The sequence below is a fragment of the uncultured Jannaschia sp. genome, from assembly GCF_947503795.1.
Classification (GTDB): Bacteria; Pseudomonadota; Alphaproteobacteria; order Rhodobacterales; family Rhodobacteraceae; genus Jannaschia.
On sequence record NZ_CANNEZ010000003.1, the window covers coordinates 53,953 to 498,435 of the forward strand.

At 68.7% G+C, this 444,483-nt stretch carries 424 protein-coding genes, 4 tRNA genes, 1 pseudogene and 1 riboswitch (1 of these 430 only partly in view); of the genes and pseudogenes, 208 read left to right on the forward strand and 221 right to left on the reverse strand.

The genetic code is table 11. The annotated features are described in order from the left end of the window. Positions 1-955, reverse strand: the 5' portion of a protein-coding gene (locus Q0833_RS15715; protein ID WP_298437120.1) for a flagellin. 311 nt of this gene lie to the left of the window's left edge; the window shows 955 of its 1,266 coding nt (coding positions 1-955); the start codon lies at positions 953-955; its stop codon lies beyond the left edge, outside the window. 269 nt (positions 956-1,224) lie between these two features. Between Q0833_RS15715 and Q0833_RS15720 the strand changes: the two genes are divergently transcribed. Both Q0833_RS15720 and Q0833_RS15725 read left to right on the forward strand, forming a co-directional pair. After that, entirely contained in the window at positions 1,225-3,282 is a 2,058-nt protein-coding gene (locus Q0833_RS15720; protein WP_298437123.1) for a hydantoinase/oxoprolinase family protein, read from the forward strand. Further along, entirely contained in the window at positions 3,279-4,901 is a 1,623-nt protein-coding gene (locus tag Q0833_RS15725; RefSeq protein WP_298437126.1) for a hydantoinase B/oxoprolinase family protein, read from the forward strand. The genes Q0833_RS15720 and Q0833_RS15725 overlap by 4 nt, the downstream gene beginning before the upstream one ends. On the opposite strand, the gene Q0833_RS15730 is transcribed toward Q0833_RS15725, so the two are convergent. Beyond that, the gene (locus tag Q0833_RS15730) at positions 4,898-5,362 is read right to left on the reverse strand and encodes an Lrp/AsnC ligand binding domain-containing protein (RefSeq protein ID WP_367274990.1); all 465 of its coding nucleotides are present in this window, start codon (positions 5,360-5,362) and stop codon (positions 4,898-4,900) included. The genes Q0833_RS15725 and Q0833_RS15730 overlap by 4 nt on opposite strands. 138 nt (positions 5,363-5,500) lie before the next feature. Between Q0833_RS15730 and Q0833_RS15735 the strand changes: the two genes are divergently transcribed. Next, positions 5,501-8,425 (forward strand): L-glutamate gamma-semialdehyde dehydrogenase, encoded by a 2,925-nt coding sequence (locus Q0833_RS15735; RefSeq protein WP_298437132.1) that lies wholly within the window; start codon positions 5,501-5,503, stop codon positions 8,423-8,425. A 263-nt stretch (positions 8,426-8,688) separates the two neighbouring features. Here Q0833_RS15735 and Q0833_RS15740 read toward each other — a convergent pair whose 3' ends face one another. The 14 genes from Q0833_RS15740 to Q0833_RS15805 form a co-directional block, all read right to left on the reverse strand. Next, positions 8,689-9,375, reverse strand: a complete 687-nt coding sequence (locus Q0833_RS15740; RefSeq protein WP_298437135.1) for an ABC transporter ATP-binding protein — start codon at positions 9,373-9,375, stop codon at positions 8,689-8,691. Then, on the reverse strand, positions 9,372-10,112 hold the full coding sequence (locus Q0833_RS15745) for an ABC transporter ATP-binding protein (RefSeq protein ID WP_298437138.1): 741 nt from the start codon (positions 10,110-10,112) through the stop codon (positions 9,372-9,374). The genes Q0833_RS15740 and Q0833_RS15745 overlap by 4 nt, the downstream gene beginning before the upstream one ends. Beyond that, positions 10,105-11,082 (reverse strand): branched-chain amino acid ABC transporter permease, encoded by a 978-nt coding sequence (locus tag Q0833_RS15750; RefSeq protein ID WP_298437141.1) that lies wholly within the window; start codon positions 11,080-11,082, stop codon positions 10,105-10,107. The genes Q0833_RS15745 and Q0833_RS15750 overlap by 8 nt, the downstream gene beginning before the upstream one ends. Next, positions 11,079-11,990 (reverse strand): branched-chain amino acid ABC transporter permease, encoded by a 912-nt coding sequence (locus tag Q0833_RS15755; RefSeq protein ID WP_298437144.1) that lies wholly within the window; start codon positions 11,988-11,990, stop codon positions 11,079-11,081. The genes Q0833_RS15750 and Q0833_RS15755 overlap by 4 nt, the downstream gene beginning before the upstream one ends. Next, entirely contained in the window at positions 11,987-12,601 is a 615-nt protein-coding gene (locus Q0833_RS15760; RefSeq protein ID WP_298437148.1) for a LysE family transporter, read from the reverse strand. The genes Q0833_RS15755 and Q0833_RS15760 overlap by 4 nt, the downstream gene beginning before the upstream one ends. Positions 12,602-12,653: 52 nt before the next feature. Beyond that, positions 12,654-13,787, reverse strand: coding sequence for an ABC transporter substrate-binding protein (locus tag Q0833_RS15765; RefSeq protein WP_298437151.1), 1,134 nt, complete (start codon positions 13,785-13,787; stop codon positions 12,654-12,656). A 28-nt stretch (positions 13,788-13,815) separates the two neighbouring features. Beyond that, a complete protein-coding gene (locus tag Q0833_RS15770; RefSeq protein WP_298437154.1) occupies positions 13,816-14,052 on the reverse strand; it encodes an Lrp/AsnC ligand binding domain-containing protein in 237 nt (78 codons plus the stop codon). A 58-nt stretch (positions 14,053-14,110) separates the two neighbouring features. Next, a complete protein-coding gene (locus Q0833_RS15775; protein WP_298437157.1) occupies positions 14,111-15,514 on the reverse strand; it encodes a mannose-1-phosphate guanylyltransferase/mannose-6-phosphate isomerase in 1,404 nt (467 codons plus the stop codon). Continuing rightward, the gene (locus Q0833_RS15780) at positions 15,511-16,401 is read right to left on the reverse strand and encodes an SMP-30/gluconolactonase/LRE family protein (protein ID WP_298437160.1); all 891 of its coding nucleotides are present in this window, start codon (positions 16,399-16,401) and stop codon (positions 15,511-15,513) included. Before Q0833_RS15780 ends, Q0833_RS15775 begins: the two co-directional genes overlap by 4 nt. Positions 16,402-16,507: 106 nt before the next feature. After that, positions 16,508-17,494 carry an ABC transporter ATP-binding protein gene (locus Q0833_RS15785; protein ID WP_298437163.1) on the reverse strand — a complete coding sequence of 329 codons (987 nt, stop codon included), beginning with the start codon at positions 17,492-17,494 and terminating at the stop codon, positions 16,508-16,510. After that, positions 17,491-18,474: an ABC transporter ATP-binding protein gene (locus Q0833_RS15790; RefSeq protein ID WP_298437167.1), complete on the reverse strand. Its 984-nt coding sequence runs from the start codon at positions 18,472-18,474 to the stop codon at positions 17,491-17,493. Before Q0833_RS15790 ends, Q0833_RS15785 begins: the two co-directional genes overlap by 4 nt. Continuing rightward, entirely contained in the window at positions 18,471-19,460 is a 990-nt protein-coding gene (locus Q0833_RS15795) for an ABC transporter permease (protein WP_298437170.1), read from the reverse strand. Before Q0833_RS15795 ends, Q0833_RS15790 begins: the two co-directional genes overlap by 4 nt. Beyond that, positions 19,457-20,434, reverse strand: coding sequence for an ABC transporter permease (locus tag Q0833_RS15800; RefSeq protein WP_298437173.1), 978 nt, complete (start codon positions 20,432-20,434; stop codon positions 19,457-19,459). The genes Q0833_RS15795 and Q0833_RS15800 overlap by 4 nt, the downstream gene beginning before the upstream one ends. A gap of 91 nt (positions 20,435-20,525) precedes the next feature. Continuing rightward, positions 20,526-22,076: an ABC transporter substrate-binding protein gene (locus Q0833_RS15805; protein WP_298437176.1), complete on the reverse strand. Its 1,551-nt coding sequence runs from the start codon at positions 22,074-22,076 to the stop codon at positions 20,526-20,528. A 97-nt stretch (positions 22,077-22,173) separates the two neighbouring features. Between Q0833_RS15805 and Q0833_RS15810 the strand changes: the two genes are divergently transcribed. Further along, positions 22,174-23,367 (forward strand): crosslink repair DNA glycosylase YcaQ family protein, encoded by a 1,194-nt coding sequence (locus Q0833_RS15810; RefSeq protein ID WP_298437180.1) that lies wholly within the window; start codon positions 22,174-22,176, stop codon positions 23,365-23,367. Positions 23,368-23,503: 136 nt separating this feature from the next. Here the strand turns inward: Q0833_RS15810 and Q0833_RS15815 are convergent, their stop codons facing one another. The 7 genes from Q0833_RS15815 to Q0833_RS15845 all read right to left on the reverse strand — a co-directional run bounded on the left by Q0833_RS15815 (position 23,504) and on the right by Q0833_RS15845 (position 31,430). Further along, positions 23,504-24,337, reverse strand: coding sequence for a class I SAM-dependent methyltransferase (locus Q0833_RS15815; protein ID WP_298437183.1), 834 nt, complete (start codon positions 24,335-24,337; stop codon positions 23,504-23,506). Positions 24,338-24,508: 171 nt separating this feature from the next. Continuing rightward, positions 24,509-26,083 (reverse strand): ABC transporter substrate-binding protein, encoded by a 1,575-nt coding sequence (locus Q0833_RS15820; RefSeq protein ID WP_298437186.1) that lies wholly within the window; start codon positions 26,081-26,083, stop codon positions 24,509-24,511. 83 nt (positions 26,084-26,166) lie between these two features. Beyond that, the gene (locus Q0833_RS15825) at positions 26,167-26,868 is read right to left on the reverse strand and encodes a cytochrome b561 domain-containing protein (protein ID WP_298437189.1); all 702 of its coding nucleotides are present in this window, start codon (positions 26,866-26,868) and stop codon (positions 26,167-26,169) included. Between the two features lie 220 nt (positions 26,869-27,088). Next, positions 27,089-27,949, reverse strand: coding sequence for a carbohydrate ABC transporter permease (locus tag Q0833_RS15830; protein WP_298437192.1), 861 nt, complete (start codon positions 27,947-27,949; stop codon positions 27,089-27,091). After that, entirely contained in the window at positions 27,946-28,863 is a 918-nt protein-coding gene (locus Q0833_RS15835) for a carbohydrate ABC transporter permease (RefSeq protein WP_298437195.1), read from the reverse strand. The genes Q0833_RS15830 and Q0833_RS15835 overlap by 4 nt, the downstream gene beginning before the upstream one ends. A 144-nt stretch (positions 28,864-29,007) precedes the next feature. After that, positions 29,008-30,339, reverse strand: a complete 1,332-nt coding sequence (locus Q0833_RS15840) for an extracellular solute-binding protein (RefSeq protein WP_298437198.1) — start codon at positions 30,337-30,339, stop codon at positions 29,008-29,010. A gap of 26 nt (positions 30,340-30,365) precedes the next feature. After that, positions 30,366-31,430 carry an ABC transporter ATP-binding protein gene (locus Q0833_RS15845; protein ID WP_298437201.1) on the reverse strand — a complete coding sequence of 355 codons (1,065 nt, stop codon included), beginning with the start codon at positions 31,428-31,430 and terminating at the stop codon, positions 30,366-30,368. A 125-nt stretch (positions 31,431-31,555) separates the two neighbouring features. Between Q0833_RS15845 and Q0833_RS15850 the strand changes: the two genes are divergently transcribed. From Q0833_RS15850 to Q0833_RS15885, 8 genes are all read left to right on the forward strand, one after another. Continuing rightward, the gene (locus tag Q0833_RS15850) at positions 31,556-32,575 is read left to right on the forward strand and encodes a LacI family DNA-binding transcriptional regulator (RefSeq protein WP_298437204.1); all 1,020 of its coding nucleotides are present in this window, start codon (positions 31,556-31,558) and stop codon (positions 32,573-32,575) included. Positions 32,576-32,677: 102 nt separating this feature from the next. After that, positions 32,678-33,880 (forward strand): 3-oxoadipyl-CoA thiolase, encoded by a 1,203-nt coding sequence (pcaF, locus tag Q0833_RS15855; RefSeq protein ID WP_298437207.1) that lies wholly within the window; start codon positions 32,678-32,680, stop codon positions 33,878-33,880. A 2-nt stretch (positions 33,881-33,882) separates the two neighbouring features. Beyond that, a complete protein-coding gene (gene paaA, locus Q0833_RS15860; protein ID WP_298437210.1) occupies positions 33,883-34,860 on the forward strand; it encodes a 1,2-phenylacetyl-CoA epoxidase subunit PaaA in 978 nt (325 codons plus the stop codon). Further along, on the forward strand, positions 34,857-35,330 hold the full coding sequence (locus Q0833_RS15865; protein ID WP_298437213.1) for a DUF3291 domain-containing protein: 474 nt from the start codon (positions 34,857-34,859) through the stop codon (positions 35,328-35,330). The genes paaA and Q0833_RS15865 overlap by 4 nt, the downstream gene beginning before the upstream one ends. Beyond that, positions 35,327-35,665, forward strand: a complete 339-nt coding sequence (gene paaB, locus Q0833_RS15870) for a 1,2-phenylacetyl-CoA epoxidase subunit PaaB (protein WP_298437216.1) — start codon at positions 35,327-35,329, stop codon at positions 35,663-35,665. The genes Q0833_RS15865 and paaB overlap by 4 nt, the downstream gene beginning before the upstream one ends. Further along, positions 35,662-36,417: a 1,2-phenylacetyl-CoA epoxidase subunit PaaC gene (gene paaC, locus Q0833_RS15875; protein ID WP_298437219.1), complete on the forward strand. Its 756-nt coding sequence runs from the start codon at positions 35,662-35,664 to the stop codon at positions 36,415-36,417. Before paaB ends, paaC begins: the two co-directional genes overlap by 4 nt. A 35-nt stretch (positions 36,418-36,452) precedes the next feature. Then, complete coding sequence (gene paaD, locus Q0833_RS15880; protein ID WP_298438342.1) at positions 36,453-36,941, forward strand: 1,2-phenylacetyl-CoA epoxidase subunit PaaD; 489 nt, start codon at positions 36,453-36,455, stop codon at positions 36,939-36,941. Next, the gene (locus Q0833_RS15885; RefSeq protein ID WP_298437222.1) at positions 36,941-37,996 is read left to right on the forward strand and encodes a 2Fe-2S iron-sulfur cluster-binding protein; all 1,056 of its coding nucleotides are present in this window, start codon (positions 36,941-36,943) and stop codon (positions 37,994-37,996) included. The genes paaD and Q0833_RS15885 overlap by 1 nt, the downstream gene beginning before the upstream one ends. Here Q0833_RS15885 and Q0833_RS15890 read toward each other — a convergent pair. The 3 genes from Q0833_RS15890 to paaI are packed head-to-tail and all read right to left on the reverse strand — an operon-like array spanning position 37,993 to position 40,279. Then, positions 37,993-38,577, reverse strand: a complete 585-nt coding sequence (locus Q0833_RS15890; RefSeq protein ID WP_298437225.1) for a TetR/AcrR family transcriptional regulator — start codon at positions 38,575-38,577, stop codon at positions 37,993-37,995. The two genes, Q0833_RS15885 and Q0833_RS15890, sit on opposite strands and share 4 nt — an antisense overlap. Continuing rightward, positions 38,577-39,851: a phenylacetate--CoA ligase PaaK gene (paaK, locus tag Q0833_RS15895; RefSeq protein ID WP_298437228.1), complete on the reverse strand. Its 1,275-nt coding sequence runs from the start codon at positions 39,849-39,851 to the stop codon at positions 38,577-38,579. Before paaK ends, Q0833_RS15890 begins: the two co-directional genes overlap by 1 nt. After that, entirely contained in the window at positions 39,848-40,279 is a 432-nt protein-coding gene (paaI, locus tag Q0833_RS15900) for a hydroxyphenylacetyl-CoA thioesterase PaaI (RefSeq protein ID WP_298438345.1), read from the reverse strand. The genes paaK and paaI overlap by 4 nt, the downstream gene beginning before the upstream one ends. A 91-nt stretch (positions 40,280-40,370) precedes the next feature. On the opposite strand from paaI, the gene paaZ reads away from it, so the two are divergent. Together paaZ and Q0833_RS15910 are read left to right on the forward strand one after the other, a co-directional pair. Further along, positions 40,371-42,392 (forward strand): phenylacetic acid degradation bifunctional protein PaaZ, encoded by a 2,022-nt coding sequence (paaZ, locus tag Q0833_RS15905; protein ID WP_298437231.1) that lies wholly within the window; start codon positions 40,371-40,373, stop codon positions 42,390-42,392. 9 nt (positions 42,393-42,401) lie between these two features. Beyond that, positions 42,402-43,145 (forward strand): PaaX family transcriptional regulator C-terminal domain-containing protein, encoded by a 744-nt coding sequence (locus tag Q0833_RS15910; RefSeq protein ID WP_298437233.1) that lies wholly within the window; start codon positions 42,402-42,404, stop codon positions 43,143-43,145. On the opposite strand, the gene Q0833_RS15915 is transcribed toward Q0833_RS15910, so the two are convergent. Further along, a complete protein-coding gene (locus Q0833_RS15915; RefSeq protein WP_298437235.1) occupies positions 43,127-44,161 on the reverse strand; it encodes an L-idonate 5-dehydrogenase in 1,035 nt (344 codons plus the stop codon). The genes Q0833_RS15910 and Q0833_RS15915 overlap by 19 nt on opposite strands. An 82-nt stretch (positions 44,162-44,243) precedes the next feature. Between Q0833_RS15915 and Q0833_RS15920 the strand changes: the two genes are divergently transcribed. Beyond that, positions 44,244-45,011 carry an SDR family oxidoreductase gene (locus tag Q0833_RS15920; RefSeq protein ID WP_298437238.1) on the forward strand — a complete coding sequence of 256 codons (768 nt, stop codon included), beginning with the start codon at positions 44,244-44,246 and terminating at the stop codon, positions 45,009-45,011. On the opposite strand, the gene Q0833_RS15925 is transcribed toward Q0833_RS15920, so the two are convergent. Then, positions 44,995-45,696, reverse strand: a complete 702-nt coding sequence (locus Q0833_RS15925) for a fumarylacetoacetate hydrolase family protein (protein ID WP_298437241.1) — start codon at positions 45,694-45,696, stop codon at positions 44,995-44,997. The two genes, Q0833_RS15920 and Q0833_RS15925, sit on opposite strands and share 17 nt — an antisense overlap. A gap of 78 nt (positions 45,697-45,774) precedes the next feature. Here Q0833_RS15925 and Q0833_RS15930 point away from each other — a divergent pair, with 78 nt between their 5' ends. Next, the gene (locus Q0833_RS15930; protein WP_298437244.1) at positions 45,775-48,279 is read left to right on the forward strand and encodes a glycosyltransferase; all 2,505 of its coding nucleotides are present in this window, start codon (positions 45,775-45,777) and stop codon (positions 48,277-48,279) included. Here Q0833_RS15930 and Q0833_RS15935 read toward each other — a convergent pair. Then, positions 48,276-49,088, reverse strand: a complete 813-nt coding sequence (locus tag Q0833_RS15935; protein ID WP_298437247.1) for an ABC transporter permease — start codon at positions 49,086-49,088, stop codon at positions 48,276-48,278. The two genes, Q0833_RS15930 and Q0833_RS15935, sit on opposite strands and share 4 nt — an antisense overlap. Positions 49,089-49,140: 52 nt before the next feature. Between Q0833_RS15935 and Q0833_RS15940 the strand changes: the two genes are divergently transcribed. Both Q0833_RS15940 and Q0833_RS15945 read left to right on the forward strand, forming a co-directional pair. Then, positions 49,141-50,388, forward strand: a complete 1,248-nt coding sequence (locus tag Q0833_RS15940) for a capsule biosynthesis protein (protein WP_298437250.1) — start codon at positions 49,141-49,143, stop codon at positions 50,386-50,388. Further along, on the forward strand, positions 50,385-51,044 hold the full coding sequence (locus Q0833_RS15945; RefSeq protein WP_298437253.1) for an ABC transporter ATP-binding protein: 660 nt from the start codon (positions 50,385-50,387) through the stop codon (positions 51,042-51,044). Before Q0833_RS15940 ends, Q0833_RS15945 begins: the two co-directional genes overlap by 4 nt. Here Q0833_RS15945 and Q0833_RS15950 read toward each other — a convergent pair. Then, positions 51,041-51,982, reverse strand: coding sequence for a hypothetical protein (locus Q0833_RS15950; protein ID WP_298437255.1), 942 nt, complete (start codon positions 51,980-51,982; stop codon positions 51,041-51,043). The two genes, Q0833_RS15945 and Q0833_RS15950, sit on opposite strands and share 4 nt — an antisense overlap. 35 nt (positions 51,983-52,017) lie before the next feature. Continuing rightward, positions 52,018-54,825 (reverse strand): calcium-binding protein, encoded by a 2,808-nt coding sequence (locus tag Q0833_RS15955; RefSeq protein WP_298437259.1) that lies wholly within the window; start codon positions 54,823-54,825, stop codon positions 52,018-52,020. A gap of 81 nt (positions 54,826-54,906) precedes the next feature. On the opposite strand from Q0833_RS15955, the gene Q0833_RS15960 reads away from it, so the two are divergent. Beyond that, complete coding sequence (locus Q0833_RS15960; RefSeq protein ID WP_298437262.1) at positions 54,907-55,956, forward strand: glycosyltransferase; 1,050 nt, start codon at positions 54,907-54,909, stop codon at positions 55,954-55,956. A gap of 481 nt (positions 55,957-56,437) precedes the next feature. Here Q0833_RS15960 and Q0833_RS15965 read toward each other — a convergent pair. From Q0833_RS15965 to Q0833_RS15995, 7 genes are all read right to left on the reverse strand, one after another. Further along, positions 56,438-56,514, reverse strand: a tRNA-Pro gene (locus tag Q0833_RS15965). A 71-nt stretch (positions 56,515-56,585) separates the two neighbouring features. Beyond that, positions 56,586-57,584: a DMT family transporter gene (locus tag Q0833_RS15970; RefSeq protein WP_298437265.1), complete on the reverse strand. Its 999-nt coding sequence runs from the start codon at positions 57,582-57,584 to the stop codon at positions 56,586-56,588. 103 nt (positions 57,585-57,687) lie between these two features. Next, the gene (leuB, locus tag Q0833_RS15975; RefSeq protein ID WP_298437268.1) at positions 57,688-58,788 is read right to left on the reverse strand and encodes a 3-isopropylmalate dehydrogenase; all 1,101 of its coding nucleotides are present in this window, start codon (positions 58,786-58,788) and stop codon (positions 57,688-57,690) included. Between the two features lie 56 nt (positions 58,789-58,844). Further along, entirely contained in the window at positions 58,845-59,825 is a 981-nt protein-coding gene (locus tag Q0833_RS15980) for an endonuclease/exonuclease/phosphatase family protein (RefSeq protein WP_298437271.1), read from the reverse strand. A gap of 17 nt (positions 59,826-59,842) precedes the next feature. After that, positions 59,843-60,637, reverse strand: a complete 795-nt coding sequence (locus Q0833_RS15985; protein WP_298437274.1) for a hypothetical protein — start codon at positions 60,635-60,637, stop codon at positions 59,843-59,845. Between the two features lie 296 nt (positions 60,638-60,933). Further along, positions 60,934-61,539: a 3-isopropylmalate dehydratase small subunit gene (leuD, locus tag Q0833_RS15990; protein ID WP_298437277.1), complete on the reverse strand. Its 606-nt coding sequence runs from the start codon at positions 61,537-61,539 to the stop codon at positions 60,934-60,936. Between the two features lie 28 nt (positions 61,540-61,567). After that, entirely contained in the window at positions 61,568-62,377 is an 810-nt protein-coding gene (locus Q0833_RS15995; protein WP_298437280.1) for a DUF4198 domain-containing protein, read from the reverse strand. Here Q0833_RS15995 and Q0833_RS16000 point away from each other — a divergent pair. Beyond that, complete coding sequence (locus tag Q0833_RS16000) at positions 62,376-63,551, forward strand: HupE/UreJ family protein (RefSeq protein WP_298437283.1); 1,176 nt, start codon at positions 62,376-62,378, stop codon at positions 63,549-63,551. The two genes, Q0833_RS15995 and Q0833_RS16000, sit on opposite strands and share 2 nt — an antisense overlap. Before the next feature lie 18 nt (positions 63,552-63,569). Here the strand turns inward: Q0833_RS16000 and Q0833_RS16005 are convergent, their stop codons facing one another. Beyond that, a complete protein-coding gene (locus tag Q0833_RS16005; RefSeq protein WP_298437286.1) occupies positions 63,570-64,535 on the reverse strand; it encodes a DNA topoisomerase IB in 966 nt (321 codons plus the stop codon). Positions 64,536-64,598: 63 nt separating this feature from the next. On the opposite strand from Q0833_RS16005, the gene Q0833_RS16010 reads away from it, so the two are divergent. The 4 genes from Q0833_RS16010 (at position 64,599) to Q0833_RS16025 (ending at position 69,278) form a co-directional block, all read left to right on the forward strand. Next, positions 64,599-66,395 carry an adenine deaminase gene (locus tag Q0833_RS16010; protein ID WP_298437289.1) on the forward strand — a complete coding sequence of 599 codons (1,797 nt, stop codon included), beginning with the start codon at positions 64,599-64,601 and terminating at the stop codon, positions 66,393-66,395. Next, the gene (locus Q0833_RS16015) at positions 66,392-67,873 is read left to right on the forward strand and encodes an AMP nucleosidase (protein WP_298437292.1); all 1,482 of its coding nucleotides are present in this window, start codon (positions 66,392-66,394) and stop codon (positions 67,871-67,873) included. The genes Q0833_RS16010 and Q0833_RS16015 overlap by 4 nt, the downstream gene beginning before the upstream one ends. Before the next feature lie 118 nt (positions 67,874-67,991). Next, the gene (locus tag Q0833_RS16020; RefSeq protein WP_298437295.1) at positions 67,992-68,282 is read left to right on the forward strand and encodes an HU family DNA-binding protein; all 291 of its coding nucleotides are present in this window, start codon (positions 67,992-67,994) and stop codon (positions 68,280-68,282) included. A 126-nt stretch (positions 68,283-68,408) separates the two neighbouring features. Continuing rightward, the gene (locus tag Q0833_RS16025; RefSeq protein WP_298437298.1) at positions 68,409-69,278 is read left to right on the forward strand and encodes a DMT family transporter; all 870 of its coding nucleotides are present in this window, start codon (positions 68,409-68,411) and stop codon (positions 69,276-69,278) included. On the opposite strand, the gene Q0833_RS16030 is transcribed toward Q0833_RS16025, so the two are convergent. From Q0833_RS16030 to Q0833_RS16045, 4 genes are all read right to left on the reverse strand, one after another. Continuing rightward, complete coding sequence (locus Q0833_RS16030; protein WP_298437301.1) at positions 69,275-70,159, reverse strand: hypothetical protein; 885 nt, start codon at positions 70,157-70,159, stop codon at positions 69,275-69,277. The genes Q0833_RS16025 and Q0833_RS16030 overlap by 4 nt on opposite strands. Before the next feature lie 75 nt (positions 70,160-70,234). Continuing rightward, on the reverse strand, positions 70,235-71,338 hold the full coding sequence (gene aroC / locus Q0833_RS16035) for a chorismate synthase (protein WP_298437304.1): 1,104 nt from the start codon (positions 71,336-71,338) through the stop codon (positions 70,235-70,237). A 118-nt stretch (positions 71,339-71,456) separates the two neighbouring features. After that, entirely contained in the window at positions 71,457-72,164 is a 708-nt protein-coding gene (locus Q0833_RS16040) for an NYN domain-containing protein (RefSeq protein WP_298437307.1), read from the reverse strand. A gap of 71 nt (positions 72,165-72,235) precedes the next feature. Next, positions 72,236-73,348, reverse strand: a complete 1,113-nt coding sequence (locus Q0833_RS16045; RefSeq protein ID WP_298437310.1) for an S-(hydroxymethyl)glutathione dehydrogenase/class III alcohol dehydrogenase — start codon at positions 73,346-73,348, stop codon at positions 72,236-72,238. A gap of 76 nt (positions 73,349-73,424) precedes the next feature. Here Q0833_RS16045 and Q0833_RS16050 point away from each other — a divergent pair, with 76 nt between their 5' ends. Continuing rightward, positions 73,425-73,673, forward strand: a complete 249-nt coding sequence (locus Q0833_RS16050; RefSeq protein WP_298437313.1) for an I78 family peptidase inhibitor — start codon at positions 73,425-73,427, stop codon at positions 73,671-73,673. Positions 73,674-73,682: 9 nt separating this feature from the next. Here Q0833_RS16050 and Q0833_RS16055 read toward each other — a convergent pair whose 3' ends face one another. After that, positions 73,683-75,182, reverse strand: a complete 1,500-nt coding sequence (locus tag Q0833_RS16055) for an FAD-dependent oxidoreductase (RefSeq protein ID WP_298437316.1) — start codon at positions 75,180-75,182, stop codon at positions 73,683-73,685. A 194-nt stretch (positions 75,183-75,376) separates the two neighbouring features. On the opposite strand from Q0833_RS16055, the gene rimP reads away from it, so the two are divergent. The 4 genes from rimP to infB are packed head-to-tail and all read left to right on the forward strand — an operon-like array spanning position 75,377 to position 80,845. Continuing rightward, entirely contained in the window at positions 75,377-75,961 is a 585-nt protein-coding gene (rimP, locus tag Q0833_RS16060) for a ribosome maturation factor RimP (RefSeq protein WP_298437319.1), read from the forward strand. 1 nt (position 75,962) lies between these two features. Next, a complete protein-coding gene (gene nusA, locus Q0833_RS16065; protein WP_298437322.1) occupies positions 75,963-77,735 on the forward strand; it encodes a transcription termination factor NusA in 1,773 nt (590 codons plus the stop codon). 15 nt (positions 77,736-77,750) lie between these two features. Further along, the gene (locus Q0833_RS16070; protein WP_298437323.1) at positions 77,751-78,383 is read left to right on the forward strand and encodes an RNA-binding protein; all 633 of its coding nucleotides are present in this window, start codon (positions 77,751-77,753) and stop codon (positions 78,381-78,383) included. Beyond that, positions 78,380-80,845 (forward strand): translation initiation factor IF-2, encoded by a 2,466-nt coding sequence (gene infB, locus Q0833_RS16075; RefSeq protein WP_298437326.1) that lies wholly within the window; start codon positions 78,380-78,382, stop codon positions 80,843-80,845. Before Q0833_RS16070 ends, infB begins: the two co-directional genes overlap by 4 nt. 57 nt (positions 80,846-80,902) lie before the next feature. On the opposite strand, the gene Q0833_RS16080 is transcribed toward infB, so the two are convergent. The 7 genes from Q0833_RS16080 to Q0833_RS16110 form a co-directional block, all read right to left on the reverse strand. Then, on the reverse strand, positions 80,903-81,445 hold the full coding sequence (locus tag Q0833_RS16080; protein ID WP_298437329.1) for a hypothetical protein: 543 nt from the start codon (positions 81,443-81,445) through the stop codon (positions 80,903-80,905). Between the two features lie 108 nt (positions 81,446-81,553). Next, the gene (locus tag Q0833_RS16085; protein WP_298437332.1) at positions 81,554-82,357 is read right to left on the reverse strand and encodes a cytochrome c1; all 804 of its coding nucleotides are present in this window, start codon (positions 82,355-82,357) and stop codon (positions 81,554-81,556) included. Between the two features lie 12 nt (positions 82,358-82,369). After that, complete coding sequence (locus tag Q0833_RS16090) at positions 82,370-83,740, reverse strand: cytochrome b N-terminal domain-containing protein (RefSeq protein ID WP_298437335.1); 1,371 nt, start codon at positions 83,738-83,740, stop codon at positions 82,370-82,372. Between the two features lie 13 nt (positions 83,741-83,753). Beyond that, a complete protein-coding gene (gene petA, locus Q0833_RS16095; RefSeq protein WP_298437338.1) occupies positions 83,754-84,317 on the reverse strand; it encodes a ubiquinol-cytochrome c reductase iron-sulfur subunit in 564 nt (187 codons plus the stop codon). Positions 84,318-84,460: 143 nt separating this feature from the next. After that, positions 84,461-84,904, reverse strand: coding sequence for a GNAT family N-acetyltransferase (locus Q0833_RS16100; RefSeq protein WP_298437341.1), 444 nt, complete (start codon positions 84,902-84,904; stop codon positions 84,461-84,463). Next, complete coding sequence (locus tag Q0833_RS16105; RefSeq protein WP_298437344.1) at positions 84,901-85,500, reverse strand: glutathione S-transferase; 600 nt, start codon at positions 85,498-85,500, stop codon at positions 84,901-84,903. The genes Q0833_RS16100 and Q0833_RS16105 overlap by 4 nt, the downstream gene beginning before the upstream one ends. A gap of 6 nt (positions 85,501-85,506) precedes the next feature. After that, entirely contained in the window at positions 85,507-86,124 is a 618-nt protein-coding gene (locus Q0833_RS16110; RefSeq protein WP_298437346.1) for an FMN-binding negative transcriptional regulator, read from the reverse strand. A 67-nt stretch (positions 86,125-86,191) separates the two neighbouring features. On the opposite strand from Q0833_RS16110, the gene Q0833_RS16115 reads away from it, so the two are divergent. Next, positions 86,192-87,109: a DMT family transporter gene (locus Q0833_RS16115; protein ID WP_298437348.1), complete on the forward strand. Its 918-nt coding sequence runs from the start codon at positions 86,192-86,194 to the stop codon at positions 87,107-87,109. Here the strand turns inward: Q0833_RS16115 and Q0833_RS16120 are convergent. From Q0833_RS16120 to dapF, 3 genes are all read right to left on the reverse strand, one after another. Continuing rightward, positions 87,106-87,612 (reverse strand): fasciclin domain-containing protein, encoded by a 507-nt coding sequence (locus Q0833_RS16120; protein ID WP_298437351.1) that lies wholly within the window; start codon positions 87,610-87,612, stop codon positions 87,106-87,108. The genes Q0833_RS16115 and Q0833_RS16120 overlap by 4 nt on opposite strands. A 143-nt stretch (positions 87,613-87,755) precedes the next feature. After that, positions 87,756-89,018, reverse strand: coding sequence for a tRNA (N(6)-L-threonylcarbamoyladenosine(37)-C(2))-methylthiotransferase MtaB (gene mtaB, locus Q0833_RS16125; protein ID WP_298437354.1), 1,263 nt, complete (start codon positions 89,016-89,018; stop codon positions 87,756-87,758). Beyond that, positions 89,011-89,820: a diaminopimelate epimerase gene (gene dapF, locus Q0833_RS16130; protein WP_298437357.1), complete on the reverse strand. Its 810-nt coding sequence runs from the start codon at positions 89,818-89,820 to the stop codon at positions 89,011-89,013. The genes mtaB and dapF overlap by 8 nt, the downstream gene beginning before the upstream one ends. A gap of 86 nt (positions 89,821-89,906) precedes the next feature. Between dapF and Q0833_RS16135 the strand changes: the two genes are divergently transcribed. Beyond that, positions 89,907-89,982 (forward strand) — tRNA-Lys (locus Q0833_RS16135). 20 nt (positions 89,983-90,002) lie between these two features. Here the strand turns inward: Q0833_RS16135 and Q0833_RS16140 are convergent. After that, the gene (locus tag Q0833_RS16140) at positions 90,003-90,602 is read right to left on the reverse strand and encodes a transglycosylase SLT domain-containing protein (protein ID WP_367274979.1); all 600 of its coding nucleotides are present in this window, start codon (positions 90,600-90,602) and stop codon (positions 90,003-90,005) included. Positions 90,603-90,739: 137 nt separating this feature from the next. On the opposite strand from Q0833_RS16140, the gene Q0833_RS16145 reads away from it, so the two are divergent. Next, positions 90,740-91,630 (forward strand): lysophospholipid acyltransferase family protein, encoded by an 891-nt coding sequence (locus Q0833_RS16145; protein ID WP_298437363.1) that lies wholly within the window; start codon positions 90,740-90,742, stop codon positions 91,628-91,630. A gap of 5 nt (positions 91,631-91,635) precedes the next feature. Further along, a complete protein-coding gene (locus Q0833_RS16150) occupies positions 91,636-93,036 on the forward strand; it encodes an L-serine ammonia-lyase (RefSeq protein WP_298437366.1) in 1,401 nt (466 codons plus the stop codon). Between the two features lie 95 nt (positions 93,037-93,131). On the opposite strand, the gene Q0833_RS16155 is transcribed toward Q0833_RS16150, so the two are convergent. From Q0833_RS16155 to Q0833_RS16165, 3 genes are all read right to left on the reverse strand, one after another. Beyond that, positions 93,132-94,688, reverse strand: coding sequence for a glycosyltransferase family 2 protein (locus Q0833_RS16155; RefSeq protein ID WP_298437369.1), 1,557 nt, complete (start codon positions 94,686-94,688; stop codon positions 93,132-93,134). Further along, a complete protein-coding gene (locus Q0833_RS16160) occupies positions 94,685-95,326 on the reverse strand; it encodes an FkbM family methyltransferase (RefSeq protein ID WP_298437372.1) in 642 nt (213 codons plus the stop codon). Before Q0833_RS16160 ends, Q0833_RS16155 begins: the two co-directional genes overlap by 4 nt. A gap of 62 nt (positions 95,327-95,388) precedes the next feature. Beyond that, on the reverse strand, positions 95,389-96,438 hold the full coding sequence (locus tag Q0833_RS16165) for a LacI family DNA-binding transcriptional regulator (protein WP_298437375.1): 1,050 nt from the start codon (positions 96,436-96,438) through the stop codon (positions 95,389-95,391). Between the two features lie 92 nt (positions 96,439-96,530). On the opposite strand from Q0833_RS16165, the gene Q0833_RS16170 reads away from it, so the two are divergent. From Q0833_RS16170 to urtE, 6 genes are all read left to right on the forward strand, one after another. Further along, positions 96,531-96,604, forward strand: a tRNA-Arg gene (locus Q0833_RS16170). A gap of 289 nt (positions 96,605-96,893) precedes the next feature. After that, positions 96,894-98,165 (forward strand): urea ABC transporter substrate-binding protein, encoded by a 1,272-nt coding sequence (gene urtA / locus Q0833_RS16175; RefSeq protein WP_298437378.1) that lies wholly within the window; start codon positions 96,894-96,896, stop codon positions 98,163-98,165. A 117-nt stretch (positions 98,166-98,282) separates the two neighbouring features. Next, positions 98,283-100,220 (forward strand): urea ABC transporter permease subunit UrtB, encoded by a 1,938-nt coding sequence (urtB, locus tag Q0833_RS16180; RefSeq protein WP_298437381.1) that lies wholly within the window; start codon positions 98,283-98,285, stop codon positions 100,218-100,220. Between the two features lie 56 nt (positions 100,221-100,276). After that, positions 100,277-101,482 carry an urea ABC transporter permease subunit UrtC gene (gene urtC, locus Q0833_RS16185; protein ID WP_298437384.1) on the forward strand — a complete coding sequence of 402 codons (1,206 nt, stop codon included), beginning with the start codon at positions 100,277-100,279 and terminating at the stop codon, positions 101,480-101,482. Further along, positions 101,479-102,231 carry an urea ABC transporter ATP-binding protein UrtD gene (urtD, locus tag Q0833_RS16190; RefSeq protein WP_298437387.1) on the forward strand — a complete coding sequence of 251 codons (753 nt, stop codon included), beginning with the start codon at positions 101,479-101,481 and terminating at the stop codon, positions 102,229-102,231. Before urtC ends, urtD begins: the two co-directional genes overlap by 4 nt. Next, a complete protein-coding gene (gene urtE / locus Q0833_RS16195) occupies positions 102,224-102,913 on the forward strand; it encodes an urea ABC transporter ATP-binding subunit UrtE (protein WP_298437390.1) in 690 nt (229 codons plus the stop codon). The genes urtD and urtE overlap by 8 nt, the downstream gene beginning before the upstream one ends. 8 nt (positions 102,914-102,921) lie before the next feature. Here urtE and Q0833_RS16200 read toward each other — a convergent pair whose 3' ends face one another. Continuing rightward, positions 102,922-103,947, reverse strand: a complete 1,026-nt coding sequence (locus Q0833_RS16200) for a substrate-binding domain-containing protein (protein ID WP_298437393.1) — start codon at positions 103,945-103,947, stop codon at positions 102,922-102,924. Between the two features lie 157 nt (positions 103,948-104,104). Here Q0833_RS16200 and Q0833_RS16205 point away from each other — a divergent pair, with 157 nt between their 5' ends. From Q0833_RS16205 to Q0833_RS16275, 15 genes and pseudogenes are all read left to right on the forward strand, one after another. Beyond that, entirely contained in the window at positions 104,105-104,299 is a 195-nt protein-coding gene (locus Q0833_RS16205) for a hypothetical protein (protein WP_298437396.1), read from the forward strand. A 30-nt stretch (positions 104,300-104,329) separates the two neighbouring features. Continuing rightward, on the forward strand, positions 104,330-105,478 hold the full coding sequence (locus Q0833_RS16210; protein WP_298437400.1) for a TRAP transporter substrate-binding protein: 1,149 nt from the start codon (positions 104,330-104,332) through the stop codon (positions 105,476-105,478). Positions 105,479-105,555: 77 nt separating this feature from the next. Continuing rightward, positions 105,556-106,071 carry a TRAP transporter small permease gene (locus Q0833_RS16215; protein WP_298437403.1) on the forward strand — a complete coding sequence of 172 codons (516 nt, stop codon included), beginning with the start codon at positions 105,556-105,558 and terminating at the stop codon, positions 106,069-106,071. A gap of 11 nt (positions 106,072-106,082) precedes the next feature. Next, a complete protein-coding gene (locus Q0833_RS16220) occupies positions 106,083-107,414 on the forward strand; it encodes a TRAP transporter large permease (RefSeq protein ID WP_298437406.1) in 1,332 nt (443 codons plus the stop codon). An 8-nt stretch (positions 107,415-107,422) separates the two neighbouring features. Next, complete coding sequence (gene hisD / locus Q0833_RS16225; RefSeq protein ID WP_298437409.1) at positions 107,423-108,730, forward strand: histidinol dehydrogenase; 1,308 nt, start codon at positions 107,423-107,425, stop codon at positions 108,728-108,730. A 1-nt stretch (position 108,731) separates the two neighbouring features. Beyond that, positions 108,732-109,487, forward strand: a complete 756-nt coding sequence (locus Q0833_RS16230; protein ID WP_298437412.1) for an SDR family oxidoreductase — start codon at positions 108,732-108,734, stop codon at positions 109,485-109,487. Between the two features lie 8 nt (positions 109,488-109,495). Continuing rightward, positions 109,496-110,479, forward strand: a complete 984-nt coding sequence (locus Q0833_RS16235; protein WP_298437416.1) for an alcohol dehydrogenase catalytic domain-containing protein — start codon at positions 109,496-109,498, stop codon at positions 110,477-110,479. Positions 110,480-110,536: 57 nt separating this feature from the next. Then, positions 110,537-113,198: pseudogene (locus tag Q0833_RS16240) on the forward strand (DUF2339 domain-containing protein). Positions 113,199-113,320: 122 nt separating this feature from the next. After that, positions 113,321-114,352, forward strand: coding sequence for a LacI family DNA-binding transcriptional regulator (locus Q0833_RS16245; RefSeq protein ID WP_298437421.1), 1,032 nt, complete (start codon positions 113,321-113,323; stop codon positions 114,350-114,352). Positions 114,353-114,479: 127 nt separating this feature from the next. Next, entirely contained in the window at positions 114,480-115,790 is a 1,311-nt protein-coding gene (locus Q0833_RS16250) for a sugar ABC transporter substrate-binding protein (RefSeq protein WP_298437424.1), read from the forward strand. Between the two features lie 134 nt (positions 115,791-115,924). Further along, complete coding sequence (locus Q0833_RS16255; protein WP_298437427.1) at positions 115,925-116,788, forward strand: carbohydrate ABC transporter permease; 864 nt, start codon at positions 115,925-115,927, stop codon at positions 116,786-116,788. Between the two features lie 12 nt (positions 116,789-116,800). Further along, positions 116,801-117,631 (forward strand): carbohydrate ABC transporter permease, encoded by an 831-nt coding sequence (locus Q0833_RS16260; RefSeq protein ID WP_298437430.1) that lies wholly within the window; start codon positions 116,801-116,803, stop codon positions 117,629-117,631. A 10-nt stretch (positions 117,632-117,641) separates the two neighbouring features. Then, positions 117,642-118,652, forward strand: a complete 1,011-nt coding sequence (locus Q0833_RS16265; protein WP_298437433.1) for an ABC transporter ATP-binding protein — start codon at positions 117,642-117,644, stop codon at positions 118,650-118,652. After that, positions 118,649-119,419, forward strand: coding sequence for an L-iditol 2-dehydrogenase (locus Q0833_RS16270; RefSeq protein WP_298437436.1), 771 nt, complete (start codon positions 118,649-118,651; stop codon positions 119,417-119,419). Before Q0833_RS16265 ends, Q0833_RS16270 begins: the two co-directional genes overlap by 4 nt. Then, entirely contained in the window at positions 119,407-120,885 is a 1,479-nt protein-coding gene (locus Q0833_RS16275) for a mannitol dehydrogenase family protein (RefSeq protein WP_298437439.1), read from the forward strand. Before Q0833_RS16270 ends, Q0833_RS16275 begins: the two co-directional genes overlap by 13 nt. A gap of 13 nt (positions 120,886-120,898) precedes the next feature. Here the strand turns inward: Q0833_RS16275 and Q0833_RS16280 are convergent, their stop codons facing one another. Next, the gene (locus tag Q0833_RS16280) at positions 120,899-122,131 is read right to left on the reverse strand and encodes an ROK family transcriptional regulator (protein WP_298437442.1); all 1,233 of its coding nucleotides are present in this window, start codon (positions 122,129-122,131) and stop codon (positions 120,899-120,901) included. 185 nt (positions 122,132-122,316) lie between these two features. Here Q0833_RS16280 and Q0833_RS16285 point away from each other — a divergent pair, with 185 nt between their 5' ends. The 4 genes from Q0833_RS16285 to Q0833_RS16300 all read left to right on the forward strand — a co-directional run bounded on the left by Q0833_RS16285 (position 122,317) and on the right by Q0833_RS16300 (position 125,822). Beyond that, positions 122,317-123,336, forward strand: coding sequence for a sugar ABC transporter substrate-binding protein (locus Q0833_RS16285; RefSeq protein ID WP_298437445.1), 1,020 nt, complete (start codon positions 122,317-122,319; stop codon positions 123,334-123,336). 70 nt (positions 123,337-123,406) lie between these two features. Beyond that, entirely contained in the window at positions 123,407-124,468 is a 1,062-nt protein-coding gene (locus Q0833_RS16290) for an ABC transporter permease (RefSeq protein WP_298437448.1), read from the forward strand. Further along, entirely contained in the window at positions 124,465-125,238 is a 774-nt protein-coding gene (locus Q0833_RS16295; RefSeq protein ID WP_298437451.1) for an ATP-binding cassette domain-containing protein, read from the forward strand. Before Q0833_RS16290 ends, Q0833_RS16295 begins: the two co-directional genes overlap by 4 nt. Further along, positions 125,235-125,822 (forward strand): AAA family ATPase, encoded by a 588-nt coding sequence (locus Q0833_RS16300; RefSeq protein WP_298437455.1) that lies wholly within the window; start codon positions 125,235-125,237, stop codon positions 125,820-125,822. Before Q0833_RS16295 ends, Q0833_RS16300 begins: the two co-directional genes overlap by 4 nt. On the opposite strand, the gene Q0833_RS16305 is transcribed toward Q0833_RS16300, so the two are convergent. Further along, positions 125,819-126,664, reverse strand: a complete 846-nt coding sequence (locus Q0833_RS16305) for an AraC family transcriptional regulator (RefSeq protein WP_298437458.1) — start codon at positions 126,662-126,664, stop codon at positions 125,819-125,821. The genes Q0833_RS16300 and Q0833_RS16305 overlap by 4 nt on opposite strands. Positions 126,665-126,795: 131 nt before the next feature. On the opposite strand from Q0833_RS16305, the gene Q0833_RS16310 reads away from it, so the two are divergent. The 7 genes from Q0833_RS16310 to Q0833_RS16340 all read left to right on the forward strand — a co-directional run bounded on the left by Q0833_RS16310 (position 126,796) and on the right by Q0833_RS16340 (position 137,012). Further along, positions 126,796-127,620 (forward strand): phytanoyl-CoA dioxygenase family protein, encoded by an 825-nt coding sequence (locus Q0833_RS16310; protein ID WP_298437461.1) that lies wholly within the window; start codon positions 126,796-126,798, stop codon positions 127,618-127,620. Then, the gene (locus Q0833_RS16315) at positions 127,620-128,297 is read left to right on the forward strand and encodes an MBL fold metallo-hydrolase (protein ID WP_298437464.1); all 678 of its coding nucleotides are present in this window, start codon (positions 127,620-127,622) and stop codon (positions 128,295-128,297) included. Before Q0833_RS16310 ends, Q0833_RS16315 begins: the two co-directional genes overlap by 1 nt. A gap of 21 nt (positions 128,298-128,318) precedes the next feature. Beyond that, positions 128,319-130,049, forward strand: a complete 1,731-nt coding sequence (locus Q0833_RS16320; RefSeq protein WP_298437466.1) for an ABC transporter substrate-binding protein — start codon at positions 128,319-128,321, stop codon at positions 130,047-130,049. A gap of 62 nt (positions 130,050-130,111) precedes the next feature. Beyond that, positions 130,112-131,122 (forward strand): ABC transporter permease, encoded by a 1,011-nt coding sequence (locus tag Q0833_RS16325; RefSeq protein WP_298437470.1) that lies wholly within the window; start codon positions 130,112-130,114, stop codon positions 131,120-131,122. A gap of 126 nt (positions 131,123-131,248) precedes the next feature. Further along, positions 131,249-132,211, forward strand: a complete 963-nt coding sequence (locus Q0833_RS16330; protein WP_298437473.1) for an ABC transporter permease — start codon at positions 131,249-131,251, stop codon at positions 132,209-132,211. Next, complete coding sequence (locus Q0833_RS16335; RefSeq protein WP_298437477.1) at positions 132,211-133,953, forward strand: ABC transporter ATP-binding protein; 1,743 nt, start codon at positions 132,211-132,213, stop codon at positions 133,951-133,953. Before Q0833_RS16330 ends, Q0833_RS16335 begins: the two co-directional genes overlap by 1 nt. 5 nt (positions 133,954-133,958) lie before the next feature. Next, positions 133,959-137,012, forward strand: coding sequence for a glycoside hydrolase family 38 C-terminal domain-containing protein (locus Q0833_RS16340; RefSeq protein ID WP_298437480.1), 3,054 nt, complete (start codon positions 133,959-133,961; stop codon positions 137,010-137,012). On the opposite strand, the gene Q0833_RS16345 is transcribed toward Q0833_RS16340, so the two are convergent. From Q0833_RS16345 to Q0833_RS16355, 3 genes are read right to left on the reverse strand one after another with little or no spacing between them, the layout of a single operon-like run. After that, positions 137,009-137,344, reverse strand: a complete 336-nt coding sequence (locus Q0833_RS16345) for a hypothetical protein (RefSeq protein WP_298437483.1) — start codon at positions 137,342-137,344, stop codon at positions 137,009-137,011. The two genes, Q0833_RS16340 and Q0833_RS16345, sit on opposite strands and share 4 nt — an antisense overlap. Before the next feature lie 17 nt (positions 137,345-137,361). Beyond that, the gene (locus tag Q0833_RS16350; protein WP_298437486.1) at positions 137,362-138,063 is read right to left on the reverse strand and encodes a hypothetical protein; all 702 of its coding nucleotides are present in this window, start codon (positions 138,061-138,063) and stop codon (positions 137,362-137,364) included. Further along, a complete protein-coding gene (locus Q0833_RS16355) occupies positions 138,035-138,313 on the reverse strand; it encodes a hypothetical protein (RefSeq protein WP_298437489.1) in 279 nt (92 codons plus the stop codon). Before Q0833_RS16355 ends, Q0833_RS16350 begins: the two co-directional genes overlap by 29 nt. Positions 138,314-138,470: 157 nt before the next feature. On the opposite strand from Q0833_RS16355, the gene Q0833_RS16360 reads away from it, so the two are divergent. From Q0833_RS16360 to Q0833_RS16370, 3 genes are all read left to right on the forward strand, one after another. Next, complete coding sequence (locus tag Q0833_RS16360) at positions 138,471-138,998, forward strand: hypothetical protein (RefSeq protein WP_298437492.1); 528 nt, start codon at positions 138,471-138,473, stop codon at positions 138,996-138,998. Between the two features lie 53 nt (positions 138,999-139,051). After that, positions 139,052-139,663, forward strand: a complete 612-nt coding sequence (locus Q0833_RS16365; protein ID WP_298438348.1) for a ribonuclease HII — start codon at positions 139,052-139,054, stop codon at positions 139,661-139,663. Between the two features lie 116 nt (positions 139,664-139,779). Then, positions 139,780-140,889, forward strand: coding sequence for a site-specific DNA-methyltransferase (locus tag Q0833_RS16370; RefSeq protein WP_298437495.1), 1,110 nt, complete (start codon positions 139,780-139,782; stop codon positions 140,887-140,889). Positions 140,890-140,977: 88 nt separating this feature from the next. Here Q0833_RS16370 and Q0833_RS16375 read toward each other — a convergent pair whose 3' ends face one another. The 3 genes from Q0833_RS16375 to Q0833_RS16385 all read right to left on the reverse strand — a co-directional run bounded on the left by Q0833_RS16375 (position 140,978) and on the right by Q0833_RS16385 (position 142,949). Next, positions 140,978-141,925 carry a pyridoxal-phosphate dependent enzyme gene (locus Q0833_RS16375; protein WP_298437497.1) on the reverse strand — a complete coding sequence of 316 codons (948 nt, stop codon included), beginning with the start codon at positions 141,923-141,925 and terminating at the stop codon, positions 140,978-140,980. A 103-nt stretch (positions 141,926-142,028) separates the two neighbouring features. Further along, entirely contained in the window at positions 142,029-142,211 is a 183-nt protein-coding gene (locus Q0833_RS16380) for a hypothetical protein (RefSeq protein ID WP_298437500.1), read from the reverse strand. Between the two features lie 150 nt (positions 142,212-142,361). Next, on the reverse strand, positions 142,362-142,949 hold the full coding sequence (locus Q0833_RS16385; RefSeq protein WP_298437503.1) for a L,D-transpeptidase: 588 nt from the start codon (positions 142,947-142,949) through the stop codon (positions 142,362-142,364). Positions 142,950-143,152: 203 nt separating this feature from the next. Here Q0833_RS16385 and Q0833_RS16390 point away from each other — a divergent pair, with 203 nt between their 5' ends. Further along, positions 143,153-143,662, forward strand: a complete 510-nt coding sequence (locus Q0833_RS16390) for a CAP domain-containing protein (RefSeq protein WP_298437505.1) — start codon at positions 143,153-143,155, stop codon at positions 143,660-143,662. Between the two features lie 8 nt (positions 143,663-143,670). Here Q0833_RS16390 and Q0833_RS16395 read toward each other — a convergent pair whose 3' ends face one another. The 9 genes from Q0833_RS16395 to Q0833_RS16435 form a co-directional block, all read right to left on the reverse strand. Continuing rightward, positions 143,671-144,168 (reverse strand): L,D-transpeptidase family protein, encoded by a 498-nt coding sequence (locus tag Q0833_RS16395; RefSeq protein WP_298437507.1) that lies wholly within the window; start codon positions 144,166-144,168, stop codon positions 143,671-143,673. Between the two features lie 79 nt (positions 144,169-144,247). Beyond that, positions 144,248-145,093 carry an SDR family oxidoreductase gene (locus tag Q0833_RS16400; RefSeq protein WP_298437510.1) on the reverse strand — a complete coding sequence of 282 codons (846 nt, stop codon included), beginning with the start codon at positions 145,091-145,093 and terminating at the stop codon, positions 144,248-144,250. After that, entirely contained in the window at positions 145,090-146,061 is a 972-nt protein-coding gene (gene queG / locus Q0833_RS16405) for a tRNA epoxyqueuosine(34) reductase QueG (RefSeq protein WP_298437513.1), read from the reverse strand. The genes Q0833_RS16400 and queG overlap by 4 nt, the downstream gene beginning before the upstream one ends. A 44-nt stretch (positions 146,062-146,105) precedes the next feature. Continuing rightward, positions 146,106-146,771 carry a glutathione S-transferase family protein gene (locus Q0833_RS16410; RefSeq protein ID WP_298437516.1) on the reverse strand — a complete coding sequence of 222 codons (666 nt, stop codon included), beginning with the start codon at positions 146,769-146,771 and terminating at the stop codon, positions 146,106-146,108. Between the two features lie 31 nt (positions 146,772-146,802). Next, positions 146,803-147,543 (reverse strand): monofunctional biosynthetic peptidoglycan transglycosylase, encoded by a 741-nt coding sequence (gene mtgA / locus Q0833_RS16415; protein ID WP_298437519.1) that lies wholly within the window; start codon positions 147,541-147,543, stop codon positions 146,803-146,805. A gap of 91 nt (positions 147,544-147,634) precedes the next feature. Beyond that, complete coding sequence (gltB, locus tag Q0833_RS16420; protein ID WP_298437522.1) at positions 147,635-152,170, reverse strand: glutamate synthase large subunit; 4,536 nt, start codon at positions 152,168-152,170, stop codon at positions 147,635-147,637. Beyond that, positions 152,167-152,628 carry a GFA family protein gene (locus tag Q0833_RS16425; protein ID WP_298437525.1) on the reverse strand — a complete coding sequence of 154 codons (462 nt, stop codon included), beginning with the start codon at positions 152,626-152,628 and terminating at the stop codon, positions 152,167-152,169. The genes gltB and Q0833_RS16425 overlap by 4 nt, the downstream gene beginning before the upstream one ends. Next, on the reverse strand, positions 152,625-153,335 hold the full coding sequence (locus tag Q0833_RS16430; RefSeq protein ID WP_298437528.1) for a hypothetical protein: 711 nt from the start codon (positions 153,333-153,335) through the stop codon (positions 152,625-152,627). The genes Q0833_RS16425 and Q0833_RS16430 overlap by 4 nt, the downstream gene beginning before the upstream one ends. A 60-nt stretch (positions 153,336-153,395) precedes the next feature. Beyond that, entirely contained in the window at positions 153,396-154,865 is a 1,470-nt protein-coding gene (locus tag Q0833_RS16435; protein WP_298437530.1) for an NAD(P)-dependent oxidoreductase, read from the reverse strand. A 206-nt stretch (positions 154,866-155,071) separates the two neighbouring features. Between Q0833_RS16435 and Q0833_RS16440 the strand changes: the two genes are divergently transcribed. Continuing rightward, positions 155,072-155,872 carry an undecaprenyl-diphosphate phosphatase gene (locus tag Q0833_RS16440; protein ID WP_298437532.1) on the forward strand — a complete coding sequence of 267 codons (801 nt, stop codon included), beginning with the start codon at positions 155,072-155,074 and terminating at the stop codon, positions 155,870-155,872. Here the strand turns inward: Q0833_RS16440 and Q0833_RS16445 are convergent. Both Q0833_RS16445 and Q0833_RS16450 read right to left on the reverse strand, forming a co-directional pair. Continuing rightward, entirely contained in the window at positions 155,863-157,251 is a 1,389-nt protein-coding gene (locus Q0833_RS16445; protein ID WP_298437535.1) for an MATE family efflux transporter, read from the reverse strand. The genes Q0833_RS16440 and Q0833_RS16445 overlap by 10 nt on opposite strands. Before the next feature lie 52 nt (positions 157,252-157,303). Then, positions 157,304-158,287, reverse strand: coding sequence for a complex I NDUFA9 subunit family protein (locus Q0833_RS16450; RefSeq protein WP_298437538.1), 984 nt, complete (start codon positions 158,285-158,287; stop codon positions 157,304-157,306). A gap of 126 nt (positions 158,288-158,413) precedes the next feature. Between Q0833_RS16450 and Q0833_RS16455 the strand changes: the two genes are divergently transcribed. The 8 genes from Q0833_RS16455 (at position 158,414) to Q0833_RS16490 (ending at position 162,661) form a co-directional block, all read left to right on the forward strand. Beyond that, positions 158,414-158,500 (forward strand) — tRNA-Leu (locus tag Q0833_RS16455). Between the two features lie 115 nt (positions 158,501-158,615). After that, a complete protein-coding gene (locus Q0833_RS16460) occupies positions 158,616-159,191 on the forward strand; it encodes a ribonuclease D (protein ID WP_298438351.1) in 576 nt (191 codons plus the stop codon). 13 nt (positions 159,192-159,204) lie between these two features. Further along, entirely contained in the window at positions 159,205-159,819 is a 615-nt protein-coding gene (gene lptC / locus Q0833_RS16465) for an LPS export ABC transporter periplasmic protein LptC (RefSeq protein WP_298437541.1), read from the forward strand. Positions 159,820-159,830: 11 nt separating this feature from the next. Continuing rightward, on the forward strand, positions 159,831-160,307 hold the full coding sequence (lptA, locus tag Q0833_RS16470) for a lipopolysaccharide transport periplasmic protein LptA (protein WP_298437544.1): 477 nt from the start codon (positions 159,831-159,833) through the stop codon (positions 160,305-160,307). Then, positions 160,304-161,053, forward strand: coding sequence for an LPS export ABC transporter ATP-binding protein (gene lptB, locus Q0833_RS16475; protein ID WP_298437547.1), 750 nt, complete (start codon positions 160,304-160,306; stop codon positions 161,051-161,053). The genes lptA and lptB overlap by 4 nt, the downstream gene beginning before the upstream one ends. A 193-nt stretch (positions 161,054-161,246) precedes the next feature. Beyond that, positions 161,247-161,816, forward strand: a complete 570-nt coding sequence (gene raiA / locus Q0833_RS16480) for a ribosome-associated translation inhibitor RaiA (protein WP_298437549.1) — start codon at positions 161,247-161,249, stop codon at positions 161,814-161,816. 46 nt (positions 161,817-161,862) lie between these two features. After that, positions 161,863-162,327: a PTS sugar transporter subunit IIA gene (locus tag Q0833_RS16485; RefSeq protein WP_298437552.1), complete on the forward strand. Its 465-nt coding sequence runs from the start codon at positions 161,863-161,865 to the stop codon at positions 162,325-162,327. Positions 162,328-162,394: 67 nt separating this feature from the next. Beyond that, entirely contained in the window at positions 162,395-162,661 is a 267-nt protein-coding gene (locus Q0833_RS16490) for a hypothetical protein (protein WP_298437554.1), read from the forward strand. 4 nt (positions 162,662-162,665) lie between these two features. On the opposite strand, the gene Q0833_RS16495 is transcribed toward Q0833_RS16490, so the two are convergent. The 6 genes from Q0833_RS16495 to cysQ form a co-directional block, all read right to left on the reverse strand. Continuing rightward, a complete protein-coding gene (locus tag Q0833_RS16495) occupies positions 162,666-164,042 on the reverse strand; it encodes a nodulation protein NodH (protein ID WP_298437557.1) in 1,377 nt (458 codons plus the stop codon). Further along, the gene (locus tag Q0833_RS16500) at positions 164,032-165,711 is read right to left on the reverse strand and encodes a beta-1,6-N-acetylglucosaminyltransferase (RefSeq protein WP_298437561.1); all 1,680 of its coding nucleotides are present in this window, start codon (positions 165,709-165,711) and stop codon (positions 164,032-164,034) included. The genes Q0833_RS16495 and Q0833_RS16500 overlap by 11 nt, the downstream gene beginning before the upstream one ends. After that, complete coding sequence (locus tag Q0833_RS16505) at positions 165,708-166,718, reverse strand: glycosyltransferase family 2 protein (protein WP_298437564.1); 1,011 nt, start codon at positions 166,716-166,718, stop codon at positions 165,708-165,710. Before Q0833_RS16505 ends, Q0833_RS16500 begins: the two co-directional genes overlap by 4 nt. Positions 166,719-166,854: 136 nt before the next feature. Next, on the reverse strand, positions 166,855-167,877 hold the full coding sequence (locus Q0833_RS16510; protein ID WP_298437569.1) for a glycosyltransferase family 2 protein: 1,023 nt from the start codon (positions 167,875-167,877) through the stop codon (positions 166,855-166,857). 7 nt (positions 167,878-167,884) lie between these two features. After that, complete coding sequence (gene galU, locus Q0833_RS16515) at positions 167,885-168,781, reverse strand: UTP--glucose-1-phosphate uridylyltransferase GalU (RefSeq protein WP_298437572.1); 897 nt, start codon at positions 168,779-168,781, stop codon at positions 167,885-167,887. Positions 168,782-168,842: 61 nt separating this feature from the next. Further along, on the reverse strand, positions 168,843-169,643 hold the full coding sequence (gene cysQ / locus Q0833_RS16520) for a 3'(2'),5'-bisphosphate nucleotidase CysQ (RefSeq protein WP_298437575.1): 801 nt from the start codon (positions 169,641-169,643) through the stop codon (positions 168,843-168,845). A gap of 107 nt (positions 169,644-169,750) precedes the next feature. Between cysQ and Q0833_RS16525 the strand changes: the two genes are divergently transcribed. Together Q0833_RS16525 and Q0833_RS16530 are read left to right on the forward strand one after the other, a co-directional pair. Next, on the forward strand, positions 169,751-170,572 hold the full coding sequence (locus Q0833_RS16525; protein WP_298437578.1) for an ABC transporter permease: 822 nt from the start codon (positions 169,751-169,753) through the stop codon (positions 170,570-170,572). After that, complete coding sequence (locus tag Q0833_RS16530) at positions 170,569-171,168, forward strand: SH3 domain-containing protein (RefSeq protein ID WP_298437581.1); 600 nt, start codon at positions 170,569-170,571, stop codon at positions 171,166-171,168. Before Q0833_RS16525 ends, Q0833_RS16530 begins: the two co-directional genes overlap by 4 nt. Before the next feature lie 26 nt (positions 171,169-171,194). On the opposite strand, the gene Q0833_RS16535 is transcribed toward Q0833_RS16530, so the two are convergent. Further along, positions 171,195-171,818 (reverse strand): alpha-ketoglutarate-dependent dioxygenase AlkB, encoded by a 624-nt coding sequence (locus Q0833_RS16535; protein WP_298437584.1) that lies wholly within the window; start codon positions 171,816-171,818, stop codon positions 171,195-171,197. Positions 171,819-171,975: 157 nt separating this feature from the next. Here Q0833_RS16535 and dnaK point away from each other — a divergent pair, with 157 nt between their 5' ends. Together dnaK and dnaJ are read left to right on the forward strand one after the other, a co-directional pair. After that, positions 171,976-173,895, forward strand: coding sequence for a molecular chaperone DnaK (gene dnaK, locus Q0833_RS16540; RefSeq protein ID WP_298437587.1), 1,920 nt, complete (start codon positions 171,976-171,978; stop codon positions 173,893-173,895). A 69-nt stretch (positions 173,896-173,964) separates the two neighbouring features. Then, positions 173,965-175,128 (forward strand): molecular chaperone DnaJ, encoded by a 1,164-nt coding sequence (gene dnaJ, locus Q0833_RS16545; RefSeq protein WP_298437590.1) that lies wholly within the window; start codon positions 173,965-173,967, stop codon positions 175,126-175,128. Between the two features lie 16 nt (positions 175,129-175,144). Here dnaJ and Q0833_RS16550 read toward each other — a convergent pair whose 3' ends face one another. Both Q0833_RS16550 and Q0833_RS16555 read right to left on the reverse strand, forming a co-directional pair. Then, complete coding sequence (locus tag Q0833_RS16550) at positions 175,145-175,768, reverse strand: exonuclease domain-containing protein (protein WP_298437593.1); 624 nt, start codon at positions 175,766-175,768, stop codon at positions 175,145-175,147. Positions 175,769-175,950: 182 nt separating this feature from the next. Next, the gene (locus Q0833_RS16555) at positions 175,951-178,212 is read right to left on the reverse strand and encodes an NADP-dependent malic enzyme (RefSeq protein ID WP_298437596.1); all 2,262 of its coding nucleotides are present in this window, start codon (positions 178,210-178,212) and stop codon (positions 175,951-175,953) included. A gap of 107 nt (positions 178,213-178,319) precedes the next feature. Here Q0833_RS16555 and Q0833_RS16560 point away from each other — a divergent pair, with 107 nt between their 5' ends. Both Q0833_RS16560 and mutS read left to right on the forward strand, forming a co-directional pair. Continuing rightward, positions 178,320-178,838: an inorganic diphosphatase gene (locus tag Q0833_RS16560; protein ID WP_298437599.1), complete on the forward strand. Its 519-nt coding sequence runs from the start codon at positions 178,320-178,322 to the stop codon at positions 178,836-178,838. Between the two features lie 57 nt (positions 178,839-178,895). Then, positions 178,896-181,493: a DNA mismatch repair protein MutS gene (gene mutS, locus Q0833_RS16565; protein ID WP_298437601.1), complete on the forward strand. Its 2,598-nt coding sequence runs from the start codon at positions 178,896-178,898 to the stop codon at positions 181,491-181,493. Positions 181,494-181,502: 9 nt separating this feature from the next. Here mutS and Q0833_RS16570 read toward each other — a convergent pair whose 3' ends face one another. Beyond that, positions 181,503-182,063 carry a nucleotide exchange factor GrpE gene (locus tag Q0833_RS16570; RefSeq protein WP_298437604.1) on the reverse strand — a complete coding sequence of 187 codons (561 nt, stop codon included), beginning with the start codon at positions 182,061-182,063 and terminating at the stop codon, positions 181,503-181,505. A gap of 5 nt (positions 182,064-182,068) precedes the next feature. Next, positions 182,069-183,136, reverse strand: coding sequence for a heat-inducible transcriptional repressor HrcA (gene hrcA / locus Q0833_RS16575; protein ID WP_298437606.1), 1,068 nt, complete (start codon positions 183,134-183,136; stop codon positions 182,069-182,071). A gap of 101 nt (positions 183,137-183,237) precedes the next feature. Between hrcA and rph the strand changes: the two genes are divergently transcribed. Genes rph through hemW form a run of 4 tightly spaced genes read left to right on the forward strand, consistent with a single transcriptional unit; the run spans position 183,238 to position 186,102 of the window. Beyond that, entirely contained in the window at positions 183,238-183,951 is a 714-nt protein-coding gene (rph, locus tag Q0833_RS16580) for a ribonuclease PH (protein WP_298437610.1), read from the forward strand. After that, complete coding sequence (gene rdgB, locus Q0833_RS16585; RefSeq protein ID WP_298437613.1) at positions 183,948-184,553, forward strand: RdgB/HAM1 family non-canonical purine NTP pyrophosphatase; 606 nt, start codon at positions 183,948-183,950, stop codon at positions 184,551-184,553. The genes rph and rdgB overlap by 4 nt, the downstream gene beginning before the upstream one ends. Continuing rightward, positions 184,550-184,933 carry a Rid family hydrolase gene (locus tag Q0833_RS16590; RefSeq protein ID WP_298437616.1) on the forward strand — a complete coding sequence of 128 codons (384 nt, stop codon included), beginning with the start codon at positions 184,550-184,552 and terminating at the stop codon, positions 184,931-184,933. The genes rdgB and Q0833_RS16590 overlap by 4 nt, the downstream gene beginning before the upstream one ends. Then, the gene (hemW, locus tag Q0833_RS16595) at positions 184,930-186,102 is read left to right on the forward strand and encodes a radical SAM family heme chaperone HemW (RefSeq protein ID WP_298437619.1); all 1,173 of its coding nucleotides are present in this window, start codon (positions 184,930-184,932) and stop codon (positions 186,100-186,102) included. Before Q0833_RS16590 ends, hemW begins: the two co-directional genes overlap by 4 nt. On the opposite strand, the gene Q0833_RS16600 is transcribed toward hemW, so the two are convergent. The 7 genes from Q0833_RS16600 to Q0833_RS16630 all read right to left on the reverse strand — a co-directional run bounded on the left by Q0833_RS16600 (position 186,064) and on the right by Q0833_RS16630 (position 193,391). Further along, positions 186,064-186,972 (reverse strand): ParB/RepB/Spo0J family partition protein, encoded by a 909-nt coding sequence (locus Q0833_RS16600; RefSeq protein WP_298437622.1) that lies wholly within the window; start codon positions 186,970-186,972, stop codon positions 186,064-186,066. The genes hemW and Q0833_RS16600 overlap by 39 nt on opposite strands. Next, the gene (locus Q0833_RS16605; protein WP_298438354.1) at positions 186,965-187,750 is read right to left on the reverse strand and encodes a ParA family protein; all 786 of its coding nucleotides are present in this window, start codon (positions 187,748-187,750) and stop codon (positions 186,965-186,967) included. The genes Q0833_RS16600 and Q0833_RS16605 overlap by 8 nt, the downstream gene beginning before the upstream one ends. 4 nt (positions 187,751-187,754) lie before the next feature. Next, the gene (gene rsmG, locus Q0833_RS16610; RefSeq protein WP_298437625.1) at positions 187,755-188,345 is read right to left on the reverse strand and encodes a 16S rRNA (guanine(527)-N(7))-methyltransferase RsmG; all 591 of its coding nucleotides are present in this window, start codon (positions 188,343-188,345) and stop codon (positions 187,755-187,757) included. Then, entirely contained in the window at positions 188,342-190,213 is a 1,872-nt protein-coding gene (gene mnmG / locus Q0833_RS16615) for a tRNA uridine-5-carboxymethylaminomethyl(34) synthesis enzyme MnmG (protein WP_298437628.1), read from the reverse strand. Before mnmG ends, rsmG begins: the two co-directional genes overlap by 4 nt. Then, a complete protein-coding gene (gene mnmE, locus Q0833_RS16620; protein ID WP_298437631.1) occupies positions 190,214-191,500 on the reverse strand; it encodes a tRNA uridine-5-carboxymethylaminomethyl(34) synthesis GTPase MnmE in 1,287 nt (428 codons plus the stop codon). 6 nt (positions 191,501-191,506) lie between these two features. Then, positions 191,507-192,823, reverse strand: coding sequence for a transcription termination factor Rho (gene rho, locus Q0833_RS16625; protein WP_298437634.1), 1,317 nt, complete (start codon positions 192,821-192,823; stop codon positions 191,507-191,509). Positions 192,824-192,959: 136 nt separating this feature from the next. After that, positions 192,960-193,391, reverse strand: a complete 432-nt coding sequence (locus tag Q0833_RS16630) for a CopD family protein (protein WP_298437637.1) — start codon at positions 193,389-193,391, stop codon at positions 192,960-192,962. Positions 193,392-193,787: 396 nt separating this feature from the next. Between Q0833_RS16630 and Q0833_RS16635 the strand changes: the two genes are divergently transcribed. The 4 genes from Q0833_RS16635 to dnaQ are packed head-to-tail and all read left to right on the forward strand — an operon-like array spanning position 193,788 to position 196,424. Continuing rightward, positions 193,788-194,369, forward strand: coding sequence for a nucleoside triphosphate pyrophosphatase (locus Q0833_RS16635; RefSeq protein WP_298437640.1), 582 nt, complete (start codon positions 193,788-193,790; stop codon positions 194,367-194,369). After that, entirely contained in the window at positions 194,366-195,181 is an 816-nt protein-coding gene (locus Q0833_RS16640; protein WP_298437643.1) for a shikimate dehydrogenase, read from the forward strand. The genes Q0833_RS16635 and Q0833_RS16640 overlap by 4 nt, the downstream gene beginning before the upstream one ends. Continuing rightward, positions 195,178-195,747, forward strand: a complete 570-nt coding sequence (gene coaE / locus Q0833_RS16645) for a dephospho-CoA kinase (protein WP_298437646.1) — start codon at positions 195,178-195,180, stop codon at positions 195,745-195,747. Before Q0833_RS16640 ends, coaE begins: the two co-directional genes overlap by 4 nt. Beyond that, positions 195,744-196,424: a DNA polymerase III subunit epsilon gene (gene dnaQ / locus Q0833_RS16650; protein WP_298437649.1), complete on the forward strand. Its 681-nt coding sequence runs from the start codon at positions 195,744-195,746 to the stop codon at positions 196,422-196,424. The genes coaE and dnaQ overlap by 4 nt, the downstream gene beginning before the upstream one ends. A gap of 1 nt (position 196,425) precedes the next feature. Here the strand turns inward: dnaQ and Q0833_RS16655 are convergent, their stop codons facing one another. From Q0833_RS16655 to Q0833_RS16695, 9 genes are all read right to left on the reverse strand, one after another. Further along, positions 196,426-197,094 (reverse strand): fumarate hydratase C-terminal domain-containing protein, encoded by a 669-nt coding sequence (locus Q0833_RS16655; RefSeq protein WP_298437652.1) that lies wholly within the window; start codon positions 197,092-197,094, stop codon positions 196,426-196,428. Beyond that, positions 197,091-198,188: a CaiB/BaiF CoA-transferase family protein gene (locus tag Q0833_RS16660; protein WP_298437655.1), complete on the reverse strand. Its 1,098-nt coding sequence runs from the start codon at positions 198,186-198,188 to the stop codon at positions 197,091-197,093. The genes Q0833_RS16655 and Q0833_RS16660 overlap by 4 nt, the downstream gene beginning before the upstream one ends. Beyond that, positions 198,185-199,156, reverse strand: a complete 972-nt coding sequence (locus tag Q0833_RS16665) for a fumarate hydratase (protein WP_298437658.1) — start codon at positions 199,154-199,156, stop codon at positions 198,185-198,187. The genes Q0833_RS16660 and Q0833_RS16665 overlap by 4 nt, the downstream gene beginning before the upstream one ends. Positions 199,157-199,159: 3 nt before the next feature. Further along, positions 199,160-200,206: an FAD-binding oxidoreductase gene (locus Q0833_RS16670; RefSeq protein WP_298437661.1), complete on the reverse strand. Its 1,047-nt coding sequence runs from the start codon at positions 200,204-200,206 to the stop codon at positions 199,160-199,162. Further along, positions 200,203-201,957 (reverse strand): FAD-binding protein, encoded by a 1,755-nt coding sequence (locus tag Q0833_RS16675; RefSeq protein WP_298437664.1) that lies wholly within the window; start codon positions 201,955-201,957, stop codon positions 200,203-200,205. Before Q0833_RS16675 ends, Q0833_RS16670 begins: the two co-directional genes overlap by 4 nt. 3 nt (positions 201,958-201,960) lie before the next feature. Further along, entirely contained in the window at positions 201,961-202,296 is a 336-nt protein-coding gene (gene sdhC, locus Q0833_RS16680; protein WP_298437666.1) for a succinate dehydrogenase, cytochrome b556 subunit, read from the reverse strand. Further along, positions 202,293-202,625: a succinate dehydrogenase gene (locus Q0833_RS16685; protein WP_298437669.1), complete on the reverse strand. Its 333-nt coding sequence runs from the start codon at positions 202,623-202,625 to the stop codon at positions 202,293-202,295. Before Q0833_RS16685 ends, sdhC begins: the two co-directional genes overlap by 4 nt. Then, positions 202,612-203,349, reverse strand: coding sequence for a 2Fe-2S iron-sulfur cluster-binding protein (locus Q0833_RS16690; RefSeq protein ID WP_298438358.1), 738 nt, complete (start codon positions 203,347-203,349; stop codon positions 202,612-202,614). The genes Q0833_RS16685 and Q0833_RS16690 overlap by 14 nt, the downstream gene beginning before the upstream one ends. Positions 203,350-203,448: 99 nt before the next feature. Beyond that, positions 203,449-204,627 carry an amidohydrolase gene (locus Q0833_RS16695; protein WP_298437671.1) on the reverse strand — a complete coding sequence of 393 codons (1,179 nt, stop codon included), beginning with the start codon at positions 204,625-204,627 and terminating at the stop codon, positions 203,449-203,451. A 105-nt stretch (positions 204,628-204,732) separates the two neighbouring features. Here Q0833_RS16695 and Q0833_RS16700 point away from each other — a divergent pair, with 105 nt between their 5' ends. The 6 genes from Q0833_RS16700 (at position 204,733) to Q0833_RS16725 (ending at position 210,199) form a co-directional block, all read left to right on the forward strand. Beyond that, a complete protein-coding gene (locus tag Q0833_RS16700) occupies positions 204,733-205,437 on the forward strand; it encodes an ABC transporter permease (protein ID WP_298437673.1) in 705 nt (234 codons plus the stop codon). Next, entirely contained in the window at positions 205,431-206,141 is a 711-nt protein-coding gene (locus Q0833_RS16705; protein ID WP_298437676.1) for an ATP-binding cassette domain-containing protein, read from the forward strand. Before Q0833_RS16700 ends, Q0833_RS16705 begins: the two co-directional genes overlap by 7 nt. Further along, the gene (locus tag Q0833_RS16710) at positions 206,138-206,926 is read left to right on the forward strand and encodes a substrate-binding domain-containing protein (protein WP_298437679.1); all 789 of its coding nucleotides are present in this window, start codon (positions 206,138-206,140) and stop codon (positions 206,924-206,926) included. The genes Q0833_RS16705 and Q0833_RS16710 overlap by 4 nt, the downstream gene beginning before the upstream one ends. Before the next feature lie 155 nt (positions 206,927-207,081). Continuing rightward, on the forward strand, positions 207,082-208,056 hold the full coding sequence (locus tag Q0833_RS16715) for an ABC transporter substrate-binding protein (protein ID WP_298437682.1): 975 nt from the start codon (positions 207,082-207,084) through the stop codon (positions 208,054-208,056). A 59-nt stretch (positions 208,057-208,115) separates the two neighbouring features. After that, a complete protein-coding gene (locus Q0833_RS16720) occupies positions 208,116-209,141 on the forward strand; it encodes a proline/glycine betaine ABC transporter permease (RefSeq protein ID WP_298437684.1) in 1,026 nt (341 codons plus the stop codon). Then, a complete protein-coding gene (locus Q0833_RS16725) occupies positions 209,138-210,199 on the forward strand; it encodes a glycine betaine/L-proline ABC transporter ATP-binding protein (RefSeq protein ID WP_298437687.1) in 1,062 nt (353 codons plus the stop codon). Before Q0833_RS16720 ends, Q0833_RS16725 begins: the two co-directional genes overlap by 4 nt. An 81-nt stretch (positions 210,200-210,280) precedes the next feature. Here Q0833_RS16725 and betA read toward each other — a convergent pair whose 3' ends face one another. From betA to Q0833_RS16750, 5 genes are all read right to left on the reverse strand, one after another. Then, on the reverse strand, positions 210,281-211,927 hold the full coding sequence (betA, locus tag Q0833_RS16730) for a choline dehydrogenase (RefSeq protein ID WP_298437690.1): 1,647 nt from the start codon (positions 211,925-211,927) through the stop codon (positions 210,281-210,283). Position 211,928: 1 nt separating this feature from the next. Then, positions 211,929-213,389 (reverse strand): betaine-aldehyde dehydrogenase, encoded by a 1,461-nt coding sequence (gene betB, locus Q0833_RS16735; protein WP_298437692.1) that lies wholly within the window; start codon positions 213,387-213,389, stop codon positions 211,929-211,931. A gap of 71 nt (positions 213,390-213,460) precedes the next feature. After that, positions 213,461-214,969, reverse strand: a complete 1,509-nt coding sequence (betC, locus tag Q0833_RS16740) for a choline-sulfatase (RefSeq protein WP_298437695.1) — start codon at positions 214,967-214,969, stop codon at positions 213,461-213,463. Continuing rightward, entirely contained in the window at positions 214,966-215,526 is a 561-nt protein-coding gene (gene betI, locus Q0833_RS16745) for a transcriptional regulator BetI (RefSeq protein WP_298437698.1), read from the reverse strand. Before betI ends, betC begins: the two co-directional genes overlap by 4 nt. A 51-nt stretch (positions 215,527-215,577) precedes the next feature. Continuing rightward, positions 215,578-216,462: a hydrogen peroxide-inducible genes activator gene (locus Q0833_RS16750; protein ID WP_298437701.1), complete on the reverse strand. Its 885-nt coding sequence runs from the start codon at positions 216,460-216,462 to the stop codon at positions 215,578-215,580. A 114-nt stretch (positions 216,463-216,576) separates the two neighbouring features. On the opposite strand from Q0833_RS16750, the gene katG reads away from it, so the two are divergent. After that, entirely contained in the window at positions 216,577-218,781 is a 2,205-nt protein-coding gene (katG, locus tag Q0833_RS16755) for a catalase/peroxidase HPI (protein ID WP_298438361.1), read from the forward strand. A 44-nt stretch (positions 218,782-218,825) separates the two neighbouring features. Here katG and Q0833_RS16760 read toward each other — a convergent pair whose 3' ends face one another. Beyond that, entirely contained in the window at positions 218,826-220,682 is a 1,857-nt protein-coding gene (locus tag Q0833_RS16760) for a nucleoside-diphosphate sugar epimerase/dehydratase (RefSeq protein ID WP_298437704.1), read from the reverse strand. A 162-nt stretch (positions 220,683-220,844) separates the two neighbouring features. Then, the gene (locus tag Q0833_RS16765) at positions 220,845-222,950 is read right to left on the reverse strand and encodes a polysaccharide biosynthesis tyrosine autokinase (RefSeq protein WP_298437707.1); all 2,106 of its coding nucleotides are present in this window, start codon (positions 222,948-222,950) and stop codon (positions 220,845-220,847) included. Positions 222,951-223,064: 114 nt separating this feature from the next. Between Q0833_RS16765 and Q0833_RS16770 the strand changes: the two genes are divergently transcribed. After that, complete coding sequence (locus tag Q0833_RS16770) at positions 223,065-223,844, forward strand: metallophosphoesterase (protein ID WP_298437711.1); 780 nt, start codon at positions 223,065-223,067, stop codon at positions 223,842-223,844. Between the two features lie 18 nt (positions 223,845-223,862). Here Q0833_RS16770 and Q0833_RS16775 read toward each other — a convergent pair whose 3' ends face one another. From Q0833_RS16775 to Q0833_RS16815, 9 genes are all read right to left on the reverse strand, one after another. Next, positions 223,863-225,212 (reverse strand): polysaccharide biosynthesis/export family protein, encoded by a 1,350-nt coding sequence (locus tag Q0833_RS16775; RefSeq protein WP_298437714.1) that lies wholly within the window; start codon positions 225,210-225,212, stop codon positions 223,863-223,865. 217 nt (positions 225,213-225,429) lie between these two features. Continuing rightward, positions 225,430-225,654: a hypothetical protein gene (locus Q0833_RS16780; protein ID WP_298437717.1), complete on the reverse strand. Its 225-nt coding sequence runs from the start codon at positions 225,652-225,654 to the stop codon at positions 225,430-225,432. Between the two features lie 92 nt (positions 225,655-225,746). Next, on the reverse strand, positions 225,747-226,394 hold the full coding sequence (locus Q0833_RS16785) for a YjbF family lipoprotein (RefSeq protein ID WP_298437719.1): 648 nt from the start codon (positions 226,392-226,394) through the stop codon (positions 225,747-225,749). Continuing rightward, positions 226,391-228,520, reverse strand: a complete 2,130-nt coding sequence (locus Q0833_RS16790) for a YjbH domain-containing protein (protein WP_298437722.1) — start codon at positions 228,518-228,520, stop codon at positions 226,391-226,393. Before Q0833_RS16790 ends, Q0833_RS16785 begins: the two co-directional genes overlap by 4 nt. Before the next feature lie 100 nt (positions 228,521-228,620). Next, positions 228,621-229,727 (reverse strand): NAD(P)/FAD-dependent oxidoreductase, encoded by a 1,107-nt coding sequence (locus Q0833_RS16795; protein WP_298437725.1) that lies wholly within the window; start codon positions 229,725-229,727, stop codon positions 228,621-228,623. After that, positions 229,724-231,295 carry a thiamine pyrophosphate-binding protein gene (locus tag Q0833_RS16800; protein ID WP_298437728.1) on the reverse strand — a complete coding sequence of 524 codons (1,572 nt, stop codon included), beginning with the start codon at positions 231,293-231,295 and terminating at the stop codon, positions 229,724-229,726. The genes Q0833_RS16795 and Q0833_RS16800 overlap by 4 nt, the downstream gene beginning before the upstream one ends. Further along, the gene (locus tag Q0833_RS16805; RefSeq protein ID WP_298437732.1) at positions 231,292-232,791 is read right to left on the reverse strand and encodes a tripartite tricarboxylate transporter permease; all 1,500 of its coding nucleotides are present in this window, start codon (positions 232,789-232,791) and stop codon (positions 231,292-231,294) included. Before Q0833_RS16805 ends, Q0833_RS16800 begins: the two co-directional genes overlap by 4 nt. Continuing rightward, complete coding sequence (locus Q0833_RS16810) at positions 232,788-233,255, reverse strand: tripartite tricarboxylate transporter TctB family protein (protein ID WP_298437735.1); 468 nt, start codon at positions 233,253-233,255, stop codon at positions 232,788-232,790. Before Q0833_RS16810 ends, Q0833_RS16805 begins: the two co-directional genes overlap by 4 nt. 93 nt (positions 233,256-233,348) lie before the next feature. Next, positions 233,349-234,326: a tripartite tricarboxylate transporter substrate binding protein gene (locus Q0833_RS16815; protein WP_298437738.1), complete on the reverse strand. Its 978-nt coding sequence runs from the start codon at positions 234,324-234,326 to the stop codon at positions 233,349-233,351. A 179-nt stretch (positions 234,327-234,505) separates the two neighbouring features. Between Q0833_RS16815 and Q0833_RS16820 the strand changes: the two genes are divergently transcribed. Both Q0833_RS16820 and Q0833_RS16825 read left to right on the forward strand, forming a co-directional pair. Continuing rightward, positions 234,506-235,402 carry a LysR substrate-binding domain-containing protein gene (locus Q0833_RS16820; protein ID WP_367274982.1) on the forward strand — a complete coding sequence of 299 codons (897 nt, stop codon included), beginning with the start codon at positions 234,506-234,508 and terminating at the stop codon, positions 235,400-235,402. Continuing rightward, the gene (locus tag Q0833_RS16825) at positions 235,392-236,135 is read left to right on the forward strand and encodes a sulfite exporter TauE/SafE family protein (RefSeq protein ID WP_298437745.1); all 744 of its coding nucleotides are present in this window, start codon (positions 235,392-235,394) and stop codon (positions 236,133-236,135) included. The genes Q0833_RS16820 and Q0833_RS16825 overlap by 11 nt, the downstream gene beginning before the upstream one ends. 19 nt (positions 236,136-236,154) lie before the next feature. Here Q0833_RS16825 and secB read toward each other — a convergent pair whose 3' ends face one another. After that, positions 236,155-236,679 carry a protein-export chaperone SecB gene (gene secB, locus Q0833_RS16830; protein WP_298437747.1) on the reverse strand — a complete coding sequence of 175 codons (525 nt, stop codon included), beginning with the start codon at positions 236,677-236,679 and terminating at the stop codon, positions 236,155-236,157. 86 nt (positions 236,680-236,765) lie between these two features. Beyond that, positions 236,766-237,260 carry an FxsA family protein gene (locus tag Q0833_RS16835; RefSeq protein ID WP_298437749.1) on the reverse strand — a complete coding sequence of 165 codons (495 nt, stop codon included), beginning with the start codon at positions 237,258-237,260 and terminating at the stop codon, positions 236,766-236,768. A 105-nt stretch (positions 237,261-237,365) separates the two neighbouring features. Here Q0833_RS16835 and Q0833_RS16840 point away from each other — a divergent pair, with 105 nt between their 5' ends. From Q0833_RS16840 to Q0833_RS16850, 3 genes are read left to right on the forward strand one after another with little or no spacing between them, the layout of a single operon-like run. Beyond that, on the forward strand, positions 237,366-238,028 hold the full coding sequence (locus Q0833_RS16840) for a Tim44/TimA family putative adaptor protein (RefSeq protein ID WP_298437752.1): 663 nt from the start codon (positions 237,366-237,368) through the stop codon (positions 238,026-238,028). 3 nt (positions 238,029-238,031) lie between these two features. Continuing rightward, positions 238,032-238,916, forward strand: coding sequence for an MltA domain-containing protein (locus Q0833_RS16845; protein ID WP_298437755.1), 885 nt, complete (start codon positions 238,032-238,034; stop codon positions 238,914-238,916). Beyond that, positions 238,913-239,497 carry a Smr/MutS family protein gene (locus Q0833_RS16850; protein ID WP_298437757.1) on the forward strand — a complete coding sequence of 195 codons (585 nt, stop codon included), beginning with the start codon at positions 238,913-238,915 and terminating at the stop codon, positions 239,495-239,497. Before Q0833_RS16845 ends, Q0833_RS16850 begins: the two co-directional genes overlap by 4 nt. Here Q0833_RS16850 and Q0833_RS16855 read toward each other — a convergent pair. Together Q0833_RS16855 and hslU are read right to left on the reverse strand one after the other, a co-directional pair. Continuing rightward, positions 239,465-240,721, reverse strand: coding sequence for an MFS transporter (locus Q0833_RS16855; protein WP_298437758.1), 1,257 nt, complete (start codon positions 240,719-240,721; stop codon positions 239,465-239,467). The two genes, Q0833_RS16850 and Q0833_RS16855, sit on opposite strands and share 33 nt — an antisense overlap. Next, entirely contained in the window at positions 240,718-242,016 is a 1,299-nt protein-coding gene (hslU, locus tag Q0833_RS16860) for an ATP-dependent protease ATPase subunit HslU (protein WP_298437760.1), read from the reverse strand. Before hslU ends, Q0833_RS16855 begins: the two co-directional genes overlap by 4 nt. 135 nt (positions 242,017-242,151) lie before the next feature. Here hslU and Q0833_RS16865 point away from each other — a divergent pair, with 135 nt between their 5' ends. After that, the gene (locus tag Q0833_RS16865) at positions 242,152-242,526 is read left to right on the forward strand and encodes a DM13 domain-containing protein (RefSeq protein WP_298437763.1); all 375 of its coding nucleotides are present in this window, start codon (positions 242,152-242,154) and stop codon (positions 242,524-242,526) included. A 31-nt stretch (positions 242,527-242,557) separates the two neighbouring features. Here the strand turns inward: Q0833_RS16865 and Q0833_RS16870 are convergent, their stop codons facing one another. From Q0833_RS16870 to Q0833_RS16935, 14 genes are all read right to left on the reverse strand, one after another. Continuing rightward, on the reverse strand, positions 242,558-243,775 hold the full coding sequence (locus Q0833_RS16870; RefSeq protein WP_298437767.1) for an acyl-CoA dehydrogenase: 1,218 nt from the start codon (positions 243,773-243,775) through the stop codon (positions 242,558-242,560). Between the two features lie 12 nt (positions 243,776-243,787). Next, on the reverse strand, positions 243,788-245,278 hold the full coding sequence (locus Q0833_RS16875) for a class I adenylate-forming enzyme family protein (protein ID WP_298437770.1): 1,491 nt from the start codon (positions 245,276-245,278) through the stop codon (positions 243,788-243,790). Beyond that, positions 245,275-246,270, reverse strand: coding sequence for a nitronate monooxygenase family protein (locus Q0833_RS16880; protein WP_298437775.1), 996 nt, complete (start codon positions 246,268-246,270; stop codon positions 245,275-245,277). Before Q0833_RS16880 ends, Q0833_RS16875 begins: the two co-directional genes overlap by 4 nt. Beyond that, complete coding sequence (locus tag Q0833_RS16885) at positions 246,267-247,046, reverse strand: oxepin-CoA hydrolase, alternative type (RefSeq protein ID WP_298437778.1); 780 nt, start codon at positions 247,044-247,046, stop codon at positions 246,267-246,269. Before Q0833_RS16885 ends, Q0833_RS16880 begins: the two co-directional genes overlap by 4 nt. Beyond that, positions 247,043-247,450, reverse strand: coding sequence for a PaaI family thioesterase (locus Q0833_RS16890; protein ID WP_298437781.1), 408 nt, complete (start codon positions 247,448-247,450; stop codon positions 247,043-247,045). The genes Q0833_RS16885 and Q0833_RS16890 overlap by 4 nt, the downstream gene beginning before the upstream one ends. A 1-nt stretch (position 247,451) precedes the next feature. Beyond that, entirely contained in the window at positions 247,452-248,525 is a 1,074-nt protein-coding gene (locus Q0833_RS16895) for an acyl-CoA dehydrogenase family protein (protein ID WP_298437784.1), read from the reverse strand. Between the two features lies 1 nt (position 248,526). Next, a complete protein-coding gene (locus Q0833_RS16900) occupies positions 248,527-249,720 on the reverse strand; it encodes an acyl-CoA dehydrogenase family protein (protein WP_298437787.1) in 1,194 nt (397 codons plus the stop codon). Continuing rightward, on the reverse strand, positions 249,717-250,907 hold the full coding sequence (locus Q0833_RS16905; RefSeq protein WP_298437790.1) for an acetyl-CoA C-acyltransferase: 1,191 nt from the start codon (positions 250,905-250,907) through the stop codon (positions 249,717-249,719). The genes Q0833_RS16900 and Q0833_RS16905 overlap by 4 nt, the downstream gene beginning before the upstream one ends. Then, positions 250,904-252,976 (reverse strand): 3-hydroxyacyl-CoA dehydrogenase NAD-binding domain-containing protein, encoded by a 2,073-nt coding sequence (locus Q0833_RS16910; protein ID WP_298437793.1) that lies wholly within the window; start codon positions 252,974-252,976, stop codon positions 250,904-250,906. The genes Q0833_RS16905 and Q0833_RS16910 overlap by 4 nt, the downstream gene beginning before the upstream one ends. Further along, the gene (locus tag Q0833_RS16915) at positions 252,973-253,797 is read right to left on the reverse strand and encodes an IclR family transcriptional regulator (protein WP_298437795.1); all 825 of its coding nucleotides are present in this window, start codon (positions 253,795-253,797) and stop codon (positions 252,973-252,975) included. The genes Q0833_RS16910 and Q0833_RS16915 overlap by 4 nt, the downstream gene beginning before the upstream one ends. Beyond that, positions 253,797-255,134 carry a TRAP transporter large permease gene (locus tag Q0833_RS16920; RefSeq protein ID WP_298437798.1) on the reverse strand — a complete coding sequence of 446 codons (1,338 nt, stop codon included), beginning with the start codon at positions 255,132-255,134 and terminating at the stop codon, positions 253,797-253,799. The genes Q0833_RS16915 and Q0833_RS16920 overlap by 1 nt, the downstream gene beginning before the upstream one ends. Further along, positions 255,134-255,655, reverse strand: a complete 522-nt coding sequence (locus Q0833_RS16925) for a TRAP transporter small permease (protein ID WP_298437801.1) — start codon at positions 255,653-255,655, stop codon at positions 255,134-255,136. Before Q0833_RS16925 ends, Q0833_RS16920 begins: the two co-directional genes overlap by 1 nt. 69 nt (positions 255,656-255,724) lie before the next feature. Further along, a complete protein-coding gene (locus Q0833_RS16930) occupies positions 255,725-256,765 on the reverse strand; it encodes a C4-dicarboxylate TRAP transporter substrate-binding protein (protein ID WP_298437802.1) in 1,041 nt (346 codons plus the stop codon). 99 nt (positions 256,766-256,864) lie between these two features. After that, entirely contained in the window at positions 256,865-258,739 is a 1,875-nt protein-coding gene (locus Q0833_RS16935) for a DEAD/DEAH box helicase (RefSeq protein WP_298437805.1), read from the reverse strand. A 180-nt stretch (positions 258,740-258,919) separates the two neighbouring features. Between Q0833_RS16935 and phnD the strand changes: the two genes are divergently transcribed. From phnD to Q0833_RS16960, 5 genes are all read left to right on the forward strand, one after another. Next, positions 258,920-259,888, forward strand: a complete 969-nt coding sequence (gene phnD, locus Q0833_RS16940; RefSeq protein WP_298437808.1) for a phosphate/phosphite/phosphonate ABC transporter substrate-binding protein — start codon at positions 258,920-258,922, stop codon at positions 259,886-259,888. Between the two features lie 71 nt (positions 259,889-259,959). Then, positions 259,960-260,748, forward strand: a complete 789-nt coding sequence (gene phnC / locus Q0833_RS16945) for a phosphonate ABC transporter ATP-binding protein (protein ID WP_298437811.1) — start codon at positions 259,960-259,962, stop codon at positions 260,746-260,748. Then, positions 260,745-261,569 carry a phosphonate ABC transporter, permease protein PhnE gene (gene phnE, locus Q0833_RS16950; RefSeq protein ID WP_298437814.1) on the forward strand — a complete coding sequence of 275 codons (825 nt, stop codon included), beginning with the start codon at positions 260,745-260,747 and terminating at the stop codon, positions 261,567-261,569. Before phnC ends, phnE (Q0833_RS16950) begins: the two co-directional genes overlap by 4 nt. Further along, positions 261,570-262,385, forward strand: coding sequence for a phosphonate ABC transporter, permease protein PhnE (gene phnE / locus Q0833_RS16955; RefSeq protein WP_298437817.1), 816 nt, complete (start codon positions 261,570-261,572; stop codon positions 262,383-262,385). Continuing rightward, positions 262,385-263,275, forward strand: a complete 891-nt coding sequence (locus tag Q0833_RS16960) for a TIGR01459 family HAD-type hydrolase (RefSeq protein ID WP_298437820.1) — start codon at positions 262,385-262,387, stop codon at positions 263,273-263,275. The genes phnE (Q0833_RS16955) and Q0833_RS16960 overlap by 1 nt, the downstream gene beginning before the upstream one ends. Here the strand turns inward: Q0833_RS16960 and Q0833_RS16965 are convergent. After that, positions 263,272-264,198 (reverse strand): 3-keto-5-aminohexanoate cleavage protein, encoded by a 927-nt coding sequence (locus Q0833_RS16965; protein WP_298437823.1) that lies wholly within the window; start codon positions 264,196-264,198, stop codon positions 263,272-263,274. The genes Q0833_RS16960 and Q0833_RS16965 overlap by 4 nt on opposite strands. A gap of 40 nt (positions 264,199-264,238) precedes the next feature. On the opposite strand from Q0833_RS16965, the gene Q0833_RS16970 reads away from it, so the two are divergent. Next, positions 264,239-265,009 (forward strand): SDR family oxidoreductase, encoded by a 771-nt coding sequence (locus Q0833_RS16970; RefSeq protein WP_298437826.1) that lies wholly within the window; start codon positions 264,239-264,241, stop codon positions 265,007-265,009. A gap of 6 nt (positions 265,010-265,015) precedes the next feature. Here the strand turns inward: Q0833_RS16970 and Q0833_RS16975 are convergent, their stop codons facing one another. Genes Q0833_RS16975 through Q0833_RS16985 form a run of 3 tightly spaced genes read right to left on the reverse strand, consistent with a single transcriptional unit; the run spans position 265,016 to position 266,285 of the window. Next, on the reverse strand, positions 265,016-265,399 hold the full coding sequence (locus Q0833_RS16975; protein WP_298437829.1) for a rhodanese-like domain-containing protein: 384 nt from the start codon (positions 265,397-265,399) through the stop codon (positions 265,016-265,018). 11 nt (positions 265,400-265,410) lie between these two features. Next, a complete protein-coding gene (locus tag Q0833_RS16980; RefSeq protein ID WP_298437832.1) occupies positions 265,411-265,830 on the reverse strand; it encodes a DUF6691 family protein in 420 nt (139 codons plus the stop codon). Next, positions 265,830-266,285 carry a YeeE/YedE thiosulfate transporter family protein gene (locus tag Q0833_RS16985; RefSeq protein WP_298437834.1) on the reverse strand — a complete coding sequence of 152 codons (456 nt, stop codon included), beginning with the start codon at positions 266,283-266,285 and terminating at the stop codon, positions 265,830-265,832. Before Q0833_RS16985 ends, Q0833_RS16980 begins: the two co-directional genes overlap by 1 nt. 122 nt (positions 266,286-266,407) lie before the next feature. Between Q0833_RS16985 and Q0833_RS16990 the strand changes: the two genes are divergently transcribed. Continuing rightward, complete coding sequence (locus tag Q0833_RS16990; protein ID WP_298437837.1) at positions 266,408-268,045, forward strand: thiamine pyrophosphate-binding protein; 1,638 nt, start codon at positions 266,408-266,410, stop codon at positions 268,043-268,045. On the opposite strand, the gene Q0833_RS16995 is transcribed toward Q0833_RS16990, so the two are convergent. Together Q0833_RS16995 and uraH are read right to left on the reverse strand one after the other, a co-directional pair. Beyond that, positions 268,042-269,289: a urate hydroxylase PuuD gene (locus Q0833_RS16995; RefSeq protein WP_298437842.1), complete on the reverse strand. Its 1,248-nt coding sequence runs from the start codon at positions 269,287-269,289 to the stop codon at positions 268,042-268,044. The two genes, Q0833_RS16990 and Q0833_RS16995, sit on opposite strands and share 4 nt — an antisense overlap. Position 269,290: 1 nt before the next feature. Next, the gene (gene uraH / locus Q0833_RS17000) at positions 269,291-269,641 is read right to left on the reverse strand and encodes a hydroxyisourate hydrolase (protein ID WP_298437845.1); all 351 of its coding nucleotides are present in this window, start codon (positions 269,639-269,641) and stop codon (positions 269,291-269,293) included. Between the two features lie 66 nt (positions 269,642-269,707). Between uraH and puuE the strand changes: the two genes are divergently transcribed. Further along, positions 269,708-271,108, forward strand: coding sequence for an allantoinase PuuE (puuE, locus tag Q0833_RS17005; protein ID WP_298437847.1), 1,401 nt, complete (start codon positions 269,708-269,710; stop codon positions 271,106-271,108). Further along, the gene (locus Q0833_RS17010; protein WP_298437850.1) at positions 271,105-271,587 is read left to right on the forward strand and encodes an ureidoglycolate lyase; all 483 of its coding nucleotides are present in this window, start codon (positions 271,105-271,107) and stop codon (positions 271,585-271,587) included. The genes puuE and Q0833_RS17010 overlap by 4 nt, the downstream gene beginning before the upstream one ends. Positions 271,588-271,596: 9 nt before the next feature. On the opposite strand, the gene Q0833_RS17015 is transcribed toward Q0833_RS17010, so the two are convergent. The 5 genes from Q0833_RS17015 to crtD are packed head-to-tail and all read right to left on the reverse strand — an operon-like array spanning position 271,597 to position 276,489. Further along, entirely contained in the window at positions 271,597-272,421 is an 825-nt protein-coding gene (locus Q0833_RS17015; RefSeq protein ID WP_298437853.1) for a bifunctional allantoicase/(S)-ureidoglycine aminohydrolase, read from the reverse strand. Positions 272,422-272,439: 18 nt separating this feature from the next. Beyond that, complete coding sequence (locus Q0833_RS17020) at positions 272,440-273,498, reverse strand: hypothetical protein (protein WP_298437856.1); 1,059 nt, start codon at positions 273,496-273,498, stop codon at positions 272,440-272,442. Then, the gene (gene hslV, locus Q0833_RS17025) at positions 273,495-274,046 is read right to left on the reverse strand and encodes an ATP-dependent protease subunit HslV (RefSeq protein WP_298437859.1); all 552 of its coding nucleotides are present in this window, start codon (positions 274,044-274,046) and stop codon (positions 273,495-273,497) included. Before hslV ends, Q0833_RS17020 begins: the two co-directional genes overlap by 4 nt. Positions 274,047-274,099: 53 nt before the next feature. Next, positions 274,100-274,945 (reverse strand): carotenoid 1,2-hydratase, encoded by an 846-nt coding sequence (gene crtC / locus Q0833_RS17030; RefSeq protein WP_298437862.1) that lies wholly within the window; start codon positions 274,943-274,945, stop codon positions 274,100-274,102. After that, entirely contained in the window at positions 274,942-276,489 is a 1,548-nt protein-coding gene (gene crtD / locus Q0833_RS17035) for a 1-hydroxycarotenoid 3,4-desaturase CrtD (protein ID WP_298437865.1), read from the reverse strand. Before crtD ends, crtC begins: the two co-directional genes overlap by 4 nt. A gap of 91 nt (positions 276,490-276,580) precedes the next feature. On the opposite strand from crtD, the gene Q0833_RS17040 reads away from it, so the two are divergent. The 12 genes from Q0833_RS17040 (at position 276,581) to pufC (ending at position 287,374) form a co-directional block, all read left to right on the forward strand. Next, positions 276,581-277,459 (forward strand): polyprenyl synthetase family protein, encoded by an 879-nt coding sequence (locus Q0833_RS17040; RefSeq protein ID WP_298437867.1) that lies wholly within the window; start codon positions 276,581-276,583, stop codon positions 277,457-277,459. Then, on the forward strand, positions 277,440-278,585 hold the full coding sequence (locus Q0833_RS17045; RefSeq protein WP_298437870.1) for a methyltransferase: 1,146 nt from the start codon (positions 277,440-277,442) through the stop codon (positions 278,583-278,585). The genes Q0833_RS17040 and Q0833_RS17045 overlap by 20 nt, the downstream gene beginning before the upstream one ends. Positions 278,586-278,682: 97 nt before the next feature. Continuing rightward, a complete protein-coding gene (bchC, locus tag Q0833_RS17050; RefSeq protein ID WP_298437873.1) occupies positions 278,683-279,618 on the forward strand; it encodes a chlorophyll synthesis pathway protein BchC in 936 nt (311 codons plus the stop codon). Then, positions 279,615-280,616 (forward strand): chlorophyllide a reductase iron protein subunit X, encoded by a 1,002-nt coding sequence (locus tag Q0833_RS17055; RefSeq protein ID WP_298437876.1) that lies wholly within the window; start codon positions 279,615-279,617, stop codon positions 280,614-280,616. Before bchC ends, Q0833_RS17055 begins: the two co-directional genes overlap by 4 nt. Then, the gene (gene bchY / locus Q0833_RS17060) at positions 280,609-282,117 is read left to right on the forward strand and encodes a chlorophyllide a reductase subunit Y (RefSeq protein WP_298437881.1); all 1,509 of its coding nucleotides are present in this window, start codon (positions 280,609-280,611) and stop codon (positions 282,115-282,117) included. The genes Q0833_RS17055 and bchY overlap by 8 nt, the downstream gene beginning before the upstream one ends. Continuing rightward, positions 282,117-283,592, forward strand: coding sequence for a chlorophyllide a reductase subunit Z (bchZ, locus tag Q0833_RS17065; protein WP_298437884.1), 1,476 nt, complete (start codon positions 282,117-282,119; stop codon positions 283,590-283,592). The genes bchY and bchZ overlap by 1 nt, the downstream gene beginning before the upstream one ends. Beyond that, complete coding sequence (gene pufQ / locus Q0833_RS17070; protein ID WP_298437888.1) at positions 283,585-283,806, forward strand: cytochrome PufQ; 222 nt, start codon at positions 283,585-283,587, stop codon at positions 283,804-283,806. Before bchZ ends, pufQ begins: the two co-directional genes overlap by 8 nt. A 190-nt stretch (positions 283,807-283,996) precedes the next feature. Next, positions 283,997-284,152 (forward strand): light-harvesting antenna LH1, beta subunit, encoded by a 156-nt coding sequence (pufB, locus tag Q0833_RS17075; RefSeq protein ID WP_298437891.1) that lies wholly within the window; start codon positions 283,997-283,999, stop codon positions 284,150-284,152. A 12-nt stretch (positions 284,153-284,164) separates the two neighbouring features. Beyond that, positions 284,165-284,335, forward strand: coding sequence for a light-harvesting antenna LH1, alpha subunit (gene pufA, locus Q0833_RS17080; RefSeq protein WP_298437894.1), 171 nt, complete (start codon positions 284,165-284,167; stop codon positions 284,333-284,335). A gap of 117 nt (positions 284,336-284,452) precedes the next feature. Then, positions 284,453-285,295 (forward strand): photosynthetic reaction center subunit L, encoded by an 843-nt coding sequence (pufL, locus tag Q0833_RS17085; protein WP_298437897.1) that lies wholly within the window; start codon positions 284,453-284,455, stop codon positions 285,293-285,295. Between the two features lie 10 nt (positions 285,296-285,305). Further along, the gene (gene pufM, locus Q0833_RS17090) at positions 285,306-286,274 is read left to right on the forward strand and encodes a photosynthetic reaction center subunit M (protein WP_298437900.1); all 969 of its coding nucleotides are present in this window, start codon (positions 285,306-285,308) and stop codon (positions 286,272-286,274) included. Then, complete coding sequence (gene pufC, locus Q0833_RS17095; protein ID WP_298437903.1) at positions 286,274-287,374, forward strand: photosynthetic reaction center cytochrome PufC; 1,101 nt, start codon at positions 286,274-286,276, stop codon at positions 287,372-287,374. Before pufM ends, pufC begins: the two co-directional genes overlap by 1 nt. A 265-nt stretch (positions 287,375-287,639) precedes the next feature. Here pufC and idi read toward each other — a convergent pair whose 3' ends face one another. From idi to Q0833_RS17125, 6 genes are all read right to left on the reverse strand, one after another. Continuing rightward, positions 287,640-288,170 carry an isopentenyl-diphosphate Delta-isomerase gene (gene idi, locus Q0833_RS17100; protein ID WP_298437906.1) on the reverse strand — a complete coding sequence of 177 codons (531 nt, stop codon included), beginning with the start codon at positions 288,168-288,170 and terminating at the stop codon, positions 287,640-287,642. Positions 288,171-288,173: 3 nt separating this feature from the next. Then, the gene (locus tag Q0833_RS17105) at positions 288,174-289,382 is read right to left on the reverse strand and encodes a geranylgeranyl diphosphate reductase (protein WP_298437909.1); all 1,209 of its coding nucleotides are present in this window, start codon (positions 289,380-289,382) and stop codon (positions 288,174-288,176) included. Between the two features lie 2 nt (positions 289,383-289,384). Then, positions 289,385-290,638: a BCD family MFS transporter gene (locus Q0833_RS17110; RefSeq protein WP_298437912.1), complete on the reverse strand. Its 1,254-nt coding sequence runs from the start codon at positions 290,636-290,638 to the stop codon at positions 289,385-289,387. A gap of 1 nt (position 290,639) precedes the next feature. Continuing rightward, complete coding sequence (chlG, locus tag Q0833_RS17115) at positions 290,640-291,542, reverse strand: chlorophyll synthase ChlG (protein WP_298437914.1); 903 nt, start codon at positions 291,540-291,542, stop codon at positions 290,640-290,642. Between the two features lie 88 nt (positions 291,543-291,630). Next, positions 291,631-293,016 carry a transcriptional regulator PpsR gene (gene ppsR, locus Q0833_RS17120; RefSeq protein WP_298437916.1) on the reverse strand — a complete coding sequence of 462 codons (1,386 nt, stop codon included), beginning with the start codon at positions 293,014-293,016 and terminating at the stop codon, positions 291,631-291,633. A 58-nt stretch (positions 293,017-293,074) separates the two neighbouring features. Continuing rightward, entirely contained in the window at positions 293,075-293,860 is a 786-nt protein-coding gene (locus tag Q0833_RS17125) for a hypothetical protein (protein WP_298437920.1), read from the reverse strand. 192 nt (positions 293,861-294,052) lie between these two features. Here Q0833_RS17125 and bchF point away from each other — a divergent pair, with 192 nt between their 5' ends. The 15 genes from bchF (at position 294,053) to Q0833_RS17200 (ending at position 309,755) form a co-directional block, all read left to right on the forward strand. Beyond that, entirely contained in the window at positions 294,053-294,532 is a 480-nt protein-coding gene (gene bchF, locus Q0833_RS17130; RefSeq protein WP_298437923.1) for a 2-vinyl bacteriochlorophyllide hydratase, read from the forward strand. Next, positions 294,529-295,809, forward strand: a complete 1,281-nt coding sequence (locus Q0833_RS17135) for a ferredoxin:protochlorophyllide reductase (ATP-dependent) subunit N (protein ID WP_298437926.1) — start codon at positions 294,529-294,531, stop codon at positions 295,807-295,809. Before bchF ends, Q0833_RS17135 begins: the two co-directional genes overlap by 4 nt. Beyond that, positions 295,806-297,323 carry a ferredoxin:protochlorophyllide reductase (ATP-dependent) subunit B gene (bchB, locus tag Q0833_RS17140; protein WP_298437929.1) on the forward strand — a complete coding sequence of 506 codons (1,518 nt, stop codon included), beginning with the start codon at positions 295,806-295,808 and terminating at the stop codon, positions 297,321-297,323. Before Q0833_RS17135 ends, bchB begins: the two co-directional genes overlap by 4 nt. Next, positions 297,313-300,825 carry a cobaltochelatase subunit CobN gene (locus tag Q0833_RS17145; protein WP_298437931.1) on the forward strand — a complete coding sequence of 1,171 codons (3,513 nt, stop codon included), beginning with the start codon at positions 297,313-297,315 and terminating at the stop codon, positions 300,823-300,825. The genes bchB and Q0833_RS17145 overlap by 11 nt, the downstream gene beginning before the upstream one ends. Before the next feature lie 9 nt (positions 300,826-300,834). Beyond that, positions 300,835-301,722, forward strand: coding sequence for a ferredoxin:protochlorophyllide reductase (ATP-dependent) iron-sulfur ATP-binding protein (gene bchL, locus Q0833_RS17150; protein WP_298437934.1), 888 nt, complete (start codon positions 300,835-300,837; stop codon positions 301,720-301,722). Next, the gene (bchM, locus tag Q0833_RS17155; RefSeq protein WP_298437937.1) at positions 301,723-302,397 is read left to right on the forward strand and encodes a magnesium protoporphyrin IX methyltransferase; all 675 of its coding nucleotides are present in this window, start codon (positions 301,723-301,725) and stop codon (positions 302,395-302,397) included. Further along, a complete protein-coding gene (locus Q0833_RS17160; protein ID WP_298437939.1) occupies positions 302,394-303,836 on the forward strand; it encodes a PucC family protein in 1,443 nt (480 codons plus the stop codon). Before bchM ends, Q0833_RS17160 begins: the two co-directional genes overlap by 4 nt. Before the next feature lie 16 nt (positions 303,837-303,852). Further along, complete coding sequence (gene puhA / locus Q0833_RS17165; RefSeq protein ID WP_298437942.1) at positions 303,853-304,611, forward strand: photosynthetic reaction center subunit H; 759 nt, start codon at positions 303,853-303,855, stop codon at positions 304,609-304,611. 35 nt (positions 304,612-304,646) lie between these two features. Further along, a complete protein-coding gene (gene puhB / locus Q0833_RS17170) occupies positions 304,647-305,303 on the forward strand; it encodes a photosynthetic complex putative assembly protein PuhB (RefSeq protein ID WP_298437945.1) in 657 nt (218 codons plus the stop codon). A 5-nt stretch (positions 305,304-305,308) separates the two neighbouring features. Continuing rightward, complete coding sequence (gene puhC / locus Q0833_RS17175; RefSeq protein WP_298437948.1) at positions 305,309-305,776, forward strand: photosynthetic complex assembly protein PuhC; 468 nt, start codon at positions 305,309-305,311, stop codon at positions 305,774-305,776. 20 nt (positions 305,777-305,796) lie between these two features. Then, entirely contained in the window at positions 305,797-306,093 is a 297-nt protein-coding gene (locus tag Q0833_RS17180) for a hypothetical protein (RefSeq protein ID WP_298437950.1), read from the forward strand. Continuing rightward, positions 306,090-307,214, forward strand: coding sequence for a magnesium-protoporphyrin IX monomethyl ester (oxidative) cyclase (acsF, locus tag Q0833_RS17185; RefSeq protein WP_298437954.1), 1,125 nt, complete (start codon positions 306,090-306,092; stop codon positions 307,212-307,214). The genes Q0833_RS17180 and acsF overlap by 4 nt, the downstream gene beginning before the upstream one ends. Beyond that, positions 307,214-308,005, forward strand: coding sequence for a putative photosynthetic complex assembly protein PuhE (puhE, locus tag Q0833_RS17190; protein ID WP_298437958.1), 792 nt, complete (start codon positions 307,214-307,216; stop codon positions 308,003-308,005). Before acsF ends, puhE begins: the two co-directional genes overlap by 1 nt. Further along, positions 307,992-309,206, forward strand: a complete 1,215-nt coding sequence (gene hemA, locus Q0833_RS17195; RefSeq protein WP_298437961.1) for a 5-aminolevulinate synthase — start codon at positions 307,992-307,994, stop codon at positions 309,204-309,206. The genes puhE and hemA overlap by 14 nt, the downstream gene beginning before the upstream one ends. 87 nt (positions 309,207-309,293) lie before the next feature. Further along, positions 309,294-309,755, forward strand: a complete 462-nt coding sequence (locus Q0833_RS17200) for a cytochrome C (protein WP_298437964.1) — start codon at positions 309,294-309,296, stop codon at positions 309,753-309,755. On the opposite strand, the gene bchO is transcribed toward Q0833_RS17200, so the two are convergent. Genes bchO through crtA form a run of 4 tightly spaced genes read right to left on the reverse strand, consistent with a single transcriptional unit; the run spans position 309,727 to position 313,956 of the window. Then, positions 309,727-310,602, reverse strand: coding sequence for an alpha/beta fold hydrolase BchO (bchO, locus tag Q0833_RS17205; protein ID WP_298437967.1), 876 nt, complete (start codon positions 310,600-310,602; stop codon positions 309,727-309,729). The two genes, Q0833_RS17200 and bchO, sit on opposite strands and share 29 nt — an antisense overlap. Further along, the gene (locus Q0833_RS17210) at positions 310,599-312,212 is read right to left on the reverse strand and encodes a magnesium chelatase subunit D (protein WP_298437969.1); all 1,614 of its coding nucleotides are present in this window, start codon (positions 312,210-312,212) and stop codon (positions 310,599-310,601) included. The genes bchO and Q0833_RS17210 overlap by 4 nt, the downstream gene beginning before the upstream one ends. Further along, positions 312,209-313,210, reverse strand: coding sequence for a magnesium chelatase ATPase subunit I (gene bchI / locus Q0833_RS17215; protein ID WP_298437971.1), 1,002 nt, complete (start codon positions 313,208-313,210; stop codon positions 312,209-312,211). The genes Q0833_RS17210 and bchI overlap by 4 nt, the downstream gene beginning before the upstream one ends. Continuing rightward, a complete protein-coding gene (gene crtA, locus Q0833_RS17220; protein WP_367274986.1) occupies positions 313,207-313,956 on the reverse strand; it encodes a spheroidene monooxygenase in 750 nt (249 codons plus the stop codon). Before crtA ends, bchI begins: the two co-directional genes overlap by 4 nt. 65 nt (positions 313,957-314,021) lie before the next feature. Here crtA and Q0833_RS17225 point away from each other — a divergent pair, with 65 nt between their 5' ends. The 3 genes from Q0833_RS17225 to Q0833_RS17235 are packed head-to-tail and all read left to right on the forward strand — an operon-like array spanning position 314,022 to position 317,080. Beyond that, positions 314,022-315,557, forward strand: coding sequence for a phytoene desaturase (locus Q0833_RS17225; protein WP_298437976.1), 1,536 nt, complete (start codon positions 314,022-314,024; stop codon positions 315,555-315,557). After that, positions 315,554-316,591 (forward strand): 15-cis-phytoene synthase, encoded by a 1,038-nt coding sequence (gene crtB / locus Q0833_RS17230; RefSeq protein ID WP_298437979.1) that lies wholly within the window; start codon positions 315,554-315,556, stop codon positions 316,589-316,591. Before Q0833_RS17225 ends, crtB begins: the two co-directional genes overlap by 4 nt. A 30-nt stretch (positions 316,592-316,621) precedes the next feature. Further along, entirely contained in the window at positions 316,622-317,080 is a 459-nt protein-coding gene (locus tag Q0833_RS17235; protein ID WP_298437982.1) for a TspO/MBR family protein, read from the forward strand. Here Q0833_RS17235 and Q0833_RS17240 read toward each other — a convergent pair. From Q0833_RS17240 to Q0833_RS17270, 7 genes are all read right to left on the reverse strand, one after another. After that, positions 317,071-317,766, reverse strand: a complete 696-nt coding sequence (locus Q0833_RS17240) for an ATP-binding cassette domain-containing protein (RefSeq protein ID WP_298437986.1) — start codon at positions 317,764-317,766, stop codon at positions 317,071-317,073. The genes Q0833_RS17235 and Q0833_RS17240 overlap by 10 nt on opposite strands. Further along, complete coding sequence (locus Q0833_RS17245) at positions 317,756-319,249, reverse strand: thiamine/thiamine pyrophosphate ABC transporter permease ThiP (protein WP_367274987.1); 1,494 nt, start codon at positions 319,247-319,249, stop codon at positions 317,756-317,758. The genes Q0833_RS17240 and Q0833_RS17245 overlap by 11 nt, the downstream gene beginning before the upstream one ends. Before the next feature lie 35 nt (positions 319,250-319,284). After that, positions 319,285-320,256, reverse strand: coding sequence for a thiamine ABC transporter substrate binding subunit (locus Q0833_RS17250; RefSeq protein ID WP_298437989.1), 972 nt, complete (start codon positions 320,254-320,256; stop codon positions 319,285-319,287). A gap of 30 nt (positions 320,257-320,286) precedes the next feature. After that, a riboswitch (TPP riboswitch) is annotated at positions 320,287-320,387 on the reverse strand. 113 nt (positions 320,388-320,500) lie between these two features. Then, on the reverse strand, positions 320,501-320,965 hold the full coding sequence (locus tag Q0833_RS17255) for a MarR family transcriptional regulator (RefSeq protein WP_298437992.1): 465 nt from the start codon (positions 320,963-320,965) through the stop codon (positions 320,501-320,503). Further along, positions 320,962-321,792 (reverse strand): carbon-nitrogen hydrolase family protein, encoded by an 831-nt coding sequence (locus Q0833_RS17260; protein ID WP_298437995.1) that lies wholly within the window; start codon positions 321,790-321,792, stop codon positions 320,962-320,964. Before Q0833_RS17260 ends, Q0833_RS17255 begins: the two co-directional genes overlap by 4 nt. Then, positions 321,789-322,049 (reverse strand): glutaredoxin 3, encoded by a 261-nt coding sequence (grxC, locus tag Q0833_RS17265; protein ID WP_298437998.1) that lies wholly within the window; start codon positions 322,047-322,049, stop codon positions 321,789-321,791. The genes Q0833_RS17260 and grxC overlap by 4 nt, the downstream gene beginning before the upstream one ends. Before the next feature lie 42 nt (positions 322,050-322,091). Continuing rightward, positions 322,092-322,814, reverse strand: coding sequence for a ComF family protein (locus Q0833_RS17270; RefSeq protein ID WP_298438001.1), 723 nt, complete (start codon positions 322,812-322,814; stop codon positions 322,092-322,094). Positions 322,815-322,852: 38 nt separating this feature from the next. Between Q0833_RS17270 and Q0833_RS17275 the strand changes: the two genes are divergently transcribed. Continuing rightward, positions 322,853-323,668: a methyltransferase domain-containing protein gene (locus Q0833_RS17275; protein WP_298438004.1), complete on the forward strand. Its 816-nt coding sequence runs from the start codon at positions 322,853-322,855 to the stop codon at positions 323,666-323,668. A gap of 5 nt (positions 323,669-323,673) precedes the next feature. Then, positions 323,674-324,720, forward strand: coding sequence for a ferrochelatase (gene hemH, locus Q0833_RS17280; protein ID WP_298438007.1), 1,047 nt, complete (start codon positions 323,674-323,676; stop codon positions 324,718-324,720). Between the two features lie 35 nt (positions 324,721-324,755). On the opposite strand, the gene Q0833_RS17285 is transcribed toward hemH, so the two are convergent. From Q0833_RS17285 to Q0833_RS17300, 4 genes are all read right to left on the reverse strand, one after another. Further along, positions 324,756-324,878: a hypothetical protein gene (locus Q0833_RS17285; RefSeq protein WP_298438011.1), complete on the reverse strand. Its 123-nt coding sequence runs from the start codon at positions 324,876-324,878 to the stop codon at positions 324,756-324,758. Between the two features lie 133 nt (positions 324,879-325,011). Next, positions 325,012-325,410: a (deoxy)nucleoside triphosphate pyrophosphohydrolase gene (locus Q0833_RS17290; RefSeq protein WP_298438014.1), complete on the reverse strand. Its 399-nt coding sequence runs from the start codon at positions 325,408-325,410 to the stop codon at positions 325,012-325,014. 5 nt (positions 325,411-325,415) lie between these two features. Then, on the reverse strand, positions 325,416-326,750 hold the full coding sequence (gene argJ, locus Q0833_RS17295; protein ID WP_298438017.1) for a bifunctional glutamate N-acetyltransferase/amino-acid acetyltransferase ArgJ: 1,335 nt from the start codon (positions 326,748-326,750) through the stop codon (positions 325,416-325,418). Between the two features lie 5 nt (positions 326,751-326,755). Next, positions 326,756-327,586 carry a peptidylprolyl isomerase gene (locus tag Q0833_RS17300; RefSeq protein WP_298438020.1) on the reverse strand — a complete coding sequence of 277 codons (831 nt, stop codon included), beginning with the start codon at positions 327,584-327,586 and terminating at the stop codon, positions 326,756-326,758. 178 nt (positions 327,587-327,764) lie between these two features. Here Q0833_RS17300 and secA point away from each other — a divergent pair, with 178 nt between their 5' ends. Together secA and Q0833_RS17310 are read left to right on the forward strand one after the other, a co-directional pair. After that, positions 327,765-330,476, forward strand: a complete 2,712-nt coding sequence (gene secA / locus Q0833_RS17305) for a preprotein translocase subunit SecA (protein WP_298438023.1) — start codon at positions 327,765-327,767, stop codon at positions 330,474-330,476. 110 nt (positions 330,477-330,586) lie between these two features. Beyond that, positions 330,587-331,621: a hypothetical protein gene (locus tag Q0833_RS17310; RefSeq protein ID WP_298438026.1), complete on the forward strand. Its 1,035-nt coding sequence runs from the start codon at positions 330,587-330,589 to the stop codon at positions 331,619-331,621. Between the two features lie 36 nt (positions 331,622-331,657). Here the strand turns inward: Q0833_RS17310 and leuC are convergent, their stop codons facing one another. Continuing rightward, positions 331,658-333,064 (reverse strand): 3-isopropylmalate dehydratase large subunit, encoded by a 1,407-nt coding sequence (gene leuC, locus Q0833_RS17315; protein ID WP_298438029.1) that lies wholly within the window; start codon positions 333,062-333,064, stop codon positions 331,658-331,660. Positions 333,065-333,433: 369 nt separating this feature from the next. Here leuC and Q0833_RS17320 point away from each other — a divergent pair, with 369 nt between their 5' ends. The 9 genes from Q0833_RS17320 to Q0833_RS17360 all read left to right on the forward strand — a co-directional run bounded on the left by Q0833_RS17320 (position 333,434) and on the right by Q0833_RS17360 (position 342,177). Further along, positions 333,434-334,699 (forward strand): mechanosensitive ion channel domain-containing protein, encoded by a 1,266-nt coding sequence (locus Q0833_RS17320; RefSeq protein ID WP_298438368.1) that lies wholly within the window; start codon positions 333,434-333,436, stop codon positions 334,697-334,699. Continuing rightward, positions 334,686-336,044, forward strand: a complete 1,359-nt coding sequence (locus Q0833_RS17325) for an amidase (protein WP_298438032.1) — start codon at positions 334,686-334,688, stop codon at positions 336,042-336,044. The genes Q0833_RS17320 and Q0833_RS17325 overlap by 14 nt, the downstream gene beginning before the upstream one ends. Positions 336,045-336,162: 118 nt before the next feature. Further along, positions 336,163-336,603, forward strand: a complete 441-nt coding sequence (gene rsfS, locus Q0833_RS17330) for a ribosome silencing factor (RefSeq protein WP_298438036.1) — start codon at positions 336,163-336,165, stop codon at positions 336,601-336,603. Further along, positions 336,604-337,068 (forward strand): 23S rRNA (pseudouridine(1915)-N(3))-methyltransferase RlmH, encoded by a 465-nt coding sequence (gene rlmH, locus Q0833_RS17335; RefSeq protein WP_298438039.1) that lies wholly within the window; start codon positions 336,604-336,606, stop codon positions 337,066-337,068. It abuts the gene before it with no gap. Between the two features lie 47 nt (positions 337,069-337,115). Continuing rightward, positions 337,116-338,627: a 2,3-bisphosphoglycerate-independent phosphoglycerate mutase gene (gene gpmI / locus Q0833_RS17340; RefSeq protein ID WP_298438042.1), complete on the forward strand. Its 1,512-nt coding sequence runs from the start codon at positions 337,116-337,118 to the stop codon at positions 338,625-338,627. Then, positions 338,627-339,730: a peptidoglycan DD-metalloendopeptidase family protein gene (locus Q0833_RS17345; protein ID WP_298438045.1), complete on the forward strand. Its 1,104-nt coding sequence runs from the start codon at positions 338,627-338,629 to the stop codon at positions 339,728-339,730. The genes gpmI and Q0833_RS17345 overlap by 1 nt, the downstream gene beginning before the upstream one ends. Positions 339,731-339,739: 9 nt before the next feature. Then, entirely contained in the window at positions 339,740-341,083 is a 1,344-nt protein-coding gene (locus Q0833_RS17350) for a S41 family peptidase (protein WP_298438048.1), read from the forward strand. Between the two features lie 40 nt (positions 341,084-341,123). Beyond that, a complete protein-coding gene (locus Q0833_RS17355) occupies positions 341,124-341,600 on the forward strand; it encodes an RNA pyrophosphohydrolase (protein WP_298438052.1) in 477 nt (158 codons plus the stop codon). A gap of 91 nt (positions 341,601-341,691) precedes the next feature. Next, entirely contained in the window at positions 341,692-342,177 is a 486-nt protein-coding gene (locus Q0833_RS17360; RefSeq protein ID WP_298438055.1) for a hypothetical protein, read from the forward strand. 3 nt (positions 342,178-342,180) lie between these two features. Here the strand turns inward: Q0833_RS17360 and ggt are convergent, their stop codons facing one another. Together ggt and Q0833_RS17370 are read right to left on the reverse strand one after the other, a co-directional pair. Further along, complete coding sequence (ggt, locus tag Q0833_RS17365; RefSeq protein ID WP_298438058.1) at positions 342,181-343,914, reverse strand: gamma-glutamyltransferase; 1,734 nt, start codon at positions 343,912-343,914, stop codon at positions 342,181-342,183. A 45-nt stretch (positions 343,915-343,959) separates the two neighbouring features. Next, on the reverse strand, positions 343,960-345,222 hold the full coding sequence (locus Q0833_RS17370) for an MFS transporter (protein ID WP_298438061.1): 1,263 nt from the start codon (positions 345,220-345,222) through the stop codon (positions 343,960-343,962). A 204-nt stretch (positions 345,223-345,426) separates the two neighbouring features. On the opposite strand from Q0833_RS17370, the gene Q0833_RS17375 reads away from it, so the two are divergent. From Q0833_RS17375 to Q0833_RS17395, 5 genes are read left to right on the forward strand one after another with little or no spacing between them, the layout of a single operon-like run. Next, positions 345,427-346,392 carry a BMP family protein gene (locus tag Q0833_RS17375; protein ID WP_298438371.1) on the forward strand — a complete coding sequence of 322 codons (966 nt, stop codon included), beginning with the start codon at positions 345,427-345,429 and terminating at the stop codon, positions 346,390-346,392. Position 346,393: 1 nt separating this feature from the next. Beyond that, a complete protein-coding gene (locus Q0833_RS17380; protein ID WP_298438064.1) occupies positions 346,394-347,929 on the forward strand; it encodes an ABC transporter ATP-binding protein in 1,536 nt (511 codons plus the stop codon). Beyond that, positions 347,919-348,968, forward strand: a complete 1,050-nt coding sequence (locus Q0833_RS17385) for an ABC transporter permease (protein WP_298438067.1) — start codon at positions 347,919-347,921, stop codon at positions 348,966-348,968. Before Q0833_RS17380 ends, Q0833_RS17385 begins: the two co-directional genes overlap by 11 nt. Next, positions 348,968-349,912, forward strand: a complete 945-nt coding sequence (locus Q0833_RS17390) for an ABC transporter permease (protein ID WP_298438374.1) — start codon at positions 348,968-348,970, stop codon at positions 349,910-349,912. The genes Q0833_RS17385 and Q0833_RS17390 overlap by 1 nt, the downstream gene beginning before the upstream one ends. Then, a complete protein-coding gene (locus tag Q0833_RS17395) occupies positions 349,912-351,189 on the forward strand; it encodes an amidohydrolase family protein (RefSeq protein WP_298438070.1) in 1,278 nt (425 codons plus the stop codon). Before Q0833_RS17390 ends, Q0833_RS17395 begins: the two co-directional genes overlap by 1 nt. Here Q0833_RS17395 and Q0833_RS17400 read toward each other — a convergent pair. Beyond that, positions 351,186-352,070, reverse strand: a complete 885-nt coding sequence (locus Q0833_RS17400) for a sugar kinase (protein WP_298438073.1) — start codon at positions 352,068-352,070, stop codon at positions 351,186-351,188. The two genes, Q0833_RS17395 and Q0833_RS17400, sit on opposite strands and share 4 nt — an antisense overlap. A gap of 80 nt (positions 352,071-352,150) precedes the next feature. On the opposite strand from Q0833_RS17400, the gene zapE reads away from it, so the two are divergent. Continuing rightward, entirely contained in the window at positions 352,151-353,194 is a 1,044-nt protein-coding gene (gene zapE, locus Q0833_RS17405) for a cell division protein ZapE (RefSeq protein ID WP_298438076.1), read from the forward strand. On the opposite strand, the gene Q0833_RS17410 is transcribed toward zapE, so the two are convergent. The 3 genes from Q0833_RS17410 to Q0833_RS17420 all read right to left on the reverse strand — a co-directional run bounded on the left by Q0833_RS17410 (position 353,191) and on the right by Q0833_RS17420 (position 355,109). Next, entirely contained in the window at positions 353,191-353,592 is a 402-nt protein-coding gene (locus tag Q0833_RS17410; protein ID WP_298438079.1) for a hypothetical protein, read from the reverse strand. The genes zapE and Q0833_RS17410 overlap by 4 nt on opposite strands. After that, entirely contained in the window at positions 353,589-354,107 is a 519-nt protein-coding gene (locus Q0833_RS17415) for a hypothetical protein (RefSeq protein WP_298438082.1), read from the reverse strand. Before Q0833_RS17415 ends, Q0833_RS17410 begins: the two co-directional genes overlap by 4 nt. A 96-nt stretch (positions 354,108-354,203) precedes the next feature. Next, entirely contained in the window at positions 354,204-355,109 is a 906-nt protein-coding gene (locus tag Q0833_RS17420; protein WP_298438084.1) for a LysR family transcriptional regulator, read from the reverse strand. Between the two features lie 217 nt (positions 355,110-355,326). Between Q0833_RS17420 and Q0833_RS17425 the strand changes: the two genes are divergently transcribed. Beyond that, the gene (locus Q0833_RS17425) at positions 355,327-356,562 is read left to right on the forward strand and encodes a GAF domain-containing sensor histidine kinase (RefSeq protein WP_298438087.1); all 1,236 of its coding nucleotides are present in this window, start codon (positions 355,327-355,329) and stop codon (positions 356,560-356,562) included. Positions 356,563-356,753: 191 nt separating this feature from the next. On the opposite strand, the gene Q0833_RS17430 is transcribed toward Q0833_RS17425, so the two are convergent. The 4 genes from Q0833_RS17430 to ilvD all read right to left on the reverse strand — a co-directional run bounded on the left by Q0833_RS17430 (position 356,754) and on the right by ilvD (position 361,772). Further along, positions 356,754-358,784, reverse strand: coding sequence for an NADPH-dependent 2,4-dienoyl-CoA reductase (locus Q0833_RS17430; RefSeq protein ID WP_298438090.1), 2,031 nt, complete (start codon positions 358,782-358,784; stop codon positions 356,754-356,756). Between the two features lie 70 nt (positions 358,785-358,854). Continuing rightward, on the reverse strand, positions 358,855-359,211 hold the full coding sequence (locus Q0833_RS17435; protein WP_298438093.1) for a hypothetical protein: 357 nt from the start codon (positions 359,209-359,211) through the stop codon (positions 358,855-358,857). A gap of 13 nt (positions 359,212-359,224) precedes the next feature. Further along, positions 359,225-360,007, reverse strand: coding sequence for a DUF6478 family protein (locus tag Q0833_RS17440; RefSeq protein ID WP_298438096.1), 783 nt, complete (start codon positions 360,005-360,007; stop codon positions 359,225-359,227). A 1-nt stretch (position 360,008) separates the two neighbouring features. Then, positions 360,009-361,772: a dihydroxy-acid dehydratase gene (ilvD, locus tag Q0833_RS17445; protein WP_298438099.1), complete on the reverse strand. Its 1,764-nt coding sequence runs from the start codon at positions 361,770-361,772 to the stop codon at positions 360,009-360,011. Positions 361,773-361,891: 119 nt separating this feature from the next. Here ilvD and Q0833_RS17450 point away from each other — a divergent pair, with 119 nt between their 5' ends. The 3 genes from Q0833_RS17450 (at position 361,892) to Q0833_RS17460 (ending at position 365,170) form a co-directional block, all read left to right on the forward strand. Then, positions 361,892-362,839 (forward strand): CPBP family intramembrane glutamic endopeptidase, encoded by a 948-nt coding sequence (locus Q0833_RS17450; protein WP_298438103.1) that lies wholly within the window; start codon positions 361,892-361,894, stop codon positions 362,837-362,839. A gap of 60 nt (positions 362,840-362,899) precedes the next feature. Continuing rightward, positions 362,900-363,841: an acetyl-CoA carboxylase, carboxyltransferase subunit beta gene (gene accD / locus Q0833_RS17455; RefSeq protein WP_298438106.1), complete on the forward strand. Its 942-nt coding sequence runs from the start codon at positions 362,900-362,902 to the stop codon at positions 363,839-363,841. A gap of 66 nt (positions 363,842-363,907) precedes the next feature. Beyond that, positions 363,908-365,170 (forward strand): folylpolyglutamate synthase/dihydrofolate synthase family protein, encoded by a 1,263-nt coding sequence (locus Q0833_RS17460; protein ID WP_298438109.1) that lies wholly within the window; start codon positions 363,908-363,910, stop codon positions 365,168-365,170. 2 nt (positions 365,171-365,172) lie between these two features. Here Q0833_RS17460 and Q0833_RS17465 read toward each other — a convergent pair whose 3' ends face one another. From Q0833_RS17465 to Q0833_RS17480, 4 genes are read right to left on the reverse strand one after another with little or no spacing between them, the layout of a single operon-like run. After that, a complete protein-coding gene (locus Q0833_RS17465; RefSeq protein ID WP_298438112.1) occupies positions 365,173-366,087 on the reverse strand; it encodes an OmpA family protein in 915 nt (304 codons plus the stop codon). After that, positions 366,084-366,653, reverse strand: a complete 570-nt coding sequence (locus Q0833_RS17470) for a peroxidase-related enzyme (RefSeq protein WP_298438114.1) — start codon at positions 366,651-366,653, stop codon at positions 366,084-366,086. Before Q0833_RS17470 ends, Q0833_RS17465 begins: the two co-directional genes overlap by 4 nt. Continuing rightward, complete coding sequence (locus Q0833_RS17475) at positions 366,650-367,378, reverse strand: GNAT family N-acetyltransferase (protein WP_298438118.1); 729 nt, start codon at positions 367,376-367,378, stop codon at positions 366,650-366,652. The genes Q0833_RS17470 and Q0833_RS17475 overlap by 4 nt, the downstream gene beginning before the upstream one ends. Beyond that, positions 367,375-368,097, reverse strand: a complete 723-nt coding sequence (locus Q0833_RS17480) for a molybdopterin-binding protein (RefSeq protein ID WP_298438121.1) — start codon at positions 368,095-368,097, stop codon at positions 367,375-367,377. Before Q0833_RS17480 ends, Q0833_RS17475 begins: the two co-directional genes overlap by 4 nt. A 39-nt stretch (positions 368,098-368,136) precedes the next feature. Between Q0833_RS17480 and sfsA the strand changes: the two genes are divergently transcribed. After that, entirely contained in the window at positions 368,137-368,844 is a 708-nt protein-coding gene (gene sfsA, locus Q0833_RS17485; RefSeq protein WP_298438124.1) for a DNA/RNA nuclease SfsA, read from the forward strand. A 32-nt stretch (positions 368,845-368,876) separates the two neighbouring features. Next, complete coding sequence (gene map, locus Q0833_RS17490) at positions 368,877-369,686, forward strand: type I methionyl aminopeptidase (protein ID WP_298438127.1); 810 nt, start codon at positions 368,877-368,879, stop codon at positions 369,684-369,686. A gap of 9 nt (positions 369,687-369,695) precedes the next feature. Here the strand turns inward: map and Q0833_RS17495 are convergent, their stop codons facing one another. The 4 genes from Q0833_RS17495 to Q0833_RS17510 are packed head-to-tail and all read right to left on the reverse strand — an operon-like array spanning position 369,696 to position 372,950. Then, complete coding sequence (locus tag Q0833_RS17495; RefSeq protein WP_298438130.1) at positions 369,696-370,595, reverse strand: NAD(P)-binding domain-containing protein; 900 nt, start codon at positions 370,593-370,595, stop codon at positions 369,696-369,698. Continuing rightward, complete coding sequence (locus tag Q0833_RS17500) at positions 370,592-371,212, reverse strand: HAD family phosphatase (RefSeq protein WP_298438133.1); 621 nt, start codon at positions 371,210-371,212, stop codon at positions 370,592-370,594. The genes Q0833_RS17495 and Q0833_RS17500 overlap by 4 nt, the downstream gene beginning before the upstream one ends. Next, positions 371,209-372,015, reverse strand: coding sequence for an S-formylglutathione hydrolase (fghA, locus tag Q0833_RS17505; RefSeq protein WP_298438136.1), 807 nt, complete (start codon positions 372,013-372,015; stop codon positions 371,209-371,211). Before fghA ends, Q0833_RS17500 begins: the two co-directional genes overlap by 4 nt. Next, positions 372,012-372,950, reverse strand: coding sequence for an AEC family transporter (locus tag Q0833_RS17510; protein ID WP_298438139.1), 939 nt, complete (start codon positions 372,948-372,950; stop codon positions 372,012-372,014). Before Q0833_RS17510 ends, fghA begins: the two co-directional genes overlap by 4 nt. Positions 372,951-373,125: 175 nt before the next feature. Here Q0833_RS17510 and Q0833_RS17515 point away from each other — a divergent pair, with 175 nt between their 5' ends. Together Q0833_RS17515 and Q0833_RS17520 are read left to right on the forward strand one after the other, a co-directional pair. Next, positions 373,126-373,425 (forward strand): hypothetical protein, encoded by a 300-nt coding sequence (locus tag Q0833_RS17515; protein WP_298438142.1) that lies wholly within the window; start codon positions 373,126-373,128, stop codon positions 373,423-373,425. 116 nt (positions 373,426-373,541) lie between these two features. Continuing rightward, the gene (locus Q0833_RS17520) at positions 373,542-374,156 is read left to right on the forward strand and encodes a TetR/AcrR family transcriptional regulator (RefSeq protein ID WP_298438144.1); all 615 of its coding nucleotides are present in this window, start codon (positions 373,542-373,544) and stop codon (positions 374,154-374,156) included. Between the two features lie 6 nt (positions 374,157-374,162). On the opposite strand, the gene ubiG is transcribed toward Q0833_RS17520, so the two are convergent. Then, entirely contained in the window at positions 374,163-374,903 is a 741-nt protein-coding gene (ubiG, locus tag Q0833_RS17525; RefSeq protein ID WP_298438147.1) for a bifunctional 2-polyprenyl-6-hydroxyphenol methylase/3-demethylubiquinol 3-O-methyltransferase UbiG, read from the reverse strand. Between the two features lie 64 nt (positions 374,904-374,967). On the opposite strand from ubiG, the gene pip reads away from it, so the two are divergent. The 9 genes from pip to Q0833_RS17570 are packed head-to-tail and all read left to right on the forward strand — an operon-like array spanning position 374,968 to position 383,562. Continuing rightward, on the forward strand, positions 374,968-375,945 hold the full coding sequence (pip, locus tag Q0833_RS17530) for a prolyl aminopeptidase (RefSeq protein WP_298438150.1): 978 nt from the start codon (positions 374,968-374,970) through the stop codon (positions 375,943-375,945). A gap of 57 nt (positions 375,946-376,002) precedes the next feature. After that, positions 376,003-376,560: a dTDP-4-dehydrorhamnose 3,5-epimerase gene (gene rfbC / locus Q0833_RS17535; protein ID WP_298438153.1), complete on the forward strand. Its 558-nt coding sequence runs from the start codon at positions 376,003-376,005 to the stop codon at positions 376,558-376,560. After that, on the forward strand, positions 376,557-377,597 hold the full coding sequence (rfbB, locus tag Q0833_RS17540; protein ID WP_298438156.1) for a dTDP-glucose 4,6-dehydratase: 1,041 nt from the start codon (positions 376,557-376,559) through the stop codon (positions 377,595-377,597). The genes rfbC and rfbB overlap by 4 nt, the downstream gene beginning before the upstream one ends. Then, positions 377,594-378,433, forward strand: coding sequence for a dTDP-4-dehydrorhamnose reductase (gene rfbD / locus Q0833_RS17545; protein ID WP_298438159.1), 840 nt, complete (start codon positions 377,594-377,596; stop codon positions 378,431-378,433). Before rfbB ends, rfbD begins: the two co-directional genes overlap by 4 nt. Continuing rightward, positions 378,430-379,305: a glucose-1-phosphate thymidylyltransferase RfbA gene (gene rfbA, locus Q0833_RS17550; RefSeq protein WP_298438163.1), complete on the forward strand. Its 876-nt coding sequence runs from the start codon at positions 378,430-378,432 to the stop codon at positions 379,303-379,305. The genes rfbD and rfbA overlap by 4 nt, the downstream gene beginning before the upstream one ends. Positions 379,306-379,344: 39 nt before the next feature. Continuing rightward, positions 379,345-380,328, forward strand: coding sequence for a membrane dipeptidase (locus Q0833_RS17555; protein ID WP_298438166.1), 984 nt, complete (start codon positions 379,345-379,347; stop codon positions 380,326-380,328). Then, entirely contained in the window at positions 380,325-381,938 is a 1,614-nt protein-coding gene (locus tag Q0833_RS17560; protein WP_367274989.1) for a hypothetical protein, read from the forward strand. Before Q0833_RS17555 ends, Q0833_RS17560 begins: the two co-directional genes overlap by 4 nt. Continuing rightward, on the forward strand, positions 381,917-382,546 hold the full coding sequence (locus tag Q0833_RS17565) for a DUF3726 domain-containing protein (protein ID WP_298438168.1): 630 nt from the start codon (positions 381,917-381,919) through the stop codon (positions 382,544-382,546). Before Q0833_RS17560 ends, Q0833_RS17565 begins: the two co-directional genes overlap by 22 nt. Before the next feature lie 11 nt (positions 382,547-382,557). Then, entirely contained in the window at positions 382,558-383,562 is a 1,005-nt protein-coding gene (locus tag Q0833_RS17570; RefSeq protein WP_298438172.1) for an Ldh family oxidoreductase, read from the forward strand. Here Q0833_RS17570 and Q0833_RS17575 read toward each other — a convergent pair. The 4 genes from Q0833_RS17575 to Q0833_RS17590 form a co-directional block, all read right to left on the reverse strand. Further along, positions 383,559-384,482, reverse strand: a complete 924-nt coding sequence (locus Q0833_RS17575; RefSeq protein WP_298438175.1) for a glycosyltransferase family 2 protein — start codon at positions 384,480-384,482, stop codon at positions 383,559-383,561. The two genes, Q0833_RS17570 and Q0833_RS17575, sit on opposite strands and share 4 nt — an antisense overlap. Then, positions 384,479-385,864, reverse strand: a complete 1,386-nt coding sequence (locus tag Q0833_RS17580; RefSeq protein ID WP_298438178.1) for an O-antigen ligase — start codon at positions 385,862-385,864, stop codon at positions 384,479-384,481. Before Q0833_RS17580 ends, Q0833_RS17575 begins: the two co-directional genes overlap by 4 nt. Further along, positions 385,864-387,702, reverse strand: coding sequence for a right-handed parallel beta-helix repeat-containing protein (locus Q0833_RS17585; protein ID WP_298438181.1), 1,839 nt, complete (start codon positions 387,700-387,702; stop codon positions 385,864-385,866). Before Q0833_RS17585 ends, Q0833_RS17580 begins: the two co-directional genes overlap by 1 nt. A 148-nt stretch (positions 387,703-387,850) precedes the next feature. Continuing rightward, positions 387,851-389,149 (reverse strand): oligosaccharide flippase family protein, encoded by a 1,299-nt coding sequence (locus Q0833_RS17590; protein WP_298438184.1) that lies wholly within the window; start codon positions 389,147-389,149, stop codon positions 387,851-387,853. Between the two features lie 89 nt (positions 389,150-389,238). On the opposite strand from Q0833_RS17590, the gene Q0833_RS17595 reads away from it, so the two are divergent. Then, positions 389,239-390,123: a glycosyltransferase family 2 protein gene (locus Q0833_RS17595; protein ID WP_298438186.1), complete on the forward strand. Its 885-nt coding sequence runs from the start codon at positions 389,239-389,241 to the stop codon at positions 390,121-390,123. On the opposite strand, the gene Q0833_RS17600 is transcribed toward Q0833_RS17595, so the two are convergent. The 3 genes from Q0833_RS17600 to Q0833_RS17610 are packed head-to-tail and all read right to left on the reverse strand — an operon-like array spanning position 390,099 to position 393,410. Next, on the reverse strand, positions 390,099-390,932 hold the full coding sequence (locus Q0833_RS17600) for a CpsD/CapB family tyrosine-protein kinase (RefSeq protein WP_298438189.1): 834 nt from the start codon (positions 390,930-390,932) through the stop codon (positions 390,099-390,101). The genes Q0833_RS17595 and Q0833_RS17600 overlap by 25 nt on opposite strands. A 26-nt stretch (positions 390,933-390,958) precedes the next feature. Beyond that, positions 390,959-392,509: a lipopolysaccharide biosynthesis protein gene (locus tag Q0833_RS17605; RefSeq protein WP_298438192.1), complete on the reverse strand. Its 1,551-nt coding sequence runs from the start codon at positions 392,507-392,509 to the stop codon at positions 390,959-390,961. Between the two features lie 4 nt (positions 392,510-392,513). Further along, the gene (locus Q0833_RS17610; RefSeq protein WP_298438195.1) at positions 392,514-393,410 is read right to left on the reverse strand and encodes an AAA family ATPase; all 897 of its coding nucleotides are present in this window, start codon (positions 393,408-393,410) and stop codon (positions 392,514-392,516) included. 352 nt (positions 393,411-393,762) lie between these two features. Here Q0833_RS17610 and Q0833_RS17615 point away from each other — a divergent pair, with 352 nt between their 5' ends. The 3 genes from Q0833_RS17615 to xrtD all read left to right on the forward strand — a co-directional run bounded on the left by Q0833_RS17615 (position 393,763) and on the right by xrtD (position 398,481). Continuing rightward, complete coding sequence (locus Q0833_RS17615) at positions 393,763-394,398, forward strand: sugar transferase (RefSeq protein WP_298438380.1); 636 nt, start codon at positions 393,763-393,765, stop codon at positions 394,396-394,398. 94 nt (positions 394,399-394,492) lie between these two features. After that, positions 394,493-396,925, forward strand: coding sequence for a tetratricopeptide repeat protein (locus Q0833_RS17620; RefSeq protein ID WP_298438198.1), 2,433 nt, complete (start codon positions 394,493-394,495; stop codon positions 396,923-396,925). Positions 396,926-396,930: 5 nt separating this feature from the next. Continuing rightward, on the forward strand, positions 396,931-398,481 hold the full coding sequence (gene xrtD, locus Q0833_RS17625; RefSeq protein ID WP_298438201.1) for a VPLPA-CTERM-specific exosortase XrtD: 1,551 nt from the start codon (positions 396,931-396,933) through the stop codon (positions 398,479-398,481). A gap of 3 nt (positions 398,482-398,484) precedes the next feature. Here the strand turns inward: xrtD and Q0833_RS17630 are convergent, their stop codons facing one another. Beyond that, positions 398,485-399,681, reverse strand: coding sequence for a glycosyltransferase family 4 protein (locus tag Q0833_RS17630; protein WP_298438206.1), 1,197 nt, complete (start codon positions 399,679-399,681; stop codon positions 398,485-398,487). A 194-nt stretch (positions 399,682-399,875) separates the two neighbouring features. Here Q0833_RS17630 and Q0833_RS17635 point away from each other — a divergent pair, with 194 nt between their 5' ends. From Q0833_RS17635 to Q0833_RS17660, 6 genes are all read left to right on the forward strand, one after another. Continuing rightward, positions 399,876-401,183: a UDP-glucose/GDP-mannose dehydrogenase family protein gene (locus tag Q0833_RS17635; protein ID WP_298438209.1), complete on the forward strand. Its 1,308-nt coding sequence runs from the start codon at positions 399,876-399,878 to the stop codon at positions 401,181-401,183. Then, positions 401,180-402,421 (forward strand): glycosyltransferase family 4 protein, encoded by a 1,242-nt coding sequence (locus Q0833_RS17640; RefSeq protein ID WP_298438212.1) that lies wholly within the window; start codon positions 401,180-401,182, stop codon positions 402,419-402,421. Before Q0833_RS17635 ends, Q0833_RS17640 begins: the two co-directional genes overlap by 4 nt. A gap of 44 nt (positions 402,422-402,465) precedes the next feature. Then, positions 402,466-403,410 (forward strand): SIS domain-containing protein, encoded by a 945-nt coding sequence (locus tag Q0833_RS17645; protein ID WP_298438215.1) that lies wholly within the window; start codon positions 402,466-402,468, stop codon positions 403,408-403,410. Next, positions 403,407-404,192, forward strand: coding sequence for a 3-deoxy-manno-octulosonate cytidylyltransferase (locus Q0833_RS17650; RefSeq protein WP_298438218.1), 786 nt, complete (start codon positions 403,407-403,409; stop codon positions 404,190-404,192). Before Q0833_RS17645 ends, Q0833_RS17650 begins: the two co-directional genes overlap by 4 nt. After that, on the forward strand, positions 404,189-405,025 hold the full coding sequence (gene kdsA, locus Q0833_RS17655) for a 3-deoxy-8-phosphooctulonate synthase (RefSeq protein WP_298438221.1): 837 nt from the start codon (positions 404,189-404,191) through the stop codon (positions 405,023-405,025). The genes Q0833_RS17650 and kdsA overlap by 4 nt, the downstream gene beginning before the upstream one ends. A gap of 101 nt (positions 405,026-405,126) precedes the next feature. Next, positions 405,127-405,735 (forward strand): DedA family protein, encoded by a 609-nt coding sequence (locus tag Q0833_RS17660; RefSeq protein WP_298438224.1) that lies wholly within the window; start codon positions 405,127-405,129, stop codon positions 405,733-405,735. Here Q0833_RS17660 and Q0833_RS17665 read toward each other — a convergent pair. Together Q0833_RS17665 and Q0833_RS17670 are read right to left on the reverse strand one after the other, a co-directional pair. Then, positions 405,732-406,877 (reverse strand): alkane 1-monooxygenase, encoded by a 1,146-nt coding sequence (locus tag Q0833_RS17665; RefSeq protein ID WP_298438227.1) that lies wholly within the window; start codon positions 406,875-406,877, stop codon positions 405,732-405,734. The two genes, Q0833_RS17660 and Q0833_RS17665, sit on opposite strands and share 4 nt — an antisense overlap. A 67-nt stretch (positions 406,878-406,944) precedes the next feature. Beyond that, positions 406,945-407,949, reverse strand: a complete 1,005-nt coding sequence (locus Q0833_RS17670) for an A/G-specific adenine glycosylase (RefSeq protein WP_298438230.1) — start codon at positions 407,947-407,949, stop codon at positions 406,945-406,947. 67 nt (positions 407,950-408,016) lie between these two features. Here Q0833_RS17670 and Q0833_RS17675 point away from each other — a divergent pair, with 67 nt between their 5' ends. Both Q0833_RS17675 and Q0833_RS17680 read left to right on the forward strand, forming a co-directional pair. Continuing rightward, a complete protein-coding gene (locus Q0833_RS17675) occupies positions 408,017-408,511 on the forward strand; it encodes a DUF721 domain-containing protein (RefSeq protein WP_298438233.1) in 495 nt (164 codons plus the stop codon). Between the two features lie 27 nt (positions 408,512-408,538). Continuing rightward, a complete protein-coding gene (locus Q0833_RS17680; protein ID WP_298438236.1) occupies positions 408,539-409,189 on the forward strand; it encodes a DsbA family protein in 651 nt (216 codons plus the stop codon). 16 nt (positions 409,190-409,205) lie between these two features. On the opposite strand, the gene lpxK is transcribed toward Q0833_RS17680, so the two are convergent. The 6 genes from lpxK to Q0833_RS17710 form a co-directional block, all read right to left on the reverse strand. Then, positions 409,206-410,174: a tetraacyldisaccharide 4'-kinase gene (lpxK, locus tag Q0833_RS17685; protein WP_298438239.1), complete on the reverse strand. Its 969-nt coding sequence runs from the start codon at positions 410,172-410,174 to the stop codon at positions 409,206-409,208. Beyond that, positions 410,174-411,460: a 3-deoxy-D-manno-octulosonic acid transferase gene (locus Q0833_RS17690; RefSeq protein WP_298438242.1), complete on the reverse strand. Its 1,287-nt coding sequence runs from the start codon at positions 411,458-411,460 to the stop codon at positions 410,174-410,176. Before Q0833_RS17690 ends, lpxK begins: the two co-directional genes overlap by 1 nt. 4 nt (positions 411,461-411,464) lie before the next feature. Beyond that, the gene (locus Q0833_RS17695) at positions 411,465-411,707 is read right to left on the reverse strand and encodes a DUF4170 domain-containing protein (protein ID WP_298438245.1); all 243 of its coding nucleotides are present in this window, start codon (positions 411,705-411,707) and stop codon (positions 411,465-411,467) included. Between the two features lie 65 nt (positions 411,708-411,772). Further along, positions 411,773-412,564 (reverse strand): 3'(2'),5'-bisphosphate nucleotidase CysQ, encoded by a 792-nt coding sequence (locus Q0833_RS17700; protein WP_298438248.1) that lies wholly within the window; start codon positions 412,562-412,564, stop codon positions 411,773-411,775. After that, positions 412,551-413,894, reverse strand: coding sequence for a TldD/PmbA family protein (locus Q0833_RS17705; RefSeq protein ID WP_298438251.1), 1,344 nt, complete (start codon positions 413,892-413,894; stop codon positions 412,551-412,553). The genes Q0833_RS17700 and Q0833_RS17705 overlap by 14 nt, the downstream gene beginning before the upstream one ends. An 84-nt stretch (positions 413,895-413,978) precedes the next feature. Continuing rightward, on the reverse strand, positions 413,979-415,448 hold the full coding sequence (locus tag Q0833_RS17710) for a DUF2125 domain-containing protein (protein WP_298438256.1): 1,470 nt from the start codon (positions 415,446-415,448) through the stop codon (positions 413,979-413,981). Between the two features lie 72 nt (positions 415,449-415,520). Between Q0833_RS17710 and Q0833_RS17715 the strand changes: the two genes are divergently transcribed. After that, positions 415,521-416,267 (forward strand): SDR family oxidoreductase, encoded by a 747-nt coding sequence (locus Q0833_RS17715; RefSeq protein WP_298438259.1) that lies wholly within the window; start codon positions 415,521-415,523, stop codon positions 416,265-416,267. Beyond that, complete coding sequence (locus Q0833_RS17720) at positions 416,264-416,872, forward strand: enoyl-CoA hydratase/isomerase family protein (RefSeq protein WP_298438262.1); 609 nt, start codon at positions 416,264-416,266, stop codon at positions 416,870-416,872. The genes Q0833_RS17715 and Q0833_RS17720 overlap by 4 nt, the downstream gene beginning before the upstream one ends. Here Q0833_RS17720 and Q0833_RS17725 read toward each other — a convergent pair. The 5 genes from Q0833_RS17725 to Q0833_RS17745 form a co-directional block, all read right to left on the reverse strand. Further along, entirely contained in the window at positions 416,862-417,458 is a 597-nt protein-coding gene (locus Q0833_RS17725) for an outer membrane lipoprotein carrier protein LolA (protein ID WP_298438265.1), read from the reverse strand. The two genes, Q0833_RS17720 and Q0833_RS17725, sit on opposite strands and share 11 nt — an antisense overlap. 103 nt (positions 417,459-417,561) lie before the next feature. Further along, positions 417,562-418,143 carry a rhomboid family intramembrane serine protease gene (locus tag Q0833_RS17730; RefSeq protein WP_298438268.1) on the reverse strand — a complete coding sequence of 194 codons (582 nt, stop codon included), beginning with the start codon at positions 418,141-418,143 and terminating at the stop codon, positions 417,562-417,564. Between the two features lie 75 nt (positions 418,144-418,218). Continuing rightward, positions 418,219-420,954 (reverse strand): DNA translocase FtsK, encoded by a 2,736-nt coding sequence (locus Q0833_RS17735; protein ID WP_298438271.1) that lies wholly within the window; start codon positions 420,952-420,954, stop codon positions 418,219-418,221. Between the two features lie 4 nt (positions 420,955-420,958). Further along, the gene (locus Q0833_RS17740) at positions 420,959-422,155 is read right to left on the reverse strand and encodes an aminotransferase class I/II-fold pyridoxal phosphate-dependent enzyme (protein ID WP_298438275.1); all 1,197 of its coding nucleotides are present in this window, start codon (positions 422,153-422,155) and stop codon (positions 420,959-420,961) included. A gap of 112 nt (positions 422,156-422,267) precedes the next feature. After that, positions 422,268-423,593, reverse strand: coding sequence for an amidase (locus Q0833_RS17745; RefSeq protein ID WP_298438278.1), 1,326 nt, complete (start codon positions 423,591-423,593; stop codon positions 422,268-422,270). A gap of 81 nt (positions 423,594-423,674) precedes the next feature. Here Q0833_RS17745 and Q0833_RS17750 point away from each other — a divergent pair, with 81 nt between their 5' ends. Then, on the forward strand, positions 423,675-424,883 hold the full coding sequence (locus tag Q0833_RS17750; protein ID WP_298438282.1) for an FAD-dependent monooxygenase: 1,209 nt from the start codon (positions 423,675-423,677) through the stop codon (positions 424,881-424,883). A gap of 13 nt (positions 424,884-424,896) precedes the next feature. On the opposite strand, the gene Q0833_RS17755 is transcribed toward Q0833_RS17750, so the two are convergent. The 6 genes from Q0833_RS17755 to Q0833_RS17780 form a co-directional block, all read right to left on the reverse strand. Then, positions 424,897-425,076, reverse strand: a complete 180-nt coding sequence (locus Q0833_RS17755) for a Trm112 family protein (RefSeq protein WP_298438285.1) — start codon at positions 425,074-425,076, stop codon at positions 424,897-424,899. Further along, positions 425,073-425,714: an LON peptidase substrate-binding domain-containing protein gene (locus Q0833_RS17760; protein ID WP_298438288.1), complete on the reverse strand. Its 642-nt coding sequence runs from the start codon at positions 425,712-425,714 to the stop codon at positions 425,073-425,075. The genes Q0833_RS17755 and Q0833_RS17760 overlap by 4 nt, the downstream gene beginning before the upstream one ends. A gap of 26 nt (positions 425,715-425,740) precedes the next feature. Next, the gene (locus tag Q0833_RS17765) at positions 425,741-426,649 is read right to left on the reverse strand and encodes a co-chaperone YbbN (protein WP_298438291.1); all 909 of its coding nucleotides are present in this window, start codon (positions 426,647-426,649) and stop codon (positions 425,741-425,743) included. Between the two features lie 77 nt (positions 426,650-426,726). Beyond that, positions 426,727-427,515 carry an exodeoxyribonuclease III gene (locus Q0833_RS17770; RefSeq protein WP_298438293.1) on the reverse strand — a complete coding sequence of 263 codons (789 nt, stop codon included), beginning with the start codon at positions 427,513-427,515 and terminating at the stop codon, positions 426,727-426,729. A gap of 66 nt (positions 427,516-427,581) precedes the next feature. Then, positions 427,582-428,766, reverse strand: a complete 1,185-nt coding sequence (locus tag Q0833_RS17775; protein WP_298438295.1) for an MFS transporter — start codon at positions 428,764-428,766, stop codon at positions 427,582-427,584. Beyond that, positions 428,763-429,422, reverse strand: coding sequence for a DUF2461 domain-containing protein (locus tag Q0833_RS17780; RefSeq protein WP_298438297.1), 660 nt, complete (start codon positions 429,420-429,422; stop codon positions 428,763-428,765). Before Q0833_RS17780 ends, Q0833_RS17775 begins: the two co-directional genes overlap by 4 nt. Positions 429,423-429,473: 51 nt before the next feature. Between Q0833_RS17780 and Q0833_RS17785 the strand changes: the two genes are divergently transcribed. Together Q0833_RS17785 and Q0833_RS17790 are read left to right on the forward strand one after the other, a co-directional pair. Further along, on the forward strand, positions 429,474-430,724 hold the full coding sequence (locus Q0833_RS17785; RefSeq protein WP_298438299.1) for an MFS transporter: 1,251 nt from the start codon (positions 429,474-429,476) through the stop codon (positions 430,722-430,724). A 20-nt stretch (positions 430,725-430,744) separates the two neighbouring features. Continuing rightward, positions 430,745-431,953 (forward strand): MFS transporter, encoded by a 1,209-nt coding sequence (locus tag Q0833_RS17790; RefSeq protein ID WP_298438302.1) that lies wholly within the window; start codon positions 430,745-430,747, stop codon positions 431,951-431,953. Positions 431,954-432,124: 171 nt separating this feature from the next. On the opposite strand, the gene Q0833_RS17795 is transcribed toward Q0833_RS17790, so the two are convergent. Next, positions 432,125-432,811 (reverse strand): response regulator transcription factor, encoded by a 687-nt coding sequence (locus tag Q0833_RS17795; RefSeq protein WP_298438304.1) that lies wholly within the window; start codon positions 432,809-432,811, stop codon positions 432,125-432,127. A 173-nt stretch (positions 432,812-432,984) separates the two neighbouring features. On the opposite strand from Q0833_RS17795, the gene ribA reads away from it, so the two are divergent. Together ribA and Q0833_RS17805 are read left to right on the forward strand one after the other, a co-directional pair. Continuing rightward, complete coding sequence (ribA, locus tag Q0833_RS17800; RefSeq protein WP_298438306.1) at positions 432,985-434,028, forward strand: GTP cyclohydrolase II; 1,044 nt, start codon at positions 432,985-432,987, stop codon at positions 434,026-434,028. 104 nt (positions 434,029-434,132) lie between these two features. Next, complete coding sequence (locus tag Q0833_RS17805) at positions 434,133-434,630, forward strand: L,D-transpeptidase family protein (RefSeq protein ID WP_298438383.1); 498 nt, start codon at positions 434,133-434,135, stop codon at positions 434,628-434,630. Here the strand turns inward: Q0833_RS17805 and Q0833_RS17810 are convergent. Then, a complete protein-coding gene (locus tag Q0833_RS17810; protein ID WP_298438308.1) occupies positions 434,627-435,280 on the reverse strand; it encodes a YggS family pyridoxal phosphate-dependent enzyme in 654 nt (217 codons plus the stop codon). The genes Q0833_RS17805 and Q0833_RS17810 overlap by 4 nt on opposite strands. Positions 435,281-435,368: 88 nt before the next feature. Beyond that, a complete protein-coding gene (locus Q0833_RS17815; RefSeq protein ID WP_298438310.1) occupies positions 435,369-436,514 on the reverse strand; it encodes a porin in 1,146 nt (381 codons plus the stop codon). 270 nt (positions 436,515-436,784) lie between these two features. Between Q0833_RS17815 and Q0833_RS17820 the strand changes: the two genes are divergently transcribed. The 8 genes from Q0833_RS17820 to Q0833_RS17855 all read left to right on the forward strand — a co-directional run bounded on the left by Q0833_RS17820 (position 436,785) and on the right by Q0833_RS17855 (position 444,336). Then, a complete protein-coding gene (locus tag Q0833_RS17820) occupies positions 436,785-437,294 on the forward strand; it encodes a DUF3576 domain-containing protein (RefSeq protein ID WP_298438312.1) in 510 nt (169 codons plus the stop codon). Between the two features lie 98 nt (positions 437,295-437,392). Further along, positions 437,393-440,002 (forward strand): leucine--tRNA ligase, encoded by a 2,610-nt coding sequence (gene leuS, locus Q0833_RS17825; RefSeq protein ID WP_298438314.1) that lies wholly within the window; start codon positions 437,393-437,395, stop codon positions 440,000-440,002. After that, the gene (lptE, locus tag Q0833_RS17830) at positions 439,989-440,483 is read left to right on the forward strand and encodes an LPS assembly lipoprotein LptE (protein ID WP_298438317.1); all 495 of its coding nucleotides are present in this window, start codon (positions 439,989-439,991) and stop codon (positions 440,481-440,483) included. Before leuS ends, lptE begins: the two co-directional genes overlap by 14 nt. Continuing rightward, positions 440,480-441,478: a DNA polymerase III subunit delta gene (locus Q0833_RS17835; protein ID WP_298438320.1), complete on the forward strand. Its 999-nt coding sequence runs from the start codon at positions 440,480-440,482 to the stop codon at positions 441,476-441,478. Before lptE ends, Q0833_RS17835 begins: the two co-directional genes overlap by 4 nt. Before the next feature lie 42 nt (positions 441,479-441,520). Continuing rightward, positions 441,521-442,108: a glutathione S-transferase family protein gene (locus tag Q0833_RS17840; RefSeq protein ID WP_298438323.1), complete on the forward strand. Its 588-nt coding sequence runs from the start codon at positions 441,521-441,523 to the stop codon at positions 442,106-442,108. Further along, on the forward strand, positions 442,101-442,958 hold the full coding sequence (ltnD, locus tag Q0833_RS17845) for an L-threonate dehydrogenase (protein ID WP_298438326.1): 858 nt from the start codon (positions 442,101-442,103) through the stop codon (positions 442,956-442,958). The genes Q0833_RS17840 and ltnD overlap by 8 nt, the downstream gene beginning before the upstream one ends. Further along, the gene (locus tag Q0833_RS17850) at positions 442,955-443,602 is read left to right on the forward strand and encodes an aldolase (RefSeq protein ID WP_298438329.1); all 648 of its coding nucleotides are present in this window, start codon (positions 442,955-442,957) and stop codon (positions 443,600-443,602) included. Before ltnD ends, Q0833_RS17850 begins: the two co-directional genes overlap by 4 nt. Then, positions 443,599-444,336: a TIM barrel protein gene (locus tag Q0833_RS17855; protein ID WP_298438332.1), complete on the forward strand. Its 738-nt coding sequence runs from the start codon at positions 443,599-443,601 to the stop codon at positions 444,334-444,336. The genes Q0833_RS17850 and Q0833_RS17855 overlap by 4 nt, the downstream gene beginning before the upstream one ends. Positions 444,337-444,483 lie beyond the last annotated feature (147 nt).

The following is a 444,483-nucleotide window of genomic DNA, read 5'->3' on the forward strand; positions in this document are numbered from 1 at the left end:
GGGCCAGACCACCGGTCCCCCGCTCCTGCGTGATCGTGACGCCGATGCCGGCGGCGCTGGTCTCGTTCGTGACGGTCAGGTTGGCCGCCGCGAGCGTCAGCGTGAAGTCGGTATCGTTGATACCTGCTTCAAGCAGACCGTTCTTCAGGCCCGCGAAGATTGCCGACTGATCGTCGCCCGCGCGAACGACATAGCTGCCCTCGACATCGCCGATCTTCAGCCGCATCACGTCGCCTTCGACGACACCGGCCAGGTTCGTGTCGACCACACCCGCATCGCTGCGCTTGAGCGCGACGGTTCCGTCGGCCGCACCCGCGGCGGTCAGGAACGCCGCGCCGAGCGTCACGACGACGTCGTCATCGGCGCCCCCGTTCTCGGTCAGAACGGTCGCATCCGCCGCCGCCGCGGTGAGCGCATCGCCCGCTGTCGTCGATAGGTTGTTGGCGTCCACGCCGATATTGGAGATCGCCACGCCGCTGGACGACCGGTCGAGCGACGACAGGATATCGACACCGGTATTGCCGTCGGCATTGAAGCCGTCGGTGTCGCCATTCACCAGGTTGAGGCCGTTGAACTGCGCGGCGCCGACGACAGACTTGATCTGGCCGATGATCGCCTGAACCTCCTGATCCAGCTTGCCGCGATCGACGTTCTCGCCCTGCGCGCCGACGATCTTGTCCTTCATCGACGTCAGGAGGTCGGTCACCGTCTCGGACGCGTTGCGGGCGACGGCGACAGTGGATTCGCCCAGCGCGAGGCTGGCCGACACGGCCTTGAAGCCCTGGACGTCGGATTCCATGACCTTCGAGATCGCCCAGACGGCGGCGTTGTCCTTGGCCGAAGCCACCGACTTGCCGGTCGAGATCTCGGCCTGTGTCATCGTCAGGTTCTTGTTGACGGATTGCAGGGTCTGGAGGGCGACCATCGCGCCGTTATTGGTCAGAATGCTGGACATTTCAGTTCCTTTGAGGTGCGCCCGCTTCGCGGGCAGAAGGCCCACGGGATGTGGGCGGATCGAACATTCTGTCCCTGGATGCGATCCGTCCGGACCGCGCCGTTTCGCCGTTCTGGGCCCGATCTTGCTAGCCGCCGCCCCGCTAACGGGCCCTTAATGAAACCGGGGCAATTCTGAGACCTTCGTCTCGCATTCGATCCAAATCGGGACGACTTGCGACGACCGTCACAGCGCTTGCACGCCTCCCGCGTCCGATGGACAAGCGGGGCATGAGCACGCGCACCCGCCTCAGCGCCGATATCGGCGGCACCTTCACCGATGTGGTGCTGGCGCATGGCGGCGCGCTGCATTCGACCAAGGTCCTGACGACCTACGACGCACCCGAGCGGGCCATCCTTGACGGGATGGAGACGGTCTGCGCGAAGGCCGGTATCGCGCCTGCGGCGATCGAGCAGGTTTTACATGGAACGACGCTGGCGACGAATGCCCTGATCGAGCGGCGGGGCGCAAATACCGTGCTCGTGACGACCGAGGGCTTTCGCGACGTGATCGAGATGCGGACCGAGAGCCGGTTCGAGCAATACGACCTGAACATCGTCCTGCCGGAACCGCTCCTGCCGCGCGACCGGCGGCTGACCGTCCGGGAGCGGATGGATGCTGATGGCGCCCCGCTGGTGGCGCTGAACGAGGCCGCCATCGCAGAGACATGCGCCGCCCTGCGCGATGCCGCCCCCTTCGACAGCGTCGCGATCGCCCTGATCCACGCCTATGCGAACCCCGCGCACGAACGGATGCTGCGCGATGCCATCGCGGACGCATTCCCCGAGGCCGCGATCTCGATCTCGTCCGAAGTCAGCCCGCAGATGCGCGAGTACGAGCGCTTCAATACGACTGTCGCCAACGCCTATATCAAGCCGCTCATGAAATCGTATCTCGACCGTCTGGGCGGGGCGATGGCGGCGCGGGGCGTGACCGCGCCGATCTTCATGATCCATTCCGGGGGCGGGCTGATGTCGCTGGGCGACGCGGCCGAGTTCCCGGTCCGGCTGGTCGAATCCGGGCCTGCCGGGGGCGCCGTGTTTGCCGCCGATCTGGCGCGGCGGCACGGGCTCGACCGGGTGCTCTCCTTCGACATGGGCGGCACGACGGCGAAGATCTGCCTCATCCGCGACGCCACGCCCAAGACGGCGCGGGTGTTCGAGGTCGCGCGCAGCGCGCGCTTTGCCAAGGGATCGGGTATGCCGATCTCGATCCCGGTGATCGACATGGTCGAGATCGGGGCGGGCGGCGGATCGCTCGCGTGGCGGGACGCGATGGGGCAGGTCCGGGTTGGCCCGGAAAGCGCCGGGTCCGAGCCGGGCCCGGCCTGCTACGGGCGCGGCGGGGACCGGCCAGCGGTCACGGATGCGGACCTCGTGCTGGGCAAGCTCGACCCCGAGAACTTCGCGGGCGGCGCCTTCGTTCTCGACACCGCAGCCAGCGTGGCCGCGCTCGAACGGCTGGAGATGACCGCCCTCGACGCGGCCCACGCCACCGCCGAGATCGTCGACGAGACCATGGCCAATGCCGCCCGCGTCCATGCGGTCGAAAATGGCGAGGTCCTGTCGGGCTACACGATGATCGCCTTCGGCGGCGCGGCGCCCCTCCACGCGGCGCGGCTGTGCGAGAAGCTGGGGATCGGCCGCTGTCTCGTGCCGGTCGGGGCGGGCGTCGGCTCGGCCATCGGGTTCCTGCACGCGCCGGTCTCGTTCGAGGCGACGCGCACGGTCTTCATGTCGCTCGACGCTTATGGCGAGGACACTGCCCGTCGCCTGATCGACCTTCTGGCCGAGGAAGCCGAGACCTTCGTGCGGACCTGCGCGCCCGAAGGGGCGCTGCGGCGATCGGTCAAGGTTCACATGCGTTATCGCGGGCAAGGCTGGGAGATCCCCGTCGACCTCGACGACGGCCTATCGGCCGCCACCGTCGCGGCCCGGTTCGAGGCGGCCTACGAGACGCTCTTCGGGCGGACCGTGTCCGGCATGACGCCCGAGATCACCGTCTGGTCCGTCACCGCGTTCCACCCCGCGCCGGCCTCGGACCCCGTCCAGGGCGTGGCCGATGCGGGACCGGCCAATGCTTCGGCCCATCGCGACCTGTTCGATCCGGCCAGCGGCACCACCGTCTCGGCCGGACTTCTGGCGCGGTCGGACGTCAGCCCCGGCATGTCCGCCGCCGGCCCCGTGCTCGTCACCGAGCGCGAGACCACCGTCGTCGTCCCGGCGAGCCGTCATCTCCGCGTCCTCGGCGATGGCACGCTGGACCTTCACGTCCCGGAGGCGCCATGACCGAGATCGCTCACCAGGTCATGTGGACACGCCTTATCTCCATCGTGGAGGAGCAGGCACAGGCCCTGATCCGCACCGCCTTCTCGACCTCCGTCCGCGAGGCGGGGGACCTGTCGGCGGGCGTCTACGACGCGGGCGGCCGGATGCTGGCGCAGGCGGTCACGGGCACGCCCGGCCACGTCAACGCGATGGCCGATGCGGTGCCGCATTTCATCGACGCGATCCCCGAGATGATCGAAGGCGACGTCTACCTGACCAACGATCCCTGGAAGGGCACTGGGCATCTCCACGACATCACCGTCGTCACACCCGTCTTTCACCACGGCACCCATGTCGGCTTCTTCGCCTGCACCGCCCACGTCACCGATATCGGCGGACGGGGCTTCGGGGCTGACGGCAACTCCGTCTTCGAGGAGGGGCTCTATCTTCCGATCTGCCACTTCGCCCGCGCCGGGGTGGTCGAGGAGACGCTGGTCCGCATCCTCGCCGCCAATTCGCGCGAACCCGAGCAGCTCGTGGGCGATGTCCACGCGCTGGCTACCTGCAACGAGATCGGACGCCGTCGCCTGACCGACATGCTGGACGAGTTCGACATATCGGATCTGTCGGGGGTGGCGGATTTCATCATCGACCGCTCCCGTACCGCGACCGAGGCCGCCATCTCAGCGTTGCCGGACGGATCGGCCCGCGCCGAGATGCGGATCGACGGGTTCACCGCGCCGGTCGACCTCGCGGTCGCCGTCACGATCGACGACGTCACGGTCGGCTGCGATTTCCACGGCACCAGCGGGCTCGACCCCAAGGGCATCAACGTGCCGCTGGTCTATACCAAGGCCTATGCCTGCTACGCGCTCAAGGTCGCGATCGCGCCGGACATTCCCAACAACACGGGCTCGCTGGCACCCTTCCGCACCACCGCACCCGAGGGCAGCATCGTCAACGCGCCGCCGCCCGCGCCGGTGGCCTTGCGGCACGTCATCGGTCACATGATCCCCGACGCGGTGTTCGGCGCCTTGGACCAGCTCCTGCCGGGCACCGTCCCAGCCGAAGGCGCGGGAGCGCTCTGCAACTTCATGATGTCCGTCGTGCCCACCGGCCCGAACGGGCGGCGGGCCGAGATCCTGTCATTCAACTCGGGCGGCGGCGGCGCGCGGCCGGGGCTCGATGGTCTGAACGCGACGGCCTTTCCATCCGGCGTCATGACCATGCCCGTCGAGGCGGTCGAGCAGGCCGGTCCCGTGATCTTCTGGCGCAAGGAGTTGCGGCCCGATTCCGGAGGTGCGGGCCGGATGCGCGGCGGGCTGGGACAGGTCATGGAGATCGAGGCGCGGCCCGGCCACCGCTTCGACCTCTCGGCGATGTTCGACCGGCTGCAGCATCCGGCGCGGGGGCGTGCGGGCGGCGGGGACGGCGCACCGACCGAGATCCTGACGCAGGACGGCACGGCGCTGGCCGGCAAGGGACGCCAGCCCTTGGCCGAAGGCACGCGCGTGACGCTCCGCTTTCCCGGCGGCGGCGGCTATGGCCCGCCCGCCGAGCGCGACCCCGAGGCCGTCGCGCGCGACATCCGGCTGGGCTACGTCACCTCCGACACGATGGCCGGCGACGACGACGGCTAGGCGACCACCGCCCCGCCCCGCTCGACCACGCTTTCCATCACCGGGTAGGTCCGCGTCTCGCGCACGCCAGGCAACGCCAGGAGCGCATCCGACAGGAACGCTCGATACGCGTCCATATCCGCGTGGCGCGTCTTGAGAAGATAGTCGAACCCGCCCGCGACCATGTGGCATTCCTCGACTGCCTCGACGTCCCGCACGGCGGCGGCGAATTCCTCGAAGATGTCGGCGCTCGTCCGGTCCAGCTTGATCTCGCAGAAAGCTGTCAGCCCAAGGCCCAGCGCGCGCGGCGACAGGATCGCGCGGTAGCCGGTAATCACGCCGTCCCGCTGCAACCGGCGCATCCGCTCGGCCACCGCATTGGCCGAAAGGCCGACCGCCTCCGAGAGCGCGGTGACCGCCATCCGACCATCCCGCTGCAAAGCCGCGATGATCCGGCGATCGGTTCGGTCGATCTGCGACATGGCTGCGAATTCCTCGGCATTCTCGTTCTGGACTGCGAATATCATCTCTCTCCGCGCTGCGCCAAGGCCCAGTTTGGTGAGACGCCCCGGTCCCGGCTCCGGTATATGCGGATCACACCGGAACCGGAGTCACGCCCCATGTCCCTTGCCTACGCCCCCGCCGACGAGACGCTGCTGCCCGGCCTTCTGCCCTTCGCGGATGTCCCGCCCGCAACCCGCAAGATGGCCGAGGGTCTGATCGCCAAGGTCCGCGGCGCGCAGACGCGGATCGGGGGCCTCGAGGACTTCCTGCGCGACTACGATCTCTCGACCCGCGAGGGTCTTGCGTTGATGGCGATGGCCGAGGCCCTACTCCGCGTGCCCGACAGCGAAACGCAGGACCGCCTGATCGCCGACAAGATCGGGGCGGGCGACTGGGACGGTCACGGCGCGTCCGAGGCGTGGCTCGTCTCGGCGGCGACCTGGGGCATGGGCCTGTCGAACCGGCTCCTGCGGCCCGGCGATACCGTGCCCGGCGTGCTGACCCAGATGACCCGGCGGATCGGTGGCCCGGCCGTCCGGCAGGGCGTCCGGCAGGCAATGCGCTTCATGGGCCACCAGTTCGTGCTGGGCGAGACCATCGAGGACGCCATCGACCGCGCCGCCAAGCGCGAGGCGAAGGGCGGGCTCTATTCGTACGACATGCTGGGCGAAGGCGCGCGGACCTGGGCCGACGCCCGCCGCTACGCCAAGTCCTATGCCGACGCGATCGACGTGATCGGGCGGCGCGCGGGCAACCACGCGTTGCCGAACCGTCCCGGCATCTCGGTCAAGCTCTCGGCCCTGCATCCGCATTACACGCCCCGTAACCGCGACGCCGTGCTGGCCGAACTCGTCCCCGTGCTGGTCGACCTCGCCGCAAAGGCGAAGTCCTTCGACCTCAACTTCACCGTCGATGCCGAGGAGCAGGACCGGCTGGAGCTGTCGCTCGATGTCATCGAAGCGGCCTTCGCCGACGACCGGCTGCGCGACTGGCAAGGCTTCGGCCTCGCCATTCAGGCCTACGGCAAGCGCGCGCTGCCGGTGATCGAACGGATCGGGGCGCTTGCGAAACGCCATGACCAGACGATGATGGTCCGGCTGGTCAAGGGCGCCTACTGGGACACCGAGGTCAAGCACGCCCAGGTCGAGGGGCATGACGACTACCCGGTTTTCACCCGCAAGGCGCTGACCGACCTCAACTACCTCGCCTGCGCACAGGCGATGCTGGATCTGCGCCCTCATCTTTACCCGCAATTCGCGACGCACAACGCGCTCAGCATCGCGCATGTCATCCGCATGGCGGGCGAGGCGCGCGGCTACGAGTTCCAGCGCCTGCACGGCATGGGCGAGGCGCTGCACGACGCGACCGCCTCCATCAGCGGTGTCCCGTGCCGGATCTACGCGCCCGTGGGCGGGCATCGCGACCTGCTCGCCTATCTCGTCCGCCGTCTCCTGGAGAACGGGGCCTCGACCTCCTTCGTGGCGCAGGCCGCCGACAAGGCGGTGCCAGTGGCCGAAGTGCTGGCGCAGCCGAGCGACCTGAAGACCCAGCCGCGTCATCCGAACATCCCGCGCCCCGCGGCGATCTTCGCACCGCGCGCCAACTCGATCGGGATCGAATGGGGCGACCGGGCGGCGCTCGACGTGCTGATGGCCGAGATGCACGCCGCACCCTCGGTGCCCGCGCCGAAGGCAATCACCGCCGACGCCGCCTTCGCCCGCGCCACCGCCGCCTTCCCCGCTTGGCGCGACACGCCCGCGGCCGACCGCAGCGCCGCACTCCGCCGCGCCGCCGACGCGCTCGAAGCGAACCGTGCGGGCCTGATGGCGACGCTGTCGCGCGAGGCGGGCAAGACGCTCGACGATGGCATCGCCGAGATCCGAGAGGCGGTCGACTTCCTGCGCTACTACGCCGACGAGGCCGAGGCGCTTTACCAACCCCGCATCCTGCCCGGCCCCACGGGCGAACGGAACGCGTGGTCCGTGCGCGGCCGCAGCGTGTTCCTGACGATCGCGCCCTGGAACTTCCCGCTGGCGATCTTCCTCGGTCAGACGGCCGCCGCGCTGGCCGCGGGCAATGCGGTCGTCGCCAAGCCCGCGCCCCAGACGCCCCGGATCGCGGCACAGGCCGTGCGCCTCCTCCACGAGGCCGGCATCCCCGAGGACGTGCTGATCCTCGCCCCCGGCGGCACCGATCTGGGCCGCGACCTCGTGGCCGACCCGCGCGTGGCCGGCGTGGCCTTCACCGGCTCGACTGCGACGGCCAAGGCGATCAACCGCGCGCTGGCCGAAAAGGACGGACCCATCGTCCCGCTGATCGCCGAGACGGGCGGCATCAACGCCATGATCGCCGACGCCACGGCGCTGCCCGAACAGGTGGCCGACGATGTGGTCATGTCGGCCTTCCGCTCGGCCGGGCAACGCTGCTCGGCCTGCCGGATTCTCTACCTGCAATCCGACGTGGCCGACCGGATGCTCGAGATGATCGAGGGGGCCGCCGCGACGCTGCGCGCGGGCGACCCGATGGACCCCGCGACCGATATCGGGCCGGTCATCGACGCCGACGCGCTGGCCCGCCTCGAGGCGCATGTCGCGGGCCACGCGCCGCGCTGGCAGGGCGACGTGCCGGACGGCCTCTACATGCAGCCGACAATCATCGAGCTGGGCATGGGCGAGACCCTCGACCGCGAGGTCTTCGGTCCTGTCCTGCACGTCAAGCGCTACGCGGCGGGCAAGCTCGACGCCGTGTTGGACGAGATCGACGCGACGGGCTACGGCCTGACCTTTGGGCTGCATTCGCGGATTGACGCGACCATCGCCCGGGTCACCGCCCGGATCGGCGCGGGCAATGTCTACGTCAACCGCAACCAGATCGGGGCCATCGTCGGCAGCCAGCCCTTCGGCGGACGCGGTATGTCGGGGACGGGACCGAAGGCGGGCGGGCCGCTCTACCTGCAGCGCTTCGTCGAGGAGCGGGTGGTGTCCACCGACACGACCGCCGCCGGCGGCAACGCATCGCTGATGGCGATGGAGGAGCAGTGAGGCGGCCGTCATACGGGCTCGGCTTGCGCGATACGACCGCGATGCGGTCCGCGCATCGCCGGGCCGCCCCCCGGCCCGGCGATCCCGTCGACGTCTTCACCCCGCTCGGGCGTCGTCCTGACCTCGCGACCATAAAGCGCCCCGCTCGGATCCAGCATCGCCGCGCCGCGGCCCGCCGATGCGCTGCTGTCTGCTCCTGGTGATCGCGTGACTTGGCGATCCATGCCGCACATCTCGACACAGATCGCGATGGCGAGCCCATGTCACACCCCCAGCAACCGATCAGCCGTCGCCGCGTCCAGCGCGTCCAGCCCGCCCGTCCAGACGTCGCGCCCGCGTTCGAGCACGACGGCGCGGTCGGCCACCTCGCGGAGTTCGACCAGCGACTTGTCGACGATCAGGATGGCGAGGCCCGTCTCGGATTTCAGCCGCCGGATCGCCGCCCGAATCTCGGTGCGCACGAGCGGGGCCAGCCCCTCGGTCGCTTCGTCGAGGATCAGGAGGCGCGGGTTCGTCGCCAGCGCGCGCCCGATCGCCAGCATCTGCTGCTCGCCCCCCGAAAGCGTGCCCGCGACCTGTCCCATCCGGTCGCCCAGCCGTGGAAACAGACCGCGGATCGCTGCGACATCCCACGGGCCGGGCCGGGCCGCCGCGGCGAGGTTCTCGGCCACGGTCAGCGGCGCGAAGCAACGCCGTCCCTCGGGCACGAGGCCGATGCCCAGCCGGGCCGCGCGGTGCGATGGCAAGGTCGCGAGGTCGGTGCCGTCGAACACCATCGTTCCACCGGAGGGCATCATCCGACAGATCGCCCGGATCGTCGTCGTCTTGCCCATCCCGTTGCGGCCCATCAGCGCCACGACCTCGCCCGCGCCCACCTCGAGCGTCACGCCCGAAAGCGCTTGCGCCCCGCCATAGCCGGCGGTCAGGTCGCGGACGGACAGAAGGGTCATGCGTCGGCCCCGAGATAGGCATCGCGCACGGCCCGGTCGGCGCGCACCTCCGCGACGGTCCCGGTGGCGATCACGGCGCCCTCGACCATGACGGACACCCGGTCGGCCAGCGCGAAGACCGCATCCATGTCGTGCTCCACCAGCAGGATCGGCGCCTCGGCCCGGAGCCCGTCCAGAAGCCCTGTCAGCCGCCGCGTCCCCTCGCCGCCGAGACCCGCCATCGGTTCGTCCATGACGAAGGCGCGCGGGCCTTGGGCGAGCGCCATCGCGACCTCGAGTTGCCGCCGCTGGCCATGCGAGATGTCCGACACGCGGGCGTCGGGGCGGTCGAGACCCGCGCGTGCCAAGGCCGCCTCGGCCCTGTCACGGAGGACCGCGTCTCCGCGCACTGCCCGCCAGAGCGCCGGCCTTGTGCCGCGCATCGCGGCGAGGAGGACGTTATCGCGCACACTGTCCTCGCCCGCGAGTGCCGAGACCTGGAACGTCCGCGCGATCCCGGCGCGGGCGCGCGCCTCGATCGACCACGCGGTCACGTCCGCGCCGTCCAGACGCACCGTCCCGGCATCCGGCGCGATCTGGCCGCAGAGCTGCGCGATGAGGGTGGACTTGCCCGCGCCGTTCGGGCCGATCACGGCGTGGATCTCACCGGGGCGCAGGTCGAGCGACACATCCCGGCTGGCCACCAGCGCACCGAACCGCTTGGTCAGGCCGCGGGCCTCGAGCACCGGCTCAGCCATGGGACCGCCCGGTCAGGCCGCCGATGATGCCGCCCCGGGCGAAAAGGACAACGGCCAGCAGGAGCAGGCCGAGGAAGACCTGCCAGTAGTCGGAGACGCCGCCCAGCCAGTGCTCCAGCGCCACGAAGAGCGCGGCCCCCGCCACCGGCCCGCAGAGCCGTGCGACGCCGCCGAGAATGACCAGCACGATCAGCTCGCCCGACATCTGCCACGCGAACATCGTCGGCGACACAAAGCGGTTGAGATCGGCGAAGAGCGCGCCCGCGAGGCCGGTGATCGCCCCGGAGATCACGAAGGCCGTCAGCCTGAGGCGCATCGGGTCGAGCCCGGCCGCGCGCACCCGCGCCTCGGATTGCCGCGCGGCGCCCAGCGCGAGGCCGAAGCCCGATGCGGTCAGCCGCGCGACGACCCAAAGCGCAAGGAGGAGCACCGCGAGGCAGAGGCCGAAGAACTGGATCGGGTCGAGCGTGTTCAGCCCCGGGAACCCGTTCCGGACATAGATCGAGAGGCCGTCCTCGCCTCCATATGCCGGCCAGGAGATCGCGAAATAGTAGAACATCTGCCCGAAGGCCAAGGTGATCATGATGAAATACACGCCCGAGGTCCGGAGCGTGACGAGGCCGATCAGCCAGGCGGCGAGGGCCGAGACCGACATGGCCACCAGCCAGATGACGGGCATCGAAGTGCTGCCCTCGAAGAGCACGGGCCAGGTCAGGATCGGATCGTAACTCTGGGCGTGGCTGGCAAGGATCCCCATCGCGTAGCCGCCGATCCCGAAGAACACCGCGTGCCCGAGGCTGACCAGCCCGCCGAGGCCCAGCGCGAGGTTCAGCCCAACCGCCGCGAGCGCCAGGATCGCGACCCGCGTGGCCAGCGTCACGGTGAAGATCTCGCCCGTGACCCAGGCGATCCCGGCGATCGCCGCCAGCCCGCCGAGGAGGACCGCGTTCAGCACCCGCTCCGGTATCATCCGAAAAGACCCCGTGGTCGCCAGAAGAGCACCGCCGCCATCAGCGCGTAGACCGCCATCGACGCGACGGCCGACCCCGCCGAGGCCGCCGCCGATCCATCCATCACGAGGCGGAACGCGGCGGGGAGGAGCACGCCTCCCAGCGTGTCGGTCAGCCCCACCAGGAGCGCGCCGACCAACGCCCCCTCGATCGAGCCGATGCCTCCGATAACGATCACCACGAAGGCGAGGATCAGCACCGGCTCGCCCATGCCGACCTGCACCGACTGGATCGCGCCCACCAGCGCCCCCGCCAAGCCCGCGAGCGCCGCGCCCAGCGCGAAGACCAGCGTGTAGAGCTTGCCGATATCGACGCCGAGGGCGGCGATCATCTCGCGGTCGGCCTCACCCGCGCGGATGCGTATGCCCAGCCGTGTTCGCCGGATCAGCCAGAAGAGCGCGCCCGCCACCCCGAGGCCCACGGCAATCAGGAAGAGGCGGTAGCGCGGGTAGTCGATCCCGCCCGGCAGGCGGATCGGTCCCGACAGCCATGCGGGCGTATCGAGATAGAGCGGGAAGGACCCGAAGGCCCAGCGCGTGCCCTCCGAGGAGATCAGGATCAGCGCGAAGGTCGCCAGCACCTGGTCGAGATGATCGCGGTCGTAGAGCCTGCGGATGACCACGAGCTCCACGATCGCCCCCGCCGCCGCGGCCGCCGCGAGCGCCGCCGCCAGCCCCAGCAGGAACGACCCCGTGGCACCCGCGACCAATGCGGCCGCGAAGGCCCCCACCATGTAGAGCGACCCATGCGCGAGATTGATGAGGCCCATCACCCCGAAGACCAGCGTCAGGCCCGCCGCCATCAGGAACAGCATGACGCCCAGTTGCAGGCCGTTGAGGACCTGCTCGACCAGAAGGATCGCGCTCATGACAGGCGGGCGGTCAGAAGCCGGAGGCCGAAGCCCGCGAACGCGAGCGCCGAAAGGGCCGCGATGCCGCGATGGGCCCGCCGGTAGGCTGCCATCGGCCCTGCGCGCGAGAAAAGCAGCGCGTAGCCGAGAAAGACCGCCGCGCTCTGGGCGCCGACGGCGGCGACGACGATGCCCAATCCTACGGGCGATTGCCCGGGCGTCAGGATCACCGCGTAGAGCGCACCGAAGAAGAAGATTGCCTTGGGGTTCGTAAGATGCAGCAACAGGCCCTTGCGGAACGACCCCCGCGCGGTCGCCGCGACCGGTGGCGGCCCGCCGCGCCATGCGGCACGCGCGGATCTGAAGGCCAGCCAGAAGAGATAGCCCGCCCCGGCGATGCGGATCGCCTCGACCGTCCAGCCGTGGCGCAGCATCAGCGCGGCGAGGCCCGCGGCCGCCGCGACCGACCAGATCAGCGAACCCGTGAGGACGCCCGCCGCCAGCCGCAGCCCTGCGCGCGCGCCCTGTCCCATCGAGGTGGCCGCGATGGCCAAGGTCGCGGGACCGGGTGAGGCCGACGCGATCAGTGCAACGCCGAGGATCATCGGCAGGCTCGTCAAGATATCCACCAATGCCCCCTCGGGCCGCTGGACGGGGCCCCAGCCCCGCCCGGTCGCATCGTCAGAACTGGCACTCGGTCGCGTAGACGTCGCCGTGATCCTCGAGGGCCACGCCGATGATGCGGTTGGTCAGCACGTCGCCCTCGCGCACCACCTCGCGGACATAGATGTCCTGGATCGGATGGTGGTTCGAGTTAAAGGCGAAATCGCCGCGCGTGCTGTCGAAATCGGCCATCTCAAGCGCCGCGCGGAACGCGTCGGGATCGTCGATGCTAGCCACATCCATCGCCGAGATCAGGAGCTTGCCCGTGTCATAGCCCTGGCTGGCATAGAGCGACGGCAGGCGTCCGTACTCGGCCTGGAACGCCTCGACGAAGGCGACGTTCGCGGCATTGTCGAGATCCTTGGACCATTGCGAGGTGTTCGCCACGCCCAGTGCCGCGTCGCCTACCGCCTGCAGGATGCCTTGGTCGAAGCTGAACGCGGGGCCGACGACCGGCAGGTCGATGCCGCTATCGGCATATTGCTTGAGAAAGCTGATCCCCATGCCGCCCGGCAGGAAGAAGAACACCGAATCCGCGCCCGACGCCCGGATCTGCGCCAGTTCGGACGCGTAATCCGCCTGTCCCAGCTCGGTGAAGAGCTCGCCCGCAAGCTCGCCCTCGTAGAAGCGCTTGAACCCGGTCAGCGCGTCCTGTCCCGCGGGATAGTTGGGCGCGAGGATGAATGTGTTGGCGTAGCCCGCGGAATTCGCATGCGCGCCCGCCGCTTCGTGCAGGTTGTCGTTCTGCCACGCGACGTTGAAGTAGTTCTCGTGGCAGCCCCGCCCGGCGAGCGCCGACGGCCCGGCATTGGGCGACAGGTAGAACTTGCCCTGCGCCACCGCGCCCGGCACCACCGCCATCGCAAGGTTCGACCAGATGATCCCGGTCAGCACGTCGACCTCCTCGGACTGGATCATCTTGTCCGAGAGTTGCACCGCGATGTCCGGCTTGCGCTGGTCGTCCTCGATCACGACCTCGATTTCCTTGCGGTCCTTGACGGCCAGCATGAACCCGTCGCGGACGTCGATCCCGAGACCCGCGCCGCCGCCCGACAGCGTGGTAATCATGCCGACCTTCACCGTGTTGTGCCCTTCTGCGATCGCGCCGCTCGCGATCAGTGCCGCGAGTGCCGCGGTCAGTATCGTCTTCATGGTCCCTGTCCCCTGTCGTGTCGTCCGGTCAGAACGTGTTGAATGTGATCGTCGTGAAGGTCCGCTCGATTCCGTCGATATCCAGCAGGTTGTCGTTGATGAACCGCCCCGTATCCTCTCCCTCAGGGATGTAGAGCTTCATCAACAGGTCGAACTCGCCGCTGGTGGAGTAGAGCTCCGAGTGAATCTCCTTGAGAACGATCGCGTCGGCCACGGCATAGGTGGCGCCCGGTCGGCACCGGATCTGGACGAAGACGCAATTCATGGACGACCCTCCCTGTCGGTAGCGATGACACCACCTCGGGCGCGCGATGGAAAGCGTTTCATGTCCGGGCGTATTTGTCTTCGTAGCGGATGATGTCGTCCTCGCCGAGATAGCTGCCGGTCTGGACCTCGATCAGGACCATGTCGACCTTGCCCGGGTTCTCCAGCCGATGCACCGCGCCGAGCGGGATGTAGACCGACTGGTTCTCGCCCAGGAGCCGCACGTCCTCGTCGACGGTGACCCGCGCCGTACCCTCGACGACGATCCAGTGCTCGGACCGGTGGTGATGGCTCTGGAGGCTGAGGGAGGCGCCGGGTTTCACGACGATGCGCTTCACCTGGAAGCGGTCCCCCTGCACGAGGCTCTCGTACCAGCCCCAAGGCCGGTAATCGACGGGATGCTGCGCTGCCTGCGGCAGGCCCTCGGCCTTCAGCGCATCGACCGCGAGTTTGACGTCCTGCGCGCGTCCCCGGTCGGCGATGAGCACTGCGTCGCCCATCGACACCGCGACGATATTCGTCAGGCCCACGCCCACCAGAACCTGGCCCTTGCGTTCGGCCCGCAGAAGGCTGCCTTCGCAATCGATCGCAGTGACCGCGCCATGGGTCACCATGTCATCGCCATCGGCCCGCCAGATCGCCTGCCAGTCGCCCAGATCGGACCACGCGCCGTCGAACGGCACGACCGAGAGCGCGTCGGACTTCTCCATCACGGCGTGGTCGATCGAGATGTCACGCGCCCGCGCCCAGGCCGCCGGATCGAGGCGCAGAAACCCAAGATCCACCTCGGCCCCGGCCACGGCGTCGGCCACGGGGTCGGACAGGTCGGCGCAATGCGCGTCGAAGGCGGCGATCATCGTATCGGCCCGGAAGAGGAAGATGCCCGCGTTCCACAGATACGTTCCCGCCGCCAGCATCTCGACGGCGCGTTCGGCGTCCGGCTTCTCGACGAAGCCCAACAGCGTCTGCGCCCCCGACGCCCCCGTCCCATCGAGCTCGAGATACCCGTAGCCCGTCTCGGGCCGGTCGGGGCGAATGCCGAAGGTGACGATGCGCCCGGCGCGCGCCGCGTCCAGCCCCTCGGCCACGGCGGCCCGGAACGCGGCGGCATCGGGGATCGCGTGATCCGACGGCAGGACCAGCATCACGGCCGCGGGATCGTCCCGCGCCAGAAGCCGGGCGGCGGCGAGGATCGCGGGGGCGGTGTTGCGCGGCGCGGGCTCGATCACGATGGCCTGTGGCGTGGTGTCGATCTCGTCGAGCTGCTCCTTGACCACGAAGCGGTAATCGTCGGCGGTCACGACGAGCGGTGCGGCATAGCCCTCGGAGGCGACCCGCTGCACCGAGGACTGGAACAGGGTCTCGCCGCCCAGAAGATCGGCGAACTGCTTCGGCCGCGACTTGCGCGACAGTGGCCAGAGCCGCGTGCCCGAGCCGCCGCAGAGGATGACGGGATGTATCATGGCCATTGCACCCCGCGACGGTTCAGCGCGATGGAATAGAGGCTGGTCGTACCTGTGATGTAGAGAACGTGCTTGGACCGGCCGCCGAAGCAGACGTTCGACACGGTCTCGGGCACGAGGATCTTGCCCATCAGGTCGCCGCCGGGCGACAGGCACCAGACGCCGTCCCCGGCCGAGGACCAGATATTGCCGTCCTCATCCAGCCGCAGCCCATCGGTGAAGCCCACGTCCACCTCGAAGAAATCCCGCCCCGCCAGGATGCCGGGCCCCGTGTCGTAGACGCGCAGGTGTCTGCGGTCGTCAGTGAAGATGCGGCCCGTATCGGCAACGTAGAGCAGGCTTTCGTCGGGCGAGAACGCGAGGCCATTGGGGCATTGCAGGTCATCGACCTTCACTTCGATCCCGCCCTGGGGATCGACGCGGTAGACGCGGCAGGGCATCTCTTGTTCGGCGCGGGCGCCCTCGTAATCCATGGCGATGCCGTAATGCGGATCGCTGAACCAGATCGCGCCGTCCGAGGCCACGATCACGTCGTTGGGCGAGTTGAGCCGGTGACCCTCGAACCCGTCTGCGATCACGGTGATCGTGCCGTCATGTTCGGTGCGCGTGACGCGGCGCGCGCCATGCTCGCAACTGATCAGCCGCCCCTGCCGGTCGCGGGTATGGCCGTTCGCGAAGTTCGACGGCGCCCGAAAGGTGCTGATCCCCGTCTCGGGCGACCAGCGCAGGATGCGATTGTCAGGGATGTCACTGAAGAGAAGGCAATCGGCATCACCGAACCAGACCGGCCCTTCCGTCCACGAAAATCCCGTGGCCAGCCGTTTGAGCGGCGCGTTGCCCAGGACGAAGCTGTCGAAGCGGCGGTCGTGGCTTGTCGCCCAGTCCATGGCGGTGTCCTCCTGTCGCGGTCGTCGGCGCATCTTGCAGGGGGCGGGAGCGAGGGGCCAGCCCCTCGCGCTCCCCGAGGTATTTGGGGCCAGAGGAAAAGGGGTATCAGGCCGCGGTTTCGAGCCGGACTTGACCCGCGTGGTGACAGGCGACTCGGCCGTCACCGAAGGGCTGGAGCCGGGGCCGCTCGGCCGAGCAGATTTCGGTGGCGAGCGGACAGCGGGGGTGGAAGGCGCAGCCCTTGGGCGGGTCGATCGGATCGGGGATCTCGCCTTCGGGCGGCGTCACCTCGCGGCCGAAGGCGTCGAGCTTCGGCGCCGCGTCGATCAGCATCGCGGTGTAGGGATGCGCCGGACGGGTGAAGAGATCGCCGGGCGCGGCCTCCTCGACCAGCCGCCCGAGATAGAGCACCCCGATCGTGTCGGCCATGTGCCGCACGACGGTCAGGTCGTGGCTGATGAAGAGGTAGGTCAGGCCGTGCTCGTCCTTGAGGTCGGACATGAGATTCAGGACCTGGGCCTGCACCGAGACGTCCAGCGCCGAGGTCGGCTCGTCGCAGACGATCAGCTTCGGCTCGGAGGCGAGCGCGCGGGCGACGCAGATCCGCTGCCGCTGGCCGCCCGAGAACTGGTGCGGGTACTTTCCCGCATCCTCGGCGGCGAGCCCGACCTGCTCCAGAAGCCGCTCGGCCAGCCCGGCCACGTCGCCGCCACGCGAGGCGACCGGCTCGGCGATGATGTCGCGTACCCGCCAGCGCGGGTTCAGCGATGCGAACGGGTCCTGGAAGATCATCTGGATGTCGGTCCGGATGCGGTCGATGACCTCCGGATCGCGCTCGGCGAAGAGGTCGATGCCCTCGATCTCGACATTGCCCTCTGTCGGTCGCAGGAGGCCCACGACCATCTTGCCGATCGTCGATTTGCCCGACCCGCTCTCACCCACCAGCGCGTAGGTCGTGCGTTCGGGGATGTCGAAGTCGACATCGGACACCGCAGTCAGCATCCGCTTCGGCAGCCGTTCGATCAGGCGGTTCAGCCACGGCTTCGAGACGTCGAACACGCGGGTCAGGGCGCGCACCTTCACGAGGCTCATGCCGCATCCTCCGCCGCGTCGATCGGGAACCAGCAGGCGGCGCGCCCGTCGGCCTCGCCCACCTTCGGGCGCGGATCGTGGCGACAGCGATCCTGCGCGCGCGGGCAGCGGGGCGAGAACGCGCAGCCATCGGGCAGCGCGTTCAGCCGCGGCATCGCGCCGGGGATCTGCCGCAGCCGCGCCTGCCCGGCGCTGGCGGCGGGCGTCGAGGCCATCAGGCCGTCGGTATAGGGATGCCGCGGCTGGCCGATGATCTGGCTGACGGGGCCGATCTCGGCTAGCCGCCCGGCATACATCACTGCGACGCGGTCGGCCGTCTCGGCGATGACGCCCATATCGTGCGTCACCAGCATCGCGGCCATGCCCCGCTCGCGGCAGAGACGCTTGAGGAGCGCGGTGATCTGCGCCTGGACCGAGACGTCGAGCGCGGTCGTCGGCTCGTCCGCGACGAGAAGCGTCGGCTCGGCGCAGAGGGCGAGCGCGATGACGACCCGCTGGCGCATCCCGCCCGAGAACTCGTGCGGGTAGGCGCCCATCCGGTCCTTGGCGGCCGGGATGCCGACCTCGTCGAGGCCGCGCACCGCGCGGGCCAGCGCTTCGGACGCACTCATGTCGAGATGCCGCAGGATGGTCTCGGTCAACTGCTCGCCCACGGTCAGGAGCGGATTGAGCGAGGTCAGCGGGTCCTGGAACACCATCCCGATCCGCTTGCCCCGGATGCGCCGCATCTCCGGCAGCGTGAGGTTGTCGATCCGTTTGCCCTCCAGCAGGACCTGCCCGCCCGAGATATGCGCCGGCGGGTCCAGCAGGCCGATCACCGCGTTGCCGGTCATCGACTTGCCGGCCCCGGATTCGCCCACCACGCCCAGGATTTCGCCCGCGTCGATCGTCCAGGAGACATCGTCGACCGGGCGCAGCGTGCCATGACGCGTGGGAATATCTACGGTCAGCCCGTCGAGGGTCAGGACGGGGGTAGTCATCGCAGCCTCGGGTTCAGCGCGTCGCGCAGCCAGTCGCCCAGAAGGTTCACCGAGAGCGCCAGTGCCAGAAGGGTGACGGCGGGGAAGAAGAGGATCCACCACTCGCCGGAGAAGAGGAAGTCCTGGCCGATGCGGATCAAGGTGCCCAGGCTGGGCTGCGTCGGCGGCGCGCCCACGCCGAGAAAGCTGAGCGTGGCTTCCGCGATGATGGCCAGCGCCAGCGAGATCGTCGCGATCACGAGGACCGGCGACAGGACGTTGGGCAGGATGTGGCGGAACATGATCGCACCGGGCTTGCGGCCGATCAGACGCGCGGCCTGCACGTATTCCTTGTTCTTCTCGACCAGCGTGGCACCGCGCACAACGCGGGCGAACTGCACCCAGTCCGACAGGCCGATGGCGATGATCAGCACCCAGATCGCCATCTGGTCGCGATGCTCGATCGGGATCAGGCCGCGCGCGATCCCGAAGATCAGGAGGGCGACGAGGATCGAGGGAAAGGTCAGCTGCACGTCGGCCACGCGCATGATGACGCTGTCGACCCAGCCGCCGACATAGCCTGCCAGAAGGCCGAGCGCGATCCCGAGGACCATCGCGAAGAGCACCGCCATCGCGCCCACGAAGAGCGAGATGCGCATCCCGTAGAGGATGGTCGAGAACACGTCCCGGCCCTGGTCGTCGGTCCCGAGCCAGAAGCTCTCGCCGGTGAAGGCATTGTCGGTGCCGGGCGGCGTGAAGCCGTTCATCAGGTTGAGCGAGGCGGGATCGAACGGGTTCGTCGTCGCGATCAGCGGCGCGAAGATCGCGGAGAGCACGAGGAGCAGCGTCACCAACGCGGCGACCATCGCCACCGGCGAGCGTCCGAAGGAATAGGCGATGTCGCTGTCGCGGATACTCTTCCAGCGGGAGGGGCGAACCTGCTCGGCGGCCTCCAGTCGGCCCTCGGGCTTGGGGCCTTGCCGGGTGGCGTCGGTGACGTCGCTCATGCGTGCCTCCCGTCGATGCGGAGGCGCGGATCGACCCAAACGTATAGGATGTCGACCAGAAGGTTGATCATCACGAACATCACCGAGATCAGCATCAGGTAGGCGGCCATCACGGGGATGTCGACGAACTGCACCGCGTTGATGAAGAGAAGGCCGACGCCGGGCCATTGGAACACCGTCTCGGTGATGATGGCGAAGGCGATGATCGCGCCCAGTTGCAGGCCGGTTACCGTAATGACCGGCACCAGCGTGTTCTTGAGCGCATGGCGGAAATTGACGGACCGGGCCGAGAGTCCGCGGGCGCGCGCGAAACGGATGTAGTCCTGTCGCAGCACCTCGAGCATCTCGGATCGGACCAGCCGCATGATAAGCGTCATCTGGTAGAGCCCCAGCGTGATCGACGGCAGGATCAGCGATTTGAGACCGCTTTCCGTCAACAGGCCGGTCGTCCACCAGCCGAGATCGACCACCTCGCCGCGGCCGAAGGTGGGCAGCCACCTGAGCTGTACGCCGAAGATGTAGATCAGAAGGATGCCGATCAGGAAGGTCGGCAGCGAAACCCCGATCAGCGAGGTCGACATGACGATGTTCGCCCCCCACCCGTCGCGGCGGATTGCCGTGAAGACGCCCAGCGCGATCCCCAGCCCGATGGCGAGGATGCCCGAGACGGCGGCCAGCTCGAGCGTGGCGGGCGCGCGTTCGGCGATGATCTCGGCCACGGGGCGGGCCTGCCGGTAGCTGATGCCGAAATCGCCCTGCAGCGCGCGACCGAGGAAGCTCGCGTATTGCACGAGGAACGGGTCGTTGAGGCCCAGTGCCTCGCGCAGCCGCTCCACGTCCTGCACCGTCCGCTCCTGTCCCAGCAGGCTCTCAATCGGGTCGCCGACGAAGCGGAACATGGAGAACGCGACCAGACCCACGGCCAGAAGGACGATGAAGGACTGGATCACGCGGCGGATAATGTAGGCGAGCATGCAACCGGTGTCGCGCTCGGGCGGCGGGCGGTCAAGGCCGCATGAACGTCAACCCGGATGGAGCGGGGGCCGCGCGGGCCCCCGCCCGACGTCATTCCGCGACGGTGATCCAGCGCAGGTTCACGAAGTTGTCGGGCCGTTGCACGACGTCGACGCCATCCGCGACGCCCCAGATCAGGGGCTGGACGTAGAGCGGCACATAAGCCGCCTCGTCGAGCTGGATCCGCGCCACCTCGTCGAGCATCGCCTGACGCGCGGTGTCGTCGATCTCGGACTGGATCATCGGCAGAAGCTCGTCGATGCGGGCGTTCGAGAAGCCGCCGAAGTTCCACGACCCGAGCCGGGCCTCCTCGTTCGGGGTCGCCAGAAGGAAGCGGATCGGATGCTCGGCGTCGAAGGTGCCGGGCGACCAGCCGAGGAGATACATGTCGTGATCCTCCTCGCGCAGCGTGTTCCAGTAATTGGCGACCGGCATCGTCTCGAAGAGCGGCGAGAGGCCGACCTGCGCCAGCATCGCGTTGATCGCGGTGCAGACCGCCTCGTCGTTGAGGTAGCGGTCGTTGGTGCATTTCAGCGAGAAGGTGAAGCCGTCGGGATAGCCCGCCTCGGCCAACAGGGCGCGGGCGCGCTCGGGGTCGTATTCGGGCCGCTCCAGCCCCTCGGTATAGCCGCGCATCCCGGCGCCCATGAGCTGGGCCACCGGCTCGGCCGAGCCGCGCATCACGGTCTGAAGGATCGCGGGCACGTTGATCGCGTGCGCCACGGCCTGCCGGACGCGGACATCGGTGAAAGGATTGCCCTCGCCGCCCGCGATCAGGGCGTCGGCGTCGTGCGGAAAGCCCAGCATGATGACGCGCGCCTCGATGCCCCGGATCACCTCGACGCCCTCCGCGCTCTCGACGCGCGCCGCGTCCTGCACCGGAACCGGCTCGATCAGGTCGAGCTCGCCCGAGAGCAGTGCCGCCACCGCGGTGGCCGAGTTCTGCACCGGCTGGAACGTCGCGCGGGTGACGTTGCCGCGATCGTCGTCCCACCAGCCATCATAGGCCTCGAGAACCGTCCGCAGGCCCGGCTGGCGATCGGCGACCATGTAGGGGCCGGTGCCGTTCGTCGCCGTGGTGGCGAAGTTGCCCTGCTCGATATTGGGGCGCTCGGCGCCGTTCTCGGCGGCCCATCCGCTGTCGAGCATCATCCAGTTGGCGATGCTGTCGGGAAAGATCGGGTTCGGCGCGGCGGTCATGATCTCGACCGCGAAGTCGCCGTCGGCGCGCACCTCGGTGACGCCTGCGAACCAGCTCGACGTGTCGGATTGCTCGGACGACGCCCGCTCGTAGCTGAAGATGACGTCCTCGGCGGTGAAGTCTTGCCCGCCATGGAAGGTGACGCCCTCGCGCAGGGTGAACCGCCAGCCTTCGCCGTCGCCGATCGGCTCCCACGCGGTGGCGAGCGCAGGTTCGATCGACATGTCGCGGCCGCGCCGGACGAGGCCCTCGTAGACATTGCCCAGAAGGCTGAAGACGGGGGCGGAATTGCCCGCATTGGGGTCGAGCGTGTTGGGATCGGTGGTCGAAGCGTAGCGCAGCTCGGCGGCACCGGCAGGCAGGGCCGCGGCCAAAAGCGCGGCGGTCAGGATCGGTTTCATCTGGGGTCCCCCGTGGATCATATCACCGGAAGGTGGCACAACCTCCGGTGGCGTCAAATCACTTCCCCTCGCGCGACGGGTTTGCGATGCGTCGGGGATGGCCGCCCTGCCCCGCATCGACAACCGAACCGCGCGCGCGATCTTCCTCGACCGGCACGGGCTGGCCGAGACGCCGTCGGGTCCGGGCCGCGGCGCAGATCTGCAATCGGTGATCTCGGATCTCGGCTTCGTACAGCTCGACAGCGTGCAGACGGTCGCTCGCGCGCATCACATGATCCTGCACGCCCGCCGCCCCGCCTACCGGCCGCGCAACCTGCATGTGCTGCATGACCGCGACCGCGCCGTGTTCGAGCACTGGACCCACGATGCCAGCATGATCGACATGGCCCATTTCCCGCATTGGCGGCTGAAATTCGCCCGCTACGAGGCGCGATTGGCGGAGCAATGGGCCGCGCGCGGACGGGACGCGGCAGCGAAGATCGACGACGTCCTGCGACATATTCGCGACGAGGGGCCGTGCTGCTCCGCCGATCTCGCCCCCGAGGAGCCGCGCGCCGCGGGCGGGTGGTGGAACTGGCATCCCTCGAAGGTCGCGCTGGAATATCTCTGGCGGACTGGGGCGCTCTCGGTGACGCGGCGGGACGCGTTCCGCAAGGTCTACGACCTGACCGAGAACGTGATCCCGGCCGAGCGGCTGGCCATGCGACACGACACCGAGGCGACGATCGACTGGGCCTGCGGCGCGGCGCTCGACCGGCTGGGCTTCGCTACGCATGGCGAACTCGCGGCGTTCTGGGACCTGATCTCGCCCGCGGAGGCGAAGGACTGGGTGGCGGCCGCGCGGGCGCGGGGCGAGGTGGCGGAGGCCGAGATCGAATGCGTCGACGGGCGTTGGCGGAAGAGCATCTTGCGACCCGCCCTGCTCGGCGCACCGGTCCCCGAGGTGACGAGCCGCCTCCGCATCCTGTCGCCCTTCGATCCCGCGCTGAGGGACCGCAAGCGCGCCGAGCGCCTGTTCGGCTTCTCCTACCGGATCGAGATCTTCGTGCCCGAGGCGCAGCGCACCTACGGCTACTACGTCTTTCCTATCCTCGAGGGCGACCGCCTCGTCGGGCGCATCGACGCCAAGGTCGACCGGGACGCCGACCGACTCCAGGTCCGCGCGGTCTGGCCCGAGCCGGGCATCCGCTTCGGCACGGGCCGAACCGCGCGGCTCGAAGCGGCGCTGGACCGGACCGCGCGGCTGGTTGGCATACCCGAGGTCAGCTTCGAGGCGGGGTGGCTGCGGTGAGGGCGGCGCGGCAAAGGTCGGCTTCGAGCCCAATCTGACCGATGCTGCAAGCTACCTGGATGTCCGCTGTTCTGTGCATCGATGTTAATCCGACCGCCTTCATCACACCGATAGAGCCACGCTATAGCGTAAAGTTCTATGCGCCTTTAACCGCAATCATTTCGATAGGTGAGATGCGCCCTGCAGCCAAATTTGCTACCATATTTGGGATTTTTTCTGCGGTTGTCTGCTGCATGAGAACATGTAAACCCAAAGGGGGTGGTCCTCCAGCGGCACTGCTTGCGGCCTTCATTTTCTTGAAGAAATCCATTGCAAAGTCGTGGCGATTAATTTCCTCAGCGACGACAAATCCGTTATTTTCAAGTATCATTCGATAGTCTTTGGGCTCTGCAACCCAGCTTGTTTCAGAGGTTGTTGCCCAAGGAACAGGGTAAACAAGCTCTTCTTCATTGTCTTTCATGATATCGTAGATACCAAACTTTGCACCGGATTTCAGAACACGGGACACCTCAGAAATCAGCATATGCTTGTCTTCGATGTTCATACCGACATGCATCATGAATGCGCCGTCGAAACTTGCATCCTCAAAAGGAAGTGAAAGTGCACTACCTTGCTGGAGTTTTACGCTATCCAACAAGCCGACCCAATCGCAAAGTTGCTGCCCAACCTCAACGTATTCAGATGTCAGATCAATCCCAGTAATCTTTGCTCCGTAAGTCTTCGCAGCGAAACGCGCTGAACCTCCCAAACCGCAGCCGATATCGAGTATGCTTTGGGACGGCGATATATTTAACTGGTCCAGAAAATGAATGCTCGCGGCCCGCCCACCAATGTGAAATTCATCTACTGGGCCAAGATCCTCAACACTGGCATTTTCAGGTTTAATGCCCTGTTTTTCAAGGCCAGCCTGAATCGCGGTTAGCAGGTTTCCATGGCGATAGTGTGTGGAAATTTTCTTATCGTTATTCATGACAATCAACTTTTTCCAATTTGTGAATTTTGACCCTACCACGTTTCACTGAATCGCCTAAGCGGCCATTGGCACAGCCGCAGCGAAGGTCGGAAAAGTCCGCACACCAGACAGCCGCGCATAAGAAAAAAAGGGGCCCCGGAGGGCCCCTTCGATACTCAGGTCGACTGATCAGTTCACGCTGAAATGCTTGAACTTCGGATCGTCCTCCGGCGAGACCTCGGTGCCGACCGCGTCGGTCATGCCCCAGTTCAGCACCTGGTGGTGGATCGGCAGGTACAGCGTCTCGTCCTGGATCGTGGACCAGATCTCGGCGACGGTGGCGTTGCGCGCATCGAGATCGGTCTCGGAGGCCAGCGACACGATCTTCGCGTCGAGCTCGGGATTGGAGAAGCCCGTCGCATTCCACGACCCGCGCTCACCGTCCTTCGTGTGGGCGAGGAAGTTGAAGATGTACTCCGAATCGTAGGTCGGAACGCCCCAGCCCAGCATGTAGAAGTCGGTCGTGCCGTTCTGGATCAACGGGAAGTGCTGCGCCTTAGACTGGGCGTTCAGGTTCACCGTGATGCCGATCTGGCCCAGCATGCCGACGGCCGCCTGGCAGATCGCCTCGTCGTTGACGTAGCGGTCGTTCGGGCAGTCGAGCTGGATCGAGAAGCCGTCGCCGTAGCCGGCTTCGGTCATCAGCGCCTTGGCCGCGTCCATGTCACCCTCGGGCAGAGCGTCGAGCGCCTCGGTCCAGCCGTTGACGAAGGGCGGCATGATGACGCCCGTCGGCTCGGACTGGCCGCGCATCACGACCTGCTGGATTGCGCCGCGGTTGATCGCCATGTTCATGGCCTGGCGGACGCGGACATCGGCCAGCGGGTTCGCCCCGTCGACGCTGTCGTTCTCGAGATCCTCGGCCCCGGAATTCATCCCGAAGAAGATCGTCCGGTTCTGCGGCGTGGTCTTCACGGTCAGGTTGTCGGTGCCCGACACCCGCTCGAGATCCTGCACCGGCACGTCCTGGATGAAGTCCACCTCGCCCGAGAGGAGGGCTGCGACGCGGGTCGCGGCGTTCTGGATCGGCGTGTACTCGATCCGGTCGTAGCCCATCGGGAACTCGCCCGCGCCCCAGTACTCCGGGTTGGCTTCCATCACGGTCAGGACATCCGGCTCACGCGAGACAAGGGTGTAGGGCCCCGTGCCGTTGAGGTTCGTCGCGGCATAGGTCGTCTCGCCGCTGGCGATGTCCTGCACTGCGGTGACGCCATTCGCCTCGGTCCAGTCCTTGTCCATCATGAACAGGTTGGTGAAGTTGTTCGGCAGGATCGGGTTCGGCCCGTCGGTCACGAACTCGACCGTGTGGTCGTCGACGGCGCGGACTTCGACGATGGAGGTCAGAAGCTCCTTCATCGCGCTCGTTTCGGTCTTGGCGCGCTCGAAGCTGAAGACGACATCTTCGGCCGTGAAATCGGCGCCGTCATGGAATTTGACGCCCTGGCGCAGGTTGAAGACCCAGACGTTCGGGTCGCCCTCTTTCGGGGCCCAGTCGGTGGCGAGCGCGGGCTCGAACGCGCCGGTCTGGTCGCGGATGATGAGCGGCTCGTACATCTGGTGCGCGAGCGTGTGGGTCGGTCCCTCGTTCTGGGCGTGGGGGTCGAGCGTCAGGCTGTCGCCGGCGCGCGCCCAGCGCAGCGTCTCGGCATTGGCGGCGCCGGCCAGCATGGCAAGCGTAAGGATCGCAGTCGTGGTGCGAAGCATCGTGGTCTCCCGGTTGGTTGCATCCCCTTGGCGGGGCTTGATGGCGCGGATCGGATCATTCTTCGCGATCAGGCGCAAGGCGATCACTCGCCGGCTTCGGGCGGCCTCCGGCGGGCATTGCCCGGATGGATCGCGTCGGGCCCCCAGATCGCGGCATAGGTGTCGATCACCATGCCGCGCTTCTGGAACAGCCAGAACAGCGTGCCCATCAAACCCCACCAGAGCGGCAGGACGATCCACATCCAGTGCGGCGCATTGGTTTGCCAGAGCCCGGTCAGCACCGCCCCCATCGACAGGATCAGCGCGGCATAGCCCGAGACCTTGTGCATCGCTTCGAATGCAAGACGACGTGGCGTCATGTCGTAATGATCGCCCCGCATCGAGCCCCTCGGATCGTCCGGCCCCCCGCGCGAGCCCCGGAACGCCCCGGACGCGCCCTGCATGATCCCGAGCCACAGGACCGCCCAGCCGAGCGACCGGTGCAGCCACGACGTCGCCGTCAGCGAGGACGTCACTTCGGGCCGCGTCAGGATCAGCCACATCCCGACCAGCGTCAGGATCAGAGCGCCGATCTGCGCCGTAAGATGTGCGCGCCACCACGCCCGGTTGTCGACCACCTCGGGGTAGCGCTGCCGGGGAAGGACCTTGAAGAAGCGCGCCGCGATCACGCCCAGGGGCACGAGGATGCCCCAGGCGATCACCATCACGCGCGCATGATACTTGACCGCGACGCTCAGGTCGTGGGCGCGGCTCGCATCGATCGGAGTGAAGAGCCAGTCGATCACGGGGCCGCCCCCGCCGATCCTCCGTCGCGCGTGGCGGTGCCGACGGGCAGCCCGTGAAGGGCGCAGGTCGCGGCCCGCGGTTTCGCCCGCTCGGCGCTCGAACGGCCCGGCGGGAGGCTCGCCGACGGGGCAGGTCTGCGCCTGCCTTCGGCCCGGGGCTCCGCCCGTTCAGCGCTCGAACGGTCCACTGGACCGTTCGCCGGCTGCGCCGGACCGCGCCTCACCCCTTCACCGCCCCGGCGGTCATGCCGGTGATGATCTGGCGCGAGGCGACCAGCGTGAAGATGATGGGCGGCACGGCGAGCAGGGTGCCCGTCGCCATGATGACACCCCAGTCGATGTCGTACTCGGTCAGGCTGTTGACGATGGTCACGGGCACCGTCCGGGTCGAGCGGTCGGCCAGCGCGTTGGCCAGCAGGAACTCGTTCCACGCGATGCGGAAGGTGAAGATCGCCGCCGCCGCCAGCCCCGGCTTGATGAGCGGCAGCACCACGAGGAAGAACGTCCGGAACGGCCCCGCACCGTCCATCCGCGCCGCTTCCTCCAGCTGGATGGGGACCTGCACGATGAAGCTCTGCAGGATCCAGATCACGAAAGGCAGGTTCATCGCCACGTAGATCAGCACGATGCCCGCGATGGTGCCGTCGATGCCGAACTGGAACGTCCAGATGCCGAAGACCGGCACCAAGAGCACCGCCGGCGGCACCATCCGCACCATCAGCGTGGTCAGCGACGTGACCTGCCGCCCCATGAAGCGGAACCGCACCAACGCGTAGGCCGCCATGCAGCCGAGGATCAGCGTCAGCGCCGTCGAGACCAGCGAGATGACCAGCGAATTGCCCAGCGCCCGCCCGAAGGTCCGGTCGCAGCGGCGGATATGTTCGGGCTCGTAGGGCAGCCAGTGGCAGAGCGCCGTCTCGTAATTCTGGATCGTCGGCGTGAAGAGGAACGACGCCGTCGGCGATGTGATCTCGACATTCAGCTTGAACGAATTCGCCACCATCAGGACGATCGGCCCGAGCGCCATGAAGATCAGGGCGATCAGCAGGGCGTAGAAGGCGGGGTTCGGACGGGCGGTCATGTCACCTCGACCTCGCGGGCCTGCGCCAGCCGGGCGGCGCGCGCCTCGGTCAGCTTGGTGTAACCGAACATCACGATCGTCAGGATCAGCAGGAGGATCAGCAGCAGGTTCGACATCGCGGCGGCATAGCCCAGCTCGCGGAACTCCGACGCGGTGCGCGAGATGCGGAGCGCCAGGATCTCGGTCGACAGGCCCGGCCCCCCGTTGGTCATCACGAGTATCACCTCGAGCACCTTGAAGGCATCGATCAGGCGCAGGAGCGCGGTCACGATCAGGACCGGCAGCATCAGGGGCAGCTTGATGTGCCAGATCAGCTGCCAGCCCGACGCGCCGTCGATGCGCGCGGCCTCCATCGCCGATTTGGGCATGGATTGCAGCGCGGCGAGCGACAGGATGAAGATGAAGGGCGTCCACTGCCAGACATCGGCGATGACGATGGACGCGAAGGCCCAGTTGCCATCCGACAGCCAAGGCGCCGAGGACAGGCCCAACCCGTCGAGCCATTTGTTGAAGGTCCCGACGGTGGGGTGGTACATGTAGCGCCAAACGAGGCCGACGACGATGGGCGCGATCATCATCGGCAGGATGAACACCGTCCGCAGGATCGTCATGCCCCGAAGCTCCCGGTCCAGCAGAAGCGCCAGTCCCACCCCCAGCACCATCTCGACCGAGACGACGATGGCGGCGAACTTGATCGTCACCCAGAAGCTCTCGCGGAAGGCCGCGTCGCCCAGCAGGTTGACGTAGTTGCGAAGGCCAACCCACTCGGCCTCGCCGATCCGCTGGGACGGGTTCCAGTCGAGGAACGAGGCGTAGATCATGTAGCCGATCGGATAGAGCAGCGCGATGCCCATCACCGCCACCGCAGGGGCGAGAAAGAGGTAGGGCGTCAGTCTGTTAGCGTTGGCTAGCATGGTCTCGCTGGGCTCCGTCGGGACGCGGACGTCCCCTCATCCTCTGGCCGGAAATACCTCCGCCGGAGGCCGCGTCGGACGGGGGCTCGATGCCCCCGTCCGACGCCATCCGGGCGCGCCGTCACGGACGGCGCGCCACGGCCCTCACTCCTGGTCGGCCCAGGTGTAGTACCCGGCCTCTTCCATGGTGGCGCGGGCACGCTCGGCGACGCCGTCCAGCGCCTCCTGCGGGTCCAGCCCCTCGGTCAGGACCTGGCTCATGGTCGTGCCGATATCGGCATTGATGCCGCCCCAGACGGGGATGATCGGACGCCAGTCGGGATCGGCATACTTGAGCGCCTCGCCGAAGGTCTCCGAATAGGGGAACGCGGCCTGCACCTCGGGATCGGCATAGGTCGAGAAGCGGGACGGGTTGCCGCCCTGCATCGCCACCAGCTTGTCGCCGTGCTTCGACGTCAGCCATTGCAGCAGGAGGAACGCGGCCTCCTTGTTCTGCGCGTTCTTCGGGATGCCGATGCCGAAGCCGCCGGTCTGCGACGCCCGCTGTACGCCCATCGGGTGGAGCGCGTAGCCGACCTTGCCTGCGACTGTGGACTGGCTGGGATCCTCGAACCCGGCCGCGAAGGCGATCGAATCGAGGAACATCGCGGCCTGACCCTGGCGGAAGGCCGCGGCGGCCTCGGAGGGCCCGAATGTGGTGCCGCCCTCGGGTCCGCAATCAACGATGGTCTTCAGCGCGTTGGCTGCGGCGAGCCCCGCCTCGTCATTGATCCGCGGCTCCCAGTTGTCGTCGAACACGCGGCCGCCCAGCGGCGCGAGGTGCAGCAGGAACGCGTGGCTTGCCTGGTGGCCGGAGGCCGCGCGGGACGCCATGCCGCCGACGCCGGGCTCCAGCTCGGGGATCTGGCAGGCCAGTTCGAGCAATTCGTCATAAGTCTCGGGCGCCTCGAGCCCGTGACGCTCGAAGATCTCCGTATTGTAGGCCAGAACGGAGGTCTCGGAGCCGAAGGGCACGCCGAAGGCCGAGCCCAGCTGGCCGGGCAGGTACCCCTTCTCGCCACCAGCGACGCCGATATTCTGGACGTAGCCGTTGATGAGGTCGGCCTGGTCGTAGGTCGGATCCGCCAGCGCGGGGTTCATGAAATAGCGGGCCAGGTTCTCGAGCTGGTCGGCATAGACGTAGTCGCCCTTCGAGAAGACGACATAGGAGATCAGGTCGTAATCGCCCTCGTCCTTGGTCAGCTCCAGCGTCTGGCGCTCGCGCATCTTGAGGTATTGCAGCTGGTCGACCTCGACCTCGATTCCGGTCTCCTCGGTGAACTGGTCCAGCACCTCGATCGCCGCGTCGTAATGCGGATGGGCCGGGAAGTTCACGACCAGCGTCGTGCCTGCATAGGGTTCGTAGGGATTGGCGTTGGCCGCCCCCGCGATGGCGACGGCGATGGCCGTGCCGGTCAGTTTCCACTTCGTGAACATCGATGTTCCTCCCTTGGTGGCGTGGGTCAGATCCTTGCGCCTGATCCCTTGTCGAACAGCATGATTTCGGATGTGCGCACCCCGAAGCGCCGGGACTGGCCGGTCGGGATGCGGTCGGCGCTGGCGATCTCGGCCAGCACCTCGGCGGGGCCGCAGCGGGTCACGAGGACCGATTGCGCCCCGAGATACTCGGACACGATGACGCGCAGCTCGATATCGGCGCCGCCCTCGAGGACGATGGAGGACGGGCGGATGCCGACCTCGACCTCGCGGGTGGCGGCGGCGCGCGCCCGGGCCGCCAGCTCGCCGTCGAGCGGCAGGTCGAAGCCCTCGCCCTTGATCCGGTCGCCGGTGATCTCGCCGGCGAGGAAGTTCATCGAGGGTGAGCCGATGAAGCCGGCCACGAAGCGGTTCACCGGGTTGGCAAACAGCTCCTCGGCGGTGCCCTGCTGCTGGATCTCGCCTGCGTTCATCACGACGATGCGGTCGCCCAGCGTCATCGCCTCGACCTGGTCGTGGGTGACGTAGACCATGTTCTTGTCGATCGTGTCGCGCATCTCGGCCAGTTCGGTCCGCATCTTGGCGCGCAGCTTGGCGTCGAGGTTCGACAAGGGCTCGTCGAAGAGGAACGTGCCTGCGTCGCGCACCAGGGCGCGCCCCATGGCGACACGCTGGCGCTGACCGCCCGAGAGCTCGGCGGGCTTGCGGTCGAGGAGGTGCGCGATGTTCAGCATCTCGGCCACGCGCCCGACCTCGGCATCGATCGTCGCCTTCGGCTGGCGCGCAAGCCGTAGCGCGAATGACATGTTTCGCGCGATGTTCATATGCGGGTAGAGCGCGTAATCCTGGAACACCATCGCGATGTCCCGCTCCTTCGGCTCCAGCGATCCGATGGGACGGTCATCGAAATAGATCTCGCCGCCCGACAGCGTCTCGAGCCCCGCCAGAAGGCGCAGCGTCGTCGACTTGCCGCAGCCCGACGGCCCCACGAGAACGGTGAATTCGCCATCGTCCAGCACGAGATCGAGCGGCGGCAGCACACGGGTGCGCCCGAAGGACTTCTCGACCTGGTCGAACGTGATACGCGGCAACGCGGCCTCCCCTCCGGCTGTGCCCGGCCATCCTTCCCACTGGACGGCCCGCTGGGAAGGTGCCACGTTCCCCATGGACGTTAACGTTAACGTAGCGGGGCGCAAGCGCCTGTCAGGACTGGGAATTGCGCAGGCGAAAGAGCGGGGGCGCCGCCGATATCCGCGCCGTGGCCGAAGCGGCGGGCGTGTCGCTGATGACGGTCAGCCGGGCGATGCGCGGCGTCGACGGCGTATCGGCGACGACGCGCCAGCGGATCGTCCGGCTGGCGCAGGAGATGGGGTACTTCCCGAACTCGGCGGCGCGGGCGCTGGCGGTGACGAATTCCACGCTGGTCGGCATCTCGCTGCCGACGCTTCTGAACGACGTCTTCGCGGACGTCCTCTCGGGAATGCGGCGCACCTTCGAGCGGGCCGGGTATTCCTCGGTGATGGATACCAGCGACTACGATCTCGACCGCGAGATGTCCTGGGCCGAGCGGACGCTGGCCTGGCGCCCCGCCGCATTGATCCTGACGGGGGTGCATCACGCGCCGGCGCTCCGCACCCGCCTTCTTGCGGGCCGCACCCCGGTGCTGGAGATCTGGGACGTGACCGACGATCCGATCGACATCTGCGTCGGCATCGACCACCTGCAGGCGGGGATCACGCTGGCGCGCCACGTCGCCTCGCTCGGCTACCGCAGGCCCGTCTATGTCGGCGCCCCCGAGGGCGTCGATCCCCGTGCCGACCAGCGTTTCGCGGGCATCGTGCAGGCCTTCCGTGATGTCGGGGCGGGCGGGGTCCGGCGGGTCGCCGTGACCGGGGGCAATAGCTTCGTGGCCGGCGCCGAGGGCTTTGCCCGGATCGACCGCAGCGACGCGCCCGACGCGGTGTTCTTCCTGACCGACAACATGGCCTTCGGCGGTCTCATGGCGGCCGAGGCGGCGGGCCTCGACGTGCCGGGCACAATCGGCATCGTCGGGTTCAACGGCCTCGACCTGACGACCGTGATGCCGCGGCCGATCACGACGCTGAAGACGCCCCGCCGCCAGATCGGCGAGATCGGTGCGCAGAACCTTCTGGCGCGGCTGAACGGGCTGGCCCCGGACCCCGTGATGCGCCTCGACTGCGTGCTGCGACCGGGGGCGACGACCCGGACGCAGTAACGTTACATGACCTTCTGAATCTGCGTCAGGGCGTAACATGTTTCTTGCCGCAGGGAGTCCGATGCGATATATCCCGCCTACCGCCAACCCCGAGGAGTTCCGATGGACGCGTTCATCTGCGACGGCATCCGCACCCCGATCGGGCGCTTCGGCGGCGCCCTCGCCGGGATGCGCGCCGACGACCTCGCGGCGCACCCGATCCGCGCGCTGATGGCGCGGCACCCGTCGCTGGACCCGGCGGAGATCGACGAGGTCATTCTCGGCGCGGCGAACCAGGCGGGCGAGGACAATCGCAACGTCGCCCGCATGGCAGCCCTGCTGGCCGGCCTGCCCGATAGCGTGCCCGGCATCACGCTCAACCGGCTCTGCGCCAGCGGGCTCGACGCGGTGGGCTTCGCCGCGCGGGGTATCAAGGCGGGCGATTACGACCTCTGCATCGCGGGCGGGTCCGAAAGCATGACCCGCGCGCCCTTCGTTACCGGCAAGGCCGACGGGGCCTGGTCCCGCAAGGTCGAGACCTACGACACCACCATCGGCTGGCGCTTCCCGAACCCGGCGATGCACAAGGCCCATGGCACGCATTCGATGCCCGAGACGGCCGACAACGTCGCCGCCGAGCACGGGATCAGCCGCGCGGATCAGGACGCCTTCGCCGCCCGCTCGCAGGCCCGCTGGGCCGCCGCCCAGGCCGCCGGGATCTTCGCCGAGGAGATCGCGCCGGTCGTCCTGCCCCAGCGGCGCGGCGATCCGGTCGTCTTCGACACCGACGAGCATCCGCGCCCGGGAACGGATGCCGCGAAGCTCGCCACGCTTCACGGCGTGAACGGCCCCGATCTGAGCGTGACGGCGGGCAACGCCTCGGGCGTCAATGACGGCGCCGCCGCCTTGTTGATCGCGTCGGGCGCGGCGGCAACGGCGCATGGTCTGGCCCCGATGGCGCGCGTCGTGACGATGGCCTCGGCGGGCGTGGCGCCCCGCGTCATGGGGATCGGCCCGGTCCCCGCGACCGAGAAGGCGCTGGCCCGCGCGGGCCTGACGATCCGCGACATGGACGTGATCGAGCTCAACGAAGCCTTCGCCGCGCAGGCGCTGGCCGTGACGCGGGCGCTGGGGCTGGCCGATGACGACGCGCGCGTGAACGCCCATGGCGGCGCCATCGCGTTGGGCCATCCGCTCGGCATGTCGGGCGCGCGCCTTGCACTGACGGCGGCGCGACACCTGCAACGCATCGACGGGCGCTACGCGCTCGTGACGATGTGCGTCGGCGTCGGACAGGGCGCCGCGATGATCTTGGAAAGGACCTGACGATGTATGCCCAGATGGTGACCTCCGAGGCGACGGCCGACGACCCCGAAAAGCTCGCCGCGTTCCAGGCCCGGATCGACGCGAACGAGAAGATCGAACCGAAGGACTGGATGCCCGAGGGCTATCGCAAGACCCTGATCCGGCAGGTCGGCCAGCACGCCCATTCCGAGATCGTGGGCCAGCTTCCCGAGGGCAATTGGATCACCCGCGCGCCGACGCTGGAGCGGAAGGCGATCCTGCTGGCCAAGGTGCAGGACGAGGCGGGGCACGGGCTCTACCTCTACTGCGCCGCCGAGACGCTGGGCGTCAGCCGCGACGAGCTGACCGAGATGCTGCTGGATGGCCGCATGAAGTATTCGTCGATCTTCAACTACCCGACACTCAGCTGGGCCGACATGGGCGCGGTCGGGTGGCTGGTCGACGGGGCGGCGATCATGAACCAGGTGCCGCTGCAGCGGACCAGCTACGGCCCCTATTCCCGCGCCATGATCCGCATCTGCAAGGAGGAGTCCTTCCACCAGCGGCAGGGCTTCGACATCATGGCCAAGATGGCCCGCGGCACCGAGGCGCAGCGCCGGATGGCGCAGGATGCGCTCGACCGCTTCTGGTATCCGGCGTTGATGATGTTCGGGCCGTCCGACAAGGACAGCGTGCACTCCGCGCAATCCATGGCGTGGCGCATCAAGATGAACACCAATGACGAGCTTCGGCAGAAATTCGTCGACCAGACCGTGCCGCAGGCCGAGTGGCTGGGTCTGACGGTGCCCGATCCCGATCTCGCATGGAACGAGCAGACGGGGCACTACGACTTCACCGAGCCCGATTGGTCCGAGTTCTACGACGTCCTGAAAGGCAACGGCCCCTGCAACACCGAACGGCTAGAGGCCCGGAACAAGGCCTGGGACGACGGCGCATGGGTCCGCGAAGGGATGATGGCCCACGCCGAGAAGCGGCGTGCCGCGAAGGTGGCGGCGGAATGAATATCGCGGAACTCAATGTCGGCTATGCCCGCTACGCGCTGGACGACGACCGGATCGCGCCCTTCATGGACAATCTCGACCGGATCAATGCGCTCGCCGAACGCAGCCCCGGCTTCGTCTGGCGCATGCAGTCCGACGGCGGCAACGCGACCGATATCTCGGTGCCGGGTGACCCGGACATGATCTCGAACCTGTCGGTCTGGACCGATGTCGAAAACCTCGGGGCTTACGTCTTCAACACGGTTCACGCCCGGTTCTACGACCGCGGAACCGACTGGTTCGAGACGATGACGAAGCCGCATTTCGTGATGTGGCATGTCCCGGATGGTCACCGCCCCACCTTGGTCGAGGCCATGGACCGGCTGGCCCATCTGCGCGCGCACGGGTCGACGGACCACGCCTTCGGCTGGGACCATGTCGACATGGCCGCCTTCCGGCGCTGCGCCCACGGCGCGGAGGCGGACGCATGAGCAATCACGCGACCCAGCCCTATCCCGGAACCGAGACGCCCGAGGGCCGCGCCCGCCGCGAATGGCCGCTCTGGGAGGTGTTCATCCGGGGTCAGCACGGCATGAGCCACCGGCATGTCGGCTCGCTCCACGCGGCCGATGCCGAGATGGCGATGCACCACGCGCGCGACGTCTACACCCGCCGCCAGGAAGGCGTCAGCATCTGGGTCGTCCCCTCCGCCGAGATCACGGCGTCGAACCCGTCGAAGAAGGGCCCCATGTTCGATCCGGCCGAGGACAAGACCTACCGCCACCCGACCTTCTTCGACATCCCCGACGACGTGGGTGCGATGTGACCGATCCGCATGTCACCTTCCTGTTGCGGATGGGCGACAACGCCCTCGTCCTCGGGCACCGCATCTCGGAATGGTGCGGCACGGCGCCGGCGCTCGAGGAGGATATCGCGCTGGCAAACACCGCGCTCGACCTGATCGGACAAGCGCGGATGTGGCTGGCGCGCGCGGGCGAGGTCGAGGGGGCGGATCGCTCCGAGGACGATCTGGCGATGCTGCGCGACGCCTGGGATTTCCGGAACCTCCTACTCGTCGAACAGCCGAACCGCGATTTCGGCCATACGATCATGCGCTCCTTCCTCTTCGATCACTGGCACCTCGCGCAGCTTCGCGCGCTGGCCGGATCGCGCGATGCGGCCGTGGCCGCCATCGCGGCGAAAGCGGTCAAGGAAGGCGCCTACCACGCCGAGCGGATCGCCGGGCTGGTCGTGGGCCTCGGCGACGGCACCGAGGAGAGCCACGCGCGGATGCAGGCGGCACTCGACCGGCTGTGGCCCTTCGCGGGAGAGATGTTCGCGGATGACGAGGTCGACGCGGCCATGGCGGAGGCCGGGATCGCCCCCCTGCCCTCTTCGCTGCGCGCGGGATGGGACGCGGCGATCGGCGCCGTCCTCGCCGACGCCACCCTGACCCGTCCCGAGGACGGTTTCGCCCATGCCGGCGGGCGAACCGGCGCGCGGCATTCCGAACATCTGGGCCACATGTTGACCCAGATGCAGTGGCTCCAGCGCGCCTATCCGGGGGCCTCGTGGTAACCCCGCGCCCCAGCCCCGCCCCCGTGCCCGGTAGCATGGCCGGGGCGGCGACCGGGCCGGGCAGTCCGACGCCCCGCAGCGATGCCGAACTCTGGGCGCTTCTGACGGGCATCCCGGACCCCGAGATCCCGGTCCTCTCGATCACCGATCTCGGCATCGTCCGCGGCGCCGCGCTCGACGGAGACCACGCGCGCGTCGAGATCACGCCGACCTATTCCGGCTGTCCGGCCACCAGCGCCATCACCCTCGCCATCGACATGGCACTTCGCGGCGCAGGCCTGGAGCCGGACCTGCGGATCCGCCTGGACCCGCCCTGGACGACCGACTGGATGACCGACACCGGACGCGAGAAGCTGCGCCGCTACGGCATCGCCCCCCCCTCGCCCGCGGGCGGCCCCGAGGCCTGTCCGCGCTGCGGCAGCGTCGATGTCACCCGGGTCAGCCAGTTCGGCTCGACCCCTTGCAAGGCGCAATGGCGCTGCGACGCCTGCCTTGAGCCCTTCGACTACTTCAAGTGCATCTGATGGCCCGTTTCCACGACCTCACCGTGACCGATATCCGCAAGACGATCCGCGACGCGGTCGTCGTCACCCTGGACGCGCCCGACGGCTTCGACTGGACCCAGGGCCAGTACCTGACCTTCCGCCGCGACTTCGACGGCACCGAGCTTCGGCGCAGCTATTCGATCTGCGCCGCTCCCGGCGAGCCGTTGCAGGTCGGGATCAAGCGCGTCGAGGGCGGTGCCTTCTCGGGCTGGGCCAATACCGAGCTGGCCGTGGGCGACACGGTGCAGGCGATGCCGCCGATGGGGCGGTTTCACGCGGCCATCGCGCCCGATGCCGAGCGGCATTACCTGCTCTTCGCGGGTGGCTCGGGCATCACGCCGATCCTGTCGATCCTCCGAACTGTGCTGGACCGAGAGCCCGGGTCGCGGGCGACGCTGATCTACGCCAACCGCGCCGTGAACACGATCATGTTCCGCGACGAGCTGGACGACCTGAAGTCGCGCTATCTCGCGCGACTCGCGGTGGTCCACATCCTCGAACAGGACGCGCAGGACATCGACCTCTTCACCGGGCGGGTGGACGGCGAGAAATGCGCCGCGCTCTTCCGGCAGTGGGTGGCCATCGACACCGTCGATCTCGCCTTCATCTGCGGACCCGAACCGATGATGCTGGCCATCGCGGCGGCGCTGAAGGATCACGGCCTGCCCGAGGACGCGATCCGCTTCGAACTCTTCGCCAGCGGTCAGCCGGGGCGCGTGGCCCAGCGCCCGAGGGCCGACGTGGCGGCCAAGCCCACCGAAGTCGCGATCACCCTCGAAGGGGCGACCGAGACGATCAGCATGGACCGCGACCAGACGATCCTCGAAGCCGCGCTCGCCGCGGGGATCGATGCGCCCTTCGCCTGCAAGGCGGGCGTCTGTTCGACCTGCATGTGCCGCGTGACCGAAGGCGAGGTCGAGATGGTGCAGAACCACGCGCTCGAGGATTACGAGGTCGAGGGCGGCTATGTCCTCTCGTGCCAATCCTACCCGCTGAGCGACCGGATCGCGCTGGAATACTACACCGGACACTAGGCCCCGATCGCGCCGACCCCGCCGGTCGCGATGTCGGCCACCGTTCCGGCATAGGCGATCCGGGCCGCGCGGTCGGCGCCCGGCGACCAGAGGTAGAACCAGTTCACCATGCCGAACACGCTCATGGTGGCGTCCCGCAGCGCGCCGCGATCGAGGTGCGGCGCCTGCGCGGCGAGGGCACCTGACAGGCGCGCGACCATCTCGCGCTGATACCCCCGAAGGATCGCGGCCTGCGCAGGCGTCACGAGCGTCATCGCCTCGGTCTGGATGCGGTGCTCGTCGTCTCGCCCCTCATAGGCCAGGAGAAGGTCGGTCAGCAGGGCGCGCAGCGGGTCGGGGCCCGTCAGGTCGACCGCGGCGAAACGGTCGCGCAAGTCCGACAGATGCGCGTCGAGCAGGTCGAACAGAAGCCCGTCCTTGCCCGTGTGGTAGTGATAGAGGTTCGCCTTCGAGATCCCGCATTCGGCGGCGATCCCCGACATAGAGGCACGCGCGAAGCCGTCGCGGGCGAACACGCGGGCGGCGGCCTTCAGGATCGCGCGGCGCTTGTCGTCGTGGTCGCGGGCGACGGCGCGCCCCATCAGGCGCCCCGGTTGTCGACCACGCGCCGCGCCTTGCCCTGGCTGCGTTCGACCCCGCCGGGGTCCGCGACGACCACCGCGCAGGAGATGCCGACCATGTCCTTGATCCCGCGGGTCAGCGCGGCGGCGCAGGTCTCGGCATCGCCACCGGGCGCACATTCGACATGGACGCGCATGGCGTCCATCGCACCCTCGCGCAGAAGCTCGATCTGGAAATAGGGGGCGAGGCCGGGCACCGCGAGCACCCGCTCCTCGATCTGGGTCGGGAAGACGTTGACGCCGCGCAGGATGATCATGTCGTCGCTGCGGCCCGTCACCTTTGCCATCCGCCGGTGGGTGCGCGCCGTGCCGGGCATCAGCGTCGTCAGGTCGCGCGTGCGGTAGCGGATGACGGGCATCCCCTCCTTCGTGAGCGTGGTGAAGACCAGCTCGCCCTCGCTGCCGTCGGGCAGGACCGTGCCGGTCTCGGGGTCGACGATCTCGGGCAGGAAGTGATCCTCCCAGATATGCAGCCCGTCCTTCGTCTCGACGCATTCCTGCGCGACACCGGGCCCCATCACTTCCGACAGGCCGTAGATGTCGACCGCGTCCATGTCGAAGGCGGCCTCGATCTGGGCGCGCATGGCGGGGGTCCAGGGCTCGGCCCCGAAGATGCCGATCTCGATGGGGCAGGCCTTGGGGTCGAGGCCCTGCCGGTGATATTCCTCGAGAAGGTTCAGCATGTAGCTGGGCGTCACCATGATCGCGCGGGGGCGGAAGTCCTCGATCAGCTGGACTTGCCGCGCGCTCTGGCCGCCGGACATGGGAATGACCGTCGCCCCCAGCTTTTCGATCCCGTAATGCGCCCCGAGCCCGCCGGTGAAGAGGCCGTAGCCGTAGGCGTTGTGGACGATGTCGCCCGCGCGCACGCCGGCCGCGCGCAGGCAGCGGGCCACAAGGTCGCCCCACGTCTCGATATCTTGGGCGGTATAGCCGACGACCGTGGGCTTGCCGGTGGTGCCCGATGACGCGTGGATCCGGGCGATGCGTTCGCGCGGCACGGCAAACATGTCGAACGGATAGGCGCGGCGCAGGTCGTCCTTCACGGTGAACGGAAAGCGCGCGAGGTCGGCCAGCGTCGTCAGATCGTCCGGGTGCACCCCCGCCGCGTCGAAGGCCGCGCGATAGTGGGGGACATTGCCGTAGGCATGGACCAGTGTGGCGCGCAGGCGGTCGAGTTGCAGCGCCTCGATCTCGGCACGGGGGGCGGTCTCGATCGGGTCGAGGGGGGTCATGTCGTTTCCTCGAAAAGCTGGCCGGGGATGGCGCGGGACATGCCGCGGAATTCTGCGATCACGTCTCCGTCCGCACGCGTCACGGTCACGTCGTAAAGGCCCGAGCGCCCCTTGAGCGACACCTCGCGCGCGGTCGCGGTCAGCACGTCCGCGGCACGGCCGGGCGCCAGGAAGCTGACCTGTGCCGCCTGTGCGACCGTGGCCTGGTTGCGCGAGTTGCAGGCGAAGGCGAAGGCGCTGTCGGCGAGGCTGAAGATCACCCCTCCATGGCAGGTGCCGTGGCCATTGCAATGATGCGGCGCCACCGTCATGCGCAGGGTCGCGGCGCCTTCGGATACGGCCACGCGCTCCATTCCGAACCAGGCGGAAGCGGCGTCGCCCTGCCACATGGCGTCTGCCGCGCGCGCGGCGCGGTCCTCGGCGGTCATCTCGGGCATGGTCCCTCCCCCATGTCGCGGAGGTTGCACATAACCGACCGATCGGTCAACGATAGACGCGAGCCATCCGGGGAGGATCGTCATGTCGCTGCATCGGGTCGAGAGCTTCGCCGCCGGTCGCTGGATCGGTCCCGGCGCGGATGCGCGCACCATCGCGGATGCGGCGACGGGCGCGCCCATCGCGCTGACCGGGGACGGGAACGTCGACATCGCAGCGATGCTCGACCACGCGCGCGCCGTAGGCGGCCCCGCGCTGCGCGAGATGACGTTCCACGACCGCGCCCGCATCCTCAAGGCGTTGGCCCAGCATCTCACGGCCCACAAGGACGCGCTCTACGAGGTCAGTTATGCGACCGGGGCCACGCGAAAGGACCATGCCTTCGACATCGACGGCGGGATCGGCACGACCTTCGTTTTCGCCTCGAAGGGCCGGCGCGAAATGCCGGACCAGAAGGTCTATCTTGATGGCGGACCCGAACAGCTCAGCCGCGACGGCAGCTTCATCGGCCAGCATGTCTGCGTGCCCCTGCGCGGCGCGGCGGTCCAGATCAACGCCTACAACTTCCCCGTCTGGGGGATGCTCGAGAAATTCGCGCCCGCCTTCCTGGCAGGGATGCCGTCCATCGTGAAGCCTGCGACGGCGACCTGCTACGTGACCGAGGCCGCGGTGCGGCTGATGCTCGACTCGGGCCTTTTGCCCGACGGTGCGCTCCAGATGGTCGCGGGGGGCCTTGGCGACATGCTCGACCGGCTGGGTCCACAGGATGTCGTAGGCTTCACCGGCTCGGCGGCGACGGCGGCCAAGCTGCGCGGCAATCGCAACCTCCTCGACCGGGGCGTGCGCTTCACGGCCGAACAGGACAGCCTCAACGCCTCGATCCTCGGGCCGGATGCCGTTCCGGGCACGCCTGAGTTCGACCTCTTCGTGACCGAGGCCGTGCGCGAGATGACGACCAAGGCGGGCCAGAAATGCACCGCGATCCGTCGGATCATCGTCCCCGAGGCGCAGATCGACGCGCTGACCGACGCCGTGCGCGCCAAGCTCGACCGCATCGTCACGGGCGACCCGCGCGACGACGCCACCCGGATGGGCGCGCTGGTCTCCGAAGAGCAGAAGACGGATGTGCTGGACTGCGTCGCCGCGCTCGCCGATGAGACGGTGCGCGTCACCGCCCCCGACATGGACCGCCCCGGCGGCCTGCTGGCGCCGATCCTTCTGCGCTGCGACGACCCCGACGCCGCCCGCGCCGTCCACGCGCGCGAGGCGTTCGGCCCGGTCTCGACCGTCATGCCCTGCCGCGATATGGACCACGCGATCGCGCTGGCGAACCGGGGCGGCGGCAGCCTCGTCGCGTCGGTCATCACCCACGATCCGGCGGTCGCGCGGCAGGCGACGCTCGGCATGGCGGCGTGGCACGGACGGCTCTATTTCAACGACCGCGACAGCATGGACCAGAGCACCGGCCACGGCGCGCCGATGCCGCATATGATCCATGGCGGGCCGGGCCGCGCGGGCGGCGGCGAGGAATTGGGCGGAATCCGCGGCGTGAAGCATTTCATGCAGCGCACCGCCGTGCAGGGCAGTCCGACCCATATCGCCGCCATCGCGGGCCGCCATTTCGCCGGTGCGCGCACCCAAGAGGGCCCGGCGCACCCCTTCCGCCGCAGTTTCGACGCGCTCGACATCGGCGAGACGCTCGAGACCGGCTCGCGCACCGTCACCTCGGACGATATCGCCCATTTCGCCGCATTCACCGGTGACACCTTCTATGCCCACATGGATGACGCGGCCGCGGCCCGGAACCCGTTCTTCCCGGGCCGTGTGGCGCATGGCTACCTGCTGCTTTCCTTCGCGGCCGGCCTCTTCGTCGATCCCGACGAAGGCCCCGTGCTGGCCAATACAGGCCTCGACGCGCTGCGCTTCCAGAAGCCTGTCGCGCCGGGCACCGCGATCCAGGTGACCCTGACGGTCAAGGCCAAGACGCCCCGCACCGACGACTACGGCGAGGTCCGTTGGGACGTGACCGTGACCGACGATGCGGGGGACACCGTGGCGACCTACGAACTTCTGACGATGGTGGCGCGGGACGGGGCGACCGCCTAGACCGGGGACATGTCCGACCTCGACCGCATCGTCCAGATCCTGACCGCCGGTCAGAGCCCGCGCGTCTGGTCCGTCCTCGTGACGGTGTTCGGCGACCTGGCCCCGACGTCTGGCGACCGGATCAGCGGCGCGCTCCTGCGTCGGATCGGCGCCGAGATCGGGTTTCGTCCCGAGGCCGTGCGCGTGGCGCTGCACCGGTTGCGGAAGGAAGGCTGGATCGAGAGCCACCGCTCCGGTCGGACCACCGATTACGACCTGACGGCCCGCGGCGCGGCCGAGACGCGGTCCGCGGCGCCGTCGATCTATCGTCCCGTGGTGCCAGACGCGGGCTATCTCGTGCTCGACGAGGCCGGCGCGGCGCTCGATACGCTGTGGGTGACGCCGCAGATGGGGCTCTCGGCCCGTCCGGTGGGCCATGCGCTCCGCCTCGACCGCCCCCCGCCCGAATGGATGCGGCGGGCGACCGTGTCGCCGGACCTCATGGCCGAAACCGCGCGCGTGGCGCAGGCCTTCGCTTCGCTCGCACGGCAGCCGCTGCCGCCGCTCGATCCGCTGGGCATTGCGGTCGTTCGCGTGTTGATCGTGCATGACTGGCGACGGATCGCGCTGCGGGCCACGGGCCTGCCCGATGCATTTCATCCCGATGGCTGGGCGGGTGCCGGCGCTCGCGATGACGCGAAGACCCTGCTCGACCGCCTGCCCCGACCATACCTGTCCGAGCTCGAGGCAGCGGTTCAGGCGAACGCGATCTGAGCCTTCATCGCCTGGCTGCGGTCGCCCGCCACCTCGAACGCGGCCAATGCATCGTCGAGCGACACCGTATGGGTGATGAGCGGGGCCACGTCGATCAGGCCCTTCCGCATCAGGCTGACGCCGGTGTGGAATTCCTCGTGGAACCGGAAGCTGCCCCGAAGCGACAGCTCCTTCGCCGTCAGAGCCTGCATCGGCACAGTCATGTCCCCACCGAGGCCCAGCTGCACCAGCGTCCCGCCGGGGCGCAGCGCGGCGATGGCACCGGCCAGCGCGGGCCCCGCGCCCGAGCATTCGAACGCCACGTCCATCGTGCCCTTGCCGCGCGCGAAGGGGGCGAGCGCGTCGCGATCCTCGGCCATGTTCAGCACCTCGTCGGCCCCGGCGGCCTGTGCCATCTCCAGCGGGAAGGCGGCGAGGTCCGTCGCCACGATCCGGTCCGCCCCGGCGCGCCGCGCGGCGAGGATCGTCAGGAGCCCGATGGGCCCGCAGCCCGTCACCAGCACCGACCGCCCGACCAGCCCACCGGCCTGCCGCACAGCGTGGAGGCAGACCGCGAGCGGCTCGGCCATCGCCGCCTCGCCGGGGCTGAGATCGCCCGCGGGGGCGCATTGCGCGGCATCGGCGATCAGGGTCTGGCGGAACGCGCCCTGAATATGCGGGAACGGCATGGCCGAGCCATAGAACCGCATGTTGAGGCAGTGATTGGGTTGGCCGCGCAGGCAATATTCGCACGCGCCGCAGGGCCGCGACGGCGACACCGCGACCAGGTCGCCGACAGCGAGATCGACGCCCTCGCCCACCGCCTCGACATGGCCCGAGACCTCGTGGCCGAGGATCATCGGCTCGCGCAGGCGGATCGTGTCGCCGATACCGCCATGATTGAAGTAATGCAGATCCGATCCGCAGACGCCCCCCGCCGCCATCGCAACGCGCACCTGACCCGGCCCCGGATCTCCGGGATCGGCCCGATCCTCGATGCGCAGGTCGCGGGCGGCGTGGATGACGATGGCGCGCATGGGGCCTCCGGTTGACTTGTCGCGGATGACGATCACACAAACAGGTCCGGCCGCGACCGTCGAGGCCCTTGGAGACACGCCCATGAGCACCGACCTCTTCGACCTGACCGGCACGCGCGCCCTCGTGACCGGATCGAGCCAGGGGATCGGGCTGGCGCTGGCCCGCGGCATGGCGGCGGCAGGCGCGGCGATCGTGCTGAACGGACGCGACACGGCCAAGCTCGACGCGGCCGCCGCGACGCTGCGCGAGACCGGCGCGACGGTGGACACGCTGCCGTTCGACGCGACCGACCACGACGCGGTGCGCGCCGCCGTCGACGCCTTCGAGGCCGGGACCGGCGCCATCGACATCCTGGTGAACAACGCGGGCATGCAGCACCGCACCTCACTCGAGGACTTCCCGGCGGATGCGTTCGAGCGCCTGCTCCAGACCAATATCGCCAGCGTCTTCCACGTCGGACAGGCCGTCGCGCGGCACATGATCGGGCGCGGCGCGGGCAAGATCATCAACATCGCATCGGTCCAGACCGCCCTCGCCCGGCCCGGCATCGCGCCCTACACCGCGACCAAGGGTGCCGTCGGAAACCTGACCAAGGGAATGGCGACCGACTGGGCGCAGCATGGGCTCCAATGCAACGCGCTGGCCCCCGGCTATTTCGAGACTCCGCTGAACCAGGCGCTCGTGGACGACCCCGAGTTCACGGCTTGGCTGTCGAAGCGCACGCCCGCCGGGCGCTGGGGCCGCGTCGAGGAGCTGGTCGGCGCCTGCATCTTCCTCGCCTCGGATGCGTCGAGCTTCGTCAACGGGACGACGCTCTACGTCGATGGCGGGATCACGGCGTCGCTCTAGGCCCGACCGTGTAGGAGAGGGCTGCGAGCCCTTCGATATCGGCCTCCACCCGGTCGCCGGGGACAAGCGGGCCGACCCCTGCGGGCGTGCCCGTCAGGATCAGGTCGCCGGCCGCCACCGTCATCGAGCGCGACAGGAACGCGATCGTCTCGGCCACGGGCCAGATCATCTCCGACAGGTCGCCCGCTTGGCGAAGTTCACCGTTCACAGAGAGCCGGATTGCCCCTTGGGCCAGCGAGGGCACCCGCGCCATCGGCACCAGCGGGGCCAGCGGCGCGGAGGCGTCGAAGGCCTTGCCCCAGTCCCACGGCCGCCGCGCGTCCTTGGCCTCCTGCTGGCGGTCGCGCCGCGTCAGGTCGATGCCGACCGTCGCGCCCCAGATGCAGCCGCGCGCCGCCTCGGGCGACAGGTCCGTGCCGCCCGCGCCGAGCGCGACCACGAGCTCGACCTCGTGATGCAGGTCGGACGTGTCCGGCGGATAGGCGATCACGCCTGTCGCGGGCACGGCCGCATCCGCGGGCTTGGTGAAGAAGAAGGGCGGCTCGCGCTCCGGATCGCGCCCCATCTCGCGCGCGTGGGCCGCGTAGTTGCGTCCGACGCAGAAGATGCGGCGCAGCGGGAAACGCGCGTCGGTCTCGGCTACGGCGATGGCGGGGCGGATCGGCGCGGGGATGACGTAGTTCATTAACCTTCTTCCTACACGATGCGCGCATGAAAGCCGACCGCATGATGCGACCGGCCGAACCTGCGGGAGAGTTTGCCGATGAGCCTGATCGTGGATGCACCGCGCCGGAAACGCCTGCGGGTTCCGGCCGTGGTCGGCCTGCCGTGGCAAATCTTCCTGCGCTATGCCGGCGCGCATATGACGATGCATCTCGACGGCTTTCCCGTCATCGGCCCGGACGACCGCACCGTCGGCTTCGTCGACAGGATCCGCTACGCCGGGCACCGCATCCATGTCGACGGCTGGGCCCGCGCGCGCGAGGTGGCGCTGATTTCGCCCGACGCCACGCGCGCGGTCGTGCCGTCGATCCCACGACCCGACGTGACGGCCGAACTGGGCCTTGAGCCGGGGGCCGCACCCGGCTGGTCGGTCTCGATGCCATGGGCGCCGCAGGACCACGGGCTCCGCTTCACCTGCGCGGACGGGACCACGCTCGACATCCCCCTGCCGGCCTTCACCGAGGGCGATCGCCGCGCCGCGCTCCGCGACACGGCCTGGCCCTTCGTCAAGGCCGCGACCCGCGCCACACCGGCCGCACTCCGCTGGATCACACGGCGCGACATCGCGGCCCGGAGCCGGGTGCGCGATCTGCTCGGGCTCGGACCCGCACAGATCGACACCACGCGCATCGACCCCGCGGTCCTCCAACCGGCTCCGCCGGACCCGGCCAGCACGCGCCCGATCTGCATCGTCCTGCCGGTCTACAACGCCTTCGACCTTTTGCAGGAGGCGCTGGACCGGGTGCTGCGCCATACCGACCTGCCCTGGCATCTCGTGGCGATCGAGGATTGCTCGCCCGACGACCGGGTGCGGCCCTGGCTGCGGGCGTGGGCGGCGGCGCGCCCCGAGGGCCAGGTTACCCTGCTCGAAAACGCATCCAATCTTGGCTTCATCGGATCGGTCAATCGCGGTCTCGCCGTCGCGGGAGCGCGGGGCGAAGACGTCGTGCTGCTCAACTCGGACGCGCTCGTGCCCGAGGGTTGGTCCAGCCGCCTCATGGCTCCGCTCCACGATCCCCGCGTCGCGACCGTCACGCCGATGTCGAACGACGCCGAAATCTTCACCCAGCCCCGGCTCTGCATCCGCCACGATGTCGCACCCGGCGCGGCCGACACGATCGACGCGCGCGCGCGTACGCTGTCCGCACCCGTACCGGTCGAGGCGCCCACCGGCGTCGGATTCTGCATGGCGATGTCGCGCCGGTTCCTCGACCGGATTCCGCGCCTCGATACCGCCTTCGGGCGCGGCTATGGCGAGGAGGTCGATTGGTGCCAGAGGGCGCGCGCGCTGGGCGGCCGCAACGTCGCCCAGCCCCGGCTCTTCGTCGAGCATCGCGGCGGGCAGTCCTTCGGCAATGAGAAGCTGGCGATGATCGCCCGTGCCGGACGCGTGATCACCGAGCGTTACCCACGCTACGACGCTGAGGTACAGGCCTTCATCGCACGCGATCCGCTTGCGACGACGCGTCTGGCCCTCGGGATCGCCGAGCTCGGGGCCGACCCGCGCCCGGTACCGATCTACCTGGCCCACGCGATGGGCGGCGGGGCCGAGACCGTACAGCGCGGTCTGATCGCAGAGGACGTGACCGGGCGAGGCGGAGCGCTGGTGCTGCGAGTGGGCGGCGTGGCCCGGTGGCGGCTCGAACTTCACGGACCGGACCGGATGGCCGCCGGCGAGACCGACCTCTTCGAGGATATCGAGGCCCTGCTGTCGCCGCTCGGCAACCGCCACGTGATCTACGGCTGCGGCGTCGGTGAACGCGACCCTGTCGCGCTGCCGGACCGCCTGATCGATCTGGCCGATGGCGGTCGCCTGACCGTCCTGATGAACGATTATTTCCCGCTCGGCCCATCGTTCAATCTCATGGATGGCGACGGCGTGTTCCGGGGCGTGCCCGAGGCCACATCGACCGACCCGGCGCATCTCTATCGCGCGTCCGGCGGCGCGGAGATCTCCCTGACCGAATGGCGCGCGCGATGGGGTCGGCTGATGGCGCGAGCCGCCGAGATCCGGGTCTTCTCGACCTCCGGCCGGGACATCGTCGCCGCCGCTTATCCCGAGGCGGCGGCCCGGATCACGGTCCGTCCCCACGCCCTGCCGCACGCGATCCCGCGCTTGGCCGCGCCCGAAGGTCCGCCGGTGATCGGCGTGCTCGGCAATATCGACCCGGTGAAGGGCGCGCGGGTCCTGTCGCGGCTGAGCGAGGTGATCGTTGCACGCGGCGGCGCGCGACTGGTCCTGTTGGGAAACATCGCGCCGGGGCACGCGCTCGCCGGCGACGCGATCGTCCACGGCACCTACGCGATCGAGGATCTGCCCGACCTCGTGGCGCGCTATGGCGTCGACCGGTGGCTGATCCCGTCGATCTGTCCCGAAACCTTTTCGTTCACCACCCACGAGGCGCTTGCCACCGGCCTGCCAGTCCATGCCTTCGCGCTGGGCGCGCAGGGCGAGGCCGTCCGGAGCGCCACCGCGCTGGGCGCGCCGGGCGGCCTCCTCAACCTAGACGCGACGCCCGAGGCGTGGCTCGACGCGATGCTCTAACGGTTCAGAAGGACCCGGTGGTAGCGGCGCAGGAACAGAAGGCCGATCACGGTCAGTCCCATGCCCAGCCCGATCACATAGGCCACCGAAACGTACTCGCCGGCGTAGTTGAAGTAGAACGCCCGCCGCATCACCCCGACGGCGTGGATCAGCGGGTTCCACCAGAGCCAGTCGTCATAGGGCGCGGGCACGTCGTCGAAGACGAAGAGCACGCCGGACAGAAGAAAGAGGGGACGGGTCGCGATGCTCCAGACCCGTTGCCAGACCGGGAGCAGCGTGAAGAGCAGGCAGTTCACCACCCCGACCCCCAGCGCGCAGACCGCCACCATCGCGAGCGCCAGCATGATCAGTCCCAGATCGGGCGCGGTGCGCGTGTCGAACGCCCACAGGATCCCCGCGAGCACGATGGCGGCAACCATCACCTGCGTCGCGAGGTTCAGCGCGAACCGCGCGATGATCGCATCCGCGAAGGTCACGCTCGGATAGGTGAGCAGCGCCTTCGAGAAGGTCAGCGCCGCGGCCGTCTTTCCCGCGAGATCGGTGAACATCAGGAACGGGATGACGCCCGTGGCATAGAAGATCGGGAAGTTGGTGCCGAGGCGCGGCGACTGGAACGCCAGCGCGAAGAGCCCCGTCAGCACGGCGATCGCGGCGACGGGTTCGATCACCGCCCAGAGATAGCCGCCGGGCGAGCGCCCGTAGCTCGTTGTCATTTCGCGCAGGATCAGCGCGCCGATGGTCCGGGCGCTGCCCCATCGACGCCCGCCGCAAAGGTCCCGCAGGGCGGGAGGGGGGACCGGTTCTGCCATCTTCGAGCTATGGCATACGAAGCCTTAACGATTTGTGAGGCATGGTCGGGCCATGACAATGTCCCGCCCCGAGGCCGCCCAACCGCCCGCCGCGATGCCTTCCCCGGCGGGGCCGCGGCAGGTCGTGGCGATGCCGGCCGCGGGGGCGTTGCGGCCCGTACCGCCGCCGCAGCCGCCCCGGCCCGTCGCCCCGCCCGCGACGCTGGCGCGCAGGCAGGGTCGCCATGTCGCCGTCTTCTTCAGCTTTCTCGCGCTCGTCGTCGCGCCGACAGCGCTGGCCGCGGGGTACCTGCATGCCCGCGCCGCCGATCAATACGCCTCGACCGTCGCCTTCTCGGTCCGGGCCGAGGATGCGCCGTCGGCGGTCCAGCTTCTCGGCGGCATCACCGAGATCGGCGGCTCGGGCAGTGCGGATGCCGACATCCTCTACGAATACATCGCGTCGCAGCGGATCGTCGCCGAGATCGACGCCGCGCTCGACCTCCGCGCGATCTGGTCGCGCCCCGCGAACGACCCGATCTTCGCCTACCGCGCGCCCGGTACGATCGAGGATCTCGTGGACCATTGGGGCCGCATGGTGCGCACCTCTTACGATGCGGGCACCGGCCTGATCGAAGTGCGAACGCTTGCTTTCACGCCGGCCGACGCGACCGCCATCGCGACGGCGATCCATGCACGGGGCACCGATCTCGTCAACGCGCTGTCGGACGCGGCGCAGGCCGATGCGATCCGGCTGGCGCGGGTCGAGCTCGACGGGGCGGTCGAAGCGCTCAAGGACGCCCGCGCGGCCGTCACCGCCTTCCGTAACCGCAACCGACTGGTGGATCCGGGTGCCGAGGCCGGAACCCAGACGGCCCTCATCGGCGAGCTGGAGGGGCGTCTCGCCGCCGCGTTGATCGAGCAGGACCTCCTGAGCCAGCGCACCCGCGCGGGCGACCCGAGGTTGGCCCAGGCCGAGCTGACGGTCGAGGTCATCCGGTCCCGTATCGCCGCCGAGCGCGGCAAGATGGGCACCGGCGACGGCGCGGCACTGGCCGACGTGGTCGGGGAATACGAGCGGTTGCAGGTCGATCGCCGCTTCGCCGAGAACAGCTATACCGCCGCGCTTGCCGCCCACGCGGCCGCCCGCGCCGAGGCACGGGCCCAGAACCGCTACCTCGCCGCCCATGTCGAACCGACGGTCCCCGAGGCGGCGCGTTTTCCCAAACGGGGGATGATTGCCGCGATGGTCGGGCTCTTCGCCTTTCTCGGCTGGGCCACCATCGTTCTGGTCGCCTACGCGCTCCGCGACCGGCGATGATCCGGCTCGAAGCGTTGCAGAAGCGGTTCCGCACCGGGCCGACCGAAAAGATCGTCGCCCGCGATATGACAGCGACGTTTCCCACCGGGCGCTCCGTCGCCCTTCTGGGGCGCAACGGTGCGGGGAAATCGACGCTTCTCCAGATGATCGCGGGCACGGTCCTGCCCGATGCGGGCCGCATCCGCTCGACCGGCACGATCAGCTGGCCCGTGGGATTCGCGGGCGCGTTCCACCCCGACCTGACGGGCGCGCAGAACGCCCGTTTCATCGCCCGGATCTACGGTGTGGACAGTTCGGCCATGGTCGCCTTCGTGGCCGAATTCGCCGAGCTCGGGGCCCATCTCCACCAACCGGTGCGGACCTACTCGGCGGGGATGCGCTCGCGCCTCGCCTTCGGGGTATCGATGGCGGTGCCCTTCGACACTTATCTCGTGGACGAGGTCACGTCGGTGGGCGATGCGGCGTTCCGCCGCCGCTCGTCCGAGGTCCTGTCGGCCCGGATGGAGAATGCGTCGGCCATCGTCGTCAGCCACGCGATGCCGTTGATCCGGCAGATCTGCGACGCGGGCGCCGTACTCGAGGACGGTCGGCTGACCTGGTTTGACGATCTCGAGGACGCGATCGCGGCCCACGAGGCGAACCTCGCCCCCGCCTAGCGGGCCGGGTCGTCCAGCACCTCGCCCAGAAGGGCCATCAGGTCGCGCATCCGGATATTGGGGCGCGGCGTGTCGTCCCGAACCGAAACGGTGTCGGGCGTATAGGGGTTGTCCTGCCCCAGCCGCGCGAAGAGGGCGGCATTCTCGGCCTCGAACAGGGCAACGATCCGGCGGCGATCCTCGAGGCTCATGTAATAGGGCGGGTATCCCGCGAAGGTGTGATGCGCGACCACCAGCAGGTTGCGCTGCGCCTCGGTCGAGAACTTCAGGGCCTTGGCCAGCCGCATCGCCTCGACCCCCGCGCCGGGCAGGCTTGCATTGGCAGAGCCCGCGGGCAGATCCAGATCCCCAGGCAGGCCGAGACAGCCCAGCATCTGCGGGACCGCGGGCCCGTCCTCGTAGCGCAGGACCGTGACCCGGTCGGTCCCGAACACGTCGAGCCAGCCGCCGAGACAGCGCCCCGCGGAAATGTCGCCATCCAGCGTTTCGGGCTTGTCGAGAAAGGCCGACACCATGCGGCCGAACCCGTTGCCCGGTTGCTTGGCCTTCTGGTTGTAGATCGACAGGAACATCGTGTCGGGCCGCCGCACCGTGGCGATGACATGCACATCATGCGCGGCAAGGCCGTCGCGCAACCGGGCGATCCGGTCGGGCGTGAGGGCGAAGAATTCCTCGGAGGAGACCACCGCCACCGCGACCCCGTCCAGCGTCGACTCGAGCGCGGCCAGCTCGGTGTCGAAATCGGGGACATCGCCCCGCACGCTGTCGGCCATCTTCTTGAGCGCGAAGGCGAGGCGATGCTGCGCGTGATGATACCAGCAGGCCCGCGGGTAGGTGACGCCGTGGCGGGCCAGCGTGGCGCGGCCCGCGTCGAATGCCCCCTGAAGGGCGGTCGTGCCGGTCTTGTGCGCGCCGATATGGAGGTAGAGCTTTGCCATCCCCACCATGTCGCACCCGATGGGTTAACGAACGGTTAGAACGCCGCGACGTCGTAGCTCAGGCCGGCGGTCGATGTGATCCCCTCCAGCGTCAGGCTGTCGAAATCGTGGAACGAGAGGACGAGGTCGCTCCCGACGACCTCGGCCTTGGCGTCGAACGCCGCCTGGTCCGGGCGCTGTCCGTTCCAGAGCGCGGCATCGAACAGCAGCCGATCGACCGCCGGATCGAAATCGACGATCCGGTCGTGGCCCGCGTCGTAGCGAAACGTGTCGGCCCCGCCGCCGCCCAGCAGAAGGTCGCCGCCCGCATCGCCCGACAGCGTATCGTCGCCGAACCCGCCATAGAGCTCGTCGGCCCAAGTGCCGCCATGCAGAAGATCGTTGCCGCCACCGCCATAGAGCTGGTCGCGTCCGTCATCGCCCCAGATGCTGTCGTTGCCCATGCCGCCCGACAGGCCGTCATCGCCATGCCCGCCACGCATCACGTCGTTGCCGTCATCGCCGAACATCATGTCATTCCAGCCGCCGCCATCGAGATCGTCGTCGCCGTCCCCGCCTTTCAGCCAGTCGCGCTGTTCTCCGCCTTCGATGGTGTCGTTGCCCGTGCCGCCCAAAAGCCGGTCGAATCCGTCCCCGCCGAGAAGGAGGTCGTCGCCGTCACCCCCCTCCAACTTGTCGTCGCCCGTGGCGCCGTCCAGCGTGTCGCGACCCGCGCCGCCATAGAGCATGTCCGACCAGGTGTCCCCGAAGAGAAGGTCATCGCCGTCGTCGCCATGCATGACGTCCTGGCCTTCGCCGCCCATAAGCGTGTCGTTCCCCACCCCTCCGAAAAGCTGGTCGGTGCCGTCGCCGCCGATGAGGTAATCGTCGCCCGCATCGCCGTGCAGGATGTCGGACCAGCTTCCCCCGGCGATCCGGTCCTGGCCCGCCCCGCCCCAGATCTGGTCCGCGCCCACGCCGCCGTCGATCGTGTCGTCGCCGTCGCCGCCATAGATCCGGTCGTAGCCCTCGCCCCCGGTGATGACATCGTGGCCGAGGCCGCCCTCCATCGTGTCGTTGCCCTGGCCGCCGTCCAGCGTGTCATCGCCCGCGTCGCCCGCCAGGCTGTCGGACCAATCGCCGCCGAAGATACGGTCCGCGCCGTCGCCCCCCGAGATCGTGTCGGTGTTCACGCCGCCATCCAGAAGGTCGTCGCCCGCGCCCCCGAACATCAGATCATCGCCGTCGTCGCCGCGCAGCGTGTCGTTCCCGGCATCGCCATAGAGGACATCCGCCCAGCTCCCGCCCGACAGGCTGTCATCGCCGTTGCCGCCCCATAGCTCATCCTGGCCGGCACCGCCCGCCAGCGCATCGCTGCCGTCCGCTCCGACGAGCGTATCGAATCCTTCACCGCCCGAGATCGCATCGCTCTCGGCGGTGCCGAGAATGCTGTCATTGCCCGTCGTGCCCGACAGATCGCGCACCGCCGTCACGTAATGCGACAGCGGCAAGTCGATGGCCGCGCGCAGATCCTCGACTTCGAGGCCGGTGCCGTCATGCGAGCGGATGACCAGCACCTCGTCGCCATAGGTGATCGTCGCCCCGACCGAGTTGCGCTGCAGATCGAGCTGGTCGGTGCCCCGGAGGTTCGTCCAGGCCGAAAGATCGAGGCGATCCGTCGCGATGTTGAAGCCGGTCACGGTGTCCGGCTGATCGTCGGCGACCAGCACGAAAACGTCGGGACCCGCGCCGCCCGCGAGGGTGCCCGCACCGTCGCCGTCCTGCAGGACCCGGGGCAGCGTGGCGAGATCGACGGAGAAGCGGGTGATCCCCGCCTCGGTGGTGCTGCTGACGAAGATCTCGATTGCGCCGTTCTGGACCGAGGCGGCGATGGTGCCGACATTCTGCAGCGTCGTGTCGAGCTGGTCGGCCACCTGCGCCAGATGCAGGAGCCGGCCGTCCGGCAGCAGTTCGAGCAGCGACACGCCGTCATCGGTTCCGCCCGCGATCAAGAAGGCCCGGCCGTCGGCCTCGACCGTCTCGATCGCGGCGACGCCTTCGAAGCGCGTCTCGCGCCCGTCGAGCACGTGATCGGTCACGGCGAGCCGACCGTCCGCGCCGACCTCCATCACCGAGAGGGAGTTGCTGCCCGCCGCGCCGATCACGACAAAGGCGGCGCCGCCGACCGTCGCCGTCGCGACCGCCGAAAGGGCGTTGACCGGCAGCTCGCCCGCGCCGATCCCGGCCACGTCACCCGCCGCCAGACCGCCCGCGGCATCGACGGTGAAGCTGCTGACGGTGTTGCCGTCGCGCGAGATGGCGAGGATCACGGTCGTGCCGCCGACCCCCACATGCGCCATGGCCGGGATGTCGATGCCCTCGGTCTGGAAGGTCGCCGTCCGGGTCATCGCGCCAGCCGCATCCATCTGCCAGCCCTGAAGCGTGCCCGACGCGTCCGCGGTCAGGAGGGTCGCGCCGCCGGTCGTGGACACGAAGGCCATCGCGGTGAAAGCGTCCCCGCCGGTTCCAGTGGCGCCGTCGGTCTGCGACAGGCGGCCGATCTGGTCGAGGACATGGCCATCAAGGCCAGGCATCGCGCGCGAAAAGGCGACCATCACATCATGGCCGTCGATGGTGATCGCCTCGAGCTGGACGGTATGGGACAGCCCGTAGCCCGAATCGAGCCGGGCCGAACGGACGGCCATCCCGCCATCGAGGTCCCAGGTCGATCGCCCGCCCCCCATGGTGGTGACGACATAGAGCCGGCCCACGCCGCCGACGGAATGGACGTCCATGTCGGTGATGTTGCGGATCAGCGAGATGTCGCCGCGGGTGTAGGTCTCGATATGGTCGATGCTGGTCATGATGCGTGTGCCCCGTGCTGGTCGATGCAGCCGGGATCGCGCGGCGGGGTGGTGAGGATTTGTTAGGGCGGAGGCGGCATCATGCCCCTGACCGCTGATTTTACACCAATTCGTCACGAGGAACGCAGCATCGCCCGACCGCCCCCCGACGTCCTGATCGTCATGGCCACGCGCGATGGCGCAGCCCACCTGCCCGCCCAATTGGCCAGCCTCGAGGCCCAGTCCCACAAGGGCTGGCGGCTTTGGGTGGGGGATGACGGGTCACGCGACGGCACGCGCGCGATCCTCGAAGACTTCGCGGGCCGGATGGGTGGCCCGGACCGCGTCAATATCGTCGAGGGTCCGCACTGTGGCGCATCCGGCAACTTCCTGACGCAACTCGGCCATCCTTCGCTTCCGCTCGGGCCGCGTACGCATGTGGCGCTCTGCGACCAGGACGACGTCTGGTATCCCTCGAAACTGACCCGCGCGATCGACGGGTTGCAGGGCACGCGCGGTCCCGCGCTCTACGGGGCAGGATGGCGCGTCGTCGATGCCGACGGCCGCGCGACGGGTGGCGCTATTCGGCGCGCCGCCGCGACCGACCTGCCGTCGCTCATGGCGCAGAACGCGGTCTCGGGGCATACGGCAATGCTGAACCCGGCGCTGGTGACGGCCCTCCGCGCGGGACCGTGCCCCCGGCGCGAGGTACCGTTTCACGACTGGTGGCTGGCGCAGTTCACGCGGGCCATCGGCGGGGAGATCCGGCTCGACCGCTGGGCCGTCCTCGACTACCGCCAGCATGACGCCAACGTCCTCGGCGCGCCGGGTGGGCTTGCGGCGGGCGCGGCCCGTCTGCGCCGCCTCGTCGACGGGACGTTCGGGGGCTGGCTCGCCGCCAACTGCGCCGCCCTTCTCGATCGCGACGCGCAGCTCACACCCGAGGCACGCCACATGTTCGAGCGTCTGCGCGCGGACCCGACGGCCGCGACCCTGCGCCGCCTCGGCATCCGCCGCAGCTCGGGGATCGAGACGGCCGCGCTGCGATTGGCGGCGCGGGCCGGACGGCTCGGGCGATACACGAGCGCGCCCGCGAAGAACGGAATCCACGCACCGAGCACCGCATCGCGGCATTCCTCGGCGAGACCGTGACCCCGACGAGGGACTGGACCCGCGCCGGGTCGCGAAAGGCCTCGAGTTCGGTCCGGGCGTTGGGCACACCCCTCCCCCAGCCGGTGCAGCACGTACGGACCCGATATGCGTCGGGGTCGTAACCGACCAGCACAGCAGGACATGGCGGCGGCTCAATCAGAGCCTCGAACAGCCTCAGAAGGTCGCCAGCCGTGGCATTCTTGAACCAAGGCGAGTGGGCGGTATCGGTCGGCAATCTTGCCGCGCGCCCACAGTCCCGGAGACCGGCGCGATCGCGGCTTGCGTCCGCGCAAGGAGCGGCGAAGCGGACCCGCTGATCCGGCAGACGACATGAGCGTCGCACGCCGGGATCACACGCGCGCCGCCCCATCGAAGAACCGAAGCGCGGCGGAGGATGGCGGCAAGATTGGGCATGGTCATCGGGCCGTTCCTGCTTGGCAGGATGGCATGGGGACGCAGCGATCACGAAGGGGTTTCCCGTTGGTCGGGCAGAGAGGATTCGAACCTCCGACCCCCTGCTCCCGAAGCAGGTGCGCTACCAGGCTGCGCCACTGCCCGACCGTTGGGCGACGGACGCGATGCGTCCGACAGGGGCGGCAGATACGGCGCAGCCCGCGCCGTGGCAAGGGCTAATCCCGCGTCGCGTCGGCGGGCGGCGGCACCGCATGGGCGTCGCGCTCGGCATGGGTGAGCATTGGGCCGATGCGCAGGTTCGTCCCCGTCTCGGCCCGCGACCGCGTCCGCAGCACCGGCGTCGTGGCGGAGTTTCCGCGCCCCTCGCGGAACACGATGAAGAGACCCGATGCAATGATCACCGATGCCCCGATCGCGGTGCCCCCGTCGATCGTTTCCCCGAAGAAGAGCCAGCCATAGAGCGCGGCCCAGATGATCTGCGAGTACTGCATCGGGGCCACGAGAACGGCATCGGCGCGGCGATAGGCCTGGATCATCATGAGGCTGGCGATGAAGGCACCCGCCGCCACGAGGACCCAGAGGCCGAGATCCTCGACCGGCATCGGTCGGTAGACCAGCGGCATCAGAGCGCCCATGACCACGAAATTGGCCACCATCGGATAGAGCATGAGGACCGCCGCCCGCTCCTCCCGGCCGATCTTGCGGACGATGACCGAGGCCAGCGAGCTGAAGAACGCGCCGGTCAATGCCGCCGCGTGACCGATCCCCAGCTCGACCGAGCCCGGACGGAGCACGATCATGACCCCGATCAGGCCGACGATGACGGCCGCCCAGCGCATCAGACGCACCTTCTCACCGAGGACCGGGATCGAGAGGATCGTGATGATCAGCGGCGATGCGAAGATTATGGCGTAGGTCTGGGCCAGCGGCAGCACGGTGAACGCGTAGAAGATCGTCATGCCGGTGATGACCGCCGATACCGTCCGGAGCGCGGTCCACCACGGGTGGCGCGGCTTCAGGTTCCCCTCGAAGTCGTCGCGGAGCAGCATCACCACCGCCAGCGGAAAGCTGAAGAGAACGCTGAAGAAGACGATCTGGAAGACCGCGTAGCCGTTTCCGCCCAGGAGCTTGATCGCCACGTCATGCGCCGAGAAGAGCGCGAAGGCGCCCAGCGCCATCAGGATGCCGGGAAGCGGAGAGGCCTTGTCGCCCATGATGCGGTCCTTCGGTTGGGTCCGCGCCCCCCTCCCAAGGGTCGCGCTCGGTACTGTCGGATGGGCGCGCCCGACCCCCCGGTCGGGCGCGCGCCCTTGTCGGTCAGGCGGCGTCGAGCGCCGCGAGGATGGCATCGCCCATCTGGGTCGTCGAGACGGGCGTGCCGCCATCGGGGCCCATCAGGTCAGCCGTGCGCACGCCGTCGGCCAGCACCTGTTGCACCGCCCCCTCCAGGAGGTCGGCATGGGCGCCCTCGTCGAAGGAATAGCGCAACGCCATCGCGAAGCTGAGGATGCAGGCGATCGGATTGGCCTTGCCCTGCCCCGCAATGTCGGGCGCCGAGCCGTGCACCGGCTCGTAGAGGGCCTTGGGCCGCCCGTTCGCCATCGGCAGCCCAAGGGAGGCCGAGGGGAGCATCCCGAGCGATCCGGTCAGCATCGCGGCCAGGTCGGACAGCAGGTCGCCGAACAGGTTGTCCGTCACGATCACGTCGAACTGCTTGGGCCAGCGCGTCAGCTGCATCGCGCCCGCATCGGCATACATGTGGCTCAGCTCGACCTCGGGATATTCGGCGTCGTGGATCTCCTGGACGACGTCGCGCCAGAGGATGCCCGATTCCATCACGTTTGCCTTCTCCATGGAGCAGACCTTGTTCGACCGCTTCTTGGCCAGTTCGAAGGCCGACCGGGCGACGCGGGCGATCTCGCTCTCGGTGTAGCGCTGGGTGTTGATGCCGACGCGCTCGTTGCCTTCCTTGTGGATGCCGCGCGGCTCGCCGAAATAGACGCCCGAGGTCAGCTCGCGGATGATCATGATGTCGAGGCCTGCGACCACCTCTTTCTTGAGCGAGGAGAAATCGGCCAGCGCATCGAAGCATTGCGCCGGGCGCAGGTTCGAGAACAGGTCCATCTCCTTGCGCAGGCGCAACAGGCCCCGCTCGGGCTTCACGCTGAAGTCCAGATCGTCGTATTTCGGACCACCCACGGCGCCCAGCAGGACGGCATCGACCTCCTGCGCGCGGGCCATCGTGTCGTCATGCAGCGGCGTGCCGTGCTTGTCGTAGGCGCAACCGCCGACCAGATCCTCGGACACCTCGAAGGACAGGCCGCGCTTGGCCTCGAACCAGTCGATGACACGCCGGACCTCGGCCATGACCTCGGGGCCGATGCCGTCGCCCGGCAGGATCAGAAGGGAATTGGTCATCGCGCGCAGGCCTCTCGTTTGGATCGGCATGGGCGTAGTCCCCCCCTTCCGAAGGGTCAAGGAAGCGCGATGTCGACCCAGACCAGCCGCCCGCTGCCCGCGGCGGCCACAGTTTCGGCGAAGGGATCATCCAGCGCGGGCCAAAGGACGCCCGAGTCCCGGATGTCGAGCGATGTGCCGGGCAGGACGTAGTCGACGCGGAGCGGGCCCGGCCCCTCCCAGGCGACCGTATCCAGCGCGGGATCGCCCGAATGCCCGGCACCACCGCCGCCCGCGCCCCGCGGGACGGGGTCCTGCAGGGCGGGATGGTCGAGCAGCGCGCGCATCGCGGCGCGGGGCCCGTCGCCATCCACCGGATCGACATTGCCGCGCCCCAGCACGACCGGATGCGGCACCGTTTCGGCCAGCTCCGACACAAGGGCCAGCTCGTCCGCCGTTCGCTTGCCGTTGCGATCCTCGGGGCCGTCGAACACCGGCGTTCCCGCCGCCAGCGTGATCAACGTCAAGTCGCCCAGCTCGACCACCCACTGCGCCGTGGTCGCCAGCGGCACGATGCCATGCGCCGCCTCGGGCAAGACGGCGACCGCGTCGGAGCGTGCGGACCAGAGCGTTTTGGAGTGATCCGTGATCCGGCCGATGGGTCGATCCGACAGGAGGGCCAGGCCGCTGTCGCCCGTGAAGCGACCGTAGCCCATGGCATCCCGCGCCCGGTCATCGGTGCCGTCACCGTCGAGGTCGATCCCCGACGGGATGCCGGAATTCGGTTTCAAAGCAACATTGTGCGGGTATTCGAGCCCATGTTCGGCCAGCCGGTCGGTCAGCGCGGCAAGCCCCACGCCATCGAGATCCCAGTCGATGTCGAGGAGCAGGACAACGTTCGGAGCGGCATGCGCGATGACATCGAGCGCGGCCTCGGCCTGCGGATCGCGCGCGACCGCGAGGTCGCGCAGCATCAGGCCCGGCCCGCGACGGCCCAGGCCCGAATGGAAGGTTGCGATGCGCAAGGTCTCGGCCACGGCGGCACCGCCGAGCAGCACCGCGAGGGTCGCGGCGATCAGGCCGGCAGGAAGGCCGGGTCTCCCGCGCCGGTCTCGGCGAAACGGCTGCGCTTCTTCGAGATCATCAGGGCCAGCCGCCGCATGGCGATTCCACGAAGGAACAGCGAGGCGGGAAGGAAGGCCCATAGCGACATCATCCAGACCGTCAGAAGGTGGTTGTCCAGCATCGAGACCCCGTAGGAGCTCGCGATGAAGACGGCCAGCGGCGGCGTGATGTATGGCAGCAAGACCCCTAACAGGATGTTAACGGCCCCGTCGCGCTTGAGGCGGACCACCACGTCCGCACCGGCCGTGGGATCGAAGGTGGGAAGGTTGATCCAGACGTTGAAGCTGCCCGTGGGCGAGGGCCAGCCGCGCACACGGATCAGGATCGCGAAGACCGTCAGTGCTACGAGCGATACCAAGTAGGCGAGGCCCGCCGCCGACCGGATCAGCGTGGCCTCCGACAGGGTCGTGCCGTCCGGCAGCAGCCACATCAGAAGCCGGATCGGGCTGAACGCGAAATCCATCGACTCGCCCAGAAGTATGCCGATGGCGTGGAACAGCCGCGACAGGGTCGTCGGATCCTCCTGCCCGGCGCACATGATCGAGGTCAGCAGGAGCGTCATCGCCAACATCGCGAAGCGGACGCGGTTGAACGGAGGGGCGGCGCGGAACTCGATCAGGCCCGGATAGGTCGAGCCGTATTCGACGATCACGAAGACCGCCGCGAAGATCGCGATCAGAACAGTGGCATCCGTGACCTGGGGATCCGCCTGAGGCAGTAGCAGCGATGGAGCAAGGACCATCATCACGACGAGCACCGCACGGATGCACGCACCTGGTAGCTGCGAAATCACTGCCCAATCGATCCTTAATGGACGGGTCCGGTACATGCCGAACCCTTGTTCCAAGATCACACCCTTATGATGGGTGACTGCCTCATTCTCGCCTCAACCGTGCCTTGTTTAAGTTCACCTCGCAACCGCCTGACGGGGAACGGAAAGACTTGGGCAAATCTGTGTGTCCCGTTGGCATCATTCCGCCGACGGTGCATCGGTAATCGCACAAAAACAATGACTTGCGGATCGACGTTCAGACGGTCCGGTCAGACCCAGGGACGCTCCTGCGTCATGCGCGTCTCGAACGCGGCGATCGACGGCGCCTTCTCCTGCGTCAGGCCGATATCGTCCAACCCGTTGAGGAGGCAGTGCTTCTTGAAAGCATCCACCTCGAACGCGTAGGTCGTGCCGTCCGCGCCGGTGACGGTCTGCGCCTCGAGGTCGACGGTAAGGCGGGCGTTGGCGCCGTTCTCGGCATCCTTCATCAGCGCATCGACCTGCTCCTGCGGCAGCACCACGGGCAGAATGCCGTTCTTGAAGCAGTTGTTATAGAAGATGTCGGCGAAGCTGGGCGCGATCACGGCTCGGATGCCGAAATCCAGCAGCGCCCAGGGCGCATGCTCGCGCGAGGAGCCGCAGCCGAAATTGTCGCCCGCCACGATGATCTCCGCATCCCGATAGGCGGGCTTGTTGAGCACGAAGTTCTCGTTCTCGCTGCCGTCATCCTCGTAGCGCATCTCGTCGAAGAGATTCACGCCGAGGCCCGAACGCTTGATCGTCTTCAGGAACTGCTTGGGGATGATCATGTCGGTGTCGATGTTGATCAGCGGCAGCGGCGCGGCGATGCCGGTCAGGGTCTCGAACTTTTCCATGATGTCCTCCGTGGCGATGCCCGTGGCTTTACGCTCCGGGCACGGCGAAGGTCAACGCGGCCCAGAGCGTCAGCCAGACGGGATCGGTCTCGGCCTCGGGCTCGAGCGGCAGGACAGCGACCGAATCAAGGAGGTAGTCGTGTCCGGCCTTCATCGGCAGCACGGCACGCCCCTCGGCATCAGCGGTATGGAGCGTGATCGCGACCCCGCCATCGGGCGCTCGCTCGAACATCTCGACCTGCGCGCCCGGTCGGGGCGCGCCCTCGAACAGCACCTGCACGGGAAGGCCGCCCGAAAGATCGTCGGTATAGGGGTTCATGCCGGCCACGATCTCGGTGCGAAGGCCCACGGCCCGATCCGATCCAGCCCCGTCGCCCACGGCCACCAGCGACTTGGCGAACCGGCGATAGGCTTCGCGGAACCCCTTGCGCGGCAGGCCGCGGGCGTCGTGTTCGGCCAGAAGCGGGGTGAAGGCCTTGTGCTCGGCGAAGGCGACGAACTTCTCCCACTCCGAATAGACCAGCGACATGTCCGCCGTCTCGTGCACCAGGATCAGGAGGCCCTCGGGCGCCGTGTCGAGCTGGACGGCCGGGTTGTCGCCGATCCGCGCGGGAACGGGGCTGACATCCTCGCCCGAGATCATGTCGAAGCGCGCCGAGCGGTTGGGGATGAAGCTGAGCGTCGAGCCCGCGAATTCCTGCCCGTTGTGGAACCGGGCCGTCACCGGATCGCCGGGGGCCACCGCGAACTCCAACGGCTCGATCCAGAACTCATGCGCTTGAAGCGGGGTGCAAAGGATGAACAATGCCGCGAAGGCAACCAAGGGGCGGATGGGCATGACGAATCTCCTGGCGATGGGGCACAGGGTGGCCTTGGCCGCCCTGCTGTCAATGATCGCGGCCTTCACGGTTGCGGCACACGAGGTCGAGCCGTCCTTTGCCGAAGTCGAGATCGCGGGCGACGTCGCCACCATAATCCTCCGGACGTCCGTCGAGCCCCTGATCGCCGGCATGGATCTCGGCGCGCTGGACGACACCAACGACTCGCCCCTGTCGGAGGTCCATGACGATCTGCGCGCCCTCTCGCCCGACGCCCTGGGCGCGGCTCTCTCGGAGGCGTGGGGGCAGATCGACGACCGGATCACGCTGTCGGTCGACGGCATGGACCTGCCCCTGACCCTGGCCGAAACCGAAATCCCGCCCGTCGGCGACCCCGAACTGCGCCGCGACAGCGTCTTGACCCTGACGGCGGACCTGCCGCCGGGCGACGCGCCCGTGATCTTCGGCTTCGACGCGGCGCTGGGGAACGTGATCGTGCGACAGACCGGGGACGAGGCCAGCTACGAGGCGATCCTGACCAATGGCAGCCTGTCCGACCCCCTGCCCCGAACCGGCGTAGCCGAGGTTTCGGTCTGGGACAGCTTCCTGCGCAACGTCGTCGTGGGGTTCGAGCACATCATCCCGGCGGGGCTCGACCACATCCTTTTCGTGCTGGGCCTCTTCTTCTACGCGCTCGCGTGGCGGCCGCTGCTCTGGCAGGTGACGTCCTTCACGGTCGCGCACACGGTCACGCTGGCCTTGGCGGTGTTGGGCGTCGTCACGATCCCGCCATCGCAGATGTGGGCGGTCGAGGCGGTCATCGCGGCCTCGATCGTCTGGGTTGCTGTCGAGAACATATGGGCCGGGGGCCGGCGGACGATCACATGGGGCCGGATCGCCGTGGTCTTCGGGTTCGGTCTGCTGCATGGCCTCGGCTTCGCGTCGGTCTTTGCCGAGGCCGGAATGGCGCCCGCGACGCTGGTCGCCTCGCTGATCGCGTTCAATATCGGCGTCGAGATCGGGCAGCTCACCGTGATCGCGATCGCATTCCTGCTGGTCGGCGCGTGGTTCGGTGGACAGCCCTGGTATCGCCGGGTGATCGCGATACCGGGCTCGGTCGTCATCGCGGCGATCGGCTTCTATTGGGTGCTGAACCGTATCGGCCTCGTGGGGGACGTCCCCTACCTGACCTGAGCGGGTGGCGCGGGGCCGTCAGCCGCCCAGAAGTGCCAGCAGCGCGCGTTCCGCCTGTCGCAAACCGGTCGGGGTCTCGGGCGTCCTGACGTCTCGCCACGTCTCGGACAGCGCGATGACCTGCGGATGGACGTAGCTGTTGCGTGCGATCGTCGGCGTGTTGTGCAGCATCTCGGCCGCGGCTTCCGACATCGCCTTGATGGTGACGCCTTCGCCCGTCGCCTGCGCCACCGCGAGGGCGGCGACCGAGCCGTTCCACGTCCGGAAGGTCTTGGCGGTCGCGGTGTCGAGGCCCGCGGCATCGCGCAGCCAGTCGTTGACTTGATCGGCATGGATCTCGCGCCGTTCGGTGCCATCGATCCATTCGAAGACCGGAGCGCCCGGCAGGTCGTCCAGCGCATGGAGCGCGCGGTTCAGCGTCCGGTCGGCGATCTGGCGGCGCACCCGTTTGCCACCCTTGGCGCGCCAGTCGAGCCGCACGCCACGATCCGTCATCGTCAGGTTGCGCGACCGGAGCGTCGTCGCCCCCTCGGTCCCGTTCTCGGTCCGGTAGATGTCCGAGCCGATACGGATCGACGTGCGATCGATCAGGCGCAGCACGGCGGCGATGGCGAAGTCCCGCTCGCCCGCCTCGCCGCCGAGCGCCTCGGCCACGCGACGGCGGATACGCGGCAGGGCTTCACCGAAGGCCGGCAGCTCGTCGAACTTGGCGGCGGCGCGCATTTCGGACCAGTGCGGGTGGTAGCGATACTGCTTGCGCGCACGGTCGTCGTATCCGGTCGCCTGCAGGTGGCCCCGCTTGCGTGGGCTGATCCAGACGTCGGAATAGGCCGGGGGCACGGCGAGCGCTTCGATCCGCTTGCGCTCTCCGTTGTCATCAATGGTCGTCCCGTCGGGCGCGCGATAGCTCCAGCCCCGGCCCGCGCGACGCCGGGAAATGCCGGGCCGGTCGTCGGGATAGTAGATGAGATCGGGGTGTTGCATGCCGCCCAACGCAGGAGGGGCCCGCCCGGTTGCACGCTCCCGATCGCCATGACACCCTGCGCCATGACACCCGAGACCCTCCCGTCCTGGCCCGAGGCGGCCGCCGATCTGATCGCCGTCGCCGCCGGGCGGCAGCATGCCGATACCGTCGTCACGGGCGGCCGCGTCGCCTGCGTCCACACCCGCGAGATCCTCGACTGGCAGGTCGCCATCGCGCGCGGCCGCTTCGCCTATGTCGGCCCGGATGCGAGCCATTGCATCGGCCCCGATACCGAGGTGATCGACGCGGGCGGGCGCTACGTGATCCCCGGTCTGTGCGACGCGCATATGCACATCGAATCCGGGATGCTGACGCCTGCGGAATTCGCCGCCGCCGTGATCCCGCACGGCACGACCGCCATGTTCACCGATCCCCACGAGATCGCCAATGTCTTGGGCCTCAGGGGCGTGCGGCTGATGCATGACGAGGCGCGGATGCAGCCGTGCTCGATGTTCGTGCAGATGCCGTCCTGCGCGCCCTCGGCCCCAGGGCTCGAGACGACGGGCCACGAGATCGGGCCCGAGGACGTGGCCGAGGCGATGACCTGGCCCGGTATCGTCGGGCTGGGCGAGATGATGAATTTCCCCGGCGTGGCACAAGGCGACCCGAAAATGCTGGCCGAGATGGCCGCGACGGCGGCGGCGGGCAAGACCATCGGCGGGCATTACGCCTCACCCGATCTCGGTCCCGCCTTCCATGCCTATGCCGCGGGCGGCCCCGCCGACGATCACGAGGGTACTTGCGAGGCGGACGCCATCGCGCGGGTCCGGCAGGGGATGCGCTCGATGATGCGGCTGGGCAGCGCCTGGTACGACGTCGAGACGCAGATCACCGCCGTCACCGAGAAGGGCCTCGATCCGCGCAATTTCATCCTCTGCACCGACGATTGCATGGCCGCGACACTGGTCAATGACGGGCATATGGACCGCGTGCTGCGTCATGCGATCGCGTGCGGCTGCGATCCCCTGGTGGCGCTCCAGATGTGCACGATCAACACGGCGACGCATTTCGGGCTCGAGCGCGAGTTGGGGTCGATCACGCCGGGGCGCCGGGCGGACCTGATCCTGACCTCGGACCTGACCGATCTGCCGATCGAGCATGTGATCGCGCTCGGACGGACGGTCGCCAAGGACGGCGTCCTGATCGCCGATTGCCCCCATCTCGACTGGCCCGACGACGCGCGGTCCACGGTGAACATGAAGCGCGACCTGAGGGCGGAGGATTTCGCGATCCCCGCGCCCGCGGGCGCAAACGAGGTGACCGCCCGCGTGATCGGCGTGGTCGAGAACCAGGCCCCGACCAAGGCGCTGACCCGATCGGTCCCGGTAGTGGACGGGGCCCTCGCGCCCGAGGGCGACACCTGCCGCATCGCGCTGGTCGAGCGGCATCGCGCGACGGGTGGCGTGACCAACGCGCTGGTGTCGGGCTTCGGATATGCAGGCCGCATGGCGATGGCGTCGACCGTGGCCCATGACAGCCACCATATGATCGTCGTCGGCACCGACCCCGACGAGATGGCGCGGGCGGCCAACCGTCTGGCCGAGGTGGGCGGCGGCGTGACGCTTTTTGCCGACGGCACCGAGCGCGCGCTGGTCGAACTGCCGATCGCGGGCCTGATGTCCGATCGCCCCGCCGCCGAAGTGGCCGCCCGCGCCGACGCGTTGATGCAGGCCATGCGCGACGCGGGCTGCACCCTGAACAACGCCTACATGCAGCATTCGCTGCTCGCACTCGTCGTCATCCCCGAGCTTCGGATCAGCGATCTGGGCCTCGTGGATGTCACGCAATTTCAACTGACCGACCTTATCGAGACCGCATGAACGACCTGACCCGAATCTGTTCCCCCGACGACCGGCCGCACCGCGAATTCACCGATGCCGCCGCCGCCGTCGCCTGCCTCCGTGACCTCTACGACGAGGCGACGCGCTACCTTCGGGCGATGTTCCAGGAGGCGGTGTCCGAGGGCATGCCCGACTGCCGCTACCGCGCCTACTACCCCGAGATCCGCGTCGTCACGACGAGCTTCGGGCGCACCGACAGCCGCCTGTCCTTCGGCCATGTCGCCGAGCCTGGGCGCTATGCGGCGACGATCACGCGGCCCGACCTCTTCGCGCATTACCTGACGCAGCAGATCGACCTGCTCATGACCTCACACGACGTCCCCGTCTCGGTCGGCTGGTCGGACACGGCGATCCCGATCCACTTCGCCGTGCTCAACGATTCTGACGTCAACGTGCCGCAGGACGGCGTGCTGCCCTTCCTGATGCGCGACGTGTTCGACGTGCCCGACCTCGGGACGACCAACGACGCCATCGTCAACGGCACCGGCTTCACCTTCGGCGACGGCGCGCGGCCGCTGGCGCCCTTCACCGCGCAGAGGGTGGATTACTCGCTGGCGCGCCTGTCGCATTACACCGCGACCGCGCCCGAGGACTTCCAGAACCACGTCCTCTTCACGAACTACCAGTTCTATGTCGACGAGTTCCTCGCCTACGGGCGCGAGGCGCTGCGCGACCCCGCCTCGGGCTATACCGAGCTGGTCGGCCCGATGGGCCAGCGCATCACCGCGGATGATCCCGACGCGCCGATGGTCGATCCGCCGAAGATGCCGCAGATGCCGACCTATCACCTGACGCGCGAGGGGCAGGCCGGCATCACGCTCGTGAACATCGGCGTCGGGCCGTCCAACGCGAAGACCGCGACCGACCATATCGCGGTGCTCCGCCCCCATGTCTGGCTCATGGTCGGGCATTGCGCGGGCTTGCGGAACAGCCAGTCGCTCGGCGATTTCGTGCTGGCCCATGCCTATCTGCGCGAAGATCACGTCCTCGATGACGACCTGCCGGTCTGGGTGCCGATTCCCGCGCTGGCCGAGGTACAGGTCGCGCTCGAGGACGCCGTGGCCGAGGTAACACAGCTCGAGGGCTACGACCTGAAGCGGCTGATGAGGACGGGAACGGTGGCCACGATCGACAACCGCAACTGGGAGCTGCGCGAGCAGGCGGGTCCCGTCCAGCGACTCAGCCAGTCGCGGGCCGTCGCGCTCGACATGGAAAGTGCCACGATCGCGGCCAACGGCTTTCGTTTCCGCGTCCCCTACGGCACGCTTCTTTGCGTTTCGGACAAGCCGCTCCATGGCGAGCTGAAACTGCCGGGCATGGCGTCGGCGTTCTACAAGACGCAGGTCAGCCGCCACCTCCTGATCGGGATTCGCGCGATGGAGGCGCTGCGCGAGATGCCGCTGGCCCGCCTGCACAGCCGAAAGCTGCGCTCCTTCGAGGAAACTGCCTTCCTTTAAGGCGGAAAACCCCTGTTTTGCAGGTGATCGCCCCACACACGTTCTTGTGACGGGGCGCGCGGGAGGGTTATGGTCGCGCCACAACAACGCCCACCTGGGAAATAGGGAGAGCCTCAAGATGGCAACCAAACCGATGACCAAGACGCAGCTCGTCGCTGCGCTCGCCGAAAAGATGGACACCGACAAGAAGACCGCCTCCGGTGCTCTTGACGCCATCACCGGCATCATCACCGAAGAGGTCTCGAACGGCGGCGCCGTGACGCTTCCCGGCGTGGGCAAGATCATGTGCCGCGAGCGTCCCGAGCGGATGGTCCGCAACCCCGCCACGGGCGAGCAATTCAAGAAGGACGCCGACAAGGTCGTGAAGATGACGATCGCCAAGGCGCTCAAGGATTCCGTGAACGCCTGATCCGGGCCGGGCCCTGCCGCCCGATACGACACGCATCACGACGGGGTCGCCCACGGGCGGCCCCTTTTGCGTCCGAAGGCACCTCGCATCTTGTCGGGCCCGCGCGAATGCGGTCTGACGCGGGGCATGGACCTTCGCGCCCTTCTCTACGGCCTCGCCTTCGCGCTGATGTGGTCCTCGGCCTTCACCTCGGCGCGGATCATCGTGGCCGAGGCCCCGCCGCTCCTCTCGCTGTCGCTGCGCTTCGCGATCTCGGGCGTCCTCGGGATCGCTCTGGCCTACCTCATGGGCCAGCGGATGCGCCTGACGGCGGCGCAATGGCGGGCGGTGGTGATCTTCGGCATCTGCCAGAACGCGCTCTATCTCGGGCTCAATTTCGTCGCGATGCAATGGATCGAGGCATCCCTCGCGGCCATCATCGCCTCGGCGCTGCCCCTGCTCGTGGCGCTGGCGAACTGGGTGATCTTCCGCGAAGGCACGCGCCTTCTGGGTGTCATGGGCCTCCTCGGCGGCACCTTCGGCGTCGTCCTCATCATGGGAACGCGCCTTCAGGGTGGCGCGGACCTCACAGGTATCGCGCTCTGCATCCTCGGGGTGGTCGCGCTGACGGTCGCGACGTTGTCGGTCCGGGGCGCCTCGGGCGGAGGCAACCTGATGATGGTGGTGGGGCTCCAGATGATCGTGGGATCGCTGGCGCTCCTGCCCGTGGGCCTCGCGCTCGAGACGTGGGACGTGACGTGGTCACCCGTCCTGATCGCCGCCTTCGCCTATACGACCCTGATCCCCGGCCTCGCGGCGACGTTCATCTGGTTCCTCCTGGTCGCGCGCATCGGGGCCACGCCCGCCGCGACCTTCCATTTCCTCAACCCGTTCTTCGGCGTGGTCATCGCATGGGCCCTTCTGTCCGAACAGCTCGGCCCCCTCGACATCGTCGGCGTCCTGATCGTGACCTTCGGCATTCTCGCGGTGCAGCTCAGCCGCCTGCGCCGGACCTAGCGGCAGAGCAATCCCGGCCCGTCATCCACGATCGACGCGATCCGCAGCTTCTGGGCCGGGGTCAGAGCCTCGTCGCGGACCCGGCTGAACCCCGCCCACGCCGCCTCGCCCGCCGCGTTGGCGCTCGACTTCGACCCAAGACGCGGGCGCATGTAATCCACCGCCTGACGACAGGCCGAGTGCAGCCGCCGCTTCGTCGCCCGCGACAGGTTCGCGATCCAGGCATCGGTGTCGATTTCCACCGCGCAGCCGTCCTCGGCCGCCAGCGCCAACCCCAGCGCCGCCGATTTCGACGCCCCCGCCGCCCATTCGGTCGGAAGGCCCAACTGCAGATAGGCCAGCGCCCGATTGTGGCTGGCGAAGGCCCCGTCCGGATTGGGGATGGTCCAGAGGTGGACCATGGCGAGCCGGTCGCGCGCGACCCCGTCCGATCCGACGAATTCGGGCGCCACGAACCGCGCCGCCGCCCAGCGCAGGAGCGGGCGATCCAGCGTGACGTTGGCGGTGAACCGCGCGACGTCGTGCACGTGCCAGACATCGCGCGACCCCGCGAAGCCCTCCGGCAGCATTTCGCCGGCCGCGAGCCTGTAGTTGTAGGCCGCGCCGACCAGCACCTGCCGCCCGCCGATCTGGGCATAGAGCAGGTTGCTCGGACGTGCGGGGTCGAGCGGTTGGCCGGTGACGAGGTCCGCGCGCGTGGGCAGGAAATAGTGCTGCCCCATCAGGGCCGCGGGTCCGCCGAACCGCTTCCACCCGGCCCGACGCGCATCGGCCAGATCCGAATAGACCTGCGCCGCGGCCCGCCCCCGGTCGATCTCGGACGCCCGCACCGGCGCCGCAGCGAGGGTCAGAAGGGACAGGAGGATCAGCAGGTCACGCATGGGACATCTCCGACGGCGATCGTGTCGCTGGATGATCGCATGCGTCTGATGTTATTCAAGAACGGCGGGCGGAACTCAGCCGATCCGACCGCCCGCATCCCCCACCTGACCGCGATGCAGAAGCAGATGGTCGAGCAGGACGCAGGCCATCATCGCCTCGGCCACGGGCACGGCCCGGATGCCGACGCAGGGGTCGTGGCGGCCCTTGGTAACGATGGTCGTGTCCTTGCCCGACTTGGTGATCGTGCGCCGTTCGGACAGGATCGACGATGTCGGCTTGACGGCAAAGCGGATGACGACGTCCTGCCCGGTGCTGATGCCACCGAGGACACCGCCCGCATGGTTCGAGCTGTAAACCGGCCCGTCCGGCCCCATCGAGATCTCGTCGGCATTGTCGCGCCCTGTCAGGCGCGCGGCCTGCATCCCCTCGCCGATCTCGACGCCCTTTACGGCGTTGATCGACATCATCGCCGCCGCGAGGTCGGTGTCGAGCTTGCCGTAGACCGGTGCGCCGAGACCCGCGGGCACGCCCCGCGCGACGCATTCGATGATCGCGCCGACCGAGTTGTGGTCGTCCTTCCGCAGCCAGTCGAGATGGTCGGCCATCTTGGCCGCGGCCACCGGATCGGGACACCAGAAATCGTTGCGCGCGATCTCGTCCCAGTCGAACCGCGCGCGGTCGATATCGACCGGCCCCATCGCTGTCATGTAGCCGGTGACCCGAAGGTCGGGGACCAGCGCCGCCAGCGCCGCACGCGCAACGCCGCCGGCGGCGACCCGCGCCGCCGTCTCGCGCGCGCTGCTGCGGCCGCCGCCGCGGTAATCGCGGACGCCGTATTTCTGCCAGTAGGTGATGTCGGCGTGGCCCGGCCGAAATTTCTCGGCGATCTCGCCGTAATCCTTCGACCGCTGGTCGGTGTTGCGGATCATCAGCTGGATCGGCGTGCCCGTGCTGACGCCCTCGAACACCCCCGACAGGATCTCGACGGCATCCGCTTCCTTGCGCTGCGTGGTGTGCTTCGACTGGCCGGGCTTGCGCGCGTCCATCCACACCTGGAGGTCCTCGGCCCGCACGGCCACGCCCGGCGGGCAGCCATCGACCGTCGCACCGAGAGCCGGGCCGTGGCTCTCGCCCCAGGTCGTGACGCGGAACAGGTGGCCGAAGGTGTTCAGGGACATGGGCGCTCTCCTCGGGTCGGGGGTCTAGCCAGCGGGCCCCGACCGGGCAAGGCGAGACTGTGCGGATGACGCGCGCCGAAGCCGTCGGGGGCCCGGGGGGCGTCCCCCGGCCTTGCCGTCAATCGACGCGACGGACCATGAGCTGCGTACCCTCCTTGCGCGTCTCCAGCCGCTTGATTTCGCCCACGAGGTCCGAGAGCTTCCGCTTGCCGTAGGTCCGCGTATCGAAATCCGGGACCGCCGCGACGATCTGCGATCCGATCGCGCCCAGCGCGTACCAGTCGTCGTCCTGATCCATCCGCTCCATCGCCTTGAGGATCAGCGGCAGCGCGTCCTGCGCCTTGCGCTTCGACGGCTTGCTCGCGCCATCCTGCTCGGGGGCGTCGTCGACGAGGTTCTCGATCAGGATGAAGCGGTTGCAGACGTTGCGCAGGCTCTCGGGCGCCTTGCCCTCGCCGATGCCGATCACGTCGAGCCCCTCTTCGCGAATGCGGGAGGCGAGACGGGTGAAGTCGCTGTCCGACGACACCAGGACGAACCCGTCGAACCGGCCGCCATGCAGGATGTCCATCGCGTCGATCACCAGCCCGATATCCGAGGCGTTCTTGCCCTTGGTGTTCGCCGTCTCCTGATGCGCGACGAGGCCCAGCTCCAGCACCTTGTCGGACCAGCCGCGCAACTGGCCGCTCGACCAGTCGCCGTAGACCCGCCGCAGCCCCGGCTCGCCCAGCCCCGCGATCTCCTTCATCACGGCCGAGGCGTATTTGGCGGGAATGTTGTCGGCGTCGATCAGGACGGCATAGAGCGGGCGGTCGCGCGAAGGCATGTGGAATTCCTTGTATCGGACGGTCGGGACGGTGGCCCCGTCGTCCGGTCACCTAGCCCGGGTCGGGCGGATCAGTATACCACGACGCTGCGGATACTCTCGCCGGCATGCATCAGGTCGAAGCCCTTGTTGATGTCCGACAGGGGCATCGTGTGGGTGATCATCGGGTCGATCTCGATCTTCCCGTCCATGTACCAATCGACGATCTTCGGCACGTCCGTGCGGCCGCGCGCGCCGCCGAAAGCCGTGCCGCGCCAGACGCGCCCCGTGACAAGCTGGAAGGGCCGGGTCGCGATTTCGGCTCCCGAAGGGGCGACGCCGATGATGACGCTTTCACCCCAGCCCTTATGCGCCGATTCCAGCGCGGTGCGCATCACCTCCACATTGCCGGTCGCGTCGAAGGTGTAATCCGCGCCGCCGCCGGTCAGCTCGACCAGATGCGCCACGAGGTCGCCATCGACCTCGGCAGGGTTCACGAAATCGGTCATGCCGAAGCGCTCGGCCATCGGTTTCTTGTCGGCATTGAGGTCGACGCCGACGATCTGGTCGGCGCCCGCCAGTCGCAGGCCCTGGATGACGTTCAGCCCGATCCCGCCGAGGCCGAAGACGATGGCCGTCGACCCGATCTCGACCTTGGCGGTGTTGATGACGGCGCCGATGCCCGTGGTGACGCCGCAGCCGATGTAACAGATCTTGTCGAAGGGCGCGTCCGGGCGAACCTTGGCCAGCGCGATCTCGGGCAGGACGGTGTGATTGGCGAAGGTCGAGCAGCCCATGTAGTGCAGGATCGGATCGCCATCGAGCGTCGAGAACCGCGAGGTGCCGTCGGGCATCAACCCCTGGCCCTGGGTCGCACGCACGCGCTGGCAGAGGTTGGTCTTGGGGTTCAGGCAATATTCGCAGGTCCGGCATTCCGGCGTGTAGAGCGGGATGACGTGATCGCCCTTCTTGAGCGAGGTCACGCCCGGGCCGACATCGACCACGACGCCCGCCCCCTCGTGCCCCAGGATCGCCGGGAACAGCCCCTCGGGGTCCGCGCCCGACAGGGTGAATTCATCGGTGTGGCAGATGCCGGTCGCCTTGATCTCGACCAGCACCTCGCCCTCGCGGGGGCCGTCCAGATTGACGTCCATGATCTCGAGCGGCTGGCCCGCGGCGATGGCGACGGCGGCTTTCGTGCGCATTGGAATTCCCCTCCGGTTATTGCCTGTCACGCTGGGATATCACCGGGTGGATTGCAACGAACGAGTGGAGGACCCCATGCGACGCACGATCCCGTTCCTGTTCCTTCTGGCCGCCTGCCAGCTGGAGGCCGAGTCCGACGATCCCTGCCGCGCCGGCGAGTATGGCGCGCTGGTGGGGGCCAATATCGCGGCGGTCAGCTTGCCCGCGGACCTGAACCACCGTGTCGTCGGGCCGGACACGGCCGTCACGATGGATTTCGTGCCTGACCGGCTGAACGTGCTGGTCGACCGGCAGGGGCGGATCTTCGGGCTGCGCTGCGGCTGAGTGCTGCGGTCAGGCCGGAAGCGGCCCGCCCGCCGCAACCATCTCGAGATGCAGCGCCGCAAGATCAGCGTCGCGTCCCGCCGCGAGGGCAGCCATGACGCGACCGTCCGTGATGTAGCGCGCGAGGAACGGGCCCGACGGGTCCCCGTCAAAGCGGATTTCGTCCCATTCGGTCGCGTGGCCGACATAGCGATACTGCCGGGCCAGCGCCGTCCAGAAGAAGGGGATGTCGATTTCGGGCGCATGGCCGCGGATGGCGCGGGCGGCGGCGCGACCATGCTGCTGGGCGACGCGCCAATGCTCGATCCGGGCCGGGCCGAAGGGCGTCGGGACACGGGCGCAATCGCCTGCGACATGGACCCCGTCGAGGCCGGGCACCGAAAGGTCGGCCGCGACCGCGACGCCTCCGTCACGCTCGGTCGGCAGGCCGTCGATCCCGTCGGTCGCGGGCCGGACGCCGGTGGCGAGGATCACGAGATCTGCCGGGACCGCGTCGCCGCCCTCGATGCGCACGCCCTCGACCTGGCCGTCGCCGTCGAAGCCCTCGACCGATGCGCCGGTGACGAAACGCACGCCCGCATCCTCGTGCTCGGCCCAGATGGCACGGCCCACCCGGTCGCCGAGCACGCGGGCCAGCGGCACCTCCTCGCGCAGGATCACCGTCACCTCGAGCCCGCGCTTGGCCAGCGAAAGCGCGCCTTCCATGCCGATGAAGCCGCCGCCGACCAAAACGGCGCGACGGGCGGACCCGGCAGCCTCGGCGATGGCGGTGGCATGATCGGCATCGCGCAGGGTGTGGATGCCGCCGAGGTCGATGCCTGGCAGGTCGGGCACGTTGGGCGTTCCGCCCGGCGCCACGAGAAGGTGGTCGAAGGCGTGGATGCCGCCGCCCTCCAGCGTGACGCGGCCCGGCTCGATGACGACGACCCTGCCGGGGATCAGGACAATATCCCGCGCGGCGAGCGCCGCGGCATCCGTCAGCGTCAGGTCGGCCGCGTTCTTGGCGCCGGTCAACACCGCCTTCGACAGCATCGTTCGGTCATAGGGCGCACGCGCCTCGGGCGAGATCATCGCGATCGCGCCCTCGAACCCGTCCTCGCGCAATCCGTGGGCGCAGGCTTCGGCGGCGGCCCCGGCGCCCGCGATGACGACGCGGGTCGGATCGACACCTTCTGTGGCGTGATCGGGTGCGGCATGGGACGCGGCGTCGTCGGGCAGCGTGACGGTGACCGTCTCGCCGTCGACGGTCGCGTCGTAGCGGCTTAGGTCGCCATGGCCCGGTGGCTGCGTCTGACGACCGGTCCGGGCCGAGAAGCAGGCGTGGTGGAACGCGCAGATCAACGTGCCGTCCCGCACGACGCCTTTCTTCAGCGGCAGGTTCAGATGCGGGCAGAGATGGCCGAGCGCCGTGACCTCGCGCCCCTCGCGGATCAGGATGACCGGCGCGTCGCCCGGCTGATGCGGGACGCCTTCGGGAATGTCGGACAGGGCGAGCGTGAGGACGGGCATGCGAAATCTCCTACTGGACCAAAAGGGTAGGACCGCACGGCGACGGGGAAAGTGGCCGACCCGGTAGGGCGCGCGACGCGGCCGCTTGCAATCCCCGCACGGCTCGCCTATCTGCCCCTCAACAGCGGCGCCCTCGGGCACCACCGATCGTCACAGCGGGCCGCACGGCCCGCTTTTTTGTTTCAGGACACCGAATGTCTGATCTCATCGCCAAGACCGCGCTGGACAAGCGTCTGGCCGACATCGTGGCCCCTGTCATCGAGGACATGGGGTACGAGCTCGTGCGCCTGCGCCTGATGTCCGGCAAGAACGCCAACCTCCAGATCATGGCCGACCTGCCCGAGGGCGGGATCGAGGTCGACGCGCTGGCCGAGATCTCGACCGCGCTCTCGGCGGTGCTGGATGTCGAGGACCCGATCGTCGAGGAATACACGCTCGAGGTATCGAGCCCGGGCATCGACCGCCCGCTGACCCGGCTGAAGGATTTCGAGACCTGGACCGGCTACGAGGCCCGCGTCGAGACGACCGAGCTGATCGACGGCCAGCGCCGCTTCAAGGGCGTGCTGCAGGGCACCGAGGCGGGCGAGGTCCTGATCGAGATCGAGCAGGGCGGCGAGCGCCCCGTGATCGGACTGCAATTCGACTGGCTCTCGGACGCCAAGCTTATCCTGACGGACGAGCTGATCCGAGAGGTCCTGAACGCCCGCAAGGACAAGGGCCAGATCGACGAGACCCAATTCGATGAAGTCACCACATTGATGGACGGCGAGGAAGACTGACATGGCAATCACATCCGCGAACCAGCTTGAACTCCTGCAGATCGCAGACGCGGTCGCGCGCGAGAAGATGATCGACCCCGGCCTCGTGGTCGAGGCGATGGAGGAGAGCCTCGCCCGCGCCGCCAAGAGCCGCTACGGCGCCGACATGGACGTGCAGGTCTCGATCGACCGCAAGACCGGCCAGGCGACCTTCACCCGCGTCCGCACCGTGGTCGAGGACGACCTTCTGGAGAACGAGAAGGCCGAGATGACCGGCGAGATGGCCGGACAGACGATCAAGGCGCAGGGCGACGACCTGTTCGTCGGGCGCAAGACGATCCCGATCTACGGCGAAGAGGGCAAGCAGATCGACTCGAAGGTCGTGAACGCCTTCCACCTGCGCAAGCCGACCCAGGCCGACGCGGTGATGATCGAAGGACTCGACCAGTCGATCCAGCCGGGCCTCGGCGACGTGCTGATCGACCAGATCCCGCCCGTCGACATGGGCCGGATCGCCGCGCAATCGGCTAAGCAGGTGATCCTGCAGAAGGTCCGCGAGGCCGAGCGCGATCGCCAGTTCGAGGAATTCAAGGATCGCGCCGGCCAGATCATCAACGGCCTCGTCAAGCGCGAGGAATACGGCAACATCATCGTCGATGTCGGCGCGGGCGAAGCCGTGCTGCGCCGCAACGACAAGATCGGCCGCGAGAGCTACCGCCCGGGCGACCGCATCCGCGTCTACATCAAGGACGTCCGCCGCGAGCAGCGCGGGCCGCAGATCTTCCTGTCGCGCACCGCGCCCGAGTTCATGGAAGAGCTCTTCAAGATGGAAGTGCCGGAGATCTATGACGGCGTCATCGAGATCAAGGCCTGCGCCCGCGATCCGGGGAGCCGCGCCAAGATCGCCGTGATCTCCTACGACAGCTCGATCGACCCGGTCGGCGCCTGCGTCGGTATGCGCGGCAGCCGCGTGCAGGCCGTCGTCAACGAGCTTCAGGGCGAGAAGATCGATATCATCCCTTGGACGGACGATGCCGCGACGTTCCTCGTGAACGCGCTTCAGCCCGCCGAGGTGACCAAGGTCGTCATCGACGAGGAGGCCGAGCGCATCGAGGTCGTTGTCCCCGAGGAGCAGCTGTCGCTGGCCATCGGACGGCGCGGCCAGAACGTGCGCCTCGCATCGCAGCTGACGGGTCTCGATATCGACATCCTGACCGAGGAAGAGGAGTCGAAGCGCCGCCAGGCCGAGTTCGAGGAGCGCACCAAGCTCTTCATGGACACGCTCGATCTCGACGAGTTCTTCGCCCAGCTCCTGGTCTCCGAAGGCTTCACCAATCTCGAGGAGGTGGCCTACGTCGAGGTCGACGAGCTGCTGGTGATCGACGGGGTCGACGAGGACACGGCCAACGAGCTTCAGGCCCGGGCCCGCGACTATCTCGAGGCCCAGAACGCCAAGGCGATGGCCGCCGCGCGCGAAGCCGGACTTCAGGATGATCTGGCCGGGTTCGAGGGGCTGACGCCTCAGATGCTCGAGGCGCTGACCAAGGATGGCGTCACCACGCTTGAGGAGTTCGCGACCTGCGCCGACTGGGAACTGGCCGGCGGCTACACGGTCGAGAACGGTGAGCGCGTCAAGGATGACGGCCTGCTCGAGCCCTTCGACGTCTCGCTCGAGGAAGCGCAGGACATGATCATGACGGCGCGCGTCATGCTGGGCTGGGTCACGCCCGAAGAGGTGGTCGGCACGTCCGAAGAGGAAGATGGCGACGCCCCCACCGAGGAGGCCGGGGCGTGATCGCCCCGGATCGTCTTGAGCCGAGGTGGCAAAACGAAAGATCGCAGTGAGCCGGAACGCCGCTGCATCGTGACCGGCGAGACCGGCCCCAAGGCGGGGCTGGTCCGATTCGTGATCGGTCCCGACGACACGGTCTATCCCGACGTCGCGGGCAAGCTGCCGGGACGCGGGATCTACGTGTCCTCGGCGCGTGACCCCTTGGAAAAAGCGGTCGCCAAGCGCATGTTCGCAAAAGGGGCGAAGCGGCAGGTGGCCGTCCCCGAAGGACTGATCGAGACGGTCGAGGCCGCGCTTCTCAAGCGGCTGCAGGACGGCATCGCCATCGCGCGCAAGGCCGGCCGGGCCGTCGCGGGCTACGAGAAGGTGAAGTCCATGCTCATGGCCGAGCAGGCGCAGGTCCTGTTGCAGGCCGCCGATGGATCGGAGCGGGGCAAGGGCAAGTTGAGCACGCCGGAAGGGGGCCGCTGGATCGGATTCCTGACGGCAGACGAACTGGGTCAGGCGTTCGGCCGCGACCGCGTCATCCATGCCAGCGTGGCCGCTGGCACCTTGGCGCAACGTATTGTAGAGGATGCCGCAAGGCTCCAGGGCATCAGAAATGTGAACGACGGCAAACCGGCTGTCGAGAAGGATACTGGGAACGCATGAGCGATTCAGACGGCAAGAAACCCCTCGGATTGTCCGGTGGCGCGCGCAGCGGCACGGTGAAGCAGAGCTTCGCCCGCGGACGGACGAACAACGTGGTCGTGGAGACCAAGCGCAAACGCGTCAACGTGCCCAAGCCCGGCGCGCAGTCGGCGGCTGCAGTCAACGCGCAGGGCGGCAAGCAGGCCTCGACCACCAATGCCGAGATGGACCGCCGCCTGAAGGCGTTGCAGGCCGCCAAGGCCCGCGAGGCCGAGGACGCCGAGCGCCGCGCCCGCGAGGAACAGGAAGCCAAGGACGCCCGGGACCGGCGCCGTGCCGAGATCGAGGAGAAGGAGCGCGCCGAGAAGGAGCGCGAGGAGCTTCTCAAGCAGAAGGCCGAAGAAGACGAGCGCCGTCAGCGCGAGGCCCGCGAAGGCCGCGAGAAGCCTGCCGAACCGGCCGCCGCGGCTCCGCCCGCCGACAAGCCGGACCGGTCCCGCAATCTCGGACCCGATGCCCGTCCCGGCGGCAACGACGCGCGGCGCAAGCGCGACGACGATGGCGGCAAGCCCAAGGGCGACGGCGAGCGTCGCGGCGGCAAGCTGACCGTGAACCAGGCCCTGCGCGGCGGCGAGGGCGGGCGGCAGCGGTCGCTGGCCTCGATGCGCCGCAAGCAGGAGCGCCAGCGGCGCGGTGGCGGCGATAGCGGCCCGCAGGAGAAGGTGACGCGCACCGTTCAGCTTCCCGAGACGATCGTCGTCTCGGAGCTGGCGAACCGCATGACCGAGCGTGTCGCGGCCGTCGTGAAGGCCCTGATGCAGAACGGCATGATGGTCACGCAGAACCAGGTGATCGACGCCGACACCGCCGAACTCATCATCGAGGAGTTCGGCCACAAGGTGCAGCGCGTCTCGGAAGCCGATGTCGAGCAGGCCATCGAGGTCGAGGCCGACAAGGATGCCGATCTGAAGGACCGCGCGCCGGTCATCACGATCATGGGCCATGTCGACCACGGCAAGACGTCGCTCCTGGACGCGATCCGCAACGCCAAGGTCGTCGCGGGCGAAGCCGGGGGCATCACCCAGCATATCGGCGCCTACCAGGTCACCCAGAACGACAGCGTGCTGACCTTCCTCGACACGCCGGGCCACGCGGCCTTCACCTCGATGCGGGCCCGTGGCGCGCAGGTGACGGATATCGTGGTGCTGGTCGTGGCCGCCGATGACGCGGTCATGCCGCAGACAATCGAGGCCATCAATCACGCCAAGGCGGCGGGTGTCCCGATGATCGTCGCGATCAACAAGATCGACCTGCCGGCCGCCGATGCCAATCGCGTGCGGACGGAACTGCTCCAGCACGAGGTCATCGTCGAGGCGATGTCGGGCGAGGTGCAGGATGTCGAAGTCTCGGCCGCGACGGGCCAGGGGCTCGACCAGCTTCTGGAGGCCATCGCGCTGCAGGCCGAGATCCTCGAGCTCAAGGCCAATCCCGATCGCGCCGCGCAGGGCGCCGTGATCGAGGCGCAGCTCGACGTGGGCCGCGGCCCCGTCGCGACCGTCCTCGTGCAGAATGGCACGCTCAAGCGCGGCGACATCTTCGTCGTGGGCGAACAGTGGGGCAAGGTGCGCGCGCTGGTCGACGACCGCGGCGAGCGCGTCGACGAGGCGGGGCCGTCGGTGCCCGTCGAGGTGCTGGGTCTCAACGGAACGCCCGAGGCGGGCGACGTCCTCAACGTCGTCAAGACCGAGGCCGAAGCCCGCGAGATCGCCGAGTACCGCGAGCAGGCCGCAAAGGACAAGCGCGCCGCCGCCGGAGCCGCCACGACCCTCGACCAGCTTCTCGCCAACGCGAAGGCCGACGAGAGCGTGTCCGAACTGCCCATCCTGATGAAGGCGGACGTGCAGGGCTCGGCCGAGGCGATCATCCAGGCGATGGAGAAGATCGGCAACGACGAGGTGCGCGTCCGCGTGCTGCACTCGGGTGTCGGTGCCATCACGGAATCGGACATCACGCTGGCCGAAGCCTCGGGCGCGCCGGTAATCGGCTTCAACGTCCGGGCCAACGCGCCCGCGCGTGCGGCCGCGAACCAGAAGGGCGTCGAGATCCGCTACTACTCGGTGATCTACGACCTCGTGGACGACGTAAAGGCGGCGGCCTCGGGCCTGCTCTCGGCCGAGGTTCGCGAGAACTTCATCGGCTACGCCGAGATCCGCGAGACGTTCCGCGTCACCGGCGTCGGCAACGTGGCCGGTTGCCTCGTGACCGAAGGCGTGGCGCGCCGCTCGGCGGGCGTGCGCCTGCTGCGGGACAACACAGTGATCCACGAAGGGACGCTGAAGACCCTCAAGCGCTTCAAGGACGAAGTGAAGGAGGTCCAGTCGGGCCAGGAATGCGGCATGGCGTTCGAGAATTACGACGACATCCGCAAGGGCGATGTCATCGAGATCTTCGAGCGCGAGGAGGTCGAGCGCTCGCTCACCTGATCCGCGACGACACTGAACATTGCGACGGGCGCCCATCATCGGGCGCCCGTTTGCGTATCAGGACGTCTGTCGCGGCGGGCGGGCGCTGAAGATCGGGTGGACCTTGCCGGATTTCGCGGGCTTCGCGGGCGCGGTCGGCGCGTCGGGTTTGGTCGCCGAAAGCTTGGCGCGCGTGGGCGCGATGCCCAGCGACGGCGGCGCGGGGGGCACGTCGTCGAGCGGGGCGGGCTCGGGCGAGACCGCTTCGGGCACGGGGGCGGGCACGGGCCGCGGCGGCGCCTTCTCGGCGGCAGCACGCAGGGCAAGACGGGCGTCTGGGGCATGGCGGGCGCGGTCGCGCGTCAACTGGGCCATCTCGCGCATGGCCTCGGAGCCGTCCATCGTCGCGCGGGTCAAGGCCGCCACGCAGATCGCGATCAGTCCCAGCAGCATCAGGCCGAAACCCGGAAGCCCGGCTGCGATCCGGTCGAGTACCGTCGGCCCGCCCGTCATCGACACCCAGCCCGCGACGCCGATCCCGCCGATCGCGGCCAGCCAACCCAGCTTTTCGAGGATGGAGGCGATGGCGCGGCCACCGCGGTATCGGGAATCGTCGGACATGGGGCGCGACCTCCTATCCGCTACAATGCGCGTGGTCAGGCCGCGGTTGCCAACGAAAAGGGCCGCCCCCGAAGGGACGGCCCGAATTCCGCCGATGCGCGCGTCAGGTCATTCGGCCGGCGTGGTGCGCCGCGCCTTCACCGGCGCCCAGATGCGCTTGTTGGTGAGGTAGAGCAGCACCGACAGCACCGCGAGCATGATGATCGCGACGATGCCCATTTGCTTGCGCGCGGCGAGCTTGGGCTCGGCCGTCCACATCAGGAAGGCGGCGACGTCGGTCGCAATCGCCTCCATGTCCGTGGGCGCGCCGTCATCGAACTCCACGTCGTCGCCGTAGAGCACCGGGGCCATCGAGATCCAGCCGCCGGGGAAGGCGAGGTTCTCGTAGAGAACGGTGCCCGCCTCTTCCTTCTCCTCGCCGGTGTAGCCGGTCAGGAGCGAGGCGATGTATTCCGGGCCGCCCATGCCCTGCACGATCTGGTTGATGCCGAGGTTGTAGGGCCCGGAGAACCCGGCGCGGGCCTTGGCCATCAGCGACAGGTCGGGCGCGCCCACCGCGTTGTTGGCCGGGAACTTGTCCGGGTAGCTGGCGGCGCGGAAGTCGCCCTCGCCGCCATTCAGGGTCGGATCGAAGATCTCGTAGAGCTCGGCATAGGCCGTCGCCTGCTCGCGCGAGTAGCCGAGCCCGTGATCCGCCGCGAGGTCGCGGAAAGCCACGTACTGCAGGCCGTGGCAGGCCGAGCAGATCTCGGTATAGACCTTCAGCCCGCGCTGGAGCTGGTTCTGGTCGTAGGTGCCGAACGGTCCCTCGAACGGGAAGTCGAAATCCGTGACCTCGCCCGCGCCCCCGGCCGCGAGGGCCGCCGAGGTGGAGATTGCCAGGGCCGCGAAGGCCTTCGTGAGGATGTTCATCTATCCCTCTCCTTATTCGGCCGGGCTGGCGGCTTTTTCGCCGGGCAAGCGCTGGCCGGTTCCCGGTCCACCGTCGCTATCGGGTCCGTAATGCGCCGCGAAGTCTTCCTCGATGGTGGCGGGCCGCGGCAGCGGCTTCTCGATGACGCCCAGAAGCGGCAGGATCACCAGGAAATAGGCGAACCAGTAGGCCGAGGCGACAAGCGAGAGCGAGGCCCACGGCTCCTCGGCGGGCATGGAGCCCAGCCACATCAGGACGAAGAAGTCGAACACCAGAAGCCAGAACCACCACTTGAACATCGGGCGGTAGCGGCCGGAGCGGACCGACGACGTGTCGAGCCACGGCGCGAAGGCCATGATCGCGATCGCGCCGAACATCGCCAGCACCCCGAAGAACGCCGCGTCGATGATCCCGCCGGAGATCCAGCTGAAGAACATCACGATCCAGACGTCGGAGGTGAAGGCCCGCAGGATCGCGTAGAACGGAAGGAAGTACCATTCGGGCACGATGTGGGCGGGCGTCGCGAGCGGGTTCGCCTCGATGTAGTTGTCGGGGTGACCGAGATAGTTCGGCATGAAGCCGACGATGGCGAAGAACACCAAGAGGATCACCGCCAGCGCGAAGAGGTCCTTGATGACGAAATAGGGCCAGAACGGCAGCGTGTCCGCCTTGGCTTCGGCCTTCGAGGTGCGGCGCACTTCGACGCCGGTCGGGTTGTTGTTGCCGGTCGTGTGGAACGACCAGATCTTCACGATCGAGAGGCCGAGGATCAGGAACGGCATCAGGTAGTGCAGCGAGAAGAACCGGTTCAGCGTCGCGTTGCCGACCGCCGGTCCGCCCAGAAGCCAGGTCTGGAGAGACTCGCCTATGAACGGGATCGCGCCGAAGAGGCCGGTGATCACGGTCGCGCCCCAGAAGGACATCTGACCCCAGGGCAGCACGTAGCCCATGAAGGCCGTGCCCATCATGAGCAGGTAGATGATGATCCCGAGGATCCACGTGATCTCGCGCGGGGCCTTGTAGGAGCCGTAATAGAGGTTGCGGAAGATGTGCGCGTAGACCGCGACGAAGAACAGCGAGGCGCCGTTCTGGTGGATGTAGCGCATGGCCCAGCCGCCGCGGACGTCGCGCATGATGTGCTCGACCGAGGAGAAGGCCAGGTCGACATGCGGCGTGTAGTGCATGACGAGGATGATGCCGGTCACGATCTGCAGGACCAGCGTGAAGGTCAGGACGATGCCCCAGATCCACATCCAGTTGAGGTTCTTGGGGGTGGGGATCATCAGCGTGTTGTAGAGCAGCCCGATGATGGGGAGCCGCTTCTCGATCCACTTTTCGCCCTGCGTTGTCGGGACGTACTCGTCGTGGGGAATACCAGCCATCTGTGTCGCTCCCTCAGCCCAGTCGGATCGTTGTGTCGTCAAGGAATTCCACCGGCGGCACCGGCAGGTTGCGCGGCGCGGGGCCGCGGCGAATGCGTCCGGCGCTGTCGTAATGCGATCCATGGCAGGGGCAGAACCAGCCGCCGAAATCGCCCGCGCCGTCGCCCAGCGGCACGCAGCCGAGATGGGTGCAGACGCCCATCTGGACCAGCCATTCGCCCGACTCGCCGGTCGCCCGGTTCTCATCGGTGGCGGGGGCGTCGCTGTCGATATTGGCATTGTTGGCCAGGGGGTCGGGCAGATCCGAAAGCTCGACGCCGCGCGCCAGCTCGATCTCTTCGGGGGTGCGGCGGCGGATGAAGACCGGCTTGCCGAGCCAGAGCGCCGTCATCTGAGAGCCGGGCTCGAGGATGGAGACGTCGACGTCGATGGAGGACAGCGCCTCGACATCGGCCGACGGGTTCATCTGGTTGACGAGGGGCCAGACCGCGAAGCCCGTGGCGACGGCACCCATGCCGGCCGTCGCATAGTAGAGGAAGTCGCGGCGGGTTCCCGCATGATCGTCGGCGTGTGACACTCGGCCATCTCCCGTCTCAGGGTCCCGTCGGACCGTCTCTCGTTCGAATGCGTCCGCGGACGGGCCTATGGCCGCCGGAACACCCCGCGCCTCTTAGCGCAGGGGGGACAGGAAACGCCAGCGGACATTCGAGCGCAGGGCCGTCAGAGTTCGCGGGTCATATCCTGATGCGGGATGCCCGCGTCGTCATAGGTAGGGCCATGGGCGGCGAAGCCCAGCGCCTCGTAAAAACCCGTCACCTGAGACTGTGCGCCGAGGATCGCGCGCACGTAGCCCTCGGCCTGAAGATCCTCGAGAACGTCGCGCATCAGGATGGCCCCGAGGCCGGTGCCCCGTGCGCGCGGCAGGACCGCGACGCGCTGGATCTTGGCGGTGCGCGGTCCCTCCTCGGGCGTGACGTCCATGACGCGGAGCGTGGCGACGGGACCTTCGGCATCGGTGGCCAGCCAGTGGATGCATTCGGGATCGAGGCCGTCGACCTCGTCGGCGAGGCTGACGCCCTGTTCGTCGATGAAGACGGCCGCCCGGATGGCGAGCGCGGCGCCCAGGTCGTCGGTCCGGTTGATGGTGACCGGCCGCCGGGTCACGCCGGTCGCGTGGCCTGCATCGCGTCGCGCTCGGCGAAGCGGGCCTCCCATGCGGCGAGGGTGTCGCGGCCGTCGCGCCAGTTGCGGTCGCCATGCCGCAGGTCGAGATATCCCAGCGCGCAGCCGGTCGCGATCTGCGCCATGTTCAGCGGCCCCTCCAGAAGCGGCATCGAACGCGCCTCCATCGCGTCGAGCGAGCGTGCGATCTTGGTCCATTGCGCGTCGAACCAGTCGGGCCAGTGCAACGCCTCGGGCCGCAGACGCTTCTCGTAGGTGATGCCGACGGCGGCCTCCATCACGGCATGGGCATTGGCTTCGAGCGAGAGCACCTCCCAGAGACGGCTCTCGGGATAGAGATCCGCGCCGACCTTCTGGTCGAGGAACCGGCAGATCACCCGGCTGTCGTAGATCGCGGGGCCGTCCTCGCGCACGAGCGCCGGGATCTTGCCCGACGGGTTCGCCGCGTTCAGATCGGCATCGCCGCCCATCGGGTTCGCGGTCACGTCCCGGATGTCCACATCGTCCTGCCCCGTCTCGAGAATCAGGACGCGGCACGCCCGGACGAAGGGCGACGCGGGAGAGGAGAGGATCTGCATTCGGTCTTATCCTTCGGTTCGCATCAGCCGGGCCAGTTCGGGCAGGTCCGAGCCGATCTCGGCGGTTTCGATCGCGTCGGCCGCGCGCAGGCGGACCTCGTCGGGCTTGTTCTGCGAAAGTTTCCACGTTGCGGCGATGCTGTCCACGTCCATCCGCAGGGGCACGATCTGGCGCATCATCCGCTCGAGCACCTCGGGCGTCATCTTGTCGGCCGTCCATGGCATCTCGGGATTGGTCCGCGACTCGTAGGGTTCGGACTGCGCGTCGAGCGTCGCGCGCATCTCGCCAGGGTCGAGCCGCCGCAGGGGACCACGCAGATGGACCGCGACGTAGTTCCAGGTCGGGACCTGATCGTCGATTCCGTACCAGTTGGGCGAGACGTAGCCATCCGGCCCTGTGATCGCGATCACCGCGGGCAACCCGTCGCCCAACGCCCGCAGGATCGGGTTCGAGCGGACGAGGTGAAGCAGGACGTGGGAGGCATCCCCGGACAGGTGGACCGGGATATGCGACAGGAGCGGGCCGTCGGGGGCGTTGACCGCCAGCGTGCCGAAGGCGCGGTCGCGGATCAGGTCCAGCGTGCGGGCATCCGCATCGCTGCGAAAGGTGAGATTCGGATGCATGAGCGGGGCCTCCCTTCGGGTCGCGGCGGACCTTGCCGTGCGCCGGGGACGGGCGCAATCTGCCGCGATGGTGCCCGTCCCCCTGTCCCGCGCCGACCGCCAGGGGTCGGCCATCGCCCTGCGTCTGGCGGCGGCGGCCTTCGCCACAGGTCTGGGCTTTTGCGTCCACGGCGCGGCGACCCATGCCGAAACGGGCCAGATCGTGTTTCTGAGGGCCGCGCTGTCGCTGCCGCCGCTCCTCCTCTGGGCATGGCTCAGCGCGCCACCGCGCGACTGGCGGCCGCGTGCTCCGAAGAAGCACCTCGTGCGCGGGCTGGCGGGCGGGCTCGCGATGTTTCTGAACTTCTACGCGCTGGGGCAGCTTCCCGTGACCCATGCGCAGGCGCTGTCGTATCTCGCGCCCGTCCTCAGCATTCCGGCGGCCGTGATCCTCCTGGGCGAGCGTCTGACCGTGCGCACGGTACTGGCCGTATCGCTGGGCTTCGCGGGGATGATGGCCATGCTCTACACCTCCGTCGCGCGCCCCGACTGGGGCTGGGCGGAGCTTTCGGGCATGGCGGCGGGGATCGCCAGCGCGGGGGTCATGGCGCTGGTCCGGGTCCATATCCGCGCGATGACGGCGACCGAGACGACGATCTCCATCGCGCTCAGCTTCGCCGCGATCGGCACGGTGATCGGGTTCGCGGCGATGCTGGTGACCGGCTGGGTGCCGATGACGGCCGTCCTCTGGGCATGGCTCGGGGGTGCGGGGCTTCTCGGGGCGGCGACGCATATCACCGCGACCGAGGCCGTGGCGCGCGCGCCCGTCTCGACACTGGCGCCGTTCGATTATGCGGGGCTCGTCTTCGCCGTCATCCTCGATTTCGCGATCTTCGCGCATCTGCCGGGGCCCTGGGGCTGGCTCGGGATCGGGCTGATTGCTGCCGCCGGGCTGGTCACCGCGCTGGGCGGCCGCCCCGACGGCAGCGGGTTCCGCCTACGTTAGGGCAGAAGGACAGTGTCGATGACGTGGATCACGCCGTTGGAGGCGAAGACGTCGGGCGTCGTGACGGTCGCGCCGCCGACCTGAACGCCGCCGCCGGTGCCGTTCACGCGCAGCGACTGGCCGTTGACCGTGGGCAGGCTGCCATGCGCGCCGAGAAGGGACGAGGCCGGGTAATTGTTCGGCGCCACGTGGTAGGTGAGGATCGAACGGAGCGTATCCACGTTCTCGGGAAGCAGCAGGTTCTCGACCGTGCCCGCGGGCAGGGCCGCGAAGGCCGCATCGGTGGGCGCGAAGACCGTGAACGGTCCCGGACCCTTCAGCGTGTCCGCGAGGCCCGCGGCCGTCAGCGCGGCGGCCAGCGTGTTGAAGTCACCCGCGGCGACGGCTGTGTCCACGATATCGGCACGGCCGACATCGGCGGTCACGCAGCCGGTCAGCACGGCGGCGGAGGCGAGGCCGGCCCCGAGGGTCAGCACGCGGCGGCGGTTCATGGTGTGGATCATTTGGTCTCTCCCGGTTGCAGGATGCCCTTGGGGCACCGATTGATCGGGACATGGCGCGGTCGTTCGTGGCGTCGAACCCGGCGGCGGCAAGCCGCGCACACATCGGATCACTGCTGCGTGATCGCCCTCCGTCGGAGGCAGGCTCAGGCGGCGCGGAGGCGCCCTTCGGTGACGGCGGCGATCCGGGTGGGGACGATCTGGCCCACGGGGCGGTCGGTCTCGAAGACGACCTCGGCGAATTGCGGCGTCCGGCCCATGCGCCGGCTCTCCATCAGCACGGCGTGGTCGCGGCCCACCTGCGCGGCCAGGTGGCGGGCGACGGCCGCCTCGCCCGCGGCCCGAAGGCGCGCGGCGCGCTCCTTGATGAGGCGCCCATCGACGGCGGGCATCCGCGCCGCGGGTGTGCCCGCACGGGCGGAATAGGGAAAGACGTGGAGCCAGGTCAGGTCGCAGGCCTCGACCAGATCCAGCGAGTCCGCGAATTGCGCCTCGGTTTCGGTCGGGAACCCGGCGATGATGTCGGCTCCGAAGGTCATGTCGGGGCGCAGACGCCGGGCCGCCTCGCAGAAGCGGATCGCGTCGTCCCGCAGGTGCCGCCGCTTCATCCGCTTCAGGATCAGGTCCGACCCGTGCTGCAGCGACAGGTGGAGATGCGGCATCAGCCGAGCCTCCTCTGCGATGCAGCGCATCAGGGCGTCGTCCACCTCGATGCTGTCGATGCTCGAGATGCGCAGGCGCGGCACCTTCGTCAGGCGGAGGATGCGCGCCACGAGGTCGCCCAGCCGCGGCTGCCCCGGCAGATCCGCGCCCCAAGACGTCAGGTCCACGCCGGTCAGGACGACTTCCTCGTAGCCGCGATCGGCCAACCGCGCGATCTGGTCCACCACGACGCCCGCCGGAACGGACCGCGAATTGCCGCGCCCGTAGGGGATGATGCAGAACGTGCAGCGATGATCGCAGCCGTTCTGGACCTGCACATAGGCCCGCGACCGCGTGCCGAACCCGTCGATCAGATGACCCGCCGTCTCGGTCACGGACATGATGTCGTCGACCTGGACCGGCTCGGTGTCGCCGGTCGCGAGGCCCGCCCATGTGGACGGCTGCATCTTCTCGGTGTTGCCGATGACGTGATCCACCTCGGCCATGGCGGCGAAGCTTTCCGGGTCGGTCTGCGCGGCACAGCCGGTGACGATCAGCCGCGCATTCGGGTTCTCGCGGCGCAGCTTGCGGATATCCTGACGCCCCTTCCGCACCGCCTCGGCGGTGACGGCGCAGGTGTTGACGATGACCGCGTCGGTGAGACCCGCCTGCCCGGCCAGTTCGCGCATGGCCTCGGCCTCGTAGGCGTTCAACCGGCAGCCGTGATTCGACAGGATGGGCGCGGGGGCTCGGAGGTCGTCAGCCATGCCAGACCCCGTCGAACACATGGGCGGTCGGCCCGGTCATCCAGACGCCGTCCGCGCGCCAATCGACCATCAGCGTGCCACCGTCGAGATCGATGCGGACCGCGCGCCCCGTCAGGCCCCGGCGTGCGGCCGCGACGGCCACCGCGCAGGAGGAGGAGCCGGAGGCCAGCGTGACGCCGACGCCCCGCTCCCACACCCGCATCCGCAAATGATCGGGACCTACAAGATGCGCCAATTGCACATTGGTCCGCTCGGGAAAGAGGGGATGATGCTCGTGGGCGGAGCCGAAGGCGGCGAGGTCCACCGCCTCGGCATCGTCGACGAAGAAGGTGCAATGCGGATTGCCCATGCCCGTCGCGACCGGGACGCCGTCGATCGGCAGGTGCAGCGTGTCGACATCGCGCGCCAGCGGCACCTCTCGCCAATCCAGAAGGGGCGCGCCCATATTGACCGACACGCCATCGGGCGTCGCGCGGGCGTCGAGGCGGCCCCGCTCGGTCCGCAGCGTCATCGTATCACGGCCGCGCGCTGCGAGCTCGTGCGCGGCGATACAGCGGGTGGCGTTGCCGCAGGCCCCGGCCGTGCTGCCATCGGCGTTCCAGAAGGTCAGCTCGACATCGGCATCCGTCCCGTCGCCGATCAACGCGAGCTGGTCGAACCCCACACCGCGATGGCGGTCACCCATGGCGCGCGCGAGGTCGGCGTCGACCGCGTGGCCGTCGCGTCCGTCGATCACGACGAAATCATTGCCGAGCCCGTGCATCTTCATGAAGGGCAGGCCGGAGGGGCGCATGTCGGTCATCCGCGCGCCCTTACCACCCCGTCCGATACATTGGAAACACCCGCTTGACGCCTCCCCGACCCGGCTTTAGGTGCCGGGGCCGGAGAGGGCCGGTAGCTCAGCTGGTAGAGCAACTGACTTTTAATCAGTAGGTCCCGAGTTCGAACCTCGGCCGGCTCACCACTCCACCCCCGACATCGACGTCACGTGCAGGCTTCGGCGCCCAGAAGGCCCGCGAATCCCGTCGCGGGGACGCAGTCCGGCTCGGGCGGGGTCGTGATCAGCCGGCCATTCGCGTCGATCGGCGGCATCTGCGCCTCGCCCGCGTCGTAGCGCTGCCAGAGACCGCCGCGCAGGCCCGTCTCCTGCAAGAGACCCTGCCGCTTGGCCTCGTAGTAGAAGCCGCGGGCATACCATTGCACCGCCGTCGCCTCGTCCCCGCCTGACAGCATCCACGCGCCCCGCATGTAGCGCAGCGAGTATTTCAGGCCGGTATCGGCATCGAGAAGCTGGCTGGGATTGCCCTGCATCCCCATGTTGCGCGCGGTCGCGGGCAGGATCTGCATGATGCCGTAATAGGGCCCGCTGCGGGCTGCGGGGCGATAGTCGCTTTCGCGCTGGACGATCCGGTGCACGAGGCTGCGCGGCAAGTCGTAATGATCCGCCCACTTGTTGACGAGCACACGGATCTCGGGCGTCTCGCCGGGATAGAGCGCGGGCGCGGGCGGGGCGACCGGCTCGGGGTCGGGCGTGCTGACGCAGGCTGCAAGGGTCACGAGGAGGGCAACGAGAAGGAAACGCATGGCAGGACTTCGAGGCGGTTGATGACGCCGCCGGTCCTAGCGGCAGGCGCCGGGCTTCGGGAGTCCCGATCGCCGGCATCGGCGGCGGCTTGCCAGTATGGCTTGCCCCCGCCCCGGTCCTGCGGCACCCCGGCGGGATGGAGCAATTCCACTATCGCATTCAGGCCGGAGCGCTGCGCGCGCTGCTGGCGGCTGTGTCGGTGCTGCCCTTGGCGTGGCGGCGGGCGGTGGTCGGCGGCGTGACGGCGATGGCGGTGCGGCTGATCCCGACGCTGCGGCGGCGCGCGGCCGAGAACATCGCCCTGATCCATCCCGAGATGCCCGCGCCCGACCAGCGGGCCCTGACCGTGCGGGCGGCCCGCAATCTCGGGCGGACGCTGACCGGGATCTGGTTCAACGACGACCTGGCCGCCGAGGTCGCGGATATCCGCGCCGAGGGGCCGGGACTGGACGCGCTCCGGGCCGCCGATGCGGACGGTCGGGGTGCGGTGATCGTCTCGGGTCATTTCGGCCAGTGGGAGGCGATCCGCCATGTCCTCAAGCGCGAGGGGCTGGAGACGGGCGCGCTCTACCGGCCGAACAACAACCCCTATTACGAGCCGATCTTTCGCGCCGGGATCGAACGCGGCGGCGCGCCGATCATCCCGAAGGGCGCGCCGGGGATGCGCGTGCTGCTGCGCCATCTGAAGGGGGGCGGCCGCGTTGCGCTCCTGCCCGATCAATACGTGACCGATGGCATCTGGCTGCCCTTCCTGGGCGAGCCCGCGATGACCTCGCCGGTCGCGGCCGAACTTGCGCTGCGCTACGGCGTGCCGCTGGTCCCGGCCTTCGCCCCTTGGGAGGACGGGCATCTGCGGGTCGTCATCGAAGCCCCGATCCCGGCATCGGACGCGGCCACGATGATGCGGGCGTTCAACGACCGGCTCGGGTCGTGGGTGACGCGCCACCCGTCGCAATGGCACTGGTTGCACCAGCGCTGGAAATACTACCCCTTCAACGAAGAGGGCCGGGACGCGGCCCGGGAGTAGGCGGCATGTTCCTGAGCATCTTCGACATCTTCAAACCGGGCATCGGGCCGTCCTCGTCGCACACGATGGGGCCCATGGTAGCCGCCGCACGGTTCCTCGCGGCGCTGCGTGGCGGCGCCGAGCCCGAGCCCGGCGCCGGCCCCCCCGCCCGGCTGGAAGCGGTGCTGCACGGCTCGCTTGCCTGGACGGGCAAGGGGCACGCCACCGACCACGCCGTCCTGCTGGGCCTTCTGGGCTTCGATCCGGCAACCGTCGACATGGACGCGGCCGAGGCGGCGCTGGACGATCTGCGCCGAACCGGCCGCGTCGCCCCCGAAGGCCTGCCCGAGATGGCGCTCGACCCCGAGGCGGGCGTCATCTTCGATTGCGGCCCGCCGCTGCCCGGCCATGCCAACGGCCTAATCCTCCGGGCCTTCGACGAACGCGACAACCTGCGATTGGAGGAGACGTATTACTCCGTCGGCGGCGGATTCGTCGCGACCGCGCGCGAACTGACCGAACCCGGCGACCTCCATGCCGAAAAGGAAGCGGCAGGCTATCCCTATCCGTTCGGCTCCGCCGCCGAGATGCTGGCGATGGCGGCCGCCTCCGGCCAGAGCATCGCAGAGATGAAATGGGCCAACGAGTCCGTGCTCACCCCCGAGGCGCAACTTGGCACGCGGATCGACGGGATCTGGTCCGCGATGGATGGCTGCATCGACCGGGGGCTCGGGGTCGGTGGCATCCTGCCGGGCGGGCTGAACGTCAAGCGGCGCGCCCGTGCGATCCATGCCCAGCTTCAGGACGAGGCGGGCCTGAACCTCGCGCAGCCGCATGTCGTGAACGACTGGCTCTCGGTCTATGCGATGGCCGTGAACGAGGAGAACGCAGCCGGCGGCCGGGTCGTCACCTCGCCCACCAACGGCGCCGCCGGAGTCGTGCCAGCGGTGATCCGCTACTACCGCGATCATTGCGTCGGGGCGACGCCCGAGGGCATCCGGACCTTCCTTCTGACGGCGGCGGCGATCGGCGGGCTGATCAAGCACAACGCGTCGATCTCGGGTGCGGAGGTCGGCTGTCAGGGCGAGGTCGGATCGGCCTCGGCGATGGCGGCGGCGGGGATATGCGCCGCCTTGGGTGGCACACCCGCGCAGGTCGAGAACGCCGCCGAGATCGCGCTGGAGCATCACCTCGGCATGACCTGCGACCCGGCAGCGGGCCTCGTGCAGGTGCCCTGCATCGAGCGGAACGGGCTGGGCGCGATCAAGGCGGTCTCGGCCGCGTCGCTCAGCCTGCGCGGGGACGGCACCCATTTCATGCCGCTGGACAATTGCATCGAGGCGATGCGCCAGACCGGCATCGACATGAGCGAGAAGTACAAGGAAACGAGCCAGGGCGGGCTGGCGGTCAACCTGCCGGAATGTTGACGTCGCCGGGGGGCTGGCCCCCCGGACCAAGACTATAGCCGGGGGGCCAGCCCCCCGGACCCCCCCGGCATACTTGAGGAGCAAAGAGAGGCGCGTCACTCGGTGGCGGCGCGTTCCTCGCGGTCCTTCAGTTCGTCCCAGAGCGCGCGGTAGCGCGGCTCGGCCATCAGTGTCTCGAATTGTTCGCGATGCCACTCGATCCCGAGACGGTGGAGGCGGCGCAGGCGGCGATCGCCAGTCAGCGCCGCCATCTCCTCGGCGAATCCCGGCACCCCCGCCACGAGGCTCTCGTCCCGCCCGCCGTTGAGGTTCCACTTGTCCCAGTAGTCGAGACCCAGATCCTCGTTGATGTGATTGGCGCGCCCGCGGTTCTTCTTGAGGATGTAGGCCTCGAGCGAGCGGAGCGGGTAATGGTGCATATAGGCCGTCTCGTCGCAGCCGCCCCACTTGATCGACCACGTCTTCGAGGGGTTCATCTTCTCGCTGATGTCCTCGCCAGAGGGGGACTTCCAGACCAGCTTGTCCTGCCAGTCGGGCGCGACGCGGGGCCGGTGCAGGCCGATATGGTACATCGCCTCGTAGCGGCGGAACATGGTCTTGACGTCGCGCTTGCGGCGGCCGCCCCGGCCTGGCGCCTTCTCGCAGGCGGTGAACTGGGCGGTGATCGGCACGTCGCGGAACGCCTCGATGCCGCCATTGCCGAAGATCTTCCACGGGAAGCTGACAACGTCGGTCTCGGCACCGAGCTCGGCCAGGAGGCCCTGTATGGTGCCATCGGCCGAGCGGACATTGATGAACTCGTCGACATCCGCGATCAGGATCCACGTCGCCTTGTGGCGCAGCACGTGGTCCCGCGCCCATTTTAGCGCCGACTTGTGCGGCCCGCGCGACAGCACCGTGTTTACCACGTGCCGAACGCCGCCCAACTCCTCGATCCGGTCGAGGATGGGGTCGGTCGTGTCCTCGCAATCGTTGGTGTAGACGAGGAAATCCGTAAACCCGATGGCCCGGTGATGCGCCACCCATTCGAGGATGTAGGGCGCCTCGTTCTTCATCGTCGAAATGACGAGAAACCGCTCGTCGGTGGGGCGCGGCGCCAGCGTGACCGTCTCGGGCAGGATGATGGCCCAATATTGCCCCTTCTGGTGCAGCTCGGCCCCGGGCAGGCGTTCGATCAGATCGCCCACCGCCTCGCGCACCGGCCGCCCGAGCTCGCCCGCCCAGTGCCAACCGCCGCCCGCGATGGTGCCCCCCGGGCGCACCACGCGACAGCCGGCCTCCAGATCGGCGAGGATCACGTCGTACTGCTTGTTGCCGTCGAGCCAGAGCCAGTCGAGCACCCCATCCCGCATAGCCGCCAGCGCCTCGGTCGAGGTCTCGCGCCGGATGGTCGCGTCGGGATGGGCGGCGCGGACCTGCGCCAGCTGGTCGTCCCGCTCGGATTGCGGGGCGGTGTAGTTCAGCGGCCGGGCGTCCTGTTCGGCGTCCTTCGCCCAAGGGTCGATCAGCGTCAGCGCGGCGGGCTGCGCGATCCGGACCAGTTCGGCGGTGTGACGGCCGTCATGGGTCCCGACCTCCGCCCCGCGCCCGCCGACGGGCAAGTGCCCCATCGCGTCGAGCCCGTTCTGGCGCACGGCACCACGCCCGGTCACGACGCGTCCTTCGGCGCCATGTCGAAGCGCGAATCGTCGGCAGGAATGAAGAGCACGTCCGAGAAGCGCGGCGCGCGCGTCAGGCCGCTGAGAAAGCTGTGCGCCTCGAAGCCATGTTCGGCCATGAATGCGATCACCTCCGAGAAGCGATAGCCGCCGTCGAACCGCTTCTTGATCGAGGTCTCGGCGATGACGAACTCGCAGCGCGCCAGCGTGTCGGTGGCCCCGCGCAGCACCTCCAGCTCGTGGCCCTCGGTGTCGATCTTGAGGCCAAGCGGCCCCTCCAGGTCGGCGGTCAGACTGTCGAGCGTGACGACCTCCACCTCGCGCGATGTGACGGTCTCGTCGGCATCCATGCGTGTGCCCACAGTGGACCGCGCCAGGCGTCCCGGCTCGACATCCATCCGAAAGCTGCCCGGCGCGGCCCCCAGCGCGACGACATGGAAGGTGTAATCCAGCTTTGGCCAGAGCTTGGCCACGCTCTCGCGGCTCTCCTCCAAGGGATCGACCAGCACGAACTTGCGATCCGGCCAGGCCTCGTAGAGGAACGGCGTCCCGTTCAGGACACCCACGTCGATGATGGTGCGGGCCTCGAAGCCGTAGCGCCGCATGTAGCGCGGCGTCATCTTGTCGGGCATCGCCATATGCCGTCGTCCCTTCTGCTCATCCCGGTCTCTGCCGGACTGGGCGGGACGTTACCTCACGCCCCGGTCTCCGTCGAGCCGGGCAGCGGGCGCATCGTGTCGCCCGGCAGGAAGGTCGGCACCAGCTCGACCCGGCGGTCGTCGCCGTCGAACACGTGGCTACCCGCCACGATCTGCGCCGCGACGCGCCCCGCCTCGCGGCGACGGCTGTCCACAGTGGCGAGCCGGCGCGGCAGGCCGCCGAGCAGGTCGAACGCGTTGAACCCCGCCATCCCCAGCGCACCGCCGACATCGTGTCCCCGCTCGAGCGCGTAGAGCATACCCCCCGCGCCGGTCAGGTCGTTGGTGTAGAAGAGAAAGTCGAGATCCGGCGTCCGATCGAGCATCGCCGCCGTCATCTCGCGACCCTTGGCGAAGCCCGAAAACCCGTCATAGGCCATCTGGTCGGCCACCGCGATGCCCGCCTCCGACAGCGCGCGCTCCAGCCCCTCGATCCGCTTCCGGGCGCGGTGGTCGCCATGCATCTTCGTGCCCAGCACGCCGACACGGGCGTAGCCCCGCGTCGCGATCTCGGTGCCGACCTGGTAACCCGCGCGCCAGTGGCTGATCCCGACGGCGGCATCGACGGGCTCGCCGTCGACATCCATCACCTCGACCACCGGAACGCCTGCATTGGCCAGCATCGCGCGCGACGCCTCGGTATGCTCGAGCCCCGCGATGACGACGCCCGTCGGCCGCCAGGACAGCATCTCGAAGAGGACGCGCTCTTCCTTTTCGGGATCGTAGCCCGTGGCGCCGACGACCGGCTGCAGCCCGGTGCCCTCGAGCGCCTCCTCGACGCCGGCGAGCATCTCGGGAAAGACGAGGTTCGATAGGCTGGGCACGATGACCGCGACGAGGTTCACCCGGCTCGATGCCAAAGCACCCGCGATCTTGTTGGGCACGTAGCCCAGACGCTTGGCCGTCTCGATGACCTTCTCGCGGGTCTTGGCGCTGACATCGCCGCGATTGCGCAGCACGCGGCTGACGGTCATCTCGCTGACGCCGGACGCCTCGGACACGTCGCGAAGCGTCAGGTGCTGGTGGCGGGTGTTCCTGCGGGACAAATCGGGCTCCGGTCCGGGCGCGTCTGGCCCCCGTGTAGCCCGCCCGCCCATCGGTGGACAAGCGCGCGCCGCGAGCGCTATCAGCGGGGCGGGGTCCCGTGGCTCAATTGGATAGAGCAGCCCCCTCCTAAGGGGCAGGTTGCAGGTTCGAATCCTGCCGGGATCGCGCCGACTTCGATCCGGACGGCCGCTGGCAAGCGGTGGCCGACGGAACCGAACGCCGCGAGTGTGCCGGGCCATGTCCTGAGGGCCCCGCCCCGCGCTCCTGACTGTGCGAAATGGCCGCCCGGTCGCATCGGCGACTTTCCGCGCTGCCCAATCCGATCCCGTCCACGCCCCGATCTGCCGCTTATTTCCGCATCTCGCTGCAACGCGGCATCGCGGCGGCGCCCGGCGCTTGGACCGGACGTTCCCGCGACGGCAGCGTGCGGACGCCAACAACCGGAGTGTCTGCCATGTCCAAACCCATCCTGATCGCCGCGGCCCTCGCGCTGCCCGCCCTGCCCGCCCTCGCACAGGACTGTCCGGTCAAGGTCGGCGTCCTGCACTCGCTGTCGGGGACGATGGCCATCTCCGAGACGACGCTGAAGGACACCGTCGAGATGCTGGTCGATCAGCAGAACGAGGCAGGGGGCCTCTTGGGTTGCGAGATCGAGGCCGTCGTCGTCGATCCGGCCTCCGACTGGCCGCTCTTTGCCGAGAAGGCGCGCGAGCTTCTGACCGTCGAGGAGGTGGACGTGATCTTCGGCTCCTGGACCTCCGTCAGCCGCAAATCCGCACTCCCCGTGCTCGAGGAGCTGAACGGGCTGATGTTCTACCCCGTGCAATACGAGGGCGAGGAAAGCTCGAAGAACGTCTTCTACACCGGGGCCGCGCCCAACCAGCAGGCGATCCCGGCGGTCGACTACTTCCTCGACGAACTGGGTGTGGAGCGGTTTGCGCTTCTGGGCACCGACTACGTCTATCCGCGCACGACGAACAACATCCTCGAAGCCTATCTGAAGTCGAAGGGCGTCGCCGAGGAGGATATCTTCGTCAACTACACCCCGTTCGGTCACTCGGACTGGGCGACCATCGTCGGCGACGTGGTCGAGATGTCCGAGGACGGCCGCCAGGTCGGCGTGATCTCGACCATCAACGGCGACGCCAATATCGGCTTCTACAAGGAGCTCGCCGCCTCCGAGGTCTCGGCCGACGATATCCCCGTCGTGGCCTTCTCGGTGGGTGAAGAGGAGCTCAGCGGCCTCGACACGACCGATCTCGTCGGCCACCTCGCGGCGTGGAACTACTTCCAGTCCGCCGAGAGCGACGCCAACGATGAGTTCGTGGCCGCATGGAAGGCCCGGATGGGCGACGACCGCGTGACCAACGATCCGATGGAGGCGCATTACATCGGCTTCAACATGTGGGTGAACGCGGTCGAGGCGGCAGGCACCACCGATGTCGATGCGGTGCGAGAGGCGATGTACGGGCAGGAGTTCCCGAACCTCACGGGCGGCACGGCGGTGATGCTGCCGAACCACCACCTCGCGAAACCGGTGCTGATCGGCGAGATCACCGAGGACGGCCAGTTCGACATCATCTCGCAGACCACCGAGGTCGAGGGCGATGCCTGGACCGATCACCTGCCGGAATCGGCGGTGCTGACCTCCGACTGGCCGGGTCTCGGCTGCGGGATGTACAACACCGAGACCGAGAGCTGCGTGCAGATCCAGTCCAACTACTGACCGCATCGGGGCGGCCGGTCTGCGGCCGCCCTCCACGACCAAGAACCGGCGGGCGGGGGATACCCCGCTATCCGGCATTTCCGGCGGGGCGACCCGCCCGACGGGGGATCCTGCTCCATGCGCCTTCTGCTCGCCTTCGCGATGTTCCTCGCCGTGGCGGTCCCCGTATCTGCACAGCAAGGGCCGATCCAGACCCTGCTCCAGACCCATGCCGACGACATCGCCAAACCCTCGCGGCGGACGATCCAGCCGGTGCTCGACGATCTCGCGGCATCGGGTCTGCCGGGCATGACGGCGTTCCTCGAAGGCTGGGCCGATCGCGGCATCGTCCAGCGAGAGGCGGATGGTCTCTTCTTCTTCGGCGACCGCGCCGGTGACGCCTACGCCCTCCGCTCGGTCGAGGATGGCGGCGATGCGGGCGAGATCGGACGCCGCGATGCATCGCAGCTGCGGCCCAACGCCGGCGTCCGCCGGCTGATCGCGACCAGTCTCGTGCAGTTCCAGCTCAGCGATCCCGATCCGGATCGCCGCCGCGCGGCGCTTGACGCGCTCGGGCGCAACCCGACCCCCGACCTGCTGGCGCCGCTTCGCGCCTCCATCGAGGGCGAGGAGAACCGGTCCATCCGCGCCCGGAAGGAGGCGCTCGACCGGCTGATCACCATCCGCTTCGGCACCGATCCCGCGCTCAGGCTCGAGGCGATCGACTGGATGGCAGACCAGGTCTCGATCGAGGCCCGCGCGGCGCTCAACGCCGTCCTGACGACCAAAACGATCGTCGGCGCGCCGGAGGCCGGGGCCAACGTGGCGCGCATCCTCGAACTCGGCACCGATATCGACGAAGCGAACGCGCTCGCGCGTCTGGCGCAAGAGGACATCGTGCCCGACGGCGTCACCCGTGCCGACCGCGACGCCGCGCTGATCGCGGCGCTCGACGGCGGCGCGGTCGCGGGCCTCCCCGTGGCGCAGCTCGACACCGAGGCCGCGCGCTGGACGGCCTATGACCGGCTGGTCGAGGCGGGCACCGCGCCCGCGCGCCCCGCCCCCGACGCCGCCGCGGCCCTGATTGCCGCCAACCCCATTACCGAGATCTACGACGAACCCGATCCCGCCATCACCGACGCCGCCCGCGCCGCCCTGGCCGAGGTCGAGGCCCGCGTTGGGCGTGCGCAGGCCGCCGATCTGGGCCTCGACGCGCTGAGCCTCGCCTCGATCTACTTCCTGGCGGCCATCGGTCTCGCCATCACCTTCGGGGTCATGGGCGTCATCAACATGGCCCATGGCGAATTCATCATGATCGGCGCCTATACCGGCTATGTCGTGCAGCGCTTCGTGCCCGACTACACGGCCTCGCTGGTGATCGCGCTGCCGCTCGCGTTCCTCGTGGCCGCCGCCGCAGGAGTGGCGCTGGAGCGGCTGGTGATCCGGCACCTCGCGCACCGCCCGCTCGAGACGCTGCTGGCGACCTTCGGTATCTCGGTGGCACTCCAGCAGGTCTTCAAGAACATCTTCGGCACGCAAGCTGTCCCCCTGACCTCGCCCGACTGGCTGGCGGGGGCATGGGTGCTCAACGACGTGGTCGGCATTTCCTATATCCGCATCGCGATCTTCGTCATCGCACTGGTGTTCCTCGCCCTCCTCGTCTGGATCCTGCGGCGCACACGCCTCGGGCTCGAGGTCCGCGCGGTCACCCAGAACCCCGGCATGGCCGCGTCGCTCGGGATCGACCCCGACCGGGTCGGCATGGCGACCTTCGCGCTGGGCTCGGGGATCGCGGGCGTGGCGGGCGTGGCCATCGGCCTCTTCGGGCAGGTCACCTCCGAGATGGGCACCGGCTACATCGTCCAGTCCTTCATGACCGTCGTCGTGGGCGGCGTCGGTTCGGTCTTCGGCACGCTGGCGGGCGCGGGGCTGATCGGCGGGCTCCAGAAGGGAATCGAGTGGCTGAACCCGTCGAACACACTGGCGGCGCAAACCTACATGATCCTCTTCATCATCCTCTTCATCCAGGTCCGTCCACGCGGCATCGTCGCCCAGAAGGGGAGGTTCGTGCAGTGACCGACGCGACTGCACCCTCCGCGCCTCCCACGCCCGGAACACGGCGCCGCCCGCTCATGGCGCGCATAGACGTCATGGTCGTCCTCGCGGCGCTCGCGCTCCTGACCATCGCGGTCACGCTGATGGCCTCGGCCGGGCTCGTCTCGACCTCCTTCGTCAAGCTTCTGGGCAAGACGCTCTGCCTCTGCCTCGCCGCACTCGCCTTCGACCTGGTGTGGGGCTACACCGGCATCCTCAGCCTCGGACATTTCGCGTTCTTCGGGATCGGCGGCTACGCGATCGGCATGTGGCTGATGTGGGACCGGACCGAGGGGATCGTCGCCGAGACGCTGGCCCGCGCGCCCCTGCCCCCGACACCCCTCGAACTCGAAGAGGCCATCGGCACGCAGATCTTCGGCGTCGTCGGCTCGTCCGAGATCCCGTGGCTCTGGGCCTTCGCGTCGTCGCTGCCGCTGCAACTGGCCTTCGCGGTGCTCGTCCCCGGTCTCATGGCGTTGATCTTCGGCTGGCTGGCGTTCCGCAGCCGGGTCGCGGGCGTCTATCTCTCGATCCTCACGCAGGCGGGCACGCTGGCGCTGTCGCTTTGGCTCTTCCAGAACGACAGCGGCCTTCGCGGCAATAACGGCCTCTCGGGGCTGCAGAACATCCCCGGCCTCTCGGACGTGCCCCAGCGCGTCATCTCGCTCTGGTTCCTCTGGGCCTCGGCGCTGGCGCTGGGCCTCGGCTACCTCCTCGCGGTCTGGGTGGTCTCGGGCCGTTTCGGCTCGGTCCTGCGCGGCATTCGCGACGACGAGGCGCGGGTCCGGTTCCTTGGCTACGAGGTCGAGCATTACAAGCTCGCCATCTTCACCGGCACCGCAATGGTCACGGGGCTGGCGGGGGCGCTCTACTATCCGCAGGCGGGCATCGTGAACCCGGCCGAGATCGCGCCCATCGCGTCGATCTACCTCCCCGTCTGGGTCGCCATAGGCGGGCGCGGACGGCTCTATGGCGCGGTGATCGGGGCGGCGGTCGTGTCGCTGGCCTCGTCGTGGTTCACCGGCGGCGGCGCACCCGATATCGATCTCGGCTTCTACGAAATCCGCTGGACCGACTGGTGGCTCGTGCTGTTGGGCCTCAGCTTCGTGCTCGTCACGCTTTTCGCGCCCAAGGGCCTCGGCGGGCTGGTCGATCTCTGGACCGACCGCCGCGCGGCGCGCACGCGCCAGGGCGATTTCGGACCGGATGTCGGATCACGACGAGCCGAGGAGGAACAGCCATGAGCGCGCTTCTCGAGGTGTCCGGCGTCACCAAGAGCTTCGACGGCTTCAAGGCCATCGACAATCTCTCCTTCTCGGTGGGCGAGCCGGAACTGCGCGCCATCATCGGCCCGAACGGCGCGGGCAAGACGACCTTCATGGACCTCGTGACCGGCAAGACCCGGCCCGATAGCGGCTCCATCCGCTACGGCGAGCTGTCGCGCGACCTGACCCGCATGTCCGAGGCGCGCATCGCCCGCGCGGGCATCGGGCGGAAGTTCCAGAAGCCCACCGTCTTCGAGGACCAGACCGTGGCCGAGAACCTCGCCATGGCGCTCGCCTCGCCCCGCGCGCCCTTCACGGTTCTGACCCGCCGCCCGCCAATGGGCGAGCGCACCACCGAGATCGCGAACCGCGTCGGGCTCGCCGCCCGGCTGGACGACCGCGCGGCGATCCTGTCCCATGGCCAGAAACAATGGCTCGAGATCGGCATGCTGCTTGCGCAGGAGCCGCGGCTGCTGCTGGTGGATGAACCCGCCGCTGGCATGACCGCAGCCGAGCGCGAGCGGACGACAGCCATGCTGAAGGAGGCCGCGAAGACCCGCGCCGTCGTCGTGATCGAGCATGACATGGAGTTCGTGCGCCGCCTCGATTGCCGGGTGACGGTCCTTCACGAAGGGCGCGCACTGGCCGAGGGGTCGCTCGACCACGTCTGCGCCGACAGCCGCGTCATCGACGTCTATCTAGGACGCCCCGAGGCCGCCGATGCTTGAGGCGCGCGGCATCACCCTCGACTACGGCGGCAGCCGGATCCTCCACGGCATCGATCTCGTAGCCGAGACCGGACGCATCACTTGCGTCATGGGGTTGAACGGGACGGGCAAGACCTCGCTTCTGAAGGCCATCGCGGGGCGGCATCCCGCGGGCGGGACCGTGACGCTGGACGGCGCTGTCTTGCCGCCCGGCGCGCGCGACCGGGCGCGCGCGGGCATCGCCTACGTGCCGCAGGGGCGCGAAGTCTTCCCGCAGCTCACCGTGGCCGAGAACCTCGCCACCGCCTTTGCGTGCCTACCCAAGGACGCGCGCCGCGTGGATGACGAGATCTACGACCTGTTTCCGGTCCTCAAGGAGATGCGGGGGCGGCGCGGCGGCGACCTCTCGGGCGGGCAGCAACAGCAGCTCGCCATTGCGCGGGCACTGGTAACGCGGCCCCGCGTCCTTCTGCTCGACGAGCCGACCGAGGGCATCCAGCCCAATATCATAGCCCAGATCGGGCGCGTGGTCGCAGGGCTGAGGGATCGGGGCGACATGGCCATCGTGCTGGTCGAGCAGCGGTTCGACTTCGCGTGGGGTCTCGCGGATCGCATCGTCGCGCTCCGGCGCGGCTCGGTCCTGCGCGACGAGGCGCGCGTCGGGGCCTCGCGGGAGGACGTGCTGGCCGACGTCTCGGTCTGACGGGCCCCTCAGCCCGGCACCGGCCCCAACGTTCCCCGCAGCACCACCGTCGCCTCCAGCTCGACCGAGGGTCCGTCGATCGTGCGCGCACCCACCATGTCCACCAGCAGCCCGGCCGCGCGGCGCCCCATCTCGCGGTGGGGGACGTGAACCGTCGTCAGCGGCGGATCGGCCACGGTGGCCAGATCGATATCGTCGAAGCCGGTGATCGATACGTCCCGCGGCACCGACAGACCGCGCAGCCGTGCCGCGCGCATCGCTCCCACCGCCAACACGTCGTTGCCGCACATCACGGCCGTTGGCGGGGTCGCGCAGTTCATCAGCGCGTCGAAGGCCACGCCCCCCTCGGCGACACCGTAGATCGTCTCGATGCAGAGCTCCGGCGCCAAGGGCGCGCCCGCCGCCGCCAGCATCCGGCGGATGCCGGCCAGACGGTCGCGCGCCCGGTCGTTGCCCACGGTGTCGGCCGAGATCACACCGATCCGGCGGTGCCCCTCGTCCAGAACGGCGCGCGCCAGCCGCGCCATTGCGGCGGCGTTGTCGAAGCCGATCGCCGGCAGGCGGCCGGGTCCCGGATCATGGGCCCATGCGACCAGCGCGGGAATGCCCCGCGCCGCCAGCACCTCGGTCACGGCCGGGTCGCGGTGGTGGCCGATCAACAGAAGACCGTCGGTCCCCCGCGCGGCCAGCGTCCGAATCTGCTCGGCCTCGAGCGCCTCGCGGTAGGAAGAGGACGCAACCAGAAGCGTGTAGCCCCGCGCGTCGAGTTCCTCCTGAAACGCCTGCAGGCCGCGCGCGAAGATCGCGTTCTCCATGGTGGGGATTACGGCGCCGATCATGCCAGATCGCCGCGCGGCAAGCGCACGGGCCGCCGTATTGGGCGCGTAGCCCAGCGCCGCGACCGCATCGAGCACCCGCGCCCGCGTTCCCGGCGACACCCGGTCAGGCGCATTCAGGCAGCGCGAGACCGTCGCCGCCGACACGCCGGCGCGCAGGGCGACATCCGCCAGCTTGGCCGGGGGGTCGGCATTCATATGCACGATTCTGAAAACATGAGATTCCTCCACGCGCATGTTCGCCCGCCGCACAAAGAAACGCCACCGATTGATGAAAGCGCTTGCACGAATCTTATGAAAGCGCTTTCATCGGGGCGACCGACCGGTCACCACCGACGCTTGGGAGGGCTTCGGAATGGCACTCATCATCGCAGCGATTTTCCTCGCAGCCTTCGTGACCAACGTGGTCATGGGCTCGGTCGCGGGGGACGCACCCTTGGGCAACGTGGCCGAAATGCTGCTGCTGCTGACCGCGGCCGTGGCGTTCACCGTCGCGATCCTGCGGCGCGAGGCAGATGCCAAGGCCAAGGCGCGACCGGACGACGACTGACGACCCAACCATCCACCAGGGAGGAACGAGATGGACACCAAACGCGACGAGCTGGCCTCCGCCGAGCGCCGCAATTTTCTCAAGCTGACGGGGACCGGTGCGTTCACCGCCGCGATGGTCGCGGGGGGCGCGGGCCTTCTGTGGTCCGACGCCGCCGTGGCCCAGACCCAGAACGAGGAGCGCGAGCGCGAAGCCGCCGCCGAACACACCATGACGATCGCGACGGCCTACGTGCTCGGCGCGTCGCGCAGCTATCCGATCATGCAGCTCGACCTCAAGGAGAACATCCAGAACTCCACCGGCGGCAAGGTCTACGTCAAGCTGGCCCCCGGCGGTCAGCTCGGGGCGGGCGGCGCGCTGGTGCAGGCCGTGCAGGGCGGCACCATCCAGGCCGCGCAGCACTCGATCTCGAACTTCGCGCCCTTCGCGCCGATCACCGACCTGATCAACATGCCGTATCTCTGCGGCTCCAATCAGCGGTTCACCAACCTCGTGCATTCGGATGTCTGGGCGCAGGAAGTGAACCCCAAGGTCGAGGAAGCCGGCTTCAAGCCGCTCTTCTACGTCAATATCGACCCGCGGGTCGTCGCGGTCCGCGCCGGTGGCGCCGGTCCCGTGCTGACGCCGAGCGACCTTTCGGGCGTGAAGTTCCGCGTGCCCGGCTCGGAGATGCTGCAGCAGTACTATCGCATGGTCGGCGCCAACCCGACGCCGGTGGCCTGGGGCGAGACGCCCTCGGCGATCAAGCAGGGCGTGGCCGACGCGCTCGATCCTTCGGTCGGTGCGCTCTACGTGTTCGGCTTCAAGGACATCCTGAGCCACGTCACCTTCACGCAGGCGGTCCCGGACAGTCAGGTCTATTCGTGCAACCTCGAGTGGTTCAACTCGATGCCCGCCGATGTGCAGGACGGCATTATGGAGGCCTCGGAGTTCTCGCGGCACCAGAACCTCGCCAAGGTCCCCTCGGCCCGCGCCTATGCCATGGCCGAGCTGATGAAGGCCAACGTGGAGTTCCACAGCCTCAGCGACGATCAGCTGGCCGAATGGCAGGATGCCGGCGGCTACCAGAATTCCGACTGGGACAGCTTCAAGATGGAGCTGGCGGGGTCGATGGACACCTTCGCCAAGCTCGAGGAAGCCGCCGGAACCCAAGGCCGCTACTACGTGCACGACGCCTGATCGGCGCCACCTCGCACCTGACGCGCGGCCCCCGATCCGGGGCCGCGCACCCCACCCCACTGCCCGAAGGACGCGCCATGCGACCGATCATTCAGGCCCTCGACAAGAACGCCGAACGCTGGGCGCTTCTGGTCTTCTACGTGATGCTCGTCGGCACGATGTTCATCGAAGTCGTCCGCCGCGAGGTCTTCTCCTACTCCTCGATCTGGGGCGAGGAGATCGTCCGCTACAGCTTCATCTATCTCGCCTGGATCGGGGCCGCCGCCGCCGTCCGCGAACGCGGCCATATCCGCATCGACGTGCTGATGAACTACGTCCCGCCGCGCGTGAAGGCGGCGCTCTACATCCTCGGCGACCTCGTGATGTTCTTCGTCGCGGCCATCGCCTTTTACTGGTCTCTGGAGACGGCGCTCGTCTCGGCCAAGTTCGGCTCGGTGACCCACGGCCTGCGCATCAGCCAGGTCTGGTTCCTGATGGCGGTCCCCATCGGCTTCGGCCTGATGATGTTCCGGCTCATCCAATCCTTCCTGCGCGATCTGCGCGACCTTCGGGACGGACGCGCCGTCTACGAGGGTGACAAGCTCTTCGACTGAGGGGACGCGCCATGCTCTGGAACCAGCTTCAGGAACAGACGGTCATCCTGGGATGGGACTTCTACGTTCCCGTGATCCTCTTCGTCCTGCTCGTCGCCCTCGCCGTGCCCGTTTGGGCCGCGATCGGCGTCGCCGCCATCTCGATGCTCATGCTCTCCGGCGCGCTGCCGCTCAGCCTCGTGGGCGAGAGCCTGTTTCACGGGATCGACCACTTCGCGCTGACGGCCGTGCCGCTCTTCATCCTGACGGGCGACGTGCTGGTGCGGACCGGCCTCAGCCGCAAGTTCCTCGACGTGGCCGAGGCTCTGACCTGCTGGGCCAAGGGCGGCTTCGGCTCGGCCACGGTCCTCGTCTGCGGCATGTTCGCCGCCATCTCGGGCTCGGACGCCGCGGGCGCGGCCGCCGTCGGTCGGATGACGATCGACCGCCTGGTCGAGAGCGGCTACCCCCGGCCCTATGCCTGCGCCCTCGTCGCCGCGGGTGCCTGTACCGGCATCCTCATCCCGCCTTCGATCGCCTATATCATCATCGGCCTCGTCCTCGGCATTTCGGCCTCGACGCTGTTCCTCGCCGCGCTGATCCCCGGCCTCTGCATCCTCGTGTCGATTCTCGTGACCAACATCGTCATGAACCGCCTCAACCTCTGGGAGGGCGGCGGCATCCTGACCACGGGCGAATGGGCCGCCAATCTGGGTCGGGCGCTGAAGTCGGGCTGGTACGCCTTCATCGTCCCCGGCATCATCTTCTACGGCATCTTCTCGGGGCGCCTGACCCCGACCGAAGCCGGCGCCGTGGCCGTTGTCGTGACGATCCTGATGGGTTTCGGCCTGCGCACCCTGAAGCTGTCGGATTTCCCGGCGATGCTGGTCTCCTCGGCCAAGGTCAACGGCGTCATCCTGCCCATCATCGCCTTCTCCCTGCCGCTCGCGCAGGCGCTCGCGATCATGGGCGTGCCGCAGGGCTTCGTGACCGCCGTCACCTCGCTGACCGAAGATCCGACGCTCCTGATCCTCCTGATGGTCGGCATCCTGATCGCTGCCGGCTGCGTCATGGAGACGACGCCGAACATCGTCATCCTCGCGCCGATCCTGAAGCCGCTGGCCGACAATATCGGCATGAACGAGATCCAGTTCTGCATCATGATGATCACCGCGCTGGGCGTCGGTTTCATCACGCCGCCCCTTGGCCTCAACCTCTTCGTGGTGTCCGGGATCACGGGCGAGTCGATCCTCAAGATCGCATGGCGCGCCATTCCCTTCGTGTTCTTCATGCTGATCGTGACGTTGATCATCGCGCTCTATCCGCCGATCTCCACCGCGCTCCTGCCCGACATCTACAAGTGAGGTCCGACATGCCCATCGAATATCTCAAGAAGGCCACCCTCACCGCGACTTCGGACGCCTCCGACGTGCACGAGACGGTCAAGGGCATCCTCGACGCGATCGAGGCGGGTGGCGACGCCGTCGCGATGGACTACGCCGCCAAGTTCGACCGCTACGAGGGCAACGTCCTCCTCACCGCCGAGGAAATCGACGCGGCCATCGCGCAGGTCCCCGAGAAGCTGAAGGCCGATATCCGGTTCGCTCATGCCAACGTGAAGAAATTCGCCGAGGCGCAGAAGGCGACCGTCAGCGATGTCGAGGTCGAGATCATCCCGGGCCTCGTCGCAGGACAGAAGGCGATCCCGGTCGATGCCGCGGGCTGCTACGTGCCCGGCGGCCGCTACAGCCACATCGCCTCGGCCGTCATGACGGTCACCACCGCCAAGGTCGCGGGCTGCAACCACATCGCCGTCGCCTCGCCGCCCCGGCCCGGCATCGGCATCGCGCCCGCCATCGTCTACGCCGCGCATATCTGCGGCGCCGACAAGATCCTCGCCATGGGCGGCGTCCAGGGCGTGGCGGCGATGACCTTCGGGTTGTTCGGCCTCCCCAAGGCCAACATCCTCGTCGGGCCCGGCAACCAGTTCGTCGCCGAGGCCAAGCGCATCCTCTTCGGACGCGTCGGCATCGACATGATCGCGGGCCCGACGGATTCGCTGGTGCTCGCCGACAAGGACGCCGACCCGATGATCGCCGCCACCGACCTCGTGAGCCAGGCCGAGCACGGCTACAACTCGCCCGTCTGGCTGGTGACCGACGACCGCGCCATGGCCGACCGCGTGATGGAGCTGGTGCCCGAACTGATCGACGACCTGCCCGAGCTGAACCGCGACAACGCTCGCGCCGCTTGGCGCGACTACGCCGAAGTGATCCTCTGCGCCAACCGCGAGGAGATGGCCGCCACATCGGACGCCTACGCGCCCGAGCACCTGACCGTGCTTTGCGAGGATCTCGACTGGTGGCTGGATCGCCTCACCTGCTACGGCTCGCTCTTCCTCGGCGAGGAGACGACGGTCAGCTTCGGCGACAAGGCGTCGGGCACGAACCACGTCCTGCCGACCTCGCGCGCGGCGACCTATACGGGCGGCCTCTCGGTCCACAAGTACATGAAGATCGTCACCTGGCAGCGCTCTACCCGCGAGGCGGCGCGCGAAGTCGCCATCGCCACCGCCCGCATCTCGCGGCTGGAGGGGATGGAGGGCCATGCCCGCGCCGCAGACATCCGGCTCGCCAAGTTCTTCCCGGGCGAGAATTTCGACCTCAGCCCCACGGGCTGACATGGTCCCCGCCCCCGAGCTTTCGGGCCACGTCGCCCTCGTCACCGGTGCGTCCTCGGGGCTCGGGCGCCGCGCCGCGCTGACGCTCGCGCGCGCCGGCGCCCGCGTCGTCGCCGTCGCCCGCCGGGCCGAGGCGCTGGACGCGCTGGTGGCCGAGGGCCCCGACCGCGCCATTGCCCCCCTGCCCTGGGACCTGACCGACCGCGCGTCGCTACCCGACCTCGCGCGGGCGGCGGCAACGCCCTTCGGCGCCCCCGACATCGCGGTCCACGCGGCGGGCCTGAACCCCCGGCAGGCCGCGGACGACGTCACCCGCGAGGCCTGGGACGCGACGCTCGACCTCAATCTCGCGGTGCCGTTCTTCCTCAGCTTGGCGCTCGTTCCCGCGATGCGCAGCAAGGGCTGGGGTCGGATCGTCACCTTCGCTTCGCTCCAGTCGACGCGCGCCTTTCCTGCCGGTCTGGCCTACGGCGCGTCCAAGGGCGGCGTGGCCCAGCTCACCCGCGCGATGGCCGAAGCCTGGTCGCGGCACGGCATCACCGCCAACGCTATCGGCCCCGGCTTCTTCGAAACCGAGCTGACAGCCGCCGTCTTCGCCGACCCCGACCGCGCCGCGCGCAACGCCGCCCAGACCTGCATCGGCCGCAACGGCCGCCCCGAGGACATGGACGGGCCGCTCCTGTTCCTCTGCTCGGACGCCTGCGCCTACGTGACGGGTCAGGTGCTCATGGTCGATGGCGGCTTCACCGCGAAATAGGAGTTGCCATGAAGGCCCTTGTCCAGACCGCGCCCGAGGCCCTCGCACTCCGCGAGGTGCCGGACCCGCAGGTCCCGCCCGGCCACCATCTCGTGCGGATCGCGCACTCGGGCATCTGCGGGTCGGACATGCATGCCTATCTCGGCCATGACGCACGGCGGCCCACACCGCTCATCCTCGGGCACGAGGCCGCGGGCACGATCGAGGGCGGCCCCCGGCGCGGCGAACGCGTGACGATCAACCCGCTCGTGACCTGCGGCACCTGTCCCGCCTGCCGGTCGGGCCGCGACAACCTCTGCGCGACGCGCCAGATCATCTCGATGCCGCCCCGCGAGGGCGCCTTCGCCGAGGCCGTCGCCATGCCGGGCGCGAACCTCATCCCCATCCCCGACGACACCGCCTTCGCACAGGCCGCGCTGGCCGAACCCATCGCTTGCGGCTGGCACACCGTTCGCCTGGCCCGCGGCGCGCTGGACGGCGCCGCTGCGACCGCGCTGGTCATCGGGGGCGGCGCCATCGGGCTGGGGGCCGCGCTGTCGCTTGCCGCGCAAGGCGTCGAGACGGTGACCATTCTCGAGCCTAATGCCGCGCGCCGCGCCACGCTCGAGACGACGTGCCGCCAGACCGCCATCGCGCCAAACGACCTCGATCCGGGCGCGCAGTTCGACCTCGTCATCGACGGCGTCGGTTATGCCGCAACCCGCGCGACGGCCTCGGCCCATGCGCGCCCCGGCGGCGTGATCGGCCATATCGGGCTGGGCGAGGCCGAGGGCGGGCTCGATATCCGGCGCATGACACTGCAGGAGATCACCTTCATCGGCACCTATACCTACACCGCCGCCGATTTCCGCGAGACAGTGGCGGCCATCACCGACGGCCGCCTCGGGCCGCTCGACTGGACCGAAACGCGACCCCTGTCCGAAGGCGCACAGGCCTTCGCGGATATCCGTGCCGGGGCCGTCGCCGCCCCGAAGGTCCTTCTGGTGCCCTGACCGGAAGGGATGCTAGCCCTCGGGTCGAAGACGACGGGGCCGCGCAGCATGTTCGAGATGACCTTCGCCCTCGGGGCCATCGCCGCCCTTCTCGCGATTCCGGTCGGGCTCGTCGTACTCGCCGTGCGCTCTGTCCGGCAGGGACGCCGCATCGCGGCACTCGAAGCCGCGCTCGCCGCGATCGACCGACCCGAGGCGCCCGCACGCCAACCGATCGCCGCGCCGACCGCACCCGACCCGGCCGTCGCCGCGCCGAACCCATGGACCACGCCCCCTAGGCCCGAACCCGTCCCGGCCGAGGCCTCCGCGCCTCCGCCCGAGCCGGTCCTCCCCCAGCCGCCCGGCCTCCTCACCCGCGGCGCGGCTTGGCTTGCGGCGAACTGGTTCCTTGCGGCGGCCGCGGCGTCCCTTGCCCTCGCGGGCATCTTCCTCGTGCAGTACGGCGCCGAGCGGGGCGTCTTCCCGCCCGTCGTGCGCATCGGCACGGCGCTTGCGTTCGCGGCGGCCCTGATCGTCGCGGGCGAGGTGATCCGGCAGCGCTTTGGCGACGCGCCCGAATCCGGCGCCACCCTGACGCTCGGGATCCCGTCGGTGCTGTCGGGGGCCGGCATCGTGACCGCCTATGGTGCTGTTCTCGGCGCGATCCATCTTTACGGCCTCATCGGACCGCTGGCGGGTCTGACCGCCATCGTCGCGATTTCGCTCCTGTCGGTCGTCCTCGGCTGGTTCCACGGCCCCGTCCTCGTCGCGACCGGTCTGATCGGCGGCGCGCTCTCGCCCTTCGTGGTTGGCGGTGGTGGCGAGGATCTGTCGCTGCTCCACGGCTACTATGCCGCGCTGGCCCTGCTCGGGCTCGCCATCGACGCCGTCCGCCGCTGGCCCGGTCGCTGGGTGTCCTGGCTGGCGCTCGGCGCGGGTCTCGGCGGTTCGATCCTGATCCACGCGTCCGACCCGGACAGCGCGCCGGCTCACACGGTCGCGATTGGTGTGATCACGCTCCTTGCGCTCACCTTCCCCGCCGGGCGCAGCGTCCCGGTCCATCCCGGTCGGATGGTCACCGAATGGCTCACGCGTCGCCGGATGCCCGATCCGTCGACCCTCATGGCGGCGGCCACGATCGCGATCGGATCACTGGTCGCCTACGGCCTCGCCCGGCAGGATGTCCTTCTCGGCGCGGGCCTTGCTGCGGCTCTATTCCTTGCGATCTCGCTCTTCGGCCGGCATGCCCGTGCCCTCCAGGACCAAGCTCTGCCGCCGGTCGCGGCGCTCCTGGCGATGGCGCCACTCGCCTGGGCGCGCACGCCCGAACCGCTCGAGCCGAATGTCGTGCCCGAGGGTCTTCCCGAGGGCGCTTTCGTCATCCTCGCGCTTCTGGTCGTCAGCGCGATCGTCTCGGTCGTGGCCTTCCTGCGCAGCCGAGACCGGGCTCCGACCTGGAGCACGCCTTGGGCGCTCGGGGCTGTGATCACGTTCCCGGCAATGGGCCTCCTGCTGCATGTCACGGCGAACGCGCCCGCGATCCTGGGCGCCTACCCTTGGGCGCTGATCGCGATGGCGGCGGCGGCAGCGCTGACAGGGGCCGCGGCGCTCTGGGCGCGGGCCGGGGCGCGGCGTTCAGTGGCCATTGCGGGCCTCATGGCAACGACGCTGATCGGCTACGGGCTCGGATGGCTGATCGGTGACACCGCCCTGACCGTCGCTGTCGCGGGGCTCGCCTTCGGCGCGGCGTGGCTGGCGCGCCGCCTGTCCCTGCCGGAACTCGGCTGGTTCGTCATCCTCGCCGCGCCCTTTGTGACATGGCGCCTGATGGCCGATCCGGGCCTCGCCTGGCACATCGAGACCGGACCGATCCTCGAAGCCTCCGCCGCGATGGCCCTGCCCGCGATCCTCTTCTGGCTTGCACGCGGACAGCTGACGGGCCTCCCGCGCCCGGCATCCGCCGCCGCCGACGTGGCCGAGATGGCCGCGCTCGGGGTGGCCGGTTTCACGCTGACGGCGTGGTTGATCCGCGGCATGGAGGCGCTCGACATCGACACCGGCCACGCGACGGCGGGCCTCATCACGACGATCTGGTTCGGACTGGCCGCGACGCAACTCGAACTCGTCCGCCGGCGGAGCGGTCTCAGACGGCCCCGTCTCGCGGTTGCGGTGCTGTTCGGCATTCTGGGCCTCGGCGCGCTCTTGGTCGGTGCGACGCTCATCTCGCCGCTCGTGGGCGTCTTCAGCCAGCCGGTCGCGGGCCCGCCCGTGCTCAACACGCTGATCCCCGCCTATCTCGTCCCGGCTGTGGCCCTTCTGGTGATGGGACGGCGGGTTCGGACGTCGCATCCTCAAGGGCGCAGGCCTCGCGACGGCGGCCTATTGGGGCATTCTCGCCATCCGCCACGCGATCCGCGGCGCGGGCGAGATGTCGATCGACGACGGCATCGCCTCGTCCGAGATGGTCGTCTACACCGTGGCGCTGATCGTGCTGGGCGCGGTGCTCTTCTGGCAGGGACTGGCGCGCGGCGCGCCTACGCTGCGACGTGCGGGCACGCTTGTGCTGGGTGCGACGGTCGCGAAGGTCTTCCTCGTGGATGCAGCCGCGTTGGGCGGGCTCTTCCGGGTCACGGCGTTCCTTGCGCTGGGCCTCGCGCTGATCGGGCTGACATGGGTGGACCGTTGGGCCAGCGCACGGGCTGCCGCCGCGCGCGACGGCGATTCGCCGGATGACGGGTGAGCGGCGGTTCGGTTGACCGCCCGGTCGAAACTTTCCTAATGTAAAATTAGACACGGCGCGTGTGGCATTTCCCTTGCCGATTCCGCGGACCGGTCGACTGATCCACGCATCGGACCCTTCGTATGGCACCGGAAAAAATCCCGAACATGGAAGCCTTTGCCCGCGTCAGCGGGATCTCGCGGCCAACGATCTCGAAATATTTCCACGACCCGGACAGCGTGCGAAAATCGACGCGTGCGAAAATCGAGCAGGCGCTCGAGACCTACGATTACAGCCCCAACATCTACGCCATCAACCAGAACCGCCGTCTGACCAAGACCGTCGGCATCGTTGTGCCCTATCTCGCCGACCCGTTCTTTGCCGAGATGGCGCGCAATATCGAGCGGCGCTGCATCGATGGCGGCTTCTCTCCGCTGCTTTTCAGCTCCCACGGCGACGCGCAGCTCGAGGTCCAGATCCTCGATAGCCTTCGATCGCTGAAGCCCGCGGGCGTTCTACTGGCACCGCTGGGTCGGATCACCGACCGCACCGCTGCCGAGCGGTTCTGCGCGGATGTGCCCACCGTCCTGTTCGACAGCAATATCGAAGGCTTGGGAGAAGCTTTCGTGGGGTCCGACAATTACAGCTTCGTCAACCAGAGCGTCGACTACCTGGTGGCGACGGGAGAGCCACCTTGCCTCTTCGAGATGGCGCATCCCGCGAACCCGAACGCCAACAAGCGAAGGTTGGCCTATCTGGCCGCGATGGAACGGCATGGACTGGAGCCGCATCTCGTGCGCATCGAGGGCACCGGCTGGGGGTTCGAGCAGATCGGCTACGAGGCGGGGATGGCGGCCATCGCCGATCGGTCGCTGCCGTCCAGAACCATCCTGTGCAGCAACGACCGGCTTGCGATCGGGCTCCTGTCGGCCTGCTACGAATCCGGCCTGAAGGTCGGCCGGGGGACGGGATGCGCATTGCGGATCGCGTCCCACGACGACCATCCGTTCTCCCGATACACCAGCCCCGCGCTGACGACCGTGGCCCATGATTACGAGGCCGTCTCGAACCGCAGCGTCGAGGCGCTTTTCGAGTTGATCGCGAGCGGCGGACGCTTCGCGGCGCGGACCGAATCCCTGTTCGCGGCGCGCCTAATCTTACGGCACTCTGCCTGACGAAACTTCCCGATGTAAACTTTACGCGGGTAAAGAATTTTCGTTGACAGGTCTCGGGAGGGCTGGGTAGCCTTGCATGCGAGGGCGCAGACGTTCGCCCCCAACCAGACGTCCAGGGAGGACACCAATGACCATCAAGTACGCGCTTACCGGCGCGTCGGCCCTTGCGCTCGTCGCGGGGTCGGCCTTCGCCGACGGCCATGCCACCACGCTGACCATCGCCACCGTGAACAACGGCGACATGATCCGCATGCAGGGCTACACCGACGATTTCACCGAGAAGACCGGCCACAGCGTCGAATGGGTGACGCTCGAGGAGAACGTGCTGCGCCAGCGCGTCACCACCGACATCACCACCAAGGGCGGCGCCTTCGACCTGATGACGATCGGCATGTACGAAGCGCCGATCTGGGGCGCCGCCGGCTGGCTGATCCCGCTCGACGACCTGTCTGCCGAGTACAACGTGGACGACATCCTGCCCGCGATGGCCGGTGGCCTGTCGCATGACGGCACGCTCTATGCCGCGCCGTTCTACGGCGAATCCTCGATGGTGATGTACCGCACCGACCTGATGGAGGCCGCGGGCCTCGAGATGCCGGATGCGCCGACCTGGGACTTCATCCGCGAAGCGGCCGCGGCGATGACCGATCGCGACGCCGAGATCAACGGCATCTGCCTGCGCGGCAAGGCCGGCTGGGGCGAAGGCGGCGCGTTCATCAATTCGATGGCCAACTCCTTCGGCGCGCGCGTCTTCGACGAGGACTGGACCCCGCAACTCGACAGCGAGCAGTGGGCCACCACGGTCAACTTCTTCAAGGACATGATGGACGAGTCCGGCCCCGCCGGATACGCGACCAACGGCTTCAACGAGAACCTCGCGCTGTTCCAGCAGGGCAAGTGCGGCATGTGGATCGACGCGACCGTCGCCGCGTCCTTCGTGACCAATCCCGATGATTCGACCGTCGCGGATTCGGTCGGTTTCGCGCTGGCGCCCGACAACGGCCTCGGCAAGCGCTCGAACTGGCTCTGGGCCTGGGCGCTGGGCATCCCGGCCGGCACGCAGAAGGAAGCCGCCGCCAAGGAGTTCATCGAGTGGGCCACCGGGACCGCCTATATCGAGATGGTCGCCGCCAACGAGGGCTGGGCCAACGTGCCGCCGGGTGCGCGCCAGTCGCTCTATGACAACCCCGAGTACCAGACCGTGCCCTTCGCGCAGATGACCCTGGACTCGATCCTGTCGGCCGACCCGAACAACCCGACCGTCGACCCGGTGCCGTATGTCGGCATCCAGTTCGCCGCGATCCCCGAATGGGCCGGTATCTGGACCCAGGTCAGCCAGGAGCTCTCGGCCGCCTATGCCGGTCAGCAGACCGTCGAGGAAGCGCTCGAGAAGGCGCAGGCCATCACCACCGAAGAGATGGAAGCCGCAGGCTACTGATCTCGACCACGGGGGGCGGCCGCGCGCCGCCCCCCGGATCCGGATGATGGCCGCCGACCTCGCGCCGGCCGCATCCCCATCGCATCCCGACGGCTTCGCACCCATGCCGGGCGCCGCCCAAGGAGGAGACCGACATGGCCACAGCCCATTCCCGATCCGCCGCCCGCCTTATGATGGCACCCGCGGTCACGCTGCTCCTGGGCTGGATGCTCGTGCCGCTGTGCATGACGCTCTACTTCTCCTTCGCCGATTACCGCCCGCTGCGCGGCGTGTTCGAGCCGTGGATCGGCTTCGACAACTACGTCCGCTTCGTCAGCTCCTCGGCTTTCCTCGACTCGGTCTGGACGACGCTCATCCTCGTGAGTGCGGTGCTGGCGATCACCGTGACGCTGGGCATCCTGCTGGCGATGCTCCTGAACGAGGAGATCTTCGGCCAGGGCATTGTCCGGATCCTCGTCATCTCGCCCTTCTTCATCATGCCGACCGTGTCCGCGCTGGTCTGGAAGAACATGATGATGGACCCGACCAACGGCGTCCTCAGCCATGTCTGGCGCTTCTTCGGCGCGACGCCTCACGACTTCCTGTCGCAATCGCCGCTCCTGTCGCTGATCCTGATCCTGTCATGGCAATGGCTGCCGTTTGCGACGCTGATCCTGCTGACCGCGATCCAGTCGCTCGATTCCGAGCAACTGGAGGCCGCCGAGATGGATGGCGCGCCGCCGCTCGCGCGGTTCTGGCACCTGATCCTGCCGCATCTGGGGCGCGCGATCACCATCGTGATCCTGATCCAGACGATCTTCCTGCTGGCGGTCTTCGCCGAGATCTTCGTCACCACCGGCGGCGCCTTCGGGACGCGGACGCTGTCGTACCTCGTGTTCCAGCGCGTCCTCGAGAGCCAGAATGTCGGCCTCGGCTCCGCGGGCGGCATCTTCGCCGTCATCCTCGCCAACATCGTCGCGATCTTCCTGATGCGGATCGTCGGCAAGAATCTCGACTGAGGAGACACAGACATGGCCCGCGCCGTCACGCCTCGCCGCAAGGCGATCGTCTCCCTCCTCGCCTGGGGGATCGGTCTTCTGCTGTTCTTCCCGATCCTCTGGACGATCCTGACCAGCTTCAAGACCGAGGCCGAGGCCATTGCCTCGCCGCCGAACTTCATCGCCTTCGACTGGACGCTCGAGAATTACGAGGTTGTGCAGGAGCGGTCCGACTACATGAAGTTCCTCTGGAACAGCATCATCATCGCGGGCGGATCGACCATTCTCGGGGTGCTGGTGGCGGTCCCCGCCGCGTGGTCGATGGCCTTCGTGCCGTCGAAGCGCACCAAGGACATCCTGCTCTGGATGCTCTCGACCAAGATGCTGCCGGCGATCGGCGTGCTCTACCCGATCTACCTCATTTGCATCGAGTTCGGCATCCTCGACAGCCGGATCGCCCTCGTCGTGATCCTGATGCTGATCAACCTGCCGATCATCGTCTGGATGCTCTATACGTATTTCCGCGAGATTCCGTCCGAGATCCTCGAAGCCGCGCGGATGGACGGGGCGGGCCTCAAATCCGAGATCCTTTACGTGCTGACGCCGATGGCGGTGCCGGGCATCGCCTCGACGCTGCTCCTGAACTTCATCCTCGCGTGGAACGAGGCGTTCTGGACGCTGAACCTGACGGCCGCGAACGCCGCGCCGCTGACCGCATTCATCGCCAGCTATTCGTCGCCCGAGGGGCTCTTCTTCGCCAAGCTCTCGGCCGCGTCGACCATGGCCATCGCGCCGATCCTCATCATGGGCTGGTTCAGCCAGAAGCAACTTGTCCGGGGTCTCACCTTCGGCGCCGTCAAGTAAGGAGACCGATATGGGTCGCATCACATTGCAGGGCGTGACGAAAAGCTTCGGCGACGTCGAGGTCATCCCGCCCCTCAACCTCGAGATCGAGGATGGCGAGTTCGTCGTCTTCGTCGGGCCATCGGGCTGCGGCAAGTCCACGCTCTTGCGCCTGATTGCCGGGCTCGAGGACGTCACCGGCGGGGATATCGAGATCGACGGGCGCAATGTCTCGACCGTTCCGCCCGCCAAGCGCGGCCTCGCGATGGTGTTCCAGTCCTACGCGCTCTACCCGCACATGTCGGTGCGCAAGAATATCGCCTTCCCGATGCGCATGGCCAAGATGGACAAGGCCGAGCAGGACAAGCGCGTCGCGCACGCGGCCAACATCCTGAACCTCACCGACTATCTCGACCGCCGCCCAGGACAGCTCTCGGGCGGCCAGCGCCAGCGGGTCGCCATCGGCCGCGCCATCGTGCGGGAGCCGGCGGCCTTCCTCTTCGACGAGCCGCTCTCGAACCTCGACGCCGCCCTTCGCCACGGGATGCGGGTCGAGATCGGCGAGCTGCACAAGTCGCTGGCCACGACGATGATCTACGTCACCCACGACCAGATCGAGGCCATGACCATGGCCGACAAGATCGTCGTGTTGCGCGCCGGGCATATCGAACAGGTCGGCTCGCCGCTGGAGCTCTACCGCACGCCGCGCAACCTCTTCGTCGCGGGCTTCATCGGCTCGCCGACCATGAACCTCTTCGAGGGGCCCGAAGCCGCCAGGCACGGCGCCCATACGATCGGCGTTCGCCCCGAGCACCTGATGCCCTCGGCCACCGGCTCGGACGGATCGTGGCGCGGGCGGGTCGGCCTGTCGGAGCATCTGGGGTCGGACACGTTCCTCCATGTCCACGACACGGGTCTGGCCGAGACGATCACCGTCCGCGCGGGCGGCGAGATCGACCTGCGGCACGGCGATACGGTCTATCTCACGCCCGAGGCCGACAAGATTCACCGCTTCGACGCGCAAGGCCTGCGGCTGGCATGAAGCTCGACGGACGATCCGCCCTGATCACGGGTGCGGCGCGCGGCATCGGGCGTGGCTTCGCGATGGCCTACGCGGCCGAGGGTGCGACCGTGGCCGTCGCCGATATCGACCGCGCCGCCGCCGAGGCCACGGCGACCGAGATCGGCCACGGCGCCTATGCCGTCGAGATCGACGTGAGCGACCAGCGGAGCATCGATGCAGCCGTTACCACGGTCGTGGACCGCGCGGGGAAGCTCGACATCCTCGTCAATAACGCCGCCCTCTTCGATGCCTCCGAGACCGTGGACATCACGCGGGCGACCTATGACCGGCTCTACGCGGTGAACGTGGCGGGCACGCTCTTCACCATGCAGGCCGCCGCGCGCCAGATGATCGCACAAGGACATGGCGGCAAGATCATCAACATGGCCAGCCAGGCAGGCCGCCGGGGCGAGCCGCTGGTGCTGGTCTATTGCTCGACCAAGGCCGCGGTCATCTCGATGACGCAATCGGCGGGGCTCGACCTCATCCGTCACGGGATCAACGTCAACGCCATCGCGCCCGGCGTCGTCGACGGCGAGCACTGGGTGCATGTCGACGCGACCTTCGCGCGGCTCGAAGGCAAGCGCCCCGGCCAGAAGAAGGCCGAGGTCGAGGCAGGGGTGCCCGCGGGCCGCTTCGCCGTGCCTTCCGACCTCGCGCCGATGGCGGTCTTCCTCGCCTCGGCCGACAGCGACTATGTCGTCTCGCAATGCTTCAACGTGGACGGTGGCCAGTGGATGAGCTGACGCCCCTGTCGAACGCGACCCTGGGCGACCTGCCGCCGGGCGTGTCCGTCCCGACCTATGATCGGGCGGCGCTGACGGCGGGCATCGTCCATATCGGGCTCGGCAATTTCCACCGGGCGCACCAGGCGTGGTATCTGCACCGGCTGATGCAGGACGGGCTGGCCCATGACTGGGCCATTGTCGGCGCGGGCGTGCGCCCCGCCGATGCGGCGATGCGCGAACGCCTTCTGGCGCAGGACGGCCTGACGACGCTGATCGAGCTGTCGCCCGAGGGCGTCTCGGCGGAAGTGATCGGTCCGATGATCGAGTTCGTCGAACTTACCGACGGCCATGGCCCCCTGATCGCCCGCATGGCCGAGCCCGATATCCGCATCGTCTCGCTGACGGTGACCGAAGGTGGATATTTCATCGACGCCGCCACCAAGGGCTTCGATGCGGACCACCCCGACATCCGACACGACGCAGCCCATCCGGAGACGCCCCGCACCGCATTCGGCGCCATGATCGAGGCATTGCGCCGTCGCCGCGATGCCGGCCACGGGCCGTTCACCTGCCAGTCCTGCGACAATCTTCAGGGCAATGGCGACATCCTGCGCCAGACGGTCGTGTCTCTGGCGCGCTACTCGGACCCCGACCTCGCGGACTGGATCGACGCGCACGCAACCTTCCCCAACGCGATGGTCGATTCGATCGCCCCGGCGACGGGCCCGGCCGAGCTGGCGCTCGTGCGCGACCTCGGGATTGCGGATGCCGCGCCGGTGACCCACGAGAACTTCCGCCAATGGGTGATCGAGGATGATTTCTGCGCCGGGCGGCCGCCATGGGACCACGCGGGTGCGACCTTCTCGTCGGATGTCCATGCCTACGAGGCGATGAAGATCCGCCTGCTCAACGCGGGCCACCAGGTGATCGCCGATCCGGGCGAACTGTTGGGGATCGAGACCATCGCGGGCTGCATGGCGCATCCGGCCATCGCCGCGCTCTTCCGCAAGGTCGAGCTCGAGGAGATCGTCCCCCATGTCGCGCCGGTGCCCGGCATGACGCCCGAAGCCTATGTCGACCTGGTGGCGGCCCGGTTCTCGAACGCGCGGATCGTGGACACCGTGCGCCGCGTCGCCTTCGACGGCGCGTCGCGACATACGGGGTTTCTGCATCCTGTGATTCGCGACGCGCTGGCGGCCGGGACGTCGGTCGAGGGGCTGGCGCTGGTCCAGGCGCTCTGGGCGCGAATGTGCGAGGGCACGCGCGAGGACGGCAGCGAGATCGCGCCCAACGACCCGATCTGGGACCGTTTGCAGACCGTCGCCGCCGTCGCGCGGGAACGACCGCAGGCCTGGCTCGAGCAGGAGGCGCTCTACGGCGATCTGGGCGAGCAGCCGCGCTTTGCGGATGCCTTCGCGGGCTGGCTCCGGCTGATCTGGAACGACGGCACCGAGGCGGCGCTGGCCGCGTATCTGCGCAGCTAGGCGAACCGGCCGCTCAAGCCACCGCGAGCCCCGCGTTCGTGTTCAGCATGAACTGCGAGAAGATCGGCGCACTTGCCGCGCCCAGCGCGCGCGCGTTCGGCCCGATATTGCCCGGCTCGATTCGCGGCGGGATCAGACCGCGCACGTCTTGATTGGCCAGGTAACGGCGCACCCGTTCCACGAGGTCCTGCCGGATCTCGGCGGGGAAAGCCCCGTCGATCAGGATCGCCTCGAAATCGATGACGGCGCAGATCGAGAGGCTCGCCCGCGCCAGCTCCTGCGCCACCCGCCCCAGCCAGGGATCGACATGCCGTTCCAGCCCCGACCAGTCGAGCGGCTGCCGCCAGAGCAGGTCGGGATCGAGGTCGGATTCGCGCAGCCGCCGTTCCAGCACATGGATCGACGCCATGTCCGCAAGCTGCATCGCCTCGCCATTGGGCCCGACGCTTCGGATCGAACCCAGCGCACCCGCATTGCCCTGCCGCCCCTCATAGACCGAGTGGTTGAGCACGACGCCGCCGCCCACGAACGCACCGATGAAGATGTAGGCATAGTCCCGGAACTCGCGCCCGCGGCCATAGACCTGCTCGGCCTGACAGGCGGCGGTCGCATCGTTGAGGACGATCACCGACAGTCCCGTCAGCGCCTCGACGCGTGCGCGCAGATCGACCGTATGCCACGCCCCGAACACGTCCTCCGGACCGTTCGTCGCGTGGGTCGGGCGGTTCCAGAGCTCGAAGGGTGCGGCGACGCCGATCCCGCAGAGACAGCTCCGCTGCACCGGGTCGAGCGTCGCCGCAATCTCCTCGATCGAACGCGCGAGGAATGCGAAGACCGTCTCGGGGATCGGACGCGCATAAGTCAGGCGGCGTTCGGCGCGAATCACGCCGGTCAGATCCATCAGAACGAGGTCCGCCGAGCGACGCCCGATCTTTAGCCCCCAGGACAGCGCCCCGTCGGGCCGCACGAGCATCGGCATCGACGGCTTGCCGACCTTGCCGCGCATCGGCTCGCCCCGCTCGATCACACCTTCGGATTCGAGACGCCGCAGGATCACGGAAACGGTCGGCGGCGAGAGCCCCGCGCGCCGCGCCAATTCGCTCGCCGGAAGGCCCCCGTGGCGTTGCAGAAGCGACAGCAGCAGCCGTTCATTATGCGCCCGCACACCCTTCTGGCTCAGCCCCGCGCTGATCTGCGTCACCACGCGGGCGCCGAAGAGGGGATCGATGTCGGATGGGTCGCTCATGGCCCTCTCTCGCACTCCGGGCGTCAGCGCACCATGGCACGCGCCGATTAATAAGGAAAGTAAACTAATTTATTGACAGCGATCGCCACCGTCTGTCAGGCACGGGGACATCGTCCCGGCGCACCGGGTCGGATCATCGAGGTCGCCGGGGCAGTACCGGAGGCCCAGCTTCTGGGAGGAAGAATATGAAAGCGCTTCTCGCCGGCACCACGATCGCCGCCACTCTGACCGCAGGCCTCGCCGCCGCGGATGGGCATGCCGTCTCCGCCTGCCTCATCACCAAGACCGACACCAACCCGTTCTTCGTCAAGATGCGCGAAGGCGCGCTGGCCAAGGCCGAGGAGCTGGGCATCAACCTGTCCACCTATGCCGGTCAAGTTGATGGCGACCACGAAACGCAGGTGCAGGCGATCGAGACCTGCATCCTCGACGGCGCCAAGGGCATCCTGATCACCGCCTCCGACACCTCGTCCATCGTGCCCGCCGTCCAGCAGGCCCGCGACGCCGGTCTTCTGGTCATCGCGCTGGATACCCCGCTCGAGCCGATCGACGCCGCCGACATGACCTTCGCCACCGACAATTTCCTGGCCGGTGAACTGATCGGCCAATGGGCCGCCGCGACGCTGGGCGACGATGCCGAGACCGCGAAGATCGCCATGCTCGACCTCGCCGTCAGCCAGCCGACCGTGGGCGTGCTGCGCGACCAGGGCTTCCTGCAGGGCTTCGGCATCGATCTGGCCGATCCGAACGTCAACGGCGATGAGGACGATCCCCGCATCGTCGGCAACGACGTCACCGCGGGCAACGAGGAAGGCGGCCGCCGCGCCATGGAGAACCTCCTGGCCGTCGATCCCGAGATCAACGTCGTCTATACCATCAACGAGCCCGCCGCTGCCGGCGCCTATGAGGCGCTGAAGTCGATCGGCCGCGAGAACGATGTCCTGATCGTGTCCGTCGATGGCGGCTGCCCCGGCGTCCAGAACATCGCCGATGGCGTGATCGGGGCCACGTCGCAGCAATACCCGCTGCTGATGGCGTCCAAGGGCATCGAGGCGATCGCCGCCTGGGCCGCCGACGGCACCAAGCCCGAGGCGACCGACGGCAAGGACTTCTTCGACACGGGCGTGGCCCTCGTGACCGACCGTCCCGCCGACGGTGTCGAGTCGATCAGCGTCGGAGAGGGCACGGAGCTCTGCTGGGGTTGATCCCGGCGAAACTCTGATAGGATGGATGCGGGCCCCGGCGGGCCCGCATCGCGACGGAGGGGACCCCGACATGACCGACCGCGACGACTACGAGGGCGCGACCCGCGCCGCCGACGCCCGCGTGGCGCAATTCGACGACCACGCCTCGGGCTTCGTCGGTCGCTTCCACCACGCTCTGCACACGACACCTGCTCTGGTGCCGCTCATCGTGCTGCTGGCGGCCATCGTGACCTTCGGACTGCTGCTCGGATCCAAGTTCTTCAGCCCCTTCGCCCTGACGCTGATCCTGCAGCAGGTGCAGATCGTCGGCATCGTCGCCGCCGCCCAGAGCCTCGTGATCCTGACCGCGGGCATCGACCTCAGCGTCGGCGCCATCGCGGTCATCTCCTCGGTCGTGATGGGACAGTTCACCTTCCGCTACGGCCTGCCGGCCGAGATCTCGATCGTCTGCGGCCTGGCCGTCGGCACGCTGATCGGCGCGGTGAACGGCATCCTCGTCGCCGTCGTCCGCCTGCCGCCCTTCATCGTGACGCTGGGCATGTGGCAGATCGTTCTGGCCGCCAACTTCCTCTATTCCGCGAACGAGACCATCCGCAGCCAGGATATCTCGAACGACGCGCCCGTGCTGCAACTGCTGGGCTGGAAATTCCAGATCGGCGGCGCGGTCTTCACCGTGGGCGTCGTCGTGATGATCGCGCTCGTCTTCATCCTCGCCTACGTGCTGCGTCACACGGCATGGGGCCGACATGTCTATGCGGTGGGCGACGACCCGGACGCGGCCGAGCTTTCGGGCGTCGCGGTCAAGCGGACCCTCATCAGCGTCTACGCCACCGCGGGCTTCATCTGCGCCATCGCGGGCTGGGCCCTGATCGGGCGCATCGGTTCGGTCTCGCCGACCTCGGGCCAGCTTCTCAATATCGAGAGCATCACCGCCGTGGTGATCGGCGGCATCAGCCTCTTCGGCGGGCGCGGCTCGATCCTCGGCACGCTCTTCGGCGCGCTGATCGTCGGCGTCTTCACTCTCGGGCTGCGCCTGATGGGGGCCGACGCGCAATGGACCTACCTGCTGATCGGCGTGCTCATCATCGCGGCCGTTGCGGTGGACCAGTGGATTCGAAAGGTGGCGGCATGACCACGACACCCATTCTCGCGGCCTCGGGCCTGACCAAGCGCTACGGGCGGGTCACCGCATTGGACCGCTGCGATTTCGAGCTGATGCCCGGCGAGATCCTCGCCGTGATCGGCGACAACGGCGCGGGCAAGTCGACGCTGATCAAGGCGCTTTCGGGGGCGGTCGTCGCCGATGAGGGCACGATCCAGCTCGACGGGCGCGACGTCCGCTTCTCCTCGCCCATCGAGGCGCGCGAGGCGGGGATCGAGACGGTCTACCAGACCCTTGCCATGTCGCCGGCCCTGTCGATCGCCGACAACATGTTCATGGGCCGCGAATTGCGACGACCGGGCATCGCGGGTTCGGTCTTCCGGATGCTTGACCGCCCCCGGATGGAGGAGGAGGCGCGCGCCAAGCTGAACGACCTCGGGCTGATGACAATTCAGAACATCAACCAGGCGGTCGAGACCCTGTCCGGCGGCCAGCGCCAAGGTGTTGCGGTGGCACGCGCGGCGGCTTTCGGATCGAAGGTGATCATCCTCGACGAGCCGACGGCCGCGCTGGGCGTCAAGGAGTCGCGGCGCGTCCTCGACCTGATTCAGGATGTCCGCGCCCGTGGCATCCCGATCATCCTGATCTCGCACAACATGCCCCATGTCTTCGAGGTCGCGGACCGCATCCATGTCCATCGGCTCGGCCGTCGCCTCGCCGTCATCGATCCCAAAGATTACACCATGTCCGACGCGGTCGCCTTCATGACGGGCGCCAAGGACGCGCCGGTCGCGGCGTGACGCTCGATCCGATCCTCGACCGGCTGGCCGATCTTGGGGGCGATCGCCTGCTCGTGGCCCTCGTCGGGCCGCCCGCCTCGGGCAAATCGACCCTGGCCGAGGCGCTGGTTGCCCAGCTAGGCGACGCGGCCCTCCTGCCGATGGACGGCTTCCATCTCGACGACCGCATCTTGACCCCGCGCGGCGACCGCCCGCGGAAGGGCGCGCCCCACACCTTCGATATCGGCGGGCTGTCCCGCGTGCTGGACGGGCTCCGGGCGGGCGAGGACGTCTATCACCCGATCTTCGACCGCAGCCGCGAGATCGCCATCGCGGGGGCGGGCCATATCCCCGCCGCGATCCGCACCGTGGTCGTTGAAGGCAACTGGCTCCTCCTCGACGAGCCAGGCTGGCGCGATCTCGGACCGTGGGACCTGACCGTTCGGCTGGACGTCCCCGACGAGGTGCTGCGTGCGCGACTGGCCGATCGGTGGGCGAACCTCGCCCCCGCCGAGGCCGCCGCGAAGATCGACGGCAACGACCTCCCCAATGCCGCGCGTGTCCGCGATGGCTCGCGCCCGGCGGACGTGGTTCTCGGGGTCTAGCGGAACGGGTCGCGGTGGTGCCGCGCCCGGTAGCGGCGCGGCGTCGTGTCGTAGGCGCGCTGGAACAAGCGGTAGAAATAGCTCGTATTGGCAAAGCCGCAGGCCAGCGCGACATTCTCGATCGCCGTGTCCTCGCTGCGCAGCAGATGCGCGGCATGATCGACGCGGATACGGTTCACGAACTCGGTCGGAGTGATGCCCAGCACGTCACGACAGGTGCGGCAGACATGCTCGTGGCTGCGGCCCGCGGCGGCGATGAACCCGGCGGCCCCGGCGCGAAACACCGCGGGCGCCTGCGCGGCCATGCAAGCGCGCGCGAACCAGGCGGGCCCGTCGCGGACCGCATGGCTCTGGTCGGACGCGACCCGGTTTACCAGCGTCAGCAGGAACTCCTCGATCCGCGCGAGCGACCGATCGGTCACCTGAAGCTGCCCCGCGACGGTCAGCGCCCGCTCGAACCGCGCGGGATCGAGGAGATGCGCCTCGGGCAGAGCCGCATCGCTGTCGAAGAACCGCCCGGCAACCGTGTCGGCATAGCGCCCGGCCAGATGCGCCGCCGTCTCGGATCGGAACATGACGTTGACGATCCGGCATCCGACGCGCCGGTCGGCCCGGAAGGCATGCGCGTCCCCCGGCCGCACGAAGGCCAGATGCCCCTCGCCGAGCACCTGCGTGACGCCGTTCACCCAATGCTCGGTATGTCCTTCGGTGATCAGGAAGACCTCGTGGAAATCGTGGTCATGCGCGCGCGCGGGCCAGCGCCGCGCCAAGCCCTTGCGGGCGAAGTGAAACGCCTCGCTGGCGGGAATATAGCTGGAGATGCGGAAGGTCTCGATCTGCATGGGGCAAACCAGGGTAAGGATATTCCCATCCTGCCCATGAAATATCAAACCTGTCCAAAAAAATATCAACCGAAGGCGCAGCGCCCCGGCCCCGGCGTCCCTAACGTCGAAGGCCAGCATGGAGGGATGGGATGCTGGCGACCGAGCTCGATCTCGGGTTTCGACCCGTGCGGACCGACACGGCCACGCGTCTGACGCGGGCACAGGTCGAAACCTATAACCGCGACGGGTTCGTGCAGCCCTTCGACGTCTTCGATGCCACCGAAATCGCCGCGATCCGGGGCTATGTCGACGGGCTGATGGCGGAAATGGGCGAGGCCGGGGCCTACGGCATCAATTGCTACCAGGCGCGGCTGTCGGGGCTTTACGACATCGCGACCGATCCGCGGATCCTCGACCTCGTGCAGGACATTATCGGCCCCGACATCCTCTGCTGGGCGAGTGCCATCCTGTCGAAGCGGCCCCATGATCCGAAGGCCGTGCCGTGGCACCAGGACGCGAGCTTCTGGTCGTTGAATCCGGCGCGTACCGTCACGGTCTGGCTGGCCATCGACGACGCCGATGCCGAGAATTCCGCGATGCGTTTCATTCCGGGCACCCATGACCGCGGCGCGCTGTCGGTACAGGCGACCGGGGGCGAAGCGGTGTTCCACAAGGAAACGGCGGATGCCGACGCGCTGGGCGCGCCCTTCGACAACGTGCTGGCCGCCGGTCAGGTCTCGCTCCATGCCGACATGCTGGTGCATGGCTCGCAGCCCAATCGCTCGGATCGCCGCCGCTGCGGCCTGACGCTGCGCTATTGCCCGCCCGAGGTCCGCATAACAGACGCCGCCTGGGCGCGGGGGGTCGAGGCGATCCTCTGCCGGGGCGAGCCGGGCGATTGGTCGGTCCATCCCCGTCCCGAAAACGATGACATCACCGCCACCACCAGCCCTCACATCGTGGGGAACAACTGATGCGGGTGACGTGGTTCGGTCAGGCCGCGATGCTGTTCGAAGGGGCGGAGCGGTCGGTGATGACCGATCCCTTCACGCCCGATGTGCTGGGATACCCGGCGATCACCGAGACCGCCGATATCGTCCTGACCTCGTCGGATGACGACGACGCGCATTGCCGCTCGGACCTGATTGCGGGCGACCCCGTGACCTGCAACACGCTCGACATCGCGGGCGACGGGCAGGGCGAGGCGGAGGTCGGCGGCCTGCGCGTCCGGGCCATCGCCGCCGAGGAATGGGAGCATCATCCGCGCGGCACGGCCAACCAGAACGCGATGTACCGCTTCGCGCTCGACGGGATCGAGATCGCGCATATGGGCGATGTGGGCAACGCGCTCAACGAGGACCAGACCGCCTTCTTCGAGGGGGTCGACGTGCTCTGCGCGCTGACCGGGGGTCCGCCGACGATCCGGCTGCCAGACCTGATGCACATGATCCACCGGGTGCGGCCGAAGCTCGTCATCCCGATCCACTTCCGGACGCTCGCCTACCGACCCGCGAACATCCAGTGGCTCCAGGATTTTCTCGATCACTTCAACGAGGACGACATCGACTTCGCCTTCGGCCCGCGCGCCGACCTGGCGGCGGACGACCTGCCGGACCGCACCCGCGTGCTGGTCCTCGATCACCTCAGATAAGCACCACCAAGGGAGAGACACATGACCATCCGATATCTCGTCACGGGAACCGCCGCGTTGGCGCTGCTCGCCGGCACGGCCTTCGCGCAGGACGCAAGCCGCGAGGAAACCGTGATCTTCGACCTCGACCGCACGATCACCGATCCGGCCAATTTCAACTGGCTGACCGACGGGACGGGCGTCCGCCGTATGCATGGCGGCCATCAGGTCATGTGGGAGCCGATGTTCATCCTCAACTACGGCACGGGCGAGCTGGACCCCTGGTTGGCCACCGGCTTCGAGGCCAATGACGACAGCACGGAGTTCACCATTTCGCTTCGCGACGGCGTCGAGTGGTCCGACGGCGAGGCCTTCGATGCCGACGACGTGGTGTTCAGCGTCGAGATGGCGCTTGAGAACGAGGAGATCACCGCGCGGGAGGCCGCCACGCTCCGCAGCCAGGTCGCCAGCATCGAGAAGGTCGACGCCCAGACGGTGCGCATCGCGCTGCAGGCACCCAACCCGCGCTTCATGGTCGAAAATTTCGGCATCCGCATCTTCGGCTCGTTCCTCATCATGCCCGAGCATGTCTGGGCCGGCGAGGACCCGGCGACCTTCACCTTCCCCGAGCCGATCGGCACCGGTCCCTATACCTTCACGAGCGCGGCGACGAACCGCGCCATCTGGGACCGCAACGACGACTGGTGGGGTGCCAAGACCGGCTTCATGGACCTGCCCGCGCCGCGCCGCGTCGTCTTCCTCGAGACCGGTGGCGAGGAGAGCCGGGCACAGCTGATAGCTTCGAACCAGCTCGATGCCGCTCAGAACGTCACCATCGGCACGTTCGAGGCGATCCAGGCCCAGAACCCCGAAGTGATCGCCTGGCACGAAGGCTATCCCTACGCGGCCGCCGACCCCTGCGCGCGCCAGCTCGAGATCAACACCACGGTCGCGCCCTGGGACAACGCCGCGATGCGCCGCGCCGTCGCCCACATCATCGACCGCAACCAGATCGTGAATGTCGCCTACGAGGGCACGACCGAGGCGTCGCGCACGATGTTCGCGCAATACGGCTCGATGGCGCCCTTCATCGATGCCATCGCCGAGGCCGGCTACGACCTTCCGGCGAGTGCCGATACCGAGGCCGGGCAGGCCCTGATCGAGGGCGAGGGCTGGACCCGCGACGGCGACTATTACCAGAAGGACGGCGAGACGCTGAGCGTCGAGATCCACGTCAATTCGGCCTCGACCGAGTACACGCGGACGATCGACGTCATCGTCGAGCAGCTTCAGCGGGCGGGCATCGACGCCCGCGCCGTGCCGGTCGAGAACGGCGTCTTCTGGGGCGAGGTCCTGCCCTTCGGCGCCTACGAAATGAGCTACAGCTGGCTCAGCTGCGGATCGGTGAACGAGCCCTGGGCCTCGATGGGCCGCTACACGACCGGCGACGTGGTCCCGGTGGGCGAGCGCTCGCCCGGCTTCAACAATACCTCGCGCTGGAGCGGCGAAGCGGCCGAGGCCTATTCGGCGATCATGGACGACATCGAGGGACGCGCGCTCGGCGACCCAGAGATCCCCGCGCTGGTGGCCGAGGCCTACCAGTATCTCGACGCCGAGATGCCCTTCGTGCCGCTGGTACAGGCCGCCAAGCTGATCCCGTTCAACACGACTTATTGGGAGGGCTGGCCGACGGCGGACAACTACTACAACCACCCGTTCTTCTGGTGGAACCACGCCCACCAGATCATCCACAACCTCGAAGCCGCCGAGTAGGCGCCGCCGATATCGACGGACGGGGCGCCCCGGCGGCCCGTCCCCACCCCGGAGGACCAGACATGCTCGGCATCCCGCGCGACTACCTCGTCAATCGCCTGATCACGCTCGTGCTGACCGTGGTGATCGCCGCGACGATCATCTGGATCATCCCCCGCCTCTCGCCGGTCGACCCCGCCGAGATCGCGCTGGGCCGTATGGCCTCGGGTGCGGGTTCGGTCGCCAATGCCGACGAGATCCTGGCCCAGCTTCGCGCCAACATGGGCATCGACCAGCCGCTGGTCGTGCAATATCTCAAGTTCCTCGGTGGCGCGCTGACCTTCGATTTCGGCATCTCGACCGCCGCCTTCCCAACGCCCGTCTCGTCGCTGATCCTGACGGCCTTGCCCTGGACGCTGGGCCTGATGATCCTGTCGCTGATCGTGACCTTCGTGATCGGCAACCTGCTGGGCGCGCTGATGGTCTGGGACCGGTCGCCCAAGCTCGTCCGCGTGGCGATCCCGGCGGCGATGGTCTTCACCTCGATCCCGCCGATCCTGTCGGGACTGCTCCTGATGTGGATCTTCGCGGCCAAGCTCCAATGGTTCCCGCTGACAGGCGCCTATGGCCTGATGGTCGAACCGGGCTGGGACTGGGCCTTTGTCCAATCCGTCATCCACCACGGCATCCTGCCCGCGCTCTCGATCGTGATCGTGACCTTCGGGTTCTGGGCGCTGGGGATGCGCGGCCTGATGATCACCGTGCAGGGCGAGGATTACGTCAAGCTGGCCGAGGCCAAGGGGCTGCGTCCGCGCTACATTCTCTACCGCTACATGATCCGCAACGCGATCCTGCCGCAGATCACGGCCTTCGCGCTGAAGATCGGCCTCCTGATCGCGGGGCAAGTGCTGGTCGAACGCATCTTCGCCTACAACGGCATGGGCAAGCTGCTTTACGACGCGATCCTCAACCAGGACTTCCCCGTCATCCAGGGCGTCAGCTTCGTCATCATCCTGATGACCGCGATCAGCGTGTTCCTGGTGGACCTGCTCTACCCGTTCATCGACCCCCGCATCCGGCATGAGAGCGCGTGAGATGATGCAAGGACGTCATGCCATCCGACGCGCAGGTATGCATCGCCCCGCGATATGTCCGCCGCACCCGGTCGCCATCGCGAGCGCGCCGCGCCCCTCGCCGAACCCATCCCACGGAGACCAGCCATGACCAGCTACTCCACCGACGACGACACCGCCCAGGCCGAGAGCCATCTGCCCCTGACCCGTGCCGAGAAGCGGCAGGCGCGGCGCATCCGGCGGTTCGACAACCCGTGGCTGAACCCCAAGCTGATCTGGGGCGCGGCACTGCTTCTGGGGATCGTGGCACTCGGGTTGATCGGACGGCTGCTCTGGGATCTCGATCTCGTCTTCACCGGCTCCGCACCGCTCAAGCTGCCGCCCGTCGGTTTCGAGAACCTGCGTGGCCAGCCCGGCGTCGGGTCCTATCCCCTGGGCACGGACGGCGCGGGGCGCGACATGCTGGCGATGATCGTCGTCGGTGCGCCGAACACGCTCTTCGTTGGCCTCCTCGCCAGCCTCATCGGGATGAGCGCGGGTATCGCGCTGGGCTTCTCGGCGGGTTTCATCGGCGGTCGGGTCGACGACACGATCCGGGTTCTGGCCGACGTGATGATCACGATCCCCCCGCTCCTGATCCTGGTGGTGTTCCAGACCTCCTACGGTGATGTCAGCCTCACGATGATGGCGCTCCTGATTGCGGGGTTCGTCTGGCAATCGCCGACCCGGCTGATCCGCGCGCAGGTCCTGTCGATGAAGCGGTCCGGCTATGTCCAGATGGCGCAGCTCTCGGGCGCCTCGACGCCGCACATCATGTTCCGCGAGATGCTGCCCAACCTCGTGCCCTATCTCTTCGGGTCGTTCATCGCCTCGGTCACCACGTCGATCGTCACGGCCGTCGGCCTCGAGGTGCTGGGCCTCGGCCCCCAGCGTATCCCGACCCTCGGGCGTACCATCTACGAGGCCATCAACGCGGGCGCGCTGATCCAGAATCTCTGGTGGTGGTGGGGCATTCCGACGATCCTGCTGGCGGTGATCTTCATCGGCCTCCTGCTCATTAACCTCGGCCTCGACGAGGTCTCGAACCCCCGCCTGAGGAAGCTGAGCTGATGGATGATGCGACCCTCGACAAGCCGGTCCTGACGCTGCGCGATCTCTCGATCGAATTCCCGACACCCAAGGGCATCGTCCAGGCGGTCAAAGCCCTCGACCTCACCATCCACAAGGGGCGTCGCGTCGGCTTCATCGGCGAGAGCGGGTCGGGCAAGACCACGACCGCGCTTGCCGTGATGCAGATGCTGGCCGAGCCGGGGCGCGTGTCGTCCGGCACGATCGACCTCGCGGGCACCGACATCCTGTCGCTCTCCGAAGAAGAGATGCGCCGCACGCGGCTCGACCGGATCGCCTATATCCCGCAGGGCGCGATGAACTCGCTGAACCCCGTGATGCGGGTCGAGCCGCAGATGTGGGATGCGATCATCGCCCATGAAGGCAACGTTCCACGCGCCGATCTCAAGGCCCGCTCGGATGCGGCGCTGACTTCGGTGGGCCTGCCCGCTCATACCGGCCGCCTCTACCCGCACGAACTCTCGGGCGGCATGAAGCAGCGGGTCTGCATCGCGCTCGGGATCATCCTCAACCCGGACCTCATCTTCGCGGACGAACCGACCTCGGCGCTCGACGTCGTCACCCAACGGCAGGTGATGCAGACGCTGAACGCCATCCAGGCGCAGATCGGGTCCGGCCTGATCCTGATCGGACACGACATGGGGCTGATGGCGCAATCGGTGGACGAGCTCGCGGTGCTGAAGGACGGCGAACTGGTCGAGCACGGCACCGTCCGCCAGATCATCGAGGCCCCGAAGCATCCTTACACGCAGGACCTCATCTCCTCGGTGCCGCTAGTCGGCGGCGAGAGTTTCCTCAACCCCGACCGCGGCGCGCCCGCGCCCCGCCGCGACAGTCCCGAACCGCTCCTGCGCTTCGAGGATGTCTCCAAGCGCTACGGCGCGGTCACGGCGCTTCACCCGATGTCCTTCGCGCTCGAGGGCGACACGCCGCAGATCATCTCGATCGTCGGCCAGTCGGGGTCCGGCAAGTCGACGATGGGGTCGATCATGCTGGGCTTCAATCCGCCCTCGGACGGCCGCGTCCTCTTCGAGGGGCGCGACGTCTACGGCATGGGCGCCGCCGAACGCCTCGGATTCCGCAAGAACGTGCAGGCCGTGTTCCAGGACCCCTATGCCTGCTTCAATCCGTTCTACCGCGTCAGTCACGCGCTGCGCTTCCCGTTCAAGCGCTTCGGCCTGGCCAGATCCGAGGCCCACACCAGACAGGCCATGGAAGACGCCTGCGGGGCGGTCGGCCTCGACCCCGATCTCGTGCTGCCGCGCTATCCGCACCAGCTTTCGGGCGGTCAGCGCCAGCGCCTGATCGTCGCCCGCGCCCTGATGCTCAGCCCCAAGCTCCTGATCGCGGACGAGCCCGTCTCGATGGTCGATGCCTCGCTCCGCGCCTCGATCCTGTCGAATATCTACGGCCTGAAGGACAAGCACGGCATCTCGATCCTCTACATCACCCACGACCTGGCGACGGCCTATCATGTCAGCGATTACGTCATGGTTCTCTTCAAGGGACACGTGGTCGAGTCGGGGCCGCCCCGGCAGGTGATCGGCGATCCGCAGCACCCCTACACGCGGCTTCTGATCGATTCGATCCCGTGGCCCGATCTCGACCGCGCGTGGGGCGGCGGCGGCATCGACTGGGATCCGTCGGCGGACGAGGCCGAGGCTGCGCGCACCGCCGCGGTCCATCGCGGCACGGTGCCCGGGTTCGACCTGACCCCCGCCTGACCCCCATGCCCGAACGTCACCACACCTGGCGCTTCACCCGCGAGAAGATCGCGACCCGGCTCAAGCTGATCGAACCGATGATCCATCGCCGGCATCTCGCGCTGCCGTCGCTGCGGCTGATGCCGCTGACCGGCCCGATGATCGACGCGCCGATCTGCGCCGACCCGACCGGCTGGCCCGAAATCCCGCCGGGCACCTATTGGGGCGGGGCCGATCTCGACTTCGTGCTGAAGACGTCCTTCACCGTCCCGGCGGACTGGAAGCCGGAACACCTCGCGCTGCACCTGCCGCTTGGGCTCTCGGGCGACATCTTCAACCATCCCGAGGCGCTGCTGCATATCGACAGGACGCCCATCGGGTCCGCAGACCGCTATCACCACACCGTCCCGCTCGACGACGGGCTGGCCGATGGCGCGTCCCATGTCGTCTCGCTTCACGGCTGGACGGGGCTGGCCGGGTGGCCGCCGGATCCGGACGCCCGCGCCAAGCTGATGATGGGCACGCCCGCGCTCGTGCAGCGGTGCCCCGCCACGCTCGCATTCCACAGGCTGGCCGAAACGGCGCTCGACGTGGCGACCACCCTCCCCCGCGACGACGCCACCGCGCGGGGCCTGCTCGATGCGCTCGACGCCGCGTTTCTCGTGCTCGACACGCGCGACCCGATGGGCGAGCGGTTCTACGCGTCTGTCCCGGATGCCATGCGATGCCTGGAAGCCGGTATCGCCGCCGCCGGTCCGCCCCGCGACGAGGTCCTGCACGGCATCGGCCACGCGCATATGGACATCGCCTATCTCTGGACGGTCGATCAGATCCGCCTGAAGAACGCGCGGACCTACTCCAACGTCCTGCGCCTGATGGAGGCCGATCCCGACTATCGGTTCTCGCATTCCCAGCCCGCCCTCTACGAGATGACGCGGCAGGACTATCCCGAAATGTTCGACGCGATCCGCGCCCGCGTCGCCGAGGGCCGCTGGGAGGTGATGGGCGGCATGTGGGTCGAACCCGACCTGAACATCCCCGGCCCCGAAGCGCTGGTGCGCCAGCTCACCCTCGGCCGCGCGTGGTTCGCCGAGATGTTCGGCGACGTGGAAACGCCCGTGCTCTGGCTGCCCGACACGTTCGGCTTCCCCGGCCAGGTGCCGCAGCTGATGCGACAGGCGGGTCTCGACTGGTTCGTCACAAACAAGCTCAACTGGAACCAGATCAACCGCGTCCCGTTCTCGACCCATCACTGGGAGGGGATCGACGGCAGCCGGGTGCTGGCCCACATCCTGACGACGCCGCGCCCGGTCCAGTACCTGCCCTTCCCGACGAACTACAAATCCGATCTGAGCGCAGCCGAGGTGCTGGGCACCGTCACCCACGCCCAGGGCCCGGCCACGACCGGCTTGCCGATCTGCTACGGCTATGGCGACGGCGGTGGCGGCCCGACCGAGACGCTCCTGGAAAAGGCCCGCATCATGGGCGGAATGCCGGGGATGCCACGCCTGCGCATGTCGACGGTGCGCGACGCGCTCGCCGCTCTGGAGACGACGCCCGACCTACCGATCTGGCATGGCGAGCACTACATGGAGGGCCATCGCGGCACCTTCACGTCGCAGGGCTGGATCAAGCGGGCCAACCGCTTCGCCGAGCGCGCCCTGCACGAGGCCGAGGCGCTGTCGGCGATGGCCGGTCTCGCGCCCGATCTGACCGACGCGTGGCGCCTCCTCTGCCTCAACCAGTTCCACGACATCCTGACCGGCACCTCCATCGGCGCCGTCTTCGAGGATGCCGGTCGCGACTACGCCCGGCTGGCCGAGATGACGGAGGCTGCCGCCACGGCCGCCGCTGCGCGACTGGCGGGCGCCGTGCCGCATGTTCTGAACACCTGCCCGACCACCGGGCCGCGCGTCGCCCTCCTGCCCGCCGAAGCAGCGGGCCAAGTCACGCCGGACGGCACGCTCCGCCTGCTGCCCGACCTGCCCGCCTATTCCGTCACGGCCCTGCCCGAGGCCGCCACGCCAGACGCACCCGCCACGATCACGCAAGACGGCACGACCCATATCCTCGCCAATAGCCAGGTCGAGCTCACCGTCGCCGCCAACGGCCAGCTTCTCGCGGTGACCGACCGCGTCACAGGCCGCGAGATCCTGACCGACATGCCCGCGAACCGCCTTCTGGCCTTCGAGGACCGCCCGATCTGCTGGGACGCGTGGGATATCGATCCACATTACGAAGACCGCTGCGAGGCCATCGCCGCCCCCGCCATTTGCGAGATCGTCGAGACCGGGCCGGTGCGCGTGGCCCTCCGCGTGACCCATAACTGGCGCGACAGCGCGATCGTCCAGACGATCCGCCTCACCGCCGGATCGGCGCGGATCGATTTCGACACCGAGGTCGACTGGCACGAGCGCCACATCCTCCTGAAGGCGGCCTTCCCCGTCGCGCTCGAGGCGGACACTGCGCTCTACGATATCCAGTGGGGCACGATCGCCCGGGCGACCTCCCGCGTGTCGGCCTTCGACGCCGCCCGATTCGAGGTGCCGGCCCAGAAATGGGCGCAGCTCACCGACGGGTCCCAAGCCGTCGCGCTCCTGAACGACTGCAAGTACGGGCACGACACCCAGGGCTCGACCATGCGGCTGACGCTGATCAAGTCGGCGACCTCGCCCGACCCGCAGGCCGACCAGGGGGCGCATCGCTTCACTTACGCGCTGATGCCGTTTCCCGCGGATCGGCAGGACCTGCTCGACCACGCGGCCTATGATTTGAACACGCCGCTGCGGATCATCCCGGCCGGCGGCGCGACCGCGCCGGGCATCGCGATCCGCTGCGACACGCCGGGCGTGATCGTGGAAACCCTGAAGCCTGCATTCGATGGCGATGGCTGGACGCTGCGCCTCTTCGAACGGCTGGGGCACGAGACGGAGGCGCGGATCACGCTCGACCGCCCCGCACGATCCATCCAGCCGACCGACCTGCACGAAATGCCCACGGGTACGCCGTTGCCATCGGGCGCCGTCATCGAAGTGCCCCTCGGACCGTTCGAGATCGCGACGCTGCGCCTTCGGTTCTAGCTCGACCCCCGCGCCTGCGCCTCGGCGTCGAGACCGGCCCACCATTCCGCATACTCGGTGTTCCAGGGCGCCCGCCTCGTGACGTCCGGCGCACCATCCGCCCACCAGACCGGACCCCGTTCGCCCAATCGGACCTTGGCATCCTGCACCCGCGCTCGCGCGGCCCGCATCGCATCGGGCCCATCGGCATCGCGGACCGCGCGGCGCGCCGCCATCAGGTCTCGCACGGCCGTCTGCCGCGCGTCCTCGGGCAGAGACGGGTCGGTCTTGCGCCAGAGGCGCGCCTTGGCCACGAAATAGCGGCCGTCCGGGGTTTCGGGATAGTTCGGCATGACAGGGCAGATAGCCCTCACATCATGCGGATCACCTTCGGATCGAGTGCCAGCACATAACCCTGCCGCGTGATGTTGCGGATCAGCAGATGGGTCACGATCTGGTTGCCCAGCGCGTCGCGCAGCCGTTTGATGCGCGTGGCCCCCGCCGCCTCCTCGCAATCGCTTTCGGGCTTGCCCGAGATCATCGCCTCGATCTGCGCGCCGGTCAGCATGTCGCCGTCCAGCCGCGCCTCGGCCAGAACCGACAATGTCTCCATCGCCGCATCGGTCAGCTTCAGCTCGATATCGTTGAGCATCACCGCGTTCTCGGCCCGCGCCAGCACCAGCGACGTCACCTGGATGCCCGAGCGCTCGATCTCGCCCATCCGGCGGTTCAGCGTCACGATGGCCAGAAGCAGCACGACGCAGGCGATCAGCAGCGCGGTCGCGAAGACCAGCAGCACGAATATGACGGTCCGGTAGCTGGCCAGGACTTCGCCGAAGGCGGTGCCCGACTGGGCCAGAACCTCCAGAAGGCCGATCTCGGCGCGGGTGGTCAGGTCGGCTTCGACGAACAGGCGCTCGACGCGCATGTTGAACGCGTTGCCGTCGGGCAGCGTGGCGAACAGGAAGATCGCCGCCGCCGCCAGGATGACGACGATCGCGGCGATGCCGAAGCCCACGACCTTGGCCGAGGCCGCGCGCGTCTCAGTAACGGAGGAAGTATTCGCCGGCACTCTCTTCCCTTTCCTCGAGCCCGTCTGGGCCGAACACGGACGTCACCTCGAGCAATTGCCAGCCGTCGCCCAGCCGGGCGGCGATGACTTCGGAGGCGGAGCCGATATCGCATCGGTCATCCGGCAGTTCGACCACACCGTAGTGCAGGCGCAAGGGGTCGTCCTGCTTTGCCTTGTAATCGGCATAGCACGCCGCCCAGCCCGGAGAGGCAAGGGCGAAGGTCAGGATCAGGGGAAGTGCGGGGTTCATGCCTCCCTGATGGGGGATCGCGGCGCCGCAATCAATATCCGAGGCGATTCAGGGCGCGGCTATCCCATGACACCGCTCCGTTATTGAGGGACCCGGCCGACCTGGGCGACGGACGGGGTGTCCGACCTCGAACCCCGACCGCGAAGGAGCCCTGCCCATGATCCGCATTCTGACCGCCGCGATCCTGTCCGCCGCCATCGCCCTGCCTGCCACCACCGCCCCCGCCCGCGCCGATGCCGAGGACGTGGCCAAGGTGCTGGGCGGTCTCGCCGCGCTCTACATCCTCAAGGAGGCCGTCGAGCGAAACCGCGAACGCCGCGCCGCGCCCGTCGCCCGTGCGCCCGTCCACCAACCGGAATATTACAGCCATCGGCATTCCGGGCTCGGGGCCCACAGCCACCGTACCGGCACGGATCATACCCGCGCCCACCCCCATCGCGATCGGCCCCGGCAAGACCGCCGCAATGTCCGCGTCCTGCCCGAGCAGTGCTACGTGACGCTGCGCACCGATCGCGGCCTCGTCTCGGGCTACGGCGCGCGCTGCATGCAGAACGCCGTCGCACGTCCCGGCGCGCTGCCGCCGCAATGCATTCGACAGCTGCGGACCGACCGGGGTCCGCGCAACATCTACGGCCCGCGCTGCCTTGCGCGGGACGGCTGGTCTCCCCGCACCGCAAGGCGTTGACGCGCATGCGTTGACGTCACGCCGGGAGAGGGGGCAGGGTTGGCCGCGTGTCGATCCTGCCCCCGCAATCCATTTACGAGCAGGCCGCCCGTGACCGCGGGGCGCGCGTCATCGTCGGGCTCGACGAGGTCGGTCGCGGGCCCTGGGCCGGGCCGGTCGTGGCCTGCGCCGCGCGCCTGATCGGGCCGCCCCCCGAGGGGTTGGACGATTCGAAGAGATTGACCGCCCGGCGCCGCGAGGCCCTCGCGGCCCTCCTCGAGGCCTGCTGCGAGATCGGCTACGGCGAGGCGAGCGTCGCCGAGATCGACACGCTCAATATCCGCGCGGCCACCCACCTCGCCATGGCGCGCGCCGTCGCGGCCCTCGGCACGCCGCCCGACCACCTGCTGATCGATGGAAACGACCGGCCCGGCTGGGTCGATTGTCCCCATACGCTCATCATAGGCGGCGACGGGCTCTCACCGTCCATCGCGGCGGCCTCGGTTCTGGCGAAAATAAGGCGGGATCGGGGCATGGCGGCGCTGGCGCAACAGCATCCGGGCTATGGCTGGGAGCGGAACGCCGGATACGGCACGCGGCAACACCAGGACGGCCTCGCACAATACGGTGTGACGCAACATCATCGGCGTAGCTTCGCACCAATACGCAAGATGTTGTGTCAGTAACCCTGCCCCGATCTTGCCGCATTCCACTTGTGGACCAATGATCCCCGGCCCGCCATCGTAGCCTCACACCAACAAGGCGACCCCGATCAACGAGGGCGCCACACGAGGCGACAGACATGGCAAGACCCACCCCGGAGGCGTCCGCGCTTCCGCTCGATACCATCTTGTCCGGCGATTGCGTGGCGGCGATGGACGCCCTGCCGGCGGACAGCGTGGACCTGATCTTCGCGGACCCCCCGTACAATCTGCAGCTCAAGGGCGACCTGCACCGGCCCGACAACTCGACCGTCGATGCCGTGGACGATGCCTGGGATCAGTTCGACAGCTTCGCCGCCTATGACGCGTTCACCCGCGACTGGCTGCGGGCCGCGCGTCGCGTGCTCAAGCCCGACGGTGCGATCTGGGTGATCGGCAGCTATCACAACGTCTTCCGCGTCGGCGCTGCGATCCAGGATGCGGGCTACTGGCTTCTGAACGACGTGGTCTGGCGCAAGTCGAACCCGATGCCCAATTTCCGCGGCAAGCGGCTGACCAACGCGCATGAGACCCTGATCTGGGCGTCGAAGGCCGAGGGGTCGAAATACACCTTCAACTACGAGGCGATGAAGGCGCTGAACGAGGGCATCCAGATGCGCTCGGACTGGACCTTCCCGATCTGTACCGGCCACGAGCGCCTCAAGAACGCGCGCGGCGAGAAGGCCCATCCGACCCAGAAGCCCGAGGCGCTCTTGCACCGCGTGCTGGTGGCGACGACCAATCCCGGCGACGTCGTGCTCGACCCGTTCTTCGGCTCGGGGACCACGGGCGCCGTGGCCAAGATGCTCGGGCGCCGCTGGATCGGGATCGAGCGCGAGGCCGAGTATCGCGACATCGCCGAGGCGCGGATCGCCGACGCCCGCCCCTACGAGAAGGCGGCCATCGAAACCACGACCTCGAAGCGAAGCGCGCCGCGTGTGCCCTTCGGCACGCTGGTCGAGCGCGGAATGCTGCGGCCGGGTGAAGAACTTCTCTCGGGCAATGGACGGCACCGCGCCAAGGTGCGGGCCGACGGCACGCTTTCAGGCGAGGGCATCAAGGGGTCGATCCACCAGGTCGGCGCCGCCTACGAGAACGCGCCGTCCTGCAACGGCTGGACCTATTGGCACTTCAAGCGCGAGGGCAAGCGCGTCTGCATCGACACGCTGCGCCAGCAGATCCGGGACGAGATGGGCGACGCGCTGAACTGACCTCCCGACGAGTTACCGCCTGCGCCCGCTGTCCAATGTCCGGCGGGCGCACCTTGACCCCCGTGCCCTTGTGGCATGGGGGTCCTTTTTATTCCGACCCTTCCGTTAGAAGGCAGAGCGCGCCCGATGATCCTTCGCGATGCGCGACGGCCAGCCCCGCCGCCCCCGACGGCGTTGTCGCGTGGCCCAGCCCCGCCGCAAGCTCGACCGCGGCACGGGAGTCGGCCTCGGTCAGCGTGGCGTAGCGCACGTCGCAGCGGGCGAGGATCTCGACGGCCAGCATCGAGGGCGCCTTGCAGTCCAGTCGCCCCATGATGCTGACATCGCCCTTGACGGTGACGGGTCTGCCCACGGCCGCGCTGGCCGCAAGGCAGGCCGCCCGGTCGGGCTCCACCACGACGATCTCGGGCTGGACCGGCCAGTCGGCGCGGATCGTCTCGGCCAATGCCGCCGCCATCCCCCCGACCCCGGCCTGAAGATAGACGCGGTCGGGCCAGACCCGCGTTTCGGTCGCGATCTCGCGGGCGATCACGGTGTACCCCTCCATCACGAGGCGCGGCGGCTCGGTGTAGCCGCGCCACGACCCGTCGGCGAGATGGGTTGCGCCCGTCGCCTCGGCATCGTCGATGGCCGCCGCGACGCTCTCTTCATAGGTCTCGCCGGACCGCACGACCTCGGCGCCGCGCCCCTGCAACCTCCGGGCGAATCGGTCGGGCACCTGCGCGCTCAGGTGGACACGCGCGTGCGCCCCGAACAGCCGGGCCCCGGCCGCGACCGCCAGACCGTGGTTTCCTGCGCTGGCACAGACGAACACGCGACCCCGGCCGGCGCTTCCGTCGGCCAGCGCCTCGGGGGTGCCGCCCAGCAGGCGAGCGACGGCATAAACCCCGCCCAACGCCTTGAACGCCCCGAGGCCCATCCGTTCGGATTCGAGCTTCAGCCGGAGATCACCGTGGCGCACCAAAGGCGTCGCCGCGTGGATCGGACAGTGTCGGAGAAGGGCGAGGGCGCGATCGGGTTCGAGCAGGCGGATCATAGCCCAGCATGGTCGAACGCGCGCCTGTCGCCCAAGAAAAAAGAGCGCCCCCGGAGGGACGCCCTTTTCTTGAAACCTACGAAAGGCTCCGTCGTCGTTCGGATCAGTCCGAAGCGGCGGCGGCGGCCAGCAGGATCAGCGCCAGGATCGGAACGACGATGCCAGCGGACGAGGACGAGGTGTCCTCGACGATGACAACGGGCTCGACCGGAGCGGGCGCGATGTTGCCTGCGAAGGCGGTGGTGGCGGCGCCGGTCAGAACGGCGGCGAGAGCGAGTTTCTTCATAGTATCCTCCAAGATACGCCATCGGTGAGGCGACAGTTGCCACACCATATGGCACCCAAGACTGTACCTCGTGCAAGCTCGTTAAACAGTTACGCGGGGCCAATGCAACGGGAAGTAAAGTGAATTCCTGTGTCCTCCCGGCAAGCTACGTCAAATAAGCAACACCTGTGTTCCGACCCGTGTCATCGCGAAAACCTCGGCGATGTGTTCATTGTAGAGGCCGATGCAACCGGAGGACGAACGCCGCCCGATCTTGCGCGTGTCGTGCGTCCCGTGAATCCGGTAGTAGGTCCAGCCCAGATAGAGCGCATGCGTGCCCAGCGGATTGTTCGGACCCGGCCCAACGACGGCGGGCCATTCGGGGTTGCGGCGGCGCATGTTCGGGGTCGGGCGCCACGTCGGCCCCACCACCTTCTGGACGACGCGGGTCCGGCCCCGGCGCGTCAGCTGCTCGCTGGACGGAACCGACGACGGATAAAGGTGATATCCGCCATTCTCCTGCCACATATGCAGGGCGCGGCTTTCGATATCGACGAGAATCGCCCCGTTGCGCAGATTCGAGAAGAATGGCCGCCAATCATGGGAGCGAAAGCTCGCCATATTGTGCCGCGTCGTGCCCGAGAGCGCGCTGCGGGTCTGCACCGTATCCGGCAGGGTCTGCGACAGGGCCGGGGCGGCCAGTCCGGCGGTGGCGGCACTCGCGGTCAGCAGCAGGGCGCGGCGGTTCAGCTTACGCATCAGTCTCTCCTTCATCTTGTCGCGCGCAGGCGCGCGGAATTGGCGATCCTGTTCCAAAGGCTAGGGCGCGGCCGGGTCGCGATCAAATCAAACCACGCGCGAATCGGGGAAATCTCGCGCATTCCACCTCGCGCGGCATTTGCCTTGGCATCCGCTCCGCTATAGTCCCGTCGAAATCGCGAAAGACCGACGGGAACCCGACCATGAATCGCCGCACCGCCCTGATCCTGCTCTCCGGCACCGCTTTGGCGGCCTGCGCGCCGCCGCCGCCCAGCGTGGGACCGGACGGGAAGCCGCTGCCGAAGCTCTATCGCATCTCCTCGGCCGACGGGCGCCGCATCCCGTTCCGGGTGCTCGATTCGGTCAATGCGCTGCGCCAGGGGGCCGGGGCCGCCCCGCTGGCCCTCAACTCCGAGCTATCGGCCGCCGCCGCGACCCATTCCCGCGACATGTCGCTCCAGAACCGGCCGTGGCATTTCGGCTCCGACGGCTCCAGCCCGATCGATCGCGCGCGGCGCGTCGGCTATTCGGGGCGCCTTCTGGGCGAAGCCATCTCGGAGACCTACGAATCCGAACTCGAGACCGTCGCCGCCTGGATGCAGGAGGCCGGCCCCCGCCGCGTCATCCTCGACGCCAACGCGCGCCAGATGGGCTTCGCCTATTACCAGGAAAACAACGGCAAGATCTGGTACACCCTGACCACGGGCACCTGACCCGACCGTCAGGGGAAGATGTCGATCGGCGTGCCGTTCTGGACCATCGCGTAGATCTTCTTCATCTCGCGATTCTTCACGGCGATGCAGCCCGCGGTCCAGTCGTTCGACCGGCCCCGCCGCTTGTCGCCCCAGCCGTGGATGAAGATGTCGCCGCCGGGCTTCAGCCCCCGGCTTGACGCGAACTCCCGGTCTTGCTCGTTGGGATAATCGATCCCGATCGAGAGGTAGAATGCGCTGTCGGGATTGCGCCGGTCGATCATGTAGCGCCCCTCGGGCGTGCGTCCGTCGCCCTCGAACTGCTTGGGGCCCGCGGCGGTGAAGCCCAACTGGATGTCGAACGCCTCCAGCAGCTGGTCGTGATGGAAGAGATACATCTTGCGGTTGGTCTTCTGCACCTCGACCCGCGTGACCTGCGGCCCGCGATAGGTGATGAACTTGCTACAGGCCGTGAGCGGGGCCGACGCGATGAGCGCCAGCGCCAGGCGGCGCGAAAATACGGTCATGTCTGCCTGCGACGTGTCATTGCACTGTTCTTGGCGCGAACCTACCGCAACTTCGCGGCGCGCGAAACGGGGTGCGGCATCATTCCGCGTCGGCGAGCAATGCCGCCAGTCCGGTGCGGTAATCGGGATACAGGAGCTGCACGCCCAGCGCGTCCTTGATCCGGTCGTTTCGCACCTTCTTCGATTCGGCATAGAAGCTGCGCGCCATCGGCGACATCTCGGCGGTTGCGAAGTCCTCGGCCGGGGGGACCGGCAGGCCCAGAAGCTCCGCCGCATGGGCGATCACATCCTCGGGCGGTGCCGGGTCGTCATCGCAGAGATTGTAGACCGCGCCGGGATCGGGCCGCGCGATGCTGGCCGCCAGAACCTGCGCGATGTCGTCGCGATGGATACGGCTGAAGACCTGGCCCGGCTTGACGATCCGCCGTGCCGTGCCTGCGCGCACCTTGGCGAAGGGTCCGCGTCCCGGTCCGTAGATACCCGCCAGGCGGAACATGTGGGTCGCCGGGCAGATCGCGCGCCAGGCCGCTTCGGCCGCGACGCGCATCCGACCCCGTTCGGTCGAGGGTGAGAGCGGTGTCGTCTCATCCACCCAAGCCCCAACATGATCGCCATACACGCCAGTCGTCGAAAGGTATCCGACCCAATCCATGCGCCCCAAATGCGGCTCTAACACGGGCGAATAGGCGTCCAGTACCGGATCTCGGGCCGATGTCGGCGCCACCGAGGTCAGCACATGGGTCACCTCTGTGATCACATCATCGAGCGGCCCGCCGAAAATCAGCGGTTCGACACCTTCGGCGTGCAAGGCATCCGCCTTATCCGCCGTCCGGGTCGTCCCTATGATCCGCCAGCCTTTGGCCAGAAGATGCGGCGTCAACGCCCGCGCGGAATACCCGTGCCCGAAGCTCAGGAGCGTCTTCACGAGAGCCGCTCCACCGCCCAGCGGGCCGCATCGGCGACAACCGCGTCGCGATCCTCGCTCAGACCCTGTACAACGGGTTTGAGCCTTTGTTGCTGACCGTTCCCGATCGCGTAGCAGACATTCCGCACCATCCGGTCCCGCCCGATCCGCTTGATCGGCGACCCCGAGAATCGCGCGCGAAACCCGGCGTCGTCCAGCCTGGCCAATTCGTCGAGCGGCGGGGCGCGATGCGGTCCGTGATAGCGCAGGTCCGACGCCGTGACAGCGAACTTGTTCCAGGGGCAGACCGCAAGGCAATCGTCGCAGCCATAGATCCGGTTTCCCATCTTCCCCCTCAACTCCTCGTCCACCGGGCCGCGATGCTCGATCGTCAGGTAGGAAATGCAGCGCCGTGCATCGAGCTGAAATGGCGCCGGAAACGCATCTGTCGGGCAGATATCCAGACAGGCCCGGCAGGATCCGCAATGCTCCTCCTCCGGCGCGTCGGGCTCCAATTCCAGCGTGGTGAAGATCGCGCCGAGAAAGACCCAGTTGCCAAAGTCGCGGCTCAGCAGGTTGGTGTGCTTGCCCTGCCAGCCCAGCCCCGCGGCCTCGGCCAGCGGCTTCTCCATCACCGGGGCGGTGTCGACGAAGACCTTCACGGCGCAGTCTGTCTCGGCCACCATCCAGCGCGCGACGCGCTTCAGGGCCTTTTTGACGATATCGTGGTAGTCCCGCCCTTGGGCATAGACGCTGATTGCCCCGTGTTCGGGACGATTCAGGTCACCGAGAGGGTCGTGGTCAGGCGCGTAGGAATGGGCCAGCATCACCACCGACCGCGCCTTCGGCCAGAGCGCGGACGCGTCACCGCGCCAAGCGGTCCGCTCGGTCATCCAATGCATCTGTCCGTGATATCCGGCGTCCAGAAACGCGGCCAGTCGCGCGCTGGTCTCGGGCACGGCATCGGGCCGCGTCACGCCGAAGGACACGAAGCCCGCGTCCCGGATCTCGGCGCCGAGGCGGGTGCGGAGGCTCAGAAGTCCAGGTCCGCGTAATGCGCCGCCGGGCGGAATCCCGGCACGACATCGGCCAGGATCGAGCGGAAGGCGGGCCGCGACTTCACCTTCGCATACCAGTCACGCACACCTTCGTTCCGGTTCCAGTCGACATCCGAGCTGTAGTCGAGACAGCTCAGATGCGCCGCGGCCGCAAAGTCGGCGAGGCTCATGTCAGGCCCGGCCAGCCACCGGTTCCGATCCAGCAGCCAGCCCATGTAATCGAGATGGAAGCGGATCGCCTTGACCCCGTTCTTGACGTTCGCGCCGTCGGGATAGCCCGCGCGGGTCAGCTTCTTGTTGATCCGCTCGTAGACCAGCTTCGACGTCACCTCGTGGTGGAACTTGTCGTCGAACCACGCGACCAGCCGCCGGATCTCGGCCCGCTGCGCCGCGTCGCCGGGCAAGAGGCTCGGGGTGGGAACGGTCTCCTCGAGGTACTCGCAGATCGCGCCGCTGTCGCTGAGCGTGGCACCGTCGATGCGGAGCACGGGCACCTTGCCGGCGGCGTTGCGGCGCAGGAACTCGGACGACGCCTCCCAGTAGCGCTCCTCGACGAGTTCGACCTCCAGCTTCTTCTCGGCCAGCACGAGGCGGACCTTCCGGCAGAAGGGCGACAGGGCGAAGTGATAGAGCTGGATCATGGCACCCGGATACAGGGGCCGCCGGGACGGCTCAATCCTCGAAACAGGCGGCGCGGCCATCGGCGCGGATGGTCGCCGCCCCATCCGCGACCCGGCGGGCCTTCCGCTGCATCTCCGCCGACGGTCGCGCAGCACTCCGGGCCTTGGGATTGGGCAGGATCGCCGCGATCCGCGCGGCCTGCGCCGGCGTCAGGTCGTCGGCATCCACGCCGAACCAATGCCGGGCCGCGGCCTGCGCGCCGAACACGCCCTCGCCCATCTCGGCCACGTTGAGATAGACCTCGACGATACGCCGCTTGGGCCAGAGCGTCTCCATCACAGGTGTGATCACGGCTTCCGCCGCCTTTCGCACCCAAGACCGTCCCTGCCAGAGAAACGCGTTCTTCACGACCTGTTGGCTGATGGTCGAGGCGCCGCGATTGGCTCCGGCTTCGATGGCGCTCCGGATGGCGTTGACGTCGAACCCCCAGTGATCACAGAAATTCGCATCTTCGGCGGCGACCACCGATCGGGCGAGCGACGGGGCGATCGCATCGAGATCCCGCCAGTCGCGCGACACGGCGCCCAGTCGCTGCCCTTCGGACCAGATATAGGGCGTCGTCGGCGGGTCGATCCACCGATAGGCCAAAACCCAGACGAACACGATCACCGCAACGGCCACGACACCGCGCAACAGCCAGCCGATCACACGGCGCAGACCCGACCCGACCCGGGTGCGGATCGTCGGTTTCGCCTTGCGGGCACGGCTTGATCGGGAGGTTTTCTTCGCCACGCCCCCTCCAACCGCGTCGCCGGGCGCCGGTCAAGGAAAACCCCGCCCGCGGCGTCGCGGACGGGGTGACTTGAAGGGACGAAGAGCGTCTCTATTCCGCGGGGATCGCGCCCGCCTCCTCGGTCAGCGGGGCGGGCAGGTGGATCAGCATCTCCTTGGGGCAGATCTGCAGGAAGTGCCGCTTCTCGGTCTCCCAGTCCTGCAGGATCGCCCCGGCCTTGCGCGATCCGGTCTCGGCGCGGTGCCGTTCGACGAGACCGCGCAGCTCCGCCTCCCAATGCGCGACGGTGACGGGACAAGTCACAAGCGTTTCGGGGTTCATCAGGCTCGGGGCGACCCCGTCAGGGTCGTAGAGATACGCCATCCCACCGGTCATGCCGGCGCCGAAATTGGCGCCGATTTCGCCCAGGATGACGGCCACACCGCCGGTCATGTATTCGCAACCGTTCGAGCCGCAGCCCTCGATCACGACCTTCGCGCCGGAGTTGCGCACCGCGAACCGCTCGCCTGCCCGGCCCGCGGCGAAGAGATAGCCGTCCGTCGCACCATAAAGGACCGTGTTCCCGATGATGACATTGGCATCCGCCTTGAGCGGGGAGGCCATCGGCGGACGCACCACGACCGTTCCGCCGGAGAGGCCCTTGCCGACGTAATCGTTGGCGTCGCCCGAGACCTCGATCTTCATGCCGGGGGCCAGGAATGCGCCGAGCGACTGCCCCGCCGAGCCCTGAAGCTTGACGTGGAGGTGGTCGGGCTGGAGCCCGTTCCGCATCCCGAACTTCGACACGATATGGCTGGAGGTGCGCGTGCCGACCGTGCGGAGCGTGTTCTGCACCGCGTAGGACAGCTGCATCTTCTCGCCATCGTCGAGGAAGCGTTGCGCGTCCTGCACGATCTGCGCGTCGAGCGTATCCAACACCGTGTTGCGCGGCTTGGCGCGGTCGTATTCGATCCGGTCCGCGCCATCGACGGTGATCAGGAGCGGGTTCAGGTCGAGATCGTCCAGATGCGCGGAGCCACGCGAGACCTGCGTCAGAAGGTCCGCGCGCCCGATCACGTCGTCAAGCGACCGCGCCCCGATCTCGGCCAGGATTTCTCGCACCTCCTGGGCGTAGAAGGTGATCAGGTTCACGACCTTGTCGGCGGTGCCGGTGAACTTGGCCCGAAGCTCGGGGTTCTGGGTGCAGACGCCGACCGGACAGGTGTTCGACTGGCACTGGCGCACCATGATGCAGCCCATCGCGATCAGCGCGGCGGTGCCGATGCCGTATTCCTCGGCCCCCATCATCGCGGCCATGACGATGTCTCGCCCCGTGCGCAGCCCGCCATCGGTGCGCAGCGTCACACGGCTCCGCAGGTTGTTCATCGCCAGCACCTGATGCGCCTCGGTCAGGCCCATCTCCCACGGCAGGCCCGCATATTTGATGCTGGTCGCGGGGCTGGCCCCGGTGCCGCCGTTATGCCCAGAGATCAGGATGACGTCGGCCTTGGCCTTGGCCACGCCCGCGGCGATCGTGCCCACGCCCGAGGACGCAACCAGCTTCACGGTCACCTTGGCCCGCGGGTTGATCTGCTTGAGGTCGTAGATCAGCTGCGCGAGGTCCTCGATCGAATAGATGTCGTGATGCGGCGGCGGCGAAATCAGCGTCACGCCCTTAGTCGAATGCCGCAGCCGCGCAATCAGGTCGGTGACCTTCATGCCCGGAAGCTGCCCGCCCTCGCCGGGCTTGGCCCCCTGCGCGACCTTGATCTCGAGTTCTTCACAATGGTTGAGGTACTCGGCCGTCACGCCGAAGCGTCCGGATGCCACCTGCTTGATCTTGGCCGAGGGGTTGTCGCCATTGGGCTCGGGGACGAAATGCGCCGGATCCTCGCCGCCCTCACCCGAATCCGACTTCGCGCCGATCCGGTTCATCGCCACATTGAGAAGCTTGTGTGCCTCGGGCGAGAGCGCGCCCAGCGACATGCCCGGCGTCACGAAGCGCTTGCGGATCGAGGTGATGCTCTCGACCTCCTCGATGGGGATCGACTTGCCCATCGGCTTGATCGCCAGCAGGTCGCGCAGATGGATCGGCGGGTTCGCCTGCATCGCGGCCGAGAACTGCTTCCAGAGCTCGAACGACCCCCGGTCGCAGGCCGCCTGCAGCATGTGCATCGTCTGCGCTTCCCAGGCGTGCTTCTCGCCCGAACGCCGCGCCTTGTAGAAGCCGCCGATGGGCAGGACGTTGGAGGTGCCCTGCCAGCCCTGCGCATGGACCTGCTCGGCCTTCCGCTGGAGGCCGGTCGTCCCGATCCCGGAAATCCGGCTCAGCATGCCGGGGAAATACTCGGCCACCATCGCACGGCTGAGACCGACCGCCTCGAAGTTGAGACCGCCGCGATAGGAGGAGATGACGGAAATCCCCATCTTCGCCATGATCTTGAGGAGGCCCGCGTCGATCGCCGCGCGATACCGGGCGACCGCCTCGTCCAACGAGCACTCCAGAAGACCGCGTGAAATGCGATCGGCCAGGCTGTCCTGCGCGAGATAGGCGTTCACAGTGGTCGCGCCGCAGCCGATCAGCACCGCGAAATAATGCGGGTCGATGCACTCGGCCGAGCGCACGTTGATCGAGCAGAACGTCCGCAGACCCTTTCGCGTCAGCCAGGAATGCACCGCGCTGGTGGCCAGGATCATCGGCATGGCGACCTTGTCGTCACCTTGGAAGCGGTCGGTCAGGACGATATGGCCCGCACCCGACCGCACGGCATCCTCGGCCTCGGCCCGAATGCGCTCCAGCCCGTCGCGCAGCGCATTGGGCGCGCCGCCCGCCGGGAAGGTGCAATCGATGGTCGTCACCGAATCCTCGAAATGCTCGAACATCGCCTGGAACTGGGCGTTGCCGACAAAGGGGCTGTCGAGGACGAGGATCTCGGTCTGGCTGCTGTCCTGATCCAGCACGTTCTTGAGATTGCCGAACCGCGTCTTGAGGCTCATGACGCGGAATTCGCGCAGGCTGTCGATCGGCGGGTTCGTGACCTGGCTGAAGCTCTGACGGAAGAAGTGGCTGAGTGGGCGGTACTTCTCGGAGAGGACCGCCGAGGGCGTGTCGTCACCCATGGACGCCAGCGTCTCCTTGCCGTCTTCGGCCATGGGCGCGAGAATCTGCTCCAGCTCCTCGACCGAGTAGCCGGCGGCGACCTGTCGCGTGCGCAGTTCGGCCCCGTCATGGATCGCCGTCTCGGCGATGCCCTTGGTGACCTCCTCCAGATCGGTGATCTTCTCGACCCACTCCCCGAAGGGCAGCGTTGCGGCCAGCTCGTCCTTCAGCTCCTGATCGTGGAAGAGCTTGCCGGTCGTCATGTCGACCGCGATCATCTGGCCGGGCCCCAGCGCGCCCTTTTCGATCACCTTGGATTCGTCGACCGGCACCATGCCCGTCTCGGACCCCGCGATCAGGAGGCCGTCGCCCGATACGGTATAGCGCATCGGCCGCAGGCCGTTGCGGTCCAGCCCCGCGCAGACCCAGCGGCCGTCGGTCATGGCCAGCGCGGCAGGACCGTCCCACGGCTCCATCACCGAGTTGCAGTAGGAATACATGTCGCGCCACGCCTGCGGCAGCTCGACCGCTTGTTGCGACCAGCTCTCGGGGACCAGCATCGTCTTGGCCATCGGCGCGTTGCGGCCTGCGCGCACCAGCACCTCGAACACCGAATCCAGCGCCGCGCTGTCACTGGCGCCCTGCGGCACGATCGGCTTGATGTCGCCTGCATGGTCCCCGAACGCGCCACCGGCCATCCGGATCTCGTGGGACTTCATCCAGTTGACGTTGCCCTTGAGCGTGTTGATCTCGCCGTTATGGGCGAGCATCCGGAAGGGCTGCGCCAGCCACCACTGCGGGAAGGTGTTGGTCGAATAGCGCTGGTGATAGATCGCGAAGGCGCTCTCGAACCGCTCGTCCTTGAGGTCGGGATAGAACTCGGCCACCTGCTCGGCCAGCATCATGCCCTTGTAGATGATCGACCGGCAGGACAGCGACGCGATGTAGAGCCCGCCGATCTGCGACGCGATGGCGGCCTTCTCGATCCGCCGCCGGATGACATAGAGCTCGCGCTCGAATGTCTCCTCGTCCACGCCCTTGGCGTTCGAGATCAGGATCTGCTCGATCTCGGGCCGGGTGGCGTTGGCCTTCTCGCCCAGCACCTCGATGTTCACAGGCACGTGCCGCCAGCCGTAGATGTAGTGCCCCATCCGCAGCACTTCGGTCTCGACGATCGTCCGGCAGGTTTCCTGCGCGCCGAAATCGTTCCGCGGCAGGAAGACCTGGCCCACGGCCAGCGCCTCGTCCCGGACGGTGTGGCCCGTGCGCGCGACCTGCTCGCCGAAAAACTTGAAGGGAATCTGGACATGGATGCCCGCGCCGTCGCCGGTCTTGCCGTCCGCATCGACCGCGCCGCGGTGCCAGATCGCCTTGAGCGCATTGATCCCGGCCTGTACGACCTTGCGGGACTTCTTGCCCTTGATGTCGACAACGAGGCCCACGCCACAAGACGCATGCTCGGACTCTTCGTGATAGAGACTGGTCTCAGCCGTCTTTGCCCGCCGCGCCAGCTCGTCGCGCTCCCATTCGGTGAACCAATGCGTCATGGGTCGTCTCCTTCGACGAAAAGCGAACGGGCCTCGTATTCGGCGCGCGTCGCGGTTGCATGGTCGCCGGCGAGCCGCGCATAGGCGGGCGCCCGGTCGATATAGATCTCGGAGATCAGCGGGAAATCGGCGGCGGCCGCGAAGACCCCCGGCGCGAATTCGTATTCCGCATCCCCGTCGGTGTCGCGGAACCACAGATGGCTGCCGCAGGTCGGACAGAAGGCCCTCTCGGCAAATTTCGAGGAGGCATAGGTCGCGACGGCCCCGGTCACGGTGACGCCTGCGGGATCGGCGGCGAACCCGCCCTGTACCACGCCGGACCAGCGCCGGCACATCGCGCAATGACACGCACCGACAGCCGCGACATGGGGGCCGTCCACGGTGATCTGCACGTCGCCGCACAGGCAGCGTCCGTCCAGACGGCCGACCCGGCGATAGGGGGTGACATCGACGCTCATGCCGTCAGTTCCCTTGAATAGCGTCTGAAAAACGTCGTGACGCGCTTGGTCCGGCCCAACACGATGGCTGTGATCACATTGCTCAGATGACCCGCGGCCTTGAGGCGGCCGGCCACGTTATGCGCCCGTCCGGGGAGGACGAAGCGGTGCAGCCGTTCGTGCTCGGGGAGCAGGTCGAGATGCGCCATATCCGCCTCGCAGCCCTTCGCCGCGGCGACGTAGAATTCCGCATCGACCGCGCCCACGAGGTCGGCGGTGGACCGGATCGGCAGGGGGCCGAAGGTGGCGGCGACGTCGGGCCAGCGCACGTCCCGCAGGATGCCAGGGTCCATCGAGACCTGCGGCGAGAATGCGATGGCGCGCCGGACCGGCAGGTCGCGCGTCGCCAGCATGGCCCCGAAGCCGCCCATCGAGTTGCCCAGCGTCACCAGCTCGGTCGTCTTCTCGACTGCCATCACGTCGCTGACCAATCGAACGATCCGGTCCCAGAGGCCCGGCGCGGCGTACCAGCTCTGGCGGCGATCGGTGACGAAGAGGACGTCGTTCGCACCACCGCCCGACGCGCTGGCCGCGAATTCGTCGAGCTGCGCGCCGCCGAACCCCGCGCCGATGCCCGTGAACACGACGACAAGACGGCCCGAGATCCCCTTTAGGAACCGGACGTGCAGATCGTCGTCGCGCAGGACGTCTTCGATGGGCAGGGTCATGGGCGTGACCTCAGCGCCGACGGCCGACGATCGGACCACGCCGAATGGAACATTCACCGTTCATTCGGCTGCAACCGTGGTCTGGCCGACCGCCAGCCGATCGAGGATCGCCTCGGCAGCCTCGCGCCCGTCGCGGATGGCCCAGACCACGAGCGAGGCACCGCGCACGATGTCGCCGACCGCGTAGACGCCGTCGAGCCCCGTCTCGTGGGTGCGGAAATCGGCCTTCACCGTGCCCCAGCGCGTCACCTCCAGCTCCGGGGCGCCCCAGAGCGTCGGCAGATCCTCGGGCTCGAAGCCCAGGGCCTTGATGACGAGGTCCGCCTCTTCGAGATAGTCGGCGCCCTCGATGATCTCGGGACGCTGACGCCCGGTGGCATCGGCCTCGCCCAGCCGCATCTTCTGGACCGTGACACCCTTGATCGGCGCGACCTGTCCCGTCTCGGCGGTGTCGACGACGGGGTGAACTTCGAAGCCGCCGGGCGCGGTCAGCCAGACGAACTCGACGCCCTCCTCCTCGGCGTTCTGAACCTCGCGCTGCGAGCCGGGCATGTTGGCCCGATCCCTGCGATAGAGACACTTCACGCTGGTCGCGCCCTGCCGGATCGCCGTGCGGACGCAATCCATCGCCGTATCGCCACCACCGATGACGACGACGCGCTTTCCATGCGCATCCATCTCGCCGCTCTCGAATTCGGGGACATCGTCGCCGAAATACTTCTTCGACGACACCGTCAGGTAATCGATGGCGCGCACGACACCCGGCGCGTTCGAATTCGCTTCGTCCAGCTCGCGCGACTTGTAGACGCCTGTGGCGACGATGACGGCGTGGTGCTCGGCCCGGATTTCCTCGAACCCAATGTCCCGCCCGACCTCGACGCCCAGCTCGAACGCCACGCCGCCTTGGGCGAGTTGGTCGTTGCGCCGGGTGACGATCTCCTTCTCCAGCTTGAAGCCGGGAATGCCGTAGCTCAGGAGGCCGCCCGCGCGGTCGTAGCGATCATAGACCGTGACCTGAATGCCCGCACGCCGGAGCATGTCCGCCGCCGCCAGCCCGCCGGGCCCGGCACCGATGATGCCGACGCTCTCGCTCCGCTCGACGCGGGGCGCAATGGCAGGCACCCAGCCATTCTCGAAGGCGGTGTCGGTGATGTATTTCTCGACCGCGCCGATGGTGACAGTGCCGTGGCCCGACTGCTCGATGACGCAGTTCCCTTCGCAAAGACGGTCCTGCGGGCAGATACGCCCACAGATCTCGGGGAAGGTGTTGGTCGCCTGGCTGATCTCGTAGGCCTCCTGGAGCCGCCCCTCGGCGGTCAGGCGGAGCCAGTCGGGAATGTTGTTGTGGAGCGGGCAATGGGTCTGGCAATAGGGCACGCCGCACTGGCTGCATCGCGCGGCCTGCTCCTCGGCCCGCGCAGTCGCGAACTCGCGGTAGATCTCGCCGAAATCGTCGGTGCGGTCCGAGGCATCTCGCTTTTCGGGCGTCTGCCGTTCGACCGTCACGAAACGGAGCATCTTGTTCGCCATACCACCTCCAGGACCAGACGCCCTCCATACACAAGGCCTCTGTCGATATAAAGTCAGCTTTGCTGACCCATTTGTCGGATTTTCTATGCATGTCCGCGGATTTCCGCAAGCAGCCGTCGCATATTAGGGCCGAGTCGGCCCCATACCTTCGCTTTCCCTGCCTGCACGGGTGATTCACACTGCGCGCAAACAAGGCGAATCGAGCAATGGCCCTCTGGCATCTCTTTCTTCTGGCCGTCCTTCAGGGCGTGACGGAGTTCCTTCCGGTCTCCTCCTCGGGGCATCTCATCCTGCTGCCCGCGCTGACCGGGCTGGCGGATCAGGGACCGGTTCTCGATGTGGCGGTGCATGTCGGCACGCTGGGGGCCGTGATCCTCTACTTCCGGTCCGACGTGGCGCGCGCGCTGGTCGGGATGCTGGGGCTCTTGCAGGGGCGGAAGGATGCGGAGACGCGGCTTGCCGCCGGGCTGGCGATCGCGACGATCCCGGTGATCCTCGCCGGGCTGGCGATCAAGCTCACGGTCGGCACCGAGGCGATGCGCTCGGTCGCGGTGATCGGGTGGGCCATGCTGGGGTTCGGCCTCCTGCTCTGGTGGTTCGACCGGCGGGGCGCGCAGCTGAAGGGCCTCGCGGACTGGACACCGCGCGCCGCGCTGAAGCTCGGGCTCTGGCAGGCCGTCGCCCTCATTCCCGGCACGTCGCGCTCGGGGATCTGCATCACCGGCGCGCGCGCCATGGGCTACGAGCGGTCCGAGGCCGCGCGGATCGCGATGCTGATGTCGATCCCGACGATCCTCGCCTCCGGTGTCCTGGTGGGGCTCGACGTGGTCGGTGAGGCCGATGGCGCGCTGGCCCGCGATGCCGGCATCGCCGCCGTCCTGTCTTTCGGCGCGGCCCTCGTGGCGCTCCAGCTGATGTTCCGACTGCTGCAGTCGGTCAGCTTCACGCCCTACGTCATCTATCGCATCGCCCTGGGGCTGTTCCTGTTGGCCTGGGCCTACACCTGACCCGGAACGACGCGGGCGGGTGCCGCGACGCCGACGAACTCCGTCTCCAGAAGGTCCACCGAGCGCGCGGCGACCAGCACGGCCCATGCCCCGAAGAGGTTCGCCACCACCGCCGCCCCGAGGATCCCCGGATACCCGAAGAGCGTGACGCCCAACCACGCGAGCGGCACGTAGATCGCGAGGACCCGCGCCACCGACAGCACCATCGCGTGCCCCGAGCGCGAGATCGCGTTCAGCGCGGCGTTGCCGGTCACCAGCATCCCGAAGCCGAAGATCGACCAGCCGACGACCCGGAGATAGGACGCGGCGGCTTCGGTGCTTTCCTCGCCCGCGCCGAACGCGGTGGCGATGGGTCCGGCGAAGAAGGTCAGGACGAGCGCCACGAGAAGGCCGTAGCCGACCGAGAAGATCAGGCACTGCTTCAGGGCCAGCCGCGCGCGGTCATGCGCCTCGGCGCCCCAGTTCTGGCCCACCACCGGGCCGATCCCCGAGGACAGCGCCAGAAGCGGAACCGACAGGACGCTTTCGACACGCGTCGCCGCACCGAAGCCGCCGACCGCGCTTGCGCCCACCGTCGCGACCGCTGCCGTCACCAGCGCCATGCCCGCCGGGTTGATCGCGTTCGACGTGGCCGCCGGACCGCCGACGCCCGCGATGGCTTTGACGTTGGACCAGAGGTTCCGCAGCGGGGCCGTGCAGGGGTTGAGGATGCCGTCGCGCCACGCCAGCCAGAAGGCCACGCCCGAACCTGCGACCATCGCCACCAGCGTGCCCAGCGCCGCGCCCGCGATCCCGAGCTCCGGTGCCGGGCCGAGCCCGAGGATGAAGACCGGCGTCGTCGCGACGTTCACGATGGCCGAGGCGACCATCACCATCGCCGAGGTGCCGCCATTGCCATGCGCCCGGAACACCGCGTTGATCAGCATCATCGAGACGAGGAACGGGAAGGCCACGCACCAGAGCGGCGTATAGCGAAGCGCCGCGTCGAGCACCTCGCCCTCGGCCCCGAGCATGCCCAGCAGCCAGCCGTCGACCAGCCAGAAGACCAATGCGGCGAGCGTCGCCAGCACCAGCCCGAGGCCCAGCGCGTGCAGCCCCCGCCGGGTGACGTCGTTGTCGTCCTCCTTGCGGCCGAGCGCCTGGCTGATGACCGCACTTGCCCCCGCCGAGAGACCGATGGAGAGCGACGCGATGGCGGTCGTGACAGGGTATATGAAGCCGACCGCGGCCAGTGCCTCCGGCGACACCTTGGCCAAGAAATACGCATCGACCAGCCCGGTCGAGAGCACCGCGGCGATGCCCAGCATCATAGGCCCCGACAGCCGGGCAAGTGCCATCCAGACCGGGCCTTCGGTCAGGTCTTTGGTGTTCTGCGCCATCGCGGGGTCCTGTCAGCTTGTCTGCGCGGACCTAGTGCGCGACCCGTCGCCGTCAGGTGCGCAGATTGCGGGCGCTTTCCTTGATCTCGGCATATTGCCCCGAGGGCCGGAAGCGCCAAAGGTAATCCGGCAGCACCGCCTCCATCGCGGTGGGTTCGATGCCCAGTTCGGCAAAGCCCGGATGGTCGCCGCCCACCACATTGTCGCGCGCGAGGTTGCGGACCTGATCGCGCGTCAGGAGGCCGTTGCGGAGCGCGCCGAAGGTCACGAACTGCAGCCCGTCGAGCACCGTCGCCATGACGCGGGCCACCCAGAAGGGCACCCCGAGCACCAGCGCGCGCCGCCGGATCACGCGCAGCATCGTCTGCATGAGCTCGCGGAAGGTGTCGATATCCGGCCCGCCCAGCTCGTGGATGCCGGGCGCGGCGCGGCCCGCGAGCGCCAGTTCGGCGGCATGGGCGACGTCGTCGACATAGACCGGCTGGAACCGGGTGTTCGGACCGACGACCGGCAGGACCGGACCCAGCCGCGCCATGGACGCGAAGCGGTTGAAGAATTCGTCCTCGGGGCCGAACACGATGGACGGCCGCAGGATCACCGCATCGGGGACGTGGCGCAGGACCGCGGCCTCGCCCTCGGCCTTGCTGCGGGCATAGCCACTGTCGCTGTCGCTGTCGGCGCCGATCGCCGAGATCTGGACGAGTGACCGGATGCCCGCCGCCGCACAGAGCCGCGCGACCCGCTCGGCGCCGTCGGACTGCACCGCGTCGAAGGTCTGGCGGCCGCCCTCGGCCAGGATGCCGACGCAGTTCACGGCGGCATCGGCCCCCATCAGCGCGGCGGCGACGCTGGCATCGTCGCGGATGTTGGAGAAGACCGGCTCGACCTGTCCGACGCTGCCGTACATGCGGACGAAATGCGCCTCGTTCGGGCGGCGGACGGCGACCCGGACCCGCCAGCCCGCCTTGGCCATGCGGCGCGCGATATAGCGTCCGACGAAGCCGGAACCGCCGAAGATGGTGACGAGCTTCTGCATGGGGTCACTCCTGATCCGATGGGCCCGCGATACCCCCGGCGGCCAAGCCAGACAAGGGCGGCGAAATATCGCGTGGGGGCGATTGACAGCGCGGGGGCGCAGTTATACCTCGCCTCCACCGTGGATGCCCAGGTGGCGGAATTGGTAGACGCGCTGGCTTCAGGTGCCAGTTCTCGCAAGGGAGTGGAAGTTCGAGTCTTCTCCTGGGCACCACGGTCTACCACACGAAACGCCCAGCCCCCGCGCTGGGCGTTCGCGTTTCCGGGAGGCCGCCATGACCATCGCCCAATCCGACATCACCCTTCACGCGCGCGACCTGCCGGACGGGATGAGCTTCCCCGACGGCGTCGCGATCGACTGCGAGACGATGGGCCTCAACCCCCATCGCGATCGGCTCTGCCTCGTGCAGCTGTCGGGCGGCGACGGACATGCGCATCTGGTGCAGATCGAGAAGGGCCAGACCTCGGCGCCGAACCTCGAAGCGCTGCTGCGTGACAAGACCGTCACCAAGCTCTTTCATTTCGGCCGCTTCGACATCGCGGCGATGTATCACGCCTTCGGCGCGCTGGCCGAGCCGGTCTGGTGTTCGAAGATCGCATCGCGGCTGGTGCGGACCTATACCGACCGGCACGGGCTCAAGGCGCTCCTGTCTGAATGCCTCGGCGTCGACATCTCCAAGCTGCAGCAGACCTCCGATTGGGGCGCCGAGGAGTTGAGCGAGGCGCAGATGGCCTATGCCGCGTCGGACGTGCTGTATCTCCACCGCCTGCGCGACGTGCTGGACGCCCGCCTGCTGCGCGAAGACCGGACGGATATCGCGCAGGCCTGCTTCGACTTCCTGCCGACCCGCGCCAAGCTCGACCTGATCGGCTATCCCGAGACGGACATCTTCGCGCATTCCTGACAGAAGGGACCGCATGGACCCGCCCGATCGCACCCGCGGCACCCACAGCCGCATCGTCCGGATCGCGACGATCGTATTGCCGGTCGGGGCGCTGGCCCTCTTGTCGACGCTGTTCCTCCTGGCGCGCACGGTGGACCCGAACGACGCGATCCCCTTCGCCGAGGTGGACGTCTCGGAGCGCGCGCGCGACCAGCAACTGACTGCGCCGCGCCTGACGGGCCTCGCGGGTGACGGCACGGCCTTCGTGCTGTCGGCGGCGAGCGCGCGGCCCGATCCCGACGATCCGCGCCGCATGACCGCCGAGACGATGCGGCTCGTCCTTGAAGGCGAAGCCGGCGGACGCGCCGTCGTCTCGGCCCTGCGCGGACGCGTCGATTCGGGCGAGCGTGCGGTGGATCTCGCGGGGGCCGTCCGCATCCAGACCTCGACCGGCTTTACCCTGCGGACCGAGCGCCTTCTGGGGTCGCTGGCCGAGCTCGACATCGTCTCGCCGGGCGAGGTGACCGGCGACGGGCCTCTCGGCGATCTGCGCGCCGGGGGCATGCGGATCGACGAGGATGAGACCGGCGCCGCCCGGCTGGTCTTCACCGATGGCGTCGATCTGCTATACGTCCCGCCAACCCGATAGGATCCCTGCCCATGCTGCCGCGTCTGACCGCCCTCATGTTGATGCTCGCCCTGCCGGTGGCCGCGCAGGATGCCCGCGTGGGCTTCGGCGGCGGCAATCACGACGCCGACGCGCCGGTCGAGGTCGCGGCCGACAATCTCGAGGTCGATCAGGCCACGGGCCGCGCGGTCCTGACGGGCAATGTCGTGATCGTGCAGGGCGACTTCCGGCTGGCCGCGAACCGCGTCACCGTCGACTATGCCACCCCGGGCGAGGATCGCCGGATCGAGCGGATGAACGCCACCGGCGACGTGCTGATCGTCGCGGGCGAAGACGCCGCCGAGGGCCAGACCGCGACCTACACCCTGGGCTCGTCCGACATCGTTCTGACCGGCGACGTCGTCGTCACCCAGGCCGGCAGCACGCTGGCGGGCGACCGGCTTCTGGTCAATCTCGACAGCGGGGCGGGCACCGTGACCGGTCGTGTGCGCACCACGTTGCAGCCATGACCGGCCCGTCGGTCATCGAGGGCGGCGGCGGGTTGAAGATCCGCGCGCTGCGCAAGTCCTACAAGAAGCGGCCGGTGATCCGAGACGTGTCGATGGACCTCGCGCGCGGCGAAGTCGTGGCCCTTCTGGGACCGAACGGGTCGGGCAAGACGACCAGCTTCTATTGCATCGCGGGCCTCGTGACGCCCGATGGCGGAAAGGTCACACTGGACGGGCAGGACGTCACCTGGCTGCCGATGTATCGCCGCGCCAAGGCCGGCATCGGGTACCTGCCGCAGGAGATGTCGATCTTCCGCGGCCTCACCGTCGAGCAGAACATCATGGCCATCCTCGAAGTGGCCGAGCCCAAGCGCCACCGCCGCCGCGAGCGGCTCGAGGAGCTTCTGGGCGAGTTCCATATCGAGCATCTGCGCCGCGCCTCGGCGCTGGCCCTGTCGGGCGGCGAGCGGCGCCGCGTCGAAATCGCGCGCTGTCTTGCCGCAAGCCCCCGCTACCTTCTCCTGGACGAGCCCTTCGCCGGGGTCGATCCGATCGCCGTGGGCGACATCCGGGGCCTTGTGGTCGAGCTGAAATCCCGCGGCATCGGCGTGCTCATCACCGATCACAACGTCCGCGAAACCCTAGAGATCGTGGATCGAGCCTACATCCTGCATGACGGCGGCGTGCTGATGTCCGGCAGCCCCGACGAGGTGGTCGCGAACGACAATGTCCGGCGCGTCTATCTGGGCGAAAGCTTCGCGCGCTAGGCACGATCCCGCCCGGCGTCAAGCATTGACAGACGCTCCGCCAAAGCGCCCAATCGGGGGATGGAGCCCCGCTCTCGACATGGTGCCGCGTGCCGCGCCCACCCCGACGAGCCGCCGCGCGCAAGCCCGGCCGGGCCCCCCGTTCCACCACGCGGACGGGTGCGCCCCGTCCTCACCACCCCAGGGAGATTCCATGCGCTATCAGATCACCGGAAAGCAGATCGACATCGGCGACGCCCTCCAGACCCATGTCCAGACCGAGCTTGGGTCCGTGATGGAGAAATATGCGGGCCGGCCGACCGACGCGCAGGTGACCTTCTCGAAATCGGCGCATGAATATGTCTGCGAGTCGACCGTTCACCTCTCGACCGGGCTGACCGCGACGGCCAAGGCCAAGGCCACCGAGATCTACGCGGCCTTCGATGGCGCGGCCGAAAAGATGGAAAAACAGCTGCGTCGCTACAAGCGCCGCCTGAAGAACCACCACCAGGAGCGATCCCAGCCAGTTGAACTTTCGGGCGCATCCTCGTATATTCTTGCCTCCGAGGAGGGCGAGGACGAACCTGACTCCCTCGCACCCATGATCGTGGCCGAGATGGAGACGAAGATCCCCTCTCTGTCGGTTGGAGAAGCAGTGATGCAGATGGAGCTGGCCGGGGCCCCCGTGCTGGTCTTCAAAAACGAGAAGGGGGGCGGTGTGAACGTGGTCTACCGGCGCGACGATGGAAACGTCGGCTGGATTGACCCCGCCACCGTCACCTGACAACAGGCGCCCGCGTCCCGCGGGGATCGAAACGAGGACAGTCCGGATGATCCTGACCGAAATCTTGGCCCCTGGGGCTGTTAAGGTGTTGCCGAAAGCAAGCAGCAAGAAGCGCCTGTTCTGCGACCTCGCCGGGATCGCGCGCGACGTGCACGGCATCGACTACGACACCGCCTTTTCCGCCCTGCAGGAGCGCGAGACCCTCGGGACCACCGGCGTCGGACTTGGCGTCGCGCTGCCCCATGCCCGTTTGCCCGATCTGGACGAGGTGCATGGCGTGTTCGTCCGCCTGGAGCACCCGCTCGACTTCGACGCGATGGACCGCAAGCCCGTGGATATCGTCTTCGCGCTCTTCGCGCCCGAGGGGGCGGGTGTCGCCCATCTCAAGGCGCTGGCGCTGGTCTCGCGGACGTTGCGCGATCCCGGTCTCTGCGCCAAGCTGAGGGCGAATGCGGATCCGGCCATCCTGTTCACCGTCCTCACGGAGATGCAGGCCTCCGAAGCCGCCTGACGCGGGCGCGGGAACGACCGACCCGCGCGCGTCGTTTCCCCGTCGCACCAGACCGGAGGGCTGTGCCATGAATATCGACGACATTCCGACCGGAGCGCCCGTCTTCGCGCGCGAAGGCGACGTCAATATCGGGGCCGTGCGCGGCCATGATGGCGACGCCCTGCTCATCCATTTCGAGAATCACGGCGAAGTCCGGCTGACGCCCGACCAGATCGCGTCGCATCACGACGGCAAGGTCATGCTGAACCTCGAATTGCTGCCCGCCGACCTCGCCGATGCGATCGGTCATGCCCATGACGGCGAGATGCCGGTGGGCAAGATGCCCCCCCTCTGAGGCCCTAGCTGTTCGACCAGCGGCGAAAGCCGAACTGCAGGAAATCGCGCCGATAGGCGTCGATGCAGGCATCGTCCAACCGCTCGAGCATATCGCCCCCGGCGATGGTCGGACGCGGCAGATCGATCGCCTGCCGGTCACGCCCGGCGTGATCGGCCAGCCGGTCGAGCTCGGCCTGTGCCTCGTGTTCGCGGATGATGCGCTGGGGCAGAACCGCCTGCGCCATTCCCGCCAGAAGCGCGGTCTGCGTGGCCCAGTCCGGCGCCACCGGCAGCGAGGACTGCCCCCCGAGATTGGCCTTCAGGAACCGCAGGAACCCGAGAAACGCCTCGTCCGCGTCGCCGTCCAGATCGACGCCATGTTGGTTGGTCAGGACACGGCGCAGCGTGTTGGCCTTGCCGCCCTTTCCCGCCAGCATATCGCGGAACGCGTCATGGGCCCGCGCCAAAGGATGCCGCAGCAGCGCGAAGCTCACGAAATCCTTGTGGCTGCGCATCCACGGCTTCAGATCGCGCTGCTTCATGCCGTCGACCGGCGGCGCCCCGTCGAGCCGGGTCATCCAATCGCGCAGCGCAGCTACTGGCCCACCGGGCAACGGCAGCGCCAGAAGCGGACTGGTCGCGGCGGCCATCAGGGTCGGGACGGCCGCGCCGCGCGCGGGCTCCAGATGAACGGAGCGCCCGAGCGCGAACGGATCGAGCGTCGCGAGATGGGCGCGCATCTCGTCCGGGTTGGTGACCTTGTCCTCGATCTCGCCGGGGTTCTGCTTCTTGAGCTTGCCGGGGATCGCCTCCAGCCGGTCGGCGCAGCCGAGGAACGCGGCCAGCCCGTTCAGGACGCCGAGATCGCCGATCTGATCGTAGTTCAGCCAGAAGGCACTCTGCCCCGTCACCTGCAAGCGGTGGTGCAACCTGTCGCGAAAGGCGCGCTGCGCCTCGACCAGCGCATCGAAGGCCGCGGGGTCGAAGGGCACCGCCGCCGCCTTGGCCATCTTGGGGTTGGTCAGCCGCCATTGCCCGGTCTCGGCCGCGATGGCGAGCGAGACGTAGCTTTCGAGCGGATTGCGCGTCAGCACGACCTTGGCGATGGACGCGTCGTCCAGCACGCGGTCCAGAATGCGCGGATCGTGATCGTGAAAGAAGCGGAACCCCGGCAGGCCCGGCTGCGCCAGGAGCGCGTCGAGAAGCGGCATCGGGTCGGCCTCGCGCGCGGCCATGTCGATCCCGAAGAGCTCGGTGCGATTGTGCTGGCCGAGAAAGACCGGATTGAAGACCTCGCCGAAGCAGGTGACGCCGTCGAGCCCGCCCAGCGATTCCTCGACATGGTTCGACCCCGTCCGCATCTCGGCGAAGAGGACGAAGGCCCGCGGCTCAGCCGGCATCGCGCACCTCGCGCGGGCGCGCCGGCAGGGCGCTGAAGTCGCCCATCACCTGCGGCTTCATTCCCTCGTTGCGCAGGCGCTGCAGGAAGGCGGGCAGGTCCGAGATGTCCCGCATCTCGGGCAGGCCGGTCAGGCGGCGCGGGCCGGGGCCGTTGATCTCGTCGATGACGCCCTGCAGCTTCTCGAGCGGTTGGGCGACGAAATCCGCCAGCGTCCAGAGATGGACGCGCGCCGCGACACCCGGGCCACGCAGGCCCCGCAGGAACGCCAGCTCGGATCGTTGCAACCGCGCGGCCTCGGCACGGATGTCGGCGAAGGACGCGTCCGAAGCCGCGAGCGGCACGATCCATGCGCCCGACACGACGACGACGGTCGCATTGGGATCGCGCGCGATGAAGGATCCGATCTCGGGGGTGTCGGCAGGGCCGTACATGAAGGTCTGACGCTCGCCCCGCGTCGACCAGACGAGGTTCGTCAGGAACTGGCTGGGACGGTAGTCGCGCAGCTCGGCATTGTCGGGCAGGCACCCGTTCATGATCGTCTCGCCGCCGGCGAAGCGCGCGCCGTCGGGATGGTAGAGGTGGCCGTGGATGCGCCCGCCGATGCGCCGCGACAGCCAGTCGCCGAACCCGTCATAGAGATCGTCGAGCCCGCTGAAGACGGAATAGCGCGCCGCCGTCAGCCCCGTCTCATGGCCGGGACGCGGGAACCGTGCCTGCGAATAGAGCCCCGGCCGCCCCATGCCCCGCCGCTCGTTCGCCTTCGAGAAGACGCGGTCGATCTTGCCGGGATTGGGTTCGGCGCGACGCTCCGAGACACGGCTCTCGGACAGGAACGTCTCGTAGAGAAGGTCCGCGCGCGGCCAGATCTTGCGGGCCATGAAGCAATCCGATCGCTCCAGCAGCGCGAGATGGTCGTCGTAGAAGACATGCGGTTTGCCCTGGATGTCGAACTTCGACAGCGTCAGCGACCGGCTCTCGATCCGGGAGGAATATCGCCGGGCGAGAGACTGGAAGTAGCTCTCGTCCGGGATCCAGACCTTGGCGAAATAGGCATCCATCGCGCCCCGGTCCGGCGCGTCCAGGATGGCACTCAGCGTCTTGCGCGTCAGGCACCACCACTGGCTACCGAGATGGGGCGATACGGCGTCGGGGACCTTGCGCTTGAGACCCAGCTTGCGCTGGAGTTCCACATAGCCGTCGAAGAGCCTTCGGTTCTTTCGCCAGGAGAACGGAAAGCGCATCGTGAACCGCTCGGCCTCGAGCCCGTCGATCGTCCAGGTCACCTCCTCGGTGGTGACGCTTTCGATGAAGTCGGTTTCGGGATGGGCGGCCAGATAGGCGCGCAGCTCGTCCGCCGGCCGCAGCGGCAGGCAGGAGCCGGAGACGAGATAGACGTGCTGGATATCGGGGAAGTTCGCCAAGAGCCGCGTCGCGGCCAGCTGCGTCGCCTTGACCAGCGACCACGCGCCCCATTCGACGCGCACGCGCTTGGAGAACCGGATCATCGGCTCATCCTGGAAGCGGTCGCGGAAGGCGCGGAAGACCTTGGCGGTGACCTTGCCGTCGACATGGATCACCACGGGACAGTCGTGCCCGGCCCAGTAGCGCGCCACCTGCTCGGCCCGGTCGAAGGCGGTGTGGACCAGCATGGCGAACCCGACGCTCACGCCCAGTTCCCCTTGGAGATCAGCCCGAGGATCTCGAGTTGGCGCCAGTTGACGTAGCGTTCGGACCACTTGCACCAAAGGTTCGCCTTGGGATCGAGCCCGTCGGAATAGGCCTTGTACTCGGCCCCTCCGCGATAGTGCTCGGACCGCTCGGCCTCCTCGCGGGCGCGGGCGACCATCAGGTTGAGGAACTTCGCGTGCAGAAGGACGCCCGTCGTTTTTTCGCCGCCATCGGCGTCATAGGTCAGGTTCAGGCCGCGCGGCAGAAGCTGATGGGTGGAGCTGATATAGGCGAAGTCGCGATGCCACTTGACCAGCGGCGTCTTGTTGAGCGCGGGCGCGGCCTTGGGGCGATCCGCGAAGAACGACCGCGCGCGCACGCCGCCCTGGATCCAGAGATTGCCGAAGCGGCCGTTGCGCTCGAACGTGTAGTTGCCGCTGTCGAACCAGGCCGCGATCTCGAACGGGTCCTGTCCCTCGTCATAGGTCTGCGCCCCGAGCGGGCCCTTGGGATACATGTCCAGCAGCATCGAGCCGAAGCTGCGCACGTTGCTCGCATCCAGCCAGTCGGTCAGCGCGCGCAGCGGTCGCGTGTCGCAGAACGGGTAGACCAGGAACTCGTCCACATCGACGGTCAGGCACCAGTGGCGATGGCCGAACCGGCGCTGCAGCCCGTTGAGCCAGTCGACCCCGAATTTCGCGCCCGCATAGCTGGCCTTGGTGGTCCAGACCGAAACGTCGTCCTGGGCCGCGAGATATTCGGCCGTGCCGTCATCGCTGCCGTTGTCGACGAAGATGAAATGGTCGATGCCCAGCGTGCGGTAGTATTCGAGGAAGTAGGGCAGCCGGATCCGCTCGTTGCGGATGGTGGTGAAACAGAGGATGTCGCTGCGGGCGATCGTGCTCGTCCGGTCCTGGACGCTCGACAGCTCGCGCCGGTGATACCGGGCACGGGCGTGCCAGTACTTGCGCCTCAGGCGCAGGCGATAGGAGGAGATCACGCCCATCCGGCCAGCTCGTCCCTTCTCTCGCCCCCATGCGGCGTACCGCTCGCGCCCCCTTTTGCGAAGGATGTCGGTCCGTGCGCAATAACGTTCAGACGCAACGCGCTATCATGATTCCATTTCGCAACTGTTTCCAACATCAGCTCCACCCGCCCGAGGAGATGAGGCCCAGCCCTTCCAGCTGGCGCCAGCCGGTGTAGCGGGTCGAGGACTCGCACCACAGAATCGGGTCTTCGATCAATGCGTTATAGTATCCCTCGTAGAGGTCCGAATTCTCGAAATGCTCGCGTCGGGCCTTCTCCTCGGCGGATTTGCTCAGGATGTTGGGCAGGAACTTGGTGTGCAAAAGCGCACCGCGCGGCGTGTCGGCGCGGTCGAAGTCGAACCCGAGATTGAGCGCGCGCGGCAACGCGGAATGGGTCGAGGAGACGTAGGCGTAGCGGCGGTTCCAGCGCACCAGCGGGATCTTCGACAGGGTCGGTGCGCGGCGCGGCTCGGTCGCGAAGAAGGCCCGCGCGCGCGGTCCGCCCTGCACCCAGAGATTCTGGAGCCGCCCCTGCCGGGTCATCACGTAGTTCCCGGCATCGAAATAGGGCAGCGTCACGAGCGGATCGTCGTCCGGTCCATGCCGCGTCGCGCCCAGCGGTCCCCGCGGATAGAGGTCGAGCATCAGCGCGCCCATCACGCGCCGCCCCCGCGCAGCCAGCCAGTCGGTCAGCGCGTGCAGGTCGCGCCGGTCGTGATGGGCGAACACGAAGAGCTCGTCGGCATCGAGCGTCAGGCACCAATGCCCGTGCCCGTAGCGCGCCAGAAGGACGGTCAGCCAGTCGATGCCGAAGCGCGACGCCTTGTAGCCATGGCCCGTCGACCAGAGCGACACATCGGGCTGCGCCGCGAGCCAGTCGTCCGAGCCGTCGTCGCTTCCGTTGTCGACGACGAGGAAATGATCGACGCCCAGGGCGCGATGATGTGCGATCCAGTGGGGTAGCCGAAGCCGCTCGTTGCGCATGGTCGCGAAGGCGAGGATGGCGCCGGGCGCGATGGCGGCGGTGCGGTTCGCGCGGACGGTCAGCTGGCGTCGCTTGGCGAAGGACCGCGCCAGCAGGCGACGTCGCCGCCACCGCAGGGCATAGGCGGTCCAGCCTTCGGCGACGGCGCCCATGCCGGGCCTATTGGGCCGCGTAGCCGACCGAGGAGAGGTCCGACAGGAAGTCCCGCAGCTCGTCGCGCAGATCGGGCCGGGCCAACCCGAACGCGACAGTGGCCTGCAGGAACCCGCTCTTGGAGCCGCAATCGTAGCGCTGACCCTGGAAGCGGAAGCCGTGGACGCCGTGCCCCTCCTCGATCTCGCGTGCGATCGCGTCCGTCAGCTGGATCTCGCCGCCCGCTCCGGACTTTACGGCATTCAGGTGCTTCATGACCTGCGGTGTGAGGATGTAGCGGCCGATCACGGCGAGGTTCGAGGGCGCGCTGCCGGCCTCTGGCTTCTCGACCATGCCCTTGATCGGCACGGTCGCGCCCAGTGCGTCCCCGACCGGGTCGAGGATGCCGTAGGACGAGGTCTTCTCGGTCGGCACCTCCATCGCGGCAACCATGTTGCCCCCGGTCTCGGCATAGGCCTCGACCATCTGCTGCAGGCAGGGCGTGTCGGCAGCGATCACGTCGTCGGGCAGAATGACGGCGAAGGGCTCGTTATGGACCAGCCGCCGCGCGCACCAGACCGCGTGCCCGAGGCCGCGCGCCTTGTGCTGGCGGACATAGGCGATCTGGCCGCTATCCATGGTGGTGGCCTTGAGCGTTTCCAGAAGGTCGGTCTTGCCCTTGCGCCGCAGCTCCTGCTCGAGAACCGGCGCGTCGTCGAAGTAATCCTCCAGCGCGGATTTTCCGCGCGAGGTGACGAAGATGAATTCCTTGATGCCCGCCGCCCGCGCCTCGTCGATCGCGTATTGGATCAGCGGCCGGTCGACGAGCGTCATGATCTCCTTCGGGACGGATTTCGTCGCCGGAAGGAACCGGGTGCCCAGCCCCGCGACCGGGAAGATGGCCTTGGTGACCTTGCGCTTCATCGATGCGTACCTCCGCGACTGCGTTTCGGCATATGAGAGAGGTATGACGCCAATGGGGCGATCATGCACGGGGCACGAGTGTCACACCCGGCGCATAGGCGAGAAAGTACGGATTCTCGAAGCCGGGCTTGCCGTAGCGCAGGGGCTCGTGGTCGTCGAAACGCACGACCGTTCCACCCGCCCCGGCCAGCACGGCGTGCCCGGCCGCGGTGTCCCATTCCATCGTCCGCCCGAGCCGCGGGTAGAGATCGGCCTCGCCGGTCGCCACGAGGCAGAATTTCAGCGACGACCCCGCCGAGCGCATGTCGGCCACGGCGTATTTGCCGATATAGTCGTCCGTCGCCTGATCCCGGTGCGATTTCGATGCCACCACCAGAAGCGCGGCGTCGTCGGGGGTGGAGACCGAGATCGGTGTCAGCGCCCCCACGGTGTCCGGATCGAACGGCCCGGCCTCCTCGACGGTGCAGCCCTCCGCGTCGGTCCAGAACAGGCGGCCGCGCGCGGGCGCATAGACGATACCGCGAACCGGCACGCCGTCCTCGACCCAGGCGATGTTGACGGTGAAGTCGCCGCGCCGCTGGACGAACTCCTTGGTGCCGTCCAGCGGATCGACGATGAAGAAATCCCGGGCGTCGAGGTCGTGGGTGGCCGACTGCTCCTCGGTCACCAGCGCCGCGTCCGGCCAAGCCGCGCGCAACCCTGCCGAGATCAGCGCGTCGGCGGCTTCGTCGGCGGCGGTCACCGGGCTGGCGTCGGCCTTGGCTCGCACGCCCAGATCACCGCCCTCGTAGATCGCCATGATCGCATCGCCCGCTTCGAGCGCGAGACGCCGTAGCGTCACCATCATCTGGCCGTAATCCATGCCTATCTATCCCCGAATGCGAGACGATCCGCCGCGGGACGCCCCTTTGGCTCGATCGAGGCTTATGGTATGCCCCGCCGGCGGGGCAAGCGTTTGAGGAGACGCGCATGTTCAAGGCGGAGAAGAAATTCAGCTATCCCGCCGCCGCCTTCCGGCTGGGCGAGCTGATCTTCCATTCGACGGTGCGCGAGACCCGCAAGGGTCACGGCAACGGCTTCGTGGCACTTGGCATGAACATCCTGACCACGGTGATCTTCGTCGCGGCCTTCTACATCATGTTCTCGGTGCTGGGCCTGAAGGGCAACGCGATCCGCGGCGATTTCGTGCTGTTCCTGATGTCGGGGATCTTCCTCTTCCTGACGCACACCAAGGCGGTGGGCGCGGTCAGCGGCGCCGAAGGCCCGACTTCGGGCATGATGCTGCACGTGCCGATGAACACCTTCGTCGCGATCACCTCGGCCGCGCTGGCCTGCCTCTACCTCCAGACGCTCTCGATGGTGTTGGTGCTCTTCGTGATCCACGTCGCATGGCACCCGGTCATCATCCACGACCCGAGCCATGCCTTCCTGATGTTCATCCTCGCCTGGTTCACCGGCGTCGCGGTCGGGCTCTGCTTTCTGGCGCTCAAGCCGTGGTTCCCGAACTTCACCAATATCGGAAGCTCGATCTACCAGCGGATGAACATGATCGCCTCGGGCAAGATGTTCGTCGCCAACACGCTGCCCGCGACGATGCTGGCCTTCTTCGACTGGAACCCGCTGTTCCACACGATCGACCAGGCGCGGGGCTATACCTTCGTGAACTACAATCCGCATTACACGACCTGGCAATACGCGCTGCTGGTCGGCACCGTCCTGTTGGTGATCGGCTTCATGGGCGAGCATTTCACCCGCCGGAACACCTCCGCCTCGTGGTTCGCGACGCGATGAGGTGGATCGCCGCCATATGGCTCCTGCTGGCGGCAGGCCCGGCCGCGGCGACGCAGGACGCGTGGCCCGCGCTGTTCGACGTCGCGGGCGTGGCATCGGACGACGTCCTCAACATTCGCGCCGCCCCCCGCGCCGATGCGCCGATCCTCGGGACGCTCGCGCCGGACGCGACGGGCGTCGAGGTGGTGGCGCCCAACGGCCGCGAGACCTGGGGCCAAGTCAATGTCGACGAAGGCACGGGCTGGGTCTCGCTGCGCTTCCTCGCCCGGCAGCCGGGACAGTGGCAGGGCGCGTTCCCGCCGCTCGCGTCCTGCTTCGGGACCGAACCGTTCTGGACCGTTCGCGTCGACGGCGACACCGCGCGCTGGTCGACCCCCGAGGGCGAGATCGAGGGCCTCGTGACCGCGCGGGCCGGATCGCTGTCGCGGCGCGACCGGCACGGCTTGCGGGTCGTGCTCGCCGACGGCTCGCGGATCGACGGCATCATCAGCTGGCGGGCCTGCAATGACGGCATGTCGGACCGCGGCTACGGCCTCGGGTTCGACGCACTCCGCGGCGAGAACGTCCTGAGCGGATGCTGCGCGCTGTCGAAATAGTTATTTCGTAAGGGTCGGCACGCGCATCACGTCACGACCCGGAGCGTCAGATTGATCCGCCCGGGCCCGTCCAGCAGCGTCGAGGTCCCCGCCGCGATCCGGTCCACCCCGTGGTGCAGCAGGCGCGCGTCGCCGCTCATGACCAGCACGTCGCCCGACCGCAGCCAGACGCTCTCGGTCGGCCCGCCCCGCGCGATGTTCCCGATCCGGAACAGCGCGTCGTCCCCGAGCGAGATCGACACCACCGGCTGATCGAAATCCGCCTCGTCCCGATCCTGGTGCATCCCCATCCGCGCGCCCGGCGCGTACCAGTTCACGAGGCACGATTCAGGCGGCCGCGCATTCGGTGCCACCGCGTCCCAGACGGCCCGCACCGATGCGGGGATCTCGGGCCAGGCCACGCCCGAAGGATGCCGCGGCTCGTAGCGATATCCCGTCCGGTCGGTCACCCAGCCGAAGCGCCCGGCGGCGGTCATCCGCACCGACATCTCCCGTCGGAACCGGGTCACGGGCGTCACGAAGGGCGCGTCCCGCGCCACGGCACGGATATCTGCGACCATGGCGAGCTGCGCGGCCGGGTCCAGCAGCCCGTCGTGCAGTTTCGCGCCGCGGATCGTCCGATTGGCGGAGGAGGGGTGCAACTCGCTCAATTTGTGCCCCTTCACATCCTTGCGAGGTCAAAACCCCCTCCTTATATACCCCCCGAACCGCGGGACGGGTCTACCCGATCCGCATTCAACGGGATGAGGACCGGGGTGCCGAAACGGGCCCGGGGCCGAGCAAATCGCCAAGAAGGATACGACAGACATGGCTAAAGTCATCGGTATCGACCTGGGAACGACCAATTCCTGCGTCGCAATCATGGACGGCTCGCAGCCGCGGGTCATCGAGAACGCCGAGGGCGCGCGCACGACGCCCTCCATCGTGGGCTACACCGAGAGCGAGCGGCTGGTCGGCCAGCCCGCCAAGCGGCAGGCCGTCACCAACCCCGAGAACACCGTCTTCGGCGTCAAGCGCCTGATCGGGCGCCGGTTCGACGACGAGCATCTCGCCAAGGACAAGAAAAACCTCCCCTTCAACGTGGTCTCCGGCGGCAACGGCGACGCGTGGGTCGAGGTGCGGGGCGAGAAGTTCTCGCCCGCGCAGGTCAGCGCGCTGATCCTCCAGAAAATGAAGGAAACCGCCGAGTCCTACCTGGGCGAGGATGTGACGCAGGCCGTCATCACGGTGCCCGCCTATTTCAACGACGCCCAGCGTCAGGCCACCAAGGACGCGGGCAAGATCGCCGGCCTCGAGGTGCTGCGCATCATCAACGAGCCGACGGCCGCCGCACTGGCCTACGGTCTCGACAAGAAGGAAACGCGCACCATCGCGGTCTATGACCTCGGCGGCGGCACCTTCGACGTGACCATCCTCGAAATCGACGACGGCCTCTTTGAGGTGAAGTCCACCAACGGCGACACGTTCCTCGGCGGTGAAGATTTCGACATGCGGATCGTCAACTACCTGGCAGACGAGTTCAAGAAAGAGCACGGCACCGACCTGACGCAGGACAAGATGGCGCTCCAGCGCCTGAAAGAAGCGGCGGAGAAGGCCAAGATCGAGCTCAGCTCGGCCAACCAGACCGAGATCAACCAGCCCTTCATCTCGATGGGCGCCAACGGCCAGCCGCTGCACATGGTCATGAAGCTGACCCGCGCCAAGCTGGAAAGCCTCGTGGGCGACCTGATCAAGGCGTCGATCAAGCCTTGCAAAGAGGCCCTGAAGGACGCGGGCCTGACCACGTCGGATATCGACGAGGTCGTGCTGGTCGGCGGCATGACGCGGATGCCGAAGGTCATCGAAGAGGTGACCAAGTTCTTCGGCAAGGAGCCGCACAAGGGTGTGAACCCCGACGAGGTCGTGGCCATGGGCGCCGCGATCCAGGCGGGCGTGCTTCAGGGTGACGTCAAGGACGTGGTCCTGCTCGACGTAACGCCGCTGAGCCTCGGCATCGAGACGCTGGGTGGCGTGTTCACCCGACTGATCGACCGCAACACGACGATCCCGACCAAGAAGTCGCAGGTCTTCTCGACCGCCGAGGACAATCAGAACGCCGTGACCCTGCGCGTCTTCCAGGGCGAGCGCGAGATGGCGGCCGACAACAAGATGCTCGGCCAGTTCAACCTCGAGGATATCCCGCCGGCCCCCCGCGGCTTGCCGCAGATCGAGGTGACGTTCGACATCGACGCCAACGGCATCGTGTCGGTCGGCGCCAAGGATAAGGGCACCGGCAAGGAGCAGTCGATCACGATCCAGGCGTCGGGGGGTCTCTCGGACGAGGATATCGAGCAGATGGTCAAGGACGCCGAGGCGAATGCCGAGGCCGACAAGGGCCGCCGCGAGCTGGTCGAGGCCCGGAACCAGGCGGAAAGCCTGATCCACTCGACCAAGAAGTCGCTCGAGGAGCATGGCGACAAGGTCGACCCGTCCACCGTCGAGGCCATCGAGTTCGCGGTCACCGCGCTCGAGGAGTCGATGGACAGCGAGGACGCGGGCAAGATCAAGTCCGGCATCCAGAACGTCACCGAGGCCGCGATGCGGCTGGGCGAGGCGATCTACAAGGCGCAGGCCGAGTCCGAAGAGGGCGAGGGCGCACCCGAAACCGCCGATGCCGAGCCCGGTTCGGATGACGAGATCCTCGATGCCGATTTCGAGGACCTCGACGACGACCAGAAGCGGGCCTGATCTTCGGGTCGGATCACAACCGAAGGCCGGCCCCCTCACCGGGCCGGCCTTTTCGTTGGAGTATGAATGATGGCGAAACGTGACTACTACGAGACGCTGGGCGTCTCGAAGGGCGCCAGCGCCGACGAGATCAAGAAAGCCTATCGCACCAAGGCCAAGGAGCTGCATCCCGACCGCAATTCGGACAATCCGAACGCCGAGGCGCAGTTCAAGGAAGCCAACGAGGCCTACGACATCCTCAAGGATGCCGAGCGGAAGGCGGCCTATGACCGCTTCGGCCACGCAGCCTTCGAGGGCGGCATGGGCGGCGGCGGGCGGCGTCCCGGGGCAGGGCCGCAGGGGCAGGGGGATTTCGCCTCGGCCTTTTCGGACGTGTTCGAGGATCTCTTCGGCGACTTCATGGGTGGCCAGCCCGGCGGCGGCCGCGCCGGCGGCAGCCGGCGCGCGGCGCGCGGCTCGGACCTGCGCTATAACATGCGGATCTCGCTGGAAGACGCGTTCGGCGGCCAGCAGAAGACGATCACCGTCCCGACCGCGGTCCAATGCTCCAAATGCGAGGGCAAGGGCACCGAGGGCGCGTCCGAACCCGCGACCTGCCCGACCTGTACGGGCATGGGCAAGGTGCGCGCGCAGCAGGGCTTCTTCACCGTCGAGCGGACCTGTCCGACCTGTTCGGGTGCAGGCCAGATCATCAAGAACCCCTGCGAGGCCTGCGGCGGCGGTGGCCGGGTCGAGAAGGAGCGCCAGCTTTCGGTGAACATCCCCGCGGGGGTCGAGACGGGCACGCGCATCCGCCTCTCGGGCGAAGGGGAGGCCGGCCTGCGCGGCGGGCCGACCGGCGACCTCTACATCTTCATCGAGGTCGAGGATCATCCGATCTTCGAGCGCGACAGCGTGAACCTCTATTGCCGCGTGCCGGTGTCGATGACGACGGCGGCGCTGGGCGGCGAGGTCGAGGTGCCGACGATCGATGGCGGCCGAAGCCGGGTGAAGGTGCCCGGCGGCTCGCAGACCGGTCGGCAGATGCGCCTGCGCGGCAAGGGCATGCCCGCGCTGCGCGGCAGTGGGTCCGGTGACATGTTCATCGAGCTGGCCATCGAGACGCCGGTGAACCTGACCACCCGCCAGAAGGAGCTGCTGCGCGAGTTCGACAAGATCGATGCCGACAACAACCCGCAGGGCGACAGCTTCTTTCGCAAGGTCAAAGGCTTCTGGGACGGCATGACGCAGTGATGCCCGACGGGGCGGCTCAGAAGTCGAACCGAAGCTGATCGTGAAGTGGCCCGAGGCTGCGCTGGTGTCCCAGCCTGGCCTCGGCCGCCAAAGCGACCTGGGCCGCGGCGCGCGCATCCTCGCCCGCGTCGTGATGTCGAAAGTCGAGACCGAGCACGCCCTTGAGGTTGGCCAGCCCATGGCCCCCGTTCCCCCGGAGTTCCGGAAAGGCGCGGCGGGCGAGGGTGACGCTGTTGACCCAGGGACAGCGAAGGGGCTGCGCCCCGATGGCGCGGCAGGCGGCATCGAACGCGCGCTCGTCGTAGCGGCTGTGCTGGACGACCGGATAGGCCTCCATCACGGGTCGGAGTTCCGGGAAGAGCGCGGCGAAGACCGGCGCGCCCGCGACATCCGCATCGGTCAGACCGTGGACGCGCGTGGTCCAGCGGGTGATCGGCGCGCACGGATCGACCAGGCTCGACCACGTCGCGATGCGCCCGTCGAAGCCCACGAAGGCGAGACCGATCTGGCAGATGCTGCCGATGCCGCGCCCTGCCGTCTCGACGTCGAGCGCGAGGAAGCGGAATCGCCCCTCGGGCAGCTCGCCCAAATGGCGGAGGCCCGTCCGGTCGGGCGCGGGGCTGGTGGGTCTGTCGTTCATCGGATGCCATGTAGGGTGCCGCAACCGATCCCGCCAAGGACACCGGGACCCAGACGTCGCGGCGGCGTGGCGCATCGGACGGCAAGGATGTGGCGCGTCATCGGAACCGGTGCGCGCGCCGGCTACGATTCACGCGGTGGGCCCTGCCGCGTCCTGCATATTTGGGGAGCAAAGACCGGGGGTCAGCCACCCACCCGGCAGGCGGCGAGGAGTGCCATGTTGAGGATATCGCTGGCGGTCGAGCCGGTGGATGCGATCTGCACGGGGCGGTCGATGCCCGTCAGGATCGGGCCGATCACCGTGGCGCCCGCCATCTCCTGCATCAGCTTGACGGAGATGCTGGCCGAATGGCGCGCGGGTACGACGAGGACGTTCGCCGGCCCCGTCAGCCGTGAGAAGGGATAGGCCGCCATGGCGTCGGGGTTCAGGGCCACGTCGACGGTCATCTCGCCCTCGAACTCGAAATCGGCGCCGCGGGCCTCGAGGACATGGGGCGCCTCGTGCATCTTGGTCGCCCGCTCCGAGACCGGGTAGCCGAAGGTCGAGAAGCTGACGAAGGCGACGCGCGGCTCCATCCCGAAATTGCGCGCGACCTGTGCGCCGGCCTCGGCGATCGTGGCGAGGTCCTCGGCGTCGGGCCATTCATGCACCAGCGTGTCGCCGATCAGCACGATCCGGCCCCGGTGCAGCAGCGCCGTGATGCCGACCGCATCGGCGTTCTTCTGGATGTCGAACACATGATCGAGCAGGCGCATCGCGTGGGCCGACTTGCGCGTGGCCCCGGTCACGAGCCCGTCGCCGTGATCATGCGCCAGCATCAGCGCCGCAAAGACGTGGCGATCGCGGGTGGCCAGGCGATGCACGTCCTGCGCATCGTAACCCTGCCGTTGAAGCCGCTGGTAGAGATGATCCTTGTAGGTCTCGAGATGCCGGGTGTTCGCGGCATTCACGACCTCCAGTTCGCGCACGGCATCGGCGAGGCCCGCCGCCTCGAGCTTGGCCTTCACGTCTTCGGCCCGCCCGACGACCAGCGCCTTGCCATAGCCGTTGCGCTGATAGGCGACGGCGGCGCGCAGGACGCGCGGATCGTCCCCTTCGGCGAAGATCATCCGGGCCTGCGCCTGCCGCGACCGCGCCGACAATCCCTGCAGGATGCTGGCCGTGGGATCCATCCGCGCCGCCAGTTGGTGGGTATAGCCCTCCATGTCGACGATGGGACGCCTCGCGACGCCGGTATCCATGCCGGCCCGCGCGACGGCGGGCGGGATGACGTGGATCAGCCGGGGGTCGAAGGGCGTCGGGATGATGTAGTCGCGCCCGAAGGTCAGCTTGCGCCCATAGGCCATCGCGACCTCGTCGGGCACATCCTCGCGGGCCAGCGCGGCGAGCGCCTCGGCACAGGCGATCTTCATCTCGTCGTTGATGGCCCGCGCGTGGATGTCGAGCGCACCACGGAAGAGATACGGGAAGCCGAGGACATTGTTCACCTGGTTGGGGTAATCTGAACGTCCCGTCGCGACGATGGCGTCGGGGCGGACGGCTCGCGCCTCCTCCGGGGTGATCTCGGGATCGGGATTGGCCATCGCGAAGATAACGGGGTTTTCGGCCATGTTGGAGACCATCTCGGGCGTCACCGCCCCCTTGGCCGACACCCCGAGAAACACGTCCGCGCCCTGCATCGCCTCATCCAACGTGCGCAGGTCGGTGGCGACAGCATGGGCCGATTTCCACTGGTTCATGCCCTCGGTCCGACCTTGGTAGATCACGCCCTTGGTGTCGCAGGTGATGCAATTCTCGTGCCGCGCGCCCATCGACTTCAGAAGCTCGATACAGGCGATCCCGGCCGCACCCGCGCCGTTCAGCACGATCTTCACGTCCTCGATCTTCTTGCCCGAGATGTGCAGCGCGTTGATGAGGCCCGCGGCGCAGATCACGGCTGTCCCATGCTGGTCGTCGTGGAAGACGGGGATGTCCATCTCCTCCTTCAGACGGCTCTCGATCATGAAGCATTCGGGCGCCTTGATGTCCTCGAGGTTGATGCCCCCGAAGCTCGGCCCCATCAGCTTGACGGCGGCGACGAAGGCGTCGACCTCCTCGGTGTCGAGTTCGATATCGATGGAGTTCACGTCGGCGAAGCGTTTGAAGAGGACGGCCTTGCCCTCCATCACCGGCTTGGAGGCCAGCGCCCCGAGATTGCCCAGCCCCAGCACCGCCGTCCCGTTCGAGATCACGGCCACGAGGTTGCCCTTGGTGGTGTAGTCGTAGGCCAGGGCCGGGTTCTCGGCGATCCGCTCGCAAGGGACGGCGACGCCGGGGGAATAGGCCAGCGACAGATCGCGCTGGGTGGCCATTGCGGTCGAGGCGTTGATCTCGATCTTCCCCGGCCGCGGCTCGAGATGATAGCTGAGCGCCTCTTCCGGCGTGATCTTGGTGCGGCCTGCCATGCGTGTCTCCTGTCCCTCGGACCGGTCTAGCCGACCCCTGTCGCGGGGGACAGGCGCAACGATCCGGGCCGCTCGCGCATTGGAGCGGGACACGCCCGGAGGCCCCCATGTTCCACGATGCCCTGAAATCCGTCCCGTCCCGCACCGAAGCCGGCGACATCAATGTCTTCATCGAGACCCCGATGGGCAGCCAGCACAAATACGAGCTCGACCCGTCGGGCCTCTTCAAGATCGCGCTCTCGCTGCCCGATGGGATGCGCTTTCCCTTCGGCTTCGGCTTCGTGCCCGGCACCGAGGCTGGGGACGGCGACCCGCTGGACATCCTCCTGCTGACCGACGGGCCAGTGCCCGCGGGCTTCTTGATCGACGCGCGCCTGATCGGTGTCCTGAAGATGGAGAACGAGGAGGATGGCGAGATGGTGCGAAACGACCGCATCGTCGCCGTGGCCAAGCTCAGCCGCATCTTCTCCGACTACGACGACCTCGAACAGATGCGGTCGGGCTTCGCATGGGACATGGAGCGGTTCTTCAAGACCTACAACGCCATGATCGAGCGCCGGTTCGAGGTGATCGGTCGCGGCAACCGGTCGGACGCACGCAAGATGCTCGAAGACGCGGGGCGCTGACTTCCGCCTCCGGGCGGCCCTTGGTATCACCCCGGGACGCTTCACCCCGGAGGGGCCATGACCAGCACCGTCACGCCGATGATGGCCCAGTATCTCGGCATCAAGGAAGAAGCGCCCGACGCGCTCCTGTTCTACCGGATGGGGGATTTCTACGAGCTGTTCTTCGACGATGCCGTCCTCGCCGCGGCCGCGCTCGACATCGCGCTGACCAAGCGGGGCAAGCATCTGGGCGAGGACATCGCCATGTGCGGCGTGCCCGTGCATTCCGCCGAGGGCTACCTGATGACGCTGATCCGCAAGGGATTTCGGGTCGCGGTCTGCGAACAGCTGGAGCGTCCCGAGGAGGCGAAGGCGCGGGGTTCGAAATCCGTCGTCAAGCGCGGCATCGTGCGGCTCGTCACGCCGGGCACGCTGACGGAAGACACGCTTTTGGACGCGCGCGCGCACAATCACCTCGCCGCCTGGTGCGAGGTGCGGGGCGAGGGGGCGCTGGCCTGGGCCGATATCTCGACCGGCGCGTTCCACGTCACGCCCTGTCCGCGCGTGCGTCTGGGCCCGGACCTGGCCCGTCTCGGGGTGCGCGAACTGATCGTGACCGAAGGTGCTGGCGTCGATGGGATCGCGGAAGATCAGGGTGCGGCGTTGACACCCCTGGGCGCCAGCGCCTTCGACAGCGCCTCGGCCGAGGCGCGACTGGTCCAGCTCTTCGATGTGGCCGCGCTCGACGCGTTCGGCAGCTTCGGACGGGCCGAGTTGGGCGCGATGGGCGCGCTCGTCGAGTATGTCGAGATCACCCAGCGCGGCCGTCTGCCGGTTCTGCGCCCCCCGCGGCGCGAGGCGGCGGACACGCTGATGGCGATCGACGCCGCTACACGCCGCAACCTCGAGCTGACGCGGAGCATGACGGGCGGGCGCGCCGGCTCGCTCATCTGGGCAATCGACCGGACGGTGACTGCGGGCGGCGGGCGCCTGTTGGAGCGGCGAATCTCGGCGCCCTCGGCCGAGATCGAGACGATCCGCGCCCGGCTGGATGCGGTCGACTGGGCCGTGGACAGGGACGCGCTGGCCGCTGATACCCGCACGCGGCTGCGGCAGGCACCGGACATGGATCGGGCGCTGTCGCGCCTGTCCCTCGACCGCGCGGGACCGCGAGACCTCGGCGCGATCCGTGATGGCCTCCGGGTGAGCGGCGAGATTCACGACCTGCTGTCGGAGACCGATCTGCCGTTGGATCGGTCCGGCCTCATCGGGCAGGAGGCGCTTCGGGCGCTGCTCGACGAGGCGCTGGTGGCCGAGCCGCCGGTTCAGATGCGCGACGGCGGACTGGTCGCCGCGGGCTTCGACGCCGATCTCGACGACGCACGACGCCTGCGCGACGAGGGGCGCGGGGTGATCGCGGGACTCCAGGGCCAGTATATCGAGGCCACGGGCATCGCGTCGCTCAAGATCAAGCACAACAACGTGCTGGGTTACTTCATCGAAACGACTGCGACCCATGCGGAGAAGATGCGCGCGGACGCCATCTTCGTACACCGCCAGACCACCGCGAACCAAGTGCGATTCACGACCGTCGAACTCTCCGAGTTAGAGACGAAAATCCTCAATGCAGGCGGCCGCGCGCAGGAGATCGAAGCGACCATTTTCGCCCGGCTTCGTGCCGCGATCCTCGATCAGTCCGACGCCATATTCGCCGCGGCCCGCGTGCTGGCCGAACTTGATGTGATTACAGCGCTCGCCGACCTGTCGCGCGCGGAGAATTGGGCCCGGCCAAAGGTCGATCAAAGCCGGGCGTTCGAGATCGCAGGCGGACGCCACCCGGTGGTCGAACGCGCGCTCAAGCGCGATGGCCAACCCTTCGTGGCCAACGACACCGTTCTGACAGCGACCGACGGCGCGGCAATCCGCCTTCTGACCGGGCCGAACATGGCGGGCAAATCGACGTGGCTGCGCCAGAACGCTCTGATCGCGGTGCTGGCGCAGATGGGCAGCCATGTCCCCGCCGATACCGCGCATATCGGGATCGTGGGGCAGCTCTTCAGCCGGGTCGGCGCGTCCGACGATCTCGCGCGCGGGCGCTCCACCTTCATGGTCGAGATGGTCGAGACGGCCGCGATCCTGAACCAGGCCGACGACCGCGCCTTCGTCATCCTCGACGAGATCGGGCGCGGCACCGCGACCTATGACGGGCTCAGCATCGCCTGGGCCACGCTCGAACACCTGCATGACGTGAACCGCTGCCGCGCGCTCTTCGCGACACATTACCACGAGATGACCGCGCTCGCAGCCAAGCTCGACGGGGTCGAGAACGCCACCGTCGCCGTCCGCGAGTGGGAGGGCGACGTGATTTTCCTCCACGAGGTGCGCGACGGCGCGGCCGACCGGTCCTACGGGGTTCAGGTGGCCAAGCTCGCGGGTCTGCCCGATGCGGTCGTCGGACGCGCGCGAGAGGTATTGGATGCGTTGGAAGCGGGCGAGCGGAAAGGGGGGTCGAAGGCGGTGATCGACGACCTGCCGCTCTTCAGCGTGACCCCGTCGCCGCCCCGCGCCGCCAAGACCGAAAGCGCCGCCGAAATCCGGCTGCGGGACGTCATGCCAGACACGCTGACCCCGCGCGAGGCGCTCGACCTGATCTACGAGTTGAAGGACCTGACCTGAACGCGCCGGTCAGGCGGGGGTGGACGAGACCCCGACCTGCGCGGGGCGCAGCAGTCGATCGTGCAGCTTGAAGCCCACGGCGGCGACCTGGATGATATCGCCGGCCTTGGTGTCGGGCAGGGGCGCCTCGAACATCGCCTGATGCTCCTGCGGGTCGAAGCGGTCGCCGATCTGGGGCGCGACGAGGGTGATGCCGTGCTTGGCGAAGACGCCCACCAGCTCCTTCATCGTCAGCTCGATCCCCTCGACGATGCCATCCTTGGCATCACCCGCCGCCTCGAGTGCGCGGGCAAGGTTGTCGTAGACCGGCAGCAGATCGCGCGCGAGCTTGGAGCCGCCGTATTGCTCGGCTTCCACGCGGTCGCGGGCGGCGCGCTTGCGGACGTTCTCGGCCTCGGCCAGCGCGCGCATCAGGCGGTCCCGCATCTCGTCGCGCTCGGCCACGATGGCATCGACATTGGCGCGCGCGTGATCGGTCGGGCCATCGCCCTCCTCCATCGCGGCGTCGAGGTCGAACTCCTCCTCGGCTTCGGGATCGTCGAGGAAGGGATTCTCCTGTGGGTCGGCCATGCGCTCTACCTTGTTCCGGGGCCGGACAGCATGCGTCCGACCAGTTGGGCCGTGTAGTCCACGATGGGGACGATTCGCCCGTAATTGAGACGTGTGGGACCGATCACGCCGACGGCGCCCACGATCTTGCGATCCGCGTTCATATAGGGGGAAACCACCAGAGATGAACCGGAAAGTGAGAAGAGTTTGTTCTCCGATCCGATGAAGATGCGGACGCCCTCGCCGTCTTCCGTCAGGGACAGGAATTCGGCGATGTCGCGCTTGCGCTCCAGGTCGTCGAAGAGGCTGCGAATCCGCTCCAGTTGTGCGGGCGCGGCGCCCTCGTCGAGGAGATGGGACCGCCCGCGCACGATCAGCCGTTCGCTGCGCTCGCCCTCGTTCTCCCACGCGGCGAGACCCTTCGCGATCAGGTCATGCGCCAGTCCGTCGATCTCCTGGCGGCGGGCGGCAACCTCGCGGCGCATGAGGTCGCTCAGATCCGAGATCGTGCGCCCCTCGATCAGCGCGTTGAGAAGGTTCGCCGCCTCGCGCATCGCCGAGGGGGTCTGGCCGGCGGGCGGCACGAAGACGCGGTTCTCCACGTGGCCGTCGGCGAAGACCAGCACCACGAGCGCGCGGTCCGGCGCGAGCTGCACGAACTCGATATGCTTGATCGGCGCCTCGCGCTTGGGCGCCAGCACCAGCGACGCGCCCTGCGTGATCCCGGAAAGCGCGCTGCCGACCCGGTCCATCATCGCGGTGACGTCGTCCTCGGACGCGCCGACGCTGGCCTCGATCTGCTCGCGGTCGTCCTCGCCCAGTTGCGCCTCCAGAAGGCCGTCGACGAACATCCGCAGGCCCGATTGCGTCGGGATTCGCCCCGCGCTGACATGCGGCGCTTCCAGAAGCCCGAGAAACTCCAGATCCTGCATGACGTTGCGGATCGTCGCGGCCGAGACCTTCTCGGACATGCTGCGGGTCAGCGTCCGGCTGCCGACCGGATCGCCGGACCCCAGATAGCCTTCGACCACGCGGCGAAAGACTTCGCGCGAGCGATCATTCATCTCGGACAGGATCTGGGCGTTGTCGGGCATGGGCGACAGGCATGTATGCAACGTGCCGGGCCGGGTCAATCGGGGTTGCACCATCGCGGCGGCGCGGGCATCCAACGCGCAACCACTGACAGGAGTATCACATGCGACCTTCCGGCCGGGCTCTGGACCAGATGCGCGACATCTCGATCGAAGTGGATGTCACGCGCCATGCCGAAGGATCGTGCATGATCCGCTGCGGCGACACGCATGTGCTCTGCACCGCGTCCCTCGAGGAGCGGGTGCCGCCCTTCCTGCGCAATTCGGGCCTCGGCTGGGTGACGGCGGAATACGGGATGCTGCCGCGGGCGACCACGACACGCATGCGCCGCGAGGCCAGCGCGGGCAAGCAATCCGGCCGTACGCAGGAAATCCAGCGCCTGATCGGCCGGTCCTTGCGCGCCGGCATCGACCGGAACGCGCTGGGCGAGCGCCAGATCACCGTCGATTGCGATGTCATCCAGGCCGATGGCGGCACGCGCTGCGCGTCGATCACCGGCGGTTGGGTCGCGCTCCGACTGGCGGTCAACGCGCTCATGAAGGCGGGCGACATCGTCACCGATCCCATGGTCGATCCGGTCGCAGCCGTGTCCTGCGGCATCTATGCGGGCCAACCGGTGCTCGACCTCGACTACCCCGAGGACAGCGAGGCGGGAACGGACGCGAATTTCGTCATGACCGGCGGCGGCGCGATGATCGAGGTGCAGGCCTCGGCCGAGGGCTCCACCTTCAGCCAGGACGAGTTCGGCGCGATGCTGGAGCTCGCGCAGAAGGGCGTGGGCGAGCTGGTGGCCGCGCAGAAGGCCGCCACGGCGTGAGACGGTTCGATGGCGATACCCTCCTGATCGCCACGCATAATGCGGGCAAGCTGGAGGAGTTTCGCGCACTGCTCGGACCCCGCGGCATCGCCTGCGTCTCGAACGCCGATTACGACCTGCCCGAACCGGAGGAGACGGAGACGACCTTCCTCGGCAATGCGCGGATCAAGGCGCGGGCCGCGGTCGCGGCGACGGGCCTGCCTGCGCTGGCCGACGATTCGGGCATCGTGATCGATGGGCTGGACGGCGCGCCGGGCGTGCACACCGCCGATTGGGCCGAGACCGGCGCAGGGCGCGACTTCCGCATCGCCATGACCCGCGCCTGGACCGAGCTCGAGGCCCGTAATGCGCCCGAGCCGCGCACCGCCCGGTTCTGTGCGACGCTCGTCCTCCTCTGGCCCGACGGTCACGAAGAGGCGTTCGAGGGTGTTGCCGAGGGCCGGATCGTCTGGCCCATGCGCGGCGAGACCGGCCATGGCTACGACCCGATCTTCATGCCCGAGGGGCACGACCGCACCTTCGGCGAGATGCCCGCTAAGGAAAAGAACCGCCTGAGCCACCGGGCCCGCGCGCTGGCCAAGATGGCGGAGGTATTCGCATGACCCGACGCCTCATCTCTACCGGGTCCAGCTTCGAGCGCGAGGTCGGCTACTCGCGCGCCGTCTGCCAAGGCGACTGGTGCTTCATGGCGGGCGTCACGGGCTACGACTACGCCACGATGCAGCTTCCCATCGACCTCGCCACACAGGTGCGGAATTGCTACGCCACCGTGCGCGCGGTTCTGGCCGAGGCTGGGTTCTCCGACGCCCATATCGTCCGCGTGACCCACTACGTCGCCGACCGGTTCCTCGTCGACGATCTCGTGCCGCTTCTCGGGGCCCAACTGGGCGAAGTCCGACCCGCGGCCACCATGGTCATTGCCGGTTTGATGCAGGAGCAGATGCTCTACGAGGTCGAGGTGACGGCCTATCGCGGCGGATGACCCTCGCGAATTGGCAGGAGGCCGGCTTCGGCCTTTATCTCCACTGGCCGTTCTGTGCCGCCAAGTGCCCTTACTGCGACTTCAACAGCCATGTCGCCGCATCCATCGACCACGCGGCGTGGCAACGCGCCTATCTCTCCGATCTCGACCATTGGGCCGCACGCACGCCGGGCCGCGTTCTGACATCGGTGTTCCTCGGCGGCGGCACGCCCTCGTTGATGCAACCCGAAGTGGTCGCGGCGATCCTCGAGCGCATCCATCGGAACTGGACCGTCGCCAACGATCTTGAGGTCACGCTCGAAGCCAATCCCGGCTCGGTCGATGCGGATCGCTTCGCAGCCTTCCACGCGGCCGGGGTGAACCGCTTCTCGGTCGGGTTGCAGGCCCTGAACGATGAGGATCTGCGCCGTCTCGGGCGCCTGCACACCGTCGCCGAGGGTCGCGCCGCGTTCGAGGTCGCCGCGTCGCTGACCGACCGGGTGTCCTTCGATCTCATCTACGCGCGACAGGACCAATCGCTCGGCGACTGGGAGGCGGAATTGCGGTCCGCTTTGAGCCAGGCGGGCGAACACCTGTCGCTCTACCAGCTCACCATCGAGGACGGCACCGCCTTCGGGGCGCGTCACGCGGCGGGCGGGTTGCGTGGCCTTCCGACCGAAGAGCTGTCCGTCGCGCAATACGAGATCACGCAGGCCCTGACCGCCGAGGCCGGCTTGCGCCGCTACGAGGTTTCGAATCACGCGCGGCCCGGGGCCGAGTCGCGGCACAACCTGATCTACTGGCGGGGCGGCGACTGGCTCGGGGTTGGACCCGGTGCACATGGCCGCGTCGCCCTCGACGGCGCGCGCCTCGCGACGGTGGCCCATCGCGCACCCGGTGCCTGGTTGCAGGCCGTGGCGCGGCAGGGTCATGGCATCGAGACGACCGAGCCCTTGCCCGCGACAGAAATCGCCGATGAATACGCCCTGATGTCGCTGCGCCTGACCGAGGGGATGGATCTCGCCCGCCACGCCCGGCTCGGCGGCGCCATCGACGCGGCCGAGGTCGCGGCACTGGTCCAGAGCGGCCATCTGATGGAGGAGAACGGCCGCCTTCGCGCGACGGAGGCGGGTATCCTCGTATTGAACGCCCTACTTGGACGTATCCTGGGCGAGCCCCCGCGAGAGTAGGCGGCACACCGCATCCAACTCGTCGAGCGACTGATAGGCGACCGAGACGGAACCGCCCTGCGTCGCCGCGTCGTGATCGATCGTCACCTTCTGACCCAGGGCAGCCGTCAGGTCCCCCTCAAGCGCACGGGTATCGGCGTCCTTTGCCGGCTTCGGGGCCGCACGCGGCGTCGACGCCGCCTCGCCCGCCTTGGCCAGCCGCTCGGTTTCCCGCACCGAAAGGCCCTTGGCGATGACCCGTTCGGCCAACCCGGCCGCATCGGGCGCGTTAATCAGCGCGCGGGCATGTCCAGCCGAGAGTCGCCCCTCGCGGACGTGATCCTGCACCCGCGCCGGAAGCTTCAGCAGCCGCATCAGGTTGGCCAGGTGGCTCCGAGACTTGCCGAGGACACGGCCCAACTGCTCCTGCGTGTGTCCGAACCGGTCTATAAGCTGTTGATATCCTTGCGCTTCCTCGATCGCGTTCAGATCCGCCCTCTGCACGTTCTCGATGATCGCGACCTCGAGTACCGTCTGGTCGTCCATCTCGCGGACGATGATCGGCACCTCGTGCAGCGCGGCCCGTTGCGCCGCGCGCCACCGACGTTCGCCCGCGACGATTTCGTAGCGTGTGGCGCCTCGGGGGTTTGGCCGCACGACAATCGGCTGGATGATTCCACGCTCCCGGATCGAGGCGGCGAGATCGGACAGATCGTCCTCCTCGAATCGCTTCCGGGGCTGATCGGCATTCGGCTGCAGCGACTCGATCGGCGCCATCCCGTCGGTCCGCGCGGTCGACGCCGTCGGCGCGCCTTCGGCGTCGACCCCGATATCGGCCATCAGGGCGGACAGGCCGCGCCCCATCGGACGGTTCTGGCGCGCATCAGACATGGCTCATGTCCTCCTGTTCGTGACGCTGCATCAATTCGCTGGCGAGGCTGCGATAGGCGACCGCACCCCGTGACGAAGGATCGTAGTTCAGCACCGGCATCGCATGGCTCGGTGCTTCGCTCAGACGGACATTGCGCGGGATCTTCGTGTCGAACACTAGGTCGCCCAGCGTCTCGCGCGCCTCGTCTTCAACCTGCAGGCAGAGATTGTTGCGACGGTCGAACATCGTCAGGACGACCCCCTCCAGCCTCAGGTCGGGATTGGCCGTCCCCCGTACCTCCCGAACCGTCAGCAGCAACTGGCTGAGGCCCTCAAGCGCAAAGAACTCGGCCTGAAGTGGCACGAGAATGCGTTGGGCGGCTACAAATGCGTTAATAGTCAGTAGGTTAAGAGACGGTGGGCAGTCGATCAGAACATAGTCGAAGCTCGTCTCCCGAAGGCGGATCGCGTTCCGAAGATGCATCACGCGACGCGCGCTCGACATCAGCTCCGCATCCGCCGAAGCAAGGTCCATGGTTGCCGGAACGATGGAAAAGTTGTCGACCCCGGTCGCCTGCGACAGATCATCGACCGAAGCGTCCCCGAGAAGAAGATCGTAGCTGCTGCGCATCCGAGCATCGCGCGCGATCCCGAGTCCGGTGGATGCGTTTCCTTGGGGATCGAGATCCAGCAGGCACACGCGCTTGCCCCGCATCGCGAGCGCGGCGCCCAGGTTGATTGCGGTGGTCGTCTTTCCGACGCCGCCCTTCTGGTTTGCCACCGCAATGGTCCGTGCCATCATGCTATTTCGGGCTCCACTCGCGGATTCTCAGGATGACCGATCCGGCGCGTGTCACGCTTTCAATCGGCTCAATATCAAAATCCCATTCCCGCCGCGCCTCGTCCACCTCTGATCTCCAGCCTTCGCCCTTCGGAAACACAAGTGTCGCGTCCGTGCCAGCATGGCGCGTCGCGTACCCAAACAACGTCGTCAAAGGGGCCAAGGCACGCGCCGTGATCGTCTTGGCGCCTTGGGGTGGCGCCGCTTCTATACGGTCCGCAATGACGTCGCATGACAGTCCGAGCGATCGCCGCACGGTTCGGAGGAATTCCGCCTTGCGACGGTCGGATTCGATCAAGACAAGCGGATGAACGCGGTCCGTGCAGGCGAGGACAAGACCGGGCAATCCTCCACCGCTCCCGAGATCGACCCATTTCCCTGTTTCACCGCCTATCGCGATCAGTTCGAGCGAATCTACGATGTGGCGCTCCCAGACGTCGTCCAACGTGGACGCCGAGACCAGATTAATCCGACTGTTCCACTTCTTGAGGAGCGCGACATAGCCATCCAATCGCTCTCGTGTTTCACGTGAAACATCGACAAGCGCGGTCATGCCGCACGCATATGGCGACGAACCGTCGAAAGGATAAGGACGATTGCGGCGGGCGTCATACCTTCCAGTCGCTCCGCGGAGGCGATGTCGACGGGTCGAATGCGGTTCAACTTCTCTCGAAGCTCGGTCGTCAAACCCGAGACATCGCGCCAGTCGATATCCCCGGGAATGATCTGACTGCGGCCGCTCTCGACAGCCCGTATGTCGCCATCCATTCGTGACAGGTAGTTGGCATAGATCGCCTCGCGTGCCACCTGGCGCATCGCCTCGCGGTCATCGCCCGCCTGAAAGACGCAGTCGATCAGCTTCTCTGCATCGATCCCGGGCATTGCCAGGCCGTCGAACACGCTGCGGGTCCTCTGCCGCGACCCGACTGTCGCATTGCAATCCGCGAGAACGTCGTCGGATACATTCCGCGCCCGAAGGACCTCTCGCGTTGCAGCAAGTACCGTCATCTTGGCCGAACATGACGCCGCACGTCGTGGCCCCACCACAACGAGTGAAATCCCATCGGCCGTGAGGCGCTGATCCGCGTTATCCGCGCGAAGATGCAAGCGGTGCTCGGCCCGAGAGGTGAACATCCTGTAAGGCTCGGTCACCCCACGCGACACAAGATCGTCGACCATCACACCGATATAGGACTGATCCCGCCGAAATACGTAAGGCGCCCGTCCGGTGGCTGCCAGACCGGCGTTGAGACCCGCAACAAGGCCCTGCGCCGCGGCTTCCTCGTACCCGGTCGTCCCATTGATCTGACCGGCGAGATATAACCCCGACAATCGATCCAGCTCGAGCGTCGGTCGAAGCTCCCGCGGGTCAACATAGTCGTACTCGATCGCGTAACCTGGCTGCGCAATCTCTGCCGCCTCAAGACCCTTGATCGTTCGGACATACGCCTCCTGCGCGTCCACGGGCAGCGACGTCGAGATCCCGTTCGGATAGATTACGTCGCCCTCTGCGGTTTCCGGCTCCAGAAAGATCTGGTGCGATGCCTTGTCGGCGAACCGAACGATCTTGTCCTCGATCGAGGGGCAATAGCGCGGACCGACACCGTCGATCGTCCCACCGTACATCGCCGACTCGTCCAGCCGGTCTCGGATGATATTGTGGGTCAGCTCGTTGGTGTGGGTGATCGCGCAGGCAATCTGCCGAGCAATGGGCGCCTCCGAGAGGAAGGAGAACATCGTCGGGTCGGTATCGCCCGGTTGCTCTTCCAACCCGTCCCAATTGATCGTGCTCGCGCGAAGGCGCGGCGGTGTCCCCGTCTTCAACCGTCCGATTCGGAGACCCAGGTCACGCAGCCTCGCCCCGAGGGCGTTGGCGCCATCGGCCCCCATACGGCCGCCCGGCTGTTGCGCGCGCCCTATATGGATCACACCACCAAGGAAGGTTCCTGTGGTCAGAATGACCGTCGTGCCTCGGACGGTTCGCCCATCTGCAAGTTGTACGCCCTCGGCCACCCCGGCGTCGGCGCCAACCAGATCGGCGACTTCACCAAGGATGAGGTCGATATTCTCCGCCGCAGCAATCTCCCCACTCATCGCGGCACGGTAGCGATTGCGATCGATCTGCGCGCGCGGGCCTTGAACGGCCGGACCTTTCCGACGGTTCAGCAGACGAAACTGAATACCAGCCTGATCCGCCAGGCGCCCCATGATGCCGTCGAAGGCATCGATCTCCCGGACAAGATGACCCTTGCCCAATCCACCGATCGCCGGGTTGCAGGACATCGTCCCAAGATCGGTCTCGCGCATCGTGACGAGTGCAACGCGACAGCCCAGACGGTGCGCCACATGCGCCGCCTCACAGCCGGCATGGCCCCCGCCGATAACCACAACATCATATGCATCATGTTTCACGTGAAACACCTATTTGCCGATACAGAACGACGAGAAGATTTCGCCTAGGACATCTTCGACGCCGATCGCTCCTGTGATCTGACCGAGCGTGTCCGAAACCTCGCGCAGTCTTACCGCCAATAGTTCGGATTCGCCATCAGGGTTTGCGGCGATATCGTCTAGCCGCAGCAAGATGCCTTCAAGGAGCTGGACGTCTCGCACCTGCGTCGTCAGACCGGCCGATGCGACACGCTGGGACAGGCGGTCGGCGACATCTGTAAGGAACGCATCAATACCCTCGCGCGTCACGGCAGAGATGTCACCTTGCTCGGAAATATCGGATTTCCCGCGCAGGATGATATCTGCCGCTTCGATCAGATCGTCGCCAGGCCGCGCCTCACCATCCACGAGCAGCACCCGCAGGTCTGCATCCGCCGCACGGCGGCGCGCACGTTCGATACCGGCCCGCTCGACGCGATCATCCGTTTCGCGCAGGCCAGCCGTATCGAGAAAGGTGACCGGGATGCCCTGGAGGTCCATCCGCACCTCGATTACGTCCCGTGTGGTTCCCGGAATCTCGGTGACAATCGACGCCTCGGATCGAGATAACGCATTGATAAGAGAGGACTTTCCAACGTTTGGCGCGCCGATGATCGCAACCTCGAAGGATGATCGCAACCGCCGTGCGGCCGCGGCGCCGGCAATCTCGGACGCGATCTCGTCGCGCACGGACCGAAGGAGATCCTCGACTTCGGGCATCACATCGACCGGGACGTCTTCGTCCGCGAAGTCGATGGTCGCCTCGATCAGCGCGTGGGCACGGATCATGCGGCTCCGCCATCCCGCAATGCGGTCCGACAGCTCACCCGTGAAGACGCGGAGCGCCTCGCGACGCTGGGCTTCGGTCTCGGCCTCGATCAGATCGGCAAGCCCCTTGACCTGCGCCAGGTCGAGGCGGTCGTTCTCCAGCGCGCGCCGTGTGAACTCGCCCGGCTCCGCCAACCGGGCCTGCCCCCTCGCCGCGATCGCTGCCAGAACGGCGCGCACGATCGCGCGGCTGCCGTGGAGCTGGAATTCGACGGTGTCCTCACCGGTGTAGCTGGCCCCCGCCTCGAAGCGGAGCACCAACGCCTCGTCCAGAAGGCGGCCCTCACTGTCCCTGACGGGTGCGAGCGTCGCCATCCGCGCCGGGACAGCGCGGCCGGACAGCGCGCGCAGGATCGCGATGCTGGCGGGTCCGGAGACGCGGATCACGGCCAGCCCGGCCTTCCCCTCGGCGGTGGCGAGGGCGAAGATCGTATCTCCCACCCCCGCCATCGGGGGTCAGGAGTTCATGGAGTCGAAGAAATCCGAGTTGGTCTTCGTCTGCTTGAGCTTGCCGATCAGGAACTCGATCGCATCGGTCGTTCCCATCGGGTTCAGGATGCGGCGCAGCACGAAGGTCTTCTGCAGGTCCTTCGGATCGACCAGCAGATCCTCTTTCCGGGTGCCGGACTTGAGGATGTCCATTGCCGGGAAGACGCGCTTGTCGGCGACCTTGCGGTCCAGGACGATCTCGGAGTTGCCGGTGCCCTTGAACTCTTCGAAGATCACCTCGTCCATGCGGCTGCCGGTGTCGATCAGCGCGGTCGCGATGATCGTCAGCGATCCGCCTTCCTCGATGTTCCGCGCCGCACCGAAGAATCGCTTGGGGCGCTGCAGGGCGTTGGCGTCGACACCACCGGTCAGCACCTTGCCCGAGGACGGCACGACAGTGTTGTAGGCCCGGCCCAGGCGCGTGATCGAGTCGAGCAGGATGACGACGTCACGCTTGTGCTCCACCAGACGCTTGGCCTTCTCGATGACCATTTCGGCCACGGCGACGTGACGCGTGGGCGGCTCGTCGAAAGTGGACGACACGACCTCGCCCTTCACGGACCGCTGCATGTCGGTGACTTCCTCGGGCCGCTCGTCGATGAGCAGGACCATGAGGTAGCAATCGGGATGGTTCGTCTCGATCGACTTGGCGATGTTCTGCAGAAGGACGGTCTTACCCGTCCGCGGCGGAGCCACGATGAGCGAGCGCTGGCCTTTGCCGATGGGCGCCACGAGATCGATGATCCGGGCCGAGCGATCCTTGATGGTCGGATCCTCGATCTCCATCTGGAACCGCTCGTCAGGATAGAGCGGCGTCAGGTTGTCGAAGCTGACCTTGTGCTTGGCCATCTCGGGATCGGCGAAGTTGATGCTCGTGACCTTGGTGATCGCGAAATAGCGCTCGTTGTCGTCAGGCGCCTGGATGATGCCGTCGACCGTGTCGCCGGTGCGCAGCGAGTGGCCGCGGATGACGTCCGTGCTGACATAGATATCATCGGGGCCCGGCAGGTAGTTGGCCTCGGGGTTGCGCAGGAAGCCGAAGCCGTCCTGCAGCACTTCGAGCACGCCCTCGCCCGAAATCTCCCAGCCTTCGTCCGCCCGCTCGCGCAGGATCGAGAACATCATCTCGCCCTTGCGCATGGTCGACGCGTTCTCGATCTCGAGTTCCTCGGCCATCTCAACGAGATCCTTGGCGGCCATCGCCTTCAGGTCGCGCAGGTTCAGCTGGCCGGTCGGGCCGTCGGTTTCGTCATGGGTCTCGTCGGTCTGGTGGTCGTCGCGCATCGGGCGGCCTCGCATGTGGCGACGCAGGCCGGTCGGGGCCTGCGGATCGGTCTGGAAACTGGAAAGCGGCGCTTGGGCCAGGACGGCCCGCCGTTGCCACGTCAGCTAAGGCGCGCGCGCGCCCAAGTCAACGCGTTCAGAACGGCTTGACGATCACCGCCACGACGAGAACCACGAGAAGCACCGTCGGAACCTCGTTCATCAGCCGGTAATGACGGCCGGTGGCGCCGCCCCCGTCGAGGAGGATCTTGCGCTGTCCGGCGCACCACATATGGAACCACGTCATCGTCAGGACGCAGACCGCCTTCACCCAGGGCCAGACCTGCCCCCAGTCGATTCCGCCCATCGCGATCATCCAGAGGCCGAACACCCAGCTTGCGATCATGGCGGGGTTCATGATGCCCCGGAGCAGTCGACGCTCCATGATCTCGAGGACCGGCATCATCGCGGGTACATCGGCCCGGCGTTCGACGTGATAGACGAACAGCCGCGGCAGGTAGAAGATCCCGGCCATCCACGCGATCACCGAGATCACGTGTCCTGCCTTCACCCAGAGATACAGGTCCATGTCGCGCCCCCGTCCGAACCTGTCCCCTCTTAAAGAAAGAAAGAAGAAAGAGAAGTTGTTGTGGTTGGGCACCGTGGATAACGGGGATTAAACGATGATCCACATCGGGAGCGTTTCTGCGTCGCGGCACGGCCCGATGGCCTCCGTCCTGTGGAGGACTCGGGGGCTTGACGCACGGGCCTTGGAGGATTCGCTGTGGAACGTCTTGGGGAGTGCGGTTGAAGCACGAGGTACAGGTCAGACCGCTCCACAGCTGGCGATCCAACGGGTGCCATCTGGAAAAGTTCCCTGGGTTCGGCGATAACCCGCCCGGTTGTCCCCCGCGCGCCACGACACCGGGTTCCCCACCGGTCCATCGACAGGGTTCTCCCGCGGGTTTCTCACAGATCGGTCCCCATGCTCATCCTCGCCTCGACCTCCACGATCCGGCAGACCCTCCTGCGGAATGCCGGCGTCCCGTTCGAGGCCGTGCCCGCTCGCGTCGACGAGGAGATGGTGCGCGACGCGCTCCGGGCCGAGGAGGCGCCGCCCCGCGACGTCGCGGACACCCTGGCCGAGATGAAGGCGCTGCGAGTCCGGCGGCCGGGCTTGATCCTCGGCTGCGATCAGGTGCTGGCCTTCGAGGGCGAGGTGATCGGCAAGCCGGAGACACCCGAGGCGGCCATCGCCCAGCTGACCGCGATGGGCGGCAAGCGCCACAAGCTGCACAGCGCGGCGGTGATCGTCGAGGATGGCAAGCCGATCTGGCGACATGTCGCGGAGGTCACCATGACCATGCGAACGCCGACCCTGGATTACCTCGCCGCCTATGTTGCGCGAAACTGGGACGATATCCGCCATTGTGCGGGCGGCTACATGCTCGAGGGCGAGGGCGCACGGCTCTTCCACCGGGTCGACGGCGATTACTTTTCGGTACTCGGCCTGCCGCTCCTGCCGCTTCTGGGATATCTCGTGACGCGGGGGGAGATTGCCGCATGACCATCCTGGCCGGCGTGATCGGCGACCCGATCGCCCAGAGCCGATCGCCCCGGCTGCACGGACATTGGCTCGCGCGATACGGGATCGACGGGCAGTACGTGCCGCTGCATGTGCGCCCGGACGATCTGGCCGAGACGCTGCACCTCCTGCCGAGGTTGGGCTTTGCCGGGGTCAACGTCACTATTCCGCACAAGGAGGCCGTCTTCGCGTTGGCCGATGAACGGACCGCACGGGCCGAGGCCGCGGGCGCCGCGAACACGCTGGTCTTCCGGGGCGGGCGGATCATGGCGGACAATACCGACGGGCTGGGCTTCGTCGCATCCGTCCAGCAGGGCGCGCCGAACTGGCAGATGGATCGACCCGCGCTCCTGCTCGGCGCGGGCGGGGCCGCGCGCGGGATCGTCGCCGGGCTGCTGGCGGCGGGTCTTCCCGAAGTGGTCGTCGCGAACCGGACGGCGGACAAGGCCGCGGCGCTGGCGGACCTCTTCCCCGGCAGGGTCCGCGCCGTGCCGTGGGATCGCGCACCGGACGCGCTCGGCGGGATCGGTCTCCTGGCCAACACCACCAGTCTCGGGATGACCGGCCAGCCGCCCCTCGAATTCGCGCTCGATCATCTGCCGCCCGAAGCCGTCGTGACCGACATCGTCTACGCGCCCCTCCGGACCCCGCTTCTGGACCGGGCTGCGGCGCGCGGCCACGCGACGGTCGACGGGCTGGGAATGCTCCTCCACCAGGCGGCTCCGGGGTTCGAGGCGTGGTTCGGCCAAATGCCCGAGGTCGATGACGCGCTTCGGGCGGCGGTCCTCGCATGACGATTCTTGGCCTGACCGGCTCGATCGGGATGGGCAAATCGACCACCGCCGCGATGTTCGCCGAGGCGGGCATTCCGGTCTGGGACGCCGATGCGACGGTCCACACGCTCTATGCCGAAGGGGGCGCCGCCGTGCCCGCCATCGGCGCGGCCTTTCCCGGCACGATCGCCGCAGGCGCCGTGGACCGCGATGCCCTGCGTGCCATCGTGACGGCCGATAGCGGGGCGCTCGATCGGTTGAATGCCATCGTCCATCCGCTCGTGGCCGAGGACCGTGCGGCGTTTCTGGACGGGCGGACGGGCCTCGTGGTGCTCGACGTGCCGCTTCTCTTCGAGACGGGGCTCGACGCGACCTGCGACCGGATTGCTGTCGTCTCGGTCGATGCCGCGATCCAGCGCGCGCGGGTGCTGGAGCGCGGCGGCATGGACGCGGCCCAGCTTGATGCGATCCTCGCGCGCCAGGTGCCCGATGCCGAGAAACGCGCGCGTGCGGACTACGTCATCGACACTTCCACCCTCGTGTCGGCGCAGGATATGGTGGCGACGATCATCGCGGAGCTGACATGAGAGAGATCGTCCTCGACACCGAAACCACCGGGTTCGAGCCGGAATCCGGCGACCGCATCGTCGAGATCGGCTGTGTCGAACTGGTCAACCACGTCGCCACCGGCGAAGTCTATCACCAGTACATCAACCCCGAACGCAGCATGCCGCAAGGCGCGTTCGAGGTGCATGGCCTCGGCGACGATTTCCTCAAGGATCATCCCGTGTTCGCGCAGGTCGGGCAGGCCTTCCTGGATTTCATCGGCGACGCGAAGCTGGTGATCCACAATGCCGCCTTCGACATGAAATTCCTCAACGCCGAGCTGGACGGGATGGGGCTGGCGCGTCTGCCCATGGATCGGACGGTCGATACGCTGGCCATCGCGCGATCGAAATTCCCGGGCTCGCCCGCGTCGCTCGACGCGCTCTGCCGCCGCTTCGGGATCGACAACGGCTCGCGGACCAAGCACGGCGCGCTTCTCGACAGCGAGCTTCTGGCCGAGGTCTATCTCGAGCTGATCGGTGGGCGGCAGCCGACCATGTCGCTGACCGCCGAGGCCGGGCGCGACGATGCGCGCTCCGGTCCCTGGACGCCGATGCCGCGACCGACCCCGCTGGCGCCACGACTGACCGAGGCCGAGGCGGCGCGCCACGCGGCCTTCATCGATGCGCTGGGCGACGACGCGCTCTGGCGGCGCTAGCTCACCCGATCAGCTCGTCGGACTTGTCGTCGGTCTCGCCGAAGCGCTTGAGCGTGGCGGGCCGCGTGCCCTCGTAGACCCGATCGAGATTTTTCGAGATGCGCTCGTTCTCGCGCTCGAAAAGGCACCGTCCCTCCATGTCCGAGGCGACGATGAACGGGCCCATCTTGTTGCACCGGATCACCCACATCGCCTGCGCGAGGCCCAGTTCCTCGTTCCAATGCACGGCCTCGACGTTCTCGACCCCGCGTCCCAGAAGCGCCCCGGTCCCGTAGCCCACGGTCGACAGGTACACCGCGCCGTTGGGCACGAAGTAGTCCTTGTAATCCTTAGACGACATGCCGCCCTTGCCGATCACGAGCTTGGCGCCCGATTTCGCCAGCCATTCGGGCAGCCACTTGGCAAAGCGGAACGAGGCGGTCGCGGTCACGGCACCCATCTCGAACGTTCCGTCGGGATTGATCCGGGCGGCGGGGGAGCAGTGGAAATTCGCCGCGCTTTCGGACGGCAACTCCATCGGGATGTTGGCCTTGTCCTCGAGCGCGCGCTTATAGACGCCCTCGCGCGCCGTATACATCAGCCCGTCGAGATAGACGATGTCGCCGAGGCGCAGCTCGGCCAACGCCTCGGGTGTCGGCGTCGTGGACAGACGGATCTCGCGCGGGCTCATGCGGCGTACTCCTCAAGGATGCGGTCGGTGTCCCGGCCGAGGGTCGGCGCGGGGTCGAGGCGGTCGGGCGTCCAATCCGCGCGGATGGGCAGGGTGGGCACGCGAACGGTTTCGTCCAGTTCGGGAACGGGCAGGTCGGCCCAGCCGGAGCTGGAGGCCATCTGCGGGTGTTCGAGACATTCCGCCAGCGTCAGGACCGGACCGGCGGGCACGTCCGCCCCCGCAAGGATCGCGTCCCAGTCCGCGGCCGCGCGGGTGGCGAAGATCGCCGGCAGTTTCGCGGGGTCGTCGGTGCCCAGGGCGGCCTGCATCCGCGCGACCTGCGCCGGGGTGTTCGCGGTCACGACGAGCTGTCCTTCGGCACAGTCGAACCGCCCCGACCACGGCGAATCGGAAAAGGCGCGGTTGCCGTCCAGCCCGCGCAGCGCACCGGTCGTCTGGTGGTTCACGGCGTAGGCCCCCATCAACCCGGTGATCGCGTCGAGCATCGAGACGTGGAGGCGCTGGGCCTCCGCGCGCTTCGCCCGACGCAGAAGTGCAGCGAGTATGGCGGAGACGAGCGCTTGTCCCGCGACGTAATCGACGATCGGAAGGCCGACGCGCAACGGACCGGAGCCCGCGTCGCCCGTCATCGCCATCAGGCCGCTGACCCCTTGCAGGATGTGGTCATAGGCGGGCCGGTCGGCGAGCGGCCCGTCCTCGCCGAAGCCCGAAAGCCCCGCATGGACGATGCCGGGGTTCACGGCACGCACGGCCTCGAAGCCGAGGCCGAGGCGGTCGATCACGCCGGGCCGAAAGTTCTGGACCAGAACGTCGGCCCGCGCGGCGATACGGAGCGCGGCGGCGCGGCCCTCCTCGGATTTCAGGTCGAGCGTGACGGATTCCTTGCCCGCGTTCTGGCTGAGGAAGCTCGCGCCCAGCCCGGACGCCCGCATCGCGTCGGTGCCGCCATGCCGCCGCACGAAATCGTCGCCATCGGGCCGCTCCACGCGGATGACGCGCGCCCCCATCATCCGCAGCTGCCCGGTCGCGAAGGGCCCGGCGAGGACATGGCTGAAGTCGAGGATCGTGACACCGTCCAGCGGCGCCGTCATTCCGCCGCCTCCAGCGCGGGCATTTGCCATTCGACGGTCTCGCGCCGCTGGTAGTCGGTGAACCAGTCGGGATCCGTGCGATGCTCGACGCGACCATCGGCATGGATGCGCGCGACGGCGCGGCGCGACGACAGGCAGAAGGCGTGGACCGACATTTGCATCCCGCCGGTGTGGCAATACCCGACCTCGATATGGGCATCGATCACCATGGACTTCCCGACGAATCCCATCGCGCCCATTCCGATCGAATTGCCCAGCTCCTTCAGCTCCAGCTCCAGCTCGGCGATCTTCGGGTCACTGTTGCGGTCGCCCACGGTGCGAAGGCACGCGGCGCGCTTGCCCAGCACCATGCAGGTGTCCTTGCAGCCGCCCAGCCCGATCCCGATGATCGCGGGCTGACAGGCGAGGCCGCGCTTGCCGAACGCCACGAGACTGTCGAGGTAGAACCGCTTGATCCCCTGAATGCCGTCCGACGGGAACAGCATCCGGTAATCCGTTCCGAAAAGCCCGCCCTTGTGCACGGTGATGAGGTCGATCCAGCCACCCTCGCCGGGGCGATGCGGCTCGTAGCCGTACTCGATCTCGGGGGCGCCGATGCCGACGTTGTTGTCGTGGTCCGTGCGCCAGAGCGGGTGCACCCGGTTCGGCCGCAGCGGCACGCCATTGGTCGCATTCGCGGTGGCCCGCCGCAACGCCGCCTCCAGCGCGATCGGCCCGCCCTCGACCGTCGTGTCGTTGGCCATCTTCACGTACCAGCGCGGCGTGCCGGTGTCGCCGCACATGGCGCGGCGGTCTTCCTTGGCGGCTTCGTAATTCTCCAGCATCGCCTTCAGCACGAAGGACGACAGGTCCCCCTCCTCGTCGGCCGCCGCGGCCTGAAGCCCCGTCAGGTAGTCGTCGGGGATCTCGATCGCGGCCTTGTCCATCAGCGTCTCGGCGGTGCGCTGGATCAGGTCGATGGGGATCATGGCTCAGGCTCCTTGCAGGGCGCGATCGGGGCGCAGGTGGGCGATGTCATGGGGCATGTCGCGCCCGATCAGCGGGGCGGCGATGCAGGCGGCGACGATGGGGGCGAGGGTCAGGCCGGAATGGGTGACCGCGACCGACAGGTCGTCGCGGCCCGGCCACCGCCCCAGAAGCGGCAGGCCGTCGGCGGGGATCGGTCGGGTGCGGGCGATGCGCTCGGCCACGCGCAGGTCGGTTTGGCCGAACAGTTTCGAGATATGGGCCGTGGCCTCGGCGGCGATCATGTCGTCGGCATCACCGGTCCCGGTGGCCGAGCTGGATGCGATCAGAAACGCCCCGTCGTCGCGCTGCCAGAAGTCGTAGGACGGCGTCGCGAAGACCGCGTCCGAGACGGGGCGACCGGGGGTCGTGCGGATCAGGAGGCCGGGCTTGCCCGCGACCCGGAGATCGAGCCCCGCCGTTGCCAGAAGGGCCGACGCGCCCTCGCCTGCCGCCATGACGATATGGTCGGCGTCAAGCGTCGTTCCGTCGTCAAGACGAAGGGCGCCTGGTCCGAGGGCGGCGGCCTGGCCGCGCAGATGCATGGCACCCGCCGCTTCGGCGCGTGTGCGCAGCCAAGGCAGGATCAGCGCCGGATCGGCACAGCCCTCGTCGGAGACGAAGAGACCGGTCTCGGGCGGATGGCGCAGGCCCGGCGCCACGGCGGCGATACCCGCCCGGTCCAGCCGGGCGACGGGGCAACCGAGCGCGCCCAGTCGGGCCGCCATCGTGTCACTCGCGTCCGACCCCCAGAAAAGCGATCCGCCGAAGCGCACCGGCGCCCCTGCCTCGGCCCAGTCGCGCCACCCGGCCAGGGCCGCACGGCGCAATCGCACATAGCCCGGATCGGTGGCGGTCGAGGCGTTGAGCCATGCGAGCGATCCGACCGAGGCGGTTCGCGCGTCCCCCTCGGGTGCCACGACACGGACCGTCCGTCCCGCACGCGCCAGCTCGCCCGCGATGGCCCATCCGAGGACGCCGCCGCCCACGACGAGGATCGCGCCGCCGGTCATTCCGCCGCCGCGACCAGCGTGGCCGGTTCGCCATCGGGAAGGATTGTCTCGCCCGGCCGCACGATGGTGAACTGTACCGGCTCGCGCGTCACGTCGACGGCATCGCCCGCCTTCCGAGCGACTGTGAAGTAGCTCTCGTCCAGGTCGCCCGCCTCGGGGAAATCCTCTCGGAAATGGGCACCGCGCGAATTCTCGCGGGCCAGACCCGCGCGCGCGATCACGTCCGAGATCTCGGTCAGCGACGCCATGTTCAGCCAGTCGTGCCATGTCAGGTTGAAGGCGAGGTTCGCGCCGTCCACACCCGTCTCCGCCAGCTCGGCGCGCAGCTCGGCCACCCGGTCGATGCCGCGCCGCATTCCACCGGCGGTGCGCATGACGCCGACCTCCTCCCACATCGCCTCCTGCAATGCGTGGCGCAGGCTCTGGATATGACCGGGCCGCTGTCCGAGCGGCACCATCGCGCGCGCGATCTCGGCGTCGAGCATCGCGGGGTCCGGATCGCGCAGCGACATCGCCGCCACATCGCGCCCCATCACGTCGCCCGCCACCCCGCCATAAACGGTGGAGTTGGCGACACCGTTGCCGCCCAGCCGGTTCGATCCGTGGGCGCCGCCGGAATCTTCGCCCGCGACATAGAGACCTTGAAGCGCGGTGCGCGTGTCGGCATCCACGACGACGCCACCCATGAAGTAATGCGCGGTCGGCACCACCTCCACGAGGCCGCTGGCGAGGTCGAACCCGCTATCGGCGCAGCGCTTGACCATGCCCGCGAACTTCGCGCGCACGTTGTCCGGCCCGAGATGCGCCATCGAGATGAAGACGCCGACCTGCTCGGGGTCGTTGGCCTTGCGCATCTCGGCATAGATGCCCCGGCTGACGACGTCGCGCGTCGCGCGTTCGCCCTTGCGATCGTAGTCATACATGAAGCGCTGGCCCGAATGACTGATGAGCTGGCCGCCCGCGCCGCGCAGCCCCTCTTCCAGCACGGTGCCCGTCATCTTGGTGTGATCGCCCGCCAGCAGGCCCGTGGGATGGAACTGCACCATCTCCATGTCGCGCAGGGGCAGCCCCGCGCGCAGCGCCATCGCCAGCCCGTCCATCGTCTTGTCGCCCGAAGGCGTGTGGTACTTGTACATGGTCGGGCCGCCGCCGGTGCCCATCATCACGCATTTCGCCCGCACCAGCCGAAAGCGCCCGGTGCGCATGTCGATCATCAAGACGCCGGCCAGCGTTGATCCATCCGCCGTTGGAATCAGGCCGATGGCGCGATGCTCCTGCAGCTTCTCGATGGGCCGCGACAGCACCTGTTCCATCAGCCGGTTGATGATCTCGATGCCGGTCAGGTCGCCCTTGTGGACGGTGCGGTCGGCGGTCTGGCCCGCGAAGGCCTTGTGATGAAGCGAACCGTCGCCGTTCCGGTCGAAGAAGCACCCGACCTCGTTCTCCAGCTCACGAACCCGGACGACCGCCTGTTCGCAGAGCTTCCAAGCCATGTCCTGATCGGGCAGCCATTTGCCGCCTTCGATCGTATCCATGAAATGCCGCTCGACGCTGTCTCCCGGCCCGAGCGCCACGTTGTAGCCGCCCTGCACCATCCGTGTGCAGCCGCATTTTCCGATCAGGCCCTTCACGGCCATGGTGATCTTCGTGCCCGGCGGCGCGCTCTGCTGGGCGTGGAGCGCGGCGAACATGCCCGCGCCGCCCGAGCCGAGGATGAGGATATCGGTGTCGTGTCGATCGATCTCGGGCATGGGTCAGATCGCCTGCATCAGGAAGGTGGTCGAGACCAGGAACGAGAGCGCCGTCGCCCCCGCGGCCAGCGTCTTCTGTCGCGGGGTCCAGGGCAGCCATTCGAGCGCCAGCAGCCGCAATCCGCCGAACATGTGGACCGCAAGCCCGAAGACCAGCGCGAACTCGGCCAGCTTGACTGCCGGATTGTCGGTCAGGGCGAGGAACCCGTCCAGCCGTTCGGGCGCGGTTAGGGCCTGCGCCAGCACAAGGAAGTGGACGGGCAGGAACAGCGCCAGCGCCAGCCCCGAGACGCGATGCACGAGATAGGCCCACCACAGCGGATGATTACGATACCTCATGGCCAGGTCACCGCGATCACGGACCAGCCACCGAGGGCAAGAAGGATCGCGCCCGCGCCCCACATCAGTGCCTCGAGCCGGGCGCCGGACCACCCCGCCAGCTCATGTGTGATCACACGAAGGCCGATGGCCGCGTGGATCGAGATGGCGAGGACGAACCCACCGTAAAACAGGAACCACGCGACGGAGCCCTGTGTCCGCCCGAGGATCTCCGCCGCGGTTACGCCGCCCCGGATCGCGTAGATCATCACCCCGAGATGGACGAGCACGAAGGGCGCCATCAAAAGCGCCGTCACCCGCTGCGCGATATAGAGCCTAACGTTGAGCATTTCGTCCTTTTAACGCGCGTCTCATCGTCTCCCGCTTGAGCCCCGCGATGGCCTTCATCGGGTTCAGGTCGTTCGGGCAATGCACCGCGCAGGACCCTTGGCTGTGGCAGTTGTGGCAGCCGCCCGCGCCCGACACCGCGTCGAGGATCGCGTCTCCGCCTGCGTCCTTGGCGTCGTTCCAGAGCGTCCACGCCCTCTGCAGCGCCGCAGGCCCCAGGTAATCCGCATTGCCCGCAACCGTGTCGCAGGCCGCGTAGCAGATCGAGCAGTTTATGCATTCGATCCCGGTATTCGCCTCGACCCGCGCAGCACTGGCCGGGTCGATGGGGACGATATCGTCGTCGCGGCTGCGGCTGGGGTGATGGACGGCTTCGGCGGCGACCCATTTGTCGAAGAACGGATCCATATCGGTCGCGAGGTCCTTCAACACCGGTAGGTTCCGCAGCGGCCCGATCTCGACCGCGCCGTCGCCCGAAACCTTGTCGATATGGGTCCGGCAGGTCCAGCGCGGCACCCCGTTCACCATCATGGCACAGGATCCGCACATCCCCACGCGACAGGCATAGCGGTAGGTCAGCGTCGGATCGGCGTTTTGCTGCACCCAGGCCACGACATCGAGCACGGTCTGGTTGGCGCGCGCGGGCACGGCATGAGCCTCGTAGCCGCCGCCCGTGGGGCCACCCCGCCAGATGCGCACGTCGAGCGTCGCATCGCCCTCGTCGATGGTGTCGCGCACGCTGCCCTCCCACGCCGTGCCCGACAACCTAGAGACGCGTTCACCTAACCGGAAGCCACAAATCCTGACGTGACCCGTAAGGCTGCCTTACGAAACGGGAAGACGCTGTTCCGTCAACTCGACCCAGTAGGAGCAGCCGATCGGGATGATCTCGTCGTTGAAATCGTATTCCGGATGATGGAGCCCCGCCGAGGGACCGTTGCCGATCTGGATATAGGCCCCGGGGCAGGCGCGCAGCATGTAGGCGAAATCCTCGCCGCCGGTGGTGCGCGGCGCCTCCATGTTCACGGCGCCCGCGACGGCGCGCGCCGCGTTCCCCGCGTGGTCCGTCTCGGGCGCATGGTTCTCCATCACGGGATAGGGCTCCTCCTCGAAATGGAAGGCGGCGGTGGCGCCATAGGCCGCGGCGGTCGAATCGATCACGCGGCGCAAATCGGCGAGCGCCTTCTCGCGGGTCGCCTCGTCGAAGCTGCGGATCGTGCCGCGCAGCGTGGCGGCGTCGGGAATGACGTTGAACGCCTCGCTGTCGGTGCGGAACGCCGTGACCGAGATCACCAGCGGCTGCTGCGGGTCGGTGTTGCGGCTGACGACCGATTGCACCGCCAGCACGATGGCCGAGGCGGCGAGGGTCGTGTCGACGGTGTTGTTGGGCCGGGCCGCGTGGCCGCCCTTGCCGCGCACGTCGATCCGGAAGCTGTCGACCGCGGCATAGAAGGGACCGGGCCGGATCGCGAACTGACCCACGGGCACCAGCGGCGAATTGTGCATGCCGTAGATCTCGGTGATGCCGAACCGCTCGATCAGGCCGTCCCGCACCATCGCCTCGGCCCCGGCGCCGCCCTCCTCGGCGGGCTGGAAGATCAGCGCCACGGTCCCGTCGAAGGCCCTCGTCTCGGCCAGGTGCTTCGCCGCACCCAGCAGCATGGTCGTATGGCCGTCATGGCCGCAGGCATGCATCTTCCCGGGAATGGTGCTGGCATGGGCGGCCCCCGTCGCCTCGGCGATGGGGAGCGCATCCATATCGGCGCGCAGTCCGATGACACGGCCCGGATCTTCGGCCGATCGTCCGCGCCCGTGGATCAGCGCGACGACCCCCGTGCGACCGATCCCCTCGTGGATCGCATCGACCCCGGCGGCGCGCAGCCCCTCGACCACGCGCCCGGCCGTGCGTTCGACATCGTATTGCAGCTCGGGATGCATGTGCAGGTCGTGCCGGAACGCGGTGAGTTCGGGCAGGAGATCGGCGAATCGGTTTCGGACGGGCATGGGACACCTTTGGTCGGGACAGCGCCGAGCGTGCCGTGACGCCGCGCGGAAGGGAAGGGTCGGGAACGGGCTTGCCCCCGCGCGGCCCGGCGGCGCAACTGCGGCATGGACGATCTGACCGCCGGATTGCTTCGGGCCGTGCAGCTGGTGCTGACGCTGGATCCGGAACTGATCGAGATCACGCTGCGCTCGCTGCAGGTGACGCTGACCGCGCTCGCCATCGGATGCGTGATCGCGATGCCGCTGGGCGCGTGGCTGGCGGTGCGGCGGTTCCGCGCGCGGCGCCTGGTGATCGCGGTGATGAACGCGCTGATCGGGTTGCCGCCCGTGGTCGTCGGCCTCGTGGTGTACCTGATGCTGTCGCGGTCGGGGCCGTTCGGGGTGCTCGACCTGCTGTTTACGCCGACGGCCATGATTATCGCGCAGGTCGTCATCATCACGCCGCTGGTCGCCAGCATCGCGCATCAGGCGATGCGCGATCTCTGGGCCGATTACCACGACCTCCTGATCTCGCTTAACGCGACGCGGGCGCAGCGGGTCGGGGCGATCCTGCGTGACGGACGCCGCGCGCTGCTGACGGCGGCGCTGGCGGGCTTCGGGCGGGCCATCGGCGAGGTCGGGGCGATCATGATCGTCGGCGGCAATATCGACGGGATGACCCGCGTTCTGACGACGGCGATCGCGCTCGAGACCGGGCGCGGCGATTTCGCCTTGGCGCTGGCGCTGGGGATTGTCCTGATCGTGCTGTCGCTGGCGGTCTCGGGGCTGAGCCATTGGGCGCTCCGGACCGAAGCGCGGGGCCGGTGGTGAGCGTCCTGCCCCTGACACTCCGCGCGGCGTCGGGCCGTCGGCGCGGCCAGACCGTGGTGGGGCCCGTCGACCTGACGATCGGGGCCGGCGGGATCACCTGCGTCATCGGGCCGAACGGGTCGGGCAAGACCGCGCTCCTGCGGCTGATGCACGGGCTCGACCGGGCGCGGGGCGATATCGACTGGGCCGTGCCGACGGTGCAGGCGCGCGGCGCGCAGGCCTACGTGTTCCAGCAGCCGACGGTCCTGCGCCGCAGCGTGGCGGCGAACCTCGCCTACCCGCTGCGCCTGCGTGGCGTCGGCCGTGCCGAAGCGACGGATCGCGCGCGCGCGCAGGCGGCCCGCTTCGATCTCGAGGCGCTTCTCGACCAATCCGCGCCGTCGCTGTCGGGCGGCGAGGCGCAGCGTCTGGCCTTGGCCCGGGCCCTGATCGCCGCCCCCGAGATCGTCTTTGCCGACGAGCCCTGCGCCGCCCTCGACGGACGCGCCACCCGCGCCATCGAAACGCGCCTGACCGAGGCGGCCGCGTCGGGTACCACGCTGGTCGTCGCCACCCACGACATGGGACAGGCGCGGCGCATCGCGGACCGGGTGATCTTTCTGCTCCATGGCCGCATCCACGAGGATGCGACGGCCGACGCCTTCTTCGCCGCGCCGGCCACGCCCGAGGCGCGGGCCTTTCTGCGCGGGGATATCGTCGAATGATCCGGGTTCTTCTCGCGCTTCTATCGCTCACCCAGCCTCTCCAGGCCGAGCCGCTGCGGCTGGCCGTGACGACCTCGTTCAACAATTCCGGTTTGGCCGACCACCTGCTGCCCGCGATCCGGGACGAGACAGGGCTCGAGGTGGCACTCTTGGTGGTCGGAACGGGACAGGCGCTGCGGTTGGGGGCGGCTGGGGATGTCGATGCGGTTCTGGTTCACGATGCCGCCGCCGAGGAGGCCTTCGTCGCCGCCGGACACGCCACCCATCGGCGCGAGATCATGTATAACGATTTCGTCCTGCTGGGCCCCGTGGACGATCCGGCGGGCCTGGGTGCCGCGACCAGCGCCGTGGAGGCCTTCGCCGCCATTGCCAACGGCCGCGTCCCCTTCGTCAGCCGCGGCGACGACAGCGGCACCCACAAGGCCGAGCTTCGGCTCTGGGACGCAGCGGGGATCGACCCGGACGGGCCGTGGTATCGCCCCGTCGGCGCGGGCATGGGGGCCGCGCTCAACACCGCGACGGCGATGCAGGCGTATATCCTGTCGGATCGGGCAAGCTGGCTGAACTTCGGCAATCGCGAGGGGATGGCGCTCCTGTTCGAGGGCGATCCCGCGCTCTTCAACCAATACGCCTTCTTGCCGGTGAACCCCGTGCGCCATCCCCATGTCGACGCGGCAGGGGCGGCACGGCTCGAGGACTGGCTTGTCTCCGACCGCGCGCGCACGCTGATCGACGGCCACCGGATCGCGGGCGCGGCCACGTTCACGTGGAATGCCACGCGCTAAGGTCGCACCCGTAACGTCCCTGTTCCAATTCCGTCACGGATATGTCGTTATCGGGCGATTGCAGGTGCTTGCCCTCGGTGGCGGACCCGCAAGACGACGACCGCGACGATCCGGCCTGACTGAAATGGACCGGGCGCGCCCACAGGGAGAAGAGAATGATCAAGACGACCACACTAGGTCTGGCGCTCGCGCTGCCGCTGACTGCCGGGGCCGCGCTGGCCGACGGCCATGGCTGCGGCGAGGTGTCCATCACCGAGATGAACTGGGCCTCGTCCGCCGTGGTGACGGCGGTGTCCAAGTTCCTGATGGAACAGGGCTACGGCTGCACCGTGAACAGCATTCCGTCCTCGACCAACCCCGCGATCACGTCGGTCGCCGAAACGGGCGAGCCGGACATCCTGACCGAACTCTGGGTCAACGCGGCGCCGGTCTACGACCGCCTCGCGGCCGAAGGAAAGGTCGAGCCCCTGACCGAAGTGCTGTCGGATGGCGGCATCGAGGGCTGGTGGGTGCCCGACTACGTGGTCGAAGCCAACCCCGAGGCGGCGACGCTGGAAGGCATCCTCGCCAACCCTGAACTGGTCGGCAATCGCTTCCACCAGTGCCCGGACGGCTGGGCCTGCAAGACGGTGAACATGAACAACCTCGCCGCCGCGGGCACCGAAGCCGCCGGCATCGAGACCTTCGTGCACGGCTCGGGCGAGACGATGGCGACCTCCATCGCCGCCGCCTTCGAGAACGAGGAGCCGTGGTTCGGCTACTACTGGGCGCCGACCAGCGTTCTGGGCAAATATCCGATGACCCTCGTGGACGTGGGCGAGTTCGACGCCGAGGCGCATACCTGCAACGCGCTCGACCCGTGCCCGGACCCGGCCCTTTCGGCCTATCCGCGCGGCAAGGTGCTGACCGTGGTGACGGCCGACTTCCGGGACAACAATCCCGAGGTCACCGAGCTGATGCGCAACGTCTCCTTCACCAACGCCCAGATGGGCGAGGTGCTGGCGTGGCAGGAGGACAACTCCGCCTCGGCCGAGGAAGCGGCAGTCTACTTCCTGACCAATTACAAGGACGTGTGGCCCAATTGGCTGAACGACGACGCCCGCGAGAAGCTGGCGGCGATCATCCAGTAAGCGCGATGGACGGGCCGGAGGTACTCCTCCGGCCCGATCCGCATCCGGGGGACGGAACAATGGCATATTACGACGGCGCGTTCGACGCGCTCGGCCTTCGCGACTGGTGCGATGGCGGCGATGATGGCGGGCCGATGAGCATGGCCGACCTGCTTGCACAGTCGGGCAGCGTGCAGGAGGGGCCGGCGCTTCCGTTTCCGTCGCTCGACGAGCTCCACAAGGCCTGCAACGCCGTGCCGCGCACGCGCGAGATGACCAACGGCGTCGAGACCGCCTTCCTCGAGGCCAAGGACGCGCTGAAATTCGTTCTCGACCCGATCACCCAGCCCCTGTCCTGGATGCTGGACGGGGCGCTCGACCTCTTTACCTGGATGCCGTGGTGGATCCTGATCCCCGGCCTCATCGCGCTCTGCTGGTGGGTGTCGCGCAGCATCGGCGTCACGATCTTCGTGGCGCTCAGCTTCCTGTTCCTCGGCGTGATCGATCATCTCGATGTGGCGATCCAGACGCTCTCGATCATCTTCGTGTGCACCGGGCTCTGCGTGGTGCTCGGCGTGCCCATCGGCATCGCGATGTCCAAGTCCGACCGGCTGCAGCGCGCGACGATTCCGGTGCTGGACCTGCTCCAGACGCTGCCCAGCTTCGTCTACCTGATCCCGCTGATCTTCCTCTTCTCGGTGACCGAATCCAAACTCTACGGCATCGCGATCATCCTCTATGCGATCGTGCCGGTCGTGCGCCTGACGGATCTCGGCATCCGCCTCGTGGACCGCGACGTGATCGAGGCGGCGGACGCCTTCGGCATGACGCCGCGCCAGAAGCTCTGGAAGGTGGAGGTGCCGCTGGCCCTGCCGAACATCATGGCGGGCGTGAACCAGACGATCATGATGTCGCTGGCGATGGTGGTGATCGCATCGCTCGTCTCGGCGCCGGGCCTCGGGGTCCTCGTGCTGCGCGGCATCCGCAATCTCGAACTGGGCGTCGGCCTCGTGGCCGGCCTCGGGATCGTGCTGCTGGCGGTGATGCTGGACCGGGCCTCCAAGGCCGCATTGGCGCGCGTCGACGTGTCGAGGAGTGTGAAATGAAAACCTCGCGCCAGGGCACGCCGCAAGTCCGGATCGACGGGCTCTACAAGATCTTCGGCCCGCAATCGAAGGCGATGATGACCCAGGTTCGCGGCGGCATGGGCAAGCCGGAGCTTCTGGCCGAGCACAATCACGTGCTGGGGCTCCAGAACATCGACGTCGACATGTGGGCCGGCGAAATCACCGTCGTCATGGGCCTGTCGGGGTCGGGCAAATCCACCCTGATCCGGCACCTGAACCTGCTGATCGAGCCGACGGCCGGCGTGGTCGAGGTGGACGGCGTCGACGTCACTTCGCTCAACGAGGAAGACCTGCGCGAGATGCGGCGCAAGAAGATGTCGATGGTGTTCCAGAAGTTCGCGCTGCTGCCGCACCGGACCGTACTCGGCAACGCCGCCATGCCGCTCGAGGTGCAGGGCGTCGATCAGGAGACGCGCGAGGCGGAGGGGCGCAAATGGCTCGCTCGCGTGGGCCTCGCGGGCTACGAGGATCGCTATCCGCACCAGCTTTCAGGCGGGATGCAGCAGCGCGTTGGCATCGCCCGTGCGCTGACCTCGAATTCCGACATCATGCTGATGGACGAGGCGTTCTCGGCGCTCGACCCGCTGATCCGCACCGACATGCAGGACCTCCTGCTGGAGTTGCAGGCCGAGCTTCACAAGACGGTCGTCTTCATCACCCACGATCTCGACGAGGCGCTGAAGCTGGCCGATCACCTCGTGATCCTGAACGACGGCGCCGTCGTCCAGCAGGGCGAGCCGCAGGACATCCTTCTGAACCCGGCCGATCCCTACATCGAGGACTTCGTGAGCGACATCAATCGCGCCCGCGTGCTGCGCGTCCGCTCGGTCATGCACGAGACGCCGACGGGCCGCGAGGTGGCGGGGGATGTCGATGCGAATGCCACTCTCGAAAGCCTGATCGCCGAGTCGGGCGGCGAGACCGACCGCGCCTATCGCGTCATGCAGGACGGGCGTCCCGTGGGCGAGATCGACATGGCCGACCTCGTCCGCGCGCTGGTGCCGCGGGTGTCGGAAGGGGCCGCGCGCGCGAGTTGAGGCCGGGCCGGGGGCCAGCCCCCGGACCCCCGAGGTATTTCCGGCCAGAGGATCGCAGACCGGACGATCCTCGATGCGCGGTCAGCGTTGCGAGACCCGCCAGTTCGGATGGATCCACGGCTCGGCGTTCGAGGCGGGCAGGCGGCGGCCCAGGATGTGGTCCGATGCCTTTTCACCCACCATGATCGACGGCCCGTTGAGATTGCCGTTGGTGATGCGCGGGAAGATCGAGCTGTCCGCGAGACGCAGGCCCTCGACCCCGATCACCCGGCACTCCGGGTCGACCACCGCGCCCGGATCGTCGGCCGCGCCCATGCGGCAGGTGCCGCAGGGGTGATAGGCGCTTTCGGCATGGTCGCGGATTGCGGCGTCCAGCTCCGCATCTGATGCGACGGCCTCGCCCGGCTGGATCTCGTGGCGCCGGTAGGGCGCGAACGCGTCCTGAGCGAATATCTCGCGCGTCAGGCGGATGCAGCGCCGGAACTCCTCCCAGTCGCGCGCCTCGCTCATGTAGTTGAAGCGGATGCGCGGCGCCTCGGCGGGATCGCCCGACCGAAGCATGACCTCGCCCCGCGAGGTCGAGCGCATCGGCCCGACATGGGCCTGGAAGCCGTGCCCCTCGGCCGCGGCCTGCCCGTCATAGCGCACCGCCAGCGGGAGGAAGTGGAACTGGATATCGGGGTATTCGATGCCCGCTTCAGATCGGATGAAACCGCAGCTTTCGAAGTTGTTCGTGGCCCCCGGCCCCGTCCGCGTGAACAGCCAGCGCGCCCCGACATAGGCCTTGCCCAGTAGGCTCCAGTAGCGAAATAGCGTGACTGGCTGGCTTGCCGCCATCTGGACATACATCTCGAGATGGTCCTGCAGGTTCTGACCGACGCCGGCGCAGGCGGCTCGGACATCGATGCCGTGGTCTCCCAGATGCGCGCCAGGACCGATACCCGATAGCATCAGCAGCTTCGGCGAATTGATCGCGCCCGCCGCCAGCACCACCTCGGCACGCGCGCGGACGATCTGCCCACCGGCCAGCGCCACCCCGGTCGCGCGATCGCCGTCGAAGAGGATGCGCTCGGCCAGCCCGTGAACCACCTCGCAGCGCTGCGTGGCGCGCGCGGGCTTCAGATAGGCGTTCGCCGCCGACCAGCGCCTGCCCTTCCAGACCGTCTGCTCGAAGGGGCCGAACCCCTCCTGCTTCTCGCCGTTGTAGTCGTCCGTCGTCTCGTATCCGGCCTGCCGCCCCGCCTCGACAAAGGCTCTGTACAAGGGATTTTCGCGTGTGCCGCGGCTGACATGCAGCGGCCCGTCGGTGCCGCGCCAGTCGGGATCACCGCCATGGCCGCCGTCGTGCCAGCTCTCCATTCGCTTGAAATACGGCAGCACGTCGGCATGCCCCCAGCCCGTCGCGCCCATCTCGACCCAGTGGTCGAAGTCGCAGGCGTGTCCGCGCACGTAGACCATGCCGTTGATGCTGCTCGATCCGCCGATCACCTTGCCCCGCGGCGTTGCAAGGCGGCGCCCGCCCAGATGCGGCTCGGGCTCGCTCGTGTAGCCCCAGTCGTAGCGCGCCATGTTCATCGGAAAGGACAGCGCGCCTGGCATCTGGATCAGCGGCCCCGCGTCGGTGCCACCATGCTCGATCACCAGGACAGAGCGCCCCGCCTCGGCCAGCCGGTAGGCCATGGCGCAGCCGGCGCTGCCTGCGCCGACGATGACGTAATCGGCTTCCATGTCAGTAGGCCGCCTCGACCGGACCCATGCCGACATAAACGCTCTGGATCTCGGTGAAGTGGTCCATCGCGGCGCGCGCGTTCTCGCGGCCGATGCCCGACAGCTTCGAGCCACCGAAGGGCAGCCCGGCCGGCGTCAGGTTGTACTGGTTGATCCAGCAGGATCCGGCGTGAAGCTGGCGCACGATGCGATGCGCGCGCGCGAGGTCGCGGGTGAACACCCCGGCGGATAGTCCGAACGGCGTCGCATTGGCGCGGGCGACGACCTCGTCCTCGGTCTCGAAGTCCAGAACGGACATGACCGGGCCAAACACCTCCTCGCGCACGACCTGCATGTCGTCCGTCAGGTCGGTCAGCACGGTCGGTGCGATCCACCAGCCCTCGCGGTCGATGCGGTGACCCCCGGTGACCACGCGCGCGCCCTCCGCCTTGGCCGTCTCGAGGTAGCGCAGGACGATCCCGGTCTGCGCCTCCGTCGTCATCGGCCCGAAATTGGTGCTCTCATCCAGCGGATCGCCGGTGATCACACCGTCCAGCCTGGCCGTCAGGCGTTCGATGAAGGCGTCCTTCAGATGCGTCTGCACGAAGACCCGGGTCCCATTGGAACAGACCTGCCCGGACGCGTAGAAATTCGCGTTGATCGCCCCCGAGACCGCGTCGTCCAGATCGGCATCGTCGAACAGGATCAGGGGCGATTTGCCGCCCAGCTCCAGCGTCACCTGCTTCAACTCGCCCGCAGCCGCCGACGCGACTTTGCGCCCCGTCGGCACCGATCCGGTGAGCGATACCTTGGCGACGCGCGGATCGGTCGTCAGCGCCGCGCCGACCTCGCCCAAGCCCTGGATCACGGTGAACAGACCCTTGGGAAGACCCGCCTCGTACAGGATCTCGGCGATCTTGAGGGCGCAGAGCGGTGTCGTCTCGGACGGCTTGAACACCATCGCGTTGCCGGTCGCGAGCGCGGGCGCGCCCTTCCAGCAGGCGATCTGCGTGGGGTAGTTCCACGCTCCTATCCCGACGCAGACCCCCAGCGGCCGCCGGATCGTGTAGGCCCAATCGTTGCCGAAGTTCATCTGCGTGCCGGTGTGGTCGACCGCCAACCCGCCGAAATATTCCAGCGCATCGGCGCCCGACGCCGCATCCGCCAACAGCGTTTCCTGAAGGGGCTTTCCGGTGTCGAGCGTCTCCAGCTCGGACAGTTCGCGGTTCCGATCACGGATCAGGTCCGCCGCCCGCCGGAGGATGCGCCCGCGCGACGCGGGATCGGTCGCCGCCCATTCGACCTGTGCGCGCACGGCCGACGCCAGCGCGCGGTCCACGATCTCGGGCGTCGCGGCGTGCACGGTCGCGATCGTCTCGCCGGTCGCGGGATAGATCACGGGAATCGCGGTGCCTGCCCTGTCCTCGACATAGGCCCCGTCGATGAAATGGCTGGCGGTGGGGTGTGCGTTTGGTCGGGTCATGGCGCTGCGACGCCTCCTTCGATGTTCTTCAAAATATGCCGGGGTGCGCGAGGGGCTGGCCCCTCGCCCGTTCATTCGCCGCGGGGAAAGCGTGTCTCGTCTTCGAGTACGTTGAGATCCATGTGGTTGCGCATGTACCGCTCGGAGGCGACGCGCAGCGGCTGGTAATCCCACGGGTAGTATCCACCCTCGCGCAGGGCCTCGTAGACGACCCAGCGGCGCGCCTGGCTTTCGCGCACCTCGGCGTCGAACCGGTCGAGATCCCAGCGGGCGTCGGCCTCGGCACGGAACCCGGTCAGCGTCTCGGCGTGGGTCGGGTCACCCGCGAGGTTCGTCAACTCGTGCGGATCGGCATCGAGGTCGAAGAGCTGTTCGGGGTCGAGCGTGCAGCGCGTGTATTTCCAGCGCCCCTGCCGCAGCGCGACGAGCGGCGCGTAGGAGCCTTCGGCAGCGTACTCCATCGCGACCGGGGTCGTGCGCGTGCCACCCCGCCCCAGATGGACCAGCGATTCGCCCGTGGTCCAGGGCGCGACCTCCGAGATATCGACACCCGCGATCTCGCAAAGCGTCGGGCAGACATCGATGTTCGACACGGGTGTCTCGTCGAGGCCGGGCTCGATGCCCGGCGAGGCGAGCAACATCGGCACCCGCGCCGAGCCTTCGAGGAAGCTCATCTTGTACCAGAGCCCCCGCTCGCCCAGCATGTCGCCGTGGTCCGACACGAAGAGGATCGTCGCCTCCTGCCGCGTGTCGTCCAGTACCCGGAGCACCTTGCCGATCTTGTCGTCCAGATAGGAGATGTTGGCGAAATAGGCGCGGCGTGACCGGATCACGTCCGCCTCGGTCACGTCGAAATTCCCGCGGTCGTTGGCGTCGAGGATGCGCTTGGAATGCGGGTCGTGAGCCTCGTATGCCATCTCGGGAACGGACGGCAGCAGGTGCGCGCAATCCTCGTAGAGATCCCAGAACCGCTTCCGCGTCACATACGGATCGTGCGGGTGGGTGAAGCTGACCGTCAGGCACCAGGGGCGATCGTCCTGCCCGCGCGCCGCGTCGTAGAGCCACGCCTTCGCATGGTGCGCGACGTCGTCGTCATATTCCATCTGGTTGGTGATCTCGGCCACGCCCGAGCCGGTGACGGACCCCATGTTGTGATACCACCAGTCGATCCGCTCGCCTGGCTTTCGGTAGTCGGGCGTCCAGCCGAAATCGGCCGGGTAGATGTCGGTCGTCAGCCGTTCCTCGAAGCCGTGGAGCTGGTCGGGGCCGACGAAATGCATCTTGCCCGACAAACAGGTCTTCCACCCCGCGCGGCGCAGGTGATGCGCGTAGGTGGGGATGTCCGACGCGAACTCGGCGGCGTTGTCGTAGACCCGCGTGCGGCTGGGCAGCAGACCCGACATGAACGACGCGCGGCCAGGCGCGCAGAGCGGGGACGCGGTGTAGCAGTTGGCGAAGCGCCGCGACCGGGCCGCCAGCGCCTTGAGGTGAGGCGCGTGCAGCCAATCGACGGGCCCGTCGGGAAAGAGCGTCCCGTTGAGCTGATCGACCATCAAAATGAGGATGTTCGGCTTCGTCATCGCAGGGCCTTCCGGATGGTGTCCCGGACGAGTGCGATGGCCGCGGCGGGATCGGTGTCCGACAGCGCGTGGCGCACGTAGAGCCCGTCGATCAGCGCGCCGACCGTCTCGGCCAGGCGTTCGGGCTGGTGGGTGAGCGGTCGCGCGGCATGGATCAGGTTCGACCGCAGGCGCCGCTGGTAGACATGCAGAAGCTGCCGGGTCCCGGCATCATGCTGGGCGTGGACGTAGAAGGTCAGCCAGGCGGCGACGATGTCGCGCTCGAAGGTGCGGGGCGCGAGGCATGCGGCGACGATTGCGTCGAGCCGGTCCTTGGGCGTCTTCGCTCCGGCCAGTTCGGCGCGGACGCTGGCACCGAGATCGCGCAGGATGTGCCGCATCGCGGCCACCAGCATCCGGTCCTTCGATCCGAAATAGTGATGCGCCAATGCGGGCGACATGCCGGCGCGCTTCGCGATCGTCGCGACGGTCACGTCCAGCGATCCGCGCGCGCCGATCTCGGCGATGGCGGCCTCGGCCAAAGCGGCGCGGCGGACAGGTTCGGGCTGGGTGCGCATCGGAAGTCCATTGATTGACCAGTCAATCAATCTTCACACCACGCGTGTTTGTCAATCGAGGCCGCGCAGGACCGTCGCAAGGTCCGCCAGGTCGTCGCCCAGCGCCGCGCCCTTCCGCCAGACGAGGCCGATGGTGCGCGTCGGCTGCGGATCGGGGAACCGGTCGACGGTGACGGGCGCAGCCGCGGTCTCGACCGCGACGGCCATCTCGGGGATGAGCGTCACGCCGAGGCGCGCGCCAACCATCTGGACCAGCGTCGACAGCGACGAGCCGTCCATGCCGGTCCGCGGTCGCATCGGACGCATGTTGCAGAACGACAGCGCCTGATCGCGAAAGCAGTGGCCTTCCTCTAGGAGAAGCAGCCGCATCAGGGGAAGGGCGTCCGGCGTAGGGAGCGGCGTTCCGGCGTCGCCTTCTGGTCGGACGAGCACGAAGGCCTCATCGAAGAGCGGAGCCTCGGCGAGGGACGGCTCGGAGACGGGCAGGGCGACGAGTGCGGCATCGAGCCGCCCCTCCTGCACATCGGCAATCAACCGGGGCGTGATCGTCTCGCGCAGGTCGAGATCGAGATCGGGATAGGCCGCATCCAGCGCCGCGACGAGGCGCGGCATCAGGTAGGGCGCGATGGTTGGAATGACCCCCAGCCTCAGCCGCCCGCCGAGAACGTCGCGCGCGGTACGGGCGAGATCGGACAGGGCTTCGACCTCGCGCAGGACGGACCGGATGCGCGGCGCCACCTCGTGGCCGAACGCCGTCGGCACGACGCCGCGCGGGCCCCGTTCGAACAGCGCGGCCCCCAGCGCGGTCTCCAGCGCCTTGATCTGCACCGAAAGCGCGGGCTGCGAGATCGCGGAGGCGTCGGCGGCGCGGCCGAAATGCCCGTGGCGCACCAGCGCCTCGAAATAGCGGAACTGGCGAAGTGTGACGTTGTCCATAATCTTGGCTTATCGAACAGATATGAAAATGCAACTTATGATCATGGCGTCCCCGTGATATCCGGCGGCATCCGCGTGGCCCGCCGGGCCCGTGCAACCGGGAGAGATTTCATGATGGACGGATCGGACAGCGGCGCGGGCAAGTGCCCCGTCATCCACGGCGCCACCCTGCACGTCACCAACAAGAGCCGCTCGAACCGCGAGTGGTGGCCGAACCAGCTCAACCTCAAGATCCTGCATCAGAACCAGCCGGTCACCGATCCGCTGGGCGAGGCGTTCGACTATGCCAAGGCCTTCAAGGGCCTCGATCTCAAGGCGCTGAAAGCCGATCTCGCCGACCTTATGACCGACAGCCAGCCGTGGTGGCCGGCGGATTACGGGCATTACGGCCCGTTCTTCGTCCGCATGGCGTGGCATGCCGCGGGCACCTACCGCACGGCCGACGGCCGCGGCGGCGCCTCGACCGGAAACCAGCGCTTCGCGCCGCTGAACTCCTGGCCTGACAACGGCAATCTCGACAAGGCGCGGCGCCTGCTCTGGCCGATCAAGAAGAAGTATGGCGACGCGATCAGCTGGGCCGATCTCTTCGTGCTGACCGGTAACGTCGCGATGGAGACGATGGGCTTCGAGACTTTCGGCTTCGGTGGAGGCCGGGCCGATATCTTCGAGCCCGAGGAGGACATCTACTGGGGCGCCGAGGACACTTGGCTCGAAGTCTCCGGCGGTCCGAACAGTCGGTATGACGCAGGCGAGGACGGCAAGGGCCGGTTCCTCGAGAACCCGCTCGCGGCGGTGCAGATGGGTCTGATCTACGTCAACCCGGAAGGCCCCGACGGGCATCCCGATCCGCAGGCCAGTGCCCACGACATCCGCGACACCTTCGCGCGCATGGCGATGGACGATGCCGAGACCGTGGCGCTTGTCGCGGGCGGGCACACCTTCGGCAAGGCACATGGTGCGGGCGATGCCGCCAATGTGGGCGCCGAGCCTGAAGGCGGCGCCATCGAGGACATGGGCTTCGGCTGGAAGAACGCGTTCGAGCAAGGTCATTCCGGTGCCACCATCACCTCGGGCATCGAAGGCGCGTGGAAGCCGAACCCGACGACCTGGGACATGGGCTACCTCGAGACGCTGCTCGGCAACGAGTGGGAGCTGACCAAGTCCCCCGCCGGTGCGAACCAGTGGAAGCCCGTGGGCGACGCGATGGCCGGGACGGTCGTCGACGCGCATGATCCGACCAAGACGCATCAGCCGATGATGACGACCGCCGACATGGCGATGAAGGTCGATCCGGCCTACCGCGCCATCGCCGAGGACTACCTCGCGAACCCGGCCAAGTTCGCGGATGCCTACGCGCGCGCGTGGTTCAAGCTGACGCACCGGGACATGGGGCCCAAGGTGCTCTATCTCGGCGACGAGGTGCCTGCCGAGGATCTGATCTGGCAGGACCCCGTGCCCGCCGGGACGACCCTGTCGGACGCGGACGTGGCGGCCCTGAAGTCGAAGCTGCTGGAGGCGATCCCCGCCCGCGACCTGATCCAGACCGCCTGGGCCTCGGCCTCGACCTTCCGGGGCTCGGACAAGCGGGGCGGCGCCAATGGTGCTCGCATCCGGCTCGCGCCTCAGAAGGACTGGGAGATCAACAACCCCGCGGCGCTGGCCGGCGTGCTGGACAAGCTGGAGGGCATCCGTGCCGAACACGGCTCGGTCTCTATCGCGGACCTGATCGTGCTCGGTGGTGCCGCGGCGATCGAGGCGGCGGCCAAGGCCGGCGGTCACGACGTGACGGTGCCGGTCAGCACCGGACGCGGCGACGCCACGGCCGAACAGACCGACGCCGAGAGCTTCGAGCCGCTGGAGCCCCGCGCCGACGGGTTCCGCAACTTCCAGGCGGCGGATTTCACCGCCTCGCCGGAGGAGCTGCTGGTCGATCGCGCGCAACTTCTGGGGCTGTCCGCGCCCGAGATGACAGTCCTCGTGGGCGGAATGCGGGCGCTGGCCCAGAACGCCGACGGCAGCGCCCATGGCGTGTTGACCGACCGGCCGGGTGTGCTGTCGAACGACGTGTTCGTGAACCTTCTGGACATGGCCACCGAGTGGAAGCCGGTCGAGGAGGGGGGCCGCATCTACGAAGGCCGCGACCGCGCGTTGGGAACGGCCAAGTGGACGGGAACGCGCTGCGACCTCGTGTTTGGCTCGAACTCGCAGCTTCGCGCGATTGCCGAGGTCTATGCCCAGGACGATTCGGGGGCGCGGTTCGTGCGCGACTTCGTGGCGGCGTGGACGAAGGTGATGGAAGCGGATCGCTTCGACATCTGATGCGCTTCGGCGGGCGGCCCGGACCGGGCCGCCCGGACCGCGCGTCAGGCGGCGGGCTTGCGCATGGGGTCCGCTCGGGCCGTCTCCAGCGGCGTCGTTCGGGGCGGCGCATACCCCTCGACATACTCGGACAGAAGCGCCCGCAGCACATCCGGCCGTCCGTCATGGATCGCGGTCGAGAGCGCGTCGAGCATGCCGCAGATCGCCCCCTCGGTCAGCCCCGCCTCCTCGGCGCGGAGGATCTTGGGATGCGGGGTGGACCGCAGGCTGGCATCGTCGATCAGCAGCTCCTCATAAAGCTTCTCGCCCGGCCGAAGCCCCGTGATCCGGATCTCGATATCGCCCTGACCCGTTTCGGGGTCGATCGGCTTGCGCCCCGAGAGCGCGATCATCCGCAGCGCGATGTCGAGGATCTTCTGCGGCTCGCCCATGTCGAGAACGAAGAGGTCGCGCCCCTGGGCGAAGGCCGAGGCGAGCAGCACCAGCCGAGCCGCCTCGGCGATGGTCATGAAGAAACGGGTCACGTCGGGATGAGTGACGGTGACGGGCCCACCCGCCCGGATCTGTTCCGCGAAGAGTGGAAGCACTGATCCAGACGAGCCGAGCACATTGCCGAAGCGGACCATCGCGAATTTCGTGGCCGGGTGGCGTGGCTGCAGGTCCTGCACCACCAGTTCGGCCAACCGCTTCGTCGCGCCCATGACATTGGTGGGCCGCACCGCCTTGTCGGTCGAGACGAGGATGAACCGCTCGACGCCGGCTTGCGCGGCGGCCTCGGCGGCGATGCGGGTTCCGATGATGTTGTTCGCGCCGCCCACGAGTGCATTTTCCTCGACGAGGGGGACGTGTTTGTAGGCGGCGGCGTGCAGCATGATCTGCACCCCTTCGCGGGCAAGGACGCGCGCGAGCGTCTCTGCGTCGGTGACCGATCCGAGGCGCGGCGCGATGCGGACGCCGTGGCGCGCGGCCAGCGAGACCAGATCGCGATGCGCATCGTAGAGCGCGTGTTCGGAATGATCGAAGAGGATGATCGCGGCCGGCCCGCAGGTCACGAGCTGGCGGCAAAGCTCGGACCCGATAGAGCCGCCGGCCCCGGTGACCATCACCACCTTGCCGGAATAGGCGGCGGCGATCTCGGGCGTGTCGAGATTGACTTGGTCGCGGCCCAGAAGCGCGCCGGGTTCGACCGTGCGCAGCGTGTCGTCGTCGGTCCCGGCCATGATCTCGACATAGGAGGGCAGGACCTGCGTCCGGATCGGCAGCGGCTCCAGCCGTTCGAGGATCTCGCGCCGCACCTCGTCGGGGACGGACGGCATGGCGAGAAGCACGCGTCGGAGGTCGTGGCTCTCGACCAGCGAGGGCAGCCGCTTGGCGGGATAGACCGGGAGCCCCGCGATCAGGAGGCCGGAGAGGCCGGGATCGTCGTCGACGAAGAGGACGGGGCGCGCCTCCTGGCTCTGGCGAAGCGCCGCGGCCAGCTGGATTCCGGCCCGTCCCGCACCGTAGATCGCGACGGGCTCGGCGACGGCGGGTGGCCAGAACGTCTCGAGAAGGATGATCGCCGCGAGGCGGCCCAGGATCGTGAAACAGAAGAACAAGGCACCCGTCATCGCGGGCACCGAGCGGGGCGACCCGGCCTGCAGCATGAAGCTCAGCGTGGCCATGCCGATTGCGATCGCCCCCGCCGCAAGCGCGATCTTGATGATCGCATGGGCTTCCAGCGCGTTGAGCTTGATCCAGGGCAGGCGCAGCACGGTGACAATCACGAGGCCCAGTGCCGTGGCCAGAAGGAGATAGGGTGCGCCCCCATCGAGCGGGGGCGTCGCCGTCCCGTAGCGGAGCGCATGCGCCAGATAGAGGCTCAACGGCACCAGAAGCCCGTCCATGACGAGAAAGATCATCCGCTTCGTGCGACGGGACAGGTCTTGTGGGGTGAAACCGGACATTCATCTCCCTGCGGTCCGATTCCCTGCGGACTCAAGCGGAGCCCACATTACCAGATATGTCGGATGATGTAGAGATCGCGTCTAACGCCAGGCGCAGGGGGCGATTCCGGGTAGCGCTCAGTCGGAGTAGTAGCCCCGGCCGTAGCGTCCATATTCGCCGTAGCCCATCTTCTCCATTCCTGCGAGGTCGATCTGGGTCAGCACGAGGCCCGAGACCTTGACGCGCGCGGTTTCCAGCAGGCGCAGACCTTCGCGCACGGCGGAGCGGGGGGTGTCGTTCCACTTCACCGAATAGAGGACGGCATCGACCTTCTGGGCGATGACGCGGCTGTCGGGAACGGCGAGGACGGGGGCCGTGTCGATGACGACCACATCGTAGCGCGCCCGCATGTCGGAAAGGAACTGCGCGAAGCGGTCCGACTGGAAGGTGTCGACCGGGTTCACGTTGCTCTTCTCGCCGATCAGGACGTCGACGCGACCGAGCTGCGGGCTGTGCTGGATGACCTCGCCCAGCTCGGCCTCGCCCGACAGCACCGAGATCAGCCCGAACCCGTCGGTGAAACCGAGCTTCTGCGCGAAGATGCGGCGGCGGACGTCGCACTCGATGAGCAGGACGGTCTTGCCCAGACTGGCGAAGTTCTGCGCCAGGGCGAGCGATTGGGTCGTCTTGCCTTCGCCGGGCAGGGACGAGGTCGACATGATCACCTTCGGCGGCGTGTCGAGATTGGACAGCATCACGCTCGTGCGCAGATTGCGGAACGCCTCGGCCAGCCGCGAGGTCGGCTTCTCGGCGAGATAGTCGAGCATTGCCTTGCGGGACTTGATCTTCACGCGCGGCAGCTGGCCCATGACGGTGACGCCGGTCTGCGCCTCGAGTTGTTCGGCCGAGCGGTAGCCGGTCTGGCGCTGTTCCCGGAAGATCAGCGCGCCCGCGCCGGCCATCATCCCGAGAATCGCCGACAGCGCGAGGATCAGGGGCTTGCGGGGGCTCGTGGGATTGATCGGAACCACGGCGGAACTGAGGATCCTCGCATCGGCCTGCTGGATGCCCTGCTGGACGGCGGTCTCGCGCAGGCGGTTCTGGAAGTAGTCGAAGAGAAGCTGCGCCTGCTCGACCGCGCGCTCCAATCCTTGGCGTTGCAACAGCGCCTCGGACTGGGCCGCGAGCTGCGCTTCGAGCTCGGCCAGCGATACGCGCAGGGCCCGAGCCTGCGCCACGTTGCGCCGGTCGCCGCTCCGCGCCGTCTCGACCAGCTGGATGCTGCGTGCGCGCAAGGCATCGGCACTGGGCGCGTCGAGCGACATGATCCGGGCCAGCGCGCGGTCGCCGGTGAGCTCGAGGATGCGGGCGAAATCCTCGGCGTCGAGCGCGGCCTGCAGCGTCTCGGCCACGCCTTCGTCCGCGTCCGTCGCGCCGTCCATCCCGGTGATGCGCGTGCGCAGGTCGGCGATCTGTCGGTTGAGCGCCGCGACCTCCTCGGGGGTGACGAGTTCGGAGACGGCGGTGAAGGCGGTCAGCTCGTCCTGCACGGCCTCGAGCTCGGCGCCTTGCTCGGCGACCTTCTCGCTCAGCCAGGCGGTGGCGCGGGCCGTCGCCTCGAACTTCACCTCGATCTGTTCGAGAATGTAGAGATCGGCCAACGCGTTGGCGATCTCCGTCGCGGTGGCGGCGCTTTCGGAGCGGACGGAGATGCGAAAGACGAGCGAATTGCGGATATTGGTGATCGACAGCGCGTCCAGCACCGCGTTGATCGTCCGGTTGCGGATCTGCTCCTCGGTCGGCGCCTCCATCGGCTCGGGCGCGAGCCACGGGACGACCGACGCGACGATCGACCCAAGTGACACGCCGTCCGGGCGCAGCGTCGCGTTGAACTCGGGATCGGTCGTCAGGTCGAGCCGATCCACGAGCTTGCCGATCAGGCCGCGCGACTGCAGCACCTCGATCTCGGTGTTGATGATCGACTGGTCCCCCGAGAGGCCCGACACGACGCTTTCGAAATCGACGACGGATTGCTCGCGGCTTTCGAGCGCGACCGTGGCGGCGGCGGTGTAGATCGGAACCGCGAGACGGAAGGCGTAGAGCCCGCCGACCGTGATCGCCAAAACGGTGGTCAGCACGACCCACCACTTCCCAAGCCAGATCGTCAGGAGTAGCTTTCCGAGACCGATGTCGTCATCATGCGCGGCCTCGACGGTCGAACTGATCGCGAGACTGTCATTCATGCCGGGACGACCATCGTAATTCGGTGTCTTACGCCTATGTCATAGGAACCGGCGCGCGGCAACGCAGCGAGCGGGCGTGACCCCGCCACCGCGTGAAACAGAGCCATGGATCCCATGCTGAAGACATTGAGCAAACGCTTCGGGCGCAGCGCCACCGGTTCGGTCTTCGAGGCCGCGCTGCGACCCGATGCCCGGACCTATGTCGTCGGGGACATCCACGGCCGGCTGGATCTTCTGCACGGCGCGCTGGCGTTTCTGGATGCCGATATCGCCGAGAACGGCCCCGATTGCGAAATCGTGTTCCTCGGGGATTACGTCGACCGGGGCGAGACCTCGGCGGGTGTGCTGACGCTTCTGCATGGGATCGAGGCGGCCTGCCCGGTCCCCGCGACCGTCCTGATGGGCAATCACGAGCGGATGATGCTGGATTTCATGGATCAGCCGGTCGTGGCCGGACGTCGCTGGCTGGTCAATGGAGGGCTCCAGACGGCGGCGAGCTTCGGCGTTGCAGGGCTAACCGACCGCGCCGGTCCGAAGGCCCTTGTCGCCGCGCGCGCCGCAATCGCCGATGCGATGCCCGACGGGATGCTGAGCTGGCTGGAGCGACTGCCCCTGATGCACCGGAGCGGCAATCTCGTCTGCCTTCATGCGGGGGCCGACCCGGACCTGCCGATTGACGCGCAGGACAAGGATACGCTGCTCTGGGGGCATCGCGCCTTCACGACGACGCCCCGGCGCGACGGTCTGTGGATCGCACATGGCCACCATATCGTCGAGACGCCGACCGTCACCGCCGGCCGGATCGCGGTCGATACGGGCGCATATCATTCGGGGCGTCTGACCGTCGGCATCCTCGACACCGACCGGATCGACTTTCACATCATCGGGGCCTGACGGCCGGCCGACTGCGGATCAGTCGTTGACCGCGTTCCCGACCGCGATGACCTGCGGCAGAAGCTGGCTGATGGCGCGGTTCCACCGGGTGATGGGCTGCTCGGCCAGGAATACGACGTCGCCGGGCCGCATCTGCATCCTCGTGGCGACCGTCAGGTTCGCGGCGTTGCGCGCGTCGAGATGCCACGCGGTGACGGCTCCCAGATCGGCCGGATCGCTGGCCGCCCGGAGCACGTAGATCTGGCCCGGATTGGCCGTCTGCGTCGTGAAGCCGCCATTGTCGTAGAGCGCGTCGGCCAGCGTCGCCTGCCGCCCGAAGGGCAAAAGGAACCGGCTGGGATTGTTCACCTCGCCCGTCAGGTAGACATAGTCGCGGTCGACGGCATCGAGCGCGATGCGGTCGCGGAAGTTGCCCCGTGCCTCCTCGAGATTGCCGCGGCGGATGCCGATCTGGGCCTGGAGCTCGTTCAGGGCCTGGTTGCGCTGACCGGCCCGGAAATTGGCGAGCTGGATCTGTTCTGCGAAATAGGCCTGCGCCTGATCGAGATCGAACTCGTCGCCGACGAAAACGCTGTCCCCCGCCAGAAGCGTCGTCTTCTGCAGCGCGGGGCGCTGGAGGTAGTCCGCGACGGGAATCTGGTAGAGCTGGCCGTCGCGGTAGATCCGCACCAGCGCGAAATCGAGATTGCCGGTCGCGATGCCGCCCGCCCCGGCCAGCGCCTCGTCCAGCGTCAGCTCGGTCAGGGTGACGGGCACGACGGTCGGCTGGGCGACGGCGCCGCCCACGGAGACGCGCTTGGAATTGAACTCGGCGACTTCGAGGCTGAAGGTCGGGTCGATATTGTTGGCGACAAGCGCCTGGAACAGCGCGTCCTCGGCGGCCGACAGTGTCAGGCCGGCGACGTCGACGCGGCCGATATCGGGGATGGCGATCGCACCGTCATCCTGCACGGTATAGCCCTGCCGCCGGTTGGACGCGGCCAGAAGACCCGACAGCTCCTCGACGGTGGACCCGGTCTGACGGGTGGCGAGCAGAAGGACGTCACCAACCCCGATCTCATAGGGGCCGCGGCTGACCTGCGGCGGCGCGATCAGCGACAGCTGGCCGGGTCGGACGGGCCGCGAGAGCGAGGCGGGTGGGACCGCACCGCCCCCTGCGCCGAGATTGCCGCCGCCGGCGGTCAGACCGAACACGGCGGGCACGGCACGGGGCGTGTAGGGCGCGCGGTTGGCGATCAGGGCGGATTCCGCGGTCAGAGGCAGGACGCGCACGCCGTCCGCGTCCCGGGGCACCGAGGGCGACTTGTAGACGACGCCACACCCCACGAGCGCGACGGTCAGAATCCCGGCAGCAAGCGTCTTGATCATTGCCGTATCCCCATCGTCCCGATTCTCGAATGCAACCGCTTGGTCCCAGACGAGGCCCATCGAAGCAAGGCCGCGCGGGTCGATCCCCGCGCGAAATCGGTCGCCTGTGGTTTCCGCATCCGGAGTCCGGGGGGATTCATGCAAAAAAGGGCCCGCATCCAAGATGCGGACCCTTAAAATGCCATCCGTCGCAGGGTCGACCCGCGGAGCCGGAGAATCAGGGGGTGCTGCTGGTCGCGTCGCTGCCGCCGCTGGAGGACGCGATGCCCGCGACGATCAGGATCGTGACGCCCGCGGCGATCAGACCGGCACCGCCGGTTCCGAGCCCGAGGCTCGTCGCCCCCTGAGTCGACTGGGTTGTGTCGACCGGCTTGATCTCCTGCGCGAAAGCACCGGTGGCGGCGACGGTCAGGGCCGCGGTGAGGGCGAGAATGCGCGTCATGATGCTCTCCGTTAAGACTGAAGTTGCGGTAATCCTACCGCGTTTTGCCTGTCGGTCCAAGGCGAAACGGCGCGGGGCACGGTCCGGCAGGGTCAGTTCACCCGTTCGATGCGGATATGGCCCTGGACCGGACCGGACCATTGCCGCGACGCGACGATGTTGCCGCCCCGGACCACGTAGTCGTTCTCGAAGGCGAGGCCGATGGCGTTGCAGGTCTCGGTGATCCGGTCGCCGGCGGGATGAATTCCGCAGGTGAAGCCCCGGCGGACGATGGCACCGGTGCCGTCCAGCCAGCTCATGGTGCGGGTGATGCGGGTGGTGCGGCCAGCGCGGATGGCGGCCGATGCCTCGGCCACGTCGGCGGCCATCAGGTCGAACCCGATACCGCGCGTCCCGACCAGCATGCCGTCCCGGAAGGCCAGCGTGCTGTCATCCTCGGTCAGGTAGGTCTCGGTCGCGCCGTTGACGGTGATCCGCTGCGGCAGGGACACGCCGCCGGTCCCCTCGACCTGGACGAGAAGCGTCGGCGCGGTGAGCGCGGCGCGCACCTCCGGCGTGAGCGCGGCGCGCACCTGCGCGACGGTCGCAGGAGGGGTGGCGTCTTCGCTGCCGCCGAGGCCCGCGCGGATCCGGTCCGTGACGATGCGGGTGACGCCGTCGCCCTCGGCCTGCCGGTTGCCGATGTTGCAGGCGGTCAGAACAGCCAGCAGCAGGACGGCGCGGATCACATGTCCAATCATCGCCAGAACCGCCCCCAGCTGCGGCGCAGGGCCGGATCGTGGTCCTCGCGCACCTGCTCGTAGAGCCGATTGTCGACCCGAAGGCGTGCGCCGCCATCCCGCAGGATGGGCTGGATCGTGCCGCGGGCCTTCCGGGTCGAGGCGTTGCCGGTGAAATGCGACAGCGGGATCGAGACGCGGATCCCCTTGTCGAAGGAGCCTTCGCCGAAATCACTGAACGACACGTCGGTCAGCGTGGCATAGGCGCCGACGCGCCAGCCGTTGCCGAAGGTGCGGTCGATCGACAGGGTCGCGCCGGTATCGCCCGCCAGATAGCGGCCCGCGTCGAGTTGGAAATCGAACCCGTTCGGGGCGCGCCAATAGGCCGAGGCGTGACCCGTCACGACATCGTAATCCTGCAGGTCGAACAGGTCGTCGAAGGCGCGCTGTCTTGCGTAGTTCAGCTCGACCCCGAGAGCGAGGCTGCTGGACGGCGGCTTCCACAAAAGCTCGGTCGAGACGCCCGCATAGGCGCGTTCGAGATAGCCCGCCGTGACGCGGCCATAGAGGTTCTCGCCGGGCCGGAACTGGTAGTTGCCGTAGAGCCGGGTCAGCGACAGGTCCTCGCGGGCGTAGAGGTTCGATTCCGACCGGACCCGCTGGATCACCGAGTTGGACGGGCGGGTCGCGTCGTCGCGATTGCCGATCAGTCGCTGGCGCAACGTCCCGGCGAGGCTGAGGCCCGGGGCGATGTCGTAGCGGGCGTCGAGCTCCGCCCCGAAATCCAGCCGCACCGGCGAGTCGGGGTCGAAATAGGACGCCTCGACATACGGCCCCAGCGCCCAGGTGAAGCGGGGATAGAGCTCGGGTGACCGGACGGCGCCGTCCCAAGCGTCCTCGGCACTGTCGAGTTCGGCGCGGACGTAGCTGCGCCAGCTCGCGTCCGGGTCGTTCTCGAGAAGCTCGATATCGGTGCGCGCGAGGGTCACGCCGACGGTGGGCGTGCCTTGCGAGGTCGGGACGATCTCGAACGTCTCGACCGAGGCGGGCAGGGTCCGGGTCATCACTCGTGCGGTGCGCCCGACCGCCTGCGCGGTCGAGTTCCAGCGGGTGTTGCGGATCAGGATCGTCGCCGAATTGCTGTCGAGCCGAAGCCCCTCGAGGACGATCCCGTCATTGGCGAGCGCGGTCTCGAGATTGCCGCGCAGGATGTCGGGCGCGTCCGCCTGCGCGGTCCAACCGAGATCGGCAGCGGCCCCCGGGGCGCGAACCAGAACGGCCTGCGGCGCGGGATCGAGCCCGCCATTGACGGCCGGGCGCTTGGCATTCAGCGCGAAGGTCACGCCGATGGCCGCGGTGTCGCCATGCAGGAGCGCGCCTTGCAGCCGAACGCCGGGTCGCAGGTTCCAGTCGACGCCGAAATTGATCGGTGTCCGACGTTCGAAATTTCCCGCCGCGGTTTCGGCGAAGGACGCATCGGAGGAATACTCGATCTTGAAGAGCAGGTCGTCGCTATGGGCGTAGGTCAGGCCGCCGAAGAGCGCGGCATCGCCGCGGAAGTACCGGCTGGCGTCGAAATTGCCCCCTTGGCCGAAATTGTTGGGCGGGCGGGTGTCGAAGCGTCCGTCGAACACGCCCAGCGGATTGTCGAAGGCGCCGACCCCCGCAAGGCGACCCCAGCCTATCCCCAGCGTGCCGGTCAGCCGATCGGTCAGGGACTTGGTCGCGACGACGTATTCGCTGGAATAGAGACCGGTCCCCACGAGGTCGTTGATGCCGATGGCGATGGCGGGGGTGATCCGACCCTCGTCCAGCACACGGTAGCGCAGGTCGAAGGACCGGTCGTAGGTCGTCGTCCCGCCGAGGCCGAGCCCGTCGATGCTGGCATAGCGAAACGTGCCCGAGAGGCGCGGCGTGATCTGGAACGTCAGCGACGTCCGGCCGGTGCCCGCGCCGTAGGACAGCGTCGCGGCAAGCTCGGCATCGGGCGCGCTCTGGGCGGTCGGCATCTCGATCAGGCCGGGCGCGCCGCCCAGCGTGTAGCTGACGGGCAGGAGCGCGGGCTCGATGCCCTGGCCGCCGACAGGACCGGCCACGGCGACCGTGCCGAGCAGGATCGCGGCCAACCTCGTTCTGCTCCGTGCCATGTCGTTCACCCACCTCTGCCAGCGACATGCCTACAGACGGCGCTCGGCCGCCTCAATGGCACGGCGGACGCGGGTCCGATTTTCGGGTGATGTGCAGCATTCACGCCATGAGGCGGGCGACATGGGCCCCGATCGCCATCGAGGACGTGAGACCGGGCGATTCCATCCCGAAAAGATGCACCAGCCCCGTCCGTCCGTGGTCGGCGGGGCCGCGGATCATGAAATCCGCCAGCGGCGCGCCGGGCGGCGTGATTCGGGGCCGGATGCCGCAGGTGTCGGGAACAAGCGCATCCTCGGGAAGACCGGGCCAGAACCGACGAATCGCGGTGGCGAAGGGGGCGGGATCGACATCGTTGCGGTAGTCGATGGCCGCGCCGTCGAGGAAATGCACCGACGGGCCGAACCGAACCTGCCCGCCGATGTCGCGCAGGCTGTGTACCCCGAGCGACGCGGCGTCGGGCGCGGGGTAGATCAGCCGCTCGAAGGGCGAGGCCGCGCCGCCGAGCGAGAAGTAGCAGGCCTTGACGTGGTTGCGGGTCGGGATGGCGATGCCGGGGTCGTCCATTGCCGCGGCCACGTCCCACGATCCCAGCCCGGCGGCGTTCACGAGGTTGTTGCAGGTCAGGCCGGTGCCGTCCGTGTCGCCGATCTCCAGCCGCCAGCCTTTGGGGTCCGAGGTCGCGCGCCGCAGGGGCGCATGGGTGGCGAAGGACGCGCCCGCGGCCTCGGCCTCGCCCTGAAGCGCGCGCATGAAGCCCGGTGCGTCGACGACCCCGGTGGACGGCGAGACCAGCGCCCCGAGGCACCTGAGCTCGGGTTCCAGGTCGGTCGCGGCCTCGCCGGAGATCAGGTGGAGGTCGTCCACGCCATTCGCATGGCCGCGGTCGTGGAGCACCTGCAGTTCGGCCAGTTGCCCCTCGGTCGTGGCCACGATCAGCTTGCCGCAGTTCAGGTGATCGACATGCCGCGTCGCGCAGAAGTCGTACATCATGCGCCGCCCTTCGACGCAGAGCCGCGCCTTCAGCGATCCGGGCGCGTAGTAGATGCCCGCGTGGATGACCTGGCTGTTGCGGGCGCTGGTGTGGTGATGGCCCGAGTCCTCGGCCTCCAGCACCAGCACCTCGTGGCCGGCCTGCGCCAGCGCGCGCGCGATCGCGGTGCCGATGACGCCTGCGCCGACGACGACGGTCTGGACATGGTCGGTCACGGCGCGGCGGGGGCAGGCAGGCCGTGCATCGCGACATTGACGCAGGCGACCTTGCCGGATGCGGCGGCGCGGTCCAGCGCCGCGTCGAGATCGGCGGCATCCGTGACGTGTTCGCCATGCCCGCCCAACGCCGCGACCGCCTCGTCGTAGCGCGCGCCGCTCAGATCGCAGCCGATGCCCCGATCCGACCCGAAGTCGCGCATCTGGATGACGTGCTCGGCGTTCCAGCGACGGTCGTTGCCGATCACGACCGTGAAGGCGGCGCCGGCCCGTGCCGCCGTTTCGAACTCGGCGAAATGGAAGCCGACCGTGCCGTCGCCGACCATGACGATGACCTGCGCGTCCGGCTGGGCCAAGGCCGCGGCGAGCCCGTAGCAGGGCCCGCCGCCGATCGCGCCCGAGATTCCGTTGACGATGCGCCGGGGGGCGGACGTATAGGCCTGCGCCCATTGCCCGAACTCGCCGCCGTCGCAGATGACGATGGTGTCGGGATGCGCGTCGATCCGACGCTGCACGGCGGCGCAGATCAGATCCGGCGTCAGACCATCCACATCGGGCCTGTCCGCACGGGCGGCGACCCGCGCAGCCAGGTTCGATTGCCAGTCGGAGGAGGGGTTGCCCCTGGCGGCGGCGATCAGCGCCGGGGCCGCGTCTCTCGGGTCGGCGGCATGGGTGGCGGCGCGGTCGCCCAGATTGCGATGGGCGCGCGCACGCTCTCCCTCGTCGGGCGTGACGACGTGCACGCGCGCATCGTCGGCGAAGGCGGACCCGGCGCCCAGCGTGAAGTCGACCCGCTTGCCGAGGCAGAGGACCATGTCCGCCTCGCCCAGCATCGCGCCGAAGCCGCCCAGCGCCGGGTCGCGCAGCCCGCGGGGACTTTCCATGCAGAGGACGGTGGCGCCGATCGCGTCGCCGAGCTGCCGGGCCAGTCCCGGCGCGCGCGTCTCCGACAGGACCGGGCCGGTCAGGATGACGGGGCGTGCGGCGGCGGCCATGTCGGCGGCGATGGCCTCGATCGCCTCGGGCGCCAAGACCATCATGTCGCGCGCGGTGGTCGGGACGGGCGCGTCGGTATTGGCGGAGAGCACGTCGAAGGGCAGGGCGAGATGGACGGGGCCGGGTCGCCCCGAGGCCGCGACGCGCATCGCTCGGGCGGTCGCCATGTCGAGGTCGTTCGCTCGAACCGGTCGGACCGAGAGCTTGGTCAGCGATGCGGTCAGCGCGGTCTGGTCCATCTCCTGAAACGCGCCGCGGCCGTCCTGCGCGACGGGCGAATCGCCCGACAGCAGAAGCACCGGCGTGTCGGATTCCCGCGCGCAGAGTAGCGGGCCGATGGCGTTCCCGAGGCCCGCGCCCGCCGTGACCAGTGCCACGCCGACCTCGCCGGTGATCTGGGCATGGGCTTCGGCCATGAAGACGGCCGCACCCTCGTGGCGGGTGTGGACGATCTCGATCCCCGCGCTGAGGCAGGCGTCGTAGACCGGCATGATCTGGTTGCCCGAGAGCGAGAAGATGCGCCGTACCCCGGCGGCCTTCAGCGTCTCGACCAGAAGGTCCGCACCCCTCATGCTGGTGTGCACTTCCGGCGCGTGGCCCGGAACCCGGCGCGCGCGATGGCGACCACGGTGATCGCGGTCAGCGCCCAGAACACCCAGGTGATCGGCCCCCGGAAGAGGATCGTCGGGTTCGAGCCTGACATCAGCATCGCCTGGCGGAAGTTGTCCTCGAGCAGCGGGCCGAGGATGAAGGCGATGAGGAAGGGGGCCGCGGGGATCTGGAAGCGGAGGAAGAAGAACCCGACCCAGCCCATCGCGAACATCACGCCCACGTCGAAGAGATTGTTGTTCACCGCGAACACGCCGTAGATGCAGAGCACCATCACCGCCGGGAAGAGCACGCCACGCGGGATGTCGGCCACGTAGCGGAAGGCGCGGATCGCGACCGAGCCCACCGCGAAGAGGAACACCGAGCTGACGATCAGGCCGATGAACAGCCCGTAGATGATGTCGACGTTCAGGATGAACATCATCGGGCCGGGCTGCAGGCCGTGGACCATGAACGCGCCCATGATGATCGCGGTGATGACATCGCCCGGCACACCAAGCGCCAGAAGCGGGATCAGCGTGGCACCCGCGACGCCGTTGTTGCCCGCCTCGGCGGCGGCGACGCCCTCGAGTTCGCCCTTGCCGAAATTGGCCTTGTTGGGCGATTTCCGCCGTGCTTCGGAGTAGCTGAGGAAGGCCGAGGGGGCCGCGCCGATGCCCGGAATGGACCCGAGGAAGACGCCGATGAAACTGCCCCGGACGATGGACTTGAAGCTCGCCGCGTACTCCTTGAGCGTCACCCAGTTCTGGCCCAGCGCGCGCGTCTGGCCGTCATGGGCGCGGGGGTTCCAGACCATCGACAGGATCTCGGGGATGGCGAAGAGGCCGATCAGCACGGCGATGAAGTTCAGCCCGCCCATCAGGTTCGGATCGCCGAAGGTGAAGCGGTTGGTGCCGTAGACGAGGTCGAGCCCGATCGTCGCCAGCAAAAGCCCCAGCAGCGCCGAGAGCGCGCCGCGCAGGAGGCTGTCGCCGGAGACGCCCGCGATGATCGTCAGCGAGAAGAGGATCAGCGTGAAGAATTCCGGCGGCCCGAAGGAAAGCGCGAAGCTCGCCAGCCAGCCCGCGAAGAGGATGAGCGCGAGGTTCGAGATGAGGTCGGCCGTGCAGGAGGCGTAGAGCGCCATCCCCAGCGCCTTGCCCGCCTTGCCCTGCTCGGCCAGCGGGTAGCCGTCGAGCACGGTGGCCGAGGAGGCTGGCGTGCCGGGCGTCTTGATGAGGATCGCGGGGATGGAGCCGCCGAAGATGCCGCCCTTGTAGACGCCCAGCAGCAGAAGGATGCCGGTGATCGGCTGCATCGCGAAGGTGAAGGGCAGGGTCAGGGCGACGGCCATGGTCGCCGACATGCCGGGGATGGCGCCACCGATGACCCCGATCACGACCCCGAGGCCGAGTGCGAGGAACGCCTCGACATTGCCGACGAGGGCGAGACCGGCCAGCAGGCTGTCGACGAAGCTCATGGCAGTCTCACGAAAAGGCCCTGCGGGATGGCGACGCCCGCGACCTTGGCGAAGAAGAGATAGAGGACGAGCGGCACCACCACCGCCGAGACGAGCGCCCAGACGGGATGTTTCGTGCGGACCAGAAGGGCGAGCGCCACGAAGGTCAGCATCGCCGTCCAGACGAGGCCGAGCCGGGGCAGGGCGAGGAACGTCAGGACCATGACCACCGCCGCGCCCGCAAGGCGAAGCATCGCCGTGCCGCGGTCCTCGACGTCCGAGGTCGGCGCGGGCCCGCGGGGCTGGCGCCAGGCGGTGGCGATCAGCGACAGGCCGATCAGCGCCGTCAGGATCGCCAGTGCGTTCGGCCAGAAGAGCGGCGACAGCACGATGTTGCGGACATTGGACGGCGAGGAGACCCAGACCGGGATCGCGTAGAACAGGAGAAGCGCCGCCACCGCGACGGCCCCGACGCCCAGCTGCATGTGCAATCGTCGATCGTGCAAACCGGCTCTCCCCTGGCATCGGTGCGGCGCGGCACGGATCGACCGTGCCGCGCCTCGCGTCGGATCAGCCTGTCAGCCTTCGATACGCATGCCAAGCTCGTCGACCAGCGCCCGGAAGGTTTCGTATTGCTGCTGGATGAAGGCGTTCGCCTGCTCGGGGTCCATCACCTCGATGATCGAGCCCGCGGATTCCATCACCTCGCGGAACCCTTCGTCCGCCGTGGCGGCGGTCATCCATTCGCCCCACTTGGCGGCGACGTCGTCGGGCAGACCCGCGGGCCCCGCGATCCCCGTCCAGCCGACGAGCTGTTCAAGCTCGGGATGGCCCAGGTCGGCGGCCGAAGGCGCGTCGAAGCCGGGCACCGGCTCGGCGGTGGTCACGAGAAGCGGGCGCATCTGCTCGTTGGCGATGAAGCCCGCGATCGAGGACGAATTCGTGCAGAGGAAGTCCGCCGTGCCGTTCAGCACCGCGGTCGCCGCGGCCCCGCCGCCTTGTTGCGGGATGTGCGTCGCGGTGTTGGCCGCGTCCTCCAGCCCGAAGGCATCGAGCACCATGGTTGCGCCCAGATGCAGGCCGGAGCCCACACCCGAGGACGAGAAGGCGATCCCATCGCCCTGCGCCTTGGCGATCAGGTCGTCCATCGACTGGATCTCGGAGCCGGCGGCGACGGCACAGGCGAAGGGGTTGATCTCGTAGACGGTCACGAAGCGGAAATCGTCGAGCGTGTAGGGCAGGGTCGCCTTCATCGCCGGATTGACCGAATGGCTGCCGACGCGCGCGAAAAGCATCGTGTAGCCGTCGGGCTGCGCGTTCTGGACGGCGACCGAGCCGGTGGCCCCGCCCGCGCCGGTGATGTTCGACATGACGAGCGCTTGGCCCACGGCCTCGCCCAGGGGCGCGGCGATGGCGCGCGCCGAGATGTCGGTGGCGCCGCCCGCGCCGTAGGGGATCACCATGTTGATGGCCCGCTCGGGGTACTCGGCCCAAGCGGCGGTCGCGGTCAGGCCAGTCAGTGCAGCGGCCACAAGGCCGGTGTGGAAACGTGTCATGCAATCCTCCCATGCGAAGCGGTGGTCCGCGCCATCCTCCCTGACGACCCGGCCCCGGTTCTTGACAAAGGATAGGGTTAAGGGAAAATCGGTAGAAAGCACCAATAATTTACAGGATACGAAAGCAGCGCTTACGTATCGCGTCGGTCGAACCATGGGGGCGGACCATGTCGATCCGAATGCTCCGAACCCTTATCGCGGTGGACGATCACGGCACCTTCTCGGCGGCGGCGGGCGCGGTCTTCGTCACCCATGCCGCCGTCAGCCAGCAGATGAAGGCGCTCGAGGCCGAGTGGGACGTGAAGCTTTTCGACCGCTCGCGGCGCACGCCGGTCTTCACGCCGGTCGGGCGCGCGATGGTCGCCCGCGCCCGGCAGGTCGTCGCCGATTACGATGACCTCGTGCCTTCGGTGCTGGGTGATGGCGGGCTGTCCGGTGAGTTGACCCTCGGCGTGGTGCCGACAACCCTGACAGGGCTCGCGCCACTTGGGGTGTCGGCGTTGCGGCAGGCCTATCCCGATCTGCAGGTGCGGCTGCAAGGTGGCCTGACCTACGCGCTGTTGCGGATGGTCGAGCGCGGGCAACTGGACGCCGCCGTCGTCTCGCGCCCCGGCCTGATTCCGCAAGGCCATGACTGGCATGCCGTCGCCGCAGAGGAGTTGCAGCTTCTGGCGGCCGAGAACACCGAGGGCGACGATCCCGTCGAACTCCTCCGCCGCCACCCTTTCATCCGGTTCAGCCGGGACGCCGTCGTGGGCGCGATGATCGAGACCTGGCTCCAGGAGAAGGGCATCGTCGTGCAGGAGGCGATGGAGCTGGAGGGGCTCGACGCCATTTCGTCCATGGTCCTGTGCAACATGGGCGTCGCCATCGCACCCCGCCGCGCGGTCCAGCCGCAACAGCCCTTGCCGCTTCGGCGCATCCCGCTGGGTCCCGATGCGCCGGTCCGGCATCTGGGCCTCGTCTGCCGCGCCGACAGCACCAAGACCCGCGCCATCGAGGCGCTGGTCGCACGGCTCCGCAGCGCGGTCGCGTTGGGCGTGCTGACCCCCGAAGGGATCCGCGATGTCGTTTGAATTCGTGGCGCTTCTTCTGGCGGGCGCCGCGCTGGGTGGCTTCATCAATGGCCTCGCGGGATTCGGCACGGCGCTCTTCGCGCTGGGCTTCTGGCTTCAGATCATGCCGCCTGTGCAGGCCGTCGCGATCGTCGTCGTCATGTCGGTTGTCAGCGGGCTTCAGGGCGTCTGGCTCGTGCGCCGCGCGATGATCTCCCAGCGGCGCCGCCTCGCGCGGTTCCTGTTGCCCGCGCTGCCGGGCATCCCGCTCGGCGTCGCGGCGCTGTCGGTCCTGTCGGCGGATGTGCTGAAGGCCGTGATCGCGGGCTTCATGCTTCTTTATGGCGGGTTCTTCGGGCTTCGGGCGGCCTTGCCGAAATTCGAGCGGCCGACCCCGTTGGGCGACGTGGCCGTGGGCTTCCTCGGCGGTGTCCTGGGCGGCGCGGCGTCGCTTTCGGGGGCGCTGCCGACGATGTGGTGCGCCCTGCGGCCCTGGCCCAAGGCCGAGGTTCGCGCGGTGTTGCAACCGTTCAATGTGACCGTGCTGGGTCTGACGGCGCTGACCCTCGCCATCCAGGGCACCTACGACCGCGAGACACTCATCTTCATCGCCGTCGCCCTGCCGGTGACGATGATCTCGGCGCAGATCGGGATCGCGGTGTTCAAGCGGCTGAACGATGACGCCTTCCGCCGCCTTGTCATCGCGATGATGCTGGTCTCGGGGGCGATGCTGCTGGCGCGGGTCGTGCTCTGACGCCCGCGCCGAACAGGGATCAGGAGGGCGTGACCTGTGCGGCCTCGGCCTGCGCGCGGCGCGTGATCTCGTTGCGGTAGAGGGCGACGAAATCGATGTTCTCGAGGTTGAGCGGCGGGAAGCCCCCGTCGCGCGACACGTCCGAGACGATACGGCGCAGGAACGGGAAGAGCATCCGGGGGCATTCGATCAGGAGGTAGGGATGCAGTTGCTGGTCCGGCACGTTCTGGATCGCGAAGAGGCCGGCGTAATCCAGCTCCATCGCGAAGATCGTGGCCTCGCCGCCCTTGGCCTTGGCGGTGATGTTGAGCTTCACCGCGACTTCGAACTGGCCGTCCGTCGAGCGCTTCTTGGCATCCAGCCCGACCTGCACGTTGATGTCGGGCTGGCCCTCCATCGTGATGCCCTTCTGGACGGCCACGTTCTCGAACGACATGTCGCGGATGAACTGCCCGAGCACCTGCATCTGGGGCGGGGCCTGCGCGGCATCGGTCGGCGCGGCTTCGGGGGCGGCTTGGGCGTCGGGGCTCTGTTCATCGGCCATCGGGCGGAATCCTCGGGTCTGGTGTCTGGAAAAGGTCGCCGACGGACGTATCAGAGGGGCCGGAGGCTCACAACCGGGCGCGGGCCTCAGCGGCGTTCGGTCCAGCCCGACGGCCCGTCGCGGCGCGGCATTTCGACGTAATCGCCTTCGACCACGTCGTCGCGGGGGTCGATCGGTCGCGGGTCGCCCTGCGGATCGGCCGAGTGCGGCGGCGCGCCCATCGTGAAGGACTGCACGCGGATGCGCTTGCGGACATAGCCCATGATCGCGTCCCGCACCCCCGGCACCAGAAGCGCGAAGCCGAGCCCGTCGGTGAAGAAGCCCGGCGTCAGCAGCAGCAGACCCGAGGCGAGGATCATCGCACCATGGGCCAGCGGCCGCGTCGGGTCCGACAGGTTCGAGAGCGAGCCCTGGATGCGCGCCAGCTCGGCCAGGCCCTGGCGGCGCACGAGATACGTGCCCAGCGCCGCCGTCGCGATCACGATCGCGAGGGTCGGCCAGAGGCCGAGCCAACCGCCCACCTGGATGAAGAGCGCGATCTCCAGGATGGGAACGGCGACGAACAGGGCGAAGAGCCACATCGGCGGGAACTCCGGTCTTCGGGGCGGGGTGCTTTCCTTGACCCCCTCGCGGCCTTACATATGTGCGGAGCGGGCGATACCAACCCGCCGCGCCCGGAGAGAAGGATGGACGACGCTGTGATTCAACTGCTGGTACTGGCCGCGATCGCCCTGTTCCTGGTCATCCGCCTGAAGAACGTTCTGGGCACGCGCACGGGCTTCGAGAAGCCGCCCGCCGTGGACGGCCCCTCGCCGTCGCGCGACGTGCGCCGCGACTTCGAGGTGATCGAGGGCGGGCCCGACACCGATATCACCGACCATGCCGCCGATGGCTCCGAGACGGCCAAGGCGCTGGCCGCGATGAAGCTGGCCGAGCCGGGCTTCAACGTCACCGAGTTCGTGAGCGGCGCGCGGCAGGCCTACGAGATGATCCTGATGGCCTTCGAGAAGGGTGATCTGGCCCCCGTGCAGTCGTTCCTGTCCGAAGACGTGTACGAAGCGTTCCTGTCGGTCGTGTCGGACCGCGAGGACAAGGGTCTGACGATCGAGGCGAATTTCGTCGGCGTCCGCGAGACGAACCTCACCGAGGCCGAGTTCGATCGCGCGACCGACGAGGGCCAGATCACGCTGCGCTTCGTGGCCGAGCTGACGAGTGTCGTGCGCGATGCCGAGGGCACGGTGATCGAGGGCAATCCCAACGAAATCAAGAAGCAGCGCGACGTCTGGACCTTCGCCCGCACCATGGGCACCGGCGATCCGAACTGGAAGCTGGTCGCGACGGGCGGCTGATCCATGACGCCCGCGGATGACACCGAGGCCGCCTCCGGGCGGCCTTCGCATACCGATCTGACGGGCTGGGCGGTCGACGATCTGGACGCGGCACTGGGTGCGTTCCTGCGCAATCCCGAGGGGCCGCTCTCCGCAGCCGCGCGGGCCGCCCCCGACGGGCGCCGCTTCTTCGAGACGTATTTCACGCCCGACGCACCGGTGGCCGGGCACTTCACCGGCTATTACGAGCCCGAGATCCGGGCCTCGCGGACCCGGACCGACGCGTTCCCGGTTCCGATCCATGCCGATCCGCCCGGCGGCATCGCGCTGCCCCGCGACGGGATCGACGCCCATCTGGCGGGCTACGAGATCGCGTGGCTGCGCGACGAGGTGGACCGGTTCTTCCTGCAGGTGCAGGGCTCCGGACGGCTGATTTTCTCGGATGGCACGACGCTGCGGGTCGGGCATTCGGCCAAGAACGGGCATCCTTACGTGTCGATCGGACTCCTCCTGATCGAACGGGGCATCTTCGGCGCGGATATCACGGCGGACGCGCTGAAGGACTGGCTCCGTGCAGACCCCGAGCGCGGGCGCGCGGTGATGGCCGAGAACCCGAGCTACGTGCTCTTCCGCGTGGTCGACCTGTCGGATGCGACGGGACCGATGGGCACGCTTTGCCCGGTGACGCCGATGCGGTCCGTTGCCGTCGATCCGGAGCATGTGGCGCTGGGCACGCCCGTCTGGATCGAGGTCGAGGGCCACGCCCGGCTCTGCATCGCGCAGGACACGGGTTCGGCCATCAAGGGGCCGGGCCGGGCGGATCTGTACCATGGCTCGGGCGACGTGGCGGGCCATGCGGCGGGCCGGCTGAACGCGCGCGGCACGCTCACGCCGCTCCGGCCGCGATGACCCGGCGGCGGCGGGGCCTCTCGCCCGAGGATCGGGATATCTGGGCGCGCGTCACGCGCGATGCCGACCCCTTGCATCCCGAGCGTCGCGCGGCACCGCCACCCGAACCGATCCCGCGTCCGACCCCTACGCCGCAGGCCCCCCGGATCGATCCCTTCCGCATCGGCGGCGCGGCGCGGGCACGGGGTTCGACCCATGCGCTGGCCCCGGCGCTGCCCGACCAGATCCGGGCCCAGCCGCTCCGGATGGATGCCAAAACGCACAAGCGGATGCGGTCGGGCAAGATGCGGCCCGAGGCCAAGCTGGATCTGCACGGAATGACGCTCGACGCCGCCCAGCCCGAGCTCGTGCGCTTCGTGACGGGCGCGCATGGCGCCGGCAAGCGGCTGCTTCTGGTGGTGACGGGCAAGGGCAAGTCGAAACCGGGCACGGGGCCGATCCCGAACCGGCTGGGCGTGCTGCGCCACCAGGTGCCGCAATGGCTGCGGATGGCGCCGCTGGCGCCTCTGGTTCTTCAGGTGACCGAAGCCAGCCGGGCCCATGGCGGGTCAGGCGCGTATTACGTCTATCTCCGGCGCTAGGCGCGCCCGCGCGCGGTGCAGCGCCACGGCGGCCAGCGCACCCGCGGCCAGGAAATAGAGCGCGATCGCCGTCATCTGGCCCGGAAAGTCGATGCCGCGGTCTATGATCCAGCCCGTCAGACCCGGACCGAGCGCCGAGCCCAGCACCATCACCGCCGCCGCCATCGCCTTGATCGCCCCGAGATGCCGCGTCCCGTAGAGTTCGGCCCACATCGCGGTGGGCAGGGTGCCCTGCGCGCCCGTGCCGATCCCGAACACCACCAGCGCCAGTGCGGCACCCCAGAGCGTCTGCGCCAGTCCCATCAGGAGGAACGCGAGCGCGAAGGGCAGAAGATAGACCTGCATCAGCCGGGCCGCGCCGACGCGGTCGATCGCAGCACCCGAAGCCAGCATGACGGCGACCGATACCACCGTCAGGAGCGGCAGGAGCGCCACGTAGTCGATCAGCGGCCAGCCCTTCACGGCGGCGAGATGGACCTGGTGGAAGAACAGCGCCGTCCCGAAGGCGGGCGGCCCGAGGAGGAGCGGGACGAGCGCCCAGAAGGTGCCCGAGCGCAGCATCTCGCCGCGGGTCCAGTGGCGGGCGTCGATGCCGGTGGCGACCGTCTCGGCGGCGACCGCCTGCGGCGTGCGCTCGGCCCGGAGCAGGGTCAGGATCGCCGGGATCGCGAGGATCGTCAGACCGGCCGCGACGACCCAGAGCATGCGCCAGCCTAGCCATGGCTCGGCGCCCACGAAGGCCACGGGCAGCACCGCCTGGCCCAGCGCGAAGCCCGTGGCCGAGATGGCCAGCGCCTTGCCGCGTGTGGCGACGAACCAGCGGGCCATGGCGACCGCCGAGAGATGGCTCATCATGCCCTGCCCGAGGAAGCGGAGCGCGAAGACCACCGCCACGAGCGCCGCGAGCCCCTGCGCGCCCGCCATCGCGAGGCAGGCCGCCGCCAGCCCGAGGCCGACGAACACGGCCAGCCGCCGCACCCGCAGCCGGTCGGTGAGGACGCCCGCGAAGACCATCGCCGCCGCCGAGGCGATGGTGGCCGCGGCATAGAGCAGGCCCCAGCCGCCGTCGCTGAGGCCGTATTCAGCCATGATGTCGTCGGCGAAGAGCGCGATGAAGAAGGTCTGCCCGTAGCTCGACGTGAACGAGATCAGCATCCCGGCCGCGAGGAACTTCGCATTGTCGCGGATGAACGCCCCGAACCCGGTCCGGGGCGCGTGGGTCACAGGACGTACCGGCTGAGATCGGTGGAGCGGGACAGCTCGCCCAGATGGGTCTCGACGAAACCGGCATCGACGGTGACGGTGTCGCCGCCCCGATCCGGCGCTTCGAAGGACAACTCCTCGAAGACGCGCTCCAGCACGGTATAGAGCCTGCGCGCGCCGATATTCTCGATGCTGGAATTCACCTCGGCCGCGATGCGGGCCAGCGCGGCGATGCCATCGTCGGTGAAGGTGACGGTGACCTCTTCGGTGGCCATCAGCGCCGCGTATTGCCGGGTGAGGGCGTTGTCGGTCTCGGTCAGGATGCGAACGAAATCCGCCTCGGTCAGTGCGCGCAGTTCGACCCGGATCGGCAGTCGGCCCTGCAACTCGGGCAACAGGTCCGAGGGCTTGGCGATGTGGAACGCGCCGGACGCGATGAATAGGATGTGGTCCGTCTTCACCGGCCCGTGCTTGGTGGACACCGTCGTGCCCTCGATCAGCGGCAGCAGGTCGCGCTGCACGCCCTCGCGACTGACATCGCCGCCGCGCGCGTCCTGCCGAGTGGCCACCTTGTCGATCTCGTCGATGAAGACGATGCCGTTCTGCTCGACCGCGCGCACGGCCTCGCGCGTCACGCTCTCGGCATCCAGAAGCTTGTCCGCCTCCTCGTCGATCAGAAGGTCGTAGGACGCGGCCACGGTCAGGCGCTTCTTGACGCGGCGCTGCATCATCTTGCCGAAGATCTCGCCCAGATTGGCCATCTGGTCCATGCCCGGCTGGCCGGGGATCGCCATGCCCATCGGGTTCGACGTGTCGGCCACCTCCAGCTCGATCACCTTCTCGTCCAGCTCGCCCGACCGGAGCTTGCGGCGGAACGACTCGCGCGTGCCCTCGCGCGCATCGGTGCCAGCCAGCGCCTCGATCACGCGGTCCTCGGCGGCATCGTGGGCCTTGGCCTTCACGTCTTCGCGCATCCGTTCGCGGATCATGATCTGCGCCGCGTCGACGAGGTCGCGGATGATCTGTTCGACATCCCGCCCGACATAGCCGACCTCGGTGAACTTCGTCGCCTCGACCTTGAGGAACGGCGCCTGCGCCAGCTTGGCGAGGCGGCGGCTGATCTCGGTCTTGCCCACGCCAGTGGGTCCGATCATCAGGATGTTCTTGGGATAGACCTCGTCGCGCAGGTCGTCGCCCAGTTGCTTGCGGCGCCACCGATTGCGCAGGGCGACCGCCACGGCGCGCTTGGCGCCGGACTGGCCGATGATGAAGCGGTCCAGCTCGGACACGATCTCGCGCGGGGTCAGATTGGTCATTGGGCCTCCTGTTCCGGCCTACTTGGGGGGACGTTCACGGAAACGCAACGCCGGTCACATCGCCGTGCGGGGGGATGGCCAGGTGTGGCGCGGCGTCGCAGGGTCGGGGCAACGCAAATCGAAAGGACCCTACCCATGAACCGTCGTTCCTTCCTCACCACCGCCGCCGCCACGGCCGCGGGCCTCGTGACCCTTCCCGCCCTTGCCGGTGGCCATGGCCGCCTCGGCACCTTCACGGGTGCGGCGCGCTACGGCGCGGGCGGCACCGCCGAGCTGGCGGGCAACCAGGTCAACCTGCTCGCGGATTTCACCTTCGGCAGCGCGCCCGATCCCAAGATCGCGCTGGGCCGCGACGGCTACGACGCCAAGACGCTTATGGGTCCGCTGAAATCCACGTCAGGCGCGTCGAGCTACACGCTGCCCGCCGGGATCGATCCGTCGCAATACAACGAGATCTGGATCTGGTGCGAGCAATACAACGTGCCGCTCGCCGTGGCCAAGCTCGGCTGACCGTTCCGGGGGCGCGGTCCGTCCCGCGCCCCTAGAAGAACGCCTGCAGCCCGGTCTGCGCCCGCCCGAGGATCAGGGCGTGGACGTCATGCGTCCCCTCGTAGGTGTTCACCGTCTCGAGGTTCATCATGTGCCGGATGACGCCGTATTCCTCGGAGATGCCGTTGCCGCCATGCATGTCGCGGGCCAGCCGCGCGATCTCCAGCGCCTTGCCGCAATTGTTGCGCTTGATGAGCGAGATCATCTCGGGGGCGGCCTTCCCCTCATCCATCAGGCGGCCGACCTGGAGCGCGGCCTGCAGGCCAAGCGCGATCTCGGTCTGCATGTCCGCGAGCTTCTTCTGGAAGAGCTGGGTCTGGGCCAGCGGCTTGCCGAACTGCTTGCGGTCGAGGCCGTATTGCCGCGCCGCGTGCCAGCACGCCTCGGCCGCGCCCATGACGCCCCAGGCGATGCCGTAGCGTGCCCGGTTGAGGCATCCGAACGGGCCCTTCAGGCCCTGCACGTTCGGCAGAAGCGCGTCCTCGCCCACTTCGACGCCGTCCATCACGATCTCGCCCGTGGTCGAGGCGCGCAAGGATTGCTTGCCCTTGATGGTCGGCGCGCTCAGGCCCGTCATGCCCTTTTCCAGAACGAAGCCCCGGATCTTGCCGTCATGGGCCTCGGACTTGGCCCAGACGACGAACACGTCGGCGAAGGGCGCGTTCGAGATCCACATCTTGGCGCCTGTCAGGCGGTAGCCGGTGTCGGTCTTCACCGCGCGCGTCTTCATGCCGGCCGGGTCCGAGCCCGCGTCGGGTTCGGTCAGGCCGAAGCAGCCGATCAACTCGCCCGAGGCGAGGCCGGGCAGGTATTTCTGGCGCTGCTCCTCGGAGCCGTAGGCGTGGATCGGATACATCACGAGCGACGATTGCACCGACATCATCGACCGATAGCCGGAATCGACGCGCTCGATCTCGCGCGCGATGAGGCCGTAGGTCACGTAGCTGGCACCCAGGCCGCCATATTCCTCGGGCAGCGTCGCCCCGAGCAGGCCCGCCGCGCCCATCTTCGGGAACATGCCGGGATTGACCGTCTCGCCGGCATAAGCCTCGCGGACTATGGGCTGCATCTCGGCCTCGGCGAAGGTCGCGGCGGCGTCGCGCAGCATCCGCTCCTCCTCCGAGAGCTGGTCCTCGAGGCGGAAGGGATCGGCCCAGTCGAACTGGCCGAGATCGGGGCCGAAGCCGGGGGCGTGGGTGTCCTTGGGCATGGGCGTGCTCCTTCAGGTCAGGCGGTCGGCGAAAACACTCGTCAGTCGGTGCTTCAGTATCTTGCCGGTGGGGGCGGCGGGAAGGGCCGTCGCCGCGACAATCTGCGCCGGACGCTTGTAGGCCGAGAGGCGGGCGGCGGCAAAGGCGCGCAGTTCGTCCAGGTCGAGCGCATCGGGATCGGCGCATTGCACGAAGGCCAGCACCTCCTCGTCGCCATCCACCGCGCGCCCGATCACGGCGCATTGAATGACGTCCGGATGATCGTTCAGCGCGGCCTCCACCTCGGGCGGATAGACGTTGAAGCCGCCCCGGATAATCAGCTCCTTCGAGCGGCCGACGACATGCAGGACGCCGTCCTCGATGCGGCCCAAGTCGCCCGTGCGCATCCAGCCCGCCGCGTCCAGCACGGTGCGCGTCGCCTCCGGGTTGCGGTAGTAGCCGTCCATCACATGCGGCCCGCGCGTGCGGATTTCGCCCACGGTCGGGTCGTCGCCGCCCGCCGCCGTGTCGAGGTCGATCTCGATGCCGGGCAGGGGCGGGCCGACGCTGACATCGGGCTGCCCGATCGGGTTACGGGTGCCGCAGATGCCCGCCGTCGTCTCGGTCATGCCGTAGCCGTTCTGCAGGGGCAGGCCGTAGAACGCCTCCGCCTTCCGCTTCCAGGCGGGATCGAGCGGGGCCGCCCCCGAGGAGACGTAGCGCAGCGCCGTGCCCTCCAGCCGGTCGAGACCCTGTTTCGCGACGTGGGCCATTAAGATCGCATGCATCTGCGGCACACCCGGAAAGATCGTCACCCCGCCTGTCAGCGCGCGGTGCAGCGCCTCGGGATCGAACCGCGCCTCGAGCTGGATCGCCGCGCCGACCGACGTGGCGGCCATCAGCATCGAGGCCAGCCCGAAGACATGGGTCATCGGCAGGACGCCGTAGACGAGGTCGTCCGGCCCCATCGTCCTGAGGTCCGCGGAGGTGCGGCCGGCGAAGCGCAGGTTGCCATGAGTCAGCATGACGCCCTTCGGGTCGCCCGTCGTCCCCGTGGTGTAGAGGATCACGGCCGTGTCGGGCGTCGTCGCGTGGTCGTGGGGCGCGCCCGGCGCCAGCGCGATGCGCCCGATGGCGGTATCGTGGCCGGTCGCGCCCGCGGCGTCCGCATGGGCCGCGGCGTCGGGCGAGATGCCGGTGGTGAAGGCGACGACGCGCGGTCCGGCATGGTCGATGATGCGCGCGAGTTCCGCCGCGCTCATCCGCGCGTTGACGGGCACCGCAACCGCACCCGTCATCGAGGCGGCGAAGATCAGGACGGTCGTCGCGTGGCAATTCTCGGCCACGATGCCGAGCCGGTCGCCGGGGCGGAGGCCCGCGTCGCGCAGCATGGTGGCAGCGGTGCGGATGGCGTCGAGATGCGCGGCATATGTCACGTCGCGGCCGTCGCAGTCGCGGATGGCCAAGGCGTCGGGGCGGTCGGCGGCGGCGGCCTCGACCATCAGGTGCACGGGGTCGGTCATGACGCCCTCGCTGGTCTGAGGCGAGCGAGCGCGACCATGGCCTCGGCCTCCAGTTCGGCGACGATCCCGGCGAGAGGCGCGATGCGGTCGGTCAGCCCCAGCGACTGCCCCGCCGAGAGCATTCCGCGCGAGACGTCGCCGCTTCGGTAGGCGTCGCGTCCGATCCGGCCCGCGACCAGCGGCATCAGCCGGTCGATGCCGATCCCGGGTTCGTCCCGCTCCAGCGTTGCGACCTCGCGCGCGGTGTCGTTGGCCAGCGTCCGGATCGTGTTGCGCACGCTCGCCATCGTCAGGAGGGTGTCGCGCTCGGACGCGTCGACCAGCGCCTGCTTGTAGCCGATATGCGCGCCCAATTCCTCGGCCACGAGGAACCGTGTGCCGATGACGACGCCCGCCGCGCCCGCGGCCAGTGCGCCGATGATCTGGCTGCCCGCGCCGATGCCGCCGCCGATGAGGAAGGGGATCGAGAGGCGGCGCTCGGCCAGCGCCTCGTTGACGACGGTGCCGATCAGGTCGAGTCCCGGATGCCCGCCGCATTCCGCGCCGACGATCGAGACCATGTCGACGCCGACCGATTGCGCCTTCTGGGCGAAGCGCACCGACGGCACCTTGTGGAGCACGGTGATGCCCGCGTCCCGCAGGATCGGCAGGTAGGGCTCGGGGTTGCGGCCCGAGGTCTCGACGAAGCGCACCCCCTCGCCCGCGATCAGGCGGAAGGTCTCGGCCACGGTCTCGCCTTCGACCAGCTTCGGCAGCATGGAGACGTTTACCCCGAAGGCGCGTCCGTCGCAGAGGTCGCGCGCGCGTGCGATCTGGGCGCAGAGGTCGTCCGGATCGGGAAAGCTGGCCGCCGTGATGAAGCCGATGATCCCGGCATGGGCGCAGGCGGCGACGTAGTCCGCGTCCGAGAGCCACATCAGCCCGCCCGCGACAATCGGCAGGCGGGTCCCGAAGGCGCGGGTGACGGGGGTGTCGAACACAGGGTCGGTCATCGCGCGGACCGGAAATCCGGGCGGCGCCGTTCGAGGAAGGCGGCGATGCCCTCGGCCGCCTCGGGGGCGGCGACGGCGGCGGCCATGGCATCGCGTTCGGCATCGAGCTGGACGCGGGGATCGTCGGTGTAGGCGGTGGCGACCAGCCGCTTGATCCGGGTCTGCGCAGCGATGGGGCCGTCGGCGAGCCGGTCGGCCAGCGCGTGGGCCGCGGCCAGTGCGTCGCCCGGCGCGCAGAGGTCGCCGATCGCGCCCAGCTCGTGCAGCCGTTCGACCGCAACCGCCTCGCCGGTCAGCGCCATGCGCATCAGCATCGGACGGGGCAGGCAGGTGGCGAGGTTCGCCGTCAGCCCGCCATCGGGCACCAGCCCCGCCTTGACGTAGGCCGCCGAGACCGTGGCCCCGCGCGCCGCCACGATCATGTCGCAAGCGAAGGCGATCGACGCGCCCGCGCCCGCGGCCCCGCCTTCGATGGCGGCCATGACCGGAACGGGACAGGCCATCACGCCGCGAATCAGGTCATGCAGCGCCTCGATCCGGGCGACGCGCTCGGGTTCGGGCAGCTCGCGGCGGGTCGCGATCTGCGCGAGGTCGCCCCCCGCGCAGAAATAGCCACCCTCGCCATGCAGGATCAGCGCCGCGAGGCCGCCGCGTTCGGCCCGGTCGAGCGCCTCGGCCAACACGGCGTAATACTCGGGCGAGAGGGCGTTTCGCTTGGCGCTGTTGGCGTTCACCACCACGAGGCGGTCGCCGTGATCGTCGATCCGCGCGATCATGCCAGCCGCTCCGGCGGGACGCGCTTGAAGACGCCGGTGGCGGTCGCGATCAGGCGGTCGGGGGTCCGCAACTCGCCCGCCACGAAGATCAGTGAACGTCCCCCGCCGGTAACCCGGCCCGTGGCTTCGAGATGGTCGCCCGCATGGGCCGGGGCGTGGAAGTTCAGTGTCATGGACACCGTCAGGAAGGGCGCGGTGCCGGTGGCGTCCACCGTCAGGCTGGCGGTCGCGCCCAGCGCGTTGTCCAGCACCGCCGCCGCGATCCCGCCATGCAGCGCGCCGTGGCGGTTGGTGTGGTCTTCCGTCAGCTCCAACCGGCAGCGTGCGGAGGCCGGGTCGGAGACGTCGAGCACGTAGCCGAGCAGGCGCTGGGTGCCGGTCTCGTCCCGGATCACTCCGGTCATGTCAGGCCGCCGTCAGCGCGATGAAGCGCTGCATGTGATGCATCGCGTCACCGAAGCGGTGCTCGACCATCGAAAGCCGCTTGGCGAGGTGCCCGAGATCGTATTCCTGCGTCATCCCGATCCCGCCATGCATCTGGATCGCCTCCTCGACGACCAGCCGCGCGACCTCCGAGACGAGGTTCTTTGTCGCGGCGACGTGGCGGTCGCGATCGGGCCCGTCGACATTCCCGGCAAGGTTGATGACGGCGGAGCGCGCCTGTTCGATCTCGATCAGCAGGTCGGCCATGCGGTGTTGCAGGACCTGGAACGTGCCGATGGGGCGGCCGAACTGCTTGCGGGTCCGGAGGTAGTCGGTGGTCAGTGCACGGATCGCCTCCATCAGCCCCAAGGCCTCGGCGCATTGGGCCAGCACCGCCCGCGCGAGGGCCGCCTGGATCATGTCGCTCGCGTCGTCGGCCAACCGCGAGGCGGGGGCGCCGTCGAGCGTCACCTCCGCTGCCATGCCCCCGCCGACCAGCGGGTAGGCCCGAAGGTCCAGTGTGGACGGCGCCACCTCGTAAAGGCCGATCCGGTCGTCGTCGCGCGCTGTTACCAGCACGCGATCCGCGGCGGGCGCGTTGACGACGACTGCCTTTCGCCCGTCCAACCGCCAGCGGTCGCCATCCGGGGTGGCCTTGGCCGCGACACGCATCGGGTCGTAGCGCCCGCCGGGTTCACCGATGGCCACGGCGATCTGAGCCGTGCCGTCGATCACGCCGTCGATCTCCGCGCCGCAGGCCGCAAGCAGCGCACCCCCGAGGATACCGGTGTCGAGTAGCGGATCGACCGCGCCTGCGCGGCCCATCTCCTCGAAGACCAGCGCGATGTCGAAGCCGGTCCCGCCGAAGCCGCCGACCTCTTCAGGGAAGAGGGCGCCGATCACGCCCATCTCGGCCAGCCCCGACCAGATGCGCGGGGCGAAGCCGCCGGGCGCGTTCGCCGCCTCGGCCCGGCCCGTTGCGTCGTAGGCATCCGCCAGATACCGCCGCAGACCGTCCTGCAGCATCCGGCCTTCGTCGCTCAGCTCGAAATTCATGTCAGAGCTCCAGCATGGTCTTGGCGATGATCGACCGCTGGATCTCGTTGGACCCGCCGTAGATCGAAAGCTTGCGGTTGTTGAGATACTGTCCGGTCGCCCGCGTGGCATGGTCGGGACCGATGGGGCCTTCGTTGTCGCCCTCGACCGCCTCGGACTGGAAGGGCAGCGCGTAGGGCCCGACGGCGAGCTTGGTCAGGGCGTTGATCTCCTGCCGGATGACGGTGCCCTTGATCTTGAGCATCGAGGATTCAGCGCCCGGCGCCTGTCCCGCGGCGGCGGCCGAGACAACGCGCAGGTTGGTCGTCGCCATCGCCATCAGGTCGATCTCGACCCGTGCCACGCGGGCGGCGAAATGGGGGTTCGCGGCCAGCGGCGCATCGCCGTCCATCTCGGCGGCCGCGATCCGCTTGAGGCTGTCGAGACCCGCATTGGCGAAGCCGACGCCCGCGATATTCGTCCGCTCGTGGGTCAGGAGGTACTTGGCATAGGTCCAGCCCTTGTTCTCTTCGCCCACGAGGTTGGTGACGGGCACGCGGACATCGGTGAACCAGACTTCGTTCACCTCGGCGCTGCCGTCGATCAGGACGATGGGCCGGACCTCGACGCCGGGCGTTGTCATGTCGATCAACAGGAAGCTGATCCCCTCCTGCGGCTTGCCCTCCTTCGAGGTCCGCACGAGGCAGAAGATGTGGTCTGCATACTGCCCCAGCGTGGTCCAGGTCTTCTGGCCGTTGACGACGTAGTGGTCGCCGTCGCGCATCGCTTCGCAGCGCAGGCTTGCCAGATCGGAGCCGGCGCCGGGCTCGGAGTAGCCCTGGCACCACCAGTCGGTGCCGTCGAGGATGCGCGGCAGGTAATGCGCCTGCTGCGCCGGCGAGCCGAATTTCTGCAGCACCGGCCCCAGCATCGCGATGCCGAAGGGCACGATCCGGGGCGCGCCGCGCGCGGTCGTCTCGTCCTCGAAGATATGGCGCTGTACGGCGTCCCATCCCGCGCCGCCGTGCTCGGCGGGCCAGTTCCCCGCGAGCCAGCCCTTCGCGTTCAGTATGGCGTGCCATTCCTCGTGATCGGCCTTGGTCAGCGCGCGCCCCGCCCGGCCTCGGTCGGTCAGGCGATCGGGCAGTTCGGCGTCGAGGAACGCGCGCACCTCGTCGCGGAAGGCGCGCTGGTCTTCGGTGTAGTCGAGGTTCATGTCGCGTCTCCGGGATAGATTTCGAAGAGGCCCGCCGCCCCCTGGCCGCCGCCGATGCACATGGTGACGACGCCCCATTTCGCGCCGCGCCGTCGCCCCTCATGCAACAGATGCATCGCCATCCGCGCCCCGGTCATGCCGAACGGGTGGCCGACCGAGATCGAGCCGCCGTCCACGTTCATCCGGTCGTCGTCGATCCCGAGCCGGTCGCGGCAATAGATCGCTTGGGAAGCGAAGGCCTCATTGAGCTCCCAGAGGTCGATGTCGTCCACCGTAAGGCCGTGGCGTTCGAGGAGGCGGGGCACCGCGAAGACCGGGCCGATGCCCATCTCGTCGGGCGCGCAGCCCGCGACGGCGAAGCCCCGGAACGCGCCCAGCGGCGTCAGTCCTTCGCGCGTCGCGGCGGCCTCGCTCGTCATCACCAGCGCCGCCGCGCCGTCCGAGAGTTGGGACGCGTTGCCCGCCGTGACGAATTGGTCGGGACCGCGCACGGGGTCGAGCCCGGCCAGCCCTTCCCGCGTCGTCGCGGGCCGGTTGCATTCATCGCGTGACACCGTGACCTCGCGCAGGGCGGTCTCGCCGGTGTCGCGGTCCTTCACCTCCATCGTCGCGGTGATCGGCGCGATCTCGGCGTCGAAGCGTCCGGCCTCTTGTGCTGCCGCGGTGCGCTGCTGGCTCGCCAGCGCCAGCGCGTCCTGATCGGCACGGGACACGCCGTAGCGCGCGGCGACGATATCCGCCGTTTCGATCATCGACAGGTAGAGGTCGGGGCGATGCGCCTCGATCCATGCCTCGCGCGAATGGCGGGGCGGCGGCAGGTTGAGGCTGATGCTCTCCAGCCCGCCGACCAGGACGGCCTCGGCACCCTCGGCCGCGATCATGTGGCCCCCCTGTGCGATCGCCTGCAGGCCGCTGGCGCAGAAGCGATTGACTGTGGCCCCCGCGATGCCGTCCGGCAGGCCCGCGCGCAGCACGATCTGGCGGGCGATGTTGCCGCCTGTCGCGTGCTCGGGATAGCCGCAGCCCCAGATGCTGTCCTCGACCAGGTTCGGGTCGAGCCCCGCGCGCGTGACGGCGGCGGCGGCGACATGCCCGCCGAGTGTCGCCCCGTGGGTCGCGTTGAACGACCCGCGCCCGGCCTTGCCGATGGGCGTGCGGGCCGTCGAGACAATGACGGCATCGGTCATATGGCGTCCTTCTTGTTGAGATCCGCGAACGCCCCGCCGCTTTCGGCCAACCGGCGCAGGAGCGGTGCGACCTGCCACGCATGGGGGTCGTGTTCGGCGAAGCGTTCGATATCGGTGACGATGCGCCCGAGGCCATGCTGGTCGGCCCAGTGCATCGGCCCGCCCCGCCAGCGCGGGAAGCCGTAGCCGTGGAGCAGCACCGCGTCGACATCGAGCGGGCGCGCGGCGATGCCCTCCTCGACGACCCGCGCCGCCTCGTTGACCATCGCGGCCATGTAGCGGGCGACGATCTCCGCGTCATCGAAGTCCCGCGGCGTCAGCCCGAGGTCGCGGCGCGTGGCCTCGACGATCTCGGTGACGTCCGGGTCCTCGGCCCCGCGCCTGTCGTCCGCGTAATCGTAGTAGCCCTTGCCGGTTTTCCGCCCCAGCCGACCCGCGTGGTAGAGCCGGTCGGCGAAGACCGGGCGGCGGTCGTGGGGGCCGGCCTCGGGGGCCTTCCGCTCGCGGGTCGCGAATCCGATATCGAGCCCGGCGAGATCAGAGACCTGGTAAGGTCCCATCGGGAAGCCGAAGCCCCGGATCGCGCGATCCACCTCGTAGGGATGCGCCCCGTCGAGCACCATATCGTCGGCGGCGCGGCGATAGGCCGAAAGGATACGGTTGCCGATGAAGCCGTCGCAGACGCCTGCCCGCACACCGATCTTGCCCAGCCGCCTGGCCAGCGCGAAGGCCGTGGAGGTGACGTCGGGGGCGGTGCTGTCCGGCACGACGATCTCGAGCAGTTTCATGACATGGGCTGGCGAGAAGAAATGCAGGCCGATCACGTCGGCGGGCCGGCTGGTCGCGGCGGCGATCTCTGCCACGTCGAGATAGGAGGTGTTGGTCGCGAGGATCGCACCGGGACGCAGGACGGCGTCGAGCGCGGCGAAGACCTCGCGCTTGACGGCCATGTCTTCGAACACCGCCTCGATCGCGAGGTCGGCGTCGGATAACGCGCCATAGTCGGTCGCGGTGCGGAAGGGCGGATCGGCGCGGGCCTCGGGGGCGAGCTTGCCGCGCTTGACGGCCGCATCGAGATTGGCGCCGACGGTTGCGGCGGCCCGGTTGGCGCTGTCCGCGTCCCGCTCGACCAGCGTGACGTCGAGCCCGGCGAGGAGTGCCGACGTCGCGATGCCCGCGCCCATCGTGCCGCCGCCGATGACGCCGATCCGGGCGATGTCGCGCGGCGTCGCGTCCAGCCCCGGCACCTTCGAGACGGCGCGATCGGTGAAGAACGCGTGGATCAGGCCCGCGCGCTGGGGGGTTTCGACCAGCTCGAGGAACAGGCGCCGCTCCTCGGCCAGACCGGCCTCGAAATCGCCGCCTGTCGCGGCCATGATTGCGTCGATGGCGGTCACCGGCGCGACCTGTCCCACCGTACGCGCGGCCGTGCGGTCGCGGAGGTCCGAAAGGTCGCCCGTGGGCACAGCACGGTCGCGGGTCCGGCGCGGGGGGTCGCCACGCAGCTCGTCGGCGAAGCGCCGTGCGGCGTCGCGCAGGTCTCCCTCGCCCACCCGGTCGATCAGGCCCATCTCGCATGCCGTCTCGGGGTCGACAGGCTTGCCGCTGGCGATCATCTCGCCCGCCGCCTCGAGCCCGATCAGGCGCGGGGTCCGCTGGGTGCCGCCCGCGCCCGGCAGGATGCCCAGCGTCACCTCGGGCAGGCCCAGTACGGTGCCCGGCATCGCCAGCCGCCAGTGGCAGCCGAGCGCGACCTCCAGCCCGCCGCCCAATGCCGCCCCGTGGATCGCGGCGAGGACAGGCTTCGGGCTGGCCTCGATCGCGCTCACCACCTCCGGCAGCGACGGCGCCTGCACGGGCTTGCCGAATTCAGTGATGTCCGCTCCGCCCAGGAACAGGCGTCCGCCGCCCATCACGACCGCGACCTCTGCGTCGCCATCGGCGCCGAAGCGCGCGATAGCGTCGTGGAGACCGGCGCGCACGGCATGGCCCAGCGCATTGACCGGCGGGTTGGCGACGGTGATCCATGCGATGCCGTCGTCGAGGTCGTAGGTCACGGGCGTCGTCATGCGGGCCTCCGGGTGTCGATATCCGCCGCCTCGGGGATCGGGGCGGGGGCGGGCGGCTGGCCCATGATGCGCTCCAACTCGCGGACGGTGTCGCGTAGCGCCGGGCCGACGCGGCCCTCCATCGCCTCGACCGGGAGCATCTCGGGCAGTGCGCCGCAGGTGAAGACCACAGGCTCGCCCAAGTCGCGGGGATGGAACGGCACCGCGACGGCATGGATATTGGCCGCGAAGTACTCAGCCGGGTCCGCGATGACATAGCCCTGCGCCAGAAGCTGTCCCGCCGCGTCCCGGCGGATCGTCCCGGCACGCGCGGGCGTCAGGCCACGCGCGCCATCGGCTTCGGTCACGACGTCGCCGAAGGTCTCGGCGGGCAGCGTGCCCAGAAGCGCGTGCCCCGAGGAGGAGCCGTTGAGCGGCGGCCGCGCCCCGACCTCGAGCCAGAGCGACGCGATCCCCTTTGGCCGCCACGTCCGCACGATCAGCATGTGCCCGCCGTCACGCACGAGGAGCAGTGACATCGTGCCTGTCTCGTCGGCCAGCCGCTGCATCAGGGGGGCGGCGATCTCGACGAAGCTGATCGAGGCGGCGGCGAGGTTTCCCAGCACCAGGAGCGCCGGGCCGGGCCGGTAGCGGTCGTGGCGGCGCGTGTGGGTCAGGTAGCCCAGCGATTGCAGCGTGAAGGTCAGCCGCGAGACGGTCGATTTCGGCAGGCCCGTCCGTTCGGCGATCTCGGCATTGCCCAGGCCATCGTCGCCTGCCCGAAAGGCGCGCAGGACGGACAATCCGCGGGCGAGTGTCGTGGCGAAGCGGCGGTCGTCCATCAGAGGCCTCCGGGGATCAAGAGCGAGATGATCGGAAAGGCCATGATGAGGATCAGGACGATGACGTCCACCGTCAGGAAGCGCAGGATGCCCGCGAAGATGCGGTCGAGCGGCACCTCTTTTCCGACCACGTTGGCGATGACGAAGACGTTCAGGCCGACGGGCGGGGTGATGAGCCCGATCTCGAGCAGCTTGATGACCACGACGCCGAACCAGATCAGGTCGAAGCCGTAGGTCTCGACCAGCGGGATCATCAGGGGCAGCGTCAGGACCATGATCCCGATCGGGTCGAGGAACATGCCCAGCAAAAGGTAGATCGCGGCGATGGCGATCAGAAGGACAAGGGGCGAGAACTCGGCCGCTGTGACCGCGCCGACGATATCGGGGGCGACGCCTGTCAGGGCGATGAAGGCGACGAAGATCTTGGCGGCGGCGGCGATGAGGAAGATGCTCGCCGTCTGGATCGCCGTCTCGCGGAGCGCCTCCCAGAGTGCGGCGAAGGTCAGCTTGCGCTGGGCGAATCCGATGAGGACGGCCATCGTGACGCAGACGGCCGCGGCCTCGGTCGCGGTGAAGATGCCCCCATAGATGCCGCCGACGATCACAGCGAAGAGGGCGACGGCGGGCCATGCGTCGAGCGCGGCGCGGCCCCGGTCGCGCATCGTCGTCGTCCCTTCGGGGATGGGGGCGGCGGCAGGATCGCGCCAGACCCAGACCGCGATCACGAGGATGAACCCCGCAAGCGACAGGAGCCCCGGCAGGATGCCCGCGAGGAACAGCGCCGAGATCGAGGTCTCGGTGAAGATGCCGTAGATGATGAAGAGGACCGAGGGCGGGATCAGCGAGCCGAGCGTGCCGCCCGCCGCGACGCTCGCCGTGGCCAGCCGCTTGTCATAGCCCATACGCAGCATCTCGGGCGAGCAGATGCGCCCCATGGTCGAGGCACAGGCGATGGATGACCCGGTGATGGCCGAGAAGCCGCCGCAGCCCACGACGCTCGCCATGGCCACGCCGCCGGGCAGGCGGGCCAGCCAGACGCGCGCGGCGTAGTAGATCTTGGTGGTGATGTCGGCGCGGTACGCGATGTGGCCGAGCGCCACGAAGAGCGGGATCATCGACAGGTCGTAGGAATGGATCAGGTCGAAGGAATTCGAGAACACCATCGACGTCGTGGGCCGGATCGCGCGCCACGGGGTGAAGTCGCCCGTGCGGAACGCGAAGAGGACAAAGCTGCCGAGCGTGGCCACCCCGGCCAGCGCAAAGGCGATGGGCACGCGGATCGCCAGAAGGCCGATGACGCTGGCGAAGGCGACGATGCCGATCAGCGTGCCGTCCATCAGGGGCGGTCCATCAGGTCGAGCGTGGTTTCGGGGTCGGCCAAGTGGCCGCCCCCGCGGATGGTGCGGATGTCTGTCGCCGCCATCAGCAGCAGGCGGATCCAGCAGAACACCATGCCGACGAGGAAGATCACGCGGCCCGGCCATTTCGGGAGCGAGAGCTCGCCGAAGAAGAACGACCCCGAAGCCCAGGTTTTCGCCAGCTCGTTCCAGCCCGCGTAGATCAGCGGCGACAGCGCCAGCACCCCGGCCAGGCTGCCCGCGACGATCAGCCAGTCCTGAACGCGGGGCGGCATCATCTTCGAGAGGAACTCGACGACGATATGCGACCGTGCGGCCGTCGCGGCGGCCAGCGGCAGGACGATCGCCGCGACCATCAGTTCGCGGACGATGACGATCGTGTCGGGGATGGCGCCGCCCATGGTCGCACGCATCACGACGCTGGTCGTGATCAGCAGGCCCAGCCCCATGATCGCGATCACGGAGAGGTCGAGGAGCAGGCGTTCGATGCGGTGCAACATGGGCGGTCCTCGGGTGGTGTCGGTGCGCGCGGCGGCCGCGCGCACCGGGATCCGGTCATCGGGGTCCGGTCAGCGGTCCCAGGGGTAGCCCTGGTCGTCGCGCTCGGCGGCGTATTGGGCCAGAAGACCGCGATACTCCTCCAGCAAGGCCGCACCGTCGAGGCCGACCTGTCCGGCCCGCTCGACCCAGGCGTCGACATATTGCGCGCCCTGTTCGACCAGCTTGTCGCGCTCGGCGGCGTCCAGCTCGATGATCTCGACCCCCGCGTCGCGCATGGTCTGCACCGCGCGCGCGTTATCGGCGGTGATGAGTTCGCCCAGCGTGTCGGCCATGGCGATGCCCGCCTCGCCCATCGTGGTCTGAACCGCGGGGTCGAGCGCGTCGTAGGCGTCCTTGTTCATGAAGATGCCGAGCGCGCCGACCTGGCCCCAGTCGAGCAGCGTGTAGGAGGTGATGACCTCCTGCTGCTTGAGGGCGGCGACGGCGTAGGAATAGCCTTGGCTGCAATCGAGAAGCCCCGTGTCGAGGCCCTGGTAGGCATCGTAGATCGACATCGCGACCATGTTCGCGCCGTAGTCGCGGAACGTGTCGCCATAGGCGCCGACGCCCCGGACCTTCAGCCCGTCGATATCGTCGACGCTGCGAATCGCGGCGTCCTTGCAGCCGATATTGACGGCGCTGGTGGTGAAGGTTCCGAGATAGACGAGATTCTGGTCGGCGAGGCTGGCCTGGATCGCGTCCGAAGACCGCATCAGCGCATCGGTCGCGCGCATCCCCACCCAGGCATCGGCGTTCTGGAGCGGCAGGTCGGCGATGCCGTAGCCGACCATCTCCTGCGGGAAATAGACGCCGATCACGGTGCCGAGGTCGGCCACGCCGTCGGCGATGGACCCGGCGGCGGCATTCGCCTTGAAGAGCGCGCCGCCCCATTGGACGTCGATCGAGACGGCGCCTTCGGTGCGCGCCTCGACGTCGTCGACGAAGCTTTGCAGCGCGGCGGCGCGCGCCCCGCGATTGGGGCCGGCCTCGCCCAGAATGAGCGTCGTCTGCGCGGCGACGGACGTGGCGGCAAGGCACAGCGCGGCAGCCGTGATGGCGAACGATTTCATGATGTCTCCTCCCAGAGTTCCACTATGCGGAATAGTGTTTCACTAATAGGAGGCTATGGAGCGCAGCGCGGGAAGGCAATGCCCTCCCGCTCGGCGTCGTCAGGCGGGCGGACCCTTGCGATGGGGCTTGGCCTTCCCGGCGGCGCGCGCCTTGTTCTTCTTGCTGTCGGGCCTGCCCGCGGGGGGCTTCGGGCCCTTCGGCTTTCCCTTGGGCGCCCAGTCCTTCACCACGCCCTCGGGCCGGTTGGCATGGGGCTTGGCGGGCTTCGGCTTCGGGCCTTTGGGGCGCGGCGCGTCCCCGTCATCTTCGCGCGGCTTGCCCTTGTAGGGCGCCTTTCCCTTGAAGGGCGGCTTTCCCTTGGGGCCGCCGGGCTTGAAGCCACCGGGCTTGCGATCATCGGGCGGTGGGCCCTCGGCGGTGTCGAGGCGCAGGCCGGGCTCGATCTCGGACCCGACGAGCTTGGTAACGGCAGCAGCGGAGGCTTCGCTCACCTGCAGGAAGCTTGCGCCCTCGCGGATGCGGATCGCGCCGATATCGTCGCGTCCGAGGCCGGCGGCCTTGCAGATCATCGGCAGCAGGCGGCGCGGCTCCAGCCCCGCCTCGCGCCCACCCGAAACCTGGAACCAGCGGCTGGGTCCGAACTCGGTGCGCTTCGCCTGCGCCTTGGCGGCCGCCTCGCCGGGCGACGACAGCTCCTCGGGAGCGGAATGGCGTGCGGCCCGCAGGCGCAGGTAGCCGGCGGCGAGCTGCTCGGGCGTGAACCGCGCGGCGAGGTCGTTAACCGTGACGCTCTCGTCCTCGGTGATGTCCTCGAACCAGGCGGGATCGTCCAGCATCCGGGCACGGTCGGCGTCGCGCACGGCATCGGCCGAGGGCGCGTCGGCCCACTCGGCCTTGAGCTTCGCCCAGCCGATCAGACGATGCGCCTTCTTGCGGGCGGCGGGCGGCACGATCATCACGCTCGTCCCCTTGCGCCCGGCCCGGCCCGTGCGCCCCGAGCGGTGCAGCAGGGTGTCGGAGCCGGTGGGCAGTTCGGCATGGATCACGAGGTCCAGATTGGGCAGGTCGATGCCGCGCGCCGCGACATCCGTCGCCACGCAGACCCGCGCGCGCCCGTCGCGCATCGCCTGAAGCGCGTTGGTCCGCTCGGATTGCGTCAGCTCACCCGAGAGCGCCACGACCGGGAAGCCCCGGTTCGACAGGCGCGTCGTCAGGCGGTTCACCATCGCGCGCGTATTGCAGAAGACGATGGCATTCGGTGCCTCGTAGAAGCGCAGAACGTTGATGATCGCGTTCTCGCCGTCATGCGGCGCGACGTTCAGGGCGCGGTACTCGATATCGGCATGGGCTTCGGTCTTCGAGGCGGTGGCGATACGCTTGGCGTCCCGCTGATAGCTTTCGGCGAGCTTGGCGATGGCGGCGGGGACGGTGGCCGAGAACATCAGCGTCTGACGGTCCTCTGGGCATTCGCCGAGGATGAATTCCAGATCCTCGCGGAAGCCGAGATCCAGCATCTCGTCGGCCTCGTCCAGCACGACGGCGCGGATCGAGCCCAAATCGATCGAGCCGCGCATGATGTGGTCACGCAGACGCCCGGGCGTCGCGACGACGACATGGGTGCCGCGGGCGAGGCCGCGGCGTTCGTCGCGCATGTCCATGCCGCCGACGGTCGAGGCGATCTGCGCGCCCGCCTTGGCATAGAGCCACGCCAGCTCGCGCCGGACCTGCATCGCCAGTTCGCGTGTCGGCGCCACCACGAGGGCCAGCGGCGCGCCCGCATCGGCGAACCGGTCGGACTCGCCCAGAAGCGTCGGCGCGATGGCCAGTCCGAAGCCCAGCGTCTTGCCCGATCCGGTCTGAGCCGACACCAAGAGGTCGGCCCCCTCCAGCGCGGGGTCGAGCACGGCCTCCTGCACGGGGGTGAGCGTGTGGTAGCCCCGCTCTTCGAGCGCGGCGGAGATGGTGGCTTTCATGGACGCGTCCCCGGTGGGATTGGGCAAGGCGCGGCAGCTACGCCAGCAGGGCGGGAATGTATAGGGCCGTGCAAGTGCTGGACACTGTCTGCCGCTGTGTCACATTCCCGTCATTCCGCCGGTGCTAGGGACCCGGCGGATCGAACGGGGCCCGAGCGCTCCGAAACAGGGAGAGATCTGATGACCAAGAGCCACCTTCTGGGCGCCGTCGCATTGGCCGCGCTGGCCTTCGCGATGCCCGCCGCCGCGCAGGATTGCGAGCGGGGCGACCTCGACGACCGATATTGCGACACCGATGGCGACCTGCTGGCCGACATCCCCACGGATGCCGCCGACCAGGTCGACCCGGACACGCTCATCTTCGCCTATACGCCGGTCGAGGATCCCGCCGTCTACGAGACGGCTTGGGCCGACTTCCTGACGCATCTGGAGGCGGCGACCGGCAAGGACGTCGTGTTCTTCCCCGTCCAGAACAACGCCGCCCAGATCGAGGCGATGCGCTCGGGCCGCCTGCATATCGCGGGCTTCAACACCGGGTCGAACCCGCTGGCGGTGAACTGCGCGGGCTTCCGGCCCTTCACCATCATGGCGGCGGAGGACGGCACCTTCGGCTACGAGATGGAGATCATCACCCATCCCGACAGCGGCATCACCGAGGTGGCAGACATCGCCGGCGGCCAGATGGCCTTCACCTCCGAGACGTCCAACTCCGGCTTCAAGGCGCCCTCGGCGATCCTCTCCTCCGAGTTCGGCATGACCGCGGGCGAGGATTTCGAGCCGGTCTTCTCGGGCAAGCACGACAACTCGATCCTCGGCGTGGCCAACAAGGACTACCCGGCCGCGGCGATCGCCAACACGGTCAAGACGCGCATGACCGAGCGCGGCGTGATCGAGGCCGACCAGATCGTCACGATCTATACCAGCCAGACCTTTCCCACGACGGGCTATGGCACCGCGCACAACCTGACGCCGGAGCTGCAGACCGCGATCCGCGACGCGTTCTTCTCGTTCGACTGGGCCGGGACCTCGCTCGAGGAGGAGTTCGGAAAGGGCGGCGAGTCGCAGTTCATCGAGATGACGTACCAGGAATTCTGGGACGTGATCCGGAAGATCGACGCGGCCAACGGCGTCAGCTACGCTTGCGAATGATCGCCTTCGGGTGACACAAGACTGCGCGGGGCGGCTTCAGGGGCCGCCTCGCGTTTATCGGGGGGACGGACATGCTGCGGCTCGACAAGCTGGTGAAGACCTACAAGACCGGCGACCAGGCGCTGAAATCCGTCGAACTCGAGGTTCCGGCCGGACAGGTGGTCGCCCTGATCGGGCCGTCCGGGGCAGGCAAGTCGACGCTGATCCGATGCATCAATCGTCTCGTGGAGCCGACCAGCGGGTCGGTCTGGCTGGGCGATGTCGACCTGACGCGGCTGGGCTCCGGGGCGCTGCGGCGCGAACGCCGGCGCATGGGCATGATCTTCCAGGAATACGCGCTGGTCGAGCGGCTGACCGTGATGGAGAACGTGCTGTCGGGACGGCTGGGCTATGTCGGGTTCTGGCGCTCGCTGACCCGGCGTTTCCCGCAATCGGACGTCAACGAGGCGTTCCGCCTGCTCGACCGCGTCGACCTGCTGCACATGGCCGACAAGCGCGCCGACGAGTTGTCGGGCGGCCAGCGTCAGCGCGTCGGCATCTGCCGCGCGCTGATCCAGAACCCCGCGCTCCTTCTGGTGGACGAGCCGACCGCGTCGCTCGACCCCAAGACCTCGCGGCAGATCATGCGCCTCATCTGCGAACTCTGCGCCGAGCGGGGCCTCGCGGCGATCATCAACATCCATGACGTGGCGCTGGCGCAGATGTTCGTCGCCCGCGTCGTCGGCCTGCGGTTCGGCGAAGTGGTGTTCGACGGCCCGCCCGAGGCGCTGACGGCCGACAAGCTGACCGAGATCTACGGCGAAGAGGACTGGGAGGCGACGATCGAACCCGTCGAGGACGAGATCGAGGCTGCCGAATGAGCGCGGCCACCCACCGCGAACTGGACGACATGCTGGGCACGGCCTGGCGTCGGCCCGCTTTCATCGAACGGCCCTGGCTGCGTTGGGTTCTGGGGATCGGGTTCGTGCTCTACCTCATCGCCGCCATCGCCTCGGTCGAGGTCGACTGGGGCCGCGTCTACGAGGGGCTCGACCGGGGCTGGGCCTTCGTGCTCGCCTTCACCTCGCCCGACTTCACGAGCCGGGGCAGCGACATCTGGAACGGCATGGTCGAATCGATTGTCATCACCGTCGCCTCCTCCGTCGTCGGCATTCTGATTTCCATCCCCATCGCACTGGGGGCCGCGCGCAACATCGCGCCCCTGCCGGTCTACGTCGTCTGCCGGGGCATCATCGCTGTCAGCCGCGCGCTGCAGGAGATCATCGTCGCGATCCTGCTGGTCGCGATCTTCGGCTTCGGGCCGCTTGCGGGATTCCTCACGCTCAGCTTCGCGACCATTGGGTTCCTGTCTAAGCTCCTGGCCGAGGATATCGAGAGCATGGACCGCAGCCAGGCAGAGGCCATCCGGGCAACGGGCGCGCGTTGGACCCAGTGGATCAACTACGGCGTGCAGCCGCAGGTCATCCCGCGCCTGATCGGTCTGTCGATCTACCGTGTCGACATCAACTTCCGCGAAAGCGCGATCCTCGGGCTGGTGGGCGCGGGCGGGATCGGGGCGACGCTGAACACCGCCTTCGACCGCTACGAATACGACACGGCGGCGGCGATTCTGCTGCTGATCATCGCGGTGGTGATGGCGCTGGAATACATCTCGGGCGTCGTCCGGGCGCGGGTGCAATAGATGCCGGTCCTTCAGACATCCGGACGCCCCGTCTGGCGCAAACGCACGACCGGCCAGGCCATGGTCCGCTGGTTCGGCTGGCTTCTCGGCGTCGCGATATTCCTGTGGTGCTGGGCGCAGATCTCCGAGTCGACGACGTGGTTCTTCGTCTGGGACGCGCCGCGCATCGCGGGCGACATCCTCGGGCGCGCCACGCCGCCCCGCTGGTCCTATATCGAGAACCTCTGGTGGCCGATCTGGGACACGCTCAACATCGCGACGCTGGGCACCATCGCGGCGCTGATCATGGCGGTGCCCGTGGCCTTCCTCGCGGCGCGCAACACGACGCCCTCGGCCTTGTTCATCCGGCCCGTGGCGCTCTTCATCATCGTGGCGACGCGCTCGATCAACTCACTGATCTGGGCGCTCCTGCTGATCGCGATCATCGGGCCGGGCGTCTTCGCCGGCATCGTGGCCATCGCGATCCGGTCGATCGGTTTTTGCGCCAAGCTGCTCTACGAGGCCATCGAAGAAATCGACCGCACCCAGGTCGAGGCGATCACCGCGACCGGTGCGTCCCGCTGGCAGGTCATGGCCTGGGGGATCGTACCCCAGATCGCGCCGGCCTTTGCGGGGATCGCGGTCTTCCGCTGGGACATCAACATCCGCGAGTCGACGGTGCTGGGCCTCGTCGGCGCGGGCGGGATCGGGTTGCAGCTGCAGGGCTCGCTCAACACGCTGGCCTGGCCGCAGGTGTCGCTGATCCTGCTCGTCATCCTCTTGGCGGTGGTCATCTCGGAATGGGTGTCGGCGAAGGTCCGGGGCGCGATCATCTGATGTTCGGCCCGATCTTCGACGGCTACGAGGCGGTTCGCAACCGGCTGCCCGAGGCCAAGACCGGGGGCGCCTGCGCGCATGCCGCCGATCTGTCCGAGATCGCGGATCGCTACGACGTGTTCCTGCTCGATGCCTTCGGTGTGCTCAATATCGGTGAGACGGCGATCCCCGGCGCGGTCGAACGGGTCCATGATCTTCGAGCGGCCGGAAAACGCGTCCTGATCGTCTCTAACGCGGCGGGTTTTCCCCATGCGCGTCTGATGGAGAAATACGATCGGCTGGGCTTCGACTTCGATTCGGATGATGTGATCACAAGTCGGATGGCGCTGCTATCCGCGCTGGACGACGCGCCCGCGCGACATTGGGGCGTGATGGCGAACCCCGATCTGGGCCGCGCCGATATCGAGGCGCTCGACCTGCGGTTCCTCGACGACGACCCGGCGGATTACGACGCGGTCGAGGGGTTTCTCCTGATCGGGTCGGCCGTCTGGACCGAGGACCGCCAGACCCTTCTCGAGCGGAGCCTGGCCGCCAACCCGCGCCCCGTCCTCGTCGGCAACCCGGACCTCGCCGCCCCGCGCGAGGGCGGCCCGTCGCGCGAGCCGGGGCATTGGGCGCACCGGCTGGCCGACGCGACCGGCATCGCGCCCGCGTTTCACGGCAAGCCCTTCGCGGATATCTACGACCTCGCCTTCGCGCGGCTGGGCACGCATCCCGGTCGGCGCGCGGTCATGGTTGGCGACAGCCTGCATACCGACATTCTCGGAGCGCAGGTGGCGGGCGTCGATTCGGCGCTGATCACCGGGCATGGCATCCTGCGGGAGTACGATGCCGAGGGCGCCATCGCCGCCAGCGGCATCCGCCCCGACTGGATCCTGCCGACCACCTAGAAGCCGACCCGGTCGCCGCCCTTGAGCTTCAGCATCGCGCGCGCGTCGGCGGGGGTCGCGATCTCCAGCCCCAGCCCCTCGATCAGCTCGCGCATCGCGGTCACCTGCTCGGCGTTGCTGCGGGCGAGCTGTCCCGGCCCGATCCAGAGACTGTCCTCCAGCCCGACGCGCACATGGCCGCCCAGCGCCACCGCCTGCAGCGCGACGGTGCGCTGGTTGCGGCCCGCGCCCAGCACCGACCATTCATAATCGGCCCCGAACAGGCGATCCGCCGTGCGCCGCATGTGCATCACGTCCTCGGGATGCGCGCCGATCCCGCCCAGCAGACCGAAGACCGACTGCACGAAGAACGGCGGCTCGACCAACCCGCGGTCCGCGAAATGCGCCAGCGTGTAGAGATGCCCGATATCGTAGCACTCGATCTCGAACCGGGTGCCGTTCTCGGCGCAGGTGGTCAGGATGTATTCGATATCCGCGAAGGTGTTCCGGAAGGGCCGGTCGCGCGATCCTTCGAGGAAGGGCCGCTCCCAGTCATGCGCGAACTCGGTGTAGCGATCGAGCATCGGGTAGAGGCCGAAATTCATCGTCCCCATGTTCAGCGACGCGACCTCGGGCGCGAATTGTGCGGCGGGTCGCACGCGCTCGTCCACCAGCATGGCGGGCGAGCCACCGGTGGTGACGTTGATCACCGCGTCGCAGCCCTGCCGGATGACGCCGAGGATCGGAGCGAAGGCTTCGGGCGATTGGTCCGGTGCGCCGGTCTCGGGATCGCGGGCGTGGATATGGACCAGCGCCGCGCCCGCCTCGGCCGCCCCGATGGCGGCATCGGCGATCTGGCTCGGCGTGACCGGCAGATGCGGCGACATGCTGGGCGTGTGGATGGCGCCGGTGACGGCGCAGGTGATCATGACCTTGCGGGGCATCGCGTCCTCCCTCTTCTATGCCAGCGTGGGAGGAACGGGCATGGACATGCAACTGAAAGACGCGCGCGTCATCGTGACGGCAGGCGCGAACGGCATCGGGCTGGCCATGGTCCGCGCCTTCCTGGCCGAGGGCGCGCGGGTCGCGACCTGCGACGTGGACGCGGCGGCGCTGGAGCCGCTGCGGGCGGAGGGGCTGCACGCGGAGGTCTGCGACGTGGCCGACACCGCGGCGGCGGCGGGGTTCATTGCGGGCGCGATCGACGCGCTGGACGGGCTCGATTGCCTGGTGAACAACGCCGGCATTGCGGGCCCGACGGCAGGGGTCGAGGATGTCGATCCCGGCGACTGGACCCGTGTCATCGATGTCTGCCTGACGGGACAGTTCAACTGCACGCGGGTCGCCGTGGCCGCCCTGAGGGCCAGCGCGAACGCATCGATCCTCAACGTCTCGTCGGCGGCGGGCAAGTTCGGCTTCGCGCGCCGGTCGCCCTATGCCGCGGCCAAGTGGGGCGTCATCGGGTTCACCAAGTCGCTGGCGCTGGAGCTGGGGCCGGACGGCATCCGGGCCAACGCGCTCTTGCCCGGCATCGTCGCAGGGGACCGTCAACGCCGGGTGATGGAAGCGCGGGCGCAGGCGCAGGGGAGGTCCGTGGCCGAGATCGAGGCCGCCGCTTTCGCCGCCGCCTCGATCAAGGAGTACGTCACGGCCGAGCAACTCGCCGACCAGGCGGTCTATCTCGCCAGTCCGCGCGGGCGCACGATCTCGGGGCAGGCCATCGCGGTGGATGGCGACCTCGGGATGCTCGGCTGACCGGGCTCAGCCCGCGACCGGCAGCCCCGCCGATTTCCAGCCGTTCAGGCCGCCCTTGATGACCGACGCGTCGTAGCCCATCCGGCGCAGCGTGTCGGCGGCCAGCGCGGCGCGGCCCCCGGCGGCGCAGAGCACGAGCACCTCGCCCGAGCCGGCCTTGGCGGTCAGCGCGACATCGGCGGCGTCCCCGCCCGGATCGGCCTTCCACTCCAGAAGGCCGCGCGGCACGTGCAGGGCGTCGGCGATGGTGCCGTTCTGCTGCAGCTCGCCCGGCTCGCGGATGTCGAGGATCAGGGCGCCGTTCCCCTGCCGGGTCAGCGCGTCGGCGGGTTCGATGGTGGCCACGCGGTCGTTGGCGGCGGCGATCAGGTCCTTGAGGCTTTCGGCCATCGGGATCTCCTTCAGGTGGCGAGGGCGGGCTTCAGGCGCCCGCCGAGGGTGAGCCCGATCAGCATCGCGGGCAGGAAGACGAGGGTGCCGGGCGCGCCAATCGCGAGGGCCGACCAGGCGGGGCCGGGGCAGAACCCGCCGATCCCCCAGCCGATGCCGAAGAGCGCGGCCCCCATCAGGAGCGGTCGGTCGATCCGGCTGGCCTCGGGCATCCGGAACGTGTCGCCGAGCATCGGCGCCGGGCTGCGCCAGACGAGGCGGAATCCGAGGAACGCCGTCACCGACGCGCCCCCCATCACGAAGGCGAGGCTGGGGTCCCATGCCCCCGCGAAATCGAGGAAGTTCAGGACCTTGGCGGGGTTCGCCATGCCGGACATCAGAAGGCCGATCCCGAAGACCAGACCCGCGACGAACCCCAGCGCCACGCGCATCAGACCGCCCCCCACGGGCCGTGGCGCAGCAGGAACACCGTGATCCCCGCGGTCGCCATGAACATCGCCACCGCTGCCAGCGACCGGGGTGAAAGCCGCGCCAGCCCGCAGACACCGTGCCCCGAGGTGCAGCCCGAGCCGATGGCCGTGCCGATGCCCACCACGAGGCCCGCGATGGCCATTCCGGGGAGGTTATCCGACACGGTCTGCGCCGGGAATTCGCCCGTTGCCATCAGCCAGACCAATGGCGCCGCGATCAGGCCGCCGAGAAACGCGATCCGCCAGCCGCGGTCGCCTTCGGTCGCCGCACCGGGGATCAGCCCGCCGGTCGTGATGCCCGAGATGCCCGCGATCCGCCCGAACAGCGCCATCACCATCACCGCGCTCAGCCCGATGAGGATGCCGCCCCCGAGCGAGGCCCAGGGCGTGAAGTCGGTCGGGATGGCGGGGGGCATGGCGGTCTCCGTCGGGCTGCGGTCCCGAACGGATGCCGCACCGCGCGCCCGCCGTCCAGATCCGCGTCTTGGCGCGGACCGCCGAACATGCCACCGATGGGCGGTTCCACCGGAGGCCCGAGATGACCCAGACCCCTCGCCATGGCGGCGCGCTGCTGACCGAATGCCTCGTGGCACAGGGGGTCGAGCGCGTATTCTGCATCCCCGGCGAAAGCTTCCTCGCCGCGCTCGACGGCCTCCATGACGCGGCGATCGACGTGGTCGTCGCCCGGCAGGAGGGCGGGGCCGCGATGATGGCCGAGGCGACCGGCAAGCTGACCGGGCGGCCCGGCGTGGCCTTCGTGACGCGCGGACCGGGGGCGACCAACGCCAGCGCGGGCGTGCATGTCGCGTTCCAGGATTCGACGCCGATGATCCTCTTCGTCGGACAGGTGGCCAGCGACCAGCAGGACCGCGAGGCCTTCCAGGAGGTCGATTACCGCCAGATGTTTGGCCCCCTGGCCAAGTGGGTCGGTCAGATCGACCGGGCCGATCGCATCCCCGAATATGTCTCCCACGCGTTCCACGTCGCGCAGTCGGGGCGCCCGGGGCCGGTGGTGCTGGCGCTGCCCGAAGACATGCTGTCGGGACCGGCCGAGGGTGAGGCGGTCCCGGCGGCGACGCTCGCGTCGGGCAAGGCGGCGGATGACGACATCGCGGAGATCGTCGCGCGGCTGGCCGGGGCCGAGCGTCCCTTCGTCATCGTGGGCGGCGGCGGTTGGGACGGCGATGCCCATGCCGCCATCGCGCGCTTCGCCGCGGCGATGGACCTGCCGGTCGGCGCGTCCTTCCGCTGTCAGGATTACATGGATAACGGGCATCCGAATTACGCGGGCGATGTCGGCATCGGCATCAACCCCGCGCTGGCCCGTCGTGTGCGCGACGCGGACGTGATCCTGGCGCTTGGGCCACGGCTGGGCGAGATGACGACGTCGGGCTACACGCTCCTGACGCCGCCGGTCCCGCGCCAGAGCCTGATCCACGTCCATGCGGACCCGTCCGAGCCGGGCCGCGTCTATCGCCCCGACATGGCGGTCACCGGACGCCCCGGTGCCGTCGCGGTGCAACTGGCCGAAGCCGCGCAGACCCGAACGGGGACGCGCGCCGCCGAGGCACGGGCCGAATACGAGGCGTGGCAGCAGCCCGAGGAGACGCCGGGCGCGTTGAAGATGGAGAGCGTCGTCGCGCATCTGGGCGAGGTGCTGCCCGACGACGCGATCTGGACGAACGGGGCGGGCAACTACTCGGCCTGGGCGCATCGCTACCACCGCTACCGCCGCTGGCGCACGCAACTGGCCCCGACCTCGGGGTCGATGGGCTACGGCCTGCCGGCGGCCATCGCGGCGAAGCTGCAGGATCCCGCGCGCGACGTGATCTGCCTGGCCGGCGACGGCTGCTTCCAGATGGTCAGCCAGGAATTCGCCACCGCCTGCGGGACCGGGGCGAACGTGATCGTCCTCGTCTGCGACAACGGCATGTACGGCACGATCCGGATGCACCAGCAGAAGCACTATCCTGGCCGCCCTTCGGGCACCGCGCTGCACAACCCGGACTTCGCGGCGCTCGCCCGCGCCCATGGCGGCCACGGCGAGACGGTGGCGGCGGATGGTGAATTCCCCGAAGCGCTGGAGCGCGCTCGGGCGAGTGGCCTGCCGTCGATCATCCACCTGAAACTTGACCCGGCCGCGCTGTCGCCGAAGCTGCGGCTGGAAGGGACCTAGTTCGCCGCCATCTCGGTGCCGACCGAACGGTACCAGTCGCGCAGGATCGCCCGTTCCGCAGGCGTGATACCGGTCAGGTTGGCGGGCGGCATCGCGTGGCTGACCCCGGCCTGCAGGTAGATCTCGCGCGCGTGCCGGGCGATGTCGGCGGGCACCTCCAGATGCACGCCCTTCGGCGCCCAGAGCATGCCGTCCCAGTTCGGCTCGCGCGCGTGGCACATCGAGCAGCGCCCCGCGACGACGTTCGCCGCCGCCTCGAAGCCGGGGGCGGCGGCGAAGCGGGTCTCGGCGGGCGTCAGGAGCGCGGTGTCCAGCGTTTCGTAATCGCCGTCGAACATCCGCGCCGTCGAGAGCCAAGCGATCGCGACGAAGATCAGGCCCGTCGCGAGCCATGTCCAGGCGGGCCCTTGGCCCGTGGAATGAAGCGTATTGAAATAGTGCCGGATCGAGACGCCCATCAGGAAGACCAGCGCCGCGATGATCCAGGCCGCGTCGGTTCCGAAGGCCAGCGGGTAGTGGTTCGACAGCATCAGGAACAGGACAGGCAGCGTCAGGTAGTTGTTATGCGTCGAACGCAGCTTGGCGATCTGGCCGTACTTGGCGTCGGGCGTGCGCCCGGCCTTGAGATCCGCCACCACGATCCGCTGGTTCGGCATGATGACGAAGAACACGTTGCCCGACATGATCGTCGCGGTCATCGCGCCCAGATGCAGCAGCGCCGCGCGCCCCGTGAAGACCTGGTTCAAGAGCCAGGACGACGCGACGATCCCCGCGAAAAGGACCAGCATCACCGCCGTCGCGTTCGACTTCAGCGGCGAGCGGCAAAGCGCGTCATAGCCGATCCAGCCGCCCGCGAGGAACGCCGCCGACAGCGCGATGGCCTGCCAAGGCGCGAGGTCGGCACGGGCCGGGTCGATGAGGTAGAGTTCGGACCCCGCCCAGTAGACGATGGCCAGCAGCGCCGCGCCCGAAATCCACGTCCAATAGGCCTGCCATTTGTGCCAGGTCAGGTGCTCGGGCAGGCGGTCGGGCGCCACGAGGTATTTCGTCGTGTGATAGAAGCCCCCGCCATGCACCTCCCATTCCTCGCCGTAGGCACCCTTCGGCATGCCCGGCGCTTGCCGCAGCCCGAGGTCGAGCGCGATGAAATAGAAGCTCGACCCGATCCACGCGATGCCGGTGATGACATGCAGCCAGCGGACCCCGAAGGCCAGCCAGTCCCACATGACGGCAAAGTCGTACATCTCAGCTGCCTCGATAGGTCGAATAGCCGAAGGGGCTGAGAAGGAGGGGGACGTGATAGTGATCTGCGGCGTCCATTCCGAAGCGGATCGGGATTTCGTCGAGGAACAGCGGCTCGGCCCCGTGACCCTCTGCCCGCAGGTAGTCGCCCGCGTGGAAGGTAAGGGTATAGATGCCGGTCGCGAACTCCGCTTCGGGCAGGATCGGCGCATCGGTGCGGCCGTCCGCGTTCGTGACGGCTTCGGACAGGCGCGTCGCACCGTCGCCGTCGATGCGGTCGAGCGTGATCCGGAGGCCCGCCGCGGGGCAGCCCCGCGCGGTATCGAGCACATGCGTCGTCAAGTAGCCCGCCATGATCGTCCCCTTGCCTGTCGTCCCGCCCCCCGGTCTAAGGTGAGCCGGTCTGCGAAGGAAGATGCCATGGACGCCCCCCGCTATCCCCGCGACATGCACGGCCACGGCGCCAACCCGCCCGATCCGGCCTGGCCTGGCGGCGCGCGCATCGCGGTGCAGATCGTGCTGAACTACGAGGAGGGCGGCGAGAATAGCGTCCTGCACGGCGATCCGGCGTCGGAGGCATTCCTCAGCGAGATCACGGGCGCCCAACCCTGGCCGGGGATGCGCCATGCGAACATGGAATCGATCTACGAATACGGCGCGCGGGCCGGGTTCTGGCGGCTGCATCGGCTGATGGCGGACCTGCCGATCACGGTCTACGGCGTCGCCAGCGCGCTGGCCCGCGCGCCCGTTCAGGTCGAGGCGATGCGGGCGGCGGGCTGGGAGATCGCGAGCCACGGTCTGAAATGGATCGAGCACAAAGACATGCCCGAGGCCGAGGAACGCGCCGCCATCGCGGAGGCGATCCGCCTGCACACCGAGGTCACGGGCACGGCCCCGCGCGGGTTCTACTGCGGCCGGTCGAGCGAAAGGACGCTGGCGCTTGCCGCCGAGACCGGCACCTTCGCCTATCTCGCCGACAGCTATGCCGACGACCTGCCTTACTGGGTGGAGTACGGCGACCGCGACCAGCTCATCGTGCCTTATACGCTCGACGCCAACGACATGCGCTTTGCGATCCAGGCCGGGCATCCTGACGGAGCCTCGTGGGAGCGGTATCTGCGTGACAGCTTCGACTGCCTCTACCGCGAAGGCGGGCGAATGATGTCGGTGGGCCTGCATTGCCGGCTGGCGGGACGGCCGGGCCGGGCCGAGGCGCTGCGCCGCTTCCTCGACCACGCGCGCGGGCACGAGGGCGTGTGGTTCGCCACCCGCGAGGCGATCGCGGAACATTGGGCCGCGACGCATCCCCCTGTCCGGCGCGACCGGCCCTCGGCGATGGATCGCGCAGCGTTCGTGGCGCGGTTCGGGGGGGTCTTCGAGCACAGTCCGTGGATCGCCGAGCAGGCGTGGGCCGGGGAGCTGGGACCCGTCCACGACACGCCCGCGGGCCTGCACAACGCGCTGGCGCGGGTGTTCCGGACCGCCTCGGAGGACGAGCGTCTCGGCGTTCTTCGCGCGCATCCCGATCTTGCGGGAAAGCTGGCCGCGGCGGGTCGGCTGACCGAGGAGAGCACCTCCGAGCAGGCGAGCGTCGGGCTGGACCTTCTGACCAATACCGAGCGCGACACCTTCGAGGAGTTGAACGGGGCCTATGTCCGGAAACACGGCTTTCCGTTCATCGTCGCGGTGCGCGATCACACCAAGGCCGAGATCCTCTCGATGTTCGGGCGGCGGATCGACAACGACACGCCCGCCGAGATCGCGGAGGCCTGCCGCCAAGTCGAACGCATCGCGCGGCTGCGGCTGGAGGACATGGTGTGAGGACGATCGCCGCGCGGCCGCTGACGGCCGCGGCTTTCGCGCATTTCGGTGACGTGCTGGCGCTGGGCGAGACGCCGACGAAGATGATCAACGCGGGGATGTGCGGGCGGCACCACGATCTGGCCGCGCTCGATTTCGGCGACGGGCGTGCGGGGATCAGCCTGTTCGACGCGACGCCGCGCACGCTGCCTTACACGCTCGACCTGATGGAGCGGCATCCCGAGGGCAGCCAGGCGTTCATCCCGATGCATCGCGCCGAATGGCTGGTGATTGTGGCCCCGGATGCCGGGGGCGTGCCCGGCGATCCGCTGGCTTTCCTTGCGGCGCCGGGGCAGGGGATCAACCTGCATCGCGGGACGTGGCATGGCGTGCTGACGCCCCTCGCAGCCCCCGGTCTCTTCGCGGTGGTCGACCGGATCGGCGCGGGCGCGAACCTCGAGGAACACCCGCTCGACCCGCCCTGGACGGTGACCGCCTGACCCGGCGTGTCAGCCCCGGCGGGGCAGCGGCGCGTGGCGGTTCACGTCCTTGTAGAGCAGGTAGCGGAACGGGCCCGGCCCGCCCGCGTAACAGGCCTGCGGGCAGAAGGCGCGAAGCCACATGAAATCGCCCGCCTCGACCTCGACCCAGTCGCGATTGAGCGCATAGACCGCCTTCCCCTCCAGCACGTAAAGTCCGTGTTCCATCACATGCGTCTCGAGGAAGGGGATCACGGCGCCGGGTTGCAGGGTGACGATGGTCACATGCATGTCGTGGCTCATGTCGGCCGGGTCCATGAACCGGGTCGTGGCCCATGCGCCGTCGGTGTCCGGCATCGCCGTCGGCGTGACGGCATCGTCGGATGCGGTGAAGAACGCCGGCGGTGCGACGCCCGGCGCAGGCTCCCACGCCTTCCGGATCCAATGGAAGGTCAGCGCGGCGTCGCCCCGGTTCCAGAGCGTCCAGTCCGCACCCGGCGGGACATAGGCGAAGCCCCCCGCCGCCAGCGTCTCCGTCCTGTCCCCGACCGTCAGCGTCATCGTGCCGCCCGTGACGAAGAGCGCGCCCTCGGCGCCCGCATCCGCCTCGGGCCGGTCCGACCCCCCGCCGGGCGCGACCTCCATGACATACTGGCTGAAGGTCTCGGCGAAGCCAGACATCGGCCGTGCGATCACCCAAAGCCGCGTGTCCTGCCAATGCGGCAGCGCGCTGGTGGTGATGTCGCGCATCGTGCCATGCGGAATGACCGCGTAGGCGTCGGTGAAGACGGCCCGCCCGGTCGTGAGGTCGGTCTGCGGCGGCAGGCCGCCGCTTGGTGCGAAGTAGTTGGCCATGATGTCCCCTAGCCGGAATCAGGCCGACGGGGGAAGCCGCTCGCGCAGGGTCGGGGGCACGTATCGCAGGATCAGGGCCCGGACCGACTGCCAGCCCGCGCCCAAGCCCACGAGCAGCGCGCCGAGCGCGAGGATCGTCGGCGCGGCCCCCTGGCCGTCGGTCGCGATGACGATGAGCGCCACGAGATAGCCCACGGCCGAGATCAGGAACGAACGGCGGTCGATGGCGATCGCGACCAGCGCGAACGCGAGGAGGAGGAGACCGAGCGCGAGGCTGGCCGGCCCCGTATCCTGCCCGATCAGCGTCAGGGCGACGGTGTTGACGATGGCGGGGGCCGCGATGATGTGAAGCCAGAAGCCGTTGGCCGAGCGCAGGCCAACGCGGTGCGGATCCGACATGTCGAAGCGCATCGCCAGCGCGAAGAGCGCCAGTCCGAAGAGGAGCGTGCCCCAGGCGAACGGGCCTTCGGACGAGAGACGGAACAGGTTGTCCCCCTCGAGCGGCACCTCCGACAGCGATGCCAGCCCCACCATCAGGCAACCGAAGGCCGAGGCGGCGAGAATCGCCATCGCGAAGGGCACGCGGTAGCGCAGCCAGTAGGCGAAGGTCGTCGCCGTCGTCAGCGCGAGCGGCAGGACCGATCCCTCGAGGTCCATGCCGCCGAAGACACTGATGCTGCGGTTCCACATCGACCAGAAGGCGAAGGCAGCGGCGGCCCAGCCGACGGTCAGCGCGATGGCCGGTGCGATCATGCGGCGGCGACGGATGAAGTATTCCGCCAGAAGCGCGATCAGCACGAGCGTCGCGATGCCGGCAACGAGCGAGACGGTGCGGAAATTGCCGGCATCCGCGATGACGAGCGACCAGACTCCGAACCAGCCGAAGGACAGGATCCCGAGACCCACCACGATGAAGATCTCGTTGAAGCCGCGGAAGAGCTCGAACGGCTCCTCGCCCGGACGAAGGGACAAGCGGCCCCGGCGGCGCGCGTCGGCGAGGCCCACGAGGCTGGCGGCCTGTGCCTCCGTGAGGGTGCCGGCGCCGACCGCGGCGCGCAGATCGTCGCGCTCGATCACGCTTCGATCGTCTCGAGCGTGAGGCTGCCATTGGTGTAGACGCAGACGTCGGCGGCGATCGCCATGGCGCGGCGCGCGACCTCCTCGGCCGAAAGGTCCCCGTCCATCAGCGCGCGCCCTGCGGCCAGCGCGTAATTGCCGCCCGATCCGATGGCCGCGATGTCATGCTCGGGTTCCAGCACGTCGCCCGCGCCGGTCACCACCAGAAGGTCCGTGCCATCGGTCACGATCAGCATCGCCTCGAGCTTCTGGAGGTATTTGTCCGTCCGCCAGTCCTTGGCCAGCTCGACGCAGGCCCGCTGGAGCTGGCCCGGCGTGGCCTCGAGCTTCTGCTCCAGCCGCTCGAGCAGGGTGAACGCATCCGCCGTCGAGCCCGCGAAGCCGCAGACCACGTCGTGCCCGCCGGGCGAGAGGCGGCGCACCTTGCGGGCCGTGCCCTTCATCACCGTCTGGCCGACACTGACCTGCCCGTCGCCCGCGACGACGACATGGCCGCCCTTGCGGACGCCGATGATGGTGGTGCCGTGCCAGCCGGGAAAATCGCTCATGCCGTGGTCCTCCTGCCGCGCGAGGGCGCGCGGTCGCATGGCCCCGATATGGGTCAGGCGTCGGCGAACCGCCAGCCTTTGCGCCGTGGAACGCGCACGGCGAGCATCGGCATCAGCCACGGGCCGCGGAAACGGTTCAGGTCCAGCGCCTCGTAGACGCCGGTCGTGCGGTGCCCGTCGATCACGGTTTCCACGGCGCAGCGGTTGTAGAACGGCGCGTCCAGCATGGTCTTCACCTGCCGCGGCGCGTGGCCCGCATCGCAGCGCGTCTCGCGGCGCACCAGCCAGTTCGAGCGGCGGAAGCGTTGCAGGGGCGGCGCCTCGATCGCCTCGCAACCGCCGTCGCGGTCGAAGCGCAGCGCCACGCCCAGGGTCGAGCCGTCGCGGCGCACCGCGTCATAGAACGCGACCGCGCCCTCGGGCGTCGGGAACCGGCCCCAGGTCCAATAGTCGAAATCCGCCTCGAGCGCGCGGGTGCCGAAATTGGCGTCGAGATAGCCGTGCCCGTCCCAGGTCCAGCCGGGCCGATCGATCTCGACCGAGATATCGGCCACGGGCGCGAAGGGTCGCCAGACATGCGCGCCATCCTCGGTCAGCGGCACCTCGACATCGGTAATCGCGCTGGGCGTGACGGTGATGCGCCCGCGCAGGCGCTGGGCATGGGGGGTCGAGACCTCGTCGAGATCGATGACCAGCCGCCCGCCTTCCCAGCGAAGCGACGACGGCCCGACGGTGAAGTTGTCCTCGGTCTGGCGTAGCGCGGCACGGCCCCGGTCGGTCATCGCCCAGCGCCCGCCCCGGCCGTAGGTGACGACGTTGATGCAGATGTTGTCCTCGGGGTCGGCGCGTCCCGACCAGCGATACCATGGCGAGAAGACCGACCCGATGAAGGCGATCACCGAGACGGCGCGTTCCCCGTCCTCCGAGAGGCCGTCGATATACCACCACGCATACCCGTCCGGCGGGACGGCGAGCGCGAAGTTCGGTCGCTCTCGATCGCCTCGGCCGCGAGCCTGCCGGACGTGGCCGCCATCGGGATGCCCGCCCCCGGATGCGCTCCGCCCCCCGCCAGGTAGAGCCCTTCGATCTTCGTCCGCGCTCGCGGCCGCTGGAACGCTGCCATCATGCCCTCGGGCGACAGCCCGTAGAGCGATCCGCGACTGGCCGGGAACATCGCCCCGAACTGCTCGGGCGTCGTCAGGGCCGTGATCTCCGGGCGCGGATCGAACCGCAGGCCCATCGAAGCCAGTCGCGTGAAGGTCGTCTCTCGGCATCGGGATTGCTCCTCGGGGTCGGGGTGGGCGCCGGTGCGGGGCGGGCCGTTCATGATGATTTCGAAGCGCTCGGGGCCGGTCGGCGGCGCGCCGCCCCGGTCCTGCGCGCAGACATAGAGGGTCGGGTCGGCGGGCATGTCGCCGCGCGCGACCTCGACGAACTCCGAGTTCGGGGTGCGGGCGAAGAAGACGTTGTGATGTTCCGGCGCGCGCCCGGTCGGCGTCGCGGCAAAGGACCAGACATAGGCCGAAAGGCTGCGCGCCGCGACGGCGGGTGCCGGGACGGACCGGCGCAGCGCGTCGCCCAGAAGGCCGTCGTGCAACGCATGGGGATCACCGTTGAAGACGACCCGGTCGGCGGCGATGTGCTCGCCTTCGGTTCGGACGCCGGTGACGCGGCCGCCCTCGGTCTCGATCCGGGCGACGGGTGTTCCCAGCCGGATATCGGCCCCTGCGGCTTCGGCGATGGTCGCCATGGCCCGCGCCAGCTGGGCCATGCCCCCCCGGACGGCCCAGACGCCGCGCGATTCGGCGTGCCAGATCAGCGAGAGCAGGGCGGGCGACGCGGTGGGATCGCCGCCGACATAGGTGGCGTAGCGCCCGAAGAGCTGGCGCAGACGGGGATCGTCGAAGCGCCGGGCCAGGTCGGCCGCCATCGTGCGTCCGGGTGCCATGGCACCGATGAGCCGGGGGTTGCGCGCCACGACACCGGCCATCCCGAGGAGCGATGGCGCCCCGGATTGCATCATCGGCCCCTCGAACGCCGCGAAGAGCCGGGCCATGTCGCGGTGGAAGGTGTCGAACGCCACGGCGGCGCGGGCCCCGGCGAAGGCGCCGATGGCGTCCCGCGATCGGTCCGCGTCGGCGAAGAGGTCGAGCGTCGCGTCCCCGTCCCAATGATGGCGCGCCAGCATCGGGAGCGGGTCGAGCGTGACATGATCGGTCAGCGCCTGGCCGCAGGCGTCGAACAGCTCCTCGAAAATCGGGCGCAGCGTCAGGACCGTCGGACCGGCATCGACCGGGCCTGCCACGCTCGGGACCGTGCGCATCTTGCCGCCGACATCGGACCGCGCTTCGAGGACCGTCACGTCGTGGCCGCGATGCGTCAGCCGCATGGCCGCCGCCAACCCGCCGATCCCGGCCCCGATGATGACGATACGCTCGGACATGACCCCACCGTCGTTGACAGCCGCCTAATGTGTCAACATCATGTGACACCAACTGTCATTTCAAAATGACATCTTGAGCGCGAGGTCTGCCATGCCCCTGACCAGCCGGATCGAAGGCGCCATCGACGCCGCCCTGACGCGCGCGACGCGCGGAACGGTGCCGCGCAAGCTCGCCGCGGCGCTCGATCACGCAGTCAAGCCAGGCGGTGCGCGCATCCGTCCGACAATCTCGCTTTCGGTGGCGCTGGCGTGCGGCGACGACCGCCCGGCCCTCTCGGATACGGCGGCGGCGGCGATCGAGCTGATCCATTGCGCCTCGCTCGTGCATGACGACATGCCCTGTTTCGACGATGCCGCCATCCGCCGCGGCAAGCCGTCGGTGCACCGGGCCTTCGGCGAGGATATCGCGCTCCTGACCGGGGACAGCCTGATCGTGCTGGGGTTCGACATCTTGGGGCTCGCCGCGCAGGACCATCCGACGCGCGCGGGGCAGCTGGTGCTGGAACTGGCGCGCTTTACCGGCATGCCGCACGGCATCTGTGCCGGGCAAGGCTGGGAGGCCGAGGAGGTGATCGACCTCCAGACCTATCACCGGGCCAAGACCGGCGCGCTGTTCACGGCGGCCACCCGCATGGGTGCCGTCGCCGCAGGGCGCGATCCCGAGGAATGGAACGAGTTGGGCGCGCGCATCGGCGAGGCGTTCCAGGTGGCCGACGACCTGCTCGACGTGATGCAGCCCAGCGACGTGACCGGAAAGCCCGTGGGTCAGGATGCCCTGCATGGCCGCCCGAGTGCTGTGGGAGAGCTGGGGATCGACGGCGCAATCCGGCGGCTGGAGGATATCCTCTCGGGTGCCATCGCCTCGATTCCCGCCTGCCCGGGCGAGGCCATGCTGGCCGAGATGGTGCGCCGCACAGCCAAGCGCCTGACCCCTGCGCATCACGCCGCCCATGGCACCGCGGCCGAGTGAGGTGACCCTCGCCGAGCCGCGCCTGCCCGCATCCGCACCGCGCGCGGGCTGGGCCATGCGCCTCGTCGCATCGCGCGGGTTCCAATCCATCGTCGCCGCCATTCCCGGCCTGCGCCGCATCGCGCGTGCCGATGGCGAGGCGCTGTTCGATCTCGTCGCGGGCTTCGTCCATTCCCAGATCCTGAGCGCCGTGGTCGAGCTTCGACTGCTGCACCTGCTGATGGACGGTCCGGCCGAGGCACGCGACCTCGCGGCCCACGCCAGGCTCGACACGGACCGGATGACCCAGCTCTGCGACGGGGCGGTCGCGCTGGGTCTGATGCGGCGGCGGCGCGACGGGCGATATGCCATCGCGCGGCGGGGAGCGGCCCTGCTGGGCGTGCCGGGGCTTGAGGGGATGATCCGGCATCATGCCGTGCTCTACCGCGATCTGGCCGATCCGCTCGCGCTGCTCCGGGGGGGCGAGACCGAGCTGTCGGCCTTCTGGCCCTACGTCTTCGGGGCGGGCGCGGCCTCGAACCCCGAGACGGCGCGCCGCTATTCGGACCTGATGGCCGAGAGCCAGGCGCTGGTCGCCGAGGAGACGCTGCGCCGCGTCGACCTCTCGCGCGCAGGCATCGTCCTCGATATCGGCGGCGGCACGGGGGCCTTCCTGACGGCACTGGGACAGGCGCATTCCGCGCCGGAGCTGCATCTTTTCGACCTGCCCGCCGTGGTGCCCGACGCGCGCGCCCGGTTCGAGGCCGCGGGGCTCGGGTCGCGGACCCGGATCACCGCCGGGAGCTTTCGCGACGATCCCTTGCCCGGCGGCGCGGACACGATCACGCTGATCCGCGTGCTCTACGACCATGACGATGCGACGGTCGCCGCCCTTTTGCGGGCCGCGCACGACGCGCTGCCGTCCGGCGGGCGGCTCGTGGTGAGCGAGCCGATGACGGGCGGCGCGGCCCCGAACCGGTCGGGCGACGCCTATTTCGCGTTCTATTGCATGGCGATGCGAACGGGTCGCGCGCGGTCGCCGGAGCGTATCGCCACGATGCTCCGAGAGGCGGGCTTTGCGGAGGTGGACGACCATGGCACGAGCCGCCCCTTCGTGACGCATGTCCTCTCCGGCAAGCGAGTCTGACAGACCATCTGTCTAACTTAGTTGACACAGATCAACGTCACGGTAGAGTTACACCGTGTCGTGGACGCGTTGTCCGCAGACCGTGACGGGGGGCCGCGTGCAGACAGACGCCATCACCATTTCCGGGCCGCGCGACATCGCGCTTCGGACATTGGGGCTCAAGGCCCCGGGTGCAGGCGACGTGGTCGTGCAAACGCTTCATTCCGCAATTTCCACCGGCACCGAGAAGCTGCTCTGGTCGGGCGAGATGCCGCCCTTCCCCGGCATGGGCTATCCTCTGGTGCCGGGCTACGAGGCGGTGGGCGAAGTCTGCGAGTCGGGCGATTCGCGATTCGCCGTGGGCGACCGCGTCTTCGTGCCGGGCGCCGATTGCTACGACGAGGCGCGGGGCCTTTTCGGAGCCGCCGCGAGCCATGTGTCGACCGCCGCCGACCGGCTGGTCCGCATCGATGCGGGCCACGGGGCGCAGGGCGCGCTGCTCGCGCTGGCCGCGACCGCGCGCCATGCCATCGCGGGTCTTCGCACGGAACTTCCCGACCTGATCGTCGGCCACGGCACCTTCGGGCGCCTTCTGGCGCGCCTGACGATCGCCGCTGGCGGACAGCCCACCGTGTGGGAGATCGATCCGGCGCGCCGCGACGGCGCGACCGGCTATGACGTGGTCGACCCGGCGACGGACGACCGCCGCGACTATGGCGTGATCTACGATGCGTCCGGAAATGCCGCGTTGCTGGACGAGCTGATCGGGCGCACCGCGCGCGGCGGCGAGATCGTGCTGGCGGGCTTCTACGCCCAGCCGCTGAGCTTCGCCTACCCGCCCGCTTTCATGCGCGAGATCCGGCTGCGCGTCAGCGCCGAGTGGAATTGCGACGACCTGACGGCGACGCGTGACCTGGTCGAGGCGGGGATCCTTTCGCTCGACGGGCTGATCACGCACGAGGCCCGGGCCGCCGATGCGGCCGACGCCTACGCGACCGCATTCAGCGATCCGGCCTGCCTGAAGATGATCCTGAACTGGGGAACGGTCCAATGAACGACATTCCGAACCTCAAGGACTTCTCGTCCCGCCTGCGCGACGAGGCCGCCGAGGAGCCGACGCTGGAAGTGCCCCAGGGCGAGCCGACGTCGAAGACGCAGATCATCGCGATCTACGGCAAGGGCGGCATCGGCAAGTCGTTCACGCTGGCCAATCTCAGCCACATGATGGCCGAGCAGGGCAAGCGCGTGCTACTGATCGGGTGCGATCCGAAATCCGACACGACCTCGCTGCTCTTCGGCGGCAAGGCCTGCCCGACGATCATCGAGACCTCGACCCGCAAGAAGCTTGCCGGCGAGGAGGTTGCGATCGGCGATGTCTGCTTCAAGCGGGGCGGCGTCTTCGCGATGGAGCTGGGCGGCCCCGAGGTCGGACGCGGCTGCGGCGGACGCGGCATCATCCACGGCTTCGAGCTACTCGAGAAGCTGGGCTTCCACGATTGGGATTTCGACTACGTCCTGCTCGACTTCCTGGGCGATGTGGTCTGCGGCGGCTTCGGCCTGCCGATCGCGCGGGACATGGCGCAGAAGGTCATCCTCGTCGCCTCCAACGACCTGCAGTCGCTCTATGTGGCCAACAACGTCTGCTCGGCGGTGGAGTATTTCCGCAAGCTGGGCGGCAATGTCGGCGTCGCGGGCCTCGTCATCAACAAGGATGACGGATCCGGCGAGGCGCAGGCCTTTGCCGAGGTCGCGGGCATTCCCGTGCTGGCCTCGATCCCGCAGGATGACGACCTGCGCAAGAAATCCGCCAACTACCAGATCGTCGGCACCGATGCGTCGCAATGGGGCAGCCTCTTTGCCGCGCTTGGCGATGCGGTCGCCGTGGCACCCCCGGTGCGTCCCACCCCGGTGGACCAAGACGGTCTTCTGGCGCTGTTCGACGGGTCCGAGACGGGGGCCGGCATCACGCTTGAGCCAGCCACGGACGCCGACATGCGCGGCAAGTTCTACGAAGTGAAGCCGTCGCTGGAGGTCGTTTACGACGATGCCTGACGACCTCCGACATATGGAGGCCGCACCCGAATTGGGCGGCTGTTCCTCTTCGGAGACGATGGAGGCGGCTGCGCGCAAGGCGGGTCAGGGCGATCTGCTCGACCGGTTCAAGGCCGACTACCCGGTGGGGCCGCACGACAAGCCACAGAGCATGTGCCCGGCCTTCGGGTCGCTGCGCGTCGGGCTGCGGATGAAGCGCGTCGCGACGATCCTCTCGGGCTCGGCCTGCTGCGTCTACGGCCTCAGCTTCGTGAGCCATTTCTACGGCGCGCGCCGGTCGGTCGGCTACGTGCCCTTCGACAGCGAGACGCTCGTCACCGGCAAGCTCTTCGAGGATATCCGCGACGCGGTCCATGACATTGCCGACCCGTCCAAGCTCGATGCCATCGTGGTCACCAACCTTTGCGTGCCGACGGCCAGCGGCGTTCCGCTGCGCCTTCTGCCCGACGAGATCGACGGCGTTCGCATCATCGGCATCGACGTGCCGGGCTTCGGCATCCCCACCCACGCGGAGGCGAAGGATGTCCTCGCCGCCGCCATGCTTTCCTACGCTCGCAAGGAGGTGGCTGCCGGTCCGGTGCCAGCCCCCGCCGCGGGCGTGGAAGATCGTCCGACAGTCACGCTGTTGGGCGAAATGTTTCCCGCTGACCCCTTGGGGATAGCGGGAATGCTCGCGCCACTCGGTCTGGCGGCAGGTCCGGTCGTTCCCTGCCGTGAGTGGCGCGAGTTCTATTCTGCGTTGGATTGCGGCGCTGTCGCCGCGATCCACCCGTTCTACACCGCTTCCGTGCGGGAGTTTCAGGCGGCCGGACGCCCGATCCTCTCCTCGGCACCCGTGGGTGTCGACGGAACGGCCGCATGGCTCGCTTCAGTCGGCGAGACGTTCGGGATATCGGGGGCGAAGGTCTCCGAGGCGCAGAACCAGTTTCTCCCCGCGATCGAGGGCGCGCTCGCCGCGTCCCGGATCGACGGGACGGTCACGGTGTCGGGCTACGAGGGCTCGGAGCTGCTCGTCGCCCGCCTCCTGATCGAGAGCGGGGCGGATGTGCCCTATGTCGGCACCGCCTGCCCGAAGACGCCGTGGAGCGCGCCCGATGTCGAATGGCTCGAGGCGCGCGGCGTGACGATCAAGTTCCGCGCCTCGCTGGAAGACGACCTCTCCGTGGTCGAGGGCCTGCGCCCCGACCTCGCGATCGGGACGACGCCGGTGGTGCAGCGGGCCAAGGAGATGGGCATCCCCAGCCTCTACTTCACGAACCTGATCTCGGCGCGGCCCCTGATGGGCGTGGCCGGCGCGGGGTCGCTGCAGCAGGTGGTCAACGCGGCCATTGGCAACAAGGACCGCATGGGTCGGATGAAGGCGTTCTTCGAGGGCGTCGGCCATGGCGACACGGCCGGAGTGTGGGAGGGCGCACCGAACCTGCGCCCCGACTTCCGCGCCGCGCATCAGAAGAAGCTCGACAAGAAGGCGCGCGCCGATGCGGCCGCGCAGATGATCTGATGCTGGTCCAGGATCATGATCGGGCCGGTGGCTATTGGGGCGCGGTCTACGCGTTCTGCGCCGTGAAGGGCCTTCAGGTCGTCATCGACGGCCCCGTCGGCTGCGAGAACCTGCCCGTTACCTCCGTTCTGCATTACACCGATGCGCTGCCGCCGCATGAATTGCCGATCGTGACCACGGGACTGGGCGAGGAAGAGCTGGGCCGCGAGGGGACCGAGGGTGCCATGAAGCGGGCCTGGAAGACGCTTGACCCGGCGCTGCCCGCGGTCGTCGTCACCGGGTCCATCGCCGAGATGATCGGCGGGGGCGTGACGCCCCAGGGCACCAATATCCAGCGCTTCCTGCCGCGCACCATCGACGAGGACCAGTGGCAGGCCGCCGACCGCGCCATGACCTGGATCTTCACCGAGTTCGGGATGACCAAGGGCCGGATGCCGAAGGAGAAGGCGCGCGAGCCGCAGGACAAGCCCCGCGTCAACATCCTCGGGCCGATGTACGGCACGTTCAACATGCCCTCGGACCTGGCCGAGATCCGGCGTCTGGTCGAAGGGATCGGCGCCGAGGTCAACATGGTGATGCCGCTGGGCGCGCATCTGGCCGAGATGCGGAACCTCGTGAACGCCGACGTCAACATCTGCATGTATCGCGAGTTCGGGCGCGGCCTCTGCGAAGTGCTGGGCAAGCCGTATCTCCAAGCGCCGATCGGGGTGGATTCGACCACGTCCTTCCTGCGCAAGCTGGGTGAGCTGACGGGACTGGACCCCGAGCCGTTCATCGAGACCGAGAAGCATTCGACGCTCAAGCTGGTCTGGGATCTCTGGCGCAGCGTGACGCAGGATTTCTTCGCCACGGCGAGCTTCGGGATCGTCGCGAACGAGACCTACACGCGCGGCATCCGGCTGTTCCTCGAGGAGGATCTGGGCCTGCCCTGCGCCTTCGCGACCGCACGCGTCGCGGGCAAGAAATCCGACAACGACCAGGTGCGCGCCGACATCCATACCAAGCGGCCGCTGATCCTGATGGGGTCGATCAACGAGAAGATGTATCTCGCCGAGACGGCGGGCGGCTTCGGCCCGAAGCCCGCCTTCATCCCCGCAAGCTTCCCCGGCGCCGCCATCCGGCGTCATACGGGCACGCCGTTCATGGGTTATGCCGGCGCCAGCTATCTTCTGCAGGAGATCTGCAACGGGCTGTTCGACGCGCTGTTTCACATCCTGCCGCTGGGCTCCGAGATGGATGCCGGCGACGGCACGCCCAGCCAGCTTCGCCGCGACATGCCGTGGGAGCCGGAGGCTCAGGCCCTGCTCGACCGGATCGTCGACGGCTTCCCGGTCCTCACCCGCATTTCCGCCGCCAAGAGCCTCCGCGACGAGGCCGAGGCGGCGACCCTGAAGGCGGGTGCGCCCCGTGTCGACGCGGACACGGTCGCGCGCCTCGCTCCCACCCATCCCGAAAAGGAGGAGAGCCATGTCTGACATGACCTCGAACATTCCTGTCGCCCGATCCCGCAAGGAGCCGGGGCTGGAATACTGGATGTATTTCGCGCCGGTCTTCGCGCTCTCGCTGCCACTGGCGGCGGTGCGTGCGACGGCCGCGATCGTGACTTCGGACATGACGCCGCGACCCGGCATCCTGACCGATGCCTGGACCCGCGCGGGCGATGTGACGCGGACCATCTGCTCGGTCTGACGACCGGGTGACGAAATACCCCGGCACGTCAGACACGCCGGGGGTTGGATAGGCTCCCTCTCCCGTGGCCGGGCGGAACGGAGCGAACGGTTTCATCCCCCGCCAGGGGGGTGGACGGCCGGTGTCGCAATGAGGCGGCGCCGGGGCCCGGCCGCAGGGTGTGCGGCGTCGGCTTCATAGGAGTTTTCCAATGGCTGACAGAACTGACCTGTCTTTTACGGGTCTCACCGACGAGCAGGCCCAGGAGCTGCATGCGGTGTATTTGAGCGGGCTCTGGCTTTTCACGGCCGTGGCCGTCGTCGCTCACATACTCACGTATATCGTGTTCCCGTGGTTCAGCTGGTGACGGAGGGTGGATATGAGCAAGTTCTATAAGATCTGGCTGGTCTTCGACCCCCGCAGGGTTTTCGTCGCGCAGGGAGTCTTTCTCTTCCTGCTCGCCGTGATGATCCACCTCGTCCTGCTTTCCTACGATGGGTACAACTGGTTCGAGCTCAGCTCGGACGCACGCCTCGTCGTCGTGGAATGATCCCGGGATCATGAACACGGTCGCGGGCGGCCTCCGGGTCGCCCGCACCAACCCCACAGGAAATTCCGACGGCCGGTTTCTCGAACCCCCCGTCCCTCAACCGCGGAGGCTGCCCCGATGGCATTGCTCAGCTTCGAGAGAAAATACCGTGTCCGTGGCGGGACATTGATCGGGGGCGATCTGTTCGATTTCTGGGTCGGGCCCTTCTATGTCGGCTTCTTCGGCGTCACGACCATCTTCTTCGCCGCCCTCGGCACGCTGCTGATCTTCATCAGCACGGCCTGGCAGGGCAACTTCAACCCGTGGACGATCAACATCGCACCGCCCGATCTCGCCTACGGGCTGGGCATGGCGCCGCTGGCGCAGGGCGGGTTCTGGCAGATCATCACGATCTGCGCGATCGGCGCCTTCGTCAGCTGGGCGCTGCGCGAGGTGGAGATCTGCCGCAAGCTCGGCATGGGCTACCACGTGCCCTTCGCCTTCGGAGTCGCCATCTTCGCCTTCGTGACGCTGAACGTGTTCCGCCCCGCGCTGATGGGCGCCTGGGGCCACGGCTTCCCCTACGGGATCTTCAGCCATCTCGACTGGGTGTCGAACACCGGCTACGCCTATCTGCACTTCCACTACAATCCGGCTCACATGCTCGCGGTGACGCTGTTCTTCACCACGACGCTGGCACTCGCGCTGCACGGCGCGCTGATCCTGTCGGCGGCCAACCCCGAGAAGGGCGAGGCGGCCAAGACGCCGGATGACGAGGATACGTTCTTCCGCGACTTCATCGGCTACTCGATCGGCACGCTTGGCATCCACCGCCTCGGGTTCCTGCTTGCGATCAATGCCGGCTTCTGGAGCGCGGTCTGCATCATCATCAGCGGACCCGTCTGGACCAAGGGCTGGCCCGAGTGGTGGAACTGGTGGCTGGAGCTGCCGATCTGGCCCGCCGTCCAGGGAGGACTCTGAGATGTCATGGATGCCTGAATATCAGAACATCTTCACCCAGGTTCAGGTGCAGGGCGCACCCGAGATGGGGATGGACAACGAACACGAGATGTTCCGCGAGCGCACCAAGGGCGCCAGCTTCTCGACGCTGATCGGCCTGATCGGCAACGCGCAGCTCGGCCCGATCTATCTCGGCTTCTTCGGGGTCATCAGCCTCGCGACCGGGACGCTCTGGCTCAACATCATCGGGTTCAACTTCCTCGCGCAGGTCGACTGGTCGATCCCCGAGTTCATCCGGCAGCTCTTCTGGCTGTCGCTCGATCCGCCCTCGCCCGAGCACGGCCTCCACATGCCGCCCTTGAAGGATGGCGGCTGGTACATGATCTCGAGCTTCCTGCTCCTCGTGTCGGTCATCTCCTGGTGGCTGCGGTCCTACTGGCTCGCGCAGCAGCACAAGATGGGCAAGCACGTGGCCTGGGCCTTCGGCGCGGCGATCTGGCTGTTCCTCGTCCTCGGTCTCTTCCGCCCGATCTTCATGGGCTCCTGGTCCGAGATGGTACCCTACGGGATCTTCTCGCATCTCGATTGGACGACGGCCTTCTCGATCCGCTACGGCAATCTCTACTACAACCCGTTCCACTGCCTTTCGATCGTGTTCCTCTACGGCTCGGTGCTGCTCTTCGCGATGCACGGCGCGACCATTCTCGCCGTGACCCGCTACGGCGGCGACCGCGAGCTCGAGCAGATCTACGACCGCGGCACCGCGACGGAACGCGCCTCGCTCTTCTGGCGCTGGACCATGGGCTTCAACGCCACGATGGAAGGCATCCACCGCTGGGCGTGGTGGTTCGCGGTCCTGACCCCCATCACCGGTGGCATCGGCATCCTTCTGACCGGGACGGTCGTCGACAACTGGTTCATCTGGGCGCAGGAGCATCACTTCGCCCCCACCTACCTCGAGCCCTACGGCTATGAGGTCTATGTCCCGGAGGCGAACTGATGTTTCCCAAATGGTTCGGCGACTGGAATGCCGAGAATCCCACCAATGTCTTCGGCCCCGCCATCCTGGTGGGGGCCGTGGGCGGGGCCCTCTTCGTCGCGGCCATGGTCGTCACCTACGGCCAGCCCTTCAACGACGAGTTCGACCAGACCGGCCCGCGCGGCACGGGGATGCAGATTGCGGCGATGACGCGCTCCGTCGATCCCACGATCGCGGAGTACTACTCCGAGCCGCCCTACGAGCTGGAGGCCGGCGAACAAACGGCGGGCGAGCTTTATGAGAACGTGCAGGTGCTGGGCGAGGTGTCGGATGGCAACTTCAACCGCCTGATGAACGCGATGACCCAGTGGGTGTCGCCGGACGAGGGCTGTACTTATTGCCACGTCGTGACCGAGGACGGGGACGTCAACTACGCCTCGGATGCGAATTACACGAAGGTCGTGTCGCGGCGCATGATCCAGATGACCCAGTACGTGAACGACGAGTGGTACGCCCACGTCAACGCGAATGCCGAGGTCGGGGTCAACTGCTACACCTGCCACCGTGGCCAGCCGGTCCCGTCCGAGGTCTGGTTCCGCATCGACCCGGTGACGCAGGCGACCGAAGGTTGGGCGTCCGTGCAGAACCGCGCCACCGCCATGTCGCAGAGCACGTCGCTGCCCTCGGACGCGCTCTATCGCTACCTGCTCGAGGACAACCGGATCACGGTCCACGACCTCGAGAGCCGGGTCGCCGGGGTTCCGGGCGAAGGCGACTACGCCTCGATCCAGGATACCGAGCGAACCTATGCGCTGATGAACTACTTCGCCAACTCGCTGGGTGTGAACTGCGTGTTCTGCCACAACAGCCGGGCGTTCTACGACGCGGGCCAGTTCACGCCGCAATGGGCGACGGCGTCGCTGGCCATCGAGATGGTGCGCGACATCAACGGCACGTTCCTCGAGCCGCTGGGCCCGGTCTATCCGCCGGAGCGCCTCGGGCCGGTCTATGCCGACGCGCCCAAGGCCGCCTGCAAGACCTGCCACAAGGGCTACAACAAGCCGCTGCAGGGCATGAACATGACCGCCGACTGGCCCGAGCTGACGCTCGTCGCCAACTGACCCCCCTCGGCGCGCCGCCCCAGCCGCGCCGGACCGCACAAGACGAAGACAGGCGCGCCCCCGACAGGTGGCGCGCCTGTTCCATTCCGGGCGACAGCGCTGCTCGTCGCCTGAGACGGCGCGCGTTCGGGGATGCGGAGCCGGTCCCGGCGCGACGGCGGCGACAGGTGAGCAGACATGTCCGCATCCGGAGGGCCATCGCGGCGGTCTCGCGATCAAGGCACCAAGCGATGTCAGACGATGACGCGGCAAGCCGCGACGGATCTCACACGCGCATGTCCGCCCCGAAGATCGCCTCGGCATGTTCGGCCATGTAGATCCGCAGCCACGGCGTAAAGCGTTCGGGCGCGGCCGCGATCTCGGCACGGAGATCATCGAGCACGGTCCAGCGAATGGCCTGCACCTCGTCGGGGTTGAGATCGTGGGGCAGGTCGGCGGGCGCGTCGGCGGTGAAGACCTCGACCACCTCGTGCTCGACCAGGCCGCCACCGACATCGGCGCGATACTCGATACCGGGCCGCGGGAAGAGGACGAGTCCCTCGATCCCCAGCTCCTCGCGCAGGCGGCGGGTGGCGCAGGCGGCGCCGTGCTCCATCCAGTCGGGATGGGTGCAGCAGGTGTTCGCCCACAGATTCGGCGTGTGATATTTCGAGGCCGCCCGCTGCTGGATCAGCAGGCGGTCGCCATCCATCACGAAGACCGACACCGCCTTGTGGCGCAGGCCTCGACGATGCACCTCGAGCTTTTCGACAGGCGTCAATGTGCCGTCGATCCAGGCGGGAATGAGTGTCGTCATCGCCTACTCCGCGGGATGGGTCGCCCGCGGGGCGCGGCCCATCGCGGGCACGATCCCCAGAAGATGCGCGACGTTCTTCAGGCCGATCTTCAGATGCGCGAGCGGACGCGCCTTGACCAGTTCCTTGTTCATGTAGGCCTCGAAGGTCAGGCGCTGGACGTCGATATCGTGGCAGAGCGTCACGAAGCGCTCGCGCCGCTCGTCGGAGCGGTAATAGGCGTTCTGCATCGCGCCCAGCACTTTGAAGACCGCCTTGTGGTCCTTCATGAAGAGCTTGCGCGCGAGGGCCAGGTGTTTCGTCTGACCGGTTGCCAGCACCTTCTCGCAGGCGAGTGCCGCGACCCGGCCGCCGACCATCGCGTAGAAGATCCCCTCGCCCGAACTGGGTGCCACGACCCCCGCTGCATCACCCGCAAGGACCACATCTCGGCCATTGTCCCAGCGATCGAGCGGCTTCAGCGGAATGGGCGCACCCTCGCGGCGGATCGTCTCGCAGTCGCTGAGGCCCGAGGCCGCGCGCAGATCGGCGGTCGCCGCCTTGAGGTCGACGCCGTCCTTGCCGGTGCCCATGCCCACGGAGGCCTGCGCGCCATGCGGAAAGACCCAGCCATAGAAATCGGGAGAGATCGCGCCGTCATAGATCACGTCGCAACGCTTTGGGTCGTAATTGGCCGCCTTGGGCGGGGCCGAGATGATTTCGTGATAGGCGATCACGTAGGGGATCGTGTCGCCGCCCGGCACCTCGGCGCGGCCGAGCTTCGATCGCGCACCATCGGCCCCGATGACCAGCCGGGTGCGCAGGCGCTGGTCGGTGCCGTCGGCCTTGTCGCGGAACACCACGGTCGTCGCGTCGCCGTCGCGTTCGATCCGCAGGAAGGTGCCGGTATGGCGATGCGCGCCGGCGCGAACGGCTCGGTCGCGCAGGAACACATCGAAATGCTCGCGATCGACCATGCCGACATATCCGTCCTCGATCGGAATATCGACATGGCGGCCCGTGGGTGAAACCATGCGGGCGGTGTCGATCCGGGCGACGATCTGGCTGTCGGGAACGTCGAAATCGCGGATCAGGCGGGGCGGCACCGCGCCGCCGCAGGGTTTGATGCGCCCGGCCTTGTCGATCAGGGCGACGCTGTGCCCCTTAAGGGCCAGGTCATGGGCCGCGGTCGCCCCGCATGGGCCACCTCCGACGACGACGACGTCATGGATCATGGTCATTCTCCGGGGACGAGTGTGGGGGTGGGGGCGGGCACGGTGCGGGTCGCCATCAGGGCGGCGAAGAGGAAGAGGCCCGCTTCGATCACGAAGACGGTGCCGAAGGCCTGCGCGTCGGGGAGGCCGGTCCTGAGGAGATCGGCCAGCGCCGCACCCGTCAGTCCGCCAAAGCCTGCGGCCACGGCCTGCGCCGCACCCCAGAGCCCCATGCGCGTGCCTTCGCGAGATGCGCGGCCTTCGCCCGCCAGCGCCATCATCGCACCGATGGCGGCGACCGCGAACATGCCGTTGAAGAAGCCGAGTGCTATGGTCGCGGGCACCAGCGGGGCCTGCGCGGCGATCGCCGCCAGCGCCAGTGCCGATCCGAGGCAGCCCGCGATCACCCAGTGGCGCAGGCCGCCGATCCGAAGGCCGGTGGCCATGATCCCGACCGTGACCATGCCGATGAAGACGCCGCCGTTCTGGGCCCCCGACAGGGACGTGCTCTGGCCCGGCGTGAAGCCATGGGCGAGGCCGGCATAGGGCTCGAGGATGAGCTCCTGCATGAAATAGGCGGTCATCGAGAGGAAGACGAAGAGCGTGAAGGCCCGCGCGCGCGGCTCGGCCCAGACCTCGGCCAGCCCGGCCATGAGCTTCGGCGCGGGCGTCGGCGGTACGGCGGGGACACCGCGCTCGATCCGGCCCATGGCGAGTGCCGCCAGAAGCGTGGCGACCACAGCGAGCGCGCCGGTGATCTTCAGGAGGCGGGCGGGCGTGTAAGGGTCGAGAAGCTGACCGATCAGACCGGCCGTCAGCGCGATCCCGAGAATCATCATCAACCAGGTGATCGTGGCGGCCGCGGCCCGGCGGCGTGGCGCCGTAGCCGAGGCGAGCAGCGCCAGAAGCGACGTGCCCGACGCGCCGACCCCCAGCCCGATCAACGTGTAGGCGAGGATCGAGACGGCGAGGCCGGCGGCGAAGCTTTCGGCGAGGACGATGATGCCGCAGGCGGCCAGCACCGCCCCGAGCCCCAGCGCCGCCATGCCGCCCACGATCCATCGCGTGCGATTGCCGGTCACATCCGAGCGATAGCCCCAGCCGGGCCGCGTGACCTGGATGCCGTAATGCAGCCCGACCAGCAGGCCCGGCAGCACCGCCGGCAGCGACAGTTCGACCACCATCAAGCGGTTCAGCGTCGAGGTGGTCAGAACGACGATCGATCCCAGCGCCATCTGCACGAGGCCGAAGCGGGCGATCTGGATCCAGCTCAGCATCTCACATCCCCTCGAGTGCCAGCGCGGCGACCATCATGCCCGCAACCGACAGAAGGACGCCCGTGCCGTTATACCAAGGCGCGAGGCCCTTCGGATCGGTCAGCATCCGGCGCATGGCAAGGATCTGGAGGCCGATCAGCCCGGCGATGATCGCAGCGTGGATCGGTGCGCCCCACAGGACGAGGGCCCCGACGACGGCAACCTGCGGCACGGCCATGATCCAGCAGGCGACGCGGGCTGCGCGGTCGGGGCCCAGCGTCACCGGCAGCGAGTTCACGCCGTGGACGCGGTCGCCTTCGAGCGCCTTGAAGTCGTTGAGCGTCATGATGCCATGCGCGCCGATGCCATAGGCCAGCGCCACGATCAGGATGCGCGCATCCGGCATCCCGGCGGCGAGGACGGCGGCGCCGGTGATCCAGGGCAGCGTCTCGTAGCTGAGTCCGACAAGACCCGGCCCCCACCATCCCGACCGCTTGAGGCGAATCGGCTCGGCCGAATAGCCCCAGGCGGCAGCCACGGCGAGGCAGGTCGCGCCGAAGCCCCACGGCCCCAACTGCCAGCCGATCAGCAGCGACAGGACCGACATCGCCAACGCGATCCAGAGGCCCCAGCGACCCGGCACGCGGCCGGACGGGATCGGGCGGTCGGGCTCGTTCACCGCGTCGACATGCCGGTCGCACCAGTCGTTGGCTGCCTGGCTCATGCCGCAGGTGATCGGGCCCGCAAGGAGCAGGCCGAGGACGACGAGACCGAGCGACGAAAACGGCGAGACGCCCGAGGAAACCGCGCCGCAGAGATAGGCCCACATCGGCGGAAACCACGTGATAGGCTTGATCAGCCGCAGGAGCGCGCGTGGCTCGGGCAGACGGCGTGGTCCGGGGTGTAAGGTTTCCGTGACACTCATGCCGCGATGATAGACGCCACCGGCGTATCGTCACAAGGAATTTAAGCGGAATCTGTCCAGTGCGCGTGACAGAAGCGAGGGTTCGCCGTCACTCCTCGTCGCGCTGCAGCAGATCGTATTTGCGGAGCTTCACATAAAGGCTCTGGCGGCTGAGCCCGAGCATCTCGGCGGCGGCGACGCGGTTGTTCTCGGTCAGCTCGACGGCGGCGGCGATGCACTGCTTCTCGATCACGTCGGTCATCGAGGCCACGATCTCGCGCAGCGGCACGCTCCCGACCTGGTCGGTGGCGTCGATCGACCCGAGACCGCTTCCGGCGCTTTCGGTGGCTTCCATCCGGGCAACGGCGTCGCGCAGCACGTAGGCATGGCCGCCATCGGGTAGCGGGGTCGCGGTGACGTCGACGGGACGCTGGGATCCGAATGGCGTCACGAGCCGCGTCGTGAAGCTGCGCGGGCCGTCGGCGTCGTGCAGCACGTTGAGGTCGATGGTCCCCCGCACGAGCAATTCCGACATCTGCTGGCCCGCGACATGGCTGACCGAATCGACATCGGCGAGCGTCAGGAACGCGTCGTTGCAATCGGCCACAGCGCCGCTCGGGTCCGTCAGGACGATGCCCTCGACCGACCCATGGTAGAGCGCCGAGAGCCGCACCTGCCGCGGATCGTCGGATCGGATATCCGCATCTCCGCCGCGCGTCTCGAACCGGCAGAGCAGGATGCGCTCGCCCGCGTTGCGGAACAGCCGCGGCACCAGCGTCGCGGCCCCGCCCGCCTGGCGCATCTGCACGGCGAGCGAGGTGCCGTCCGCAGCCACCAGCGCGTCGATGAACTCGCCGCGGCGGCGTCCCTCGAAGGCCTGGGTGAAGGGAGAGCCGGTCAGTTCGGGAACGCCGCCGCCGAGCATCCGCGCGGCGGGCGCGTTCAGATCGACGATGCGCCCGCTGGCCACGTCCACCAGCACGAGCGGGTCGCGCACGCTGTCGAGGATGACGCGGTAGCGCGTCTCATGGATCCGCTCGGTCTGGTAGTCGCGCTCCAGCGCGAGCTGGGCCTTGACCAGACGCTGCTGCAATTCGGCGAGCGGGCGCATGTCGCGCCCCAGCATCAGCACCCGGCCGTCGCGCCCGGTACGGTGGAACGTGTAGCGGACCGGGAAATCCCAGATCGCCCCGTCGGCGTGGTTGACCTCGATCGCGTCGGGTCGACCGGTGCGGCCTTCAGACACGGCCTCGAGCTGATCCTTGACCTTGGCCAGGCTGTCGGGCGCGAGGAAGGACGCGATCTCTCGGCCTTCCCAGTGGTCGATGCGACCGATGCCGGAATTCAGCGGATTCGTCGTCACCGACAGGACGCGCCCGTTCTCGGAAATCAGAAGCGCGAGATCGGCGGCGGTCGCGACGATATCCCCGAAATACTCGGGCGCGATCCGCGGCCCGCTCCGTTCATTCCAGAAATCGCTCTCGCGCGTGTTCATCGCGCCAACTCCAGCGGCTTGGGGGCCAAGTTGCCCCGGAACGGGGTCCCGCATATCGTCACGAGAGGGCCGGGGAAAGACATGGCGCGAGATCGCAGAAAGCCAAGGCATCCGCGGCGGAATTGGTTCCGAGGTCGCCCCCCGCGCGAACCCCGAGGTCGGGGTCGGTGATCAGCGCTGCGCCACCGACGACGACCGGCAGCGCGCGGCGCACATGTCGCCGCAGGTCGCGGATCAGTTCGGGCACGCGGGCCGCCGCGCGGCCGCTGCTGGAGGAGATCATCAGCGCCGCGGCCGGGAAGCGTTCGAGCAGGGCGGGGATGTCGCGGACCGCCGTGCCCGCCACGAGGCGGACGGGCGCGCCGAGGCGGCGCATCTCCTCGGCGGCGAAGGTCGCGGCGAGCGCATGCTGCTCCCAGACCGGAACGATCATCGCGACGGCGGGCATCTCGGCCGGCGGCAGCGCGATGCGGCCGAGGCGGCGCACCCCGTCCTGAATGCGTGCGGCGGCGATCGTCACGTCGACGAAGGACAGGCGGTCATGGTTCCAGCCGTCTTCGAGCCGGAGCGCGATGGCTGGCAGGATATCGGTCAGCATCCAGCCGGACAGACGCACGTCGCTGCGGGCCTGTGCAATCAGGGCGCGGCGGGGCACATCCTCTTCGTGGAGGAAGATCCGCTCGCCCAGCTCCACCAGCGCCGCGGTGACGCCGGGATCACCCGGAGCCGCGGGCATCAGCCGGAGTGCCAGTGTCAGCAATCCGGACCCGTCCAGCGTGTCGTGAATCGTCGGGATCAGGATCTTCGCGCGATACGCTGCGCTGTCGTCGTAGGGGGTCGTCATGCGTCGCCTCCCTCGTGACCGGGGCTTCGGTAAACCAAGCGCTCGACCGGCCGATGTCAAGTTTGAGTTACGGCCGAAGGGTAGGTGACCGTCGTCCCATCGTGACACATCGTCCCCCGTAGTGTAAATTGAAATTGACACCAGCCGCGTAACTCCGATGATACGTGCAACTGACAGGGGGGGAGTCGTCACATGAAGGTGCCGCGCCGAACCCGCGCCCGCACCCGGCTCTATTCGCCGGAGGAACGCGCGAGACGAGACCGGACCGTCTGGACCCTGATCCAAGGGCTTCTGGCGCCGTTGCAGTTCGTCGTGTTTCTCGTCTCCCTCGTCCTCGTGATCCGCTACCTCGCGACCGGCACCGGTTACGGGGCAGCCTCCGCCTCGATCGTGGTGAAGACGGGTGTCCTCCTGACGATCATGGTCACCGGCTCGATCTGGGAGAAGGTGGTCTTCGGCCGCTGGCTCTTCGCACCGGCCTTCTTCTGGGAAGACGTCGTCAGCTTCGGCGTCATCGCGCTGCATCTGACCTATTGCTGGATGCTCTGGGACAGCAGCTTCGCGCCACTGGCCGAGATGGCCGTCGCCCTGACAGCCTATGCCGCCTATCTCGTGAATGCGGGGCAGTTCCTCTGGAAGCTGCGCGCCGCCCGCCTCGAGGCGCCCGCATGAGCGTGGGCTGCACCGATACACCGGTCCTGCGCGAGCGGGGGCAGCACGAGGTCTTCTGCGGTCTCACCGGGATCATCTGGCTGCACCGCAAGATGCAGGACGCCTTCTTCCTCGTGGTCGGATCGCGCACCTGCGCGCACCTCCTGCAATCCGCCGCCGGCGTGATGATCTTCGCCGAGCCGCGCTTCGGCACCGCCATCCTCGAGGAGGGCGACCTCGCCGGCCTCAAGGACGCCAATGACGAGCTCGACCGCGAGGTGGCCCGGCTGCTGGAGCGGCGGCCCGACATCCGGCAACTCTTCCTCGTCGGCTCCTGCCCCTCGGAGGTCATCAAGCTCGATCTCGCCCGCGCGGCCGAGCGTCTGTCCGACGCCCATGCGCCGCATGTGCGGGTGCTGAACTATTCCGGCTCGGGCATCGAGACGACCTTCACCCAGGGCGAGGATGCCTGCCTCGCCGCGATGGTCCCGAAGCTGGAGGCAACCGACGCACCGAACCTTCTGCTCGTGGGCGCGCTGCCCGACGTTGTCGAGGATCAGGCGCGCGCGCTTCTGGCCGGAATGGGAATCGAGCAGGTGCAGGTCCTTCCGGGGCGACGCGCCGACCAGGATCCGCAGGTTGGGCCGAACACCCGCTATGCATTGTTGCAGCCATTTCTCGGCGACACCTCCGACGCGCTGGACCGGCGCGGTGCCACCCACATTCCCGCCCCGTTCCCATTCGGCGAGGAGGGGACGACGCTCTGGCTGCGCGCCGTGGCCGATGCGTTCGGCGTCGATGCCGATACGTTCGACCGCGTCACCGAGGCGCCCCGCGCCCGTGCTCGGAAGGCCGTCGCCGCCGCAACCGAAACGCTGGCTGGCAAGCGCGTCTTCTTCCTGCCCGACAGCCAGCTTGAGCTGCCGCTGGCGCGCTTCCTGACCCGTGAATGCGGCATGTCCGCCGTCGAGGTCGGCACCCCGTTCCTGCATTCGCGCATCATGGCCGAGGAGCTGGCGCTTCTTCCCGAAGGACCGCGCATCGCCGAGGGGCAGGATGTCGAGATGCAGCTCGACCGCGTCCGTGCCGACCGGCCCGACCTGACGGTCTGCGGCCTCGGCCTCGCCAACCCGCTGGAGCGCGAGGGGCTGACGACCAAGTGGGCGATCGAGTTGGTCTTCACGCCGGTGCATTTCTACGAGCAGGCGGGCGATCTGGCCGCCCTCTTCGCGCGGCCGATCCGGCGCAAGGCGCTGCTTGCGCGGGACGGTCCCGCCCACGCGGTGGCGGCGGAATGAAGCTGACGGTCTGGACATACGAGGGCCCACCCCATGTCGGCGCCATGCGCGTCGCGACGGGAATGGAGGGGCTGCATTATGTCCTCCACGCGCCGCAGGGCGACACCTACGCGGATCTGCTTTTCACGATGATCGAACGGCGGGGCCAGCGGCCGCCGGTGACCTACACGACCTTCCAGGCGCGTGATCTCGGCGCCGATACGGCAACGCTGTTCAAGGATGCCTGCATGGCCGCCTACGAGCGGTTCCGCCCCGAGGCGCTGATCGTCGGCGCCTCCTGCACGGCCGAGCTGATCCAGGACGATCCCGGCGGTCTGGCCGAGCGGCTGGGCCTGCCTGTCCCCGTGATCGCGCTGGAGCTTCCGAGCTATTCCCGCAAGGAGCTGTTCGGGACGGACGAGACATTCTACCAACTTGCCCGCGCGCTGGCGCAGCCCTGCGAACGCACCCCCGAGGTGAGCTGCAACATTCTCGGACCCACGGGCCTCGGCTTCCGCCACCGCGACGACGTGATCGAGGTGACGAAGCTGCTCGACGGGATGGGGATCGCGGTGAACGTGGTGGCACCCATGGGCAGCCGCCCGTCCGACCTGGCCCGGCTCCCGGCAGCGCATTTCAACGTCGTGTTGTACCCCGAACATGCCGAAGCGACAGCCCGCTGGCTCGAGCGTGATCACAATCAACCCTATACGAAGACCATCCCCATCGGCACCAACGCGACCCGGCAACTCATCGCGGAAGTCGCCGAATTGGCCGGTCTAGAGCCTATTCTTGATGATGAGAGCCTGCGTCAGCCGTGGTGGGCCGCTTCGGTCGACAGCACATACCTGACCGGCAAGCGTGTCTTCGTCTTCGGTGACGCGACCCATGCGATGGCGGCCGCCAAGGTCGCCCGCGACGAGATGGGCTTCGAGGTCTGCGGGGTTGGATGCTACAACCGCGAGTTCGCCCGCCCGGTCCGCGCGCTGGCCCGCGAGATGAGCCTCGAAGCTGTGATCACGGACGATTATCTTGAGGTCGAGCGTGCCATCACCGAGGCCGCGCCGGAGATGATCCTCGGGACCCAGATGGAGCGGCATATCGGCAAACGGCTGGGCATTCCCTGCGCCGTGATTTCGTCGCCCGTCCATGTGCAGGACTTCCCCGCGCGTCATTCGCCGCAGATGGGGGTCGAGGGGGCGAATGTCCTTTTCGACACTTGGGTGCATCCCTTGGTGATGGGGCTGGAGGAACACCTCCTGACGATGTTCCGCGACGATTTCGAGTTCTCGGACGCGGCCGGGCCGTCGCATCATGGCGGCCACGCACCGACGGCCACAGATGCGGTCGAGCCGGTGGTGCAGCCGAACGGGGACGTCGTCTGGCTGGCCCCCGCCGAGAAGGAGTTGCGCAAGATCCCGTTCTTCGTGCGCGGCAAGGCGCGGCGGAACACCGAAGCCTTCGCCGCCGAACGCGGCGTGGCCGAGATCAGTGTCGAGACGCTCTACGAAGCGAAGGCCCATTATGCGCGGTGACGGGCCCATAACCGCCTTCGCGCCCTACCGCGTCGCCATCGTGACGCTGGACGCCCATGCGGCGGGGCCGGTCGCACGGGTCGGGCTGCGCATGGCGGCGGAGTTCCCCGGCCTCGAGGTGACGGTCCATGCCGCTGCCGAATGGGCCGAGACGCCCGATGCGCTGGCCGAGGCCAAGCGCGCGGTCGCCGAGGCCGATATCATCGTCTGCGGCCTTCTCTTCATCGACGAGCACCTGCGCGCGATCATGCCGGACCTCGTGGCACGGCGCGACGCCTGCGACGCGCTGGTCGGGATGGTCAGTGACCCTTCGGTCGTCAAGCTGACCCGGATGGGCGACCTCGACATGGCGCAGCCATCCTCGGCGGCGATCCAGCTCCTCAAGAAGCTGCGCGGCTCGAAATCGCCCTCGGGGAGCAGCGGCGAGAAGCAGATGAAGATGCTGCGGCGCCTGCCGAAGCTGCTGCGCTACGTGCCCGGCAAGGCGCAGGACCTGCGCGCCTGGTTTCTGTGCATGCAATACTGGCTGGGCGGGTCGGACGACAATTTCGAGGGCCTGCTGCGGCACCTGATCGGGCGGTATTCCGGCCGGTTCGAGACCGAGGCGCGCGCACCCGTCGAATATCCCGAAGTCGGTCTCTATCACCCGGATCTGGGCATCGTCACCGACCCCGATCGCCTGCCGCGGGCAAAGGGGCGAACCGTCGGTGTTCTGATGATGCGGTCTTATGTTCTGGCCGGCGACACCGCGCATTACGACGCCGTTATCCGCGCCTTCGAGGCGAAGGGCATGCGGGTCCGGGCGGCCTTCGCGGGCGGGCTCGACATGCGTCCCGCTATCGACGCCTATTTCTCGGACGATCGCATCGACGCGCTGGTCTCGCTCAGCGGGTTCAGCCTGGTGGGCGGGCCCGCCTACAACGACAGCGCGGCGGCAGTCGAGGTGCTGACGACGCTGGACGTGCCCTATATCGCGGCGCATCCGCTGGAGTTCCAGACGCTGGGCCAGTGGGGGAATTCGAAGCAGGGCCTCGGGCCGGTCGAGACGACCATGCTGATCGCCCTGCCCGAGATCGACGGCGCGACCAACCCGACCGTATTCGCCGGGCGCCACGACTCGGGCGGCTGCCGGGGCTGCGCGCGCAACTGCGCCGCCGACGGCTCGCGCGCGATGGCGCCCTGCCACGAGCGCATCGGGCATCTGGTCGCGCGGGCCTCGAACCTTGCGGATCTCCGGCGCTCCGACCCGCAGGCTCGCAAGATCGGGATCGTCCTCTTCAACTTCCCGCCCAATGCCGGCGCCGCCGGGACGGCCGCCTATCTGGGTGTCTGGGAATCGCTTCTGAACACGCTCCGCCGGCTGCATGCCGAGGGCCACGATGTAGACCCGCCCGCCGATGTGGACGCCCTGCGCGCCGCCGTGCTTGACGGGAATGCCGCGACCTACGGGCAAGACGCGAACGTCATCGCACGCATCCCGGCCGACCGCCTCGTGGCAGAGGATCCGTGGCTGGCCGAAACCGAGGCCGCCTGGGGCCCCGCCCCCGGACGTCAGCAGTCGGACGGTGCGGGTGTCTTCGTGCTCGGCGCGCAGTTCGGGAATGTGGTCGTCGGCCTCCAGCCCGCCTTCGGGTGGGAGGGCGATCCGATGCGCCTGATGTTCGAGAACGGCTACGCGCCGACCCATGCGTTCGGCGCGTTCTATCGCTGGATGAAGACAGAGTTCGGGGCCGACGCACTTCTGCATTTCGGGATGCACGGGGCGCTGGAGTTCATGCCGGGCCGACAGTCGGGCCTCGGGGCCGAAGACTGGCCTGACCGCCTGATCGGCGACATGCCCAACATCTATCTCTACGCGTCCAACAACCCGTCCGAAGCGACCCTCGCCAAGCGGCGGTCGGGTGCGGTGACGGTGACCCATGTGACGCCCCCGGTGATGGCGAGCGGTCTCTACAAGGGGCTTTTGGCCCTGAAAGAGAGCGTGCAGCGCTGGCGCTCGGGCGACCGCTCGGAAGATCTGGCGCGGCTGATAGCGGATCAGGCCGAGGCGGTCGATCTGGACGGGGCGCCGGACGACCTGTGGCTGGCACTGCTCGAGACCGAGCAGGCGATGATTACCGACGGGCTGCATGTCGTGGGCGCGCGGCTGAGCGATGCGCATGTCGCATCCTACGTCGCGCATCTGCCCGAAGCCGCGCGTGAGGCGGCGGCCGCCGCGCTGCGTGGTGACGCGGAACTCGACGGGCTCATGCGGGCGCTGTCGGGGCGGTTCATCGCGCCCGTTCCCGGTGGTGACCTCGTGCGTTCGCCCGAGGTCCTGCCCGCCGGGCGCAACATCCACGCCTTCGACCCGTTCCGGATGCCCACGGCCTATGCCCTGCGCGATGGCGCGGCACAGGCGGACCTGCTCCTGGCGACCCATGACGCGATGCCGCGCTCGGTCGCGCTGGTCCTCTGGGGCAGCGACAACATCAAGTCCGACGGCGTCCCCGTCGCGCAGGCGCTGGCGCTGATGGGCGCGCGGCCGCGCTTCGATCACTACGGGCGGCTCTGCGGGGCCGAATTGATCCCGCTGGCCGAACTCGGGCGTCCGCGCATCGACGTTGTGATGACGCTTTCGGGCATCTTCCGCGACCTGCTGCCGCTTCAGACCCGGATGCTGGCCGAGGCCGCGTGGCTGGCCGCCAGCGCCGACGAGCCGTCCGAGATGAACCCGATCCGGGCCCATGCGCTGGCCTATGCCGAGAAGGTCGGCTGCGATTTCGAGACGGCGGCGCTTCGGGTCTTCTCGAATGCCGAGGGAGCCTATGGCTCGAACGTGAACCAACTGGTCGACAGTGGCGCGTGGGACGACGAAGGCGAGCTGGCCGATGCCTACGAGGCGCGGAAGTCTTTCGCCTACGGGCGCGACGGCAAGGCGGCGCGCAATGCCGACCTGTTGCAGGCCGCGCTGGGCGACGTGGACCTGGCCTATCAGAACCTCGAGTCGGTCGAGCTGGGCGTGACCACGGTGGACCACTACTTCGACACGCTGGGCGGGATCAGCCGCGCGGTGAAGCGCGCGCGGGGCACCGAGGCCCCGGTCTATATCGGCGACCAGACGATGGGGGCGGCGAAGGTCCGCACGCTAGCCCAGCAGGTGGCCCTCGAGACCCGATCGCGGAGCCTGAACCCCCGCTGGTTCGAGGGGCTTCTGAAGCACGGGGCCGAGGGCGTCTCGATGATCGAGGCGCAGGTGACGAACACGATGGGCTGGAGTGCCACGACCGGCACGGTGGAGCCCTGGGTCTACCAGCGCCTGTCCGAAACCTTCGTGCTGGACGACGCGATGCGCCGTCGTCTGGCCGATCTGAACCCGAAGGCGAGCGCCCGGATGGCGAACCGCCTGCTGGAAGCCGGGGACCGCGAATTCTGGCGCCCGGATGCCGACACACTTGCCGCGTTGCAGAACGCCGCCGACGAGCTGGAAGACCGGCTCGAAGGCATCGTGGCCGCGGAATAGGAGAGAGACATGCCGAGAGACATTCCGGATCTGGGACAGGACGGCGAAGGCTCCGTTCAGGTCCATCAGGACGAAAGCGCCAAGATCGAGGGGGCCAAGGTCTTTTCGGTCTACGGCAAGGGCGGGATCGGCAAGTCGACCACGTCGTCGAACCTGTCCGCGGCCTTTACCAAGCTGGGCAAGCGCGTGCTCCAGATCGGCTGCGACCCCAAGCATGACAGCACCTTCACCCTGACGGGACGGCTGCAGAACACGGTGATCGACGTGTTGAAGGAAGTCGATTTTCATGCCGAGGAGCTGCGCCCCGAGGATTTCGTCGCGGTGGGCTACGGCGGGGTGCAATGCGTCGAGGCGGGTGGTCCGCCCGCCGGCACGGGCTGCGGCGGCTACGTCGTGGGCCAGACGGTGAAGCTCCTCAAGCAGCATCACATGCTAGAGGACACCGACGTCGTGATCTTCGACGTCCTGGGCGACGTGGTCTGCGGCGGCTTCGCGGCGCCGCTGCAGCATGCCGACCGCGCGCTGATCGTGACGGCGAACGATTTCGACTCGATCTACGCGATGAACCGGATCATCGCGGCGGTGCAGGCGAAATCGAAGAACTACAAGGTGCGGCTCGCGGGCTGCGTGGCGAACCGTTCGAAGGACACCGACGAGGTGGACCGGTATTGCCGCACGGTCGGCTTCGACCGCATCGCGCATATGCCCGATGTCGACGCGATCCGCCGCTCGCGCCTGAAGAAGAAGACCCTCTTCGAGATGCCCGACGAGGAGGATATCGTGCGCTGTCGCGCCGAGTATGTCCGGCTGGCCAAGCTGCTTTGGGACGGAACCGAGGGCAAGGCGCCGGAATCGCTGCCCGACCGCGAGATCTTCGAATTGCTGGGCTTCGACTGAATGAGCGCCACGCGCACATATGACGCCACGCGGGCTCGGGTCGAAGGCTATTTCGACCGGACCGCGACGCAGGTCTGGGATCGTCTGACCTCGGACGCGCCGGTCAGCCGGGTGCGCGCCACGGTGCGCGCGGGCCGCGACCGGATGCGGGGCGTGATGCTGTCGCGGCTGCCTGCGGACCTGCGGGGGATGCGGGTGCTGGACGCGGGCTGCGGCACCGGCGCCAAGACCGCCGCGCTCGCCGCGCAGGGGGCGACGGTGGTGGCCGTCGACATCTCTCCCAAGCTGCTCGCGATTGCGTCGGACCGGCTCGATCCCGCCCATGAGGGCCGCGTGACCTTTGCCGCGGCCGACATGTTCGACGCCGACCTCGGCACGTTCGATGCGGTCGTCGCGCAGGATTCGATGATCTATTACGGGGCGCCCGAACTGGCCGAGCGGCTGAACGGGCTGGCGCCGCGGGCGGGACAGGTCGTGTTCAGCCTCGCGCCGCGCACACCGCTCCTGATGGCGATGTTCTGGGCGGGGAAGGCCTTCCCGCGCGCCGACCGCTCGCCCGCGATGGTGCCCCATGCCGCCGCCGACCTCGCGCCCCGCCTCGACGGGTCGCTGACCGAGGTCGAGCGGGTGACGAGCGGGTTCTATATCTCGACCTGCCTGGAGCTCGCACCATGAGCGCGCCGGCGGTCCTCAAGCAGTTCGCGCTGTCGATGCTGCCCTTCTCGGATGCCGGCTCCGCCGCGCTGCCGCTGCGCCAGCTTCTGCGCCTGTCGCTCTTCCAGGTTTCGGTCGGCATGGCGGCGGTGATGCTCTTGGGCACGCTCAACCGGGTGATGATCGTCGAGCTGGGGCTGAGCGCGTTCCTTGTCGCCGCGATGATCGCGCTGCCGGTTCTGGTGGCACCGTTCCGCGCGCTTCTCGGCTTCCGGTCGGACACCTATCGCAGCGCCATCGGCTGGAAGCGCATCCCCTATCTGTGGTTCGGCACGCTGTGGCAGTTCGGCGGCCTCGCCATCATGCCCTTCGCGCTTCTGATCCTCGGGGGCTACGACCAGGTCCGGGTGCCGCCCTTCGCGGGCGAAATCGCGGCAGCCCTGGCCTTTGTGATGACGGGCCTCGGCATGCACATGACGCAGACGGCGGGCCTCGCGCTGGCCGCCGACCGGGCCGACGATGCCACCCGCCCCCGCGTCGTGGCGCTTCTCTACGTGGCGTTCCTCGCCGGAATGCTGGTCAGCGCCATCCTGATCGGATGGCTGCTCCGCGATTTCGACGGCGTGCGCCTGATCCAGGTCGTGCAGGGCACGGCGGTCGTGACGCTGATCCTCAACGTCATTGCGCTCTGGAAGCAGGAGAGCCTCCGTCCCACGACCAAGGCCGAGCGTGCCGCGCCGCCGCCGCGCTTCGCGGACGCCTGGGCCGACCTGTCGCGTGGCGGCACGGCCGGGCGGCTTCTGGCGGCGGTGTTCCTCGGGACGATGGCCTTCAACATGCAAGACGTGCTGCTGGAGCCCTATGGCGGCGAGATCCTCGGGCTTTCCGTCTCGAACACGACGCTTCTGACGGCCAGCTGGGCCATCGGCGCGCTGGGCGCCTTCGCATTGGCGGCCCGGTGGCTGACGCAGGGCATCGATCCGACCCGCATGGCCGCACGCGGCATCCTGGCCGGGATCGCGGCCTTCTCGGCGGTGATCTTCGCCTCGCCGCTGGGGTCCGCGCCGCTGTTCTTCGCGGGCGCGATGGGCATCGGCTTCGGCGGAGGGCTCTTCGCGGTCGCGACGCTGACCACTGCGATGACGCTGCCGGTGACGGATATCGCGGGCCGGGGTCTCGCCCTCGGGGCCTGGGGCGCGGCGCAGGCGACAGCACAGGGGCTTTCGACGGCGCTGGGCGGGGGTATCCGCGACGGCGTGGACGCGCTCGCGACCTCCGGCATGCTGGGCACGGCGCTGGACGACCCGGCGACGGGCTACTCCGTCGTCTACCACCTCGAGATCGGACTTCTCTTCCTGACGCTTGTGGCCTTGGGGCCGCTCGTCGGGCGCACGGACAGACCTTCAGACAGACCCGAACCGAAGGAGGCCAGGATCGGACTGGCCGACTTCCCAACATGATACGGAGGACACCCTGATGGTGGACCCATTCTTCGGCAATTTCGACCTGGCCAGCCTGTCGCTCTGGCTGTTCTGGGGCTTCTTCGCCCTGCTGATCTACTATCTCCAGACGGAGAACATGCGCGAGGGTTACCCGCTCGAGAACGATGACGGGACGCTCGCGCCGAACCAGGGCCCGTTCCCGGTGCCGTCGCAGAAGACCTTCATCCTGCCCCACGGGCGCGGCACCGTGACCGTGCCCGACGGCAAGCCCGAGGGCCGCGAGATCGCGATGGCCAAGACCGCCGTGCCGAACGGCTTCCCGTTCGAGCCGACGGGCGACCCGATGCTCGACGGCGTCGGCCCGGCCTCTTGGGCGCCGCGCCGCGACGTCCCGGAACTCGACGGCCACGGCCATCCGAAGATCGCGCCGATGGATGCGATGCCCGACTTCCGGGTCAGCGCCGGGCGCGATCCGCGCGGCCTGCCGGTCATGGGCGACGACGGCAAGATCGCCGGCACCGTCAGCGACATGTGGCTGGACGCGCCCGAACAGCATGTCCGCTATATCGAGGTCGATGTGGAAGGCGCGGGCAAGCGCCTGATCCCGATCCAGCTGGTGCGCATCCACGGCGACCATGTCGAGGTGAAGGCGCTGCATCACCGGCACTTCGCGCAGATCCCCGCAACCCGTTCGCCGACGCAGGTCACCCTGCTGGAGGAGGACAAGATTTCCGGCTTCGTGGGCGGCGGCAAGCTCTACGCCGCGCGCGACCGGCAGGAGCCGCAGCTCTGACCGCTGCGGCCTGACGACGACGAGGAGAGACCCCGATGACCGACCACGACGACTTCGACCAGGAACCGATCCGAGGGCTGCCCGAGCTGCTGCCCGAGGGCGAGGAAATCCTGTGGCAGGGCAGCCCCGACTGGTGGGCGCTGACCAAGGCGTCGTTGTCGGTCCGGGGGGTCGCGCTCTATTTCGGTCTGCTGTTCGGGTGGCAGACCGTATCGGCCGCGGCGGATGTGCCATGGGCCACGGCCCTGGCGCAGTCCTCCTTCTACCTCGTCCTCGGTGCGGTCACCTGCGCCATTCTCGCGGCCATCGGCTGGTGCCAGGCGAAGGCCGCGATCTACACCATCACCAACCGCCGCGTGATCCTGCGGATCGGGGCGGCGCTGACGATGACGCTGCAATTCCCGTTCCGCTGGATTGCGGCGGCGGACCTGACGACCCAGAAGGACGGCACGGGCACGATCGCGCTGCGCACGCTGGGCGAGACGCGGTTCAGCTACCTGATGATCTGGCCGCATTTGCGTCCCTGGCGCTTCACGCCGACGCAGCCCGCGCTTCGCGCCATCCCCAAGGCGGCAGAGGTGGCGCGTCTTCTGGCCGAGGCAGCGCAGGCCGACCTGTCCATGCCGCAGGTGACAAGCACGCCCGTGGCCCCCACACCTGACACGGGCGCGATGCCCGTCCCGGCGGAGTAGCTGCGATGACCCCCGAAGCCCGCCTCGTCAATCGCGACAAGGAAATGGTCCCCACGCTGCTTCTGCGTGCGATGGGCGTCCTCGTGTCCTGCGCGCTCTTCATCACGGGCTATGCGGCCCTCACCGATCGCCCGCTGGAAGCGATGCCCGCGCTCGACGGCGAGGCGGGCGTTGTGCGCGAGCGGACGATTTTCATCAATGCCGATGGCATGACGGGCGCGGCGCGCGTCCTCGATGCCAACGGTGTCGTCATCGCCGACCTTGATCCCAGTCAAGGCGGGTTCGTCGCAGGGGTGCATCGTGCGCTTGCGTTCGAGCGGGATCGGCGCGGCGTCGGGATGGAGGCGCCGATCCGCCTCGTCCTTTATGAAACGGGCCAGCTGTCGTTGCGTGACGATGCGACGGGATGGCGGGCCGAACTGATCGGATTCGGGGCGGAGAACGCAGACACCTTCGCCAAACTGCTGAACTGAACCAACGGGAGGAACGACCCATGGGACTGTTGACGAGAACGAGAGAGGAAGCGCCCTGCACCGTCGAGGTGTCGCACCGCTTCGAGGAACTGAGCGCCCATGTCCGGCTGGACAACGGCGCGATCATCCATCCCGGCGATGCCGTCGAGGTGCAGGGCCCCGAGATCATGGCTCCCTACGGCGAGGTCGTGCGCGAGAAGCGCACCGCGATCATCACGCGGGCCAGCGGCGTCGAGCGGATGTGGACCCGCATGACCGGCGACCTGGAGTTCATGGAGCTCTGCGAGTTCTCCTTCTCCGAGGAGGCGCTGCAATGAACGCCCATGCCACCCATTCCGCCGATGCCAGCACCGTCGAGGAGGCGCTGGCCGCCGACAACCAGAGTGCCGTCATCGACAGCGAGACCGCGACGCAGGTCGCGATGTCGAACACGCTGCTGACGCCGCGCTTTTACACGACCGATTTCGACGAGATGGACGCCATCGACGTCACCCCCGTGCGCAAGGATTGGGACGCGCTGATCGCGCAGATGCAGGCCGATCCGAACAAGGGGCATTTCAAGAAGAACGAGGACTGGGACAATGTCGACTGGGACGGGATGGAGCCGAAGCTCCGGGCCGAGTTCATCGACTTCCTGATCTCGTCCTGCACCGCCGAATTCTCGGGCTGCGTGCTCTACAAGGAGATGAAGCGGCGCGGGTCCAATTCGGACATCACCACGCTCTTCCAACTGATGGCGCGAGACGAGGCGCGGCATGCGGGCTTCATCAACGACGCGCTCCGCGAGGCGGGAATCGCGGTCAATCTCGGGTTCCTGACCCAGAAGAAGAAATACACCTACTTCCGGCCGAAGTTCATCTACTACGCGACCTACCTCTCCGAGAAGATCGGCTACGCCCGCTACATCACGATCTTCCGCCACCTCGAGACGCATCCCGAGCACCGCTTCCACCCGATCTTCAAGTGGTTCCGGGAGTGGTGCAACGACGAGTTCAGCCATGGCGAGGCCTTCGCGCTGCTCATGAAGACCGACCCGAAGCTGACGACCGGGCGCAACGTCTGGTGGATCAAGTTCTTCCTTACGGCGGTCTACGGCACGATGTATGTCCGCGATCACCAGCGGCCGGAGTTCCACCGCGCGCTGGGCGTCGATCCCGACTGGTATGCCCACGCGGTCTTCGAGAAGACGTCCGAGATTTCGCGTCAGGTCTTCCCGATCACGCTCGATATCGACCACCCGCGCTGGCAGCCGACGCTGGAGCGTCTGCAGGCCGCGAATGCCGATCTCGCGGCGGCCGAGAAGAAGACGGGCCTCGCCCGTCTGGTGGCGCGCACGTCCGCGCAAGCCCGCGCGGCGGCGGCCTTCGTGGCGCTCTACACGATCCCGGCGATCCGGCACGACGTGCCCGCCGAGACCCGTCTCGAGCCGGCCTACTGATGGCGGGCAGCCCTTGGATCGCAGCGTGTTTCGCGCTCTTTGCCTGGTGGGCCTCCACCGGGGCGATCCTCGTGGCTGTCCGCACCACGCGCCGGCCGATGGTGGTCGTGCTCGCGACCTTGCCGATCATGTTCGCGGGCCTCGCGGCCTTCGTCTGGACGGCGGGCCAGCCGGGCCTCTTCGCGGTCTATGGCGCATTCGTCGCGGCGTTGGCGATCTGGGGCTGGATCGAGCTGGCGTTCCTCGTGGGCGTCATCACCGGGCCCTCAACGCTTCCGGCCAAGCCCGGCGTCCCGGAATGGGAGCGGTTCGTCCGCGCCTGGGGCACCGTCGCCTATCACGAGATGACGCTGACGGCCGCGCTGATCGGCCTCGCCATCCTCAGCCACGGGGCGCCGAACCGCATCGGCTTCTGGACCTTCGCGGTGCTCTATGCCGCGCGGATCAGCGCCAAGCTGAACCTCTATCTGGGGGTGCGGAAGGTGAACACGTCCTTCATCCCGCACCACCTGTCTCACCTGCCCAGCCACTTCCGAGAGGCGCGGATCAACTGGCTCTTCCCGACCTCGGTGACGGCACTATCCTTCGTCACCTTCGGCTGGCTGGAACGCATCTGGGCGGCGGGCAACCCAGCCGAGGCGGCGGGCTTCGCGCTCCTGGCGGCGCTGACGGCACTCGCGTTGCTGGAGCATTGGTTCATGGTCGTCCGCCTGCCGGACGAGAAGTTGTGGCGGTGGATGCTGCCGGAAAAAGATTCTTTGACGGAGGAGGGGCCCGATGCCGTTCGATAAGCTGTTTCAGGCGCAACTGGATGCGCTCAAGGCCGAGGGCAACTATCGCTATTTCGCGGATCTGACGCGGGAATGCGGCCAGCATCCGCGTGCCAAGACCCACAAGGACGGCGAGATCCGGGACATCACCGTCTGGTGCTCGAACGACTATCTCGGGATGGGCCAGCACCCGGACGTGGTCCAGGCCATGGCCGACACCGCGCGCGCCTGCGGGACCGGCGCGGGCGGGACACGCAACATCTCGGGGACGAACCACCACCACCTGATGCTCGAGGCCGAGCTGGCGGATCTTCACGGCAAGGAGGCGGCGCTGCTCTTCACCTCCGGCTACGTGTCGAACTGGGCCGCGCTCTCGACGCTGGGCTCACGGCTGCCCAATGCGGTGATCCTGTCGGACGCGCTCAACCACAACTCGATGATCGAGGGCATTCGCCATTCGCGCGCCGACAAGGTCATCTGGAAGCACAACGATGCCGACGATCTCGACCGCAAGCTGGCGCGCCTGCCCGCCAACGCCACCAAGATCGTCGCTTTCGAGAGCGTCTATTCCATGGATGGCGACATCGCCCCCATCCGCGAGATCGTCGAGGTCTGCGAGAAACACGGCGCGCTGAGCTATATCGACGAGGTCCATGCGGTCGGCATGTACGGCCCGCGCGGCGGCGGCGTGGCCGAGCAGGAGGGGCTGATGGACCGCATCACCCTGATCGAGGGCACGCTGGGCAAGGCCTTCGGCGTAATGGGCGGATATATCACCGGGTCGGCCGCGCTGTGCGACTTCATCCGCAGCTTCGCATCCGGCTTCATCTTCACCACGGCCCTGCCGCCCGCGGTCGCCTCGGCCGCCGCGACGTCGATCCGCCACCTCAAGACGAGCCAGGTCGAGCGCGACCAGCAGCGCCGCCAGGTCGCCCGCCTGCGCGCGCGTCTGGATGCGGAGGGCATTCCCCACGAGCCCAATCCGAGCCACATCATCCCCGTGATGGTGAAGGACCCCGTGAAATGCCGGATGCTGTCGGATTACCTGATGGACCAGTTCGGCATATACGTGCAGCCGATCAACTATCCGACGGTTCCGAAGGGGACCGAACGGTTGCGCTTCACGCCGGGACCGAACCACACCGACGAGGATATCGACCGGCTCGTCGCGGCGCTGTCCTCGCTTTGGAAACAATGCGCGCTGGCCCGCAAGACCGCCTAATCACCATCTGGCAGAACGTTGTTATTGGAAGACGGCTGGCCACGGCCTAGCTGTCCTTTCGAACGAGAGATCTAGGGAGACTTCGAGATGATCCGCACGCTCACCATCGCCGCCGCCATCATGGCCGCCGCCCCCGCCTTCGCCGACAGCCACGGTGTCGATCTGACCGCCACCGGCGATGCCGACGCGGGCGAGAGCGCGTTCCGCCAGTGCCAGTCCTGTCACGTCGTGCAGGATGCCGATGGCGAGGTTCTAGCCGGGCGCGCCGCCAAGACCGGCCCGAACCTCTACGGGGTCGTCGGCCGCACCTACGGCGTGGTCGAGGATTTCCGCTACTCGGACATCATCGTCCTGGCGGGCGAGCAGGAGAACGTCTTCGACGAGGCCCGCTTCGTCGCCTACGTCCAAGACCCGACCGGCCACCTGCAGGAGATCACCGGCGACGGCGGTCGCGGCAAGATGACCTACAAGGTCCGCAAGGAAGAGGACGCGGTGAACCTCTACGCCTTCCTCGCGCAGTTCAGCGACGAGGCCGCGGCGACGAACTGACGCCCGCCTCATCGAGGAACGACATCACGGCCCCCGCCACCTCGGCGGGGGCTTCTTCATGCATGAGATGGCCCAGATCGTCGAAGATCCGCAGCTCCGCGCGGGGCAGGCGTTCGGCCATCTCGCGGCTGACGCGCGGCTCGACCGCACGGTCGCGCCCGCCCGCCAGCAGCAGCACCGGGGCTTCAAGGCCCGAAGCATCGCGCACCAGCCGGTCGAGCGACCAACCCGCCATCATCGCAAGCGCACCGCCGACATGGCCGCGATCCGAAATCAGCCGGTGATATTGCCCGAGCCCCGCCGCGTCGATCCGACTGCCGGTCCCTTCGATCAGGCGCCGCGTCCGCGCCGGGCTTCCGGCGGCGGTAAAGAGGAACGGCGTCAGCGGATTGACCGCCAGCGCCTTGGCCATGATCGGGAAGAGCCAGCCAGCCAGCCCATCGAACATCTGGAACGCGCCGTTGATCGACACGACCGGGACGGGGCGGGCGAGGGCAAGGCGCAGCGCGATCGCGGCGCCGGCGGAATGGCCGAGGATCGCGGCGGGTGTCAGGCCCAGTGCGCCACAGAGCGTCGTCACGTCCTCGGCCATCGCATCGAGCCCCGAGCGCCCGGACGATCCGAGCCGCGTGAACCCGTGCCCGGGCAGGTCGATCATGGTGACGCGGTATCGCTCCGCCAGAAGCGGGGCAAGGCCGCGCCACGAATGGGTGGCCCCGCCCGCCCCGTGCAGCAGGAGGACGTCTGGTCCGTCCCCGATCTCCTGCACGTGCCAGCGATGTGGCCGGGACGCGACCATGCGGCTCGCCCCGGCGAAGGGCCAATCTGGGGGAGGCGGGCCGCTCACACCGTATCCGCCACGATCCGGCTGAGCCCATGGGCGTCCGCGCGAGGCAGCGGGCGGCAGGCCGCGCCCATCCGCGCCGCGAGGTCCGCCAGCGCCGGGGTCGGGCGGGTGCCAGTGTCGATCACCACCGCGGGCAGACGATGCGCCCGGATTGCCGCCGCCATGGCGTTAGCATCCGCCAGCGCCTCCGTCCGGGCGGCGTCGCCAGAAAGCGCGATGTTCGGCCGCCCGTCGGTCAGTACCACCAGCGCCGGGTCCATGCCGCGCCCGCGCGCCTGGTGGGCCAGCGTCAGCCCGTCGCGCAGTCCCGCGGCCAGGGGCGTGCCGCCGCCACCGGGCAGCGCGGCCAGCTCGCGCTTGGTCCGCACGAGGCTGCGCGTCGGCGGCAGCAGGAGATGCGCCGCCTCGCCTCGGAAGGCAATCAACGCGACGTGGTCGCGGCGGGCATAGGCCTCGGCCAGCAGCAGCTCGACCGCGCCCTTGGCCTCGGCCAGCCGTCCGAGCGCCGAGGAGCCCGAGGCATCCACGGCGAACACGATCAACCGGTCCGACCGCGTCTCGTATCGCTTCAGATGAATGTCGGAGGATCGCACCGCGACGGGCTGCCCGGGGCCGCCGCCGCGCATCCGCTGCCACGGAGCCGCCGCGCGCAGTGTCGCCACGAGGTCGATCCGCGCCTGGCCGTCCAGCCGTCCGGGCCGTGACGGCAGGGGACGCCCGCGCCGGGTGCCACGCCGTACGGCGCCGGCCCCGATCCCGGAGGCGCGCGGCGTCAGTCCCGCGGCGATCCGCGCCAGGAGATCGGGCGGCAGCAGGGCCAGCGCCGCCTCGACCGTCAGCTCCGCATCGGCGGGCAGCGTGCTCGGGTCGGGCGGCGGTGCCTCGGCGGGGTCGGGCGCATCTTCGGGGAGGTCGGGTTCGGGGGGCGGGGCCGGGAGCGTCGTGGCGCGGGGCAGGAGGCTGACGGCGGTGGCAAAGATCAGATCCGCCTCGGCCAATGCACGTCCGTCCAGCGCCGCCGACGCCCCGGCCACGCGCAGCGCCTGGATCACAGGTCGGATCGACGCGATCCCGAGGGCCGCAGCCGTCGCCGCGAGCCGTGCGCGCGCCAGATCGGTCGTGACGGGATCGGACGGATCGAGCGGTGCCGGCGCGGGCCTGTCGGCGGGCCGGAGCCCGTCGAGATCCACGCGCATCGCCATGCGGTCCGACAGGGCGGGGGCCAGCGCCTCGTCCTCGACTCCCTCGTCGAGCGCGAGCAGGCCGACCCGGCGCCCGTCGAGCGCCTGTCCGAGTCGCGCGGCGAGGCCGGGGGGCGCGCGCTCGGCCATGGTCAGTATCGCGAGATCGTGCCGGTCGAGCACGCCGCCCCGTCGCACAGGCCGCCCCGTCTTCAGCGTCGCGGCGAGGTCGAGCCCGCCGAACAGTGCTTCGTCGGACATGTCGGGATGAAGGCGCGCGGCCACAGGAGCGTCTTCGTTGAAAACGGAGAGCCAGGCGTCGCGCGCATCCGACGCCCGGGCCCGGAGATGCAGGCCGCCGAGGCCGACGGGATCGGCGGCGAAGCACCGTGCCGCGCGGACCGCGCTGGCCCAGCGCGCGGCGGTCACGTCAGCACCTCCTCCGCGGCGCGCGCGACCCGCGAGGTGGACCCGGCCTCGTCCAGCGGATCGCGGCGCAGGCGGTGGCGCAGCGCCATCGGCGCAACCTGTCGGACGTGGTCGCGCGTCGCCTCTGGGACGCCATCGAAGGCCGCGAGCGCACGGGCCGCCCGGAGCAGCGTCAACTCCCCCCTGAGCCCGTCCGAGCCCAGTGCGATGCAAAGCGCCGCGCAGTCGCGCAGCGTCGCGTCCGAGGCGTTCGTGCCTGGCAGGGCGGCGCGGGCGGCGACGATCCGGTTGCGCAGCGCGTCCTGCGCATCCGCCCAGTCCTGCGCGAAGCCGCTCTGGTCGCGATCATAGCGGTCGCGGCGCTTCACCACCTCGATCCGGTCGTCGATATCCGTGGGCGAGATCACTTCGACCGAGAGACCGAACCGGTCCAGAAGCTGCGGCCGAAGCTCGCCCTCTTCGGGGTTGCCGGAGCCGACGAGCACGAAGCGGGCGGGGTGCCGGATCGACAGGCCCTCGCGCTCGACGACGTTCTCGCCCGACTGGGCCACGTCGAGCAGCAGGTCGACCACGTGATCCTCGAGAAGGTTGATCTCGTCGATATAGAGATAGCCGCGATTGGCCCGCGCGAGCAGGCCCGGCTGGAACGCCTTCTCGCCGCGGGTCAGCGCCGCCTCGATATCGAGGGCGCCGGTCACCCGGTCCTCGGTGACGCCGAGGGGCAGGTCGACCACCGGGGTCGGGCGGATGACCATCGCCGTGCCTGCGCGGGCCCAGTCGGGCACGTCTTCGGGTCGGGCGGAATTGACCGGGCAGTTCTCGACCATCTCGAGCGGCGGCAGCAGGCCCGACAAGGCGCGCACGGCGGTCGACTTGCCGGTGCCGCGGTCGCCGAAGACGAGGACGCCGCCGATGCCGGGGTCGATGGCGGTCAGGATCATCGCGGTCTTCATCTCGTCCTGTCCGACGATCGCCGCGAAGGGAAAGGCCGCACTCATGCCGGGGCCGGCGGAGCGAGGATGTCGCCGATGGGCCGCCCCTGCCACTGGCCCTTCGCGTCCGAGATCGCGAAGCGGGCATAGAGTTCCTCGGCGAACCAGTCGCCGTCGCGCACGGCCTTGATGGCGGCGGCGTGGGGGCCGGAGTTGCGGGCGAAGCGCGTCATGGAATCGGCATCGGGCCAGACCGAGAAGGTCACCTGGTGGAGAAGCGGCACCTCGCCCACGCCGATCTTGAGGCGGACGGAGGGGTCGTCGCCGATTCGCGCCGAGATGTCGGGCACGCGGCGCCAGAAGCGCATCAGGTTCCGGGGGCGCACGCTCGCGCGGGTGAGCGCGGCGAGCGGGCCGACCGGTGCGGCCCGGCCGGGGCCGAAGGGCGCCCGGCCCGACCAGACGCCCCGCGCCGAGATCGGATCCATCCTGAGGGTGCAGACCTCGGCGGCGCGGGCGGCCCAGCGCGCGAAGACGTCGCTCTCGAGGCCCGCCTCAGCCGCACCATCGTCGTCCCAGACGCAGAGGATCGCCCAGACGGCGGTATTCGGCACGGGGGTGAAGCCCTCGCCCGTTCCGGAGCCCATGAGCTTCCAGAAGTCGAGGCCGGGCAGGCGGGCGAGCGGGCGACGGGCCAGACCCATCTGCGCAAGCGCCCAGAGCCGATCCCGAACGGGGCCGAATCGGTGAAGTGTAAGCGTGACGGTCGGAATGGTCGTTCGTCCCCGGTGTCGTGGTCGTGGGTCGGTCACGCGACACTCGCGTTCCCCTTCGACGTAGTGTAAACACAACTGGACAGTGAGGGAAGTCCGACAAGATGACACGTCACGAACGGATCGACGGCGCAGGCCCCCATGCGGTCGTGATCGGGGCGGGGCTGGGCGGACTGGCCGCCACGATGCGACTCGGAGCCAAGGGATGGCGCGTCACGGTGGTCGACAAGCTCGACATGCCGGGCGGCCGTGCCAGCAGCATCACGATGGACGGGCACCGCTTTGACCTCGGGCCGACGATCGTCACGGCGCCCGAAGTGTTCCGCCGCCTGTTTTCCGATTGTGGACGCGATTTCGACACGGCGGTCGATCTGCGTCCGCTCGATCCCTTCTACCGCATCACCTGGCCCGACGGGTCGCATCTCGACACCTTCGCGGGTGATGCGGCGATGGAGGCCGAGATCGCGCGCGTCTCGCCCGGTGACGTGGCGGGCTGGCGGCGGTTTCTCGAGGCCGCCGAGCGGCGTTTCGTGGTCGGGTACGAGGGCATGCTGACCAAGCCCATGCACCGGCTCTGGGAGACGGTGAAGGTGCTGCCGGAATTCGCGTGGCTGCGGGCGGATCGCTCGATCCTCGGGCTGGCGCGCAAGCATGTGAAGGATGAACGGCTGCGGATGGCGCTGTCGTTCCACCCGCTCTTCATCGGCGGCGATCCGGCGCGCGTGACGTCGATGTATGCGCTGGTGAGCCACCTGGAGAAGACGCAGGGCGTGCATTACGCGATGGGCGGAGTCGGCGCGATGGCCGATGCCATGGCCGGTGTCGTCGACGACCAGGGCGGTCTCCTGCGGCTGGGCGCCGAGGTGGACCGGATCCTGCAGGATGATGCGGGCCGCGCGAGGGGCGTGCGGCTGACCGGCGGCGAGGAGATCGCGGCCGACATCGTCGTCTCGAACGCCGATGCGGGCCATACCTACGCGCGGCTGCTCAAGGGCACGCGCAAGCGGTGGACCACGGCGAAGCTCGACCGCAGCCGGTGGTCCATGGGTCTCTTCGTTTGGTATTTCGGGACCGAAGGCACGCGCGGGATGTGGCCCGATGCGGGGCACCATACGATCCTGTCGGGCCCGCGCTACGAAGGTCTTCTGCGCGACATCTTCCGGCGCGGGCACCTGGCCGAGGATATGAGCCTTTACGTCCACCGACCGTCCGTGACCGATCCGACGGCGGCGCCCGAAGGCGGCGACACGTTCTACGCGCTGAGTCCGGTGCCGCATTTGGGGCATGCAAACCCGGTCGACTGGGCCGCCGAGGCCGAGAGTTACCGCGCGAAGGTGCAGGCGGTACTGGAGGAGCGGCTCTTGCCGGGGCTGGGCGATCAAGTCACCGCGCAGATGACGCTGACGCCCGAGGATTTTCGCGACCGCTATCTCTCGCCCCATGGCTGCGGCTTCTCGATCGAGCCGCGCATCCTGCAATCCGCGTGGTTCCGGCCCCACAACCTTTCGGAGGAGGTGCCGGGGCTTTACCTCGTGGGCGCGGGCACGCATCCCGGCGCGGGACTTCCGGGTGTCGTCGCCTCGGCCGAGGTGGTCGAGCAGATCGTGCCGCCGGTCCCCGTCCGCGTGGCCGCCGAATGAGCGCGCCCGCACCCGCCTCGGCGCAGGCCGACATGGATCACTGCCGCGAGGCGATCCGCACCGGCTCGCTGTCCTTCCATGCCGCCTCGCGCTTGCTGCCACGGTCGGTCCGCGATCCGGCGCTGGCGCTCTATGCGTTCTGTCGGCTTGCCGACGATGCGGTGGACGAAGTGGCCGAGAAAGGCCCCGCGGTGCTGGAGTTGCGCGACCGGCTTGACCTCGCATTCGCGGGTCGCCCCAAGGACGCGCCCGCCGACCGCGCCTTTGCGCGCGTGATCGAGGCGTTCGACATGCCCCGCGCGCTGCCGGAGGCCCTTCTCGAAGGGCTGGCCTGGGACGCGACCGACCGGCGATATGCCACCCTGTCCGAACTGCGCGGCTATTCGGCCCGCGTGGCCAGCGCGGTGGGGGCCATGATGTGCGTCCTGATGCGGGTGCGCGACGCCGATGCGCTGGCGCGGGCCTGCGATCTGGGCGTCGCGATGCAGCTCACCAACATTGCGCGCGACGTGGGCGAGGATGCTCGCGCCGGACGGCTCTACCTGCCGACCGAATGGCTTGATGCGGCAGGGGTGGAGGCCGAAGCCTTCCTCGCCGATCCGCGCTTCACCCCCGAGATCGCCGGGATCGTCCGCCGCCTGCTGGCCGAGGCGCGGCGGCTCTACGACCGGTCCGAGGCGGGGGTGGCCGCGCTGCCGGTCGCGGTGCGTCCGGGCATCCTCGCCGCGCGGCACATCTATGACGGGATCGGCGGGTCGATCCGGCGCGCGGGCCATGACAGCATCACCATCCGGGCCCGCACCTCGAAGGCACAGAAGCTGGGCTGGGTCGCGCAGGCCACGATGCAGGCCGGTCTCGTAACTCTGCTGCCGCGGTCGGCGATCCTGCATGCCAAACCCCTCGACGAGGTGGCCTTCCTCGTCCATGCCGCCGCCGACCCGCGCCCCGCGCGCGGCGGCTGGAGCGAAGAGCTCACCGCGGTCTTCGCCCAACTTGCGGCCCATGATCGGCCCGACGGCGCGCGGGGCACCTGACTTCATGCGCCCGCGCCCTACCTGACGCCGATGGACTGGACCCTCTTTCCGATTTTCCTCGCCGCCTGCGGGGCGGCTGCCGCGACCGGCGCGATGTTCCAGCCGGGCGCGTGGTATGACGACCTGTCGAAACCCGGCTGGACGCCGCCGAACTGGGTCTTTCCCGTCGTCTGGACCTATATCTACGTGGCACTCGCCGTGGCGGCCTCACGGGTCGCGGGGCTCGAAGGATCGCAATACGCGATGGCCTTCTGGGCGATGCAGATCGCATTCAACACGCTCTGGACGCCGGTGTTCTTCGGCCTGCGCCGGATGCGCGCCGCACTCGTGGTAATCGCGGGGCTCTGGGTGGCCGTGGCGGGCCTTCTCTGGTCGCTCTGGTCGCTCGACGCGGTCTCGTTCTGGATCGTGGCGCCCTATATCCTCTGGACGACCGTGGCCGGCGCGCTGAACGCGTCCGTGGCGCGTCGGAACCCGACCTACGCCTGACCCAGATAGGCCCGGAGTTCGGGGGTCGGTGCCGCGAACAGCGCGTCGGTTGCCGCGGGCGCGATGACGCGGCCATCGGCGATCACGGCCGTCTGCTGCGCGATGCGGCGCGCATCGTCCGGGTCGTGCGTCACCATCAGCACCGAGATATCCCGCGCGGCAGCGGTCTCGGCCAAAAGGTCCAGCATCTCGTGGCGCAGCGCAGGGCCGAGCGCGCCAAAGGGCTCGTCGAGAAGAAGCCACGGCCGATCGCGGAGCAGCGCGCGGGCCAGCGCTGCGCGCCCCTGCTGCCCGCCCGAGAGATCGCGCGGACGGCGATCCCCGAAACCCGCCAGACCGACATCCGCAAGCACCGCGTCGCGCCGCGCGATCTGATCGCGTGACAGGCGCAGGTCGGGCCGCAGGCCCATCCCGACATTCTGCGCGACGGTAAGATGCGGGAAGAGGTTCTGGTCCTGAAACAGGATCGAGAGCGGGCGGTCGCCCGGCGACAGGTTCGTGATGTCGCGATCCGCGATCAGGATGCGCCCGGCGGCGGGGTCGAGGAACCCGGCGATGGCCGCGAGCAGGGTCGACTTGCCCGACCCGCTGGCACCCATCACCGCCGTGATCCGGCCGGTCTCGAAGGTGACGTCGGCGGCGAGGTCGAACGCTCCGAGCCGGAGTTGCACATCGTCAAGTCGCATCGCGCGATCCCCTCTCGAACAGCCAGAAGAGCCCCAGTGACAGGCCCACGAGCAGCACCGCCGCGGCCTTCGCCTCCTCGATGCGATAGCTTCCCATGAGCTGGTAAAGCACGAGCGGCAACGTCGCGCGATCGGGCGAGGAGAAGAGCGCGATCACCCCGAGATCCCCCGCCGCCAGCGCCGCGGTGAGCCCGCCCGCGAAGCCGAGCGGTCGACGCAGACGCGGCAGCCCCACCCGTCGCAGCCAGGTCAGCCCCGTCAGCCCGAGCGAGGCCGAGAGCCGGCCGTAGTCGCGCCTGAGATCGCCGACCGCCGGGATCAACGCCCGAAGCGCGAAGGGCAGCGCCAGCACAACGTTGACCCCGGCGGTCACAGGCAGGGCGAGTGCCACCGGGTTCGCGATCGGGAGCAGGAGAATGTAGAGGCCTGTCCCGAGGACGAGGGGCGAGGCCGCGATCGAGAGGTTGCCCACCGTCTCGATCCACGCGCCGCGCGGGGCCGTCGCCGCAAGTGCCATCGGCACCGCCAGCGCCAGCGTAAGGAGCGCGGCCGCAACTGCGATGAGGAGTGATCTGAGCGCGGCCCACCAGACGATATCCGGCAGCCGGGCGACGTGGAAGACGCCTTCGCCCAGCACCAGCGCCATCGGCAGAAGGAGGAACAGGCAGGCGAGCGCGATCGCCGCCCCGTCCTGGATGCGGAGCGAACCGGTCGAAGCGTCCCAGCGCGGCGTCACCCTGTCGAGGCCCGCGCCGAAGCCCGAGGGCAGGGCGAGCCGCAGCGACAGGATCGCCGCCGCGATACCGAGCGCGAATTGAAGCGCCCCGAGGATCGCCGCGCGCCCGAGGTCGAAATCGAAGCGGAAGGCCTGGTAGATCGCCAGCTCGACGGTCGTGGCGCGAGGCCCGCCGCCCAAGGCGAGCGCCACGGCGAAGGACGTGGTGCAGATCAGGAAGATGACGACGAAGATGCCGGGCACCACGGCCCGCAGCATCGGCACCTCGATCCGCCGGAGCATGTCGGCGGGCGTGAAACCGAGCGATGCGGCCAGCCGCAGCCGCTCGCCCGGGACGGCCTGCCAGCCCTGAAGGATCAGGCGCGTGGCGAGGGGCATGTTGAAGAAGACATGGGCCAGCACGATGCCGTGCGGCCCGTAGATCGAGACCGGGTTCACCCCGATCCAGCCGAGGCCCGTGTTCACTACGCCGGCCCTCCCGAACACGGCGACGAGCCCCAGCACGGCGACGATCACCGGTAAGATGAAGGGCGCGCCCAGCAAGAGGACCACCGCTCCGCGTCCCGGAAAGGCCCGGCGGGCCAGAGCGCGCGCCACCGGGATCGCCAGCAGCACCGAAAGTGCGGCCGAGATCGCGGCTTGCGCCAGCGTGAAGCGCAACGCGGCCCAGTCCGAGGCGCGCAGGCCCGCCCAGCCCTCGGCCCGCCACGCGACTGCGCCCAGCGGCAGAAGGAGCGCCGCCGCCACGATCGCGGCGGCGGCGATGCCAAGGCGATGGCCGGTCAGCGGCCCAGCCCGGCCTCGAACGCGGCCACGGCCCCGGCCCGCAGCGCTTCGGCCTCGGCCGCGTCGTAGATCAGCGCGGTCTCGGGCATCGGCAGCGTCGCGAAGCCTTCGGGCAAGTCGGCGGGATCGAGCTTGGCGGGCATCGACCAGTTGCCGGTCGGGATGATCGACTGGAAGGCGGGCGTCAGGATGAAGTCGAGGAACGCCTGTGCCAGTTCGGGCTGGTCGGTCGTCGCCACCTGCGCCGCCGTTTCGACCATGACGTAGTGGCCCTCGGGGAAGATCGCCGCGGCCTTGGTGAGGTCGTCTTCGGCGATGATGTGATAGGCGGGCGAGGTCGTGTAGCTCAGCACCATGTCCACCTCGCCCTCGGTGAAGAGGCCGTAGGATTCCGACCAGCCCTGCGTCACGGTCGTGATCTTGGGGGCGAGCGCGGCCCATGCAGCCTCGGCGTCGTCGCCGAAGACCGAGGTGATCCAGAGCGCGAGCGCGAGACCCGAAACCGAGCTGCGCGGATCCTGTATCGCGATGCTGAGATCGTCGGGCGCATCGAGCAGGGCCTGGAAGCTGGCCGGCGCCTCGGTCCGCGTCGTGTCGTAGACGAAGGCCGTATGGCCCCAGTTGAAGGGCACGAAGGTGGCGTCGGTCCATTCGACCGGCATGGTCAGGTCCGAGATGTCGACATTGTGCGGCGCGAAGAGTTCGGTCGCGCGCGCCCGCTCGGCATCGTCGGTATTGAGGCCGATCACCACGTCGGCACGGGTGCGCGCGCCTTCGAGCCGGAGACGCGGCAGCACGTCGCCTGTCACGTATTCGATCTCGCAGGCGCAGGTCTCTTGGAAGGCCGCCTGGATGGCGGGGCCGGGGCCCCATTCGGAGGCGAAGTAATCGGGCGCATAGATCGTCAGCGGCTCGGCCCATGCGGGCGCGGCTGCGAGGATCAGGGCCGGGGCGAGGATGGTCTTCATGTCTCTCTCCACTGGCCGGACGGGTTCGGGGACGAGAGCTCGCACCTTCCCTCCGCCGGTCTTAACCGGTTCAGGTTCAACGGGTCCGCTTTCGCATCTCAGCCTGTCGCCAGGCCCCCCGAGGTGGGGTCTGGATAGCCGACCTCACAGGCAGAGGCCAGAGGGTCGGTGCGGCGTCGGGCGCGGGGGGCAGCCCCGGACCCCCGAGGTCGATCCGGCCAGGGGTCGGGGCGGTCCGGTGCGGTTAGTCGCCGCCGTCGTCGGGGCCGGCGAACTTGATCCGCATCTCGCGCAGGACGGGGATCGCGGCGCGGGTGCGGTCTTCGCCGACATCGCGGACGGCCTGCGTCAGGATCGGGCGGATCGCGGCCAGCGCCGCCTCGCGCGCGGCCTTGCCCGACGAGCTGATGCCGACGCGCTTGCGGCGGGCATCGTCCCAGTCGGGGCGGATATGCACGTGACCGGCCCATTCGAGCTTGGCCAGCGTATTGGTCATCGCGCCGCGGGTGACGTGGAAGGTGCGGGCAAGCTCGGTCGGGGTCCGCTCCTCGGGGTGCTGGGCGAGATGGTTGAGAACGGCGAAATGCGACAGCTCCATGCCCTTCGGAAGCGCACGGCTCAGGCGGGCGCGCACCAGCTGATCGGCGGTGAGCATCTCCGAAAAGAGCGCGACCGCGAGCTGATCGGCGGAGGAGGCGTCGTCGCTCATGGTCCCTTCCAAGCGGGTTCGGCTGTGAGCGAGGGAATGCGGGCGCGGGTCGCCGCCACCGCGCCGAGATCGATATCGGCCACGTAGGCCCCCGGCTCGGTGCCCGCGTCGAGCACGATCTCGCCCCAGGGCGAGACGATCATCGAATGGCCATGGGTGTGCAGGGTGCGCTCGGCCGTGACCGCGTGGGCCCCGGTCTGGGCGGGAGCGAGAACGAAGGCGCCCGTTTCGATCGCGCGCGCCCGCAGCAGAACCTCCCAATGCGCCCGGCCGGTCGTCGCCGTGAAGGCCGCCGGGATCGCCAGCATGTCGGCCCCGGCCTGGCCGAGCCGGCGGTAGAGCTGCGGGAAGCGCAGGTCGTAGCAGATCGTCATGCCCAGATCGCCCCAGGGCGTCCGGGCGAGCGTTGCGCGACCACCGGGACGGTAACCTGCGGATTCGCGGTAGATCTCGGCCTCGCTGACGGTGACGTCGAACATGTGGATCTTGTCGTAGCGCGCGGCGATCCGTCCCTCGGGGTCGATCAGGAAGGAGCGATTGGCGAAGCGGCCATCCGGGTCCGCCGTCCGGAGCGCAAGGCTGCCGATCAGGACCCAGATCCCGTGTGTTCGCGCCGCGTCGCGAAGGCCCGCCAGCGTGGGATCCTGCGGCTCGGGGCGCAGAACGCCCCTCTGGTAGCTGCGGTCGAAAGAGAGGCAGTTCGTGACCTCGGGCGTCAGGACGAACTCGGCGCCCTGTGCGACAGCATCATCGAAGAGCGCGCGCGTCGTCGTCAGGTTCGCGGCCGGGTCGTCGCCGACATTCAGCTGGAGGAGGCCAACCCTCATCCCGCCGCGAGAAGCGGTTCGAGCTTGCCCGCATCCTCGAGCGCGTAAAGATCGTCGCAGCCGCCGACATGGGTGTCGCCGACGAAGATCTGCGGCGTGGTGCGGCGCCCCTGCGCGCGCTGCATCATCTCGGCGCGCTTCTCGGGTTGGCGGGACACGTCGTGCTCGATGACCTGCGCGCCCTTCTTCGACAGCAGACGCAGCGCCGCAGTGCAGAAACCGCAGAGCGGCTGGGTATATACTTCGACGGTTTGCATGGGCGCTGTCCTCGGATCGGGTCTTCCCAGACATATATGCCGTCAGCGGTCCTTCGCAACGCGCGCAAGGACCAGCGCCGTCACCCGCTTCGCACCCGCAGCACGGATCGCGTCCGCGCAGGCGGCCATCGTGGCCCCCGAGGTCAGGACGTCGTCGACCACCGCGACATGACGGCCCGCGATCTGCGCGTCCGGCGCGACAGCGATGGCCCCGGCCATGTTCTCGAACCGATCGGCGACCGACCGGTGGTCCTGCCCGGCGGTCTGCCGCGTGCGGCGCAGCGCCATCGGCGCCGCCGTGCTGTCGCTCAGCCGCGCCAGTTCATCGGCCAGCAACGCGGCCTGGTTGTAGCGCCGTCGCAGAAGCCGCCAGCGATGCAGCGGCACCGGCACGAAGAGCGTGTCCGCATCCACGAGGTCGCGCGCGGCGCGATGCATCCACCGGGCCAGCCCCGGTGCCATGTCGGTGCGGTCGCCATGCTTGAAGGCCAGCGCGATACGCCGGCCGCCGCCCGCGTAGACGAGCGCCGCGCGCCCGTCGTCCCAGGGACGAGCAAACGTCAGGCAATCGTCGCATCGGGCCGGGCCGTCCGCATCGCCCGGAAGGGGTACGCCGCAGAGGTCGCAGGCGGCGCCGGTGATGAAGGGCGTGACCGACCAGCAGTCTGGGCAGAGCCCGCCCGATGCCTGCACGCGCGTGTCGCAGGTCATGCAGGTCACGGGCCAGATCGCGTCGCGCAGCGCGACCGCGGCCCGATGTCCCATGCTTTGCAATGTCGCGGTCATCGCCTAAGTCCCCGGTCATGCCCCGCGCGCCGCTGACCGACACCGCCGCCCTGATGGCCCGCCGCGCCCGCGCGGACGGGACCGCGTGGTTCCTGCACGACGCGGCCATGGACGAGATCGAGGAAAGACTCGCAGACGTTAACAGAACGTTTACGGCGCCGGCGATCGTGACCGGTCAGCCCGCGCTCTGGTCGGACTTCCGGCCGGGGGCGCGGATCGTGCCGGATGCCGAGGTGCTCGACCTCGCGCCGGCTGCGCATGACCTCGTGATCCACGCGATGGCGCTTCACTGGGCGGATGACCCGGTCGGACAGTTGATCCAGTGCCGCCGCGCGCTGCGACCCGACGGCCTTCTGATGGTGGCGACGCTGGGCGGCGATACGCTGCACGAGTTGCGCGCCGCGCTGGGCGAGGCGGAGACGCGCGTCGTCGGGGGCCTGTCGCCCCGCGTGGCACCGATGGGCGAGGTGCGTGACATGGGTGCGCTTCTGCAACGGGCGGGGCTTGCCTTGCCGGTCGCCGATCTCACGACGCTGCCCGTGCGCTACCGCGACCTGCCGCATCTCGCCCGCGACCTGCGCGCCATGGGCGAGACCAACGCGCTGGCCGCCCGGCACCGCGTGCCGCCGCCGCGCGCCCTTTTCAGCGAAGCCGCCCGGCTCTACAGGGAGGCCTTCCCCGACGGGGATGGCATCCGCGCGACGTTCCAGACGATCTTCCTGACCGGCTGGGCCCCGTCCGAGGACCAACCGAAGCCCCTGCGCCCCGGTTCGGCGCAGGCCCGTCTGGCGGATGCGCTGGGGACGACCGAATACCGAGGGGACGATTTATGAACATGATGACCGACACAAGCCTGCCGCACGCGCCCGCCGATCACCCCAAGGTTCGGATGGGCAAGATCGGCGTGCTTCTGGCCAATCTCGGGACGCCGGACAATTACGACTACTGGTCGATGCGCCGCTACCTGGGCGAGTTCTTGTCGGATCGGCGCGTGATCGACTATTCGCCCTGGCTCTGGCAGCCGTTGTTGCAGGGGATCATCCTGACCAAGCGGCCCTTCTCGTCCGGCGCGGCCTACAAGTCGATCTGGAACAACGCGCAGGGCGAGAGCCCGCTGGCCACCATCACCAAGGCGCAGACCGCCAAGATGGCCGAGCGGATGCAGGAGCGGTTCGGGGATCAGGTCGTGGTCGATTACTGCATGCGCTACGGCAACCCCTCGACCAAGTCGAAGGTCGAGCAGATGCAGGCCGCGGGCTGCACCAAGATCGTCTTTTTCCCGCTTTATCCGCAATATGCGGGTGCGACGACGGCGACGGCCAACGACCAGTTCTTCCGGTCGCTGATGACGCTCAAGTGGCAGCCGCCGGTCCGCACCGTGCCCGCCTATAGCGACGATCCGCGCTATATCGACGCGCTGGCGAAATCGGTCGAGCGGGCCTACGCGACGGCCGATCCGAAGCCCGATATCCTCGTCTGTTCCTATCACGGCGTGCCGAAACGCTACCTGATGGAGGGCGATCCGTATCATTGCCAGTGCCAGAAGACGACGCGCCTGCTGCGCGAGCGGCTGGGCTGGGACAAGACGGAGATCGTGACGACCTTCCAGTCGAAGTTCGGCCCCGAGGAATGGCTGAAGCCCTATACCGTCGAGGAGGTCGCGCGGCTGGCCGAAGAGGACGGAAAGACCAATATCGCCGTCATCGCGCCCGCGTTCTCGGCGGATTGCATCGAGACGCTCGAGGAGATCAACGAGGAGATCAAGGAGAGCTTCGAGGAGGCCGGCGGCGAGCACTTCCTCTACATCCCGTGCCTCAACGACGACGACGCCCATATGGACGCGCTGGCCGATATCGTGGCGGAGAATCTGGGCGGCTGGGTCTGACGCGACCCTGCCGTCGGGTCGCTAGACCGTCGGAATCAGACGGGGTGGCCGGTAAAGATTCGGCTGCCGACCTTCACCTGCATGAGGCCGCCCGTCAGCATCTGGACGAAGATCCCCTGAATCGACAGGTGGTTTCCGATGGTTACGGTCCTGAGCATTCGCGTGCCTCCCCAGCGCGTTCATGTCCCGCTACTTATATGTCCGGAATGTGGCCCTGTCAGCCACATTCTTGCCCGTTTTGGAAACTGCCCGGTGGCGCGACAAGTATTGTCGCGCGAGCCGTGGCTTAGCTCAGAGCCAATCGCGCACGATCGGGATCAGCGGGATGTCGGCCGCCGGCATGGGATAGTCGCGCAGATCACCCGGACGGACCCATTTCAGGACCTGACCCTCGCGCGGGGTCGGCTGCCCCTCCCACTTCCGGCAGGCAAAGAGCGGCATGAGCAGGTGGAAGTCGTCATAACCGTGGGACGCGAAGGTCAGCGGCGCGAGGCAGGACGCCCAGGTGTCGATCCCCAGCTCTTCGTGCAGTTCGCGAATGAGGGCGGCCTCGGGCGTCTCGCCCGGCTCGACCTTGCCGCCCGGAAACTCCCACAGCCCGGCCATCGCGCGGCCCGGCGGGCGCTGCGCCAGAAGCACGCGCCCATCCACGTCGATCAATGCGACGGCGGAGACGAGGACCGTTTTCACCCGCGTCAGGACCGGTAGTCGGCGTTGATCTCGATGTAGCGATAGGTCATGTCGCAGGTCCACATCCGGTCCTCCGCCTCGCCTAGCCCGAGGTCGACATGCAGCAGGATCCGGTCCCGCGTCATGTAGGCGGCACCCGCATCCTCGGTGTAGCTCTCGGCCTGCTGCCCGTTCTCGGCCACGAGGATGTCGCCGAAGGAGATGCGGAGCAGGTCACGATCGGCCCGTGCGCCCGACTTTCCCACCGCCATGACGACGCGGCCCCAGTTCGGATCCTCGCCCGCGATGGCCGTCTTCACGAGCGGGCTGTTGGCGATGGCGGAGGCGACGCGGCGGGCATCCAGTGCATTGGACGCGCCGGTGACATGCACCTCGACCAGCTTGGTCGCCCCCTCGCCGTCCATCACGATCTGCAGCGCGAGATCGCGCAGCACCTCGGCCAGCACGGCGCGGAAGGCGGTGCCCTCGTCGCTGCGGGCGGACTTGATCTCCGCGTGGGGGGCGGCGTTGGTCGCCGCGACCACGAGGCTGTCGGAGGTCGAGGTGTCGCTGTCGACTGTGATCGCGTTGAAGGTCGTCTTGGTCAGGTCGCGGACCATGGTCTGCAACGCCCGGTCCGAGATAGTCGCATCGGTGAACACGTAAGACAGCATCGTCGCCATGTCGGGCGCGATCATGCCCGACCCCTTGGCGATCCCGGCCACCGTGACCGGAACGCCGCCGATCTCGGCCACCCGGACGCAGCCCTTGGGGAAGGTGTCGGTCGTCATGATCGCGCGGGCCGCGGTCGCCATGCCGTCCGCGTCCAGCGTCGCGGTCAACCGGTCGAGCACGGCGGTCACGCGGTCATGGGGCAAAGGCTGGCCGATCACGCCCGTCGAGGCGGTCAGCACCCGGCTGGCGGGAAGGCCGAGCGCTTGGCTCGCGGCCTGGCAGATCGCGTTGACCGACTCTGTTCCGGCCGCCCCGGTGAAGGCGTTGGCATTGCCCGAGTTCACCAGTATCGCCCAGCCGCCCGAGGCGGCGCGTGCGTCCAGTTTCGCCTGGCAGTCGCGCACCGCGGCCGATCGGGTGGCCGACGTCGTGAAGACGCCCGCGACCGACGCACCCGGCGCGATCTCGGCCAGCATCACGTCGGTGCGGCCCTGGGTCTTGATGCCCGCCTGCGCGGTCGCGAAGCGGATACCGTCGATGGCGGGCAGGTCGGGAAACGCGGGCGCCAGCGGCGAGACGAGCGGCCCTTTCGGGGCCGTCGCCGCCGCCTCGAGGTCGGCCACCCGCGCCTTGAGCTTGCGGACCTTCTTCTTGAGGGCCTTCGTCTTCCTATCGACCTTGCCCATGCGGCTTACTCCAACAGATCGGTGTCGCGGATCAGGGCCGGGTCCAGCTCGACCTCCATCCGCTCGATCGCGGCGCTCTCGGTGATCTCGGCGATTGCGGCATCGACTTTCTGGGTGGTGACCGCCTGCTCGAGCTCGGCGCGCACCTCCTCGAGGGGCGGCGCGGCCTTCTGGCGGGTCTCGTTGAGCTTGATGACGTGCCAGCCGAAGCTGGTCTGAACGGGGCCGCCCAGGTCGCCCGGCGCTAGGTCGACGACCGCCGTCTCGAATTCCGGCACCATCATCCCGAGGCCGAACCAGCCCAGTTCGCCGCCGTTCGGACCCGAGGGGCCGGTGCTGTGCTCGCGGGCGAGCTCGGCGAAATCGGCGCCGCCCTCCAGCTCGGCCACGAGGGCCTGCGCCTCGGCCTCGGTCTCCACGAGGATGTGGCTGGCGTTGAATTCGGGTTCGGGCTCGGTCGCGCCGTACTCGGCATCGTAGGCGGCCTGGATCTCGGCATCGGTGTTGGTGACGGCCGCGGCCGCGTCGATCACGCGACCGGCGAGGAAGGCGCGCGCCTCGTTCTCGAGCCCGATCTCGTTGGCGCGGCTGAGGTCGGCGCGCGCGGCGTCGGCCAGCACCTGCTGCTGGATGAGCTGCTCCAGCATCCCGTCATAGAGCGCCTGATCGGGCAGCTGCTGGTATTGCTGCGGCAGCCGTTCGCGCATGGCGATCAGGTGGCCGAGCGTGATCTCGGTTTCGCCCACGGTGGCCAGCACGGTGTCGGCATCCTGCGCCATGGCGGGGGCGGTCAGCACGAGGGCCAGCGCGGCCCCGGTCAGCAGTCGGGTCATCATCGGTCCTTTCAGGTCGCGTCCAAGGCCATTCGTCATGGCGTCGGGGGGCGTTCGTTGACACCCGATGGGCCGGGTCTTAAGTGCGGTCGAGGCTTATTTTACCGCGCCCGCCCATCGGTTTCCCCTGTCTGATATGGGGCCTGTTCCGCATCGGCAAGGGCGCGAGGACAGGACGAACATGCTGGGACTGGGTGGAATTGCGAAGAAGGTCTTCGGCACGCCGAACGACCGCAAGGTCAAGGCGACGTTGAAGACCGTCACCGCCATCAACGCGCTCGAGCCCGAGTTCGAGGCGCTCTCAGACGAGGGCATCAAGGAGCGGACCGCCGCCCTGACCGCGCGGGCGCAGGCCGGCGAGCCGCTCGACGCGCTGCTGCCCGAAGCCTTCGCCAATTGCCGCGAGGCGGCGCGCCGTGCGCTGGGCCTCCGGGCCTTCGACACGCAGCTTCTGGGCGGGATTTTCCTGCACGAAGGCAATATCGCCGAGATGAAGACGGGCGAGGGCAAGACCCTCGTGGCGACCTTCCCGGCCTATCTGAATGCGTTGTCGGGGCAGGGCGTCCACATCGTGACCGTCAACGATTACCTCGTCCGGCGCGACGCGGAATGGATGGGCAAGGTGTTCGACGCGCTGGGCCTGACGACGGGCGTCGTGGTGCCCGGCCAGACCGACGAGGAAAAGCGCGAGGGCTATGCCGCCGACGTGACCTACGCGACCAACAACGAGCTGGGCTTCGACTACCTGCGCGACAACATGCGGTCGTCGCGCAAGGAGATGGCGCAGCGCGGCCACAACTTCGCGATCGTCGACGAGGTGGATTCGATCCTGATCGACGAGGCGCGCACCCCGCTCATCATCTCTGGCCCGTCCGAGGACCGCTCCGATCTCTACACCCGGATCGACACGCTGATCCCGCGAATCACCGAGGAGCATTTCACGCTCGACGAAAAGCAGCGGAGCGTGACCTTCACCGACGAAGGCAACGAGTTCCTCGAGGAGCTTCTGCTGACCGAGGGCATCCTCCCCGAGGGGCAGTCGCTCTACGATCCGGAATCGACCACCATCGTCCACCACGTCAATCAGGGCCTGCGGGCCCACAAGCTCTTCCAGAAGGATCAGCACTACATCGTGCGCAACGCCGACGTCGTTCTGGTCGATGAATTCACGGGCCGCATGATGCCCGGACGTCGCCTTTCGGACGGGCTGCACCAGGCCATCGAGGCCAAGGAGGGCGTCTCCATCCAGCCCGAGAACGTGACCCTCGCCAGCGTGACGTTCCAGAACTACTTCCGGCTCTATTCCAAGCTGGCCGGCATGACCGGCACGGCGGCGACCGAAGCCGAGGAATTCGCCTCGATCTACGGCCTCGGCGTGGTCGAGGTCCCGACCAACAAACCGATCGCCCGCGCTGACGAGCACGACCAGGTCTACCGCACCGCGCAGGAGAAGTTCGACGCCATCACCGCCGAGATCAAGGCCGCCCACGAGACCGGCCAGCCCGTGCTCGTCGGCACGACCTCGATCGAGAAGTCCGAGATGCTGTCCGGCCTGCTGACCGCGGCGGGCATTCCGCACAACGTCCTCAACGCGCGCCAGCACGAGCAGGAGGCGCAGATCGTCGCCGATGCGGGCAAGCCCGGCGCCGTGACGATCGCGACGAACATGGCGGGGCGCGGCACCGACATCAAACTGGGTGGCAATGTCGAGTTCAAGGTGATGGAGGCCATCGCCGCCGACCCCGAGGCCGACCCCGACGCCATCCGCGCCCGGATCGAAGCCGATCACGCGGGCGAGGAGGATCGCGTCAAGGCGGCGGGCGGTCTCTTCGTGCTGGCGACCGAACGCCACGAGAGCCGGCGCATCGACAACCAGCTGCGCGGCCGGTCGGGCCGGCAGGGCGATCCGGGGCGGTCGGTGTTCTTCCTGTCGCTCGACGACGACCTGATGCGGATCTTCGGGTCCGAGCGGCTGGAGAAGGTGCTCAACACGCTGGGCATGAAGGAGGGCGAGGCGATCATCCACCCGTGGGTGAACAAGTCGCTGGAGCGCGCGCAGGCCAAGGTCGAGGGGCGCAATTTCGACATCCGCAAACAGCTCCTGAAATTCGACGACGTGATGAACGACCAGCGCAAGGCCGTGTTCGAGCAGCGCCTCGAGATCATGGAAGCCGAGGAGATCGGCGAGATTGCGCAGGATATGCGCCATCAGGTCGTGGACGACCTCGTGGACCAGTACCTGCCGCCCAAGACCTATGCCGACCAGTGGGACGGCGCGGGGCTGGCTGCGGCCGCGCGCGAGATGCTGGGCGTCGACGTGCCCGTCGCCGAATGGGCCGACGAGGACGGCGTCGACCAGGAGGTGGTGCGCGAACGGCTGTATGACGCGACAGACGCGCTGATGACCGAGAAGGCCGATGCGTTCGGCCCCGAGCAGATGCGGTCGATCGAGAAGCAGGTGCTGCTCCAGACGATCGACGCCAAGTGGCGCGAACATCTCCTGACACTGGAGCATCTGCGCTCGGTCGTGGGCTTCCGGGGCTACGCCCAGCGCGATCCCCTCAACGAGTACAAGACAGAGGGCTTTCAGCTCTTCGAATCCATGCTCGACAGCCTTCGGGTGGAGGTGACGAAGAAGCTGGCGCAGATCCGGCCGCTTTCGGAGGACGAACGGAAGGCGATGATGGAGCAGCTCATCGCGCAGCAGCGCCAGCAGCAGGAGGCCGTGGCCGCCGCCCAGCCGCAGCCCGTGACAGAACCAGCCGCCGCCGCGGCCGGAGCGGCCCCCGGCTTCGTCGAGGACGACCCCTCGACCTGGGGCGATCCGGGTCGCAACGAGCCCTGCCCCTGCGGATCCGGCAAGAAGTTCAAGCATTGCCACGGCGCCTTCTGACGCGGTCGATTTGACGGAAAACGCCCGAAAGGCGGCAGGCGCGGACCCAAGTTCCGCCCGAATTGAGCGGCATCACTGAGGAAACGAACCGTTTCCCGAGGATCGCCGCGATGACCGAGACCACGCCTGACCAGATGCCCGGATCCGATGCGCCCAACGGCCGCGCCCGCGCCGCCCTTCTGGCCGCCACCGCCCTCGACCGCGTTCGCAACCAGAGCCCCGTGCGTCTGGCGGCTGCGGGCGTGATCCTCGCGGGAGCGGCGGTCGCGATCACGATGCAATTCATCGGCGGCGGCGAACGTCCGGGCCCCGCCGCCGAGAAGGCACAGCCCCCGGCGCTCGTGACCGGCGGCCGGGCCTTGGCCGAAGTCGCCCCCGCCGCGCTGCCCGCGCTGCCCCGCGGTCCTGCGTCCACCAGCCTCGCCGCAGCGCCCATTCGCCCGATCAGCGCCGTCGAGCCGGTCCAGTCGGCCGCCGTCGATTGCGCGGTGACGCTGGACGCGGAACCGCTCGCCGCCGCGATGGTCTCGGTCGTGATCTCCGCGCCCTGCGACGCGGGCCAGCGGGCCGATATCGTGCAGGGTGATCTCCATGTGGCCATCGCGCTGGACGCGGAGGGCCGGGCCGCGCTCGACATGCCGGCCCTGTCGCCGGCGCCCGTCGTCGCCGTGAGCATCGCGGATCGCGATCCGGTAACCGCCCTGACCGAAGCGCGCGACCTCGGCAGCTACCGCCGCGCCGCCCTCGTCTGGGAGCAGGCGGCGGGGCTGGAACTGCATGCCTTTGAGGGCGAAGCCGATTACGGCGATCCAGGTCATGTCTCGCCTGCGACGCCGCACACCATTGCGCGCACGCTTGCGGGCAACGGTGGCTTCCTAACCGCTCTGGGCGATCCCGCGCTCGACGACGCGCGGATGGCGCTGATCTATACGAGCCCCGCCGAGAAGGCCGTCGCCGTCGCCATCGAGGTGCCGGTGACCGAGGCCAATTGCGGAACCGAGGTGGTCGCGGCCACGATCCAGACCGCACCCGGCGTCGCGGCCGAGATGCACCCGCTCACTTTTGCGGTGCCCGGCTGCGATGCGGTCGGCGATCTGGTGATCCTCGGGGACCTTCCGGCCCCCGTCGCGCTGGCGTCGAACTGAGATGACGGTCGCGGCGCATCCGCCGCGACCGGTCCCTCACATCATCTCGCGGACATCCGTCAAGCGGCCCGTGACGGCAGCGGCAGCGGCCATGGCCGGCGACATCAGGTGGGTGCGCCCCCCCTTGCCCTGACGCCCCTCGAAATTGCGGTTCGACGTCGCGGCACAGCGCTCGCCGGGCGCGAGCTGGTCGGGGTTCATCGCGAGGCACATGGAACAACCGGCGAGCCGCCACTCGAACCCGGCATCGATGAAGACCTGCGCCAGACCCTCTTCTTCGGCCTGCGCGCGCACGAGGCCTGAGCCGGGCACGACCATCGCGCGCATCCCATCCTTGATCCGCTTGCCCTTGAGGATCGCGGCGGCGGCGCGCAGATCCTCGATCCGGCCATTGGTGCACGACCCGATGAAGACGGTGTCGATGGGCACCTCGGCCAGCGGCGTGCCGGGTGTCAGGCCCATGTAGTCCAGCGATCGCTTGGCCGCATCGACCTTGCCGCCCGCGAAATCCGAAGGGTCGGGCACGGCGGCGGTGATCGGCAGCACGTCCTCGGGCGAAGTGCCCCAGGTGACGACCGGTGCGATATCCTCGCCCGCGATGGTGACGACCTTGTCCCAATGGGCGTCATCGTCGGAGTGAAGCGTGGTCCACCAGTTCATCGCGGCGTCCCACTGCGCGCCCTTGGGCGCGTGGGGCCGACCCATGCAGTAATCGAATGTCGTCTGGTCCGGCGCGATAAGGCCCGCGCGCGCGCCGCCCTCGATCGCCATGTTGCAAACCGTCATGCGGCCTTCCATCGACAGCGCGCGGATCGCTTCACCACAATATTCGATGACGTAGCCGGTGCCGCCCGCGGTGCCGGTCTTGCCGATCACCGAGAGCGTGATGTCCTTGGCCGTGACGCCGGGGCGCAGCTGGCCCGTGATCTCGACCTTCATGTTCTTGGCCTTGCGCTGGATCAGCGTCTGGGTGGCCAGCACATGCTCGACCTCGGAGGTGCCGATGCCGTGGGCCAATGCGCCGAACGCGCCATGGGTGGCGGTGTGACTGTCGCCGCAGACGACGGTCATGCCGGGCAGGGTCCATCCCTGCTCGGGGCCGACGATGTGCACGATTCCCTGCCGCACGTCCGAGACGGGGTAGTAATGGATCCCGAAGTCACGCGCGTTCTTGTCGAGTGCGGCCACCTGGATGGCGCTGTCCTCGGTCATGTTCTTGGGGTCTTCGCGGCCCGCGGTCGTCGGCACGTTGTGGTCGGGCACCGCGATGGTCTTGTCGGGCGCATGCACCTTGCGCCCGGCCAGGCGCAGCCCTTCGAAGGCCTGAGGGCTGGTGACCTCGTGGACGAGGTGGCGGTCGATATAGAGAAGGCAGGTGCCGTCCTCGGCCTCGTGGGCGAGATGGGCATCCCAGATCTTGTCGTAGAGCGTCTTGCCGGTCATGGCGGCGTCCCTCGTGTCTATGCGTGTCGGTCGGTTCGATCGGGTCCGCGCGTCGGGCGGCGGGTCCGGGGGCAGGGAAGTCCGGTCTCAGCCGCGGGCCGTCACCCCGCGCGCGCGTCCGAAGAACCGCCAGGGCAGAAAGGCATGGTCGGATAGGCTGTGGACGCGTGTCATCGCGGCGATGAATACGCACGCCCCCCGCGCGTGGCAAGGCGATGCGTCGGACTTGTGCCGCCGCGTGCCGCGCCCCAGAGTGACGCGGACGCGTCGAGATGGGGCCTGATGGACGAAGACGGCGAATTCGCGATCCCGCTCCAGAGCGAGGTTCTCACCATCTGGCAACAGGCCGAGAGCTATCTCGACGGCCTGATGCAGCCGGGCTGGCGTCTGTGGCAGGTTCTGATCGTCCTCGGTCTGGTCGCGGCGGCCTACCTGCTCCGCCGCGTCGTGGCCGAGGTGATGACCCGCTGGATGCGCGGCCAGACGGGGCGCCCGAAATGGCAACTGCGCTCGCTCGTCATCCTGCGCAACCGGCTTGGCCTGATCTTCTTCGCGGTGCTGGCCTGGGTGACCTACCTGCTGATGCAGGAGCTGACATGGCCCTCGCGAAGCTACCTCGTGGGGCTGGCGGCGACGATCGGCACGGCCTGGATGGTGGTCAGCTTCATCGCGCGCCTGATCCGCAACCCGTTCCTGCGCAAGATCGTCAGTTGGGGCCTCTGGATCTACGTCACGCTCTTCTATCTCGGGATCTGGGACGAGGCGCGCGAGGCACTGGACCTCCTCGCGCTCGAATTCGGCGAGGTGCGGCTCTCCGTCCTCGGCATCCTGACGGCCATCGTCGTCATCGGCGTGCTGTTCTTCGTGGCCCGCTTCGTCAGCCAGACCACCGCCGCCCGCATCCAGCGCAACGAGGATATCAGCCCCTCGATGCGCGTCCTCGTGGTGAAGATGCTGCAGACCGTCCTTTATGCGGGCGCGTTCTTCATCGGCCTGAAGGCGGTCGGCTTCGACCTCACCGGCCTCGCGGTCCTGTCGGGCGCGATCGGCGTCGGCCTCGGCTTCGGTCTTCAGAAGGTCGTCTCGAACCTCGTCTCGGGGGTCATCATCCTCCTGGACAAGTCGATCAAGCCCGGCGACGTCATCTCGCTGGGCGAGACCTTCGGCTGGGTCACGACGCTGACCGCGCGCTACGTCTCGATCACGACGCGGGACGGCAAGGAGTACCTGATCCCGAACGAGGATCTCATCACCGGGCAGGTGGTCAACTGGTCCCATTCCAACAGCTTCGTGCGGCTCGATATCTTCTTCGGCACGGCTTACGGCGACGACCCCCATGTGGTCCGCCGGGTCGCCATCGAGGCCGCGGCCGGCGCCAAGCGCGTGCTGTCGCTGCGCCCGCCGGTCTGCCACATCGTGGGCTTCGGGGATTCCAGCGTCGATTACATCCTGCGTTTCTGGATCAGCGACCCGACCGAGGGGCTGACCAATATCCGGGGCAACGTCTATCTCGCGCTCTGGGACGCATTCCAGGCCAACGGCATCAGCATCCCGTTCCCGCAGCGCGAAGTGAAGATCCTCGACGGCGCGGACGGCGCGCCCGCCGCAATCGGACCGGACGATGGACCTGCTTGACGAGGACGCCACCGCGCAGCTCGCAGCCCTCCGGTCCGGCACGGTGTCGGCCTCGGAACTCATGGCCGCGACGCTCGACCGGATCGACGCGCGCAACCCCGCGCTGAACGCGATCGTCTCGCTGCGCGACCGCGACGCATTGATGTCCGAGGCCGCGGTCCCGCGCGATGGCCCGCTGGCCGGGCTGCCCTGGGCGGTCAAGGACCTCGCCGACACGGGCGGGCTGCGCACGACCTACGGTCATCCCGCCTTCGCCGATCACGTGCCTGCCGAAGACGCGCCGATGGTCGCCCGGCTGAAGGCGGCGGGGGCCATCGTCATCGGCAAGACCAACACGCCGGAATTCGGCCTCGGCTCGCACAGCTACAACCCCGTTCACGGCGTGACGCGCAACCCGTGGGATCCGAGCCGCAGCGCCGGCGGCTCCTCGGGCGGCGCGGGTGCGGCGCTGGCGGCGCGGATGCTTGCCGCCGCCGACGGGTCTGACATGATGGGCAGCCTGCGCAACCCGGCCGCGTGGAACGGTGTCTACGGGATGCGGCCGACCTACGGGCTGGTGCCGAACACGCCGCAGGGCGACCTCTTCCTGCATCCTCTCTCGACTGACGGCCCGATGGCGCGCAGCCCGCGCGATCTGGCGCTGATCCTGTCCGTATTGGCTCCGCATGACCCGGTGCATCCCCATGCGTGCGGTCCGTTCCGCCCCGAGCCGCCGCGTCCCTTGCGGATCGGCTGGGTCGGCGCCTGGGGCGGGGCGTGGCCCTGCGAGCCGGGTCTCGTCGCCCATGCCGAGGCCGCCGCACGGGGCCTCGCGGACCTCGATCACGCCGTCATGGACATCGCCGCACCGTTCCCTGCGGATCGGCTCTGGTCGGCGTGGACGACGCTGCGAAGCTGGGCCATCGCCGAGAAAATGCGCCCGCTCTGGACCGAGCGCTTCGCCGAGATGTCGAAGCCCGAACTCGTCTGGGAAGTCGAGCGCGGCTTGGGCCTGAGCGCCGCCGAGGTCCATGCCGCCAGCGCCGTCGCCTCGGACTGGGCCCGCCGGATGGCGGCGCTGGAAATCGACGCGCTGGCCATGCCCACGACCCAGTGCCTGCCCTTTGACGCCGCGCTCGATTGGCCGAAGGAAATCGCCGGGATCCGGATGGACAGCTACCACCGATGGATGGAAAGCGTCGTGCCCGCCTCGCTGATCGGTCTGCCCGCCCTGTCGCTTCCGGCCGCGCCCGTGGACGGTCTGCCCTGCGGTCTTCAACTGGTCGGGCAGCGTGGCTCGGACGGCGCGCTGCTGGCGCTGGCCGAGATGTGGCATCGCGACCTGCCCGTCCCTGACGTAGCGTAACTCACTGCGAATACACTGATTCCAGGCGGTGTTGCCCTCATGCCAATTGAATGGCGGGACGTCGCTTCCCATCTGGGCTTCCGTTGCCCGGTGCCAAACCGGGTGTTACGTTCGACCCATGGCCCGAGGGCCGCTCACATACCCGGAGGACCGGAACCTGTCTGTTGACACCATTGCGGCCGGCGCGGCCGATCTCGCCCCCAAGGGCACCCAAGCCAGCGACGACCTGCTGGCACTCATCCTGACATCGCTGGACGACGACAAGGCCGAGGAGATCGTGCAGATCGACCTGCGCGGCAAATCCTCCGTGGCCGACCACATGGTGGTCTGCTCGGGTCGCTCGACGCGGCAGGTCACGGCCCTGTCCGAAAAGCTGGCCGAGCGCATCAAGCCCATGATCGGGCGCTCGCCCAAGATCGAAGGCAAGGCCCAGGGCGACTGGGTTCTGGTCGATGCGGGCGACGTGATCGTCCATATCTTCCGGCCCGAAGTCCGCGAGTTCTACCAGCTCGAGAAGATGTGGCAGGATCCTTCGGCCGACGGCCCCCGCGCCAACTGAGTGCGGATCGACCTGATCGCCGTCGGGCGCCTGCGCAAGGGGCCCGAGAAGACGATGATCGACGACTATCTCGACCGTTTCGCGAAGACGGGGCGCGGGCTTGGCCTGCCGCCCCTGTCGGTCGTGGAACTCGACGCGAAGGGTGGGGGTCAGGCCGCCGAGGTGGCGCTGATCGAACGGGCGCTGCCCGAGGGCGCGGTCGTGGTCGCCCTGGACGAGCGGGGGCGGCAGATGACGTCACCCGATCTTGCCACGCTGGTCGGGCGGACCCGCGACGACGCGCGCGACCTGGCCTTCGTAATCGGCGGTGCGGACGGGCTGACGCCGGCGCTGCGGGACCGGGCCGATGTCACGCTCAGCTTCGGGTCGATGGTCTGGCCGCATATGCTGGCGCGCGTCATGCTGACCGAACAGCTCTACCGCGCGGCCAGCATCCTCACGGGTTCGCCCTACCATCGCGCCTGAGCGCGCCGTAGAACGGGCGGCGCAACCCCGCGCGGAGGCCCGAGCCCATGTCGAAGAAACCCGTCATCCTGTGCATCCTCGACGGCTGGGGCATCTCGGACCGCCCCGAGCAATCCGCCCCCGACGTCGCCGACACCCCCAATTTCGATCGCCTCGTGGCAACCTGTCCCAATGCGACGCTGACCACCTTCGGCCCCGATGTGGGCCTGCCAGAGGGCCAGATGGGAAATTCCGAGGTCGGGCACATGAATATCGGCGCGGGCCGGGTCGTGCGCATGGATCTGGGCCTGATCGACCACGCCATCGCGACCGAGAGCTTCCGCGACGAGTCCGCGCTGACCGACTGGCTCGCCGGCCTCACGGAAAGCGGCGGGCGCGCACACCTGATGGGCGTCATCTCGGATGGTGGCGTGCACGGGCATATCGACCACGTGATCCATGCCTGTCGCGTCGTGGCGGATGCCGGCGTGCCGGTCGTCCTCCATGCGATTGCCGACGGGCGCGACGTGGCGCCCCGCTCGGCGGAAGGCTTCGTCGACCGACTGGCGTCCGAACTGCCCGAGGGCGTGACGATCGGCACGCTGACGGGTCGCTATTTCGCGATGGATCGCGACAACCGCTGGGACCGGGTGCAGCGCGCCTGGGCCGCGATGGTCTGGGGCGAAGGGGAGCATGTGGCCGACGCGGCTGCCGCCGTCGCCGCCGCCCGCGACCGCGACGAGGGCGACGAGTTCATCCAGCCGACGATTCTCGGCGACTACGAGGGGATGTCCGATGGCGACGGCCTCTTCTGTCTGAACTTCCGGGCCGACCGCGCGCGCGAGATCCTCGCGGCGCTGGGCGATCCCGAGTTCGAGGGCTTCGAGACCAACGCGCGGCCGAAGCTGCACATGCTCGGGATGGTCGATTACTCCGAGGCGCATGACGCCTACCTGGCCACCGTCTTCCCCAAGCAGACCGTGCCCAACACGCTGGGCCACTGGGTCGCGTCCAAGGGTCTGACGCAGTTCCACCTGGCCGAAACCGAGAAGTATCCGCACGTCACCTTCTTTCTCAACGGCGGCAAGGAGGCGCCCGAGCCCGGTGAAGACCGCCACATGCCGAAATCGCCAGATGTCGCGACCTACGACCTGCAACCCGAGATGTCCGCCGCCGCCGTGACCGAGGCATTCGTCGAAGCCATCGGCAAGGGCTACGACCTGATCGTGGTGAATTACGCCAACCCGGACATGGTCGGGCACACGGGCGATCTCGCCGCCGCGGCCCGCGCCTGCGAGGCGGTGGATGCGGGGCTCGGGGCGGTGCTCGACGCGCTGGAGGGGACGGATGGCGCGATGATCGTCTGCGCCGACCACGGCAATTGCGAAACGATGGTCGATCCCGAGACCGGCAAGCCCCACACCGCGCATACGCTGAACCCGGTGCCCGTCATCCTATGGGGTGGGCCCGAGGGCGCCACGCTCGGCGACGGGCGCCTGGGCGACCTCGCGCCGACCCTACTGGAGCTGATGGGCATCGAGCCGCCCGCGGAGATGACGGGCCGGAGCCTCATCGGCTGATGCTCCGCGCGTTGATCTTATGGCTGGCGCTGACCGGGGCCGCGACGGCGCAGGACGCTCAGGGCGATGCGCGTGCCGCCGCCGAGCAGCTGTCCCGCGCCGCCGCCGCGCTGGAGGAGGCGCGCGGGGCGGGGGATCGCATTGCCGCGCTGACCGGCGTCGTTCGCGCCTATGAGGACGGGCTGAGCGCGCTTCGCGACGGCCTCCGGCAGGTTTCGATCCGGGAGCGCGCGCTGGGTGCCGACCTTGCCGCCCGCGAGGCCGAGATCGGCCGTCTCATCACCGCGCTCCAGACGATCGAGCGGGCGCCCGGCCCGCTGCTCCTCTTGCATCCGTCGGGCGCGCTGGGGACGGCGCGATCCTCGATGCTGCTGGCCGAGGTGACGCCCGCGCTCAACCGAGAAGCGGCCACGCTGCGTGCCGATCTGGCCGAACTGCAGCAGCTTCGCGCGCTGGAGGAGGCGGCGGTCGACAGCCTGTCCCGGGGCCTTTCGGGCGTTCAGGACGCGCGCGCGGCGCTCTCGGAGGCGATCACGGATCGCACGCCCCTTCCCGAACGCTTCGCCGGGGATGCCGCGCGGGTCGAGGATCTGCTGGGCCGCGTGGACACGCTTCAGGCCTTCGCGGACGGGCTGGGTACGCTGGCGCCCGCCGACGCGGCACCGCTGGTGTTGCCGCTGCCATGGCCGGTGGCGGGCACGCTGTTGCGGCGCTTCGACGAGCCGGATGCGGCGGGCATCGTGCGCCCGGGCATCGTGATCGCGACGGCCGCGGGCGCGCTGGTCACTGCGCCCGCGGCGGGCACGATCCGCTATGCCGGACCGCTTCTGGATTACGGGAACGTGATCATCCTCGAACCCCGTCCCGGCGCGTTGCTTGTTTTCGCCGGTCTGTCCGAGGTTTATGGTCGCGCCGGAGAGATCGTCGCTGCATCCGCGCCGCTTGGCCTGATGGGCGGGGCATCGCCGAGCGCGGGGGACTTCCTGCGTGACGCATTGTCCGGTGGGGGTGCGTCGCGTCCAGAGACGCTTTATGTGGAAGTGAGAGAGGCCGGAAGGCCCGTTGACCCGGCGGCGTGGTTCGCCACGGAAAGAGACGAGTAGGGATTGAACATGAGAAAGACCGCGATGGCCGCAGCCGTCGGCATGGTGTCCGGCATCCTCGCCACGACGCAGATCGCCGGCCCCCTTCTGGCCCAGGAGAACGCCAACGAGGCGAGCGTCTACGAACAGCTCGACCTGTTCGGCATCGTCTTCGAGCGCATCCGCAACCAATATGTCGAGGAAGTCGACGAGGGCGAACTGATCGAGGCCGCCATCAACGGGATGCTGACCTCGCTCGACCCGCATTCGTCCTACCTGCCGCCGCGCGATTTCGAGGACATGCAGACCGACACGCGCGGCGAGTTCGGCGGCCTCGGGATCGAGGTCACGCAGGAAGAAGGCTACGTGAAGGTCATCACGCCCATGGACGGCACCCCGGCCTACGAGGCGGGTGTCGAGGCGGGCGACTTCATCACCGCGGTCGATGGCGAGAACATCCTCGGCCTCACGCTGGAAGAGGCGGTCGACCTGATGCGCGGTCCGGTCGGGTCGGACATCATCGTGACCATCGTGCGCGAGGGGCTCGAGGAGCCGCTCGACATCACGATCACGCGCGACACCATCAAACTGACCGCCGCGCGCGTCCGCCGGGAAGGCGACACGATCGTGGTCCGCGTCTCGACCTTCAACGACCAGACGCTGCCGAACGTGCGCGCGGGCCTCGACAAGGTGCTGGCCGAGATCGGCGGCGGGCTCGATGACGTCAACGGCATCGTGCTCGACCTGCGCAACAATCCCGGTGGTCTTCTGACCGCGGGCGTGGCGCTGGCCGACGCGTTTCTCGAGCAGGGCGAGATCGTCTCGACCCGTTCGCGCGAGGCGGATGCGGGCGACCGGTTCAACGCGCGCGCCGGCGACATCGCCGAAGGCAAGCCGATGGTCGTTCTGATCAACGGCGGGTCGGCCTCGGCCTCCGAGATCGTTGCGGGCGCGCTGCAGGATCACCGCCGCGCCGTGGTCGTCGGAACCAAGTCTTTCGGCAAGGGGTCGGTCCAGACGATCATGCCGGTGCAGGGCGATGGCGCGATCCGACTGACGACCTCGCGCTACTACACGCCCTCGGGCCGCTCGATCCAGGCGCTGGGCATCTCGCCCGACATCGTCGTCGTCCAGCCCCGCCCCGACCCCAACGCCGAGGAGGAGGAAGAGGACAACGATCGTCCCAACCGCTCCGAGGCCGGTCTGCGCGGGTCGCTCGACAATGACAGCCTGACCGAGGACCAGCAGGAGCAGATCCGGCTCGAGCAGGAGGAGGCGCGTGCCGTCGCCGAACTGCGCGACGAGGATTACCAGATGGCCTATGCGATCGACATCCTGAAGGGTCTGTCGGCCATCGAGCTGGCCGGCCAGTGACGATCGGGGGCGGGCCGTCGCGGCCCGCCCCATACGCGCCATGACCCCCGAAGAGACTGCCAAGCTGCCCTACCGTCCCTGCGCGGGCGTCTGCCTGACCAACGCCGCAGGTCTGATCTGGGCGGGCGAGCGGCTGGACACGCCGGGCGCATGGCAGATGCCGCAGGGCGGGATCGACCCCGGCGAGGCGCCCGAGGCGGCGGCCCTGCGCGAGCTTCACGAGGAGACGGGCCTCGCGGCCGAGGCCGTGACCGAACTGGCGCGCCTGCCCGAGCCACTGGCCTATGACCTGCCGCACCATCTCGTGCCGACGCTCTGGAAGGGGCGATACCGGGGGCAGGCGCAGCACTGGTTCCGGTTCCGCTACGACGGGCCGGACGACGCCGTCGATCTCGACGTCCACGAGCGCGAGTTCGCGCGCTGGCGATGGATGGCGCCGGACGACCTTCTGGCCGCGATCGTGCCCTTCAAGCGCGACCTCTACGGCCGGGTGCTCGACGGGTTTGACCTGCGCTGATCCGCTCGGCGCGACCGCGCTATCGGATACGGCTTGCCGGGCTGCGGCGGCCGTCCCACCTTTCGGCCCAGACCCGCAACGGAGCCGCGCCATGATCCGCACCGCCCTTCTCGCCGCCCTGACTCTCGCCGTGGCCCAGCCCGCCATGGCGCTGTCCTGCCTGCGCCCGACCGTCCAGTCGAGCTTCCAGCATGCCGACCAGTCCGAGGCGCAGTACACGCTCGCTGTCGGGCGCATCCGCGTCCTGCCCGGCCAGACGATCCCCGAACAGCCCGACGACCCGAACCAGCGGCAGGGCTACGAGCTTCAGGCCCGGTTCCAGGGCCAGCTCGCCTCGGCCACCGGGTTCGACACGCCCGCCGACTTCCCGGTCACGCTCAAGGTCGAATGCGTCGCCGCCTGGTGCGGGGGCGTGCCGCTGGACCGGGTGCTCGCCTTCGTGGAACGCACCGAGGACGGCAACCTCATCACCGAGGGGCCGTGCCCGCGCGACCTGCTCCAGGCCTCGCCCGAGGCGCTGGAGCAGGCGATGGCCTGTATCCGGGGCGAAGCCTGCGAGGTGACCGACCGGCCCTGACGGCTACTGCCCGATGGCGACGCCCTCGCGCCGGGGATCGGCCCCGCCGCTCAGCGTGTCGCCGTCGATCGAAATGACGTGCAGCCCCGAGGTCAGGCCACGCACGTTGGTCTCGAAGCCCATGTCCGTCAGCGCCTCTCCCAGCCCTTCGGCGGCGGTGCCCTCTTCGAGGTCGTAGGTCCCGAACCGGTTGACCAGATGCGGCAGGGCGACGGCCTGCTGGACGTCCATGCCCCAGTCGAGATGCGCGACGATGGTCTTGGCGACGTAGCCGATGATCCGGCTGCCGCCGGGCGAGCCGACGACCATCACCGGCGCTCCGTCGCGCAGCACGATGGTGGGCGACATCGAAGAGCGGGGACGCTTGCCCGGCTCGACCCGGTTGGCGATGGGCACGCCGTCCGAATGGGTGGCGAAGCTGAAATCCGTGAGCTCGTTGTTGAGGAGGAACCCGCCCGGCGTCATCAGCCGCGAGCCGAAGCCGTTCTCGATAGTTGTCGTCATCGAGAGCGCGTTGCCGTCGCCGTCCACGATCGAGATATGCGAGGTCGAGGGCAGCTCCAGCGACACGTCGTCGGCGAAGTGCAGCGCCGCGTGATCCCAGGGCGGCGACCCGGCCGAGACCTCGGGCAGGGCGTCGTCGCCACTCAGGAGCGTGGCGCGGTCGCGCAGATACGCCTCGTCCAGAAGCTTCGGCATGGGGACGAAATCGCTATCGGCCATGTATCGGCCGCGATCCGCGAATGCGAGGCGCGAGGCGTCGCCGATCAGGCGCCAGGCCTCCGGATCGTCGGGACCCATGGCGGCGATGTCGTGATATTCCAGCATCGCGAGGATCTGGCCCACGGTCAGCGCCCCCGAAGAGGGCGGGCCCATGCCGCAGACCTGGGTGCCGTGATAGGGTGCGCAGACGGCCGGGCGCTCGACCACGTCATAGGCGGTCAGATCGTCCATCGTCAGGACGCCGGGTTGGGCCGCACCCCGCACGGTGGCCACGATCCCCTCGGCGACCTCGCCGGAATAGAACGCGTCGGTCCCTTCGGCGGCCAGCGCACGCAGCGTGGCGGCATAGGCCGGGTTGCGCAACGTCTCGCCCTTCTGGAGCGGTGCGCCGTTCGGCAGGAAATAGGCGGCGGTGGCCGGTGCCACGGCGAGGCGTTCGGCGTCGCCCGTCACCAGTTCGGCCAACCGCAGCGACACGGCGAACCCGTCCTCGGCCAGTTCGATGGCATCGTCGAAGAGCCCGCTCCAGCTTGCGCGCCCCCAGCGGCGATGCGCCTCCTCCATCAGCATGGGCGTGCCGGGCGTTCCGACCGAAAGGCCGCCGACCACGGCATCGAAGAAGCCCATCGGCTCGCCGTCCTCGGTCTGGAACAGGGTCGGCGTCGCGGCCATCGGCGCGGTCTCACGGCCATCGAGCGTCGTTGTCTCGCCGGTCGCCGCGTCGTACCAGACGAGGAACGCGCCGCCGCCGAGGCCCGAGGACTGCGGCTCGACGAGGCCAAGGACGGCCTGGACGGCGACCATGGCATCGGCTGCGCTGCCCCCGTCGCGGAGCACTTGGGCCCCTGCCTCGGCGGCCAGCGGATTGGCCGCCGTGACCATCCAGTCGGTCGAGGTCACCGGCGCGGCCACTTCGGGGGCGAGGCCGGTGGCGGCTTCGGGTGCGATGGCGTCGGCCGCCTCCTGCGCGAAGGCGGGCGTCGTCAGAAGCAGTAGGGCGAGGGCGGTCCGCATGGCATGTCTCCTGTCGGGGTTGATCCCGGACAGCATGGCACGGATTTACGCTGCGGCAACCTTGCGGCGCGTGAGCGGCGTTTCGTTCACCGGCAGATGGACGATCGCCGAGAGCAGTCCGACCCCCACGCCGACCCACCAGACCGCGACGTAGCTGCCCGTGGAATCGTAGAGCGCGCCGCCCAGCCACACGCCGAGAAAGCTGCCGAGCTGGTGCGAAAAGAAGACGAGACCGTAGAGCGTGCCCATGTAGCGCAGCCCGTAGATATGCGCGACGAGGCCCGATGTCAGAGGCACCGTGGCAAGCCAGAGCGACCCCATAGCGACCGAGAAGAGCACGACCGAAAGCGGCGTGATCGGCGTGAGGATGAAGAGCGCGGCCACGACCGTGCGCCCGAGATAGATCCCCGCCAGCAGCTTCTTGCGGCTGAAGCGCTGACCCAGCCACCCCGCGTAGAGCGTGCCCGCGATGTTGGCGAGACCGATGAGAGAGATCGCGACCGCGCCCAGCGCGCTCGTCGAGGTGATGCCCATCGTATGCAGCGTCGAGCCGGGGTCGATCGGGCCGCACATCTCGGTGACGAAGGCCGGGAAATGCGCCGTGATGAAGCCGAGCTGGTAGCCGCAGGAGAAGAAGCCCACGAAGATCAGCGCGTAGGACGGATCGCGGACCGCCTTGGTGAGGATCGCGCCCATCGATTCCTCGAGCGCGGCCTTCGGGACGACCGGCGCCCGCATCGTAGGTAGCGCAAAGAGCGCAAGCCCGATGATGCCCGCGAAGATCAGGAAGACCTCCTGCCAGGAAAAGCTCCCCAGCAGCCATTCGGCGATCGGCGGGCCGCAGACCTGTCCCAGCGATCCGGCGGCGGTCGCGATCCCCAGCGCCATCGAGCGGTTCTCGTCCGAGGCGGCCCGACCCACCACCGCGAGTATGACGCCGAAGCCCATGCCCGCAATGCCGAAACCGACGAGGATCTCCAGCAGTTGATGCGCGCCCGGCGTCACCGCGAATGACGACAGCACGAGCCCTGCCGCGTAGCAGATCACGCCCGCGACGATCGCCTTCCGGTCCCCGAAACGATCGGCCAGCGCGCCGAAGATCGGCTGGCCGATCCCCCAGGCGAGGTTCTGGATCGCGATGGCGAGGCTGAACTCGGCGCGGAGCCAGCCGAACTCGACCGCGATGGGGATCTGGAACACGCCGAAGCTGGACCGGATCGCGAAGCCGATCATCAGGACGATGCACCCCGAGACGAGGACAGGGGTGACGAGGGTCGGGCGCGGCGCGGTGGCGGAAGGATCGGACATGGGGTGCAGTTTCATCCGGCAGGCCGAAGCGTCAACGCGGGAAATCTTGGGCACGCATCAGATCGTCTGACCCGAGCTCCGCGCGCGTGCTTGACAGCCTCGATCCCGGCGCAGACGCTCGGCCACGTCTTTTCAAGGAGGTCTGCTATGTCCCGTTTCACCCCGCTCACCCTATCCCGCCGGCGCCTCCTGGGATCGGTCGCGATGCTAGGCGGTGCGGCGCTGCTGCCCCGCATGGTCCGCGCCGACGGCCACGCGCCGCTCAAGGTCGCGGGGATCTACACCGTGCCGGTCGAGCAGCAATGGGTCAGCCGCATCCACCAAGCCGCCGAAACGGCTCAGGCGCGGGGCGACATCGAGTACAGCTTCACCGAGAACGTCGCCAATACCGACTATCCCCGCGTGATGCGCGAATATGCGGAATCCGGGGTCGACATGATCGTGGGCGAGGTGTTCGGCGCCGAGGCCGAGGCGCGCGAGGTCGCAGCCGAATATCCCGACACCGCTTTCCTGATGGGGTCGTCGTTCAAGGAAGATGCGGGCCTGCCGAACTTCGCAGTGTTCGACAACTACATTCAGGACGCGGCCTATCTTTCGGGTATCATCGCGGGGTCCATGACCGAGAGCGGCAATATCGGCATGGTCGGCGGCTTTCCGATCCCCGAGGTCAATCGCCTGATGCACGCCTTCATGGCCGGCGTCCGCGAGATGTCGCCCGAGGCCACGTTCCAGGTCAGCTTCATCGGCTCGTGGTTCGATCCGCCCAAGGCCAAGGAGACGGCCTTCGCGATGATCGAGAACGGCGCCGACGTGATGTATGCCGAGCGCTTCGGCGTGTCGGACGCGGCCGCCGAGCGGGACGTGCTGGCCATCGGCAACGTGATCGACACGCAGGCCGACTATCCCGACACCGTGGTCGCCAGCGCGATCTGGCATTTCGAGCCGACGCTGGACGCGGCCATCGCCGCGGTGAAGGCGGGCGAGTTCACTGCCGCCGATTACGGCCGGTTCAGCTTCATGGATCGCGGCGGATCGAGTCTTGCGCCGCTGGGCACGTTCGAAGGCCGTGTGCCGCAGGAGGCGCTGGACCTCGTGGCCGAGCGCGAGGCCGCGATCCGGGCAGGCGAATTCTCGGTCGAGATCAACGACGACGAGCCGAAGTCCTCCTGACGTGACGGGGGACGGCGAGGCGGAGGTCGTCCTCCGCCTCGAGGGCATCACCAAGCGGTTCGGGCCGGTTACGGCCAATGACGGCGTCGGGTTCACCCTGCGACGCGGCGAGGTCGTGGCGCTCTTGGGCGAGAACGGCGCGGGCAAGACGACGCTGATGAACATCCTCTTCGGGCAGTACACGCCAGATGCGGGTACGATCGAGGTGATGGGCCATCGCCTGCCGGAAGGCAGTCCGGGTGCCGCGCTCCGGGCCGGTGTCGGCATGGTGCACCAGCATTTCACCCTCGCGGGGAATCTCACGGTGCTGGACAATATCGTGCTGGGCACGCGGCCGCTCTGGTCGCCGGGCTCGGGGCGGCGGGCGGCACGCGCACGAATCGCGGATCTGGCGCGGGATTACGGGCTGGCGGTCGATCCCGACGCGCTGGTCGGGCCGCTGACGGTCGGGGAACGTCAACGGGTCGAGATCCTCAAGGCGCTCTATCGCGACGCGCGCATCCTGATCCTCGACGAGCCGACGGCGGTGCTGACGCCGCAGGAGACCGAGGACCTCTTCGCGACGATGCGCCATGCGGTCGCGGACGGCCTGTCGGTCATCTTCATCAGCCACAAGCTCCACGAGGTGGCGGCGATCTCGGACCGGGTTGTGGTGCTGCGCCATGGCCGCGTCGTGGCTGAGGCCGCGACCGCCGACACCTCCCGCGAGGAGATGGCGCGCCTGATGGTTGGCGCCGAGATCCCCGCGCCGACCGTCCGTCCCCAAGCGCCGGGGGACGCGGTGGCCGAGCTGGCCGATGTCGACACCGTCGGGCGCGGGCTGGCCCCCGGCCTGCGGTCCACATCGATGACCGTCCGGCGTGGCCAGATCGTCGGCATCGCGGGCGTGTCGGGCAACGGCCAGGCGGCGCTGGCCGACCTGTTGGGCGGGCTCGTCGCACCCGCGGCGGGGCGCTTCGAGCTCAAGGGCGACGCCCCCGCCGATTGGTCCCCCCGCGCCGCCGTCCATGCGGGTGTCGCGCGCATCCCCGAGGACCGCCACCGCACCGGCACCGTCGCCGACATGGACCTGACCGAGAACGCGATGCTCGAGCTTTATGCCCGCCCTCCCATGAGCCGGGGCGGCTGGTTGAACCGGGGCGCGGCCGCGGCCTTCGCGCGCCGGATCATCGACGGCTACGACGTGCGCTGTCCGGGCCCGGACACGCGCATCCGCCTTCTGTCGGGCGGCAACATGCAAAAGCTGATCCTCGGACGCGTGCTCGAGACGTCGCCCGATCTGATCGTCGCGAACCAGCCGGTGCGCGGCCTCGATATCGGGGCGCTGACCTATGTCCACGAACAGCTTCTGGCCGCGCGCGACCGGGGCGCGGGCGTCCTTCTGATCTCCGAGGATCTCGACGAGATCGTCGCGCTCTCGGACGTGATCCACGTCATCAGCCGGGGCCGCCTGTCGCCCGCGTTCGACCGCGGGACGATGACGCCCGCCGAACTCGGCGGCTGGATGGCCGGGCAGGGGTTCGACCATGCGGCTTGAACCCATCGCCGCGCCCACCGCGCTCCGCACGGTCGGGCTGCCCGCGCTGGCCCTTGCCCTGACAGCTCTCTTTGCGACAGGGCTCGCGGCCTTGGCGGGGGCCGCGCCGCTGGCGGTGGCGGGCCTGATCGTCGAGGGCGCGGTCGGCTCGAAATTCGCGCTGCTCGAGACGCTGAACCGCGCGACGCCGCTGATCTTCACCGGGCTCGCCGTGGCGGTCGCGTTCCGCGCCAAGCTCTGGAACATCGGGGCCGAGGCGCAGCTCTATCTTGGGGCGGTGGCCACGGTCGTCCTCGGCACCGGCGCGCTGGGCTGGCCCGCCGCGACGCTGCTGCCGGTGCTGGCGCTAGCCGCGATCGTCTGCGGGGCCATCGCCCTGCTGATCCCGACCTTCCTCAAGACCCGCTTCGGCGTCGACGAGGTGGTCACCACGCTCCTGCTGAACTTCGTGGTCCTGCTCTTCGTGTCGTTGCTTCTCGAAGGGCCACTCAAGGATCCGATGGGCCTCGGCTGGCCGAAATCCGCGGCGCTGGTCCCCGAAGCGCGGCTGCCGCGGATCGCCGAAGGCCTGCGGCTTCATTGGGGCTTCGCGCTGGGCCTGATCGCGGCGGGCGTGGTCTGGGTGATCCAGACGCGCACCATCTGGGGCTACGAGATGCGGGCCGTCGGGTTGAACGTCGAGGCGGCGCAATTCGCGGGCATTCCGGTCCGCGCGACCCTGGTGCGGACGGCGGTCCTGTCGGGGGGGCTCGCCGCACTCGCAGGCTTCTCGGAGGTGGCGGGGGCGAAGGGGTCGCTGACCTTGGATTTGTCACCGGGCTTCGGCTACACCGGCATCATCGTCGCGATGCTGGCGCTTCTCAATCCGCTGGGCGTGGTCGTCGCCGCGATCTTCGTTGCGGGCATCTTCGTCGGCGCCGACAGCATGTCCCGCGCCGCGGGCGTGCCGACCTACCTTGCGGATATCCTGCTGGCGACGGCGCTCCTCTCGATGGTGCTGGCCATCCTGCTGACGCGGTTCCGGGTGCGGCGCGGATGATGGAGATCGTCGAAATCCTCCTCTCGGCCAGCTTCTGGGCCGCCGCGATCCGCATCGCCTCGCCGCTGATCTTCGCCGCCATGGGCGAGCTGATCTGCGAGCGGGCGGGCGTTCTGAACCTCGGGATCGAGGGCATCATGGTCACCGGCGCCTTCGCGGGCTGGATGGCGGTCTATTCGGGCACGGGTCTTTGGGCCGGGGTCGGCGTGGCGCTTCTGGCGGGGATGGCGTTCGGCCTTCTGCACAGCGTCCTGACGGTGCCGTTCGGCCTGTCGCAACACGTCGTGGGCCTCGGGATCACGCTTCTGGCGACATCGGCGACCTACTACGCGTACCGACTGGCCCTGCCCGAAGTCACGAGCCCGCCGAAGATCGAGGCGTTCCAACCCTGGCCCGTGCCCGGCCTTTCGGAGATCCCGATCCTAGGCGAGGCGCTCTTCACGCAGACACCGCTGACCTATGCGGCCTTCGCGACGGCCGCCCTCGTGGCCCTCGTCCTCTTCCGGACGCCGCTGGGCCTCGCCATCCGCGCGGCGGGCGAGAACCCGGCGGCGGTCGCGGCGCAGGGCCTCTCGGTCACGGGCCTCCGGATGGGCGCGGTGATCGTCGGGTCGGGCCTGATGGCCGTCGGCGGGGCGTTCCTCACCATGTCGGCCTTCGACAGCTTCTTCTTCGAGATGGTCAACGGGCGCGGCTGGATCTGCATCGCGCTCGTGGTCTTCGGCGCGTGGAAACCCGGCAAGACGCTGCTGGGCGCGATCCTGTTCGCGGCGTTCGACGCGTTGCAGATCCGCCTCCAACAAACGCCGCTCGGGGCCGACATCCCGTATCAGGTCTTCCTGATGGCGCCCTATATACTGTCCATTCTGGCCCTCGTGGTCATGTCGCGCCGCGCGCAGGTGCCCGCGGCCCTGATGGTGCCGTTCAACCGGGGGGAGCGCTGATGTTCGATCTGATCGTGAAGGGGGGCACGCTGCCCGACGGGCGCGTCGCCGATATCGGCATCCGGGGCGACCGGATCGCCGCTGTCGAGGCTCGGCTCGACGCCGTAGCGCGCGAGGTGATCGACGCGACGGGCGATCTGGTTTCGCCACCCTTCGTCGATCCGCATTTCCACATGGATGCGACGCTGAGTTACGGCATCCCGCGCGTGAACGCGTCCGGCACGCTGCTCGAGGGGATCGGCCTCTGGGGCGAGCTCAAGCAGGTGATGACGCAGGACGAGGTTCGCGACCGCGCGCTGGCCTATTGCGATTGGGCCGTTTCGATGGGTCTTCTGGCGATCCGCAGCCATGTCGATACCTGCGACGACCGCCTGCTCGGGGTCGAGGCGCTGCTCGACGTGCGCGAGACGGTGAAGCCCTATCTCGACCTGCAACTCGTCGCCTTCCCGCAGGACGGAGTGTTTCGCGACCCGACGGCATGGGACAACACGGTGCGCGCGCTGGACCTCGGCGTCGACGTGGTCGGTGGCATCCCGCATTTCGAGCGCACGATGGCCGAGGGCGCGCGCTCGGTCACGGCGCTCTGCGAACTGGCCGCCGAGCGGGGCCTGCCCGTGGACATGCATTGCGACGAGACCGACGATCCCATGTCGCGCCATATCGAGACGCTGGCCGCCGAGACGACGCGGCTGGGCCTTCAGGGTCGCGTCGCGGGCTCGCACCTGACGTCCATGCATTCGATGGACAATTACTACGTCTCGAAGCTCATCCCGCTGATGGCCGAGGCGCAGGTCGCGGCTATCCCGAACCCGCTCATCAACATCACGATCCAGGGGCGGCACGACACCTATCCGAAGCGGCGCGGCCTGACCCGCGTGAAGGAGCTGCTGGCCGCCGGGATCGAGGTCGGCTGGGGCCAGGATTGCGTGCTCGACCCGTGGTATCCGCTGGGGACGGCGGACATGCTGGACGTGGCCTTCATGGGGATGCATGTCGCGCAGATGACCCACCCGTCCGAGATGCGCCATTGCTTCGACATGGTGACGGAGGGGAACGCGCGCATCCTTGGGCTCGAAGGTTATGGCCTCGAGGTCGGTGACATGGCCTCGCTCGTGGTGCTGGACGCGGGCGATCCGGTCGAGGCGTTGCGCTTGCGCGCCGGGCGGCTTGCGGTGGTCTCGAAGGGCAAGGTCGTTGCACGCGGGGCGCGGGGCGATGCGGCGCTCGACCTGCCCGGGCGTCCCGGCTCGGTGCGCCGCCGCCACCGGAGCGTCTAGACCGGCACCAGCGCCCCCCGCCCGCCGATCACCTTCGCCGACAGGTCGCAGCCCGCGCGAAGCGCTGTGTCCGCCTTCGCGCCATCGAGCCACGCGGCGAGGAACCCGGCGTTCCAGCTGTCGCCGGCGGCAGTCGAGTCGACCACATCCTGCACCGGCGCCGGGTCGTGATGCGCGAGGCCGTCCGGCACCGCGCAGATCACGCGGCCGGGCCCGTCCTTGACCGCGACGACCGCCGCGCCCGCGCCCTTGTAGCGGTCCAAGGTCGCCTGTGGGTCGGCATCGCCGAACCACGTCGCCTCGTCCTCGTGCGACGGCAGCACGATGTCCGCGCGCGCCGCAGCCGTCATGACGGCGGAACACATCGCGGCGCCGTCGGGCCAGAGGCGGGGTCGCAGGTTGGGGTCGAATGCCACCCGCGCTCCCGCCGCCCGTGCCGCGTCCAGCCGGTCCATCAGCGCCGCGCGCCCCGGCGCGTCAAGGATGCCCAGCGTGATCCCCGAGAGGTAAATGAGATCGGCCCCCGCGAACGCATCGGCCAGTGCGTCGCCCTCGGCCAGACGCCGCGCCGCCGATTGCCCGCGCCAGTAGGAAAAACTGCGCTCCCCGTCCTGCAATTCGATCAGGTAGAGCCCGACCGTTCGCATCGGGTCGCGCACAACATGGGCCGTCCCGATCCCGGCATCCGCCATCGCCGCCACCATTCGGTCCGACAGCCCGTCCGTGCCGACGCGCGTGGCATAGTCGACCGTCCATCCCGGCCGCAGCCGCGCGAGATACCAGGCGGTGTTGAACGTGTCGCCCGCGAAGCTGGGGCGCAGCAGATCGCCCTCCGCCGGTGCCAGCTCGACCATGCATTCGCCCACCGATACGACCCGCATCCCGCTCCCCTTCCGCGTCCGACCGCGGGACCTTCGCACGGGGCTGACGGGGGCGCCATGCCGCGCTAGATGCGGGACGGATGACGACGCTTCCCGAACTCTATGCCGCGCGCGTGGCCGATGGCCGCCTGACGCGCGACCCCGCGCAGGAGGCGGCGCTGGAGGTTCTGGAGCGGATCCGCGCCAAGCTGGCCGAGCCGGAGAAGCGCGGCCTCTTCTCGCGCCGCCGTGCGCCCGAAGGCCCGATGGGCGCCTATCTCTGGGGCGGGGTCGGGCGCGGCAAGTCGATGCTGATGGACCTCTTTCACGAAGCGTCGCCCGTGCCATCGCGCCGGGTCCATTTCCACGCCTTCATGCAGGAGATGCACGAGGCCCTGCACGAGGCACGCGCCACCGGCCAACGCGATGCACTCGCGCCCTTCGCCGAAGGTGTGACCAACACCGTGCGCGTGCTCTGCTTCGACGAGATGCAGATCACCGACATCACCGACGCGATGATGGTCGGGCGCCTGTTCGAGAAGCTCTGGGAGGGCGGGGTGCATATCGTCACCACGTCGAACCGCGTGCCGGACGATCTCTACAAGAACGGGCTGAACCGGGCGCTGTTCCTGCCCTTCATCGAGATGGTGAAGACCCGGATGATCGTCCACCACCTCGACGCGCCGACCGATTACCGGCAGGGGCGGCTGGCCGGGGTGCAGACCTATTTCGTCGGGGGCGGCCCACTGGACGAGATCTGGGCGGATCTGTCGGACGGGCGGTCGGAAGGGCTGACGCTGCGGGTGAAGGGGCGGGAGTTGCGGCTGGACGATTTCGCATCCGGCGTCGCGCGCGCGTCCTTTGCAGAGCTGTGCGGCCGCCCGCTCGGGGCCGCGGATTACCTCGCGCTGGCGCGGGCGGTCCGGGTCCTGATCCTGACCGACGTGCCGGTGCTCGACCGGGCTCATGGCAACGAGGCGCGCCGCTTCGTGACGCTGATCGACGCGCTCTACGAGGCGGGCGTGCGCCTGATCGTCAGCGCCGAGGCCGAACCCGAGGCCCTGTCCGGCAAGGACGTGTTCGAGTTCGAACGCACCGCCTCGCGCCTGCGGGAGATGCAGGCCGAGGGCTGGGGCGCGGCCTAGCCGGGGATCATCCGCATCAGCGCCTCGCCCGCATGGTGCGCGCCGCCCCGCACGGTGACTTCGCGAACGACATCCAATCCCTTGATGATGCGGCGATCCGGCCAGAAGAACACCCGGTCGTTGAGCATCGCCAGCCACGCCTCCGGCGTCAGCCCATCTTCGAGCTTCGTCGCCAGCTTCCGGAGGCTCAGAGGGCCGTTGTCCGTGATCGTGATCGGCGTCCCGTCGGGGAGCGTGGCCGCCACGGGTCGGGCGCGGCGCCCGGCAAGGTCGACGCCCGTCCGCGCGCCGATCTGCGCGGCGGTCAGCAGACCGTGACGCCGGATACCCTCCGCCGACCCCGGCTGCGAGACGCGCCAGAGGATCGGGAACCGGTCGGCGAAGGCCTCGGGCGTCATCCGTGGCGGCGCGCTTCGGACAGCGCCGACATCGGCAGCGGGCCGCAGGGGTTCGACGGATCGGGCGAGATCCGGAGCGGGGTGGCGGGCGGCACGCCGCTCTCGTCGATGAAGACGCCGTCGACGCAGATGTCCTGCGCCCGGTTGCCGCCGTTGAAGCCGAAGCCCGGATCGCCGCAATCATCCGCGAAGCCGTTGGCGTTCCATTCCTGGTAGGTGCCGTTTGCCGGCTCGCCCCCCATGGGAAAGGCCAGCCGGTCCGCATCGAAGCGCAGCGTCCATGCGGTCTCGGGCGTTCGGTCGGCCAGCGTCCAACGGCCCAGCACGGCGTCGCCGCGCAGCCCCGTGATCGCGAATTCGGTGATGTCGGCTTCGGTCAGGATGCCCGTCGCGCCGTCGGGATAGGAGATCCTCCCCTCGATCCGGTATCCCTCGGACCCGATCCAGCAGAACGCGTGGGTGGCGGCGTGGGCAGGCGCGACAAGGGTGGCGAGGACGAGGGCGAGGCGGATCATGGGCGATCTATCGACGCGGGCGCGGGCCGGATCAAGACGCGGAAACGCCGCGGGCCGCCCGGCAGGGGGCGGCCCGTAGACGTCGGAGTGAGGGGATCACCAGTCGCCGGGACCACGATCGCGGAAGCTCTCGACGAGGAAGTCGATGAAGGCGCGGACCTTGGGCTGGGTGTAGCGGCCCGGCGGATAGACCGCGTAGACGCCCTGCACCTCGGGGGCATGGTTCTCGATGGCGGGGACGAGCTTCCCCTCCTTCATGGCGTCCGCGTAGAGGAAGTCCGGCAGGAACGCGATCCCGAGGCCGTTGCAGGCCGCGTTCAGGAGCGATTGCCCGTCATTCACCGTCAGCCACCCGGCCGAGCGCACCTGGCGCTTCTCGCCCGAGGGGGCGGTCAGCTTCCAGACCGAGCCGTTGGCCTGGTTGGAATAGTGCAGCAGCTTGTGGTCGTTGAGGTCGTCGATCCGCTGCGGGCGACCATATTCCTCGAGGTATTCGGGCGAGGCGATCATCTGCTTGTGCGTCTCGGCCAACTTGCGGGCCCGCATCGAGCTGTCTTCCAGGTCGCCGATCCGCACGGCGAGGTCGAACCCTTCCGAGATCAGCTCCACGTAGCGGTTGTTGAGGACCATGTTGACGGTGATGTCGGGGTATTCGTGCAGGAAGCCCCCGAGGATCGGGCTCAGGTGATTGACCCCGAAATCGGTGGCGACCGACACCCGCAGCACGCCCGAAGGCGCCGATTGCATCGAGGTCACCAGCGCATCCGCCTCGCCCGCGTCGTTCAACACGCGGCGGGCGCGGTCGTAATAGGCCAGGCCGATTTCCGTCGGGCTGACGCGGCGGGTCGTGCGGTTGAGGAGCCGGGCGCCCAGCCGCGTCTCGAGCGAGGATACATGCTTCGAGACGGCGGATTTGGAGATGCCGAGCTTCTTGGCGGCATCGGTGAAGCCGCCCTGGTCGACGACCGTGGCAAAAGCTTCCATTTCAGACAGGCGATCCATTTGGCAGACCCTTCGGCAAACATACTGGTTGGTCATCAGTAGTGCCGTCCGATTGCGGCCTTTCCTTGCCTCATGTCGGTCACGGACGGGATCGTTTCTGGATTTAAGCGGGGCAGATCGTGGCGCGCGCCGGGCGGTAAGTAGTTGTTAACCTTTAAGTTCCGTTGGTCGCCTGTATTCACAAAGCCTCAATCCGGTGCCTCTAGGGCTCGGAGGGATGTCCGATCCTGCCCCGATCCATGCCGATGCGCCCTATCCCGTTCCGGCGAACGAATGCGCGCGCGGCCATGTCATCGCCGAACTCGACCTGCCGCGCCGCGCGGACGATCCCTTCTTCGCCCATGTCGTCGAACTGGCACGGAGGATCTTCGACGCGCCGGTGGCCTTCATCTCGCTGATCTCAGGCGAGGAGCAGCGCTTCCTGCGAATCGACGGCATGGACCTCGAGGGGACGCCGCGGACCCATTCGATGTGCGCCTACACGGTGGCCGCGCGCCGGACGATCGTCTCGGGCGACACGCATGACGACCCCCGCTTCCGCGACCATCCTGTCGTGGCCGGACCGCCCCATGTGCGCTTCTCGGCCAGCGCGCCGGTGATCCTCTCGTCGGGGTTCTGCCTCGGCACGGTCTGTGCGGTCGATCTGGTGCCCCACGATCCTCCAACGCCATCGCAGATCGCCCAGCTGGACGCGCTGGCCGGCATGGTCGCGCGCTTCTACGAAGTCCCGCTCGAGCCCGATCCGGCCCATGCCCACCGCCTCCGTGCCATCGCGTCCGAGGCGCAGGACGCATTTCTCGACCTGATCGGGCACGAATTGCGGACGCCGCTCAACGGCATCATGGGGCTGGCCGAATGCCTTGCGCCCGCCGATCCGGGCGAGGCGGAGGTCGTCGCCGCCCTCAAGGGATCGACGGAGCATCTCGGCGCGATCGTCGAGAGCATCCTGTCCTTTACCGAACTGCGCTCGGGCGATGTGGCGCTGAACGAGGCGCCGGCGCGGATCGACATGCTCGTCACCCGGGCCGTCGACCGGATGCGCAGGCTGGCGGCGGCGCGGGGCACATCGGTCGCTCTTCACCTGCCGGACAGCGAGGCGCGCCCGCTGATCGATGCCGCGAAGCTGGAGCTCGCGATCACCTGCCTTCTCGACAACGTGCTGGCTCATGGCGGCGGCCAGGCGGTCGTGACCGTCACGACGGATCGCAGCGCCGGCATCCAGATCACCGTGCAGGACGACGGCGCGGGCATCCCCGACGCCCAGCAGGCCCGGATCTGGTCCGCTTTCGCGGTCGGCGCCGATCTGCACACACGCGCCACCGATGGGCTGGGCCTCGGTCTGCCGCTCGCGCATCGCATCGCCGAGCTGCATGGCGGCACGCTGACCCTCCAGCCCGCGACCACCGGCATTTCGGTCGTGATGACCCTTCCGGGATGGCGCATGGCGGCTTGATGGTCCGACACACCGAAGGGCAGCGACAGGACGGGCTGGCCCATAACCGGCCGTGCGAGACGCGGCATGCCTGACATGCCGTTCGGCGGCCCTGTTCCTGTCTGGGACCGAAGGGCCCGAGCCGGCCTTGCGAACATATTCGCCAAGGATGCCGCGCCGACCTCTTGCTGACGTGGTCGGGCCCGAAGGCTCTAGAAGGTCGCGGCCAGCCGCGCGCCCTGGTCGATGGCGCGCTTGGCGTCGAGTTCGGCGGCGACGTCGGCCCCTCCGATGACGTGGCAGGCGATGCCCTCGGCCTCGAGCGCATCCGCAAGCCCGCGTTCCGGCACCTGCCCCGCGCAGAGGACGATCGTATCCGCCTCGATCAGGGTCGGGCGCTCGCGCGCCTCGCCGAAGCTGATCTCCAGCCCCGCGGGCACGATCCGCTCGTAATTCACGCCGCCGACCATCTGCACATCCTTCATCGCCAACGATGCGCGGTGGATCCAGCCGGTCGTCTTGCCCAGTCGCTTGCCCAGCTTCTCGGACTTGCGCTGCAGAAGCGTGATGTGCCGCGCCGACGGCTCGGGCCGCGGACCCTCGGGCTCCAGCCCGCCGCGGTGATCCTCGGGATCGGCCACGCCCCATTCGCGCAGCCAGGCGTCCAGGTCCTCGGTCGTGCTTTCGCCGCCGTCATGGGTCAGGAAATCGGCAGTGTCGAACCCGATCCCGCCCGCACCGATCACGGCCACGCGCGCCCCGACCTCGGCCCCGCCGCGCAGCACATCGATATAGCTCAGGACGTTCGGGCCGTCCTGCCCCTCGATGCCCGGATCACGGGGCGACACGCCGGTCGCGATCACAACCTCGTCGGCCCCGCGCAGGTCGTCCACCGAGGGCGCGGCGCCAAGCTTCAGCTCGATCGACGGGTGTTCAACCATGCGCGCCATCCAGTCGACGAGCCCGACGAACTCCTCCTTGCCGGGGATGACCTTGGCCATATTGAGCTGGCCGCCGACCTCGCCCGCCTTGTCCCAGAGCGTGACGCGGTGGCCGCGCTCTGCGGCGACCATGGCCACGGTGACGCCCGCCGCACCGGCACCGACGACGGCGACGTGGCGGGGCGTTTCGGCCGGGTCGTAGCGCAGCTCCGTCTCGTGGCAGGCGCGCGGGTTCACGAGGCAGGACGAGATCTTGCCCCCGAAGGTGTGATCGAGGCAGGCTTGGTTGCAGGCGATGCAGGGCGCGATCTCGGCGGCGCGCCCGGCGGCGGCCTTGGCCACGAAATGCGAATCTGCAAGGAATGGCCGCGCCATCGAGATCATATCGGCAGAGCCGTCGGCGAGTACGGCCTCGGCCACCTCGGGCGTGTTGATCCGGTTCGACGTGATGACCGGGATCGAGACCTCGCCCATCAGCTTCTTCGTCACCCAGGTGAACGCGCGGCGCGGCACGCTTGTCGCGATGGTCGGGATGCGCGCCTCGTGCCAGCCGATGCCGGTATTGAGGATCGTCGCGCCCGCCGCTTCGATCTTGCCGGCCAGTGCCACGACCTCGTCCCAGGTCTGGCCCTTGGGGATGAGGTCGATCATCGACAGCCGGTAGATCAGGATGAAGTCCTGGCCCACCGCCTCGCGAACGCGCCGGACCACCTCGACGGGAAGGCGCTGGCGGTTCTCGAGCGAGTCGCCCCAGCGGTCGGTGCGCCGGTTGGTGTGCTCGACGAGGAACTGGTTGAGGAAATACCCCTCGGACCCCATCACCTCGACGCCATCATACCCGGCCTCGCGGGCGCGGGCGGCGGCGGTCGCGATATCGGCGATCTGCTTTTCGATCCCGTCCTCGTCCAGCTCCTTCGGGGGGAAGGGCGAGATCGGCGACTTGATGGGCGAGGGCGCCACGCAATCGGGCGAGTAGGCGTAGCGTCCGGCATGGAGGATCTGCATCGCGATCTTGCCGCCCGCGTCGTGGACCCGGTCGGTGACGATGCGATGATTGGCGATGTCCGCGTCCGAGAAGAGGCCCGCAGCCCCCGGAAAGACGCCGCCCTCGCGGTTCGGGGACATGCCGCCGGTGACCATCAGGCCGACGCCGCCCTCGGCGCGTTCGGCATAGAAGGTCGCGACGCGGTTCCAGTCCTTCGTCTCCTCGAGGCCGGTATGCATCGACCCCATCAGCACGCGGTTCCGGAGCGTCGTGAAGCCGAGATCGAGCGGCTCGAGCAGGCGGGGATAATCGGTCATGCGGGCGTCCTCCTGGTTGGGGGATGTGCCGCCCGGCGCGCAAAGTCACGCTGGACGCGGCGTCAGACGGTCATTCGGTCGAGGCGACATGGGCGCGGAAGGACCGCTTGAGGATGTCCAGTTCGTCGCGCATCGCGTCCAGTTCGGCGCGCAGGTCGGTCTCGGCATCGAGGCCGCAAATCACCGTCACGCGGTCGAGGATGACGCCGTCACCGGTGCGGATCGAGACGGTGCGCGTCCCCTCGGTCAGAAGGCTCGGATCGAGCTCGGCTTCGACCTGCCAGCCGCCATCGACTGGGGCGGGGGTCAGGTGACCGGTGATGTCGGAGCCGATCAGCAGCTCGAGCGGCGGCGGATCGCCCGCGCCGGTCAACAGACCGCGATAGGTGCCGCCGACGATCCCGGCGCGGTGGAGAACCCAATCCATGCGATCCCTCCTTCTACAGGTCGGCGCGGGGGCGCCGCGTGACGGTCATGTCGGCGATATCGACCCGGTTCATCGCGGGCCGCTCGAAGATCAGGTCGATCCAGGCATGCTCCAGCCGGGTCGGGTTGATCTCCTGGAAGCCGAGGTCGAATTCGGCGGTGACCGGGCTGTCGGGCCGGTTGCCGGGGGAGAGCTCGCTGACAAGCTGTTCGGTGTTGGGACCGTGGCGGACGTTCAGGCGGACGAACATTTCGGCGGGCCGCTCGCGGCGCAGGGTAAGCGTGACGCGGACGATATGGCTGGTCCGGAGCGTGGTCGCGCCGTCGGGGGGCAGGTCGAGCGCCAGCGACAGGAACGACCCGTCGAAGCGCAGCGCGTCGAGCGACAGCGCGTAGGGCGCGACGGCAAGGGGATCGGTGCTGCGCCGCTGGCGGAGCGTGATCTCGGAGAGGGGGCAGTCGTGAAAGAGCGTGACGCCGGGCGCGAGCGTCGTGCCGCCCGCCGCGCCCGAGATGCAGGCAGGGTCGAGCGCCGCCGACCACGGCAGCGGCCGCCACGCCCAGTCGCATTGCGCGGGGCGCGCGATGCCGTCCTCATCCATCCGGGGGCGCTTCATGCGGGCCTCGGACGCGTCGGCGATCCGGCGTGCCTGGGCGGCGACATCGCGGGCGACGGGGCCCAGCGCGGCCAGATCGGTCGTTCGCATCGTCGTGACGGCCCCGGCCGCCGCGCGCCACGCATCCGCCGCGCGCTGGCGGCGGAGGGCGTCGATCAGGCGCGGAAGCCGCGGGGCCATGTCAGAGGTCCATGTAGACGTGCGCCTCCTGCGCGCCGCCGGGATGGGTCGGGGCGCCGGCCTTGGCCGAGCCGACGAGCTGCGCGTATTTCCACAACGCGCCCGAGGCGTAGATCGTCTTGCGCGGCCCGGACCAGTCGGCGCGCCGTGCCTCCAGTTCTTCGTCCGTCAGGTCGACCGAAATTGTGCCCTCGATGGCGTTGAGCGTGATGACGTCGCCATCCTTCAGCATCGCGATGGGGCCGCCATGGGCGGCTTCGGGGCCGACATGGCCGACGCAGAAGCCACGCGTGGCCCCGGAGAAGCGCCCGTCGGTAATGAGCGCGACCTTCTTGCCCATCCCCTGACCCGAAAGCGCGGCGGTCGTGGCCAGCATCTCGCGCATGCCGGGGCCGCCCGCGGGGCCCTCGTTGCGAATGACGATAACCTCGCCCTCCTCGTACTGCCGCGCCTTCACGGCCTCGAAGGCGTCTTCCTCGCATTCGAAGACGCGCGCGGGGCCGGTGAAGAGCTGGTGCTGCGCCTCCATGCCCGCGACCTTCACGATGGCGCCGTCGGGCGCGAGGTTACCCTTGAGGCCGACGACGCCGCCCGTCTTGGTGATCGGGGTCTCGACCGGGTAGATCACCTTGCCATCCGCCTCGCCGCGCGTCTCGTCGATGACTTCGCCCATGGTCTTGCCGGTGGCTGTCATGCAGTCCTCGTGGATGAGGCCGGCTTTGCCCAGCTCCTTCATCACGATCGGCACGCCACCCGCCTCGTAGAGGTCCTTGGCCACGTATTGGCCGCCGGGCTTCAGGTCGACGAAATAGGGCGTGTCGCGGAAGATGTCGCAGACATCGCCGAGGTCGAAATCGATCCCCGCCTCGTGGGCGATGGCAGGCAGGTGCAGCCCGGCATTGGTCGAGCCGCCGGTGCAGGCGACAACCCGCGCGGCATTCTCGAGCGACTTGCGGGTGACGACGTCGCGGGCGCGAATATTCTTCTCGATCAGGTTCATGACGGCGACGCCGGATGCGATGGAGTACTGGTCCCGGCTCTCGTAGGGGGCGGGCGCGCCCGACGAGTTCGGCAGCGCCAGCCCGATCGCCTCGGACACGCAGGCCATGGTGTTGGCAGTGAACTGCCCGCCGCAGGCGCCCGCGCTGGGGCAGGCCACGCGCTCGAGGATTTCCAGCGCCGCGTCCGACAGGTTGCCGGCCTGGTGATTGCCCACGGCCTCGAACATGTCCTGCACGGTCAGGTCGCGGTCGCGATACTGCTCGGGGATGTCGGCCCCCGCAGGCGCGCGGCCCGGCAGGATCGAGCCGCCGTAGATGAAGACCGACGGCGTGTTTAGCCGGACCATCGCCATCATCATGCCCGGCAGCGACTTGTCGCAGCCCGCGAGGCCCACGATGGCGTCGTAGCAATGCCCGCGCATCGTCAGCTCGACCGTGTCGGCGATGGCTTCGCGGGACGCCAGCGACGAGCGCATGCCTTCATGTCCCATGGCGATGCCGTCGGTGACGGTGATGGTCGTGAACTCGCGGGGCGTGCCGCCGCCTTGCTTGACGCCCAGCTTCACGGCCTGCGCCTGTCGGTTCAGGGCGATGTTGCAGGGCGCGGCCTCGTTCCAGCAGGTGGCAACGCCGACCCAAGGCTGGTGGATCTCCTCGTCGCCCAGACCCATCGCGTAGAAATAGGACCGGTGCGGTGCGCGCGCGGGCCCTTCGGTGACGTGCCGGCTGGGCAGGTTCGTCTTGTCGGTCGGGGCTTTCAGCATAGTCGTCTCCTCCTCGCGCTCCACCCTCGGATAGACGCCGCGCCCCCCCCGGACAAGCGCGATTGCCGTAAGCGCCTTCTGTCGCTAGATTCGCAAAAAAACATAAGAGGGCATCGAGCATGTGGACCTCTCCGTTCGAATCTTTCGTGGCCCCCGCACGGGCGCGACCGCAGCTTTGGCGCATCATCCTGGGCTTCGTCCTGGCGATGCTGACCTGGGCCGTGGTCTACGTGGTGATGATCGCGGGCATCGCGTACGTGGCGAAGGCGACCAGCGATCCGGCGCTGGCCGGGCCAGACGGCCTGCCAATCTGGTTCGCCGATTTCACCATCGGAAAGACGCCGACGGGTGTCGTCGCGACGCTCGCGACCTTCGCGGGCATGCTGCTGGGCACGATCCTCGCGGCGCGGTGGCTGCACCGCCGATCGGCCGGCAGCCTGTTCGGAGCGCATATGCTGCCGGACTTCGTGGCCGCGGGCGCGATCACCGGCGGGGTCGGCCTCGTCGCGATCGTGATCCTCGGCGCGGGCGAGCTGACACTGCGGCCCTACACGCCGGTCGACCTCTTCCTGACCTTTCTGCCCATCGTCCTCGTGGCGCTCCTGCTCCAGACCGGGGCGGAAGAGCTCCTTTTCCGCGGCTATCTCCAATCCCAGCTCGCCGCGCGCTTCCGCAGCCCGATCGTCTGGATGCTGGTGCCGTCGGTGATGTTCGGATCGCTCCATATCGACATCGGAACGCTCTGGGGCACGGGCCGCCTCGCGCCCAATGACGTGCTGATCTTCGCGGCCACGACGCTGGTCGGGCTGATCACGGCCGACCTCGTGCGGGTCACCGGATCGCTCGGCGCGGCCTGGGGTCTGCATTTCGTCAACAACTGCCAGGCGCTGCTGTTGATCTCGCTCGACGACGTGCTGTCGGGGCTCGCGCTCTACAAGCTGCCCTTCGACGGCGACGATCTCGAGATGCTGCCGTTCCTCATCCTGCAGGACATGGTTCTCCTGGTGATCATCTGGGCTTGCATCCGGCTCTGGCTGGCACGCCGGGGACGCATGGCCGCCGCCTGAGCGCGAATTGCATTCCCCGTCCGCGCATCCTATCTCGGCGGGGCCAATCAGGGGGCACGCATGAACTGGATCTCCAACTACGTCCGGCCCAAGATCAACAGCCTGTTCTCGCGCCGCGAGGTCCCCGAGAACCTGTGGACCAAGTGTGACGAGTGCGGGACCATGCTGTTCCACCGCGAGTTGAAGGACAACCTGCGGGTCTGCACCTCCTGTGGCCACCATATGAACATCGCCCCGCGCGAGCGGTTCGAGGCGCTGTTCGACGGCGGCATCTTCACCGATGTTGCGGTGCCCGCCCCGGTCGAGGACCCGCTGAAATTCCGCGACCAGAAACGTTACCCCGAACGCCTCAAGGCCGCGCAGAAGGCCACGCAGGAGGCCGAGGCGATGCTTGTCGCCGAAGGTGAGATCCACAAGACGCCCATCGTCGCGGCGGCGCAGGATTTCGGCTTCATGGCCGGATCGATGGGCATGTATGTCGGCAATGCGATCATCGCCGCCGCCGAACGCGCGGTGAAGCTGGAGCGTCCGCTGGTCCTCTTTTCCGCCGCAGGGGGCGCGCGGATGCAGGAGGGCATCCTCAGCCTGATGCAGATGCCGCGCACCACGGTCGCGGTCGAGATGCTAAAGGAAGCGGGCCTGCCCTATATCGTCGTCCTGACCCACCCGACGACGGGCGGGGTGACGGCGTCCTACGCGATGCTGGGCGACGTCCAGATCGCCGAACCGAACGCGCTCATCTGCTTCGCCGGGCCGCGCGTCATCGAACAGACCATCCGCGAGACGCTGCCCGAAGGGTTCCAGCGGGCCGAGTATTTGCTCGACCACGGGATGCTCGACCGGGTGACGCCCCGCGGCCAGATGCGCGACGAGCTGGCCACGATCCTGCGGATGCTGACCGGGCAGGGCCCCGTCGTGCATGGCGACCTGCCGCGCCCGATCGAGACGATCCAGCCGGAGCCCGCCGTCGAGGCGCCAGAGCCTGCGGCGACCAAGGCCTGACGCGTCGGGCGCAGGGCCACGCGATCGCCGGTTGACCGCCGACGCCCCGGCCCGGACAAGGCACCCATGACCAGCTCCGATGTGATCCTCGACCGCCTGATGGCGCTGCACCCGAAGGTGATCGACCTCGTGCTCGACCGGGTGCACCGGCTGCTGGATGCGCTCGATCATCCCGAAACGCGCTTGCCGCCGGTGATCCATATCGCGGGCACCAACGGCAAGGGGTCGACGCAAGCCATGATCCGCGCAGGGCTGGAGGGCGCGGGCGACACGGTCCATGCCTATACCTCGCCGCATCTTGCGCGGTTCCACGAACGTATCCGTCTGGCGGGCGAGCTGATCCCCGAACCCCTGCTGGCCGACCTTCTGGCCGAATGCGAGGTGGCCAACGGCGGCGCGCCGATCACCTATTTCGAGATCACGACCTGCGCCGCACTCCTCGCCTTCGCGCGACATCCGGCGGACTGGACCCTTCTGGAAGTCGGCCTGGGTGGGCGGTTGGATGCGACGAACGTGGTGAACCCGGCGCTGACCGTCATCACGCCCGTCTCGATGGATCACGAAGGATTTCTCGGGGATACCATAGCCAAGATCGCCGCCGAGAAGGCGGGCATCCTGAAGCCCGGCGTGCCCTGCATCGTCGGCCCGCAGGACGAGGCCGCGCTCGAGGTGATCGAATACCGCGCCGCACGGCTCAACGCGCCGCTTTCGGTCCATGGCCAGCACTGGCACGTGACCGAGGAGAACGGCGGCCTCGTTTTCGAGGACGAGACGGGGTTGATGGACCTGCCGCCGCCGCGCCTGATCGGGGCGCACCAGGTCCAGAACGCCGGCATGGCCATCGCGGCGCTTCGGGCGCTGGGCCGGGCGGAGGGTGCCGCGGCGGCAATGCGCGACGCCGAGTGGCCCGCGCGGATGCAGCGCCTGTCGCGGGGCCCGCTTGTCGAGGCGGCGGGCGCGGCCGAGCTCTGGCTCGATGGCGGGCACAACCCCGCGGCGGGCGCGGCGCTGGCCGAAGCGCTGGACCGGCTACCGTCCCGCCCGGTGCACCTGATCTGCGGGATGCTCAATACCAAGGACGCGACGGGCTATATGGCGCCCCTCGCCGAACGGGTACGCGCGCTTCACGCGGTCGCGATCCCCGGCGAGATCAACACCCTGCCGCCCGAGGCCACGGTCGCCGCCGCGACCCGCGCTGGCATCCCCGCCGTCGAGGCCCCGTCCGTGGCGGACGCCATCGCGACGATTATCGCGGACGATCCCGCGGCGCGCATCCTGATCTGCGGATCACTCTATCTGGCCGGGCGCGTGCTCCGCGAGAACGGCTGAGATTACTCGGTCGAGGTCAGGACCACTTCGACGCGGCGATTGGCGGTGCGGCCCTCGGGCGTGTCGTTGCGCGCGATGGGGGCGAAGAACCCGACGCCATGGGTCTCGATCCGGCCGGGCGCGATGCCATGCGTGCCCGTCAGGATCGCCTTCGCCGCATCCGCCCGCCGCCGGGAGATCGCCATGTTGCTTTCGGCCGTGCCCTCGGCATCGGTGTGGCCGACCAGCGCGATGGTCGCCGTGGCATTGTCCCGCAGGAAGGTCGCAAGCGTGGCGAGCGAGGCGTAATCCGTACCCGGAAGCTGGGTCGAGCCCGTCGGGAAATCGAGATCGTCGAGCACCGCGTGACCCGTCTCGGTCAGCGTGCGCGTCACGTCGGAGCTGGCGCTGAGGCTGGGCGCGGGCGGCGGGTTGGAGGCGGATTTCGTGACGGCCTCGACCGTTCCGTCCGGGTCGAGATAGGCGGCCTGGACATAGGCGAGATCGCCCGACGGGCTGGCCAGCAACGCGATCCGCGCGTCGCCCTTCTGCGCCGCCAGGTATCGGAAATCGGCGAGGTCCACGAACATCTCGGGCGCGGGGATGACGTCGATCTCGAAGCGGAAGTCGAAGCCGCCGCAGGCCCGCGTCCGGCACTCGAAGGTCACGGTCCAGCCCTCGGCCAGAAGCGCGTCCCGCAGCGGCGCAATGATCTGAAGCGCACTCGCGCCGGGGGCCGCGACCTGCCAGATGCGGCGGGTCAGCGCGCCTTCGGCCACGACTGCCGGAAGGACGCCATTCGCGAACGGGCCGGTCGCGAAGCGGTATGAGGTCAGCGGCACGGTTTCGGCGAATGTCGGCGCGGCGGGCAAGGGCAGGTCCGGCACATCGGCCTGGGCCGCGCCCATGGTGATCGCCAGGACCGCCAGCGCCCTCAACGGGATTGACCGTGATACTCGGGGTTCGGCTGCATCGCGATGGCCGAGGCCACCCGGTTCGTCATGTTGAAGAACCCGGCGACCGAAGCGAGGTCGAAGATGTCGCGGTCGCTCAGCCCGTGATCGCGCAACGCCTGCCGGTCGCCCTCCTCGATGGTGGCGGAGGCACGGGTCATTGTCACGGCGAAATCGAGCATCGCCCGCTGTCGGTCGTCGATCGGCGCCACGCGGTAGTTCATCGCGATCATCTCGCCCAGGGCCGGATCGCCCGAGAGCTGCCGCACGGCGGCCCCGTGCGCCACGAGGCAGTAGAAGCACCGGTTCTCGGCCGAGACCGCCACGGCCACCATCTCGCGCTCCAGCTTCGTGAGGCCCGACGGGGCCAGCATCAGGTCGTTATACATCGCCGTGAAGGCGTCGAGCTTGGCGATGTCGAAGGCATAGGCCCGCAGGACGTTCGGCACGAAGCCCAGCTTCTCGACGCAGATGTCGAAATAGCGCTGCGTCTCGGGCGGCAGCGGATCGACCTGCGGCAGGTTCAGGGCGGTGGGCGAGGCTTCGGTCATGTCCGGCTCCAATAGCGGTATCCGCCGCGCCGGACGAGCCCCGCGCGCTTGTACAACGCGACGGCGGGCACGTTGTTCGCCTCGACCGGCAAGGCCATCGTATCGGCGCCGTTCTCGCGCGCCCAGTGCATGGCGTGGATCATGCCGATCCGTCCGACACCTTTCCCGCGCGCCCGCGGCAGCGTCAGCACGAGATGGCAGACCGCGACCGTCCCGCTCAGCCCGACGAACAGCGCACCAGCCGCGCGGTCGTCGAAGCGCAGAAGGATCGCCGTCTTCGGCTCCGGCGCGCGGTGCATCGGGGTGCGTCGCTCGGGGCCGTTCCCGTGCTCGTCCCAGAGCGCGTCGCAGATCGCCATCGGGGGCCAATGGGGAAACCCGCTGACCGGCGGCGTGTCGGGCAGGCTGTCGGGGATCGGTCCCGCCATCAGGTCGGACGGATCGCTGGGGGCGTAGCCGCGCGCCGCCAAGACACCCTCCAATGCGCGGTCATCCTCGATGATGGCGGCGAAGACCGTGCCGGGCCGCGCCGCCTCGACCGCCGCGATGTCCGCGTCCGCGACCGCCGCTCCGGGGACCGGGCGGGCCGCGGTGCCACGCCGCGTGCCCTCGCGTTCGGCGGGCAGGTCGAACGGCCCCACCCGGTCGAGACGGGAGGGCGGCCAGGTTGCCCGGATCGCGGCCATGATCGCCTGCGCGTCCGGAAGGGATCCGGCCCCGGTCATTCGGAGAAGAGCGCGGCGAGCCTGTCCGTCGCCTCCGTCACCCGCCCGGCATCCTGTCCGCGCACGACGATATTCGCGCCGAAGCGGCCGTCCTTCTGGAATGGATAGGACCCGATGGAGAGGTCGGGAAACGCCGCCGCCAGATCGCCCAGCGGCCCGGCGATATCGCCCTCGCCCTGGTCGATCCGCGTCGAGGTCGAGACCAGCGGCGCACCGCCCGTGAGCGTCGGCAGCACCGTCGCCACCATCGCCTGAAACACAGACGGCACCCCCGCCATGACGTGAACATTGCCAATCGTGAAACCCGGCGCGGTGCTGACGGGATTCTCGATGAGCGCGGCGCCGTCGGGAATGCGCGCCATGCGCAGCCGCGCGTCGTTCAGGTCGCCGCCGGTGCGGGCGTAATGCGCTGCCAGAAGGGCGCGGGCATCGTCACGGATACCGACGGATGCGTCGAACGCCGCGCCGATGGCGTCCGCGGTGATGTCGTCATGGGTCGGGCCGATCCCGCCCGAGGTGAAGACATGGTCCCATGCCGACGACAGCGCACGCACGGCGGCGACGATGGCGTCGTGGTCGTCGCTGACCACGCGCACTTCCGACAGCGTGATCCCCATCTCGGTCAGCCGTCCCGCGAGGTGGTGCATGTTCGCGTCGCGGGTGCGGCCGGACAGGATTTCGTCCCCGATCACGAGCATGGCGGCGGTGGGGTTGGTCATCGGTGGCTCTCCTGTCCGCATGGGGTATAGGACGCGGCCATGCGCTTCGCCACACCGCTGATCCCCGCCACGCTGATCCGCCGATACAAGCGGTTCCTCGCGGACGTGTTGCTGGAGGATGGGCGGACTGTCGTGGCGCATTGTCCAAACCCCGGCGCGATGACCGGGCAGGCCGATCCGGGCGCGCGCATCTGGCTGGAGCCGAATGACGACCCGCGCAAGAAGCTTGATTACGGCTGGCGGCTGACGGAGCTGGGGGGTGGGCATTTCTGCTGCGTCGATACCGGCGGCGCCAATCGCACGGTCGAGGCGGCGCTCCGGGCGGGGGCGGTGCCGGGCCTCGACGCGAGCGGCGGTCTGCGGGCCGAGGTCCCCTATTCGGACGGAAGCCGCGTGGATTTCGTACTGGGCGGCGAGGTGTTCGTCGAGGTGAAGGCCGTGTCGCTGTCACGCCGGCCGGGTCTGGCCGAGTTTCCCGACACGCGGACGGCGCGGGGCGCGCGGCACATGGATGATCTGGCGGGCGTCGTCGCCGGGGGCCGTCGCGCCGTCGTCCTGTTTCTCGTCCAGCGGACCGATTGCGATCGGGTCGGCATCGCGGCCGATATCGACCCGGTCTATGCCGCCGCCGTCGCCCGCGCGCGGGACGCAGGTGTCGAGGTCATGGCGCTGGGCACGACGATCGACACGGCCGGGGTCACCGCGACGGGTCGCCTGCCTGTGGAACTTCCGACGCTCTCGCCTTAAGTGACACGCGACGACGACCGGAGGGCCCGGACATGGACGAACATCGCGGCAGACTGACACGCGACGGCATCCGCATCCACGAGGACGCGGATTTCGCAGGGATGCGCGCGGCGGGTGCGCTGGCGGCCCAGATCCTGGACCGGATCGCGGATCACGTCGTGCCAGGTGCGACGACCGGCGCGCTGGATCGCCAGATCACCGATTGGGTCACCGAGGCGGGCGCGACCTCGGCCACGATCGGCTACAAGGGCTACGCCCACGCGTCCTGCATCAGCGTGAACCATGTCGTCTGCCACGGCATTCCGGGCGACAAGACCCTCAAGGACGGCGACATCCTGAACATAGACGTCACGGTGATCGTCGATGGCTGGTTCGGCGACAGCTCGCGGATGTACGTGGCGGGCACGCCGTCGCGGAAGGCCGAGCGTCTGATCCAGGTGACCCACGATTCGCTGATGAAGGGGATCGACGCGGTCGCACCGGGCAAGACCTTCGGGGATATCGGCTTCGCGATCCAGGCCTATGCCGAGGCGCATCGCATGTCGGTGGTCCGCGACTTCTGCGGCCACGGGCTGGGCCGCGTCTTCCACGCGCCGCCCAACGTGCTGCATTACGGGCGGCCGGGCACCGGGCCGGTGCTGGAAGAAGGCATGTTCTTCACCATCGAGCCGATGATCAATCTCGGCCGCGCCGAGACGAAAGTGCTGGCCGACGACTGGACCGCCGTGACCCGCGACAAGTCGCTCTCGGCGCAGTTCGAGCATTCGGTGGGCGTGACCGCCACGGGGGCCGAGATCTTCACGCTCTCGCCCGCCGGTCGCTTCCATCCGACGCGGGACTGACGCGCCGGCCTAACCCGCGACGTCTAGGATGTAGCGCGCGACCATCAGGTCGAGATGCGCGCCGCCGCCATTCTTGAAGAGCGTGATCTCGTCCTCGGAGGACCGCCGCATGGCATCGCCATCGTAGTAGTCCGCGACGATGTCCGACGGCGCGATGACGCCCGCGGCCAGCGGGATCTTCAGCTCGCCGATATGGTCGAGCGTCGTGGCACGGGAATCGACGAAGATCGTGGCGCGGCGGAGCGCGTCGTCATCGGCCTCGCGCATGTCCGGGCGGTAGGCGCCGATCAGGTCGAGATGCTGACCTGGCCGCAACCATTCGCCCCGGATGATCGGGTCGGTCGTCATCGTCGCCACGGTCACGATATCGGACGCCGACACCGCGTCGCCCAGATCCGGCGCGGCGGTGCCGCCGATCTCCCGCGCCAGGGCGGCCGCGTTCTCTCCGTTGCGCGACCAGACCCTGAAGCGCGCGTCGGGGAAAGCTGCGGAATAGGCCTCGTGAAGGGATGTCGCGACCGTGCCGGAGCCGACGATCAGGATGTCCCGGCTGTCGGGACGCGCGAGGCGGGTGGCCCCGAGAAGGCTGTCGCCCGCCGTCTTCCACTTCGTCACGAGGCGGAAGTCGAGCATGGCCGAAAGCGTGCCGTCCGTATCGGAGAAGACCGACACCGCGCCGCCGACGGCGGGTTTCTCGGGCATGTTGCCCGGAAAGATCGTGGCCGTCTTCACCAGCACGCCCAGCCCGTCGATCCAGGCCGAGCGCGACAGCATCGTGTCGGGGTCGCGATAGAGGAAGGTGTCGCCGATCTCGGCGCGGGGCAGGTCGTGCCCGGCGGCGATCGCACGGGTCAGGGCGAGCCAGTCGAGCTTGCTGTCGGCTTCGGGTCCGATGAAGGGGATGGTCATGCGGCCTCCTGTTCGCTGAGGAGACCCTCGGAGACGAGGCGGTCCGCCCAGCCGTCCGGCCCCTCGAAGTGATGGGTGCGCCAGCCGCGTGCGGCGGCGGCGGCGATATTCTCGGCCCGGTCGTCCGCGAAGAGCAGCGCGTCGCCGCCGAGGCCCGTGCCGTCCTCGACCGCGGCGTAGATCCCCGCATCGGGCTTGATGACCCGCAGGTGCCCGGACACGAAGGTCCGGTCGAACTCGGACAGGAAATCGTAGCGGGTGCGGGCCAGCGCGAAGGTCTCGACCCCGAAGTTCGTCAGGGCGTGAACCGGTACGTCCTTCGCCCGGAGCGCCCGCATCAGACGGACCGAGCGGGGGATCTCGGGCGTGGCGAGGTCGAGCCAGTGATCGTGCCACATCCGGATCTCGTCGGCCCAGTCGGGATGGGCCGCTGCGGTCCCGTAGATCACGTCGCGAAACCCTTCGCCCCGGTCGACGCGGTCGTTCATCGCGTGCAGGTCCAGCGCCGCGAACATCGCACGACGGCGGTCCGCGCCGATGCGGGCGTCATACCAGCGCTCGGGCTGCCATTCGATCAGGACGTTGCCGATATCGAAGACGACCGCCCGGATGGTCATGCGAGGTGCTCGGCGTGGAAGGCCACGTGCTCGGCCGCGAAGCTCGCCACGAAGAAGTAGCTGTGGTCGTAGCCCGCGCGCAGATTCAGTTCGGCGCCCGACTTGCTGCGCGCGAGGGCCGCCGCGAAGGCCTCCGTCCCGAGCTTGTCGTAGAACTGGTCTGACGTGCCGGTGTCGATCCGGCAGGGCGGCAGGACCGCGCCGTCCGAAAGGAGGACTGTCGCGTCATGGGCGGCGGCGTCGCCAGTATAGGCGGTCATCTGCGGTGTGCCCCAGTCCGACGCCGACGGATTGCAGATCGGCGCGAAGGCCGAGACCGAGCGGAACCGCTTCGGATGCTTGAGTGCCAGCGTCAGCGCGCCGTGCCCGCCCATGGAATGGCCCGTGATGCCCTGCCGCGCCTCGTCGAGATCGAAGGCCGCGAAGACCGTCTCGGGCAGGTCTGCGGCGATATAGCTCTGCATCTTGAAGTGCTCGGCCCATTTTCCCTCGGTCGCGTCGACGTAGAACCCGGCGCCCTGCCCCATGTCGAAGGCGTCGTCGTCGGGGACATCCGTGCCGCGCGGGCTCGTGTCGGGGAAGACCACGGCCAGCCCCGCCTCGGCGGCCCAGGCCTGAAGCCCGGCCTTGGTCATTGCGTTCTCGTGGGTGCAGGTCAGCCCCGAAAGATACCAGAGCACCGCGCCGGTCGGATGCTCGGGGAGGAAGAGGCCGAAGGTCATGTCGGTGCCGGTGGCGTCGGACGCGTGGGAATAGACGCCCTGCGTGCCGCCGAAGCAGCGGTTCTCGGCGATGGTCTTCATGTGGTTCCTCCGGTGAGCAGGCCGATGATGACCGAAACGGTGACGATGGACACGGCCGTCGAGACGAGGATCGCCGCGGACACCCGTTGGGGCGCGACGCCGTAATGCTGGGCCAGAATGTAGACGTTGCCCGCGACCGGCAAGGCGGCGGACGAGATCATCACCGTCGCCGCGAGCGGGTCGGCGACGGGAAAGAGCACCAGCGCCGAGAGCGCCACGGCGGCAGGGTGGAGCACCAGCTTGCAGAAGGTGAGCCAGCCCGCGACCGAGAGGCGCTCGGCGGTCTTGCCCGCCAGCGACGCGCCGATCGCGAAAAGTGCGCCGGGCGTGGCGGCGGCCCCGAGGATCGAGAGGAACTCGTTGACCGGCTCCCAGATCTCGCGCCCGGTGGCCGACCACGCGACCCCGAGCACGATCGACACGATCATCGGGTTCTTCAGGAGGCCCAGCCCCACGGTCCGCAGCGTCGCCACCGTGACGCGCCCCTCGCGCGAACCGGTGATGAGGATGACGATGATCGACGAGAAGACGATGAGATCGGTCGCGAGGATCATCAGCATCGGGCCTGCGCTTTCGGGGCCGAGAAGCAGGATGAACATCGGGATGCCGAGAAAGCCCACGTTGCCGATGGTTGCGACCTGCGCCTCGACCGCGCATTCCGCGACCGAGAGCCCGCGCGCGAAGCCGACGGCGCTGGCGATCAGGTAGACGATGAAACAGCCCCAGAGATACGCGGTGATGAACTGCCAATCGAGGATATCGGCGAGACTGAGATTGGCCGAGAAGTTGAAGAGCATCGCCGAGAGCGCGAAGTAGAAGACGAACTTCGTCAGGTAGGCGGTGGCCTCGGCGGTGAAGAACTTCGTCCGGCCGGCGAAGTAGCCCAGCGCGATCAGGGCGAAGAAGGGCAGGGTCTTCAGAAAGATCGCGATCATCCGGAACGGCTAGCGACGGGGCCCGGTGGTGTCTAGCGCACGGTGCGCCCGTGCAGGACCGGCCCGTGCGAAAATGAACCGATTAGTTCAGAATGACCCTTGCGGGCAGGCGCACCCATGCGGTACCCACAAATATGAACTGAACGGTTCGGTTCGTTAGCGAGGAGAGACCGAGATGAAAGCCCTGTTCCTGACCAGTCTGACGGCGGCCGCGCTCGCGCTGCCCGCCATCGCGGATACGATCGAGATCGACGACGACCGGTGGTTCCGCGTCGAGACCCCCGCCTCCAACGGCATCGTTGTCGATATCGACGATGATGGCTGGACGCGGATGGATGCGCCCTTGGCGCAGTCGACCCGCGCGCAGCCGCGCGAACCCGGCGTCTGTACCCAGCTCGAGCGGTCCGCCCGGATCGCCACGTCCGAGTGCGGCACCCTGACGCCGGCGCAACTGACCGCTATCCAGGCCGACTGATCCCCCCGAAGTCGACCGGGCCCGCGGGGCGTGCCGATCTCCCCGGCGCGCCCCGCTTCTCGTTTGTCTTGTGCGGCTTGGCCGCGTCTCTATATGCTGCGACCGAGGGGGAGCCGATGAACGATGTCACGCCGATCAAGAAGGGCCGTAAGTTCGATCAAGTGATCGAGGGCGCGCGCAGCGTCTTTCTCTCCGATGGGTACGAAGGCGCGAGCGTCGATGCCATCGCCCGCGCGGCGGGCGTCTCGAAGGCCACCCTCTACAGCTATTTTACCGACAAGAAGCTCCTCTTCATGGAGGTGGCCAAGGCGGAATGCTCGACCCAGATCTGCGAGGCGGGCGAGATCCTGACGCCGGGCTCCGAGCCGCGCGACGCGCTCTGCGAGGCCGGCTACCAGATGACCCGCTTCGTGCTCTCGGATTTCGGCCAGAGCATCTTTCGCATGTGCGTCGCCGAGAGCGACCGCTTCCCCGAGCTGGGGCGCGAATTCTTCCGGACCGGGCCCCAGGTCTTCCGCGAGCAGATGCGGGCCTATCTGCGCCTTGCCGTCGAACGCGAGGAGTTGGTGATCGACGATATCGAACTGGCCGCCGACCAGTTCGTCGAGCTGTGCCATGCGACGCTCTTCGTCGAGATGGTGTTCGGCGTGCGCGAGACGGCGACCGATGCCGAGGTCGACCGCATCGTCAGCGGCGCGGTCGACACGTTCATGGCCCGCTTCGGCGCCTGACCCGGCTCAGGCGGGCCGCAGGCTCGCCGTGACGTAATTCACCGAAAGATCCCGGTCGGACAGCCGCCACGTCCAGCTCAGCGGATTGAAGACGAATCCCATCCGGTCCACCGGCGTGAGCCCCGCCTGCCGCAAGAGGTCGTAAAGCTCGTCCGGCGTGATGAATTTCGACCATTCATGCGTGCCCTTCGGCAGCCAGCGCATCACCTGTTCGGCCCCGATGATCGCCATCACGTAGCTCTTTGCGTTGCGGTTGAGCGTCGAGCAGCACATCAGCCCGCCCGGACGCAGGAGGTCATGGCAGGCCGTCAGGTAGCCCAGCGGGTCGGACACATGCTCGACCACCTCCATGTTGAGGATCGCGTCGAAGGGCGGCTCGTCCGTCTCCAGAAGCGCCTCGGCGGAGGTGTGGCGGTAGTCGATCTCGAGCCCCGATTGCGCCGCGTGGGCCTGCGCCACGGGGATGTTGCGCGCCGCCGCATCGACGCCGACGACCGTCGCGCCCAGGCGTGCCATCGGTTCGGACAGAAGCCCGCCGCCGCAGCCGATATCGAGGATGCGCAGCCCTTCGAAGGGCGCGTCGCCCGACAGGTCGCGATCGAATTCGCCCGCGATCTGGGTTGTGATGTAGTCCAGCCGACAGGGATTGAGCATGTGCAGCGGCTTGAACTTGCCGTTCGGATCCCACCATTCGGCCGCCATGGCCTCGAACTTCTCGATCTCGGTCGGGTCGATGGTGGTGGTCATGAGGCCTCCGCGTCGGGTGTGATTGCCATGGTGGCGCGCGCTTGGCGGTCTATATAGGTCGCCAATGGACAGGAACCCGTACCAGCAGCCGGCCAATTCGCTCTATCCGCCGATCGACCCCTTCGATCAGCGCATGGTCGAGATCGGCGACGGGCATCGCCTCTATGTCGAGCAATGCGGCAACCCGGACGGCCAGCCGGTCGTCGTGCTGCATGGCGGGCCGGGCGGCGGGTGCAGTCCGATGATGCGGCGCTTCTTCGACCCCGAACGGTGGCGCATCGTGCTCTTCGATCAGCGCGGCTGCGGCCGGTCGCGGCCCCATGCCAGCGTCCGCGACAACACGACATGGCATCTCGTCGACGACATCGAGCACCTGCGCACGCTTCTCGGGATCGACCGCTGGACCGTCTTCGGCGGCTCGTGGGGCGCGACGCTGGCGCTGATCTACGCGATCACCCATCCCGACCGCGCCGTGCGTCTGATCCTCCGGGGTGTCTTCCTGATGGAGCAGCGCGAGCTCGACTGGTTCTACGGGGGCGGCGCGGGGCAGTTCTGGCCCGATCAATGGGGCCGGTTCCGCGACCTGATCCCCGAGGACGAGCAGGGCGACCTGATCGCGGCCTACCACCGTCGCTTGTTCGATGCGCCGGCGCCGGACCAGATCCGCTTTGCCCGCGCCTGGGCGGCGTGGGAGAACGCGCTGGCCTCGATGTCGAGCCAGGGCCGCACGGGCGAGCCGGGCGGCGAATACGCACGTGCCTTCGCCCGGCTGGAGAACCACTATTTCACCCATCGCGGGTTTCTCGACCATGACGGCTGGATTCGCGCCAATCTCGACCGGATCGCCCAGGTGCCGGGCGTGATCGTCCAAGGCCGCTACGATATGATCTGCCCGCCGCTCTCGGCGCATCTTCTGGCCGAGGGTTGGGAGGGCGGGACGCTCAGCATGGCACCGCTCGCCGGGCACGCCCTCTCCGAGCCGGGCATTGCGGACCAGCTCATCCGGGCCACGGACCTCGCCGCCGGGCGTGCGGTGGGGTGACGCCGTGCGCGCGGCTGCGCTAGGACGGACGGGACGGATATCGACGGGGCGCCCCACATGCAGATCGACGACACCGCTATCCCGGCGGTCAAGCTGCTGACGCCGCGCCGGTTCGGCGACGCGCGCGGCTTCTTCGCAGAGACGTGGAACGCGCGGACTTTCGCGGCGCTGGGCCTCGATATCGCCTTCGTGCAGGACAACCATTCGCTCTCGGACGACGCGGGGACGGTGCGCGGCCTGCACTTTCAGACGCCGCCCCACGGGCAGGGCAAGCTGGTGCGCTGTGGCCGGGGCGCGCTCCTCGACGTGGCTGTCGATATCCGCGAGGGCTCGACCACTTACGGGCACGCGGTCACCGCGGAGCTCAGCGCCGAAAACGGCCGCATGATGTGGATCCCCGAGGGCTTCGCCCACGGATTCGTCACGCGCCTGCCCGGAACCGAGATCTGCTACAAGTGCACCGGCTTCTACGAGCCGTCGGCCGAAAGCGCGATCCGCTGGGATAGCGCCGGCATCGACTGGGGCCTCGACCACGATCCGGTTCTCTCGCCCAAGGATGCCGAGGCGCCGCCGCTGGCCGATCTCGACACGCCGTTCCGGGGGGATGGGACATGACGCTTCTTGTCACCGGCGGCGCCGGGTTCATCGGGTCGGCGGTGGTCCGGCAAGCGGTGGCGGCGGGCCGCGATGTCGTGAATCTGGACGCGCTGACCTATGCGGCCTGTCTTGAAAACGTGGCCACGGTGGCCGAGGCCCCGAATTATACCTTCGTGGAGGCCGACCTGCGCGACCGCGCCGCGCTCGACCGGGTGTTCGCCGAACATGCCCCCGATGCGGTCATGCACCTCGCCGCCGAGAGCCATGTCGATCGCTCGATCGACGGCCCCTCCGCCTTCGTCGAGACGAACGTCACCGGCACGTTCAATTTGCTGGAAGCGGCGCGCGACCACTGGATCGCCCGAGGCCGCCCGGAGGCCTTCCGCTTCCACCATATCTCGACCGACGAGGTGTTCGGCTCGCTCGGGCCCGAGGGGCAATTCACCGAGGAGACGCCCTACGATCCGCGCAGTCCCTATTCGGCGTCGAAGGCGGCGAGCGACCACCTCGTGCGCGCGTGGCACGAGACCTACGGCCTGCCGATCCTGCTGACCAACTGCTCCAATAACTACGGCCCCTATCACTTCCCCGAAAAGCTCGTCCCCGTGACGATCCTGAATGCGATCCATGGTCGGCCCATCCCGGTCTACGGCGCGGGCGAGAACGTGCGCGACTGGCTCTTCGTCGAGGATCATGCCGACGCGCTCCTGACCGTGCTGACGCGCGGCGAAGTCGGGCGCAGCTACAATATTGGCGGCAATGCCGAGGCGCGGAACATCGACCTCGTCCGCGCGATCTGCGCCATCCTCGACCGACTGCGCTCCGACAGCGCGCCCCATGCCGACCTCATCACCTTCGTCACGGACCGCCCCGGCCACGACGCGCGCTACGCCATCGACGCGAGCCGCATCCGGGACGAGCTGGGCTGGCGGCCCTCGGTGACGCTGGAGGACGGGCTGGAGCGAACGGTGCGCTGGTATCTCGAGAACGAGGCCTGGTGGCGGCCGCTGCTCGACCGGCAGGGCGTGGGCGACCGGCTCGGGGTGCGCGCGTGATCCTCTGCATCGGGCGGAGCGGACAGCTCGGATGTGAGATGGCGCGGCTGGACGGCGTCCACTGCGCCGGGCGGGACGTGGCCGACCTGACCGATCCCGCGGGCTGCGCCGCGTTCATCCGCCGGACCGCCCCCGAGGCGGTCGTCAACGCGGCCGCCTATACCGCCGTCGATGCCGCCGAGGCGGACGAGGACGCGGCCCATCTGGTCAACGCCGAAGCGCCCGCCGCGATGGCCGCGGCCTGCGCCGATCTTGGTATCCCTTTCGTCCAGGTCTCGACCGACTACGTCTTCGACGGAACGGGTAACGCGGCCCGCGCTCCCGACGCGCCGACAGCACCCTTGGGAGCCTACGGCCGCACCAAGCTCGCGGGCGAGGAGGGCGTGCGCGCGTCCGGCGGCGTCCATGCGGTTCTGCGCACCTCCTGGGTCGTCAGCGCGCACGGCTCCAATTTCGTCACCACGATGCTGCGGCTCGGGGCCGAGCGGGAGGCGCTCCGTGTCGTTGCGGACCAGATCGGTGGCCCGACCCCGGCGCGCGACCTCGCCCGCGCCTGTCACGCGATCGCCCGGGCGCTCGTCGCCGATCCCGGTCTGAGCGGCACATACCACTATGCGGGCGCGCCGGATGTCAGCTGGGCCGGCTTCGCGCGCGCCATCTTCGACGCGGCCGGGCTCGACTGCGCGGTCACGGATATCCCATCGCGCGATTATCCAACCCCCGCCGCACGGCCGCTCAACTCCCGGCTCGACGTCTCGGCGACAGAAGCCGCATTCGGCCTTGCCCGCCCCGACTGGCGCGAGGGTTTGGCCGAGATCATGAAGGACCTGACATGACGACACGCAAGGGCATCATCCTGGCCGGCGGCTCGGGCACGCGCCTGCACCCGATCACCGAGGGCGTCTCGAAGCAGCTTCTGCCGATCTACGACAAGCCGATGATCTATTATCCGCTGACCGTCCTGATGCTGGCCGGCATCCGCGAAATCGCGATCATCACCACGCCTCACGACCAGGACCAGTTCCGGCGCGCCTTGGGCGACGGCGCGCGCTGGGGCGTCACGCTGAACTACATCGTGCAGGAGAAGCCCGAGGGGTTGGCGCAGGCCTATCTCTTGGCCGACGGGTTCCTGGGCGGCGCACCCAGCGCGATGGTGCTGGGGGACAACATCTTCTTCGGGCACGGCCTGCCCGAATTGATGGCGGGCGCCCCCGCGGCGGGCGGCACCGTCTTCGGCTACCATGTGGCCGATCCCGAGCGCTACGGCGTGGTCGATTTCGCGCCCGACGGCACGGTCCGGTCCATCATCGAGAAGCCCGCGCAGGCACCGTCGAACTACGCGGTGACGGGGCTCTACTTCCTCGACGGGACGGCGCCGGAGCGGGCGCGGGGTGTTGCCCCGTCCGAGCGGGGTGAGCAGGAGATCACGACCCTCCTCGAGACCTATCTCGCCGACGGGTCGCTCCGGGTCGAGAAGATGGGTCGTGGTTACGCCTGGCTCGACACCGGCACCCATGCCTCGCTGCTGGATGCCGGGAACTTCGTGCGGACCCTGCAGCAGCGGCAAGGGCTGCAGGCCGGATGCCCCGAGGAAGTCGCCTACCAACAGGGCTGGATCGACGCGGATGCCGTGGCCGCGATGGCCGACCGCTACGGCAAGACGGAATACGGCACCTATCTGGGCAAGCTGCTCGACCCGACACGCTGACGATTGCGCGGGCGCGCGGCCTGTGGCTTGGTCCGCGCCATGGGGTTCCGCATCGACAACCTGCAGTATTGCAACTGGTCCGAGACCATCTTCCGCCAAATGCGGGAGGGCGGTCTGGATGCCGTCCACGTCACCATCGCCTATCACGAGACCTTCCGCGAAACGGTCCTGCGCATCGAGGAGTGGAACCGCCGGTTCGAGCGCTTCCCCGACCTGATCGTCCAGGCCCGCACCGCCGTCGACATTCGCGCGGCACGCAAGGCGGGGCGCACCGCCATCGTCTTCGGCGCCCAGAACCCCAGCCCGATCGAGGACGATATCGGCCTCGTGGAGGTGCTGCACACGCTGGGCCTGCGCTTCATGCAGCTGAGCTACAACAACCAGTCCCTCCTCGCGACGGGCTGCTACGAGGACGAGGATCCGGGCCTGACCCGCATGGGCCGTGCCGTCGTGGCCGAGATGAATCGCGTCGGCATGGTCATCGACATGAGCCATTCCGCCGACCGCTCGACGCTGGACGCCATCGAGACCTCGACCAGACCCATCGCGATCACCCATGCCAACAACGCCGACTGGCACCCGGCGCGCCGCAATTTCGGCGAGGACGTGCTGCGCGCCTTGGGCGAGAGCGGCGGGATGCTGGGCCTGTCACTCTATCCGCATCACTTGAAGGATGGGGCGGATTGCACGCTGGCCTCCTTCTGCGAGATGGCCGCGCGCACCGCCGAGGTGGTGGGGGCGGGCAATCTCGGGATCGGGTCCGATCTTTGCCAGGATCAGCCCGACAGCATCGTCGAATGGATGCGGACCGGCCGCTGGACCAAGGCCGTGGACTACGGCGAAGGCAGTGCCGACGCGCCGGGCTTCCCGCCGCAGCCTGACTGGTTCCGCGACAACCGGGACGTTCCGGGCCTGGCCGAGGGCCTGCGCGCCGCCGGGTTCGACGCGGGCGAGGTCGACGGGATCATGGGCGACAACTGGCTGCGCTTCTACGAGGCGGGCTTCGGCCCGGCGGGCGCGTGACCGTCGCGCTGCGTCCCCCCGAGGAGGTGATGCGCCTCGACCGGATGGGCTGTTTCCACCAGTCGCGCCTGTCTTTCATGCGGATGTTGCTGCGCCGTCTGAAGGCCGAAGACTGGACCTTCGACCGCCCCGTCTTCGAGATCGCCGCCGACGGCACCGGGCGCGCCGTCTATTCGGCGCACGGTCCGGACCGGTCCTATTCGCTCGTGGCCTTCTCCCATGACCTGCCGCCCGAGGCGCGCTCGGACCGGGTGATCGCGACGGCCTGGGACGCGACGTTCACGCTGTTCGACGGGGTTCCGGACGCGGAGGATCTGGCGCGGCTCGGGGCGAACGTGCCGCTCCAGGAGGCCGGGCGCATCACCGATCGCGAGCTGACGTTGAGCCGGGCCAACCGCTCCGTTCGCCTCTTCGATCACGTCGTCGACGCGCTGTCGCGGGGCATCCAGCCAGACCCTGTGCGCATCGACGCCGTGGGCTACCTGATGCGGACGACCGCCGTCTACGGATCGGGCAAGTTCGGCGCGGCCGATCGTGCGCGCATCGCGGATCGGCCCGAATGCGCGGCGCCGTTCCAGGTCGAGATGCTGACTGTCTGGCTGATCCGGGCCTTCGTGCTGGACCAGGTCGAAGCGATGGCACAGGCGCGCGCGCCCGACCGCGCCGTCGCGCTGGACCCCGAGCTGCGCCGGCGATTCGGGATCGGCAATTCGACCGGCCTCGGAATGGCACCGTTTCTCGTACATCACCCGGTCCTGCTGGACCGCTGGATCACCGCCCGCGAGACCGCGCTGGCGCGCGTCCTGGAACAGGCGGCGCCACCCGACCGGATCGCCGCGTTCATCGCCGCCCGCGACGCCGCCGCGCGCAACGTCGCCGCATGGCGTACCGATCATCCGGTGCAGGCCGCCAAGCTCGACGGCCTGCGCGCGGATATGGAGCGGCTGGTCGCGCAGCCGGTGACCGGATGGGCCGCGCTCTGGGAGTGGGGGCGGACGGCGCTTTCGCTCGAAGGGCAGGAATTGCTCGTCTCGCTTCTCCTGGAACCCTGGCCCGAACTGGTGGACGGCCTCGGCGCGACGATGTGTGCCGAGGAAGACGCGCGCTTCGCCATCGACGGGCGCATGGCGCTGGACGACCTGCGCGGCGCGCTCTGCGCGGTGCACGGTATCGAGGGCTGCGACGGGCCGGCACGCGTCTGGTTCACCTCCGCCGACAAGCTGGAGCCGCGGCTGGGCGAGCCGGATCCCGCGCTCGACCCGCACGCGCAACCCTTGGCGACACGGCGCGATGCGGCGGCGCTGTTGGCCGCGATGGAGGGTCGGACGGGGGACGTCGCGGGCTTTCTGCTCGATCACCCGGAGCACCGGCATACGGTGCGCCGCGTTCAGATCGCCCTGCGCCATCCCTATGCCGAGATCCGCGACGATCTCGCCTCGACCGCGATGCTGCCCGCCGACATGCTGCGCGCGAAGCTGTCGTTCTTCGGGGCCGGGCGCTTCGATCCGCGCTCGGACCGCTGGGTGCGGATCGAGATGTTCCGCGGTGCGCCCTTTCCGCACGAGATGGCGGATGCGGGCGCCGAGCCATGGGCCGGGCTTCCGGCGTGAACCTGTCGGGCGGCGAGACCGAAGCGCTGGCCCGGAAGGCTGCGCGGGGCGCGGGGCTGCCCTGGGGCCTGGCCGAGGAGGCCGGTATGGCGGCGCGCTGGCTGGCCGAGCGGGGTCTGCCGGGCGCCGCGACGCTCGCCGCCCTGCTGACCGAGATCGACGGGGCCGGACCGCTGCCGCCGGTGCCCGGCGAGACCTGGCGGGCGAAGCACGACCGGCTCTGCCCGATCTGCTGTGGTGCGGCGCTGTCGGACCGGCTGGAGACGGGGCCGCTGACGGTCTTGGACGTGCTTCATCCGCTTCTCATGCTGCCGCACCTCGCCTCGGTCGCGGATCGTACGGGTCGTCCCGTCACGATCCGGTGGCCCGGTGGCGGTGCGATCCTGTCGCGGACCCCGAGCCTGCATGGCGCGCCGCCGCCCGCGCGCGGCGATATCCGCATCCTTCCCGCCCGCGCGCCGGGTCCGTGGCCGCGCGCGCCGCGCACGCCCGAGCCGGTGGCACCCGCGGCGGTCGACATTCTGAATGCATTCGCGCATCGCACCTATGCCCCGGCCCATCTTGGGCGCGAGGGCGGGGCGGGCGCGGGCCTGACCGACAGCGACTGAAAGGCAAGACCATGACCCACCGGATGATGTCCCTGGACGAGATCGAGACGCTGGCCTTCGACGCGCTGCTCGCGGCGGGCACACGCCCCGAGGCCGCGCGTGCGCTGGCCGTGGCGACCGCGGCCACCGAAGCCGACGGCGTGGCGAGCCACGGTCTGGCCTATGTGCCGATCTACGCCGAACATGTCCGCTGCGGGAAGGTCGACGGTCAGGCTGTCCCGGAGGTGTCGACCCCCCGACCCGGCGTGGTGCGCGTCGATGCCGGGCACGGTTTCGCCCATGGCGCCATCGACGCGGGCATGGGGCCGCTGATCGCGGCGGCGCGCGCAAACGGCGTCGCGGTCATGGCGATCCATCGGAGCTACAATTGCGGCGTACTCGGCATCCACACGGCGCGGATCGCGGCCGAGGGGATGCTGGGGCTGGGTTTCACCAACGCGCCCGCGTCCATCGCGCCGGGCGGCGGATCGCGGCCGGTCGTGGGCACCAACCCGATCTCGATGGCCGTGCCGGACGGGGCGGGGGGCGTCGAGATCCTGATCGACCAGTCGGCCAGCGTCATCGCCAAGTCCGAGATCATGAAGCACGCCCGCGAGGGCCGGGCGATCCCCGAGGGCTGGGGCCTCGATGCCGACGGCGCGCCCACCACGGATCCGGACGTGGCCCTGAATGGCTCGATGGCACCTGCGGGCGGCTACAAGGGCGTGGGCCTTGCGCTGATCGTCGAGACGCTGGCCGCGGCCATGACCGGCGCGACGCTGGGCAAGGATGCCTCGCCCTTCTCGGGCACGGCCGGCGGACCGCCAGCGACGGGCCAGATGTTCATCGCTATCGATCCGGGCGCGACGTCGGGCGGTGCCTTCGCGGAACGGATCGGCGATCTCGCAGCGGCGATCCGGGGCCAGGACGGCGCACGGCTGCCGGGCGACGGGCGCGGTGCGGCGCGGGCGCGGGCCGGAGGCGGCGTCGCGGTGGCCGAGGCGACGATCGAGCGCATTGCCGCGTCGATGGCCTAGAGGCGCGCCGGGTCGATCCCGGCCGCGGCCATGGTGACGCGGACGTCTCGCGGCGGGCCAAGGCCGAAGCCACCCGCCCAGGTCGCGCGGGCTGCCGCGAAATCTCCGCGCGACAGGTGCTGCGCGGCCTTCGCGGTCGTGAAGGCGAGCCCGCCCGGTACCGATGCAGGCCGGTGCCGGCGCAGGAACATCATGCGTGCGCGGTGCTTGAACCATTCCGAGAAAGGCGACGCGCGCCGGTCGCCCGAGGCCGATCCGATCGAGGCACCCGAGACGTGTCGGACCATCGCGTCGGGGCAGTGCAGAAGCGGCAGCGCGCCGCGCCGCATCGCCCAGTCCACCTCCTCGTAATAGAGGAAGTAATCCTCGGGCATCGGTCCCGCGACGTCGAGAAACGCGCGGGAGACGACGAGACTCGCGCCCGTGACGAAGGCGATCTCGGCCGGGTCGGGGGGCGGCGCATCGGCCGGGGCGAACTGGTTGAGGTTGCGCGTCACGCCGCTCCGCCAGTCGATGGTCCCGCCGTCGATCTGGATCCGCGGCGGTGTCTCGTCATAGAGGACCCGCCCGCCGATCATGGCGAACCCGCCGGGCAGCGCCGGGTGGGTGGCGAAGCGTCGCGCGGTGTCCGTGGCGACGGTGGTGTCCGGGTTCAGGACCCAGAAGCGATCGAGCCCTGCATCTGCCGACAGCACCGCAAGCCCCCGGTTCACGCCCGCCGCGAAACCGTCATTCGGGGCCTCGATCACGGTGACGTCGTGCGCGCGCAGGCGGGTCAGCGTGTCATCAGGCGAGGCGTTATCGACCACGACGACGCGGAGGGTCACGCCCTCGGAGGCCAGAAGGCTGCCGAGGCAGGCGTCGATCGTGTCGGCGGCGCGGTGGGTCACGATCACAACGCCGAGGCGCGGCGGCGTCATCGCCCGCGTGCCAGCGACGCCCGCGCGTCCGTCCCGGCCGGGAAGCGTGTGAAGGCCGGCCGCGCGCCGGAGCGCCGGATCGGGGCGGCGCGGCGCGGGTCCGCGGGGGCCTCGGCTTCAGGCGCTTCGGTTCGGGTGATCGGCTGGACGAGCCAGGCCGTCGCGCCGAACACGAAGAAGGTGAATGAGTAGATGTTGGTCCAGACATGGACCGTGAAGAGCGTGAAGGTCAGGCCGATGATGGTGAAGACGCAGGCCGTGCGGATGCGGCCAAGCTCGGTCCCGGGTCCATGGTCGAGCCGCATGAGCCGCGTCAGCTGCACCAGCCAGCCCGCCGCCAGCAGCCCCACGCCGGGCAGGCCGTAGCGCATCCCCGTCAGCAGCCAGAAATTGTCGACCGAATCCGAATGCATCCAGCTCGGCCGGACCCAGTCCCGAAGGCCGAGGCCGAAGATCGGGTTTGCCCAGATGTTCTCGAGGCCCCAGTCGAGGATCGTCAGGCGCCAGTAGGCCGTGTGCGCCGAGAAGGTGGCGTAGGTCATGAAGACCTGTAGCCCCGAGCGCGACGACAGAAGGTCGATGGCGATGTAGACCGTGGTCACGAGGCCGAGCAGCAGCCACCAGCGCCATGCGACCTGCGCGAAGATCGCGGCCCATGCGATCAGCCCGACCTGCAGCGCGATCGCCAGGAGCGCCCCCGAGGAGAGCGCCAGAAAGCCGCATCCGGCGACCGCACCTGCCGCGATCCAGCGTCGGAGGTCGCCCATCTGGTCCTTCATCGCGACGAAAACCATCGAGAACACGACCGAGCAGAAGAGCCCGTAATGGATGGGGTGGGCGAAGACCGCCTGCACCCGCTCGACTCCCAGCCGACGGTTCATGTCGAGGATGTCGACCGACCCGAGGACGGGCAGCTTGCGGATCATCGCGATGATCGGCGGCGTACCCGTCCGCGCCTCGATCAGCGCGAAGGGGAGCGTCAGCAGGACGCCCAGCAGAAGGAGGCGGCAGGCGCGAAGCATGTCGGCGGAGCTGCGGATGCCCGCGCGCGCGACGACGTAGCCGCCGAGGAACTCGACCCCGACCGACGGTGCCTGCTGGATGACGCGGTCCGGGTTGTTCACCCCGAGTGCGACCGCAATCCAGAGCGCGTGCCCGAGGAGCAGCCAGTCGGTCGCCAGCACCGGCCCATATCGACCGCGCAGCGTATTGACCAGAAGCGGCAGCGTTACCGCGAGCAGGAGCACCCGGAGCGTCGTCAGAAAGAGCGGTCCGACATGGAAGGAGATCGGCACCAGCACGGCGATCAGGTAGATCGGCACGAGCCATGCGGGTCCGCGCGTGTCGAGGCTCTCGGCCGGTTGGTCGCGGAGGGCCGTCATCACTCGGCGGCGGCGCGGCGCAGGGGCGGGTGCCGGACATCGAGCTCGAACGCGTCGACCCAGCCTGCGAAGCTGTCGAACTGGTCGAACGGGTTGCCGAAGGTCAGACCCCAATGCTCCGAAGGCCCGAGACGGCCGGTCATCGGAACCTCGGCCACGCGCGTGCCGTCGACATTCAGCCAGAGGTGACCCTCCTCGGAATCGTAGGCCAGCTCAAGCTCGGCGCCGCCGTCGCGCGCCAGCGCCGTGCCGCGCCCCTTGATGCGGGTCGTATAGCCGTCGGCGGTCGTGACGCGCGCCGTGATCGCGCCGCGGTCGCTGACGCGGACTACCAGAAGCTGGTGTACCCGAAGAACGATGCCCCCGGTGCGCCGCGGACCGAGATCGGGGCGCAGATGCATCCGCATCGAGAATGCATCGGCCCCGAAGAGCGCGGCCGTCTGATGCTCGGTCAGGCGCGTCGCGGGCAGATCGTCCCCGATCGCGATCGCGGGCTCGTAGATGTCGATCCGGTGGCGCAAGCCCCGGCCGCCATAGACCTCGATGGCCTGCGCCTCGGGCACGAGGCGGATGGCCCCTTCGGTCGTCGTGGGAAGCCGGCTCGTTGCGGACATCTCGGGCGCCAGCGGCGAGCCGTATTGCAGAAGCGGGGCGCCGATCGCCACGCCGTCCAGCGGACCACCCGGATAGGGCAGGAAGTCGACCGGACGCGCGGCCCTTCCTTGCGAGACGTCGGCGAAGACGCTGTCGTAATGGCCGTCCTGCAGCGGTTGGACATCCTGCACGATCAGGTTGCCGAGGATGAGCCAGTCGTCCCGCCATTCGGCCTCGGTGATGGCGTGGGCCACGTTGTTCACGACGATCACCTCGCGCGATTCCCCGGCGATGTGGATGCGCGGAACCCAGAGGTTGGGGTTCGGGCGGTTGCGGGCCGCGAAGGCGTTGCGCACGACGGTATTGCGCCGGATCGTCAAGCCCTCTGTCTCGCCGACGGTGATGCCGTGGGTGTGGGCGTTGAGGATGACGTTCTCCTCGATCGTCACGTCGCGGTAGAACATCTCGGGGCCGGCCTCGTGCTGATCGACCCGCTCGTTGCGCATGAAGATCGACTGGGTCCAGGGCCCGCGCCCGGAATCAAGGAGGTTGCCGCGGATCACGATCCCCTGGCTGGGCCGGTCGGTGCCCGCCGTCCAGAACTGGATCATGTCGGGATGGGTGCCGCCCGTGCGGCGATCCGAGAAGTCGCGGATGGTGTTGTCCTCGATCCGCACGTCCTCGACCTCCGCGAAGGTCATCCCATCGAGGCCCAGGCCGTGCAGCAGGTTCTCGGTCAGCGTGATCCCGGTGCTGTCGTCGATCAGGGTGCCGGTGCGAAAGCCGGTGATCTCGGACCGGGTCAGGGTGAACCCGTCGGTTTCGGTCACGCGGAGGGCCCGACGGGTCAGCGCTTCGGGACCGGCGAAGCGCATGTCCTGCATCACGATATCCCGGCTCGCGACGACGCGAAACGGCTCGTCCGGGGCGTCGGCGGCCGGCTGGAAGTCGAGGTCCGAGAGAACCAGATGCGCCGCATCGCGCAGGACGGCCGTGCCGATGCGAACGGAGCCTTCGGCGGCGCGGATGGTGATGGGCTGGGCCGCGGTTCCTTGCACGCCGACGATGCGCATCTCGGGATAGGCGCCCGGCGCGAGCATGAGCGTGTCGCCCGGTCGCGCCGCGTCGAGTTGATCGATCAGGGTTGCAGGCTCGGTTGGCAGCAGGCGTTCGGCCAAGGCGGGACAGGCGCCCCACAGGAGAAGGGCGGCCAGCGCCGCGGCGCGGGATCGAATGCGTGTCATCGCCTGTATCCTCGCCGGCGGGGCCGGTCGGTTGTTCTGCTAGGATCCTCTGCGGGACCTCTGGTCGAACGTAGTCGCGGCAGGTCGATACCGCCAAACGATAAAGGGTCGGCGGGGGTCATCGGCCGGGCGGTGTGACGGGCTTGCGTCAGGCTTCAATGGGCGGCGCGGTCGCGAGGATCGCCCCGGTCGCCGCCGCAGCGAGGGCCAGAAAGCCCGCATAGGACGCCCAGGGCAGGGCGATCGGGTCGGGCCGGGCCGCACGGAACATGGCCGCCGAAATCGCGATTCCGGCCAGCTCGGCCAGCGCGGCGAGCCACACCAGCACGACGACCGATGCACCGCCTTCGAGCATCCACCAACCCACGGCCAGCGCGGCGAGCCGGGGGATATTCGACCACGGCGCGTTCCCCGTCTGCCCGGTCGCGAGCGCGGCGATATTGGTGCCGACCTTGGCCACGCGCAGCCCCTGCAGGATCGCCATCGGCCCGAGCAGCCCCGCGACCGCGATGTAGTCCGATCCCGCCAGCCAGCGCGCGGCGATCGGACCGGCGAGGATGCCGACGCCCATGCCGGCCAGCCCCAGCGCGAGCGCCAGCTGGATCAGGCGGGCGGCGGGGCGGTCGATCTCGCCGGCTTCGGCGCGACGGGACAGGCGGGGCAGAAACCCGGTCTGGAGGCTGCGCATCACGATCAGGGCGGGCGTCAGCGTGATCGTGACGGCGAGCGCGAAGGTGCTGAGCGCCACCATGCCCTCGAGCCGCCCGACGATCAGCTTGTCGCCCTGGAAGACCGCGAAGAGCAGCCCCGCATTCAGCAGGATTGGCCAGCCGAAGCGCAGCGTCCGGCCCCAACGGGCGCGGTCGAAGGCGGGGCGGAACGGGCGCTCGGCGGCGCATTGCGAGACGAGGGCCGCGCCGGTGTTGTGGATCAGGATCGACACCAGCATAACGCGCCAGTCCCCGAGCCAGGCCGCCAGCGGAAAGATCGCGAGGAACGCCACCAGCGCGGGCAGCGTCTGTTCGGCGGCCAGCGCGCCGAAGCGACCGCTGCGGTTCTGCCGGTGGATGTCGAGATGGCGGACGCCGTTCAGAAGCGGCACGAGCGCCAGAACCGCGTAGGCCCATGCGACCTGTGGCACATTCAGGAAATCCGCCAGCGGGATCGCCAGCGCCAGCATGACCGCGCCGGCGAGGATGCCTCGAAAGAGCTGGAACCCCTGCAGCGCGCGCATCAGCCGGGGGTCGTCGCCGTCGGCGGCCTGCACGATTTGCTGCTGCAACCCGAAGGCCGAGGCCATCTCGACCGCCGCCACGGCCAGCGCGAAGGTCGCGGCGATCCCGTAATCCTCGACCGGGATCAACGCCGCGAGCGTCAGGTTCCGCGCGAAGAGAAGGGCGGAGGAGCCGAGATTTCCGGACAGGATGGTGAGGGCGGGGCGCAGCATCGGGGGCCTCGCGGATGGTGGACTTGCGCGCTTGTGGGCGGCTTGCCATGGTCCGGTCAAGCCGCCTTCCCCCGATCCGCGAGGCACCGGTGCCCCCTTCGCCCCCGGCCGACACGCTCCGCGCCACTGTGATCGTGCCGCATTTCAACGATTCCGACCGGCTGGCGCGCTGTCTCTCTGCGCTCGTGCCCCACCTGCCGCCAGGCGTTGAGGTGGTCGTGGTCGACAACGGCTCGACCGTCGACCCGGGGCCGTGGATCGCGCGCGATTTTCCCGCCGTCCGCGTCCTGTCCGAGCCGGAGCCGGGCGCGGGCCCGGCGCGCAATCGAGGCGTCGCCGAGAGCGACGCGCCGATCCTCATGTTCCTCGATGCCGATTGCGTGCCGGGGCCGGGCTGGGCCGCGACCGCGCTCAAGGTCGCGCCGCGCGCCGATCTGGTGGGCGGGGCAGTGGATATCTTCGACGAGACCGAAGGCCCCCGCACCGGCGCGCAGGCGTTCGAGGCCATCTTCGCCTTCGACATGCGCGGCTATCTCGAACGGGACGGCTTTCTCGGAAGCGGGAACCTCGTGACCAGCCGCAGGGTCCACACCGCGATCGGCGGGTTCCGGGCCGCGGTATCCGAGGACAAGGATTACTCGCACCGGGCGCGGGCGGCGGGCTTCACGCTGGGCTTCGCGCCGGAGATGGCGGTCGGGCATCCGTCGCGCGGCGATGCGGCGGCACTTCGAGCCAAGTGGCGGCGCCTGACCGACGAGGCCTGGGCGCTGCATCGGGCAAAGGGCCGGTCGCGCGCGGCCTGGGCGGGACGCGCGCTGTTGATGCCCGCATCGATCCTCGCCCATGCCCCGAAAGTGGCGCGTGCCGGTGGTCTCGACCGCGCCGAACGGGCCCGCGCCGTCGCGACGCTGGCCCGGATCCGCCTGTCGCGGATGGTCTGGATGCTGCGTCAGGCGGCGGGGGCCTCGCCGTAATCGTAGCCGTAGCCGTAGGCATGGCCCTCGCCGGGATGGTTGCACTTGTTCAGCACCACCCCGAGGACGTTCGTCCGTGACGCCAGCTCACGCTCGGCCGCGTCGACCTGGCCCAGCGTGCTGTCCTCGGCCGCGGCGATCATCATCGCGGCGTCGGCATGCGGCAGGAAGGCGATTGCATCGTCGCTGACCATCACCGGAGGCAGGTCGATGAGGACGAGATCGGGGGCGAACTGCTCGGTCAACTGGTCGAGGAATGCGGTCATCACCCGGCCCTGCATCAGGGTCGAGGGATCGCGGACGGCCTCGGCCGTGGTGGCGAAGGCGAGGTTTTCGCCGACGCGCACCATCTGATCGGCGGCGGGCGTCAGGCCCCTGATCGCGGTGGCGACGTTCTGGCCCCGCGACACGCCCAGCATCTTGGCCAGCACGGGACGGCGCAGATCGAGATCGACGACGATGGTCCGCAGGTCCGGCTGGCGCGCCAGCGAGAAGGCGAGGTTCATGGTCACCGTGCTCTTGCCGCAGCCGGGGCCGGGCGAGGTGATGGCAATGCGGCGCCAGTCATTGGCAAGGGCCTGCTGCACCAGCCGGGTACGCAGCACATCGAAGGGTGCCGACTTGGCGGTGTCCTCGACCGTGACGATGCGTCCCCGCGCGAGATGGTCGGGATCGGGATCGAGCCGCGGCAGCATCTCCCATTCGTCCTGCGGGATGTGGGTGGGGGCGATATCACCCTGCCCGATGGGCTGCATGAGGGTGGCGCGCGCGGCGCGGGCCTGTCGGATGGCGGCCTGTAGACGGTCCATTTGCGGATTCTCCTGTCTGGCGGGGGTCAGAGACCGGCGACGCGCTGCCACTGCGTCACGATCTCCTCGGAATAGGGAAACTGGCCGACCATGACCGCGATCATCGTCGCGATCCCGGCGGCGGCGAAGCCGATGGCGACACCGGTGCGCAGGCGCGGCAACCGGCGGCGGGCCGGGCGCGCAGCGGGCGCGGGCTCGGGATCGCCCAGCATCGGCAGCGTCGCGAGCGGGACGATCCCGAGGCGGCGCTGCAGGTCGACAGGGCGGCGCAGGAAGCCGAGGCGCAGCTCGAGAATGACGACGATGGCGAGGCCGAGGACGACGCCGATCGCGGCCCCGGCGATCGCCACCACCTTGCGGTTGGGGCGCGCCGGGCTGCGCGGGATCGACGCCTGCTCGATGATCGCGATCCGCTGACCCTTCGACAGCGCCTCGATGGCGTCGCCGGTTTCGGCCACGGCCTTGGCTTCGATCGCCTGGTTGTAGAGCTGGCGAAGGTTGCGGTGGTCTTCCTCGAGCGAGGCGAGCTGGGCGGCCTTCGTCGGCGCGTCGGTCAGCGTCACGCGGTGGACTTCGAGCTGGTCGAGGAGGGCGGCACGGCGCTCGGCGGCCTCGGCCAGCTTGGCGTCGATGTCATCACGATGGCGGTGAAAGGCGGTGCGCTCGGTCGAGCTGGCGGTGCCGCTTTCCGCGATCCGGCGCGACAGGCGCGTGATCCGGTCGGCGATCTCGTCGGCGCCCGGATCGTCCGCGTCGAGATTGGCGAGCGTCTCGCGCAAGGCGACGATCTGGCGCTGCTCGTAGCTGGTGGGGCTGTCGACGGCGCGGCCTTCGCGGCGCTTCACCGTCTCGTGCAGGCGGACGAGGCGCTCGCGCTCGCGGCGCAGGGCCTCGGTCTCGCGGCTGAGTTCGGCCAGGTCGCCCTCGATCCCGACGATGCGCTGCCGGGCCAGTTCGCGCGAACCGGGCAGCGCCTCTTCGTGCTCCTGCTGGAACGCCATGAGCTGGGTGCTGCTGGCATTAAGCTCCTGCTGCAGACGCGACACCTCGTGATCGAAGAACTCCAGCGTCTGGCGCGCGACCGAGGTCCGCATCTCGACATCCTCGGCCATCACGCGGGTCACCAGCTCATTGGTGACGGCCGCGGCCATGACGGGGCTCTCATCCTCGAAATGCAGGACGAGCATGGTGGCGCGGTCGCCGGCCTTGCGGGCGGCGCTCTCGCCTTCGATCGTGTAGGTGATGCGGCTGCGCAGATCGCGCACGATTTCGTCGGCGGCGGGGCGGGCACCGGCATAGATGTCGAGCCGGTTCGCCATGTCGAGAAGCGCGCCCCGCGCCATCAGGCGCTGCTCGATGATCTCGAGATGCTGGTAGGCGGCGGTCTGAACGGTCGAGGCGGCCAGTTCGTCGGGGATCTTCTCGGCCTCGACCACGAGGCGGGCCCCGGCTTCGTAGACCGGCGGCAGCGTCACGGCGACCCCGAGACCGGTCCCGGTGCACACGAAGAGCGCCAGGAGGAACCATGGCAGCCGGCGCGCGAACAGCGACAGGTAGAAGAGGACGTCAGCTTTCACGGCCTTATTCCCCGCTGGCCAGGCGCAGGCGCGCCGGACGGTTCGAGGCCGGGGCGGGGTCATAGGCCGGGCGCGGCGCGAGGAACATGCCGTGGTCGAGCACCGCGCGGACGTCCTGCGCGGTGATACGGTCGCCGTCACCCGAGAGTGCGAAGACCAGCGCCATTTCGCAAAGCTGGTTCACCGCGCGCGCCAGACCGGCGGAGGCGGCATGGACGATCGCGACGGCGTCTTCGTCGAAGAGATCCTCGGGGCCGCCGGCGGCCGACAGACGCGCCGCGATGTAGCCCGCGGTCTCGTCGCGCAGGATGGGATCGAGCGCGGCCCAGACGCCGACCCGGTTCACGAGGCCCGACAGCTCGGGCATCCGCAGCATGTCGCGAAGGCGCGGATGACCCGACAGGATCACCTGGATGAGCTGATCCTCGGCCGAATTGATGTTGGTCAGGAGCCGCAGCTCGTCGAGCGCCTCGGTGGAGAGGGTCTGCGCCTCGTCGACGACCAGAACGACGCGGCGACCGGCGGCGTAGTCGGCGATCAGCAGGTCCTGAAGGCGGGAATGGAGTTCCGGTTCGGTCATCTCGGCCGTGATCGGCTCGCCCAGGGACTGGAGGATCCACGGCAGGATCGAGCCCGCGCCGGACCGGATGCCGCCGACGACCGCGAAGCGCAGCGTCTCGTCGGCATCGGTCATCAGGCGCATCAGGAGAGAGGTCTTGCCCGTCCCGGCCTCGCCGGTCAGCGCCATGAAGGGCGCGCCGGTCATCAGGCCGTATTCGAGGGCGGCATGGGCACGGATCAGGGACGGCCCCTCGTGGGACAGCTCGGCATCCGGGAGGACGCAGAACGGGCGACCGGTCAGGCCGAAGCGTTCGTTATAGAGGGCTTGGACGCTGTTCATCGTCGTATCCTGTGTTCTGCCGCCGGGTGCCATTTTTGCGAACGGCGACTCGTAGTGGTCGCGCAACCGGTCCCTTAAGATTGAATTAAAATCGGACGCGATTAAGGCGCGGGCGGGTGGATTCAACGACGTCTCGGGGCGTCTTTCGGGCAGTGCCGCATTGTGTCGCGAAATGGGTCCGGCGCTGCCACGATTCATGATGAACGGGCCACCGAATCCGCCAGATCGCCAAGCATACAAGCCTGCAACGGACGCGCATGTCCGAGACCGAACGATCAAGTCAGGCAGGCCCTTTACCATGACCATGCACACCGATCCGCACAGCATCCGCACCGCCCTGACCGGTGCGCCCATGCCGCTGCCCGAGCCGGGTGCGCGCGCGCTCAGCTATCGCGACCACCTCAAGCGCGTGCTCGACGTCGCTCTGGTCGTGCTGGCCCTGCCGGTTGCGCTACCGCTGATCGGGCTCTTCGCCCTTCTGGTCGCGCGCGACGGCGGCCAGGCGTTCTACGTACAGGAGCGGCTGGGCCTCGACGGGCGGCGGTTCCGGATGTGGAAGCTCCGCAGCATGGTGCGCGATGCCGACGCGGCGCTCGACGCCCATCTCGCCGCGAACCCGGACGCCCGGGCCGAATGGACCCGCGACCAGAAGCTGCGCCACGACCCCCGCATCACGCGGGTCGGCGCGCTGATCCGCAAGACTTCGATCGACGAGCTGCCGCAGCTCTGGAACGTGCTGACCGGCGACATGAGCCTCGTGGGTCCGCGCCCGATGATGCCGTGCCAGCGCGCGATGTATCCCGGCCAGGCCTATTTCCGCCTGCGCCCCGGTCTGACGGGTGCCTGGCAGGTGTCGGGTCGTGGCGAGACGAGCTTCGCCGCCCGCGCCGAATTCGACCGCGCCTATGAAGGGGCGGTGTCGCTGGCGGCCGATCTGTCGATCCTCGCGGCCACGGTCGGTGTTGTCCTGCGCGCCACAGGTCGTTGACCATAGGGCGCGCGCGGCCCCGCGACGCTTGGTCAAACCGCCCCGGCAGGGCAGGCTCTCCGCAAAAGAAGAACGAGCAGCAGTGGTGACAGGCATGACCATCGGTCCGGGATTCCGGCTGACGGCGACGGCAATCGTCGTGGCGTTGGCTTTGACAGGATGCAAATCCGACGACGCGCGCGTCTCGGAACTTCGGGCATCGGGCGATGCCTATGTCGCCGAGCGCGACTTCGCGCGGGCCCTGATCCAGTATCGAAACGTCCTCAAGATCGACGGTGACGATGTCGAGACGCGCGCCGCGTTGGGGCACATGTTCCTGTCGCAGGGCTACCTGCGCGAAGCCTCGCGCGAGTTCACATTGCTGGCCGAACGCCAGCCCGATGTCGCGGAATGGCGCCTTGCCAACGGTCGTATCGCGATGCTTCAGGCGGATTGGACGGCCCTCGGGCGTCACGCCGAGGCCGCTGCCGATATGGAGCCCGATGGCCACGCCGCGCGCATCCTCGACATGGCCGTCCGCTTCCGCGCCGCGATCCGCGACGACGATGCCGCCGCGCGCGCCGCGCTTGAGGCCGAGGCGCTGCCCTTTCGCGAGGCGTATCCCGACGAGCCCATCCTGACACGGATCGTTCTCGAATCCGCGATTCAGGCCGAGCGGACTGACGACGCGCTCGCGCTCCTGGACGACACGCTGGCGCGCGATCCCTATCGCCCCGACCTGCAACTGACACGCATCCGCCTTCTGGCCGAGGGGCCGGACCCCGATCCGGTCGAGGACCGTCTGCACGACCTCGTGGCGCTCTATCCCGACGATACTGAATTCGCGGGCCTTCTGGTCGCCCGCTACATGTCCCGTGGCCGTATGGCCGACGCCGAGGACGTGCTTCGCGCCTTGGCCGATGGTCGCCCGCTCGACGATCTGGCGACGCGCACGATGCTCGTACGCTTCCTTCTGCGCAATCGCGGCTCCGATGCGGCCCTGGCGGAACTCGCCCGTCAGCGCGAGGCGGCGGGCGACGGGCCGGGCGCGCTCGTCTATGCCGCGATGGATCGCGCGATCCGCTTCGACGCAGGCGACCGGGACGGTGCGCTGGCCGGTCTGGACGAGCTCGTGGCCGCCGCGGGCGAGGGCACGGAAGCCCGGATGATCCGCGTCCTGCGCGCCCGGATGCTCGACCGGCTGGGTGAGCACGGGCCGGCGCGGGCCGAGATCGAAACGGTGCTCGAAGCCGATCCCGGCGATGTCGGCGCGCTGAAGATGCGGGCCGGCTGGGCCATCGACGGCGACCGTCCGAAGGACGCCGTCGTCGACCTGCGGACGGCCCTGTCGATCGCCCCGCGCGACACCGAGCTTCTGGGCCTGATGGCTGCGGCCCACCGTCTCGACGGCAATCCGGGTCTGGCCATGGAGCAGCTCGCGACGGCGGCCGAGGTTTCGGGTCATGCCGTGGGCGAGGCCGGACGCTACGCCCGCGCGCTGATCGGCCAGGGCCGCGACCGGCTGGCGCTCCGCGTGTTGCAGGCCGCCCATGAGGGCGCGCCGGGCCATGTGCCGACGGCGATGCAATTGGCCGATGTGCTACTGGATCTCGGCGACGTCACGCAGGCCACCGCCGTGGCCGCACGTCTTCGGGCCGCGAAGACCGAGGGCGCGGCCGAGGCGGCGACCGCGCTCAGCGGCGCCATCGCGATGCGTGATCCCGCGGCATCGATCGACATCACGGCGCTCTATGTGCCGGGACAGGTGCGGCAGCCCGCCCTGACCGGCGCCGTGGGCGCGCTGGCCGATCAGGGGCGCCCGGACGCGGCGCTGGAGGGGCTCGACGATCTCATCACGACCCATCCCGACGCCATGATCCTTCGCCTCATCCGGGCCGACATGCTCGCCCTTGCCGACCGGACCGAGGACGCGCGGACGGGCTACGAGGCGCTGACCGGCGTGGCCGATCTGGGCGAGACGGCGACGATTCGCCTCTTCGGTCTTCATGCCGCGGCCCAGCGGGTCGAGGATGCGAATACCGCGCTCGCCGCAGGGCTGCGCGCCTTCCCTGAATCCGTGCCGCTGCGCCTTCTCGACGCCGACCGCCTGACCGCGCTTGGCGACAGCGAGGCAGCCATCGTCGTGCTCGAAGCGCTGCATTCCGAACAGCCGGGCCACCCGACCGTCGCCAACAATCTCGCCGCCCTCCTGTCGACGACGCGGGACGATCCCGCCTCGCTGGCAAGGGCCGCCCGGCTTGCGGCCCCGCTCCGGGGCGATCCCCGGCCGCAGGTGGCCGACACGATCGGCTGGATTGCCTTCCGGCGCGGCGATGTCGAGGGCGCGCTGCCCCTGATGCGCCGGGCGGCGCGGGAGCTCCCCGACGATCCGGTGATACGCCTGCGCCTTGGACGGGTTCAGGCCGCCCATGGCGACGTGGGTCACGCACGCGAGACCTTCGCCGCCGTCGAGACCCTGACCGGCCCCGATCACCCGCTGGCCGCCGAGGCCCGCGACGCGCGCGACGCTCTTCCGACGGGCGGCTAAGATAGGTGGCCTATCTCGGCATCGGCAATCCGCAGGGCACGTCGCGACTGGCTCCGCTGGTGCTTTTGGCGGCGGTCGCAGTGGCGATCCCGCTCTTTCTCGACGGGCTTGCCTCGCTGCTGGCGGCGTGGTCGACCCCGGAATACAGCCACGGCCCGCTGATCCCGCTGATCTCGCTCTTTCTCTTCCTGCGCGAGATGCGCGACCGCCCCACCACTCTCGATCCCGCCCCGGATCGTCGCCCCGGGCTGGCGCTCGGGGGGCTTGCGCTGATCGTCACGCTGGTCGGGAACCGGACGGGCATCCCCGACCTCGCGACCTATGGCCTGATCCTGTGGATCATGGCGCTGGTGCTGGTGGCGATGGGCTGGCGGCGCGGACGGCGACACTGGGCGTCGGTCTTCCACCTGATCTTCATGCTGCCCCTGCCGCAGGTCGTGTTCTGGCAGGTCTCGACCCTGCTCCAGACGATTTCGGCCGAGATCGGCGTGGCCCTCGTCGCCGCGGCGGGCGTGCCGGTGCTGCTCGAAGGGCACGTCATCGATCTGGGCGTCTACAAGCTGCAGGTCGCGGAAGCCTGCTCCGGCCTGCGCTATCTCTTCCCGATCCTCAGCTTCAGCTACCTCACCGCGATCCTTTATCGCGGCCCGTTTGCGCATAAGGTCGTGCTTTTCGCGCTGGCCGCACCGCTCGCCGTCATTCTCAACGCGGTCCGCATCGGTGTGATCGGCGTGCTGGTGGACCGCTACGGCATCGGCCACGCCGAGGGGTTTCTCCACGTCTTTGAGGGCTGGGTGATCTTCGGGGTCTGCATCGCGCTCCTGATGGGGCTGGCGCGGTTGATGTGGGCGCGTGCCGGGGTCGAGGGACCGATGCTCGACCTCGACACCGACGGGCTCGTCGCGCAGGCGCGCCGCGTCGGGCGCTTGGACGGCGCTCCCGCCCTGGCCGCACTCGCGCTCCTGACCGCGGGGGCGGTGGCGCTCGACCGACCCGCCCCCGCGCCCGAGAGCATCGCCCGCGCGCCGCTCGCGACCTTCCCGCTGGCCATCGACGGGTGGGAGGGACGGCGCTCCTTCATCGACGCCGAGACGCTGCGCGTCCTCGCGGCCTCGGACCACCTCGCCGCCGAGTACGCGGCACCGGACGAAGCGGCCCCCGTTTCGGTCTTCGTGGCATGGTACGCGCGCCAGACGAACGGCGCGGGGCTGCACTCGCCCGAGGTCTGCCTGCCCGCCGGCGGCTGGGAGATCTCGGATCTCTCGGTCAAGACGATGCCGCAAGGCTTCGAGGCGAACCGCGCGCTGATCCGCAAGGGGCTCGACGAACAGCTCGTTCTCTATTGGTTCGAACAGCGCGGGCGGCGCATGACCTCGGATTGGGACGCGAAGTTCTGGGCGCTGCGCGACGGGCTCGTGACCGGGCGGAGCGACGGCGCGCTCGTGCGGTTTGTCACCGCGATCCTGCCGGGCGAGGAGGTCGCGGTCGCCGAGGCGCGGCTCATGGCGATGGTCGACGCGGCGCTGCCGCCGATCGCGGCGCATCTGCCGGACTGACGCTCAGCCCTTCGTGAAGATCCGCTCGTAGGCCGCGAGGAGATGGGGCACCGAATGCTCCCAGCTCAGCTCGTCCAGTACCCGGCGGCGGCCCTGTTGGCCCATGGCGCGCGCGGCCTCGGGATCGTCGATCAGCGCGGCGATCTCGGCGGCCAGTTCGCCGGGATCGTTCCGCGTCGCGTAGCGCGACGCATCGCCCGCCGAGGCGCGCCCCTCGGTCAGGTCGAACTGCACGCTGGGCTTCTCGAGGGTCATGTATTCCATGATCTTGTTCATGGTGGAGATGTCGTTCATCGCATTCTTCGGATCCGGCGCGACGCCGATATCGATGCTGTTGAGCGCGGCGAGCATCGCCTCTCCGTAGAGCGCGCCGGTGAAGGTGAAGCGGTCCGTCAGACCCCGCTCGGCCACCAGCGCCTCGATCACCGCTTGGTGTGGGCCGAAGCCGACGATCAGCGCGTGGACGTCGCGCCCGTCAGTCGCCAAGCGTTGCACTGCCTCGACCAGAAGCTCCAGCCCCTCCTGCTGGCCGATAATCCCGATCCAGCCCAGCATCGTCGCCGCGCGGCGATAGGCCGGGTCGCCGGGGCCGGGCACGAACTTCTCGACCTTGGGGGCGGATCGCACGACGAACACGTCCTCGAAGGCCATGCCGCCGCGATCGCGCGCGATGCGGGCGAAGCTTTCGTTGGTGGCCAGCGAGACGTCGGCACAGGCGAAGGTGATCCGCTCCCAGAGGCGCATCACGCCGTAGAGCAGGCCGCGCTTGCCGAACTTGGCCTCGAAGAGCTCGGGGCAGACGTCGTGATGATCGAAGAGATAGCGCACGCCCGCCGCGCGGTAGCGCAGTGCCAGAAGCCAGACGAGATCGGGCGGGTTGCAGCCATGAATGACGTCGAAGCCGCGTTCGCGCCGCACGATGCGGGCCAGCCGGAACCAGTGCCGGATCGCGTGCAGATATTCGCGCGCATAGGCCACCGCGCCCGAATGCGCCTCGGGCGGGGCGGGGTGGCGATAGATGTGGACGCCGTCGATCACCTCGCGCGGCGCGTCCCAGCCCCGGCCCGTGGGGCAGATCACCGACACCTCGTAGCCCGCCGCCCTGAGCGACGTCGCCTCCAGCCAGACGCGGCGGTCAAGCGGGACCGGCAAGTTCTCCACCACTATGAGGACGCGGCGGGGGGTGGTAAATCGGCTCATCGCGACCTCGGGCGGGCAGGTGGGCCCAAGGGGCCGGAGGACGTCCCGGATGGCAAGGGCGATAGGCGGTTTTCGCCGCCCCGGATGGCCAAGACGGCACAGCCTGCGCCATACACTTGCCGCGATTGGCTGCAAAACCGGGCCAAACCGGAAACAGGGTGGCGCGAGAGCCCCCATTGTCACGAGGATCGGCAATGAAGATTGCAATGATCGGGACGGGCTATGTCGGCCTCGTCTCCGGGGTGTGTTTTTCGGATTTCGGCCACGAGGTCGTCTGCGTCGACCGCGATCCCGCCAAGATCGAGATGCTGGAGGGCGGGCGCGTCCCGATCTTCGAGCCGGGGCTCGAGGATCTGATGGTGCGCAATGTCGGATCGGGGCGCCTGACCTTCACCACCGATCTCGGCGCCGCGGTCGACGGGGCCGATGCCGTGTTCATCGCCGTCGGCACGCCGACGCGCCGGGGCGACGGCCATGCCGACCTGACCTACGTGATGGCCGCCGCCGAGGAGATCGCGCGCGCGCTGACGGGCTATGCGGTCGTGGTGACGAAATCGACCGTGCCCGTAGGCACCAACCGCAAGGTGGCCGACGCCATGCGGGCCGCTGCACCCGAGGCCGCGTTCGACGTCGCCTCGAACCCTGAATTCCTGCGCGAGGGTGCTGCGATCGACGACTTCATGCGCCCCGACCGTGTCGTCGTCGGGGTCGAGAGCGAACGCGCCGGGGACGTCATGTCCGACATCTACCGCCCGCTCTACCTGCGCGATTTCCCGATCATGATCACCGATCTCGAATCGGCGGAGATGATCAAATACGCCGCCAACGCCTTCCTTGCGACGAAGATCACCTTCATCAACGAGATCGCCGCGCTCTGCGAGCGGGTTGGCGCTGACGTTAAGAAGGTGTCGAAGGGCATCGGCATGGACGGCCGGATCGGCAACAAGTTCCTGCATGCCGGGCCGGGCTACGGCGGCTCGTGCTTTCCCAAGGACACGAGCGCGCTGGCCCGGATCGGGCAGGAGCACGCGGTCCCGATGCGCATCGTCGAGACGGTCATCCAGGTGAACGAGGGCGTGAAGCACCGCATGATCGAGAAGCTGCGCGACCTCTGCGACGGGTCGTTCAACGGACGCACGATCGCGGTGCTGGGCGTGACGTTCAAGCCCAACACCGACGACATGCGCGACGCACCCAGCCTGACGATCGTGCCCGCGCTGGTGGGCGGCGGCGCGCGCGTGCGCGTCGTCGATCCCCAGGGCCGCCGCGAGGGCGAGGCGCTGCTGCCTGGAGTGACCTGGTGCGATGACCCCTACGAGGCGTCGGACGGCGCGGATCTTCTGGTCCTGCTGACCGAGTGGAACGAGTTCCGCGCCCTCGACCTGCCGCGCATCGCCGAGGCCATGGGGACCGCCCGCATGGCCGATCTGCGCAACATCTACAGCCCCGCCGACGTGCTGGACGCGGGCTTCACCGCCTATGACGCGGTGGGCCGTCGGTGAAGATCCTCTTCGTTCATCAGAACATGCCCGGCCAATACCGGGAGCTTCTGGATTGGCTGAGGACGCAGGGCGGTCACGAACTGGTCTTCCTGACCCAGCGCCGCAATTACCCCGAGGTCGCGGGCGTCCGGAAGGTCGTCTATGCGCCGCATCACAGGCCCGCAAAGGGCACCTACGGCCTGTCGAAGGTGTGGGAGGAGGCGACAGGTGCCGGCTATGGCGCGGCCTTGGCCATCGCCAGGCTCCGCGACGAGGGCTTCGTGCCGGACATCGTGCTCGGCCATACCGGCTGGGGCGAGATGCTGTTCTTGCGCCAGGTCCTGCCGGACGTGCCCGTGCTCGGCTTCTTCGAATATTACTACCGCGAGTTCGGCGGCCCCGTGAATTTCGACCCTGAGGAGCCGGTAACCGCGGCCGCCCCGTTCCTTCTCGAGGCGCGGAATGCCGTGCCGAACCACAATATCCACGTCGTCGATCGGGGACTCGCCCCGACGCGGTGGCAGAAGGACTGCTTCCCCGAGGCCTTCCATGACAAGCTCTACGTTTGCCATGACGGCATCCGCACCGACCATCTGCGCCCTGATCCGAAGGCCGCGCTCGAACTTACGCGGATCGGACGGATCACCCGCGACGACGAGATCGTCACCTATGTCGCGCGCAACATGGAGCGGACGCGCGGCTTCCACATCTTCATGCGCGCGCTGCCCGAGATCCTCGCCGCGCGCCCCGACGCACGGGCCCTGATCGTGGGCGGATCGGGCACATCCTACGGCAAGGCCAGCGACGCCGAGGGCGGTTTTCGCGCCGAGATGGAGCGCGAGGTCGGCGACCGGCTCGACTGGGATCGCGTGCATTTTCTGGGCCAGGTGCCCTATCCCGACTTCAAGCGCATCGTCCAGATCAGTCGCTGCCACGTCTACCTGACGATGCCCTTCGTGCTGTCCTGGTCGCTTCTGGAATCGATGGCGATGGAAGCCACGATCGTCGCGTCCGACGTGGCCCCCGTCCGCGAGGCGGTGACCCATGGCGAGACCGGTCTTCTGGTGGATTTCTTCCGCCCCGACCTTCTGGCGCGGCAGGTGATCGAGGTGCTGTCCGATCCGGCGGCGTTCGCCCATCTCGGGCCCGCCGCCCGCGACCATGTCGTCCGGACCTACGACTTCCTCGATGTCTGCCTGCCGCAGCACGTGGCCCAGATCAACGCGCTCGTCCCCGCGGATCGGCGGATCGCCCTCTGACGAACAGTTGCGCCGCCCCCGCCCCGGCCCTATCTGCGATCCCCATGACGGACCCCATCGACACCGGCCGCGAGGTCCTGCGCACCGAGGCGGCCGCACTCTCCGCGCTGGCCGACGCGATGCCCGAGGACTTCCGCGCCGTCGTGGACCTCTTCGCCGAGATGTCGGGTCGCGTCATCGTCACCGGCATCGGCAAGTCCGGCCACATCGCCCGCAAGATCGCCGCCACCCTGGCCTCGACCGGGACGCCTGCCCATTTCGTGCATCCCGCCGAGGCGAGCCACGGCGATCTGGGGATGGTGACGCGCGACGACGTGATCCTCGCGATCTCCAATTCCGGCGAGGCGCCCGAGCTGCGCGACATGATCGAGCATTCGCGCCGTTTCGGGGTGCCCCTCGTCGGCCTCTCGTCGCGGCCCGACAGCACGCTGATGCGGGCCGCGGACCACCTCCTGACGATCCCCGCACTGCCCGAGGCCTGCGGGCTGGGCGTGGTGCCGACCACCTCGACCACGCTGACACTGGGCCTGGGCGACGCGCTGGCCGTCGCCCTCCTCCGGCGCCGGCAGTTCCAGCCCGAGGATTTCCGCGTCTTCCATCCCGGCGGCAAGCTCGGCGCGCAGATGTCCACCGTGGCCCAACTGATGCATGACGACCGCCTGCCCGTCGTCGATGCGTCGACCCCGATGGAGGAGGTCCTCCTGACGATGACGGGCGCGGGCTTCGGCATCGCAGCCGTGACCGAAGGCGAGGTTCTGACGGGCGTCATCACCGATGGCGACCTGCGGCGCGGCTTCGGGACCCTGGCCGGGCGGAATGCCGGCGATATCGCCACGCGCGATCCCCTGACGGTGCCGCCCGACATGCTGGCCGTGCGCGCGCTGGCGCTTCTCAACGAACGCAAGCTGAACGTGCTGATCGTATGCGATGATGCGCGCCCCGTGGGCGTGCTGCATATTCACGACCTCTTGCGGGCGGGCGTCGCGTGAAAACCGCGATCCTGATCCCCGCGCGCTATGCCTCGACGCGCTATCCGGGCAAGCCGCTGGCCGAGCTCCGGCAGGCGGACGGGACGACGAAGACCCTCATCCAGATGACATGGGAAGCCGCGCGCACCGTCTCGGGCGTGGCCGAGATCCATGTCGCCACCGATGACGACCGCATCGCGGATGCGGCACGCGGGTTCGGGGCCTCGGTCGTGATGACCTCGCCCGAGGCCGCCAACGGCACCGAACGCTGCGCCGAAGCACTGGCCGAGGTGGAGGCCGACCTGATCGTGAACCTGCAGGGCGACGCGCCGCTGACCCCGCCCTGGTTCGTCGAGGCGCTGATCGAGCGGATGGCCATCGATGGCGACGCCGCCGTCGCGACGCCGGTCCTGCGCTGCGACCGGAAGACCTACGAGATGTTCGTCGAGGACCGGAAGGCCGACCGCGTCGGCGGCACGACGGCCGTCTTCGACCGGCGCGGCCACGGGCTCTACTTCTCGAAGGAAGTGATCCCCTACATTGCGCCCGGCAAGCTCCCCGATCCGATCCCCGTGTTCCACCATGTCGGCGTCTACGCCTACCGGCCCGACGCGCTGCGGTCCTATATGTGCTGGCCCGAAGGCCAGCTGGAGCGGCGCGAGGGGCTTGAGCAACTGCGCTTTCTCGAGAACGGCGCGACGGTCGCCTGCGTCGAGGTCGAGGCGCGCGGTCGGATCTTCTGGGAGCTCAACAACCCCGAGGACGTCCCCCGGATCGAAGCCGTGCTAGGAGCCAGCCGATGACCCCCATCCGATCGAAGACCATCGACGTCTCGGGCATCCCCGTCGGCGGGTCCGAGCCCTTCATGCTGATCACCGGCCCGTGCCAGCTCGAAAGCCTCGACCACGCGCGCATGATGGCCGAACGCATCGCCGAGGCCTGCGCGCCGACGGGCACGCGCTGGGTCTTCAAGGCGAGCTACGACAAGGCCAACCGATCCTCGTTGGGGGCCCAGCGGGGCCTCGGGATGGAGGAGGGGCTGCGGGTCCTTGGCGACATCAAGACCGAGTTCGGCTGCCCCGTACTGACCGACGTTCACCTGCCCGACCATTGCGCGCCCGCGGCCGAGATTTGCGACGTGCTTCAGATCCCCGCCTTCCTGTCGCGCCAGACGGACCTCCTGCTGGCCGCCGGCGAAACGGGGCGTGCGATCAACATCAAGAAGGGCCAGTTCCTCGCCCCGTGGGACATGCCCAACGTCGCCGCCAAGGTCGCGAGCACCGGCAACGAGCGCATCATGCTCTGCGAGCGGGGGACGAGCTTCGGCTACAACACGCTGGTCAGCGACTTCCGCGGCCTGCCGACGATGGAGGCGACGGGCTACCCCGTCGTCTTCGACGCGACCCATTCGGTGCAGCAGCCCGGCGGGCAGGGCAGCTCGTCCGGCGGCCAGCGCGAGTTCGCACCCGTCCTCGCCCGCGCGGCCTGCGCGGTCGGCGTCTCGGCGCTCTTCATCGAGACGCATCAGGACCCGGACAACGCACCTTCGGACGGCCCGAACATGATCCCCGTCGACCGTATGGCGGACCTGATCGCCGAGCTTCGCGCCTTCGACGACCTCCGCAAGGGGCGCTAACGATCCGTTAAGGTTAACCGCCCCCCGTTCCTCTGGCCCAAATACCTCGGGGGGCCCGAAGGGCGGGGGCAGCGCCCCCTCCGACCCACCAAGGCGTGCCGATGTTTGAATGGATCCTCTCCGTCATGGCCGCTGCGGGCTATCCCGGCCTCGCCTTCCTCATGGCGCTCGAGAATGTCTTCCCGCCCATCCCGTCCGAGGTGGTCGTCCCGCTGGCCGGGTTCCTCGCCGCCGAGGGCACGCTGTCGCTTGTCCCGGTGATCCTCGTGGCGACCGCAGGCTCGGTCGCGGGCGCGACCTTCTGGTACTGGGTTGGCCTCCGGATCGGCGAGGCGCGGCTCAGGGCTTTCGCCGACCGCCACGGGCGCTGGCTCACAATCTCCGCCCACGACGTGGATGCGGCCGCCCTGTGGTTTCGACGCCATGGTCCTTGGGCCGTGTTTCTCGGCCGGATGATGCCCGGCCTGCGGACGCTGATCTCGGTCCCGGCCGGGGTCGCGCGTATGCCGATGCTGCCCTTCCTCGTCTGGTCTACCTTGGGCAGTCTTGTGTGGATCGGCGGCCTCGCGCTGCTGGGCTACGTGCTCCAGTCGCAATACGATCGCATCGCAGCCTGGATGGAGCCGGCAAGCTGGATCGTGCTGGGTGCGGCCGTCGGCATCTATCTCTGGCGTCTGGTCCGACAGGAAGCCCGAAGCCCGCGCCCCTAGCGCGGCAGCGGGTTCGACGCCGTCTTGTAGGCGGACCAATCCTCGATATCGGGGTAGAACCGCGCCCGCCACGCGCGGACCTTCGGGTTCATCATCCGGCGCCAGAGCGGCGGGATCATCGCCGCAAAGGTCATCACCGGATAGCCCGCCGGCAGTTGCGGCGCGTCGTCCGGCGCATAGGTCTGCAGGAGCGGGAAGGGCCGGTCGGGCTTGTAGTGATGGTCCGAATGGCGCTGGAGATTGATCAACAGCCAGTTCGACGCCTTCTGGGCCGAGTTCCACGAATGGTGCGGGCGGACCGGCTCGTACTTGCCGTCGCCGAGGTGCCGGCGGGTCAGGCCGTAATGCTCGATGTAATTGACGAGTTCGAGCTGCCAGATCGCCGAGGCCGCCTGCACGAGGAAGAGGACCAGCCCGACCCACCCCCCGAGGATCAGCGCGAGGAGCAGCATTGCGCCCTGCAGGGCCCAGTAGCGCCAGAACGGATTCGAGCGGTGCCAGCGGGACACGCCCTTCCGGGCCAGCATCGCCGCTTCGGCGTTCCAGGCCGAGGCGAGAGACTGCCGCAAGACACGCGGGAAGAAGCGGTGGAAGCCTTCGTTATAGCGCGCCGTCACCGGGTCGCGCGGCGTGGCGACATAGCGATGATGCACAAGGAGGTGTTCCGAGCGGAAATGCGAATACAGCACCATCGCCAGGAGGATGTCGCCGAGCCAGCGGTCGAGACGCGGCTTCTGGTGCATCAGTTCGTGGCTGTAGTTGATGCCGACGGTCCCCGAGAGGACCCCCATGCCAAAGAACAGGCCCCACAGCTCCCACGCGCCCAGATGGTCGGCGCGGGTCGCGTACCAGATCAGGCCGAACAGCGTCGCGAACTGGACCGGGGCCCATATCAGCGTGATCGCCCGGTACCACCCGAGGCCCGAACGCTCCATCTCGGGGTCGGCATTGCCTTCTTCCAGCCCGGCGAGCGCATCGAGCAGCGAGTACATGCCCCAGGAATAGAACGGCACCAGAGCCACCCACCACCCGCCCTGGATCGCGGCGAACCACACCATCGGCACGAGCGTCAGCGACACCCAGAACGGGAGGGCGCGCAGCGGCGCGCGGACGCGATCGTCGGCAAGCGTGGTGATGGTCATGACTGTCCCGATTTTCAGCGATAATACCGCATCGGGGCCGGTCCCGCCAAGCGGGTGCGGCGAAACGCTACGTCACCGAATCGTGGACCTTCCGGAACAGCGTCGGCAGATCGCCGGGATCGAGCGGGCCGAAGCTGCCGCGATCGGGATTGCCCGCCATATCGGTCGTCATCACGTCCAGCGTCAGCGTGAAATGGGTGAAGCCATGCGCCACCTCGCCCGCCCGAACCCAGTCGGCGGCGAAGGGCGGCGCGGGAGCGGGCGCTTCGGACCAGTCCGAGGTCGGAAAGCCGCGCGTCCCGCCCAGCAGGCCCTTCGGCGGCCGGATCTCGGTCAGCCAGTCAGCTCCGCGCCGGGCGACGTACACGAGGCCACGCCGTTCGGGTCGGGCCTTCTTCGGCAGCTTCCGGGGCAGGGTTGCTGCGATCCCCAATTGGCGACCCGCGCATCCCTCGGACAGGGGGCAGAGGATGCAGGCGGGCGACTTGGGCGTGCAGATCGTGGCCCCGAGGTCCATCACGGCCTGTGCGTGGTCGCCGGGCCGCGCCTCTGGGGTCATGGCCTCCGCGACCTCGCGGATCAGGGGCTTGGCGGCGGGAAGCGGCGTCTCGATCGCCTCGAGCCGGGTCATCACGCGTTCCACGTTGCCATCGACCACCACGGCGCGCCGCTGGAAGGCGATCGCGGCGATGGCGGCGGCGGTATAGGGGCCGATGCCCGGCAGGCGCAGAAGTTCGGCCTCGGTATCGGGAAACACGCCGCCGAGGTCGCGCGACACCATACGCGCACAGGCCAGAAGGTTGCGCGCCCGCGCATAGTAGCCGAGGCCCGCCCATGCGGCCATCACCTCGGCATCCTCGGCGGCGGCGAGGTCATCGACGCCGGGCCAGGTCCGCGTGAATGTCGCGAAATAGGCCTTCACCGCGGCGACGGTCGTCTGCTGGAGCATCACTTCGGACAGCCAGATGCGATAGGGGTCGGGACGCGCGTCCGAGCCGGGCGGCACCCGCCACGGCAGGTCGCGGGCATGGCGGTCGTACCATGCGAGCAGCGCCGTCGATCTCTCACGCATTGGTGACCGTCCCCCCTGTTCCCCGTCCCCGCAACCCATGTAGGATGCCAGCCGACAGGAGACACCCATGGCCGTGTATCGCAAGGGCGCCCGCCGCGTCTCGACGCTGGTGGAGCGCGACATCCGCAAGATGGGCGAGCGTCGCGGCTTCTCGGAGACGCGGCTCCTGACCCATTGGGCCGAGATCGCGGGCCCCGAGATCGCCGCCGTCAGCCGCCCGGTCAAGGTCGCGTTCCCGCGGCAGGGCTTCGGCGCGGTGCTGACGCTGCTGACCACCGGCGCGCAGGCCCCGATGCTGGACATGCGGCTTCCGGCGCTCCGCGAGAGGGTGAACGCCTGCTACGGCTACGCCGCCATCAGCCGCATCGTCCTGACGCAGACCGCGCCCACGGGATTCGCCGAGGGGCAGGCCGCCTTCGCCCCCGCCCCCGCCGCGCGACCCGCGCCATCCCCCAAGACGGTCGAGAAGGCGCGCGCCACGACCGCGGGCGTATCCGATGACGGTCTGCGGACATCGCTTGAACGGCTCGCGACCAATATCATATCGAGACCAAGCGCCTGATCGCGCACAACGTTCCGGAGACCCCCGATGATGCAACGACGCACCGCCCTGTCCCTTCTCGCCGTCGGCACCGCCGCGGGGGGCGCCTCGCTCTTCCTGACCCGGCCGGAGGGTCCGGCGGCCTTCGATCTGAGCGCGCGCGCGCAGGGCGCGATCGAGATCGAGGACATCACGCTAGGCGATGCAAACGCACCGGTGAAGGTGGTCGAATATGCCAGCTACACCTGCCCGCATTGTGCCGCCTTCCACGAGGACACGTTCAAGGCGTTCAAGCGCGACTACATCGATACCGGCCGGGCGCATTTCACCTATCGGGAGGTGTTCTTCGACCGCTACGGCCTTTGGGCGGCGATGGTCGCGCGCTGCGCGGGCGCGGACCGCTATTTCGGCGTCTCCGACATCCTCTACCGCACGCAGAACGAATGGGCGCGCGCGGGTGATCCCGCCGCCGTGGCCGCCGCGCTCAAGCGCGTGGGCGCGCAGGCGGGGCTGGATGCGGCCGCCGTGGATGCCTGCCTGCAGGATGCCGAGATGGCCGAGAGCCTTGTCGCCTGGTACCAGACCAATGCTGAGCGCGACGGCGTCCGCTCGACCCCGTCTTTCCTGATCGATGGCGAGATGCATTCGGGCAACCTGAGCCTTGCGCAACTGGGCCAGTTGATCGACGACGCGAGCTGACCGCACCGCGGGGCGACTAGAGGCCCAGCGTCGCGAGCCTGGCGTCGAGGTCGCTCCAGTCTTCCAGCCGGAGGCGCACCGGGATCGTCATGACCCGGCCTCGCAAGCTCGGCGGCAGTCGGACGGCATCCTTCTCGGTGGTGACGGGCTGGGCCGAAAGCCGCGCCGCCCGGTCGCCCAAGCGGCGCAGAAGCGCTGGGGTCAGCGGCTGGTGATCGCCCAGCGCCTCGGTCCCGCGAATGTCGGCACCCAGCTCGCGCAGCGTGTCAAAGAATTTCTCGGGCCGCCCGATGCCCGCGAAGGCGAAGACCGGTAGCCCGGTCCAGTCCATGCCCGTGCCGAGCGGCTCCAGCCGTCCGCGCAGGCGCGGCGGCGGCTCGGGCAGGACCAGCGCCGCCTGCTGGTCCGGCGATCCGATCGAAAGCGTCAGATCCGCCCGCGCAAGGCCCGTCGCCACCGGCTCCCGCAGGGGCCCGGCCGGCAGGATGCGGCCATTGCCGAAGCCCGCGCCCGTATCGACCACGACGATGGACAGATCCTTCGCCACCGACGGGTTCTGGAACCCGTCGTCCAGAAGGACGACCGCGGCCCCGCCCGCGACGGCAGCGCGCGCGCCCTCCGCCCGGTCGCGGGCGACCCAAACCGGCGCGAAGGCCGCCATCAGGAGCGGTTCGTCCCCGACCTCGCCCGCCTCGTGGCGCATGGGATCGACACGCACAGGGCCCTTCAGCGACCCGCCATAGCCGCGCGACACGATTCCGACCGCGACGCCCCGCGCCACCAGCCGCTCGGCCAGGGCGATGACGGTCGGTGTCTTGCCCGCCCCGCCCGCCGTCAGGTTGCCGACGCAGATCACCGGCACGCCGACCGGGGCGCCGGTCCGCGCGACCCGGCGCGCCGTCGCGGCGGCATAGAGCGCGCCCAGCGGGGCCAGAAGCGTCGCAGCCACGCCCGGCGGACGCGACCAGAAGCCGGGCGCCCGCATCAGGCGGCGCCGTCGAGAATGGCGAAGAGCAGGTCCATCGCCCGCTCGGTCACGTCGGCACCGGCCGAACAGACCTCCCATGCGGCATGGGCCAGACGCGCCGCCTCGTCGGGCTCCAGCGTGCGCGCGATGGCAGGGCCGAGCGCGTCGCCATCTCCCACGGCGCGGGTCGCTGATGCCTCGGTCAGGCGACCGTAGATATCCGCGAAGTTGTGGATATGGGGGCCGTGGACGATCGCGCTGCCGAGAGCGGCGGGCTCGAACGGATTATGCCCTCCGATCTCGACCATGGAACCGCCGACGAAGGAGACGGGGCAGAGGCGATACCAGAGACCCATCTCACCCATCGTATCGGCGACGTAGACCTCGGTGTCGGGGGTGATGTCCTCGTCCTTCGAGCGCTGCGCGACCTTCCAGCCGCCATCGCGGAAGATCGCCGCGACCCCGTCGCCCCGCTCGGGATGACGAGGGGCGACGACCAGCATCAGCTTGTGCCACGAGCGACGCGCGACCGAATGCGCCAACGCCGCCATCTCGTCCTCGCCGGGGTGGGTGGACGCGGCCAGCCAGACCGGGCGCCCGGCCAGCAGCCCGGCCAGCCGCACCCGCTCGGCCTCGTCATGGGGCAGGGCGGCGGACCCCTCCTTCAGGGTGCCGGTCACCTCCAGCCGCTCGATCGGCAGGCCCAGATCGGTCAGCCGCCGCGCGGTCTCGGTCTCCTGCGCCTGAACATGGTCGATGCGGTGCATCAACGCCCGCGCCGCCCCCTTGAGATAGCGCCAGCGTCCGTGCGCCGCCGCCGTCATCCGGGCGTTGATCAACGTGATCGGGATGCGGCGGAGATGCGCCTCGTAGATCAGGGCGGGCCAGATCTCGCCCTCGGCCAGGACCACCACGGTCGGGGCCCAGTGGTCGAGGAAACGGCGCACCCAGGGGCGAACGTCGAGCGGGACGAACTGGTGGACCGTGCGCGGCGGCAGGCGATCCGCCAGCACGCCCGCGCTGGTCACGGTGCCGGTCGTCACGAGGAACGACAGGTCCGGCTGCTCCTCGCCCATGCGGCGGATCATCTCGAGGACGGACACGCTCTCGCCGACGCTGGCGGCGTGGATCCACATCAGCTGGCCGTCGGGCCGGGCCTTCGACGGGATGCCGCGCCGCTCCTCCAGCCGCTCGGCGCTCTCCTTGCCCGCGGCAAGGCGGCGCTTGAGCATCCGCTCGCCGAAGCCCGTCGCGCGGTTCGACCAGGCCAGATACGCCGACAGCGCGACGGAGCGCGGAAGCATGGTCTCAGCCCAGCTCCTCGGTGGGCGAGGCGGCCGTCTCCTCGTCGCGCAGGCGGTGGATATGCGCGATGAAATAGCGCGCATGTGCATTATCGACGGTCCGGTGGGCGGCGCCCTTCCAGGCGTCGTAGGCGGACGCGTAATCGGGGTACATTCCGACGATGTCGATCTTCTCGACATCGGCGAACTGGGTCGAGCCGGGATTGATCAGCTCGCCGCCGAAGACGAGGTGCAGGCGCTGGACCATGACGGGCCTCCTGTTGGACGTGATGCGATGTCCCTAGCGCAGGCGCGGGCGGGGGTGAACCGGCATCACGCCAGTCCGGCGATCATCGCGGCCTGAACCGAGGGCGTCCCGGCGACGACGCCGTCGACCTGCGGGTGCGCATTGTTGAAGCGCAGCGCGGCACCGCGCCGGTCGTGGACGGTGCCGCCCGCCTCGGCCACGATGAGGGCGCCCGACGCGATGTCCCACTCCCAACTGGGCCGAAGGGTCAGCATCGCGTCGAACCGCCCTTCGGCCACCAGTGCCAGGCGGTAGGCCAGCGAGGGCACGAAGCCCGCCTTGACCGGCGGCCGGCCCGCGCGCCAGCGGTCGGGGTGGAAGTTGGCCTTGGCCCCCAGCACCCGCGCGCCGTCCCAGCCGTCCCGCCCCGAGGGCGCTATGGTGCACCCGTTGCGGGTCGCGCCGTGACCGCGTGCCGCGACATACATTCGGTCCTTCAGGGGCAGGTGGATCGCGGCAGCATGCGGCACCCCGTCCTCGACCACGGCAAGCGCGTGGCTGAAGCTTGTCTCGCCCGCGATGAAGGCACGGGTGCCGTCGATCGGGTCGACGACGAACACGCGCCGCCGCTCCAACCGCTCGGGGCCGTCGGGGCTTTCCTCGGACAGCCAGCCATAGTCGGGCCGCGCCGCTGTCAGCATGTCGCGGAGCATCGCGTCGATCTCGAGATCGGCCTCGGTCACCGGACCTTGGCCTTCGCCCTTGTCCCAGCATTCGGGGCCGGTTCCGAAATGACGACGTGCGATCGCGCCCGCGGCACGGGCGGCCTCTTCCAGAAGCGCGGCATCGTCGGGGGCGGCGCGGTCACTCGCCGGCAATCGTCAGCCCCTCGACCAGCAGCGACGGCACCTGCCGTCCGACCCAGCCCCGCGCGTCGTTCGCCGGGACGATGCGGCGCAGCATGTCGCGCAGATTGCCCGCGACGGTGCATTCATTGACCGGGCGGACGATCTCGCCGTTCTCGACCCAGAAGCCCGACGCCCCGCGCGAATAGTCGCCCGTGGTCGGATTGATCGAGGAGCCGATCATCGAGGTGATCAGAAGGCCGGTGCCCATCTCGGCCAAGAGGTCGTCGCGCGTGCGGTTGCCCGGCGTCAGGACCACATTGCCCGAAGAGGGCGCGGGCGGCGCCGATGTGCCGCGCGACGCGTTGCCGGTCGAGCCCAGTCCCAGCTTGCGCCCCGTCGCGAGGTCCAGAACCCAGCCCTGCAGCACGCCGTCCCGCACCAGGTCGCGGCGTCCGACTGGCAGGCCCTCGCCGTCGAAGGGGCGCGAGCCCGAGATGCGGGGCATCGACGGATCCTCGGTCAGCGACAGCCCGTTCGGCAGCACCGGCTCGCCCATCGCGTCGCGCAGGAAGCTGGCGCCTCGCGCGATGCTGGAGCCGTTGATCGCGCCCAGAAGGTGGCCGATCAGGCCGCCCGCGACCCGTTCGTCATAGACGACCGGCACCGCGCCGGTCGGCGGCTTGATGGCGCCTTTGCGTGCCACGGTGCGTTCGGCGGCAATGCGGCCCACGGTCTCGGGGTCGTCCAGATCGGCACAGTGAATGCGACTGTCGCCATAGTAATCCCGCTCCATCCCGGTGCCTTCGCCGGTGATCGCCACGCAGGAGAGCGAGGTCGCGGTGCGGCGGTATCCGCCCTCGAACCCGTTGGTCGCGGCGAGATGGATGCGGCGGTCGCCGACGCCCGCGCCCGCCGCCGAAACCTGCGAGATGCCGTCGACGGCCAGCGCGGCGGCCTCGGCCCGCGCGGCCATGTCCTGCAACTCGGCGGGCGACAGCGGCTCGGCCGGATCGACGAGATCCAGCGCGGCGACGTCCCAGTCCCGCGCCAGCTGATCGGGATCGGCTAGCCCGCAATTGGGATCCTCGGGCGCCTCGCGGGCCATGGCAACGGCACGCTCGGCCATGCGGGCCATCGTTTCCGGGCGCGTGTCGCTGGCCGAGACGCAGGCCTGCCGCCGCCCGAGCAGGACGCGCAACCCGATCTCGACGCCCTCGGAGCGTTCGGCATGTTCGAGTTTGCCCTTCAGAACGTCGATGGACACGGACGTCCCGTCGACGGCCAGCGCGTCCGCGGCCTCGGCCCCGGCGGCGCGGGCCGCGTGCAGAAGGTCGCGGGTCAGGTCGGAGAGGTCGGTCATCGGGTCACTCGCATCGGGGCGTCGGTCCCTGCGAGGTAGTCCGGCGGACGGCCCCCCACAAGGCGGGGGGCCGGATCTCGCGGGTCAGCGAAGCGGCATGCCGTTGGCCGAAATGCCGCCGCCGGGCGTGAACTCGATGGTGGATTCGAGCTGGTCGTCGCCCACGGGCCGCGCCACAGCCCCCGCCATGCCCCGGATGAAGCCCGCGTTCTGGGCGGGCACGAAACCGAGGGCCACCAGCGCGTCGAGCAGGGCGTTGCCGCCGTCGAGCGCGAGGTTCACCGTGCCGACCGGCTGGCTGGGGTCGGGTGTCGGGAAGGTCACGGCACCATCGGCGCGCAGCTCGGCGCCCGCGACCGTCAGCCGGATCTCGTCGATGGTGGCCGATTTCAGCTCGCCCGGAGGGCCGCCGAGTGCCGCCATGGCCTCGGGGTCGCCGAAGATGTCGGCCGTCATCACCGCGCTTCCGTCGACATCGACGATCAGGGTCGCAGGCTCGCGCGGCAATTGTCCCGTCGGATCGAAAAGCGACCAGAGCGCGTCGTCCACCACGAGGTTCATCATCGCGATATCGAGGCCGAAGGGCCGCTCCTCCGGGCCCGCACCGATGGGCATCGCGAAGCCGGAGCGGAGTTCGTCCATCGAGATCGCGATCGGCAGCGGAAATTGCGGCACCTGCGCGGTCAACTGCCCGCCGGTCGAGGCGACCGTGTAGCCCAGCTTTTCGGTGGTCAGGTCGATGTCGATGCTGCCCGCTTCCGATGTCCCGTCGATCTGGAGCGGGCCCGAGCTGCCGGTGCCCGCGACCGACAGCGTGCTGCCCGTATGCTTAATGGCGCCGCCATAGGTCAGGCCGAGATCCGAAAGCGAGGCGCCCGGCTCGACCGTACCCTCGCCGTAATCGCCTGCAAAGGATGAGGTGATGCCGGTCATCTCGTAGGTCACGTCCATCGCGTCCTCGCCCTCGACACCGACGATCACCGCCATGGCCGAGGCCGTCAGGTCCTGAACGAACGATGTCGCTGAACCGCCCTGGCCCGAGGTGTAGGTCGAAGCGATGTCGCGCATGGTCATCGAGACGGCCGTTTCCTCCTGGTTCTCGGTCTCGGGGACGTCGAAGACATAGGCGAAGGCATCGGCCGTCATGTCGTAGGTCCGGCCCGCGCCCGCCTCGCGGATCACGAGGTCCGTACCGGTGAAGGTCATCTCGCCGCTCTGGGTGATGGTCTCGTCGTCGACGGTCGTCGTCGTCTCGAAGGGGATGCGCTCCGGGATCTCGACCGTCAGGCTGCCGTCGGATTGCTCGATCAGGCGGATCGGGCCGACGCCGCTGCTGGTCATCTCGGCCCCGGCGAGGTCGCTGCCGAGCTGTACGCCCTCGAGCGTCAGCACGCCGCCTTCGTAGCTTTCGCTGGTGGCGGTCAGCTGGCCGCCGAAGCGCTCGTAGAGCGCCTGCCAATCGGCCCAGACCGCTTCGGCGCTCAGATCTGCCCAAGCGGCAGGGGCCGTGGTCAGGAGGAGTGCGGCGGCGCCGGCGGCGGCATGTCTCGACATGGGGAAACCTTCCTGTTGGAATACGAGCCAGAGCATTTCCGACCCCGGAGCCGGGGTCAACCGGAGGTCGAAATGAGCCCAGTCCTGACAGATCGCACCGTCCTGATCACCGGCGCCTCGCGCGGCATCGGCGCGGCCGCGGCCCGTGCCTTCGCCGAAGCCGGCGCGAATGTCGTGCTCTGCGCCCGGAGCACCGATCCCATCGCCGATCTAGCGGGAGAGATCGGCGCGCGCGCGCTGGCCGTGCCCTGCGACGTGGCCCGCTGGCACGAGGTGGCGACCGCGGTCGACGCCGCCCGCTCGACCTTCGGGTCGCTCGATGTCGTGATCGCCAACGCGGGCATGATCGAGCCGATCGGACCCTTGGCCGAGAGCGATCCCGAGGCCTGGGGCGCCGCGATCGACGTCAACCTCAAGGGGGTCTACCACGTGCTGCGCGCGGCGTTGCCGGTGATGCCGGTGGGCGGGACGGCGATCACCATCTCGTCGGGGGCGGCGCATCGCGCGCTGGCGGGCTGGTCGCAATACTGCACCTCGAAGGCCGGGGCGAAGATGCTGACCGAGGCGGCCCATGCCGAACACGGCGACAGCCTGCGGATCATGGGTCTGTCGCCCGGCACGGTGGCCACGCAGATGCAGCGCGAGATCAAGGCGTCGGGCATCGGCCCCGTGGCGCAGCTCGACTGGTCGGACCATATCCCGCCCGAATGGGTGGCCCGCGCGCTGATCTGGATGTGCGGCCCCGATGCGGATGTCCATAAGGGCACCGAACTCAGCCTGCGCGACGAGGATCTGCGCGCCCGGATCGGCCTCGCGTGATCCGGCGCGACGCGGCGGACGGGATCGTCACCCTGACGCTCGACCGCCCCGACAAGGCGAATTCGCTAACGCCTGAAATGCTCGAGGCTCTGATCGACGGGGTCGCGGGGGCGGCGGAGGCGCGGCTGCTCGTCGTGACGGGCGCCGGGGACCGGGCGTTCAGCGCCGGGGCCGACCTCGAAGCGGCGAAAGCCGGGCTTGCGACCTCGCCGCTCTGGGAGCGGCTGTCGGGCGCGCTCGCGGCGCATCCCGGCCTGTCGGTCGCGGCGTTGAACGGCACGCTGGCGGGTGGAGCCTTCGGAATGGCGCTCGCCTGCGACATCCGCGTGGCCGTGCCGCACGCGGCGTTCTTCTACCCGGTGGCCAAGCTGGGCTTCCTGCCGCAGCCCTCGGATCCTGCGCGCCTTGCCGCGCTGATCGGTCCGGCGCGCGCCAAGCTTTTGCTGGCCGCCGGGGCGCGGCTGGATGCCTCCGAGGCGCTGAGCTTCGGCCTGATCGACCGGATCGTCCCCGACCCGGTGCGTGCCGCGCGCGACATGGCCGTGGGCGAGCCGGGCCATGTCGCGGCGATCAAGGCGATGATTCCGGGTGGCGTTACTCGCTGAGGCCCCGCGCGCGCAGCTCCTGCGGGATGTTGAAAAGACCGCCGCCGAGGCCCACGCCCGTCTGCATGTCGCCCAGGATCACCGTCGTCTGCGATCCGCCGTCATCGGTGATGACCCATTGGCGCAGCGTCGTCGGGTTCGGCGTGAACACCAGCTGGATGTTGCCGTATTGCGGGTTCGCCGGGTCCTGCAGCGTGATCGCCGTCTGCGTGCCGTCGCCGCCATGACGCACGACCATGCCCGAGCCGCCCAGATTGACGTTGTCGCGCAGGATCAGGTTCAGGGGCGTCTGCGACAGCGGATACTGCTCGGGCGGTGTGTTGGAGACAGGATCGAAGACCGCGACCTGACCGCCGCCCGCGATCACGAGGCCCTTGTTGGGCGCATCGTAATCGAAGCGCGCGCGGCCCGGTCTCCGGATCGACAGGTCGCCGGTCGAGATGGTGCCGTCCGAGTTCACCTGCGTGAACTCGGCCTTCGCCGTGCGGAAGCCGTTGAGGTAGTTGCTGATCTCGCCGACCGATATCTGCGCCTGTGCGGGCAGGGCGAAAACGAGGGCGGCGAGGACGAGGGCGGGGATACGCATGTCACGGCTCCGGTTGTTGTCGAACGCTATGTAGGTCCGACCTGCGCCCAAGTCCCGCGCTATGCGATGACGTCCTCGCGTCAGGCGTTGCGCCGCGCGGCGCTCACCAGCGATCGACGTCGCGAAGGCGGGGCGCGTGCACATGGGTCCGCAGGAAGAACGCGGCGGCTGCCCCGGCCAGCGCCCCGAAGAGATGCGCCTCCCACGAGACGCCCTCGCGTCCCGGAAGGACGCCCCAGATCATCGCCCCGTAGAGCAGGCCGACCGTCAGCGCAGCGCCCAGCGTCACGGGCGAGCGATCGACGAAGCCGCGGGCCACGAGAAAGCCGAACCACCCGAAGACCAGTCCCGACGCGCCGATATGGATCGCCGTGCTGCCGAAGATCCACACGAGGAGGCCGCCAGCGCCGAGGATGATCGCGTTCACCGCGATGAGCGCGCGCGTCGCCGTCGCCGCCAGCAGCGCGCCCATCACCAGAAGCGGCGGCGTGTTCGACGTCAGATGCGCGAAGCTTGCATGGAGGAACGGCATCCCCACGATGCCGTCCAGCCCCGCGGCATGGCGCGGGATCAGGCCGAACGCCCGGTTCAGCCCGTAGCCGGTCAGCCAGTTGACGGTCTGCACCGCCCAGAGGATTGCCGCGAATACGCCGAGGGCGATCAGGCGCAGGGCTAGGGTTCGCATCGCGGTCTCCGGGCGGTGGCGGTTCCCGGAGGATATGGGTGGCGAACCGGCGCTGGCCAGTTCGACCGCCGCGCCTCAGCCGTTCGGGTCGGGCAGGAGGATGTCGCGTTTGCCCACATGGTTGGCCGCCGTGACGACGCCGTTCTCCTCCATCTGCTCCACCAGGCGCGCGGCCTTGTTGTAGCCGATGCCCAGCTTGCGCTGGATGTAGCTGGTCGAGCATTTGCGGTCGTTGGCGACGATCTCGATGGCCTCGTCGTAGAGCGCGTCCTCGCCGCCCGTGTTGCCGCCCGTGAGGCCCAGCACCGCATCGATATCGGACGCGTTGTCGGTGTCGGGGCCGTCCAGAACCGAGGCCGCGTAGTCGGGCGGCCCGAAGGACTTGAGGTGGTTGACGATCTCCTCGACCTCCTCGTCCGAGCAGAAGGGCCCGTGGACGCGCGTGATCTTGGAGCCGCCGGCCATGTAGAGCATGTCGCCCATGCCCAGAAGCTGCTCGGCGCCCATCTCGCCCAGGATCGTGCGGCTGTCGATCTTCGAGGTGACGTGGAAGCTGATCCGGGTCGGGAAGTTCGCCTTGATCGTGCCGGTGATGACGTCGACCGAGGGCCGCTGCGTCGCCATCACGAGATGGATGCCCGAGGCGCGGGCCATCTGGGCCAGACGCTGGATGCAGGCCTCGATCTCCTTGCCCGCGACCATCATCAGATCGGCCATCTCGTCGACGATGACGACGATGTAGGGCATCTTCTCGGGCACCGTCTCCTCGGTCTCGAAGATCGGATCGCCCGTCTCGTCGTCGAAACCGGTCTGGACGGTGCGCGAGAACATCTCGCCCCGATCGAGCGCGTCCTTCACGCGGCCGTTGTAGCCGTCGATGTTGCGGACGCCCATCTTCGACATCTTGCGATAGCGCTCCTCCATCTCGCCCACCGTCCACTTCAGGGCCACGACGGCCTTCTTCGGGTCGGTGACGACGGGGGACAGGAGATGCGGGATGCCGTCATAGACGCTGAGTTCCAGCATCTTCGGGTCGATCATGATCATCCGGCATTCTTCCGGCGTCAGCTTGTAGAGCAGCGACAGGATCATCGTGTTGATCGCCACCGACTTGCCCGACCCCGTGGTGCCCGCGATCAGGAGGTGGGGCATCTTGGCGAGGTTCGCGACGATCGGTGCGCCGCCGATATCTTTGCCCAGCGCGAGCGGCAGGGCCTGGTTGCCGTCGCCGAAGTCACGGGCCGACAGGATCTCGCGCAGGACGACCTTCTCGCGCCGCTCGTTCGGCAGTTCGATCCCGATCACGCTGCGGCCGGGCACGGTCGAGACACGCGCCGACAGGGCCGACATCGAGCGCGCGATGTCGTCGGCCAGCCCGATCACGCGGCTGGCCTTGAGACCGGGCGCGGGCTCAAGCTCGTACATGGTGACGACGGGGCCCGGGCGGACACTGACGATCTCGCCCTTGACGCCGTAATCGTCGAGCACGGCCTCGAGCATGCGCGCATTTTCTTCCAGCGCCTCGTCCGAGAGGACGTGCCGCTCGACCGTCGACGGATCGGCCAGAAGGCCAAGCGGCGGCATCTCGTAGGCGGTGGCCTTGTCCTCGAACTGCAGCGCGGGCTGGGCCTCGGCCTGCGCCTGGGTCGATGGCTTGGCGGGCTTCGCGGGCGGCTGCACGACCTTGCGGTTCAGCGTCTTGACCGCCGGGGCGGGGGCCTGCGGCGCGGGCGCGGCGGCGGTGAAATAGTCGGGCTCGGCCGGGGCCGGGGCTGCGGGCACCTCCTGCGTCGTGCCACGGCTCGCGGTCAGGACCGGTTCGGCGCGCGGGGCGGTGGCCGGGGGCGCCCCGACGGGGCTTTGCAGTGCCTGCGAGATGGTGGCGCGGCGAACGCGGGTGCGCACCGCGCTCGCGATACGGGCGCGGACCCGGTCGTCGTCGGGCCCGGCCTCGTCGTCGATCAGGTCGTCCCCTGTGTCGTCGTCCGGGGCCGGCGCGGCCGCCATGCGCGGCAGCCAGGACATCAGCGAGCGGCGCGGCGCGGGGGCGTCTTCGTCGTCCCAGATCTCCTCGATCGGCTCGTCTTCCACGGCGTCGGAGCGGGCGGCGCGGCGTGCGCGGATCGCCTGAGCCGAGCGCGCGGTGGCCCCGGCGGCGCCAACCGCCGCCCGACCCGTCAGAAGTCGCGCGAGATAGAGTGCGTTGCCGAGACCGGCGAGAAACAGGAGGCCGCCCCGGCGCAGATCGTCGCGGGTGAACCCGAGCACCCACGCCCCCGACGCGGCCACACCTGCCGCGATCAGGAGCGAAAGCACCTTCAGCCCCGCGCTGGCCGTAATCGGCAGCACCTGGAGGAGCGCGCCCAGCAGCGTGTCCCCGAAGAGACCACCCAGTCCGAAGGCGTGCGACCAGGTCGGGCCCGGGACCAGCGTGGCACAAAAAAGCGAGAGCACCAGCACCCAGCCTGCCACGAAAAGCGCGCGCGGCAAGGCCCGCTCGGATCCCCAATGAAGCGCGAAGCGCAGGCCCCAGATGACGAGCCCGGCCGCGAGGCCCAGCGCGCCCATCCCGAGGATCAGCATCAGCGGCGCGGCCAGCGAGGCACCGAACACGCCCAGCCAGTTCCGCGGCGCGTCATCGGTCGAGGCCAGCCAGCTGGGATCGTCCGGGTGATAGGTGAGGAGCATCACGGCGACCAGCAACCCGGCCAGCACCATCAGGGCGCCGAGGCCTTCGCGGCCCCGCCGGGCGAGGCTGATCTGCATGTTACTGTCCAGCAGGGGATCGCGCTGTCTGACTTGATACGCCATGTTTTCAGCTCCTTTTGTCGTAGAGGCATGCAGCCAGGCGGGTCAGCCCGGTCACGGTCTCGTCCAGCGGCGCCACCAGCGCCGCGCGGATATAGGGGTCGCCGGGATTGGTGCCGTCCGTCTCGCGCGCGAGATACGCGCCCGGCAGGACCTTCACCCCGGTCTCGGTCCACAGCTTGATCGTCGCGGCCACGCCGTCACCGATCGTCTTGGGCACCGGCAGCCACAGGAAGAACCCGGCCTCGGGGATCTCGGCGGCATTGCCGAGGATATCCCGCGCGGCATCGAACTTGGCCGCGTAGAGGCGGCGGTTCGCCTCGACATGCGCCTCGTCGCCCCAGGCCCGAGCGGCGGCCATCTGAAGTGGCACGGGCAGGGGCGCGCCGGCATAGTTCCGAAGCTGCTTCATCCGGGCGATGTTCTCGGCCCCAGAGACGGCGAAGCCCGAGCGCATCCCCGCGAGGTTCGACCGCTTGGACAGCGAGTGGAACGCGACAACGCGGTTCGGGTCCGTGCCGGTCGCACGCACGGCGTCGAGAATGCCGGTCGGCGGCGCGCTGGTGTAGATCTCGGAATAGCACTCGTCCGCGAAGACGAGGAAATCGTGCCGCTCGGCCAGCGCCAGCAGGTCCGACCACCACGCCATCGACGCGGTCGCCCCCTGCGGGTTCGCGGGCGAGCAAATATAGGCGATGGCCGTCCGGTCCAGCGTCGCGGGATCGAGTGCCGCGAAATCGGGCAGGTGCCCGGTCGCGGCGGTCGCGTCGATATAGACCGGGTCCGCCTCGACCGCGAGCGCGGCGACGGCATAGACCTGATAGAACGGGTTCGGCGTCAGGATGACGGGCCGCGCGCCGTTCTTCGTCTCGGGGCAGAGCGCCATCGCGGCGTTGTAGAGCCCCTCGCGCGTGCCGTTCAGCGCGAGGATGTCGGTCTCGGGATCGGCGGCCCAGCCGTAGCGGCGGTCGAGCCAGCCGGAAATCGCCGACAGAAGCTCGGGTGCGCCGTCGTTCGGGGGGTAGGACATGAACGCGTCCGCGTGGCGCGCGACCTCCTCGGCGACGAAGGCCGGGGGGGCGTGACGCGGGTCGCCGATGGTCATCTGGATCGGCGAATCGCCCGGCTCCAGGTCGCCCAGAAGCCGCCGCAGGCGCGGAAACGCGTATTCGGGCAGTCCGGAGAACCGCTGCGGGTAAGTCATCGCCTGTATGCCTCGTGCCGGGTGCTCTAACGGCCCCGATCCGCGCCACGATAGCGCGAGCGCGCCCGGACGGTCCAACGAAAAGGGCAGGCGGCCCAAGGGGGTGTGGCTTTCAGGTCAGGGCGGCGTCCATCGCGGCCCCGAGCCGCAGCAGCCGCTCCTCCTGCATCGGCGGGGCCAGGGCCATGACGCCGCACATCGGCACGCCCGTCGGCAGGGTCAGCCCGCAGAGCCCCAGCACGTTGCCGACCCGCGTGTTCCGAAGCGCCAGCAGGTTCTCGGTGACGTAATAGGTCTCGTCGTCGATGAGCCGCTGACGGTCGGGCGGCAGGATCGCGGCCGTGGGCAGGATCACCGCGTCGTAGCCTGCCGTCTCGGCAAGGTAGGCGTCCTGTGCGGCCTGCCGGGCGCGATGCGCGGCCAGAACATCCGCCGCCTCGACGCCGCGCCCGGTCCGGAACCGCTCGAGGATGCGGTCGAACATCAGGTGCGGGTCTGCTTCGATCGTGTCGCGCCAGATGGCATAGGCCTCGGGCGAGAAGAGCATCGGGGTCAGGTCCATCGCCGCCTTGACCGGAGCCAGCTCGGCGCGGGTGATGTTCGCCCCCGCCTCCTCGAACCGCTCGACGGCGTGGCCGAAGGCGGCACGGGGGGCATCGCGGCTGCTCTCGGCGTAATCGGCGAGGACGAGAAGCCGCGCACCCCTCAGCGTCGCGCCCGTCAGATCCGCGGGCCGCCCGCCTTCGAGAAGTGCCAGCGCCAGCGCCGCGTCCTCGACGGTTCGGCAAAGCGGGCCGATCGTATCCATCGTTTCGACCAGCGGGACGCATCCCCGCACGGGCACGCGGCCCAGCGTCGTCTTCAGGCCGACGAGGTCGTTCCACGCCGCCGGGTTGCGCACCGATCCGCCTGTGTCGGACCCGATCGCGATGGGCGCCAGGCCGAAGGCGACCGACGCCGCCGCCCCGGAGGACGAGCCGCCGGGCACGAGTGCTGCGTCGTGGCGGTTCGGCGGGGTCGCGGTGACGGGGTTCAGCCCGAGGCCCGAGAAGGCCAGCTCGGACATATGCGTCTTGCCGAGGCAGATCGCGCCACCGGCCGTCGCGTTGGCGAGGACGGTCGCATCGTCCTGCGGCACGCGTCCCTTCAGGAGCGCGGACCCCGCCTCGGTCGCGACGCCCGCGCTGTCGAACAGGTCCTTCCAACTGATTGGCACGCCGTCGAGCGGGCCCCGGCGCAGCCCTTGGCGCGCGCGTGTCGCCGCCGCCTCGGCCTCGGCACGGGCGCGGTCGGGGGTGACGCGGGCATAGACCTCGTCGCGGATCGGGCTGGCGTCGATCGCAGAAAGGAACGTCTCGGTCAGGTCGCGCGGATCGATCTCGCCCGCCGCGACAGCCCGGCCCAGGTCGGCCCCGCTCCTCCAGTTCATGTCGTCCATGCCCGCCCCCTGTCGATCCGCGTCACGCTATGCGGCATGGTGGCGTTGGACAATGCCGTCGCCGAGGGCATATCGAGCGGCATGGATACAGATGTCATCATCACCGGCGGCGGGCTGACCGGGCCGCTTGCGGCACTGGCGCTGGCCGATGCGGGGCTTCGGTCCATCGTGCTCGACGCGCGGCCGCGGGCGGATTTCGACGATGCGGAGTTCGACGGACGATCCTACGCGATGGCGCTGGGGTCGGTCCGGCTGTTGATGGCGCTGGGTCTCTGGGACGCGCTGGCCAGCGATGCCCAGCCGATCAAGGGTATTCGCGCCAGCGATGGGCGTGCGGGCGAGGGCGCATCGCCCCGGCATCTCGCTTTCGACGCCGCCGAAATCGGCACGCCTTTCATGGGCCAGATGGTCGAGGACCGGCATCTGCGCCCCGCGCTTCTGGCGGCCTGCGACGCGTCCAACCGGATCGAACTGCGGTTCGAGACGACGGTGACCGCACAGGACCCCGACATGGCGGGAATGACGGTCGAGACGGAGACGGGTTCCCTGACGGCGCGCCTGCTTCTGGGCTGCGACGGGCGTGGCTCCGGCGTGGCCGAGCGGGCGGGCATCGGCCGCAGCACCAAGGGCTACGGCCAGACCGCGCTGGTCTGTGCCGTGTCCCACGAGAAGCCGCATCAGGGCATCGCGCACCAGTTCTTCATGCCGGCGGGACCGCTGGCGATCTTGCCATTGACGGGCAATCGCTCGAGCCTCGTCTGGACGGAAGCGTCGGACGTGGCCGCCGAGCTGAACGCCCTGCCGGATGCCGAGTATCTGGAGGTTCTGCGCCCCCGCTTCGGCAATTTCCTCGGCGAGATCGCACTCGAAGGGGCACGGCACACCTATCCGCTGAACCTGACGCTGGCGCAGGATTTCGTGGCCCCGCGGGTGGCATTGGTCGGCGATGCGGCCCATGGCATCCACCCCATCGCGGGCCAGGGCCTGAACCTCGGGATCAAGGATATCGCGGCGCTGCATCACGTCGTGTCGGATGCGAGGCAGCGCGGCGAGGATCCCGGCGCGCCCGACGTACTCGCGCGCTACGCGCGGTGGCGGCGCTTCGATACGGCGGCGATGGGGGTCGCGACGGATGCGGTCAACGCGCTCTTCTCGAACGACAATCCGATCCTGCGGCTGGGCCGCGATCTGGGGATGGGCGTCATCTCGGGTCTGCCGGGCGTGCGGCGGCAGTTCATTCGCAACGCCGCCGGGATCGCGGGCGACCTGCCGCGCCTGATTCGCGGCTGACCCCGCGCGGCGATCAGTCGAGCTTGCGCGCCTCGTCGGCCAGCATAATCGGGATGCCGCCGCGGATCGGGTAGGCGAGCCCTGCGGATTTCGAGACCAGTTCCTGTGCGTCGGCATCGTAGGTCAGCGGGCCGCGCGTCTGCGGGCAGACCAGTGCTTCGAGCATCCGGCGGTCGTGATCGGGGTCGCTCATTGCATCTTCTCCTCGCCGCCGCCGGCCAGCGCGAATTCCATCAGGGTCACCACCGTCTCGCGGCGCGTGGCGAGCGAGGGGGCCTCCAGCAGGGCCTGTTTCTCCTCGGGATCGAAGGGGCAGAGCATGGAGAGCGAGTTGATCAGCAACTCCTCCTCGGCATCCTTGAGGCTGTCCCAGTCGGTCGACAACTCCTGGTCCTCGAAATAGCGGCGCAGAAGGTCGAGAAAGGCGGGGCGGTCGAACTTCTCGTCGATCTCGGGGCGGCCGAGATCGCGCTGGAAATCCTTCCATTCGACATCCGCCTTGAGATAGGGCGCGAAGCCCTCGATCTCCTTGGTGATGCGGTAGCGGCTGACCCCCGAGAGGGTGACCATGTAGCGCCGGTCCTCTGTCTCGGAAATTTGCGTCAGGCGACCGGCACAGCCGATGGACTGGAGCGCGCGGCCGTCGCTGCCCTTTTGCGCGCGGGGCTGCACCATGCCGATCAGGCGATGCTCGGTTTTGAGCGTGTCGTCGATCATCTGGAGGTAGCGCGGCTCGAAGATATGGAGCGGCAGGCGCGACCGGGGCAGCATCAACGCGCCGGGCAACGGGAAGACGGGAATCGTCTCGGGCAGATCCGACAAGCGATACATTAAGGTCAGGTAGCCCGCCCCGGGGGTCAGGCAAAGATCATCGACGACAATCTGCGACGTCCGACCAAAACAACCGGATCCTTGGGCCCCGCGGCGTCGAAGATCGTGAAGAGCTGGGCGCGCGCCGCGCCGTCGTTCCATTCGCGATCCCGGCGGAACAGCTCGAGCAATTCGTTCACCGCGGCCTCGGTCTCGCCGCTGGCCTGCAGGGCCGCGGCAAGGTCGAAACGCGCCTGGTGATTGTCGGGATCGGCCTCGACGGCCGCGCGCAGCTCGGCCACGGGACCGGCGTCGGCGGCTTGCCGCGCCAGCGCGATCTGTGCGCGCCCGGCCTCGACCTCGGCGGCGGTGGCGATCCCCTCCGGCACGTTCGCGACCATCGCCTCGGCCTGATCGAGCTCGTCCATCGCGACGTGGGCGCGGATGAGGCCGCCATAGGCCTGCGGATTCTCGGGCTCCTCGCCCAGGATGGCGGCGAAGGTCTGGGCCGCGTCCACGGCGGCGCCTTCGTCGAGCATCTCCTCGGCGGCGGCGATCGCGTCGCCCAAGCCGCCGTCATCGTCGTTCATCGCGGCGACTCGGGCGACGAAATCCTGCACCTCGCCCTGGCTGACCGCACCTTGGAACCCGTCGACCGGCTGGCCCTTCCAAAAGGCATAGACCGTCGGAATCGACTGGATACGAAGCTGGGCCGCGATCTGCTGGGCCTGGTCGACATCGACCTTTGCCATCCGGACGCGGCCCTTGGCGGCGGTCACTGCGGCTTCGAGTTGGGGCCCCAGCGTCTTGCAGGGCCCGCACCACGGTGCCCAGAAATCCACGATGACGGGGATCGTCTGGCTGGCATCGACCACGTCGGTCATGAAGGTGGCTTCGGTGACGTCCGAGATCAGGGGAACGTCGGCGGCGGTGTCGGGCTGACCGAATTCGAGCATGTCGCGGCTCCGGATGCGAAAGGGTTGGCGTCGATCTAGGCGCGGCCACGGGTCGGAGCAACCCGACGGGGCGCGATTCAGAGGTCGAACGTCGCCAGGACGGGCGCATGGTCCGACGGCTTGTCCCAGCCACGGACATGGCGCAGGACGCGGCTGGAATGGGCGGCGGAGGCGATGTCGGGCGTGGCCCAGACGTGATCGAGACGGCGGCCCTTGTCGGCGGCATCCCAGTCCTTCGCGCGGTAGGACCACCACGAATAGAGGTTTCCCTCGGGGATGTCCTTGCGGGTGATGTCGACCCAGGCGCCCGCATCCTGCGTCTGGGCCAGCGCCTCGACCTCGACGGGCGTGTGCGAGACGACTTTCAGAAGTTGCTTGTGGGACCAGACATCGTCCTCGCGGGGGGCGATGTTCAGATCGCCCACAAGGATCGATTTCGCCGGCCTGTCCGCATGGAACGCGTCACGCATGGACGCGAGGTAGTCGAGCTTCTGGCCGAATTTCACGTTCACCTCGCGGTCGGGGACGTCGCCGCCCGCAGGCACGTAAAAGTTGTGGATCGTGACCCCGTTCTCCAGCCGTCCGGCGATGTGGCGGGCATGTTCGAGGTCGGCATGGTCCTCGGCCCCGGCCTCCTCCATGGGGAGCTTCGAGAAGATCGCGACGCCGTTATAGCCCTTCTGCCCGCGCGCGACGCGCCAGCGATAGCCCAGCGCCTCGAACGCTTCGGTGGGGATCTTCTCGACGGGGGACTTGCACTCCTGCAGGCAGAGCACGTCGGGCGCCTCCTCCTCCATCAGGCGGGCGACGAGCCCTTCGCGCAGGCGGACCGAGTTGATGTTCCAGGTGGCGAGGGTGAAGGGCATGGGTCGCGCTCCGCTTTGATGTGGGAGGGTTTTGGCAGGGGGCGACGCGCAGGGCCACCCCCGGCCTCAGTCGATCGAGACCCGGCGCGTCAGCAGGCCGAGCGTTACCAGCGCGATGAGCCCCGCAACGGCGTAGGCCGAGAGGATCGTGCGCAGATCCGAGGCGGGCATCTCGCCGACATTCGTGGTTGAGGTCGCGGCCAGCCAGAGCGTCGCGGCGAAGAACAGCCGTCCGAGCAGGCTCTGGAGCGACAGGTAGGTCGCGCGGCTATCATTCGACAGGAGCGGCTGGATGCGGGCGAGGATGAAGGGCCGGGCGAGCGCGTCGGGGATCATCCGGCTGAGCAGGAAGAGGATCGCGAGCGGCCCCGTCGCCAGCGCCAGCGCCCCCGGAAGCGCAATCTGAAGCGCGAAGGCGGCCAGCAGCATCGCCGTCAGGCCGATCCGCGCCCGGATCGTCGGCGCGGCGAGCGAGACGAGAAGCGAGACGCCCATCATCGCCGCGGTGATTGCCCCGACGATGACCGGCGTTTCGGAGGCGAAGGCCGTGCCGGCGAGGGCCGCCTCGATGAAGGGCTGGCCGAAGACGAAGGGGACGTGGCTGAAGGCATACATGCAGACCGTCAGCGCGAAGAGCCATGCGAGGACCGGCGTCGTCAGCGAAACGCGCAGCGTCGAGAGGCGCGCGGCGGCCGTCGTCCGCGCGGGCGGTGCGTCGCGGAAGGCAAGCGAGACGCCGAGAAGGGCCGCGAAGGCCAGCGCCGACGCCCAGTAGGGCCAGCCGAGATCGAACCGGGCGATGGCGCCGCCCGCCAGCGCCGAGATCATCAGCCCCGCGAAGGATGCGCGCCAGCCGCGCAGCTCGTGCCGCTCGATCTCGTCCGCGCGCCCCTCGGCGGCAAGGCTTTCGTAGAGCAGCGACGAATCCGTGCCCGATGCGAAGGCCGCGTGGATGCCCAGCAGGACCTGCGCCGCGGCGAACCACCAGAAATCGCCGCCCAGCGCCTGCATCGTGGCCGTGGCGACGGCGGCGGCGGCCGCGACGATCAGCGTCCGGCGGCGGCCCCAATTGTCCGACAGCCATCCTGACGGCACCTCGAGCGCGGTCGTGGCCACGTCGTAGATCGCGTACATCAGGATCGCCTCGGCTGCCGAGAGCTCGGACTGGATGTAGAGGAACCACGCCGCCTGCCAGAAGATCAGGCTGCTTAGGAACTTGTAGACCGGGTAGAGACGGACGTTCCGCGTCACAGGCGCTCGGTCACGAAGCGGCGGAACGGCATCAGCGTCTCGAACGTGTCGGTCAGCGCCGCGACCAGCCCGTCGCCCGACGCGCGCCACCCGTCGGGCAGCGACCGCCCAAGCGCCAGCGACTTGCGCTTGAGCAGCGCGCCGTGGGGATGGTCGGGATCGTAGGGCTTCGGCACCCGCTTGAGCGGCTCCGGCCCGAAGCTCGACAGTGTGGCCCCGCTCTCGTCGATGATCTCGGCAAGCCGGTCGCCCCAGCGATCGACCATCGCGCGGTAGCGGGTCAGGCCGTCCTTGTCGAAACCGGGGGTTCCGCAGCCGACGAAGGTGCGGTCGGGCTCGACCCCGAAATAGAAGCTGGGTGCGGGGCCGTCCGTGTCTCCCGGCGCCCAGAGCATCGCGAGCATGGTCTTGTAGGGCGACTTGTCCTTGGAGAACCGCACGTCGCGATTGATCCGGAAGACCTTGCCGGCATGGGGCTCGCCCGTCATCCGCGACAGCTCCTCGGCCATGATTTCGGCCAGGAGCTTCGCCGGTCCCTCGATGTCGCGCTTCCACTCGGCCTTGCGCGGCTCGAACCAGTCGCGCGCGTTGTTTGCCGCGAGCGCTCCATAGAACGCCTGCGCCCGGTCGATGAAATCGGTGAAGCCATCGGACATGGGTTTACTCCTCGACGTACCGGACGGAAGGGTAGCGCAAGGAGCTGTCCGATGTCCCTGTCCCTGATCCGCGACAATCGAAATTATCGCTGGCTGATTTCGGCGGCGGGCCTGTCGAACCTGGGCGACGGGGTCTCGGCACTGGCCTTCCCGTGGCTCGCCTCGCTCATCACGCGCGATCCGCTGCTGATCTCGCTGACGGCGGTTGCGACGCGCCTGCCGTGGCTTCTGCTGGTGCTTCCGGCAGGGGTCTGGACCGACCGGGTGGACCGGCGCGCGCTGATGATCCGGGCCGACCTGTTCCGCTGCCTTCTGACCTTCGGGATCGTGGCCATGGTGATCGCGGCCCCGCCCCCCGTGGCGTCCGAGGGCGTGGCGATCGCCGGGCTGTGCGCTGTGGCATTCCTTCTGGGCGCGGCCGAGGTGCTGCGCGACAACGCCGCGCAGACGGTCTTGCCCGCCGTGGTGAACGCCGCGGATCTCGAGGCGGCGAACGGTCAGATCTGGTCGCTGGAGCGGGTCATGGGCCATTTCGTCGGCCCGCCGCTGGCCGGTGTCCTGATCGCGCTGGCCCTGCCGGTGCCCTTCGCCTTCGACGCGCTGACCTTCGCGGGGGCGGCGGCGCTCGTCTGGCTGATGGTGATCCCGGCGCGCACCGCACGGCCCCGGACCGGGTTCTGGCGCGAGCTGAAGGCCGGCCTTGCGTGGATCTGGGGCCATGTCGTGATCTGGCGCCTGGCGATCATGCTGGGCCTCATCAACGCGGTGGCGATGGCGTCCCTGACGATGCTCGTTCTCTTCAGTCAGGACGTCCTCGGGCTCGGGGCGCTGGGGCATGGCCTCCTGCTGACGGCGGGTGCCGTCGGGGGTGTCATCGGCGGCCTCGGCGCGCCCCGCCTGGCCCGTCGTCTGGGCGGGACGCGAAGCCTGCGCGTGGCGATGGTGATCTTCACGCTGGCCTACGCGCTGATCGGTCTGGCCGATGCCGCGTGGCTGGTGGCGCTGGCGCTATTCTCCGAGGCGCTGGGCGGGATGCTCTGGAACGTCGTCACCGTCAGCTACCGGCAGCGGACGATCCCCGACGACCTGCTGGGCCGCGTCAACAGCGTCTACCGCTTCTTCGGCTGGGGCATGATGCCGCTGGGCGCGTTGGCCGGCGGGGCCGCCGTCGCATGGCTCGAGCCGTCACTGGGGCGAGAGGCGGCGCTGCGCGTGCCGTATCTCGCCGGGGCGGGGGTCATCGCGGTTCTGGGCCTCGCAGCGCTCTTGGTGCTGCGCCTGCCGGATCGGGATCCGGCGTAACCACCGATCTCAGGGCGCTGGTGCCGCTGCTGCTTGCGGCGGCGCTCCTTCTGGCGGGCAACGGGCTGCAGGGCACCCTCGTGGCGCTGCGCGCCTCCGAAGCCGGGTTCTCGACGCTGACGATCGGCCTGATCGGCGCGATCTATTTCTCCGGGTTCCTTGCCGCCTGCTTTGCCGCGCCGGCCATGATCCGCGCCGTGGGCCATGTGCGGGTCTTCGCCGCGCTGGCCTCGGTCGCGGGGGTCGGCACGCTCCTCCTCGTGCTGGCGGTCGACCCGTGGGTCTGGGGCGCGGTGCGCTTCGTCATGGGGTTCTGCTTCTCGGGATTGTTCGTCGTCATCGAAAGCTGGCTCAACCAGTCGGCCGGTCCGGGCGAGCGCGGCCGCGTCCTGTCGATCTACCGCATCGTCGACCTGAGCGCGGTGACGGGCGGCCAGTTCCTCCTGCCGATCTTCGGCGTGGCCGGGTTCGAGATCTTCGCGGTGACGGCGATCCTCTTCGGCCTGTCGCTCCTGCCGGTGGCGCTGTCGAACACGTCGCGCCCGACGCCGCCGCAGGCCTTCCGCTTCGATCCAGCCGGACTCTGGCGGCTGTCGCGGGTGGCCGCGCTTGGGGCCCTGTCGATCGGGCTGACGACGAGCGCGTTCCGCATGATCGGGCCGCTTTACGGGATCGAGCTGGGGTTCGATGCCGGACAGGTCGCGCTCTTCATGAATGCCGGGATCGCGGGTGGCGCGGTGCTACAACTGCCGCTGGGCCTGCTGTCGGACCGCGTCGACCGACGGTTGGCGCTTCTCGTGGCGACCTGCGGCGCAGTCGGGGCGGGGCTGGTGCTGAACACGGTCTCGTCGCCGGTGGCGGTCTATGCGGGTGCCTTCGCCTTCGGCGCCTTCGCGCTGCCGCTCTATTCGCTGGCGGCGGCGCATGCGAACGACCGGGCGGGTCCCGCATCGGATTTCGTGGCGATCTCGGCGGGACTGATCTTCTTCTATTCGGTCGGTGCAATCGCGGGCCCGCTCGGGGCCGCCGTCCTGATCGAGGCGTTCGGGCCGCAGGCGCTCTTCGGCTACACGAGTGCGGTGCATGGACTGATGGCGGTGCTGACCGCCCTGCAGATGTGGCGGCGCGACGCGGTGCCGCGCGCGGGTCGCGGTCGCGTCGAAGGCCTGCTGCGCACGTCGCCCGCCATATTCGGCCTGGCCAAGCGGTCGGGGCGACGAAAAAAATAGGCCGGACACGAAGGTCCGGCCGAGTCCAACAGGGAGGTGCGCCCTAGTCACGTACCGGGGACGCGTCCGGCATGTCTTAACGTTAGAACCGGGATCGGGTTAACGTAAGGTTAATTTAGCTGAATTGCCCGATCGCCGCGGGGTTGTGTCCGCGGCGACACGGGGGACAAGTCAGGCCATCAGCCGGTATCCACCGCTTTCGGTGACCAGCAGACGGGCGTTCGAGGGGTCCGGTTCGATCTTCTGGCGCAACCGGTAGATATGGGTTTCGAGCGTGTGGGTGGTCACCCCGGCATTGTAGCCCCAGACCTCGTGCAGGAGCACGTCGCGGGCCACCGTGCCGTCGCCCGAACGGTAGAGGAACTTGAGGATATTCGTCTCCTTCTCGGTCAGGCGGATCTTCTTGTCGTCCTCGGTCACCAGCATCTTCTGAGCGGGCTTGAACGTGTACGGCCCCAGCGTGAAGATCGCGTCCTCGGACTGCTCGTGGGTGCGAAGCTGGGCGCGGATGCGGGCCAGAAGAACGGGAAACTTGAACGGTTTGGTCACGTAGTCGTTGGCGCCCGCGTCGAGGCCCAGGATGGTGTCCGCGTCGCTGTCATGGCCGGTCAGCATCACGACGGGGCATTTGACGCCGGATTTGCGCATCAGGCGGCAGAGCTCGCGCCCATCGGTGTCGGGCAGGCCGACATCGAGCACGACGAGGTCGTAGGGCTGTTCCTTGGCGCGCGACATGCCGGTGGCGCCCGAGTCGGCTTCGAAGACGTCGAAATCCTCGGTCATCACCAGTTGCTCGGCCAGCGCGTCGCGCAGGTCATCATCGTCGTCCACCAGCAGGATCTTCTTCAGGTTCGCCATCGTTCGCCTCCATCTGTTGGGCCGAACCTGCCCGCGACGGTCGCCTGCGCCAAGGGTCCGCGCGCGCATCTCACGCGCCGCTCACGCCGACGTGTCGCCAAGCGCGGAATTGTTTCATATGTGGATGGCCGCGCGGGCCGCTCCGCGCGATTTGTTACAGGATCCGCCGCGCGATGTTGCTCCCGACCCCGTCCGAACTGGCCGCCCGCGCGCGCGCAGACCTGCGGGTCGGCCTTCCGGTGGCCATCGGTGGCGTGGTCTTGGCCTCGGTCGAGACCCTGTCGGGCGAGCGGTTGGCGGCGATGGCCGCGGCGGGCCCGCTCGTCCTGGCCGTGACCGCGCGGCGGGCCGAGACGCTTCGGGCGCGGGCCTATGACGGCGACCTGGCACGGATCTCGGTGCCGCCGGGCGCGGATGCCGCGTGGCTGCGGGCGGTGGCCGACCCGGCGCGCGACCTTCACGCGCCGATGAAGGGGCCGCTCGTCACCCGTCGGGACGACGCGGCAGGCCCTTGGCGCGACGGCTTGCGTTTGGCCAAGGGGGCCGAACTTCTGCCCGCGGTCGTGGGAGTCGAGATGCCCCCGCCCGAGGGGATCACCGTCCTGTCCGTGGGTGCGGTCATCGGCCATGACCCGGCCCCCCGCGCCGTCGCGGCGGCGCGCGTTCCGCTTGAAGTTCATCGGGCGGGACGCGTCCATGTCTTCCGCGAGCGGGGCGGCGGCACCGAGCATTCGGCGGTCGAGATCGGCCAGGTCGACCGCGCCGCCCCGGTCCTCGTGCGTCTGCATTCGGCCTGCTTCACCGGCGACGTGCTGGGCTCGGTCAAGTGCGATTGCGGCCCGCAGCTCCATGCCGCGCTGGAGGCGATCGCGCGCGAGAGTGGAATTCTGCTCTATCTTCAACAGGAAGGGCGGGGCATCGGGCTGGCCAACAAGATGCGCGCCTACGACCTGCAGGACCAGGGCTTCGACACGGTTGAGGCCAATCACCGGTTGGGCTTCGAGGATGACGAGCGCGATCTGCGCCTGGGGGCGGGGCTGCTGCGGCAGATGGGCGTCGCGCGGATCCGGCTGATGACGAATAATCCGCGCAAGATCGACGTGCTGCGTGCAGAGGGGATCGAGGTCGTGGAACGCGTGCCGCTTCGGGTCGGACGCCGGGCCGAGAACGCGGGTTACCTCGATGTGAAGCGCGCGAAATCCGGACACCTGGAATGAGCGTTGCGCGCCATCGCGGATGGCCCGCCCGGCGGGCCGCCGCAGGGGGCATCGAGCCCCCCGCGGCGGCGGTCTCCGACGGAGGTATTTCGGGCCAGAGGATGATCGGGCCCGCCGATCTGGTGGTGCGGCCTGGAGGGGTCCGGTTCGCGGGCGTGACGTTTCCCTGTTCCCTGGGGCGAGGCGGGATCCGCGCCGACAAGCGCGAAGGCGACGGGGCGACGCCCGCAGGTGTGCATCGCATCGTCGGGATGCTCTGGCGCGCCGACCGGATGGCGCGGCCCGCGGGTTGGGCGGTGCCGATCGGGCCGCGCGACCTCTGGTGCGACGATGCGGGGCATCCGGCCTACAATCGGCCGGTGCGCGCGCCGTTCGCGCGGTCTGCCGAACGGCTGCGGCGGGCCGATCCGCTCTATGACCTCGTACTGCTGACGGATTGGAACTGGCCCGCGGCCCGGCCGGGGCAGGGCAGCGCCATCTTCCTGCATCGCTGGCGCAGGCCCGGCGCGCCGACCGAGGGCTGCGTCGCCTTCGACCCGGCGGACCTGGCTTGGATCGCCCGGCGCGTCGTGCCCGGAACGCGGGTGATCGTCGAAGGCTAGGCCGGAACCCGGTCGCCGAAGATCGCGCTGCCCACGCGGATATGTGTCGCGCCCAACGCGATGGCCTGTTCGAAATCGGCGGACATGCCCATGCTGAGCCCTGCCACCCCGTTGCGCGCGGCGATCTTGGCCAGAAGCGCGAAATGCAGGGACGGCGTCTCCTCGGCGGGGGGGATGCACATCAGTCCCGCGATGGGCAGGTCCATGGCGCGCACGTCGCGGATGAAGGCATCGGCCTCGCGCGGGGGGATGCCGGCCTTCTGGTCCTCCTCACCGGTGTTCACCTGCAGGAAGAGGGCGGGGCAGGTGCCGGTGTCCTGCGCGATATCGGCGATGCGGCGGGCGATCTTGGGACGATCGACCGAATGGATCGCGTGAAAGAGCTCCATCGCGGCCCGGACCTTGTTGGATTGGAGCGGCCCGAGAAGATGCAGCTCGGTGCCCGGATGAGCGTCGAGCCAGGCGGGCCACTTGCCCTGCGCCTCCTGGACGCGGTTTTCGCCGAAGGATCGATGGCCTGCGGCCAGCACGGCCTCGACACGCTCGGGCGGCTGGACCTTCGAGACCGCGATGAGCGTCACTTCGGCGGGCGAGCGGTCGGCCTTGGCACAGGCGGCGTCGATGCGGGCGGTGATCTGGGGCAGGGACATGTGCGGCCTCCGGAGGGATGGACCGGTCATGCCAAACGAAGAAGGGCGGGCACAAGGCCCGCCCTTCCCGACTTGTGATCCGTTAGGATCAGAAGTTCATGCGCACACCGAAGGAGACGGTGTCGTTGTCGACGTTGATCGCCGGGGCGAGGGCGCCGCCGGAAACTTCCGAGTGGCCGTAGCCCAGCTGGATGATCGCGCCACCGCCGAGGTCGTAGTTGGCGGCGATGCCGTAGCCTTCGGCTTCCGGACCAGCGTCGTGGTCGTACTTGCCGTAGTTGACGCCAACCGAGATCGCACCGGTGGTGTAACCCACGCCGACGCCGATGTGATCGGTGTCGAAGCCGTTGGTCAGGATGCGACCGCCGACGACCGTGGTCGCAGCGATGGTGTCCGGCACGCCGAGCGCGTCATCGAGACCGGTCGTCGCAGCCGAAGCAGCCGTCGCCGCGGTGCCGCCGAACGGGAAGTGGTTCTCGTAGGACATGTACGACAGGCCAGCCTGCCAACCGCCGGCGAAGCTCGAGTTGATCGAGAGGCCGTAGGTGTCGAGGTCGATGTCGCCCGCGCCCAGGTTGACCGAAGCCGTCTGGAAACCAGCGCCCAGGCCGAGCTCGGCACCGCCGAAGTCGAGCTGGTAGGTCATACCAAGACCGAACACGTCGTCGGTGTCGACGATGTCGGCGCTGGCGGCGTTCGGATACTGGGTGTCGTCCAGTTCGGCCGAGACCGCGATCCCGAAGTCACCGAAGGAGTAGTCGTAGCGGACGATCTGACCGTCATACAGGCCGTCGAGGCCGGCATTGCCGTTGAAGCCCGTATGGGCCGTCTCGGCGTCGTCGATCGAACCCGCGGCGAAGTTGACTTCCTGCAGGGCCCAGTCAAGGGCACCGTCGGTGTCACCGGCGGTCAGGGTGCCGAAGGCGCCCGAGATGAAGATCGTCTCGCCGCCCTGGGTGGCGTCGCCGAACGCGTCGTTGTCGTTCGACTCGTCGAGGTCGATCGTGGCACCGAAGGTCAGGCCGCCATCGGTTTCGCCGGCCATCGTGAAGGTCACGTCGATGTCGGTGAAGAAGCCCACGTCGGTGTTGGCGGCAACGGCGGTGCCGGGACCGTAGGTGAAGCCACCCGCGTCGCGGATACCCATTTCGGCGTTACCGGAGATGGTGACATCGGCCGCGGCGACGCCCGTCAGGGCGACCAGTGCGGTGGATGCAAAGAGAACTTTTTTCATAGTTTTCCCTCTAGATTTCGTTCGTCCCCACCACGGGAATCGCGTTGGGCGTGGTTGTCGTTTCTACCATCGGCCCCCGCGCTGCAAGGAAGCCCCTGAAGGCCCGCCGGATTTCGCCCTTTTACCGGTGCGGTTCTGCCACAGTGGGGGCAGGGGTGCCCAAGTTGGAACAAACTCGACCCCGGAGCGTGGCCCGAAGGGCGCAGGATACCTTGTCCGAGGACGCGCATCCGGGGTAGGCAGGGCGCGAAAGATCGAAGGGGACGACAGATGCGGGCGAAGACCGTGCGAAATTGGGTCGTGGGCATGACGCTCGCCGGGGTTCTCGCCGGGTGCGGCAATGGCACGTTGTTCGGCCAGACCCGCGCCGAGCGGATCGCGGCGCAGGACAATCCGGCCGACCGTGCGAGCGAGGGGCGTCAGGTGACCTCCCAGCAGTCGTCCGTGTTCGACCTCTTCAACAACCGGGACGACCCGAACGTCACGCTCGAGGTGAACCGTTACCTCTGGGCCGCGTCGCTCGACGTGCTGTCCTTCATGCCGGTGCAGAACGCGGATCCGTTCTCGGGCGTGATCCAGTTCGGCTACGGCACCCCGCCGGGCGGCGGGCGCGCCTACCAGGCGACCGTCTACGTGCAGGACCCCGCGCTCGACGCGCGCAGCCTGAACGTCGCGCTGCGGACGCGGGGCGGCACCGTCAATCGCGAGACCCAGCGTGCCATCGAGGACGCGATCCTGACCCGGGCCCGGCAGCTGCGCATCCGCGACAGCAACCTCTGAGGCCCCCTCGCGCGGCCCGCGACCCGGGCACGCGACACGGAACAGACATCCGCGCCCGGCGCCCGCGTGGTCCGGGCGCCTGCATGACGGGATGCGAGATGAGCTACGACAGCACCGAGATCGAGGCGAAGTGGCAGGCGGCCTGGGATAAGGCCGACCTGTTCCGCGCCACCCGGAGCGACAAGCCGAAATACTACGTGCTCGAGATGTTCCCCTATCCGTCGGGGCGCATCCATATCGGGCACGTCCGCAACTACGCGATGGGCGACGTCGTGGCGCGCTACAAGGCCGCGCGCGGCTTCAGCGTGCTGCATCCGATGGGCTGGGACGCCTTCGGGATGCCGGCAGAGAATGCCGCGATGGCGTCGGGCGGGCATCCGAAGACCTGGACCTACGACAATATCGACGTGATGCGCGGTCAGATGAAGCCGCTGGGCCTCTCGATCGACTGGAGCCGCGAGTTCGCGACCTGCGATCCCGAGTATTACGGCCAGCAGCAAGCGCTGTTCCTCGACATGCTCGACGCAGGGCTGGTCTATCGCAAGCCCGCGGTCGTGAACTGGGACCCGGTCGACATGACGGTCCTGGCCAACGAGCAGGTGATCGACGGCAAGGGATGGCGCTCGGGCGCCGAGGTCGAGCGCAAGGAGCTGACGCAATGGGCCTTCGCGATTTCGTCGATGGCCGAGGACCTGCTGGCCGGGCTGGACCGGCTGCAGGACTGGCCCGACAAGGTGCGGCTGATGCAGGAGAACTGGATCGGCAAGTCGCGCGGACTCGAGATGACCTTCGCGCTGTCCGTGCCCGCGCATGGCCATGACGGGATCGAAATCTACACCACGCGGCCCGACACGCTGCGCGGCGCGTCCTTCATCGCCATCGCGCCCGAGCATCCGCTGGCCCGCGCGCTGGCGGCCGACGATGCCGATCTGGCGGCCTTCGCCGTGGATGTCCGTCGGGGCGGAACGACCGAGGAGGCATTGGAAAAGGCCGAAAAGCGCGGCTACGACACCGGCCTCACCGTCGAGAACCCGTTGGGTGGAATGCTTCCCGTCTGGGTCGCGAATTTCGTTCTGATGGATTACGGCACCGGCGCGATCTTCGGGTGCCCCGCGCACGATCAGCGCGATCTGGACTTCGCGCGGAAATACGATCTGGCCGTGATCGACACCTTCGTGGCGCTCGATGACGGGTCGCCCGTCGCGGACGAGGCCTTTGTGCCGCCCAAGACCGAGGCGGTGCGCTGGATCGATCAGCCCGCTGGTATCGATGTCGCCACCGGCCAGGAGGCCATCGACGCAACCATCGACTGGGCCGAGGCGCAGGGGATCGGGCGTGGCCGCGTCCAATATCGCCTGCGCGACTGGGGCCTGAGCCGTCAGCGCTATTGGGGCTGTCCGATCCCGGTGGTGCATTGCGACACCTGCGGCGTGGTGCCCGAAAAGAAAGAGAACCTGCCCGTCGAGCTACCCGATGATGTCAGCTTCGATGTGCCCGGCAATCCGCTCGACCGCCATCCGACATGGCGCGACGTGGCCTGCCCGTCCTGTGGCGCGGCGGCGAAGCGCGAGACCGACACGATGGACACCTTCGTGGATTCCTCGTGGTACTACGCGCGCTTCACCGCGCCCCGCGCCGATACGCCGACCGTCGCCGAAGACGTCGCCTACTGGATGAATGTCGACCAGTATATCGGCGGGGTCGAGCACGCGATCCTGCACCTCCTCTACAGCCGCTTCTTCGCTCGCGCGATGGTCCGGACCGGGCACCTGCCGCAGGGCACCGAAGAGCCGTTCGACGCGCTCTTCACGCAAGGGATGGTCACCCATCCGGCCTATGTGAGTTACCAGCCGTACAAGATTGTCGGAAAGGCCACGGGAGACGGCATTCCTTCCTCGGGGCCGCCTGACCCATCGGAGACTGCGCGCTTCAAAACGTACCACTTTCCGGAGGAAGTCGACCTCAAGACGAAGACGCTCCGAGAAACCGGCGAGCCCATCGAGATCCTGCCCGCGATCAAGATGTCCAAGTCGAAGAAGAACGTCGTCGATCCGATGGACATCATCGCGCAATACGGCGCCGACACGGCCCGCTGGTTCGTCTTGTCCGACAGCCCGCCGGAACGTGATTTCGAATGGACGCCCGAGGGCGCCGAGGCGGTACACAAGCATCTGCGCCGGGTGCATCGGCTGGCCGAGGACATCGCGCGCGCCGATCGGCCGAGCGGTCCCGCGGATGCCGATCTGCACCGCGCGACCGCGAGGGCGATCCAGGAGGTGACCGAGGGGATCGACGGCTTCGCGTTCAACAAGTCGGTCGCCAAGCTCTACGAGTTCACAAACACGCTGAACCGCTCGGATGCGGGTGCCGAGGCGCGGCGCACGGCGATGCGGGTGCTGGCGCAGTTGATGGCCCCGATGACGCCGCACCTGGCCGATGAGGTCTGGCGCATGGCGGGTGGCGAGGGCTTCGTGATCGAGGCCGAATGGCCGGTCGCGGACCCGGCGCTTCTGGTCGACGACACGGTGACGCTGCCGATCCAGGTCAACGGCAAGAAGCGGTCCGAGGTCGTCGTGCCCAAGGACATGGCCAAGGACGCCATTGAGGCGCTGGTGCTGGAGGATGAGGCGGTGCGTCGTATGCTCGACGGCGCGGTGCCGAAAAAGCTGATCGTTGTGCCGGGACGGATCGTCAATGTCGTGGTCTAGGCGCGCCATCTTCGCCGCATCGCTCGGCGCCCTGCTGTCGGGTTGCGGCTTCACGGCGGTCTATGGGCCGGCGGGGGGCGGCACGGCCCTGCGCGGCGCGATCCTCGCGACCGAGCCCGATACCGATTTCGCCTTCGCCTTCGTGCGCCAGTTCGAGGAACGGCTGGGGCTGCCGGATGCGCCGCGCTGGACCCTCGACTATGTCTTCACCGCCGAGGAGGTCGCGCTGGCCATCGACGGGTCGAACAATATCACGCGGTTCAACCTCGAAGGCGCGCTGCGCTGGACGCTGTCTCCCACCGGCTCGGACGTGGTGTTGCTGCAGGGGACGGAACGCAGCTTCACCGCCTATTCCGCCAGCGGATCGACCATTTCGACCCTCGCCTCCGAACGCGATGCCGAGCGGCGGCTGGCGGTGATCCTGGCCGACAAGGTGGTGGCGCGGCTTCTGGCCGAGGCGCCGCTGCCCGCGACCCCGTGAACCTGCGGGGCGCGCAGGCCACGCGCTTCTTCACGACGCCCGATCCCACCACGGCGGGCGCTTTGATCTATGGCGGCGACGCCATGCGGGTCGCGTTGAAGCGGCAGGAGCTGATCGCCAATCTCGCGGGTCCGACCGCTGACGAGGAAATGCGCCTGACCCGCATGTCGGGGGCCGAGGCCAAGGCCGATCCCACCGCCGTGACCGACGCGCTGAAGGCCGTGGGTTTCTTTCCGGGCCCGCGCGTCGTCTTCGTCGACAGCGTCACCGAGGTGCAGGCCGCACCGGTGATCGCGGCATTGGCGGACTGGGCGGCGGGCGATGCCGCGCTGGTCGTGACCGGCGGGGCGCTGAAGAAGACCTCGAAGTTGCGGAAAGCGTTCGAGGGGCATGCCAAGTCGGTGGCGGTCGGGCTCTATGACGATCCGATGTCGCGCGAGGAGATCGAGGCCGCCATCGCCGCCGAGGGCCTCACGCTCGACGCGGACGCGCGGCGCGATATCGACGCGCTGGCGCTGGCGCTCGATCCCGGCGACTTCCGCCAGACGCTGACGAAGCTCGCGCTCTATGCCGGGGGCGAGACCGTCGGCTGCGAAGCGGTCGGTCTGATGGCGCCCGCCACAATCGACGCCGAGACCGACGAGGTGATCGCCGCCGCCGCGGACGGGCGCGCGGGCGCGATCGGCCCGCTGATGCAGCGCCTCGGCGGGCAGGGGGTCGCAGCGGTGACGTTGGTGATCTTCGCCACCCGGCATTTTCAGCAACTGCATGCGGCGGCGGTCGGCGGCGGCGTGGGCAACCTGCGCCCGCCGGTCTTCGGGCCGCGCCGTGACGCGATGGACCGGCAGGTCCGCGCCTGGGGGGCGGCCCGGCTCGAGACGGCGCTTGCGCTGCTGATGGAGACCGACCTGACGCTGCGGTCCGCCTCGCGCGCGCCGGCCCTCGCGGTGATGGAGCGGGCCCTGATCCGGCTTGCGATGATGGCGCGGACCTGACCTTTGCCCTAGGTTCCCGGTTCAGGGGCGGGGAGGATCGCGATGTATCGATTGTACGGGCAGGTGAAGAGCCGGGCGATGCGCCCGCTCTGGCTTCTGGAGGAACTGGGCGAGACCTTCGATTTCGTCGGAACGGACCCCCGGTCGCCCGAAGCCTTCGCGGTCTCGCCGTTGGGCAAGATCCCGGTGCTCGAGACCGATGACGGGCTGCTGTTCGATTCCGTCGCGATGATGACGATGCTCGCCGACCGCGCGGGCCGCTTCACGCATCCGGCGGGCAGCTACGAACGCGGGCGGCAGGATGCCCTGACCAACACGATCAACGAGACCTTCGACGCCGTGCTCTGGGCCTATGCCAAGCACAGCTTCATCCTGCCCGAGGATCAGCGCGTGCCGGCCGTGAAGGACAGCCTGCGCTGGCAGTTCGGGCGCTACGGCGCCGTCATGGCCGACCTTCTGGGCGACGGGCCGTACCTGATGGGCGAGGAGCCCGTGATCCCCGACATTCTCTTGGCGCATTGCTGCGGCTGGGCGGCGGGCCTCAAGTTCGACCTGCCCGACGCATTGCGGGCGCATATGAACACGATGCGGGCACGCCCCGCCTTCCGGAGGGCGATCGCGCATGGCTGATATCGGGATCTGGGGCCTCGGCTCCATGGGAATGGGGATGGCGCAGTCGCTGCTGCGCGCCGGGCACCGCGTCGCGGGCCATGACGTGCGGCCGGGCGTGACGCTCGACGGGGGGACGCCGCTCGCGCCCGATGCGATGTCGACGGCCGTCCTTGTGGTGCTGAACGCGGCACAGACCGAGGAGGTGCTCTTCGGGACGTCGGGCATCGCGGACTCGCTGGCCGAGGGGGCGGTCGTGATCGCCTGCGCCACGGTCCCGCCGGCCTTCGCCCGCGACATGGCGGAGCGCTGTTCTGCGATTGGACTGCACTATCTCGACGCGCCGATCTCGGGCGGGGCCGCCAAGGCGGCGACCGGGCAACTCTCGATCATGGCCTCGGGCAGTGCGCCGGCCTTCGCCGCCGCGCGGCCCGCGCTCGACGCAATGGCCGAGACGGTGTTCGAGCTGGGCGAGGCCGGTGCCGGATCGGCCATGAAGGCGGTCAACCAGATGCTGGCGGGGACGCATATCGCCGCCATGGCCGAGGCGATGGTCTTCGGCATGACGCAAGGGGTCAGTCCGGCCCAGTTCATGGAGGTGATCCCGTCCTGCGCGGGCACGTCCTGGATGCTCGAAAACCGCGGCCCGCATATCCGGGACGGCGACTACACCCCCCGCTCGGCGGTGCCGATCTGGCTGAAGGATCTCGGGATCGTAGGCGAGATCGCGGCGGCGGCGGGGATCGAGATGCCGCTGACGGAGACCGCGCTCTCGCGGTTCCGTGACGCGGCGGCGCTGGGCCTCTCGGACGAGGACGACGCCGCGGTCGCCAAGGTGTATGCGCGCCAGGCCGGGCTCGATCTGCCATGAGCGCCGAGGCGCGCCTGCGCGAGACGATCTGCATGCTGGCCCGGTCGCTTTATGACCGGGGACTGACCCACGGGTCGACCGGCAATATCTCGGCCCGGACCGAGGATGGCGGGCTTCTCGTCTCGCCCACCGGGACCAGCTTCGGGCGGCTCGATCCGGGGCGCCTCGCGCGCTTCGATGCGGGCGGCGCCCATGTCGGCGGCGACCGCCCGACCAAGGAAATGCCGCTCCATTCGGCCTTCTACGACACGCGAAGCACCGCCGGGGCGGTCGTGCATCTGCATTCCTGTCACTCCGTCGCGCTGTCGATGTTAGCCGAGCCGGGCGAGCCGTTCCTGCCGCCGCTGACGCCCTATGGCATCATGCAGCTGGGGCGCGTCGAGCTGTTGCCGTTCTTCATGCCGGGCGATCCGGCGATGGGCGATGCGGTGCGGGGGCTGGCGGGCAAGCGGTCGGCGGTGATGCTGGCCAATCACGGACCGGTGGTTGCGGGCCGCGACATCGAGGCCGCCTGCAACGCCATCGAGGAGTTGGAGGCGACGGCGAAGCTGGCCCTCCTGACGCGCGGGATGGGGCCACGGGGCCTCGATGACGACCAGGTGCGCGACGTCGTGACCAAGTTCGAAGTGGAGTGGGACGCATGAGGTTTTCGGCCAATCTGGGATTTCTCTGGACCGATCTCACGCTGCCGGACGCGATCCGGGCGGCCAAGGCCGCGGGGTTCGACGCGGTCGAGCTGCATTGGCCCTATGATACGCCCGCCGCCGAGACCCGCGCGGCACTCGAGGAGACGGGGCTGCCTTGCCTGGGGCTGAACACGCGGAACGGGACGACGAACGGGCTGGGCGCGCTTCCGGGTCGCGAGGCGGAGGCCAAGGCGGCTATCGACGAGGCTGTCACTTACGCGCGGGAGATCGGCGCGGGCGCGGTCCACGCGATGGCCGGGTTCGCCGAGGGTCGGGCGGCGGACGCGACCTTTCGCGAAACGCTCGCCTATGCCTGTGACGCGGCCCCCGATCTGACGATCCTGATCGAGCCGCTGAACCGCCACGACGCGCCGGGCTACTTCCTGACGACGACGGGGCAGGCGGTCGTTCTGATCGACGCGCTGGCGAAAGCGAACCTGAAGCTGATGTTCGACTGCTATCATGTGCAGATCATGGAGGGCGACCTGACCCGCCGCTTCGGCGAGGTTCGGGATGTCGTGGGCCATGTCCAGTTCGCGGGCGTACCCGCACGCGGCCGCCCGGACGAGGGCGAGATCGCCTATGACCGTCTCCTGCCCGCGCTGGACTGGGGCGGGCCATTCGGGGCCGAGTACAAACCCGGCGGCGACACCGGTGCGACCCTGGACTGGCTGCGCGGCTGGCCGCGGTAGTCGGACCGCCCAAGGGCGGTCCGACCCCGGGGGGGGGGGGGGCCCCCCCCCCCCGCGGGGGGGGCCGCGGGGGGGGGGGGGGGGGGGCGCCGGGGGCGGGGGCGGGGGGGGGGGGTAGGCCCCACCCCCCCCCCCGCCGCCGTAAGG

What these genes read in the sequence shown, in the direction of transcription:
- Q0833_RS15720 (WP_298437123.1), top strand. Translation starts at nt 1,225, where the DNA reads ATGAGCACGCGCACCCGCCTCAGCGCCGATATCGGCGGCACCTTCACC.
- Q0833_RS15725 (WP_298437126.1), top strand. Translation starts at nt 3,279, where the DNA reads ATGACCGAGATCGCTCACCAGGTCATGTGGACACGCCTTATCTCCATC.
- Q0833_RS15730 (WP_367274990.1), bottom strand. Translation starts at nt 5,362, where the DNA reads ATGTCGCAGATCGACCGAACCGATCGCCGGATCATCGCGGCTTTGCAG.
- Q0833_RS15735 (WP_298437132.1), top strand. Translation starts at nt 5,501, where the DNA reads ATGTCCCTTGCCTACGCCCCCGCCGACGAGACGCTGCTGCCCGGCCTT.
- Q0833_RS15740 (WP_298437135.1), bottom strand. Translation starts at nt 9,375, where the DNA reads ATGACCCTTCTGTCCGTCCGCGACCTGACCGCCGGCTATGGCGGGGCG.
- Q0833_RS15745 (WP_298437138.1), bottom strand. Translation starts at nt 10,112, where the DNA reads ATGGCTGAGCCGGTGCTCGAGGCCCGCGGCCTGACCAAGCGGTTCGGT.
- Q0833_RS15750 (WP_298437141.1), bottom strand. Translation starts at nt 11,082, where the DNA reads ATGATACCGGAGCGGGTGCTGAACGCGGTCCTCCTCGGCGGGCTGGCG.
- Q0833_RS15755 (WP_298437144.1), bottom strand. Translation starts at nt 11,990, where the DNA reads ATGAGCGCGATCCTTCTGGTCGAGCAGGTCCTCAACGGCCTGCAACTG.
- Q0833_RS15765 (WP_298437151.1), bottom strand. Translation starts at nt 13,787, where the DNA reads ATGAAGACGATACTGACCGCGGCACTCGCGGCACTGATCGCGAGCGGC.
- Q0833_RS15770 (WP_298437154.1), bottom strand. Translation starts at nt 14,052, where the DNA reads ATGAATTGCGTCTTCGTCCAGATCCGGTGCCGACCGGGCGCCACCTAT.
- Q0833_RS15775 (WP_298437157.1), bottom strand. Translation starts at nt 15,514, where the DNA reads ATGATACATCCCGTCATCCTCTGCGGCGGCTCGGGCACGCGGCTCTGG.
- Q0833_RS15780 (WP_298437160.1), bottom strand. Translation starts at nt 16,401, where the DNA reads ATGGACTGGGCGACAAGCCACGACCGCCGCTTCGACAGCTTCGTCCTG.
- Q0833_RS15785 (WP_298437163.1), bottom strand. Translation starts at nt 17,494, where the DNA reads ATGAGCCTCGTGAAGGTGCGCGCCCTGACCCGCGTGTTCGACGTCTCG.
- Q0833_RS15790 (WP_298437167.1), bottom strand. Translation starts at nt 18,474, where the DNA reads ATGACTACCCCCGTCCTGACCCTCGACGGGCTGACCGTAGATATTCCC.
- Q0833_RS15795 (WP_298437170.1), bottom strand. Translation starts at nt 19,460, where the DNA reads ATGAGCGACGTCACCGACGCCACCCGGCAAGGCCCCAAGCCCGAGGGC.
- Q0833_RS15800 (WP_298437173.1), bottom strand. Translation starts at nt 20,434, where the DNA reads ATGCTCGCCTACATTATCCGCCGCGTGATCCAGTCCTTCATCGTCCTT.
- Q0833_RS15805 (WP_298437176.1), bottom strand. Translation starts at nt 22,076, where the DNA reads ATGAAACCGATCCTGACCGCCGCGCTTTTGGCCGCGGCCCTGCCTGCC.
- Q0833_RS15810 (WP_298437180.1), top strand. Translation starts at nt 22,174, where the DNA reads ATGGCCGCCCTGCCCCGCATCGACAACCGAACCGCGCGCGCGATCTTC.
- Q0833_RS15815 (WP_298437183.1), bottom strand. Translation starts at nt 24,337, where the DNA reads ATGAATAACGATAAGAAAATTTCCACACACTATCGCCATGGAAACCTG.
- Q0833_RS15820 (WP_298437186.1), bottom strand. Translation starts at nt 26,083, where the DNA reads ATGCTTCGCACCACGACTGCGATCCTTACGCTTGCCATGCTGGCCGGC.
- Q0833_RS15830 (WP_298437192.1), bottom strand. Translation starts at nt 27,949, where the DNA reads ATGACCGCCCGTCCGAACCCCGCCTTCTACGCCCTGCTGATCGCCCTG.
- Q0833_RS15835 (WP_298437195.1), bottom strand. Translation starts at nt 28,863, where the DNA reads ATGCTAGCCAACGCTAACAGACTGACGCCCTACCTCTTTCTCGCCCCT.
- Q0833_RS15840 (WP_298437198.1), bottom strand. Translation starts at nt 30,339, where the DNA reads ATGTTCACGAAGTGGAAACTGACCGGCACGGCCATCGCCGTCGCCATC.
- pcaF (WP_298437207.1), top strand. Translation starts at nt 32,678, where the DNA reads ATGGACGCGTTCATCTGCGACGGCATCCGCACCCCGATCGGGCGCTTC.
- paaA (WP_298437210.1), top strand. Translation starts at nt 33,883, where the DNA reads ATGTATGCCCAGATGGTGACCTCCGAGGCGACGGCCGACGACCCCGAA.
- Q0833_RS15865 (WP_298437213.1), top strand. Translation starts at nt 34,857, where the DNA reads ATGAATATCGCGGAACTCAATGTCGGCTATGCCCGCTACGCGCTGGAC.
- paaB (WP_298437216.1), top strand. Translation starts at nt 35,327, where the DNA reads ATGAGCAATCACGCGACCCAGCCCTATCCCGGAACCGAGACGCCCGAG.
- paaD (WP_298438342.1), top strand. Translation starts at nt 36,453, where the DNA reads ATGGCCGGGGCGGCGACCGGGCCGGGCAGTCCGACGCCCCGCAGCGAT.
- Q0833_RS15885 (WP_298437222.1), top strand. Translation starts at nt 36,941, where the DNA reads ATGGCCCGTTTCCACGACCTCACCGTGACCGATATCCGCAAGACGATC.
- Q0833_RS15890 (WP_298437225.1), bottom strand. Translation starts at nt 38,577, where the DNA reads ATGGGGCGCGCCGTCGCCCGCGACCACGACGACAAGCGCCGCGCGATC.
- paaK (WP_298437228.1), bottom strand. Translation starts at nt 39,851, where the DNA reads ATGACCCCCCTCGACCCGATCGAGACCGCCCCCCGTGCCGAGATCGAG.
- paaI (WP_298438345.1), bottom strand. Translation starts at nt 40,279, where the DNA reads ATGACCGCCGAGGACCGCGCCGCGCGCGCGGCAGACGCCATGTGGCAG.
- paaZ (WP_298437231.1), top strand. Translation starts at nt 40,371, where the DNA reads ATGTCGCTGCATCGGGTCGAGAGCTTCGCCGCCGGTCGCTGGATCGGT.
- Q0833_RS15910 (WP_298437233.1), top strand. Translation starts at nt 42,402, where the DNA reads ATGTCCGACCTCGACCGCATCGTCCAGATCCTGACCGCCGGTCAGAGC.
- Q0833_RS15915 (WP_298437235.1), bottom strand. Translation starts at nt 44,161, where the DNA reads ATGCGCGCCATCGTCATCCACGCCGCCCGCGACCTGCGCATCGAGGAT.
- Q0833_RS15920 (WP_298437238.1), top strand. Translation starts at nt 44,244, where the DNA reads ATGAGCACCGACCTCTTCGACCTGACCGGCACGCGCGCCCTCGTGACC.
- Q0833_RS15925 (WP_298437241.1), bottom strand. Translation starts at nt 45,696, where the DNA reads ATGAACTACGTCATCCCCGCGCCGATCCGCCCCGCCATCGCCGTAGCC.
- Q0833_RS15930 (WP_298437244.1), top strand. Translation starts at nt 45,775, where the DNA reads ATGAGCCTGATCGTGGATGCACCGCGCCGGAAACGCCTGCGGGTTCCG.
- Q0833_RS15935 (WP_298437247.1), bottom strand. Translation starts at nt 49,088, where the DNA reads ATGGCAGAACCGGTCCCCCCTCCCGCCCTGCGGGACCTTTGCGGCGGG.
- Q0833_RS15940 (WP_298437250.1), top strand. Translation starts at nt 49,141, where the DNA reads ATGACAATGTCCCGCCCCGAGGCCGCCCAACCGCCCGCCGCGATGCCT.
- Q0833_RS15945 (WP_298437253.1), top strand. Translation starts at nt 50,385, where the DNA reads ATGATCCGGCTCGAAGCGTTGCAGAAGCGGTTCCGCACCGGGCCGACC.
- Q0833_RS15950 (WP_298437255.1), bottom strand. Translation starts at nt 51,982, where the DNA reads ATGGCAAAGCTCTACCTCCATATCGGCGCGCACAAGACCGGCACGACC.
- Q0833_RS15955 (WP_298437259.1), bottom strand. Translation starts at nt 54,825, where the DNA reads ATGACCAGCATCGACCATATCGAGACCTACACCCGCGGCGACATCTCG.
- Q0833_RS15960 (WP_298437262.1), top strand. Translation starts at nt 54,907, where the DNA reads ATGCCCCTGACCGCTGATTTTACACCAATTCGTCACGAGGAACGCAGC.
- Q0833_RS15970 (WP_298437265.1), bottom strand. Translation starts at nt 57,584, where the DNA reads ATGGGCGACAAGGCCTCTCCGCTTCCCGGCATCCTGATGGCGCTGGGC.
- leuB (WP_298437268.1), bottom strand. Translation starts at nt 58,788, where the DNA reads ATGACCAATTCCCTTCTGATCCTGCCGGGCGACGGCATCGGCCCCGAG.
- Q0833_RS15985 (WP_298437274.1), bottom strand. Translation starts at nt 60,637, where the DNA reads ATGATGGTCCTTGCTCCATCGCTGCTACTGCCTCAGGCGGATCCCCAG.
- leuD (WP_298437277.1), bottom strand. Translation starts at nt 61,539, where the DNA reads ATGGAAAAGTTCGAGACCCTGACCGGCATCGCCGCGCCGCTGCCGCTG.
- Q0833_RS16000 (WP_298437283.1), top strand. Translation starts at nt 62,376, where the DNA reads ATGACGAATCTCCTGGCGATGGGGCACAGGGTGGCCTTGGCCGCCCTG.
- Q0833_RS15995 (WP_298437280.1), bottom strand. Translation starts at nt 62,377, where the DNA reads ATGCCCATCCGCCCCTTGGTTGCCTTCGCGGCATTGTTCATCCTTTGC.
- Q0833_RS16005 (WP_298437286.1), bottom strand. Translation starts at nt 64,535, where the DNA reads ATGCAACACCCCGATCTCATCTACTATCCCGACGACCGGCCCGGCATT.
- Q0833_RS16010 (WP_298437289.1), top strand. Translation starts at nt 64,599, where the DNA reads ATGACACCCGAGACCCTCCCGTCCTGGCCCGAGGCGGCCGCCGATCTG.
- Q0833_RS16015 (WP_298437292.1), top strand. Translation starts at nt 66,392, where the DNA reads ATGAACGACCTGACCCGAATCTGTTCCCCCGACGACCGGCCGCACCGC.
- Q0833_RS16020 (WP_298437295.1), top strand. Translation starts at nt 67,992, where the DNA reads ATGGCAACCAAACCGATGACCAAGACGCAGCTCGTCGCTGCGCTCGCC.
- Q0833_RS16025 (WP_298437298.1), top strand. Translation starts at nt 68,409, where the DNA reads ATGGACCTTCGCGCCCTTCTCTACGGCCTCGCCTTCGCGCTGATGTGG.
- Q0833_RS16030 (WP_298437301.1), bottom strand. Translation starts at nt 70,159, where the DNA reads ATGCGTGACCTGCTGATCCTCCTGTCCCTTCTGACCCTCGCTGCGGCG.
- aroC (WP_298437304.1), bottom strand. Translation starts at nt 71,338, where the DNA reads ATGTCCCTGAACACCTTCGGCCACCTGTTCCGCGTCACGACCTGGGGC.
- Q0833_RS16040 (WP_298437307.1), bottom strand. Translation starts at nt 72,164, where the DNA reads ATGCCTTCGCGCGACCGCCCGCTCTATGCCGTCCTGATCGACGCCGAC.
- Q0833_RS16045 (WP_298437310.1), bottom strand. Translation starts at nt 73,348, where the DNA reads ATGCGCACGAAAGCCGCCGTCGCCATCGCCGCGGGCCAGCCGCTCGAG.
- Q0833_RS16050 (WP_298437313.1), top strand. Translation starts at nt 73,425, where the DNA reads ATGCGACGCACGATCCCGTTCCTGTTCCTTCTGGCCGCCTGCCAGCTG.
- Q0833_RS16055 (WP_298437316.1), bottom strand. Translation starts at nt 75,182, where the DNA reads ATGCCCGTCCTCACGCTCGCCCTGTCCGACATTCCCGAAGGCGTCCCG.
- rimP (WP_298437319.1), top strand. Translation starts at nt 75,377, where the DNA reads ATGTCTGATCTCATCGCCAAGACCGCGCTGGACAAGCGTCTGGCCGAC.
- nusA (WP_298437322.1), top strand. Translation starts at nt 75,963, where the DNA reads ATGGCAATCACATCCGCGAACCAGCTTGAACTCCTGCAGATCGCAGAC.
- infB (WP_298437326.1), top strand. Translation starts at nt 78,380, where the DNA reads ATGAGCGATTCAGACGGCAAGAAACCCCTCGGATTGTCCGGTGGCGCG.
- Q0833_RS16080 (WP_298437329.1), bottom strand. Translation starts at nt 81,445, where the DNA reads ATGTCCGACGATTCCCGATACCGCGGTGGCCGCGCCATCGCCTCCATC.
- Q0833_RS16085 (WP_298437332.1), bottom strand. Translation starts at nt 82,357, where the DNA reads ATGAACATCCTCACGAAGGCCTTCGCGGCCCTGGCAATCTCCACCTCG.
- Q0833_RS16090 (WP_298437335.1), bottom strand. Translation starts at nt 83,740, where the DNA reads ATGGCTGGTATTCCCCACGACGAGTACGTCCCGACAACGCAGGGCGAA.
- Q0833_RS16105 (WP_298437344.1), bottom strand. Translation starts at nt 85,500, where the DNA reads ATGCAGATCCTCTCCTCTCCCGCGTCGCCCTTCGTCCGGGCGTGCCGC.
- Q0833_RS16110 (WP_298437346.1), bottom strand. Translation starts at nt 86,124, where the DNA reads ATGCATCCGAATCTCACCTTTCGCAGCGATGCGGATGCCCGCACGCTG.
- Q0833_RS16115 (WP_298437348.1), top strand. Translation starts at nt 86,192, where the DNA reads ATGGTGCCCGTCCCCCTGTCCCGCGCCGACCGCCAGGGGTCGGCCATC.
- Q0833_RS16120 (WP_298437351.1), bottom strand. Translation starts at nt 87,612, where the DNA reads ATGATCCACACCATGAACCGCCGCCGCGTGCTGACCCTCGGGGCCGGC.
- mtaB (WP_298437354.1), bottom strand. Translation starts at nt 89,018, where the DNA reads ATGGCTGACGACCTCCGAGCCCCCGCGCCCATCCTGTCGAATCACGGC.
- dapF (WP_298437357.1), bottom strand. Translation starts at nt 89,820, where the DNA reads ATGACCGACATGCGCCCCTCCGGCCTGCCCTTCATGAAGATGCACGGG.
- Q0833_RS16140 (WP_367274979.1), bottom strand. Translation starts at nt 90,602, where the DNA reads ATGCGTTTCCTTCTCGTTGCCCTCCTCGTGACCCTTGCAGCCTGCGTC.
- Q0833_RS16145 (WP_298437363.1), top strand. Translation starts at nt 90,740, where the DNA reads ATGGAGCAATTCCACTATCGCATTCAGGCCGGAGCGCTGCGCGCGCTG.
- Q0833_RS16150 (WP_298437366.1), top strand. Translation starts at nt 91,636, where the DNA reads ATGTTCCTGAGCATCTTCGACATCTTCAAACCGGGCATCGGGCCGTCC.
- Q0833_RS16160 (WP_298437372.1), bottom strand. Translation starts at nt 95,326, where the DNA reads ATGCCCGACAAGATGACGCCGCGCTACATGCGGCGCTACGGCTTCGAG.
- urtA (WP_298437378.1), top strand. Translation starts at nt 96,894, where the DNA reads ATGTCCAAACCCATCCTGATCGCCGCGGCCCTCGCGCTGCCCGCCCTG.
- urtB (WP_298437381.1), top strand. Translation starts at nt 98,283, where the DNA reads ATGCGCCTTCTGCTCGCCTTCGCGATGTTCCTCGCCGTGGCGGTCCCC.
- urtC (WP_298437384.1), top strand. Translation starts at nt 100,277, where the DNA reads ATGGCGCGCATAGACGTCATGGTCGTCCTCGCGGCGCTCGCGCTCCTG.
- urtD (WP_298437387.1), top strand. Translation starts at nt 101,479, where the DNA reads ATGAGCGCGCTTCTCGAGGTGTCCGGCGTCACCAAGAGCTTCGACGGC.
- urtE (WP_298437390.1), top strand. Translation starts at nt 102,224, where the DNA reads ATGCTTGAGGCGCGCGGCATCACCCTCGACTACGGCGGCAGCCGGATC.
- Q0833_RS16200 (WP_298437393.1), bottom strand. Translation starts at nt 103,947, where the DNA reads ATGAATGCCGACCCCCCGGCCAAGCTGGCGGATGTCGCCCTGCGCGCC.
- Q0833_RS16205 (WP_298437396.1), top strand. Translation starts at nt 104,105, where the DNA reads ATGGCACTCATCATCGCAGCGATTTTCCTCGCAGCCTTCGTGACCAAC.
- Q0833_RS16210 (WP_298437400.1), top strand. Translation starts at nt 104,330, where the DNA reads ATGGACACCAAACGCGACGAGCTGGCCTCCGCCGAGCGCCGCAATTTT.
- Q0833_RS16215 (WP_298437403.1), top strand. Translation starts at nt 105,556, where the DNA reads ATGCGACCGATCATTCAGGCCCTCGACAAGAACGCCGAACGCTGGGCG.
- Q0833_RS16220 (WP_298437406.1), top strand. Translation starts at nt 106,083, where the DNA reads ATGCTCTGGAACCAGCTTCAGGAACAGACGGTCATCCTGGGATGGGAC.
- hisD (WP_298437409.1), top strand. Translation starts at nt 107,423, where the DNA reads ATGCCCATCGAATATCTCAAGAAGGCCACCCTCACCGCGACTTCGGAC.
- Q0833_RS16230 (WP_298437412.1), top strand. Translation starts at nt 108,732, where the DNA reads ATGGTCCCCGCCCCCGAGCTTTCGGGCCACGTCGCCCTCGTCACCGGT.
- Q0833_RS16235 (WP_298437416.1), top strand. Translation starts at nt 109,496, where the DNA reads ATGAAGGCCCTTGTCCAGACCGCGCCCGAGGCCCTCGCACTCCGCGAG.
- Q0833_RS16245 (WP_298437421.1), top strand. Translation starts at nt 113,321, where the DNA reads ATGGCACCGGAAAAAATCCCGAACATGGAAGCCTTTGCCCGCGTCAGC.
- Q0833_RS16250 (WP_298437424.1), top strand. Translation starts at nt 114,480, where the DNA reads ATGACCATCAAGTACGCGCTTACCGGCGCGTCGGCCCTTGCGCTCGTC.
- Q0833_RS16255 (WP_298437427.1), top strand. Translation starts at nt 115,925, where the DNA reads ATGGCCACAGCCCATTCCCGATCCGCCGCCCGCCTTATGATGGCACCC.
- Q0833_RS16260 (WP_298437430.1), top strand. Translation starts at nt 116,801, where the DNA reads ATGGCCCGCGCCGTCACGCCTCGCCGCAAGGCGATCGTCTCCCTCCTC.
- Q0833_RS16265 (WP_298437433.1), top strand. Translation starts at nt 117,642, where the DNA reads ATGGGTCGCATCACATTGCAGGGCGTGACGAAAAGCTTCGGCGACGTC.
- Q0833_RS16270 (WP_298437436.1), top strand. Translation starts at nt 118,649, where the DNA reads ATGAAGCTCGACGGACGATCCGCCCTGATCACGGGTGCGGCGCGCGGC.
- Q0833_RS16280 (WP_298437442.1), bottom strand. Translation starts at nt 122,131, where the DNA reads ATGAGCGACCCATCCGACATCGATCCCCTCTTCGGCGCCCGCGTGGTG.
- Q0833_RS16285 (WP_298437445.1), top strand. Translation starts at nt 122,317, where the DNA reads ATGAAAGCGCTTCTCGCCGGCACCACGATCGCCGCCACTCTGACCGCA.
- Q0833_RS16290 (WP_298437448.1), top strand. Translation starts at nt 123,407, where the DNA reads ATGACCGACCGCGACGACTACGAGGGCGCGACCCGCGCCGCCGACGCC.
- Q0833_RS16295 (WP_298437451.1), top strand. Translation starts at nt 124,465, where the DNA reads ATGACCACGACACCCATTCTCGCGGCCTCGGGCCTGACCAAGCGCTAC.
- Q0833_RS16305 (WP_298437458.1), bottom strand. Translation starts at nt 126,664, where the DNA reads ATGCAGATCGAGACCTTCCGCATCTCCAGCTATATTCCCGCCAGCGAG.
- Q0833_RS16310 (WP_298437461.1), top strand. Translation starts at nt 126,796, where the DNA reads ATGCTGGCGACCGAGCTCGATCTCGGGTTTCGACCCGTGCGGACCGAC.
- Q0833_RS16315 (WP_298437464.1), top strand. Translation starts at nt 127,620, where the DNA reads ATGCGGGTGACGTGGTTCGGTCAGGCCGCGATGCTGTTCGAAGGGGCG.
- Q0833_RS16320 (WP_298437466.1), top strand. Translation starts at nt 128,319, where the DNA reads ATGACCATCCGATATCTCGTCACGGGAACCGCCGCGTTGGCGCTGCTC.
- Q0833_RS16325 (WP_298437470.1), top strand. Translation starts at nt 130,112, where the DNA reads ATGCTCGGCATCCCGCGCGACTACCTCGTCAATCGCCTGATCACGCTC.
- Q0833_RS16330 (WP_298437473.1), top strand. Translation starts at nt 131,249, where the DNA reads ATGACCAGCTACTCCACCGACGACGACACCGCCCAGGCCGAGAGCCAT.
- Q0833_RS16335 (WP_298437477.1), top strand. Translation starts at nt 132,211, where the DNA reads ATGGATGATGCGACCCTCGACAAGCCGGTCCTGACGCTGCGCGATCTC.
- Q0833_RS16340 (WP_298437480.1), top strand. Translation starts at nt 133,959, where the DNA reads ATGCCCGAACGTCACCACACCTGGCGCTTCACCCGCGAGAAGATCGCG.
- Q0833_RS16345 (WP_298437483.1), bottom strand. Translation starts at nt 137,344, where the DNA reads ATGCCGAACTATCCCGAAACCCCGGACGGCCGCTATTTCGTGGCCAAG.
- Q0833_RS16355 (WP_298437489.1), bottom strand. Translation starts at nt 138,313, where the DNA reads ATGAACCCCGCACTTCCCCTGATCCTGACCTTCGCCCTTGCCTCTCCG.
- Q0833_RS16360 (WP_298437492.1), top strand. Translation starts at nt 138,471, where the DNA reads ATGATCCGCATTCTGACCGCCGCGATCCTGTCCGCCGCCATCGCCCTG.
- Q0833_RS16370 (WP_298437495.1), top strand. Translation starts at nt 139,780, where the DNA reads ATGGCAAGACCCACCCCGGAGGCGTCCGCGCTTCCGCTCGATACCATC.
- Q0833_RS16375 (WP_298437497.1), bottom strand. Translation starts at nt 141,925, where the DNA reads ATGATCCGCCTGCTCGAACCCGATCGCGCCCTCGCCCTTCTCCGACAC.
- Q0833_RS16380 (WP_298437500.1), bottom strand. Translation starts at nt 142,211, where the DNA reads ATGAAGAAACTCGCTCTCGCCGCCGTTCTGACCGGCGCCGCCACCACC.
- Q0833_RS16385 (WP_298437503.1), bottom strand. Translation starts at nt 142,949, where the DNA reads ATGCGTAAGCTGAACCGCCGCGCCCTGCTGCTGACCGCGAGTGCCGCC.
- Q0833_RS16390 (WP_298437505.1), top strand. Translation starts at nt 143,153, where the DNA reads ATGAATCGCCGCACCGCCCTGATCCTGCTCTCCGGCACCGCTTTGGCG.
- Q0833_RS16395 (WP_298437507.1), bottom strand. Translation starts at nt 144,168, where the DNA reads ATGACCGTATTTTCGCGCCGCCTGGCGCTGGCGCTCATCGCGTCGGCC.
- Q0833_RS16410 (WP_298437516.1), bottom strand. Translation starts at nt 146,771, where the DNA reads ATGATCCAGCTCTATCACTTCGCCCTGTCGCCCTTCTGCCGGAAGGTC.
- gltB (WP_298437522.1), bottom strand. Translation starts at nt 152,170, where the DNA reads ATGACGCATTGGTTCACCGAATGGGAGCGCGACGAGCTGGCGCGGCGG.
- Q0833_RS16425 (WP_298437525.1), bottom strand. Translation starts at nt 152,628, where the DNA reads ATGAGCGTCGATGTCACCCCCTATCGCCGGGTCGGCCGTCTGGACGGA.
- Q0833_RS16430 (WP_298437528.1), bottom strand. Translation starts at nt 153,335, where the DNA reads ATGACCCTGCCCATCGAAGACGTCCTGCGCGACGACGATCTGCACGTC.
- Q0833_RS16435 (WP_298437530.1), bottom strand. Translation starts at nt 154,865, where the DNA reads ATGGCGAACAAGATGCTCCGTTTCGTGACGGTCGAACGGCAGACGCCC.
- Q0833_RS16440 (WP_298437532.1), top strand. Translation starts at nt 155,072, where the DNA reads ATGGCCCTCTGGCATCTCTTTCTTCTGGCCGTCCTTCAGGGCGTGACG.
- Q0833_RS16445 (WP_298437535.1), bottom strand. Translation starts at nt 157,251, where the DNA reads ATGGCGCAGAACACCAAAGACCTGACCGAAGGCCCGGTCTGGATGGCA.
- Q0833_RS16450 (WP_298437538.1), bottom strand. Translation starts at nt 158,287, where the DNA reads ATGCAGAAGCTCGTCACCATCTTCGGCGGTTCCGGCTTCGTCGGACGC.
- Q0833_RS16460 (WP_298438351.1), top strand. Translation starts at nt 158,616, where the DNA reads ATGAGCTTCCCCGACGGCGTCGCGATCGACTGCGAGACGATGGGCCTC.
- lptC (WP_298437541.1), top strand. Translation starts at nt 159,205, where the DNA reads ATGGACCCGCCCGATCGCACCCGCGGCACCCACAGCCGCATCGTCCGG.
- lptA (WP_298437544.1), top strand. Translation starts at nt 159,831, where the DNA reads ATGCTGCCGCGTCTGACCGCCCTCATGTTGATGCTCGCCCTGCCGGTG.
- lptB (WP_298437547.1), top strand. Translation starts at nt 160,304, where the DNA reads ATGACCGGCCCGTCGGTCATCGAGGGCGGCGGCGGGTTGAAGATCCGC.
- raiA (WP_298437549.1), top strand. Translation starts at nt 161,247, where the DNA reads ATGCGCTATCAGATCACCGGAAAGCAGATCGACATCGGCGACGCCCTC.
- Q0833_RS16485 (WP_298437552.1), top strand. Translation starts at nt 161,863, where the DNA reads ATGATCCTGACCGAAATCTTGGCCCCTGGGGCTGTTAAGGTGTTGCCG.
- Q0833_RS16490 (WP_298437554.1), top strand. Translation starts at nt 162,395, where the DNA reads ATGAATATCGACGACATTCCGACCGGAGCGCCCGTCTTCGCGCGCGAA.
- Q0833_RS16495 (WP_298437557.1), bottom strand. Translation starts at nt 164,042, where the DNA reads ATGCCGGCTGAGCCGCGGGCCTTCGTCCTCTTCGCCGAGATGCGGACG.
- Q0833_RS16505 (WP_298437564.1), bottom strand. Translation starts at nt 166,718, where the DNA reads ATGGGCGTGATCTCCTCCTATCGCCTGCGCCTGAGGCGCAAGTACTGG.
- Q0833_RS16510 (WP_298437569.1), bottom strand. Translation starts at nt 167,877, where the DNA reads ATGGGCGCCGTCGCCGAAGGCTGGACCGCCTATGCCCTGCGGTGGCGG.
- galU (WP_298437572.1), bottom strand. Translation starts at nt 168,781, where the DNA reads ATGAAGCGCAAGGTCACCAAGGCCATCTTCCCGGTCGCGGGGCTGGGC.
- cysQ (WP_298437575.1), bottom strand. Translation starts at nt 169,643, where the DNA reads ATGGATTACGGCCAGATGATGGTGACGCTACGGCGTCTCGCGCTCGAA.
- Q0833_RS16525 (WP_298437578.1), top strand. Translation starts at nt 169,751, where the DNA reads ATGTTCAAGGCGGAGAAGAAATTCAGCTATCCCGCCGCCGCCTTCCGG.
- Q0833_RS16530 (WP_298437581.1), top strand. Translation starts at nt 170,569, where the DNA reads ATGAGGTGGATCGCCGCCATATGGCTCCTGCTGGCGGCAGGCCCGGCC.
- dnaK (WP_298437587.1), top strand. Translation starts at nt 171,976, where the DNA reads ATGGCTAAAGTCATCGGTATCGACCTGGGAACGACCAATTCCTGCGTC.
- dnaJ (WP_298437590.1), top strand. Translation starts at nt 173,965, where the DNA reads ATGGCGAAACGTGACTACTACGAGACGCTGGGCGTCTCGAAGGGCGCC.
- Q0833_RS16550 (WP_298437593.1), bottom strand. Translation starts at nt 175,768, where the DNA reads ATGAACGACAGACCCACCAGCCCCGCGCCCGACCGGACGGGCCTCCGC.
- Q0833_RS16555 (WP_298437596.1), bottom strand. Translation starts at nt 178,212, where the DNA reads ATGGCAGGCCGCACCAAGATCACGCCGGAAGAGGCGCTCAGCTATCAT.
- Q0833_RS16560 (WP_298437599.1), top strand. Translation starts at nt 178,320, where the DNA reads ATGTTCCACGATGCCCTGAAATCCGTCCCGTCCCGCACCGAAGCCGGC.
- mutS (WP_298437601.1), top strand. Translation starts at nt 178,896, where the DNA reads ATGACCAGCACCGTCACGCCGATGATGGCCCAGTATCTCGGCATCAAG.
- Q0833_RS16570 (WP_298437604.1), bottom strand. Translation starts at nt 182,063, where the DNA reads ATGGCCGACCCACAGGAGAATCCCTTCCTCGACGATCCCGAAGCCGAG.
- hrcA (WP_298437606.1), bottom strand. Translation starts at nt 183,136, where the DNA reads ATGCCCGACAACGCCCAGATCCTGTCCGAGATGAATGATCGCTCGCGC.
- rph (WP_298437610.1), top strand. Translation starts at nt 183,238, where the DNA reads ATGCGACCTTCCGGCCGGGCTCTGGACCAGATGCGCGACATCTCGATC.
- Q0833_RS16590 (WP_298437616.1), top strand. Translation starts at nt 184,550, where the DNA reads ATGACCCGACGCCTCATCTCTACCGGGTCCAGCTTCGAGCGCGAGGTC.
- hemW (WP_298437619.1), top strand. Translation starts at nt 184,930, where the DNA reads ATGACCCTCGCGAATTGGCAGGAGGCCGGCTTCGGCCTTTATCTCCAC.
- Q0833_RS16600 (WP_298437622.1), bottom strand. Translation starts at nt 186,972, where the DNA reads ATGTCTGATGCGCGCCAGAACCGTCCGATGGGGCGCGGCCTGTCCGCC.
- Q0833_RS16605 (WP_298438354.1), bottom strand. Translation starts at nt 187,750, where the DNA reads ATGGCACGGACCATTGCGGTGGCAAACCAGAAGGGCGGCGTCGGAAAG.
- rsmG (WP_298437625.1), bottom strand. Translation starts at nt 188,345, where the DNA reads ATGACCGCGCTTGTCGATGTTTCACGTGAAACACGAGAGCGATTGGAT.
- mnmE (WP_298437631.1), bottom strand. Translation starts at nt 191,500, where the DNA reads ATGGCGGGGGTGGGAGATACGATCTTCGCCCTCGCCACCGCCGAGGGG.
- rho (WP_298437634.1), bottom strand. Translation starts at nt 192,823, where the DNA reads ATGCGCGACGACCACCAGACCGACGAGACCCATGACGAAACCGACGGC.
- Q0833_RS16630 (WP_298437637.1), bottom strand. Translation starts at nt 193,391, where the DNA reads ATGGACCTGTATCTCTGGGTGAAGGCAGGACACGTGATCTCGGTGATC.
- Q0833_RS16635 (WP_298437640.1), top strand. Translation starts at nt 193,788, where the DNA reads ATGCTCATCCTCGCCTCGACCTCCACGATCCGGCAGACCCTCCTGCGG.
- Q0833_RS16640 (WP_298437643.1), top strand. Translation starts at nt 194,366, where the DNA reads ATGACCATCCTGGCCGGCGTGATCGGCGACCCGATCGCCCAGAGCCGA.
- coaE (WP_298437646.1), top strand. Translation starts at nt 195,178, where the DNA reads ATGACGATTCTTGGCCTGACCGGCTCGATCGGGATGGGCAAATCGACC.
- dnaQ (WP_298437649.1), top strand. Translation starts at nt 195,744, where the DNA reads ATGAGAGAGATCGTCCTCGACACCGAAACCACCGGGTTCGAGCCGGAA.
- Q0833_RS16655 (WP_298437652.1), bottom strand. Translation starts at nt 197,094, where the DNA reads ATGAGCCCGCGCGAGATCCGTCTGTCCACGACGCCGACACCCGAGGCG.
- Q0833_RS16660 (WP_298437655.1), bottom strand. Translation starts at nt 198,188, where the DNA reads ATGACGGCGCCGCTGGACGGTGTCACGATCCTCGACTTCAGCCATGTC.
- Q0833_RS16665 (WP_298437658.1), bottom strand. Translation starts at nt 199,156, where the DNA reads ATGATCCCCATCGACCTGATCCAGCGCACCGCCGAGACGCTGATGGAC.
- Q0833_RS16670 (WP_298437661.1), bottom strand. Translation starts at nt 200,206, where the DNA reads ATGACCGGCGGCGCGATCCTCGTCGTGGGCGGCGGCGTCCTCGGATGG.
- Q0833_RS16675 (WP_298437664.1), bottom strand. Translation starts at nt 201,957, where the DNA reads ATGCCCGAGATCGATCGACACGACACCGATATCCTCATCCTCGGCTCG.
- sdhC (WP_298437666.1), bottom strand. Translation starts at nt 202,296, where the DNA reads ATGAGGTATCGTAATCATCCGCTGTGGTGGGCCTATCTCGTGCATCGC.
- Q0833_RS16685 (WP_298437669.1), bottom strand. Translation starts at nt 202,625, where the DNA reads ATGCTCAACGTTAGGCTCTATATCGCGCAGCGGGTGACGGCGCTTTTG.
- Q0833_RS16695 (WP_298437671.1), bottom strand. Translation starts at nt 204,627, where the DNA reads ATGCCCGTCCGAAACCGATTCGCCGATCTCCTGCCCGAACTCACCGCG.
- Q0833_RS16700 (WP_298437673.1), top strand. Translation starts at nt 204,733, where the DNA reads ATGGACGATCTGACCGCCGGATTGCTTCGGGCCGTGCAGCTGGTGCTG.
- Q0833_RS16710 (WP_298437679.1), top strand. Translation starts at nt 206,138, where the DNA reads ATGATCCGGGTTCTTCTCGCGCTTCTATCGCTCACCCAGCCTCTCCAG.
- Q0833_RS16715 (WP_298437682.1), top strand. Translation starts at nt 207,082, where the DNA reads ATGATCAAGACGACCACACTAGGTCTGGCGCTCGCGCTGCCGCTGACT.
- Q0833_RS16720 (WP_298437684.1), top strand. Translation starts at nt 208,116, where the DNA reads ATGGCATATTACGACGGCGCGTTCGACGCGCTCGGCCTTCGCGACTGG.
- Q0833_RS16725 (WP_298437687.1), top strand. Translation starts at nt 209,138, where the DNA reads ATGAAAACCTCGCGCCAGGGCACGCCGCAAGTCCGGATCGACGGGCTC.
- betA (WP_298437690.1), bottom strand. Translation starts at nt 211,927, where the DNA reads ATGGAAGCCGATTACGTCATCGTCGGCGCAGGCAGCGCCGGCTGCGCC.
- betB (WP_298437692.1), bottom strand. Translation starts at nt 213,389, where the DNA reads ATGACCCGACCAAACGCACACCCCACCGCCAGCCATTTCATCGACGGG.
- betC (WP_298437695.1), bottom strand. Translation starts at nt 214,969, where the DNA reads ATGACGAAGCCGAACATCCTCATTTTGATGGTCGATCAGCTCAACGGG.
- betI (WP_298437698.1), bottom strand. Translation starts at nt 215,526, where the DNA reads ATGCGCACCCAGCCCGAACCTGTCCGCCGCGCCGCTTTGGCCGAGGCC.
- Q0833_RS16750 (WP_298437701.1), bottom strand. Translation starts at nt 216,462, where the DNA reads ATGGACAACGTCACACTTCGCCAGTTCCGCTATTTCGAGGCGCTGGTG.
- katG (WP_298438361.1), top strand. Translation starts at nt 216,577, where the DNA reads ATGGACGGATCGGACAGCGGCGCGGGCAAGTGCCCCGTCATCCACGGC.
- Q0833_RS16760 (WP_298437704.1), bottom strand. Translation starts at nt 220,682, where the DNA reads ATGATCTTTCTCGTCATGGACGGGCTTCTGGTGCCGTTGAGCCTCTAT.
- Q0833_RS16765 (WP_298437707.1), bottom strand. Translation starts at nt 222,950, where the DNA reads ATGAATGACAGTCTCGCGATCAGTTCGACCGTCGAGGCCGCGCATGAT.
- Q0833_RS16770 (WP_298437711.1), top strand. Translation starts at nt 223,065, where the DNA reads ATGCTGAAGACATTGAGCAAACGCTTCGGGCGCAGCGCCACCGGTTCG.
- Q0833_RS16775 (WP_298437714.1), bottom strand. Translation starts at nt 225,212, where the DNA reads ATGATCAAGACGCTTGCTGCCGGGATTCTGACCGTCGCGCTCGTGGGG.
- Q0833_RS16780 (WP_298437717.1), bottom strand. Translation starts at nt 225,654, where the DNA reads ATGACGCGCATTCTCGCCCTCACCGCGGCCCTGACCGTCGCCGCCACC.
- Q0833_RS16785 (WP_298437719.1), bottom strand. Translation starts at nt 226,394, where the DNA reads ATGATTGGACATGTGATCCGCGCCGTCCTGCTGCTGGCTGTTCTGACC.
- Q0833_RS16790 (WP_298437722.1), bottom strand. Translation starts at nt 228,520, where the DNA reads ATGGCACGGAGCAGAACGAGGTTGGCCGCGATCCTGCTCGGCACGGTC.
- Q0833_RS16800 (WP_298437728.1), bottom strand. Translation starts at nt 231,295, where the DNA reads ATGAGGGGTGCGGACCTTCTGGTCGAGACGCTGAAGGCCGCCGGGGTA.
- Q0833_RS16805 (WP_298437732.1), bottom strand. Translation starts at nt 232,791, where the DNA reads ATGAGCTTCGTCGACAGCCTGCTGGCCGGTCTCGCCCTCGTCGGCAAT.
- Q0833_RS16810 (WP_298437735.1), bottom strand. Translation starts at nt 233,255, where the DNA reads ATGCAGCTGGGCGTCGGGGCCGTCGCGGTGGCGGCGCTTCTCCTGTTC.
- Q0833_RS16815 (WP_298437738.1), bottom strand. Translation starts at nt 234,326, where the DNA reads ATGACACGTTTCCACACCGGCCTTGTGGCCGCTGCACTGACTGGCCTG.
- Q0833_RS16820 (WP_367274982.1), top strand. Translation starts at nt 234,506, where the DNA reads ATGCTCCGAACCCTTATCGCGGTGGACGATCACGGCACCTTCTCGGCG.
- Q0833_RS16825 (WP_298437745.1), top strand. Translation starts at nt 235,392, where the DNA reads ATGTCGTTTGAATTCGTGGCGCTTCTTCTGGCGGGCGCCGCGCTGGGT.
- secB (WP_298437747.1), bottom strand. Translation starts at nt 236,679, where the DNA reads ATGGCCGATGAACAGAGCCCCGACGCCCAAGCCGCCCCCGAAGCCGCG.
- Q0833_RS16835 (WP_298437749.1), bottom strand. Translation starts at nt 237,260, where the DNA reads ATGTGGCTCTTCGCCCTGTTCGTCGCCGTTCCCATCCTGGAGATCGCG.
- Q0833_RS16840 (WP_298437752.1), top strand. Translation starts at nt 237,366, where the DNA reads ATGGACGACGCTGTGATTCAACTGCTGGTACTGGCCGCGATCGCCCTG.
- Q0833_RS16845 (WP_298437755.1), top strand. Translation starts at nt 238,032, where the DNA reads ATGACGCCCGCGGATGACACCGAGGCCGCCTCCGGGCGGCCTTCGCAT.
- Q0833_RS16850 (WP_298437757.1), top strand. Translation starts at nt 238,913, where the DNA reads ATGACCCGGCGGCGGCGGGGCCTCTCGCCCGAGGATCGGGATATCTGG.
- hslU (WP_298437760.1), bottom strand. Translation starts at nt 242,016, where the DNA reads ATGACCAATCTGACCCCGCGCGAGATCGTGTCCGAGCTGGACCGCTTC.
- Q0833_RS16865 (WP_298437763.1), top strand. Translation starts at nt 242,152, where the DNA reads ATGAACCGTCGTTCCTTCCTCACCACCGCCGCCGCCACGGCCGCGGGC.
- Q0833_RS16870 (WP_298437767.1), bottom strand. Translation starts at nt 243,775, where the DNA reads ATGCCCAAGGACACCCACGCCCCCGGCTTCGGCCCCGATCTCGGCCAG.
- Q0833_RS16875 (WP_298437770.1), bottom strand. Translation starts at nt 245,278, where the DNA reads ATGACCGACCCCGTGCACCTGATGGTCGAGGCCGCCGCCGCCGACCGC.
- Q0833_RS16880 (WP_298437775.1), bottom strand. Translation starts at nt 246,270, where the DNA reads ATGACCGACCCTGTGTTCGACACCCCCGTCACCCGCGCCTTCGGGACC.
- Q0833_RS16885 (WP_298437778.1), bottom strand. Translation starts at nt 247,046, where the DNA reads ATGATCGCGCGGATCGACGATCACGGCGACCGCCTCGTGGTGGTGAAC.
- Q0833_RS16890 (WP_298437781.1), bottom strand. Translation starts at nt 247,450, where the DNA reads ATGACCGGAGTGATCCGGGACGAGACCGGCACCCAGCGCCTGCTCGGC.
- Q0833_RS16895 (WP_298437784.1), bottom strand. Translation starts at nt 248,525, where the DNA reads ATGAATTTCGAGCTGAGCGACGAAGGCCGGATGCTGCAGGACGGTCTG.
- Q0833_RS16900 (WP_298437787.1), bottom strand. Translation starts at nt 249,720, where the DNA reads ATGAACCTCGACTACACCGAAGACCAGCGCGCCTTCCGCGACGAGGTG.
- Q0833_RS16905 (WP_298437790.1), bottom strand. Translation starts at nt 250,907, where the DNA reads ATGACCGATGCCGTCATTGTCTCGACGGCCCGCACGCCCATCGGCAAG.
- Q0833_RS16910 (WP_298437793.1), bottom strand. Translation starts at nt 252,976, where the DNA reads ATGACGACGCCCGTGACCTACGACCTCGACGACGGCATCGCATGGATC.
- Q0833_RS16915 (WP_298437795.1), bottom strand. Translation starts at nt 253,797, where the DNA reads ATGGACGACCGCCGCTTCGCCACGACACTCGCCCGCGGATTGTCCGTC.
- Q0833_RS16920 (WP_298437798.1), bottom strand. Translation starts at nt 255,134, where the DNA reads ATGGACGGCACGCTGATCGGCATCGTCGCCTTCGCCAGCGTCATCGGC.
- Q0833_RS16925 (WP_298437801.1), bottom strand. Translation starts at nt 255,655, where the DNA reads ATGTTGCACCGCATCGAACGCCTGCTCCTCGACCTCTCCGTGATCGCG.
- Q0833_RS16930 (WP_298437802.1), bottom strand. Translation starts at nt 256,765, where the DNA reads ATGAAATCGTTCGCCATCACGGCTGCCGCGCTGTGCCTTGCCGCCACG.
- Q0833_RS16935 (WP_298437805.1), bottom strand. Translation starts at nt 258,739, where the DNA reads ATGAAAGCCACCATCTCCGCCGCGCTCGAAGAGCGGGGCTACCACACG.
- phnD (WP_298437808.1), top strand. Translation starts at nt 258,920, where the DNA reads ATGACCAAGAGCCACCTTCTGGGCGCCGTCGCATTGGCCGCGCTGGCC.
- phnC (WP_298437811.1), top strand. Translation starts at nt 259,960, where the DNA reads ATGCTGCGGCTCGACAAGCTGGTGAAGACCTACAAGACCGGCGACCAG.
- phnE (WP_298437814.1), top strand. Translation starts at nt 260,745, where the DNA reads ATGAGCGCGGCCACCCACCGCGAACTGGACGACATGCTGGGCACGGCC.
- phnE (WP_298437817.1), top strand. Translation starts at nt 261,570, where the DNA reads ATGCCGGTCCTTCAGACATCCGGACGCCCCGTCTGGCGCAAACGCACG.
- Q0833_RS16960 (WP_298437820.1), top strand. Translation starts at nt 262,385, where the DNA reads ATGTTCGGCCCGATCTTCGACGGCTACGAGGCGGTTCGCAACCGGCTG.
- Q0833_RS16965 (WP_298437823.1), bottom strand. Translation starts at nt 264,198, where the DNA reads ATGCCCCGCAAGGTCATGATCACCTGCGCCGTCACCGGCGCCATCCAC.
- Q0833_RS16970 (WP_298437826.1), top strand. Translation starts at nt 264,239, where the DNA reads ATGGACATGCAACTGAAAGACGCGCGCGTCATCGTGACGGCAGGCGCG.
- Q0833_RS16975 (WP_298437829.1), bottom strand. Translation starts at nt 265,399, where the DNA reads ATGGCCGAAAGCCTCAAGGACCTGATCGCCGCCGCCAACGACCGCGTG.
- Q0833_RS16980 (WP_298437832.1), bottom strand. Translation starts at nt 265,830, where the DNA reads ATGCGCGTGGCGCTGGGGTTCGTCGCGGGTCTGGTCTTCGGGATCGGC.
- Q0833_RS16985 (WP_298437834.1), bottom strand. Translation starts at nt 266,285, where the DNA reads ATGCCCCCCGCCATCCCGACCGACTTCACGCCCTGGGCCTCGCTCGGG.
- Q0833_RS16990 (WP_298437837.1), top strand. Translation starts at nt 266,408, where the DNA reads ATGACCCAGACCCCTCGCCATGGCGGCGCGCTGCTGACCGAATGCCTC.
- Q0833_RS16995 (WP_298437842.1), bottom strand. Translation starts at nt 269,289, where the DNA reads ATGTACGACTTTGCCGTCATGTGGGACTGGCTGGCCTTCGGGGTCCGC.
- uraH (WP_298437845.1), bottom strand. Translation starts at nt 269,641, where the DNA reads ATGGCGGGCTACTTGACGACGCATGTGCTCGATACCGCGCGGGGCTGC.
- puuE (WP_298437847.1), top strand. Translation starts at nt 269,708, where the DNA reads ATGGACGCCCCCCGCTATCCCCGCGACATGCACGGCCACGGCGCCAAC.
- Q0833_RS17015 (WP_298437853.1), bottom strand. Translation starts at nt 272,421, where the DNA reads ATGGCCAACTACTTCGCACCAAGCGGCGGCCTGCCGCCGCAGACCGAC.
- hslV (WP_298437859.1), bottom strand. Translation starts at nt 274,046, where the DNA reads ATGAGCGATTTTCCCGGCTGGCACGGCACCACCATCATCGGCGTCCGC.
- crtD (WP_298437865.1), bottom strand. Translation starts at nt 276,489, where the DNA reads ATGTCCGAGCGTATCGTCATCATCGGGGCCGGGATCGGCGGGTTGGCG.
- Q0833_RS17040 (WP_298437867.1), top strand. Translation starts at nt 276,581, where the DNA reads ATGCCCCTGACCAGCCGGATCGAAGGCGCCATCGACGCCGCCCTGACG.
- Q0833_RS17045 (WP_298437870.1), top strand. Translation starts at nt 277,440, where the DNA reads ATGGCACCGCGGCCGAGTGAGGTGACCCTCGCCGAGCCGCGCCTGCCC.
- Q0833_RS17055 (WP_298437876.1), top strand. Translation starts at nt 279,615, where the DNA reads ATGAACGACATTCCGAACCTCAAGGACTTCTCGTCCCGCCTGCGCGAC.
- bchY (WP_298437881.1), top strand. Translation starts at nt 280,609, where the DNA reads ATGCCTGACGACCTCCGACATATGGAGGCCGCACCCGAATTGGGCGGC.
- bchZ (WP_298437884.1), top strand. Translation starts at nt 282,117, where the DNA reads ATGCTGGTCCAGGATCATGATCGGGCCGGTGGCTATTGGGGCGCGGTC.
- pufQ (WP_298437888.1), top strand. Translation starts at nt 283,585, where the DNA reads ATGTCTGACATGACCTCGAACATTCCTGTCGCCCGATCCCGCAAGGAG.
- pufB (WP_298437891.1), top strand. Translation starts at nt 283,997, where the DNA reads ATGGCTGACAGAACTGACCTGTCTTTTACGGGTCTCACCGACGAGCAG.
- pufA (WP_298437894.1), top strand. Translation starts at nt 284,165, where the DNA reads ATGAGCAAGTTCTATAAGATCTGGCTGGTCTTCGACCCCCGCAGGGTT.
- pufL (WP_298437897.1), top strand. Translation starts at nt 284,453, where the DNA reads ATGGCATTGCTCAGCTTCGAGAGAAAATACCGTGTCCGTGGCGGGACA.
- pufM (WP_298437900.1), top strand. Translation starts at nt 285,306, where the DNA reads ATGCCTGAATATCAGAACATCTTCACCCAGGTTCAGGTGCAGGGCGCA.
- pufC (WP_298437903.1), top strand. Translation starts at nt 286,274, where the DNA reads ATGTTTCCCAAATGGTTCGGCGACTGGAATGCCGAGAATCCCACCAAT.
- idi (WP_298437906.1), bottom strand. Translation starts at nt 288,170, where the DNA reads ATGACGACACTCATTCCCGCCTGGATCGACGGCACATTGACGCCTGTC.
- Q0833_RS17105 (WP_298437909.1), bottom strand. Translation starts at nt 289,382, where the DNA reads ATGATCCATGACGTCGTCGTCGTCGGAGGTGGCCCATGCGGGGCGACC.
- Q0833_RS17110 (WP_298437912.1), bottom strand. Translation starts at nt 290,638, where the DNA reads ATGCTGAGCTGGATCCAGATCGCCCGCTTCGGCCTCGTGCAGATGGCG.
- chlG (WP_298437914.1), bottom strand. Translation starts at nt 291,542, where the DNA reads ATGAGTGTCACGGAAACCTTACACCCCGGACCACGCCGTCTGCCCGAG.
- ppsR (WP_298437916.1), bottom strand. Translation starts at nt 293,016, where the DNA reads ATGAACACGCGCGAGAGCGATTTCTGGAATGAACGGAGCGGGCCGCGG.
- Q0833_RS17125 (WP_298437920.1), bottom strand. Translation starts at nt 293,860, where the DNA reads ATGACGACCCCCTACGACGACAGCGCAGCGTATCGCGCGAAGATCCTG.
- bchF (WP_298437923.1), top strand. Translation starts at nt 294,053, where the DNA reads ATGAAGGTGCCGCGCCGAACCCGCGCCCGCACCCGGCTCTATTCGCCG.
- Q0833_RS17135 (WP_298437926.1), top strand. Translation starts at nt 294,529, where the DNA reads ATGAGCGTGGGCTGCACCGATACACCGGTCCTGCGCGAGCGGGGGCAG.
- bchB (WP_298437929.1), top strand. Translation starts at nt 295,806, where the DNA reads ATGAAGCTGACGGTCTGGACATACGAGGGCCCACCCCATGTCGGCGCC.
- Q0833_RS17145 (WP_298437931.1), top strand. Translation starts at nt 297,313, where the DNA reads ATGCGCGGTGACGGGCCCATAACCGCCTTCGCGCCCTACCGCGTCGCC.
- bchL (WP_298437934.1), top strand. Translation starts at nt 300,835, where the DNA reads ATGCCGAGAGACATTCCGGATCTGGGACAGGACGGCGAAGGCTCCGTT.
- bchM (WP_298437937.1), top strand. Translation starts at nt 301,723, where the DNA reads ATGAGCGCCACGCGCACATATGACGCCACGCGGGCTCGGGTCGAAGGC.
- Q0833_RS17160 (WP_298437939.1), top strand. Translation starts at nt 302,394, where the DNA reads ATGAGCGCGCCGGCGGTCCTCAAGCAGTTCGCGCTGTCGATGCTGCCC.
- puhA (WP_298437942.1), top strand. Translation starts at nt 303,853, where the DNA reads ATGGTGGACCCATTCTTCGGCAATTTCGACCTGGCCAGCCTGTCGCTC.
- puhB (WP_298437945.1), top strand. Translation starts at nt 304,647, where the DNA reads ATGACCGACCACGACGACTTCGACCAGGAACCGATCCGAGGGCTGCCC.
- puhC (WP_298437948.1), top strand. Translation starts at nt 305,309, where the DNA reads ATGACCCCCGAAGCCCGCCTCGTCAATCGCGACAAGGAAATGGTCCCC.
- Q0833_RS17180 (WP_298437950.1), top strand. Translation starts at nt 305,797, where the DNA reads ATGGGACTGTTGACGAGAACGAGAGAGGAAGCGCCCTGCACCGTCGAG.
- acsF (WP_298437954.1), top strand. Translation starts at nt 306,090, where the DNA reads ATGAACGCCCATGCCACCCATTCCGCCGATGCCAGCACCGTCGAGGAG.
- puhE (WP_298437958.1), top strand. Translation starts at nt 307,214, where the DNA reads ATGGCGGGCAGCCCTTGGATCGCAGCGTGTTTCGCGCTCTTTGCCTGG.
- hemA (WP_298437961.1), top strand. Translation starts at nt 307,992, where the DNA reads ATGCCGTTCGATAAGCTGTTTCAGGCGCAACTGGATGCGCTCAAGGCC.
- Q0833_RS17200 (WP_298437964.1), top strand. Translation starts at nt 309,294, where the DNA reads ATGATCCGCACGCTCACCATCGCCGCCGCCATCATGGCCGCCGCCCCC.
- bchI (WP_298437971.1), bottom strand. Translation starts at nt 313,210, where the DNA reads ATGAGTGCGGCCTTTCCCTTCGCGGCGATCGTCGGACAGGACGAGATG.
- Q0833_RS17225 (WP_298437976.1), top strand. Translation starts at nt 314,022, where the DNA reads ATGACACGTCACGAACGGATCGACGGCGCAGGCCCCCATGCGGTCGTG.
- crtB (WP_298437979.1), top strand. Translation starts at nt 315,554, where the DNA reads ATGAGCGCGCCCGCACCCGCCTCGGCGCAGGCCGACATGGATCACTGC.
- Q0833_RS17235 (WP_298437982.1), top strand. Translation starts at nt 316,622, where the DNA reads ATGGACTGGACCCTCTTTCCGATTTTCCTCGCCGCCTGCGGGGCGGCT.
- Q0833_RS17240 (WP_298437986.1), bottom strand. Translation starts at nt 317,766, where the DNA reads ATGCGACTTGACGATGTGCAACTCCGGCTCGGAGCGTTCGACCTCGCC.
- Q0833_RS17250 (WP_298437989.1), bottom strand. Translation starts at nt 320,256, where the DNA reads ATGAAGACCATCCTCGCCCCGGCCCTGATCCTCGCAGCCGCGCCCGCA.
- Q0833_RS17255 (WP_298437992.1), bottom strand. Translation starts at nt 320,965, where the DNA reads ATGAGCGACGACGCCTCCTCCGCCGATCAGCTCGCGGTCGCGCTCTTT.
- Q0833_RS17260 (WP_298437995.1), bottom strand. Translation starts at nt 321,792, where the DNA reads ATGAGGGTTGGCCTCCTCCAGCTGAATGTCGGCGACGACCCGGCCGCG.
- grxC (WP_298437998.1), bottom strand. Translation starts at nt 322,049, where the DNA reads ATGCAAACCGTCGAAGTATATACCCAGCCGCTCTGCGGTTTCTGCACT.
- Q0833_RS17270 (WP_298438001.1), bottom strand. Translation starts at nt 322,814, where the DNA reads ATGGGACATCGGGCCGCGGTCGCGCTGCGCGACGCGATCTGGCCCGTG.
- Q0833_RS17275 (WP_298438004.1), top strand. Translation starts at nt 322,853, where the DNA reads ATGCCCCGCGCGCCGCTGACCGACACCGCCGCCCTGATGGCCCGCCGC.
- hemH (WP_298438007.1), top strand. Translation starts at nt 323,674, where the DNA reads ATGACCGACACAAGCCTGCCGCACGCGCCCGCCGATCACCCCAAGGTT.
- Q0833_RS17285 (WP_298438011.1), bottom strand. Translation starts at nt 324,878, where the DNA reads ATGCTCAGGACCGTAACCATCGGAAACCACCTGTCGATTCAGGGGATC.
- argJ (WP_298438017.1), bottom strand. Translation starts at nt 326,750, where the DNA reads ATGGGCAAGGTCGATAGGAAGACGAAGGCCCTCAAGAAGAAGGTCCGC.
- Q0833_RS17300 (WP_298438020.1), bottom strand. Translation starts at nt 327,586, where the DNA reads ATGATGACCCGACTGCTGACCGGGGCCGCGCTGGCCCTCGTGCTGACC.
- secA (WP_298438023.1), top strand. Translation starts at nt 327,765, where the DNA reads ATGCTGGGACTGGGTGGAATTGCGAAGAAGGTCTTCGGCACGCCGAAC.
- Q0833_RS17310 (WP_298438026.1), top strand. Translation starts at nt 330,587, where the DNA reads ATGACCGAGACCACGCCTGACCAGATGCCCGGATCCGATGCGCCCAAC.
- leuC (WP_298438029.1), bottom strand. Translation starts at nt 333,064, where the DNA reads ATGACCGGCAAGACGCTCTACGACAAGATCTGGGATGCCCATCTCGCC.
- Q0833_RS17320 (WP_298438368.1), top strand. Translation starts at nt 333,434, where the DNA reads ATGCAGCCGGGCTGGCGTCTGTGGCAGGTTCTGATCGTCCTCGGTCTG.
- Q0833_RS17325 (WP_298438032.1), top strand. Translation starts at nt 334,686, where the DNA reads ATGGACCTGCTTGACGAGGACGCCACCGCGCAGCTCGCAGCCCTCCGG.
- rsfS (WP_298438036.1), top strand. Translation starts at nt 336,163, where the DNA reads ATGGCCCGAGGGCCGCTCACATACCCGGAGGACCGGAACCTGTCTGTT.
- gpmI (WP_298438042.1), top strand. Translation starts at nt 337,116, where the DNA reads ATGTCGAAGAAACCCGTCATCCTGTGCATCCTCGACGGCTGGGGCATC.
- Q0833_RS17345 (WP_298438045.1), top strand. Translation starts at nt 338,627, where the DNA reads ATGCTCCGCGCGTTGATCTTATGGCTGGCGCTGACCGGGGCCGCGACG.
- Q0833_RS17350 (WP_298438048.1), top strand. Translation starts at nt 339,740, where the DNA reads ATGAGAAAGACCGCGATGGCCGCAGCCGTCGGCATGGTGTCCGGCATC.
- Q0833_RS17355 (WP_298438052.1), top strand. Translation starts at nt 341,124, where the DNA reads ATGACCCCCGAAGAGACTGCCAAGCTGCCCTACCGTCCCTGCGCGGGC.
- Q0833_RS17360 (WP_298438055.1), top strand. Translation starts at nt 341,692, where the DNA reads ATGATCCGCACCGCCCTTCTCGCCGCCCTGACTCTCGCCGTGGCCCAG.
- ggt (WP_298438058.1), bottom strand. Translation starts at nt 343,914, where the DNA reads ATGCGGACCGCCCTCGCCCTACTGCTTCTGACGACGCCCGCCTTCGCG.
- Q0833_RS17370 (WP_298438061.1), bottom strand. Translation starts at nt 345,222, where the DNA reads ATGTCCGATCCTTCCGCCACCGCGCCGCGCCCGACCCTCGTCACCCCT.
- Q0833_RS17375 (WP_298438371.1), top strand. Translation starts at nt 345,427, where the DNA reads ATGCTAGGCGGTGCGGCGCTGCTGCCCCGCATGGTCCGCGCCGACGGC.
- Q0833_RS17385 (WP_298438067.1), top strand. Translation starts at nt 347,919, where the DNA reads ATGCGGCTTGAACCCATCGCCGCGCCCACCGCGCTCCGCACGGTCGGG.
- Q0833_RS17390 (WP_298438374.1), top strand. Translation starts at nt 348,968, where the DNA reads ATGGAGATCGTCGAAATCCTCCTCTCGGCCAGCTTCTGGGCCGCCGCG.
- Q0833_RS17395 (WP_298438070.1), top strand. Translation starts at nt 349,912, where the DNA reads ATGTTCGATCTGATCGTGAAGGGGGGCACGCTGCCCGACGGGCGCGTC.
- Q0833_RS17400 (WP_298438073.1), bottom strand. Translation starts at nt 352,070, where the DNA reads ATGCGGGTCGTATCGGTGGGCGAATGCATGGTCGAGCTGGCACCGGCG.
- zapE (WP_298438076.1), top strand. Translation starts at nt 352,151, where the DNA reads ATGACGACGCTTCCCGAACTCTATGCCGCGCGCGTGGCCGATGGCCGC.
- Q0833_RS17410 (WP_298438079.1), bottom strand. Translation starts at nt 353,592, where the DNA reads ATGACGCCCGAGGCCTTCGCCGACCGGTTCCCGATCCTCTGGCGCGTC.
- Q0833_RS17415 (WP_298438082.1), bottom strand. Translation starts at nt 354,107, where the DNA reads ATGATCCGCCTCGCCCTCGTCCTCGCCACCCTTGTCGCGCCTGCCCAC.
- Q0833_RS17420 (WP_298438084.1), bottom strand. Translation starts at nt 355,109, where the DNA reads ATGGATCGCCTGTCTGAAATGGAAGCTTTTGCCACGGTCGTCGACCAG.
- Q0833_RS17425 (WP_298438087.1), top strand. Translation starts at nt 355,327, where the DNA reads ATGTCCGATCCTGCCCCGATCCATGCCGATGCGCCCTATCCCGTTCCG.
- Q0833_RS17430 (WP_298438090.1), bottom strand. Translation starts at nt 358,784, where the DNA reads ATGACCGATTATCCCCGCCTGCTCGAGCCGCTCGATCTCGGCTTCACG.
- Q0833_RS17435 (WP_298438093.1), bottom strand. Translation starts at nt 359,211, where the DNA reads ATGGATTGGGTTCTCCACCGCGCCGGGATCGTCGGCGGCACCTATCGC.
- Q0833_RS17440 (WP_298438096.1), bottom strand. Translation starts at nt 360,007, where the DNA reads ATGGCCCCGCGGCTTCCGCGCCTGATCGACGCCCTCCGCCGCCAGCGC.
- ilvD (WP_298438099.1), bottom strand. Translation starts at nt 361,772, where the DNA reads ATGCTGAAAGCCCCGACCGACAAGACGAACCTGCCCAGCCGGCACGTC.
- Q0833_RS17450 (WP_298438103.1), top strand. Translation starts at nt 361,892, where the DNA reads ATGTGGACCTCTCCGTTCGAATCTTTCGTGGCCCCCGCACGGGCGCGA.
- accD (WP_298438106.1), top strand. Translation starts at nt 362,900, where the DNA reads ATGAACTGGATCTCCAACTACGTCCGGCCCAAGATCAACAGCCTGTTC.
- Q0833_RS17460 (WP_298438109.1), top strand. Translation starts at nt 363,908, where the DNA reads ATGACCAGCTCCGATGTGATCCTCGACCGCCTGATGGCGCTGCACCCG.
- Q0833_RS17470 (WP_298438114.1), bottom strand. Translation starts at nt 366,653, where the DNA reads ATGACCGAAGCCTCGCCCACCGCCCTGAACCTGCCGCAGGTCGATCCG.
- Q0833_RS17475 (WP_298438118.1), bottom strand. Translation starts at nt 367,378, where the DNA reads ATGACCGGGGCCGGATCCCTTCCGGACGCGCAGGCGATCATGGCCGCG.
- Q0833_RS17480 (WP_298438121.1), bottom strand. Translation starts at nt 368,097, where the DNA reads ATGACCAACCCCACCGCCGCCATGCTCGTGATCGGGGACGAAATCCTG.
- sfsA (WP_298438124.1), top strand. Translation starts at nt 368,137, where the DNA reads ATGCGCTTCGCCACACCGCTGATCCCCGCCACGCTGATCCGCCGATAC.
- map (WP_298438127.1), top strand. Translation starts at nt 368,877, where the DNA reads ATGGACGAACATCGCGGCAGACTGACACGCGACGGCATCCGCATCCAC.
- Q0833_RS17495 (WP_298438130.1), bottom strand. Translation starts at nt 370,595, where the DNA reads ATGACCATCCCCTTCATCGGACCCGAAGCCGACAGCAAGCTCGACTGG.
- Q0833_RS17500 (WP_298438133.1), bottom strand. Translation starts at nt 371,212, where the DNA reads ATGACCATCCGGGCGGTCGTCTTCGATATCGGCAACGTCCTGATCGAA.
- fghA (WP_298438136.1), bottom strand. Translation starts at nt 372,015, where the DNA reads ATGAAGACCATCGCCGAGAACCGCTGCTTCGGCGGCACGCAGGGCGTC.
- Q0833_RS17510 (WP_298438139.1), bottom strand. Translation starts at nt 372,950, where the DNA reads ATGATCGCGATCTTTCTGAAGACCCTGCCCTTCTTCGCCCTGATCGCG.
- Q0833_RS17515 (WP_298438142.1), top strand. Translation starts at nt 373,126, where the DNA reads ATGAAAGCCCTGTTCCTGACCAGTCTGACGGCGGCCGCGCTCGCGCTG.
- Q0833_RS17520 (WP_298438144.1), top strand. Translation starts at nt 373,542, where the DNA reads ATGAACGATGTCACGCCGATCAAGAAGGGCCGTAAGTTCGATCAAGTG.
- ubiG (WP_298438147.1), bottom strand. Translation starts at nt 374,903, where the DNA reads ATGACCACCACCATCGACCCGACCGAGATCGAGAAGTTCGAGGCCATG.
- pip (WP_298438150.1), top strand. Translation starts at nt 374,968, where the DNA reads ATGGACAGGAACCCGTACCAGCAGCCGGCCAATTCGCTCTATCCGCCG.
- rfbC (WP_298438153.1), top strand. Translation starts at nt 376,003, where the DNA reads ATGCAGATCGACGACACCGCTATCCCGGCGGTCAAGCTGCTGACGCCG.
- rfbB (WP_298438156.1), top strand. Translation starts at nt 376,557, where the DNA reads ATGACGCTTCTTGTCACCGGCGGCGCCGGGTTCATCGGGTCGGCGGTG.
- rfbA (WP_298438163.1), top strand. Translation starts at nt 378,430, where the DNA reads ATGACGACACGCAAGGGCATCATCCTGGCCGGCGGCTCGGGCACGCGC.
- Q0833_RS17555 (WP_298438166.1), top strand. Translation starts at nt 379,345, where the DNA reads ATGGGGTTCCGCATCGACAACCTGCAGTATTGCAACTGGTCCGAGACC.
- Q0833_RS17565 (WP_298438168.1), top strand. Translation starts at nt 381,917, where the DNA reads ATGGGCCGGGCTTCCGGCGTGAACCTGTCGGGCGGCGAGACCGAAGCG.
- Q0833_RS17570 (WP_298438172.1), top strand. Translation starts at nt 382,558, where the DNA reads ATGACCCACCGGATGATGTCCCTGGACGAGATCGAGACGCTGGCCTTC.
- Q0833_RS17575 (WP_298438175.1), bottom strand. Translation starts at nt 384,482, where the DNA reads ATGACGCCGCCGCGCCTCGGCGTTGTGATCGTGACCCACCGCGCCGCC.
- Q0833_RS17580 (WP_298438178.1), bottom strand. Translation starts at nt 385,864, where the DNA reads ATGACGGCCCTCCGCGACCAACCGGCCGAGAGCCTCGACACGCGCGGA.
- Q0833_RS17585 (WP_298438181.1), bottom strand. Translation starts at nt 387,702, where the DNA reads ATGACACGCATTCGATCCCGCGCCGCGGCGCTGGCCGCCCTTCTCCTG.
- Q0833_RS17590 (WP_298438184.1), bottom strand. Translation starts at nt 389,149, where the DNA reads ATGCTGCGCCCCGCCCTCACCATCCTGTCCGGAAATCTCGGCTCCTCC.
- Q0833_RS17600 (WP_298438189.1), bottom strand. Translation starts at nt 390,932, where the DNA reads ATGGACCGTCTACAGGCCGCCATCCGACAGGCCCGCGCCGCGCGCGCC.
- Q0833_RS17610 (WP_298438195.1), bottom strand. Translation starts at nt 393,410, where the DNA reads ATGAACAGCGTCCAAGCCCTCTATAACGAACGCTTCGGCCTGACCGGT.
- Q0833_RS17615 (WP_298438380.1), top strand. Translation starts at nt 393,763, where the DNA reads ATGCCGCTGCCCGAGCCGGGTGCGCGCGCGCTCAGCTATCGCGACCAC.
- Q0833_RS17620 (WP_298438198.1), top strand. Translation starts at nt 394,493, where the DNA reads ATGACCATCGGTCCGGGATTCCGGCTGACGGCGACGGCAATCGTCGTG.
- Q0833_RS17630 (WP_298438206.1), bottom strand. Translation starts at nt 399,681, where the DNA reads ATGAGCCGATTTACCACCCCCCGCCGCGTCCTCATAGTGGTGGAGAAC.
- Q0833_RS17635 (WP_298438209.1), top strand. Translation starts at nt 399,876, where the DNA reads ATGAAGATTGCAATGATCGGGACGGGCTATGTCGGCCTCGTCTCCGGG.
- Q0833_RS17645 (WP_298438215.1), top strand. Translation starts at nt 402,466, where the DNA reads ATGACGGACCCCATCGACACCGGCCGCGAGGTCCTGCGCACCGAGGCG.
- kdsA (WP_298438221.1), top strand. Translation starts at nt 404,189, where the DNA reads ATGACCCCCATCCGATCGAAGACCATCGACGTCTCGGGCATCCCCGTC.
- Q0833_RS17660 (WP_298438224.1), top strand. Translation starts at nt 405,127, where the DNA reads ATGTTTGAATGGATCCTCTCCGTCATGGCCGCTGCGGGCTATCCCGGC.
- Q0833_RS17665 (WP_298438227.1), bottom strand. Translation starts at nt 406,877, where the DNA reads ATGACCATCACCACGCTTGCCGACGATCGCGTCCGCGCGCCGCTGCGC.
- Q0833_RS17670 (WP_298438230.1), bottom strand. Translation starts at nt 407,949, where the DNA reads ATGCGTGAGAGATCGACGGCGCTGCTCGCATGGTACGACCGCCATGCC.
- Q0833_RS17675 (WP_298438233.1), top strand. Translation starts at nt 408,017, where the DNA reads ATGGCCGTGTATCGCAAGGGCGCCCGCCGCGTCTCGACGCTGGTGGAG.
- Q0833_RS17680 (WP_298438236.1), top strand. Translation starts at nt 408,539, where the DNA reads ATGATGCAACGACGCACCGCCCTGTCCCTTCTCGCCGTCGGCACCGCC.
- lpxK (WP_298438239.1), bottom strand. Translation starts at nt 410,174, where the DNA reads ATGCGGGCGCCCGGCTTCTGGTCGCGTCCGCCGGGCGTGGCTGCGACG.
- Q0833_RS17690 (WP_298438242.1), bottom strand. Translation starts at nt 411,460, where the DNA reads ATGCTTCCGCGCTCCGTCGCGCTGTCGGCGTATCTGGCCTGGTCGAAC.
- Q0833_RS17695 (WP_298438245.1), bottom strand. Translation starts at nt 411,707, where the DNA reads ATGGTCCAGCGCCTGCACCTCGTCTTCGGCGGCGAGCTGATCAATCCC.
- Q0833_RS17705 (WP_298438251.1), bottom strand. Translation starts at nt 413,894, where the DNA reads ATGACCGACCTCTCCGACCTGACCCGCGACCTTCTGCACGCGGCCCGC.
- Q0833_RS17710 (WP_298438256.1), bottom strand. Translation starts at nt 415,448, where the DNA reads ATGTCGAGACATGCCGCCGCCGGCGCCGCCGCACTCCTCCTGACCACG.
- Q0833_RS17715 (WP_298438259.1), top strand. Translation starts at nt 415,521, where the DNA reads ATGAGCCCAGTCCTGACAGATCGCACCGTCCTGATCACCGGCGCCTCG.
- Q0833_RS17725 (WP_298438265.1), bottom strand. Translation starts at nt 417,458, where the DNA reads ATGCGTATCCCCGCCCTCGTCCTCGCCGCCCTCGTTTTCGCCCTGCCC.
- Q0833_RS17730 (WP_298438268.1), bottom strand. Translation starts at nt 418,143, where the DNA reads ATGCGAACCCTAGCCCTGCGCCTGATCGCCCTCGGCGTATTCGCGGCA.
- Q0833_RS17735 (WP_298438271.1), bottom strand. Translation starts at nt 420,954, where the DNA reads ATGGCGTATCAAGTCAGACAGCGCGATCCCCTGCTGGACAGTAACATG.
- Q0833_RS17740 (WP_298438275.1), bottom strand. Translation starts at nt 422,155, where the DNA reads ATGACTTACCCGCAGCGGTTCTCCGGACTGCCCGAATACGCGTTTCCG.
- Q0833_RS17745 (WP_298438278.1), bottom strand. Translation starts at nt 423,593, where the DNA reads ATGGACGACATGAACTGGAGGAGCGGGGCCGACCTGGGCCGGGCTGTC.
- Q0833_RS17750 (WP_298438282.1), top strand. Translation starts at nt 423,675, where the DNA reads ATGGATACAGATGTCATCATCACCGGCGGCGGGCTGACCGGGCCGCTT.
- Q0833_RS17755 (WP_298438285.1), bottom strand. Translation starts at nt 425,076, where the DNA reads ATGAGCGACCCCGATCACGACCGCCGGATGCTCGAAGCACTGGTCTGC.
- Q0833_RS17760 (WP_298438288.1), bottom strand. Translation starts at nt 425,714, where the DNA reads ATGTATCGCTTGTCGGATCTGCCCGAGACGATTCCCGTCTTCCCGTTG.
- Q0833_RS17765 (WP_298438291.1), bottom strand. Translation starts at nt 426,649, where the DNA reads ATGCTCGAATTCGGTCAGCCCGACACCGCCGCCGACGTTCCCCTGATC.
- Q0833_RS17770 (WP_298438293.1), bottom strand. Translation starts at nt 427,515, where the DNA reads ATGCCCTTCACCCTCGCCACCTGGAACATCAACTCGGTCCGCCTGCGC.
- Q0833_RS17780 (WP_298438297.1), bottom strand. Translation starts at nt 429,422, where the DNA reads ATGTCCGATGGCTTCACCGATTTCATCGACCGGGCGCAGGCGTTCTAT.
- Q0833_RS17785 (WP_298438299.1), top strand. Translation starts at nt 429,474, where the DNA reads ATGTCCCTGTCCCTGATCCGCGACAATCGAAATTATCGCTGGCTGATT.
- Q0833_RS17795 (WP_298438304.1), bottom strand. Translation starts at nt 432,811, where the DNA reads ATGGCGAACCTGAAGAAGATCCTGCTGGTGGACGACGATGATGACCTG.
- ribA (WP_298438306.1), top strand. Translation starts at nt 432,985, where the DNA reads ATGTTGCTCCCGACCCCGTCCGAACTGGCCGCCCGCGCGCGCGCAGAC.
- Q0833_RS17810 (WP_298438308.1), bottom strand. Translation starts at nt 435,280, where the DNA reads ATGTCCCTGCCCCAGATCACCGCCCGCATCGACGCCGCCTGTGCCAAG.
- Q0833_RS17815 (WP_298438310.1), bottom strand. Translation starts at nt 436,514, where the DNA reads ATGAAAAAAGTTCTCTTTGCATCCACCGCACTGGTCGCCCTGACGGGC.
- Q0833_RS17820 (WP_298438312.1), top strand. Translation starts at nt 436,785, where the DNA reads ATGCGGGCGAAGACCGTGCGAAATTGGGTCGTGGGCATGACGCTCGCC.
- leuS (WP_298438314.1), top strand. Translation starts at nt 437,393, where the DNA reads ATGAGCTACGACAGCACCGAGATCGAGGCGAAGTGGCAGGCGGCCTGG.
- lptE (WP_298438317.1), top strand. Translation starts at nt 439,989, where the DNA reads ATGTCGTGGTCTAGGCGCGCCATCTTCGCCGCATCGCTCGGCGCCCTG.
- Q0833_RS17840 (WP_298438323.1), top strand. Translation starts at nt 441,521, where the DNA reads ATGTATCGATTGTACGGGCAGGTGAAGAGCCGGGCGATGCGCCCGCTC.
- ltnD (WP_298438326.1), top strand. Translation starts at nt 442,101, where the DNA reads ATGGCTGATATCGGGATCTGGGGCCTCGGCTCCATGGGAATGGGGATG.
- Q0833_RS17850 (WP_298438329.1), top strand. Translation starts at nt 442,955, where the DNA reads ATGAGCGCCGAGGCGCGCCTGCGCGAGACGATCTGCATGCTGGCCCGG.
- Q0833_RS17855 (WP_298438332.1), top strand. Translation starts at nt 443,599, where the DNA reads ATGAGGTTTTCGGCCAATCTGGGATTTCTCTGGACCGATCTCACGCTG.